We start from the raw sequence: 461373 nt of genomic DNA, 5'->3' as shown, positions 1-461373 counted from the left end.
CGTCTTTGTCCGCGAGAACGTCCATCGTCTCGAGGAGCTTCTCCCAGGCGTCGTCCTCCATCGCGCCGACGACCTGATCGAAGGTGTGACGTTCGGGAGCGTCGACGCTGACGTACAGTTGCGTGGGATCGCAGTCCCGAAGCATCTCGGGGCGGGTGCCGTTCGAGACGAGGAAGGTGGTGATGTCGCGGTCGTGGAAGGCCTCGATGAGTTCGGGGAGGTAGGGGTAGAGCGTCGGTTCGCCGTCCAGCGAGATGGCGACGTGACGGGGTTCCATCGCCTGGTCGAACACTTCTCGAGGGACCTCTTCGTTGCCGCCGAAGCCCGAGAGCAGTTTCTTCTGCAGTTTGATCGAGGCGTCGACGACTTCCTCGGGGTCGTCCCACTGGACGTCGTCCATCTCGTAGGAGTGGCCCTTGTGGTCGCGCCAGCAGAAGACGCAGCGCTCGTTACATCGGACGACCGGCGTCATCTGGATGCAGCGGTGGGACTCGATGCCGTAGAAGATGTTCTTGTAACACTTCCCCTCGCCGCGCAGGGCGTTGGCCGTCCAGCCGCAGGTCTGGGCGGCCGTGTGATTCTCGCTGTGGTAATCCGGACTCGAGACCTGTGCCGGCCCGCCGTCGTCGCCGTCGCCGCTGTCGGCGTCGGTCGTGGCGTCGGCGCTCGCGCCGTCGGCCCCGGGGTTCGCGGAGTCGCTCATGTTGTCGGCCGTTGGACGGGCGCAGTCAAAAGACGTGTGGTGTTCCGGGCGATTCGTCCCGACGGCCGCCTACTCGTCGCGCTGCCGCTCGCTCGAGGACTCGCCGCCGGGCCGCTCCGGCAGCGAGTGGGGATCTGGCGGCTCGTCGCCGTGTCGGGTGTCGTCGCGTTCGAACAGGTAGAGCGCCGGGCCCCCGACGACGATCACGAGCAGACCGGGGATCGGTACGTTCGGCGGAGCGAGATAGAGGGCAAGCCCACCGCCACAGGTGGCGAACACGATTCCCGCCCAGAGCGCGGGCCTCGAGACCTCGAGCCGAGTCGCATCCCGGTAGACGACGCCGGCACAGCCGAGGACGATCGCGAACCCGACCACCGCGACTGCGATCCCCTGCAGCGAAACCATACCTCGACCGTTACCGCCGGCCGCAAGTCAGTGTAGCGATTCGTCGGGGCGTTCGCGGTGAATCACACGATCGGTAGAGTTGTCGAGGATCAGACTCGCGTGAGCGTCGGCTCGACGATATTTCACTTCAGTAAACCTATATAGAACTATGTGGGCACTGATCCATATATATGGCTCATAGCATCCTATTTTTATAGCCTCTCGAATCTCACACGTGATGGCAGACAACCAGTTCGGACGCTCTGCTGACGGGGTATCGCGACGGAAGTTCATTGCGGCGACCGGCGCTATCGGAACGATGGCGGCCGCTGGGTGCCTCGGAAGTGCAGGTGAAGACGATAGCATCAAACCGCTAACGGCCGACGGCTCGTCGACCGTTTACCCGATCACCAACGACGCCGATTCGCTATGGAACGGGAACCCGCCGGCCGACGACGAGGAGTACTGGGGTCCGGGACAGTACGACATCGATACGGACGAAAACCTCGCTGACTACTGGGCGGGTCTCTACGGCTTCGAACCGACCGAAGAGCGCAGCGTCCCGCCGTTTTCGACACAGATCGCGTTGAGCCACTCCGGGACGGGTGTCGAGGGCGTCATCAACGAGCGCGTCGATATCGGTGACGCGAGTTCGACGGCCGAATCCATCCTCGGATCGGACCACGAAGAACTGGACAACATCGTCGACCACGTCGTCGCCGTCGACGGCCAGCCGATCGTCGTAAGCCGGGAAATCTACGACGCGGGCGTCACGCAGGTCACCGGCGACGAACTCCGCGCGATCTACAAGGGGGAGATTACGAACTGGAGCGAACTCGGCGGCCCGGATAAGGATATCTACGCGATCGGTCGTGCGGAGGACTCCGGGACCGACACCGCGTTCCGGAAGAACCTCTACGGCGACCCCGAGGCACCGATCTCGCCCGATACCCGGAAAGGACAGAACCAGCAGGTGGCGAAGCTCGTCAAGCAGAACGACAACGCGATCGCCTACATCGCGCTCGCGTTCGTCGAACCGGACGGCGGGACCCCGCCGATCGGCCTCGAGCTGGACGGCACCCTCTACGAGTACGGCAAGAACCTCGGTGCGAAGGAGTACCCGCTCAGCCGCGACCTTCACTGCTACACCTACGAGGATACCGACAAGCGCGAGAGCGCCTTCCTCAACATGATCCTCTCGGACTTCGGGCAGCAGAACTTCGTCGAACCGAACAACTACTTCAAACTCCCGCCGGAGCGCCGCGAGGAGGAACGAGGAAAGCTGGCGGACCAGGACTGAGCCGCGCTTCCGACTCGCGTCACCCGGCCCTCGTCCGGCCTGATCGTCTCCAAGTCGAGAACCATACACTATCATGTTAGGTATATTGAATATACGCACGACGATGTCGCAAGCGGCGTCGCAGACGTCGCGCCGAACGCAGTCGCTGGTTCGAACGGCGATGGAACTGGACCGGCCGAGTCTGCTCCTTGCGACGGCACAGATACTGCTGATCATCGGGGCGTTCGTCGGTTTCATCGTCCAATCGGTGTGGACGACCACGTTCCTGTACGGCTTCCTGCTGGCCGTCGGCGCCGGCTGGGTCGTCCGACAGGCGCTGACCGCGAAGATCGTGACGTTTCTGATGACCGCCGCAACGCTCTCGACGCTCGGCCTCATCGCGGTGTTTCTGGTCCTCGAGGCGGTTCCGGCGTTCCGCCACGCCGGCCTCGATCTCATATGGCCGTTCGGCTCAAACGAGTGGAGTACCTCGCAGGGGCAGTTCTCGCTCGTCCCGATGCTCTGGGGGACGCTTCTCACGACGGCCACCGCGATTCTGGTCGCGGCCCCGTTCGGCGTCGCGGGCGCGCTGTTTATCAGCGATATCGCACCCGATTGGTTGCGTGAAATTGTCAAGCCGGCTATCGAGCTGTTGGCTGGTATTCCGTCGATCGTCTACGGATTCATCGGGTTTACGATCATCAACCCGTACGTCGGTAATTTGCTCTCGATCAATCCCGGTGCGCTGTTCGCCATCGGTCTCGTGATCGGCTTCATGGCGCTTCCGACGGTCATCTCCGTTGCCGAAGATGCGTTGTCGGCAGTCCCCGAGTCGATGAAAGACGGCTCGATAGCGATGGGTGCGACGGAATGGCAGACGATGAAGAGCGTCTCGATCCCGACCGCCTTTTCGGGAGTTTCTGCGGCCGTCCTGCTAGGGATCGGGCGGGCGATCGGCGAGACCATGGCTGCGACGGTCATGATCTCACACAGCCGTCGGTTGCCCCAGCCCGAACTGTACAACGTCTTCGATAGCACGGAAACGTTGACGACGTTTATCGCCTCCAGCTACGGGCACGTGACTCCCGGACAGCTGTTCTGGAGTGCACTGTTCGCAGCAGGCGTCGTCCTGATGATTATCGTGACGGGGCTTGGTATCGCCTCTGCACTCATCGAGCAACGAATGCATCGCAAACTGGAGGGCGGCCAATGAGCGACGCGTACGAGGCCCGACTCGTCGAGACCGGCGGAACGGCCTACGAACGGATGGCGATCGGTGTCGTCATCGGCTCGTTCGTGCTCTTCGCGCTCAGCATCGGTGCGCTGTTCGAGTGGGTCGCGGTCGACGGGACGGTAAGCGGCGTGTCGACGGCGATCTACTTCGGTGGTGCGCTGCTCCTCCTGGGAGTGGCGACCGGAGCGCTCGGTGCGTTTTCGCGGTGGAACGGAGTTAGAACGACTCCCGACCGTTCACCCGGTCTCAGCACGGTCGGCAGCCAGGCGACCCTCTGGACGATCACCGCTGCCTTCGTCGCCGGCAACACGCTGGGACTCGGCGCACTCGGATGGCTCGTCGCCGCGTTCGTGGGGCTGCTCGTCGCTTACCTCACGATCACCGCCCGCGAGGACCTCGGCGCGACGGTCCCCGCCGCGACCTTCGTCAGTTTCGTCGGCGTCCTCGTTCTGACCGGCGTGATATCGCCGACGTGGACGTGGCAACCAGCGGCGTTCGATGCCATCGTTCCCGGCCAGCTCGCGATCCCCCTGCTGACGTTGGTCGGGAGCATTCTCACTGGTCAGTCGAGCGCGACCGCCTACGCGGGGTTCGGAACGCGCGGCAGACAGAACGGCGCGTTCCTGCTGATCTCGCTGGTCGTGCTGCTCACGATCTCGGTGCTCCTGTTCCTCCTCGCGTTCGTTTTCGAGCGGGGGATACTGGTCGTACTCGAGAACCTCGCGGTCAGTGCCGGGACGGTGCTGTTCCTCCTTGCGGCGGTACTCGTCTTACTGGTTCGGTACGGACACGTCAACCCGGCGACCGCGGACGGCACCGAGACCCTCGTCTCGTTCGTTTCTCTCGCCGCGGCGAGCGTCATCGGACTCGTCGGCGTCGTTCTCGCGGCTGCGATCGCAATGAATTACACCATCTCGGGATACGCGGTCACGATCGAACCGACGGCCGTCGTCGGTGCGCTGCCGGGACTCGTTGCCGGCCTCGTCTTTCTTGACGCGCTTCGCCGGTCGGGTGGCTCGTCGCTTCCCGATATGAAGGCAGGTCACCCCGTCATCCGAGCTCTTCACATCGTGCTGGGTGTCATGGGTGCCATCGTACTGGTCGAGTTCCTCGTCGGAACGACCCTCGGGCTCGGCGGAATCGGGATCGTCCCGATAGTCGCGATCGTCGTGGGCGGCGTTTCGGTGACAACTCTCGTCGCGACTTTGGGAGCGCGATTTACAGGGCGCGCTCTCCCGTCGTGGATCCCGCCGCTGACGTGGACCGCGAGCATCGCAGCGGTGACGTTCGTCGTCTGCTGTCTCCACGCCATCGCCACGGGCGACTCGGTCGGCGGCACTGTCGGTATCGCCGCCAGCGGTGCCGTCGACTGGCCGTTCGTGATGAACCCGTCGAAGGGGCTCGGCATCCAGAAAGGCGTAATGCCGGCGATGGTGGGGACGATCTGGATCGTCCTCGGCGCCGTCGTCTTCGCCGTCCCGCTGGCGGTCGGTGCCGCCGTCTTCCTCACCGAGTACGCCGAGGATAGCATCTTTACCCGCGCGGTCGACATCGCCACGAACGGACTCTGGAGCACCCCCAGCATCGTCTTCGGCCTGTTCGGCCTCGCGTTCCTCGTCCCGCGGTTCGGCGGTACCCCCTCCATCTTCGCGAGCCAGTTGGTGCTCGGATTCATGCTGCTCCCGCTCGTGCTCATCACGAGTCGGGAAGCCATGAAGAGCGTGCCCGACGAGTACCGTGACGCGAGCGCCGCACTCGGCGTTTCGAAGTGGGAAACGATCAGAAGCGTCGTCGTCCCCGCATCGATGCCGGGGATCATCACCGGGGTTATACTCGGTGTCGGTCGAATCGCCGGCGAAACCGCACCCCTGTTGCTCGTCCTGAACGGACCGAACTTCCCGACCAAGTCGCCCGGTATCCTCTCCAGTTTCATGGTCCGGGTCAGCCTCCAGCCGCCGTTCGTCCACGTTTCGAACCCCGCACTGCTCGAGCGGGCGAGCGCACTCCCCTACCAGCTGTACGCGGTCATCACCGCCGGCGTCGGTGCCGAAGAGACGTTCGGCTGGGGAACGGCGCTCGTCTTGCTCTGCGTCGTCCTCTCGTTCTTCGCGATGGGAGTCGCGAGCCGACGGTACTTCAGGAGGAAGCTACACCAATGACAGAATCCAGCGTTACCACGACAGCGGACCGAACGGACGCCGACGGATACCCGTCGAGCAACGAAACGACGACCGGCGAGAGCGACGAGCGCACGAGAGCGGAGTGGCGCGAGTACTCGTTCGCCGGCGACCCGGTTCTGTCGGTCGAGGACCTGAACGTCTGGTACGGCGACGATCACGCGCTCAAAGATATCTCGATCGACATTCCAGAAAAGAGCGTTACGGCGCTCATCGGCCCCTCGGGCTGTGGGAAATCCACGTTCCTTCGGTGTCTCAACCGAATGAACGATCGGATCAAAGCCGCTCGTATCGAGGGCGATGTCACCCTCAGCGAGCAGAACATCTACGCCGATGGGGCCAACCTCGTCGAACTGCGGAAGCGCATCGGCATGGTGTTCCAGCACCCGAACCCGTTCCCAAAGTCGATTCGAGAGAACGTCGCCTACGGCCCGCGAAAACACGGCGACCTCGAGCGGGGGCTGGTCCCTCGGTTACTCGGACGCGACGACAAGGACAGAGAAGACGAGTTGGTCGAGCGGTGCCTTCGCGACGCTGCCATCTGGGACGAGGTCGAAGACCGTCTCGACGACAACGCGCTGGGACTCTCCGGCGGCCAGCAACAGCGGCTGTGCATCGCCAGATGTCTCGCCGTCGATCCCGAAATCATTCTGATGGACGAACCGGCCTCGGCGCTCGACCCGATCGCCACCGCCAAGATCGAGGACCTCATCGAGGACCTCGCCGAGGAGTACACGGTCGTCATCGTCACGCACAACATGCAACAGGCCGCCCGTATCTCCGACCAGACCGCCGTCTTCCTCACCGGCGGGGAACTCGTGGAGTACGGCGACACCGATCAGGTGTTCGAGAACCCGCGGAGCCAGCGCGTCGAAGATTACATCACCGGCAAGTTCGGGTGATGGCCCGAGAGGACTACCAGAAACGCCTCGAGCGCCTCCGCGAGGCGGTCGTCGCACTGGGCGACCTCGTCCGCGAGCAGCTCGCGGACGGACTCAACGCACTGTTTACCGGCGATCGAGAACTCGCGCGTGACGTTATCGCGGGTGACTCGGCCGTCAACCGTCGCACTCTCGAGATCGAAGGCGACTGTCTCGACCTGCTCGCGCTCCAGCAGCCGGTCGCCGGCGACCTCCGATTCGTCGTCGCCGCGTTCAAGATCGTCACCGACCTCGAGCGGGTCGGCGATCTCGCGACCAATCTGGCCGAGTACACGCGGGATTCGACCGGCTCCGCCCCGACGCTTCCGGACGTCGACTTCGAACGGATCGCCGCGCTCGCGCTCGAGCAACTCGAGCGAGCGATCGAAGCGTTCGTCACGGACGACGCGGACGGCTGTGTTGCGGTCGCAGCGCGCGACGACGAACTGGACGCCCGCTGTGCCAGCGTCGCCGAGCGCGTCGTGCGGACCCTCATCGATCTCCGCGCCGGGAGCGGGACAAACGAGGAGCGGCGAGTCGGGAATGAGGGTGGCGGTCCGCCAGTCGCGGACGTACTTGCCGACGTCTCGCGGACGTTCGTGATCGTTCGCGACCTCGAGCGAGTCGGCGATCACGCGGTGAACGTGGCCGCCCGGACGCTGTACGCGCTCGAGAGCAACGAGGACCTGCTCGGCTGATGCGACCGTTGGATCGGTTCCGATCCCCCTTCGTCTATATATGTCTGGCCTATCGTTCGCTCTTCTCACGGACTAGTAGTGTGGTTGAACGTGGTGGGTGACAACTAGTGGCACATATATACGTCCAGCGCATCGTGAGCGCTATTACCCCTCGTCCCGCGATCCGGCGAATCGAGTACATAGAGCTATATAGATCACATAGTAGTATACTTACCTGCTCTGTGACTTCGATTCGGTGATGTCGAGAGATACCACGGCGTCTTTGTCGGCCGGATCCGGTCGACGTGATTTTCTCGCCGCGGCAAGCGTTGCCCTATCCGGCGGATTAGCCGGCTGTACCGGCGTCTTCGCCGCGGAGGGCAACAACGTAAACATCGCGGGAAGCAGTACGGTGTTCCCCGTGACCGAGGCGATCGCGTCCGCCTTCTCCGAAGAAAACCCGACGGTCAACCTCTCGCTCAGCAAGACCGGGACGGGCGGTGGGTTCGGGAACTTCTTCTGTGCGGGACGGACCGACATTAACAACGCGAGTCGGGAGATCGCCGACGCCGAAGTCGAACAGTGTGGCGGAAACGACATTACGCCGCTCGAGTTTCCGATTGCGACGGACGCGCTGACGGTCGTCGCCAATCCGGAGGCCGACTGGGTTGACTGTCTCACCGTCGAACAGCTACAGGAGATCTGGCAGGCCGACGGTGCCCAGCGCTGGAGCGATATTAACGACGAGTGGCCGGACGAGGAGTTCGAGCTGTACGGCGCGGCGACGACGTCGGGCACGTTCGACTACTTCAACGAGGCGGTCCTCGGCGAAGAATTGAACCACCGAAGCGACTACTACGCGACCGAGCGCGACCGAACGATCGTACAGGGAGTTCAGGGCACGGAGGCCGCGCTCGGCTACTTCGGGTTCGCCTACTACAGCGAGAACCCGGACTCAATCAAGGCGATATCGATCGACAGTGGGAATGGCTGCGTCGAGCCGTCGATCGAAACTGCCAAGTCCGGCGAGTACACGCCTCTCTCGCGACCGCTGTTCATCTACGTCGCGAAGGAATCGCTCGCCAAACCCGCGGTGCGTGACTTCGCTCGCTTCTACATGAAACGTTCCGCGACGGACCTGGTCTCCGATGTCGGCTACGTGCCGAACACCGAGGAACAACGCGACGAGAACCTCGAGAAACTCGAGGATGCGATCGCAGAGGTGACCGAATGAGCCAGCCGGACTTCTCCCACGACGGGATCCGCACGGCGCGTGGCACGGCGTTTCGGTACCTCTTCATGCTCTGTGCGCTCCTGTCGATCCTGACGACCGTCGCGATCATCCTGACGCTGCTCGTCGACGCGGTCGATTTCTTCGCGCAGGTCTCGCTCGTCGAGTTCCTCACGGGAACGCGGTGGAGCCCGACGAACGAGCCGACTTCGTTCGGCGTCCTGCCGCTGATTTCGGGCACGCTGGCGGTCACCGTCGGCGCGGCGGCGGTCGCCCTCCCCATCGGTCTGCTGACCGCGATCTATCTCAGCGAGTACGCCTCCGAGCGCCGACGGGCCTACCTCAAGCCCGCGCTCGAGGTACTGGCGGGCGTCCCGACGGTCGTCTACGGCTACTTCGCGCTCGTCTACGTCACGCCGGCGCTCGATACCTTCTTGCCGCTCTCGACGTTCAACACGCTGTCGGCGTCGATCATGGTCGGGATCATGATCATCCCGATGGTCTCCTCGATCAGCGAGGACGCGATGAGCGCGGTCCCCGATTCACTTCGTCAGGCCAGTTACGGCCTCGGCGCGACGAAATTCACCGTCTCCACCTCGGTGGTCGTGCCGGCCGCGCTCTCGGGGATCTTCTCGTCGTTCATCCTCGCGCTCTCGCGAGCGATCGGCGAGACGATGATCGTCGCCATCGCGGCGGGCCAGACCCCGCGACTGGTCGACGTGACCGACCCCGCAGGGCTGTTCCTCAACTCGATCCAGACGATGACCGCCGCGATGGTCCAGATCGGGACGGGAGATCTCGTCGGGCAAGGCCCTGCGTACAAGAGCCTCTTCGCGGTCGGACTGACCCTGTTCGTCATTACCTTCGTCATGAACCTCATCAGTGAACTCGTCGCCTCGCGCTATCGAGAGGTGTATCGCTAATGGCGGCCGACACACGAGACGCACCCGCCGACTCCGGCTTCGGGCAGGTCAGCCGGACGAAAGATATCGCCTTCCGCCTGCTCGCGCTGGCGGCGACACTCGTCGGCATCGTCTCGCTCGCGGCCCTGCTGGCGAACGTCGCCGTCGACGCCGTCGGCTGGCTCGACTGGGGATTCCTCACGAGCCCGCCGCATCCGGATCCGTACGAGGCCGGTTTCCTTCCTGCATTGATCGGTTCGATCGCGATCATGCTCGTAATCGCGCTGATTACATTCCCGGTCGGCGTCGGAGCGGCGGTTTACCTCGAGGAGTACGCCAGTGACGGCTACCTCACACGATTCATTCAGCTCAACATCGCGAACCTCGCGGGCGTTCCCTCGGTCGTCTACGGGCTGTTGGGTCTGGGACTGTTCGTCGGCCTCCTCGGATTCGGGTACGGAACGGTGCTGGCCGCGGCGTTCACCGTCGGCCTGCTGATCCTCCCGATCATCATCATCGCGGCCCAGGAGGCGATCCGGGCGGTTCCGGACTCCCAACGGCAGGCCTCCTACGGGATGGGCGCGACGAAGTGGCAGACGATTCGGAACGTCGTCCTGCCGCGAGCGATGCCCGGCATCATGACCGGAACCATCCTCGCGCTCGGGCGTGCCATCGGCGAGACGGCGCCGCTGATCATGATCGCCGCGCCGACCACCGTCTTCGGGATGCCCAACAGCCTCTTTAGCAAGGTCAGCGCCATGCCCCTGCAGATCTACAACTGGGCGTCCTACCCGCAGACCGAGTTCCAGTACGGCGTCGTCGCCGCCGGCGTCGTCACGCTGCTCGTCGTCTTGCTCACGATCAACTCGATCGCGATCATCATCCGGAACCGCTATCAACAGCGAACCTGACAATGACTAACGAACAGATGACTTCCTCGGAAACGGAACCGACCACCGATCAACCAGCGCCGACGCCGGGAACCGACAGCCTCGCCGACCGCGGCGACGCCGAGGGGGAGACGACGACGGATCGAACGCTCCTCGAGGCGCGAAATCTAAGCGTCCACTACGGCGAGGAACGGGCGCTCAACGACGTCGACATCGAGATCCCCGAAAAGCAAGTCACGGCCATCATCGGCCCGTCCGGCTGTGGGAAATCGACGTTCCTCCGGTGTATCAACCGAATGAACGACCTCGTCGACAGCGCTCGCGTCGACGGCGAACTGCTGTTCGACGGCAAGAACGTCTACGACGAGGACGTCGATCCGGTCGCGCTGCGCCGGAAGATCGGGATGGTCTTCCAGACGCCGAACCCCTTCCCGAAGAGCATTCGCGACAACGTCGCGTACGGACTGAAAGTCCAGGGGAAAGACGACGACGTCGACGAACAGGTCCACAAGGCCCTCGAGCGAGCGGCGTTACTCGAGGAAGTCGAGGACCAACTCGACTCGAGCGGGCTGGAACTCTCTGGCGGCCAGCAACAGCGGCTGTGTATCGCTCGAGCGATCGCCCCCGATCCGGACGTGATACTGATGGACGAGCCGGCCTCGGCGCTGGACCCGGTCGCGACCTCGAAGATCGAGGACCTGATCGAGGATCTCGCCGAGGAGTACACGGTCATCATCGTCACGCACAACATGCAGCAGGCGGCTCGCATTTCGGATAAGACGGCGGTCTTCCTGACCGGCGGCGAACTCGTCGAGTTCGATGACACCGACAAGATCTTCGAGAATCCCGAACACGATCGCGTCGAGGACTACATCACCGGCAAATTCGGATAGTCCGTCCCGCTGATCACTGTCCGGTACTGACAGTGCCGTTTATCCGTTTGCGTGCCGTGTTAACTCCACACATGGTCGCGAACGGGGTCCACATCTTGATCAGTCTGGCGCTGGTCGTGTTGCTCTTCCGATCCGAACGGCCGGAACCGTACCTCATCGCGGCGCTCGCGGCGGCCGGCCCCGATATCGATACGTTCGTCTTTCGGCCGCTGGTCGAACTCGGCTACGTCGAGGGGGTGCTGTGGATGCATCGGGGATTGACACACTCGCTGCTGGCCGGGATCGCTCTCACCGTCCTCCTCGCTGCGTTCGGCCCCTGGCGGGCCGCCGCCGTCGGGTTCGGCTCGCACGTCCTCCTCGATTTCCTGAGCGGCGGCGTCCGTCCGTTCGCCCCGTTCGACCCCACGCTGTATGGGGTTTCCGTCGATTGGCTGCTACTGAATATGCTGATCTCGATCATCGCCGTCACCGTGATCCTCGGCGGCTTGCTCGGCATGAAATACGATCTCGGCCAGCAAGTCGTCTCGCGCGCTCCTGAAACGACACCCGAGCGATCCCGGTAGTATCCCTCAACGCCGGCCGAAATCGCTCTGGCTCGGCCGCCGAACCTGCGCGTCGTGGCTTCCCCACGAGCGTGCGTCTCGAGTCGAGGACACCCTCGAAATCTACCAGCGCGAGGAAGGCGTCTACGACGGGTCTCTCCTCACACCGTCGCCGGCGAAGCGAGTCGTTCGCACGCAGTCTTTATCAGGGACGAGCGAGCTTTCAAAGACATGGCCAGACAATCCTACCAGGACAAGCTCACGGAGCTCCGTGAGGACGTGCTCTACATGAGCGAAGTCGTCATGGAACGCCTTCGTATGGGACTCGACGCCCTCGAGCAGAAAGACGAAGCTCTCGCCCGCGAAGTGATCGAGGGCGACGGCGAGATCAACCGAATGTATCTCGATCTCGAGCAGGACTGTATCGACCTGCTCGCGCTGCAGCAGCCGGTGGCGAGCGACCTGCGATTCATCGCCGCTTCGTTCAAGATCATCACCGATCTCGAGCGGATCGCCGACCTCGCGACGAACCTCGGGGAGTACACGTTCGACGCCGAACAGGACCTGTTCCCCGACGTCGACGTCCAGGAGATGGGCGACCTGACCCTCGACATGCTCGAGGACGCGATGCTCGCCTACGATACCGAGGATATCGAAACCTGTCGAGAACTCGCAGCCCGTGACGACGAACTCGATCAGTTCGCCGAACGCGCAAGCGAGATCGTCGTCCGCGACCTCATCGAGCGCGAACTCGATACGCCGGACGAGGTCGAACGGTTGCTCCAGGACGTTTCGCGGCTCCTGTTGACGATTCGCGACCTCGAGCGCGTCGGCGACCACGCGGTCAACATCGCCGCGCGGACGCTTTACATGGTCGAAAACGACGACGAACTGATCTACTGATCGTCCCGTCCACGACGGCACAACCGATCGACTGAGGCGGGTCTCTACTCGGTCGTGTTGTTCCCGCTAGTCTCGTTACCAGTTTCGTTGCCAGTCATGTTACCGGTCTCATTGCCAGTTTCGTTGCCAGCGGTTTCGTTGCCGCCGCCACCGTTCGCTGGGCCCTGAACCTGGATTTCGCCTTCCATCGCCGGATGGGGCTCACAGCGGTAGAGGGTTATCACGTCCTGTGCCTGAAACTCGAAGACCTCTTCGGTGCCCGGGTCAGAGACGGGGTCGCCCGTCGTGTAGTCCTCGACGACTTCGCCGTCGTCGTTCCGGAGTTCCAGATTATGTGCGGCACCGTCACCTTCCGTCCAGCCGATCGAGTAGTTCTCGCCGGCCTCGAGTATCAGCGTCGGATTCTCTTCCTCTGCGATCGATTCCGGCTGGAGACCCACCCAGGCGCTTGTCTGGCCATCAAATCTAATATCCTGGTCGGGACTGATCTCGAAGCCGTCAGTACTGCCGCCGTTACCACCATTGCCGCCGTTGCCGCCGTTACCACCACCGCCGCCACCGCAACCGGCGACAAACGCGGTCGAACCTGCGACACCTGTCAGCTTGAGCATCCGTCGTCGGGATAACCGATCGTCTCGTGACATCACCGTGACTTTGCTCTCGACGCGAATAGTCGAATACCCGTCTACTGCGTGGAAGTCAAGTACGGGTCGGTCTGAGGCGTTATCTTGCCGGTTTCCATACTGGAATATTACCATCGATAGAATGATAGTAACCAATTAACAGCAATTTAGATATAGTTTCAAGCAAGCTTGCACGTCAGCCACAGCGACGCTCGGACACGGCTGTTACCAACTGCGACACTCGGGTACGCACGTCAACAGCTGCGCCGTATCGATTACGTTCCGCGTCTCGAGCAGTAGTTCCGCCGCCTCCCGAACCGTGAACTCGGCCTCGAGAGAAACGCCGTGACAGGAGGCGTAACACTCGAGCCAGCGGTTCATCGCGTCCTCGAGCGCCTCGAGCTCGGGTTCGGTAAACGGCACCAGTCGGCCGCCGGTTCGGGCTTGGACGTAGAGCCAGATAGCCTGACCCGCCCCCTCGCGCAGGTACGCATCGGCGGCGTCCGGACTCGGATCGACGGCCGCCTCGCCGTCCGAACCGTCGGCCTCGAGCGCCGCCCGCTCGCGCTCGGCCCGGCGGGCGAGCGCGGCGATTTGAGGTCCGTACCGGCTCACGCTACCCCTCGCGGTACTCCACACCCTTGCCGCCGCGGGGGTGCTCCCACTCGGTGTCGGCGACGATCGCACAGGTGCCACACTCGACGCAGGGCTGCGTGTCGAGGCTGACCAGCGTCTCCTCGCTGCCGTTCGTTTTGACCGTCTCCGAGCGGTAACAGCCGCCGCCGAAGTCCTCGGCGCTGACCGGACAGGCGCTGACGGCTGCGCCGCTTGCCGCGTAGGACTCGTCTCGGAGTTCGATGTGGGGATTCCCCACGTCGGTATCGTAGGTCAGGTCGCCGATGCGCTCCTCGAGGGTCGGCGGTTCGATCTCGCTCTCCCAGTGGATCGTCTTGCCGTGTTCTTCGGCGATCAGCGTCGGCAGGGAGACGTAGCCGGTCTTCGTATCGGGGAGCATCGACACGAGGAACGGCGAGTTGTACGCCCGCTGTAGCAGGCGATCCGCGACCGGATTGCCGACCGCGAGCGAGCCGATCGGCGAGTCCAGCACCCGCTCGACCGCCGCGGTAACGGCGTCGTTTTCGCCGACGGTCCGGCTCAACTCGTACTGCCTGGGGCGGAGCTTGTCCATCGTCCCCGAGTCCTCGAGCATCTTCGTGTATCGGCGGCCCGCAGCGTCCGGGTCGCTGTTGCCGCGAGTGACGGCGAAGGCGTCGGCCGCGAGCGCCCCGGCGGTGACGGCGTGGTTCATTCCCTTGATGATCGGCCCCTGGGCCTGCATCTGGCCGGCGGCGTCGCCGACGAGCACGAGTCGATCGCGATACGGTTCGCGGTGGGCGACCTTCTTCGAGTCGGGGACGAGCTTCGCCGCGTACTCCCGCTCGTGATACTCGTTTTTGAACCAGCCCGCCAACAGCGGATGCGACAGCAGGGCGTCGAGCAGTTCGTGGGGCTCGGCCTCCTGCTCGACGAGACTGTCGAGGTGGAAGACGGTCCCGATCGAGAGCGAATCCTCGTTCGTGTAGAGAAATCCGCCGCCCCGGACGTCTTCGAAGAGGTCGCCCGAGAACAGGTGGGCCGCACCCTCGTCCGGCCCGATATCGAACCGGTCGTCGATCGCGTTGGGGTCCATATCGACGACGGCCTTGACGCCCTGGAACCACTCGTCGGGTTCCTCCCAGTCCATCAGTCCCGCCTCGCGGGCGAGTTCGGAGTTGACGCCGTCGGCCGCGACGATCAGATCGGCTCTGATCGGGTCGAGTTCGTCGCAGGTGACGCCGACGATCTCTCCGTTCTCCTCGAGCAGGCCGTTCACCCGCACGTTCGTCAGGACGCCGCCGCCGGTCTCGCTCGTCTTCTCGTGGACCCGCTGCTCGAGCCAGGAGTCCATCTCGCGGCGGAGGACGGCGTCACACCAGTCGGTGTCGTGTTCGTGGAGATCGGCCAGATCGTAGGTCTTGACCGAGTTTCCGGCCACGTTGTGGATGTAGTAGTCCGTGACCGGGCGCTCGGCGGCTTCCTCGCGGAAGCCGTCGAAGAGGTCGTCGAGCGTGTAGGGGGCCGAGTCCTCGGCGTAGAGCAGCCCGCCGGAGACGTTCTTCGAGCCCGCTTCGGTCCCACGCTCGAGGACGAGCGTCTCGATATCGTGGTCGGCCAGCCGCGCGGCCGCCGCGGCCCCGCCGGGACCACAGCCCACGACGACGGCCTCGTACTGTTCGTAGTCGTCGGTTGCGGCCGCCATCAGTCGTCACCCCCGTCGGCGACAGCCTCGGGCTCGAGGGCCGTCTCGCCCGCCTCTACGGCCTCGGTGAGTCGGGGTAACACCTCGAAGAGGTCGCCCTCGACGAAGTAATCCGAGAAGTCCCGGATCCGGGCGTCGGTGTCGGTGTTGATCGCGACGATGGTGTCGGACTCGTCCATCCCGACCTTGTGCTGGACCGCGCCGGAGACGCCCGCCGCGATGTACACGTCGGGGGCGACGACCTGACCGGTCTCGCCGATCTGGCGTTCCTCTTTCGAGTACTGCTCGACGTGACCCTCGAACTGATAGGAGGAGGTGACGATTCCGCGCGTGATGCCGAGTTCGGCGTCGTCGAACGCGTCGACCAGGTCGAGGCCGAGTTCCATCCCCCCGGTCGGATCGTCGGCGATTCCGCGGCCGAGACAGACGATCACGTCGTGGCCGGTGAGATCGATTCCGGCCTCGAGCCGGTCGTATTCGGTGATCTCGACGCGGAACCAGTCGTCCTCGAGGTCCATGTCGTGTTCGACGACGAGTCCCTCGCGGTCGGGGTCGCGCTCGATCGGGTCGAAGCTGCCCGGAATCACCGAACACCCCTGCGGGTGGAAGTCCCGATCCGGATTGTCGAGACAGAGGATCGTCGAGTACTCGAAGCCCGAGAAGTCCGGTCGCTTCATGTGCAGGACCTTCTCGACGGTCTTCTTGACGCCGGGTTCGCCGGTCTTGACCGGGTTCGAGATCTCGTTCGCTTCGATGAACAGGTCCGAACAGTCCGAGGCCAGCCCGGAGTCGAGTTCGGCCTGAACCTTTGCCGAGAGGTCCCGCCCGTTGTTCGTCGCCGGGAACAGGACGTAGCGCGGCTTGTCGTAGTCGCGCCAGTCGGTGCTCTCGACGGTCCCCTCTCCGCGGGCCATGTGCGCCGAAATTTCGGTGTAGGGTTTGTGGAGGAAGCGCTCGAGGCGCTCGTCCTCGTGATAGACGGCTATATCGGCCCCGTAGGCGATGCACTCCTCGGCGAGGCCCTGGCAGTCGTCGCCCATCAAGAATGCGACGACGCGCTCCTCGTCCCCGTAGTCCGCTTCGAACTGGTCCATCAGTTCGCGGCCCTTGCCGAGCATCTCTTTCGAGACCTCGAGTAACTCGCCGCCCTGGGTCTCACAGAACACCCACAGGTCCGCGTAGTCGCCGTCCGCGAGTCCCCGGATGTGTTTCTTGTCACGGGTGGGATGCGAGAGGTCGTCGTCTTCTGCCGGTTCGTCGTCTGCCTCTTTCGCTTCATCCTCGTCGGCCTCGGCTTCGTCCACCGTTTCCGCCGCTTCATCCTCGTCGTCCACAGCTTCCGCTTCCTCCGCATCGGCCTCGGCTTCGTCGCCGACGTCCTCTTTCGTCTCCTCGTACTCGCCCTCCGTCTCCGTGCCCTCCTCGACACCGTCGCTGTCGTCGTCGGCGGCACCGATTCCCTCGAGCCGCCGGTGGACCGCTTCGCGGGCAGTTTGCCTGTCCCGTCCGGCGCGCTCGGCCTCGAGGATCGCCTGCAGTTCGTCCTCGTCGTCGATCGTCTGGAGCCGCTCGGTCAGTTCGTCGACCGTGTGGTCGTCCGGATCGATCGCCGTCATTTCAATCACCCGCCTCCGCGGCGTAGGGCTGCATCTCCTCGAGTACTTCGCTCATGCCGCCGTCGGGATCGATCATCGTCGCCTCCCGTTCCGAGGGCGCTTTGGGGATCGGATCGACCGACGAGACGATCGTCGGCGAGCCGTCGAGTCCGATGTAGTCGGGATCGAGCTTCAGGTCCTCGTGATCCCACGTCGTCAGGTACTCCTCGTGCTCGGCGGCTCGCTCCTCGGTTTCGGCTCGCAGCGCTTTGTGCGTCAGCCTGTGTGAGGCCTTTCGATACGTCGGCTCGAACTCGGGATCAGTGATGACGAAACAGGGTAAGGGCGCTTCGACCGTCTCGATCTCGTCGACATCGCCCTCGACGAGTCGTTTCGCGCGTAGCGTCCGTTCCTCGGGGTCGATGTCGAGCGCGACCACGTGGGTGACGATCGGCCAGTCCATCGCCCAGCAGGTCTGGGGACCGGTCTGTCCGGTTTCCCCGTCCGCCGTCTTGAAGCCCGCGAACACGATGTCGACGTCGGCGACGTTCTCCTGATAGGTCTCGAGGCCGGCGCTGAGCGTGATCGCCGTCGCCCACGTGTCGGAGGCGGCCAGCTCGCGGTCCGAGAGCAGGTAGCTGTCGTCGGTGTAGACCGTCTCCATCGCCCCTTTCAGGACGTCGGCATAGCCCGGCGGTCCCATACTCATGCCGGTGACGTGGCCGCCGTGGCGTACCTTCGTCTGCAGTGCAGCTTCGAGCGCGAGCTCGTCGTTCGGGTTCATCACCGTCGGCGTCTTCCCGCGCTCGAGATGGCCGTCCTCGTCGAACGAGACGGCACCCTCCGAGAAGTCCGGAACGCCTTTCGTCAGTACGATCGACCGCATGGATACCTCCGCCTGTGTGTGCCTTTATTTAGCATGCCTGTGTCACCCTATCATAGTATCAGTATTAAGAATAGGGGTGAATACCGCCGTCAAAACGTACTCTCCGCGTCGAACGCTTCCCGGACGGTTGCAATAACTCACATCGAGAGGGTCGGGTCGCTCCCCCGAGCAGCAAACGGACCGGAGAAATGCCGGTTACTCGCGTTCGCGTTCGGTCGTTCGCATCGTGATCTCGCCGTCGGCACGGATCGTGCCGTCGATCTCGGCATCGGGGCCGAGCTCGAGGTCGTCACAGGAGACGTCGCCGAGAATGCGAGCGTCACGGTCGATGGTGACGTCGCCGTCTCGAGTGGTCACGTCGCCGTGGATGCGGGTTCCGTCGCCGACGGTGACGTCACCGCGGGCTCGGAGGCTCCCGAAGACGTTGCAATCGGCACCGACGTCGATCGTCTCCGCGCGGACGTTGCCGTGAAGTCGGCAGTCGTCGCCGATCGTCGCGGGCGTCGAGACCCGCCAGGCGTCGTCGCCGACGGTCGCGTTCCGAGGAATGACGAGTGGCTCTGTATCCGGCTCGCCGTCTTCCTCGTCGACGAGTTCGGAGATGAGCCGTTGGGCGGCGTCTTCCTCGCCGATCAGGAGGAGGTGTTTGAGGTAGACGAAGAGCAACACGATCGTCGGCATCGGGTTCCGAATGACGATCCAGCCGTTGGCCTCGAACCCCTCCTCGATCTCGACGTCGTCGCCGATATCGAGGTCGCCCGCGACTTTCAGCTTCCCGCCGATGTGGACGCGCTCGCCGATGTAGGCGTCCTGTCCGACGAGCACGTTTTCCGCGACGTCACACCACATGTCGAGTCGGCAGTCGCCGTCGGCCTCGATCGCACCGCGAAACTCGGCGCTCTCGCCGGCCAGCACGTTTCGGCCGCGGACGCCGAACTCGATGGTCGAACGGCCGCCCACGAGGACGTCCCCATCCGTTACGAGGTCGCGTTCCTGGGCTTCCGTCCCGTCGGGAACGACGAGTTCGTCGAGCGGATCCCTGCTGAAGGCCACATTCGCATCCAAAGGGAGTACCACCTAATAAACCTCGCGCGTCGTCGGTCGTTCGTCTGACGCCCGTCTGCCGCGCCGATCGCTCGCCTCCTGCAGCCGCCGAACACAGTCGCCTCGCTTTTACACTCACGCTGCATACGACCAGCCATGACTACGCTCGCATTCGACGACGAGGGCGTCGACGTCGTCTACGAAGGCACCGAGTTCCGCCTCGAGCAGGAACTCATCGAGGAAGCAACAGAGAAGTCCTACTACGACGTGACCGACCACGAGGTGTTACAGATCGTCGCCGAACAGCCGAACCTGCAGGGCGAACCGCGCCGTATCGGCGATATTCTGGACTGAGTCGGTCGACCCGCGTCTTCGAACGGCTCTCCTCAGTAGATGACGTGAAGCAGTACGAACACGACGATCCCGAGCGAGAAGGAGATCAGCCACAGCGTCGCCGCGATCCGACCGACACGGGCGTGATTCGTTTCCGGCAGCTCCGCGACCGGACGGGAGAGCGCGAGCAACAGCGCGTAGTACAGCAGCGGAATACAGACGATCGCGAGCAGAATGTGGATCGCCAGGATCGGCAGGTAGACGAACTGTTCGATGGCCGCCGGTCCCGGAAAATCCTGCGGCCCACCGGTCACGGTCAGCCGGTAGAGATAGAGCGCGAGAAAGCTCGCGAACAGGCCGAAGGAGGACAGCATCGCGACCCGATGGCGATCGATCTCGCCGCGTCGGATCGCTCGCCAGCCGACCGTGATCGTCCCGATGGCGATCGCGCTGAGCACGGCGTTGACGAGCGGGATCGCGTCGACGACCCGCTCCGGTGCCGCCGGCACGCTCGAGGACGGAATTCGGCCGCCCGCGGCCGCGAAGACGACCGCCAGCGACACGACGCTCAACACGCCGGTGAGGAGGCGCACGCGCTCTCGAGGGACGTATTCCATGTGTGATTGTTCGAGCGGAACGGGAAAGTGGTTGCTCTCTCTGCTTGGCGACCCCGCGACGGAGGACGACAGCGCGGGGACCGACGGACCGCGACGGACTTGCCTACCTCGCAGCGGACCGCCGCTCGGATCGGCCCCGCATCAGGACGGACACGAGCAGGAGGACGAAATCGAATACGAGCGCCGCCACCATCCCGTACCGAATCAGGAAAACGATACCCGCGACCGCGGTGATCACCCCAGCGATTGCTGCGGAACCGTTTCCGGTGGCAGCAACGGACCGGTACACGTGGTATCCGACACCGAGCTGGAGGACGAACGCGACGAGACCGAACAGGGATATCGCGGGCATTCAACGGCAATTCAGAGAGGGACAGCATATACATGTCGGCAAATGGAACCCTTCAGGCGATCGAACCACCGCTCGTCGACCCACGGTTCAGACACACTCAGTCGATGGTCACCGCACTGTCGGCTGGGGGGCGCTGTTCTCTCGGCCTCGAGTCGTACCCGTCGCGATAGCCGAAGCCATCGCTCGTCGGGAGTAGCGTCGGTAAGGATTATGCGTGGGTGATGTCCTCGAAGGGAGATCACCTGCATCGGGTGTGGTGGACATCGTCCACCGGTGCGATGCGTGGGACCGGATTTGAACTTCCGTCGTTCCGCTTCGCTCCACGACGGCATTCGCGATCGGCTTCGCCAATCGCTCATCGGCGGACCCCTACGGGACAGCGCTCGGCTTCGAGAAACCAGTTGCTCGTCAATGTAGTGTCGGAAGGAATTATGCGTGGGTGATGTCCTCGGAGGGAGATCACCTGCATCGTAGTTGGCGGGATTCCCGCCGTGTGCGATGCGTGGGACCGGATTTGAACCGGCGGACCCCTACGGGACAGCGCCCTCAACGCTGCGCCGTTGGCCTGGCTTGGCTACCCACGCTCGCGGTCTCTGTCTGCACTCAATCGTATCCAGCGTGATTATAAAAGCCCTTTCCTTTGGGTCGGCGACTGCGGCCGTGTCCCACGGAATTGCGGCCGGCGAGTGACGGATACTCGACCCGCTCGTTTCGCGGGCGTCACCGATCACGGTCCCACCAGATTCGCTTGCTGTGCGGTCGTCAATCGAACCGCGAGAGACACAAAAGTTTCAGTACTCGAGCGAAATCATCGACCGATGTCGCTGTCGTCGGCTCGGACGCGCGCGCTCGTCGGTGCCATTATGGCCACCGCGATGGTCGCTGCGGGCCTCCTCGTCTCGCCGTCGACGACGCTCGGCGCCGTCGACTCGCTCACCGCGGATCCGCTCCTCTTCGGGCTCGTCGTCGCCGGCCTCTACCTCGTGCGGCCGCTACTCGCGTGGCCGACGACGCCACTCGCAGCCGTTGTCGGCTACGGCTTCGGCGTGGCCGTCGGACTCCCGATCGCACTTCTCGGCGTCGTCGTGACCGTGCTCCCCGTCTTCGTCGCCGCTCGCTGGCTCAGTTCGGACGACGCGTCGACGGCCCCCCACACTCGAGGCACTCCCTCCGAGAGCGAAGGCGATAGCAGCCGGCTCCTCGAGCGAGCCGGCGATACCGTCGCACGCTATTACGAGACGGCGGGACCGCTTCGGGGCGTTATCGCCTCGCGACTCGCACCGATTCCGTCGGATATCGCGACCTGTGCCGCCGCGGTCAGTGGCGTTTCGCTCCGTCAGTTCGTGGTCGGAACGGTGATCGGCGAACTTCCGTGGACGACCGCCGCGGTCGTCGTCGGTGCCTCGGCGGCGACGATCACCGCGAGCGGGGTCGGTGAACTCGGCGTGGCGTTCTCGCTCGTTTGTGCCGCCGCTGCCCTCGTCCTCCTCACCGGCCCCGCATACGGTACCGTCCGAACAGAACGTCGACCGGAACCGGACGAGACGGAGAATTCGGGACGATCGACGGACAGCTAACGCTCCGTTTCCGCGGTCTCCGACCTCGTCGTCGCGATACCCGAGGCTCCGATTTCGGAATCGTCGATCATTGGCGCTTCGAATCCGGTATCCGACAGGGGAGGGGAACTGCGTCGAGAGAATCCGTTCTGCAACCGGGAGCTATCGACCGGGCGGTTACTCCTCGTCGAGGCCTTCGACGAGCGAATCGCTCATCTCCTTTAGATCCGACTCGAGCTGTCGGTAGGCCTCGGTGTCGGTCAGCTCCTCGATGGACGCTTCGTCCTCTAACGTCTCCATCTTGTTCGAGATGGACTCGAGTTCCCGCCGGTCGTCGTCGCCGTAGCGCGCCTGGACCCGCAGGTTCTCGACGATCCGCGTGAGCTGGGTTCGCGTGACGGGTTTCGTGAGGTAGTCGTCGATGTCCAGTTCGACGATATCGAGCCCGGGATCGACCGCGGTCACCATGAGCACCCAGCAGTCGTAGCCCGTCGCTCGGATCTCCTCGAGCACCCGGTCGCCGGTGATGTCGGGCATGTGCCTGTCGAGCAGGACGATATCGATCGCGTCGCTCATTTGCTCGAGGGCGGTGGAGCCGTCGTAGGCGGTCACGACCTCGTAATCCTCGCCGACCCACATCGCGTAGAGGTCGGCGAGTTCCCGTTCGTCGTCGACGACGAGGATCGTCGGTTGCGCGGACATGTATTCGTTGTCCGAGACCACAGACCGCCGTCTTGTAGGGGTTCCGGGCGACTCACGGCTCGAGTCGGCTGCTGAAAGAGTCGATTCACCTCGAGAAAACCGCGATTTCAACGGAAGGGGTCGCTGCAATCGATGATGACCCCGTGCTGGGGACAGACGTACTTGCAGTGGCGTTTGTACATCGGGGCCTCGCAGTGCGGACAGCGCGGCGCACCGGTCGCTCGATCGTTCGAGCCGGCCGCGCCGGCACTACTGGCGTCGCCCACGTCGGCACCTCCAGCGGAACCGTCCGCGTCGGCACCACCATCCGATCCCGTTCCGCCGTCGGCAGTCATACACCAGCGTTCACACCGGGCGATGCTAAGTGTGGTGTTCCCGTGGGTCAGCGACGGAAAAGAGAGCAGAGAACACGAAGACGAGAAAAAACGGCAGAAACTACGGCGCAGAAACGGCCTTATCAGCGCTCAGCATTCCGACCAGCCGCAGCTATTGCAGGTTTTGCAGCCTTCGCTGAACTCGAGCGCGAGCGAGCCACAGTCGGGACACTCCGGCGACTCGCCGGCATCGATGAGGTCCTGCGTCGCGTCGTCAGCGTCGGCGTCCGCGGACGGACCGCCTTCCGCGGCGGCCGCACCGCCGTCTGTCTTGGGTCCGTCGTACTCGGCGGCGTCAACGTCGATGTCCGCATCGGCGTCGGCCGACTCCTCGAGCGTCTGCTGTTTCGGGTACGGCTTGTCGATCTCGTTCTCGAGGTATCGGCGCATCGCGGTGCCGATGGCGTCGGGGATGGACTGAATCTGTTCGCCCTTGTCCCAGGCCACCTTCGGCGAGCGAGTGCCACAGAGTTCGTCGACGATCTCCTCGGGGTCGACGCCCGAACGTAGCGAGGTCGAGATGACCTTCGCCAGCGCCTCGGTGAAGGAGTTCGTGAACCCACCGGAGTGGCCGATGTTCGCGAACAGTTCGAACGGCTGGCCAGTTTCGGGATCCTCGTTGATCGTCACGTAGATCTTTCCGTAGCCGGTGTCGATGCGCTGACTGACGCCCTGCAGCGCGTCGGGTCGCTCGCGCTTCTCGGTGAAGTCGACCTGAATCGGCTGGCGGCCGTCGCCGAGCAGCGAGTCGACGTCCTCCTCGAGGACGTCCGCAACCTCCTCGCTCTCGAGGAAGGCCTCGAGGCCGCCGAAGATCTCGTCGATCTGTTCGACCAGGGCCTGTGCGGCTTCGGTCTCGTCGGCGAAGTCGGCGTTGTCGGCGCGCGTCGTCAGCACCTGCTTCGATCGGGTGCCGTCGCGGTAGTAGGTGACGCCCTTGCCGCCGTTCTCGTAGACCCACTCGAAGACCTCCTTGGCGTCCTCGAGCGTGGAATCGTTGGGCGCGTTAACCGTCTTCGAGATGGCCGAGTCGACGCCGTTCTGGCAGGCACACTGCACCGCTGCGTGCTGTTTCGCCGAGACGTCCGACGTGATGACGAACAGTTCGCCGATCGCGTCAGGCACCGTCGAGAGGCCTTCGACGCCGTCGAACTGGTTCGTCGCCATCTGCTCCTGGGCCTCTTCCTTGACCGCGTTGATATCGATGTCGTTGTCCTCCAGGACGCGGAGGAAGTAGTCGTCGAACTCGACGAGCATCTCGTCGCCCTGCACGTCGTCGGTGACGTTCTTGTAGTAGGCGACGTTGTAGATGGGTTCACAGCCGCCGGTGGTGTTGCCGACCATCGAGGTCGTCCCGGTCGGCGCGATGGTCGTGACGTTGTGGTTGCGGATGGGGAAACCGTCTTCCCAGTCGTCGGCGTCCTCGCCGGTCTGGCGCTCGAACCACTCGCGGTACTCCGTCGGGTTGGCGTACTTGGACTCGTTCCAGTCGTTGAAGGAGCCGCGCTCTCGAGCGAGCTCGTGGCTCGTCGCCTTCGCGCCGTGGTTGATGTGGGTCATCAGCTGGCTGGCGACTTCGTTCCCTTCGTCGCTACCGTACTTGATCCCGAGCTGAACGTACAGCTGGGCCAGGCCCATGACGCCCAGACCGATCTTGCGCATGTCGCGGACCTTCTCCTCGATCTCCTCGACCGGGAAGTCCGACATCGTGACCACGTTCTCCAAAAAGCGGGTGCCGTACTCGATGCGCTCGTCGAACTCCTCGAAGTCGATGGCCTCCTCGAGGAAGGCCGCGACGGCCGCTTCTTGGCTGTCGTACTCGTCGCCGTGCTCGTCGGACCAGACGCGCCAGTCGGGGGCGTCGAGGTCTGCCAGCGTCGAGAGGTTGATGTGGCCGAGGTTACAGGCCTCGTACTCCTCGAGGGGCTGTTCGCCACACGGGTTGGTGGCGAGCATCCGGTGATCGTCTTGCTTCTCGACGTCGAAGGAGTGTTCCTTGTTCACTCGCTCGAGGTAGATGACGCCCGGTTCGCCGTTCTCGTGTGCGCCCTGTACGATGCGCTCCCAGACGAGTTCCGCCGGGATGGAGAGGGGTTCGCCGACCTCGACGTGCTCGCCGAGGTCGTACCGGCTGTACATCTCCTTGGTCTCCTCGGTGGCGATGTGGGGCTCTTCGGTCCGCGGGTTAGTGAAGGTGTACTCCTCGTCGTTCTGGACCGCTTCCATGAAGCCGTCGGTGACGCCGACGGAGATATTGAAGTTCGAGAGGTGACCCTCGACGGCGTTGCGCAGGTGCTTGGGGACGCGTCCGTCCTCGTCGATGAGGTCGCGGGCTTCCTCGAGGGCTTCCGAGAACGTGGTGTACGTGTAGTCGTCGGGGTCGTTTAGTCGCAGCGTGTGAGCGAGCGAGACGTCCTTGTTCTTGGCGTGGATGAACTCGATGACGTCGGGGTGCGAGACGCGCATGATACCCATCTGGGCACCGCGGCGGGTCCCGCCCTGCGCGATGGTCTCACAGAGCTGGTCGTAGGTTCGCATGAAGGTGATCGGACCCGACGCGATGCCGCCGGTCGAGCCGACCGAGTCGCCGTAGGGTCGCAGCTGCCAGAAACCGTAGCCGACGCCGCCGCCGGACTGGAAGACTTCGGCCGCCTTCTTGGCGGTCTCGTGGATGTCCGAGAGATCGTCGTCGGGCGACATAACGAAACAAGCCGAGAGCTGCTGGAGCTCGTTCCCGGCGTTCATCAGGGTCGGCGAGTTCGGCATAAAGGAGAGCGACTCCATCCCGTCGGTAAAGGTCTCGGCGACGTCCTCGACGTGGGTTCGGACCTCGTCTGGAAGTTCTGGAACGATCGTGTCGTAGGCGAACTTGTTGACGTTGCGCTCGGTGAGCGTCGTCTCGACGTCGTCGTCCGCGGTGACGCCTTCACCGAAGACCTCCGCGGCGAGTTCGTCCCGTCGCGGGTGGTCGGGCTTTAGCTGGTCGGGCGTGACGGTGATCTCGCGGTCGCGCTTCTCGGCCTCGTAGACGGCTTCGGCCAGCGCGATGTTCGTGCCGACGCGATCGAAGAGGTCCTCTTGCGTCTCGATCAGATCGCCGTTGGCGTCCTTCCGCAGATAGCGGGCCGGTAGAATGTTCTCGTAGGCGTTCTCCGTCAATCGCTCCGCCAAGGTGTCCCCGTCGGAGCGCTTGATCGGGAGCGTCAGATCCGCCGCGGAGAGTTCGACATCGCTCATGCGCGCGTCACCTCGTCGGTACACCGCTGGCGCACACCGATTCTGGCGTCAATCCGGGTCGTTGCTCTCATCATTCGTAACGAAGGTTCGGTATTCATGCATCCATCATAAAACGTGGTGTTGTTGTCCCACTTTTCTTGTAGTAATACAAATACAGTTGTAATGATGTCTCTGTAACCTATCGTTTCTCTTCCTCCCGCGGCCGCCGAGACGGCCGCCTGTGTGGTCACTACGTCCTACGTCGCCGACCGCCTTAACGATTTTCAGACCGGACTGAAAGTGACTGTGAGCGACGAGAATCCGTCGTCTTCACGCGATTTTCTCTTTCACGGCTATTTCCGTGGGACGGGTTGACACCGTCGCTCACGTCTCTCCCTGAGCGCCGCTCGAGGCAATTATCGATCATCGCACGAGTCTGTCACTGTCGAAATTCATTCACGATATCCAGAAAGATTACGTCCCTGCAGTACACTGGGTCGCATATGATCGAAGCACTGACATCGGGGCCGACGATCCTCCTCGTACTGGCCGGACTGGCTGCCTTCGCCGTCGCCGTCGTCGCAATCAAAATCGCGATCAAACTGGCCGTCCGCATCGGCATCGTGGCCGCCGTCGTCCTCGCCGGGCTCTATGCCGCCGGGTTCACCGACCTGTCGTTTCTGCCGTTCTAGACCGCCGGCGTACTGCGCTGTCCGCTCTCGGCATACCCTTGCCGCCCCACGCGGTCGGTCCGCCGTTCAGACCGACTCGAGGAAGTTTTCGATGATATCGTGTCCGACGGCCGTGAGCACGCTCTCCGGATGGAACTGGACGCACTCGAGGGGATGCTCGCGGTGGCGCACGCCCATCACGAGCGTCCGTTCGCCGTGTTCCGCGGTCGCCGACACCTCGAAACAGTCGGGGACCTCGGTCGCGATCAGTGAGTGATAGCGACCGGCGCGAAAGCCCTGCGCTAAGCCCTCGAAGACGCCGTCGCCGTCGTGGTCGACCGCTGAGGCCTTCCCGTGGATCGGTTCGGGTGCACGGCCGATGGTCCCGCCGTACTCGTAGACGGCGGCCTCGAGGCCGAGACAGACGCCGAGCGTCGGCACGTCGGGAGAAACCTCCCGGAGCACGTCCATCGTGACGCCGACGTCGCGGTCGTGTTTCGGATGGCCCGGGCCCGGACTGATGACGATCGCGTCGGGATCGACGGCGCGCACGGCCTCGAGCGACGCCGTATTCTTCAGGACCTCGGTTTCGGTGCCGGGCAGTTGGCTGACGTACTCGACGAGGTTGTACGTAAAGGAGTCGTAGTTATCGACGAACAGGACCGTCAGCGGATCCGCATCCTTCTTCCCGTTTTCATCTCCGTCCCCGTCCGTGTCGGCGTCCAGCTCGTCGGTCGTGGTCGCACTCATCGACTCACCTCTGCCGTCGCATCGGGTTCGTCGTCCGAACTCGGGGCGTCGTCACCGGCCGGCAGTTCGATCGCCTCGAGCGCCGCGAGAACGCCGCCCATCTTCTGCTCGGTTTCCTCGTACTCGGCGGTGGGATCGCTGTCGGCGACCAGCCCCGCGCCGGCCTGGACCGTGATTCGATCGCGGTCGCCCTCGTCCTCGACGGTCGCCGTTCGGATCACAATCGCGAAGTCCGCGTCGCCGGTCCACGAGTAGTAGCCGACGCCGCCGCCGTAGAGGCCGCGGGGGTCGGACTCGAGGTCGTCGATGATCTCCATCGCTCGGATCTTCGGCGCGCCCGAGAGGGTGCCGGCGGGGAAGGACGCTCGAGTCGCGTCGAACGCATCCGAGTCAGCAGCCAGTTTCCCGGTCACCGTCGACTCGATGTGCTGGACGTGGCTGTACTTGAGGACGTTCATGAACTCGTCGACGCGGACCGATCCCGGCTCCGAAACCCGGCGAACGTCGTTTCGTGCGAGGTCGACCAGCATCGTGTGCTCGGCTCGTTCCTTCCCGTCGGCCAGCATCTCGCCCGCGAGCCGGCGGTCCTCGACGGGGCTCGAGCCGCGGTCGCAGGTGCCGGCGATTGGGTTGGACATGACCTCGCGCCCGCGGACGGAGATCAGCGTTTCGGGGCTGGCGCCGACGACGGTGAGCTCATCGTGATCGAGCAGGTACATATACGGCGACGGGTTCACGTCCCGCATGGCCTCGTAGAAGCCGAGCGGGTCGACGTCTCCGTACAGTTCCCGCGTCCGGGAGATGACGCCCTGATAGATGTCGCCGTCGAGGACGTGCTCTTTGGCTCGACGGACGCTCTCCTCGTAGTTCGCCTTCGAGCCCGCGATCTCGTCTTCGCGGACGAACCCGCCCGTCTCGGGCCGCTCGGCGTCGCGCAGCGTCGCCGCCACCGTAGCGGCTTCGTCCCGGAGCGCGTCGTATACCTCGTCCGGATCGTCGTCGGCCTCGAGGACGGGCGTGAAGACCAGCGAGAGCGTGCCGTCGCGTTCGTCGAACGCCAGCGTCTTCGTCGTCAGGAGGAACTGTGCGTCCGGGAACCGGGAGTCGGGCCGCTCGCAGCCGACCTCCTCGAGCCAGAGGTCGTAGACCGCGTCGTAGGCCAGGAAGCCGACCAGCCCGCCCTCGAGGTGCTGGCGGTCGTGGTCGGGCATGTTCGCGAGACGGACGTCCGGCATCGCGGCTCGAAGCGCGTCGACGGTATCTCCGTCGGCTTCGGATTGCATCGCCGCGATCGGCGCGTCCTCTGAGAGGGCCTCGACGGTCGCCTCGCCGGAGTCGACCGTCACGACGGCCTCGGGATCGTATCCGACGTAGGAGTATCGGGCGTGGCGTTCGGCGTCCGCAGCACTCGGTCGGAAGGCTCCATCCGGGTCGCTCGAGGCGGTCTTCTCGGCGCTCTCGAGCAGGAAGGCGTACGGCGCGCGCTCGCGGTCGCTCGCGGCCGTTCGGCCGGTAAGCGCCGCGTAGGCAGCGAGCGGGGTCGTCTCGACGTCGAGCGTGGCGACGGTGCGAACGACGGTGGGTCGATCCGAGCGATCGGCGCTCGACCCCGCGTGCTCGCGGAACGTCTCCCGGTCCATGTCGACCGTCGGCTCGGATACGGTGGCGGTAGAGTCGTCCATGTGAGTCAGTTACGGCTGTGCCGGTCGGCGGGCGTTCTTCGCTCGGTCGACGAACGATCGCACGGCGTCGATGTCCTTGACGCCGCCGCGTTCCTCGACGCCGCTGGCCACGTCGACGGCGAACGGGTCGACGGTCCGGACCGCGTCGCCGACGTTCTCGGGCGTGAGTCCGCCCGCGAGGATCAGCGGCGACTCGAGGTCCGCAGCGGCCAGCCGCGTCTGCTCCCAGTCGTGGGTTCGACCGGTTCCGCCGCCGCCGTCCTCGGCCGCCGTGTCCACGACGAGTCCATCGACGATGTCGTCGTAGGTCTCGGCGGTCGTCGCGTCGTCGGCGTCGACCGCGAGCAGGATTTCGGCCTCGAGTTTCGCGCGCAGGTACGCGAGGTCACCGACCCGAATGTCGCTGTGAATCTGAATCGCGTCGGGTTCGATCGTCTCGACCAGTTCGATCGCCTCCTCGGGCCCCGATGGCATCGTCACGAGAACGCTCGTCACGAACGGCGGCGTCGCCGCCGCAAGCGCCGTCGCTCGCTCGATCGAGACCTCCCGCGGGGTGTCGACCGGGACGTCACAGATGATGCCGACCGCGTCCGCGCCCGCCTCGACCGCCGCCTCGAGGTCGGATTCGGTGGTCAGCCCGCAGACCTTGACGCGGGTCATCGCTCCTCCCCTGCCGGCGCCGCCGTCGCGCCGCGGAGCCGGTCGAGTTTCCGCGCCGCGGAGCCGGAGTCGATCGCCTCGCGGGCCGCGTCGGCACCCGCCTCGAGCGAGTCCGCTTCGCCGGCAACGTAGATCGCCGCGCCGGCGTTCGCGAGGATGACGTCCCGCTTCGCACCCGTGACATCGCCCTCGACGATCCCGCGCATGTCGGTTGCGTTTTCCTCGGGCGAGCCGCCGGCGATATCGTCAATGTCGTGCGTCGCAAGTCCGAGGTCGCTCGGCTCGAGCGTGTACTCCGCGACGGAATCGCCGTCGACTTCTGCAACGCGCGTCTCGCCGTGAATGGCGATTTCGTCGGTGCCCGCACCGTGGACGACCAGCGCACGGTCGACGTCCATTCGGGACAGCGCGTCCGCGAGGACGGGGACGAGCTCCGGATCGTAGACGCCGACGATCTGCGCGTCGGCCCCGGCCGGATTCGTCAGTGGGCCGAGCACGTTGAAGATCGTCCGCATCCCGAGCTCCTTGCGCGGCCCGATGACGGCCTTCATCGCCGGGTGGAACACCGGCGCGAGCATGAAGCCGATGCCGTCGTCCTCGATGGCCTCCTCGACGGCCGGCGGTTCGGCCTCGACGTTCACGCCGACTTCCTCGAGCACGTCGGCGCTGCCCGATGACGACGAAACCGAGTAGTTGCCGTGCTTGGCGATCGGAACGCCGGCTCCGGCTGCGACGATGGCGCTCGTCGTCGAGACGTTGATCGTGTCGTAGTCGTCGCCACCCGTTCCGCAGGTGTCGACCAGCGGCTCCCGGTCGGGATCGATCGTTCTGGCCGCGTCGCGCATTCCCTCGGCGAACCCGGCGATTTCGGCCTCCGTTTCTCCTTTCGCGCGCAGCGCCGCCAGCAGCGCGCCGATCTGTGCTTCCGTCGCACCCTCGAAAACGGCCGTCGACGCCGCTCGAGCGTCCGATTGCGCGAGGTCCGTCCCGTCCGTCACTCGTTCGACGTATTCCTGCATAGTGAACACCAATGTACGTAGTTGTCTTACAATGACCAAATGAGTACATAGACTTAAGCGTATCGTCCCGGCGCATGGGGGCGACTCGCGTACGGCGGTCGATTCGAAACCTTCAATTGTAGTGGCGGGCAACGATTGAGTGCAGACAGCGTGACGACGCGTGTCGGGCTGTGTGAACGCGAAACCAGGCGGGTTGGTAGTCTAGTCTGGTTATGACACCTCCTTGACATGGAGGAGATCGGCAGTTCAACTCTGCCCCAACCCACTACGCTTCCTGCGGACGATTTTCCGAGCAGCGTATTTGTTTGTTATCGGTAGAAAGGAACACGGTTTCTTTATTCAGAGTGTTGCGTGAAACCCGCAATAAGTATAGGCGGTAAACATAACACTCAATACACCGATTCTTAAGGTTGGTAACACTTTTCGGGTCAGAAGTGTAATTCGAACTAATGGATTCAGACTGGGTGCTCATTCCACTTGGGTTTCTTGCCTGTGTACTCCTTGTTGGGGCGGGTCTATTCCTCGTGTTCCAGATTCAGCCTGATACGCCGGGCGGTAATTCGGATTTTGATAGTTACCCCGTTGGTCCCGAGAAACCAATCCCATTGAACTCCTCAAATGTCGTAGACTATACTGTTACTTACGAAGAGCGCCTTTTCTATAACGACATACTTGAGCATAATAATAACAGTCTCTATGACGATGAAGGAGTGATAACTAACTGTACCTCTATCTCAACCTCAAACGATAGTACGGATGGATTTCACGTCCAGTTAGAGTGTCGAGGCGGTGTTACAGACTCATCTCAACTGGCTGAATCGGAGGAGTTCATGTACTCAGTCACCTACCGTGTAACGACTAATACAACACAACAGACTGAGTTCCAAAATTATCCCTTTGACAAGGACAGACAGTTCAATAGAGAAGAGAATTAACTTAATAGTAGCTGGTAATCCCGTTCCTTTACTCAAAATTGGATATTGCGTTGGGACCCAAAGGATTTCCTCAAGCCCCTCTAAGGACGGACAAGGACATGATGTTCCACCCGTATCGGTTCGGGAAACACGAGCAGGGCCCTGTCTCCCAATCTGGGCCCAGAGAAATCGCTTCCGGGGGGATCTTCCAGCCATGAATTCGCGGCAGGTCGACGCTGTCATCGACCTCTTGTACGGGGTGTTGATCTTTGTCTCTATCCTGTTGATCGTCACGGTAGGATCCGAAATCGGTCTCGCCTTCGGGTTCGGCGTCTTGGTTTCCTACGCGGTTCACGTCGTCTGGAAGATGGCGCGCTTCGATCCCGACTGGATGACCACGGCCGTCGAGGAGGCCGTCGACCAGACCGTGGGGGAGACGGTCGAAGAGGCGGTCGGACAGAGCGTCGAGGAGCAGGTCGGCATCGTCCAGGAACAGATCGAGTCCGTCGAGCGACGCGTCGAGCGTCTCCCGCGGGAAGACGAGGTTGAGGAGTTGATCGAGGAGACCGTCGAGGATGACGCGCAAGGCCGATCGGATAGCTGATCACACTCTCCGGATACCGGCTCGCATCACGAGTTGCGACTGAACGACATCCGTTGTCAGTCCGTATCTCACGGTACAGACAGTTTTTCGACGCTAAGAGACGGCACAATAACTATGAGTCTATCTCCGTAATATCCTAGCGAGAGGATACCATGGTCGCTGTATTGGTTCTCGTCGGCGTCTTCGTCGCGGTTTTCGTCGGGTACAACGTCGGCGGTGCGACGACGGGTCCGGCATTCGGCCCGGCGGTCGGTGCCGACGCGATCTCGAAGACGTGGGCAGCCGCACTGATGACGATTTTCTTCTTCGTCGGTGCCTGGACGATCGGCCGTCGAGTCGTCGACACGCTCGGGACTGAACTGGTCCACGACCCCGGCGTCTTCACGCTGGAAGCGAGTATCGGCGTCCTCTTTTTCATTGGACTGGCGCTGTTCATCGGGAACTTCTTCGGTGTCCCCGCCTCGACCTCGATGACGGCTGTCGGGGCGATCGCGGGACTCGGCCTCGCGGGCGGGGAACTGAATTGGGCGGTGATGGGCGAAATCGCCGTCTGGTGGCTCGTCGCTCCTTTCATCGGCTTCTGGATATCGCTGATCATCGGCCGGTACTTCTACGCGTATCTCAATCGGATGGTCGCCATGGAGCGAAGCGAGGGACCACTCCTCACGGTCGATCGCTCTCGCGCCGTCCCGGTTCCCGCCGCGAGCGAAACCACGAGCCGGCGCGAGTTGAGCGGCGTGTTTACCGTCATCGTGATCGGCTGTGTGATGGCGTTCAGCTCCGGCACCTCCAACATCGCGAACGCGATCGCCCCGCTGGTCGGCAGCGGTGCACTCGAAATGAATCCCGCTATCGTCATCGGCTGTCTAGCCGTCGGCATCGGCACGTTCACTATCGCCCGGCGGACCCTGGAGACGATGGGTAACGACCTCACCGAACTCCCGCTGACGGCGGCTATCGTGGTCGCGACCGTCAGCGCCACGCTGGTGACCTTCCTGTCCTGGATCGGGATCCCGGCGAGCTTCGTCGTGATCGCGACGATGTCGATCATCGGCCTCGGCTGGGGACGGGCAACCCGTCCAGTCACAGTCCTCGAATCCGTCCGCAGGGAACAAGCGGCGAAGCTCTCCGTCGGGGCACTGGCCGCCGACGAGGAGGGCGAGAAATTACCGTCGATCGGCCAAGAAAATCCCGCGGACGTTCCGTCTGCGTCGGATTTGTTCGATCCTGCGACGACCGGCCGTGTCGTTCTGATGCAGAACGTCGTCCCGGCAATCGCAACACTCGGGGCGTACCTGACCTTCCGGTTCGTCCCCGTCTTCGGGATCTGAATTCTATCAGCTATGGATTATTGAGCTACTGATCTCTCCCACACTCACGATTGCTCTAGTGTCTTTCCATTCGTCAGGTCGTTCCCCCTACAAGGCTTTATTCAGGTCTTCGTTGTAGCGTTCGTCATGGTTTCACGCGTTCTCGTTCCGATGGACGGCTCAGAGATAGCGGGGCAGGCACTCAGGTATGCACTTGAAGTCCATTCAGACGCGGAGATAACTGTCTACCATGTCGTTGGCACTCCATCGATGATGATGGGCAGCGCAGTGGGTCTTGCATTAGAAGAGGACCTCGAAGCAACCGCTGAGGAACGGGCCGAACCGATCTTCGATCGGGCCCGCGATATTGCTGCTGAGTATACCACTGAGATAGAGACGGACATCGGTTTAGGTCACCCAACGCGAGCAATCGTAAATCGTGCTGAAAACTACGACGCGATTGTAATGGGGGCTCATGGAGAGCACAGTGAGGGTATCATACGAAGTTTTCTAGTAGGAAACATCGCAAAGACGGTATTCGAACGGTCACCTATCCCGGTAACGACTGTTCGGTAGTACGTGTCCTCTGAACGGTCCCAGATGACGGACAAAGAACTACCCGCCGTGCTACATCGTCTCCTTGTACTGAACGATCACCGCCTCCCCGCCCTGAAGGGCGAGGTTTTAGCCTCGTGACCTCCATAATTCGAGCTCGCCGACACTTCCCTCTGTCAGTCTCGAGCTCACGCGTCGTCCTCCCAGTCGGTGAAACAGTCGGCGGGCTCGACATCTCGTATCGCATCCGAGCCCTCGCTCGGAATGTGACGAAAGCAGCGCGGTTCGCCCTCCGTCTCGGCGATCCACGCCGCCTCGTCGCCGCAAACCGCACAGTTCGGAGCGCCGCCGACTCGCAGCGCGAACCACCAGCGAAGGCGCTGCAGTCGGTTTCGGAGCCCCGCTCTGATTCGGGTCGGAATGTCCGAAAGAGTGTTCTCGGTCACTGTGATTCGATCCCCTCGAGACGTTCGACATCGTCCAGCGCCATGAACGTTTGATCGTATCGCGACGCGGTCATCGCTTTCGGTCTCGAGTCAGTTGGGCCAGCGGACTCCCCATCATCCCGTCGCTCGAAATCGAACGGTACAAACCCGCGAGTCGGCTCGAGCGGGATATGGAAGTCGTCGGTCGGCTGCTGGCGTTGCTCGTCGTGTTGCTGATCGGGGCTGGACTGCGGACGACCAGGATCCTCGACCGGCGGCGGACTGAACTGCTGAACGCCTTGGCCTACTACGTCGCGCTGCCGGCGCTCATCTTCGTCTCCACCTACAACCGGTCGATCGGGGAGCTCCTTTCGCCGGCGCTGCTCGGGGGACTGCTCTTCGTGCTGTTCGCGACCGCTGGACTCGCCGCGCTCGTCCACCGAAATCGCGACTCGAGCGCCCGGCGGAGCGTTGCGATCGTCCAGTCCTACCACTCGAATCTGGGCTATCTCGGACTGCCGCTGGTCGCCGCGACGTTCGACGCGTCGGTGACGGCGATCGCGAGCGTCGTGCTGGGCGTCGTGACGCTGGCGCAGTTGCCGCTGACGATTCTCGTCCTCTCGACGCTCAACGGAGCCGACGCCTCGATCGCGCGCGAACTCCGCGGACTCGCGACGAACCCCATCCTGGCGACGCTGATCGCCGGCCTCGCGGTCGGCTCTCTCGAGATCTCGATCCCGTCGTCCGCCGCGACCGGTCTCGATGCGGTCGGCTCGCTCGCCCTGCCCGTCGCGTTGCTCTGCGTCGGAGCGTCCCTGCAGGTCGACGTGCCCTCGATCGACGTCGGGGCGACCGCCGCCGTCGTCGCGCTCAAGATCTGCCTGATGCCCGCCCTCGCGTGGGCCGTCTTCTCCGCGCTCGCCGTCGATCCCGCGACGTTTACCGCCAGCGTCGTGATGCTCGGCACGCCGACCGCCGTCTCGACGTTCGTCTTTGCGAGCGAACTCGGCGGCGACCGGGAGTTCGCGTCGCTGAACGTCTTCGTCACGACGCTGGCCTCCGTCGCGACGCTGTTCGTGCTGATCACACTGGTCAGCTAACGGGCTGGGGTCGGTTTCGAATTCACTCATCGACTCTCGAGTGGCGATGAGACCGATCCGGACCGATGAAGCCGTCCACTACCGCGAAAAGAATTGCTTGAGTCGGCCGAGCAAGCCGGCTCCGTCGTCGGAATCGGCGGAGTCGTCGCTCGTTTCGGCAGCCGCGTCGGGGTCGACCGACCCGGCGAGGGGTCCGGCGTCGGCGGGCACGTCGGTATCGACGCCGGAGCCGCTGGCACCCGACTGTGCCGTCTCGAGGTCGTCCATCGAGAGGTCGATATCGTCGATCTCCGGGGTCGACCCGCGGCCGTCGCCGGCCTCGGCTGCCCGGACGTCCGCGCCGGTGACGGTGCCGTCGTCGACGCGGGTCGCGAGGTCCTCGAGCGACGCGTCGTCGGGAAGCGACGAGGCTGCCGCATCGACCGATGCCGTGTCGCTCGCGTTCGCCCCTTCACCGGATCGGGATGCAGTGTCGTCGGTCGTCGGTTGATCGGCCGTCGTTCCGTCGGCCTCGTCGACCGGGGTCGTGACGGTGTCACTCGGTTCGTTCGTCGTGGTCGGCTCGTCGCTCGAGTCCGTCGACTCGGCCGTCGTCGCGTCGAGCGAGTCGAGGATGTCATCGACGCTTTGCTCGGAGACGACGCGCCGGGGGCCGCCGCTCGGCTCGAGGGCCTCGCTCGAGCCATCATCGGCCTCGACGTCGTCGGCCGCGCCGGGGTCGTCGGTCGCGGCGGTGGAGGGTGATCGCTCGTCGCTCATGGTCGTGGTCTGTCGCTGCCGGGGACATAATCTTTCCCCTGTGCGGGCGATACAGAAAACGGGCTCGGTGACGCTATTTCCGGCCGCTATTCCGCGACCGCGGGGCGCGATCGGACGATGTTGAGAACGGCACCGACGAGGATGATGATGCCGGCGAAGTAGAGCCAGGTGACGAACAGGAGGACCGCACCGACGGCGCCGTACGCCTCGTACTGGCCGGCGTTCGACGCGTAGAGCTGAAACCCGATCTGGAGGACCGTCCAGCCGACGGCGGCGAAGACCGCGCCGGGGACGATCTCACTCAGTTCGACGGGTATCGGCGGCAGCACGTAGTAGATCGGCAGGAAGACGAGGACGAGCCCACCGAGCAGGACGATCCAGCCGAGCAGGCCGGCGAAGGGAACAGAGTCGGCGACGATCCGGAGCATCGCGCCGATTCCGATCATGAGCGCAAGCGCACCCGCGCCGGCGACGATCACGGTGAGGCCATCCCTGATCTGGTCGACGATCGAGTCCTCGGCCACCTCGTCGTAGACCTTGTCGAACGCCAGGCTCAGTCCGCGAAAGACCTTGAGTGCACCCCACGTGGCGACGACGAACGCGACCACAGTCGCCTCCGCGCGCCCGGATTCCGTCGTGAGCGCCGCGGTGACCAGTTCCTCGCCGGCCGCCGGGAGGAAGTCGCCGGCGACGGTGATCAGCCGCTGGGCTGCCTCCTCGCCGCCGACCAGCGAGCCGACGACGAGCGCGAGCAGGATCAGCGGGATCAGCGAGACGAACGCGTAGTAGGCGAACCCGGCCGCGAGAAAGGTCAGATCGCGGTCGCTCGCCGTCCGGTAGATACTGGTGAACGTCTCTGGAACCTTCATATGGAACGTCAATTATTGCAGTCTATGGACCTGTAAATCGTTCGCAATTCCTGTGCCCCAACCAGTATCGCGGTTTTCGTGATTAATTTCATAGTTATGATGGTTTTCTGGTGGGCCAGTTCTCGTTCGAGACGGATCCGCTCGTGGATCAGTCACCGCTTCGTACGGAACCGTCGGTGATCCGGTCACTACGCGAGAGGGTGTGTTCTTGCCCTCACCACTCGCGACAGAAGTTCTGCCCCGCGTAGACCTCGCCGTCGTCGGCGATGTAGACGCCGACACCGGCTCGATCCCAGCTGGGCGTGTCGCCTTCCTCGAGGATGGCCTGCCGATGGGACGTGGAGTTCATCCACTGGTTGACCAGCCCGGTTGCGAGTCCCTCGGCGGTCCGATGGCGAACGGTTCCGTCGCCGCCGGGTTGTCCGACGCGTCGATCGAGCCACGTCTTGGCGATGTTCTCGCCGTATCCCGGACAGTAGTTGCCGACGTCCTGAAACCGGTCGTACGGTCCCTCTCCGTCGGGGTTCCTGTGGCGAAAGTAGTCGCGATCGGCCATGTCTTCGCTGTGGGCGCGAGAGACGGACGCGATCGTTCCATCCCAAACGAGTGGCTCGAGACCGTGCTCGGCCCGACGCTCGTTGACCTCCGCGTGGACGAAGTCCTCGACGGTCGCGGAGCGAACCACTTCGACGTCGGTTTCGTAGCTCGAGTTCCCCGGATCGTCGGGATCGGTCACGTCGGGGTTGCGTTCGCCGGCCGGGTTCACGTCGGAACTGGGTCGCGGTCGTTCATCCAGGCCGAGCCCGTCGATGAGTTGAGGTGCGAAAAGGGCTGTTCCGAGCGCGAGCGAACAGACGAGTGCGACGGCGACGAGGAAGTTTACCAGTCCCCGCATCAGCGCGCGGTCGTCGCTCTCGTCCGCGTCCGTTTCGTCCGTCTCGGTCGTCGCGAACCGACGGCTATCCATCGAGTCGACTGACGGTCCGTGCGTACAAGATAGTCGCGGTTGCTTACAGTCAGTGAAAGGGAGCTATCGGTTTGCCGACTGCTTCGAGGGTGCCGTCGCCTCGTCGGATTCGTCGCCGAAAATCGTCTCGTGGATCCCGATGACGAGTCCGGGAACCACCGCCATGAACAGGTGTTCCTCGAGCGGGATGCCGGCGACATCGACGCCGGTCCGCAGTTTGATGTCGAAGACGCCGACGGCGAGGGTGTAGCGGTCCCAGACGTAGGCGATCGGATACAGTGCAACGATGGTAACCGCCGCCTTCCGGAGCGCGTTCGCCCGGTGCAAGAGGAGTGCGGCGACGAGTCCCCAGACGATTTCGGTGACGAGGTAGGTGTACCGGCCGAAGACGGTGATGTCACGCATCGTGAGCCGCTTCAACGGCCCGGACAAAAATCCCGGTGCCCAGGGCCACCCGGCCAAAACGGGCAGTACCTTAAATACCCCTGCGGCATTACGTTCATACGGACAGATGAATATCGCTGATATCGCCACTACGGAGTTTATCGAAGTCGATGTCGGGACGCGAATGGGGAAAGTCCGTTCGATGTTCGAGAACGGAAACCCCAAGGGAATTATCGTGATGAACGATGGCGAATACGAGGGCGTCATCAGCGAGCGGGAGATCCTCCAGTCGCACGTCGAGGACGACGCCAAGGTTGCGGCGCTGACGAAACCGAGCCGGAACACGCCGTCTCCCAAGGTCGACCGTCAGGAGGATATTCGAGAGACCGCACGCGTCCTCGTCGAGAGCAACGCCACGGTCGCGCCGGTCTTCGAAAACGGCGACCTCTGGGGCGTCATCACCGACGACGCGATCCTCGAGGCGGTACTGGAGAACCTCGACGCGCTCACCGTCGAGGACATCTACACTGACGAGCCGATCACACTCACCGAGGACGACGGGGTCGGTAAAGCGATCAACCTCCTGCGCGAAAACGGGATCTCGCGGCTGCCGGTGATGAACGAGAACGGCTACCTCTCCGGCGTCGTGACCACCCACGACATCGCCGACTTCGTCATTCGAGAGAATCACACGACGACGACCGGCGACCGGGTCGGCGACAGCGATCGCCTGCTCGACGTGCCCGTCTACGACATCATGAACAGTCCCGTGGAGACGACGACGCTGGACGCGACGGCCAAGGAGGCCGTCGAAGCGATGCTCGAGGACGACTACGCGGGGCTGATGGTCACGCCGGCCGACGACGACCGGGTCGTCATCGGCGTCATCACCAAGACGGACGTCCTGCGCGCGCTGACGTTCACCGAGGAGGAGCATATGGACGTTCAGATCACCAACATTTCGATGCTCGACACCATCACCCGGGAGTCGATCGTCGAGAGCATCGAGTCCGTCGCGGACAAGTACGCCGACATGCAGGTGATGCACGCCCACGTCCGCTTCCACGAGCACAACGAGAAGCTCCGGGGCACCCCGCTCGTGCAGTGTCAGATCCGCCTGCGAACCAACAAGGGACAGGTCGCCGGCACCGGCGAAGGCTACGGCTCGGAGAACGCCTTCCGCGTCGCGGAGGACAAACTCGAGCGCAACGTCCTGGAACTCAAGGGCGTCACCAGCGACGAGGAGTACCGCGGCCAGTTGCTGCGAAAGCTCAATCAACTGTAGCCGGGGGTGTCCGAGTTCGGTGTCTCCGCGCTCGTTTTTTCTGTAGGCCGTCTCGTCGATGGCCTTTTCGGTTGTTTCGTCGATGGTCCTTTCAGTAGGTTCGTGGATAGCCCGGCCGTGACGCCCCACCGTCGACGACCCGTCGTCCGGACCGTAGCGAATCGACGGGAGTGTCCGTCGAGAGCGAGAGATTGCAGAACGAGTGACGGCCGCGTCTCCGGGACCCGGACGCGGTGCGATCAGGACCAGGCGGCGTCGTCGCCGCCCTCGAGTCCGGTGTCAGTGATCCGGAACTGAACCGAGTCCCCGACGGGTTTCGAGCGGTGTTTTTCGAGGGTCGCGCGCCGCTTTCCGCCGCGGAAGCGCTCGAGGCGGACGACCGTTCCGGTCCAGTGCTCGAGGGTGTTCCCGCCGAGCCCCCGGGTACGATCCGAGTCGGGGTCCGCGAAGACCTGATTCGTCAGGACGACGGCGAGATCGTGTTTCCGGGCCAGCGAGAGCAGATGAGTCACCTGTCGGGTGACGCTGCGTAACGCCTCGCCCTCGTCGCCGTCGGCGGTGCGCTCGAGGCGGTAGAAGCCGGTCGCGCTGTCGAGGACGATCAGGTCCGCGCGCTCGGCGAACTCCTCGGCGTCGCGGACGGCCTCGGCCTGTTCCTCGAAGTCCAGCGCGTCCTCGATGACGATCCGCGAGGCGACGGCCTCGACGTCGTCCGCGTCGCCCTCGTCCCCGTCTCGAGGCGGCTCGGTGTCGACGGTGGCCTCGAGCAGTTGCTGAAAGCGGTCGACGGAGACGCCTTCGGTGTCGATGTAGACGACGGTGCCGCCGTCGACCGCCGTTTCGACGGCCGCCGACAGCGCGAGATTCGTCTTCCCGGCGGCCGGCGGGCCGTACAACTGCGTGACGGCTCCGCGTTCGAACCCCTCACCGAGCAACTCGTCGACCGGGCCACAGCCGGTTGAAATCGCCTCGTCGGTCACGGTTTCAGTTGACAGGGGATGCGCAAAAAGGCCCCGGAACGGGCCGGTGATCGGAATCGGAGAAGTACTAGGTGCGAAATAGCGGTGAATTCATCCAAACTTTCACAACTCGATGGACGAGTTACGTGAGATAATGCCTCCGTGGAGTCGATCCATCTCGACAGTCGGTGGGCCGCGCTTTATCTCGGCGCTCGGCGGGCTGTTCGTCGTGCTCGGGGCAGTCCAGATACACCGAAATCTAGTGACGGACGGTCCCACCGGGGAGATTTCGGTCGATTTCCTTCTGTTCGCCTGGCCGGCCGTCACGCTACTCTACGGGGGGTACTGGCTCGGTAAGAGCGATCTTCCGGCCGCTCGGGCTCCGCGCGTTGCAGGCTGGTGTCTCGGCGGTCTGGCGGTGATGCTCGGCGTCACCACCCTCCTCGTTCTCAATCCCGACGTGATCCTCAGGAACCCGGTGCGGGAGATCGGTATCCTGACCGCAGTCGGTACTATCGGCGGTCTGGGGGTCGGTGTGATGGAGGCGCGAGCGCTCACTCGAGCGGCCGAAGCCGAACGGAGCGAACGCGCGCTGCGGAAGGAACGGAACTTCGTCGAGCAACTCGTCCGGACGGCTCCGATCGGAATCGCGACGCTCGACCACGACGGGACGTTCGACTACCACAACGAGCAGGTCGAAGAGATATTCGGGGACGCACCGGAGGCCGTCGGTGACTACGAGAACCGCATCGACGAGTTCGACCTGATCAGGTTGGACGGGACACCGCTCGCCCCGGAGGAGACCCCGGCGTATCGAATCATGGAACGGGAGGAGACGGTTCACGATGGTCCGATCGGCCTCAAAAACGCCGACGGTCAGCGCGTCTGGCTCCTGATCAGCGGGAACCCGTTACGAGGCGACGAGCGGCGAAACGCCGTGCTCACCTACACGGACATTACCGAACAGATCGAGTCCGAACGGGACCTTCGACGATCGAACGACCGCCTCGAGCAGTTCGCCTACGCCGCCTCGCACGACCTCCAGGAGCCCCTGCGGATGATCTCGAGTTACCTCCAGTTGCTGGAGAGCCGGTACGCCGACGACCTCGACGCGGAGGGCCGCGAATTCGTCGAGTTCGCGGTGGACGGCGCTGACCGGATGCGCCAGATGATCCAGGCCCTCCTCGAGTACTCGCGGGTCGACAAGGACGAGGGCTCCTTCGAACCCGTCGATCTGGACTCCGTTCTCGCCGACGTCCGCGCGGATCTCGCGTTTCGAATCGAAGAGAGCGGTGCGGAGATCACGGCCGATTCACTCCCACGAGTCATCGGTGACGAGGAGCAACTTCGTCACGTGTTCCAGAACTTGCTGGACAACGCGATCGAATACAGCGGTGAGGGGGCGCCTCGAGTGGACGTCTCGGCCGAGCGAGACGGAGACGAGTGGCGGATCGCCGTCCGCGACGACGGGATCGGTATCGACGCGGACGAACTCGACCGCATCTTCGAGGTGTTCGAACGCCTTCACCCGCCCGACGAACACGAGGGAACGGGAATCGGGCTCGCGCTTTGCGAACGGATCGTCGAACGCCACTGCGGCGAGATCTGGGTCGAGTCCGTCCCCGGCGATGGGGCGACGTTTTATTTCACGATTCCGACCGAGGCGCAATCGGAACCCTCGTCGGTGAATCACCCGTCGAACCGCGACCGGAATCACGGCGCCGCCGAATAGCGTTGCGGTGTTCAGCGTTCGGCTCGTGAGAGGGTTAGGAAGGTCCCGATCGTCTCGTTGCCCCGGACGTTCGTCGGATCCCGTCGGCGTTCCCCTCGTCGCTTTCCACCTCTCGTTGATGCCACGGTCGGTACGCTCGTCGACGCCACGGTCGGGACGGGTCGTTCGCGTACGTTTATTCGTCACGGGGCCGAAGGCCGAGTCGTGATCGTCGTCGCCACGACGGACTTCGAGGTGTACCACGGCGTCGTCAACGAGCTCCGCGAGCGCGGGACGACGTTTACCACCGTCGAACCCGACGCCGAGCTGCCGGACCACGCCGACGTGGTCGTTACCGGGGCCGATCACGCCGACGACTTCGCCGACGTGACGACGATCGTCGCCGATTCCGACGATTCGAGACGGGCGGTCGACCAGGCGCTGGCCGCGGTTCGCGGCGGCGGCGGCCGGACGATCATCGGCGTCGATCCGGGCCGCAAGCCCGGTATCGCCGTCCTCGCCGGTGAGACGGTCGTCGCCGCCTTCCAGGTGCCGCTGGGCGACGCCGTCGATCTGATTCAACGCGAGGCCGCCGAGGCACCCTCCCCGGTCGTCCGCATCGGCGACGGCTCCCGACTCGAGAGCGCGAAACTGGTCACGGATCTCGACGACGTCCGCGTCGAACTCGTCGACGAGACGGGGACGACCCCCTATCTCGGCACCGGGACGCGAGGGATGGGTGACGTGCTGGCCGCGGTGAACATCGCTCGGCTCGAGGGAGAGGTCGTCGACTCGCGGGAGATCGATCCGACCGAGGGGGAGATTCAGGTCATCAAAGACCGATCGAGAGAGCAGAGTGAACACAATCGGGCGATCGACGAGGTGCTCGCACGCCGGGTCGCTGCGGGCGAGTTGACTATCGACGAAGCGCTCGACGAGCACCGAGCGGACCGCAACGATGCGGGTTCGACGTGAGACGGTATCGGAGGCGCTACTTCACCGTGACGCTCTTCGCGAGGTTCCGGGGTTTATCGATCGATCGGCCCAACTCGTTTGCGATCCAGTAGGAGACGAGTTGCAGCTGTACGTTCGCCAAAATCGGCGCCAATCGCCGGTCGGTCTGGGGAATGCGTAACACGTGGTCTGCGAGGGGTTCGACCGCCTCCGCCGCGTCGGTGACAGCAATCACCGGTGCCTCGCGAGCCTCGACTTCTTTGACGTTTCCAACCATTTTCTCGAAGTTCCCGTCTCTGGGAATCACTGCAAAGACCGGCGTCTTGTCCGTCACCAGCGCCAGGGGCCCGTGCTTCAGTTCGCCGGCCGAGAACCCCTCCGCGTGTTTGTACGTTATCTCCTTCGTCTTCAACGCCCCCTCGAGGGCCGCCGGCGCGTTGTATCCGCGGCCGATGAAGAAGTACGCGTCCGAATCCGCGTACTCCGTTGCGATTTCCTTCGCTCGAGAGCGGTCCAGGACGGACTGTACCAGCTCTGGCAGCGTCCGAAGCGCCTCGACGAACGTCGCAGCGGAGTCGTTCGTGAGTGTTATTGAAATCATCGCCAGTGCCACCAGCTGTGCGGCGAAGGTTTTCGTCGCGGCGACGCCGATTTCGGGCCCGGCGCGGATGTACACCACGCGATCGGTTTCGCGAGAGGCCGAGCTCCCGGTGACGTTCGTCACCGACAGCGTCTCCGCACCGACGCGATTTGCCTCCCGGAGCGCTTCCAGCGTGTCGGCCGTTTCACCGCTCTGCGTGACGCCAACGACCAGGGTCTCCGTGTCGATCGGGATCGTATCGACGTCGTACTCGCTCGCCATGAACGCGGTCGACGGAACGCCCCGATCGCGAAATAGCCGAGCCGCGTAGAGGGACGCGTGATACGATGTCCCGCAGGCGACGACGTGGATCTGCTTCGGTTTCTCCATGTCCTCGACCGCCTCGATCGAGACGGAGCCATCCGACTCCCGTAACCGTCCCTGGAGACACTTGCGCAACGCGCGGGGCTGTTCATAGATCTCTTTGAGCATGTAGCGCTCGTGTCCGCTTTTTCCCGTATCTTCCGTACTCCAGTCGACCGTCTCGACCGGTGTTTCGACGGGAGCGCCTCGCTCGTCGGAAATCTGAATGCTATCGGAACGAATGGCCGCGAACTGGCCGTTCTCGAGGTAGACGACGTCTTCAGTGTAGTCGAGAAATGCCGGGATATCGCTCGCCAGGAAATACCCGTCGTCGCCGATGCCGACGACGAGCGGCGACTGGTTACGCGCAGCGTACACCTCGTCTCGTCCGGAAAAGACCGCTGCCACGGCGTAACTTCCCTCCAGCATCGTGATCGCATACCGGAATGCCCGCTCGATGTCGCCGTCCCGCTCGAGGGCTGCTTCGATCAAATGAGGGATGATTTCGGTATCTGTTTCGCTGTCGAACTCGTGTCCGTCCGCCTCGAGCGTTTCCCGGAGTTGCTGGTAGTTCTCGATGATTCCGTTGTGGACGACGGCGACCGTCTCGTTGCAATCGGTGTGGGGATGAGCGTTCTCGTCGGTCGGCGGCCCGTGCGTACTCCACCGCGTGTGCCCGATTCCGGCGGAGCCGTTGGTCGACTGGTCGGGCAGCACGTCCTCGAGTTCGGTCAGTTCGCCCCGTCGCTTGTAGACGTCGAGCGACGAGTTCGAGATCGCGACGCCGGTCGAGTCGTACCCCCGGTACTCGAGTCTCGAGAGACCGTCCGTGAGGATCTCGAGGGTGTTATCGCTCGTCGGTGAACCGACGTATCCGATTATTCCGCACATTACAGACGCACCCCCGCCGCCGCTGCGTTCTTCGTCCGCACCACGGAATCGATACCCGCGTGTGCACCGACGCGAACGGTGGACTCGGATGGAGCTGTGACCGTCTCTGGGATAGCGACTCCGCTTCGGAGGGGGCGAGCATGAACACGCGGATCGAGAGGCGTGAGCGAAAAGGACTGCAATTTCCATTGGGAGAGCAGTCGGACGCGATCGCGCAGATCGCTGACGAGGGTGGCGACCTCCTCGAGGCCGGCGTTAGTATATCGTCGGACGCTCGATTCAGTGACTGAGATGGTCGTAGCGGGGATATCCATACGGATGCCTGTCGAGACGAGCCCTCTTTTGAATCCATGATCGTATCGGCCAATTCAATTATAATTTCTCTAACTAGACATTTTTCTGATAGTATAGCGATCTGGAAAGATTTTTTTGCATTTCCACTAATCGTACAATACGCTGTGGACCAATCATCTCATCTCTTCCGCCGGTGAAGTAATCCAACTGAACATATTTTCAGAACATTTCCCGTCTCATTCGATATTGGTTCTAGAACTCATACCGGACATTTCGTTCTTCAATTTCCACCGGTGGTTTCCACAGCTAACAGTAATAATATAATACTGGATCTGGGTTGTTTATAGATATTTCTAACAGCTACTCGCTATCGAGATATCGTCTGACGGCGGTTATGCGAATCGGTTAGACAGCCCAACTGGAGAGAACGGTCCTGCGTTTACCTGAATCGAGGCGCTACTGCCCCTTCCTACTCTATCCGGAGTCTCCATTCGCCGTCACCCTCTACGCTGAGATAGCCGACGCCGTCCGTGTGCACCCCGGTTATTCCTTCGAACGGTCCGATCGCGTTGAAAATGAGTTCGCTACCTTCCCAGAGGTACTCGCTGTCGTCCGCCGTTTGCGGAATCAGATCGATGCGGAAACTCGACTCGCCGCGATATCTCGCCGCGAGGCGCGTCGTTCGATCGAAGAGAATCGGGCCGATCCAGTCCGATCCGGAGCTGTCGATCGAAACGGGCGGATCATCGGCTTCGGTTTCAGACACCCGGGGTTGCCGTACAGTCACTGTCCACTCTCCGTCGGCATCGACGTAGAGTACGTACGTCCCCTCTTCGATGAAGGAACCCGTCGTTCCGTCGAATATCCCGGTCTGAGTCACGAGGTGATAGTCCTGTCCGTTCTCGCTCGGAACGGCTTGAACGTCGAACGTCGAATCGCCGTCGTGCGTACTGTCGACGATCGCCGGTCCGCTCTCGACTTCGAACTCGTCGGTTATCGCTACCCCCTCGCCCTCGAACTCGATCGGATCCGGATCGTTTCGGTCGGTAGGTGTCGCAGCCGGTGTCACGGCCGAAGCCCGGCCGTACGGTTTCAGCGCCATTCCGAGAGCGAACCCGCTCGTGGTGAGTAACTTGCGGCGACGCATAGTCGCCCGTCCGACCATCTAGTATTTAATTCATCGGGATGGATTGATAGTAATACAACACATATGGTGATTCACACACACTTTCTCTCCGATATCGCTCTACAGGTCGCTTAGGGCTTCTCAACGGCAAATTCCGTCAGAAATTCCCAAAACAAATAGAAGGTGGGAAATCGGTACTTGATCGGATGGATTTGCTGACACGCTCGTCACGAACGCCCGCTACCAGTGCGAATTGATCGACGTTCAACTGATCTCGAAGCGCGTCCTAATATCGACGGAGAAGCCGTCTGTCGCGAATATGGCTGTACTCACACGATCTGTTCCACCAGTATAACTGTGATGACTTGAAACCGGTACCGCCGTCGAAACCGATGGCCGTTCGATCGATCGGTGAACGATCGATCGCTCCGGACCGGGTGGCAGCGGGCAAGTAGTATAAGAATTATTACCTTCCCCGGCCGCTGGTACCAAGCGGATTACTCGGACAACGGTTGGCGGTTGATAAGTGCTCATACGGCCCGCAATAGCTGGAGAGACATGGAACGGATAGGAATCATCGGACTGGGGTACGTCGGATTGCCGCTCGCATCGGCGTTTGCTACAGCCGGCCACTCTGTCGTCGGCTATGACATCGACCGTCAGAAAATTGAAACGCTCCGAGCGGGGACCGCGGTAGAATCCCCCATGACGATCGGTGGGCCCGCGTCCGAGCACGACGAACGCGAACCCACGTACACGACGAATGCGGCCCGGTTACAGGAGTGTGACGTCCTCATCACGGCAGTCCCCACTCCGCTAACGGAAGCCGCCGAACCAGACCTCTCGAACGTCCGTTCGGCGGGACGGACGATCGGCGAACACCTCACGGCCGGGACGACGGTCGTTCTCGAGTCGACCGTCTACCCGGGTGCGACTCGGGAGGAGTTCGTTCCCGAACTAGAGCGGGCGTCGGGACTCGTGCTCGGCGAGGATTTCGACGTGGGATACTCGCCGGAACGGATCAATCCCGGCGACGAACACAGTCTCCGCAACAGCGTCAAACCGGTCAGCGGGCACACCGATACCGTCCGCTCGTTTCTCATGGATCTGTACGGTGACATCGTCGACGAACTGTATCCGGCACCGTCGATCGAGTCCGCCGAGGCGGCGAAATGCCTCGAGAACACCCAGCGAGATCTCAACATCGCCCTGATCAACGAGTTCGCAATGGCCTGTCACGAAACCGATTCCCTCGACTACGAAGCTGTCCTTTCCGTTGCCGATACGAAGTGGAACTTCCAGCGGTACAGTCCCGGGTTAGTGGAAGGACACTGCATTCCGATCGATCCGTACTTTCTGATCAACCGGCTCGAGGAATACGGCGCGTCCGTGTCTCTCATGCGCGAGGCGCGAAACGTCAACGAATTCGTTACCGATTTCATCGTTCGGCTGACCGAAGAAGCAGTGTCCGAACGCGAGGAACGCGCCGAGGGTGACGATACCGGCACTCGTATCGTCGTCTGTGGACTCTCGTACAAACCGAACACGGCCGATCTCCGCTCGAGAGTGAAACCGGAGTTATTCGACGCGCTTCGCACTATCGGAGTCGAGCCGATCGGATACGATCCGCACGTCGATCAGTCGGAGGCGGCGGCGGTGTTCGACCTCGAGATGTGGCCGTCGATCGATACGGGTGAAGCCGACGGCGTTCTCGTGCTCACCGCTCACGACGAGCTCACGACGCTCACGCTCGACGAGGTCGTCGACGCGTGTCAGGAACGGCCGATCGTCGTGGATACGCCGCGAGTGTTCGACGAACCGACGGAAACGGATGTCGTCTATCGGAGGTTCTGAGACGATGACGACACACGACACGTCGATGAGACACTCGGCCCGACCGAGGTCGGAACCGCGGGACGGGCGTCACGGCCGCCGCGAGGATCGAGGGGTCGGATCGATCGACCACCTCGCGGGGCGGCGCATCCTCGTCACCGGCGGTGCGGGGTTCATCGGATCGAACTTCGCGCGGTGGCTCGCACCCCACGCGGACGTAACGGTTCTCGACGACTTTACCAGCGGATCGCGGCGAAACATCGACGATATCGGAGACATCACCGTCGTAGACGCAGACGTTCGCAACGGTGAACTCGTCTCGGACGTCCTCCGCAATCAGGACGTCATCGTGCACATGGCCGCGATGGCCGGCGTCCAACGAACGCTGGACGATCCGATCGGCACGCTCGAGGTCAACGTCGAGGGAACCCGGGCGGTTCTCGAGGCAGCTGTCGAAGCGGGGGTCGACCGTGTTCTGTTCACGTCGACATCGGAGATGTACGGTGATCTCGTCGATCCGCCCTACAGGGAAGACGGTCCGATCGCACCGAAGACGAATTACGCCGTCGCGAAAGCCGTCAACGAACGGTACGTCGAAGGCTACTGCGAACAGGCCGATATCCCGTACACGATCGTTCGATATTTCAACGTCTACGGGCCCGATCAGGACGGATCGACCGACGGCTACGTCGTTCCGAAGTTCGTCCGCCGCGCGCTCGCGAACGGTTCCATCCCCGTCTACGGAAGCGGCGAGCAAACGAGGGACTTCACCTACATCGACGATGCACTCGATGCGACGGTCCGCGCCCTCGGTCCTGCCGGCCGAAACGAAACGTTCAACGTTGGTACCGGTATCGAGTGTCGCATCCGAACGCTCGCGGAGGTAGTCGTCGACGTCATCGGGCAAGGTCGAATCGTCCATACCGACGATCCGCGTCCGTATCGAGTTGAGCGACGGTGTGCGGACATCACGAAGGCCGGAGAGTTACTCGATTACACGCCGCGAACACCGCTCCCCGCCGGAATTCGGAAGGTGGCCGACTCGATGGAACGATCGACTCAGCCCTACGCACGCGAGGTGTAAGATGCACGTAGCGATACTGTTCGTCCCCGGTCTTTCGATCGTCCTCGGGATATACGGCTATCTGGCCAAGTCACCGCTGCCGCTTCCCGAGGACGGCGAGTCGGAGCCGACGGTCGAAGCCTTCATTCCGGCGTTAAACGAAGCGGAGACGATCGCTTACGCGATCGCTTCGTTAGCGCGGCAGTCGTACCGTCCCGAGAAAGTGACGATCGTCGACGACGGCTCCACCGATGCGACCGCGGAGATCGTCGAAGCGATGCGAGATCGAGCGGACCTCGACCTCGAGATGGATTTCGTCCGACACGCCGATTCGGGCAGTAAGACGAAGCGGCTCAAACAGGTGACTCGAAACAGCACTGCGGACAAGATATTCGTCCTCGATGCGGACACCTACCTCGTGAGCGAGACCTACCTCGAACGAGTGGTCGCCGCTCACGACGCCGAAGACGTCGCCTGTTCGTTCGGCGTCGTTCGTCCCGATTCGCGTTCCGCGAAGAGATCGTTCCACCGACGCGAGTTAGAGCCGATACTGCCGGACGAGCGCATCGTTACCGAAGCCGCTCCGGAATGGATCGACGGCGACCGACCCTGGACCGATCGCGCCTCCTATCTTCTCGCATGGTGGCCGGTCGAGCAGTATCGATCCGTCCTGTACGCGATCGAACAACAGTTTTTCAAGGAGTCGCAGATGCGACTGATCAAGACGTCGTTATTTCCGGCCGGCTGTGGAGTACTGTACGATCGGTCGGCGCTCCGAACAGTGTTCGACGATTACGAGGCGTCGCTCGGCGATCAACTGACGAACAGCGAGGACATCTTCATTGGATTCAGCCTCGTCGACCGCGGATTCGCGAACGTGCAGGTTTCGGACGTGACGATGCGAACGGTCGAACCGTCTCTCGGAACGATCTCGAATCAGACGTACCTGTGGAGTTCGTCGTTTCTCCAGAGTTCGTTTTACTTCCGGTCATTCTCGGAGCATCTCCGATCCTGGACCGGTGACGTGACCGATACGATCGTCCGGAACGAGGTGATCGACTCGGTCTCGGCCGAGACCACCACTGTCGGAACGGACGGCGGAACTACGGAACCGGACAGCCTTGGATCCGCTGAACGAACGCCCACGGAAGAGGAGTCGGACGAGGCGGTCTTGGAATCCAAGCGCCGGGGCGATTCGGATGACCAGCCCTCACCTATGGACATCTCCTCGTCCGACGACTCCAACGAGGTGACCGCGTCGGACGGTGTAGCGACCGACGATCGGAGCACTGATGACCCGTCCGACGGCTCGCGGCGGATCGGCCGACGCCGAACGCTCAGTGCCGTCGTCACGTCGCAACTCATCGACGGACTGTATCCGACCGCGCTTCTCCTGGTGGGGCTGCTCGCGATCGTCGGTCTCGTGCCGATCGAGTTGGTAATGGCAGTCATCGCCGTCGAGTTCGGTCTGTACTGTCTCGTCGCAGGGCTGTTCGCCCATCGGCAGATCACCATTTCGTCGCTTCTCGTGTCGATACCGGTCCGCCTCTGTCAGTTACCGATCGGCGTGTACGTTTACGCTCAGGTCGTGACGGATCTGTTCGTCGGTAAACGCAATTGGAACAAGTAAACCATGAACGAGTCACGACGACGATACCTTCGACTGGCTGCTAGCGCATCGGTTTCAGCGGTGGCCGGTTGTCTCAATTGGCAGTCGGACAATTCGACGGATTATCCGAACGAGTCGAACAACGGTTCCGAGAGCGGTTTCACGTTTGATCCGGAGTCCTATGATATCTCGTCGCCGTTCGTCGCGGAGCGATTGCACGCGGGAACCCCGATCGACGGACTCAACGATCCCGAGACGTGGGCGGAGTGGGGTGGGACCGTTCGAACGACCGACGCCGAGAGTGTGCGAGGCACGCGTTCTCTCGTCCTCGAGACCCGACACGAACAACGGGAGGGAATCGCACGACGGACGCTCGATCGGCCGGTGGATTTCGAAGGCCGAACGTTTTCCCTCGCGGTGAAGTGGGACACCTGGGCCGGAATTAGCGAAAATCTGCCCGTGTCTCTGACGTTGTGGGACGGAACGGGGGACTGGTTTCGAGTCACACAGGACGTCGAAAATAAAACGTTGCGGGACTGGCACCGGTACGATCTCGGCATCAACGCGATCAGCGGCGATCCCGACCTCTCGGCGATCGAAACCATCGACGTCATGGTGTGGACGGGAAACACCGAGGCGACGGTTTACATCGACGATTTCCGTACGACCGAGGCCGCACCCGAGAGCTACGTCCTCTTTCATTTCGACGATATCTACGAAGGGGCGTACACGAACGCGTTTCCGATTCTCACGGAGTACGGCTACCGTGCCACGGGCGGCGTTATTCTCCCCGAGATCGGGGCGGACGGACACATGAACCAGTCACAGATCGATATTCTCGCGGACAACGGCTGGGAACTGTGTAGTCACCCACACGGTTCGCAGACGTTCGCCGAGATGAGTCCCTCGAAGCTCGAGTCGACGCTTCGGAGGTACAAAACGTGGCTGTCCGAGCGCGGATACGAAGGGAGCGAGTACATTATATACCCGTTTGGCGAGATTAACGACGAGAACGTCGGAGTCGTCTCGAAGTACCACGATCTCGGATTCAAAGTGCCGACGGCGGGGTACGGCGCGGGGATCACGTCACCGTTACTCTGCGGTCGGGTCAACGGCGAGGCCGTCGACTTCGTGCGGACGATGATCGATCGTGCACAGCGGTACAGTTGCGTGATACCGATCATGTATCATACCGTCGGTTCGTCGGAGGGGATCTCTCAGTCCGACTTCGAGGAGACGGTACGGTACGTACACGATGCCGAGAACGTCACCGTGGTAACGACGGGCGAGTGGCTATCAGCGCTCAAAGCGGGTGAATTCCCGTGACCGGAGGCGATGGGTAGTGACGGACGGTGACGATACCGATCGAGACGTGCTCGGGACCAGCGGTGAAACCGACGGCGCCCCCGACCGGGTTTCCAGACGCGCTATTCTCGAGGGACTGGGTCTCGGCGGACTGACGGTCACCGCCGGCTGTGCGATTCGCCAGCGGGGAAACGAACACCGCGGCGATAACGGAACGGTAGCAGGAGGTCCCAATGGGGAAGCGGGTGACGCGAGTGCCGACTCGTCCTGGGAAACAGCGGCAGACAAGCGGATCCGACGACATCGAACCGCGCCGCTCGAGGTCGTCGTCGCCGACGAACGGGGGGATCCGATCGCGGACGCACGCGTGGCGGTCGAGATGCAACGCCACGCTTTCGGGTTCGGAACCGCAGTCAACGCAGCGCATCTGGTCGAGGAAACCGATCCCGGTGACGAGTATCGAACGGCGATCACGGACCTGTTCAATAAGGCCGTTCTGGAGAACCGTCACAAGTGGAATTTCTGGGAAATACCGTCCCATCGGAAGTCCGCGGAAACCGCGACCTGGTGGCTTCTCGATCGGGGACTCGAATTACGGGGGCACACCTGTATCTGGCAACGGCGAAACCAGGGTGCGATCCCGGACGACGTCCTTCAGGCGATGAACTCGGGCGACGGCGCATACATCGAATCGCGTAGCGACGAGCACGTCTCGGACATCGTCGGTACCCATAGCGGAGCCGAGAACGTCACCGAGTGGGACGTGTTGAACGAGCCCGTGGAATTCCACGAGATGACCGACCTCATCGATCCGGACGCGCCGTCCACCCGCGCTCCGAAGATCGTCGACTGGTATCGAATCGCGGCGGATGCCGATCCCGATGCCCGTCTCTACGTCAACGAATACGAAATTCTCGTCGGAGACAACGACGAACAACGGGACGCTCTCGAAGCGATCGTCACCTACGCACGGGAAAACAATGCGCCGCTCGAGGGGATCGGTATGCAGGGTCATCACTGGAGGGAAGAGCAGCGACGATCGCCCTCGGAATTGCTCTCGACCCTCGACCGATTCGCCGAGCTCGTTCCGTCGATTCAAATAACCGAATACGACGCGTGGGGGACGGAGTGGACGGAAGATCGCGAGGCGGAATACCTCTACGAGTTCCTGAAGACGGTGTTCAGTCATCCAGTCGTTGACGGCTTTACGATGTGGGGGTTCTGGGACGCGATCCACTGGCAGAATAATGCCCCACTGTTTCGAGAGGATTGGTCGCGAAAGCCGGCCTACGACGTGTATACTGGGTTGGTATTCGATCAGTGGTGGACGCAGGAATCGGGACGAACGGGGTCCGATGGGCGGTTCAGTACCAGCGGATTCCTGGGTGACTACGAGATAACGGCGACTGCCAACGGCGACAGAAAAACGACGTCCGTGACGCTCGATGATCCGACAGCGAGCGAAACTGTCAGGATCCAATTCGAGTCGGAATCATCCTCGCCTTAAAGAGCGAGGCGTTCTCCGTTACGCCGTGCTGTTCCGACTGCGGGAGACGGTCGAACGTCGCTTCTCGAGTCGCACGCGTGACGAGCCATTCATGTTCCCCCGTTCTACGCGAGTTCGACCTGAGGAATTGAGCTGAGGGAACGGACTCCTATCCGTTATCGGATGTCAAGGAATACCATGTTTCCGAGCACGACTGCGATCGTTTCCACCAGAGGTGCGAGTAATTCCGTCGCTATGGGTCGAAACCATCACATGGTTCATTGCGATCGGTCTCTCTCCATGAAAGATGCGTGTGCTCTGTGTGGCCGCACATCCGGACGACGAACTGATCGGTGTCGGTGGGACTCTTATCAAGCACGTCGACGACGGCGACGAGGTTGAGGTGCTGATACTCAGTGACGGCGTCATGGCCCGGTACGAAATGGAGACGGGCGCCGCCAGGGAGCGGCAAGAAGAACGGAGAAGCCGCGCGCGGACGATCGGAGATTTGCTCGGTTTTCAAGGTGTTACTCTCCTCGATTACTGGGGAAACCAACTCGATGACGAGGCGCTCATCGACGTGATTCGGGACATCGAGTCGAAACTCGAATCGTTCCGGCCCGACGTAATCTACACACATCACTACGGAGATCTCAACGTCGATCACCAGATTGCTGCTCGCGCCGTGCGTACCGCGGCGCGCCCGCTCGCCGGGTCGAACGTTAACCGCATTCTCTCGTTCGAGTCGCTGTCGTCCACGGAATGGGCGATCCCCACGGCGGACACTGCATTCCAACCGACGGTGTTCGTCGATATCGACGAATATTTGGACCGAAAGATGGACGCACTTTCGGTTTACGAGGACGAGATCGAGGATTCCCCGCATCCGCGAAGCACCCGAAGCATTCGGAACAACAGCTACCTCTGGGGGGAGAAAGCTGGATTATACGCCGCCGAGCCCTTCGAGTTACTGCTGGAGCGGAGACGGTAGTTCGAAATAGCCGCTTATTCCCCGCTAAAACCGTATTAGATGTATCTGGACGGCGTTTATCGGGTAAACGAGTGTGAGAATATATCTGGTTAGTCTCGAAAGAACCTCCCCATGAGTAGAACGGTTACAGCGTATCAGCCGCACTATTACCCCCGGCTCCATTACTTCGCACGGATAAAACAGGCGGATATTTTTGTTATCTACGACGACGTAGAATTCTCCCGGCGGTCTCGCCAACACAGAACGCCGATCGATCTTTCCGACAAGGGTTGGCTCACGATACCCGTTCGCCATACTAGTAGCGACGTTCGAATCGACGAGGCCCGCATCGATATGTCGGAGCCGTGGCCCGTTGACCACGTCAAGACGCTTCGCCGAGAGTACGGAGCGGCAGTGGACGAGTTTCGGCCCTTCTACGAACGCCTCTGTGCTGACTTCGTCGAAATTGAAACACTCAGACGGTGTCGTGACGAGATCGCTCGATACGCAGAGCGGGACCTCGTAAACGAATGCCTGCGGCTGAACGACGAGTTGCGAGCCCGTCGACGCGAGTATCAGTTACCCGAACTTCGGGAACGGAAGACGCGTCTCGCGGACCGCATCACCAAGAGAAGGCACGCGGACCCGACCGCCGATATCGACGACCTGGTCGCAGAGAGTAAAGCGGTCCAGACGAAATTAGTCGAGGCGGAAGCCGCCTGTCGATCGCTCCGGGAACGGTGCAACAGGACACTCGTTACACTCGCCGCGTCGCTCCCTGCTGAGAGAGATATCGCCGATGTCTCTATGGCTCGCCTCTGGAACCTCGACGGCGTCGACCCCGGTGAACTCATGGCCGACGTGAGACTCGTCGATCTCACCGTTCCGCTGCTGAACGAATTGCTCTCCCGATTGGATATCGAGTCGACGGTCGTCCGTTCCAGCCAGCTTCCGGTCACCCATCCCGGCGATCCGTCGGCGTACCTGGCTCGTCTGACCGACTATCTCGGTGGTGACAACTATCTCACGGGAGGGGTCGGATACGAGAATTATCTCGACGAAACTCCGTTCGAGAAACGCGGACAGACCGTCTGCGTTCAGGACTGGACACCGACCTGGAAGGACGGAAACGTCTGTGCGCTCGATATCCTCTACGATACTGAACAACCAGGTGCAGTCCTCGCCTGACTCACATCGGTACCCCGCCTTCGAGGACGCCGTACCGAACGGGAGACGTCGCCGCGAGCGCGACGTCGTAATCGCTCGGTGTTTCGTTACACTTACCGGTCGTTGAGGGTATTACTGATCTCGTCGATAAGCACCTCTTCGCGGTCACCGTAGAATTCCCAGAACATCATGCCACCGTACCCGTTTTCTACGACGTACTCGACTTTGTTGGCGATCGATTTGGGGTTTTCGTAGGTGATGAAGACGTTGTCGCGAGCGGAATAGACGTACGGAACTTTCGCCTCGTCGTCCCAGTATTGTTCGTACGAAGAGTCCGACTCGAGTAGCTCCGAGACGTACTGATAGTCGGTAGCCCCGGATTCGCTCCAGCCGACGTCGGCAGCGCCGTCGAACGACTGATAGAGGCCGTTATTCTGGTCCGGGACGCCGTCGAAGCCCCACCCGAAGAAGGCTGCGCCGAAGACCAGCTTGTCTTTCGGCATCCCCTCGTCTACCCAGCCCTGCATACCGGCAGCGGCGTTGAATCGATCCGGCGACGGATCGTCGGATGCGGAGAAGAGCTTACTGTTGTGGTTCGTCTGCGAGTCCCACGTTCCAGTGTAGTCGTAGTTCATGACACTCACGTAGTCGACTTGGGCAGCGATTCCCGGCACGTCGAGCGCGGCGGTTTTGTGCGGGTCCGTCGCGCCGGCGATACTCAGTTCGTACTCCCGACCGTCTGCTTGCTCTGCCGCATCGAGTTCCTGACGGACCGCTTCCAGAAGCAGTACGTAGTTCTCGGGATCGTCGGGACGTTCACTGTTGTCCGCGGCGCCACCGCCGTCGGGGTACTCCCAGTCGATATCGACGCCGTCGAAATCATACTTCTGCATCAGGTCGACCGACGTTTCGGCAAACCGTTCACGGTTCTCCTGAGTCGCTGCGGCGTCGGAGAAGTGAGTCGATAACGACCAGCCGCCGATCGACAACTGCATCGTCGTGTTCGGATGCTGCGCTTTCAGATCGCGGAACTCGGCCAGGTTCTGTGGGTCTGCGCTCGCGTCGCCGTAGCTCACCGTCCCGTCGGCTTCGACATCCATGAACGCGTAGTTCATGTGGGTCACCTTGTCGAGCGGAACGTCACTCGGCGTGTAGTTGCGGTCGTAAACCGACCAGCTCGTGTAATATCCGACGATACGCATGTCTTCGGATGACTCTCCTGTCTCCGTACGATTGGGTTGCTCGCCACTGGTGTCCGTTTGAGTATCCGTCTCGTCGGTCTGATCGGTGTCGTTGGTGTCGGATGATTCGTCAGTTCCGTCGGTTTCGGTACCGTCCTGTGACCGGTCGGTATCGCTCGTTTCGTCGACGGTCTCAGTATCGTTGGCGCCAGGATCCGAGACGCGTTCCCAGACGCGGGCGTTGTCAGGGGTGTCGCCTTGGCTCCACCACTGAGCTTCCCAGATCTGCTCGTTCCAGACGACCCGGTCACCGTGACGGTAGACTTCGGTTTCGTCCCACGTCTCGTACTCCGACTCGAGCGCGGTTTCGTTGTCCGTCTCGGCTGTCGAATCGGTGTCGCTGTTGGTCCCGCTATCTGTGTTCGTCTCGTCTCCCGGACCTGAGACAACAACCGTCACCGTAGTAGTGTCCGTAGCGCCAGTGTTGTCAGTTACGGTTAACGAGATAGTATGGTTCCCGGGTTCGCTAAATCGGTGGGTTTGCCACCAACCGCGCTTCGTCGCCCCATCGTCGAACGACCACTCGAGATCGGTCACCCACGTGTTCGTCGTTTCGGGTTCGGCCATAAAGCCGACTCGTTCGCCGGTTTCAATCGTATCATCGCGCACGGAGAAGTCGGCTGTTAGGCCACTTTCCGTCGCTGCTGAGACTGCTGCACCGCCAAACAGCGACGTTATCAGTAACGCGGTGATGCCGATAGTAGCAGAACGGTTCAGTTCCATCTGTAATTCCGACCTCCTCGGCCGAATATATATGATATATTATTATTTCTCATAATACAATCTCGACACAGTGTCGTGAGTAATACTGTATTTCCGAATACCACACCCGAACCGATTCAAGCACGTGGTCATAAATCTTCTTTTAACTGAAACACTTCTAAGCAAAATAGTCATAAATTCATATATGTAATATTTCTAGCCAAGATGCGGTTTTGGCGTCCACGGCAGCTGATTACCCGATAACATCGGGACGTAATACGATATTACTCCCGAATTCGCTAGGCTATTCGATCGATCTTCGATCACGAAGCCGGCTCTCCGACGCGACAGTCAAGGTCGTCAAGTCGTTCGTCGGCGAGAGTGGTTACGGCCGATTGTCGGGAAGGCAAAAGAAACGGGAACTGCAGTCACGCCGGTCGAAAATCGACCGTGTGACGGAGTCCAGTTACGCTTCGACCCACGTGTTCGTCGCCGCGACGGACGTGAGCTGGATGTTTTCGTTCTCCTGCATGGAGATCTGCGAGCTACCGGCACTGCCACCGTCTTCAGCGAGTGCGACGGAGGTGTGCTGCTCGTTCAGGTTCTCCTGCGTGACGAACTGGTGCTGTTCGATCGCTGCGCTCGCCGTTTGATCGACGTCGTTCGTCTGCGTCGCGTTGGCGGCGTAATCGTACGACATGCCGGGGTTGGCGGAGCCGGAGTTACCGTCCACGGTGACCGTCGTACTCGAGGTGCGGGCGACCTCGTCGGAGACGTAGCCCGGACTCGCGTAGACGTTGAGCGCGTCGGCGTAGCCGATCTGCGCGTTGTAGTTCTGCTGGTACGCCATCTGGATGGCGACGGCCTCGCTGCCGTTCTGTGCGATGGCCATGGCGCTGTTTTGCAGGTTGATGTTGCGCTGTTCGACGCCCTGCTCCTGGGCCACGCCGGCGGTCGCCGTCTGCTCGGCACCGTCGTCGCTGCCCTTCTTGTCGGGCTTTTTCGTCTCGGTTTCGGTCGAGAGGACGTCGCTGCCGACGTCGCCCGCGGTCGCGACGTTCATCCCGACTGACGACGCCAGCAGGTTCGAGGCGTCGGCGCTGCCGAGTTGGGTGTTGAGGTTGCTCTGATCGGTGAACTGGATCGCGGTCGCGGTGCTGCCCTCGCCGACGGCGATGGCGACGGCACCGCGCTGTTCGTTCAGGTTCGCCTGTTCGACGTCCTGTTGCTGCGTGAGCAACGCGTCGGCGCTCTGGTCGGCGCTCGGACCGTGATCGCCGCTCTTGTCCTTCTTGTGACCGAAGTCACCGTTACCGAGGTAGACGTTCGACGCGTTTGCGACGCCTTCCTGCAGGTTCTCGTTGCGCTGGTAGGATTGCTGGAGCGCGGTCGCGTCGCTGTCGTCAACCGCCAGCGCGAACGCGGTGCTCTGGTTGTTGTAGTTGACCTGTGCGACCTCCTGTGACTGCGTCACGGCGGCGAGAGCCTCCTGAGTGACCGTCTCGTCGTCACCCTTCTTGTCTTTGACTCCCCAGCCGTCGAACTGCTGGTCGCCACCGTCGCCGATGATGATGTTGACGTCACCGACGTTTTCGAACTGCGTTTCCGCGCTCTGGAGGCGGTCCTCGGCGGTCGCGGACCCGCGCTGTTCGTTGTCGTTGTACTGGTTCGCTTCCTGGACGGCGGTCGCTTCGCCGCCGTCGATCGAGATCGACACCGCGGAGCCTTGCTCGTTGATGTTGACCTGATCGACGTCCTGATACTGGATGACCTCGGCCGCGGTGTCGGCCGAGCCGCTCGCGTGCTGGTCGACGTACTCCTCGAGCGATTGATCGCCGAGGTCGGCACCGAAGACCAGGTAGAGCTCCTCCCCGTCCTCGAGCGCGTGTACGGTCCCGTTCTCGAGGTCGCCGTCACCGCCCGCCGTGGCCGCCGGGACGCCGGCTGCCATCATGGACAGGGCGACCATACAGGACAGAAGGAGTGTCGTAGCTTGTGATCGTCTCGTCGTGTCGTTTGTCATTGATCGTTTGATTTGCTTCGTGAGTGTCTTTCGTTTCTGAGTCTCTACGACGCAAACCACCATTCCGTGATGACCACCTTTGTTATCGATAGGTTGGAGCTCGGTTGCATCGGGATATAATTGGGAAGCTGATACCTTATAGCCGGTAATCAGTGGCTTCGACCGGAGAACGGTGTGCCGAAGCGGTCTCGAGGCAAGCACGGTTCGGTTCGCACGGTCGATCGGGGGACTGGACGGTGATTCGTGCGGTCAGCACGGGCACCTCGTCCCGCCGCTGTGAACCGTTTTTCCGATGACAGGCTGCTATTACCGACTGACATTTCCAGTCGATTATCTGACTCGACCGACATTTCGGGGACGGCGGTTCCGAATATCGTCCTCGAAACGACCGGAAATTGGAGATGTAGTGTCGCTGTAACGAGGTCAAATTCCTCCCAAATTCGGATAAAAACCATCACACTGTGATAGGGGAAGACAACACAGGTCCCAACGCGCGGATTCGGGACGAAACCGTTTGCCGGGTTCAAATGGGTCTCTGTAAACAGTAGCGACTGGGCAACGCGCCACAGCGGGAGAACCGGGAGGTGTCGGCGCTACGCGCGGCGAGCGACAGCGCCGTCACACGTGATAGCTGACTTCCGTTGTGGTCCACACGCGTGCTGCCCGATGACGAATACGGTGACCGAAATCAATGAAACGCGCAATCACACTCGCACTGACGGTAGCACTAATCGGCGGGCTCATGTTCACAGCCGCCGCAGGAACAGCAGCCGCACAGGAGGCCGACTCCGAAGCTGAATCCGAGGTCGAAGTCGAAGACGTGAACCAGACTTCGTCCGCGGAGACTAACATCGACGTCGATCAGGAGAACGAAAACGAGCAGACGCAGGTCGCTACGTCTTACAGCAGCTCAGACAAGAGCTACGCTGAGACGAACGCGGCTCAGCAGCAAGACGTCGACCAGAGTAACAACGCCAACGTCGAGGACACCACCACGGTCTCCTCGAACGAAATCGACGCCGAGTCCGAAGCCGAGTCCGAAGCCGAGGCCAGTGACGACGACGAAGGTCTTCTCGGCGATGATATCAGTAATATCATCGACAGCCTCTTCGGAGGCCTCTTCGGTAACAGTACGTAATCCGTTTAATTACGACGCTTTTCATTTTTTGCGTCGCGTCCAGTTGACCACTGCCGAGAGAGTTGAAAAGTTAGATACCCCGAGCCGTCGGGCAAAGTAGCCGATCTGTCCGTAAATGGAATCAGACCACTCTTGGCCGAGTCAATTGAGATCGACCGCGATTCGGGATCAGGATCCATCGATTGACGAATCGGCTGCTCGTTCGGCTCTGTGAAGCACGCTTCGGATCGCTATCCCCGCCTCTCGAGCAACCGCCATCGCATCATCGTACTCCGCACTCACGTCGTACACCTCACCATCGGAATCACTCGCGATCTTCACGGTGACCTCGTACTCGTCGCCGTCGATCTCGAGCGTCACGGTCTCGAACTCTCGGTTCGCGATCCACCGATGCGTCACACCCGCGTCACGGACGCCGAGCGTTCCCGTCTCTTCGGCCAGCGCTCGAGCGACGCGCTCCCGATCCGCGGGCTTGCAGATGACCTTCACGAGGTGGCCAGGACGGGACTTCTTCATCGTCGCGGGGAGGATCGACACGTCTCGAGCGCCCGCGTCCGCGAGGGTCTCCTGGAGCCCGCCCAGCACTTCGGGCGTCGCGTCGTCGAGATTCGTCTCGAGGACCGCGATATCGTCTTTCGCGAGTTCGCCACGCCCTTCGCCGGAGCCGACCAGCACCCGAAGGACGTTCGGATGCGGATCGAGATCGTAGCCGCCCGTGCCGTAGCCCGACGCCTCGAGTTCGAGCGCGGGCAGCGCGTCGATCCCGTCGGCGACGTGGCCCAGGATCGCCGCGCCGGTGGGCGTGAGCAACTCGGCGTCGACCGGACCGCCGCGCAGCGACCAGTCGGCCCGTTCGGCGATCTCGACCACCGCCGGCGTCGGCACGGGGTACTCGCCGTGGCTCATCGACACCGTCCCGCCGCCGGTCGCGAGCGGGGTGGTGACGACCCGCTCGGGCTCGAGGTCGCGGAGCAAGGCCGCGGCACCGACCACGTCAGCGATCGCGTCGTCGGCTCCCACCTCGTGGAAGTGGATCTCCTCGAGTGCCTCGCCGTGGACGCTCGCCTCCGCCTCGCCGAGCAGTTCGAAAATCGCGAGCGCGTCGCGTTCGACCGCCGGCTCGAGGTCCATCTCGGCGACGATCTCGCGGACCTCGAGATAGCTCCGGTGAGGGCCGTGACCCTCGGCGCGAGTGCCGTCGTGGTCGTGCTCGTGACCCGAATCGTCCCGGTCGTGGTGATGATCGGTGTCGTGGTCGTGACCGTCTCCGTCGCTCTCCCCGTCGCTCCTCAGAAACACGTCGACCGTCGTCGCGGCGATGCCGCGCTTCGTCGTCTCGTCGATCCGATACTCCACCTCGAGGGCGTCGGTCACGGGCTCGAGGACGTCGGGGTCGGCACCGGCGTCGAGGAGCGCGGCGAGGATCATGTCGCCGCTCGCGCCCATGCGACCGTCGAAGGCGAGAATTCGCATGCCTACGTTCCGGAGGGGGAGACGCAAAAAGCCACCTGTCCCGGTCGTCGACGGGCTGTCGATACGGCCAAAGCCGACCGGGTCCGGTACATCTTTGTAGCGTCCGGTCGCATCTCACTATGATAGTGACTAGCACAGAGATGTGGGCTAACACAAAACCTATCCGCTCACGAACCGGAGTGAAAGACATCGCCGTCCATCCCTAAACCATGAACGAAGTCCAACTGGAGGTCGCGAAAGCGTACCCGAACGACTCGGGTCGTGGTATCGCCCGACTCGACCCGGACACGCTGTTGCATCTGAAGCTGAGTCCGGGCGACATCATCGAAATCGAGGGTGCAGATACGACTGCCGCGAAGGTCTGGCGTGCGGACCGGCAGGACTGGAACACGGACACCGTCCGTATCGACGGATTCACCCGTCAAAACGCCGACGTCGGTATCGGCGAACGGGTGACGATTCGGAAGGCCGAAGCGACGAAAGCCGACAAGCTCGTGCTCGCACCGCCCGAGGAGGCGTCGGTCCAGTTCGGCTCCGATGCCGCGGGCATGGTGAAACGGCAGATCCTCAAGCGTCCGGTCGTCGGACGTGACATCGTCCCCGTAATGAGCTCGACGAACCATCCGTTCATGCGATCGCCGGGCCAGGCGATCCCACTCATAGCCGTCGAGACCGAACCGGAGGGCGTGGTCCTCATCACCGAAGACACCGACGTCGAACTCCGCGAGGAGCCGATCTCGGGCTTCGAGAAGACCGGAGGCGGGATCACCTACGAGGACATCGGCGGCCTCCAAAACGAGATCCAGCGGGTCAGGGAAATGGTGGAACTCCCGATGAAGCATCCGCAGATCTTCAAGAAACTCGGCATCGAGCCGCCACAGGGCGTGCTCCTGCACGGGCCGCCGGGAACCGGGAAGACCCTGCTCGCCAAGGCCGTCGCCAACGAGACCTCCGCCAGCTTCTTCTCTATCGCTGGCCCGGAGATCATCTCGAAGTACTACGGCGAGTCCGAACAGCAACTCAGGGAGATTTTCGAGGACGCCACCGAGGAGTCGCCGTCGATCATCTTCATCGACGAACTCGACTCCATCGCACCCAAGCGCGAGGACGTCACCGGCGAGGTCGAGCGCCGGGTCGTCGCCCAGCTCCTCACGATGATGGACGGCCTCGAGTCGCGAGGCCAGGTCATCGTCATCGCCGCAACCAACCGCGTCGACTCGGTCGATCCCGCGCTGCGCCGGCCCGGCCGGTTCGACCGCGAGATCGAGATCGGCGTCCCCGACGAGACGGGCCGCGAGGAGATCCTGCAGATCCACACCCGCGGCATGCCCCTCTCGGACGACGTCAGCCTCGGCCACCTCGCCGACGAGACCCACGGCTTCGTCGGTGCTGACATCGAGAGCCTGACCAAGGAGGCGGCGATGAAGGCGCTCCGACGCTACCTTCCCGAGATCGATCTCGACGAGGAGGATATCCCGCCGAGCCTGATCGATCGGATGATCGTCAAGCGGACGGACTTCCGCGGGGCGCTCAACGAGGTCGAACCCTCGGCGATGCGGGAGGTCCTCGTCGAACTCCCGAAGATCTCCTGGGACGACGTCGGCGGCCTGCAGGACGCCAAAGATCAGGTCCAGGAGTCCGTCGAGTGGCCGCTCTCCAATCCCGAGCGGTTCGATCGGCTGGGCGTCGACCCGCCCGCCGGCGTCCTGCTCTACGGCCCGCCGGGGACCGGGAAGACGCTGATGGCGAAGGCCGTCGCCAACGAGACCAACGCGAACTTCATCTCCGTGCGCGGCCCGCAACTGCTCTCGAAGTGGGTCGGCGAATCGGAGAAGGCCATCCGACAGACCTTCCGCAAGGCGCGACAGGTCTCTCCCACGGTCATCTTCTTCGACGAGCTCGACGCGCTCGCACCGGGCCGAGGCGGTGAGGTCGGCTCGAACGTCTCCGAGCGGGTCGTCAACCAGCTGCTGACCGAGCTCGACGGACTCGAGGACATGGAGAACGTGATGGTCATCGGCGCGACCAACCGACCGGACATGATCGACCCCGCACTCCTGCGCTCGGGCCGGTTCGACCGACTGGTCATGATCGGCCAACCCGATGTCGACGGTCGCGAACGCATCCTCGAGATCCACACCGAGGACACGCCGCTGGCCGCCGACGTCACGCTGCGCGAGATCGCCGAGATCACGGACGGCTACGTCGGTAGCGACCTCGAGTCGATCGCTCGCGAGGCGGCCATCGAGGCCCTCCGCGAGGACGAGGAGGCCGACATCGTCGAGATGCGTCACTTCCGACAGGCCATGGAGAACGTCCGGCCGACGATCACCGACGACATCCTCGACTACTACGAGCAGATCGAAGAGGAGTTCCAGGGCGGCACGAGCGGCCCCGATCCGACGGGTCGCCGCGGCAGCCGCATCGGCTTCCAGTAGTCGCGGTCGTCGTCCAGGTTCACCGATGCAGTCGCCGATCGATTTTCGGTTTTCGATTTTTCGGTTTGGCTGGTAGATCGCGTGAGCACTATTGACGGTTCGATCTGGTAGCTGACGATATCCGTCCGCTCGATCGGACCGAATCGTCACTCGGCCCGTTCATTCTTACTGCAGGCCATACTGCCGCTCGCGGTCGGACTCGTTCCCCCGTGCGGGGTGTCTCGAGAGCGAATCCGGGCAGCGTGGATCGTCTCCGTCGCATCGTCGATGACGACGACCTCCCCGGGCGCGTCCGGCAACCGCTCTGTATCGGCCAGCGAGCCGTTCACGTACGTCGGTTGTGCGTGTTCGAGCGCCGCCAGGTCGTCCCGGGCGGTCAGTCGGTGCGCACAGAGGATGTCGGACTGCGAGATGCCGACCTCGGGGACGGCGCTCGGTCGTTGCGTCGCGGCGACCAGACTGACACCGGGCGCACGGCCGCGCGTGAGGATCGTCTCGAGGGCGGGTTCGGCCACGCCGTCGAAGAACGCGTGGGCCTCGTCGAGCAAGAGCCAGGGGAGCCGATCGATCGATTCGCAGACCCGCGCTCGGTACAGCGCCTCCGCGACGCCGCGACAGACGGCGTTCATCGGTGCGGCCGCAAGCTCCGAGACGTCGATGACCGATATCTCCGGACCGCCGAGGGCCGTCGCATCGAGTCCGTCGGGGTCGAAGACGCCCCACGAGTCGGCGAGGCGCAAGTGGTTAGTCGCGGCGCGCACTGCAACGTTCGAAGCGTCTGCGGACGCGACGTGGGCCTGCATGTCTCCGATCGTCGACTCGTCCTGTGCGGCTCGCCAGAGCAGGCTGCCAGCACCGCGTTCCGGCGAGAGGCCGAGCAGTTCACACCACGATCTGGGGTCGAGGGACGCGGCCGTGACGGTCGGTTCGTCGACGACGCTGGCTGGGACTGCCTCGCCGTCGGCCGGTTCCGCCAGCGTGCCGAACGCACCCATCGGATCGACGAGAACGGGCGCGACACCGCGTGATCGAGCCAGGTTTTCCGCGATGACACCCATCGTGTACGACTTCCCGTAGCCGCGTTTGCCGACGAGCAGTATCGCGTGTGGCCCGTCGAGATCGAGGTAGAGGGGCGCGCCGTCGCTGCCGTCGAGCGCCCGGTAGGAACCGAGGTGACCGACGGGGCCATCCTCGCGATCGCCGCCACGACCGAGTACGAAACTCACGGGAGGAACTGCCGCGGCATCGTATTTGAATCCTCGAGCCACCGTTTAAGTGCGAAGCCGCGGCCAAGCGGGGCGTGACTTCGAAACGGACCGACTCGGATTCGACGGATGGGACGAACCGGTCGCGGTCGTCGTTCGCTCGAGACGATCGCGCGATCGAGGGGCTCCCGATTCGGCTGGTGATCGCGCTGGTCGTCGGCGTTGCGGCGCTGGCGATCATGCTGAACATGCTCGGCGGAATCGGCAGCGTGGGCGATACGGAGGTGACCGTGAAAATCGCCGACGACGATCAGGTGATCGATGCGGATTCGACCGGTAGCGATGCGAAAGTGGACGTCTACGCGATGGACGAAAACGGGAACAACGTCTCGGACGCGACCATCGTCGCGACCGCCGACTCCGCCCAGCTAGACGGCGTTCTCGACAAACCAACCGGCGACGACAACCACGCAGAGCTCGATTTCGACGGCTCGCAGAGCCTTCGAGCGGATCAGGACATGGGAACGATCCAGCTCGAGGTGATCCCGCCGTCCGACAGCAACTACATCGACGAACAGCCGAACCCGAGCATCCGGGTCGTCTCTCGATAGCGATGATCGAGACGAACGACGACCGAGACGACCGATGATCGAAACGACGACCGAGCTCATCATCGGTATCGCGTTCGGGCTGGTCGTCGGGATCGGCCCCGCGATCGCCGTCGGATCCGTCGGTGCCGTCCGCAGCGCCCGCGGCTCGAGACTGCCGTTGCCCGCGAGCATCGCGGTCGGCGTGGCGCTTGCCGCCCTCAACGGCTACTTCGTCGGCGTGCTCGAGCCCAGTCTCGTTCGAACACAGCTTCCCCGCCTCGCAACTGGGACGCTCATCGTTGCCATCCTGGCGGTGTACGCAACCAGTCAGGGCGAGCGCGTCGCGTCGGAACTTCCGTTCGGAGCCGGGCGGCCGACCCACCGGAACCGATCGCTTGCTGCCGCGGCTATCGACTCGGTCGATGCGATGGGACAGGTAACGATCCGAACGACCGGGCGAATTCGTGATATCGACGGCTATCCGCCGCTGTCGCCCGACATTCGGAGGGCACTCGAGGCGGACGCGTGGCGATTCCCCGCCGATCTTCCGTTGTCCGCGCTCGAGACGCGGCTCGAGGCCCGACTCCGAACCGAGTACGAACTTGCTGCCGTCGCCGTGTCGATCGACGGGCGCGGCCGGGCAACCGTCGCCGCCGCACCGGACTCCGGCGATATCGCGACGGCAGTACCCGACGGCTGGCGAGCCGTTTCGATTTCGGCGCTCCTTCCGACTGGACTGCGACCGGGTGACGATGTCGCCGTCCACACTCGAGGTGCGTCGGTGACGGGAACCGTTCTGAGCGCCAGTCGACGTGATCAGTCCGGGTACGGACAAGCCGGCGCTTCGCTATCGGACGCACCCTCAGTATCGGGGCCAGCGACCGATTCCGGAGCCGGGTTCAGCGAGGGAGATACGATCGAGAACGGGAGCTATTCAACCGTCGGGGCGACCAACGTGGTCCCGCGCCCGACCGCCGAAACGGTCGGTGGCGACGGCCACGTCACCGTCGCCGTTCCGTCCGCCGATGCCGACTCGCTACTTACTGCTGATCGCGCTCGAATCGTCGTCCCCGCCAGCGGACCGGACGCCGACCGCCAGGCGCTGTTCCGACTCGAGCGAGCGGGCTACTCGGTTTGACGCGTGTCGTTCGGTGCGGTGAGGGAAACCGTCGATACGGGCGACGGAGCGACCGACGATACGATTCGCGTCCTCGCTTCAAACCGCCGCGATTCCGACGCCGACGGCACGGGGCCGACGAGCGTCGATCCGGTTACCGAACAGGAGACGTGGTGTTTCGATCCCGACGTCGCGACGCTCGACGACCGGGACGAGGTGTTCGTCGTCGGGGAACGAACTGCGTTACAGCGGCGGATCGACGATGATCGCGAACCGACGCCGCGTTCGACCGCGATCCCAGCACTGGAGGGTAAATCGTGACTGGAGTCGTCGTCTTGCAGACGGCAGTCACCGAGTGGACCGAAACGGCACTGATCAATATACTCGGGTTCGCACTGATCGCCGGCATCGTCGCGACCACAGTTGCGTTCGGGTATCGGGCCGTGAGTACGCAAGGGGCTCCGGTCGGCGTCGGCGCGTTCGCCGGACTCGCCGTCGTCGCGGGGTGGCTGAACGCCGTCAGTCTCGAGCAGGCGACGATCATCGACGAAACGCCGCTCGTCCACCACGCGACCGCGACGTACGTCCTCGGCGCGGTCGTCGTCAGTGCGGTCGCCGCCGAGATCGGCCGGCGAATCGGTGACGGGATCGCGCGCGATGTCTTTGACATCGACCGGCTGGCGGCCACCGGCGAGATCGCGTCGCTCGTCCGATCGGCGCGGCTCTCGATAGCGATCCAGTTACCCGAACGGATCGACGATGCGGCGGGGTACCCGCCGGTCGATCCGTCGGTCAAACGAGATCTTGCCGGCAGGACGGTGTTGTTCCCCCGGATCAGCGACGAACCGGCACTTCGCTCTCGGCTCGCGGCCCGCCTCGAGCGCGATTACGATCTCGGCCACGTGTCGATCACGATCGGAGCCGACGGGACGGTTGAGCGACTCGCGGTCGGCGACACTCGCTCTCGAATCGGGTCGATGCTACCGGCGGGGACCGTCGCGATGGCGATCCGCGCCGATCCGGCACCGACCGCAAGCGTCGGCGATCCGATCGAGGTCTGGACGTCCGAGGGCTACTCGAGCCGACTCGCGGCGACCGGAACGATACGTGCCACTGCTGGGGATCTGGCGACGATTACAGTTGACGCCGACGCTGCCGATCGGATCGCGTTCGATCCGGGCTCGAGCTATCGACTGACGACGCGATCGGAACCGCCGAACGACGGCGACGCGCTGTGTTCCGCGCTCCGATCCGCCGACGAGACGGTGCGGTCCATCACCGTCGAAGACGGCGGCACTCTCGACAACGTGTTCGTCGGCTGGCTATCGGGGATCGTTCTCGTCGTCGTTCGTGACGGCGAGGTGATCCCGTTTCCGGACGATAACGAGACGCTACGGGATGGCGACGACCTCTCCGTGCTCGGGACGGCCTGTGAACTGGCCTCCCTTCCGCCGAACGAGGCGCGTAGCATGCAGTAACAGTCCGGCTGTGAGTAGCGGTCCGATGGAGTTCGATTCGGTTCACGTTCGGTCGGTCGACTCCCCCGCGGCCTCGAAGTGTCGTCGCTCGATTCGGACCTCGTCGGCCCGCTCGTTGGCCGTTTCGGGGTCTGACTCTGCGGCGACCTCTCGAATCGCCCGCATCGAGGCGTCTCTGACCAGCGCCTCGAGATCCGCGCCGGTGTATCCCTCGAGTTCGGCCGCGAGTTCGTTGACATCGACGTCGTCGGCGAGCGGTTTGCCCTGCGTGTGAACCGCGAGAATCTTCTCGCGGGCGTCCAGATCGGGCTCGCCGACGAAGACGTGGGTGTCGAGGCGACCGGGCCGGAGCAGCGCCGGGTCGATCTGATCTTTGCGGTTAGTCGCGGCCAGGACGACGAGATTGGGGTTTTCCCGCATTCCGTCGAGTTCGGTCAGGAGCTGCGAGACGACGCGCTCGGTGACCTCGTGGCCGTCGCCTCGAGCGGCCGCGATGGCGTCGAGTTCGTCGAAGAAGACGATTGACGGGGCGGACTGGCGGGCGCGTTCGAACACCTCGCGGATCGCCTTCTCCGACTCGCCGACGTATCGATCGATGATTTCGGGGCCGTCGACGCGGACGAAGTTGACGTCGGTCTCGCCCGCCAGTGCGCGCGCGAGCAGCGTTTTCCCGGTTCCGGGCGGGCCGTAGAGCAGGACCCCAGAGGGGGGATCGGTGTTCGTCTCCTCGAACAGTCGGTCGTAGGTCAGCGGCCACTCGACCGACTCCCGGAGCGTTTGCTTCGCCTCGTCGAGGCCGCCGACGTCCGAGAAGTCGGTCGTCGGCGACTCGGCGACGTACTCGCGCATCGCCGATGGTTCGACGGACGCGAGCGCGGCGTCGAAGTGGCGCTTTCGGACGGTCGGATCTCGGTTCCACTCGCGGCGGTCGTCGGTCTCAGTTGGGCGATCGCGGATGGCTGCCATCGCCGCTTCGCTCGCGACGGCGTCGAGATCCGCGCCGACGAAGCCGTGGGTCCGGCGCGCGATCGCGTCGATATCCACGTCGTCGGCCAGCGGCATCCCACGGGTGTGGACCTCGAGGATCTCCCGGCGCCCGGTCTCGTCGGGGACGCCGATCTGAATCTCGCGATCGAAGCGGCCGCCGCGCCGGAGCGCGGGGTCGATCGCGTCGACCCGGTTGGTCGCGCCGATGACGATCACCTCGCCGCGGCCGTCGAGGCCGTCCATCAGCGTCAGTAGCTGGCCGACGATCCGATTTTCGGCGTCTCCGTCGTCGTCGCGCGTGCCGGCGATCGAATCGATCTCGTCGAAGAAGATGATCGTCGGGGCCTCCTCGCGCGCCTTCTCGAACGTCTCTCGGAGCTGTTCTTCCGACTCACCCTTGTACTTCGACATGATCTCCGGCCCGGAGATCGTCTCGAATTCGGCGTCGACCTCGTTGGCGACGGCGCGTGCGATCAGCGTTTTCCCGGTGCCCGGCGGGCCGTACAGCAGGACGCCGGACGGCGGTTCGACGCCGAGGCGTCTGAACAGCTCCGGCTCCGACAGCGGGAGCTCGATCATCTCGCGGACCAGCTCGAGTTCCTCGTCGAGGCCGCCGATGTCCTCGTAGGTGACGCCGGATCCCGGATCGAGTTCGGCCGTTTCGGCCTCGAGTTGGGAGTCGGAACCGGCCGATGCTCCGGCGGATCCGTCCGACTGTCGGCCGCGGCCGGTGGATCCCGTCGTGCTCGAACTCGGAGTGGCGTCCGGTCTCGATTCGAGGTCGGCGAGCCGAACCGTCGTCCCGCTCGTGATTCGAACGTCACCGTCGGGATCCGTGTCGGTGACCCGGAACGGCTGCTGATCGATCCCTTCGATCCGGACCTGCTCCCCCGCACGGACCGGTCGATTGCGGAGTTTCTCCGTCGCGCTGTTTTCGGCGGCCCGTCGCTGACTCTCGGCGAGTCCCGACGGTGCGACGAGCGTCACCCGATCGGCGTCGGCGATGGTCGACTTGTCTTTCGCCCGGACGGTAACCGTGTCACCGACGTGAACGCCGGCGTTCGCTCGGGTATCGCCGTCGACCTGAATGGCGTTGTCGGGGACCGACGGGTCGGCGGGCCACATCTTGGCGACCGTCGATTCCTCGCCCTCGATCACGACGGCGTCGCCGCTGAGAATGCCGAGCTGTCGCCGCACCGGTTCGGGAATTCGCGCGACGCCCCGGCCGGCGTCTCCCTTTTCGGCAGCGCGAACCGACAACGTGACGCCGTCCGATTCCGACGAACTCATACCCGTTCCTTTCGGGCCGGTCGCCTTGAGAATTGTCCCATCGCCGGCCGGCGGAATCGAGACTTTGGCGTCGTTCGCTACAGCGCGTTTTCCAGTAGCTGATCGATCCCGCGACGAAGCCGCTCGGAGGCCGACGGTGCCGAAATCCCCAGTCGATCGCCGATCTCCTCCGTCGATGCCTCTCGCGGGACGTCGAAATAGCCCGCATCGCGGGCTGCGACGAGCGCCTCGTACTGTTCGGTGGTGAGTCCGAACGGCGGATCGTCGCTCGACGATTCCCGAGTGAGCCGCTCGAGTTTGAACGTTCCGCCCCGATCCGTACAGAACGTTCGGTACTCCGCGAGCGCTTCCCTGTCCGGAAACCGCGCTCGGGCCCACCAGCCGTCGACGGTCACGATCCCGCCCAACGGCGTGGTTCCGAGTTCGACGTATTTGCGGTAGATGGGGAGCGGCGGATCTCGGAGCCTGATCCGGTACGTCGATCCGCCGCCCGTCCCGTCTACTGTCGTATGCGTCTCGACGGTGAGATCGTCCTCGAGCGCGGCCCCGAACTCGTCGTCGGCGTCGTCGACCGCTCGGCAGAGGACGACCGGTCGATCGGGATCGTCGACAAGAATTCGGTCGATGTAGACCGTAATCTCCGGGACGGCCGCCACCGCGTTCGTCAGCGGCAGGTCTGGGGAGTTCACCTGAAACTCGGCGATGAGGCCCATATCTCCTTCTTCGACCCGCCCCTACTTAAACACCCTAATACGTGAGATATAGGTTGATCGGACAGCGACGCATCTGTTCGGGTGAGAATGGCCACTAACGAGCCGGCGATGCAACTCGAGACCGGAACCCGGTCGCACAACTACTACCGAAACGCGGTCGAGAAGCACTGGGACCCCCACGAGATCGACCTTGAGGCGGACCGCGAGGGGGCCGCCGAGCTTCCTGACCCCGCGTTCGAGGGGCTCAAGCAGTCGCTCGCGCTGTTCGGTGCGGGCGAGGAGTCGGTGACGGAGGACCTCTCGCCGCTGGCGGTCGTCCTGGAGGACATCGGCGACCAGATGTTCATCACGACGCAGCTCTACGAGGAGTCCAAACACACCGACTTCTTCGATCGCTACTGGCGCGACGTGATCCACACCGAAGAGGAACGCCGCGGGCAGGAGCTCTCGTCGCCGACCGACGAGAAGTGGTTCAACGAGCCCTACGACGAACTGTTCGAGCGCAACGAGCGGGCGATGGCGCTCCTCCTCGAGGAAGACACCCCGGAGAATCGCGCGAAGGCCCACTGTCACTATCACCTGACGATCGAGGGGATTCTGGCCCAGACCGGCTACTACGGACTCACCCTCGCGTACGGTGAGAACGAACCCGAACTCCCCGATCTGCCGGGACTGGTTGAGGGACTCAAACTGATTCGCAGCGACGAGGGACGCCACGTCGGCTTCGGGATGGCGAAACTCAAGGAACTCGTGAGCGAGGGCGACGTCGATCCCGACCTCCTCCGCGAGACGGTCGACGAACTGGTACCGCTCGTCCAGGAGAGCCTGACGAGCGACGACGGGGCTAGCTCCGAGGGGGGCCCCGGTCCGAGTCCCTCCGACCTCGCCGACTACGCGTACACGAAACACGAACAGCGAATGCGCCAGATCACCACCGCGAGCGAGCAGATTCCGGACGTCGAGGAACTGACCGAACTCGACGCCTGACGACGGCGGTTCGCAAGGGCACTGAGGGAGTATCGTAGACGTTCATCGCGTCGGAATACGGGACCGAGAGACACGATCGAGTCGAGAATCACGAAACCCTCTGTTGGTGACGATACTCCCTAACTGTCGTCGCTCGGTCTCGCTGCAGTCACCGGAGAAACGCCTTTTGTCGTTCGTGTTCCATCATCTCCCATGGTAGTCCAGACCGAACGCGACGACACTACCTGGTACGAGTGCGAGACCTGCGGGCTCCTCTTCGACGAGAAGTCGGACGCGACGGAACACGAGTCGCGGTGTGACGGCAGCGATCCGTCCTACATTCAGTAATCCGGCCGCGACCCCGCTCGGTCACTCGAGGCGATCGCGGTGCTCGTCGGCGAGTTCGCTGGCCTGCTCGAGCGTATGGGCTTCGGTCCAGCGGACGCGGTCGGCGTCGCCGTACGCCAGTACGCTCTTGAGTTCGTCCCGGAGGACGCCGTGGTCGACCGCCAGCACCGTTCCCGAGGCGTCGCCGAGTTCGTAGACGCCAGGTCGATCCGGCGCGGCGGCGACCGTCTTTCGCTCGAGGTCGCGCCAGGGTTTCTGCAGCGGCATCAGTCGGTTTCCTCGACGAGTTCGTAGGCGTGTTCGCTCATCTCGTCCTCGGCGAAGACGAAGACGCGGCCGTCGACGACCGAGAGGTCGGCTTCGACGCGAACCGAGTACGCCTCCGTCGCGACTGTCACACCGGGGAACAGTTCCTCCTCGTCGTCGCGCTCGAGCATCACGCGGCCGACGCCGGTCGTCTCGAGGATGTCGTCGTGAGTGTTGCGGTCATTGACGTAGGTCATGACGCCCTCGACGCCGTCGGGGTCGGTGACGAGGACGTGAACTTCCTTCCCCGGCGGCGTCGTCAGCGGTCCGTCGACGGGTTCCGGCGGCCCGTGGTAGAACACCTCTCGACCGTCGTGGTATTCGACGACGACGCCACCGTCGACGAGATCGACGCTGATCGTGGCGGGGGCGACGTTGTTCCGTGCGCTCATGGTCTCCACTTCGGTCGGATCGGGGAAAAACGGTGCGTTCTCCGGTCTCATCGCTTCCCCCAGGAACGGTTCCGCCATCGATCGGTCTCGAGGATCGTTAGCCGTAAGTACGCCTGCTGAGAGTGTCCGAGTATGGATGGCCGCGCTGTCGCCCCCGCAGCCGGAACGGTACTCAACGCGCTCGCGACCGGCACCGGGTCGGCGTTCGCGATCGACCTCGAGACGACCGCAACCGTCGAACTCACCGAAGACGACGATGTCGTCGGCGAGGTCGCCGGCCAGCCCGAGGCCGACACGACGCTCGTCGAGCGCTGTGCCGCGATGACGATCGTCGAGTACGCCGAGCGGGCCGGGCTGGACGACTCGACGGTCGGTGCTCGAGTCCACACCGAGAGCGAGGTGCCGATGGCCTCCGGGCTAAAGAGTTCCAGCGCCGCGGCCAACGCGACGGTGCTCGCGACGTTGGACGCCCTCGAGGTCGCGGATTCGGTCGAACGGATCGAGGCCTGCCGCCTCGGCGTTCGGGCCGCCCGCGACGCCGGCGTGACGGTCACGGGCGCGTTCGATGACGCCAGCGCGAGCATGCTCGGCGGCGTGACGGTGACTGACAACACGGCCGACGCGCTGCTTGCTCGCGAGGAGGTCGACTGGCACGCACTGGTCTACACGCCGCCCGAACAGTCCTACAGCGCCGACGCCGACGTCTCGGCCTGCGAGCACGTTGCCCCGATGGCCCGACTCGTCGAAGAACTCGCGCTCGACGGCCGCTACGGTGAGGCGATGACCGTCAACGGCTTCGCGTTCTGTGGCGCACTCGAGTTCTCGACCGAGCCGATAATCGACGCCTTGCCCGAGGTAACCGGCGTCTCGCTGTCCGGAACCGGACCGAGTTACGTCGCCATCGGCGAGCGGGCGACGCTCGAGGCGCTCCGGGACAGGTGGGACGAGCACGACGGAACGACACGATTACTGCGGACGCGAACGGACGGAACACGAACGATATGACTCGAGAGCACACTGACACGGTGACGGATGGCGGAATCGACGAGGAGGATCGCACGCCCGAAGAGATGGACCTCGACGAACTGCGCGAGGAGATCCGGACGATCGATCAGGAAATCGTCGAACTGATCGCTCAACGAACTTACGTCGCGGACACGATCGCTGCGGTCAAGGACGAACAGGGGCTGCCGACGACCGACGAGAAACAGGAACAACAGGTCATGGAGCGGGCCGGCGACAACGCCGAGCAGTTCGACGTCGATGCGAATCTGGTGAAGGCTATCTTCCGGCTGCTGATCGAACTGAACAAGGTGTCTCAACGACGTAACAGGGAGAAATCGCAAGACAGCGACCAAATCCGAGACTACAACAAGTGAAATAAAATCTTCCTTTAAGTAGGGTTTAAGTCAGCAAAAACCAGACCGGTAATACAGCGCCTTAGACGTACAGCTGGTACATCTTTTCGTACAACTCTTCAATATCCTCGTAGTACGTGTGCACATAGTGATCGAGGGCGTCATGATCCTTGCCAACGCTCTTGTCTGTCTTGTCCCCGCGCATATACTTGACAAGCTCACGATTCACGCCATTCAAATCTGTCTTCCAGTACGTACCGAACCGATGTCGAGCGAAGTGCGGTGTCACCGACCGGAACTGATCATCCTCATCAAACTCGTATTCAGGCCACCAGTACTTCGTCCAAATATACCGGATATCCGTCCGATTCAACTGCTCGCCCTTATGCGTCATGAACACCCACTCATCACCAGTATCCGGACGCACCAATAGCCAATCAATCAACAACTTCCGAGACTCCACATCCAGCGGCAACACCGTCGGACGTGCCCGCTTATTCAACTCCCGATTGTGCGGGATGACTACTGCATTCGGGCGTCCCTCAAGCATTTCGTGAGACCCCATCATCGGGTAGTACTCGAGCACGTCCGGGTGATCAATATGGATTTCAGACAGCTTGATATTCGCTAATTCGCTCGAACGGCATCCGAGTTTCAGCTGAAGCCCGACGATTGCCCGGTCAGCAACATCTTCGATACCTTGCACAATTTCTCGAACCTTATCGAGTGACACTCGTGGGGGTTTCTTCTTTTGATATTCCGGTTTAGCATCATCTTTCAAATACCGCTCTTCCGTTGCAGCTGCAATCGGATTGTACTCGGATTCGTGCGGGAAATTCGCAACTTGCCACCATTTGTAAGCGTTCTCAAGCCGCTCCACTTTCTTGCGCACGGTACTCGGTTTGTTCCCCTGTTCAAGCCAATAGTCGATGAAGCGGAGGACATGGAACTTGTGCGGGCAAGCGGGGTGACGACCTTCTCCCTCCATGTGCTCTCTCCATTGGCGGAACGTCCGCCTGTAATGTCCAACCGTTTCATCGACGTTGTTAGTTGCCTTCTCCTGAATTTTCTGAACATACTCTTCCAACGGGTCGATCATCCCGTCTTCCTCGATTTCCAAGAACATCGACTCCTCTTCAGCCAGCGGGTCGTTTTCGATGCCAAACTTCTCTTGTCGTATCTGCGCAGGGTCTTTGTCGGTCATTAATAACTCTCGGGGAGCCTGGTGCTGATTCGATCACGCCAGGCAGCGTGTGCCGCTCCACCAAACAGAACGGCCATGATTGTCGGATTGTACTGGTGTGGATACGCAGTACTGTACCGCAGGTATTCGAACAGTCGGCACAACGGACGGAACCGGGTCTGGTGTAGCGTCGAATCGCTAGCCGCTTCCGAGCGCTGTTCAACAAGATGATCCTCGATATCCGAAGGGTCGGGGCAGAGACGTTGAACACCGTGTTGCTCACAATACGTAGTCCATTCTCGCCACGCCTTGCCGTACTGGTACTTCCTGGTCGACTCCGTCCAGTCCTCACCGTACTCCTCACAGAACTCACTCCAGGCTTTGTCAGCATCCAGATCGTGCGCGCACTGTTGCAGGCGGCGACGGTGAGGGACGTCGTCGATTGATTTCCACACGCCCAGCCATGCACGGGCATCCTGTTCGACGAGGTCTCCGTCGTGATAACCAGAATCGATGTCGTAATGCGGGTTGATCACTCCGAATTGCCTCCGGTGTTGTCGCCAGCGTAGTACCGGCCTTCAGCGTCAATTCGTAACTCAGCACCTTCCATTTGCGTCAGCAGACGCGTCACACGACCGTTCGTCGAGTTCACCATCTTCTGGATGATTTCGTCTCGCTCAGCTCCAGGGTTGTCTTCGACGTGCTCGATGATGCCGGAACGCTCTGTCACAGACAGTTGACGCTCGAGTTTATTGTTACGTTCTCGGCTGTCGCGTAATGCGTCTCGGAGGTCGTTGCATTGCTGGCGCAGTTCTGCGCGGTCTTTGTCCGGTTCAACAGCCGTTCTATCGAACTTTTTCCTTCCCGCACGCACCATCATTGCAACGTACTTGCTGATCGATGCTCCCATCGCATCGGCTTCGTCGCGCCAATCCTCGTACTCCGTTTCCGGGATGTGCGCGGCAACGTGCTTCTTTCCCATGTGTTGTCTCTATACAACGCCATCAAACTCCGGTGTAATAACAGTTGACTACCGAACCGGCTTGATCAGCACAGCACCGTTCTTGATTTGCGGTACGACCGCTTCCACGCCGTCTGGGAGAATCCCGAGTTTACGGAGGTCGGCAGCAGTCAGATAGACCGCGACACCGCGCGGTTCGCCGTCCGGAGAGCGCGCGACCGTGGCAGGTTCACGATCGGGTTCCGTGTCGGCCTCATCGGAGTTCTCTTCGTGTGCATGCGTGGACGTAGACGTAGTAGTCGGTGTGTCGGTACTCATTGGTCGATACCTCCATCGCGGGCGCGGGGAGAGCGGGAGATCGTCTCGTTCATATATGGTTGTTACTCGCTGTGTCGCGTATCCCGGTGCAACCGTTACAGCGGGCGTTACGGTCGCTTCCGGGCAGTTCTCGCAACCTAGTTGGTTGCTCTACTACCACCAAAACAACCACCTATATTAAAACTATGGACTAGAGTTGCCCGACTGAGCGAACGCACAAACGGACACAACCCGTAGGACTATACAGCAGGTTCATAGACATCTCTACACAGAAAATCAGATGTTCGAAACACCAATCCCGACAGACAACTGGACAATGTTATTCGATGAACCACATGGCCCAACCAACGACGGATGGGTAGCAGGGTATGAGTGCATACACGGTGGTTCTCGTGCTGAAATGACCGTTTATTGGGACGGCCCGCAAACCGACACTGTCGAAATCACCGTTGACGAATACGACAAGGCAGACGACAAAGGGGAACCAGACCGACGACCGGTTGACATGACCGTTCCTAAAGACGACGTTCAACAGAAAGTCGATGAGATCGGCAAGAGCTGGATTAATACAATCGACAACAACTAACGCGTCACTCGGCTTGCTCGAGAAGGTCGTTCAGCCACTGGGCACCTTTCCTGGCCACGAATTCCGCGTCCTCATCGCCGGTGTATTCAGCCTGTTCGAGAAGCAGTTCGATCTTGTCGCGCACGTCCGCGATCTCGGACGCAGGAACCATCCCTTCGACCTGCGCCGAAGACATTGACTCGCGGGGTACGTCCTCTATCTGTTCCTCGCTCGTACCGGCTAACGCGCCTGCATCTCGTAAGCGCTGTTCAACAGCAGCCTCCAACTCTTCATCGAGTTCCTTGTTAACTTCACCCTCCTGGAGTTTCTGCATCTCGGTGAAATCCCGGTCATCAATGTCCTTGTAGATCTGCCTCACATATTCGTAGCTCACGCCAAGCGCGTCCGCTACCGCGTTCTTATCGGCATTTGGATTAGCGCGATACGCAGCCAGAATTCGGTCTTTCTTCGTCGAGTCCTCAATGATCTCTTCGGGTGTGGCGGTAGTTTGTGCACTCATGGTGCCCTCCGTGTCTTCTTCAGGTTCGTATTCGTCGAGCCGCTCCTCAAGTTCGTCCTTGAGGCCATAGTCGATGGCCTCTACCCACGTCTCCCTGGGGATTTCTCCAGACTCAATATCGTTCAACAACTTGCTAATGTACTGCTGGGTGGCACCACTGATGGCCTCGACAGCTCTCCGGTCTGGATCGCGCTCGCCAGCCAGCCATGCATTGATGATTACCTCGCGCTTGTCGTACTCCTCGATCGGGTCGGCAGGTTCCGTCGACACACCTTCGATACGCTCAACCACATCACCACCGGAACCATAGGCAACGATGTCTCGGGTTGGCTTGAGACCGTCAACCCCTCGATGGTCACCTTCCGCAGACTCTGTGATGTGTTCCCGAAGCTCGCGGAGTGATTGACGGGTCTGCTCGCAGTACGGGCATTGCCACTCCTGAATATCGGAGTTTTCTGGGGCGGCAGATAGGGAGTTGTCAGGCATGTATGCAGGGCAACACCCGGGGTATGACGTCTGTCTTTACTGCTCCAGGGTTGCTTATGCACAACGTCAAGTGCAACCCATATAATAGTTGTCTTCAGTTGCCCTGGCTCAACTATCTCGAGCAAGCATACAAGACCCCTGTCGGCTGACTTCATGGATTCGATCGTACCCGCCATCGAACGAATGCAGCAAATTCAACTCTCGCAGCTGTGTTAGAGCGTCAGCGTACTCTCGCCCATCAACATCCGGGAATTCACGCTCGACACGACTGAACAGTACCGTATTGGAGATCGTGCCGTGCCTATCGACAGTCTCGAGGATTGTATAGCCGATCTGTTTTTGGCGTGAATCCGAATTCATCAGCTTGTCTGTGTCCATCTATGCCTGACCAGCGTATAAACAGAATTGCCACAAAGTGGAAGTAAAACCAACAGACAACTGATTCATTCACCGGAATACCTCGTTCACTCCCATGGTTTCTGGGATACATCGGAGAAGAACATATATAGTCTGGTAACCAGAAAAACTGTCTATGAGTATCAATATCCCAGAGACGCTTTCTGAAAAAGAATATACACTCTATGAAGACTCGCAGATGACAATCACACTGGTAGACGAAGATTCTCGTCCAGGTGCACTCTGTGTCAATATCTATCTCGAGCACCACGATGATTTCCCAGAGATCATTCCAGCCGATACCACGCATTGTGCACGATATGATGGCACAGCAGGTGATCCAAGCCACGTTTCAAAACTACCAGATGAGGAATATCAAACCGTGAAAAGCGCGGTTGACCAACTGTTGGACAGCCATGATGTAACGCTGACTGCACCTCAGGATGAATATGGCATTTGTCACACTTGCATGGGTGAAGATGGTAACTGTGGCATGATTGCGTTCGCCGTGAACCTCGAAGCAAAGTAGGGCAACAGTTCTACCCTATAATGGTAAGCAGCATCTGCGTTTGAAACTCTCACAACGAATAGGTTTCGTCCACCAGCACCATCGCATGCGACACTGTCGCGCTAGCCGACCACAGCGCCTTCACCCGCAACGACCCGTCTGCACAGTACTTCACTTGAAGTTCTCGACGACTCCCGGCAGCGACCGCCTCGATCATCACGGCATCATCACTGCTTGAATTCGTTTCTTTGACTGGGGCAATCACGGACATCACATCCATGATTTCGTTCCAGACAGCGCGGTAGTCGCTCGATTCCAGAACGGCAGTGACGCGTCGACCATCCACACCTTGGAACTCCCGATACTCGTCGTCGGAGAGCGCGACACGATCAATACGCTCGAGCAGACGTGCCGTCTTCACCAGCTGCGGCTTTTCGCTATCAACACCCTCGAGCCGACGACGCAGCTGGCACGTACCAGTCATGCGTCACCCTCCAATACGGTATGCTGGTCTGGGTGCTTGGCCGGGTCATCCAAGTCCGAATCGTAGTCGTTCAACGTCAGAATTTGCTGAGATCGTTTCCGGATGGTGACTACCGACGCGTCAGCCGCATCAGTAACATCGGCTTGTGTGATGTGCGTCGGTTTCCCCTGAATGACGTTCGCGGCGTAGATAGCGGCAGCAGCCAGACCAATCGGACGCAACCCAGCGTGCCCATCAGCGTCTTCCATCGTTTTCAGCTGACGAATTGCAGTCGTTTCACTCTCCGTCGACACGTCCAGCGTCGAACTCATACGCTGAATTTCTGCGAGCGCCTGCTGGAGATTCCGCGCCTGACTATCCTTTGTTCGATAGCGTTCGTCCCACTTTCGTAGACGCTTCATCTGCTTCTTCTTGGTCGCAGAAAGGCTGTTCCCGGACGCATCCTTATTCTGCCAACTAATCACCGTTGACAGGCCTTTGTCGTGCAGAAATTCCGTTTCGGGGGAGCAAGCACGGTCACGATCAGATTGCTCAGAAGCGTCGTAGGCATGCCACTCGGGGCCATAATCCATACACGTGTTGTTAACGACGAGACCACACGACATGCACACTTCTTCCTTAGTGGAGTCAGTCTCGAGGCGGCTATCAGATTCAGGGTAGGTGTTCCTCATCTGAGCCACCTCCGTGATCGTCGTTGCTGGGAACGAGCATCAGAACGCCATTAGAACCGTACACAGCGATGAAGTCCCCTGCCCCAATCCCGAGTTGCTCAACTGCCTTGGGTGGGATCGTGAGGCGGGTACTGCCACCATGCTGGATTGCCTTCCGCTCACCATGATATTTATTCGTCATCGACGCCCACCCGTAATGAGCCAGCACGTGCATCCTTGACTTGGCGGCGCACCAGCTCACAAATCTCCGCGATAACGTCCTCACAGAAATCTCGCTTCGCAGCCTCAGGGTCGTGCCCATCCGTAGTGTGGTCATCCAGAGCTCCGTCGTGCCTGATAGTAAGCTTCCAGATCCCTTCGACGCGCTCCGACGTAACGTCGATATTCTTCGGATGGAACCCAGCACTAATCAGTTCAATTACGGCTTCTCGACGATGCTCGCTCCACTGCTCGGCAACGCGCTGGGCTGCCTGGCTAGCGAAATCGTTGAGAATCTCAGGCTCGTAATGGTAGAGATCCGCAACAGAGTCTGGAGACACCGACCATGATGGTGTTTCAGCCTGACTAATGGAATGCAGTTCCTCAATCGGGCCAACGTCTTCGGTCATGTCATCGGTGTCTATCACGACGGGTTCATCGTCGCGCCATTCGCCGTTCAGTGGGCGTGCGGCGTGCAGGATAGTGGTCTGACCGTCAAATTGAGTAGCGTCGGAGTCGAGTTCAACGTACGCAGACGTGACCTCAAATCCAGGGTCATCTGGTACTCCGTCGGTCGTCTCCCAGCGCGTCAAATCAATCGTTCCGGTGAACGTCTGGGAGTCAACTTGAAACACGACTCTATCGCCTTCACAAAGTTGGATAATGTCGGCCACCCTCGACGGCGGTTCCACAGACGATGGCGTTATTTCGACACCACCGTCGGCAACCATGATGTCACCACCGCTATCGTCATCGTAATCGTCAGAGGCGCTCGAACTAACCGGCTGACAGAACTTGATTTGATCGTAGTGGTCGAACTCACCGGCCAGGTGTTCAACGACATCGATCGGCAGGTCGGCCATATTCTTGCGAAGTTGTCGATCCAAGTGCGCGATCTGGGAAGGATTCAGATCGAGATCGTCTACGAATGCGTGCCCGAACTCCGTAGTCTGGTACTCGCCAGCGAGGTATTGATCGTGGATTGTGGCGAGTTCGCGGTCGATAGCGACGACTTCGTTAACGGATCGCAGTGTTGTGATGTGTTCGTGATTCAGTTCTACAGTCGGTCGATTGGAGGGTTTTTGTTGTTCCATTGTTGGATTTTCCAGCGGGGTCGCAGTGCCACCAATTGCTTTCTTCATCGGTGGCGAGTCCTACAGTCGAGCATGACCTCGATGGCGCCGTGAACGCGCTGCCAGTCAGTATTGAAGTTCCAGTCGGAACTTCTCGCCATTAGCCTCGATTTCGGTATGGAAGTCGATTCGAGATTCCCACGTGTCCGTATACACGTCGTCGTCACAGTCGAAATCCGCCAAATCTTCAACCTTGAGATAGTCGACACCGTGTTGCAATTCACGGTAGGTATTGAACGATAGGCATTCCCATCGGATATTCCGTACTGCTGTTTCTTCGTGCGTCAGAATTCGGAGGATATGGCTATGGCCTTCAGATTCCTTTAGGGCTCCTTTGATAGCATCTACAATTGTCTCCTGGTACGCTTCGATGAATTTCGTCTCGACATCCGTTTGTGTATTTGTTTGTTCCATAGTTGTATTCTCCAGCGGGGTCGCAGTGCCACCAAGTTGTTTTTCAGCGGTGGCGAAGCCCAGAATCGGTCGTGAACCGACGGCGTCGTAAACGCGCACCGGGTCGTTCAGCGGAAGTCGATAACCAAGCGTTTCAGGGTGTCAATTTCTTTCTGGAGTTGATCGGTAATCCTCTGCTTTGCCTCCTCAGTTCCCAAGAATGGCTTTGCGTGCATACCGATCGAAAGGTCGGGATCGTTGTCCGGCATCCAGTGCTCTCCTTGACGGGTCTTCACGCAGACTTGTTGTGTCAGCGTTGGTTCTCCGTCTTCAATTTCCAGGGTATAATCGGCGGTAGCCCCGGTATACCGTTTGTCCGAGGTGCGCGCTTCATGGAAGAGTTCGCTGAACGGTGTGTCTGCGAGTGAATCGGCTTCCCGTACTTGGTTGTGGATCGTTTCGATTGCGTCGAGCTTCTGTTGGTTACTGTTGCTTTCAGTCATAGTTGGGCAGCCTCAATGATGTACTCGGTTGTTCGGGTATCCACGTTGGTGTGACTCAGCTGGGTTTTGAGATCTTCGACAGATTCAGCTGTGTCAAGAGCGTGTACAGCCTCAATTTGATCGTGCCCGTAGAGTGGGGAGTGACCGGCTGTAACCAGTTTTCCGTTGAGTTCCGCGCCTGTGAGGGAGGGGATTAGTACGTCCGTCTTGTCGAGATTTGTTATTGTATCGTCCATCGGCAATTACACTTATGACATATATTGTATAAAGTGTTGTGCAATACTATTAAATGCAACCAACAAAAGAGAGACTACTTCTGATCTTGAGACCCGTAAAATAACTCAGGACGCCACTCCTTCAGGTCGTCGACCATCATTTTGAACGTCATCACGTGCTCGACCGGCGGATGATTCAACTCCGAAATCTCCGGCTCTACATCCTCAAGACGCTGATTATACGTGTCTCGATGATTCCGCATCGCAAGCGTCTCCGGAATCGGACGACTCAATCCAGTGTATCCGCGCATCGTCAGTTCCTCCAACACCCCAACCAACACATCACGCGTCGGAAACACCCACCAGGAATCCCCACGCAGGTAGGCAAGCTTCGTTGCGTCCGTGACAATCCCGTCGACGTCACTCGTTCCGGTTTCCACTTCAAAGACATGGCGCGTGTGCTTGTCGACATCCTCGCCGTTCACGAATTGTAGTCCGCCCTTCTGCCACATGCAGAAGTCCAGCTCGGCACCCTCGATCGTCGGGTACATCTCGGGAAGCATCTGGTCGTTCCAGTCCCACTTCTCTTCGCTCCACCAATTGGTGAGATGCATTCCGAGTCTGTGCACGACGTTCTCTCCGGTATCCCCGACGTTTTCGCCGCTGAATGTTCGGTCGACGAGGTCGCGCCCGCTCGGTGTCAAATTGTAGAATCGGCGGTTGATGATGCGTTCTCGCGGTTCAGAGTCGATGTATGGAGGGCCAACCAGGTCGAGACGTTCGAGGAGTTCGAGGTTCGGATCGAACCAGTCCACCAACCATCGATGCCCCTCGCTGATGTAGTGCGTACGCGTGACTCGTTCGCCGGTTTCGTGGTCTTTGAAGTAGATTTCGCCGTCGATCTCGAGCCATCCGAGGCCTGCGACGAACTTCAGGTCGGCCTCGGTGATCGGGTATTCCTCGCGGTACTTCTTCCACAGGTAGTTTACCTTGGCTTCCTCCCCAATGCGTCGTGATCGACGCTCGACACCACGCTTCACTTCTGCGCAATGCTCATAGAGTTTCTTGTGTTTGGTTGACCCGTCGCTGTGCTGCTGCCCGGGATTATTTGTAGGCTGGCTAGCCATACTTACAACAGGAATTAGTTACAATTAAGTGTTGTTACAGCTATACGATCGATCGTTCGTACTATCCAGCAGACAGGTTATGGTGAGCGCCACAACCCCCGATTTGTTACAGCTATGTATTACGTTACAGCTATACTTTCAATGGGATGAACGCAGAACCTTCACTTGTTACAGCTTCTGCAAATAGAGTAAGAGAATAACAAAAACCGGCCATACAAAAACCAAAGATGTCAAGATATCTGACTCAAATGCCGACACGCTTGAAACAAGGGTGGTGCCAGCCAAAGCGATCCGGCCCAGCAGGTAACACTACCTAACAGGATAATTAGAAATACGCACCACCACTATAAAAAGAAACAACCGCACATAGCTATCGCGAACTAACAACGAGACGTCGCACGTAGATCTCGAACTTCTCTCGAGTCCCAGCCAAATGCAAGCACTCTGGGGCCTGCTGTCCAAGCCGATTAAAGTCGCTCGCATCAGTGATGATCCCGTCGTTCACAGCCTGTTCCATCAGCTCCATCGGGAGGATTCCCTCGCTGTGTGCGATCTCGCTCAACTCAGCGGGATTGATTTTGGAAGCTGGCGCCATCACTCATCGCCTCCGAGGTAGCGGAACACGTTCCCACCGACATTCTCAACAACACCATCACTCTCGAGTTCGTTCATCGCCAACAGCATCGTCTTCGGGTGCGCGTCGATCTTCGGGGCGAACGACGGAACGGACACGTCATCGCCCTCATCGAAGCGGGCAGAGATCTGTCTGTGTGCACGCTCAGCGAGTTCCTCAACACTCTCGTCATCATCACCCTGCGATTCGGTGGAATCCTCATCAGTGGTGTCTGTGTCTTCAGAATTAGGTGTGTCGCCACCATCAGCAACAGCGGTCAAGATTACATTGTTACCAGCATCAGCATGACCGGTGTAACCGACGCCTTCCTGAATCTTCTCGACCTTCGTCGTGCCCTTCACGATTTCCAGCTGGAGCGACCCATTGTACGGGCTGACGCGCACGTCTTCCAGTACGTACCGCTCATCTTCCTCGAGCGGGGCCTTCCCGTCAAGGTCGCACCCAACCCAATCGACGATATCGATAGTGCCGGTCGAGTCTGAAATCACGCCCTGTGCCTCTGGGCCGTGCTCCGAATCGGTATCCCAGTTATTCACCCTCACCGTCACCGTCACGTACGGATTCCCTTCATTCGAAAGGTCATGAACAGCCGTCGCGACCGCCTCGAGCGACTCAGGATTCTCGGCTGGAGAGTCTTCCTCGTCACCGAGACCGAACGCACGCAGATTAAAATCCAGTTGCTCCGCAGTAGCATCAGGATCGATGCGCGCACACCGATTCAATGGCGTTGAATTCTGCGAGTCAGTAATCACGTACGAGTCATCGTCATCTGCTGCTTCAGCAAGGCGGTCTTTGTAATCAGACGGATTGTCGAACAGGTCAGCACCACCAGCACCGTGCCGGTGCACATACTCTGAAATTTCGTCGAGCGTCTGCCCAACGTGGTATGCAAGCGCTTCGTTCGTCTTCCCTTCGTTAATCACTGTGAAGTGCGTGTCACGCTCGAGTTCACCGACCATCGCAACCCGTGACATCAATTCGTGGAACTGGTCAAGGTGCGACTTACGTTCCTGCTCGGCACCGAACTGCTCCGCGATATACACGACTGCTTCTTCAATGTCGTCTTCAGACGGCACGTCAACACTATCAACCCCAGCTTCTTCGGCCATCTGCTCGGCAAACCGACGGAACAGCATCTGTCCGAAATGCACCGTCTGAACACCCTGACGAGACAGATTCGCGACGCCGTCAATACCGTACTTGTTGAATATCTCACCGACGTACTCTTGGGATTCCCGCCACAACGACCGCAATTCGTCGTCGTCACAGCCGAGAACGAACTGGTTGTACGCAACGGAGTGTTGTACGAGGTCGTACCCATCAGGGTACACCCATTCATCATTCGTGTCCTGGTAATCAATTCCAGCAAGTTCACAGTACGCCTGCTTCATCGGAGACCCATCCTGCACCGGCTCTTTGAGGAACCGCGTCATGATAGTCCGCCGCTGCTCTGCTGGCCCCTGAATCACTTGCTCACCCGTGAACACAACTGGAGCCTGCAATTCGTAGTCGTCGGTGGCCATGTCCGAATTACCTTTCTCGTCCGCCCCGCCGGAGGAAGACAGCCGGTAGAAATTATGCAGGTTGTTCAGCTGCCAGTCCTCCATGTCTGTAGGCTTGTACTCGTCGAACCATACCGGCATTGCGTTCGTCGTTGCCAGCGCACTAAGCAGCGTGAACTGCGTCGAGTCACACTTCTTTGGACTTTCAGGCAGACCGGCCATCGGCCACAGCACGTCTTTCAACGCGTGCGTCTTCCCAGACCCAGTTTCACCAGTGATCGATACACCGTTGAACTCTCCTTCCCAGTCCATTACGAGCGGCTTCAGCGGTGCCGTATAGAACCAGGAGAGAACAGGCAGGAAGCGTTCAGAGACCCGCATTGACGTCACCAGTTCCAGGATATCCACGATTTCTTGCGCGTCGTAATCGTCTCCAGGGGAGGGTTCCCATGCACGTTCGATACTGTTGCCCTGTTCAAGATAGACGTTATCTGGGTCGTCTGTCCAGCCATCAGCAGTCAGGCACCCGTCCGGTACGACGAATTCGTCACCGTGACGGCCCATCGTGTCCACACCGGTACGGATAGGAACATCTTGCGACGCGATCAGTTTCCGAAGCTCACCGATGTATTTGTTGCCACCGGTGTAGTCGGTACTAATCCCGGTCACAACGTGATTTTGGAATTTGCGAGAGTCGTTAAATACTGTCGCAGGAACGATTTCTTCGTACGATTTCTCGCCCGTTGACGGGTTGACTTCCAGTTCAATATGGCGCTCCCCGTCTTGATACAGGAACGATTTCGGGTCAATCGTGAAGTTCGTGATTTTCTTGAACCAGACGTCAGTCGCACCAGTGTCCGGGTCTGTTGTTTCAATCCATTCACCGTAACTCCCGAAGTGGAGTTCCAGGTCGGTCTCGACGTGGAACCCCGAATCATCGCTGGAAAACGAATCCCCCGGAGTGCTACCGTGGTAATCGATTGAGCACGAACACGCTTCGTCGACATCGAGGATGCCGTGCTCTCGCAGCGTAGACAGCGCTGGCGGGCACATGCCCTCATTCTCCATCTTCTCGACCAGCCGCGTCAGGTGCTTACGTGTCTTATGTTCATCATACTCGGTCGAGTCACCGAACGGCGCGTACTCTCCGAAGTCCTCAGTAACCGTGTCAACGTCGTACCCAGCCGCAAGCCCGAGTAGGCCAGCGTACGTGTCGATTTTGAACGCGTTCGGATGCTCCTCCCTCGCTTCAGAGGAACGGAACGACAGCGCTGCGTGGTAGCAGTCCGGCATTTCATCCGGGGCTTCCCCACGGTCGAAATCAACATCGACTGGGTTGGTCGGGTCGTGCTCGGCAATCGGTTCGCCGTCAATCTCGACACGATCCAGGACTTCCCCAACGGAGAGGAACACGGGTACTGTGGTGTCGTTCGTCACCTCGTACGTGCTGTCTTCGCACCCTGGAATGTCGGCAGGGGCGACGACGTGGGATTTGACTGCGGAGCCGCGCAGATCAATCCAGTCATGATTCAGGTTAATATCAGATTCCAAAACTGGGTCGTGCAGCGCAAAGTACAGGTGTGCGCCGCCGTTTTGCGACTTGACCATCGGGACGCCTTCCGCGTTCGTGACTTGCACGTCGTCAGCGTCAAATTCGTCGGTCTTGTACAGGTCAAGGTCGAAAATCAGCAGATGGAAGTCGCCATTGACGTTTTCAGTCGAGTCCATACCGGCGATACCCCAGCGGTCATGGGATGACTCCTGTACTTCTTCGTGCGTGTACACGTGCTCGGCCTCGTCGAAATCTTGACTGTAGCCACCCCATTTGTCAATCGGGTGCTTGGTGTCGGAGGCGATACGGATGTACCGGAAGTCGCCAGTGTTGAATTCGAGATCGACCTCACCGCCGTCAGTCACGAGGCGGTGTTCGGTCGAAGCGTCGGTGCTGCTGTTGTTAGTAGGGTTGCGCGATTCGTCTGTCGTGTTCTGAGAGACAGAGAAGTCCCCCAGGGAGGTTTGTTGTGCGGACATTGTCTTCAACCACGAGGCAGTTGGGCGGCGAGTGCGCGCCGCGCCTCACTTACCATTACGTATTCCCCAGTATGTTAAAAGTGTTTGGTGACTCCAACCAACTATAGGGACATTAGTTGGCCTCGGCAAACCACAGTAGTTCTACCAGCGCGAATTTTACGCTGGGACATACCGTTTTACGTTCATCGAGTTCTCTGAAATCGACATACAGTAGCATGGTCTTTACGGATTTTACGCATTTTACGGCAAAATGAGATACAGTACGTATGTGTGTAGAAGTAGTGAGAATCAGTACAGTTCTACCTCTTCGGCTCTCACATTCGTGGTAGGGTAGAAATAGGTGTAAAATGCGTAAAATCCGTAAAAGCCATCTTCCAGTCTTGCGATTTCCCGTTTTACACCTGTAGAAATTTGCCGTAAAACTCGTAAATCTCTCAGGGAAGGATACTTAACTCGTTGCCCGAGTATGTTCTGGTGGAACGACCGATCGTCGTTCCAGCTCGCCACAACGGAAAAGAAGGTCTTCAACCATGAGGCGGGCCATACGAGGGCGGGAGTAGTGCCCTGCCCATTCTTGGTAGGCAACGATTTGTACTGTTTTTCGAGCGTCTCATTGCTTCATAGCACAAACACTTATAAATGACTAGATTGTATTTTAAGTCAGAGGTGGAGTCTATCCCCTCGTCTTCAACCAAGAGGTACTCTCGTCGGTGGGAGTAGTGCCCCGCCAACTGCTTTTCACTTCCCGAGCGCCGCCCATACCGGTACCGGACGTGGTCGTCACACCCTTCGTTGTGAGTGGTGGGGTGTTCCCGGAGTTTTTTAAGTGGCTGATGGGGACTGCAACTGTATGCCGTTGAAACAACAAACGCTTGATGGAGAAATTTTGAGTCACAACCCGACCCCATCGTGTTCGTCGAGTCTGTCACGACTTGATCCGCCAGTGTGTCTGTTTCGAGTGATTTTCGACGCGGAGAGTGGTGGGATCACGTCGGAGAAGCTCTTTCTTCAGGATGGCGATCGGGATGGTCGGTCTTTGAGAGAACGTGCGCATATCGCTGCTGAGCATCAGTCTCCGTACGGTATTGCTCGTGTGCGGAAGGTGGTGAAGATGGAGGAGAGGAATGGGCCGATTGAGGATTCGGATGAATGGCGCGTTTCGGAGTGGCTCGATGATTGAATAACTGGGGGATCTGTTACTCGTGACACACCCGTCGTGGTGAGTGGATGTTTTGTGTAGTGGTTGGTTTTTCGTGTGCTCGCCCAACGGTTTAAGAAGGTGTATGTCGTATGATTATGTACGAGGAGTCGGGCGATTTCGGGTCGTTCGACAACTAATACATCATGTCACAACAAGAAACTTTCAGCAGTGAGCAATTCCGTTCTGTTACCCCACTTGATAGTATCAGCAGATATTTCAAATCACTTGACGGTGATGCGTACACTTATAAGGTGAAGATTGCGCTTGACAGAGAGGCGCAAACGCGAGTGACTGAGTGGAACTTGAATTCGCCGAACGAAGAAATTGATCGGACGAACGAGCTTGTGAATCATCTCAACGCCGACCCGGATGCGGTGTTGTCGGCGATTTTGGAGCATACGGATCTTCGGACGACGAAAATCGGATCGCATCTTGGGTCGGTGATTGTTGATGCGGGTGGTGATATCGTTGGGTACAAGCTGATTAAGCATTATCCGAATGCACCGTCGGTGCAGATCGCACATGAGGAGCTTGTTGAAGATCTCCGTGCTTTGAATCCTGAGTAGTTTTTGCGAGCTTGATGAGCCTCATCTATACATAGGAGATCTCGATACGCCATCCGTACTTCATTGCTATCGCACGGGATTTACGAGAGGCGTTCTCATCGAGATATTCGAGGCCCTGATTGTCGCTCCATCTCAAGCATTCTACGGCCACCTCAATTCCCCAATCCCATCCATATCAACTAAGTGGTGTGGATGGTTCGGGATTTAGTATGACTATTCGCACCGACGGGAGGGGGATTTCTCTACCGTCGCTCGACTCTACATTCGCTCACGAAGAGGTGTCGATGGCGCTCACTAGATGCGGACTTCTCGTGGAACGGGCAGAGATGCTCGCTCGGCTGTACGCCCGACATAGAGACTGGACAGTCGTCGAAGAGCAGTGGCTCGAAGAACGGTTCGACGAGCGTAGTACACGCGGTAGTTCGAAGGGCATCTATCGCGCTCTCAGCTCGCGATTCAAGACTGCTGGAAGCGAACTCCCGTCGATCGTCCAACTTCCTACCGTATTCGATCGATGCGAGACGAAACGCGACAAGGCGCAGGTACTATACTTCTACTTAGTGGAGGACGACCCTCTCGTGAAGTACATCGTCCACCGATACGCCAATCGGCTTCAGGAATCCGGCGTCGACGGGCTGGACTTCGAGCAGGACACAGTTGAACGCCTTCTGAACGAATTCCATTACGATGATGGGAGCGAGTTCGACTACGCAGAATCGACGACGCGTCGGTGGGGCGAAGGACTCCGATCCGTGATGCGAGAGATCGGCGTTCTCGACACACAGCAGGCGTTACAGGGCCAGATTCCCAATATCGGAACGACACCGCTGCTGGTCGCGTCAGGATACTCGTGGGAGGCCCATGGGGATGACTGGCTTTCCCAGCCGACCGGCTGGCTCTACCTCTTCCAGCCGGAGCAGTACTGGGACTCCTTGGCCGAACGTGTAAGCGACCATCCGAATTGGGAAGCGAGCGGAATTCACGGTGAAGTGAGACTCCATCCGGTCGACGACACGTACGACTGGGCTGAACCGTGGGAGGGAGAACTATGACCGACGAGAGCTGGTTCGCTGCCGACGTCGGGAGCGACTTCGAGGAGTCGGTGCGGATCGATCGAGAAGACGATGGGCGGGATCACCGGCTCGAATCGATCGACACCTACCACGTAACCGAGGAGTCCGAGGACTTCATGTCCGACTTCTTCTCGCGGCTACTGGGGCGCTCCGAGGATATGCGGTCGGGCGCGAACTACTGGCTCTACGGCTACTACGGCAGCGGAAAGAGCCACCTCCTCAGCGTGCTTCGCGGCCTGATGGACAGCGAGTGGCTTCGAGAGCGAGACGCTGTCTGGGCACAACTCGCCGATGGTCGTGAGCTCGAGGCGCTCGAATCGACGTGGTCGTCGATCCACGAGGAGTACGAGGTCATCCCGATCTCGGTGAATCTCCTGAAGCATCAGGGCCAAAAGGAACTCAGCTTCAGTGAGATCGTCCTACAGAGCGCTCATACGTCTGCACGGCTTACCGGCGTCGAAGGGGGGCTCTCATCGCAACTCAATGTCGCGTATTTCGAGGATTGGTACCGGACGACTGACGCGTGGAGCGACCGGACAACGAACACCCAATCAGCACTACAGAATACGGTTGGCAGTCCCGAAAAGTACGACTGGCAGAACGTTCAGCAGTACAAGGCTCTCGCCGATGTCGTACTTCCAGCGCTCTTCGAACAGGAGACCGGCACAGCGGACGGAATCGACGACCTGACGCCGTCCGATCTCGATCCCGAAGCGATGGTCAAGCGGCTCGAACAGATACGGAGCGACCGCGAGAAGGAACTCGGTCAGCCAGTCAAACTTGTGTTGTTGCTTGACGAGGTCAGCCTCTTCATCGGCACGGACTTCGACCGACTCACCGAGCTACAGACGCTCGCCGAGAGCGTCGACGAGATCGGCGACGGCGACATCCAATTGGTGGCGACAGCACAAGCCAAGATCGAAGACGTCCAACCGCAGTTTGCAGCTCGCGGTGCCGACTTTAGCATCGTCAAGGATCGATTCCCACATCGGTTCGGCCTCCCGAGCCGGCACGTCGGCGAAATATCCACACAGCGATTGCTCAAAAAGACGGACACCGGGCGGACGAATACGAAACGCGTCCTCGAGCGAACCAGCAACGAGCCCGAGACGCTCCTCGTCTATTCAGGCATCGAACAGAACACCGAGCCACCGCTCGACGGCATCGATCGGGAACAGCTCATCGACTTCTACCCGTTCCTCCCGTATCAGCCACCGCTATTTCTCGAGATCCTCTCGAATCTCCGGCAAGAAGCTCACGACCCGGCTAAGTCGATCTTCTCGGGAACTGCACGAGCGATTCTGGCTCTCGTTCACGGACTCTTGGAGGAGTGGATGGCAGCCGCCGATGAGGCCGACGTCATTTCGCTTGTCGACTTTTATGATCTCATCGAACCGGAACTCCACGACATCACCCCGCAAGACGTGGGGGTTATCAACGAGATAGAGGGGCAGCACGACGCCGGCAAACTGGAGGAAATAGACGTGGACGTCGCGAAGGCCGTACTGCTCCTTCAACACATTCCCGACACCATTCCGATGTCTGAGCGGAACCTCGCTGTCGCCGTTTTGAGCGATCTTGACGGCCCCACCCAGTTCCAAATGGAAAATCGCGTGGAGGACTCGCTCCAACGGCTGCGGAAGTTTATCCGCCCGACGCACGACGAAACTGGCCCGAAGTACGCGTTCACCCATCCCGAAGAGCGCGAGATAATCGAAGCGTCCGAGCAGAACGTGAACGATCCGGACTGGGAAGGCGTCATCAAGGCTGTTGACGGGTATCTGTGGGACGATGTCGTTCGTGATCTCTCACTTCCGACGTCCGCGGAGTACGGCGATACCGGCGAGCAATACCCAGTCCGTTACGAATTCAGCATCGACGGGATCAGCCTCGATACAACGGTCGATGCAGAGGATGCACTCGATGTTGAGGTCGCCGTTGAGGGAATTTCACCCGCAGCGAAAGATATTGATTATGATGGAGACCCGCTCGAATGGACGATCGGACAGGACGGGCTTGACGACCTCCGCGACACCCTCATCGAATGGTGGTCGCTCAGAGCTGCTGTTGGAGACCATACACTCCCCCAGTCTGTAGAACGTGATCTTGCCGACCGAGCAGTTCGAGTCAGAAGTAAACTCGTCGAGGCACTCAAGAGCGGAACATTCGATGTCAAGGATCGCGGCGATCAGATTGGAGGGTTAGTTTCAGCAGTCGAGGAGTATCTCGACGTCAACTACCCCGACGACTTCCACCCTGTAATGCTACAGGTAGGGGAAGACCACTTACAGGAACTCCGGGGACTCACCGCACAAGACCCACTCCCTGCGTGGGCTCAGCAAATCGATGTCGCCACGGAAGATCCAGAGACGCATGGCGGCTCAATTCAAAACAACGTCCGTGCGTTCACCGGTCAGCAACTGAAGCATCGCGGCGGGAACCTCGCGATGGCCACTATCCTCGATGGGATCATCGAAAAGAAGTCGATCTACGAGAATGCCCGCCCCGCGCTGTGTACGATCATCTGGGGTCTCTGCCGGAAGGGAGACTTTCTACCTGTCGACGAAACTGGAGACTCTCTCGAACTCGACGCCGTCATCGATCTGAATAAACTGACGACGACGCGTCTCAAGATCGCAGGGAGCGGGGGTGTACGAGGGATTCTTCGGAAGGGCGGATTCATCGACTCGACGGAAACCATTCCTGATGGAATTGTCAGGCTTCAGTCTGCGAACGACACGCTCGCCGGTCGACTCGGTAGCCTTGTTGAAGACGTTAGACTGGTTTCGGAGAGTGACGTCCAAACGCAAGTCGTTCGTGATCTGCTTGAATCGTTCGTAGAGGCTCTAGAAGCCGAACAGCAGAACGCTATTGACAGAAGAGAGGCAGTTAAATCTCGAGACACTGACTGGGAGGAAGTCGTCGAAAAGACCAATGACGCTCAGGAGTGGTTCGAAGACGCCAAAGAGGTGTGGAACCTTCGACTCCCCGCTCTCACGCAACTCGACGCCCAACAGACTCTCGTCCAGCAGTCATACAACTGGCTAACCGACGAGTGCGAGACGGCAAGCAGAACACTCGGTGAAAGTATCGATGGATACGACGACGAGTGGTGGACACACGACGGCTGGGACAGATTCAACGACGTCCGAAACACCTCACCGGCGCTCGACGACGCGATCGAGGACGCATGGAACTCGTTCCAGGACTCGACCGAAGTGGGTTCGTTCGTTCACGAGTTACAGGAGCATCCGTGGATTCAGCCCGCGAGTGAGTTCGAATCGAATGTCCGACCGGCCTTCGAGAGCGAATACATCATGCCGCTCCGTCGAGCTGTGTCGTGGTACGATGATGTCTCGGGAGCGGTTTCCACGGTAACGGGTGGGACGACGAACGCCGACGCCGACGACTTCATCCGGGCCACGAACACGCTTCTCGACAGGGAGCCACTCTCCGTAGTTGCCGGCAGCGACGTCAATGCAATACGCGAGACGTTTGAGGAGTTACAGGAGCTCGTCGGTGAACAGTCACCCACGGACGTCACGGCGATCGGACTTCTCCCGGCAGATAGAGAATCGCTGGACGCAGAACTGGAGCGACTCGTCGAGCGATACGACCTCAGTATCGAGCATACTGAGACGGGGGTGATCGTCCGATGACGAGCAAGCGTCCCTTCCACGATTTCACGGAGCGACTCGCACAGTTCGCTGACGGTCGACGCGGTATCCGAAACCCGTTCGTGATCGTCCCCGTACAGCCAAAGTACGAGCAACGTGTCGCCGATCGGCTCTCCGAGTGGGCCACAAATCCAAACCAAACAGAGGGGTTCCCGGAGAATGGAACCGTCCAAGTGCTTCGACTTGACGAACTGTTCGTCGAAACCGATGTCTTCGAACTCGCAGTCGATCTCGGAAAGAACAGCGAACCAGAGACGATCACCGAAACCATGCAAGACCGATTAGCAGAGGAACTCGTCGCAGTCATGGTCGAAGAGATCGAGTCACCAGCTCAGCAGAGGCACGTCGTCCTTCTCACGCATCTCGGGAGTCTCTATCCGTTCACGCGTGCCTCGGAACTGCTCGATGAACTCGATCGCCGTAACATACAGTCGACCATCGGTATCCCGTTCCCCGGAGACATCGTCGGTGGGAAATTGAGCTTCTTCGGTGAGGAATCGCGCAACTACTACCCCGCCCACCAAATCGAGGGGCGGATCGAAGGGGTGCATCTCCAATGAGCGATACGTACATTCACGACATCTTCCAGCAGTCACCGACCCGCGAACTTGAGGAAGTCCAGAAAGTTAATTCCAGAGCGCAGGCGGAGAACGACGTCCGCGAGTTCTACGAAACAGATAGCGCTCGCGACGTGCTCACCACACTTGGGAGTCTCGTCGACAAGTACCCACACGAGGAACCGCGCTTCCTCTACATTTCCGCGACGTTCGGGTCAGGAAAGACGCACCTCCTGAAACTCATCGGGTTTGCCGCTGATACCGGGTCAGAGTTCGACGATCTCGGCGAGGAACTGGCGAGTCGATGGCCGGGCTTCCAATCGTTCCGCCAGAGCGTCGCGAACTCACACGTCGACCGGTTGAAGCCCGTTTTCCTGAACCTCCTCAACCGGGACGCGTCGCAGGAGCCCCCGCTTCCGTACCTCATCTACGAGGCCATCGGTCGCGAACTGGGCTATCCGACTGACCCGAACTGGCTGCTGGAGTGGGCGTGGCAGCTCGATATGAATCACGACGGCTGTTGGGAGCAATTACAGGACGTCGAGCACCACGGACAGACGTTTCAGGAGGTATATGACGAGCGGGCCTTGCTACGAAGTTGGCTCTACGATGTTGTTCCGACACTCGATAACTCCCCATTTGCATCCCGCGAGGAAGTCAAACAGTCGATCGACGACGCCATCGATGATGTCGAACCAGACGAGTTCAACCCCGACGAACTAGTCGATCGGATCAAGACGGCTCAAGAGGCATTGAGCACCCCTGACACCGAGACGGAATTGCTGATAGGGCTCGACGAGGTAGCACTGTTCATCGGCGATGGGCGACATCGCTACAGAGAGTTCCAAGAGACGATGGAGGCGTTGACGGAGTTGGGAATTGGGCCAAATCCCCCCGTAATTGGCACTGGGCAGTACCCGATCGAACGTATCCACGGTGAGTTCGAAGATACGGAAGTCACAGAACAGCCGTGGTACGGAGCACAAGAGCCGCTAGAGGGGGCGGACACCGAGATCATCGTCCGTAAACGATGGCTGCAAAAGGACACCGATGGCGAACAGGATGTCGAGTCTGCTCTCCGGGTAATGCCCGGCTTGACGCTCGACGCATACTCCGACATTGCCGGTGACGATCCCGACGCTGTCGAGTCGTACCCCTTCCGCGAATACGATCTCGGGCTCTTACGAACGGTGATTCAGCAGTTGATGCCGCGAGGACGTGTGACTGAGGAGGAGTACGTACAGGGCCGGGCGTTGCTCATCCTCGTCCGGTCACTATTCACCCGATTCGGGTGGGGAGAGAAGCCAGTCGGTGCCCTCGTCACGTGGGATGAGCTGTACGATCTGCTCGTTGAGGAGACGACCTATATCCCGTTGTGGGTGCAGGAAATGGTCGAGAACAAACTCATCCCCTCGGCTAGCGGCAACGAGGATGCGTTCTCTGTCCGTGTCGCGAAGGCGCTGTACCTCCTCAATCAAGTTCGTTCTGAAGTGCCGTCGACACCGGCGAACCTCGCTCGGTTGATGGTCAAGTCGACTGACGAGTCGTTCGAGTCCGTTCGGGACGACGTGGAGTCGGCGCTGTCTGATCTCCTTGAGGATCGGAAGGTGCTGACAGAGACGAACGACCGTGGTGACGAGGAGTATCTGCTGGTCTCGGAAAAGCAGGAGGATATCCTGACCCGGGCGAAAACTCGTGCACAGCAGATCTCGTCGCATCGGCTCTCAGCCAAGTTGGAGAGTTCCCTTCAGGAGGGGAGTGATCATCTGCTTTCGGAAGGGAGTCGACACGAGGTCGACCTCGAGGGAGAGCGTAGAGTGCCGCTCCGATTCGGCTACTCCGTCCTCGATCCCATCGAACGAGCCCCGACGCCCGAGTTCGACTCCGTTCGTGTTCGACTGGTCGCAGATCGACCAGACACGGTGAGCGATCAGGTAGAGGCGTGGCAGTCGACCAACGAGGGACGGGACGGTGGCGAACACGTTCTCATCGCCGTTGACGTTCCGGAATCGACGGTTGATCGCCTGCGTGACGTGATGGGAATGCAGGAAGTCCTCTCGGAGGAAACGGAGACGTACCCGGACTTAGAGTCCGACCATCGCGATGAACAGCGTGCACTCGAGTCGACGGTTCGCGACCAGCTCGACGAAGCCGATGTCTACGTCCGAACTGGCGGGACGAGAGGGCGATACGGTGACGCGTTCGAACGAGTGGTGGCTGAGCAGGTACAGTCCGTGTTCAGTGGGACGCGGTTCGTCCTGACCAACGGGATAACGGAAGTCGACGACGCCAAGCAGATGGCACGGTTCTTCCGCGGCGTCGGCGACTGGCCCCTTTCGGCTGAGGACGCCGTCACGCTCGGCGTGGACACCGATAGGGCAGAACTCGCTGACGGTTGGTGTCTGGAGTTCCTTGATGAGTACGAAGCCAGCCAATCGCTTCGTGCTGAAGATCTGCTTGATCAGACTGTCCAGCGCGGAGGTACATATCGCGGGACGCCACAGGAGTCGATTTCGGCACTACTGATCACACTCGCAACAGCTAACGAGATCGCGCTTCGCCGAGACGACGAGTACATCACCGAACCGGACGAGATCGGGCGAGCAGTCAGAAACAAGACGAACCTCACCGAAGTCCAGATTCGATTCGAGTCGTTGGACGGTATTGATCCCGACCAAATTCGTGAGACTGTCGAGACACTGATCGGCGAGGAACCGGACGGAACCGATCCCGACGCATGGCTCTCGGAGTTGGCCGAGTGGGTGGACGAGAACAGCGTGCTAGTGAAACGCGTCCTGCGTGGAGTCAGCAGAGAGTTCGGCGAAGGCGCTTCGCTGGACGAACTCGAAGCAGCTTTCGAACCCGCACTCGGTGGCGAATCCCTCGATACAGACGATTTCGCATCCGACGAGATCGAACAGCAAACCGAGCGCTTTGCTCGGGCAAGAGGGCTATTTAGCCCGGGTGAAGACGGTGACACCCTCTGGGAGCGGTTCAGCCAGCGGACGACAGAGATGCAACGGCTGTACCCCGGAGCGGACATCACGGGCGAGATGCAGACGATCGTTGGCGGAGACGAGGTACCTGGTACTGACCGTCTCCGGGCGATGATCGACGACGCCGACGCTCACAGACGAACTGTCGTCCGTGAACAGTACAGACGCACCACGGGAGAAACGCCGCCCGAAGAGGAACCAGAGAGTGTGGTTTCCAGCCTCGTTACGTGGCTCTATGCACACGATGGGAGCAGCAAGGAAATCGCCGACCGCGTTGGCGTCGAATTCGACAGCGTGACCATCGACGATCTCTACAACCTCTTCGAGACGGCGTGGAACGGTGACTCGTTCTCGGAGGAAGACCTCGTCGACCCGACGGTCGTCCAGCAGGCCAAACGATACGAACGTTCACGGCAGCTCCTCGACGCATCCGGCAGCGAGGCATCGCTCTGGTCGCGACTTCGTGATGCGTCAAGACGACTTGAGGAGGAACACCCGAACCATCCGATCACAACCGATGTGAACGAGATGCTCAGTCGGTCACAGCCCCCGAGCGTCAACGAGGTAGAGCATCTCCTCGATGAGGCAGAGAATCCCTTCGAAGTCGACGAGCGGCTTGAGGAGCTTGCCGGCGAACTACAATCCGAGTATCCTGGTCACGATCTTACCGAAAAGGTAGTTGATGCAGTAGAGGGAACCAGCCCGCCGAGTGAGGAACACGTAGGTGAACTGATCGAAGAAGCCGAACAGTTACTTGGCGGTGTCGACGAGCAGTTGCAGCGGATTCGAGAAACTATGGACGAGCTACCCGATGGCTCTGTTATGATGATCGAGCCGCTCGACTGACATTATAAAACATTATCGTGCGCCCGTGATTCTATCTCGCCACCATGCTCAGAGTCGGGGATGAGGAAGACGTTTCCACATTAGAAACAGTTTCCCTGAAAGATGAGGGATTTCGTGAGGATGATCTCCGGGAGTGGATTATAAATAGTCCTGAAAGTATTCTCGGCGAGGACTTTCGGCTCATCGGTCGAGAAGTCTCCGTGAAGCAGATCCGCGATGGGATCGATCTCCTCGCTATCGACCGAGATGCCAATGTGGTTGCTATCGAACTCAAACGAGGCGCGTTGAAACCGAAAGTCGATTTTCAGGGCCTCAAGTATGCCGCGTACACCTCACACTGGGATTACTCCAAACTTCGCGACCAATTTAAAAAGTTCAAATCTACAACGTGGGGGCAGACGCTCTACGAGGAAGAAACCACGTTTACCGAGGTACTTGACGAGTTCTGCAACGAGGACTACACGCTCAACCAGGATCAGCGGATCGTCTTCGTCGGTGAGTCCGTCCGCGAGCGGCTGGATATCGTGCTTCGGTGGCTCAGCGACAGGTCGATCGACATCTCCGTTATCGAGTTCCAACTCCTCAAGGACGACGACCGGTTGTATCTCGATGCAGAACAGACAATTCCGACGCCAGAACACACCGTGACCGATGTGAGTCCCGACACCTCCGACGAGCCGTGGAAGGAGGACGGACAGAGTTGGCACCTCAACGAGCGTTCGAACGAGCAAACTGCCGACCTGTTGGAAGACGTCACGACTGCACTACAGGAACTCGAATTCCTCAACGGGCCAGAATGGGGTCAGAAACACTACGTCGCCTTCAATAAGGGCCGAAAGCGCCGTATCGCAATTCGAACAAAACGCACCTTGTTCCATATCGACCTGTACGATGTCGATACCGAGGCACTGAACGCTGGAGAGATCGCCGAAGCTCTCGGAATTGATGTCGATTCAGTCGCAGTTAAAGATGATATGCGGAGTAGTGGTCGAAGCGGCGTGCGAATTACCTGTCGATCAGATCAAGATCTGAATTTCGGTGCGCTGGAGTCAGAAGCCCGGAGAATACTTCAGAAGGAAACTGCGTAGAATCTCGAACCGTTGGAGTTCACTAACGGTTCTGACAACGCGTTCTCACCCCACTCTGACTGAATCACCCGGCATCCTGCTTGGATAGCGAAATGTACTGTTCATCTGTGAGAGGCGAGTCGAGGTGGTCATCATTGAAGAACCGAAGGACTGCCCAGACGTCTCGTTTGTCGTCCATCTTGATAGCCATCTCTCCGTCCCCGTTCTCCTCGAACTTCACGTCGCTATCGAAGTTCTCACGAATATACGCCGCATCTGCCGAATCCATGTCCTCGTACACTCCGCGCTCGTGGACTTTGTACATCAGCCGCAGGACGCGGTTGTTGCCGTAGACGGCCTCGCTAAACATCTCGAAGTCATGGAACGGAATATCCGTCTCTTCGATAGTCTCGATGACGTTGTCAGCGCATCGTTCGTACTCGGCTAGATAATCAAACACCTTTTCGAACTTCGATTGGACGAAGATGTACATCATCTCGTCGTAATACACGGCGTCGACGCGGTCGGGGATGGAGATCAGAGAATCATCCACCTTCCGATGTTTTTCACTCCCTACCTTCATCCGAGCCCACGACGTCCGCCCCATGATTTGACTTCGCGAATAATTCAAGAAGGCGATCGCCATCTCCCCCGTCTCGCCGTCTTGAATACGGATCGCTTGAAACTCCGGCTTCGGTGGCTCAGTATATGTGGTGTGGCTGAATCGTTGCCCTTCGAGGAGGCGCTCAAAATTATCGAACTGCGGGATGTTTTCGGCGGGTTCGTACTGGACGAACGTCTGATCGCGATCGCGGTTTTCTATGCTGTAGTCAGAAAAGCGGATCTTATCGCTTTCGAGGGCGGACTGCTTGTTCTCGACCTTCTCGCGTACCAGCCCTTCCAGTTCCTCGGGAATCTCTTGATCTAACGAGATGCGCTCGAAGTTGTAGGCGTACTCCTCATCACTTCCTTTGTCAAGCCGAGCCAACAGCAGATCGATCCCGAGTTCGCTCGTGTCGACCGCTTCGATCCGTTGGAGAAAATCGACCAGGTCGTCAAACTGGTCTCGAGCTTCGTCTTCGCTCGCTGTACTCATTATCTTGTAGTAATATAGACATCGCTACTTATTCTTGCGGTGTTGATTGTTATGTCATTACCATCAAGCCGCTCTTTGGTGAGGAGAATTCGTCTATCGTGCTCTGTTTCGACCTCATACACCCGATACCGAAAGGCGATCAGTACGGGATTGACGAAGAGACGATTAGAACGGATTACGATTGCTGCGACGGTTATGAATAGGACTAGAAACGCCGCCACGTCGAACATATTCGAGAACTCGAACACGATGAAGGGAAAGATGTAGACCAGCAGGTACTCCGTGAACATATCCGATCGATTCCGATAGTGTTCGATTTCGCTCATCTGACCCTGTCGTGTCCGGTTCATCCGGATCATTACGGCCAAGAACGCCACGCTAACGACTGTGACGAGTAGCGAGCCAAGGGAGAGGTAGGACAATTCGACCGGCCCGAAACCAACTGGTTCCAATTGGAGTCCCAGAATAGAAAGCTCGGCGTTGTGGGCGCGAAGTGCGATGATGATGTAGAGCGGGCTATAGGAGCTCAAGAAGAGGACTACCTTGGCCCAACTCGGAATGCGCCCCATTAGGTTTGCAAGATTCTATCCCCTGCTCAAAGTCACTTTTGTATCACTCTGTTAGACTATTTTCTCGCGATTGACCACGAGAATTCGAGTATCAGCACTGGCAACTGATGGACAATGTTCAAGACATCTCAATGGCTCTGCTTGAAACATCACTGAGTTTCGCATGGACGGACAATCTACCCAACCCCGCAAGGCCCAGCTCGACAAGGAAGAGCGCGAGCATCTCGAGGACGTCGTCACCGAGATGCGCGACCGTGTCGAGGCGAACGTTCGCTACCAGCTCGAGGACGAGTACGACCTCGACGAGAAGCCGGACGAAGACGTGTCCCTGAGCGAGGAGCAGGACGACCTCGTTGAGGCCATCGAACTCGAAGCCGTCGATGGCGACAACTGGGAGAGCAGCTACGAGGAGTACATTACGGGCGTGGGTTACACCATTGTCAACCGACTGGCCGCGCTCCGCTGTATGGAGGTTCGGGACTTCGTCGACAACGAAGTCACGGCCTTCCGCGAGGACGGACTCACGCCGGCGGCAGACCGGCTAGTCACCGAGGAGTTTATGCTCGAGGAGGAGGCCGTCCTCGAAGCCTACCGGAACGCGTGCGACGACCTAGCTGAGGAGATCGAGATCCTCTTCGACCGCTCGACTACCTACAGCCTGATCGACCCCGACGACGACACGTTCGAAGATCTCTGCGGAATGCTCGATCAGGTACCCGACGAAGTGTGGCGAGGCGACGACGTGTTGGGGTGGGTGTACGAGTACTACAATCGTCCTGTCGTCGAAGCTCTCGACGCGAAGAACACGCTCGAACCGGTGGACGTGGGCCCGGCGAACCAGTTCTACACGCCACACTGGGTCGTTCGGATGCTCACCGACAACTCGCTCGGGAAACTCTATCTCGAAGCAACCGGACAGGAGTCGACGGTGCCGGAGCCGGAAGCACTCAGTCCTGAGGAACGCAAGGAGCGCTTGGTCACGCCGGAAAACAGTCCGTCCGTTCCCGAACTCTGTACGTACCTCATCCCGGACGAGGAGGTCGGCGACGCCCCCGAGTTCGATCACCCGTCTGAACTGCGAGTCATTGACCCCGCATGTGGGAGCGGACACTTCCTATTGTACGCGTTCGACGTGCTGGAGCGCATCTGGTGGGCCGAGACCGACCTCGACCGTGCCGAGATTCCGGCGAAGGTACTCGAACACAACCTCTACGGCGTCGATATCGACCTGCGCTCGTGTCAGCTTTCGGCGTTCAATCTGTACCTGAAGGCTCGAACGCGTACCGAGGAGGAAGATGGCCAGTTCGAGATGCCCAACGTCGACATCGTCTGTGCGGACGCTCGCGTCGCGGAGGTCGAAGAGGGCGCCGAGGTGCTAGACGAAATCACCGGCGAGGGGACTGACCTGCGCGAGGCGCTCGGCGAGGTCATCGACACGTTCCAGCACACGGAGGCGCTCGGCAGTCTACTCGACGTAAGCGGGACGCTTGAGGACGTGTTCGACTCCAGCAAGACGCAGTCCGAACTCTCCGACTACAACGAGGGGGCTCATCAGTCGTTACACTCCTTCTTGAAGGCACTTCGGCGTGCCGTCGAAGAACGGACGAGCGATTCGTTCGGAGAACAGAACCTCAAGAGCTTCCTGAATCTATTGGTGGTACTAACGCAGGAGTACGACGTAGCGCTAATGAATCCGCCATACGGATCGCAGGGGCGGATTCCACCGAATGTTCGGAAGTATTTGGAAGAAGAATATCAATACACCGCAGAATACTACATCAATTTCTTCGAGCGGTGTATGTCGATGACGCAAGAAAATGGTCGTATTGGAATGATTGTTCCTCGGACATTTATGTTTAAACAGAGTTTGGAGGATTTCCGGGAGGACTTCATCGGTCGCCTTGGAACATTTGATTTCTTGACCGAGTATGGTAATGACGTACTTGACAACGCTACCGTCAGAACCGCCGGAACCGTGGTTCGTGCAGGGAATACTACGAGTAAGCGGCCTTCTGCGAGGTTCATACGGCTACACGACATTCCGAAGGAGAAGAAAGAGAGTCTCTTTCTGAAAACCTCCTTCCACAGGTATGACGGCGAGATTGAGAGAAATTTCGTGCGAGATTTGGAGGAGTTTTCGCTGATTCCGGGGTCTCCACTTTCATACTGGATGCCCAGAGAGATTAGGGCGCTATTTGACTCAGACATCGTCTTTGATGCGGATAACGGTGGAATGGAGGTGGAAAGCGCTGGCTCTGTTAAAGCGGGACTTACAACCGGGAATAATGGCAGGTTCGTACGTAGATTCTGGGAGAGTAGTGGAGACGGGTTTGTCCCCTACGCAAAAGGCGGTAAGGATGCATGGTTACTACCGCGCATAGATCGGACTATATACTGGGGGCAGGACGGATCTGAAGTAAAGCGTCACCCCGGATCTTACCCACGAAATGAAGACTATTATTTCAAAGAAGTACTCACATATACATATCTGAAAGAGGGAGGCCGACGGTTTGGTTACCTCAACCCGGGATCTCTATTTGATCACGCAGGAAAGATTTTCGCTCCCGATGTTGACAGCTGGTCAATGCTCGGGTACGCGAATTCCCACTTAATAACCTATCTTATGCTTGGACAGACACCAGATCGTCACTGGGAGGTTAGCCATGTCTCAAGGCTCCCGTGGCCTAGCGAACTAGAGGGAATCGAACGAATTGCTCAACTCCCGAAAGATGCCGTTGGATACATCATCCAGAGACGCCAGTACGAGTTCAACTCCCCATACTATTCTGGCCCTATTCTTCTGCAAGTTCTAGGTAGTAGGGATCAGCTCCCACAATATCAGCATCCACATCGAGAACTTCGCGAGAAGCTCAATCTTGATGATCCTGATCGCATAGTCGATGAATCGTCATCACTAGAAAAATTAGGGGAGGCAGCTGCACGCCGGCTCGAAACAATTGGTGAAAACTTCCAGTCGCGTACTGATGATATTGATGAGGCTGTCTTTGACTGCTTCAACATCACCGACAAGCAGCGTGAAACTGTCCTCCAAGAGATTTCTCTCCGGACGAATGAAAACCCACGCAAGCGGGTACAGTACGATCCTGAAGCTGTTACGGGAGTTTCCGACGACTTCCCCGAACAAGTCAAAGACCTCCTATTGCATTTCACGCTTCGTTCTGTCCACAACGCTAACGATGGGATTGTTCCGCTCTCTAAAATTGACGGTGAGGACGATCTCCTCACTCGCATCGAAGCACAGTTCGAACGTGTCTGGGGCGACCACGCAACCGATCGGCTCGCAGAAGTCGACAAGGTACTTGGTAACCGGAGCGCAGGCGACGAAGCTTACCCGAATCTCCGGGCATGGCTCGAAAACGACCTTTTCGAGTACCATATCTCGAAGTTCGACCGGACGCCGATCCTTTGGCGGATTTCGACAAAGCGGCTCGTCTCCGATCCCGAAGGGGAAGGGTTCGGCTGCCTCGTGGACTACCACCAGTTAGACGCGAGCATCTTCGACCGCCTACAGAACCAGTACCTCGAGCCCAGGCGGACGTACCTCCGCGAGCGGCGCGCAGCCGCGAACAGCCGCCGTAATGACGAGTCGCTCTCTACCTCGGAGCGAGCCGACGCCGCTGAAGAGTACGAACGCTGCGAGAGCGGCCTCGAACAGCTCAGCGTCTTCGAGGAACAGCTCGGCGAACTCGCGCAGGCCAACCCGCGCGACTGGCCCGAGGCGAAGCAAGAACGCGCCGCAGAGGCAGCCCAGCGCGTCGCGGAGTTCCGAGATCGGACGGCCTCTCGGCTGGATACCCTCGAATCCCTCGCCGATCTGGAGGACGTGGATATGGAAGACCTGTTCAGTCCCTCGTTCTACGAGACTGTTCAGAAGAACCAAGACGAGTGGCTTGATGCACTCGACGATCTACAGGCTGCGTTCGAGGCCTACGCCGATGACGGCACCGAACCCGTCGAGGCCCATCTCTACGACCTCTTCGAGCACTACGACGATCTCACGGGCTCGTCGCACTACGCGAGCAACGGGGTTCTGTTCATGACGTACTACTTCAACCAGTTTGAAGACGCCGGCCAAGCCCAGATCGGGGATGCAGGCGTCTCTGAACGCCAGCGGCTGCTTTCGGAACTCGCCGCCGACGTTGACGAGTACAAGGAATTGGCCGAGGGGATCTCTGAAGACTGCGACGAGGTCGCCACGGACATCCCCGCCGACTGGGAGGATCGTGCGCTCTCAGAGGTGACGACTGCCGGCTACCAGCCGAACCACAAGCATGGCGTCGCGATCAACATCACACCACTCGCAGAGAAGAACGTCGTCCCCGAAATTGTCGAGGACAAGGTGCTCTGAATTATGCAAGCGAGCAAATCCCTTCCGGACGCCGCGAAAGACACCATTCGAAGCAAGTTCGACCGGGCCGAGTCATCAGACCCGGTCGTTCTCTGGTGGGACGACGGAAACTACCTCGAAGACATCATCGAACAGGCCTGTGCCGACCTCGGCGTCGAGCTGAAGGTCGCCGAGAAGACGCCGCTGGAACTCCGTGCTAATCCTGTCGACGGCGAACAGGTCTGGTACGTCCCACACGTCAAAGACCCCGAAGATGCCGAGGGCGAGTACGACTGGTTCCGCGACGTCGAGCACACGGGCGCCGAGGTGGAGATGAGCATCGAAGACCTCACGGTTCACGCGTTCGAGCGCGGACAACTCGATACGTGGGAACTGAAAACCACGACGCAGTCGGACGACCCCGCGAAGCGCCGCGAGATCGCGCGGATTCTCCACGACCAACTCACCGGCGGCCAACTCCCGACGCTCGAACAGCTCCGCACGCGGATCGTTACCGGCGGCTACACCGACCCGGTCGCGTTCGTGCTGGAGAACGGCTGGGGAGACATCGACAACAGCTCAGACACCATCGAGCAGATGACGGACTTGCTCACCAGTGAGGGCGTCGACGCCGTCGCCAAGGAAGACGAACCAGTGGGCATCGTCGCGGCGACGCGGCGCTGGGCCGTCGCGGAGTGGCTGATTCACGCCGGTGTCGACGCCGAACGCTTCCCGAGCGAGTTCCGTGCCGAGACAACCGGCGCTCACGGCCTTCCCGAACTCAAGTCGGTGCTGAACAACACCACCTCGTCCGGCCTCATCGCCGACCGCTACCTCGGCGAGGCGATGTGGCCCGAGGTGATCGCGCAGGTCGACGACCCGTGGGAACTCGCGGACTGTATCGTCGACGACGCGCTCGAACGTCGCCTCTGGGAGGAGTGGCACGCGTCCTTCGAAGCCGGTGACTACGAGGTGTGCCTCGAGCGCGCCGAGGAGCGGTACGACGCTCTCCTCGGGAGCGAGGACTTCCGCGGCAACTACCGAGGCGCCTACGGCCCGGACAGCCCGTGGACGCAGACGTGGAAACAAGCCGCGGAGATCGCCCGCCTGGCACACCAGCTCGAGACGTGGGACGAAAGCGCGACCAACGACGTCGTCTCCCTGTACGCCGACGCGGACGACGGCACGTGGCAGATCGACAACGCGATGCTCAACCTGGTCGTTTCCGGCGAGCCCGAGACCGACCTTCCCAACGACCACCCCGCGGCGGATACGCTCGACGAGTTTCGTACGCAGCTCCAGTCGGAGTACGTTGAGTACCTGGAAGACCTCGGCGACCTCGTCACGGAGACTGTCGAGGCGGGCGCTCCCTTCGTCGAAGAAGATCACGCCTATCAGTTCTTCACGAAGGAATCCGACGGCCTCGAAAGCGGCCAAACGGTGGCGTTGTTCGTCATCGACGCCCTTCGGCTCGACCTCGCCCGCCGGCTCGCGGACGAGTTGCGCAACTACGTGGCCACACTTCCGTCCGATGCTCCAGAGTTCGCGATCGATGAGGACATCTGGCTCGGGACGCTTCCCTCTGAGACCGAGTTCGGAAAAGCCGCACTCACGCCAGGAGAGATCCAAATGTTCGACGTCTCTCTCGTTGATGGTGAGTTACAACCGTTACGTAACAATCGCCGCGTGACGAACAACCGGCGCGAGTCACTATTGAACGGTGATGGCTGGACGGTCACTCGCGAGCAGGACGACGGTTGGCAGTCGACGCGTGTCGCCTACTTCAAAAACGATCTCGACAACATCGGCGAAAAGGAACTCAGCGACCTTGAGGGACTGCTGGCCCAACGAGTCGACTCGCTCGCGGAGTTCATCGGCACGAAACTCGAACAGGGTGAGTGGGATCGGGCCTACGTGCTGACCGACCACGGCTTCGTCCTCCTCCCAGACAACGCATCCCCAGAAAAGATCTCGCGACCGAGCGAAGCGTCGGACTCCGGTCGACGCTGGATTGCCGGTAAGGACGTAGACGAAAACTCCCCCGGCGTACTGCTTGATGCTAGCACTCGACTAGGATATCTAGACGCCAACGTCAGTGTCCTCGCGAGTCCGCTCAAACGGTTCAGGAAGCAGGGTCTCGGCGACGCGCGGTTCTATCACGGTGGACTACTCCCGCAGGAGTTCGTGCTAGACTTCATCAGCATCACGCAGGGATAGACAGAAGCAACTCATCAACATATGTCCTCACGAGAAATCGAAGAAAGTATATCCGAGATTCGCGACCATATCGTCGACTTTCTCGAGGTGCTCGACGAACGGATGGACGACGATCGACTGGACGAGATAATCGAACACGGCGATACACTCGAGAGTGCCAACATCGGCCAACTTCCTGAACGCTGCGTCGAGGACGCCCTCATTTGGCCCATCTTGGAAACGCTCGGGTTCGAATACACGCCTCGTCCGTATTACCCGGTCGGCGACAGCGACGAACAGCCTGACTTCCGCATTGACAACCTCTCTGAGACCGTAATCGGCGAAAATAAATCCGCCAATCGCTACGAAGCTGCGAAAAACGACATCGAGTCGTATCTTGACTCGCGCCGCTACGAATACGGAATCGCAACGGACGGACTCTGCTGGGGAGTGTATGCTATTGAGACAGATAGCAGCGGACGAGCGGAACTTGCCACCGTGGTAGAGGAACAGAATCTCACGCCTGCTGTCCAGCGGATCGCTCGCGACCGAGGGCTGGTGAACTATACCGAAGATCTCCATTCGGAAATGACGGTTGAGGGCGTTCTGGGAAGGTTCTACCAGACGTTCAACCACTACGGGATTCGACGAACTATCGGCGGCCTCACAGAGTTCTACGATCTCTATCTCGAGGTTATCTCAGGGGATGGAGAGTATCAGAGCCTCGAATCGAACCTCCAGACGGCAGTTGATACGCCGACGGGAGCTGAAAAGAGCGATAAACTCGCGTTCGCGGCTCTGCTCGCCGATCGGCTTGGGTTTCTCAAGCTACTGATCGATCGTGGCGTCCTCAATGATGTCGCACTCCACGAGCAATGGAGCGAGCACAACCGTGGACTCAACAAGTTCCGGGGAAGCTTCTACTCGCAGTACCTACAGCCACTGTTCTACGACGCACTGGCCACACCGCCGAACCAGCGCGAGGAGAATTTGCCTGACTCCTTCGTTGAGGTACCGCATCTCACCAGCGGATTATTCGAACCGATCCTTCCTGAGGAACGGACATACGATGTTCCGGACGAAGCGATGAAGCCGATTCTTGTCCAGTTCGTCGAAAGCGAGGAACGGACGCTGGTCAACGAGGCGGCTGATGGCTCGTTACTACAGACCTACACCGAAGAGTTTGAGAGCCGGGAGTTGGCCGGACAGATGCCACAGCATTATACGGCCATCGTGGACGCGTACACGACGGAAATTGACTACGTGGAATCCGAGATCGAGCGAACCCTCCGCTCGTTCGCTAACCCATAGGAGAACGACTGTGTACTGCTCGACAACATTCAAGACGGTGTCAACCGTTACAATCACTATCTGTTAATGATGGGCTCTGCACAATTTTCTCCGGGACAGCGAGTGATTCTCAATGATACACCCGCAGAGGTCATTCGGACTCGGACTGTCGGGGACATCGAATACCTGCGAGCGTATATCGACGGAGAGGGCGTCAAAACGGTTTGTCTCGACGACATCGAGGTACAGCCGTATCAGAGTGGATTGGACGTGCTTGTCGATCACCAACTCGACACCCTTCATCCCAACCACGATGCGGTCTCGGCGCAGTGGTTCGATCTCCACACGCAAGCGACGAAACTCAAACTTGCTCACGAGCAGGGACAGCTCCTGAGCATCTCGAACTCGCTCGTTCGACTTGAGCCCTATCAACTTGACGCCGTGAACTGGGTAATGCAGAAGCTCCGTCAGCGAGCGCTCATCGGTGACGACGTGGGGCTCGGGAAAACGATCGAAGCAGGGCTCATCCTGAAGGAACTCTCCGCTCGCAACCGCGCCGACCGTGTTCTGTTCGTCGTCCCTGCTCATCTCCAGAAGAAATGGATTCGGGATATGGATCGGTTCTTCGACCTCGATCTCACCGTCGCAGACCGAGCGTGGGTCGAAGGGGAACGGCGACGACTCGGTGAGGAGGCCAATATCTGGAACCAAGACCAGCAACAGCTCGTCACCAGTATGGCCTTCCTGCGACAGGACGAGTTCCGTCCAGCCCTCCGCGACGCATTCTGGGATGTCGTCGTGGTTGATGAGGCACACAAGACCGCAAAGCGGGGTAACTCACCGAGCAAGACGGCAAAGATGGTTGATACAGTCACAGGGAACTCAGATTCGTTGCTGCTCCTCAGCGCGACGCCGCACGACGGGAAGGGTGAGGCGTTCCGCTCACTTGTTGAGTACATCGATCCCTTCCTCGTCGCTGAGAATCGCGAACTCCCCCAGGAAACAGTCGACCGTGTGATGATCCGTCGCGGGAAGACCGACATCTACGACGACGACGGTGAACGCGTCTTTCCCGACCGAGAGGTCGACTCAGTTTCGGTGTCAATGACCCACGACGAGCGCCAATTCTATCGTGCAGTTACCGACTACGTTAAGAACATCTATAACCGCTCGGAAAAGTTGAACGAACCCGCAGTCGGGTTCGCGATGGCGCTCATGCAGAAACGGCTGGTGAGCAGCGTCGGTGCGATTCACGCGACACTTCGTCGACGACTGGACGACCTCCTTGACGAAGAGGCGGCAACAGATGGACTTTCAGAGGAGGCACGGGCCTACCTCGAGGGAGAGGATTTAGATGAGGATGACAAGCAACATGCGGAAGACGAAATTGCCGGTCTAACCGTCATCAGCAACGACGAACAGCTCCAAGAGGAGATAGATACACTTCGTAATCTCGTCTCACTGGCAGAGGATTTACCGGTCGACTCCAAGGCGCAGAAGGTGAGGAGATTCATCTCCCAACTCCTCGAGGAACAGCCGGACGAGAAGCTACTATTGTTCACGGAGTACCGGGATACGCTCGACTACCTACTCGAGTTCGTACAGGATGAGCCGTGGGCCGACGAGATTCTCGTAATTCACGGGGATGTCGACAAGGAAGAGCGCGCACGGATCGAAGACGAGTTCAATCACGGCCAGTCGCGCCTTCTGTTCGCGACCGACGCCGCGAGTGAAGGGATCGACCTCCAGCACAGCTGCCACATCATGGCGAACTACGAGTTGCCGTGGAATCCGAACCGTCTCGAACAGCGAATCGGACGAATCCACCGCTACGGACAGGACAAGGAAGTCAAAGTCTGGAACTTCCTATTCGACGACACTCGCGAAAGCGAGATCTTCGAGATGCTCCAAACCAAGGTCGAAGAGATTCGCTCTCAGCTCGGAAACACGGCGGACGTGCTCGGCATACTCGACGACATCGACGTAGACTCGATCATTATGGAGTCAATCGAGAATGACGAACCACCGAGTGCGACCAAAGTGGAACTCGAAGAACTGATCGAGGAGCGTCAGCGGACGCTTGAGGAGTGGTACGAGCGCAGTCTTGTCGACACGAGCACGTTCGACGCGGAGAGCCGCCGACAGATTCAGGAAGTGGTCGATGAATCAGAAGACGTCTACGGGAGTGAAGGAGATATCCGCGAATTCTTTGAACGGGCAGTTGGGGCCTTCGGCGGCGAATTCCAGAAGCGTGGCACCAATCTCTATCAGGCCGAATTACCAGAGGGGATCAGCTCACCCGGCCAAGATGCGACGTTTGGCCCGTTCACGTTCGATCGGGATTTTGCGATGGAACACGAGGACATCACGTACCTCGCTCCAGATACTGACGTTCTCCAGCGACTCATGGCACGCGTGTTGGAGGATGAGCGCGGTGAGGTCGGCCTCAAACTGCTTCCGTTCGTAGACACACCGGGCATCACCTACAACTACCGGGTGGCATTTGAGGACGGCACCGGCGAGGTGATTCGAGAGGGAACGATCCCAGTCTTCGTAGATGCCGAGCAAAAGGACGCTCAACAGGCCCTCGGAGAGCGTATCGTCGAAGGGGACACTGTTACAGCAAAGCCCGACGTAGACGATCTTCGAACGATTCTTGACGCTCAAAACGAACTCCGAACTGCTGCTGACCGCTACGTGAGTGTGCGGGTTGGCGAGATCAAGGATACTCTTCGGAACAAGCGGCACAAGGAGACCGCCCGCGAACTCGAGAACCTAGACGAATATGCACAGGCAGAGCGCGAGCGAATTGAGTCCTTCATTGAGGAATACGAACGAAAAGCCGATGCTGGCTCCGATATGGACATCGCGATCCGTGGCCAACAGGAGCGTCTCGAACAACTCGAAGATCGAATAGAAATGCGGCGTAAAGAACTTCGACGTCGTGAGCAGATCATCTCGATTGCCCCGGAAGTCGAGAATTACTCTCTCACATTACCTCTATAAACCGTCGGGCGTTCGCTACCAGGGTAGGAGAAAGAGTTGATGTATAACGCCTGTAACAGTGCTCATAATGCACAGAGATTGTGTTTATGTGGTTACCTCTGCAAATAATAGGGTTATCGACACACAGGGGTATCTACCAATCTGATATTTGAGGACATTCTCGAACCCTTGAAGATAAAGAACCATCCAAACAACACAGCGGAATCTGACCGCTATCCCAATATCAGCTAAATCAATCCTGAATCGCTGAACTCAATCTCTGCTTTGTCCGGTAACTGACTCATTAGAATGTCACGATCCATTGGTGTGACTTTCCCTTTGATAGTAACTTTCCCATCGTTTTTCCAATGTGGTTCATTAAGGGCTACACAATCGATATTATAGAGCAAATTAAGTTCCTCCCCGATATCATATTCAAAGAAAGTGATAACGCACTGAAGTTCGATTTCAACGCTTTGGCTTTGTCTTACCCCCTTTCTCATTTTATCGTGGTGGGTAATTGACAGAAAGTACACTTCTTCAAGATCACTCTTATGCTTTTTCCGTAAAATTTCTGGATCAAGTTTCCACTGAACAATAAGATGCTCAACATGAGTCGTACGGGTTCCCTTCATCTGCCCTGTTTTTGGATCACCAATAAGAGGATTATCCTTAATTCGTTCGACAGTCTTCTTCAAATTATCGAATAGACCACCACTCGATTGTTTCAAACTCTCATATTTGTCGAGAAACTTCTTATCGGCATTAATTGTCCAATGCCTGTCAGTCATATAGAGCTAGAGAAATCGTTATCCTATGGGGTAATAAAACGTTCCTTCTCACACCACTAACAAACGAAAAACAAGTAGTTACAACAGAAGACGTTCCACGTCTTCCTCTGATGCTGGTTCCTCTTCTTTTGCAAGACTCCAGTGAAGATTTCTTGCCGGAACAACCTCATCAATGTAACTCGCAAAGTCAATTCGCTCCTCTCGCTCAAAATTTCTCCAAAGCCATGTGCTTTTCGCAAAGTCCACCAGATCTTGAGTAGACATATGTCGTGTATCTTTGTGAATGTTTTTAATCCACGTTCGTTTTTTGGAGGACAACCTTCCATGTTCTTCTGAGGTCATATACTGCTCTCCCTCCCGATGTGTGTTCAAGCAAATACGTCCTTCTTCCAAGAGCTGGTCAAGCGCTTTCTCGACAGTGAATGAATAAGGCCCATGATGATAAGGCATGAAACTTGCATCAGTCAGACGTTCTCCAAAATGCTGCGCAGTGTAGATCTCACCATAAAAGATCAACTTTTGGATGCGGTAGTTGTAGAGTGCCTCATACTGGGAAAGGAACTCGATAATAATCTCCTTGAGTTCTTCCTGATCCTCGGGATCGAGTTCAACCCGTGGCCCAGTATCTGTCATAGACGGATGTTGGATACCCAGGATAAAGACCTTTTGGAGTGTACACTAAAAGTGAAAGTTCCCCTCAGTGTGAGTGGTTGAATCATCCTCAGCACACCCCTCGTTGTGAGTGGTCAAGATCTGACCATCACAAATACACGCTATAGTCCCGTGTGATATCCTCGGCTCACAGTTAGCGACCACATCCACAAGAGACATTTATAAATCACATTCACATGTCACAATCACCGATCACAGCGACCTCACACGCACCGCTCACATCACAAATCACAGTCACAGTTACAGTAACACGTCGAATCCACACCACAATTTTTGTACTCACTTAATGAACACCAACTATGGCCATATCAGACACCGACACACCAAATGACCAATCAGATCTCTATATCGCTGTGGAAGAGGACGGTCTAGTGGTTACTGCCCGCGAACACGCAAATAGTGACAATTCAAACAAAAAACTGTATTGTCCCAAATGCCTTCAAGACGAGGGAAATCACGTGCCTGTCAAACTTGACACAACCTCACTCAGATACCGTCACTTGACAGGTGCAGAGCATACATGCTGGCGAGATGGACGTCATAACGACCGCCACCATCCTGAAATCGCACAAACAGTATTTGCTAAGCTCGCCAATAATTTCGAGACAAAAAATGCAGAAATCGAATACACATCGATCAAAAGTTGCGATTACGATGTTGCTGCGAAAACTCCATGGAATGATTTAGAAGGTATTGTTGTTGAAGTACAGCATCAGTGCGGCGGGTTTACCACACGATTCCATCGGAAAGTCATGAACGCCCACCGTGCAGGGTATGGCGTCCATGTTGTATTCTCTCCGAATCCACGCGGAAAGCAGTGGTTCACCCAGGTTATAGAAGACCACATGGGCTCAGATGCCCGTATTGGGCAGTACTGTGATGACGACTTACAGCTAGGTACGATTATCCATCCAGATGAGATGCATTACAGAAAATTCTACAATACCGACTGAACCAGCGGCTCATATACACACGTACTGTTCACTGTCCCTCGGGCACGCTTGACGATCGCCTCAGAACCGCAGTACTCGCCGGCCAACGAAATACGGTAAAATAATCCTCAAAAAGTGGATTCGTACCTTTTTGGTTATAGTCCCGGGCGGGGCTGACAATCCGAATTTTGCATCATGAACCGTGGTTGTCCGATGGTCACAGGGGTTGTACATGTGATCCGCAATCCATTTGTGGTGGACTACACGAACGCAAGTTCAGTACCGACAACTAAAATAATAATTCCACTCGTGAATAAACTCGCGACCACGTTGAAGAGGAGGTATAAAATATATCGGGATGATCGCCACAGACTGGCATCATTGAAGTCTCGATAAACATGGTCGATGTGCTCAAACATGTACGCCCAATTTCGCACGGCAACGGCAAAGAACACTGCTGTGCCGTTCAACAGAACTTTTCCAAGGAAGGTTTCCCCAGGGAGTTCTCCGGTGAAACTGTAGACCTCTCCAACCAACGGTAACATTCTCAGCATTTGTGCGAAGGAGCTCACGAGTCCATCTTCGGATAATCCCTGAACGATATGCTCTTCAAATTCTGGAAGGAGACCAGTCGTGTCTAATCCCTTCTCGAGCCCGAGAAGAAAGAGAATGAAACTACCAAAGAACCCGATTCCATAACTGAACCATTTCAATGCACTCCACTCTGAATCATCAAAAATGTCCACAACTGACCGATCAGTATCTTCTGCCTTTTCGGTCATTCCCTCATGAACATGCGGCGGCGTATATCGGTTCCAGTATTTCGGGAGTGTCTCTTGGAACCAGTACAATGTTCGAAGGAAGTACACTGCGAAAAACGCTACAATAAGAATGACGGTAGCGATCTCGGCAAGGTCAACGAAGAAGTTACCCCACCACGATCGTTCGGTTCGAATTCTAGAGAAAGCGGTGTATTCCTCGATGAGGATATACGTGAGGGCAGGAAGAACTGCGAGGAAAACGCTCGCGGAGAACCCTGAGTATCGACGCCACCAGAGAACAAGGATGCTCCGGATGGTCTTTCGTGTCGGTAGCAAACGAGTGAGTTTTGGTGCAAGATATTCAAGAGCGTCACGGATGAACTGTGCGATGAGTGAGCCCGCGAAACGTGTGAAGGCAATGATTCGTACTGAGATTGGGTGCGAAGGCTGCCACATGATGGGTTGCGACCAACATTAGACGAGAAGTATTTCTTTCTAACTGTTACAGCGAGTGCTAATACGGTAGGACTAGAATGAGTGTTTGAGAACCGAACAGTTTAGGACTCAACGAATCTGTAGTGGCAATAATGCCTGTCGAAGGGTTCGGTACGTCCGGTCTCAACCTTTTTATTAGTCTTCTCATTCTCATCGTTAGCGCATTCACTCTTTGGTGGGGTCATCTACGGGAACACCGATCCAGTGTCAAACTGCAATCAGCCGAGGCCCCATCGAAGAAGGGTGGGTTTGGAGGTGGGAGAGTAGCACTGGACGATAAAGCATATTGGAAAGGACGAGATTATCTCCGACTTTCTAACACGGGCGAGAAAGGCGCGTACATTCACTCGATTGATCACCAATTGCTTTCGTTGCGAAAAGAAAACGGGGAGGAGACAAGTGATCCTCCAGCTGAAATCACAAGAGAGAGACGCAGACTTCCGGAAGAAATCGAACCGAGTCAGAATATTGTGTACAAACCTCAATTGAAAATCAGGCCCGAGGAGAATGTTGGATCGCTCGTTGAGCATGATGTTGCGACTGTTCAACATACGATGATTATTGAAGATAACAAGGGATCGTATGAAGTGAGTCATATGTCTGAAATGCACCTCAATGGCCCGAGAAATATAGATGAGAAATGGGAAGAACACCAACAGCAACGACTCGAGGAATAGCCCTTCCACTGTAAGGACAGACGTGCGAGCGCGATGGTTGCGACGAGGACGCAGTTAGGGGGCCGAGCGACGAATGGTTATGCGAGGAACTTCAAGGTGAATTCTTCGCGGTGTGGCACGGCTAACTCGGTGGTTCGTTTAATCTTCAGGGCGGTCGAAGCTCATCACGCGGGTTTCGGGGGGACGTTTACTCTGTTTGCTGAAGTGTGCACTAACCGGTTCAAATCCAGCGTCAGATAACTGGTGGAGCACCTCTGACGGGATAATTACTCCTTCGTCCTTAAGGTCATCTGGCTCGACAATGACATCAATTCGCCTATTTTCGTAATCATACCGAGAGACATGTGTAATATCGTCTCTGTGCCGAATAGCGTCAATAACGTATCCTGCGATTTTATCAGGAGTAGGATCAGTCACGTATGCTTGTTTGATGCTCGGATCATAACGGTTTGGTGTCCGGTGCGGAGTGTTCCAACGTGCACTGCCAGAATGGTGGTCACTCACCTTCTTGAAGACGAATTACCCTGGTAGAGTCCGTTGAAGAGGTAACGGGCAGTGTCGGTCAACTATTAGCGATACATTCCGCCACGTCCCCTACGTCGGCGGCCCCCACTGCTTATTGCTACTTTCAACGCTAGGAATACGAACAGACCCAGCACCAGGCCGACGATCGTTAAGACTGCGAGGAGTGGTTGGCCGAATAGTGACTGACCCGCAATCACCATTAGAACGTATGCGACACCACCAACAGCACCAGCCTCCACTGCTGCTTGTGCTATCCCAGCGATGAACAGAAGTGGCGGGAGGATTCCAAGATCGGCGATGAACATCCAGGCATTCGGTGGTTGTGAGAGAACTTCCGACGTAGATGGAGCGTCGATGAGTATCAACCAGAGGATGTGCTGAAGCAGTGGGAGCATCAGACCGGTGAAAATTGCTCCCTGAAGTGCGCGGCCACCGAGGTCTCCTGCGGTGCTGGGATGTGGCGTTGGTGTGGTTCGTGACGCCATACATTCTGATATGTCGTCTTTTGGTAAGAATCTATGGCTGTCTTCTTGAAGTTAGGTTCCTCTGGTAGAATTCAGCGCCGCTGAAAGTGGTCGTAAACGCGTTCTGTCGTCGATACGCTGCGGTGGCGGAGTCTGTTCCTCACATCCACAAGCCGAGTTTCTGGGTCACCCAACATATAGTTCGACAGCGAGTGTCTGAGTGCATGTGGGTGGAATTCTGACGGGTCAGCTGGCTCTCCGTCGCTTCGGTGAACCGTGATGTCTGCGTGAATTGCGAGACCTTCGACGACGTTGCGCATTGACTCCGTCGTCATTTGGTCTGACTGCCGTGATGGGAAGATGTAGTCGCTGTCTCGCTCCTGGTACCATTCACTGTTGAAGTACGACCGGAGAAGACGGACGGTTCCGAAGTGGCCGAACGGATCGAGTCGCATCGTGACGCTCCCCGGTGAGAGGTCTTCGTGGGGGTAATCTTTCTGCACGTGTCCGGGAATGGTCACCTCTCCTTCAGAGAGTCGGAACATTGACTTCTTGAGTCCACGCAGTTCGTTGGCGCGCGCGCCGAGGTCGATTCCGAGGACGATGAGTAGTTCGTCGCGCAGGCGGCGACCGAGGTTGTCGTAGCGGAGGGGGCGGTCGTGTGCTGCGTCGCGGAGTGGGTCTACTTGTGTGAGGTCAATGTACCGGTGTACTGTTTCTTGCTTGCTCATACGATATGTTGTCTCTAGAACAACTTAACTAGTGGGGTCAGCTTTGGAATCCGTGAAATGGGGTGTTTGACCCCCTGGTTTGACTGGATATAGGCCCGAATTCGGCGTTCAGTTTTGGATTCTGTTAGGAGAAACCCAAACTGAACAGCTACATCACATGCGACCGCAACAGCCCCTCCGGCGACCCCTCACGAACCATCTCCTCCACATCCTCACGATCCCACCCGACCATCTTCGGGTCAGTCTTCGACTGAATCAACTGCTCCGCACCCATATTCCGTTCAGACGTGAACCCGCCCATACTAACGAAGTAACACACCTTGCACGACGCCGTCGCCATCGACACCTTATCGTGGAACACGCTGATATCGTCAGTCCCCGTTGGACTCTCTCGCCACTTATTCTCAAGCAACGTCGCTTCGCCTACCAGGCGATGAACCCAGTCAGGGGCATCTAAGCATGCAACGAAGACGTCGATCTCGCCCGTTGCGACTTCCCGGCCAATCACCACGTCTACGTCCGGTAACTGATTGAACAGCAGTCCAACGAAGTAATCGAAATACCGTCCTCGAGTCGCACTGTCATCTATTGACTCCAGCTCGGAGAACTTCTCCTGGAAGTAATCCGGGCGCAAGTCCCTTGCAGAGTCTACGAAGGTTTCGAACTCCACCTTGAGGTCAGAAAAAAATCGACGTCCTCCACGAACTCATACACAACCGACCAGTTCGTCTTCTCACCCGGATTGAACTCCTTGCCGCAGAAGCAGTACTTCGGTTCGCTCGGAACACTACTTCGAGACGCGTACATCCCATGCTCTTGATGGCAAGACGGGCATCGAACCCTTACCTTCGCCTCAACTGCACCCTCATCGCACAGCTCACTGAGGAACACCAGTACTTGTGACTCATCGACCCCCGAACGCTTCGCTAACGCCGAACGAGTGAACCGACCTCGTTCAGCTTGAATCTCACTCAGGGACGTTTTCAAATCCCTGAAGTTTTTGCTGGGGATATCCTCCACTTTTTCTGAGAACATCGTCGATGAGTCCCTCGATTTCGTTGAGTCGTCCTTCCCGTTCGTAGCTTCTGAACCAAATTTTACTTTGGGGCCGATTCAGGTACAGCGCGAAGTCGCCGTCGTTGAGTTTGACGTACCCTTTCGAGATCTCGCCGTCCTCCTCATTCAGCTCTTGCTGTACTTGGTCGTCCTCGAGCAAGTTCATGTACTCCCCGGTTTCGTCTTTCTTCGAGGTGTACCTGACCGAACTAGCCGTCCGACCGTTGCCTTCGCTCACGACGACGTTCAGGTTCACGTACTTCTCGATTCGGTCGCTGAACTCGTCAACGAACGCCTGGTCGAAGCTCGGCTTGTAGAACACGTCCTCGTTCTGGTAATCCATGCCGACGGACGATGCGATTTTCTTGCAGATGCGCCGTGCTAGCGGAACCTCGGCAGTTCGCACGTGAACCAGGTCGGTGTTCTTGTTGATCACGGCCACACACTCGTCCGGCTTCAGTTCGCGCTGTGGCTTGCCCGTGGACGGATCGACTGTCTTCATCGACACATACCGCCCAAGGATGACGTACAGCCGGTCATCGAACTCTTCGGTGTCTACGAGGAACGGCTCACCTTTCTGATCTTGGACTTCTTCGGCTCGGGGGAACTCGCTAACAACCTGTGAGGGTATGTTGTCGAACTCATCCGAGATCCCTGTCAACACGAAGAAGTTCAGACTTTGCTTTCCTCCAAACCGGAATTGCTTCCGGAAGTCATCGAATTCGTCCTCGTCAAGGACTTTGGCGACGTGTTCCTCTAAGTCGATGTCACTTGTGGGGAGGTCTTTGTCGTGGTTTCTGAGGAAATCTTTGAGCGCCGTGTTTGCTATTTCTCGGTCTCGAATCCACTGTGTTCGCTTCTGTACGGTCTCCAGAGACGTTGGTATGCTTTCGCTACTCTCACCGGCGCCCATTTTCCTACTTGTTGGGTGACACGGTATATAAAAGCAACCCTAAACGTACCAAAATCCGCCTTCTATCGTTGAATTCCACCGGACAGAGAGCCATTCATTGATGGCCGTGGACAGTCAGATCTGGACGAAGCATTAAGACTGCGTGCTATCAACCCCGAGTATGGTTGACCTGAATATTCTTTCCAGTAACATTCTCGGTGGCGTAATTGCGCTTCTTGTTGCCGTTGGTGTGTCTAGGTGGGAATTCAACAGGCAGGCCAAAGAGAAGAAAAAGAACTGGTACAGAGCAGTTCACAACACGTGTGTTCGGGCCTACGGCAGTAGAGATGTTGACCACCGTGGACTCGATGAGGCGAAACTAAAAGAACACGCGCAGCTGTACCAGGCGTTCTCTGAGCAGATCGAGAATAACCTCGCAGATGCCCCCACAGACGAGGTAGACTTACCGTTGTTCAACGCGCTTCAGAACATCCAATTGTCGTGTATCAGGTACGCGAATGAAGTTGACACCCCGAATCCACACAAGCCATTCTTGGACAGTCGCCACGACACAATTATTGATTTCTGCCTAATTGCGATGTACCTCATCGAGTACGAGAAAGAGCCAGATATCGAGTTTCTGCATGAGTTAGAGGGTGAAGAACTGAACGAGGCTGAGGAAAAGTACGAGAGATTCCGTGAGGGGACATTATACGAAGAACAGAACGAGAGGGCGAGAGAGATAATGCAGAAACTGAACAGCTTGAGTGAGTAGGCCGTCTTCACTACGATCACCCGAGCTCAATGGGTGTAGACTGTCGGCTATTCTTCCTCATAGCGAGTTTTCCGACACAGAGACGTGTCTATCCCGGTCACTGACCATAATTACCCCACCTTCGGGACTTCCAGACTCGACTTTGCAACAGCTTCCTGCCTTCTACGACACGGCTCGACTGATACATACAGGCAGTAGAGTTACCATATCTACCGCAGTATATCTGATCCAAACTCGTCCACATCTTTTACGAACGCGCGGTTTTATGCCCTGAGATAGTATAGCACGGTGGCCGCCCCATAACGTGGTTGGGGCCAAGGGAGTTAGTTGGGGCAACGCTCCTTCGTTGTTGCAGTAGCGATCCGATCTTTTCGCTTTGGTACAACTGCTGTATTCAGTTCGCACACGTATACAACATTTCCAGAGCCGTGCAAGATACAGCGCGGGGATCTTGGACGCCGTGTATACGGAATCCGGCGTTATCTACAGGTGGAACTGAACGGGGTAACCATCAGTAGTAGTGTCTGCACAGTATCTTAGATTCGTAGCTACACGACAGTTTCTGCGGCAGTTGACCTGCTATTGGTGTTGGGGTTCCCACAACCTCAAAATGCCTGCGAACCGTAAATCCAGACAACCATGGGCCTCAGTAGGTGTTCCTATCCGTCGCCACTGGAGACTGCATCCGTCAACAGTACAAGCGGAGACCGTTCATCTCGCCACGACGGTACCGGCGAGTGGTTCTCTTCCGCAGACACTCGCTCAGAATGGTGACTGCTGAAAATCTCTTCTTTCTCGCTCTCGGGAGTCTCCTGCTGATCTCGGCATTTATCGACATTCTCTGGACGACGCTCTGGGCAAACGCCGGTGCAGGCCCCCTTTCCACCCGGTTGATATCAGGGGCCTGGCATGGACTCCGGATGCTTGGCGACCGACAGTCACGACTACTCAATCTTGCCGGGCCAATCATTCTCACGTTGACGCTCACGATGTGGGTCGCACTCATCTGGGGCGGGTGGACGTTCGTCTTTGCAGGCGGCGAGAACGCACTCGCGGACACGCGTGACGTCGGCCCCATTAGCTGGGCAGAGCGTACGTACTTCGTCGCGTACTCGATGTTCACGATGGGAAACGGCGACTTCACGCCAACAGACGGTATCTGGCAGATTGCAACGTCACTCACCACGGCCAGCGGGATGCTCTTCGTGTCATTGGGCATCTCATACGTCATATCGGTGCTTGGGGCGGTCGTCGAAAAGCGCTCGTTCGCTTCGACGGTGACCGGAATCGAAACACAAAGCGAAGCGTTCGTCCGAGACGGCTGGAATGGCGAGGACTTCAACGAACTTGACCTCCCACTCGACACGTTGGCATCCGATCTGGGTCGTCTCGCCAAGCAACACAAGGCGTACCCGATACTCCACTACTACCACAGCGATGAGGCAGATGACGCCGCGGCGCGGGCCGTCGCTATTTTCGATGACGCACTCACGACGCTCCGGTTCGGCGTTCCCGAGACCCATCGACCGAATACTCCTCTCCTCAATACGGCACGGTCGAGCGCGCAGGACTACCTTCAGACGCTCAATTCCATCGGTATTCAACCCGCGGAGGATACCCCGCCACCACCTGAGTTAGACCGTCTCCGTGAGGCAGACGTTCCCACGGTCTCGGAAGAAGAGTTCGCTCGGGCCCTTGATGACCTGAGCGAGCGTCGGCGGAAACTGCTCGGGGGCGTCACCGCCGATGCATGGAACTGGCCATCCGAAAACAATGAGTAGTGCAAACGTCTTCTTTGCCGGCTGGGAGGCGATCCTCCATGTCATCGTCGTTGGCATTGCGATGTATGCGTCTCTCGTCGTGTTCTTACGCCTCTCGGGGAGTCGAACGATTGCGAGCATGAACGCCTTCGACTTCATCGTGACCGTCGCGCTTGGGGCGGTGTTCGGTCGGGCCCTCACGGCCAACTCTGTTGCACTCGCAGAAGCTCTCACCGCCTTCGCACTCCTCATTGTGCTACAATACATTGCGGCGTGGCTCCAGACCCGGTGGCCTCGCTTCGAGCGGGCGCTGAAGAACGACCCGGCGCTACTCTACTTCCGCGGGGAGTTCCTGCGGGATGCAATGGGTGATCAGCGCGTGACCGAGAGCGAGCTACGGGGGGCCGTTCGGAAGGAGAACGTAGGTTCGATGGATGAAGTCGAAGCGCTCGTCCTTGAGCCAGACGGCAAGGTATCGGTTATTACGTCAGTCAAAGACGGCTCGGCCCTCGGGCCGGTCATCCCCGACGAACAACCGATGCAGCCTCCCAGTGAGCCATGAACGGACTCTACAGCTGGCTCCTTCTCTTCGGCCTGGTCGTCTTGCTCTTGGGGTTGTTCACGAAGTGGTTCCAGCAACGGTGGTATCTGACCGAACCACTGACTGGCGTCGTCCTCGGTGCACTCATCGGCCCAGCAGGATTGGGTCTGCTGAGTCTCTCTGTCGCCGGCGACCAGACCCGTCTTCTCCAAGAGGTCTCGCGGGTGACCCTCGCCGTCGCGGACATGGGCGTCGCGTTGCGTCTTCCAAGCGGGTATCCGCTGAAGAACTGGCGGTCGCTCGCGGTTGTCCTGGGTCTCGGCATGGTTCTGATGATGGCGGTGAGCGGCCTCCTCGTCTGGGGGCTCCTCGGCGTCTCGTTCTGGGTGGCGATACTCATCGGGGCCACAGTCGCCTCAACCGATCCGATCGTCGCGACGACCATCGTCACCGGCGACATTGCGGAGAAGTACGTGCCTGCGCGGGTTCGTCACTTCATCTCCGCCGAGTCGGGTGCCAACGACGGAGCCGTGTACCCCCTGGTTCTGCTCCCGATACTCGTCCTGACACAACCACGGGGAGAGGTCATTTCGCGGTGGCTCGTTAACGTGATCGGCTGGCAAATTGGTGGCGCTGTCCTCCTTGGCGCGATTCTCGGGTACGGGTCGTCGAGGCTCCTGACGTGGACTGAATCTGTCGGGATCGTCGAGAAGGGAACCTTCCTCGCGTACACATTGGCACTCACCTTCGTCGTTCTGGGTGCGGCTCGTCTCCTCGGGGTTGACGGCGTATTGGCGGTGTTCGTCGCTGGCATTGCCTACCGGATAGGGCCCGGCACTAAGGAGCCGACTGAAGAGGCACAGATGCAGCAGGCGATGACGAAGTTTTTCGTCCTTCCCGCGTTTGTCTTCGTGGGCCTGGCGATACCGTGGGAGGCATGGTTGGAACTTGGGTGGCGTGGACTCGTCCTCGCGGTGCTGATTTTACTCCTCCGGCGACCACCTGTCATCATGGGCTTGTCTCGGTGGTTCCGACCGCTCCAAACGCGAAAGGAGCAGGTGTTCACTGCCTGGTTCGGCCCAATCGGGATTTCGACGCTCTTCTACGCGATGCTCGCTGAACGACAGACCGGGCTGGACAGTATCTGGCCGGTCGCATCGCTCTTGTTGTGCGCTTCCCTCGTTGCACACGGCCTCTCGGCCACGCCGTTCTCCCGCAGGATGGAAGGTGGTCGTGACGGCGATCCAGAGGCGGGGAACGAGAGTGAGAACGACGATGGCTGACAATAGAAACCCAGCATCTGACGACCAGAACAGCCGCTCCTCAACCCCCTCAGACGGGAGCGACCAGTGGATTATCATTAACCCGACGAGCGGAACGGCAGACCACGTTGACGACGTTCGCCAGTTCGCAGCTGAGCGGAACTATACGATCCAGGAAACGACACACGAAGAACACGCGGTGCAGCTCGCGCAGGATGCTACCGTGAACGACGTTGATCGACTGGCTGTCGCGGGTGGCGACGGGACGCTCCACGAGGTCGTCCGTGGCCTCGTAGAGGCATCTGCTCTCGGGAAGGTAACCCTCGGTGTGATTCCGACGGGAACGGAGAACATCTTTGCAACGAACATCGGGGTAGCAAGCATCGAAGAGGGATTCGACCTTCTTGACCACGGTGAGCGACGACGAATCGACGTCGGGTTCGCTGGAGAGGAACCATTCGTCGTGTCGTGTATTGCTGGATTACCTGCCGAGGTAAGCGTGGGGACATCAGACGACCTGAAAGAACGGTTCGGCTCGCTGGCGTTCGTCGTTGCCAGTCTACAGAAATTCGCAGAATTTCAGGGACTTCACATCGATCTCACTGCTATCTCGGACGGCGAGGAAACGACCTGGTCGGGGGAAGCGCTGTGTATGCTCGTTGGGAATGTCCGGCGATTCATCAATCGTGGCGGGCAGGCCAACGTCGAGGACGGACTGTTCGACGTCGTCCTAATCGAGGAGATGCCTCCGAGTGACACTCTGGCTGAAGCGACTGCGCAGCGAGTATTTGGCCGCGATACTGAACACGTACACCACGTCCGGACGAGCCAACTAGAGATTCGAGGACTCGGTAGTGATCCGATCACGTTCAGTCTCGACGGTGAGCTAAACACCCATGACGAACTCGTGTTGTTTACAGATCCACAGTCGCTCACTGTCTGCGTGGGGTCAACGTACGAGGACACGCAACGATAGGTCTGCACTCTGTACTTATTGATCCACTTTAAACATATTCGATTGCGCCGATACTGACCCGTAGCGGTCGTGTGATAGCCGGTTCGGCTAGCCCGACAGGCAGTTCAGAAGGAATCGACACACCCCTCGTTGTGAGTGGGGTGGGTCGGGCCTTACTCCTCGCCGTCCTCGTCTCTGTTGCCGACCGCCATCACTTCCTCACGCGTCATCCGACGAAATTCCGGCTCAAATTCGTCTCCGTCCTCATCGTTGTTGGGCCTGGTACTGTGCTCTTGATCGTCGTCGCTACCGATCCCCGGATCAACGGCATGCGCACCAAACTCGGACACTTCATCTTGATCAGACATCGATACAACGCCCGTACCGCCGCTATATAGACTTATTGCACAAGTCACACGTCACAGTGACGCGTCACACGCACACGTCACTTGCCAGAGATGGGACTCGATCGCGCGCGTCACAGAGACTTCGAGACCGAATTCACCACCAGCATATCCCGGCAATAACACCCTCGAAAAAGAGGATTCGTGCCTTTTTGGGTATAGTCCCGGGCGGATTCAGCCCTTTTTGATTGCAGTGGGCCTCGTCGACGACGGACAGATGGTGATGGATGCGGTCATCAATAGGTGTTTGAAGCAGTTACGTCGACTTGTCTGAAGGTAAGCCCAACTTCCTACACCAACTGCACGGAGTATTTTAGTAATTGTCGAGTCATGAGTTCCTTGGGCTGAGGAAGTTCAATCCTACCGGAGTATTGTTTCACGTACGTTTGTGACCGTGAATCTTCATAAGCAAATAGCAAGGACGGCCACCCCCACCCCGTGAACACAGAAACATCCCGGTTGAAGCAAACTACTGCCTGCTGTATTCTCGATCCAACCCAGAGCCTTATAAGTGATAAATGACCTTATTTCCATATGTTGAAAGGCCAACTGACTCTTCCACCGAACGCCGAGCCACTACTGCCGTCTCAAAACCGTACAGCAATCAACCACCACATCGAGACGAATATTGATTCTCTCTCAGGGGTTCATTCTGCGGAAGCTGGCAGACTCTTCGATCGAGCGAATATGAATAGCTTGGAACTGCAAAATCGTTTTGATGTTGATCCAGTACTCGTGGCAGACTATCTGCGTGTACGCGAAGACGATACGCTCGCGCTGCACCCCATCGTCTGCCAAGTTGTCAAAGAAGAACACCACGATCAACTGCTTGATGATCTCGTTCGGACATACTATGACCGTTTGATTCAGGAAAGTGGCACTTCACGGAGCCTAGAACCGGTGCCAGGATTTCCTGAACCAGCTCTGGACGGATTGAACGAAGGGATTGACCTGAGTCATCGTCGTCCCGAGTTCGCAATCAATGCTGTTGAGGACATGGACTGCGACGGGCGCGATATACGTCCAGCGACTGATTATCCCATTCAGGTGCACGACATATTCGCAGACCTTCGCAAGAAAGGTGTTGTCACGAATCTCGCAAAGTCAGGTTGTGAGGCTTGTGGACACAAGGCGGGGCACAAACTCGCCACCCAATTGCGGAGTGAAGAGTACACAGTTCACGGCTACGCAGGCATTGCTGCAAGTGCTCATCCAGAAAGACCCTTGATTTCCGTCCAAGGTTTCGACGAGAGTTCTTGGGAGTCTGTAGACGTTGTCGATCTTGTTTTGGATCGCGCCCGGGAGCATAGCTTCCAATCGGATATCAAAGTCCAGAAAGCGGGAATCTTGAAACAGTGATTTCGGCACTCAGCGAGAACAACATCTAAACAGGGACTGCTGACCTCATGAACAGTAAACAGCCCCATAACACAGTTAGAGGTCGCGGGCCACAGGCACCGACCACAGCCACAGAAAACCTGCCGAGACACCCAAACTGGGAATAGGTAGATTCACCCTGCATGAACCAGAGCAAATTCCCTATGTGAAACCCTATAGGAATTGCTATAGTCGCTGACTGGCGTGTTCTTCGACCGCACCGCGGGTGGCATCGAGTTTGTCAGGTGCCGCGGTCTCGAAGCCGAGGCGAAGGGCCAGCCGGAGCACCTCGCTCCGGTCGGGCTCACTCTCGTCCTCGATTCCCAGTGCGTCACGCAACTGTTCACCCGTCTCAACCAAATCATCCTCGTGGGCTTCAAGCGCACCGAGTAGCGCAGCCATCGGCCCGTCCCACACACTCACTGTCTTCTGTTTCCCACCAGCGTCAATCGCCTCCAGTTCATCGAGGATTGCTTCCTGGAGTTCGTGCTGTTCCTGTTTACTACTCGCCTCGTCGAGGCGGTCGCCAGAACTGGTCTGTTCGCGTAGTTGTTCGAGGTCTTCGTCCATGGTTAGTCCTCCACGCGTTCGATGAGTGCCTCTGCGTCAGCGAGGAACGCCTCACGCGCGCGCTGTGCAGTCGTGCTCGGATTCTCCAGCTCGAAGGCAGTCATACCCTGCTGGGTGGCGTTACGGATGTCCTGTGAGTACGGGACGTACTCAGGTGCAATTGTGTCGGGGTATTCCTCGTGGAACGCCTCCAAGTACTCGGTGGCGAGGTTGGTGCGGTCGTCAACCTTGTTTGGAAGTACCATCACGAGTTCGACGTCGATCCCGAAGCTCGACCGAATCTTCTCAAGGTCTTCGCGGAGTGCGCCAGCCTGCTCGGCTTCAAACGGCCCCATCTCAACCGGAGCGAGGACACGCCGGGCTGCCCAGAGACCATTGTAGGTGACGTTGTTCGACATCCCGGGAAGATCGATGAGAACAATGTCGTAGGGGAGACCCTCCACATAGTCATCGAGGAACGCCTCCAGGCGCGCGTAGCGTTCGCCAGCATCATCGATATTTCCCAGCTCGGAGTCCAGCGTATCGAGGCCCGGGTGGGCGGGGATGAGATCGACGTCTTCGTCGGTCTCGTAGACGAGGTCGTGGACGGCGTCGTCGCCAAGCTTCCCCGCGATGGTCGGCCAAGCGTCGTCGAAGACAGTGCTAATGTTGGGCCACGCTTCGTCGGCCTCAATGGCGTCCTGGACGTCGCTCCAGACGTCGAACGCTTTGGCGAGGTCGCCCTGCTTGCCAGCGAGATCGATTAGCAGGACATCATGGCCCTGTTGGGTGAGTGCGACGCCGAGGTGTGCGATACTGGTGGTTTTGCCTGTCCCTCCTTTATCGAGGAAGCTGGCGATTCGTGTAGTCATTCAAGGCCACCTATAGGATTCACTGTAGTAATTCATATAGTGAGTGCTATAGGTTTAAAGCTGCGTCAGACGCTGGTTCTGGAAGTCCACAGAAGCCGTACCAGAATCAGGGAGCGACATCTGTTCTCCCCGGGAGTATGGATGACTCTGGGGCCGTAGATGTCCTCGTTAACTCCATCGAAAAAGTGCCCAGTGAGGAGTCCGTATCTGTGCTCAAGACACGATAAGTCCTACACACAAGTTGGTTCGAAGAGGACGCCTGCGCTAGCCGATGCGAGCACGACCTCTCCAGAACTGTCGTCTTTTCTGTAAATAGGGAGATATCGACACATAGAGACACCGGCCTTGGATTATGAGTACAATCACCCCACCTTTCACCGCATTAGAATCGGATCTGCAACGTCTTCCTGCCTTCGCCGACACCCCTCAGTGTGAGTGGGTTAGGTGTTCCCAGAGGTTTATCAGTGACTGGTGGGCATTTCACCCAGACCCCACCATTGGCAAGAACACATATAGGCAAATCATCTTTCTTTTCCCCACAGACTTAACACAACGTGATCATATATACATAAATAATATGTCCAAAACAAATCCACGCTCCATAGCAGAAGAAGCAATCGAAACACTGGATGACTGCAAGCGAACGGGTGACAAAGTCAAAATCAGCGGAGATGCACTCGATGCCATCGGCATCGATCGTAACACTCGAGTCGCCAATTGGGGACGCAACAGTCTCCCTATCACTTACAACCTGCACCGCAAACACGAAGTATGGCTACTCATCGAGACACATACGAACCAGCAAGGCCCAGAACGCACAATCCACTACATCACCGCCGGGAACCCATCGGTCGAACACGAAGAACTTGACCTCAATGCTGCCCGAGAAATCCTCGAAAACGCCGAACACTGGACAGCAAACACCGATCAAGCCATTACTGCAATCGAAAACCGACAGATGGCCATCAGCGATTGGTGGCGTGACGGGATCATCAATGGCAACCTGGCAGTGATCGGAGGCGAAAACCGGATGCACTTCACCGCACCTACCACCACGATCGAGTACCACGGCGCGCCAGAACTCGATCGTGTTGAGAAAGACCTCTTCCGTGACGCAGCATCCGCAGTGCACCCTGTTGTCGGCGACCACGTCCGCGGCTACCAGCATCCCTTCAACGTCGAATACTCAACTGAAGTAACTTGGAGCACAGACCGGCTGAACCCAGAAGAACTCGTCGAGCAACACACAGCCTAACCCACTTATGAATCCAGTCTGGAGAGTTGGAATACCAGAGTACTACCCGGTTCTCAAGTAACCACGAGAAGAACTAACCCCGAACACACCAACAATAGCACATGGCCCAGATCCCGAAAACACAGTTCACAATTCTCCAAGGAATTGTCGCCCACCCGAACGAGTCACCATCCCTGCTCGAACTCGACGAGATGAACCCCAGTCTGGAACGAGAAGAGATTCAGGAACATCTGCAACAGCTCATCGACGCGAACATCGTGGAGAAACCCAATGCCCGAGACACTGTATCGAACTACAGATTAACCGGCAGTGGACGAGATGAACTAACGGGAACCGGTCTCTTCAACGCTGAAACCACTCTCAAACACTATTATCTGAACACTTCGTGAACCGGCTCAGACAGATACGAATTTCTACCACGTCTTCCTGGTCGATACCATCTTGAAGCAACCCCACAAAACACACACCATGACTGACGACCCGATTCTTGACGACGATTATATCGTCGCAAAACGCGAAGATGTCCTGAATGCCCTAGACGAAGAAGGAATCTCTAAAGAAGAGCTCGCTGAGATGAGCGCTGACGAAGTGCTTGATGCGGTCGGCACGGCGATGGTGAAGAACCATCCCGACGATGGAGATTTTGATGTTGACGAGGAAGCTCGGAAAATCATCGAAGAGTCAGCCGAAATGGGTGACAGAGGTGCAAAATCGCCACCGGAAGGGCAGACGTGTGAAAGAGAGGGGTGTGACCGCGACGCAGTAGCTGGGCCAGGCGAGGAATGGCTATGCGCTGAGCACCAGAAAGAGTTCTTCAGCGAACGTCACAACTGATCAGAATTCGTCGAGTGTTCGGTGTTCCGCTTCCTCGGGCCAGTCGTCAGGGATTGAGAGTCCGGGACTGGACTCTTCTCGAGACTCAATGTCGAGATCGTCTGAGAATTTGTTGTAGAACTTGTCGGCGAGTTCTCGCACGGCGATGCCCATGTCTTCTTGGTTCTCGATTTCGGTCTGAGTCCGGAACTGCACGCCCTCGAGCGTGTCGTGTGACGTGTACAGCTTGGCCACTGCGTAGGCGTCACTATCCACGTCGAACAGCCCCTCCAAGTTAACGGGTAGACAGACGTCGATGTTCGCGTGGCGGGTCTCGGCTCGAAACTGCGGTAAATACAGGTGGACTACTGAGCATCTTTTGGATGGATATACGAACCTTCCCTAGCAAGAATCCACTTCGTCTGTAGCTCGTCGTCTGTTGCATTCTCTAGAAATAATACACATTCATCAGCTTCTGGTGAGTTTTCAATTACAACCTGAATGAGCTCAGGATGGCTCGAAATATCACTTGAAGAGGCCGATTCAGGCATGTTACGCCACCCGACACCCGCCCTATAGAAAAATATTACATATAGTCAATTGACTATAGCTCTTTAAAACAACAATAGTGGAATCTTCTGATAGGTCAATACGTATACTTACTGACCAACAAAAGCTCCGTCAGAACTGATAGAAGGGTCAACGCATAACGTCTACTCGGGGAATGAAGTATTATACTCTTTCAGCAGTCGAACAAGTGGTTCCACCTCGGAGAACTTCGGCCCCTTGGAGATGATCTCCGTCTTATTGTCCCACCTGATGTATCCGGCGTTGGCTAATTTGGGTAAATGCGTATGGTGCAGCCGTATTCGGTCGTTCTCGTGGTTTAGCCGTCGTTCGATGGTGACGATACTGGTCTCGGTGGTGTCTCCTAACAACGTCATGAGAATAACGCGTCTTGTGCGACTTGTGAGTGCGTCCATCATCAAGTCGATGGCTTCCGAAGAAACGGCGCGTCCCTCGATAGTATCGGTACGCGTCTCCCGAATCAGCGGCTCATCCCGGAGGGACAATATGTACTCTACCCACTGGCCGTACATCTCGACAAGGATTTTCTCTTTGTCGATGAATGGTTCATCGCGGGCGGCAGTGTCCGCAAAACAGAGCGTTCCATAGAGGTCGTTGTCAACCAAGACCGTCGTCCCGAGGTAACTCCCGAACTCGAGTGTTGCATATGCTGGATCATCTTCCCACCCTTCAGCGAGGGCATCACTGACGGCCATTGTCCCTTCCGGGTCTGCGATGGTTTTCCGACAGTAGGTTTTGGAGAGTGGAACGGTGGTATCCGGTTTTAGATTCCCGTGGGAACCATGTACGATTTCGAAGGATTCTGTCTCGTTTTCTAGATCGATGTGCGACAGAAACGCGCAATTCAGCTCGAATTTGTCGGTTTCCTGTTCGAACAGTTGTTCGAGTTTGGTTCTGGGTTCGATATTGGGGGCCAACAGCGTTCGCCACAGGCGCTGGAAATAGGGCAATTCCCCACCCGCTTCCGATGTGCAGATACTATGTGTCATTGAATGAGTTACGTGGCCGTGCGGCTAGCGAGCTTTTCCGATAGCTTGGATGAAGAAATATGTTCCGTGGTAACATATAACTATAGCTGGAAGCCCCTGGACTGGCGCCCAGAGACCCGCTCTTCGAGTGCTCCGTCTGCTAATTCAACACCCTGAACTGAACAGTTTAATTCTCTACGACGTGGGTATGCGAATGATTCTATGACACCCCATATAATGCTGGAGAGCAGGTGAACTGGTCTTTGCCTTTATCCTAGCTCTCTAAGGAGTACTAGCCGAACGGGAGCGGTCGCCCCGACAATATGGGGTCAGGTGCGTCGGGGCGACTGTTCCCGGGATGAACACACTATGAAAATACAATCTCTACGCAATCTATTTCGTCGCATCAAAACCAGAATCACACGCGCACGTCACACCCACACCTCACAGTCACACGTCACGGACATCGATCACAGTGACATACTGACCATTTTGTCGTCTGACCGGCGCAGGTGGGCAATCGAGTATCTGTCCGACCACCCACCGGACAGCACAGTAACCGTCTCTGACCTGGCCGAGCACGTCGCAGCCAAGGAAAACGAGTGCACAGTTCAGGAACTCAGTTCGAAACAAAGAGAACGCGTCTATATCGCCCTTTGTCAGCAGCACATGACGACTCTCGAAGAAACCATCGTTGATTACGACCGAGATAGGAAAACCATCACACCGACCGAGACACCTGCACGCCTCTGGAGTGCATACCGCGCCTTCCAGCGCTCGCTTGACGGCTAGCGTCGCTACTCAACGGAGTAGAATGCTGGCGTAAATACGCGGAATCGCATCCGAGAGACGCGTCGGGATCGCCTCAGCTCACACACCACTCTGGGGTCGGTGATTCCAGAGGGGTGATTTCGACCCGACTGCTACAAAGGGATTACTTGGATACCGGTAAAGTACACGAAACCGTGTAATGAGAGTTATTAAACTGAACACCAAGCAGCGTGAGAGTCGGTAATCAAAAACAAGCTTGTCAGTCCGTTGTTCGTGCCTCCGGAAAATTCCGCTAGTTATTTCCTACAGGGAGTCAGAAATCTACTTTCTGTGGAGTGGTGCGTCATCTGGCGGTTCGATACGCATCGTGCCGTCACAGGAGATCGTTATCTCACAGGACGCAAAATCAAATGTGATGGACACACTCCCTTGCTTGGTGGAGTCGCTCCTTGAGTTGTCGAGTACTTGTTTCAATGCATCAGGATCGATAGTTGTGTACAGCGGATCTAACTCTACCGGGGTTTTACCTGTAATAGCTGCAACTGATCGAACGACAGTGGTGACTAGCGTCTCGGAATTTTTCACATCGTATTGGGCGTAGTAAGACTCAGTTTTCGGATCGTACCCGGCTCGGTCTTGCCGGAGAAAACTCTTCAAGTCGGTTGACGCGTCCTCGTTACACTCGTTCTCACTCATCACCCTATAGAGGGGGTTGAACCGCTAATGCGTTGTACCGCAATAACGAAAACCCCTGCGAGAGATATACCTAAATAACAAACCCCGGAATACAGTTACTCCTCGTCGAAAGCCAAGGAGAACACCTTCCGTTGGCCAGCACGGAGATGTTGCGTGAAAGTCGGCGGGGAAATACCGAGTGAATCAGCGATGTCCTGCCCAGTGCTCAACCGGGGGGACTCGAAAAACCCGCTCAGATAGGCCATCTTGAGAACTTCCGTCTGGCGGTCGGTGAGCGGTTCTTTTATTCCCGTCTGGATATCCCGAACTGATTTGAGCGGCCTATTACACGAGCGACGAGAAGTGAGTTCGACCGCCGGATAGGTGTCGCGAAGGCTCTCGAGGAATGGGCGGACATCGGTACTCGACGGAAGATCTACGACAGCTGTTGCACGGTCTCCATCGAATGTGAGCGTGTGTATTGCGACTCCCTGCCCAGTGAGGGTTGGCACGAGTGTGGAACCGGACACGGTCGCCCTGAGCAAGAGTGAATCGTCACTCTCAGTGATCTGTTCGACCTCCTCGATGGCAGCACGATCGTTTGCAACTGTATCGACCGCCTCAGCCGAAGCACCGTTAACTGTGAGAAACACATGTGCTGAATCGTCTTCTGCGGGAACCAATCCCTCAAAACTGATCTGAGTGCCGACGTTTTGTGCGAGCGTTGCGAGCGTCGTGCCGGGCTCTGAAATCTGAAGCGTCAGTTCGACCACGCTGTCCGTCTGGCGGGTCTCCGTAGACTCGACGGTATTGATCGAATAGGCGATCGTCTCACCGAGTTCTTCCAGTAATTCAATATCGCGTTCGCGACTCTGTTGGTGGTCTGCGTAGACTGCTAAGACGCCGTATAACGAGTCCTCGTAGGTCAACGGAATGGCACTACACGCTCGAACACCTTGCTCGAGTGTCTGATCGCGCCATGGATCAAACTGAGAGTCCAAGATGATGTCATCGACGACTTGGACATCACGAGTTTTCACTGCCGTCCCGATGGGGCCCTGTCCTGTAGGTGCATCGTTACTGGTAATTGTGAGACTGTCCAAGTAGTCCGGTTCGACCCCAGCCCATTCACTGGGCGTAATCGTGTCGGTACCAGCATCGTGTTCTCCGATCCATGCGAACTCGAACAGGTCGGAGTCCGCAAACTGGTCACAGACAGCCCGGTCGATTTCAGCCCGCGTCTCGGCTTGCACTAACGTCTGACCGATCCCACGGATGATCGCATTGATCTGGCTAAGGCGGTGTAGCTCTGCATTCTGCTCATCTAATTCTCGTTCACGGTCAGCACGAGTGAACGCGGCCTCGACAGTTGCCGTCATCGTCTCGATGAACTCGACCTCAGACTCAGCAAACTCGCTCGATCCCGTCGTGGCAGTAAGTAACACGCCCTGATTCCCCAGTGGTACGATAACGATTTCGTTCAACGAATCGTGCTCTGTTCCTCCCTCGATGATCTGCATTTCGTTCGTAACGAATGCCTCCCAGACGGCTCCCTCTTGAGATTCTCCCAGTATTTCCGATGGCAGGGCAGTTTCTGCATCAGATGTCTGTGTCGCTAGTGAGAGGCTCCCAGATTCATCGTATTGCATAATGGCAGTTACCGGGAGATCAAATGCTGACTCCGAACGGTCTATGACTTTCTGGGCGATGTCAGCCCACGTTTCCGTATTCATGAGGTCGCGACTTATCTCGTTGAGGCCCGTCAGCTGTTCCTCACGGTGTTCTCGTTCGAGTTCGTAGCTCAACCACTGACTCATCAGGTCGAGGAAGGTGTACTCGTCGTCGGTGAACTCCCGCTCGCGAGCGGAACTATCGGCGAAACAGACTGAGCCGAAGACGCCATTGCTGTCGGTCACCCTTGTCCCGAGATAGCAGCCGAGGCCATACTCCTGGTAGAGTGGGTCACCGTCCCAACCATTTGCTTCAGCGTCCTCGACTCCGACTGGAACGTCCAGCGAGATCGTCTTATTACAGTACTGGTCAGGGTTCGGAGAAACCGTTGTACTACCCTCCTCTAGATCGGTGCCGTGGGTGCGGATAACTCGGAATTTCTCCCCTTCTTCCTTGAGGAGGAATCCCATGTCCAAACCGAACCGGTCACACCCTATGTCAAGAAGTTTCCCAATCTTGTCTTCGAGAGTAAGGTCTCGGGCAGAGGTTATTTCGTAGAGGGCGCGCTGAGCGCGGTCGCGTTCGGTACGTTCTAGTTCGTTGCTCACCCACTTCCCCATCAGTTCCAGAAATGTCCGCTCGTCGTCGGTGAACGACTCCTTGCGCGGCGACGTATCGTAGAACCAGAGCGTGCCGTATGGATCACCGTCAGTGGTCACCCTGAGACCGAAGTATGTCCTGACACCGAGTTCCTGAAACACCGGGTCGGAGTCCCATCCCTCCCCGACAGTATCGGGCACAGCAGTGAGTTCAGTTTTTCTGATAGCCTGTCGGCAAAAACAGTCTTCACCAGGTTGTACCTCAAGAACGTCTGTTTCATTGGGCATCTCGGGGGCCACCATAACCTCTGCCCGAAAATCGTCATCCCACGACGGAAGATACGAAAGGAGACCGCCCTTGAGATCGAAATAGTCACACCCGAGTTCCAACAACTTCTCTACTGTCTCCTCGAACGGTAAATCACGATTTTCGGTTAGCTCGTAGAATTCGCGGAGGTACCGTTTGTGTTCCTGTAATTCCGACCTCACCTCGGTTTGTTCCCGTAGTGACCCTATGATCTGGTCGATCTCTCGGTCTGGGTTCTCCGGGCCGAGGAGTTCCTCCGGTGGTGTATAGTAGCTGTTTTGAAATATCTCGTTGTCGGAGATCAGATGCGGATGTGTACTGATAACCTCCCGGATAACCTCCGATGGGAACTGATCGCGGTTGTACTGACAGAGACCAATGAAGTCTCTACTCTCAAAGACATCATTCACCGTGCTCTCATACTGAATGAGGGCTCCGGTATCGGTTTCATCCCCGAGAGCCCACGTCATCTCGCCGACGACCCGTAACGCTTCGTACTCTTCGGTCGCATCGTCGATCGTATCGTGTAGAAATTCAAGCACCCCCTCGCGATCGAACGTCCCATCGCGGAGATAGGTGTCGTGTTTGGTATGGATCGACAGTGCTCCTGATTTGAGGGCGGTATCCACATCAATACCGTGAGCGTTCATCGCCTCTAACACAACTTCTCGTGAGTTCTCGTCAGCGATGTATTGGACTCGCTCGCCCCGTTCTAACCCCTGACGTACAAAGGGGATGGCTGTCGCAAACTGGTCTTCGCGGTTCTCGTAGATGAGTGCAAAATGGTCGTTTGCGGCTTCATGGTCGTGGATAGGTTCGACTACTCCGCGAAAATCATCATCGTGACGAAGGGCCTCTTGAGCAGATTCGAGGCCAGATACTTCAGGCTCGTGGGTCTGTTTTGTCGTTCGATCCATTGGCGCTATTTACTTACGAAGGCCCTTAAACTCGGGCATGGTACAGAGGCTAGAGAATATACAGAACGAACCCAAATCACGACGCCAGCAGCGCCCAGAGTAACTGTTACCTCGTCAGTATCGAACCGGACAGAGGTCTTGGCGCTGGATTTTTTCTCTGACACCCTTCGTTGAGAGTGGAGCATCTCTTCTCGCACCTTCACAGTGACAAACTACACGCTCATACTACGATGATACAGTCGGTGATTTTGACCACATTGCTACAAAGAGTACCACGCTATTGCGTCCCCATCGCTCCGGGTTACGCCGTCGCAAAACAGCACAAATGTCGCTTGATGGGGCGCGCCACCACGTCGTCGCCGCGGGCTCGAACCTAGCAGCGTCGATCACCGACGACAATGACACTGACGAGGATGACGAGTAAGAGTGACACTGGAGAATTGACCCGTGGAGCGTGCGTTTCGCCACATGCCAAAGTATGTGACCAGTGGATTCGTTCGGGCAGCGTGCTGGAATTCACCATAGATGGGGAGATCTGCGAGAGGAGAGTCAATTGAGGTGCTGTTGGTGGAGACAAATCAGGTTGCCGCAGACTCTCTCATTGAATTCCGCATAGCAACGTTATAGGAGCCTCCTTACGGATTACGGGTAATGGGCTTTAGGAATCGGAGCGATTCCGACGTTTTTGGGAGAAAATTCATTGTAGCCCTCGGAGGGCTTTTCGTCGTACTCGTAGTCAGCTATCCGTTCCTCCCCACTGTTGACGATGCGTCGTCCAAACTCTGGGTTGTGCTTGGCATTTTAGTTGGTATCCCCGGTCTCGTCCTGTTATACGGTGGCTATCGGTTGCCCCAAACAGACATCCGTTCTGAACTCTATCCTACCATCGGCAAGTGGTGCCTTCGCGGCATTGTGATCGGTCTCGCCATCACGTTCCCTATCGTTCTTGTCAGTGACGATCCAAATGTCGTCGGAAATATACTCTTGCTCACGGCACTGGGCAGTCTCGCGGGCTTCGGCGCAGGTAGGTATGACGCGCGGGCCAAAACACGGGAACTTGACCTTCAGGAAACGATCGATCAACTGGAGACCTCGAACGAGCGACTCGAACAATTCGCCTACGCTGCCTCCCACGACCTCCAGGAACCGCTTCGGATGGTGTCGAGTTATCTGCGGTTGATCGAGAACCGAGCCGACGAGGAACTAACCGAGGAGACCGAAGAGTTCCTCGAATTTGCCGTGGATGGGGCTGACCGTATGCGTGGCATGATCAACGGGTTACTGGCGTACTCACGCGTAGAGACCCAGGGGGAGGCGCTCGAACCGGTCGACCTCAACGAAGTAGTCGAAGACGTGCGCGATGACCTCGAGGTACGTATAACTGAAAGTGATGCCGACGTAGACATCGAGGAGCTGCCTCGTGTGGCGGGAGATGAACATCAGCTACGTCAGGTATTTCAGAACGTATTGAGCAACGCGATTGAGTATAGTGGGAACGAGCCGCCACGAGTGCATATTTCTGCCACCCGGAACGGTTCGATGTGGGAAGTGTCGGTTCGGGACGAGGGGATTGGGATAGAGCCGGACGAACAAGATCGTATCTTTGAGGTATTCCAGCGGCTCCAATCCCGCAACGACCACGGGGGCTCAGGTATTGGCCTGGCACTATGCGAGCGGATCGTCGAACGTCACGGCGGCGAAATCCGAGTCGATTCCAAACCAGGCGAGGGGGCGACATTCTCATTTACTCTTCCAGCGGAGGATGAGCATGACGGGTGAGCATGGGGGTGCCGAACCGGCTGACATCCTCTCATTGAGGAAATCCTGGCGACATACGTCTCACGAGAGAGGCATTCAGGGACGGGAAGATAGCGAACACACCCCACGTTGTCGAAAACGGTGTTGACCCTCTCAATTTCCTCTTTCAACGAAATGACTACGCTGACGCACTGCGCCCCGACCTTGTGCTGTTAGACCTTAATCTCCCCCGCAAGAATGGTGACGAGGTGCTTGCAGAATTTCACGAGGATTCGAACCGCAGGCGCATTCCGGTAATCATCCTCACGAGTTCGGAAAGCGAAACGGATGTCGTCAAGTCCTACGAACTGTGTGCGAGCGGGTTCCTGACGAAGCCAGTTGATCCCGCCGAGTTTATCGACATGCTACAGGAGTTAGAGCAATTCTGGCTCTCGATCATGCGGTTACCGACTGACACGGATCTCGATTGAGGAGCACCGTGCATTCAGCATACCGTCTCGAATACTACTATGACTTGATAGAATCATCGGCGATCAGTTCGCAGACGTAGTTATCGGAAGCACTGTGTCCGAGAAGATCGCCAGAGTCGTACAAAAGATCGTGAATCAGCGGTAAGTACAGGTGGTGTACATATCGTCCAGTACAGATGGTTTATGATGTGCGACATCGTACAACACACCTGGCGGTCTCCATAAACGGTTGGGGCTTCTGGGAGTGTCTGAGGCCATCGCTCCCGGCATTTTATAATAGCAGGCCAATGGTCTCTACTTTGTTCTTGAAGTCAGTGTACTGTTTCGTTCGCACACATAGTTACCGTTCTGTTCAGGGTGTACAGTGAAGGTGGCGACCATCTTGTGCTTCGGCAGCCTATATCCGTAACGGGATGATTATCCACTCTATCCCTACGATTCGTTCGATATACACTATTCCAAGTGGATAAGGCATACACTCATTTTGATTGTATTCTCTTATATATAATAATTCATTCCAAAATCCTTTGGGAACAGACTCACCTTTGACCGTGATGACATCTATACTATGTCACAGACTGAGCGTGAGAAGACCGTTGCGAGGTGCAGTAGTTGTGGTGAAATCCACACCGTTGAAATCAGGAACGACAGATCGCTTCACCTCGTCGGAACGGGCCTGATAAACCAGTGTCCGTGTGGCGGTGTGGAATTAGAGAGACTACAGATAGAACGTGATCCTCCCCCCTCCTAACTCACTCGCGGTCAGTTCGTATCTATAGTGAACAGTTGCTCATATCAAAAATCACAGATATTGTTCTTCCCATTTACGGCGTTGTTCAATTATGTTGAGTCCTTCGTCACTGGCGGTATAATAGTTCGTTCGTCTATCAAGTTCTCCTTTCTCGACAAGTTCCTTGTTTACTAGTGTATCCAGATTCGGATACAGTCGCCCGTGGTTAATTTCTGAACTATAGTACATTTCTACTTCATCTTTCACGTCTTGTCCAGACGGTTCTTCTGCACCTGCAATTACGTAGAGCAAGTCTCGCTGGAATCCGGTCAGATCGTGCATGTTTGTATCACGAAGTGGTATTCGTCTTTGTTATCACTACGATACGGGACTGAATAGGTACTTAATACAGACCCATTTTCAACTTTACTTCCGGAAAAAGGGAAGTTGCCAATTCGAAAGTAGGGCCTTCGAGGAATGATTGTCTCAGAACGAATTGGTGACAACGCTCAGTGCATGGAACTTACTTATCCAGTGGCCCGCGAAGGTCGCTGTAGGTTTCTTGCTGACAGTAGCTATCGAGTGTAGTCCTTGACGGCCACATAGCCATCAGCCTCCACACTAACCTCGTAACTGTTGTAGTTGAACACCACCTCGCTTATAGCTGAGCGAGGAATGGTTCCAGTTGGCTAAGCTCCTCCGTCGGTTCAACGAGGTTCCGGCTCGAGTCATAATTGATGACTTCTTTCTCCTCCAATTTTGGAATGTGAACGTGGTGCAATGATATATGAACCTGCTGCACCTGTTTACTGGGGATTTCAGTTATTTCTGTGCCCTGTTCCTTTTCGACAACCTCGTTACGTAGATCAGTGAGAGTTAGTGGTCGGTCATGCGTAAGAAGGAAATCAAGAACTGCACGACGACGTTGGTGGGAGAGCAATTCAAGGATTTCATCTACCGAAACCTCCTCTACTAGCATTTTGCCCTCGCTCTGAGGTTTCCCATTCTCTCTGGTTTCGTCACTCCCCTCGTAGTCCATGGACAAGACACAGACATCGATGCGTATAAAGTTCGCCCCCAACTACCCCGAAAAGATGTTTTGATTATGTGAGTGAATGCGCTTTTCGTTCCGTTCGCACACGTACTTACCGAGTAGCGTGTCCGCGAATCCCGTCCTCGAGGTCAGTGGTCAGTACAGGGATGCGTGTATTACCAGCTTGTTCCGGTGTTACTATTCGAGCTTGCGTCTGTCCGAATGTGATGTTTCGAGTGAATGAGAGTGTTATCTGTGAGCCCCCTTGTTTTTGCTATGAGATCCGTCAATGAGCCAGGAAACCCAAACAGTCTCGACCGAAACAGCATTACGGGTAGTGGCAGATCCGTGTCGGCGATCAATCCTCTCCCAGTTGATCGACGGCGAGGAGACCGTGATTACGACGGATACCCTCGTTGATCGTATCAATCTCGAGAATCCACCTCCGGAGACCACTACAACTCACGCCGACCCCCTTCTTATCGACGTACACCATACACATCTCCTAAAACTGGAGGAGGCAAATTTGATCGAGTACGACCCGCGTACGAAAACGATTCGGTATACCTCGAACGAGCGCGTCGGGAGGGTGCTCCAATTCGTCACCGAAGAGCTGGAATAGGGGACTTGAGACGGTAGGGACTTTTTGTCCTCGAGAGGTCACTAGTTATCATGGTGAGTTTTGAGGAGGAGCAGGCCGAAGCCGAGGCGCTGGTGCGGTTGCAAGACCTTGGGCTGTCCCAGTACGAGGCTCAAACACTGATCAACCTCATACGGCTCGGGACGGGAACCGCACAGGACGTCACGCAAATCGGCGGTGTCCCTCGGACTCGCGTGTACGAATCGGCAGAGCGACTCCACGAATTGGGATTCATCGACATCCAGCACACGACGCCACGAAAGTTCACCGTGATCTCTAATGAAACGATCATCCGACTGCTCGCCACCAAACGCGAGAACACGATTACCGAACTCGCGGAGTGTCTCGAGGAGATCGGCCCCGCCCAGCCACAACGCGAAGAGTTCGGCGTCTGGACGGTCACTGGACGGGAGGCGGTGGCATCCCGCATTGAGGAGTTCATCGTCGACGCTGACGAGCAGATCGTCTACATGACTATCGACGACTTGCTCACCGACGAACACCTCGACAGGCTTCAGGCTGCCGCGGAGCGTGGCGCCGAGATTCACTTGGCGGGGATTTCCGACGAAGTCCAGGAACGTATCCAGGAATCGGTACCGGAAGCCGAACTGTTCGAGACCCTCTGGGAATGGGAGGAGACGCCCGCTGGAAGCCTGCTGATCACGGACGAAGAGACGGCGCTCGTGAGCGCGCGCGTGGACGATATCTCCACTGCCGAAGAAATCGAGGAGACGGCGATCTGGGGTGCCGGCGACCGAAACAGTCTCGTCGTCGTCCTTCGAGCGATTTTCACCTGGCGACTCGACGGGAACCAGCCGTCGTAAGGCTGCCCAATGGTTCATTCAGAAAATCACACTACACTCTTGTTTCTCGATCCCGTGCGAAGAGTATGGTCGCAGAACGAGACGGTACCGATCAATCTACCGATGCACGCGAGCCATTATTCCGCCGAACATACGATTGGTCAGATACAGCAGCGAGTATGGCCACGCTCACTGCCCTCGGAACACTCGAAAAGGTCGATCCGGTGGAACTCCCCGATGTTCTCGGTACCACACTGTACGACCACATCGATCCCGAAGCGATAGACACGCTTGTCGCTGGCGAAGAACGTGTTGACCTGTCGTTCCTGGTCGACGACTATCAGGTGCGAATCGACGGTGAGGAGCTGACGATTACTCGCCAGTGAGGTAGCTAACGATCTCCTCGCGATCAGTTCGCACATGTAGTGAGCAATCCGTCACCTTTCATTCGATCAGTACAGGGTAACTACTCAGCACAGATCAGACATCCGCAAAAGGTGAACATTACGGCGGAATTGGTGGGAGCCGTGCCTTCTCAACCCAAAACTGCTCAAAAGTATCTACAAGAGAACTGAACTCGGCAGGATCTGTTGGTTTTGTCAGATAGGCGTTAGCGCGGGTATCATAGCACCGCGCAATATCATCCTCAGCCTCTGAACTCGTGAGCATAAGCACAGGCAGTGGTTTGAGCCGGGGATCATCCCGAATCACCTCAAGGACTTCGCACCCATCTCGACCGGGCAGGTTCAAATCCAGCAGGATGAGATCGGGAAGCTCGTTATCTGCGGACTCACGTAAGAACTTCACAGCGTCGTCACCATTCGTGACGGACTGTAGGGCTATCTCTTGTTCGGCTGACTTGAATGCCTCCCGAGTGAGCCGAATGTCCCCGGGATTATCTTCGACAAGCAAAATGTCGATCTCGTCCTCAGTAGAGGACTGGTGGACAGTAGTGTTGTGCATGGGTGATGGCCGAGAATCAACTCTTGATACGCCCATGACCGTGATACTGCTTCTCGACGGCCACATACCCGTCAGAGAACACGCTGACCTCGCAACCGTTGTAGTTGAATGTAACTTTTCCAACGGTCAGGACATCGTCAAAAAGGCGGTCTAAGGCCTCGGGATCAATGGCATCGTACAATGGGGGCGTGAGTTCTACAGGCCGAACCCCTTCTGCTTCAGCAACTGCTTCAACCACAGCATGACTAACACACTTCTCGTCGGGTATTTCGGTCTGAATTTTGTTCACAACCCCTGTAGACCATCCACCTCCTTAAACATATAGCTTAATTGATAGTTTCCAGAAGGGCTTAAATAGGCTATGGAAATCAGCCAGTGTCGTCCTCGTTCGTAAATTCCTTTCCGAAGTGATTGTAGGGGAACGCTCGAATCCGCTTCAACAAATCCATGCGCTCGATATCGACGCCCAACTCGCTCATCTCACCGACACTCTTCTCAATTTCTTGCTTATTCTGCCCGACCAACTCAACCGAGAGGTTTGCGTTATTCGTTAGCAACTCACTGACACTCACCACACCAGGGACGCTAACGAGATCGTCAACGATCTCCTCTTGGTCATCAATTGGAATCGTCGCCATGATGAGTAAGTGATGGCCCATCCCCGTTTGCTCGTAGTCAACTGTTGGGTGATATCCCGTGATAACGCCGTTCTCTTCGAGCTTGGTGATGCGATTGGCGACCGTGCTGGACGAGACGCCGACCTGTTCCCCGATGGCGTTCGTCGTGTTATTTCTGGCATCTTCCTGCAAGAGATACAGGATACCTTTGTCAACCGAGTCAAGTTCTTCCGAGGCCATGGCCAAAGACCGTAATGGAGCCGCCATAAGTAGTCTTTTCACAAAGCAATTTGGTATCCGCGGATAGAAGTCAACGCTCAGTTCGCAGACGTAGTTACCGGAAACACTGTGTCCGAGAGTTTGCCAGGGTCGGACAAAAGATCGTGAATCAGCGGTAAGTACAGTCACAGCACATACCGCTCAGTACAGGTGTGCTACTGAACGTCTTTTAGATGGAGATACGAACCTTCCCTCGCAAGAATCCACTTTGTATGTAGCTCGTCGTCCGGTACATCCTCTGGGAATAATATACACTCGTTCGCTTCTTGTGAGTTCTCGACCACAACTTGATTGAGCCTAGAGCTGTTCGAAAGACCGCTTGCGGTGTCGTTTTTGGGTTCTTGGGTCATAGTACACTAATTCTATCTCCTACAGGAAAATGTTATATATACTGCAATGGCAGTTCCACAGTTATTACACACTGCTACTGCCTTCTGTAGTTCATTATTAGCAGCCATCTCTACTGAAGCTTAAGAGACAACGGCTCTTATGTCCCTAACATTTTCACCAACTCACAGTGTTTTGATTAACTGGGAGAATCAATCAACATTCAGTTTGCACGCGTAGTTGCCGTTCAGTACAGGTGAGGCAATTGTCGTGGCTACCGTCTTTTACTTAACACAGATTTGACTGATTCCGATGTTCGGTAGCCGTATCGAGTGAGCACTCCAGCCACATTACGATAGCTAAATGAGTTTCGTGATTGCCAATATAGGGTTTGAATATGCATGTTCTGGTGTTTATTGCTGGGTGTGGATTCTGACTGAGAACGACCGATTGCTGGTTACCTGTGAAGAGTGTGGATCAGCATACGCTGCACGGATTCTCAAGAACGAGAGAATTCGCCCAATTGGGCGAAGCTCCTGTTCCTGTGGTAGTGAGGAATTCCGAATCGTAAAATAAACAGTACTACCTCTACAGAGAGCATTGTTGTGCAGATATCTCCGTTTCGTCTGAGAGTGAATGAACTATTCAGTGGATAGCTGAGTTTCTACGGTTCACCCGTTCGGAAACCGGAAAAGTACACGTAACCGTGTAACGTGAGTTATAGACCTGAACAAGGTCGAACAGCGAGAGAGTAGGTAGTCGAAAACAGGTGCTTTAGGCTGTATCTGGGCCGCATAGATTTGATATTCTCTTCCGTTAGCTGTCTTCGTGATTCCCGGTCGATGAACCACGTTACAACTCTCCAATTTTTACGAAAGTGGCCTTGTTGAAACCCTTCGTCGCTGACATCCCAGAGAGGCATTCTACTGCACGTCCGTGGCCGAATCAGTGCGAACGACCACTATATAAAATCGCAAGACGTGAAGAGGGTTTCAACAGAGGCACGAAAGCCTATTTCACCACCCACCCATCTAGATACTGGTCAGCGGGTGGTTCTCAGCCCACGCTAGACCAGTAACTATGGAACCACGCATTACCGTCGTTACGTTGGGAGTCAGTGACTTAGAAAAATCCCTCACCTTTTACCGTGATGGCCTAGGTTGGCCAACGGAGGGAATCGTCGGAACAGAGTTTGAGGGGGGAGCAGTCGCCTTCTTCCCTCTGAGTAACGGCTTGCAACTTGCACTCTACCCTAAACATCAAATCGCGGAAGACGCAAGCGTCGATGAAACTGCGTCGAGTCCTGCGGAGTTCACTATCGGCCACAACGTCGCGTCAAAAGAAGAAGTCGATGACGCAATGCAGACGGCGGAAGAAGCCGGTGCGAAGATTACGGACTCGCCTCGTGACCGCGAATGGGGCGGGTATTCAGGTCACTTCCAAGACCCGGATGAACACCTGTGGGAAGTAGTCTGGAATCCGCAATTCGAGATTGGAGAATAGTCACTCACTCCGCCGACTCTTCCTCCGAAAGCGGCAAAGTAGACGAAATCTGTAACGTCCGTTTGAGACTTGAACAAAGTGAGCAGCGTGAGAGCAAGTAAGGTTCAAAACACACGCTTTAGACGTTCTATCCCTACGTAGGGGTTCACTTTCGCTTCTGAGGAGTTCTCCTCGTTCAGTCGGAGTCAGTGAGCAGCCGGTAGACCGGATACTCGTCCGCATTGAATGCGTTCGCTCGGTCAAAAGACGAGCGAAGGGAGTGTGAAACCGATACAGTACACGAAACAGCGTGAAGCGAGTCAGAGCCCTGAACGAGGTTGCGCAGCGGAAGTCCCGCTGAGGCAATCCGTTTTCGGCGAGTTCGACGCACGCCGGAGACCGTACTGACAGGTGTCCGTCTCAGTACTCCCAGCGGCGTTCGATCCGCGACTCGAGGTCCGGATGCTCCTCCCGGAGCGCGTCAACGTCGGTTTCGCCGTCGACGTTGATGACGTGGACCTCGCCGCGATTGCCCGAGTAGACGTCCTGAAAGTCGTAGACGACACCGATGACGTCGACTGTCGCCGGGATATCGTCGCTTTCAGCGAGGAACTCGACCTGTCGATCGACGTTGTACTCGACGAGTCGATTGATGGCCGCCGCTCGGTCGACGTCGTCGGGGAGGAGTTCGACGCCCGGCTCGAGGTGGGGCTTCAGGAGCTCGAGGCAGTGACTGATCCCGTCGGGTTCGGACAGGCCGTCGGTCAGCTCGTCGTAGGTCGCCGTCACGGCACCACAGCCCGTGTGGCCGACGACGACGACGGTCTCCGTGCCGGTGTGGGCGACCGGATAGAGGACGTCGCCGGAGACGACATCGCCCGCGTCTGTGCGCTGGACGACGCGATTGCCGATGTTGCCACACGTGAAGATCCGGCCCGGTTCGTCGTTGCCCCACATGTGGTCCTGGAGGACCCTCGAGTCGGAACAGCAGACGGTGACGACGTCCGGTTCCTGAGAGTCCTGCACGTCGTCGAACTTCGACTTGTGCGTTTCGGCGTGCTCGGCGTTGGCCTCGAGCAACTCGATGAATTCGCGATGCATGGGTAGCCGTAGGCGGGGTTCCGGTATAATTCCTAGTTTTCCTGTGATACTGGCGGGGTCTCCGATACCCTACTCGTGATCACCACGCGTGTTCCGCGGACCTGAAAAACACGATTCCTAACACGAGAGGTCGGGCCGCGCCCCAGTCGAGCGACGCGATTGACGGGGGTAGTATCGGGTTACCATCTCGGCATAATGCGTTTCTCGAGCGACTATCACTGGAGACGAACTATTTCGATCGGCCAAAACGCTCTTCTTCTCTTGCTACGGCTCCGTCGCCGTCGGGCGGTAGTACGTTTTTACATCTCGACAGGCGATTTCATCACGAATGAGGACTCGAGGACGCAGTCCGTCTGGAGCGAATCGAATTCCTGTTCGGCCGAGCGAGTTCCAAAATCAGGTGTGACAGAACTTGGACTCGCTCTCCCGCTCGAAGAAGCTCAGTCGTCAGCCGCCGCCGGCTCCGCTTCCTCGACGCTCGAGTCGGCTCGCTCGCGGTTCTCGAGGTACTCGTCGGCGTCGAGCGCGGCCTTCGATCCCATCCCCGCCGCAGTCACGGCCTGCTGGTAGTGGTAGTCGACGACGTCGCCGGCGCCGAAGATGCCCTCGACGTGGGTTGCGGTCTGGCCGCCGCCCTCGCCGCCTTTGGTTTTGAGATAGCCCTCGTCGTCCATCTCGACGCCGGTCTCGGTGAGGTAGTCGGTGTTGGGGGTGTGGCCGATGGCGAAGAAAACCGCGCCGACGTCGAACTCGAACTCCTCGGTTTCGGGGTCTTCGAGACGGTCGGTGGGATGGCCCTTGTCGTTTTCGACGAGCGTGACGTGGTCGACGCCCGCTTCCTGCGAGCCGTGGATCTCGGTCAGTTCGGTGTTTGTCATGATCTCGATCTCGCCGTCCTCGACCAACTCCGTGACGCGGTCGACCCAGTAGTCTTCCGCGCGGAACTCCTCGCGGCGGTGGGCGATGTAGACGGTGTCGGCGAACTTCGTGAGGAAGGTAGCTTCCTCCATGGCGGCGTCGCCGCCGCCGACGACGAGCATGTCCTCCCCGCGGAAGAACGCGCCGTCACAGGTCGCACACGTCGAGAGGCCGTAGCCCATGAGCTCGTCCTCGCCGGGGATGCCGAGGGTTCGAGCGCTGGCACCCGAAGCGGCGATGACGGCGTCGGCGGTGTAGACGTCGCCGTCCGCGAGTTCGACCCGGAAGGGGCGACTCGAGTCGTCGATCGTTTCGATGATGCCGTTTTTCAGCTCGGCACCGAACTGCGTGGCCTGCTCTTTCATGTTGTTGACCAGTTCCGGGCCGCCGATGCCGTCGGGGAAGCCGGGGTAGTTGGCGACGTCGGTGGTCAGCGTGAGCTGGCCGCCGGGTTCGTCGCCCTCGATGACCAGCGGCTCGTTGTTCGAGCGGCCGGCGTAGATCGCGGCGGTCAGCCCGGCGATGCCGGTCCCGGCGATGATCATCGTGCGGTGTTCGACGATGTCGCCGTCGCTCTCGTCGGCGATACCGAGCTTTTCGTCGAGTTCGCCGGTCTCGTTGAGCGCGCTGGTGTCGTCCCAACCGCCGATCAGTTCGTCGTCGATGAACACTTCGGGGGCGGTCTTGCGGCCGTCCGCGCGCTCGACCATTTCTTCGAACAGTTCGTCGTCACCGGTAACGTTGTACGTCTCGTACTCGACGCCCTTGCTGTCGAAGAGGTCTTTGGCCTTCTCACAGTACGGACAGTCCGTTTTGGTATATATCTCGACGCGTGGCTGGTCGCTCATGTCTCACGTTTCGGATAGAGTGCCTAAACCGCTTGTGCTCTCAGCAATCGATCCCGCTTACTGTGACATATCCTCGGTGCCGTCCGCCGTCGTCGCGCTGTCGACGAATCCGACGGTGACTGCCGTCTCGCGGTCGATTCTGTCCTCGAGCGCCGCCTGAAATGATTCCACGAGCTTGGACGTTGTGGTCCGCGGGTCGCTGGATGACGCCCGTGACGCCCGTCTCGTCGTTGAGCGGGCGAACGTGAGCAGAGATCGGAGACGGAGAGATATCGTTCGGAGAGCGGACGAATCAGTCCCTTGCTGGTGCGACGTATCATTTCACGTGACAGTCGACTAGCGGCTGTGCTTCCCCATACGTGATATTTTAAGACAGTCGGGTGAATCAGTCCCGACAATGGAGGCGGCCCTGTGGTACGTGCTGACCGGAACCCGCGGCGGCACGAACCGCGTACGCATCCTCGACGCGCTCGACGAGCAACCGCGAAACGCCAATCAGCTCGCGGAAGCCCTCGAGCTCGATTACAAGACGATTCGGCATCATCTTGACGTGCTCCTCGAGAACGATATCGTGACGAAAAGCGGCGACGATTACGGCGCGATTTATCTCCCGACGGATCGCACGCGCCGCCACTGGGAGACCGTCGAGCAGATAATCGAGAAGGTGGAGTAATTATGGACGAATTTGGGAAAGAGTATATCGCACCCCATTTCGAACGGAGGAATAGATGAGTACCTGGATTATCGTCGCGAAGGTTGCGACTGCCCTCAACGTCGTCTTGTTGCTCGGGCTCGGCTACATCTGGGGTCGCAACTACCTCACGTTCAGGTCGAAACACACGCTCGGCCTCCTCGTCTTCGCCCTGTTTCTGGTACTCGAGAACGGGCTCGTGTTGTACTATTATCTGATCGATCCGACCCTTTCGGCGTGGTGGCACGACGAGTCGCTGGTGCCGATGGTCGTCTGGCAGACCCAGATGGCGATCAACGTCGCCCAAACGGTCGGTCTGTCCTTCTTGCTGTGGATCACCCTTGACTGAGGGTTCTGCGACCGTCGTCCGGTTCGATTGCGCCTTCCAGCTCCGTTTGGCGGCGACTCTCGAGGGTCGCCTCCGGACTGCTATCTGACCGTCGGAACTACTGCGGAGAGTAGTCCATTTTACAACGAAGCGTAGTCCGTTCTGGGTGTTCTGCCGTGCACTGGTGAGTTCGCGTCCCGTCAGCTGCGACGCGATGGCGTTCTCGATGAGGTCGCTCGATCCGAGACTGGGGTTTCGGGTCGAATTTGGGCCTCAGTTTGGTCGGAGTCCCACGGGAGTGCGGTCGGAGTTCGGAAAATCCTTTTTTAAGTAACTGGGGCAGTGTGGGCCATGCGCCAATACAGCGCAGTACTGATGGGAACCATCGTTGTGGTTAGCGCGTTGCTAGCTGGAACGGCGGGTGCAGCCGGCGCCGCGAACGCGTCGGCCGCGACAGCACAGGAACACGACCAAGCGGCGGTTTCGTTCGACGCACAGACGTCGGGCGGTTCGACCGTCGTCGTCGACGAGGTAACGCTCCCCGAGGGCGGCTTCGTGACGATCCACGATAGCTCGCTGGGCGACGGTGAAACGCTCGGCAGCGTCGTCGGCTCGAGCGCGTATCTCGAGGCCGGCACGCACGAGGAGGTCACCGTGCAGCTAGAGAAACAGCTCTCGGACGACGACACGCTGTTCGCGATGCCACACCAGGACACCGACGAGGATCAGGTGTACTCGTTCGTCTCGAGCAACGGCGAGGCAGACGGGCCCTACACCGCCGACGGTGATATCGTGATGGCGAGCGCCGAGGTAACCGTCTCGGCCGACCTCGAGATGAGCGAGCAGCCGACGACCGGCGACGGCGTCGTCGTCGACCGCGTCGAGCTCGCGGAGGGCGGCTTCGTGACGGTCCACGACAGCACCATCGCGGACGGTGCGGTCTTCGAGAGCATCCGCGGCACGAGCGACTACCTCGAGGCCGGCGTCCACGAGAACGTCCGCGTTCACCTGAACGAGCCGCTCGAGGACGACGAGACGGTGTACCCGATGGCACACCGAGATTCGAACGACAATCAGCAGTACGACTTCCCCGCCAGTGAGGGAGCCGAGGACGGTCCGTACGCGAACGGGAACGGGGACCTGGTGATGGCTCCGACTAACGTCACGGTGAGCGAGGAGGCAACGGTCTCCGTCGAGGCGCAGTCGTCCGGTGGGAGCTCCGTGGTCGTGGACGAGGTCTTCGTTCCCGAGGGCGGGTTCGTGACGATGCACGACAGCACCATCGCGGACGGCGCGGTCTTCGAGAGCATCCGCGGGACGAGCGCGTATCTCGAGGCTGGACTCCACCGAGACGTCGTCGTCCACCTCGACGACGGCCTCGATGCGGACGACACGCTGTTCGGAATGGCACACCAGGATACGAACGACAACGAGAAGTATGACTTCCCCGCCAGCGAGGGCGCGGAGGACGGCCCGTACACCGTTGACGGCGACATCGTGATGGACGACGGTGACGTGACGGTTTCGGCTGCCGTCTCCGCCTCGGCGCAGGTCTCGGACGGAACCACGATGACGGTCGACCGAGTCGACCTTTCGGAGGGTGGCTTCGTGACGGTTCACGACGCGAGTCTCTTCGAGGGAGATGTCTTCGGCAGCGTCGTCGGCACGAGCGAGTACCTCGAAGCCGGCGCGCACGAGAACGTCGAGATCGCGCTCGACGAGCGCCTGACGGCCAGCCAGACGGTCGTTCCGATGGCACATCAGGATACGAACGACAACAACAAGTACGACTTCCCCGCCAGCGAGGGGGACGAAGACGGTCCGTACACCGCGAACGGTGAGGCCGTCGTCGACACGGCCAAGCTGACCGTTCCGGCGACCGTCGACGCGACCGACCAGCAAAGCGACGGCGGGACGATCACCGTCGATTCCGTGACGCTTCACGACGGTGGGTTCGTGACGGTTCACGACAGCACGCTCGCGGACGGCGCGGTCTTCGACAGCGTTCGCGGCACGAGCGCATACCTCGGTCCCGGCACGCACGAGGACGTCGAGATCACGCTGGACGATCCGTTGACGGCTGACGGCGACGTGTTCGCCATGGCGCATCTGGACACCGACGGCGACGAGGCGTACGGCTTCCTCGAGAGCGACGGCGCAGCGGACGGTCCCTACGCGACTGCTGGCAGACCGATCATGTCCGCCGCGAGCGTGACTGTCGACGGCGAGGACACGGATGGAGCGGACGGCGAACAGTCGATGGACGAGGAAGCGGAGAGCGAGGAGATGGACGACGACAGTGTTCCCGGCTTCGGGATCACCGCGGCGCTCGTCGCCCTCCTCGGTGCAGCAGCGATCGCCCGACGCAACGACTGAAACGACGCCGAGCGATTTCACTGTCGACCGGTTCCGTCGATCTTCGTCATCGACGGAGTCGACGCACTTACGGACTCGAGCGACGAGTCTCATCCATGGCTGCCGATCTCGAGGAGAAGACGAACCGGTACGGCGAGTTACTCGCGGAGGCGCTCGAGGCCGCGTCGATCGCGCCGCCGGACGGAACCCCGATGGCGGAAGCGGCCGCCGACTGCGACGAGATGGCAGCGTCATATCTCGAAGACGGGAACCACTTTCGGGAACAGGGTGATCTCGTCAACGCGCTGGCCTCGTTTTCCTACGGGCACGCGTGGCTCGATGCGGGGGCCCGCATCGGGTTGTTCGACGTACCGACGGAGGGGCACCTTTTCACCGTCGAGTAGCGGAATTCGCTCGACGCGCGGAACCTGTATCCCGCCCCGCCATCTAACACGATTAATAACTATGTAACCGGAACATATATACCAGTAATTGCGGTTAGTTTATAAAGTAGGCGAAATCTTTATATGGCTTACGCCCTAACTCTATGTTAGCTGCGGCGACCGGGTTTCTTCTGGTTATCCCACCCGGGAGCCCCGAGTAACCCACCCGATACACCATGACAGACACCAACATTCGAACCTATACGAACGACCGAGAGACCGAAACCGAAGAAGAGGAAACCATGGCGGTTTCCGACGAGCAAGAGCACTGTCCGGAGTGTGGCGGCCGACTGGTCTCGGACGACGAACACGCCGAGACCGTCTGTACGGACTGCGGCCTCGTCGTCGAGGAAGACGAGATCGATCGCGGCCCCGAATGGCGCGCATTCGATGCCAGCGAGAAGGACGAGAAGTCCCGCGTCGGCGCGCCGACGACGAACATGATGCACGATCAGGGGCTCTCGACGAACATCGGCTGGCAGGACAAGGACGCCTACGGCCGCGCGCTCTCGAGCCGCCAGCGCCAGAAGATGCAGCGCCTTCGCACTTGGAACGAGCGCTTCCGTACTCGCGACTCCAAGGAGCGCAACCTGAAGCAGGCGCTCGGCGAGATCGACCGGATGGCGAGCGCGCTCGGCCTCCCGGAGAACGTCCGCGAGACCGCGTCGGTCATCTACCGCCGCGCGCTCGAGGAGGACCTGCTTCCGGGTCGCTCGATCGAGGGTGTCGCAACCGCGTCGTTGTACGCGTCCGCCCGACAGGCCGGCACGCCGCGCAGCCTTGACGAGATCTCGGCCGTCTCCCGCGTCGAGAAGATGGAACTGACCCGCACGTACCGCTACATCATTCGGGAACTCGGCCTCGAGGTCAAGCCGGCCGACCCCGAACACTACGTGCCCCGGTTCGTCAGCGACCTCGATCTCTCCGACGAGACCGAGCGGATGGCCCGGGAGCTGCTCGAGTCGGCTCGTCAGGAGGGCGTCCACAGCGGCAAGTCGCCGGTCGGCCTCGCGGCCGCCTCGGTCTACGCCGCCGCCCTGTTGACCAACGAGAAGGTTACCCAGAACGAGGTCAGCGAGGTCGCCAGCATCTCCGAAGTCACCATCCGAAACCGCTACAAGGAGCTGCTCGAGGCGTCGGACACGGCCGCCCCCGCGTAAACCCGGAATCGACGACTGAAACGTCGTGTGACGGCTGTCATCTGTCGCGTCGTACCGACGCGGGTGGTGCGTTCGAGCGAGCGAGACTGCGACAACGTTTTTGATCCCTCGTGTGAACGTGTGTAACATGGATAAAACGACCGTCCAGCTGTTGTGCCCCGAATGTACGAAAGATTGGCAGGTTTCTCCGGACGAACTCCCGACGCCCACCGAAATGTTTCACTGTCCGAACTGTCACGCCTCCCATCGTACTGCCGAATTCATGCGGACGGATCGCGATCTCCAGACGTTGAAACAGCTCGGGTAGGTCGATCAAAACCGCATTTTCGCCGCCAGTGTTCCGGAGTAGGTACCTGTTACCGTTCAGTCTCTAGCCTTTCAGAAACTATAGCGAAAGCAGCTATTACACCCGTAAATACCGTTGTACCGTGCTCCCGTCGTTTGGGATCTCTCGCGTAGGCACCGCATTCGAATCGTTCCCGTCGATGACACACCACTCGGCCGATACGGGTCGCGTGTTAACGCAACTCAAGATAATAATATAACCCTGCAGTGGGTAGGAGAGGATGGTATGAAGAAGCAGGAGCTCATTCACCTTCACGGCCTTCTCGCGGAGGTATCCAATCAGTGTGCAGAGTGGGATAACTGTCAGATCGATCTCGGCGAGTACGAAGCCAAGGGGATTCGACCGACATCGATCCACAAATCGAAAACAGATCACAAAGCCGCCGTTTTTGCGCTTGCTGGGGGAATCACGATGAACATGCGGGAAGGTGAGCAGGAAGAAGCTGTCGCCGCAACTGCGGACTGAGATTCTCGTCGTATCCTTCGACCATCGACACCGTCGACTGGCGAGACTCGACGCATCGCTCTCTGCTCGAGGGTGAGGGTTTCGTCACCGACGAATAGCGGATCTGGTGGGTGAGCAATTCGGCAGCAAACGGGGACGAGCGACCGGTGTGATCGTTACTCGACCAGGTCCTCGAACTCGGGGAGGATTTCGTCGTCCGCGTCGTCCTTGGTGGTGTCGTCCTCGTCGGTGTCGCCAGCCGAATCCGTGGCTGTCGACTCGTCGGCGGAAGCGGTCGACTCTTCGTCGGCCGGTTCGTCCCCGTCCCCATCGTCCTCTAGAACCTCGATGTGCAGGACCTCGAGCGGGATGTTTTCGAGGAGCTGGCCGATTTCCTTTCGCGCGATTCGCGAGGCGTGTTCCTCGCGCTCGACGTTGAAGACGGTCATCTCCAACTCGAGCGCGACGAGCGCTTCGTCGGCCGCGATAAACGCGGGGGGAAGCTCCTCTCCCGATGGGGAGGTGCGCTCGCCCATGTTGATCTCGACGTAGTTCAGGTCAGGGTTCAACATCTCACCCGTCTTCGAGATGGCGATTCGGATCGCCTCGTCCGCCGTTTCGACGTCGAAGACCGGCACGGCAGCTTCGACCACAACCCTGCAATCCATACACAGACATTGCACCGCCTCCAGTAAGAAGGTTCGCCCCACGACGGGACTATCGCCGTGTGGCTGCCGGGCGTGGATCACAGACCGGGACGGCCCGAGCGTCGGTTCGAAAGGCAAAGGACCGGCGGGACCCAAGACGCGATCGAATGGAAACGGGGACGATCCCAATCGACGAACTCGCCGGCGGACTCGATCTGTACCGAACCCTCGAGAGCGGACAGAGCTACCTCTGGCGGCGCGACGACGGTGAGATGTACACCGATACGCCGGCTCCCGGCGCATGGTACTCGACGGTCGTCGGCTTGGACGCCGTATCCGGCGACTCGGATGCCGCCAACGGGTCCACTGGTGACGTGATCCGTGTCCGGATCCGCGACGGCGCCCTCGAGTGGGAGTCGACGATCCACGCCGAGCCGGTCGTCCGCCGGTTGTTGCGCCTGGACGACGACCTCGAGGCGATCGTCGCGGCCGGACCGGACGATCCGCTGCTCCGCGAGGCGTACGAGGCCCACCGCGGAATGCGACTGGTCGCGGATCCGCCCTTCGGCTGTCTGATCTCGTTTATCTGCTCGGCCCAGATGCGCGTCGGGCGGATTCACACCATGGTCTCGACGCTGGCCCGCGAGTACGGCGACGAAATCGATTTCGACGGCGAGACCTATCACGCGTTTCCGACGCCGGAACGGCTCGCGACCGCGACAGAAGCCGAACTCCGCGAGCTCGGACTGGGATACCGCGCTCCCTACGTCGTCCGGACCGCCGAGATGGTCGCCAGCGGCGAGGGCCATCCGGCCGAGGCGCGCGACCTTCCGTACGAGGACGCGCGGGAGTACCTGACGCGGTTCGTCGGCGTCGGCGACAAGGTGGCCGACTGCGTGCTCCTCTTCTCGCTGGACTTCGACGAGGCCGTCCCGCTCGACACCTGGATCAAGTCGGCGATCGAGGAGTACTATCCCGACTGCGACCGCGACTCGTATGCCGACACCTCGCGCGCCCTTCGCGAACGGTTCGGGGGCGAGTACGCGGGGTACGCCCAGACCTACGTCTTTCATCACCTCCGGACCGGCGCGTAGGGACGTTGCCGGCCGAGATACCCGGAACGATTTTTATGAATAGCTTGTCACTATTGCCGTATGGTGACAGGGTCAGTCGTCGGCCTCCTCGCATCGGCGGCGTTCACTGCGACGCTGGGAATCCTGATCAAGTATTTCGGTGCGGTTCGGCTGATCGCGGGCTACGACCCGAACCGCGTCGCAGACGAGGAAGGACTGGCGAATTTCATCGGAACCAACGCTCTGTACGTGGCGGCACTCGTTTTGCTCGTCGCGGTCGTCGAGTACACGGAGCCGTTCGACGGCGCCGAGGTGATATGGATCGCATTCGTCGTCGGTGTCGGACTCCTGACTACTCGGATGATCCGCGGCGCTCGCCGCTACGAAACCGCTGAGGGAGAGTGAGCGGAACTGCGCGCGACGAGCGGCGAGCGCCAGCCGCCGGCTACTCCTCGTAGTCCTCGCGGCCGGTAACGGCCCAGTAGGCCTGTGAAACCAGCGTGATCGCGAAGATGACGACAAGCCCTCCAGCGACCCAGATCGCTATTTGCTGGCCGAGCAGATGGTACGCCAGCGCGCTCGCACCGACGACGAACAGCACCGCACCGACGAGCAACTCGAGCAACTCCCGAACTGACGCGCGAGCGCTCGAGACGCTGAGATACTCTTCCTCGAAGCGATCGATGATGCCCATCAGCAGCACTCCTCGAGCGCCGTCTGGTTTCGCTTCAATGGGCGCGCTCGATAGCCGTCCTCGCTCTCGAAGTGAATGCCAGGTCGATGCCGTCCGGTCACTGGATGCGATAGAGACTCGAGGACGGTCCCATTGTCGCTTCGCCGCTCGATTTCCTCGATTGTCATCTCTCCCCCATTTCAGTAGCGGATCTCGAACACGTCTTCGCCCCGCGGCTCCTCGTAGTCGGCCTCGACGCGCTCGACATCGGCCGCGGGGCTGCCCTCGTGACACCACTCGATCATCGACCCGACCGCGGCCTCGGGGCCCTCGAAGACCGCCTCGACACGGCCGTCCTCGAGGTTTCGCACCCAGCCGTCGACACCCTCGTCGCGGGCCGTATCGCGCGTGTTTGCGCGGTAGTAGACGCCCTGTACGGTTCCGGAGACGAAGACGTGTGCGCGGGTTCGGTCTGTCATGTGCGAGTCATCGACCGCAACCGGCAAAAATCCGGGTCCGCTCGAGCAGCGGAGAGGCCTCACAGCAGCACTCGACGACCGCCGATTCCGTTCAGAACTCGGTTCCGCGTCGCGCCCGCTGCCCGTCGTCGATCGGGTGTTTCTCCTTTCGGACGTTCGTGATCAGGTCGGCGCGATCCGCCAGGTACGACGGCTCGGTGTGGCTACCCGACAGCACGAGTTCGAGGCCGTCCGGCTTCGCGTCGATAAGCTCGTGGACGTCCGTCTCGGAGAGCAGCCCGCGATCCGCGGCGTAGAGAACTTCGTCGAGGATCAGCATGTGGACGCCCGCTTCCGGCTCCGCGTCGAGGTCGATCGGCTCGTCGAGGTCGGTCGCTCCCGCCGCCTCGAGTAGCTCGTGAGCGCGCTCGAGGCCGGCCTGCGCTTCGGCCTCGTGGTCCGCCTCGTCGCTGCCGTCAGTCATCCCGTGCCAGCCGTAGTGGCCGAGGTTCTCGTAGCTCAGCCCGGGAAGTGCGGCGATCGCGTTGTACTCGCCGCGCACCGCGTCGACGCTCGAGGCCCCGCCCTTCATGAACTGGAGCATGTGGACGCGGTAGCCGTGGCCCGCGGCGCGCAGGCCCATCCCGAGCGTCGCGGTCGTCTTCCCTTTCCCGTCGCCCCACCAGACCTGGACGAGGCCGAACTCCTCGGGTGCGGCCGGCTCGATCCGCTCGGCTTCCGGCGTCCGCCCCTGCCCCGGGGTGTTCTCGATCTGCGAGTCCGATTTCCGGTCGTCGCTCATACGCGATCGGTCGAACCGAGCGTACATGTAGTTGGTCCACTCGGCGCGTGTCGATAGCGTGACACCCCTAACCAAACGTGTCTTTAGGCCTCGCTCCTAACCTGCGGTCAGCCAATGTCTCTCGAGTTCTCGTCGTCCGACGATGTGCCCGCCTTCGAGCGGGTGATCGCCGCGCTCGACGACGACTCCTGCCGAGAGATCATCGCAGTGCTCGAGAAGCCGATGACCATCCCCGATATCGCCGAGGCGACGGACCGTCCGCTCTCGACGACGTATCGCAAACTCGACGCGCTGACCGAAGCCGGGCTGGTCGACGAGACCGTCGGCGTCCGTCACGGCGGCCACCAGCGGTCACGGTACGTCGCCAACCTGGATCGGATCTCGATCGGACTCGACGACGGCAACGAGTTGTACGCCGATATTGATCGATCGACTGAAGTGAGCATCTGGTCCGACTCGCAACGGGAGTTCTGAACGCGTTACTTCGGGCGCTCCGCTCGCCGGGATCCTCGAGACCGGCGTCTCGGCTTCCCGTCCGCGAACGTGATCACTACCAACCGACGAGGTCCCACTATCGGCCGACGAGGTCAGCGTCCGTCGGCCCCTGCCCGTCGAATCGCCGGACGAACTCGTCGAGCCGCGCCGGGTCCGATGCGCCCGGGAGCCGCCGCTCCGCCGTCTCACAGTCGGCGTCGACCTCGAGCCGGTCACAGACGAGATCGGCGGTCGCCTCGGCCATCCGGCGGTACGTCGTCAGCTTCCCGCCGACGACGCTACAGCAGTTTTCGACGCCCTCGTCGGCGTGCTCGAGCAGGTGGAACCCCCTCGAGATGCCGCGACCGCCGCGAGCGGCCTCTTCGGGTTCGTACAGCGGGCGGACGCCCCACCACGTTCGAACGCGCTCGCTCTCGGCGACCGACGGGAGCATCGACGCGCACTCCTCGACCGTCCGTTCGATCTCCCAGTCGGCCCGCTCGTAGTCGTCCGGATCGTCGACCGGAACGCTCGTCGTCCCGAGGACGACCTCGCCGTCGTGCGGGAGGACGATGTCCCCGTCGTCGGGCTCGCGACAGCGATTTAGCACCGGCTCGAGGCCGGCGTATTCGACCGAGACCATGACGCCGCGGGTCGGTCGCATCGAGACGGAGACGCCGGCCATCTCCGCGACGCGTCCCGCGTGGGGTCCGGTCGCGTTCACGACGTATCGCGGCCGGAGCGTCTCGCTGGCGTCGCCGCCGAGTGTGACGGCCGTCACTTGCCCGTTCTCAACGGTCATCGACGTGACCGGTGCGTGCGTGCGGACTCGAGCGCCGTGCTCGCGGGCGTCGGCCGCGTTGGCGGCGACCAGCCGGGAGGGGACGACCACCGCGTCCGGGACCCGCATGGCCCGTTCGACGTCCGCGGCGAGTCCCGGGACTGCTTCGCGAGCGCTCTCCCCGTCGACGATCTCGGTCGGAATCCCCACGTCCTCGCAGGCCGCACGCTTGGCCTCGAAATAGGCCGGCTCGTCGTCGGCCAGTTGCACGAACAGCCCTCCCGTGTCCCGGATACAGTCGCCGGCGATGTTTCGGAGGATGCGGTTCTCCTCGAGGCACGCTCGCGCCTCCGGCCCGTCGGCCTCGGCGTAGCGAGCGCCGCTGTGGAGTAGGCCGTGCGACCGCCCCGAGGTTCCCGACGACAGTCCACCTCGCTCGGCGAGCGTAACGTCGACGCCTCGCAGCGCCAGGTCTCTGGCGATTCCCGTTCCGGTCGCACCGCCTCCGATGACGAGAACGTCCGTTCGATCGTCCATATTCGAACGACGCGCCCCGAACGGACGTACCTTTCACTGTTCGACGGACAGCAGGATCGGTTGCGACGGCCCAGATGCGGACGAAAAACGGATGGCAGCGGGCCGATATCGAAGCTGACCAGTGGTTGCTCGAGCTGTCTGCCGACTCGAGAGGCATCAGACGCGACCCGCATCGTCGGTTCTCCCTCGAAATACGGCGCTACAGCGGGTCTCCTCACCGGTATCCCAGTACCCGGAGCTTCTCCGTCACCGCCTCCTCATCCATTCGCGCGGACTCGATCGGCGCGTCCGCGACGATCCGTCGGCGATCGCCCGAGTCGACGACGTGCCATGGCACTCGTCGTAACTGCTCCGCCGCCAGGTACTCGAAGTGGCCGTACTTTCGGCTCGTGAAGGGGAGCAGCCGTTCGCCGAGCAGTTCGCCGTGATCGGCTGAGACGACGGACTTTCCGTCTAACTGTCGGATCAATCGATCGACGGATGGGAGGACGATCTCGAGGTTCTCGACGTACGCGCGACGCAGATCGGCGACGTCGATATCGAACTCGTCGCTCTCGATGATATCGTACAGTTGAACGTTCAACGCGCCGAAGCGGTCGCCTCGGCCGCCCCGCGAAAGCGACGAGAGATCGCCCTCGGCGGCGATCCGCTGGTAGATCTCGAGGCCGGTCTTACCGATGAGCGGGACGTGGGGCTGGAGGAAATGGACGATCAACCGCTTGTTCGGGTGTTTCTCGTGGGCCTCGAGCGCTCGCTCGACGACCGTTTCCGGATCGATCGCGTAACTGTCTTCCAGCAGGTCGGGATCCAAGACGTCGCTCGCGTCGACGGCTGACGACTCCGCGACCGGCTCCGGCGGTACCGGATAGATCGCGTGAAACACGTCGTCTCCGATATCCGCCGTGAAAGCGTTCCCGCTCACGTAGACGGTGTCGTGGTGCCGTTTCCCCGCGAAGTTCGCGTCGATCCACCCCGGGCTGCTCGAGCCGGCGGACAGCCGGGACTCGAGGGTCCCGTCGAGTCGATTCCGCGCGGCAAAGGCGTCGTACCGGCAGGCGTCGAGGACGATGAGCGTGTCCCAGTCTTCGGCCATGATATCGATGCCGCTCCCGTGACGAAGCTCGAAGACGGTTCGGTGGGCCGACCAGAGGTACTTGCAGAGTTCCGTCCAGACGAGTTCCGGGTTCCGGATCCCCCTGCGGACGCTCTGTATCGAATATTTTGTGAACGGCATTCCCACTCTAGAGCGTTGCTGAAAAGTCTCAAATAACGCCGGGGTGGTCGGCTGCTCGTGAGAATACTCGGGGTCGCTCGGAATCCGTGCGCTCGTGAGAGCTGGACAGCAGTGTGCTTGCGACGATTCGATAGCGGTGTGCTCGCGACGACTCGACAGCAGCCCGCGGCGCGCGCCGTTATCGTGCTTCGCCCGCCGATTTCGTCTTCCGTTCGAACTTCTCTCGGACCTTCTCGACTTTCGGAGCCGCGTGCATCGTACAGTAGGCGTCGTTGGGATTCTTCTCGAAGTAGTCCTGATGTTTCTCCTCGGCGCGATAGAACGTCTCGAGGGACTCCAGTTCGGTCACCACGTCGTCCTCGTACTCCTCGTCGAGCGCCTCGATGTAGGCCTCGGCCTGTCTCCGCTGGTCCTCGTCGTGAGATAGCACGATAGAGCGGTACTGGGTTCCGACGTCGGGTCCCTGTCTGTTCAGCTGCGTCGGATCGTGGGTGGCGAAGAACACCTCGAGCAGTTCGTCGTAGCCGATTTCGTCGGGATCGTACTCCACTTGCACGACCTCCGCGTGGCCGGTGTTTCCGGAGCAGACCTCGCGGTAAGACGGATCCTCGACGTGTCCGCCGGCGTAGCCGGACGTGACCGATTCGACGCCCTCGAGTTCTTTCATCGCCGCCTCGGTACACCAGAAGCAGCCGCCGCCGAACGTGGCTCGTTCCATGTCTTCCAGTAGGGTGCGAGCGAGGAAAGGTGTGACGGGGACCGCGGTCGCGGGCAGCGCTCGATCGCTCCCGCCGTGCGAAACGATATGCCGGTGGCAGTCGAACGCCGCGGTATGTCCTGGGACACAGTCCGACTCGAGTGGGACGGAAACGTCGCGACGCTCACGGTCGACCGCCCCGACGCGCTCAACGCGTTGAACGTCGAAACGCTCGAAGCGATGGGCGAGGCCCTCGAGAAGGCCGCGGACGAAGATGCGCGCGTTCTCGTTCTGACGGGTGCCGGCGACGCGTTCATCGCCGGCGCGGACATCAAATACATGCGGGATCTCTCCGCCGAAGCCGCCCAGGAGTGGGGCGAACTCGGTCACGACGTAGCCGACGCGCTCGAGGCGTTCCCCGCGCCGACGGTCGCCGCGGTCAACGGCTACGCGTTCGGCGGCGGCTGCGAGATGGCGCTGGCCTGCGACCTGCGGGTCGCGGCCGAATCGGCGCTGATCGGCAACACCGAGATCGATCTCGGTATCATTCCTGGCTGGGGAGCCACCCAGCGGCTGCCGCGGCTGGTCGGCGACGAAACCGCGCGGCGGATGATCTTCCTCGGCGAACGGCTCGACGCCGACTCCGCCGCGGAGGCAGGTCTGTTCGGCGAGGTCGTTCCCGACGACGACCTCGAGAGCGTCGTCGACGAACTGGCCGCTCGGCTCGCCGCACAGCCGGCGTTCGCCATGCGAACCGCCAAACAGGCCATCAATCGGGGACTCGAGGGCTCCCAGGAGAGCGGGCTCGCCTATGAAAAACGCGCCTTCGCGAGCCTCTTCGGTACGCACGATCAGCGCGAGGGAATGGCGGCGTTCGTCGAGGATCGCGATCCGGAGTTCGAGTGACTCGAGTATCCCTCTAGCGTTCGTCGACTCGCCAGGTCAACACGACGCCGTCGTCGAGCCGGTCGACCTCCGCGAGCTCGAGCGTCGGAAAGTCGGCGACGAACCCCTCGCCGTCGGCCAGCGTCGGGGCGTCGCGGCCGCCGATGACTGTCGGGCCGACGAACACCCGTAGCTCGTCGACCAGCCCGGCCTCGAACAGCGAGAAGATGAGTTCGCCCCCGCCCTCGACCATGATCCGCTCGAGGCCCTGCTCTTGCAGCGTCGCAAACGCTCGCAGGAGGTCGACTCGCTCGTCACCCGCCGTAACCAACTCGGCGCAGTCGGCGAGGGCCGCGCGTCGATCGACGGGGGCGGCCTCGCTCAGACAGACGTAGGTCGTCGCCGCGTCGTCGAGGATCGCCGCGTCCGTCGGGGTTCGGCCGCTCGAGTCGACGACCACTCGCGCGGGATTCGCCGGGCGGCCGTCCTCTCGGCGCTGGGAGCGCAACTCCGCGTCCTTGACAGTCAGGTGCGGATCGTCCGCGAGGACGGTTCCGACGCCGACCACGACGGCGTCGCTCGCTGCCCGGAGCCGATCGACGCGTGCGAAATCCGCCTCGCCGCTGATCGCGATCTGTTCGCGCCGGCGCGAGGAGAGTTTACCGTCCGCACTCGCGGCGGCGTTGACGACGACGTGCATACCCGTGGTGGGCGGTCGACCGTAAAGAAATCTCGTGTCTCGACGATCTCTGGGACGCGTCACGATGGCGGGCTCTCGAGAGACACCCTTCTCCCCGCCTTCGGATACCCCTATAGATCCCTCAATACCACAACTAGCAGTGGCTTTGTACGTGTCGTCGCTCGGATCGCATACACGATCCCTCGAACCCATGAACGGATCCACCAGCGGTCACGACGACCGGTCCGCCCGACGGAGACTCGCCGCGGTCGCGCAACACGAGAGCGACGCGCCTGCGCTCGAGTCGATCGTCGTCCGATACGAGGACCGCCCCGATCGGTGTACGATCGCGCCGCGCGAGTGCTCCGAGGCCGATCAGTTGACGACGTGGATATCGGCGAACGTCCGGGCGTTCGTCGACCTCGCCGACGTACGATAGCGACGAATCGTCTCGGATCTGCCCCGCGTATCGCTCGCTCGGTTCGCGTCGCCGAGATCGGCGTTCTTCCCGTCGATTCCGGCTAATACATACCTATATACGATCTATATAGGTCTATGTTTGTCAACTTTTTTCGATGGATGTATACACTCTAGTTGATAGCGGAAATACCGCAAAGACTGCCTAATACGCCGCTATTCCCGCGTTCCATATTTCTCTATAGACTGGTAGATTTATATTGTTGCAGTAAAAACGGCTGCGTATGGAGACGCGAAAAGTCCAAGTGACTGGCGGGTCGACGTACACAGTCTCGCTGCCGAAGACGTGGGCGACGGCCAACGACGTGAGCAGCGGGACGACGGTCGAGTTCTACCCCGAGGGCGACGAACTGCTCCTCACTCCCGAACGCGAAACGCGCCGCCAAGAGGGGACGCTGGACGTCTCCGGGCTCGCGGACGAACAGCTCATGCGGGCGGTGATGACGATGTACGTCAGCGGCTTCGACGTCATCTCGCTGGAGGCGGGCCGGATCACGACCGAGCAGCGCAGCGCGATCCGCGATGCGACTCAGCGACTCGTCGGCGTCGAGGTTCTCGAGGAAACCAGCGACAGCGTGGTCATCCAGGACCTCCTCGACTCCTCGGAGCTGTCGATCGTCAACGCCGTCACGCGGATGCGCCTGATCGCCAAATCGATGCTCGAGGACGCCGTGACCGCGCTGATCGAGAACGACGACGACATCGCTCGCGACGTGATCGAGCGCGACGACGATGTCGACCGGCTCTGGCTCGTCGTCTCGCGGATCTTCCGCGCGACGCTGCGATCGCCCCGCGCCGTCGAGGAACTGGGCGTCTCGCGCGAGGCCTGTTTCGACTTTCACTCGAGCGCCCGCCAGCTCGAGCGGATCGCCGACCACGCCGTCAAGATCAGCGATATCGCGCTCAAACTCGACGAGCTTCCCGCCGACGTGGCCGACGCCCTCCACGGACTCCACGTCGAAGCCGCGAGCGTCTTCGACCAGTCGATGGACGCGCTGTTCGCCGACGAATCCGAGGAGGCGACCCGGCTGGGCCACGACGCGCTCGCTGCCGTCCTCGAGATTGACGAGCACACCCGTCAGATTGACGATACGCTTCGCGACCTCGAGCCAGCACAGGCCCAGTCGCTGGGACTGATCGTCGACTCGCTATCCAGAAGCGCCGACTACGGCGGCAACATCGCCGAGACGGCGTTACAGAAGGCGGCACCGCGGCCCTGAATCCGCGGCAGCGCCGCTCGGGAACAGTGCGCAAAAACCGACCGAAACCCGTCGATCGCTACTCCTCGAGGAGAACGGCGGTGACCTGACCGGTCTGACCGGGTCGCGACCGGACGCGGGCTCGACCCTCGCTCGTCTCGATGACGGCTCCCTTGGTGATGATGTTCCGGCGGACGTAGTTCGGGTTGGCGTCGTTCTCGATGACGTCCTCGATATCCGCGGGCACCGTCTCGTCGCCCTTGTTGACGCTCGCGACGTTCGTGGCGAGCGCTCGCGTCTTCGTGCCGTTACCGCGGACGTCGATGGTTCGGAATCGCGGCTCGCCGACCTCGGTCTCCGTCGGCAGTCGACCGAGTTCGTCCTTGCGGCTATTTCGAACGTTCTTCAGTCGGCCACCGGTTCGCTTGCGCGTAGAGCGTCCCTGATCTTGCATACCCAATCAAAATCTTGGCGTCTACTTGAATGCACTGCTACGAAATTCCCGCTGCGAGTACGCTACGAGGATGTCGACGTCCTCCTTTCTGACTCTCATATGTGGAATACGGTTTCTCTATTTTGAGCGAGAACGGAATCGGTGCCCTCACCAGAACGGTTATGATCGGTCCCACTCTACGTGGGAATATGGCGAAGGTGGATTCGAAGGGACGAATCGTCCTTCCACAGGAGGTGCGAGATCGCCTCGGTATCACTCCCGGTACCGAAGTCGAAATCCGCGAGGAAGACGGGAAAGCGGTCGTCGCACCCGAAGACGATCCCGAACAGATTCTCGACCGTATGGAACAACTCGTCGCGGAGACGGCTTCTCGAGACGGGGAGACGAGTTCGCTCGACGAGGGCGTCGATCCGATCGCTCAGAAGCACAGAGACGCTGTCCAGCGAGGAGCCGAGAAAGATAGCGATGAGTGACGCGGGCGATCCGTATTTATTCGACGTTGGAGTGATCGCTCTCGCACACACGGAGACCCCGGTTCGCGATGCTGCGCTCTCGTATATCCGAGATGCCATCGCCGGCGATATAGAAGCCGTTGTGCCGTATCCTGCGCTATTCGGAGCTCACAACGTCCTCACGGCGTACTACGGACAATCGAACGCAGATGCGTCTCGGCTTCTACAGAATTTCATGGATGCAAAGCGAATTCACTGGTACGACCGAATGCCCGACGAGATCGTACGCGGAGGATTTGCTCGAGCGTGCAGTGCGAATATCGGTGGCTGGGACGGATACTATGCCCAAGTGGCGATCGACGAAGAAGTGAACACGATTCTGACGATCGACTATGATTTCGAACAGTTCGATGCGTTCGCCACCGAAGTCATCCTCTCACCCGAGGAATTTAGCGAATTGAACAGGTTTCTCGAAACCTGATTCCGTTCTTCATTTCATCGGCATCCTCCCGCGCCTGAAGACGCGAGCTTTGTTGTAGTGCTTATTATGTGAATCTACTGAGAGACACGGAGTCGTCTACGTCGGCAGCGATCGTCATTCGTCCGGGACCAGGCAGTACGCACGGCCGGGCTTCTCGAGCACCGTCTCCTCGTCGTCATCGTAGTAGTTCGAGAAGACGCCGCGCTCGGCGTAATAGATCCGGCCGTCGCGGGGGATCGCGCCGCTGGTGACGTGGCCGCGGTTTTCGACCCGCCAGCGCCGATCACCGGTCTCCCTGTCGAGTGCGTACAGGTGGGTGTCGTAGGAACCGACGAGTATCGTTTCCGCCGTGGCAGTGATCGAGCCGATGACGTGGCCGTCGACGTCCGTCGACCACAGTTCGTCGCCGGTCGCGGCCTCGAGCGCGTAGACGCGGTGGCTATCGCTACCGACGTAGACGACTCCTCGGTTGGGATCGATCGCCGGATTCGACATGACGACGTCGCCGGTGTCGAACGACCACTCCTCGCTGCCGTCGGCGAGATCAAGGCGGTAGAACCGGCCGTCCCAGGAGCCGACGAACGCCGCGCCGTCGTACGTCGGGATCGTTCCCTTGATCTGCGCACCGAGATTGAATCGACCGTTCGCCATCGATTCGCCGTCGGGGCCGCCCTCGCCGCCCGCCTGGAACGACCAGGCGAACTCGAGGGAGGGAAACTCCCAGCAGTAAACGACGCCGTCGTTGGAGCCGGTAACGAGCCGGCCGGCCTGGCAGTCGATCGCGGGCGAGGGATGGGGCATCCCCCATATGCGGTCGTCGCTCCAGGTCGGATTCCCGGTCGCGGCGTCGACCTCCCACAGCGCGCCGCTGGCGGGGTTCTTGTGTTCGGTGAGGAGATAGAGCGAGCCGTCGACGTACGCGGGACTCGAGCCGATCGCGATCGCATCGCCGAACTCGCGCATTCGGGTGTGCCAGATCGTGCTTCCGGAGTCGATGTCGACGGCGTAGAGTTCGCCGTCGTAGCCGCCGATGTAGGCGGTGCCGTCGGCTATCGCCGGCGTCCCGTGGAAGCCGAGGCTTCTGCCGGCCCCGGTCTCGCGTTCCCAGCGGTGCTCGCCGGTCGGTCTGACGGCGTGAATTCGACCGTCGTCGCCGGCAATCAGCACCGTCTCGCCGTCGGGCGTCGGCCGGGGCGTCGATTTGGCCGCGGTATGGCCGATGCGGTTGACCGGGAACGACCAGTCGACGCGCACCGATGACGGAACTGTTTCTTCGGGGTAGTAGCCGTACCGTCGCAGTCCGCGACGGAACATCGACACGTCGTCGTCCGCCGGTAGCGGCACGTAGCCGTCCGCCGTCTCCGCGGCGCTGGCGACGGCGGAGCAGTCGGGTGGCGACCGGTACTGTCGGCCGACACAACCGGCGAGACCGACGGCTCCGGCAGTTCCTGCGGTACTGAGAAGCTGCCGTCTGGTGAACCGAGCACCGCCGGCCTCGGAGGTGCTCCGATCGGAGTCGGGTCCGGGGACCGCCCGATCAGATTCGGGCTCGTAGACTGCCTGCTTGGAGTCGGCTTCGTGGACCGCCTGATCGGAGTCGCCGTTCCGACCGGTGTCGCCGTTCCGTTCGGAGTCGCCGTCCCGTGGGTCGGCCGCGTGCTCGCTCACCGTCTCACTCCTGCTGGGCGTCGACGACCGCAACGCCGGCGAGGTTCACGATGTCCTTGACCTCGTCGCCCCGCTGGAGGACGTGAACCGGCTTGTCCATTCCGACCAGCATCGGCCCGATCGCGTCCGCGCCGCCGAGGCGCTGAAGCAGCTTGTAGCCGATGTTGCCCGACTCGAGGTTCGGGAAGACGAGCACGTTCGCGGGCTGCTCGAGCTCCGAAAAGCCGTAGGTTCCCTCGAGGATGTCCTCGACGACGGCGGTGTCAGCCTGCATCTCGCCGTCGACGGGGAAGTCGACTTCGGGGTCGTCCTGCAGCATCGAGGCCGCCTTTCGAGGTTTGCGCGTCCCCTCGTTGTCGACGCTGCCGAAGTTCGAGTACGAGAGCAAGGCGGCGCGCGGTTCGACGTTGAACCGTCGCGCGAGTTTCCCGGTCTGCTTGGTAACCTCCGCGAGAACGTCCTCGTTGGGAGCCTGGTTGACCGTCGCGTCGGCCACGAAGATGACGCGGTTCTTGAACGTGAGCAGGTAGACGCCGGCAGCGTAGTCGACGTCGTCGGCGGTGCCGATCACTTGCAGCGGCGGTCGGAGCGCCGACGGGTAGTGATGGGAAAGGCCGGTCAGGAGCGCGTCCGCGTCGCCCTGTTCGACCATGACGCTACCGAAGTAGTTCGAGTCGCGCTCGATGAGTTCGCCGGCTTCGCTCCGCGTGATTCCCTTGCGAGAGCGGAGTTCGTGGAGCCGGTCGGCGTACTCCTCGTAGTCGCCGACGGACGGGTCGGCGACGGTCGGATCGAAATCCAGGCCGAGGTTCGCGGCCGTTCCCCGGATGTCGTCCTCGTCGCCGATGAGGATCGGCAGGGCGATCCCCTGCTCCTGGATCTGGTAGGCGGCGCGGATCATCTTCTCGTTCTCGCCCTCCGCGAGTGCGACCGTCTTCGGCTCGCTCTTGGCCTTGTTGAGGACGACGCGCATCATCTCACGCGATTTTCCGAGGCGGGCCTCCAGTTCTTCCTCGTAGGCCTCGAGGTCGATCTCGGTGCGAGCGGCACCGGATTCCATCGCGGCCTCGGCGATCGCCGGTGCGACGCGGAAGAGCACCCGCGGATCGACGGGTTTGGGAATGATGTAGTTCGGGCCGTACTGAATCGCCTCGTCGCCGTAGGCCTTGACGACCGCGTCGGGAACGTCCTGGCGGGCGAGTTCGGCGAGCGCCTCGGCGCAGGCGACCTTCATCTCCTCGTTGATCTCGGTCGCACGCACGTCGAGCGCGCCGCGGAAGATGAAGGGGAAACCGAGGACGTTGTTGACCTGATTCGGGTAGTCGGAGCGTCCGGTCGCCATGATAACCGTATCGTCGCGGGCTTCTTTGGCGTCCTCGTAGCCGATCTCCGGATCGGGATTGGCCATCGCGAAGACGATCGGATTGTCGGCCATGGACTGGACCATCTCCTGGGAGACGATCCCGCCGATCGAGAGGCCGACGAAGACGTCCGTCCCCTCCATCGCGTCCGCGAGTCCCCCCTCGGGCACGTCGCGGGCGAACTGTTGCTTGTACTCGTTGACGTCGCCGGCCGCCGCGCGCTCCTCGGTGATGATCCCCGAGGAGTCACACATCGTGATGTTCTCCTTCTTACAGCCCAGCGAGACGTAGAACCGGGCCGTCGCGATCGCGCTCGCGCCCGCTCCCGAGAACGTGATTTCGAGTTCCTCGAGCGACTTCCCCGCGACGTCGGCGGCGTTGATGAGCGCCGCCCCGGAGATGATCGCGGTGCCGTGCTGGTCGTCGTGGAAGACCGGGATGTCGATCTCCTCGCGCAGGCGCTCCTCGACGGTGAAACACTCGGGCGCTTTGATATCCTCGAGATTGACGCCACCGAAGGTGGGTTCCATCATCTTGACGGCCTCGACGAGTTTGTCGGGATCGGCTTCGTCGAGTTCGATGTCGAAGACGTCGATGTCGGCGAACCGCTTGAACAGGACTCCCTTGCCCTCCATGACCGGTTTCGACGCTTGCGCACCGATGTCGCCCAGTCCGAGCACGGCGGAACCGTTCGAGACGACCCCGACGAGATTGCCCTTGGCCGTGTACTGATAGGCGTCGGTTTCGTCTGCGTCGATCTCGAGACACGGCGCGGCCACGCCCGGCGAGTACGCCAGTGAGAGGTCGCGTTGCGTATTCGTCGGTTTCGTGGTCGAAATCTCTATTTTTCCGGGTGGATCGGTGCGGTGATACTCCAGTGAATCCTCATCTAATCCCATACCGGGGACACTGCGGGGGACTACTAAAAACAATGCGAAGGGGACTTTCGACAATCGTCGAAATCAAAGTGGTGCGGGAGCCCCGATTCCACGGAAGCAGATGCACTGATTCGACCGTTTTATACGCACCGCGCAAGTGAGATGGGGTATGGACGTCGCGCTTGGTGGGACCTTCGACCCCGTTCATGACGGCCATCGACGGCTGTTCGAACGGGCGTTCGAACTCGGGGACGTGACGGTCGGGTTGACCAGCGACGAACTCGCACCGAAGTCGCGAGACGTCGATCGACACGTCCGATCGTACGACGAACGCGAAGACGCGCTCGCTGCCGAACTCGAGTCGATCGCTGCCGACCACGACCGCGAGTTCGAGATTCGGATGCTCGAATCCCCGACGGGGATCGCGACCGAACCACAGTTCGACTACCTCGTCGTCTCCCCCGAAACCCGCGAGGGCGGCAAACGGATCAACGAGATCCGCCGCGAAAACGGGCACGACCCGCTCGAAGTGGTCGTCGTCCCCCACCTCGTCGCGGACGACGGCGACATCATCTCGAGCACCCGGATCGTCGCGGGCGAGATCGACGAGCACGGGGCCGTCATCGACGAGTGACGCGAACGACCGACTTCCGTCGACCGAGCGCGCTACTCGTCTCTTCTGCGTGAACTGATTTTCGAGTTCCGTCGCCGCGTCGTTCTCGTATCGTCCGCTTGTGCAAAATCAGTCCGCCACTGTGCCGGGAAACAGTGGGTGTACGAGACCGCTACCAGCGGGGCGGTTCGAGTCCGGCCGACTCGAGCAGTTCCTTCCAGCGGGACTGGATCGACAGTCGGGAAACGTCCGCGGCGTCGGCGACTGCGCCCTGGGTGCGGCCGTCACCGGCGACGAGCGAACCGGCGTAGAGGCTGGCAGCGAGCACCGCTCGCTTCGAGCGATCGGCGTCTGGAACGTCTGCGAGGAAGAGATCGGCCGCGCACGATCGAGCCTCGCTCGTCAGTTCCAGCCGGTCGGCGACGGTCTCGAGCTCCTCGAGCCACGGTTCGTATTCGATGCGATCCCGGGCGCTGTGCATACCTCGGGATATCGGATCGGACGGGATAAACGTGTGGTCCGACCGCGCGATTTCGCCGGTCGGCCGATACGACCCCGGCACGATCCCGTCGCCTCCCAATGGAGTACTACGGATGGCAACGGTTCGCTACGAATATCCCGGAAAACCGGCCGTTCTCCGTCGATTTCACTAGGTGACAACTACTAAACCAGCCGTCCACCGAAGCGGTACTCGACGCCAGCCGCGGTGTCGGTTCACGACGCCTCATGAAAGAGCCAACCTGCAAACTCGTCTGTACCGGTTGCGGACTCGAGATGCCGTATCGGGAGCGGTCGCTGGCCGAACAGGCCGCGGAGCTCCACCAGCTTCGGGATCCGGAGCACGTGACGTTTATCGTCCCGCCGGATTGGTCGCCGGAAGAGCCGGTGAAACGCCCTTGACGTGGACCGACAGCTACTTACTCGACTCGAGAAAAGTCGGGACCGGGCGCGGGTAGCCAAGCTAGGCCAACGGCGCAGCGCTTAGGACGCTGTCCCGTAGGGGTCCGCCGGTTCGAATCCGGTCCCGCGCACTGCGAGACGCGATCGTAGTGAGCGTCTCGGTTTTGCGAACGGTGAGCGAAGTGAGCCGTGAGCACTGAACGGAAAACCGCGAGCGTAGCGAGCGGTTTGGAGTGAGGGAGCAGGAGCGGATTCGAACCCTGCAAGTCGCAGCGCTCGAGCGGAGCGAGAGCGACCGTCTTGCTCCGGTTCGAATCCGGTCCCGCGCATTCTCCGCGAACAACTTCGCGAGCGGAGAATGCAGCCACCAGATTCGAATCAGGGAGCAGCTTTGCTGCGGCCGTGGTTCGAATCCGGTCTCGCACACTGTGAGACGCTCACTGTACCCACACCTCGAGTTCGCGACCAGTGACCGAAGCGAGCTGTGAGCACTGAACGGATCGTGGAGCGGAGTGGGAACACGGAGACCACGTCGGTTGATACCGTTGCTCGAGTCCGAATTCGGAGAGGTGAGCCGACGCTGATATCGATCGAAACTCTTCCCGCGAACCGAGAACCGGGTCGAGGACGGCGACGTGTCGCGATCGGTCGCTTCCCCGGGCGCTGTCCCGAACCGAATGGCGAAATAATGACAGTTATTTTGAACGCGGCAGAATTCGGATAGAATCGGCAGACGAGCGTCAGACGCCCCATAACGCTTATTCGAGCAGGACCGAGTTATAGTATCAATGGCCGGGATAGACGACGTGTTCGGGGATCTCTTCGCGAGTGTCGATGCCGTCGTACTCTTTTCACCGAGCGGTTCGTACTACGAGCGGTTCGTGGCCGTCGAAGACCTCGACGTGGTCGTCGTCGGCACCGAAAACGCCGTGGGTGCGGAGACGTTCGTCGAACTCCCCCTCGAGTTCGAGGACATCTCCGAGCGGATCAGATTCGGGCTCGAGGGCGCGCTCGAACAGGGCGTGATCGAAGACGGTGACGAACTCGCCTGTGCAACGAGCGTTTTCGGGGATGGAATCGATACGGTTTCTCGCGTCCGCGCTGACGCGGAAAACCACACCGGGATCTACGACATCTTCGCCAAATCCCGCGCGGACCCCGAAGTGGTCAAGGCGGTCCTCGAACTGGCGATCGAACTGGGACAGAAGGGCCAGAAGGGCAAACCCGTCGGCGCGCTGTTCATCGTCGGCGACGCGGGGAAGGTGATGAACAAGTCCCGCCCGCTTTCGTACAACCCCTTCGAGAAGTCCCACGTCCACGTCGGCGATCCGATCGTGAACGTCATGCTGAAGGAGTTCTCGCGGCTCGACGGTGCGTTTATCATCTCTGACGCGGGAAAGATCGTCTCCGCGTACCGCTACCTCGAGCCGTCGGCGGAGGGAGTCGACATTCCGAAGGGGTTAGGGGCGCGGCACATGGCCGGCGGCGCGATCACGCGGGATACCAACGCGATCGCGATCGTGCTCTCGGAGAGCGACGGGCTCGTCCGGGCGTTCAAGGGCGGTGAACTCATTCTGGAGGTCGATCCGGAGGCGTACTGATATGGTGGACTGGCAGACGTTCGTCAACGAGCCGGCCGTCATCGCCGCGGCCGTGCTCGCACTCGGGCTGGTCGTCGGTTATCTCGTCGGCAAGCTCAACGAAGAGTTACTTTCGGCCTCGGGCGTCCCGGAAGCCGTCGAGGGAACGCCGTTCGAGCGGACGGCTCAGTCGATCGGGACCTCGACGGTCGAGATCGTCGCCCGGCTGAGTTCCTGGTTCATCTACGGCATCGCGGTGCTCACCGCGATCCACATCGCGCAGTTGCTGGACACTGACGCGTTCTGGCTCCGCGTCACCGAGTTCATCCCGCAGCTGTTCATCGCCGTGCTCGTGCTCATTCTGGGATTTATCGTCGCGGACAAGTCGGAACTGATCGTCAGCGAGTATCTGCGAGGCGTCAAGCTTCCCGAGGTGTCGGTCATCCCGAAACTGGTCAAGTACTCCGTGCTGTACGTCACGTTCATCATCGCGCTCGGCCAGATCGGCGTCCACGTGTTGGCGCTGTTGATATTGTTGACGGTGTACGCCATCGGGATCGTCATCGTCGGCACCGTCGCCTTCAAGGAGTTCCTCGTCTCGAGCGCCGCGGGTATCTATCTCCTTCTGAACCAGCCTTACGGGATCGGCGACGAGGTCCGAATCGGCGACCAGACGGGTATCGTCCAGGAGGTCGATCTGTTCGTCACCAAGATCGAAGACGACTCGGAGGAGTACATCGTCCCGAACCGCAAGGTCTTCGAGAACGGCATCATCCGGATGCGAGACTAACACGGGGAACTCGTCGATTCCGGATGGCTATTCGATTCCGGAGCGCTACTCGAGCGAGAGACCGGCGTGCCAGCGGTCGACGCCCGCCTCTCGTTTGACGGCGTCCATTTTCGCCAGCAGATGGGTCGCGAGCGTCGCGGTTTCGGCGGCGCGGGACTCTCCTTCGGTCCGGAACTCGCCGGTTTCGCGGTTGGCGTAGACGGTACAGACGGCGCCGGCTCGGAGCCCGTACAGACTCGCGAGGGTGAGGATGGCGCTGGCCTCCATCTCGATGTTGGTGACGTTCGCCGCTTTGAGCTCGTCGACCAACTCGTCGGAACCGGCGGCTTCGAAGCCGTCGAATCCCGGCCGGCCCTGGCCGGCGTAGAACGAGTCCGCGCTCATCGTCACGCCGGTGTGATAGTCGTAGCCGAGCCGTTCGGCGGCGGCGACGAGTGCGGATACCACCTCGTAATCCGCGGCGGCCGGATAGTCCTCGCGGACGTACTCGTCGCTGGTTCCCTCCTGACGGACCGCGCCGGTCGTGATCACCAGGTCTCCGACGGCCATCTCGGGCTGGATCGCACCGCAGGAGCCGACCCGGATGAACGTCTCGACGCCGACTCGAGCAAGTTCCTCGACGGCGATCGCGGCGGAGGGGCTGCCGATGCCGGTCGAGGTGACCGAGATGGGCGTCCCGTCGGCTTCGCCCGTCGCCGTTCGGTACTCGCGGTGGTGGGCCCGCATCTCGTACTCGTCCCAGAACGCGACGATCTTCTCGAGGCGCTCGGGGTTTCCGGGGAGGAGCACGGTATTCGCCACGTCGTCGGGAGCGACCTCGAGGTGGTACTGGACGTCGGCGTTCGGATTTTCGCTGTCGTGGGACATTGAATAGCGTCGATTCGATCCGACGCTGTATATAAATGCGGGACGCGCGTACCGTCCCGGTATGGCTCGAGGGACGCTTACGGACACCTACGTCGCTGCGATCCAACACGAACTGGTCGATTTGCCGGCGGATGCGATACGTGTGGGTGTCGTTCGACAACCGACGTCGTGGTTCCACGCGGCAGTCGACGAGAACATCCCAGCGCTCGGGCCGCCCACGGACTTGCTCGAGTCGATGCGCGAGGCCGAGGAGGACATGAAGATGCAGGGCCTCTGCGAGGAGGGAGCCCACAACGCCGCGTGGGACCAGGTCGGGTTCGGTGAGGCGTATCGCGAGTACCTCGAGAACGCTGACGAGGCGCAGGCGGCGGTCGCTGCGCTGAACGATCGGCTGTCATCCGGCGAGTCGCTGGCGCTGGTCTGCTACGAGAACACCGAGAAGAAGCGGTGTCACCGGACGATTCTCGGGGAGTTCCTCGAGGCGCAGGCTTGAGTAGTAAGGTCGCATATCGACGGAGTGATGGACGAATTCGCTCCCTCGGACCGTACGGAACGCGAGATCGCGCGTCTGGTCAAAACCGTCGTCACCCCGCGACCGATCGCCTGGATCAGTACGGTGAGCGACGCGGGCGTCGATAACCTTGCGCCGTTCAGTTCGTACAACTACGTCTCCCTGACGGAGCCCACCGTGCTGTTCAACACGCCCAACGGATCCCGCAGCGAGCTGAAGGATACGGCCCGCAACGCGCTCGAGAGCGGTGAGTTCGTCGTCAATATCGTCACGGAAGCCGATATCGAGCGGATGGACCACACCTCCGCGGCCCTTCCGGAAGACGAGAGTGAGTTCGACCTCGCCGATGTCGAACGCGGGGAGTCGCGAACGGTTTCAGCGCCCCGCGTGGCGGACGCGGTCGTGTCGATGGAGTGTACGCTCCACGATTCGATCGAGGTCCACGACAAGCTGATGATCCTCGGCGACGTTCAGTACGTCCACGTCGACGATGAGCTCTTGACCGACGGCCAGATCGATATGCGCGATCTCGATACCGTCGGCCGACTCGGCGGGCCATACTATACTGTCTCCGATCCGCTGCCGTTCGAGCGGCAGTTCTGAGAACTGCGCGTTGCGAGTTACTCGAGCGTTTCCTGACTGATCGTGTTCGGCAGCAGTTCCCCGAGCGTGTACTCGGTCGGCTCCTCCCCCTCGCCCTCGTCACAGGAGACGACGAGGTCGTCGTCGCAGAACTCCGCGAGCGTCTGGCGACACATTCCACAGGGTGTGACGCCGTCGCGGCGCCCCGAACTCACCGCGAGTCGCGTAAAGTCGCGGTGGCCGTTCTTGACTGCCTCCGCGATCGCGACCTCCTCCGCGTGGAGGCTGTTGCTGAAGTTCGCGTTCTCGAGATTGCAGCCCACGAAGACCTCGCCGTCAGCGGTTTCGAGGGCAGCACCCACCCGGTACTCGGAGTAGGGGACGTGGGCGCGTTCCTGGACGTCGCGAGCGGCGTCGATGAGATCGCTGGCCGTCATGACGGATGGTAGCTCGAGCGAGTGCAAGAAGGCATCGACCGGAGCGGAATCGCCGAAGGTCGACGAAGCGCTTAGTCCTCGCCGGATTCGTAATCGTCACCGGCGGCCTCGGGCAGTCGGGTACGGCCGACGAACACGAGGACGACGATCACCGTCACGTAGGGGATCGTCCGGATGAGTTCGGTCGGGATGGCGTACCCGGCTGCCTGGAGGCTGTCTTGCATCGAGGTGAGTCCCGCGAAGAGGAACGACCCGAGCAGGGCGCCGATCGGGTGGTAGTTCGCGAGCAGGTAGGTGGCGATCGCGATGAACCCGCGTCCGGCGATGTCAGTCTGGCCGCCGCCGGCGAAGGTTCCGAGCTGGCCGAGCGCGAAGCCCGCGCCGCCGAGGCCGGCGAAGACGCCCGAGAGGAGGACCGCGGCGTAGCGGACCTTTCGGACGTCGACGCCGGCCGTGTCGAGCGCCTTCGGGTTCTCGCCGCTGGCGACGACCCAGCGGCCGAAGCTCGTCCGGGAGAGCAGGTACCAGCCTGCCACGGCACCGAACAGCATGAGATACACCTGCGGTGGCGTATCGAACAGCAGGTATCCGAGGAGCGGAATCTCCGACAGCAGCGGGATCGTGACGGGTTTGAACGTCCCCATGGTGGTGGCGTTCGGACTCCCGAAGACGATCCGGGAGACGAACGGTGCGAGTCCCAGGGCGATGAGCCAGACCGCGAGCCCGGCGATGATCTGATCGGCCTTGAACTCGATGCAAACGATCGCGAAGATCAGCGCGAACAGGACGCTGACGAGGACGCCGACGACGAGTCCCCACCAGTGGTTCGACAGCCCCATCGTCGTGCTTCCGGAACCGAGCCAGTAGGTAGCGACAATCGAGCTGAACCCCGAGACGATGAGCAGCCCTTCGATCCCGATGTTGATGACGCCGCTCTTTTCGGCGAAGATGCCGCCGATCGCGGCGAGCGCGATGGGGACGGCGAGCCGGAGCGTTTTCGTGTGCGTGTTCGGACTGGCGGCGATCGAGAGCAAGACGCCGGGCCACGAGTCGGGGGCGAGCAGTCCGACGACGATCCAGATGGCAGTGAGAACCGCGGCTGCCCCGGCGGTTCGCTTCGAGACCAGGTTACTCATCGACTTCACCTCCCTCACCGCCGTCCGCGCGAGTCGGCCGTGACGTCCTCGTGCCGAGGAAGCGCAGTCCGAGCATCCGGAAGAACTCCGGCATCGCGACGAAGAGGATGATAAGCCCCGTTAGGATGCCGACCAGCTCCGGCGGGACGTCCGTTCCCGTCCCGATCGAGCTCTCGCCGCTATCGAAGATACCGAACAGGAGCGCCGCCGCGCCGACACCCAGCGGGTTGTTCCCCGCGAGCACCGAGACGGCAATGCCGTCGAAGCCAAGCGAGGGCACGTTCTTGAGCCATTTACCGTGAACCATGAGCACCCAGAACGCGCCGCCGATGCCGCCGAGCGCGCCCGAGAGGGTCATGCTCGCGACGGTCATGCGCCGGTCGTCGACCCCGCCGTAGGCGGCGGCCTCGGGTTGGAGGCCGCTCGTGCGCAGTTCGTACCCGAACGAGGTTCGGGCGAACAGCCAGGCGATCCCGATCATGAGCGTGACGGCGAAGGCCAGCGCGAGCAGCGAGAAGTCCATTCGACCGCCGAACCCGATCACGGGAAGGTTCGGAATCTCTGCGTACCCGGGGACGGGTCTGGTCTGCGGGTTGTTACTGTTCGGGTCCTGGAACTGCCAGGACAGCACCGTCGCCGTGACGCCGGTCGCAACGAAATTGAGCATGATCGTCGTGATGACCTCGTTGGCGTCGCCGTACGCCTTCAGTACCCCCGGAATCGCGCCGTAGAACCCGCCGACGACTGCGCCTGCGAACACGCCCAGCGGGATAAGGACGATTGTTCCGATGAACCCGCCGGGGACGATCGCCGCCGCGTAGACGACGGTGACGGCCGTCGCCAGCCCGCCGACGACCAGCTGTCCTTGCGTTCCGATGTTGAGCAGGCCGGCGCGGAACGCCACCGCGACGGACAGCCCCGCGAAGATCAGCAGCGTCGTTCGCCGCAGCGTCGTCGCGAAGCCGAAATTGGTGAGCTCCCAGCCGCTCTCGAACGGGTGGCCGAGCGCGCCGAGGAACAGCTCGTAGTAGACCTGCATCGGGTTGTAACAGAACGTCCAGCCGCCCAGATCGAGGCCGGTCCGGCAGGTGGCAAAGCCGCCGGACACGAACACGAGCACCCCGCCGACGAGGACGGCAGCGAACAGCGCCGCGACGCTGATGAGGATCCGCTCGAGAGCTGACGCCCGAACGAGGCGCTCGAGGAGGTGCTCGAGTCGCTCCCTCATTGACCGTCACCTCTGGCCGATCCGTCCGTATTGCGTTGGCCCGGCCGTTGGCCGGCCATGAGCAAGCCGAGTTCCTCTTCGGTCACGTCGTTGGGGGAGGTGATGTCGATGAATTCGCCCTCGTAGATCACTGCCAGTCGGTCGGAGAGGGCCTGCACTTCCTCAAGGTTCGAGGAGACGAGCAGTATCGCGACGCCCTCCCGTCGAAGGTCGAGCAGGCGCTCGTGGATGAACTCCGTCGATCCGATGTCGACCCCGCGAGTGGGGTGGGTCGCGACGACGAGCAACGGGTCGCGTTCGAACTCGCGGCCGACGATGAACTTCTGTTGGTTCCCGCCCGAGAGGGACTGCGCGTCGGCGTCCGCGTCCGGCGGTCGGACGTCGTAGGTGTCGATGATCTCCTCGGTGTGATCGCGGACCCCGGGCCAGTCGATCCGGCCACCGTTGGCGAACCGAGGCGAGCGCTGGCTGCCGAGGACGCCGTTTTCGACGAGGTCGAATGGCATGACGAGCCCGCGCTCGTGGCGGTCCTCCGGAACGTAGGCCATTCCGTTCTCGATCCGTTGGCGGCGAGACCACTCCGTGATATCCGTTCCGTCGTAGGTGATCTCGCCCTCGTCGGGCGCCTTCAGACCGGTGATCGCTTCGACCAGCTCGGCCTGTCCGTTGCCGTCGACGCCCGCGATACCGAGAATTTCGCCCGCGCGAACGTCGAGGTCGATCCCCGAAACGACCTCGATATCGCGGGCGTCCCTGACGATGACATCGTCCGCCGAGAGGACGACATCGCCGGTCTCGACCGGCTCGGATTCGGCCTCGAGGAGGACCTCCCGACCGACCATGCGCTCGGCCAGCTCTTTTCGGCTCGTGCCGTCCGGATCGACAGTCCCGACGGACTTCCCGTCCCTGAGGATGGTGATCGCGTCGGCGGCGTGGGTTGCTTCCTCGAGTTTGTGCGTGATGAAAATAATCGTCTTCCCCTGATCGGTGAGTTCCTCGAGGACGGCATAGAGACCCTCGACCTCCTGCGGTGTGAGGACGGCGGTCGGCTCGTCGAGGATGAGGATGTCCGCACCGCGGAACAGCGCCTTGAGGATCTCGACGCGCTGCTGGACGCCGACGCCCACGTCTTCGACCGTGGCCCCCGGATCGACGTCGAAGCCGTACCGGTCGCAGAGGTCGCGAATCTCGCGGTCGATGCGGTCGTGGTCGACCGCCATGCCGAACCACTTCGTGGGTTCATTTCCCAGCGCGATGTTCTCGGCGACCGTCATGGGATCGACCAGCATGAAGTGCTGGTGGATCATCCCGATGCCGGCGTCGATGGCGTCTCGAGGCGAGTCGAACGATCGGTCCTCGCCGTCGACGACGACGCGGCCCTCCTCGGGCTCGTAGAGCCCGTAGAGGACGTTCATCAGCGTCGTCTTGCCGGCCCCGTTCTCGCCGAGCAGGGCGTGGACTGTCCCCCGTTCGACGCGGAGGTCGACGTCGTCGTTCGCGACGACCCCCGGGAAACGCTTGGTAATGCCGTCGAGGTGGACTGCGAGGTCGCTGCCCGTACTCGTCCGGTCGGTAGTTCCAGCGTCCACCCCCGTACTCGGTCCCGTCCCGTCGGTCGTTCCCGCTCCGGAATCGCTCATTCGATTACAGTTCGCTTGGGACGTCGATCTCGCCGTCGATGATCGCCTGTCGGGACTCTGCGACCTGATCCTTCACGTCCTGCGGGATCTCGTCGCCGAGCTCGTTGCCGTAGACGTTGGCGACACCCTCCTGATCGAGGCCGAGGGTCTCGGTCTCGCCGCCGGCAAAGTTGTCGTTGACGACGGACTCGATCGCGGAGTAGACCGCGGTGTCGACGCGCTTGACCATGCTCGCAAGGATGACGTCGGCGAAGTCCGGGTTCGAGACCGACTGGTCGTCGTCGACGCCGATCGCGAACCGGCCTTCGTCCTGTGCCGCCTGGAAGACGCCGATCCCGGTTCGACCGGCCGCGTGGAAGACGATGTCGGCTCCCTGGTCCTGGTACATCGATCGAGCGGCCGACTGACCGCCCGCAGTGTCGTTGAAGCCGCCGACGTACGACGAGACGACCTCTGCGTCCTCGTTGGCGTGCTCGACGCCGGCCTCGAACCCAGCTTGGAACGATTCGATCAGCGGCGATTCGACGCCACCGACGAAGCCGACCACACTCTCGTCGGGATTCGTCTCGCCGGCACCGGCCGCGAACTCCTGGTCCGTCAACAGGCCTGCGAGGTGGCCAACCTGGAACGAGCCTTCGGGTTCCCCGAACACGTAGCTCCGGACGTTGTCTTCCTCGACGACCGAGTCGATGATCATGAAGCTCTGATCGGGATACTCGGGCGCGTTCCCCGAGAGGGCATCGGCTTGCGCGTATCCGATACAGCTGATCAGATCGTAGTCGCCGGATTCCGCGAAGTCCCGCTGTGCTCCATCGAACTCGCTTGCGGCCCCCGGTTCGGTCTCGTCGAACGCGAGGTCGAATTCGTCGCGCGCGTCCACGACTCCCTGCTTGGCCATGTCGTTGAACGAGTCGTCGCCGAGCCCGCCGGTCGCGTACACCATTCCGACCTGATACTCCGCGTCGCCTTCGCCGCCGAACCCGCCGACGCAACCGGCGATGCCGGTGAGCCCTGCTGCAGTTGCACCCGTGAGAAATCGTCGTCTGTTATGCGTCATGGGACTGATTAGCGTAACCCTCCAGTATATACCCGTCGAAATTGGTGACACGCTCCCGCGTCTACAGTTGCGAGCCTCCCGCAGGACGAGTCCTGCTGAGCACCCGGTTCCGAGAGAATGCTGGCCACGCTCGTTCTCCGCGATATCCTCGAGCCGTAACCGATCGAGCAGTTCTCCGCTCGCTTAGCGCTCCGCGACCGCCGTTTCGATGACCGAACGCGCGTCGGTGACGAGGTCGTCGACTGAATCGCTCTCCGCATAGAGGCGGACGTACGGCTCCGTTCCGCTCGGTCGAACGAGCAGCCACGACGCGTCAGCGAACTCGAGGCGGACGCCGTAGTCCGTGTCGACCGTCGCGTCCGGAAACGCCGCGGGGAGCTCGGTCTCGAGGGCGGCCATCACGTCGGCCTTGGCCGCGTCCGGGCACTCGATGCTGACCTTTCGGTAGGGGCGTTCGGTGACGGGGTCCCGGAGCCGATCTGTATCACCGGCGTCGGCAACGAGCGCAGCGACGACCGCGGCGCTGACCACGCCGTCGATCCAGCCGCCGAAGGCGGTGTGGATGTGTTTCCAGGGCTCGGCGGCGAAGACGATCTCGGTGTCCTCGCCTCCTCGAGAGCGTTCGCGCGCGATTCCCTCGTGGAGCGACCCCAGCTGGACGCGCTCGACTCGACCGCCGGCCGCGCGGACACGCTCGTCGATGCGTGCGGAGGCGTTGGGCGTAGTGACGACGACGGGATCATCCGCGTCGCTGTCGGCGGTGTAGCGGGCCGCGACGACGGCGAGGACGGTGTCCTCGTGAATCACTCCACCGTCGGGGCCGAGGACGACGAGGCGGTCGGCGTCACCGTCGTGAGCGAGCCCGAGATCGAAGTCGCCGTCACCGAGAAACGCGGTGAACTCCGAGAGCGTCTCCGGCGTAGGTTTGCTCTCGCGGCCCGGGAAGTGGCCGTCGACGGACGCGTTGATCGCGACGATATCCGCGCCGAGTCGCTCGAGGACCTGCGGCGTCGCGAGCGCGCCCACGCCGTTGCCGCAGTCGACGGCGATCCGACGGCCCGCGAGCGGTTCGTCCGGCGTTGCGTCCCCGGTGGTCGGCGTCCGATCGCCGAACTGCTCGCGGACGTACTCCTCGACGGCGTCGAGATACCGATCGAGCACGGCGAGGCGTTCGGACTCGCCCCACTCGTCCCAGCGAGCGAGTCGCGCGCCCTCGCTCGCGACGCGGTCGTCGATCGTTCGCTCCGCGTCGCCGTCGTACTCGACGCCGTCGGCGAAGAGTTTGATGCCGTTGTCGGCGGGCGGGTTGTGACTTGCTGTAAGCATCACGCCGCGTCGCCCGCGCGAGGCGAAGGCGAGCGTCGGGGTCGGTACCTGTCCGAGCCGGCGGACGTCGGCTCCGGCGCTCTCGAGGCCGGCCTCCATCGCCGCCGCGAGCGCGGGTCCCGTCTCCCGGCCGTCGCGACCGACGACGAACGTTTCGCCGGGTTCGCCGGCGGCCTGACCGACGGCGAGTGCGAGCGAGGGCGAAACGTCCTCGATCGGGCCGCGAATCCCTGCAGTTCCGAAGAGGGTCATGTGCGGCCGTTCCGCGAGGAGCTACTTAGCAGCGTTGCTGTGAGTACATCGTGGAAAACGCTGGCTTAAGTCGGTGGAAAAACGCTACTCTGCGGGCAGGTCGTCGATCAGTACGACGGCCTCGCCGTCGATCACGGTCGCGTCGTCGTCCTCGTCGCGGACGACCGTCTCGAGGCGGTACTGGTCGTTCCCGAGGTCCTCAACGATTTCGACGCGGGCCGACACCCGGTCGCCGACGCCGACGGGGCCGCTGAACTCGAGGTCCTGTGAGAGGTAGATGGTGAGTCCGGGGAGTCGAGCGAGGGCGGAGCTGATGAGCCCGGAGACGAGCGTCCCGTGGACGATGCGTTCGCCGAAGCGGGTATCGGCCGCGAACTCCTCGTCGAGGTGGAGGCGGTTCGTGTCGCCGCTGACCGCGGCGAACGCGCGGACGTCCGCGTCGGTGAGCGCCTTCTCGAACGTGACGGTGTCGCCGACGCTGATGTGATCGGGATCGTCGACGGTGCGATCGAACTGCCAGTCGAGGTCGGAGTACTCGACCGACGGGATCGGCGGGGCGATCCTGTTCGGTTCCGGGCCGTTCTCGCCGTCGATGGTTGGAAACATCGCGGAAACGGCGGCACGATTCGCCGCAGTCGCGGTTCGAAGAAATCCTCGCGTCATCGCCGACCACGCGTTCGTCATGGCAGCGAGGTTGTCTTCGCCAGCGTTCTGGTGTGACATCTACGGGCGGCTAGGCGTGGCGTATATATGACTTCTTTGGCTGCTTCAACACCGTTTTACCGTTCCAAATCCGGAGTAAAAATCTCTTAGTAGCGTTCTCCGGTCCGATTTCGGCGTTCGTGTTGGATTCGTACGGTTAGATTTCGATCGCGGTTGTCGCTCATCCGAGTCAATGATTGGTGGGTCGATCCAACCAAAACCACTCTCTACCATTAGATGGTATCTAGTGGAAAGCCTTATGGTGTCTGCGATCCAATATACTGTTGATGACGGACGACTCCGACCGATCGCCCTGGTTCCCGCCCGCGATGTTTACGGAGGGAATGCAGGAGATGCAGGAAGCCGGCGAGCAGGTCGCCGACTCCCAGCAGGAGATGATGAAACAGTTGTTGCAGGCCACGTCGGCGAACCCGCTCGAGAACGCCTCGGCGTTCGGTCCCATGAACATGGGCACGGCGACGTTCAAGGCCCGCGTCCAGAGCGGCGGTCGGATCAGCATTCCCGGCCCCGAACGGGAAGCCCTCGACATCGAAGAGGGCGATATCGTCCAGACGATCGTCGTTCCCGTCAAACGCAACCGAGAGGATCAATCATGACACAGAACCCATTCACCGCAGTCTTCGACGCACAGCGCACCGCAATCGAACAGAGCCAGTCCCTCACCCACGACGCTCTCGAGGCCCAGAAGACCTCGATCAGCGCCTTCGCCGACGCCATCGAGACGTCGAGCTCGCTCGCCGAGTCCAACGCCGAGCTGACCAAGGGCGCAATTCACGCCTACTTCGACGCCCTCGAGGCGTCGCTGCCCGAGGAGGCCGCCGACTTTGGCGAGCTCCGCGAACTCGTCGACGACGGCTTCGACTCGGCCACCGAGGCCCAGTCGCAGTCGATCGACGCCTACCTCGAAGCACTCGAGGAGTCCGAGGTCGCCTACGATGAGTTCGCCGCAAGCTACGCGGAGGTCGTCGACACGTCGTTCGACGCCTACCTCGAGGCTCACGAGCAGGCCGAGGAGAACGTCGGTGCCGTCGCCGAAAACGTCGAAGAGGCCGCCGACGAGTTCGACGTCTCGGCGTAAATCCGGGCGCAGTTTTTTACCGTACAACCGTCAATTTTCACCCATGTCAGACTCACAGCCCCCGATGCAAGACTGGAACGCGTTCGCCGAACAGTGGAACGAGCAATTCCTCGAGGCCCTCGAGGACAATATGGAAGCGCAGGCACAGTTCGTCGAGAGCTGGTCGGAGACCGTCGGCGAGGCCAGCGACGACACCGAAATCTCCGACGGCGTCGAGGGCTACGCCCGCGCCTACGAGACGTGGATGAACGCCTCCCAGCAGATGGTCGAGCGGGCGAACGATCAGCTCGAGGGCGAGGACGTCGACGTCGAGGAGTTCCGCGATATCTGGCTCAACACGGCGAACGAGGCGTTCAAGGAGGTCATGTCGACGACCGCCTTCGCCAAGATGACCGGCGAGACCGTCGGCGACGTCCTCGAGCTTCAGGAACAGGCCGACGAGGCCGCCCAGGAGACGCTCAACTCGCTGGGCTTCGCGACCGAAGGCGACGTCGTCGAAATCGGTGACCGCCTCGTCGAACTCGAGCGCCGCCAGCACGCCGTCGAGCAGAAACTCGATCGCGTGCTCGAGCACCTGGAAGACGAGCAATGAACAACCCCTTCGCAACTGCACTAAACATGCAACGGCAGGCTTGGGAGGCGACCGCCGACCTGGCCGAGAAGACGCGGGTCGCGCCCGACCGCACCGAAACCGTCGAGAACATCGACGTCGGGCAGACGCCCAGCGAGGTCGTCTACGAGGAGAACAAACTCGAGCTCCTCCACTACGAGCCGATGACGGAGGAGCAACACGACGTTCCCATCCTCATCGTCTATGCGCTGATCAACAAGCCGTACATCCTCGATCTTCAGCCCGACCGCTCCGTGGTCCAGACGCTGCTCGAGGCCGGCTTCGACGTCTACCTGATCGACTGGGGTGAGCCGTCCAAGCTGGATCGCTCGCTGTCCATCGACGACTACGTCAACCGCTACATCGACAACTGCGTCGACGTCGTCCGCGAGCGCTCCGGGCGGGACTCGATCAACATCCTCGGCTACTGCATGGGCGGCACGAAGTCGGCCATGTACGCCTCGCTCTACCCCGAAAAAGTCGAGAACCTCGCGCTGATGGCCGCCGGCCTCTGTTTCGACGGCGACGGCGGCGTCCTCGAACTCTGGGGCGGGGAGGACTACTACGACCCCGAACGGGTCACCGATACCTTCGGCAACGTTCCCGCGGAGTTCCTCGACATCGGGTTCGCGCTGATGGATCCCATCGCGAACAACGTGACGAAGTACGTCCGGTTCTACGACAACATGGGCGACGAGGACTTCGTCGAGAACTTCGCTCGCATGGAGCGCTGGCTCGACGAGGGTATCGACATGGCCGGCGTCGCTTACGAGGAGTTCATCCGGGACATCTACCAGGAGAACAAGCTCTACGAGAACGAGCTCGAACTGGGCGGCGAACACGTCGATATCACGAATATCGACATGCCCGTCCTCCAGATCGTCGCGGAGTACGACCACCTCATTCCGCCGGAGGCGTCCAAGCCGTTCAACGACGCGATCGCCTCGACCGACACCGAGATCCTCGAGTTCGCGACGGGCCACATCGGGATGTCCGTCTCCTCGCGGAGCCACGAGGAACTCTGGCCACAGGTTTCCGAGTGGTTCGAGGAGCGATCGAATGGCACCGACTTGGAATCCGGGCCCGAAACGCCGGAATCGGAAGAAGCTGACGCTGCCCTCGCCGAGGACGTCGCGGGCGACGAGTCGGGCGCTGAAGACCTCGCGAACGGCGGCACGAGCGCCGAAACGGGGTCCGACACCGACGCGGATGGCGACGCCGATACTGACGCCGATGCCGACACTGACACTGTCGCCGACACTACTCTCGAGTCCGAGACGAGCGACCGCTCGGACGACGAGATCGTCGAGCGGGCCGAAGACGACGTTCAGGCGGAGCCCGCGGAGCCGGGCGAGATGACCGTCGACGAGGACGTCGTCGAGGAAGTCGCCGGCGAGGAGGCCGCCTCCGAGATCCAGTCCGAAACCGACGATCTAACCGATCTGTCGGGTGTCGGTCAGGCGTACGCGGATGATCTCGCCGCAGCCGGTATCGACACGTTCGAGCAGCTCGCGGCCGCCGATGTCGCCGAACTTGCCGCCGAAACCGGGATCTCACCCAGCCGGATCGAGGACTGGAGCGACCAGGCTCGAGAGCAGTAGTCTCTCCGTTTCTCCTCCACGGATTCCCGTCTCGATTTTCCCCGCCTGTAGGATCCCCAGAGATCGAACTCCGTAGCGATCGGTCGCTCGAGCCGCTGTTACACTCGTCAACGCAACCGGATCGGCGGTGAACTGCGTCCGATTCGGCACTGCTCGACGGGGCCTATACAGCGCTTCCCGTCGGCTTCGAGTCGGGTTTGTCTCAGGCGCGTCATCCTGATACCTATCGGGTCGTTATTTACCATCGGACGTTGAATGTGCCAGTCATGTCCATGAATGGTCGTACCTGTGTGATCACGGGCTCGGCGAAGGGGATCGGTCGGGGTATCGCGGAGTATCTCGGACAGGAAGGTGCGAACGTCGTCATCAACTACCGGTCGTCGGAAGGGGCGGCACACGATGCCGTCGAATCGATCGAATCGGCGGGCGGTGCCGCCGTCGCCGCCAGGGCCGACGTCTCCGATCGCGCCGATGTCGAACACATGGTCGAGGTCTGTCACGAGGCGTTCGGCCCAGCCGACGTGCTCGTGAACAACGCCGGGATCACGGCCGACAAGCAGTTCACGGAGATGTCCCGCGAGGAGTGGGATCGCGTCATGGACGTCAATCTCGGCGGCACGTTCAACTGTACCCAGCTGTTCTACGACGACATCTGGAACGCCGAGGAGGGCCGACTGATCAACATCTCGAGCGTCGTCGGCAAACAGGGCAACTTCGGCCAGGCCAACTACGCCACCGCGAAAAGCGGCATGTTCGGCTTCACCCGGACGATCGCCCTCGAGCTCGCCCAGGGCGGCTCGACGGCCAACTGCGTCGCGCCCGGCTTCACCGCGACCGACATGCTCGAGAGCGTCCCGGACGAGGTGCTCGACCGGATCATCGCCGGCATCCCGCTCGCGCGGTTGGCCGACGTCGAGGACATCGCGGCCGTCGTTCGGTTTCTCGCCAGCGAGGACTCCTCGTACGTGACGGGAGAAGTGATCGACGTCAACGGCGGGATGGACCTGTAGCAGCGGGCCTCACGCCGATATGTCCGGACGCGGATGCGCTCGACCGTTGTCAGGCGTGGAGCGCGTCGACGCGAGCGTACCGCGCCGCCCGCCAGCCGGCGACCAGGGCACCGAGGGTTCCGATTCCGATCGCGATCGCGAGCCCGGCCGCATAGATACTCGGCGGCGTTCGCAGCAGAGTTTCGAATCCGACGAATCGGACTGCCAGCTGATTCAGACCGAACGCACAGACTGGCGTCGCGAGGAGGCCAAGGAGCCCGCCGAGCGCACCGAGTGCGAACCCCTGGCCGCCGACCACGCCCGCGATCAGTCCGCGCGAGAGACCGAGCGCCCGCAGGGCTGCGAGCTCCTCGCGCTGCTGGACAGCCACGAGAACGAGGGTGTTCGTCGTCAGTGCGATCCCGGCAACGAGCGCCAGTACGACGAGCGTCGCTCCGCTGGCGAGCACCAGCAGGTACTCGCTCAGCATCGACTCGAACTGCTCGTCGCTCGTCCGGACGTCGTACTCCGGATACGATCGCTGGATGTCGTCGCTAACGGCGCCTCGGTCGGCGTCGTCCGCCGTGGTGACGGTCACGAACGTCGCCCGATCCGAGCCCGCGGTTCCGGTGAGTTCCTGTAACTCGCTGAGCGGCATCGTCACCGTCGACGTGCCGAGAAACGACGAGTACGTCGAAGAGATCCCGACGACCTCGAACTCCCGTTCCGCGGCGGTCTCCCGGCTCGTCCCGACGTGGATCTCGTCGCCGACGCCGATATCGAACGTCTCTGCCGTCTGCGGGTCGATGACGATTTCCCGACTCATCGGCCCGTCGTAACTCCCGTCGGCGTAGTGGGCGTCGCCCGCCGAGAAGCCGTCGCCGGTGTCGGTGCGGGCGTCCTGTGTTCCCGGGACGCCGACCCCCGTCACGAGCTCGAGGTCGTCCGGCTCCGTCCCGACGTAGATCGCGTGGAAGGCGAGCGGCGAGGCGCTCTCGACGTCGTCGCGCCGCTCGAGGTCGTCGGCGATCCGATGGGAGTCCGTGATCGGGTTCTCGAGACCGCCGGTCGCCGTCAGTTCGACGCTTTCCCCCGAGATCCAGACGTCCTGTCCGGCCCGGTCGAACCGTTCCTCGCCGGTCTGTAGGACCCCGAGCCCGAGACTCGCCAGTAGCGTGACGGCGAGGACGGCCAGCGCGATCGCGAGGACGACGAGGACGGTCCGGCCGCGCTCGTGGCGCACCTGACTGACCGCGAGCCCTGCGATCGCGCGCCCTTTGGTGAGTCGTCGACCCATGTTATCGACCCAGTTCGGCGACGACGTTCGTTCGAGCGACGAGATACAGCGGGTACGGGAGCGCGAGGATGCCGGCGATCAGCGCGACCCCAATGGCGTACGGGGCGAACGCCGGCCGGGACGTCGCGATCGGACCCGGTGCGACGGTCGCCGTCGCCACGTAGTTCGTGAGCGAGATACCGGCCAGGCCGAGGACGACGCCGGCGACCGCTCCGACCAGCGTCAGACTCAGCGTCGTCAGCGCGACGATGGCCAGGCGCGAGCGAACCGAGAATCCGACCGCCGCGAGCACTGCGATGGCCTGCCGGTCCCGGTCGATCGTCAGCGCCGACGAGGTCGCCACGAATAGCGAGCAAATCACGACTGCGACGACGAGGGCGACGAGGCTCGTCGCGAGCGCGAACTCGTCGCCCCGGATCGACGCGAACCCGCCGTCGTCCCCGGACTGGATCGTCGCGTTCGGATACGCGTCTTCGGCTGCTGACTCGGCGGCCGCCGTCGATGTCCCCGCCTCGGTCTCGACGAGTACCTGATCGGCGAGATCGGCGTCGTCGGCGCCGGTCATCGACTGGAGCTCGCTCAGGTGGAGCACGACGAGCGGAAGCTCGCCGCTCAAATCAGTGGCCGCCACGTCCTCGACGGCCGTCACGGTGTGCGTCGGAGACCGATCGTCCTCCCCGGACCGGTTCGCCGCTTCGAGCATCGAACCCCGCACCTCGAGATCGTCTCCCGCCGACGCGTCGATCCCGTCCGCCGCGGCGTCCGTTAGCACGATTTCGCCCGTCCGCGGCCCATCGTAGGTGCCGTTCGCGTAGTGGGGGTCCCCCGGCTCGAGCGAGGCGGTCGAGACGCCCTCGATTTCGGTCGGTTCATCCGGCGGAACGACACCCATCGCGAGCACGGTTTCGGGTTCGTCGCTCCCCGCTGTTCGAACCCTGACGGCCTCCGTGAGGACCGGCGTCGCGTACGTGACGTCGTCGCGGCGCTCGATCGCCGCCGCGGTCTCGTGGACGTCGCCGAGCCGCGCGCTCTCGACGTCGACGACGGACGAGAGCGTTCCGCCCCCCTCGGGAACGACGCGGATATCGGCCTCGTCGTCGGCCGTCGGATCGGCCGCGAGACCGGTGGCGATCCCGGTCACGACCACCAGCAGGGCGATCGTGAGCGCGACGAGGGAGACCGTCACGGCGGTCTGTCTCGGCAGTCGCCGCAGCTGCGACACCAGTCGGCCGAGCGAGAGCCGGCCGAGCCCGAGCCACCGCCGAAGCCGGCGGCCTCGAGGGGCTCCTCCGTTCCGGTCCGAAGTCCGGTCAGCCATCTCGTCTCACCCTCTCATCCCGCATCGGTCGTCACCACCCCGTCGAGCAGCCGGAGCACGCGGTCCGTCACCTCGATCGCCCGCTCGTCGTGGGTCGCTACAAGCACCGTCCGATCGTCCGCGACGTCGACGAGCAGGTCGAGGACGCGCGCGCCGGTTTCGGTGTCGAGCTCGCCGGTCGGCTCGTCGGCGAGGACGATCTCCGGATCGGTCACCAGCGCCCGCGCGATCGCGACGCGCTGTTGCTCCCCGCCGCTGAGTTCGCCCGGCTTGTGCGTCGTGCGGTCGCCGAGACCGACCCGCTCGAGTAACGCAGCCGCCCGCCGCTGGCGCTCGCGTCGTCCGACGCCGCGTTCGATCAGCGGGAGCGCGACGTTCTCCCGCGCCGACAGCGACGGCAGCAGGTGGAACTGCTGGAAGACGAAGCCGACGTGATCGCGGCGCAGTCTCGTCCGCTCGGCCGCAGAGAGCGCCGTCAGATCCGTCTCGAGGACGGTGACGGTCCCCTCGCTCGGCTCGAGCAGGCCCCCGACGACGTGAAGTACCGTCGACTTGCCGCTGCCGCTCGGTCCGACGAGGCCGACTACCTCGCCGGCGCGGGCCTCGAACGACACGTCCCGGAGCGCGGTTACGGATCGCGACGACGCGCTCCGGAGTCCGGACGAGTCATCGCCGTACCGGTGGGTGACTCCCTCACAGCGGACGGTGACCGGCGGCTCGGCGGTCGTTCGAGCGAGTTCCTCGCCGATCGCCCGCGCTCGAGCGGCGTCGTCCGTACCGGCCGGTGAATCGTGTGCCATACTTCTGGCTCGTCGGAGTGATATCGTCGGCCGATGATTGTTTTGAGTTACCTACTGCGTTCTACATGCGGTTTCATACCGACAACAGTGACCATCCGGCGATCCGTCGGACGGTCTCCAGCGGCCGCGCGACCCGCTGTCCCGCGGTTACTGAGTCGAAAGGGTTAGTTACTGGTAATCTGTCTGCGGATTCAGGTTGGGCCGACTTTGGGCTACGCTCCGGTCACGATGCGGTCTCGACTGCCCGCTCGAGGCCGCGCCAAACGGTGCCGAGACCGGGTGTTCCGTCACGATACCAGACGGCGAGCGCGATCACGGGAAGCGCTCGCGGTGGACGGCCATCGCGTCGGTGACTGTAGACGGTGTATACCAGATACGCGACGGCGAGGTGTCCCCAGGGCCACATCGCCTCGGCCTTCAGGGGTCGTCGCAAAAGGTGTGACGTTCGCGGGTGGGTTCACTCCGCGACAGTCACGACGCCGGAATGAGACCGGCTGAAGGGCAAGGACCCTCCTTACAGTGATCGTCACCGCTGCCGTGCAAAGTGCGCTACGTTTAGGTATCCCGACGTTGCCCGTTGGAGTAATGGCGACCCAGCGCCGGATGCAGTTCGTCCGCGGGAACGTCGCGTGGATGGTCGCGACGGTCCTCGTCCTCGCGCTGCTGAACGCGCTCTCCTACGAGCTGGTTTTCGTCTGCTCGCTCATCGGCTTTCTGATCGTCACGGAGCTGACGGCCCCGTTCAACGTCACGCCGACGTGGCGACGCCGGCTTCGGTGGCTCATTCTACTCGGTCTCGTCGGGTTCGCGGTCATCGTCGTTAGACGGATCCTCGAAATTCTCCCATCGGAGGTGGTTCCCGTATGAACCGCGGCGTGGGGCGCTCCCCGGATCGACCGTCGGCTCGAGTCTCGGAGGTGACTCAATGAGCTGGTACGAGGGCGTCCTCGGCGACGGTGGTGGAGTCGACTGGCCGCGAGTGTTGTTACTCGCGCTCGTCGTGACCGTGCTCGTCGCGCTGGGAACCGTGGCCGCGACGTCATCGTCATCCTTCGGGCTCTATAACCCGTCCTGGGACGGGACGTCCGAGCTCCGGCAGGACGCTGCAGACGATCCGGCCGTCGAGAGCGAGCTCCTGCGAGACACCGCCGAGTACACGGATCTCCCGGCCAACGAGACGGTCGCGTTCGTCATCGCGCCGGACGAACCCTATACAGGGGACGACGCCGAACGCGTTCGAGAGTTCGTCGCCGAGGGCGGGACGCTGGTCGTCCTCGAGAACTTCGGTACCCACGGGAACGCCCTTCTCTCCGATGTCGGCGCCGAGGCGCGGGCAAACGGGCAGCTCCTGCGGGACGAACGCCATCACTTCCGCGGGCCGACGATGCCGGTCGCGACGGGCGTCGAGAACCACACGCTGACGACCGGTGTCGACCGGCTGACGCTCAACTACGGGACGGCAATCGAACCCGGAAACGCGACGGTGCTGGTCGCGACGAGTGACTTCGCGTACCTCGGGCCCGAGGAAGACGAGCTTGACGACCAGGACGAACTCCAATCCTATCCGGTCGCGACGGTGGAGAACGTCAGCGAGGGGCAGGTCGTCGTCGTCGGCGACCCCAGTATCACGATTAACGCGATGTACGACGAGCCGGATAATGCCCCGTTCGTACGCGGGCTGTACGCCGACGCCGATCACGTCGTCTTCGACCGCTCACACGGTGCCGATGTTCCCCCACTGACCGGTGCGGTGCTGACGATTCGTGACTCGCCGTTGCTCCAGTTGCTCGTCGGGACCATCGGAATCGGGCTCGTTGCGATACTCTCGCGGGTCAGCGTTCGATCCGGTCTCGAGGCCGCACAGACCCGTCTTCCCGCGCGATACCGACCGGCCGAGAGTCGCCACAGCGGACAGGGTGTCCCGAGACTCTCGGACGCCGAGCGCGCAGCGTTCCTTCGCAGACGCTATCCCGACTGGGACGAGGACCAGATCCAGCGAATGATAACAGCGTTTAACCATCCCCGTTCGGAAGAGGAGACCGACGAATGACCGGTACCACGGATCCGGCCGACGGGACGAGCGGTGATCCCGAAGCTATCTACGAGTCGCTACACAGTGAGATCGACCGCGTTCTCATCGGCAACGACGAGGCCGTCGAGTACCTGACGATCGCGCTCTTGACCCGTGGGCACCTCCTGCTCGAGGGGGTCCCCGGTATCGCCAAGACGACGCTCGCGAATCTCTTCGCGCGGACGACCGGCCTCGACTATAACCGGATCCAGATGACGCCCGACACTCTCCCGGCCGACATCACGGGAACGCACATCTACCGGCAGGGCGCGGGGACGTTCGAACTCCAGCGCGGTCCCGTCTTCGCGAACCTCGCGGTCGCCGACGAGATCAACCGCGCGACGCCGAAGACCCAGAGCGCGTTGCTCGAGGCGATGGAAGAGCGTCGCGTGACGATCGAGGGTGAAACGCTCTCGCTGCCCGACCCGTTTATGGTCGTCGCGACGCAGAACCCGATCGAAACCGAAGGAGTGTACCAGCTCCCGGAGGCCCAGCGCGATCGTTTTCAGTTCAAACTGACACTGGAGCTACCGGACCGAACGGACGAACGCGAACTCCTCGACCGATTCGACGATGCCCCGGATCTCGGGCCCGATGACGTCGAGCAGGTCATCGATCCGCAGGCGCTCGTCGACGCGCGGCGAACCGTCCAGGCGGTCCACGTCGCGCCACCGGTCAAGGAGTACGTGCTCGACCTCGTCGCGGCGACGCGCGAGCACGCCGACGTCTCCCACGGTGCCTCACCGCGTGCAACGCTGGCGTTTCTCAACGGTTCGAAGGCACGAGCCGCGATCAACGGCCGCGAGTACGCGATTCCGGACGACATCAAGTCGATGGCGGTGGCGGTGTTGCGCCATCGGCTCGTGCTGAGTACCGATGCCGACCTCAGCGACATCGATTCCGCGGATGTCGTCGCGGAGATCGTCGATACGATCGAGCCGCCGGGTGCTGAGACGAACGAAGCGTTCGACTCGCTCGCAGCAGGTGATGGCGGCAACAATCCCTTCGAATAAACTACCCCACCCTACTTCGCTTGGGGCCGAGAACCCGCTCGCACCTTGAGGACGGGGCATCCACCTCACTTTTCTGGTGCGTTCGCGATGTCGACCGATGCTCGGCCGGAGCAGTACCGACACCGCTCACGCCGCTCCCGGTTCAGTTCGCTTATCGCCACCACCGTCCTCGTCGTGCGCAGTCTCTTCACGAGTTGCTGTCTGTACCCACACTTGCCTCATCAGTATCAGCATCATCATCATCATCATCGTCCCACCGGCAGGTAACCAGCCAGTCCGACCGCTCGTCGCCCGGCGTGACCTCGAGTCGGATCGGTCGCTCGAGGCCGGTGGCGAACCCGACTGCGAGGAACGAGGCGATCGGGTGATCGAAGCGGTCAACGGCGCCGAATGCGCTGGCAGTGATCGCGACGGTGGCTCGGCCCGACTGGACGTCGACGTCCGGTTCGGCGCTGGCCGCCAGTTCGAACTGCTCGACGAGGCCGTCCGCGAGCTGGGTCGCGAGCGGGGCCGGCGCGGTCGCGAGTTCCGCGGTCAGTGCGCGTTCGAACCCCTCGAACAGCGTCCCGCCGGTCGGCTCGAGGGAGAGTCCGCGGTGATCGGGATCGGTCAGGAACGGCCCGTCGAGTTCGTCGAGCGCGGGCAACTCGTCGGTCGATCGCTGGGGGACGTACAGGCGCGCATCCACGGGCTCACCGGCCGGGACGTAGATGCGATCGTCGCCGAGGCCGAGCTCACCGGCGATAGCGGCCTCGTTGGCCGCCATCGCGGCGTAGATCCGTTCGCCGACGTCCGCGGCGACGAACGTGCCCGGCGTCAGGTAGTACGTGAGTATCCCGCCGAACAGCCCCACCGCGGCGAGCGCGAAGAGCACCTCCCGCCCGTCGGGAAACACGACTGCACCGATGGCCGCGACGACGCCGACGAGGGCCAATCCCGCTGCGGTTCGACGGTATTGTGACTGTCTGGCGCGAACGTACTCGGTCCGTAACCGTTGGTTTTCAGCCGCCAGGAGTTCCGCCCGCGCCGCGGGCTCGAGCGGGTCCTCGTCCGACCCGTCGGCTCGATCCGCGTCCGGGTCAGTCGTCGTCTCGTCCAGATCAGTAGTACTTGCACTCATGGGTCAGTAGCGGGTTCGGTCGTCGTTTCAGCGCTCGAGCCAGCCGTCGGCTCGGTCTCGAGCGGTGTCGATGCGTCTCCGTCGTCGCTCCCCGGGACGAGGCCGAGTCGAACGAGTTCGAACCGGTGGAGTCCGTACGCGCCGATCCCGAGGAGCACGAGTACCGCGGTGGCGGCGAGCCCGATCGACTGCGTGTCGAGGACGAGCCACGCGGCACCCGCCAGCACGAGCGCGCTGGTGACGGCGACGAGCGCGGTGCGCCCCGGACTCGCACCCCGACGCAACGGGACGAGCAAGACGAGGACGAACGCGGCTTCCACGAGCACGACGACGCTCAGCGCGCTCCCCTCTGGAACGACTGCCACGAGCGCGACGTGGCCGGCCGCCAGCGCGTACGGCGGTCCGAGCACGTATCCGACGAGCGCGGTCACGAGCCCTGCGAGCAGGCCGAGCGGGCCGGCGACGACGCCGAAGGCGACGACGAGCGCCGCCAGGGTGACGCCGGTCGGCCAGTCCCGCCCGGTCGCGGCCGGGACCGAGTCGATGCGGGTGCTCACGCGCGCCCCCCTCTCGATCTCCCCGCCTCAAGGACTGCCGACAGCCGGTCGGCCGGCCCGACCTCGAGGGCGGTGACGTCGTCGAGTTTCGCGAGTTCGCGACGGAACTCCTCGAACGCGAGATACCTGTCGTAGGCCCGCTCGAGATCCGCGAGTCCACCCGGCTCGTAGAGCACCGCGGGAGCGAGCAGGACCGTGACTCGGGATCCGCCCCGTCGTGCGAGCGAGACCGTTTCGTGCAGTTCCGCCGGCCGCGAATCGTCGGTGCAGATGACCGTCCAGGTCGATCCCTTCGTGTTCGTCACTGTCCGCTCGACAGCCCCGTACAGCGGCGTCTCGGCGATCCGCTCCCGGTACACCTCCCGATCGGTATAGAAGGGGCGTAGCGTCCGCGCAAACGCGTCGTCGATCCCCTCGAGGTCGGCGAGCGATCGTCGCACGGCCGCTGGGGCAGGACGGTCCTGACGCGGTGCAGCGGGCCGTCCGCTCCCGTTGCGTGCGATCGGCGAGGTGGTCGTCTCGTCCGAGGGTTGTGATTCGTGTGTCTCGGCCGACCCGGTCGTCGCGGACGACGCAGCCGTCGCGTCCCCCATCGACTGCGGGCCGTCCAGTCGAGAGGCGGTCGCCACGGGCGTGGTGGCCGCCGCCGTCGGCTCGAGTTCGAGCAGGTGGCGGCGGACCGAGCCGTAGTTGACGACCGACGAGGCTATCCCGATGTGGTTCGTGATCCCGCCGTCACCGACCGTCACGAGCCCGAGGGGATCGTTGAGCCGGCGTGCGTTGCCCGCGATAACGAGCGCGATCTCTCGGAGCGCCTCGAGTTGCGTCTCGGCTCGCGGGCCGGTCGCGAGCGAGGCGCGGTGGTCGACGACCAGCAGCGTCCGCCGGTCGGTCTCGGCCTCGTATTCGCGGACGTACGGCATCCCGTGGCGTGCCGTTGCCTTCCAGTCGATCTGCTTCTCCGTATCGCCCGGCACGTACTCGCGGAGTTCCGCCAGCTCGATCCCCGACCCCGTCTGCCCGGTCTCGTGGGAGCCGTACGAGGCGGCGATCCGGTCACCGCCCTCACCGACGTGGATCGCGCGGGGGCTGGGCGGTTCGACGGCCACGGTCGGCGTCGTCCCCGCGGTGATCGTCTCGCTGAACAGTCCGTCCGTCGCCACCACGGTCGCGCGATCGAACGAATGACGGCCGGCGATGGGCCAGCGCATCGTTCGCGTTCGATCCGCTCGCTCGCCGCTCGGTGCGAGCGTCACGGCGATGGGTTCGGTCGTCGTGGCGCCGACCGGGAGCCCGGCAGTAATCTCGAGCGAGAGGGACGTCTCGGTTTCGCGCTTCACAGTGAGCGTGACCGGCATCTCGTCTCCGGTACGGATGGTCGTCCGGGCGGTCGACTGCACGACCGACAGCGAGGCGACCGTTCGCTCGAGGTCCCGGGTGAAGCGGTACTGGTGAGCGAGCAGCCACGCGCCGAGGAGGGCCGACCCGGCGAGCAGGATCGGCCGTGCAAACACGACCGCGAGGACGGCGAGCACTGCGACGAGTGCCCCGACCGTCCAGCCGCGGCGCGTGAGATTCATGCCTTGACAGATTCCGGTAACGGTGTTGAAAGTACTGGTTGCGCTCGGAATTTGGGTCAGCGCTCGGCCATCGAGTCGGGCCACACCCCGATCTGAATGGGTGATCACTCGCAGTGGATACGATTCGAGAGAATACCTTATTGGGATGCGTCGCAACTCTCCGGTGTGAACTACGCCGGTGGTCGAGCACTGATCCTCGCTCTGTTCGTCGTCTCCGTGGCGATGACCGGCGGGATCGTCATGACGAGTTCGACCGCTGCAGTCGATGGCAACGCCGCTCAGTTCGTTGTGGCCCAGCAAAACGCCACTAACGAGGATCGAAACGAGACGACCCCCCATCGGAATCCCGATGACTACGCCGAGGACGGCGACCTCGAGAGCGTCGAAGGCTGGCTGGCCGATCGGTTGGCGGCCCAGCTCGGCGACGGCGCGATCCAGCTGAGCGAGGGCGAGTACGAGCTCGCCAGTGAGTACGTCGGGGAGGAGTACCGCGATCGGCTGGGTCAGTACGTCGACGTTGCGGGACAGACCGAGGGGGAGAGTCACGAGGAGCAGTTCGAGGAAGCCGGCGAGCAGCAGGCCCGGCTGTCCGAAGCCGTTGCGGAGTATCGGGAGACCAAAGACGAGTACGAGGCGGCCCGCGAAGCGGGGAACGAGGAGCGTGCACGGGAACTCGGACGGGAACTCGAGACGCTCGCGGACGAAATCGGGTCCCTCGGCGGCTCGGTCCGGGAGCGCTACGACGAGATCGAGGCGGGGACGGGCGCTGATCTCTCGGAGCCCGACGCGGCGATCGAGAACGTGACCACGGAGATCCGATCGGAGCAGGCGATCGTTCGGGAACAACAATTTACGGAGACGGAACTGACGCTCACGCCCGACCAGGAGTCGATCTCGTTCCTCGAGCCGCTGGTCGCGACGGGCGAACTGCGGACGGCGGACGGCGCTCCGATTGCGAACGAGGAGGTCCGACTCGACGTCGGCAACCACACGGAGCGGGTCACGACGGATTCGGCTGGTGGATTCACCCTCGAGTATCGCCCGACCGACGAGTCGCTGTCCGCTGACGAACTCGAGATCCGATACGTCCCCGAATCCCAATCGACGTATCTGGGTGACGAGACGAACGTCAGCGTCTCGATCGATCAGGTCGATCCGACCGTCTCGCTGGAGGAGGCACCAAATGAGCTGTCATACGGCGAGCAACACGCCGTCGCGGGCGAGCTTCGCGTCGACGGGATCGCCGTCGACAACGTCTCCGTCGCGGTGACCGTCGACGGCGAGCGAATCGGCACGGCACCGGTCCAGAACGGCGTGTTTGAGACCTCGGTCTCGCTGCCTGCGGCCGTCGAAGACGGCCAACAGGAACTGAGCGTCCGGCTGCCGTTCGAGGATCGCGCTCTCGCCGCGGCGGCCGACGGAACGAACGTAACGGTCCGCGAGACCGAGAGCGACCTCTCGATCGAGGGACTGTCGGACGGCGACCGTGCGGTGACGGTCAACGGGACGCTCGCCACGGCAGACGGCGACGGCATTCGGGGCGAGCCAGTACAGATTCAAATCGACGGTACGACCGTCGGCACCGTCACGACCAACGCAGGCGGGACGTTCGAGGAACGCATCTCCGTTCCGAACTCGATCGCTGGGGGCGAGGTGACCGTGACTGCGGTCTACGACGGGAGCGGCTCGAACATCGAGGCCGCGACGGCAGAAACGATCGTTACGATCGGCGACGCGGGCACGCAGCTGTCGTCTCCACTCTGGCTCGCCGTCGGATTCCTCGCCGTGATCGCGGTCGGGCTCGGCGTCTGGTGGTATCGCCGTGCCGGCGGAACGGGCCCTGGGGACGGCGCCGCGGGCGACGGGGAGCCCACAGCGGGCGGACCGGCGGCCGGGACGCGATCGGCGGACGCGTCGTCTCCGTCGGTCGACGCCGTCGAACCCCTGCTCGCACGAGCGAGCGAACAGCTGTCGAACGGCCGGCCGGACGATGCGGCACGAACAGGGTACGCCGCCGTTCGGCGGGCACTGGCGTCGCGGATCGACGGGCCCGACGCGCTGACCCACTGGGAGTTCTATCAGCGGTTTCGAACCGACGACGCGGCGGACGCCGCGTTACTCCGCGACGTCACGCGGGAGTACGAACGCGCTGCGTTCGATCCCGGCGGCGTGTCTCCGGACGAGGCGGCGAGCGTCCTCGAGCGAGCGCGGCAACTGTGCGATCTCGACGAGTCCTCGGACGGCGGGGTTCCGGCGGACGACTGACGGCCCGTTCGCGGGATGCGTCGTGCCCCGTTTGCGGGACGTTACGTTCCTCGTTCGTAGCGTTCCTTGGTTCCCTCCCGCTAGCTCTTATTCAGGGAAAATTTACCAAGAATATGAATGGCATCAATCGTGTGAAAAAGATATAAGCGAGCGGGTGGAGGACGGGAGACGTAGCGCGAATTACCGTTCGAGGCGAGTATGGGTAATACACAATCAACCGACTCAGCGGGCCGTATAGGGCGGGAAACGACGTTTCCGCGAGCGGTCGTCCACAAGCGAATCCTGTCCGTCGCGGAAGCGCGACCGGACGCGTCGATGGAAGCCGTCGCCGACGAGGTCACCGGCGCGACCACGTCGCTCGTCGAACAGGTACTCGACGAATACGGCGACCCGGGACGCCTCACTACCGATGATCCCGAATCGGAACCGGACGACGACGATCGAAGTGGTGAGGCCGATCTGAGCGGGGATGTCGATTCGAGCGAGGATGCCGACCCGAACGGGGACGGCGGTCCGAGCAGCGACGACGATCGGGGATCGGTCGGGGAGGACGACGATTCGATGATCCTGGGGGAGCAGCGTTCGACAGCGTACGACGACCGCGATTCCGGAGTGACCGATTCAGCTATGAGCACCCACGACAGTCCCGACGAGAGTCGACCGCTCGAGACGGCCGATATCACCGAAAAACAACTGGAGACGCTCCACGAGATCGAGCGGCGGCCGAACGCGACGCAGGCGGAGCTCGCGGAGCGACTCGGCGTGACCAGCGCGACCATCAGTCAGCGTGTAAACGGGATCGACGGTTTCGACTGGTCCGAGCGCCAGACGTTCGTCGCGCGACTGTTCGACCGGTCGGATCCTCCCCTCGAGATGGACGACGCGAATTCCGACGAAGAAGCCGAAGCCGACGCAGCGGCGGACGAAACCGCGAGCATCGACGACGATCTCGACGAGGGATCGGTCGAGGGCGCGTATACTGACGGGACGGGAACTGACGACACGGAATCCGCGGTCCGTGCGGGTGGGCTCGACGCGGACACGGCGGTCAGTGCGAGTGGATCCGACGCGGATAGTACGGGGACGGCGCGCGGAACCAAGGAGACCGACTCATCCGGTGAAGGCTCTCTCGGGGGCGACTCACCCGAGGGCGACACGCTCGAGACAGACTCCCTCGAGGCCGGCGAGTCCGCGGATCGCGAGGACCGCGCGTCCGGTTCGAACGCCGCGGCGCACGCGTCGGGTCCCGGCGCTCGAGACGGTCATCCCTCGACCGGTAGCCCCCTCGCGGACGAGCGTGAGAGCACGGCGACGAACGAGGACGACGAAATCGACGAACTCGCTGCACGGGTCGAGGCGCTCGAACGCCAACTCGCGAGCGACCAAGCAGTCTTCGCGGATCCCGAACTCGTACACAAGGTCGCACACGCCTGTCTCGAGTCCGAACAGATCTCGGACGCCGAGGAATTGCGTATTCTGAAGCAGTTACTCACGACCCGCTAGCGGTCGTACTCTAGTAGTCACGGACAGTCATTGTGCAGTTGATCACACGATAGTCGCGCGGTTCGGAGCGGGCGCGGTTCGGAGCGAACACGGTGAGCGAGAACCGCGGACTGTGCGATCAGTATGGAACGCGTTTCGGTGGCTACTAGGGCGTGACTCGTTCCCTCGAGTGACCGCTATCGTAGTCGACCCCATCCACCCGAGCAGTTACTAGTGGGTCCATCTAGAACCGATTCGTTTCGCCGAGTACTAGTAGTGCAGTCAGAGGGGACAAAGCTGACTGAAGGTGAGCAGCACGTCAGTCTTTGTATTCATCGACCTCGATGACCTCTTCCGTCTCCGCGTGAGTGAGATCGCCGTCTCCAGAGACTACAGGCGCGTCCAGCTCGCGCCCTACGGCTGCAATCAGCGCGTCTAGCCCATCGAGGTAGGGGCCTCCAGGCGCGATCTCGCCAGCGATCTCGCCCGCCAACGTCGCCGTTCGGAAGATTCCCTTCGCCAACGAGGACCTTCACGCGCTGTTCTCGGCCCGTTGGCGCATTCGCTCCTTGCGCTTTTCCTTGGCTTTCTGGCGACCCTCACGGACGCTCTGAGCTTCCTCACCGGACCAGCGACCAAACCCATCGGAGAAGTCGCCTACGGTCTTCTCGCCAAGTACACGCTCGAGGACGTCGTTGTAACTCTCGCCTTCGCGCTTCCGTTTCTCCAGTTCGCGTTTCACTAGGTCACTCACTCGAATCTGCTCATCGGCCGTGCCCATCTTACGTCGACAATCCTGTTGACGCTACTTGGTCTTTGGTCGGCCTCGTCGAGAAGTGGTGATACCCCGGCGGAATTTCCAGAGAGGGAGACCGACTGAACATTCGATCTTACCCCGCGGCAGTTCATCGGTTCGTTTTTACCCCCGTTGGCAGTACTAGTGGTCGAATGGTCGCGTTCCGGTCGTTGTGGCTCCTGCTGCCACGGCCACTCAGACAGTTACCGGCCGATCTCGCCGCGGTGATCGCGCTCGTCGTCGCGACGAACGTCGCCGCACTGGCACCCGTAATTCGAGAGACACCTCTCCGGGTCCCGCTCGGCCTCGCGTTCGTGTTGTTCGTGCCCGGCTACGCGTTCATCGCGGCGCTGTTTCCCGAGGCCGGCGAGTCACCGGAACGGTCCGACGAGCCGGACACACCGACCGAGCGCGAGACGGCTGGGAGTGCCGATTCGGACGGCTGGTACGACTCCATCTCCTCGCGGGCCGGGATCGACGGCCTCGAGCGCGTCGCCCTCTCCTTCGGGCTCAGCATCGCCATCGTTCCCCTGATCGGCCTCGTGCTCAACTTCACGCCCTGGGGCATTCGACTCGTCCCGATCGCGGTTTCCGTCAGCGGGTTCACGCTCGTGTCGGCCGCCGTTGCGGCCGGACGTCGGCGAGAGCTCCCGGTCGAGGAGCGGTTTCAGGTGCCCTATCGGGCATGGTACGCCGCCGGTCGGTCGGAGCTCCTCGAGCCGGATACGCGCGCTGACGCCGCGCTGAACGTGCTGCTGGTCGTGTCGGTCGTTCTCGCGGTCGGGACCGTCGGCTACGCGGTCATGGTCCCGCCCGACGGCGAGCAGTTCTCGGCGATCTATCTGTTGACCGAGAACGACGACGGCGAGCTGGTCGCCGACGACTATCCGACCGAATTCGTTCAGGGCGAGAGCCAGGAGTTGGTCGTCGGGATCGACAATCACGAAGGGGAGCGAACGGAGTACACGGTGGTGGTCCTCGAGCAGGACGTCGAGGTGGTCGAGAACGAGACGGCCCTCGAGTCGGGAGATCCGACCGCCACGGTCAACGAAACGGTCGTCCGGGAGCAACGCGAACTCGATCGGTTCGAAACCACGGTCGCGAACAACGAGAGCTGGCACCAGACGTACGAACTCGAGCCGACGATGACCGGCGACAATCAGCGCGTCGTCTGGTTGCTCTTCCCCGGCGGCGACGTGCCGGCCGAGCCGTCGATGGACGATACGGAGTATTCGGTCCACCTCTGGATCGACGTCGCCGCGTCGTCGAACTCGAGTGCGCAGCCCGCGGAGTCGTAAGCCGAGGGGGGCCGGACGAGAGACGGATCCACGGTCGGTGGTCACTCAGAGACAGAAATCCCTGTCTCTGTTTTTCTCCGTATGATGTTACATGATACAACCGAGCGCCGTTTCGGCTCTCGTACTAGGTATGTATTGACTTAATACCGAACGTTTATGGAATCGTTGCTGGTACGACATAGCAGTCAGTGGATCTGCGGTCTCAGACGACCGCCGACTAGATGAGAGCGACAGGATCCATCGTCGAACCGCTCGGACGAGGGCAGCACGAGGACAACCAGTATGAGTTCATCAGGACACGGAAATCAGAGGCATCCGACGGCAGCAGAATCGACGGCCCAGTCGTTCGAGGACGACTTCGAGCGGGGGGCGGACAGCGAGCTCACCGACGACCACGAAGCCGACGACCTCCTCGTCGGCGCGGACAGCGACCAGAAACCGGTGTTGAGCGTGGTAATGCCGACGCTCAACGAAGAAGACGGCGTCGCGGAGTGCATCACACGGGCAAAGACCGCGATCGCCACACTGGGGATGCCCACCGAGATCATCCTGAGCGACAGTTCGACCGATCGCACGCCCGAGATCGGACGAGAGTTAGGAGCGATCATCTACGAGCCCGATCAGCCGGGGTACGGCTACGCCTACCGGTACGCGTTCGATCGCGCCCGCGGCGACTACATCGTCATGGGTGACGCCGACACGACTTACGACTTCGAACAGATCCCGCGCCTGCTGTCCCATCTTCGCGATGAGGACGGCGATATGGTGATGGGGAGTCGACTCGAGGGCGAAATCAAGCCCGGTGCGATGCCGTCACTGCATCAATATATCGGCAACCCGTTCCTGACGAAATTTCTGAACGTCTTCTACGGGGCCGGCGTTAGCGATGCGCACAGCGGCTTTCGGATCTTCACGAAAGAGGCCTACGAGACGATGGACCTCGAGACGACCGGGATGGAGTTCGCCAGCGAGATGATCATGGAAGCCGGCGCGAAGGATCTCGCGATCGTCGAAACCCCGATCGTCTACCACGAGCGGGAGGGCGAGGAGACCCTCGAGAGCTTCCGCGACGGCTGGCGCCACGTCCACTTCATGCTCGTGAACGCGCCGGGCTATCTGTTCTCTGCACCGGGACTCCTGATGTGTTTGCTCGGAATCAGCGTGATGGGCGTCACGTTCACCGGCACTGCAGTCAACGGCGTCACCCTCGGGCTCCACTCGATGATCGCCGGGAGCCTGTTGACCATCGTCGGCTATCAGATCTCCAGTCTCGGGGTGTTCGCCGCCGTGACGAGCGATCCCATCCGAAAACCCGAAGATCCGATCACGCAGCGCGTGACGGAGTCGCTGTCGCTCGAACACGGTGCGACGGCCGGCCTACTCGTGTTCGCCGTCGGCGGGCTCTACGCGGTAGGCCTGCTCCTCCAGTGGGCGACGAACGGCTTCGCCTCGCTCGAGTTCACGATGGGCGCAATGGCGGCCTTTACGGCGGTCGTCATCGGGCTCCAGACGGTGTTCTCCTCGTTTTTCCTCAGCGCCGTCAACCGGTAACGACAGGGTTCGGGCTCGCTGTTTAACGTTCGAATCGGACGGGCTACGACTATCGTTTTGTCAGCCACCCAGTCGGTTCAGGTACTAGTAGCGCTCGGGACCGGTCGCTAGTGCGCTAGGGTTCCGTTGGTCTTGAAGAAACACGTCGGGTGGCGGGCGGCAGTTGCCACTGTTCTCGAGCGTCGACGCAGTTGGTTCGCGGGTCGGTGTCTTCGTCGCGTTGTCTGGCGGAGCCGGTCCGGGTCGGTTTACAGGCGGTTGAAAACACAGGCGCAGCCGGCAGACGGTCACCAGAACTGCGCACCGGGCGTGTCACACGCGTCGCAGATCACGGCATCGTTTCCCTTGTAGGTGTTGCGGACCAGTTCCCCTTCATCACAGAACGAACACTCCTGTCCCTCGAGTGCGGCGATTACCGGCTGCGAGGTCGGATCGCGTTCCTGTCGTTGCATATCACCTCGCACGTCGCCGCAGCCGCCGATAAAACCATGGGCCCGTTCCCAGCGACTCTACTCGAGGAACCGGAATACTAGGACGGCGCGGAATCGCGCGGTGGGTCACTCAGCGCGATGCGTCCGGGTCCGCCGGCCCGACTGGGATGGTGTCGACCGTCGACTCGGCGGGCGGTTTCGTCTCCTTCCCCGTCGGCGAGTAGTGCTCCCGCACGTACTCCCGTCCGAACGGGTGTTTGAGCAGGCCCCAGTACAGCATCGCCCGGTGCAGTCTGAGCCCGATGCGTTTGCGCACGTTCATGGTTCTACGAGGTCGTGGGGTCGACTTAGCCGTTCGGAGCGTTTCGAGCCGCGTATCGAGACGTGAGTCGTGGCGAATTGCGGTCGTTCGAGGCTTGTTCTAGTGTTCTCCCCCACTCGGTCATCGATCGCCTGCAGTCAGGCCTCGAGTTCGGTCCGTCACACCTCTCGATCGCTCGTTTCGGAGTTTGTACCCGGATAAATATGTCCGATACAATCTACTAATCGAACCTGTAGTATTACACTCCGATACACTTGTATCTGTTATTTCACACAGTCAGCGACTAGATGGGTGCTTCAGGATCGCAGAGGGTGTGCGCACCAATCGTGTAACAGATGTCTCTTGTTACTAGTTATGGCATCTACTCATGTAGCTGTGGGTGATCAGCAGTGAGACCGTCCGAACTGATGGTCATGCACATACACCGAACGGCAGAGAAATACCCGTGAGAGGCGAACAATTACTTTCTGTGTGAAGGTATACCACCCATGGAAATGGACGGACGAACGGCGCTCGTCACCGGTGCGAGCAGAAATATCGGACGAGCGATTGCAGTGAAACTGGCCGAACAGGGAGCAGACGTCGGCGTTGTCGCCCACACAAACCGGGAGGGTTGCGAAGAAACCGCCAGACGTGTTCAAGCGGCGGGTGGCGAAGCGGCCATCGCACTTGGCGATTTAGGGGCACCCAGCGACGTCGAGGAGCTGGTTCGCACGATCCGTTCGGAACTCGGGCCGATCGACACGCTCGTGAACAACGCCACCTACAGACCGGTAAAACCGCTCCTCGATCTGACCGTTGACGATATCGATCGGGCGATGAACGTGAATTTCCGCGGGAACCTTCTCACGGCCCAGCACGTCATTCCCGACATGCTGGATCACGGTGGCGGTTCGATAGTCAACGTGATCGGTGCGATGGTGTATCTGGGTCGTCCGAATCACGCTCACTCGTACGGAACGAAGTTCGCCATCGAGGGCCTGACCAGACAGTTGGCGAGCGAGTTCGGACGAGACGGCGTCCGCGTCAATGCCGTCTCACCCGGACTCATCGAGGTCGGCCGGGACCACACCGACGAATGGGAACAGGCGAAGGACGCGATCCTCGCGGCGACGCCGCTCGGTCGAATCGGAACTGTCGACGAGATCGCCGAGGTCTGTTCATTTGTTGCGTCAGATCGAGCGTCGTTCATTACTGGGCAGGTGATTCACGCCAACGGTGGAACGTATCCGATTCCGCGGATCTTACCGGATCGGTCGTAGACCACAGCAGGCGATTTACCCGTCAGAGCCTCCAACACCGCCGTCTGGCTCGATTGCTTCGCTCGAGCAGCAGGCAGGGCTCGAGGGTCGGTATACTGTCGCGTGTCCGAGAGCTGATCTGCAACCGGCGTCCAAGGGCGAATGGATGACTCCGTTGGCGGACGGATATGCCATCCGCTCGAGGGACAACCACCCCTGCGACGGTCCCACCACCCCCGCTTTGTATCGCAGCGGGTCGAACGACGAGACATGAGCCTCGCCCTGACACACTTCGCGGTCGGTGCGACCGGTGCAACGCTCCTTCTGGCGTATCTCCCCGTCCGGACGCGATACGACGCCCCCATCGTCGTCGCGAGCGGCTGCTGGGCGCTGCTCCCTGATTTCTGGCGCGTGACGCCGATCTATCGCGGGGCCTTCCGAGAGCTGAGTCACTCGGCGCTGGGGAACGTCTGGTGGCTCCACGCCGCCCTCGACCGCGCCGATCCCACCGAATCGGTTCGACTCGCGGCCGTCGCGCTCGGCGTTTATCTGCTTGTTACCGTTATCTACGCCGAACGACGCGGCGACGGGCCGGGTGTCGACCACGAGCGGCGGTGAGGGTGCCCGCTGGCGCGGGACTCGTCTCGGGCTCAACGGGGACTCTCCGGGGACGAGCCATGCCAACTCGAGCGGCGAGGAACGCGCGCACGATCGTCGATCGAGCGGTTCTCAGCTCAGTCCGTCGTCGGTACTCCCGTCTCGGCGCTCGACGAGCCGGCGGCCGTCCACGACGACCCGGGTTGCGTCGACCGCTTCGGCGAGGGAGCAGTCCGCGAGCTCGGTCGCGCAGGGCTCCCCAGTGGAATCAGTCGTCGTCGATCCGGACGAGTTGTTTCCCCACGTTCGTCCCGTCGAACAGCCCCAGGAACGCGTCGGCAGCGGTTTCGATGCCGCCAGTGACCGTCTCGCGATACTGGAGGCGGTCAGCCTCGACCCACCGCCGGAGCCGCGCATTGATGTGGTCGAACCGATCGGCGTGATCGCTGACGATAAACCCCTCAACGCGAGTGCGGGTCCGCTGGTGGAGGCGTCGCGGCCCGTACAGTCGATCGTCGCCCGCTTCCGCGTTGTAAAGGGCGATCTTCCCGCAGACGGCCACTCGAGAGTGATCGACGAGGTGGTCCATGACGGCATCGCTTACCTCTCCGCCGACGTTCTCGAAGTAGAGGTCGACGCCGCGCGGGCAGGTGTCGGCGACCGCCGCCGAGAGGTCGTCGGTCGTGCGGTAGTTGATCGCCGCGTCGAAGCCGCAGTCGCCGGTGAGCCAGTCGGCCTTCTCGTCCCGGCCCGTGATCCCGACCACGCGGCAGCCGGCAATTCGAGCGATCTGGCCGGCGACGGAGCCGACCGCGCCGGCCGCGGCGGAGACGACGACCGTATCGCCGGGTTCGACCCCGCCGACGTCGACGGTGCCGACGTAGGCGGTCCGGCCGGGCATGCCCAGGACGTGCAGCGCCGTCGAACCCGGTGCCGTCCCCGTGTCGACCGGCTCGAGGGCAGTGCCGTCGACGGCCGCGTACTCGGCCCAGTACAGGTTGCCCGAGACGGTGTCGCCGGCCTCGAACGCGGCGTGGTTCGACTCAACGACCGTGCCGACGGCCCGTGCCCGCATCGGCTCGCCGACGGGCCACGGGTCGGCGTAGGACTCGCTGTCGCGCATCCGACCGCGCATGTACGGATCGACGGAGAGGTACTCGGTCCGGACGAGGACCTCTTTTGGTCCCGGCTCGGGGATCGGTTCCTCGGTCAGTTCGAAATTATCGGCCGTCGGTTCGCCGGTCGGTCTGCTCTCGAGGCGCCACTGCCGATTGCTCTTTGATACCATGGCTCTCGACCACTTCGGCGGCCGCGGTCATGACGGTGATGATAGGAGCAACTGGAACGTGACCACGCACCCTGACGGCGCTCTCGTTTCGTCCGTCGTATTCATTCGGCCACGTTGTCGAGCGTCGCGAGCGCGTACAGATCGAGCAGACTGAGAACGAGGATCGAGAGTGGCATGGCCACGTCGCCGAAGTCGACCGTCTCGAGGCGGAGCGCGGTGACGAGGAGCGGGTCGGTGACCGACCCCGCAGCGAGGAGCGTGCCGGAACTGAGAAGAACGAGCGCAGCCCCGTACAGCGCCACCCAGGTGCAGCCCCGCGCCCACTGGCCGCGGTAGACGTGGCCGGCGCCCGGCCAGCACGCGGCCAGGAGATACGCGGGCCACGGCTGTATCCGCGCACCGAGACGAACCACGTTCGCCGCGGTCCGTCTCGAGAGGGAATCGTCGCCCGTCGACCGTGATCCGGTATCCGTTCCGGTGGGTGTCGACCCTGACGTAGCCATACCAACCGCGTCCACATTCAGGCCCTAAAACGTCAGTCAGACGCTCGCATGACGAGTTCCACACTAGCGGGATCGCTAGTACTGCACGAAAGACGGCTTGAGGCTGCAAAGTGGAAGATACGATCCCGTCGCTTGCGTCGGCAGGCCGCACCGACAACCCGTTCGTTCCCGATATCCTGAGTATGCTCGGCGCAATACGATCGATACTCAAAGAAGCGATCAGCCTCGTTATCGCAATTATCACGTTCCCGCTGCGCGCGCTCCGTCGGTTGCTGTAGCCGACGCGCGGTCGCTTCTCGGTTCCGGCACGCTCCGCATTCTTCCGCCAGTTCGACGCCGACGGACGCTGCCGTGCTCACCGGTGGCCTCGAGTTGCCCGCGGCGACGATCCGACGACGCTCGTGCTGCCGAGCACGCTTGCGTCTCGCGGTCAGTGTCTACCAGAGGCTCTCCTGGGGCTACCCGACCGGAACCATCATGTGTCGGCATGGTGCACTCTCTAGCAATGAAAGCCGTCGTACTTGCCGCCGGGGAAGGAACGCGTCTCCGGCCGCTGACCGAGGACAAGCCGAAGGGGATGGTCGAGGTCGACGGGGAGCCGATCCTTACGCACTGTTTCGATCAGTTGGCCGCGCTCGGTGCCGACGAGCTAATCGTCGTCGTCGGGTATCTGAAGGAAGTGATCATCGACCACTACGGCGACGAATACGAGGGGATCCCGATCACCTATTCCCACCAGCGCGAACAACAGGGGCTGGCTCACGCGCTGTTGATGGTCGAGGAGCACATCGACGACGACTTCATGCTGATGCTCGGGGACAACGTGTTTCAGGCGAACCTCGAGGACGTCGTGCGGCGCCAGCGCGAGGACCGCGCCGACGCCGCCTTCCTGGTCGAGGAGGTCCCGTGGGAGGAGGCCGACCGGTATGGAGTCTGTGATACCAACAAGTTCGGCGAGATCACAGACGTGGTCGAGAAGCCCGACAACCCGCCGTCGAATCTGGTCATGACCGGGTTCTACACGTTTACGCCGGCGATCTTCCACGCGTGTCACCTGGTGCAGCCGTCCAATCGCGGGGAGTACGAGATTAGCGAGGCTATTGATTTGCTGATTCAGAGCGGGCGGACTATTGATGCTATTGGACTTGAGGGCTGGCGGATCGACGTTGGATATCCCGAGGATCGGGAGGAGGCAGAAGCACGGTTACAGAACGATGGCGAAGTCGCTGTTGAGACCTCTTCCGACTGAGTTAGCCTGTATCATGAAACCGACCTGATGTCTTACTTGTCTACTATAGGTGACAACTGTCTCTGTCTTGATACATGTCTCGAGTACGGTATCCTCCAAGGACCGCACTCGAAGCGACCAGCAATTACTACCACATCCATGGCCTTCTGTCGGAGTATTTGAATGTATCTGTTGCTAATCAGTAAAATTGAAACAGATCACTGACCCCGACAAGAAAACCGATCGTGTCGACGCTAAAGAGTTAGCGCGGATGGTGCGGTTGAACTCAGTGCCAGGAAACTACGTTACAACTGACGAAGGTTGTACACGCCGGTGAGTTCGTGCTCGGCGGTCAGCTCGATACCACGGACGATACTGTCGACGTGAATGAAATCACGCGACCGGTCCTGTCGTCGATGTGCTCTTCAACGATGAGTTCATGCTGATGCTCGGGGAGAACATCTTCAATGCAAATCCGCAGGATGCCGTCAACCGACAACAGGAAGACCGAGCTGACGCAGCCTTCCTCGTTGAAGAGGTCCCGTGGGACAAGGTCAGTCGCTACGGTGTCTGTGACACCAACATGTACGGCGAAATCACCGAAGTCATCGAGAAACCGGACGATCTACCGTCGAATCTCATGATGACTGGCTTCTATACGTTCTCACCGGCGGTTTTCCACACTTGCTACATGGTCCAGCCCTCCGACCAGGACGAGTACGAGATTCTTCGATGCTATCGACCTCCGCCTGCACTCGGGACGAACGGTCGATGCGATCCGAATGAATGGCTGGCGAAACGATATCGGCTACTCTGACGACCACGACCGAGCAGAAGAACGTCTGCAGGGGGTCGACCCCGAACTGGCCGCCGAAACGCTATAAGCACCTCAATAGCGTCGTGAATCCCTGCTAACTAAGTCACCGTGGAAACTCTCTACTCGCAACGATAATGACATCGTTGCTCCGGTCCGTCCTCTCTATCTTCTCCGGGAAATTTGCAGGCTTAGTGATTAGTCTGGCTTTCACCCCAATACTCGTTCGTATCATCTCCCAGCCGGAGTACGGGCTGTTTGCCAGTATGTTCGCCGCGTTTAGTATTGTGACACTGCTGTCGAAAGGGGGGTTGTTTGATGCGACACGGAAGATTGTCGCCGAGCATTCAGACGACAGCCAAGCGGTTTCCTCGGTGATTTCGACAGCCGTGATGATTAGCGTGATTTACGCCATCGTAGCGACGATCTCTATCGTTCTGACCATCCAAACTGACCTTATCCCAGCTCGGTACGTCCCCTATGTCTGGATATTGGCGGTGACAATCATATTCGCCAATATCTTTACCACGGTTCGAGGGACGTTCTATGGGTTCCAGCGAGAGTCTATCGGTGAAGTGTTAGAGGTCTCACGAAAGGTGCTGTACACTAGTTCTGCACTGGTGCTGGCCTACGCAGGCTTCAAAGTCGTCGGTGTCTTCTATGGATACGCGCTCTCCTTCCTGCTGTTGAGTCTGCTCGGTCTGATTGTCCTGGTGAGAAACTACTCTTTCTCAGTGGTGGGACTATCGGATTTCAGGGATTATGGCAGAGAAATCGCAGTATATGGAGGGTTTCAGTTAATCGGTGGGTTAAGTGCGACGCTGTTGTACAAGGTAGATATTCTCCTCATCGAGACGTTCAAGGGGAACGCTTCGACAGCTCTCTATCAGAGCGCCATCGTCCCAGCGGAGATGATATGGTTTGTCCCGTCAGTCATCCAGCTCGCCTTCCTCCAGCGAAGTGCGAAACTCTGGAAGAACGACAATATTGAGGAGATAAACAGCAACATCAAGACCGGCGTGAAGTACGGAATTCTCTCGCTAACGCTCTTTGGTAGCGGACTTTTCATCCTCGCTGGACCGTTCCTTTCAGTCTACTTCGGAGCTGAGTACACCGGCGCCGCGTCAACGTTGAAGTTGCTCATCTTCGGGACGTTCTTTTTGGGGATAAGTCGGACAGTGGTGCCAGTATTACAGGCCACTGGGTCCGTCCGAGAAAGTGAACTCATCACGTTCGTCGGGCTACTGGTCAACGTCGCGCTCAATGTCACGCTTATCCCGAGATACGGGATATTCGGTGCCGGTATCGGCACGACTGTATCCTATATCATGATATTCCTCGGAAACGTCGGCATCTGGGTCCGCTCTCCGTTCGAGTTGGTCCCATTCAGATGGGTCGCCAGACTGGTGTTCTTTCAGGCACTGTTCGTCAGTGTATTCGCGGCCATCGTCTACAACATCGCCTTTCGCCCACTGATAGCTCTCGTCGTGTTCCCGCCTGTCGGTTTTGTGCTGTTCATGGGTGTGAACCTCTATGGTGGGTACATCCCCAGGTCCAGCATCAAAAATCAGGTTCGAGCGAGAATCGAGTACTTATAGTATCACCTGAGATTGGAGCTAACGTAACAGATAAATAGGGTTTTTCACAACCAGTAGCTGCTTTGGGTGTCGAAGTAGATCGGAAGATGGTCAATCATCGGAGCCAAGAGGCGATAGCATGCCAGTAGCCTATTGCAATCGGTCCGAAAGCAACTTTATATTCTGTTGTGCAGCGCTCCTGATGGTGTCGACGTTCGAAACCGAAGTGAACTGAAAGGGGATGTCTCTGTGCGGTTTGTACCATGGAACGTCAAGACGGTCAGCGACGGCCTCTACCTTCGGCTCGTAGGCCAGCGGGAGTACCGGTTTGCCACAGATAGCGGCGAAAATCAATGAGTGATACCGTGTAGTGACCATCCGTTTCATCTGACTCACTTTCTTGAGAGTCCGACTGACAGAGACTTTGTGTTTGAAGACAGGAATATCAAGATGTTTCTGTGCAAAGGCTTCGTCGTCGGCGTGGAACGGTATGAACAACGGATTGTCTAGTTTGTCACAGATCCGCTGTGCAGTAGCGATATACTTTTGTGTGGCATTCTCAAGGTCCTCGTAACCAAAGTACTCTTTGAGAATTGCATCGGACATATCCTCCTTCTCGTCGAAATACGGCCTGAAATTTACGCCAGTCTGTTCGGTCGTTTCCAGATCTGGGTCGTCATAGAGGAACACCGGGCAAGCAGTTACGGTTACGTCAACGTCACAGACACGTTGGATATTGTTTTTCGCTCGTTCGTCACGGACTGTTATTACCTCCATCTGGGGCAGCGTCTCTGAGATGAGAGAGCGAGCCCTCTCAGAGTGAAAGCCCGGCGCGCCAACTCCAATGACAAATCCACGCTCGCCGCTCGTCGCATAGTTGAGGCGTTTCCACAGATGCTCCGTACCGTACCAATCGTGAAGAACGCCACCCCCACCCAGTATCCGATTCGGAGCATTACTCTGCTGGACATTCTTATCGAAGAGATACGTCCGATACCCGTCAGTTTCCAGATTCGATTTGAGTATCTCCCCAAGTGCCCGGTCCCCGATATTCCCGGTGCGGTAGCTCCCCTGTATCCCCACGTTGTGAGGAATATATCTATTTAGACTCTGTTTGACTGCGGAAGGAATAGCCGCTGGTTTTTTCACACCTATAAGGAGCTTTCTGCTTGCTTGCATACAGGAATGGTCAGCGTAGAGTTGTATAACTATTGTGAGAGCGCAGCCAAATCCGTGGATGGAGACGACTCCGCAGGTACGCCAGGCAAAGAGTCACTCCAAAGCTACAGGATACGCTGGTATAAGTCGACGTACTGAGCGGCAATCGGGTTCAGGTTGAACGCTTCAACTCTGCGCTGGGCCTGTGCAGTGTACTGCTCGATTTTCTCGCTGTTCGAGAGGAGGGTTGCGATCTTTACTGCGAGCTCGGTGGAGTCCGTTTCGTCGTTGAGCAGCAGTCCACCGTCGCCGACCGCCTCGGGAGCGCCACCGACTGAGGACCCGATGACTGGCGTGCCGGCTGCCTGGGCCTCGATATAGACAATTCCGAACCCTTCCACATCGTAATTCGTTCCACCCGCCGGTAGGACAAATAGGTCAGCGTTCTGTAACCGCGTTATCTTCTCGGATTCACTGATTCGGCCGAGCATGCGGACACTGGCCATATCCTCTGTCTTTGCCATCAGTGTGTCGTATTCCGGTCCGGTCCCTGCGATATCGAGGGTCCGGTTCCCTCGGCTCTCGGGGTCAAGTTGTTCCCACGCGTCCACTATCGTATCGATATTTTTTCGCCCGACGAGCCTCGAGATAGTGAAGACGTTGTTCACATCGTCCGCTAGTCCATCGTCAGAGGGTGCGTAGGAATCGACGTCTATCGACGGATGGATGATTTCGTCCGGAAAGATACCGTGGTCCCGCTCTATCACTGAGCCGGTAAACTCACTCACAGCGTGGATTGCTGTCGCCTCCTCGAACGCAACTGAGGCGAGCTGTCTGTTGCCTAATTCGAGCGCATGAGCGGTCACGACTGCAGAGAGCCCGTGGTCAGTTGCGGCCTGCAGTGCTGGCCAGACCCGAATATGCGCAGCATGAACGATATCCGGGTCGTGTTCCTCGATGGCGTCACTGGTCCGACGATACACGGTATTGAAATAGCGAAAGAAATGCGGAGAGCGCATCTTGATCGCATCAAGCGTCCGCCGTGTCGGTATCGCATCCGCAAGAGTCGAACTGTACGCCTGTGGGTCTAGCTGAACGATAATTGGCGTGTGACCGAGATTTTCGAGCCCCTCTTCGAGGTTTTGGACGACAGTCTGAATCCCCCCGGCAGGTGGCGGATAGTCGGGAGTAACGACAAGAACACGCATACTCACGCTTTGAAACCGTATTTAAAATATCTTACTCTTGGGGTACGTGCTTTTTACACTTAGGGTAACCCCGATTACAATGACGGCGGTTTGGCCCTTCGCTGTCATAGATACTCATTGGAAGACTTTCTATGGCACGCTCCTAAGAAAACAACAGCCGCTAGCGAGAGAAATGCGACAGATGCTCCAGAAGTGGACGCTGAGTTTGCAAATTTTGGCCCACAGTAAGGGCTCGCCTGAATTATTGCATTAATGGTTGTGTATTGGATAATTAATTACCAGATCACCACACCTTCACTCCATGTCAACCACCACACTTCCAGAGACGCACCTCTTTATTTGAATATATGACGTTGTCGGTTGCATTTGGCTGCTGAAGCCCACTACGGGCAACAAAAGTCTCTGATCCACAAGACCCGTATTCATTGGCGATATACTCGGTCTGCGTTGCAGCCCAGAGATCGCGCTCGAGAGCTGAAACTGTGCCCGGGCTAAACGAGTTGGCCCATTGGGATGTAGCCCACTGCTGTTCAGTATAGTGCCCTTCGGCGATGTCCGGCTTATGACCTACATCTGATATAAGCAGGTGGGGGGGGGATAGCAGCAAGGTTCGGAATAATCAGGAAAGCCGCGACCGCAATCACGCTAATAGATCGCCTCCAGCCGGCTTGTGATGGGAGTTGTGCGACTACAATCGCAGCTAATAATGGCACTATGAATATCAATAGGCGAATTGGATCAAGTGGAACGACTCGTCCAGCAACAAGTGAGAGGGCATATAAGATTCCCAAACAGCCAACAAAAGCGAGCCATCCGACCTCCCAATCATCGGACTGATATCGATAAACCCCCCATATAGATACTAAAGTGAGAACGATTAGAGATACCGTCAGAAACGAGGAAGCAACCGCAAAAAAGCCATCTGGCGATGTACTCACCCCTCCCCCTGATAACGATGATGTCTGCCCCGAAAATGCCTTGGTGATATTTATCAATACCAGACTAAGAAAGTGTTGCCCGTAGTAAAGGGGGATGATGAGGCCAAAAAATGCAGAGACTAACACAACTGGTAATGTTATAGTCGTTGACTTTCGATAGGGGGCAAGACGTGTGAAAATTTGGCCGACAACAGGTAGTTGCGATAATTGGCGAAGAACATCTCCAGAAATCCACCAGAGACTGAGACCAAGTATGAAAAGAAAAGAAATGGCATGATGGGACAGTGTCAAAACAGCCATCACCGCGATTACTGTTAATCGCTGCGCTCTCGACCGACAGACCGGAATGAGGGCAATTAGGAGAAAAGCCAAAGTCACAGCGAGGATTTCATCTACAAATTTGGTCTCAAATCCAATAAGCGTCCGTGTCGAGGCTGCGATAATCGCGATAATCAGGGCACTAGAACGACCGACCCAACGTACTGTTGTGAGATAGATGAACAGGGGGATAGTCACTGTAATTAATGGTGCGTATTTAGCGACTTGCTCAAGCGGTAGACCGAGTATCGTACCGAGAGAATCAACGAGGAGATATGTACTTGGATAAGATCCATCCTGCATCGAGTTCTGGATGTGCCCTGCAGTAATCCGTCGGAGAGCAGCCATCGAGTGGATATAGGAGTCATGACCCCAGAGCCCGATCTCGAGAGGGTCAATCACCAACAGCATCGGTACGAATGGGGTTAAGACGACGAAAATGAGCGCCGGAACTGGCTGGACATCAGCATAAAGAGCATAGACCAGCGGCACAGCGAACAACCCAAGGAGAAGAATAAACAAAGTAGTGTGTGAGGTAGGTATTATTGAGAACCCTGCCAGGAATGCCACTGCTGTGATCAACAAGAAAGCAGCCAATACAATTCGCTGTCTCATTATCCTCCGAATCACAATAGGAACAGTTAAGCTGATTGGTTGAACTCCATCGATCAAGTCGCATTGCTCCGCTGCGCGATGATAGTGGTTTTGATAGTCCCATCGTCGTCGCAACTGTACAGAGCCAGATGGGGAGAAGAGATATCGATTAGATCCACTTTCTTCTTCTGAATTCGTGAAGTCGACAATCGTCTGTGGTTGGTAGTCACCTTGCGGCTGCTCCGCACTGACCGACTCGGTTGCGAAGCCGTTTTCGGCCCAGTAGACTTCCCCTCTAGATATATTATATATTACACAATATACCTTTGACAAAGGTGCCATACGTTCATAATCGATTAACCGGCCCGCCATGTGACCAGGCTCTATCTCCGACATCGAGAAAAACAGGGAGACGTATTGAGGTAGATTCCCCAACGAGGGGGTGCTTATGGCGGAATCTCCTCGGAGAACCTACTAGCCACTGCGAATGTCGAGAGAAACAAGATCTACACCTCCGCGAACAACTCAGTATTTAAAAGAGAGCCAGCCCTGGACCAGCAGTGACCTCACTGCTTTTCTGTGGCGCTCCCGACGACAGATTCCGTTGTCTCTGCCACACGATCCCAGGAATAGTTTTCAGCGACATCGACGCAGAATTCGGCTGATATCTCCGAGACGCTCTCGATACCCGCCGAGAGGTCTGTAGTCACCCTCCCGCAGGACTCGTCCACTATCTCTGCTGCCCCACACTGGTCGCTGACTACGATCGGGGTCCCACAGGCGAGCGATTCGAGAATCACGTTCCCGAACGCCTCGAAGTTCGCGGGATGGATGGTCGCCAGCGCTGAGCTGTAGTACTCTGCGAGTTCTGACTGGTTGACCCGTCCGATAGCCCGCAGATTCTCGGATTCAGCGACGTCTCCGACGACATACACAGGATGGGAACCGTCACGGGCGAACTCTCTGACTTTTGGCAGTCCTTTTCGAGGGCTGTTACCGACGAAGAGCACGTACTCCTCGTCGGGAACGTCTCGTGGGTAGAATATCTCTTGGTCGACGCCATTATAGACGGTGTGAGTCGGACTCGAAATCCGGTACTCGTCTTTCCACACCGACTCTGTCAGTTCGCTATTGAAGATCAGCCCATCGGCGCAGTTGAGCGCGCGCTGTGTGGTCCAGCGACGCGTTTTGGCTAGTATAGAATCGGCAATCTTGGTCAGTCTTCCCATCTGGTTCCGATTGAACGTCCGCTCGATGTGTTTGGCATCGTGGACCTTGTGGATCGTCGAGATACCTAGGTCGAATGGAATTTCAGTGTGGGTCAGCGCAACGTCGTAGTCGTGAATATCGAACCCACGCAATGTCTTGTACAGCGCAGTGGGGAACTGAAGATGGTAGCCGGAGAGTGAATAATAATCGACCCAGTTGATATCGAACGAATCCGGGACTTCGATGGAGTCCGTCGTAGCAATTGCCCGTGGTCTGCCAGCTAGAATGGTGATGTTGTGTCCAGAACTGGCTATTTTACTGTACAGATTTTTGAGATGGTACGAGATACCTCCAGCAACGTGAGGGGGGAATTCACGCGATATGACTAACAGATTCATATCACACAGTTTTTGATAGCGTATCTCGCAGTTGTCTAGTCGCGTTCTCCCAGGTGAACTCTCGGGCAAACGCTTTCCCCTGAGTTGCGAGTTCGTTAGCTAACTGTTCGTCCTCTAGTATCTGTATGACTGCATCTGCGATGTCCTGGATGTCTTCGGGGTCGACCTGGATGCATCCTTCCTGAAGAATCTCTCCGAGAGATGTTGTTTCAGACGCAACGACCGGCGTGCCACACGCCAGAGCTTCTAGAGGCGGAAGTCCGAACCCTTCGTACAGAGACGGAAAGACAAACACATCCGCGTTCTCGTAGGCGTACTTCAATTCTCCTTCGGTCACGAATCCTGGTGTGATAATATCATCTCGGCTTTCGATATCGACGCTCTTGAAGATGCTTTTGTTCTCAGGACCAATAATAACTAGCTTATGCGGGATATCGGTCTGCGTTTTGATCGTTGCGTACGATTTGACAACGCGTTCGAGATTCTTCCGAGGGTTCATCGACCCAACGAATAGGAGATAATTCTCGGGGAGCCCATTGAGCCGTTCGCTCTGGGATGAAAAGAACGTCTTGTCGACACCGTTGTGCACGACATCAACTTTCGAGGATGGGACCTCCAGATTGTCGACAATCTCTCTTTTCGAAAATTCGGAGACCGTTGTGATAGTGCTGGCAATATCGGCACCACGAGGAACCGCTAACCTTCTGTACAGTTGGTGGACACCACTTGACCATCCTTTGAGGGCATTCACATCGTGGATGCACATGACAATCGGACACGATGTTTGGGTCACCGGTGCATTTCCGTTTGGACAGTATAAGACATCAATGTTAGACTGGTCTGCCAGAGCAGGCAGTACCGCCCGTTCCCAAACGAGGCCGTACGCTTGTGACGTGACAGGATATCCAGTACTGACTATTGTAGCTTCCGGGAAAAGAGAGGTAAGTGAACTATCACCGAACAAAACGACATCAGTATCGGACCGGTCGATAAGCCCGCTGGCATGTTTAATTGAAGTCTGTACAGCTCCTCCGGGTTCATCGACTGTGAATGTGCGTGCGTTCACACCAACTTTCATTATCTACTCCTTGTATCCCAGCGCGCTCAACCGCCGTTCGATCTCCTCGTCCACTTCACCATCCGTCCCGGACCCGTTCCCGTTCTCGACACGTAGCCGCTGTTCGACGTGAGCTTCGAGTTCGGCCCGCAACGACTGAGTCGTCGTTTCGGTAAAACGAATCTCGTCGGTGTTCGTGTCCCACTCACAGAAACACGCCTCCTCGCGCGTCCAGAGGGCGTACCGGCGGAGGTGACTATCACCGTCCTCTCCACGTGCCTGTGAGAAAACCCGTCTGTCGTCGTCGACTCCCTCAAGCAGCGACAGTTCGACTTCCTGGCCGGCGGCCGACGCTACGGTCGGGACGATATCTAACGTGCTGGCAGGAGCCTCCACCACCTCGCCCCGCCCATCTGGCGGCCGGACTAGCAGCGGCACCCTCGTGATCTCCTCGTGGAGATACCGCGGGTGTTCGTAGTAGCCGTGTTCGCCGAATGCGTCGCCGTGATCCGCCGTGACGATCACCAATGACTCCTCGAGCAATCCACGCTCCCGCAACGACTCGAGAAACGTCCCGATTCGTTCGTCGTTGTACCGAATCTCGGCGTCGTACAGATCGATCAACAGCTGGCGTTCCGCATCGGTAATCGACTCAGGATCCTTGATCGCCCGCTGGTAGAGTGACTGGGCCTTGCTGTCCGAAACCGTCTCGTCGTGGTACAGTTGCTGGTACTCACCCGGCGGTTCATACGGCCCGTGGGTGTCCATGTAGTGATTCCAGAGGAAGAACGATTCACCATTGGCAAGCGAATCGATCCACGAAAGCGATCGCTTGTTGATCTCTTCGGCTCGAGCGTAGTGGCGATTCCGCAACTTGTCGAGCGCCCGCTGGGCCAGTGCGATGAGCTTGTGCTGACCGAAGTGGAGATCGTCATCGAACTCGTCGAACCCGCGATCGAAGCCGTAGGCTCTCGAGACGAACGGGTTCGAGTGAAAGCCACCGGTCGCGAACCCTTCCGCCGAAAGTCGAGACGCGATCGTGTCCGTTGCGAGCCGATAGTTCGAATCGATAGCGACGTCGGGATACTCCCCCGTCAGTAATGCCGGGACCGCCTCGCGCGTATGCGAACTCGCGCTGTAGGCCCGGGTGAACCGAATCGACTCGTCGGCGAGTTCATCCAGTACCGGCGACGTGTCCCGGTGGTAGCCATAACAGGAGAGGTGGTCCGCCCGGAGAGCGTCCGCCGAAAGCAGGATCACATTGTCCGGCTCGATACTCATTACGGGTGAGAACTAGGGGGAGGGAGTTATAATTTTAGACTTCGAGACAAAACCCGGCCAGCACATCGTAAACGCATTAGCGTACGTCCACCTACCTGTCAGTGATGGACATCGCTTTCGTGACGAATGTGGTGTTCCCGTTCGTGAAAGGCGGCGCGGAAAAGCGTATCCACGAAATCGGTACTCGCCTTGCAGCAAACGGGCACGATGTCACGATTTACGGCCGTCACTTCTGGGACGGTCCGCAGGTGATGGACTACGAGGGGATGACACTCTACGGCGTCGCACCGGCACAAGAACTCTACGCCGACGAACGTCGCTCAATCACGGAGGCGATCGATTTCTCTACCCGGCTACTCCCACATCTTCGACGAAACGCCGACGACCACGACGTCATCGTCGCGTCCCTCTTCCCTTACTTTCCCGTCCTCGCCTCGAAGCTCACCACCCTTGGAACCGACACGCCGCTAATCACCACCTGGCACGAGGTCTGGCTCGACTACTGGGACGACTACCTCGGTCGGCTCGCGCCGTTCGGCAAGGGGATCGAGCGACTCACGGCCACAACGCCACACTATCCGATCGCCGTCTCGAGCGTCACCGCCGATCGACTCACCGAAATCGGCCCGTCTCGGGACCGGATCGAGGTCGTCCCGAACGGAATCGACGTGAACCAGATCGAATCGACAGAGCCGACAAACGACGGCTTCACCGTCCTCTACGCGGGCCGCCTGATCGAGGACAAGCACGTCGATCTGCTCCTCGAGGCCTTCGACCGAATCGCACACACTGTCCCCGACGCGACTCTCGGCATCATCGGCGATGGGCCGGAACGTGAGCGCCTTGAGCAACAGGCCAAAACCCTCGAGCACGCCGACCGCGTAACCATGCTCGGATTCCTCGAGGAGTACGACGATGTCCTCGCACACATGCGCGCGGCGGATGTCTTCGCCTCGCCTTCGACCCGTGAAGGCTTCGGGATCACATTCGCGGAGGCGATGGCCGCGGACTGCACCGTGATCGCAGCGAAACATCCCGAGTCAGCCGCATCCGAGGTTATCGGCGATGCGGGCTTTCTCGCGTCCCCGACCGTCGACGGGGTCGCCACAGTGCTCGAGCGAGCACTAGCAGGTGAGCGTCCGAGTACGGATCCCACCGCTCGAGCGCAGCGATACGACTGGGATACCGTGGCCGATCAGGCGGCGCAGTGTTATCGCCGCGCGATCGACGGGACGTGGTAGCGTCTCGAGCGACCAGATCACAGAAAACGCGTTACTCCTCAGTGCTACCGTTTTCGTTAAGAAACTCCGCCTCCCGTTTCGCGCTGTCACTCTCTCCACCGAGCGGTGTGTACCGTTCTTTCGCATAGTCGCGGCCGCGCGGGTGTTCTAGGAGCCCCCAGTACAGGAGCGCCCGGTGGAGACGCAGCCCCAGGCGCTTTCGGAGGTCCATACGGTATTCTCGTGAGTGTGCCACATACGGATCGTCCCGACTACTGCAACGAGACTATACTAGGTCCGATCCTAGTACTAGGGTCGGCATCTCACACTTAACTCGCTAGCGCTAACCGACCGAACCACCGCGGGCAGGACTGAAAGGGGAGACGGCTCTCGAGGTCGGCGGCATTGTGCGCCAGTCGCTGGAGAAGCAGAACAGGGAGAATCGTGAGTGAGAACGCGGAGTTCGATCGCGGACTGTTCAGAAAACTATCAATATGAAAAACCGTCATCGGTCCCGATTCGCTACTCGTGGCCGTGATACGCGTTCAAAAATATAAAGTAACTTGAATGTAATGGCAACGTATGGATCGACGACAGTTTCTCGTCGGACTGGGTGGCACGACGGCCGTGCTCGCAGGGTGTACTGGGGGAGCGGACGATCCGAAAGAGTCGACCGAATCCGAGGGGAAGTATTCCGAACTCCCTGAGGCGGAGGAGTTGCTGGACCAGCATTATAACGCGTTGCGTGACATGGCGTTCGCCTCCGAAGAGAAATTCGTCAATCGCGATAGTACCCTGACTGACCGGACAATCCGCAGGGGCGATACTGGCACGCTCGTCAAAGGGAATGACGTTGCTCCGAATATCAATAGCGATGGGAAGCAACGGGTGTGGTTCACTGGAAACGCACGGATCAGTCGGGAGACACACAGGTTCAACCCCACCGGCATTACACCGCCGTTTACTGACAGAACAGTAGTCACCTCCCTTATCGAGTTGACGACGTTCGAACGGGTGGACGTGAGCGAAGACGACGAGCGCGTCTTCGTATTCGAGGGAACCGAAATCGACGAAGAGGCGGAACAGGAGAGCGAATTAAATATTCGGTCGATCGACGTTCGGATCGCAGTCGCCGAGTCGGGCTATATTCGCTCGATGGACGCAGAACTGACCACCGCGACGTCTTCCGACGCCGACCAAACGGCCAGCAGCAGCTACGAGTACGAGGTGTCGGAGGTGGGAGACGTAACGGTCTCAGCGCCGGCGTTCGTCGACGACGCCGTCCGAATCGAGGGCGACCTCTCCGAGGATCGATCGGCGATCGTCCTGCAACATGCGGGCGGACCCACCGTGGCGGCCGACACGGAACTCGTGGTCCAGGACAACGAAGGGAGCACGAACCCGAACCACCCGAACGGGCTGGCGTTCCCGACGGCGTTCGAGTCGGGTGACGAAGCATACGTTTATTGGACCGCGGCCAACCGGGCCGCGATTAGCGTCGGCGAGGAGCCGTCGGACGTCGCCCGTGAGTTTGCCTTCCCATCCGACGACCGGGGTAGGGGCATCTACCTTGCAGAGATAGGCGGACCTGGCCCCAAACGTTTCTCGGTGAGGATCGACCCGCAGGAGTAATCCGCACCACCACTCGGATCGGTCTCCGACAACTATCGTGAACAACACCACGATGGAGGCACGGCGCAGTTAGCTTGAGACCAAGGGACAGCCGAGACGAGATTTCGGAGGTTGCGATCAACGCCGCCGAAATGTTTTCTTGATCCGCATGCACCACACACTCTCTCCTCATACTAGCTTGTCGACCACCCATCCCACAGCGTACCAGCCAAACCACCGCGGGTGGGACTGAAAGGGGCGACGGCTCTCGAGCGGCGAGACGACGCAAGCACCGCAGCCGAACGGAGTGAGGCAAGGCGCGCAACGAGTCGCAGCGCTCGAGAGCCGTCGGGGCTTTCTGGAAAGTAGTCTCCGAGAACAGTTCCGTTCGAGGCTATTCGTCAGTCTCGAGTTCGCTCACGTCGAGGTCTCCCTCGAGATATTCCTCACCGGAGTCAGTAAGGACATAGAATCCTCGAGAAGGTTTTTCGACAAGCCCGTATGAATCGAGCTTTCGACAACGAACCCCGATATAGTCGTTGTTCCGTTTAATTTCATCTGAGATAGACTTGGGTGTTCCAGCGCCATTCGTTTCGAGATACTCAAGAATTTCATCATCTGCCCGGGTCATCCACTCGGCACGCTTTCGCATCTCTGTAGCACTGCTAAAGGGAGTTCCATCAATCTAAACTGCAGCATTGCTATAGCAACCTAATAACTATCTAAAAACATGCTAAGCATAGTTTTATGTAATATAGAAATAAAATAGTAGCCAACGGGATATAATCTGGAGTCAAGAGCACGTATCCAGACAAAATCGCGGTCCAGTGGTAGAAGCACTGAACCCGCGAGCAGCTCCCGTAAACCACCTACGGAAGCCATGATGAACGACGATTCGCGGGGTCTTGAAAGCCCCGACCGACCGCACGCATCGACGCAGAACGACAGAGTCGCCTGTGACGGCGGAACGACCGACGAGTCCATTCGCGAGCGCCTCGAGACGATCACCAAACTCACGAATAGCATCCTCGAGGAGGTGCGGAACCCTGACACCGCGAGTGATCTCGAGGACCTCTCCGACGAGACGCGCCGTGGCGCGACGCGTCGGTTGCGAGAGATCGACGCGGAAGCGAGGCGCGTGGGCCTCGAGCTGTTTGGGCCGGGGATGCTGATTCCGCGGCGGTCGGCCGAGACGGTCGACGACGACCGCCGGACCGAGGACCTGCCGACGGTCGTCGGCTGTGACTCGCTCACGACGACCTTCCGGGGACCGATCCCAGGGGCCCTCGAGCACGCGACCGGCGACCGCGAACCCGCTAGTATAGACGAACTCCTCGACGGAGAGACCGGAACCGACGACGACTCTAACCCCGTCGACACTCCCAACCGGGCCAACGACCCAAACCACGACGACACCACCAATCGCACTCCCAACAAACCCGACAACGGTGATCGTGATGGAGAGTGACTCGAGCGCGAGCCACGACCGTCCCGAACCCCTCGCACGCGAACTCGAGGCCCTCCGCGACCAGATCACGACCCTCGAGAACCGAGTCGCGGACCTCGAGGCGGAGTGCAGACAGAAGAACGATCGCATCGACTCGTTCGAGGCGGAATGCCAACAGAAAGACGACCGAATCGAGGATTTGGAACGACGACTGACCGACTGTGAGTCCCGGACGACGGCAACCGATCGCGCGGCCGACGCCGCGCTCAAGAAGGCGGACGCCAACAAGGATCGCGTCCGCGAGCTTCAGGGTCGCGAACTCGAGAAGGGCGCGCACCTCCGAACGGAGACCGTCGATCCCCACGAGATCCAGATGACGAGCGATCGCCTCGAGAAGCTCACCAGGGACGACGGACGAACGTACTACCGCGTTCCGGACTCGAGCTTTCCAACCACCGCCTCGCGGTCCGCAAACGCACCCAGCGAACGAACGGGCTCGAGTGGCTGTCCGGAGACGACAGTTGTCCACCGACGTTCGATTCGACGAGTTGAGCGGATGACGTGGCTGTGACGCGAATCCACCGATCGGATAACTGAGGCTCCGTCCGAAAGTGAGTAAATCGAGTGTGACGAATTCCGCGAGCCAGACCCTCGCTCGAGAGCCCCGTCTGAACGGGAGCCGGGACGTCCGAAGCGCCTAGTCGACGTTCTCACCGCACTGGACACAGAGATCGTCTTGCCAGGGGACGGTGATCCGTATCTCTCGTTCGGTGTCACAGTTCGGACAGTAGGCTGTCTTCGTTGTCGTATCCTTGTTCACAGGTTCCCCACCCGCATTCAGTCCGGCCGATCCGGATCTAATACGAACATCAGTACCGTATTACTTAACAGTTCTCTATTCCTGATTTATCATATGGAATGGTAATCACCGTTAGGCCAGCACTGACTGCTATACCGACCAACAACCATCCAGAGACGTTCCAGAAGCAGTTACTCGCCCAGACGTTACATCGAATCGGTGATTGGCGGGTAGTCTGTTGATGGTCGGCCCAAAACGGCGCTCTGTTGCTCGTCACACCCACCCGATAGCGACTGTCACTCCCGAACCGATAGTGACCGTCCCTCTCGCACCAACCGTTGCATGCAATCGCACGACCGACGTGTACCGCCACCCAAAAGATTAACCATCTGAGAGGTGACGGTTATCTTACGAAATGAGAGGTGTGGAAGATACTCGTTTGGACGAAGAAACGCTTCTGTCGCGCCTCGAGGGGAATTCGTGTCCGCAGTGTACCGCGGGGACGCTCGAGCGTGGCACGTACAAGGAGAACGTCGCCATCGTCTGTCCGACGTGCGAGACGCCCCAGGTGCAGCTCTGGGACGCGCGCTCTCGCTGACCGATACGGTGGGGGGAGCCGTTCAGTCTCCATTTTTTCTCGAGACCTGCCGTCTTGCGCGAAGAAGTAGATGAGACACGGTCGAGATGCATCCGACGAGTCTCGTTCGCTCATCCGACTGGTCCCGATCGCTCATCCGTCAGCCCGTACCGTGGGCTCCGGCTCGAGCGATCGACGCCGTCGACGCTGTGCGAGCGATCGGGTACCGAGTGCGAGCAGAATCGCAACGGGTGCCGTCCATCGATCTCGGCTACTGTAGAATCCGGGGACGACGATGTCCGCGCTGGTGAGTGGCCAGAGATACCGGTACGAGCCCGCCGGCGGCACTAACAGGAGATCGAGCGCGAAGTGAGACAGCGCTCCGAGCGTGAGCAGTATCGCAACCGCTCGTCGATACTGCGGACGGACGAGGAGCGCACCGATGCAAATCGCGATTGCGACACCGCCGATCGAGTGCATCGGCCGCCACGAGACGGACAGCCCGAGCACTGATTCGACTGTCTCCGGTGAGACGACCCATTTCAATCGATTGAGATCGGGGATCATCGAGCCGGCCATTGCAACGCTCGCCAATCGCGAGGTAATCCACTGGTATCGAATCGAGAACAGCGTCGCGAGCGTAAACGCGATCAGCACGTGGGTCAGCATATCTGCCATGCCGATCACTCCCTGCGTTGGGACCCGCCATCGGTCACCAGCCCCGCCTGACGGTCCGTCCTGTGACCGCGATCGACCGGGAGGCGATCCCTCGGCTCGAGTGCCAGCCCTCGAATATCGAGTCGCCAATCGACGAGTGCCCGGCCCGCAACGACTGCGGCCCCGACGATCGAAATCGCGTGGACGTACAGGAGGTCCCCGATCCGGACGTCATTGCGTCGGTCGGCGGGTGCGATAAGCGCCGCCGCGATAGCGGAACTGTCCGTGACACCGGCGGCCGTTACCTGTTCGGATGCGGACCCCTCGTCGGCGGCCGCCGGCGTCGACGCACGATAGTCGGCCCCGATATCGAAGTTCGCGTCCGCGAGCACCACGATTTCGTCTGCCCCGCTCGAGTCGCCTGCAACGGCTGCATCGACCGACCAGCCGGCGCCGCCGAGGACGAAGAGCCCGACGAGGCCGACGGTCAGGACGATGATACCGAGGCAGCGACGGAGCGGAGTCTCTAACACGACTCCTCCTTCGAAGTGATCCGGATTAACAGTCAGTATGGTTTCACGTTCCGACTCGGGGAGCGAATCACAACTCGACTCGGCTATCGTTTCGACACGCGAGTCGGATCGTGAGCCCGATTCGATACGACTCGCGGCGTCCGGGAGCCTTCCTTCGCCACTCGAGAAAATCACTCTCGACTGTCGGTGACTGAGGACCTCGAATAGATATCAAATATTGGTAAAAACATATATAAAAATGGAAGGAAGTAACTGCACCAGGGGACAATGAGCGGACAGTACTCGAGGCGGGAATCCCTCGACGGTGGGGAGACAGACGTACTCGCGATTGTGATAGCCGGGCTCGCTGGGGGACTCGTGTTCGGGGCCATCCTGTATGCACTCGGATTGCTCGACTCAGTGGGTCGACTGCTCGGAGCGCCTGGCATGCTGGTCGGCACCATCCTTCTGGGACTGGCCAGTGTCGTCGGCGGACTCGTCTACTGGGGACTCGGAAAGACGAGGCCGTTCGAGGACGACGTAACCGATCCGGTCACGGGCGTCACGATGGGGGTCTCGTTCGGACTGCTCGTCTGGCTCGTGGGAGTCGTCGTCGTGCTCCCCCTGTGGCTTCGCCTCTTCGAGTACACTCCACCGGTACCGTTCGTCCACTGGCAGAGCCTGCTCGGACTGCTCGTCTACGGCGGATTCGTTGGAACGCTGTATCCGATACTGAGTACTCGACTCGGACAGTGACTCGTGCCGACGATCGACGCCGCGGGCGGACGTTTTGTCGCGTTATGTACCCACCACTGGGGCGAGTCGGTCCACTTCAGTCTATTTCGAGAACGGTGTCGAACAGGGACGTGAGGTTCGTAACGGTCTGTAGATCGTGGGCGCTGGGGTCGACGAGGTAGAACGCGGCGTACACTCGCAGCGACCGATCAGCCGTGACGGGCCGCCGGCAACTCCGAGAGCGTCTCGATCGTCTCCGCGACGAGTTCCTCGAGGAGCGCTCCCGCCGGCCGAACGTCGTCGGTCAGCCCGACGCTCTGGCCGGCGAACAGCGCCATCTCCTCGATATCACCCTTGACAGCCGGCGTCGCGAGAGCCTCGTCGTAGCGCTCGATTTCCTCGCCGTCACCGTCGTCAGTCCGTGCGACGACGTCGTCCTCGCCGGGACGGTCGCCCGCGGGTGGCCGCCCCGCCGCCTCCCAGCGCTCGAGCGTGTCGTTTCGCAGCACTCGATGCGGGGTTCCGGGCCAGCCCTTGTCGAAGAGGGTCGTGTACGCGGTATCGGTTTCGTCGCTCTCGCGGAGCCGTCGCCGATACGTCTCGTGGACGCTGGCCTCTTCGGTCGCGACGAACCGCGTACCGAGCCACGCGCCGTCAGCCCCCAGCGCGAGCGCGGCCGCGATTCCTCGTCCGTCGGCGATGCCGCCGGCCGCGACGATCGGCACCTCGTCACCGACCGCGTCCGCGACCCGGGGCACGAGCGCCGTCGTCGCAACCTCGCTCTGGACGTGGCCGCCGGCCTCGAGGCCCTGCGTGACGACGGCGTCGACCCCGGCGGCGACCGCCTCGCGTGCAGCAGCAGCGCTGCCGACGGTCTGAAACACGAGCGCGCCAGCCTCGTGAATCTGCTCGACGAAGGGCGCTGCCTCGCCGAAGGAAAGCGTGACGACATCGGCCCCGGCATCGAGAATCGCCTCGAGGTGCTCGTCCCTCTCCACGATCGTCGTCGCGTCGTCGCACACGAGGTTGACCGCGAACGGCTGGTCGGTCAACTCGTGCGTCCCGCGGATCGCCCGGCGCGTTTCCTCGAGGTCGCGCCACGTGACCGCGAGGTGGCCGAGGCCGCCGGCGTTCGAGACGGCCGCCGCGAGTTCGGGGGTCGTCGCGCTCCCGATCGGTGCTTGCACGATCGGATACTCGATCTCGAGCAGGTCACACAGCGGTGTCGTCAGCGTCATCTCAGCTATCACACTCCCCACTCACGCTCGCTCCTTCTCCTTCGCGAGCACGCGCACGTTCTCGATCCCGGTGTCGGGGTACTGCCCGTCCGCGTCCTTCTCGACGGCCTTGACCATGTCCCAGACGACGTTGAGGCCGGTCGTCACGCCCTCGAGGGCCTCCATCTCGCAGCCCGTCTTGCCGGTGGTCTCGACGGCGACGCGGAGTTCGATCCGATCGTCGTCGAGCGAGAAGTCGGTGTCGACGTTCGTGATCGGAATCTGGTGGCACATCGGAATCGTCTCCCACGTGTGTTTGACGGCCTGGATCGCACCGACGCGAGCGGTCGCGAGGACGTCTCCCTTGCCGATCCCGTCGTCTCGAATGGCCTCGACCGTCGACGGCTGAAGTCGGATCTCGCCGACGGCGACCGCGCGTCGCTCGCTGTCGGGTTTGTCGCCGACGTCGACCATCTGGACATCGCCCTCGTCGGTCGTGTGTGTGAGGTCGTCGGCGTCCGCGGCCCCCTCCGCCGTCGGCCGCTCGTCGGGGGTCTCATTCATCCGCACCACCCCACAGGACCGCGGGGATTTCCTCGAGCATCTCGGACGCAAGAAAACCGAAGGCCTGGGTTTCCGCCAGCCGTTCGCCCGCGAGGCCGTTGACGTGGGCCCCCGCTGCGGCGGCGTCGAGCGGCTCGGCGTGTTCCAGCAGCGCCGCGACGATTCCGGCGAGCGTGTCGCCGGTGCCGCCGACTTTCATCCCCACGGTTCCCGAGCGACTGATCCGCGTTCGCTCGCCGTCGGTGATGACGTCGTTCGCTCCCTTCGCGAGCACGACGTGGCCCAGCTCGGCCGCGAACGCTTCGATCTCGTCGGCCGCGTCGGCCAGGTCGTCGACGTCCGGCCCGCCCATTCTCGCGAGTTCCCGTCGGTTGGGCGTACAGACAAGCGTCGCGTCCGTCTCGAGGTCGGGGACGACCGCGAGCGCGTCCGCGTCGACGACGACGCGACCGGTGTACGACTCGAGGAATTGCCGAGCCGCCTCGAGCGTCTCGTCGGCGGTGCCGAGCCCCGGACCCAGCACGACGACGTTGTCGTATTTTTCCGCGGTCTCGAGGAGGTCCTCGGCCCGCTCGGGCGTGAGAACGTCGCTCTCGTACGACTGGACGATGAGGTCCTCGCTGTAGCCCTGGATCTCGCCGGCGACGGACTCGGGAGCGGCGACGAAGGAGAGTTCCGCGCTGGCGCGAAGCGCGGCCTGTGCCGCGAGCGCCGGCGCGCCGGTGTAGGGACCGCCGCCGATGATGTAGGGTCGCCCCGCGCGACCGTCGGGCCGCGCGAGCTCGATATCGCCGGGGCCGACGAATCGCTCGGCTGCGGCCGGAATGCCGATATCCGCGACGGTGACGTCGGCCGCGAGTTCGTCCAACCCCGGTTTCGTGTCGTGGAAGGTGACCACGCGGTCGGCCTCGACGCCGTTGGCCGCGTGGTCGCCCCCGTCGGCGTCGAACCCGGAGGGCACGTCGACCGCGACGACGGTCGCGTCGGCCTCGTTGATCGCCCGCGCCGCGGTCGCCGCCGGTTCCCGAAGGTCGCCGCTGATCCCCGTTCCCAGCATCGCGTCGACGATTACGTCCGCCTCGTCGAGGTCGAACGCACTCGAGTCGGATTCGAACTCGCTCGAGTCGGTCACCGCTCGCGTATCGTAATCGGACCGCTCGAGCGCGTCCCAGTTCTCGCGAGCGATGTCGGTGCCGATCAGCGCCGCACGGCCGAGCAGCAGCGTCGTCACCTCGTATTCATCTAGGAATCGGGCCGCGACGAACGCGTCCCCGCCGTTGTTCCCGCGGCCGGCGACGACGAGGACTCGAGCGCCCGGCTCCGCAACGTCCCGAACCGTCCGGGCGACGGCGTGTCCGCTCGACTCCATCAGCTGCTTTCGCGCCACGCCGAGCGCCGCGGCGTTCGCGTCGACGGCGGCCATTCGCTCGCCTGTGATCATGGACGAGGGTTCGACCGGCCGACCGTTGAAGATTGCGGACAGCGGGCTGCGCAGCGGTCGGCCTCGAGAGGGTCCTCCACGACCCGCGTTCGGATCGGAATCCCGAGCGACCCGCGTTCGGATCGGAATCCCGAGCGACCCGCGTTCGCGATCGAGATGCCGCTCGAGCGACGTTCGAATCAACAACTCGTCGGTTCCGATACCAGCATTGTTATTATCAATTCGTGAGAATAGGTCGCCGTTCAATGGCAGTAATTCGCGTAGATGGGCTGCGGAAGTCCTACGGATCCGTCGAGGCGGTGTCCGGGATGGAGTTCACCGTCGACCGCGGGGAGCTGTACGGCTTTCTCGGGCCGAACGGCGCCGGCAAGACGACGACGATTCGGACGCTGACTGGGCAGATTCGGCCGGACGCGGGAACGGTGCGCGTTCTCGAGACGGATCCGACGACGGAACCGATCGAGACGCGCCGGCGGGTCGGTATCCTGCCGGAACAGGGATCGCCACCGAGCTTTCTCACACCGCGCGAGTACCTCGAGTTCGTCGGCGAGGTCCGCGACCTTCGGCCGGAGCGAGTCGCCGATCAGACCGCGGCGTGGGCCGAGCGACTCGGATTCGAGAGCAAGCTCGACACGCTGCACACGGATCTCTCCCGCGGGCAACAACAGAAGGTGATGATCGCGCAGGCGTTCGTCCACGAGCCGGACGTGGTCTTCATCGACGAGCCGCTGGCGAACCTCGATCCGCTCGTCCAGGAGCAGGTCAAGCGGTTCCTCGTCTCCTACGCGGCCGGCGACAACGCCGTCTTCGTCTCGACGCACAACATCGACGTCGCCGAGGACATCTGCACCCGCGTCGGCATCGTCGCCGACGGCCAACTCGTCACGGAGCGGTCGATCAACGACGGCGACGCAAGCGACGAATCGCTACTCGAGCTCTTCCTCGACCGCGTCAGCGGGGCCGATGCACGGGACGTGCCGACGCTCGAGGGGATGGACGGGCCGAACGCATGAGTGGGAACGAAACCGGAACTGGAACTGGAACTGAGCCCGCGGCTCGAGGGGGTTCGAATCACGCCAGTTCGGGGCTCTCGTTCCGACGGCTGCTCGCGATCCTCTTCCGCGAGGAGTGGCGCATGCACACCCAGCTGTTCGGCGGCTGGCGCTTCGCGCTCTTTCCGTTCGTGATCGCGCTGCTCACCGTGGGTGCGACGGTCGCCCTCGTCGAGACCGGCACTGCACCGGGGACGATCGTGAGCGGCCTTCACGTCCTGGCCCTCGCCTTCGGACTCTACAGCGGCACCGCTGGCTTCGCCGGTTCCGACATGCTCGAGAACGTCTTCGGACGGCTCTCCTTACTGCTCTCTTCGTCGACGACGCTGCCGCTCTCGCGGCGGCGGTTGCTGGGCGCGTTCCTCCTGAAGGACGCGCTGTTTTACGGTGTCGCGTTCGTGCTACCGATGGCACTGGGGAGCGTAGCCCTGGACGGGCTGTCGGCCGCGACGCCGCTCGAGGTCGGGCTGTTCTGGCTCTCGCTCTTCCTCTCCTTCGCCGTCGGAATGGCCGTCACCGTCGCTCTGATCGCCGTCCGAACCCGGGGCGCGCCGACGTGGGCCATCGGGCTGGCGCTCGGCCTCGCCGTCCTCGGCAGCTGGGCGGCGGGCGGATTCGGTCTCGTCGGGTCCGTTCTCGTTCCGATGCGCGGACCTGCGATCACCGCGGGCGGGCTGGCCGTCGGAACCCTCGTCGTCGCGACGGGAGCGCTCGCGATCTACGATCCGACCTACGGTCGGCCCTCGCGGACGGCGACCGATCGCTTCGCACGACTCAGTGACGTGCTGCCCATCGACGACTCGCCGCTGGTGACGAAGACGCTGCTCGACCTCGCGCGCTCTTCCGGCGGCGTCTGGAAGCCGTTCGTCTCCGCGAGCATTCTGCTCGCGCTGGTGGCCGCGCTCGTCGGCGTCGTCGACTCGATCACCGGTATCGCGCCCGCACCGGGGATCTTCTTCGGCGGCGTCCTCGGCCTCTCGGCCTTTACGACCTACAACTGGCTGACGCAGTTCGACTCGCTCGAGGACTACCTCACCTACCCTGTCTCGATCGCGGACGTCTTCCGGGCGAAACGGATCGCGTTCGTCCTGGTCGGCGCGCCGACGGTCGCACTGCCCTACCTCGCGGCCGTCATCTGGTTCGACGCGACGCTCGTCGATGCCGTCGTCGGGGCCGTCTTGCTGGCCGGCTACGCGCTGTACTACTACGGCCTGACCGTCTTCATCGCCGGCTTCGATCCCAACGAGTTCCTCTTCGACGCCGTCCGATTCGTGACGTTCACCGTCGGCGTCGCCGTCGCGCTCGTCCCGACGCTGGTCGCCGGGTTCGTCGTCGTCCCGCCGTCACTGGAACTCGCCGCCGTCCTCGGAATCGGTGGAATCATCCTCGGGATCGTCGGGGTCGTCCTCTCGAGTCGCGCCGGGCCGCAGTGGGACGCGCGGTACCGGGCAGAATAGTCGGTTTGGAGACGCTGCGATCTCGGCTCGAACCTAGCGTTCGGGTCGCGGTGCGGTCTCGTATCGCTCGATCTCGTCGGTCTTCTCTACCCGCGCGTAGACGTCGTGGAGCGTCTCTTCCGCTCGCAGGAGGTCGTGCGCCTCGAGGAACTGGCGTCCCTCCTCGCTGATACCGTAGAACTTGTACGGGAGATCGTTCCGGCGGCGTTCCGTCGGGAGAGTGACTTCCTCGACGATCCCCGCTTCGATGAGTTGCTGGAGGTGTTGTCGGATCGTCGTTCGGCTCTTGCTCGGGTTCACGTAATCCAGTTCTTTCAGCGTCGGTAGTCCCTCGGGATGACCGAGGAGATCCTGCACGAGAGCGAATCGCGTCTCCTGAGTGACGACGTTCAGCCGCTCGCGAACGGTCTCGAGGTCAGTCGGCGTTCGATCCGGTGTGCTCATACTCCGTAATTTAACTGGTACGTGCAAAAGCGTTTCGCCCAAATACGAATCGGTCCTCTACGATGTGGTCGCCGCTTCAGTCGGTAAATTGAAGAATTTGAGCTGCGTTCGTCCGGCTAATGACCGAGGAGCCGGTGACGGTCGACGAACTCGCCGAAAAAGCCGAATCGCACCTCCACGAGTCGTCGCTGACGCCGGCGGAGTACGAAGCGCTCAAACACAGCGTCGCAGAGCTTTCACCGGTCCTCACGACCGAGAGAACGTACTTCGTTTTGGGCAGTTACGGACGACCGGAGATTCATCGACTCCAGCTCGTCAAGGACAGACTCAACCGCCGATCGGATAGCTACGCGTTTTTGATGGTCGATATCCGGAGCGAGTGGACGAATACCTACCTCAAGTTCCGTATTCTCTCCGATTACGCCGATATCATCGTTGGCGTGACCGAACACGACCGCGGTGGGTTCCTCGTCGAACAGGGGTATTTCACCGCTCTCGAGCAGTACTTCGCGAAAACGTACGTTCTCAAGCGAGCCTACGACGATCTGGCGGACGCGGATATCGAGACGGTCGTCGATCTCGAGAAGCCGTACAGCGGGATGCAGACGGCGATTTTCGATATGTTGGCGGACGCGGATCGGCTGTGCGTCTGGCAGACGGAGGACGACCTCCGCGACTGCGTCAGTACACTGCCGTGACGGCGACGTACAGCGATCGCGCGAACAGAACGCGTCCGAAACGAACCGATAGGTCGATACTTCCCGCTACTCGAGTACCGCCCAACGCGGATGACCAGAACCCTCCTCGTCGCCGGAACCGCGAGTCACGTCGGTAAATCGACGGTCGCTGCCGGCCTCTGCAGGTTGCTCGCCGATCGTGGAGTCGACGTCGCGCCGTTCAAGGGCCAGAACATGAGCAACAACGCTCGAGTCGTCGTTCGGCCGGACGCGGACGGCCAGCCGAATAGCGAACAGGGCAGTGAGGGAATCGACCAGTGGGGCGAAATCGGCGTCTCCCAGTTCGTCCAGGCTCGAGCGGCCCGAACCACGCCGACCACCGACTGCAACCCGGTCCTGCTCAAACCTCGCGGCGACGGCGAGAGCCAGTTGGTGTTGCAGGGCGAGGCCCACGAGCACGTTCCCGCCGGCGCGTACTACGAGGAGTACTGGGAGCGGGCGCGCGAGGCGGCCGAGGAATCGTATCGCAGACTCGCGGCCGACAACGACGTGATCGTCGCCGAGGGCGCGGGCAGTATCGGCGAGATCAACCTGCACGATCGGGACCTCGCGAACGTCGAGACCGCCCGGTTCGCCGACGCCGACATCCTCCTGCTGGTCGACATCGAACGCGGCGGGGCCTTCGCCAGCCTCTACGGGACCATCGAACTCGTTCCCGACGCCCTCCGCGAGCGCATCGTCGGCGCGCTCATCACGAAATTCCGGGGCGATCCGTCGCTGCTCGAGCCCGGTATCGAAGAAATCGAATCGAAGACCGGAGTCCCAATTCTCGGCGTGCTCCCCTACGACGACCCCGGTCTCCCCGAGGAGGACAGCGTCAGCCTCCCCGATACCGAAGAGCGAGGCGTCGTCGGCGACGACGACGGCGTCCCAGCGGACCGTCGAGTGCGGATCGCAGTGCCCCGATTGCCCCGAATTTCGAACGCAACCGACCTCGAGGCGCTGGCGGCCGAACCCGGCGTCTCGGTGGTGTACGTGCCGGTCGACGGAAACGCGGCCGATCCGCTCGAGGGCGTCGACGCCGACGCGGTCGTCCTCCCGGGTACGAAGAACACGGTCGACGACCTGCTGGCGCTCCACGACGCCGGCTTCGCCGACGCGCTCGCAGCCTTCGACGGGCCGATCGTCGGCGTCTGCGGCGGCTATCAGCTGCTCGGCGAGCGGATCACCAACGCCGCGCTCGAGGGAACCGGCGAGGACGACGTCGTCGAGGGACTGGGCCTGTTGCCGGTCGAGACTCGCTTCGAGGGCGACAAGCGCCTCGAGCAGACGACGGTTCCCGTCGACGGGGACGCATCACCGCTGCTCGAGGGTGCTACGGGCCACGCGTCGGGCTACGAGATCCACGCCGGCCGGACCCGCGCGCTCGAGGACGTGAGCCGACCGCTCGGGGACTCGAGTGCGGCGAGTGGCCGGATACTGGGGACCTATCTGCACGGCCTGTTCGACAACGCGTCGGTCCGGACGGCGTTTCTCGATCACGTCGCCCAGACAGCCGGTATCGATCGCCCGTCGCGCGAGGACACTACAGCATCATCGATGACGGCCGACGGAACGGGGTCGACGCCGTCCGATCGAGCGGCGCGACTCGTCGGCGAGCACGTCGATCTGGCGGCGCTCGGCGAACCGTTTCAGGAGTGCTGAAGAACGACGGTGACGGAGAACGACGGTGATGGAGAGCGGTGGCGGCACCGGTCGCGGACGGCGCTCGACCGGCTACGGCGATTCGCTACGATACGTTCCGAGCAGTTCCTCGAGGATGATACACTCCTGATCGGTCTCGTCGTAGTGGGTGTCGATGAAGCGTTCGGCGGCCTCGTAGTTGCCCCGCAGGCCGTACTTTCGGACGTTTATCACGGCATCGAGGAAGAAGGTCCCGCCGTCGGCGCCCAGCGCTTCGGCGTGGTCGCGGTCGCTGATGTCGAGTTCGGACTTGATCTCGTCGAAGTTGAACGTCTCGACCTCGTGATCGGAATCGATCAGGGTGAGGACGTACTCCGCGGAGAACCGATAGAACTCCGACTTGCTCTCGAACATACCGTCGTCGACGAGCGTGTCGATCTCCGTGACCACGTCGTCGGGGTACCTGACGGTATCCTTTGCCATATCGACATACTGTTCGCCGATGACTAATTACTGTTTCGACCGTCCGTCGAACGGCGTCTGACTCCGACGAGTATCCGTCGAGCGGCGTCTGACCGCGACGAGCGTCCGTCGAAAGACGGCGTCTCGTGACGAGCGATGGCTCGAGCGCCGACGCACGCAGACACACATTGTGCCCGTCGATCGTCGGGGCCCGTATCGAGTCTCGAAACGGAACGAACGTTAAAGGTACGGGGCCGACTCCACTCGGACGAGTGGGTGTAATCGACGTGTATTATGGCGTTCTCTTCAGTTCCCTCCCGTGGTGGATTGCGGCCCCGCTGATCCAGCTCTCGGTGCTCGTGTTCGGGATGGCGCTCGACGAGACCTACGTCAACAGAACGACGGTACTCACGGGTTCGATCGCGGTCCACATCCACGGATTCGTCGCGGGTGACGTCGGACTGCTCGTCGGGCTCTACGCCGACGTCGGCCTGCTGGTCGGTGCGTACGGACTCTACGCGTACGTCGTCGACGGCTACGTCGGTGATGCCTTTCGGCTCGTCGCCTTTTTCCTCTACTCGCCGCTGTCGGTCTTTCTCGTCATCCTGACCGCTGGACCGACGCTGTTCGGGCTCGAGCCGCTGTTCGTTCCCGCACTGGCGCTGGCCGGCTACGCGAACGTCCGGCTCCGGGCCTCGCTTCCCGCCGACCCGTACTACTTCGGCCCCGAATCCGAAGCCGAGTTCCAGGCGACCGTCGACGCCGAGTCCGACGCATCGAACGGAACGGCGGCGGCGGGAACAGATGGCGGGACCCCAGCCGAACCCGACGGTACGCCGGCCGGCTCCGCGAGCGCCGCTGATGGGGATTCCGACGCGTTCGAAGACGCCGGCGACGGGGAGATCGACCCGCCCGGTGCCGAGCCGGCCGCGGCGACCGCCTCGAGCGAGCGGGGGATCCTCCCCGAGTTCATGCGACGGCTCTAGTCGCTCGCAGCCGGGTGCGGCCGTCCGCGACCGGCTCTGATCGGGGGTCTCTATCGCTGACCGGTCGACGGTCTCCCTGTAAGTTATTGGTGTCCGCACGGAAACACGAACTCATGGCAGACGAAGCCGAACTCCGCGACCAGCTGACCGACGCGTTCGAGAACGCCGACTATCCGGTCTCGGGTCCGATGGAACTCGTGCCGGCGCTGCCCGACGGGCCGGGGACGAGATTCGAGTCCGGCGACTTCTCGATGACCGCGATGGAGCTCAACGCCACAACTGGCGGCGGGGAGTTCCCCTACGAGGACGTCGACTCCCTCGTCGACGACCTGATCGCGGAACTGAAAGCGGCGGACGAGCTGTGAGACCAGGAGCCCGTCTCACAGCTCGGTGACTCCTGTCAGTTCGGCGTGACCGAGACCCGCCGTACAGGTGCGCCGTGACACAGTGACAGCAGACCGTTTGAGCCGCTCGAGCAGTCGATTCAACCGAGCAATCGATTCCACTGCGCGATGGACACGATGTCCCGTGACAGGTGCCGCGTCGCGAATCCGTGACCCACGGCTCTCGAGGCGTCGGTCACCGGCCGTGAGGTGTCCGCCGGTCGAACGACGACCAGCAGGTTTTTATTTCACAGCGTAGATGTAGAGAAAGGAGTGCGGAGACGGACCGATCAGGTTGCGGACGGGGATACACGGATGAACGCAGCACATCGATCGAGACCGATCATCATCGTAACTGACGCGCGGGGCCAGGAGAGCCGTCTTCGGGCCCGCCTCGAGCAAGCCACCGAGTGCGACGTTCGAACGGTGCCCGCGAGCGCGGATCTCGAGTCCGTCCTCGAGTCGGCGATGGAGCGACGCGACGACGAGCCAGCATCGATCACGCCGAGTGCCGTCGTCATCGAACTCGACTGTCCCGGCGAGATAGAGACCGTCCTCCGGCGAGTCCACGCCGGCCTGGCTGGCGTGCCGACGATCGTCGCGCCACGCGAGGGCAGCGAGCGACTCGCCACGGTCGCGCTCCGGGCCGACGCGACCGAGTACGTGCCGACGACGCGCGACGAGGACCCGATCGATCGGATCGTCTCGACGATTCGAGCTGCCCCCTCGGTTCCAGCGGACGGCGGCGACGGCCGATACCATCACATCCTCGCGAACGAACTGCCCGACGAAGCCTTCGTCATCGGCGAGAACGGCACGTATCTCGAGGCGAAGGTCCGGTCCGAGTCCGCGGATCTGTACTCGATGCCGGCGGACGACCTCGTCGGAACCGCGCTCGACGACGCGTTCCCCGACGTAGTCGCCGCGAAGTTACAGGAGTGTGTCGATCGGGCGATCCGAACCGAGGACGTCCAGTCGGTCGAGTACGAGGCGGACACGACCGACGGCCGTCGACAGTTCGAGGCTCGGGTCGTCCCGATCGACGAACGGATTCAGGGCCGGCGCGCCGTCGTCTGGCTGGCGCGGGATATCACCGAACGCGTCGAGCGCGAGCGGCAACTCCGCTCGCGTCAGGACCAGCTCGAGACGCTCAACCGGATCAACGCGGTCGTCCGACGGGTCATCGAGACGCTGGTCGAGGCCCCGGCCAGGGACGCTATCGAACACGAGGTCTGCGAGCAACTCGTCGACTCGGAGCTGTACTGCGGCTCGTGGATCGCCGAACGGACCGGGGACGGGCGACTCTCCTACCGAACGGGGGCGGGCGAGGCGGAGACTGTCCTCGAGCGCATTCGCGAGTACCCCGGTGACGATCACGATAACCCCGTCGCGAAGGCCGCGAAAACCGGCGAGTTACGGACGACGAACCGCGTTCTCGAGGACGAGTCGATCCCCGGCGAATTGCGGGCGGCGGCCCGCGAAGACGACGTGCGGTCCGCGATCGCCGTCCCCATCACGCACGAGGACTCGATCTACGGCGTGCTCACCGTGCTCGCGAGTCGCGACGACGCCTTCAGTGAGCGCGAGCGGGCCGGGTTCAGGCTGCTCGGCGAGACGATCGGCTTTACGATCATGGCGGTCAAGAACCGCCAGCTGCTCTTCGCCGACTCCGTCGTCGAACTCGAGTTCCGGATCGACGGCGGCGACACGTTCTCGTTCGACCTCTCGACGGAGTACGGCTGCACCTGCTCGCTCGAGTGGGCCGGCACGACCGCCGGCGGACGCACGTTCCAGTACGTGACGATCGACGGGCTGGACGGCGAGACGGTGCTCGAGGAGGCGGCGGCCCACGACTCGGTCGAGGAGTGTCGGCTCATCCACGACGGGGAGGAGAGCTGTACGATCGAGATGCGGCTGTCGAAGTCGGGGGTCCGGACGCTCACGAACCACGGCGCGACGGTTCGGGACGTCTCCGTCGCGGACGGGGTCGGGACCTGTCTGGTCGAAGTCTCACAGGACGCCGATATCCGGGAGATCGCGGAGGCGCTGACCGTGATCTACGAAAACACCGAACTCGTCGCCAGACGGGAAGTGGATCGACCGGTCAGGACGGCGGCCGAGCGACGGAACCGGATCCTCGACGGGCTCACTGACCGCCAGCTCACGACGGTGCGACTCGCCTACTACAGCGGGTTCTTCGACTGGCCGCGCGAGAGTACCGGGGAGGATATCGCCGACTCGATGGACATCTCGCCGCCGACGATGCACCAGCACCTGCGAAAGGGACTCAAATCGATTCTCGGTGAGTTCTTCGAAGACGGCGGAACTCCGGAATAGTTCGTCGCCAGTCACCGCTACTACAGTCGGCGGCCCGTCCACCAGTCAAGCAGCGTGTCTCTGACTATCACACTCGGTAGAAAGTAACGCTCGCTTAAACGTCGTCCATATGAATCCGAGTGCCGACGTGCGTGACGGTCGTTCGATGCTGTAGGAATGACCGGGGCCACTCGGATCGTCCACGCCGTCGCCGGCTCGCGCGGAAGACCTGACTCTCGAGCGCGAGGGGTGGCAAACTCGTGGTAGCGCTCCCGTTCGAGACCGTTTTCGAGGGGTCGGACGGTCGGTACTACACCGACTGGCAAGTCAAACGACGGCTTCGGGACGGCGAGTGGACGGTTTGTATGCACCAGCGCGCGCCGCACCGACGACTGGTCGAAACTGCGGACGACGCGTTGCTCTTGCTCATACCGACCGACCCGGACGAACTTCCCGACAGGCTCGAGATCCGCGTCGTCGAGCGCCGTGCCCGCGTCGTCGATACTCGGCGCGTGCCGCCGCGGTAGTCGCGTCGGCCGAACGCTCGGATCCCGTCTGTCTGGCCCTCGGCACCGAACGTGAGTGGCCGCCGGCACCGCACTTCGAGGCGGCCGTGTCGGTCACGGTGGTCCGTATCGCAGGGAGTGACCGATACTTAATGCGTGTCCATAGACACCCGCAGGCACTCCGCCCTCGTTGCGAGACGCACGCTCGTGAAACGCCGCGCGTTCCTCGGGACGATCGGATCGACGGCCTCGCTCGGCACGCTGGCGTATGCGACGCGGGGGACGAGCGACACGCTCGAGGTGCGGATCTGGCTCTCCGAACGGGCCGCTACCTACGACGGGGTCGTAGATCGGGTCCGATCGTATCTCGACGAAACCCTCGCCCTCGAGTACTGGACACTCGAGGCTTCGATCGGTGGAACCGTCTCGGTTTCGACCGAGGACGCCGCACGCGTCACTCGCCGCGGGGAGTGGCCCGTGGCGGTCGCGTCGGGGACGCTCGGCGGGCGCGACCTCGAGCCCGCGTCGGACGTCAACCTGCTGGTGACGGACGGGGGGATGGAGCGGGCGCCCACCGGATACGGCGTGCCCCACATCGCATCGGTCGGCGGGGCCCGACATCTCGCCGCCCTCGAGTCGTTCGACGACGTGGTCACCGACGACGCCCGCGCGATCGCGCCGAACACGACGCCGGTGCGGACGATGCAGGTCCTCCTTCACGAGATCGGACACGCGCTCGGTCTGAGCCACGAAGACGGTGTCGCGTTCGTGTACGACGGTGCCCTGGCCGCGACGCCGATGCTCAGCAGTTACGCGTGGGATCCCGAGTACGAGGAAAATCGGTCACCGTGTGGGACGGCGATTCCGCCCTCTGCCGATCGAAAACGGACGCTCAGCTTCGCCTTTTCGACCTGTGCTCGCCATCGTCTCGCGAACTACGACGGCGAGCTCCCCTTCTGACTCGCACGGATCGTAGTAGCGACTAACGGATAGACGCCGCGACCGACTCGCCGTCGCTGAACTCGTCACGACGCCGACTCGAGACGGACTGAAGGCGGCCGAATACGGACCGTGTCGTCAGGTTACTCGTCGGATTCGTCGTCGGTTTCACCGCGGGCGAAACTCGCCTGTGGCTCCTCCTGCTCGGCACCGGCGCTCGGCCCTTCGATGAGCGCTTCGAAGTCGTCGGCTTTGTCGTACTGGTCCTGGTAGACCAGCGCCGCCTTCCCCGTCGAGGAGATCTCGTACAGCCCGGATCGCTCCGCGGGACCGATCTTGCGGACGAGACCGTAGTCTTCTAACACCGGCAGTCTGGTATTGATGTTCTTCCGGCTCTTCCCCGTGTGCGCGGCCAGATTCGTTGCGACGTTGCGCCCCTTGTCCTCGAGCGCCTCGAGGATCAGGAAATCAGTTGGTTGTCTGAGTTTCACACTCTTTCACTCTCGTACCGTACTATATTTCCAGTGGTAACTAATACTTTCGGCTCGAACACGCACGTAACTACTGGCTATTCGTTTCGGTAAGATAGCTATAACGGATCTGGCGGACCGACGCGATGACTCGTGGCGGTAGCTAGCCCAACAACTGCGACGATTCACACACCGAGCGCATAGTCCGCGGTTCTTGTTCGCTGTGTTCGCTCACGGCTCGCTTCGCTCACCGTTCGCGTTCCCGCGGTTCTCGCTCACTGTGTTCGCTCCGAACCGCGCATCGCTCCGAACCGCGCATCGCTTCGAACCGCGCTTCCGTCGTGCGATCGGGCGCGCTTTCATTTCAGTTGGTCCGATAGTGGCAGTGGTGTGGCTCGTGACGGTCGTGTCCCTTCCGACCGCGGCGCGGATCGTGAGTCTACCCCCCGGAACCGCTATCGGGCCTCGATGGGAGTCGCGGTGGGCGCGTCGGATCGAGCGACCAGATCGGCTCCGGTCGATCCCAGCCACGAGAGAAACGACGCGACCTCGGCCGGCGACTCGACCCGACAGGACGCGCTTGAGGGAGCGTCGTCGCCGACCCGGACCCCGATTCCGTCCGGTTCGACGGCTCGAAACGCGGACTCGTCGGTGACATCGTCCCCGATGTAGACGGCGGCGGTCGCCGGCGGTTCGTCCGCGGCGATCAGTTCGACGGCGTTGCCCTTTCCCCACGGGAACGCCGGTCCGATCTCGAGGATCCGTTTCCCCGTCGAAATCTCGAGGGCGTCGCCCCCGAAGCGCTCGACCACCTCGTGGGTGATGCGGCAGGCGATCGGTTCGGCGGCCGGCGGGACGGATCTGAAGTGGACCGTCCCGGTTAGGCGCTTGTTTTCGATCCGGCAGTTCGGGACGGAGCGAAGCGCGGTCTCGAGGATAGCACAGATCCGGTCGACGCGGGCGGCGCGTTTGCGCGCGACCGGATGAACGGCGATCGTTCCCGTGCGCGCGAGCTCGAGCCCGTGGTTTCCGGCGTAGATCGCCGGCCCGTCGACGCGCTCACGAACGTCCGTCAGGGCGCGGCCGCTAACGACGGCGGTCGTTATCGATGGCGTTTCCGCGAGCGTCGCCACCGCGTTCCGATTCCGCTCGGTCGGGACCGCGGCGTCCGGATCCTCGACGATCGGCGCGAGCGTGCCGTCGAAATCCAGACAGACGAGCATCCCGTCGGCTCGCTCGAGCGTCTCGCGAATCCGGGGTAGGTGCTCGTCGATCGGCCGCGGTGGTGATTCGGTCCTCGTCATCGGCTATATCGGCGGCGTGCGTTCGTGGGAGTCCGACTCGCGTTCGGACCGCGGTTCGGTCGTCCGGGAATCGTCGTGGACGCGTCGAATCCAGTCGAACTGCGTCTCCATCCACGACTCGATGTCCCCGTCGAAGACGCGCTGACGAAGCGTGTTCATCCGCCGCTGGCGTTCGTAGGTTGACAGCGACAGCGCGTGCTCGATCTGGGCCGCGAAACCGTCGGTATCGGTCGGATCGATCGTCAACGCGTGCGAACCGAGCCGCTCGTGGGCTCCGGTCCGGTCGCTCAGCAACAACGCGGAGTCGCCGTCGACGCTCGCGGCGACGTACTCCTGTGCGACCAGATTCATCCCGTCGATCAGCGGACTCACGATCATCACGTCCGCGTGTCGATAGAGCGCACAGATGTCCTCGCGGGGGAGCACGTCTTCCGTGTAGACGATCGGCCGCCAGTCGTCGGTTTCGAAGCGTCGATTGATCCGCTGGACCTCGCTGCGGACGAGTTCGCCGTACCGTTCGTACGTCTCGATATCCGTCCGGGAGGGCGTCGCCTTCTGAATGAACGTGAACTCGCCACGCCAGTCCGGGTTCCGCTCGAAGAACTGCTCGAGCGCCGCCAGCCGCTCCGGAATCCCCTTGCTGTAGTCGAGGCGGTCGAGCCCCAGTCCGATCGAGGTCCCCTCCGGGATCCCGTACTCATCGAACAGGTCGGAGAGGCGGTCCAGATCGGCCGATCGTGCGTCCCGATCGTACGATTCGGCGTCGACGCCCATCGGCGTCGCGACGACGCGGGTCGTCCGCCCGTCGTACCGGACCGTTCGACGAGCGAAGTCGACGGACGCACTCGGCAGAAACCGATCGACGCACTGCAGGAACTGATCGGCGTACCGATCGACGTGAAAGCCCAGCAGATCGTTCCCGAGTAGCCCCTCGAGGACATTGTCGCCGGCGGGACAGTGCTGGAAGGTCTCCGGTGTCGGCCACGGAATGTGCCAGAAGTGGGCGACGGTCGCGCTCTCGGGGACCGACTCCCGAATCATCCGTGGCGCGAGCGCGAGGTGGTAGTCCTGCAGCCAGATCACCGAGTCGTCCTCGGCGTGCTCGCCGACCGCGTCGGCGAACTGTTCGTTGACCGTCCGATACCACTCGAAATCGTTTGCTCGATCCTCGATCAGGTCGGGAAAGCCGTGGCAGAGCGGCCAGAGCACGCGATTGCTGAACCCGTAGTAGTAGGACTCGACCGCCTCGTCGGATAGCTCGAGCCGTTGGAGCGTGTACGCCTCCTCCTCCGGCGGGACGGCAACGCAGTTCCGCTCGTCCGTGACCGCGAAGTCGGCGTCGCCGTCGCCCCAGGCGATCCAGGTCCCGTCGGTTGCCTGAACCACGGGATCGAGGCCGGCCGTCAGCCCACCGGTCGGTTCGTCGACCGTGATGGATCGCTGTGTCTCCGTCTGATCCCCGCCGTTCGTTCCCGGCGGGATCTCGTCGGCGTCCGCGGTCGGCTCGTCTTCGTATTCGTGACGATACGGTTGCCGGTTCGAGACCACGATCAGCGAACCGGGACAGGTGGGGCCGTCGTCGTCGGACGTGTCGTCCGTCCGTCCGCTGCCGTCGGCCCGCAGCTGTCGATTTCGCACAGTCATCGACGACAACCGCTCGGTAACTCGCATTCGCTGAAATAACAGAGCGCCACGGCGTGTTTCTCCGCGGCCTGCGACCGCAGGGGGGCTAATAGGTTCCCGCTACTACTCGCGTCCGGCCGACTGTCCGCTCGAGGAGACAGTCGTCGAGAGGCACTGACGCGCTGCTCTCAGCGAGGCCGCTACGGTCCGAGAATGGATCGCTCGGGACCGGTTCGACTCTGTGACGAGCGAGCGGTGCTCGATAAAGAGGAGTCACGTCTCACTTCGGACCGACCAGCCGGCGATGCGGTGGCGCGCGCTGGGCCGCGGTGAATGCCAATGAACCGCGGTACGAAATCGTGCGAGGTCTTCGCAAACGGAGTGAGGGAAGGCTTGTCAGCGCTCGCTCTGACAGTGGATGAGCGACCGACTGAAAGGAGGAAGCGAAGCGGCTGGGGAGGGCGTGGCGATTCCCTGTTGCCACGATAGCAGGACGCTTTCTCTTACTCATTCTCAGCAAAATCCACGCTCCATTCACACCGTCCATCGGTGGGTACTTCGATCGACGGACGCTGATACGGTGATGGTCCTCCGGATTATCCGTTTCGCCCCGTCCGTCTCCTCGAGCCACGACCAAGACTCCGATCTCCGGCGTACATACCACCCTCTCCCGCACCTGCTCCCGTTCCCAATCCCGTTTCGGCAACCAAACGTTGATTTCTCGCTCGAGCAAACCTCACTCCATGAAACCGCCGTTCGAAACACGAATCGCGGACTGTCAGGATCGCCTCGCAGCGGCGGGAGCCGACCTGACGGTCTGTTTTCCGAGTCCGAACCTCACCTATCTGACCGGATTCGAGGAATCGCCGTCCGAACGACACCTGTTGCTGTTCGTTCCCGCGCGCGGTGATCCCATATTCGTCGCGCCGGCGATGTACGAGGCCGAACTCTCCGAGCTACCGATCGAGAACCTGCGACTGCATTTGTGGACCGATTCGGACGACCCGCTCGAGGCCGTCGAGACCGTTTTGGAAGCCTACTCGCTGGGCGGCCCCGACCCGGCGACCGTGCTCGTCGACGACCGGCTGTGGGCGACGTTCACGCAGGAGCTCCGAGACCTGCTCCCCGACGCCGAGTTCGGGCTCGCGAGTACCGTCCTCGAGCCGTTGCGGATCCGCAAGGACGACATCGAACTCGCGGCGCTCCGCCGGGCCGGCGAACTCGCGGATCGCGTCTCGCTTGCGATTCGCGAGCGCGGGGACGAGCTGCTCGGGACGACCGAAGCCGAGCTGGCGACCGAAATCGACCGTTTGCTCGCGGCGGACGGCGGCGAGGAACCGGCCTTCGAGACGATCGTCGCCAGCGGTCCGAACGGGGCTCGCCCGCACCACCACGGCGGCTCGCGGGCAATCGAAGTCGGCGACCCCATCGTCCTCGATTTCGGCGCCTTCGTCGCGGCCGATCTCGAGGCGGGAACCGGCCGGTATCCGGGTGATCAGACCCGAACGATCGTCGTCGGCGAACCGCCCGCGGAGTACGAGCGCGTCCACGACATCGTCAGGGAGGCACAACAAGCCGCGATCGACGCCGTCGAGCCGGGCGTCACCGCCGGCTCGATCGACCGTGCCGCCCGATCGGTTATCGAGGACGCCGGCTACGGCGCCGCCTTCGTCCACCGGACCGGCCACGGCGTCGGCCTCGAGGTGCACGAACCGCCCTACATCGCGGCGGGAAACGACCGCGAACTCGAGCCGGGGATGGTCTTTAGCGTCGAACCGGGGATCTACCTCGAGGGCGAGTTCGGCGTCAGAATCGAGGACCTCGTCGCGGTGACCGAGGACGGCGCCGAGCGGTTGAACGAGACGCCGCGCGGCTGGGAGACCGGCCAGTAAGTCGGCGAAGACGGAGACGGTTCGATCACCGTCGAAGAGGGACACTGAGTTTTCGGTGAAAATCAGCTAATTTCGCCGTCAGACGCCGAAATTTCGGGGGTGGGGAGGGGGAGATAGCAGCGCCTCAGCCCCGATCGGTCTCCACGAGCACGTTGTATAGCAACGCGAATCGCCAGTGAGAACGCCTTAGTAGTAGTACAACTCGAGTTCGTGACCGCAGTTTCGGCATCGAGTCTCCTTTCCGAGGAGGCGGTTCGATTCCCTCTCCGAGTGGATTCCCGGACCTGGTGGGATAGATGCGGCGATCGTCGCATCACACTCCGGACACCCGATATCCATGGCTGCGTGACCTGTACGAGACATGCTTCGGACGTATTCGACGATCCCCGATAGTTATCATAACCGTAAGGAACCACCAGTGTCCGGTCCGGATCGATCGAGTACGGTACGAACGAATTTACGGACTGAAACAGAGCCTCCGTCCGAACGGGTTTCGTCGGTCGGCCGGCTCTCACTTCGACGGTTGGCCGACTCTCACCGTCGTTCCGCCCGAAAGCCGTGGTTTCCACGGTGAAATCGACAACCCACATTGGAGACTGTCGCAACGAGCGGCTCCGCCTCGAGCGACTCGAGACGGGTGGTGAACTATCTCAAACCGTTTCGGCCCTTGAACTGGCTCAGACCGTTCCACCCGCTAAACCGGCTCAGATCGTATAGGTCAGGTCCTCGAAGTCGAAAAACGCCGTCTCATAGCCGTCGTGACGGGACACTTGCGGCGGCGAGTCGACCGAGACCGTCACGCGATCGCCGGGCTCGAGGTCGTCGACCGCGACCCCGTAGTGGTGGCCGATCTCGTGATCGAGCGCTTCCGCGAGTTCGTTCTGGCGGACCGAGCCGTTGCCCTCGACGGCCGCTGACAGGGACGTGAACGAGAGGACGATGTCGTTGTACGGCGTTCTGGGACTGACCGCAACGTAGGAACTCCCATCGGTGAATCGGTCGGCGTCGGAGACGAGCGCGACGAACGTCGCATCACCGCTGCGCTGGGGCTCGAAGACCTGGCCGGGAAGTTCCTCGATCGCCACGCCCCGTCCCATCGGCGGTTGTCCGGCCCCGTCGCCATGGTCGCCGCCGTCGCCATTTCCTCCATCGTCCCCGCTGTCCCCACCGTCGCCGCCGTGATCCCCGTGATCCATCAGCGGCAACGCCTCGCGACTCCCCCGCCGATCCTCGGCGATCGTCTCGAACGAGAGGTCGTGAAGATCCGACCGAGCGTACTCGAAGTCGATCTCGAGCGAGCCGGGCGACTCGAGGCGGCCCTCGAACGCACCGGTCCGCTCGATCCCGGTAACGGGGTTGACGGTGACCCGAACGGTGTACTCGCCTTCCCCGGGGAGCTGGACGTTATCGCCGTAGTGAAACCCCATTCGCTGGGAGATCATTGGCCACGGCGACGAGGTGCCGGCATCGACCGGCTCGCCGTCCTGAGAGACTTCGAGGCGCAGGGTCGCCGGGAGGGCGGTGTGCGTCTCGCGATCCCAGACGGAGACCATGAGGTGGAGGCTGTCGTCGGCGTTGACCTCGACGAGCGTCTTCCCCTCGCTGGTGGCTTCGACAGTCCAGAATCGATGGGGGAAAGTGTACGACAGCGCGGCCGCGTAGTCGCCGTCGGTCGCCGTCCCGTAGGTCCCCATCTCCTCGCGCGATGCCGGGAGGTAGACCGCGTCGGGCCGGTTCTCGACGAGCGGCGGGTTCGCCCACGCCGATTCTTCTTCGAACCCGAGTCGCTCGAGACAGCCGGCGAGTCCGGCTGTTCCGGCGGCTCCGACGGCACCGATCCCTGCTGTTCCGCGGAGAAATCCCCGGCGTTTCATCGAGTGACGGTTGGGTATCGGCGATCAAACGCCTGTTGGTTCGTCCATCGAACGGGCGGAGACGGGCTCACGTTCGGGTCGTCACCGCTCTGAACGCCCGCTCGATCGGCTGCGGATGGCGGCACGTCCGAGTGTCGTATACCGAGAACGAAACGCACGGGGCCGCCTTCGGCGATCGAACCAATGAACCTTTGATTACGGGTTCCATCGAACTAACTATGGAACGGCGGACATACCTCGGCTCGCTCGGAACGATGGGGATCACGAGCGTTGCCGGCTGTCTCGGTGATCTACTCGGCGGTGACTCCAATCCGGATACGATACTCGAGCCCCCGGAAGAAGAGGCCCAGTACGGTGACTACTCGTATCCGACGTACGGCGAGGAGTTCCCGTCGTTCTCGCTCACCGATCCGATTGCGGAGGAGACCGTCTCCCGCGACGATTTCGTCGGCGAACGGCCGTTCGTGATAACGTACTTCTACGGATCCTGCCCGGACGGCATGTGCGACACGCTCCTCCAGCACCTCACTCGGATACAGGAAGACGCCATCGAGAGCGGCTATGAGGACGATGTCGGTTTGCTCGCGGTGACGTTCGATCCCGACCGTGACACGGCCGACGCCCTTCGGACCTACAGTGAAGAGCGGGGGATCGACCCCGACGCGGGACACTGGCACTACCTCCGCCCCGAGGACAACGAGACGGCCAAAACGATCCTCGAGGAAACGTTCGGACTCCCACTTCGGCGCGAGGAGTCGTCGAATAACGAATCGACGAACGAGACCGTTTCAGGTACCGAATCCGAGAACGAATCGTCCGGTGCCGACGGTGCCGATGGTCTCGAGTACACGTTCACCCATTCCGCACTCGTTCAGATCGTCAACGAACGCGGAATCGTCGAGCGCGCGTACCCGAAGGCGAGCAGTCAACGCGACGCGGTCAACACGCAGGTGATGGTCGAAGACACGAGAACGGTCGTGGGGGTGGACGAGTAGCGATGCGTCGCCGTGAGGTCCTCGCCGGCCTCGGCAGCGCGGGCGTCGTCGCCGGTGCCGGTGCCGTCGCAGCGTTCGGCGTCCCCTCGTTCAACGACGACTCCGACGGATCGTCCGGACTCGTCGGCCGACAGCACGATCCCTACGAGATCGAGACGGCTGACGCGCCGGGGAGCGAAGCCGGTACCGTCACCGTCCCCGCGCCGGATCGACCGACGTTCATCGACTTCTTCGCGACGTGGTGTGATCCCTGTATCAAACAGATGGACGCCCTCGCCACGACTCACGAGCGAGTCGGCGACGAGGTCCTCTTTCTGTCCGTCACGAGCGAACCGGTCGGCGAGACGATTTCCGAGGCGGAGCTCGCCGAGTGGTGGGACGAAAACGACGGTAACTGGACGATCGGTCTCGATCCGACCTCGGAGCTCACCAGTCGATACTGGGGATCGCCCTATCCGTCAGCCGTGGCGATCGACGCCTCGGGGACCGTCCGGTGGCACGATTCCGGCATCAAGACCGCCGACGAACTCGTCGCGGGCATCGAACGCGCCCTCGAGGGAGGGGCCGAGTGAGGATGGTCGACGCGACGGGCACCACGTCGATCGTGTTCGCGCTGTCGACCGGGCTCGCGACGTTCTTCTCCCCGTGTGCGTATCCGCTCCTGCCGGGGTACGTGGGCTTTTACGTGAGTCAGACAGACGGTGAGCGAGCGTCGCTCGGCGGGGCGCTGAGCCGCGGCCTGCTCGCGGGACTCGGCGTCCTCGTCACGTTCACCGCTCTGCTCGGGGCGACGTTCTGGGTCGGTCAATCGACGCTGTCGTCGATCAAGTGGTTCGAAGCCATCGCGGGTTTCGTCCTGATCGGCTTCGGCGTGTTGATCGTCCTCGAGCGCGCGCCGTCGCTTTCGATTCCGCTCCCGAAGCGCCGCTCGAGCACGCTCGGCTTCGGGGTCTTCGGCGTCGGCTACGCGCTGGCGTCGGCCGGCTGCGTCGCGCCGCTGTTCATCAGCGTCGTCACCCGCGCGTTATCGCTGTCGACGACCGACGCGGTGGTCCTTCTGGGAACGTACGTCGGTACCGTCGTCGTGCTCATGGTCGCGTTGACCGTCGCGACGGGGATGGGACTCGTCGCCGGTGCCGGCCGACTCGCGGCCTACTCCGGTCTGCTCAAGCGGATCGCGGGAGTCGTGATGATCGCCGCCGGGATCGGGCAACTGTATCTGGCGATCGTCGTTTTCGAGTTGCATCACGCGATTCTCGAGTTGCTCTGACGCCGACGTTCGCGGCGCGACGATTCGGCCCGGAATTCAACGGTCCGATCGACTGACCGAATTCCGCGTGAAACGGACTGAATTTGTCTCAATCATCCCGAAGCGAATCGCCTCTTTATGTCCGACTGTGTGCTTCGAGAAGCGCATGAGCCGGTATCGTTGCCCGAACTGTCTCGAGGAGGCGGGAGAAGAAGCGGATCGTTCGGTGACCGATGCGGGATTGAACCGTCGCTTCGAGTGCCGGAACTGCGGGCACGGGTGGGAGGTGGTGTTCTGAAGGAATTCGATTGACCGATAGCCGGCAGGCAACGGCAGGTCAGGGATGTATCCGACCGTCGCTCGAACGGATAGTCAACCGATGTATCAGGATATACTCCTCGCGACGGACGGGAGCGACGCGGCCCGTCGGGCGACCGAGCACGGGATCGAACTCGCGAATCGACTCGACGCGACCCTGCACGTCCTCTCGGTGTCGGAGGACGGCCCGCACGCGGAGGACCAGCAGGATCGCCTCCGGAACGATCCGGAGGAGGCGGCCGCCGCGGCCGCTACGGAAGCCGAGGAGTCGGCGACTCGCGAGGGTGTCGACGTGACCACGGACGTCCGCCACGGCGTCCCCCAGGAGCAGATCGTCGACTTCGCGGAGACGAATCCGACTGATATGATTATCGTCGGGACGGCCGGTCGATCCGGGCTCGATCACCTCATCTCGGGCAGCGTCGCCGAGGAGATCGTCCGGAACGCGCCGGCCCCGGTTCTCACGGTTCGAGAGGGATCATAACAGTGCAGTCATAACGACCTCCGAATCCGGTGGTTAGTCCGCTTACTCCCCCGCGACGCGCGAGTACGAGATCCATAGTTATCTTGCGAGAGAGCGATCCGGCCGGTATCGTGGCCCCCTTTCGTGGCTGCTTGCTCGGCTCGTACTCTCGGTCGTCCGGTACCCGGTCGTCCGGCGATTCATCGAACAGGGGCCGATCAGACCGGACGGTACCGACACGAGGCGCAAGACCTGGAGCGGGCCGCACTGGAGGTGACCGCTGAGTGAGCGACGGCACCGCAACCGTCGTCGGTGACGCGCCTCGCGTGCTGGTCGTCGGCGATTCCGCTGCCGCCGACGATGCGACGGAGACGCTCGCCGCCCGGTTCGAGGGCGGTTCGCTACTCAGGGAGCGGACGCTCGAGGGGGCCCGTGAGCGACTCGCCGAGCGCGAGGTACACTGTCTCGTCTGCCCGTTCGTCCCGGCCGACGACGGGCGATCGGAACCGAGCGAAACGTTGCTCGAGCGCCTCGCCGCCGGAGCCGACGACCGGCCGATCGTAGCCGTGATCGATAGCGACGACGCCGACCGTTCAGACCGTGCTGACTGCGCCGACGGCACAGACGACGCCCACCGTACAGACCACGCCGACGGCCCCGATCGCGCGCTCGCGGCGGGAGCGAGCGACGTCGTCGCTCGTGACGAGTCCCCGGCGGTGCTGACCGCTCGAGTGAGAAACGCGGCCGAGCGAGCGCGATTCCGTCTGGCCGCGGCGGAATCCGATCGGCGCTACCGATCGATCCTCGAGAGCGCCGGCGCGGTCGTCTGGGTGCTCGACGCCGACGGCGACATCGAGTACGCGACGCCGACGGTCGAGTCGCGGCTGGGGTACACGCCGACCGAACTCGAGCGGACGGCGATGGACCGGCTCGTTCACCCGGACGATCGAGCGGCGGTTCGCGAGGCGCTCGCCTCCGTGACCGACGCACCGGTCGGGACGACCGAACGCGTGACGCCGCGGCTCGGCCACGCCGACGGCACGTGGAACGTTTCGGAACTGACCCTCGCGAACCGGCTCGCGGATCCGACCGTCGAGGGGGTCGTCGTCACAAGAACCGGTGCGGGATCGGCGGCCGATTCGGCGATCGACGACGGGATTCGCGCGGGCGTCGACCGGCTCGCGGACGCGTTTTTCACCCTCGGCCCGCGGGACGAACTCCGGTACGCGAACGACGCCGCGCTGTCGCTGTTCACCGGTACCGATACCGGTCTCGGCGAGGGAACCGGGCCCGAGACGAGCACTGCGGAGCGCTCGAGCGACCGCGCCGATCCGATCGGAACCGTCGTCTGGAGCCTCCTTCCGGACGACCTCAGCGAGGCGCTCTACGACGGCGTTCGAGCGGCCGAGACGACGGGCTCGACCGAGACGTTCGGAACGACCGTTCCCCCGCTCGAGGAGCGGCTCACCGTGACCGTTCACCCCGGCGACGACGGCGTCTCGGTCCACGCGCGGGAACATCCCCTCGACGCCGCGACCTCGGTGAACGAAGACCGCCTCGAATTCCTCGAATCCGTCGTCGACGCGCTCGACGACGGGATCGCCGTCCTCGAGGGGACGACGATTCGGCTGGCGAACCCGGCGCTGCTCGATCTCGCCGATGCGGACGCGCTCGTCGGACGGGAACTCGAGGACGTGTTCGCGGACGACCTCGCGGCGACGATTCGGGAGCGGGCTCGGTCACCGGTCATTCGGTGGATGGAACCGGTTTCGGGTGTTCTCGCGACCGACGCGTCCCCGCCGGTCGACGTCTTCGTCGCGCCGCTTTCGGACCCCGACCGAACGCTCTGTGTCGTCCGCGACGGGCGCGACTCTCGAGCGGCCGCCCTGTCGTCGATCCGACGCGCGCTCGACGCGCTCCGCCGGGCCGAGACGCCGTCGGCCGTTCGAGACGCCGCCACGGGTGCCATCCGGGAATTCGCCGGCGCTGACGTGGCCGTCTGGTATCGCGCCGATGACGACCGCCTTCGTCCGGCGACGGTCGCGGCGGCGGACCGCATCGGCGGCGATCAGCGTTCGCTCGAGCCGCCGCCGATCGATCCCGCCGGGAGCCCGCTGTCCGACGTTCTCGAGAACGGGGCGTCGGTCGGTCATCCGGACGAAAACGGAGCGGTTGCTCACCCGGAAACCGAGAGATCGACAGTCTACGAGCGGACGGAGTTCGAGAATCTCCTCGCGCGCACCGGGCTCCGTGCCGAGCGAGTTCTCGCCGTCTCGGTCGGGACTCGGGCAGTGGTCCTCGCGACCAGTACCGACCCAATGGCGTTCGACGGACTCGAGTCGGATCCGATCGAGGCGGTGACGGACGCCGCGACGATTGCGCTCGAGTCACTCGAGCGTGCCGACGGCCTCCGGGCGTCTCAGCACGAGCGTGCTCGCCTCGAAACCGTCGTCGAGCGGACGGAGCGGGTGTGGGATGCGGGGCAGTCGATACTGGCGGCCGACACGCGCGAGGCGGTCGAACGACGGCTCTGTGAGGCGATCGTGTCCCTGGATCCGCTCGAATCGGACGGCGAAATAGCGCTCGCATGGGTCGGTCACGCGGACGACGGTCGCGAACGAGTGGTCCCGTCGACGTGGGCCGGTCGCGACGGCGAGTTCCTCGAGTCGACGACAGTTCCCCTGCAGACGGACGTCGGCGCGCCGACGGGAGCGGCGGCCGCGACGCGCGAACCGGTCGTCCTCGACGACCTCTCGGTCGATCGGCGCGAGCACACGAACGAGGACCAATCGTGGCGACGGCGGCTCCTCGAGCGAGGATTCCGGTCCGCGCTCGGTGTGGCGCTCACCGCTGACGGGGTCGGGTACGGAACGCTGACCGCGTACGCGGACCGACCGTCGGCGTTCGACGATCGAACCCGACGCGCCTGTCGTCACCTCGCCTCGATCGCCGGGACTGTGATCGGGGCGATCGAGACGAAACGCGCGTTGCTCGCCGATCGGATCACCGAACTCGAGGTCGTCGTCCGGGACGACGCCGAAGCGCTGTCGTCGATCGCTCGCGGCATCGGCCGACCGATCGACGTGCGGGCGATCGTCCCTCGCTCGTCGGGCGGATCGACGGTGTTCTGTGCGGTCGACGGTGGCGATTCGGATGCGATTCGAGAGACGATCGGATCGCTGTCGGCGGTCGACGCGATTTCGATCGTCGACCGCGACACCGGCGGGACCGTCCTCGAAATCGGCCTGCGGGAACCCACCGTCGCGCGAGCGATCGCGGAGCACGGTGGGATCCTCCGATCCGTCACGCCGGCCGACGGTCGCTGCCGACTCGTGATCGAACTCGGCGACCCGGTCGACGTTCGCTCGTTCCTCGAGCACCTCGAGCGGGCCCATCCCGGCACGGAACTGGTCGCTCGGCGGAAACGCGATCGATCACCACGTCCGGTGCGCCCGTTCGACGATCTGAGCCAGCACCTCCCGGAGCGCCAGCGTCGGACGCTCGAGGCGGCCTACTACGGCGGCTTTTTCGAGTGGCCGCGCGAGCACACCGGCGAGGAGGTCGCGGACTCGCTCGGGATCTCCCAGCCGACGTTCAGTCGCCATCTCCGGCTGGGCCAGCGGAAACTGTTCGCGCTATTGTTCGACGAACTCGAGGCCGACTGAGACAGTTTGCTATCCCGACGTACCGGCTCGACCGTAGCGATGTACCGGCGCGACCGCAGGACAGTTCGCAGTCGCGTCGAAACTGACTGATAGCAGTCCGTCTGAGCCCCATCACCCGGTATCGTCGCCGGTATTTCCATCTTACTTCGATTCGGTCGGGTCTTACTTCGGTCCGTTCGAGTCGTAATACCGTCTTTCCGCCGGTGCCGAGGAAGTTCAACACTCTGATAGATGAATATAGATAGGGCGGCGAACCCGGTCCGTTTCCGTGTATAGCGCCCACGATCATGTCTCCGGCTCCTAATGAGGCATTCGATGAGTGCGTTCGAGGTAAGACGTAATTACGCCGGTCATCTCTCCGGATGGCGGATGAATTCGTGAGCATCGATATCGCCGACGCCGAGGAGGGCGTCGAGGAAGTCACTGATGCCGATCCAGAGACGGGTGTCGAGGGAGTCACCGACGCCGAGGACCCTCTCGAATCGATCAGCGACGCGACCGGTGACCGGTCGGGCGTTCGATCGGAAGCCGACGGCGGAATCGTCGCCCAGCTTCGACTCGATCACCCGGAACTGTTCTTGCGCCCGACGATTCGGCACGCGTCGGACGTCACCGTCGAACCAGACTACTGGACCACCGTCGAGCCGGGTCGGACGCTCGTGTTCGTCACCGTCTACGGCACCGTGTTCGACGCGTTCGAAACCGCCCTCGAGACGGATCCGACGGTCACGGACCCCGTCCTCGTCGATCGCTACCCCGACAGACGAGTCTACCGGGTCACGCGTACCGACCGCGCGACGACGTTCACCGCCGAGATCGCCGACGTCGGCGGCCGCCTGCTCGACCTCTCGAGTTCTCGAGACGGCTGGCAGGTACAGCTTCGGTTCGCCGACCGGGATCGACTCGTCGCGTTCAACGACTACTGTCGCGAGCGCGGAATTTCGGTCACCGTCGATCATCTGTGCGTCTCAGACGACGGTGACGACGGCGTCGTCGCGCTGACGGCGAAACAGCAGGAACTGCTCACCGTCGCCTACGAGGAGGGCTATTTCGACGTGCCGCGTGGCATCTCCCAGAACGAACTCGCGGATCGACTCGACGTCTCGAAGTCGGCCGTCTCCCAGCGACTGCGGCGAGCGATCGGCGAACTCTGTTCCGCGATGCTCTGCTGACCGACGGATCGGCTATCAATACGGAGATCTGTCGAGTACCCACTCGTTTCGGTCGACTCGACGGCTCGAGCCACGGTTCGAGAAAAAACGAATCTGTGATCGGATCGATGGCGTTCGACGACGAGCGAGCGATCGCCGTCGATCGTGGACGGTCAGACCAGTATCGTGTCCGTTACGGTCGGGACGTTATTCGTCGGAGTCGTCGGACTCGTCTTCTTTCATCGAGCCCAATTGGGAGACGAGTTCGTCCGTCGAGACGTCGGATTCGAACGACATTTCCCCCTTGTGTTCGTGTTCGTGGACGTTGACGGCTTCTACGTCCTCGTCGTCCGTGGTCTGCTCTTGTTGTTCGGATTCATCGTAGCTACCAAAACCCATACGCATACAACCCGGCCCACCACAAAAGGTGTGGCGGTTCGAGTCACCGCCCCGGCAGGTCGGCCCATCGCGCGTGTCTCGACGGGGTGCCGGTTCGGAAACTAGTCTGCGGTCGCGGCGTCGCCAAACGCCGCTCGGATACCGGCGTATCGCTGTGTATCGCGTTGCGAACCGCGGCGACTGTTTTCCGTTCCTACGTCAGTTGGGTAGTCGCTACCGCTCGTTCGACGCTCCATACTCGAGCGCCGATTCCCTGTTTGTTCGGCGTACTTTTCAGACCGATGGGACAGGTCGCACGTTTTCCGTGGAGAGAGCGTCCCAAATCGACAGTTCGTGTCCGATGTCGGTTTGCAGTTCCGTTCAACTGCGAGGCCAACGTTCGCCGCGGTCGACAGCCAGTGGTGGAGTACCCTCTGACTACGGTACTCAGTAGTCCGTCTATAGTAATGGGTTCAGGAGGTTTGAATTCCTCTCATGGTTGCGTACCGTTCGTCGTCTCGATCAGTTGCTGTGAGTCAGCAGCCCTCCACGATACTTCTATCGCAGCGTCCGGGGGGAGGCAAGCCGATATACCGTCGGCGAAAATCGAACCCGTGTCTGGACCACACGAGCAGTCCGAGCGTCCCGACGGGTGGTGAGTAACGGATGTGTGGAATCATCGGTCGCGTCGGAGACGGCAACGCCCTCGAGCCGCTGCTGACCGGGCTGGAGAACCTCGAGTACCGGGGCTACGACTCGGCGGGCGTCGCCGTCCAGAACGGTTCCGGCATCAACGTCCAAAAACGATCCGGGAAGGTCGAGGAGCTAAAGGAATCGATCGGCGAACCGCTCGACGGAGCGGTCGGAATCGGGCACACTCGCTGGAGTACGCACGGGCCACCGACCGACGCGAACGCCCATCCTCACACGGACGAGAGCGAGGATGTCGCGGTCGTCCACAACGGGATCATCGAGAACTACGTCGAACTCAGGGAGCGACTGGCCGGCAACGGTTACGAGTTCACGAGCGACACCGACACCGAAGTCATTCCGCACCTCATCCAGTACTACCTCGACGCCGGGTTCGACAGCGAATCGGCCTTCAGGCAGGCGATCGACGAACTCGAGGGGAGTTACGCCGTGACCGCGATGGTGTCGGGCGAACACGTCCTCTACGCGGCCCGGCAGGGCTCCCCGCTCGTCGTGGGGATGGAAGACGGCGAGTACTTCCTCGCGAGCGACGTTCCGGCCTTCCTCGAGTACACCGACAGCGTGGTCTACCTCGAGGACGGCGACGTCGTCATCGTCGACGAGGACGGCGTCGAGTTCACCGACCTCGAGGGAAATCCGATCGTGCGCACGTCCGAGACGGTCGAGTGGGATCCCGAACAGGCCGGGAAGGGCGAGTACGATCACTTCATGCTCAAAGAGATCAACGAGCAGCCGACGTCGCTGACGCAGGCGCTCGAGGGCCGGATCGACCCCCTGAACGGTCGGATCGCGCTCTCCGATTTCGAACCGGGGACGTTCGACGACGTCGACAGCGTCCAGTTCGTCGCCTGCGGCACCTCGTATCACGCCGCCCTGTACGGCTCGCTCGCGCTGAACCAGGCGGGGGTGCACTCGACCGCGTTGCTGGCCAACGAGTACAGCGTCTCCGCGCCGCCGATCGACGACGACACGCTGGTGATCGCGGTCACCCAGAGCGGTGAGACGGCTGATACCCTGAACGCGCTCCGCCAGGCCGCTGCCGGGGGTGCTCGCACGCTCACCGTGACTAACGTCGTCGGTTCGACGGCCGCTCGCGAGGCCGACGACACCCTCTTCATCCGCGCGGGGCCGGAGATCGGCGTCGCCGCGACGAAGACGTTCTCATCGCAGGCGGTCATGCTCACGCTGCTCGGCCAGCGCATCGCCGATGACGTCCAGGGCGAACCGTCGGCCGACCTCGAGTCGCTGTTGCCGGCGCTCGAATCGATGCCCGCCAGAATCGACGACCTCCTCGAGTACTCGAACGCCGAGGAGATCGCCGACCGGTACAGCGGGAGCGAGGCGTACTTCTTCATCGGTCGCGGGCTCGGCTTCCCCGTGGCCCTCGAGGGGGCCCTGAAGTTCAAGGAGATTACCTACGAGCACGCCGAGGGTTTCGCCTCGGGCGAACTGAAACACGGACCGCTGGCGCTGGTCACGCCCGAGACGCCGGTGTTCGCGATCTTCACCGGGCAGGAAGACGAGAAGACGCTGAAAAACGCCGAGGAGGCACAGACCCGCGGTGCACCCGTCATCGCGGTCTGTCCCGACGGCCACCCCGCCGTCGAGGTGGCCGACGAGCACCTGCGGATTCCCGACACCGATCCCGATCTGGCTGGGCTGGTCGCGAACGTCCAGCTTCAGCTCGTCTCCTATCACGCCGCCGACCTCCTCGACCGGCCGATCGACAAACCGCGAAACCTCGCCAAGAGCGTTACCGTCGAGTGACCCAGCAGATTCGACCCAGACTCAGACGCGACTGACGCCGCACGCGTTCGAATCCTCCCTCTTCCCTCGTATTTCGAATCGTTCCAGTCGATTTGCCGCGCGACACGGCGCAGTCGAGTCGCCGGGCTCGCGCGTCGATTCGTTGTACTCGACCGTCCGTCTCGAGATGGTGATCCTACCGGTCTCCGGTATAGAGCGCCGTCTCCGAGCAGTGAGTGCCGCCTCCGAACAGCGGACGACCCGACCGATCGGACTCGAGTAGGGGTCTCGAGGCCGCAGGACGCGAAACCACCCCCGTAGTCTCGAATCCACGCGGCGTCGGTCGTGACGACCCGTACTCGACCGATGTCGGAATCGAACGTGGAGGGTCACTGTGGCGATCGAGTTACGGTGACGTGGTCACCGATTTCGTGGGTATCGACCGATACCCTCCAAGTAGTCTAGGTGTTCGCCACTGCATAAAGGGTGCACCTGATTGCTCCGGGCGACCAACGCGACACGACGGATTGGATCGGATTGCGGTCCGCCGTCACCGATCCCGGTCGACCGTTTCACCGGGTGCCGTGGTCGCGCCGGTCGCGAGTTTCAACCCGGGCGTCAGACTCGTGTTGATGCCGGTCTTCGCCCCGTCTCCCGCGACGACGCCGAACGTCCGCCGGCCCGTCGAGAGCCGTTCGCCCTTGACCGTGAACGAGATGTCCGCGTCGTCGTGGCGACGATTCGCTACCGTCGTTCCCGCACCGAAGTTGACGTTCCGACCCAGGACGCTATCGCCGACGAAGGAGAGGTGGTTCACCGACGCTCCCCGCGAGAGGACGCTGTTTTTCACCTCGACACCGTTTCCGACCGAAGCGTCTTCGCCGATCACCGTCGCGCCCCGGACGGACGCGTTCGGGCCGACGGTGGCCCCCGACCGGATCAGCACCGGCCCCTCGATCACGACGCCGGGCTCGACCGTCGCTCCCGCTTCTACCACGACCCGACCCTCGAGGTGAGCCGCGTCGCTGACAGCGCCGTCGATCCGGTGCTCGAGCTCGCCGATTTTCCACTCGTTGGCCTCGAGCAGTTCCCAGGGGCGGCCCACGTCCAGCCACCGGTCGAGCGTGACCGGCGTGACCGCGTACTGCTCGATGACCCGCGTGAGCACGTCCGTGATCTCGCGTTCGCCCCGTTCGCTCGCGGGCACCTCGAGCCACTCGCGGGCGTCCGCCGGGAAGGCGTAGGCCCCGGCGTTGGCCAGGTTTGTCGGCGGATCGGCGGGCTTTTCGACGATGTCCGTGACGGTGCCGTCGGTCGTACTCAGGACGCCGTAGTTGCGGGGGTCCGACACCTCGGCGGCACAGACCGCCGGACACGCGTCGAACAGCCGATCGATGGCGGCCGGATCGTAGAGGTTGTCCCCGTTCAGCACGGCGAAGGCACCGTCGATGTGTTCGCGAGCCGCGTCGACGGCGTCGGCCGTCCCCGCCTGCGCTTCCTGGACGGCGTAGGAGACCGGGACGCCGCGGTACTCCTCACCGAAGTACTCCCGGACCGTCTCACTCTCGTAGCCGACGACGAGCACGATTTCGTCCGCGCCGGCGTCGATGGCGGCGTCGGCCGTGTGCGCGGCCAGCGGTCGGTCGGCGACGGGCAGCATCGGCTTGGGACGGGATGCGGAGAGTGGCCTGATCCGCGTCCCCTCACCTGCCGTGAGAAGGATGGCTTTCATCGAATCGACGTACGCCGATCCGGCGGATAATTATAGAGCTGTTACGCGGTCGACTCGAGCGACGGTTAGATGCCTCTCGAGTAGCCGACCAACTCATTTCCGGCCCGATTCGGCGACTCGATTCGGCGACCCGATTCGGCGGCCCGTCTCGGCACCGAATCCGGACCAGATCCGAACCGGATCCGATCCGGATAGTACCGAATCGGACGGGGCTCGAATGATCGATACGACAGTCCCGGTTCGGTCGCTTCGGGACGACGAACGGGAGGCCGGAAACCGGGCCGAAATACGGTATTTCGTTTCGGTAATCTTGTATTTCTCTCGAATGCGGGGCTAATACGTTCGATATTCGGAGTGTTTCGCTCGAGTGTCAATCGTCACTCGCGGTGAGAACGGCCGGTCTTCGTGTCGATTATGCGGTCTATAGTAAATACCGTTCTGTGGTTACAGGTTGTTGATGTCGACGGATCCATCCGCGAACTGGACGCCAATGACGTCCGGCCAGCAAACGACCGCCCCCCGATGTGTCAACTGTAGCAACCAGGTAACTCGACAGTTCGCTCGCGTCTTCGGCGACAACCGCGACGTCGTCCACGCTTGTCCCGACTGTGCGACGTACCGCGAAATGAAGACCTCCGATTTCATTCCGAAAGAAGCCAGGTGACGTCCTCTCCGCGCTAAAGGGTGGGGTGGGGCTTACCGAACCACACAGGTGGCGGTCTCCGTCAGTTCGGAGGGGGGATCTATGGGTTGCGACCGACGGCGTAGGCTCTGCCACGAAGCCGTACTCGTACCCCGTGTAGGGCTTCGAGGCATCTTGTTTTGTGTCGGTCGCCGCGGTCGGTTCACGTCTTTGATTTCGGCACTCGCCGTGGCAAACACCGAGTCAACTGCCAGTTTTCCGCGCACAGTCCTCGGCACATCGCGTTTGACTGTCACCATGCCGAGTCACACGAAAACCGGACGATGACGGCGCTGTATCCCCGCCCTCAAGGACGGGGATATCGCGCCTGCAATTCAAATAACCCGTTCGTAACACCCGTCTCGAGCGTTCCACCGTCGGCCGGCGGCTCTCTTCGATCAGTTGCCGCCGTCGTCACTTCCTCCCGTCGCGACGGCTTCGGTAACGAACGTCTTCGCGTCTTCGAACAGCGCCTCGGCGTCGGCCGCCGACCGCGCCTCTGCCGTGACGCGGATCAACGGCTGCGTGCCGCTGGCGCGAAGCAGGAACCAGCCGTCATCGGTCTCGACCCGAACGCCGTCGAGCGTATCAATTTCGTCGTATCGCTCGTTCACCCCCTCGTTGACGTCGGCCATCACCGTCGCCTTTCCTTCCACTTCGATCGACGTGCGCCGGATCGGATAGCCCTCGATGTCGCCGACGAGTTCGGAGAGCGCCCCTCGTTCGGCGACCAGTTCCACCAGTTTGCACGCCGCGAGCGGGCCGTCCGGACACAGCGTCTCCTCGGGCCAGATCCACGCACCGCTCGGTTCGCCGCCGAAGACGACGTCGGCCTCCGTCGTCCGCTCCGCGACGTACACGTCCCCGACCTGCGTCCGCGTCAGCGACGCGCCAACGTCGGTCAGCACGTCGTCGACGGCCAGACTCGTGTCGACGGGGGCCGCGACCCGGTCGCCGGATCCCGCCGCCTCTCGAGCGAACAGGGCCAATAACGCGTCCTTCGGGACGAAGGTTCCCGTCTCGTCGACGGCCACCATTCGATCGGCGTCGCCGTCGTGAGCGACCCCCAGCTCGGCGTCCGTTTCCGCGACGAGCGTCGAGAGCGTCTCGAGGGTCTCCGCCGTCGGCTCGCTCGGCCGGCCGGGGAAGGAGCCGTCCTCCTGGCCGTTGAGCGTTCGGACCCGGCAGCCGAGGTCGTCGAGCACTGACGCGGTCACGCCGCCGGTACCGTTCCCGATATCGACGACGACGCTCGGCGACCGCTCGAGGTCGACCGCCGACTCGATCGCGTCGGCGTGGTGGTCCCGAACGCCGTCGCGACGGGTTCGGTCGCCGACCCCGTCCCACGCGGCTAGCTCGTAGTCGTCCTCGCGAATCCGTCGTTCGACGGCTGCGCGCTGGTCGGGGCCGAAGGCCTTCCCCGACGGGTTCCAGAGCTTGAGCCCGTTGTCGGACGCCGGGTTGTGCGAGGCCGTCACCACGACTCCCGCATCGGCCCCGAGGTGGTTGACCGCGCGGGCGATCGTCGGCGTGGCCTCGACGCCGACTTCGACGACGTCGGCACCGCACTCGCGCAGTCCTGCGCCGACCGCTTCGACGAGCATCGAGCCGCTCTCTCGAACGTCGCGGCCGACGACGACCCGTTCGTACCCCTCCGAGGCGACGGTGCGGCCGACCGAGAGCGCCAGCGCCGCCGTCACCTCGTCACCCACCCGCCCGCGAATACCGCTGGTTCCGAACATATCGGTTCCTGAGGTGGGCTACTGCCTTACTATGCACGGGTTACTGCCGTCCGCTCCGCGCTCCGCCACCGGGTTCACAGCGGCCCGTGCCGTCGCCTCGAGCGGTCGTCGACGATCGATCCGCGGGGTGATCGTTGCGGGTGATCGTCCGATCGGTGAATCGTTAGTTCCTCCCTGCGATTCTGAACTGTCGGTACCGTATATGTGGCTCACACCGGTACGCTCGAGTGAGAATGAAACAGGACGGACCTGCGGCTCGCCGATGGCGTCTGCTGGCCGATCGACGCGATTTTCGATCAATTGCTAGACGTATAACCTGGATGACGACCACACGCCGTTCCGATCTGATCGCCCCTGACGGACAGTCTTCGGACCCACCTCGTATTGCCCCTCTTGATCGATACGCATGAGCGCGACCGAATCGGATTCCGAGCCCGACGAGGCCACGGGTGAGACCGGGGACGAGCGAAGCGACGAGAGCGAAGAGACGGCGGCAGAGAGCGCCATCTCCGAGTTCCCGCCCAGCGCGAAACTCGTCTACAAGGTCCTCGAGTACGAGGGTCCGCTGACCCAGGAGCGGATCGCCGCCGAATCCAGACTGTGTCCCCGGACCGTCCGCTACGCGCTCGGCAAGCTCGAGGACGGTGGCCTCGTGACCAGCCGCGTCTGTCTCGAGGACGCCCGCCAGTCCAAGTATCGGATCGGCGAGTAGCGAACGGAGCGCGTACCGTCATCCCGCCTCAACCTATTGTTCAACAGGGCGGACAGTTACCGCACCTGTGCAGTCGGCTCGGGGAGGAGAGTACTTTAGACGTTGCACTCAAGAGACGCATACGCATAGACGAGAGCAATGAGCCAGGGCTTCATCGAAATACTATTTGGCGACCCGTTTGCCGTTATGAATACGATCGGCCTAGTTGCGTTTGCACTCGTGGGGTCATCGAAGGCGATCCGCGAGGAGTTCGACGTATTCGGGATTACCATCGTTGGACTGGCGATGGCGTTCGCCGGTGGAGCGACACGCGATCTTCTCGTGACGCGAACTCCGTTAGCACTCCAGTCACCGATCGAAATCGGTCTGGGGCTACTCGGAGTCGGTTTGGCGATCACGTTGAGCGTCGTTCTGTCGTCTCCGGACACACATCCAATCACTCTCGTTTCGGATGCTATCGGCCTTGCTGCCTTTGCGACGACCGGTGCGATTGTCGCAACTGAGGCGGGCGTTTCAGCGTTTGGTATCGTCGCTATCGCGACGATCAACGCCGTGGGCGGTGGTGCGTTTGCAGATATTCTTCTCGATCGACCCCCGTTCATCCTTTTCGAGGATTTCTACGCGAGCTGTGCAGTCCTCGGTGGAAGTGCATACTGGCTGGTGGGGACGGTAGGTGCTACCGGAAGTACCGCTGCTGGGGTGTGTGCGATAGTGACCGTTGTGACTCGGTTAGCCGCGGTTACGTACAACTGGAATCTCCCGACAGTACAGAAATTAGGACTAGTACGTAACTAATCCGTTACAAACAAATCATTTGATTATTACGGGGGTGAGATGATGAGCGATCCTTCGAGCAATTCATAACTTAATTCGGTTCGAGAGCCTGAACGCTCACCGAGATAAAGTAGACGAACATAAACAAGAAGAAGCCCACGATAAGCGGAATGAGTCGGGCATCGATGACAGCGAGTTCCAATACTCCGACGACTGCGATTCCACTGACGAAGACCAGAATAACGAATACACCGACTGCATAGTAGAACCGAAGATCGGATTCGAAGTACTCCCGTATTCCCATGTTTAGCTGTTGATAGCTGGCGGAGAAAAGTGTGTTGTTAGTATCCGACGCCTAGTTGCGTGCGAATCACCTCGTCGTTTTCGAGTTCGTGAACGAATGCGACGGCGAGTTTGATCAGTATGTCAATCGTTTCAGTGGCTCCCATAGTAGCCGCGGACCTAGTCCTGATACTCTCGAACCTCGATCGTTCCGTCAGTGGCCACGGTGACGAGCATATCGTCGATCGTAAATGCGATGACCAGTTCCGAACTCGCGGAGTCGAGAAGCGTATCGAGGGCGTCCGGGTCGAGATAGTCACCGAACGTAAAATCGACCTCAGTGGGATCTTTCTCAACGTGGTCCGCGATTGTTTCAATCACTCGAATACTATCGGGAACCGGAGGAGAAGGGGACCGAGACCCCCTGTCGCGCTCAGTCATGGGTATACAAGGTAATACTGTAACCTTTGTATGATAGTTTCGATATGTAGAAATTCCGCTCGAACGTGATAGCAACCGGTATCGATTTGTTCTCGGCGAATTCGTTCAGCACGTCCGAGGAACGTCCGTTATCTCACCCTCGAGGGGAAACGCTCTCGTATCCCCGCCGATCGTCCTGTCCGCATCGTCGAGTTCAACATTTGTATCGGCTGCAACACTGCTAGTCATCCCGTATTCTTTTACGGCAATTATATGATATATGCATGAAGACGCCAGTCGTCCCTATCTCTCTGCTACTCGTCATCTATTCGAGTGATGTATCGAGTTCCGCCGGTTGGGGTTCTCAGGGGGACGCGCGGACAGCTGTGACAGCAGGGACGCTACCGGTGTTTCTGATACTGATCGACCAACAGGTCGACGCCGAACGACCCCGACGTGATCTCGTAGTGGGTCTCGAGGCGCGGGTTGAACTTCGCCTTGTACCGGTTGATGCTCGGGACGCCGGCGCCGACGAGGTCGTACTCCTCGATTCCCTCGCGGAGGCCGTCGCGCATGACGTGCCAGTCCAGCAGATCGTTGATCGCGATATCGACGTCCGCGTCCGGTTTGACCCCGCCCTGCCACCGATACCGCGTCCGATCGGACTCGACGACGAGGATGCCGCCGAGGAACTGGTCGTCGACGCGACAGACGTAGGGCCGGATCGCGCCGTCGGGGAGCTGCTCGTGGAGCGACCTGGCGAAATCGGGCTGCAGCCGGAACGGCTGCCCCTGGTTCTCGTAGCGTTCTCGGACCTTCTCGACGATGCGTTCGACGTCATCGGAATCGCCCTCCTCGATCGCGTAGCTGTCGTCGTCCGCGTTTCGGATGTTGCTCCGAGCATCGCTACTGAACCGCCCCAGTAGCTCTTCTTCGGTCCCCTCGAGGTCGACGACGTATGTGTGACAGGGTTTGACATCGTACTCGTTCCAGACGAACGGACGAATGTCGTCGAACTCGGCGGTGACGAACTTGCTGTACAGCGGCGATATTTCGGCGTCGATCCACTCGAGACAGCCCTCGAGGAATCGCTTGATCCGGCGATCGGCCTTGCGCTGTTTGAGCTTGTCGACGTTCAGCAGGGCGGGTCCGAGGTACGACGTCCAGGAGTGTGGTGCCGGGGAGAACGCGCCGGTCACCGGGCCTTTGGTGTACTCGAAGACGGGGAAGATCCCGACCGGCTCCTGCCCTTTGAACCCGGCGAGCAGGTGCGGAGTCGTTCCGGTGTATTCGGCCTGCAATCGGAGCGCTTCCGCTCGGAAGAACGGGTTCGATCCGTCGGATCGTTCGACGTACCGGTTCCACTCGTTATCGTCGGTTCGCGGATCGAGGGTGCGGATTTCGACGCTCATAGATAGCCCAGATCGGAGAGTCGGTCTTCGACGGTCCCGTCGTCGGTCGCCCTGATCGGCTCCGGGTCGTAGGCCGGGTACGGTCGCTCGGTGGTCCCGTCGACGGCCGGAAGCGCGTTGCCGTCCATCGCGGCGTCGACGGGGACGTCGAACAGCGAACAGATCGTCGGCGCGATATCGAAGATCGTCGCCCCCTCGAGCGCGGCGGACTCGTCGAACGCCGGCCCGGCGGCAGCGACGACGCCGGTGGGCTTGTGGTTCCACGGCTCCATCGGCTCGCCGAAGCGCTCACCGCCGAGGTCGGCGACGATCGCGTTGTCGAACCCCGCCGGAACCGTCAGAACGTCGGGTGCCTCGTCGACGTGCGGTCCCTCGAAGTAGCTCTCCCTGGGTTCGACGGCGTCGAACATCGGCTCGCCGTCGGGCGTCCGGACGGCAGCTAGCATCTCGATGAGTTCATCGCGGACGCGCTCGTACGCCGCAGCCGGAACCTGTCCGTTCGGCTCGCGTCCCTCGAGGTTGATCCGGACGCCGAGTTCGCTCTTCGAGCGGACGTACGCCCGAGAGTTCGGGAAGTCGACCTGTTCGCTCGCCGCCCGGATCATATCCTTGGGCACCCGCTTGCCGATCGGTTCCTTCAGCCCGACGCGCTCGAGCGCGTCCGCGATCCGCTGGGTCGTCAACCCGACGGTCGCGGCTAGGTTCATCGCCCGCTCGAGCGCACCGGGTCCGGAGTCGCCGGCGGCCGAACCCTCGAGCAGGTCGTTCTCCCAGGATTTCGACCAGTCGGGCATTCCTTTACCCCCGCTCTGAGCGCACACGTACCCCGCGTCCCGGAGGAACTCGTTGACGCGGAACTCGTCGCCGGTCACTTTTCCCATGCCGTGATCACTGACGATCAGGACGTTATCGGGGTCCGTCCGCTCGAGCGTCTCCGCGAGCTGGCGGTCGACCGCCCGGTAGACCGCTTCGATCGCCTCCTTGTCTCCCGGTCGCTCGTGAAACACCGAGTCGGTCTGCTGGAACTGGAGGAAGCCGAAGTCCGGGGCGAACCGGCGAGAGAGATAGCGAAAGGCCGTTCCCCGGAGTTCGATCGTTCGTTCGTACCCCTCGATCGACCGGTCCGGTGCGGGAGCGCTCTGGGGGTAGAGCCAGTACTCGCCGCCACAAGCCAGCTTGACGTCCTCGAGGATCCCTTCGGGGTGACAGTCCGGATCTTCCGGGGCGGTCAGTCCCGGGATCAACGCGCCGTTGAACGTCCGAGGCGGATGGGTCACCGGGACGTTGACGACGACGCTCGAGAACCCGTTGTCGCTCAGTAGTTCCCAGACCGGCCGCTCGCGGACGTGAGTCGCGTTGACGACGTCCCAATCGTAGCCGTCGAAGGAGAGGAAATCGTAAACACCGTGTTTCCCCGGATTTTTCCCGGTGTACAGCGACGGCCAGGCGCTGGCCGTCCAGGGCGGAATCTGGGACTCGAGAGGTCCCGAAGTGCCCGTTTCGAACAGCCGCTGTACGGTGGGGAGTTCGCCCGACTCGAACATCGGCTCGAGCACCGGTCGACAGCCGGCGTCGAGCCCGACGACGAGCAGACGAAGGTCATTGTCGTCAGTCGAACCTGCCATGGACGCGTTATCTGCCCGCCCGGGCTTTGTTATGCGAGTGCTTTGCCCGTCAGTTCGGTATCGCGGAGCGAGTGAGCCGTCGAGCGTCGGCTGTAAGTAGCCATTGCCACCTGGTCCCGAGCTGTATCGTCCGGTTCACTAAGACCACGCGACTCCGAACAGATTCGATAACCGCCGCTCTCGGAATCGATCTACCAGCGGTCACACGTATGATAACAGCTACCCCTTCCGTCTTCGATCTCTCCCGCTCGCGCTCGAGTACGGGAGGAATCGACTCCTTCGTCGACCGGCACGCCCCCGATGTGGAATACACGCACTACGGCTCCGGGAAAGCCGCGCTCAGAGACGGGCTCGCCGGGGTCGCCGATCCCGACGGAAACGTCGTCGTTCCGGCCTACCTCTCGCCGGCGATCGCCGAACCGTTCCACGACCTCGGGCTCGAGACGCGGTTCTACGCGATCGAGGGGACGTTGGCTCCCGATTTCGCCGATCTCGAGGCACGGATCGACGACGACACCGTCGCGGTCATGTCCGTCAACTACTTCGGCTTTCCACAGCCCGGTCTCGAGCGGATCGCATCGCTGACCGACGAGTACGACTGTTACCACGTCGACGACAACGCGCATTCGCCACTCAGCGTCCACGAGGGGACGCTGCTGGGCACCTACGGCGATCTCGGTATTACGACCCTGCGCAAGCTGCTCCCGGTTCCCAATGGCGCCCTGCTCTATCGAACCGACGAGGAGATTCGCGAGCGGTATTCCCCCTCGTCGTTCGCCGGGCGCGCCGATCGCGCCGGGACCGTCGACTGCCGGTTCCTTGCCACGTCGGTCGCCGGAGCCGCCCTCGAGGCGAGTCCGTCGCTCTACCGGTCGGTCGAGTCCGCCCTCTCCGACGGTTCAAACGGCTCGAAATCGGTCGATCCGAAAGCGAGATACGAGGCCGCGAAAGTACCCATGTCGAAGCTCTCGGCGTCGATCGCCGACGCCGCAGATCCGGACGCGATTCGGAAGCGACGGCGGGAGAACTACCGAACGTGGCGAGATATCCTCGACGATCGAAACGACGTGACGCTACTGTCCGACTCGCTTCCGACCGGGATCTCGCCGTACGAATTCCCCGTCCGGACCGACGATTCGGCCGCGATTCTTGCGGAACTCGAGGCGGCCGGCGTTACGGGGGCCCACACCTGGCCGACACTCCGACAATCCGTTCGGGGGAACGACGAGTACGAGACCGCAAATCGGCTCTCGCGGGAGCTCGTCGTGCTTCCCGTCCACCAGGGGATCGAGCCGTCCGCGATCGAAGCGGTCGGCGGTCGCCTCCGACGGTGACGTGACGGGACAATCGGCGCCCGACGCGGTTTCCGCCGCTCACTCGCCGGCGGCCGATGGAGTCAGTTCCGCGCGGACGTCGTCGGACAGCGCGTACGTCCGTTCGCCGGTGCGCTCGAGTATCCCTTCCGTCCGCAGCTCCGAGAGGAGACTCTGCACCGCGACCGTCGATCGGTTCACCCGAGCCGCGATCGGCTCCGCTTCGAGCGGACCGTCCTCGGCGAACACGGTCAGAATCTCGCGCGCCGCACCGACCGAGCACTGCGATCCCTCGCACGCTCGAGTGACTCGAGCACGGACCCACGAGGTCTCGAGTAGCTCCGCGAGTTCGCGCTCTTCGTCCGCGACGACGAGCGTCGAATCGTCGGCCGCAGCCGCGTTCGACCCGCTCTCGCCGTCCGAACTGGCCGCAGCATCGACGGGCGTGTAGCCGAACTCGATGTCGTCGCCGCCGGCTTGCAGAATGGGTGACTCGGCGTCGGTTCCGCTCTCGGTAGCCCCGTTTCCGTCGGTGCCCTCGCGTTCGAGGTCGCGGACGACCTCGCGTAACTGTTCGTTGTCCGTGCGAAGCGTTTCCAGTTCGTCCTCGCGAGCCGCGAGTTCGGTCTCGAGGCCCTCGATCCGGTCGTCGCGCGCGTCGAGCGCCTCCCGAAGCTCGTCTCGTTCGGTCTCCAGTTCGGCGATCTCCTCGTGGAGCCGGCGCAGGTCGTCGCTCGAGCCGGGGAGCTCCGCCTGGACCGTGTCCGTGTTCTGCAACGCGTCGGCCATCTGTCTGGCCGCACTCGAGACGTCCCGCGCCGAGGACAACTCGTCCTCGAGGGTTTCGATCCGTTTTTCCTTCTTCTCGAGTTCGTTCTCGAGTTCGTTAATTCGGTCCTGTTCGCGGTCCTTTCGCTCCGAGATGTCCTGGAGGTCGCCGACCAGCGTGTCCGAGACGGACTTGAGTTCGGGGCGCTCGAAGTCCTCGAGGCCGGGCGTCGCGCCGGCGTCGAAGGTCCGCTTGCGTCGGAACTGGATCTTTCGGACGTCGACCTCGGTCCAGTCGGTCTGCACGAACGCCTGCCCGTCGTCGAGGTCGGCGACGAGCTCCGAGTACTCGGTGTCGATGATCCGGCCGACGACCTTGGTGTCGTTGTCCCAGGTCAGCCGGTGCCAGACGAGCCAGTTCGCCTGCGTGATGAAGTCCTTCTTGACGTCGGCGGGTCGCTGGCTGATCCCCAGGATTCCGAGGCCGTGTTTCCGGCCGCGCTTGCTGATCTTGATCAGCAGGTTTCCCGTCTCGCCGACGCCGCCGCCCTCCGGGATGTACTCGTGGACCTCCTCGACCACCAGCAGGAACGGCTTCTTCATCTTCTTCTCCTTGACGAACAGCTGACGGGCGACCTCCCGGAGCAACTCGTCCGCCTCGCTCTCGTCGAGGTAGCCCGAGACGTCGAGAATGACGGGGACGTTCTCCTCGAGGGCGATGGTCGCCATCTGTTCGGCGTGTTCCGGCCCGATCTGGATGTCGCACTCCTCGTCGGCCCCGGCGTGGAGCATCTCGTACTCCTCTTTGAGCCCGTAGTACTCCCCGTCGGTGTCGACGATGAGGAGGGGGTAGCCGGCCTCGAGCAGTTCCTCGGCGATGACCGACGCGGTGTTCGATTTCCCGGAGCCCGATTTCCCCGTCACGAACCCGCGACCGGTCAGCAGTTCCACGACCGGCAGTTTCAGGTTCGCGCCGTCGGCCGTTTCGCCGACGAGAATCTGGCGCTGGGTCTGTCCGTCGCTCACCGCCACCTCACCCCGCGACCGCGTGGCTCGTTCATACTATCAGTACAGTTCGAACACGCGACCTTGAATATTGGCCTCGATTCGGAGCCGGTTTCGCGGCCCGTTCCGACTCACCCCTCCGTCCTTCGTCCCCCGGCCCCCTCCTCATCCTCGCCGGTCTGTTCCGTCAGTCCTCGCCGCGCTCGACGGCCTGCTCGCGGACCGTGATCCCCTTGCGACCCAGATGCTGAAGCTGTTTCCGAGCGAAGTCCTCCTCGCGCGTTCCTCGAGTCGCGAGGACGTAGACGAGCGCGCCGCCGGCGGGACGCATCGTCCGCCCGGCGCGCTGGGTTCCCTGCCGCCGCGAACCGCCCAGGCCGGAGGCGACGATCGCCAGATCGGCCGTCGGCAGGTCGATCCCCTCGTCGCCGACCCGCGAGATGAGCAGGAGATCGCGCTCGTTCCGGCGGAACTCCTCGAGCAGCCGCCGCCGTTCGTGGTGGGGGGTCTCGCCGCTGAGGAAGGGCACCTCGAGCGCCTCGGATAACTCGCGGCCCTGATCGAGATAGTCGACGAAGACGATCGTTTTCGCGTCGGGGTGGGCCGACAGCAGGTACCGGACCTCGTCGATCTTCCCCCGGTTTTCCGCGGCGATGCGGTACTTCTCGCGGCCCTCGGCCGAGCCGTAGGCGTTGGCCTGTTCGTCGTCGCCCCACGGCACGTAGCGGATCTCGAGTTCGGGTTCGGCGACGAAACCGGCCTCGAACAGCGCCTCCCAGTCGGTGCCGATCGGCGGCCCGACGAGGGTGAAGATCTCGGTCTGGCGGTCGTCTTCCCGGATGGGGCTCGCGGACAGGCCGAGTCGGTGTTTGGACTGCAGGTGCGTGCTCCGCCGGTACACGTCCGAGGGGACGTGCTGGCACTCGTCGAAGATCACCAGCCCCCACTCGCGGTCGTCGAACAGCGAGCGGTGGCGATCCATCCCCGCGATCTGGTAGGTGGCGACGGTCACCGGCCGCACTTCCTTCCGGCCGCCGTGGTACTGGCCGATCTGGTGGGGCTCGAGCGAAGTGTGCTCCCCGATCGCGTCGGCCCACTGCTGTGCGAGATCCCGACTCGGGACTAACACGAGCGTCTCGCCCTCGACGTGGGCCATCGCGCCCATCGCGGCTATCGTCTTCCCGCTGCCCGGCGGGCCGACGAAGACGCCCTCACCCGCCTCGGCGAAGCGATCGACCCACGTCTGCTGGTAGTCGCGCAATCGCACCCCGAGGTCGATCGGCAGTTCCTCGCCGGAGGCCAGTTCGCGGTGGTCCTGAACCGGATAGCCGGCCTCGTAGAGGATGCGCTTGATCGCGGCCTCCGACCCCTCCTGCACCCAGTCCTCGGTCTCGGAAATCGGCGCGTGGACGTGTTCCTCGTCGAGTTTCTGCCGGGCGACGTTGCCCATTATCTCGGGACTCTGCGCCTCGAGGACGGTGTAGCCCTCCTCGTGGGTCACCAGCCGGAACTGGTGGGCCCGGTCCCACTGGCTTTCGACCCACTCCTCGAGAGCGTCCGACCGCTGGCCCAGCGCCTGCCGCATCGTCCGCGCGAGGTCCTCGAACGAGTCGTGAGGCGTGCCCCAGATATCCGCCGGTCGAACGACGTAGCGGTAGCCCTGTTCACCGTTCGCATCCGCGAGGTGAGCGAACTGCGATAGTTGCGCACGCGTGAACTGGTCGGGCCGATCGACGACGATTTCCCGCTGTTTCGGAAAGACTACCACTCGTTCGCGGTCCGTCAGGTCCTCGAGCTCGGTCGGGTACCAGACGACGGGATCCGTCGAGACGGACAGTCGCTCGAGTGCGCCGCGTTCGGCGAGGGCCTCGAGTCGCTCGTTCGCTTCCTCGTGGGGGAGCTCGAGGGCGCGGGAGACGGCCGCGGCGGTGAGAACGGGCCGTCCCTCCTGCTGGCTGGCGTCGTGGAAGTCGGCGATGGTGAACTCGTCGGCGGTGGGTTCTTCGGCTGCGCCGTTCTCCTCGCCGGAATCGCTCTCCACGCCGGCGTCCGTCGGCTCCGCGTCGCCCGCCGCTGTGGGCTCGCTTCGCTGTTCGTCGGCGGGCGTCGAAGAACGTTCGTCGGTCACTGCCCGGTCGTAGCGGCGGTGGGGGTAAACCGATTTCGCTCGCCGATCACGGCCAACAGATATGCTGGATGAGAACGTACGTCGTCGTATGTACCGCGCGATCCTCCCCGAAGGTCAGATCGTCTGCGAGCGCTACGATCACACCGACAACGGACTCGAACTGTACGCCGACGACGACCGGTTCCTCGCGTTCGTTCCGTACAGCAACCTCCACGCGCTGCTCGACGAGGAGGTCTACGAGGAAGACGAGAACGACCGCTCGATCATGTAGCCGGCTGTTGGTCGATCGCCTCGAGCTGCTCGCGATACCGGTTCCGAACCGTGACGACGGTCGTCTGGGCGGTGTCGGCGACCGCTCGCTGCGGGATGGTTTCGTCGCAGAGCAATCCGGCGGCGTAGATCGCCGCGGCGGCGAACCCGGTCGGTGACTTGCCCGAATGGAGCCCCTTCTCGGTCGTCAGATCGATGATCTCGACGGCCTTGGTTTCGACATCCTTGTCGACGTCTAGATCCGAGCAAAATCGCGGGACGAACTGCCGAGGGTTCGTCGGCTCGAGGTTAATATCCAATTCGTCCGCAATGTAGCGATAGGTGCGACCGATCTCGCGCTGGTCGACGCGTGAAACCGACGTTACTTCCTCGAGGCTCCGCGGTATGTCCTCTTTACGACACGCGGTGTAGAGCGCGCTGGTCGCGACACCCTCGATCGATCGCCCGCGGATGAGATCCTGCTCGAGCGCCTGTCGGTAGATGACGCTCGCGGTCTCCTTGACCGGCTTGGGGACGCCTAACGCGCTGACCATCCGATCGATCTCGGAGAGGGCGTATTTGAGGTTTCGTTCGCCCGCATTTTTCGTTCGAATTCGTTCCTGCCAGACCCGGAGTCGATGGAGTTGCCCGTGTTTGTCGGCCGACATCGAGTGACCGTTCGCGTCCTTGTTGCGCCAGTCGATGGTCGTCGTCAGCCCCCGATCGTGCATTGACTGGGTCAGGGGCGCACCGACCCGCGAAAGTTCGTCGTGCTCCTGGGCGTTGAACGCTCGCCATTCCGGGCCGTAATCGATGGGATCTTCGGTGAGAACGAGGCCGCACTCCTCACAGACCCGTTCGCCGCGGTCCGGATCGTGGACGATCGTATCGGTCTCGCAGTCTGGACAGAGACCAGCCTCGACCGCCTCCGACTCCGATTCGGTGCTGGCGTGATCGATTATAGACCGCGTCATCAGTATCCGACCGAAACCGTGCAGTCACTGTAAGGGGTTCACATGGTTTCGCGGGAAACACCGACTTACTATTCTGACGCCTGACTGTCAGGAAGCGTATTCACCGGATGGATTCGGGGAACGTCTCCGCGACAGCCAGTAAGGAGTCGCGTCGCCGACGCTACACCGAGCGGCGACGACCGACGCGACTGTCACTCCCTCGAGCAAACAGCTGTGACGGTCGCGTCGAGACCGTGTCCCATCGGTCGTATCCGGGTGAAACGGCCGTCACCGGTCGCTTCGACCCGCATTGATGTATGTGATCGCGACGCATGAAATGGGGGGATCGTTGACTCGAGCCGCCAGCGTAAATCCCTCTATTCGGCGTGTAAACCCGTCGTTCGTGTATGAACTGTCGATCGACTTTATATCCGCTGGGCCGAACGATCGGTATCGCTGCCGTGTTGTTACTCAGTTCCCCGAGTCGCGTCGGTATCAGACCCGTTCTCGGTCCGCGTCTCCGTACGCTGTCGATACGCGCCCACAATCGATCGGTACCGACCGACTTCGCCGGCGACCGAGAGCGGCTGTCGCGACGGCGAGAAGTCACCACTGTGACTCCTTCGGGAAGCCGTTCCGTACGTCCTTTGCAGCCGGTGCGAAACGTGGCCGTTTTTAAGAGTATCTCTGTTGGTGTTCAACTTGGTGTGTCAAACGTGATTTGGACCCGCCGTTCGAACGTACAGCGGTCACCGTCGAGCCGATGCTCCGGTGGCTTTTCCTGCCGGGTACTGGGGACAACGAACGCGAATGGGGTCGCTACGATCGGAGGATCGCGATAATGTCGTCGGTAGATACCTCACTTCCGGACGAGATCGCCTCGGTCACCGACGAGACGGACGAGCGGCTCTCGAAGGACGTCATTTTCGAGCTGTTAAAGAACCGCCGTCGGCGAGAAGTCCTCGCGTACCTTCTGGACGCCGACGAAACGGTGACGCTCGGCGAACTCGCGGAACAGATCGCCGCCTGGGAGAACGACACCGATATCAACGCCCTCAGCTCCGACCAGCGAAAACGAGTCTACGTCGCCCTCTATCAGACCCATCTGCCGAAGATGGACGACGCGGGTATCGTCGAGTACGACCAGGATCGGGGGTTGATCTCGCTCGCGGACAACGCCGACCTGTTGATGATGTACCTCGATACGGATACCCATCGACAGGATCGGTGGGATCGGTGGTACGCCGGGCTTAGCGTGACCGGCGCGTCCCTCATCGGTGCGGCGTTCCTGGGGGTCCCGCTCCTGTCGGCCGTGCCGATGACCGTCCTCGCCGGCCTCGTCGTCGCCGCCTTCTTCTGTCTCTCGACCGCTCACGTCGTCCGGAACCGTCATCACGAACGCAACGTCGACGGAAAGCTCTCTCGTATTGAGTAACCCCACGTCCACGCGGCGGCGGTCCCGTCCGTGGCTGCAACGAGTTCGCGTTGGGACCTCGCTCCTCGAGCGACGCGTTCGTTGATCTCCTGCCGATTGGACGCCGATCCTCTGCCGATCGGACGCCGATCCGTTCGTCCGGTCGGGGTCCGTGTTCGTCGCCGTACTCGTCACCATCTCTCCCCGTGATCGCGCTCGCCGCACGCGGATGGACGACGGGATCAATCCGCTCTCTCATGGCGGTCTCCCGTCGGCCGCTAAGAAGGCTTTTTATTACCCGCTTCCGTACATTCAACTGGCTCCCGACGACCGTCATCCAGTACCGGAACAGTCGCGTGCCAGCAGCTGTTCTCGGCGCGGGAGCCTTCTAACGCGAACGGCTTGGCCGGTGCGCAAATTTCGTGTTTCAGTGGCTACGATACCGTCTCGAGTCGGTTGCCCCGCAGGCGATCGCCCGGGACGGCAGGCGATCGAACAGAACTCGCGCTTCGGGTCGACCGCAGCCGATTACCGCTTTCGGTAGCCACGATCTGGCGGTCATAAACGCGGCCATTACTATGCCGCTGACTCTCACGTTTCCTCACATGGTTGGCATCACTGGGCGAACGCCGGATGCGGACGACGGAACGTTCGCCAGATCGCTCGAGCCGCTCGTTCACACGGATCGGTACGAGGCCGACGTGGTCTTCGAATCGGCGTCTCGTTCGGTCGGGACGACGGCGTATCCCGAGTATCCGATCCGAATCGTCGAGAACGACGAGTACTGGGTCTGTCTCGAGGGCCGGATCTACGACCGCGACGACGAGACGCTCGAACGCGAACTCCTCGAGGTCGCGGCGCACGTCCTCGCGGCCGACGGCGACGACGAGTTCCTGACCGAATGGGTGCTCGAGACCGACGGCGAGTTCCTGCTCGTCGCCGCCGACAAGGGAAGCGACCGGCTCGGCTTGCTCAACGATCCGCTCGCTCGGCTGCCGACGTACTACTTCCACGACGGGGAGACGTTTCTGTTCTCGCGGGAACTGCGCTATCTCATCAACGAGGCGCCGATCGAGGGGTTCGATCCGATGGGCGCCGCTCACTGTCTCCTCTTCGGCTACTCGCTGGGCGACCGGACGCTGATCGACGGGGCGAACCGGCTGCGTCCCGGGACGAAACTCACCGTCGATCCGGAGCGCGGCGCGATCACGGAGACGACGCTCCACCGGTTCGACTTCGGCGAGCCGGCCTACGCGGATCGGAGCCGCTCGCGAAACGCCGCCGAACTAGTCGATCGGTTCGAACGGGCCTGCCGCCAGCGGTCGGGCGACGGCACTCGCGACGTGATCTCGCTGAGCGGGGGGCTCGACTCGCGGTCCGTGCTGGCCGGGTACCACGCCGAAGGGATCCCGACGACTGCGGCGACGATGGCCTCCGACGAGTTCGTGCCGCCGTCCGACGTCGAACTCGCTCGAGAGCTGGCCGACGAGTTCGATATCGACTGGCAGCGCTACGATGTCGGGCCGCCCGACGGGTCGGATCTGGACCGGATTATCAAGACGAAAAACGGACAGATCGGTCTCCTGACTTCGTTCATCCTCGACTTCTTCCGACAGCTTCGGGCGGAGTACGACGCCGGCCTGACCTACGTTACCGGCGACGGCGGGGACAAGGTACTTCCCGATCTCACTCCCGCGACGCCGATCGACGACGAATCGGCGCTGGTCGACCACGTCATCGCGGAGAACTGCTTTCTCTCGCTCGAGCAGGTGGCTCAGATCACGGGGCTCTCCGTGGACGCGATTCGCCGGAGCGTTCGTGATCGGCTTCGACTGTACCCCGAGACCGATCCCGACGCGAAGTACGTCCACTTCCTCGTCTACGAGCGCGGCGTCAACTTCCTGTTCGAGGGAGAGGACCGGAATCGGTTCTTCTTCTGGAGCACGACCCCGTTCTACTCGATCGATTTCTTCCGGTACGCGATGAACTGCCCGCCCGAGCAGAAGGCCCGCTACAACCTCTATCGCTCGTTCCTCACGGAACTCGCGCCCGCCGCCGCGGCGTTGACTCACCCCGATTACGGCGTCCCCGTCGCCTCGACTCGCCACGAAGCCGCGGCGTTCGTCGACGACCTGCTGTCGCGGTATCCACGGGCGTTCGACGTCGTGCGCCCGATCGTCAAATCGCTCAACGGTCTCGACACGGAGTCCCAACTGAGACCGAGCACGGTCGACTGCATTCGAACGCAGATCGAACAGTGCGAGGCCGTCGACGACGTGCTCTCGACCGACGAACTCCACGCGTTCCTCGACGCGTACGCGGACCACGATCGGCTGTCGGTCTACCGCCTCTTCGCGCTCACCTCGTTTATCGACGATATCCACTCCACGGAGAGCGTCCTCGAGTCGCGGCGGGATGTCGTCTTCGGCTGACTGTCTCGTTTACCTGTTCGACAGGTGAGTCGTCAGGTCACAATTCTGGTGTACGCGTTCGTTTCCCCGCTTCTGACAGTTCCGATACCGCTACTATCTTTATACAATATTAGATGTTGATGAGTAAATACATCACCCCGCCGCAGCCGTCTGGTTTTCAATATAAAAAACCGTGATCGAATTGCGTAATTAGAGAAAAAATCTGCGATGATATAATTAAAATCACAAAATCTTACTGATATTGAGGCAGGAAAGTTTATGGTCGGGTAGTGTTCTCTCACAGATCGCATGGCACGCGACGAACCGGTACGGGACACAGACGGTCCCGCCGAACCGACAGTTAGTGACGACGAACAGAACGAACACAGTATACTCGACCGACGATCGTACCTGAAGTTAGCCAGCGCGACGGCCGTCGCAGCGGGCGTCGGGACGACTGCGGCGAGCGCGGCCGACGGTGACTACGAGGTCATCGAGGCGCGCGGCCAGTCGATCAGGATCGACTCGGGCGAGACCTGGGAGAACAAACTCATCGACTTCGGCGATCGAAACAACATCACGATCGCCGCCAAGGGATCGAACTGGACGATCCGGAACATCGGCTTTACGGGCACTATTCCCTACAACGAGACCATTTTCGGAGTCTGCGATTCCGGCTCCGGAACGTCGGTGATTGAGAACGTCTACTTCGGCGAGTCGACCGGCGAACAGCCGAGTAGCGAGCGCTCGATCTGCATCTGGGTCGACCCCGACCACTCGGGACACCTGGACGTGACGAACGTCAATTTCAACGTTCCCGGAAATAACGGTATCTACGGCTCCGCGCCCGCCTACAACGGCGACGGCGGGACGATCGCACTCGAGGGCTGTTACGGCAACGACTGCCATCACACCGCCTTCCGAATCGGTGACTGTGGCATGTCCATCGAGGACTGCGTGAGCTACAAGAGCGGGACGCGCGCGGCGAACCGCAACATCTGGGTCTGGGAAGGCAACTACGGCGGCGGCGCGACCGTCCGCAACTCCCACTTCATCACGAACGGCACGGGCGGCTCGGTCGTGACGAACGGGAGTCCGAACCTGACGCTCGATAACGTCCACACCGACGACGGCCGCGGCGACGGCTCGAACCCGCAACACTTCGTTCCCGACGGCTGTCCGGAAAGCGGCGAGGAAGCAGCGAGCGGCGGCAGCGGCGGTGGTTCGTCGAGTCCGCCCTCGAACGACGTGAGTGATGCGGACGAGGATCTCCCCGAGAACACTCTGACGGTCACCGGGACCGGTGACGCGACGGAGTACTACATCGAGACCACCGACGAACTCGTCGCCGATCCGAACGCCGGCTCGCTCGAGGTTCACGACGAGATCGACGGCACGAGCGCGTCAGGCTGGGTGACGACGTCGGCCCACGTCGACGGGTTCCGCTTCGTCGGCGACCTCCACGAGGTCGCGTTCCGACAGGGCTCGGCCCGCGTCGAGGTCAACGGCGAGGTGATCGACCCCGATCAGTACAACGGCGACGAACCCAGCCTCGAGAACACGCTGCTGGTCGACGGGATCGGCACCGCGAGCGGAACGAGTTACGAATTTGCGGTCTCGGGGGCCGTCGAAAAGGCGACCGTCGAGGGAGCCACGATCGACGACGAGGACGCCATCGACGGCGGTCACGTCACGGGCGGCGTCGCCGGCTGGCGCGACGGCTTCAGGTTCGGCGGCGATCTCGAGGAGCTCACCGTCGACGGCGATGCCCGCGTCCTGGTCAACGGCGAGCAGATCGACCCGGCCGACTACGGCCAGGAGCAGCCACACGTGCTGACGCTGGTCGGCAACGGGTCGTCCGCAAACTACGAGATCACGGTCGACGGCACGATCGAGACGGTCGCCGGCGACGATTCGGAGGACCACGCGACGGTATCCTCCGGGACCACGGTCGAGGGATCGATCGAACGCGGCGCTCAGCGCTTCCGATTCTCCGGGACGCTCACCGACGTTACCTTCATCGACGGCTCGGCACACGTCTACCTCGACGACCGGCGAATCGACCCCGATCAGTACGGCGAGCAGGAACTGCTCCCCAACGCCATCGTGATCGACGGCGCCGGCACCGACGGCGAGACGAGCTACTCCTTCGCTATCGACGGCGAGGTCGTCACCGCGAGCTACCGCGACGCGTCGGTCGACCCCGGCGACGAGATCGACGGCCGATCCGTCACCGGCAGCGTCGACGACGAACTGGACGCCTACTGGTTCGACGGCGACATCGCGGACTTCCGACTCCGCGGCAACGCGAGCGTCGACGTCCAGTACAACGCCCGAAGCGACTGACCGGTCTCGACCGGTTTTTCTGACGGAACCGTTCCTCGAGCGATCGCGTTCGGACCCTGTGTCCTGTGCGTGATCGCGTTCGCGACAGCGGTCGCGACCGTCCGCCGAGTTCAGACCGTGTCCGCCCGGATCGGCTCGCTCGACGGGCGATCGATCCCCTCGGTCGACTCGAGCGCGGTGCGACAGATTCGCTCGAAGCGCTCGGCTTGGGCGGTCCAGCGAAACGCGTCCGCGTCTTTGCGAGCCTGCGCACCGAGGCGCGACCGGAGCGACGGGGATTCCACGAGCATCGTCAACTTGTCCGCGAGATCCTGGGGATCGCCGGTGCGGGCCAGCAGGCCGTTCTCCCCGTTGGACAGGTAGGTCGTGATTCCCTCGAGATCGGTGGTGACGACCGGGAGGCCACAGGCCATGGCTTCCAGGTTCGCCATTCCGAAACTCTCCTGGTGGCTCGGGAGACAGAACACGTCGGCTCCGGCGTGGTACGCCGGGAGGTCGGGATGGGTGACCTCACCGTGGCAGATCACGTCGTCGTCGATCCCGAGCGCCGCGGCCCGATCCCGAATCCGGGTGCGCTCGCCCCGTCCGACGAAGTGGAGTTCCTGCCGTCCGTCGAGGGCCGCGACCGCCTCGAGCAGGTCGTCGATCCCCTTCGATTCGATGAGTCGGCCGACGAACAAGATTGCTGGGTCGTCGCTCTCGAAGGCGGGCTCGACACCGGGCCGAAACTCCTCGGGATCGATGCCGGGCGGGACGACGCCCTCGAAGTCGTAGCCGAACGTCTCGGTGAGCCGCCGGGCGGTATCCGGCGAGTTGGCCAGCAGCAGATCCGTTTGGGAAAACCGGTCGCGAAGCCAGGCCGCCGGGGTGACGGTCGAGGCCTTGTGAAACGTGTAGACGGTCGGCACGTCGACGAGGTTCGAGAGGAGCAGGTCGTCCAGAAACTGGGATGTACAGAGCACGTCGAGCCGTTCGTTCATCTGATCGATGACGTCGTTACGGGCCGCCCACAGCGTCATCAGGAACTTCTTGCGGTTCTGGGTACCGAGGGGATTGATCGAATCGATCACCCGGGAGGGATGGTCGTCGAACGACGGGGTCTCGACGATCCGCACGTCCGACTCGAGCAACACGGGGGAGAAATCACCGCGTCTGGTATACAGCGTCACGTCGTTCGTCTCGCTGAGTTCGACCGCCATCCGCTGCGTGTAGACGGCGATCCCCCCGGCGTGTCGCGTTCCCGCAGCGTCGTGATAGAACCCGATGTGCATGCGCCAGTAGACGCGTATCAACTGGTTTGTTATTACGCTCGTACCGACAGTACAACCCGCCTATCTATACCGCTGCGCGTCTGCTGTGGGGTTTCGCGGCGTGGAACTCCGAGCCGCGGCCGGATCGCTCGGCGTGCTCGAGCCTCCCACTCGAGCAACGGCGAGAGAAACGGAAAAATCGAGCTTCTATATTAGTGATCGCGCGCGTTGTACTGGACGTCGACGCTCGCGTCACCACGGAGTTGGAAGTCGGTGACGTCGCCGTCGAACCAGTAGGCGTCGAGCCAGTTGCCGACGGCGCCGCGAACGGCTCGCCCCTCGATCACGTCTTCGTCGTCGATCGAAGCGTTCCGGTACTCCGACTTGACGACCGCGCCGTCGATCTCGAGGGAGTACGTGCTCGGCCCGTCGGCGTCGACGCCGTCGATCACGAGGGCGTGTGGAAGCAGTTCGTGCTCCCCGTATTCGCTCGGATCGATCGATTCGCCGTCGACCATCACGTCCGCCGCGCCGTCGCTAAAGGTGAGGTCCGTCAGCGCACCCGAGAATCGGAAGGACTGGGTTTCGTCGGTGAGCGAACTCTGAACCGTCGACCCCGAGACCGTCGTCGCGTCCGTTTCCGGCTGCGCGTCCGTCGCGAGTTCGATCGATCCGTCGACCGTGATCTCGTAGCTCGTCGGCGTCCCCTGTCCCGCGACCTCGAGGACGTGTGGAAGCTGTCGCCCGAAGTCGGCCGGATCGACCGCCTCGTCGTTGACGAGCACCGTTCCGGGGCCGTCGACGGTGAGTTCCGCGAGGTCGCCGTCGAACCGGAAGGCGTCCTTCCAGTCGGCCACGCTGCCCTGCACGGTAGCGCCGTCGATGGTGTCCTCGTCGTCGATCGTGGCTCCCTCGTAGTTGGCGTGTTCGATCGCACCGTCGACTGTGAACTCGTATCTGGTCGCATCCGACGGATCGCCGTCGACGAGGAGGACGTTCGGCAGTTGCGGGCTCTCCTCGTCGCTCGTCGCCTCGTCGCTGGCTCCGCGGCTCGAGCCAGCGGATTCGGTGCCCGATGCGGCTTCCTCGGGCGTCGTCGGGACACCGTCGGGGATGGAGAGATCGGGCTCCCTCGAGACGTCGCTGCCGATGGAGACCGTGGAACCGTTCGCCTCCCGAATCTGTCCGCGATAGCCGCCGCTCCGGAAGTCGACGCTGCCCGCGGAACCGTTCGCGCCGGCCACGAGCGAGTACGGGTAGGGACCGTCGGCGAAGTGCGAGTTGCGGACGGTCACGGTGCCGCCGTTCCAGACCCAGACGGGGCGACCGTTGGTCTCGCCGTAGCCGCCGTAGCCGCGCCCGTAGTCCGTATCGTCGTTGTAGGCGACGCAGTCGACGATCTCGTCGTCCTCGCTCCCGCATCGGAAGGTGGCGACGCCGTTGTTCTTGCCGAAACAGCGTTCGAATCGGACGCTGCCGCCGTACGGCGTGTTGGAACAGTAAAAGCCGTTGTTCGGGTATCCCTGGACGTTGCAGTTGCGGAAGGTGAGATCCGCTTCGCTGTCTCGGTGCATGAACACGGCACCGGGGCCGTGAACGAAGCTCGCGCCTTCCTTCGTCGCGCCGTCGCCCAGGTAAATATTCTCGAAGAGGATGTCTCCCTGCCCGGCGTTGATCGAGATCATGAACGAGTCGCCGCGGTAGAGACCTTTGAAACCGATATTTCGAACCGCCGAGTCGGCTCCATTGACCATTATCAGAAAACTCTCTCCGGTCGTGAGGTCGATCAGTTTGTTCTCGTATGTTTCGCCGCGGTTGACCGTCACCGTCTGTCCGCGCGCCTCGACGACCTCGTAGTCGTCTTCGACGGCGCTCGCTGCTCCAGTTAGCGTCGCGGCCGCCGTCGTCGTACCGGCCAGCTTCATGTACGATCGCCGGTGTAGTAATACGTTTTTACTGCCGTCGTTGGTCGCCTCCGCGTCGGTGGAAGCGGACGACTCGTCGTCCAAAACCGAAGGGTCGCGTGCCATGCAATCAGGTAATTAGATACTACCGGCATAAACTTTCCGCATTTCTGCACTTAAAATTTACAGACTTTACCTATTATCTGTACTATTGGTAAAAGTTTGAGTGGCTTTTAATGTCGGAATTATATGTCTGGGAAATTCCCGCTTTTCTATGGGTATAATCGTATTACCAGGGAACGGGCGCCGAAAACCGGTTGATTCCGGGGGGCTTTCGCTGGTAATACGATATTACTCCGAAGACGATACTCCGAATACACCCGGAAGAAGCGATCATCTCCGCAGCTTTGCCCTTCGAGCAACAGGTACCTCGAATCCGGACGAAACGGACCAGAACAGTCGCTGAAAGTCACTGCACACCTGCACGCACGAGAGTAGCGCGGTTCGGAGCGAACGTAGTGAGCGAGAACCGCGGGGACGCGAACGGTGAGCGAAGCGAGCCGTGAGCGAACACCGCGAGCGAGAACCCGCACTGTGATCGAGAACCGCGGGTTGTGCGATCAGCGTGAAATCGTTTCGGTGACTCCCATACCCGTTATTGGAGCGACGGCTCGAGTCCGTGACGGGTATCGAACGAGAAGTCAAAAAAGGCGAGAGTGTGCCAGCGCGGATCGCGGGAGTGGACAGCACCGATCCGCACTGTGGAGGGAAGGTGCGTCAGTAGGGAACGGATCGTGTGGAGGGATGCGTCAGCGGGGACGGAATTCGTGGGGGGAGGGTCGCGTCAGCGGCGGATTCAGTTTGAAGCGCCCGATGCGGCGTCTTCGGGGGAGGTCGGGACGCCGTCCGGGATGACTGCCTCGGGTTCGGTCCCGACGCTGTCACCGAGTTGGACGCTCGAGCCCGCTTCTTCGGAGATGCCCGCTTTGTCGTCGTAGTCGGAGTTCGTCACGGAGACTTCGGTGGGACTTCCGTTTGCACCGGCGACGATGGCGGAATTCTGGCCGTTCATCTCGATCTGGCAGTTGTCGACCTCGATCGTGCCGGGAGCCCACGCCCAGATACCGCGGCCGACGTAGCCTTCACTGCTGTCGACGTAGACGCTGGAGTTCGTTACCTTGCTGCCCGCAGTGGCCAGCCGGAAGTGCGAAACGTAACAGTTCGCGGCGAAGCTGCTGTCGATGTGGATCGTCCCGCCGCCCTTGTTGCCGGGGGCGGAGGCGTAGATCGCGTTGTCCGCGAAGTTCTGGATGTTGACGTTTTTGAAGTCGATGTGACCGGAGTGGTCGGGAGCGACCCAGAAGGCGGTCTGGCCGTGCCCGTTCGGGTTGCCGTTACCCGTGCTCGAGCCGTCGCCGAGGTAGACGTTCTCGACGGTACAGGTCCCGCCGGCGGTGTCGGAGATACCGAAGGTGGCGGAGCCGGTGCCGGAGGTGTTCTTGCCTTTGAACCCGATGTTTCGGATCGTCCAGTCGCTGCTGTGGGCCGTGACGATGATGTCCTGTCCGGTCGTCATGTCGATGAGCTTGTTCTCCCAGGTCTCACCGGCGTCGATGGTGATCGTCTGTCCCTCGGCTTCGATGACCTCGTAGTCGTCCTGGGCCGAGGCTGCACCGGCACCGCCGAGTGCGGTCGTCGCGGTCGCCACCGCGGCGAGCGAACGAACGTAGTTGCGGCGGGTTAATCCGGAATTTCGGCCTGTCGTCGGAGCGGATTCCGTTTCGGACGTACGGGGATTCTGCGCCATACATTTTCGTAACACCATCTTACGCCCATAAACTTTTCCTTGTCACTATGGCTTAAATTTACAGACATAGTTTCTAACTTTGTAGAAACTAGCACAATCTATGCATCTTCGTTCTCGAACATACGAATGATCACGCGCTGTAACTGCGGCGTGCAATCACGGCTTTTCTCGAGAAACGAGAGAATTCTTCGGTGTCCGGGGTACTCCGACCTGAATTCGACGAGTTGCTTCCCGCATCGTTTCTTCGGTGGTGACGCCGTTTCATTCGGACAGGAGTCCGTTTCCTCGGTCGTAATACCCTATTACCGGCCGGAACGCCGACCGACGGCCACCGTCGCCCGTCAGTCACTCCGTCCGCACGATCGACGAACGCGTCGAACCACCGCGGTCGCCAGTAAGACATCGATACCAGACTCGGCGGACGACTTGCCCCTCGAGTGCGCGTCGGGGCGCTGCCCAACGCACGCGTATCATCTATCCTAATCTCGAGTCGGACGACCCGGCCGAGTCGGACATTCCTCCGAAGGGACCGTGATCGACCGCGACGGTACGAGAGCGGCGATTCGATGCCGAGCACGGGAGGCGACTTCATCGCTCGACGTATCGGTTCGCTCTCTCCGAAGAAACGCACTCGCATCGGGCGACGAGGGACCCCTATGGCGCACTATCGATCGCGTACATCTCGAAATCGTCGTTCGAGATGACCTTGTTCGCGCCCGGTTCGGTGTCGAGTCCTTCGAGCGCACTCCTGTCGTAGTTGAGTTCGCGGTAGACGTCGAGTTCCCTCGACTCGTCCCAGTCGGTGACGACGAAGTAGTACTCGTCGGTGGGATAGGCCCCGCTGTAGTTCCCCTCCGAAAACACGGTTGCGTTGACGGAGCCGGTCGCGGCCGACGCGCCGCTGATGGTGTCGCCGCCGGAAATTCCGTTGATGCCGTGGTCGTATCGATAAGGGTCGTACCCCATCCCTGCGTAGGGAACGTCCTCGGCCCCGTGATCGAACCCGTCCTCGTAGCCGCTCATCATTTCGTCGGTCACGTGCTGGCCCGGGTTGTAGATCAGCGGCGACGTGAACACCGTCATGAGCCCGAGGACGAGACACGCCCCGAGTACCAGCGCCGTGACCGCGTTCGCGCCCGGTCTCGTGATCACGCTCGAGAGGCCACCCACGAGCTGTGCGAGGGCGATACCGGCCAGAATCGTCAGGAGCACGTAGATGAACCCCATCTGCCGGAACGCCATCGTCGGCGTCCCGAGGAAGTAGATGAGAAACATCGCGGAGAGCGGGAACAGTGCGAACGCGAAGTAGTTAACGAGGGATCTGGTCTCCCCGTCGAGGCTCGTCCGGCCGAGCCAGACGACCAGGATGAAACAGCCGACGACGAGGCCGATGATCGCCGAATCGAGGAACATCTTGACGAACAACTCGGTGAGGCTGCCGCCGATCTCGGTCAGCGACGTTCCCCGCTGGTCGACTTCGGTGCCGCCGCCGATATCCTGTGCGAGTAACCCGGTGACGAGGCCGCCGACGGCCTGCCTGAACCGCTCGTTGCCGAGCGCCCAGAGCCCGAAGAGGGCCCCGAGGGAGAGCGTGTGGACGTGGGTCGTCGGGTGCTCGAGCATCGGGTGCTCGTCGTAGCGCCGGCTGGCGAGGTACTGGACGCCGCTGATCGCGCCGATGAGAACGACGACGTTGAACATCTGCTGGGGATGCACCAGCAAGAGCGCGAGGCCGGTGAGAAAGACGAGGACGCTGAACGGCGACACGTCGAGCGGGAGCCGCTCGAGAGTCGAGCGCCGGTGGAGGTACGCGACGATCGCGAAGAGCACGGGCGGAACGAGGAACAGCGCATTCGAGTTAGTGTGGACGCCCATGTGCGTCGCGATGTTGTTGATCGGCAGCACCATCCAGGAGACGATCGCGGCGAGGCCGACCGCCAGCCCGTCGCCGGTCATATCGCGGACGACGAGCGGGACGAAGACGACGAAGGGGACGAAGAGGATGACCATCCCGAGTAGGAGTCCGCGTTCGATCGAGACACCGCCGGCGAAGTGCAGGACCGTCGCGATAGCGTGGAGTCCCGGATAGAAGAGTTCGTGCGGCGCGGTTCCGCCGGTGACGATGTCGCGCGTCCACCCGAGGTGCGTGAGTGCGTCGCCCATTCCGGCGAACCGATAGTTTCTGAGTATCGGGAGGCTCACGATGGCCGTGACCGTCAGTCCCCCGAGGCCGATTCCGAGTCCCTGCTGACCGCCGCGACAGGACAGGGTTGCTCCGACCGCGATCGCGAGCGCGAGTGCGAACCCGAACCAGGTGATCGTCGGAGCGCCCGCGTAGACCGACGGCTCGTAGGCGGTCGCGGGATTCGCCCTCGCCACGAGGATCCCTATCGCGACCGCGAGAAAGCCGATCGCGACCGTCACGTTGAGCGTCGATCGTCTCATGCCCTCTCACCGAGTTCGGCCGGACCAGTCTCGATACGCATGTGTTGGGCCAGTGGTCGGCACTGTCGGGGTTTGTTATAGGCTTCCTACCTTCGAAAACAGCCGTTGTGAGGCCTACATCCGAAGTATGCTATCCCTATCGAATCCGAACGGTCAGCTACGCATTGATTTCTCGCGTCGGAATCGATCAACGATTACGCCGGTTTTTGTAGGCGGTCGTGATCGGTCGAGACGACACCCGAACTCGCTCTCACTATGTCATCCATCATCATCGACGAACTCTCAACTCGCGAGGCGACCCTCGAGTGCTCGGTCCGCAGCTCGGCCGACCTCGAGCGGTTTTTCACCGACGAACCGTTTCGGACCAGCTACGACGTTCCGATCGGGGACGTTCCCGAAGGCGTGCTCGCGATCCCCGTCCTCGCGCAGGTCTGTCCGGTCGCGTGGGCCAACGGAGCCGACGTCTACGTCGACGAGGTCGACGCGACGTTCGCCCGCGCACTCGAGGACGTGAAGGCGTCGCTGTGTGACATGCACGACTTCCTCGAGGGAGGAACGCTCTACGCGCGCCGAACCATCGAACCGGAGCCGGACGCGACCGGCGAGAGCGGCCTGCTGTTCACCGGCGGCGTCGACTCGACGTGCTCGTACGTCCGCCACCGCGAGGAGTCGCCGACGCTGATCAGCGTTCGCGGCTGGACGATCACCCCGGACGCCGCCGACGACGGGAAGTGGGACACCCTCCGCGAGCGCGTCTCGGAGTTCGCCGCCGACCGCGACTGCGAGACGGCGTTCGTCGAGTCGAACATGCTCTCCTTCCTCGATCATCCCATGCTGTTGGCCCACTACAAGCGCTACGTCGACGGCGGCTGGTACAGCTCCGTGGGTCACGGGCTGGGACTGCTCGGCCTCTGTGCGCCGATGGCCTACGCGCGCGGAATGGAGGACCTCTACGTCGCAGCGACTCACTGGGACGGAATCGACCTCGAGTGGGGTTCTCGCCCCGACGTCGACGAGCACGTCCGGTGGGCCGGGACGCGGTGTCACCACGACGCCTACGAACTCACCCGGCAGGAACGCCTCGACAGTATCGCCGACTACGTTCGCGACGAGGATCCCGACCTGCAACTCCAGACCTGTAACGACCGCATGGACGGTAACTGCGGGGAATGCGAGAAGTGTTATCGGACGGCGGTCGGCCTTCGCCTGTCCGGCCTCGAGCCGTCGAACCACGGCTATCCGTTCTCGGACGCGGACTACCGGGACCTCCGTCGCTCCCTCGAGCGCGGCGAGTGGGTGCTCGGGCAGGACGAGCGCCACATGTGGGCCGACATCCGCGAGCGTGCCAGCGAGACCGAACCCGCGACGCCGGCCGAGCGACGCTTCTTCGAGTGGCTCGAAACCGCGGATCTGGCCGACCTGATATCGTCGTCCGGCTCGCCGCTGGTCCACCGACTCCTCTGGGCAGGCGCGCGAAACGCGCCGAACAGCGTCTACAACGCCGTGTATCCGGCCTGGACGACGGCGAAAGCGGGCCTTCGACTCGTCCGGTCGGGTCGATAGAGCGAGGCGCCCGGTCGGCGTCGCGCCCACCACGCTTTTCATCATCCTACGTGAACGAATGACACAATAGTGAGATGACCGTCGAAATCGGCGATCTGGCCTCGATTTTGCTCGAGAACGCCCAGGACAAACTCGCCGTCGTCGACGAGGTGGGGACGTACCTTTACGTCAACGAGGCGAGCCGCTCCATCCTCGGGTACGAGCCGGATCAGCTCGTCGGCGAGAGCTCCCAGGAATACATTCATCCGGACGATCGACAACCCGTCGCGGACAAGTTCCAGCAGATCGGTGGGGCGGGGAAGTCATCCGCGTCGGTCCGATATCGTCACGCGACCCGAAGCGGCGAATGGGTGTGGCTCGAGAGCCGGTTTACGGATCTACCCGACGACACGCTCGAGGGGTACGTCGTCAGCTCGCGGGATATCTCCCGACAGGTCGCAGCGGAGCACGATCGCCGCACTGCCGAGAGTCGACTGCAGACGATCGCCGGGACGGTCGGGGACGTCCTCTGGATGTTCAACAGTGATTGGACCGAGCTCCTGTTCGTCAACCCGGCCTACGAAGCGGTCTTCGGCCAACCGGTCGAGGATCTCGAGGCAAACCCCCGTGAGTTTCTTGAGGTCGTCCACCCTGACGACGTTTCCCGGGTCACGGAGACGATGAGGCGCGTGTCAGACGGCGAATCGGTCGACATCGAGTATCGCGTCAATCCGACCGCAGACTACAGTCGCTGGGTCTGGGTGCGTTCCGAACCGATTATCGAAGACGGAGAGGTCGACCGCATCGTCGGATTCTCCCGGGATATCACCGATCGTCGTCGCCGGGAACGCCAGCTAGTGATCATGGACAATCTCCTTCGACACAACTTACGAAACGATCTGTCCGTGATGCTCGGCAACGCCGAGTGCATCGCGAGGGACGGGGACGACCCGTCCCGCGAACACGCCGCGATCATCCGTCGACAGGGGCAGGAACTCCTCGATACCGCCGCCAAGCAACGCGAGATCATCGAGTTGCTGACGGAGGGATCGGCGCCCGCCTCGGTCGACCTCGTCCCGGTCGTAACCGAGTCAATCGAAACGATACGCGACCGGCATCCGAACGCGACGATCGAGACGACATCTCCGGACACCGCGATCGCCCGCGCAGTGACCGAAATCGAGTTAGCCGTGGCGGAACTCCTCGAGAACGCGGTTCGACACGAACCCCACGGCGAGCCGGAACTGTCGGTAACCGTCCGTTCGCACCCGGAAACGATCTCCGTCGCGATTCGGGATAACTGCCCGCCGATCCCGGAAGTCGAGTTTCGCATTCTCACCGGCGACTGGAAGATGGACGACGTCTATCACACGTCCGGACTGGGGCTGTGGCTCGTCTACTGGGTCGTCGACCTCTCGGACGGCAATATCACGTTCGACCGGTCCGAGACGGGAAACACCATCACGCTGACGCTACCCCGCGATCGGACGTGATTGGTGGCTGCCGGTCGTTTGGTATCCGTTCGAGCGGACCGGAGGGATTCGAGATCGAAGAGCGCCGGGAGAGACCCCTGTCACGACGAATACGTCGGTAGTTACTCGCACCTGTCGAACCGATAGTCATTCTGAGAACACGCGACGGACGGAGGGATCCATCACTCCATGTAGCCGAGCCCCTTCAATCGGTCCTCGACCTCGTCGAAGTCCTCGTCGACCGCGTCGTCGCTGTCGGTCCGGCTGACCGTCGTGCGGTCGACCTTCCTCGAGGACGGGCGCGCTTCCTCGGCGAACGCGTCGAACAACACCCGTCCGTCGGCGTTTTCCGGGACCGGTTCGCCGATTCCGTGGAGCAGCGTCGGCGCGATGTCGACCACGCGAGCCCCCCGGAGCGTCGCCCCGGCGTCGATCGACGGCCCGCGACACAGGACGATTCCCTCGCTGCGATGGCTCGCGTCGTAAACACCGGTGTCGCCGATCACGTCGTCGGCAACCGTGCTTCGTGACTCGTAGGTACCCCGACCGCTCACGACGAGGTCCGGTGACTCCTCGTCCGTCGGGAACAGTTCGTCCCCATCGGACACCTCGAGCAGCGCCTCCCCGTCGGCGTCGGTCGCGGACTCCAGGGCGGCCCTGATATCGGCCTTGATCTCCGATATCTCGCCGGGATCGACGACGCCGCTGTCGAAGCGGTCGGTGTCGTTGATGTACAGATTTCCGGTGTCGTGGACGAACGCGACCGTTCGATCGAAATCGACGTCGTAGAGGGCGTGATCGCCGGGGATCTGCTCGGCGACGGAGTCGACCAGCTGTCGGGGGAGTGACTGGACGAGGGCCTTTTCGGTGATCCCGACCCGATTGAGCGCACCGGTGATGGCGTCCCGGGAGATGCCGAGGCTCGCCAGCGCGCCGCGGGTCCCGTCGTCTTCGCGTCGGAACAGGAACCCCTCCTGCTCGAGGATGCGGTTGACGTAGACGAGGTCCTCGATCGGACCGAAGCCGTGATCGGAGACGACGTAAAGATCCGCGTCGTGATCGTCCGTGTAGTCCATAACCTCGCCGAGTACGTTGTCGAGTTTCTTGTAGTGGGCGAGGAGCCGATCCATGTCCCAGATGAGGTGCTGGAATCGGTCGGGTGCGGTGTAGACGAAGAAGAACAGTTGCCAGTCGTCGCTGGCGCGGTCCATCTGAATCCGCATCAGTTCGCGGCGCTTCGCGAGCACGTCGTCGACGGCGACTTCGAAGTCGTCCAGTCGGTCGGCGTACTTGGGGTAATCGAGGCTGATCTCGTAGTTCGGGATCCGGGACTCGATCTCGTCCCGGAGATCCGGCGGATGGGTGAACTCCCGGTCCGTCGAAGGCGTCATCATGCCCGTGACCATGGTGCCGTCGATCTCGCTGACCGGATACGTCATCGGGACGTTCCCGACGTGGGCCGGCCCGAGTTGCTCCCAGAGGGCCGGCTGTTGGAGATCTCGACTCGTGTACATCTCGTGGCTGTATTCCGAAGAGAGGTTCTGAAAGCCGTAGATTCCGTGCTTGTCCGGCCAGACTCCCGTGGCGATCGACGGCCACGCGAGCGGCGTCGTCGGCGGACGAGTGCTCTCGAGCGTTCCGGACGCGCCCTCCTCGCGCATCCGGGCGAAGTTCGGGAGTTCGCCCTCGTCGCTCCACTGCTCGATGAGTCTCCACGGTACGCCGTCGAGTCCGAGCACGAACGCTCGCTCGGAGGGTGTTGTAGATCCGCTCATGATTTATGTAGGGAGACGTCGAAGACGCCTATGGACAGAAATTGCCCGACGAGCGCTTTGTTATAGAGGGGTTTCACCCGGTAGCCGCCCCCACTCGATTCCGTTCGCTCCGATTAATTCCTCCGCCAGCACGTCCGCGCTCGGAGGCGCTCGAGCGGCGGCGGGAACCGCAACGGTTCTCGGTCCCCGTCCCGACAAGAGATCCATAACAAAGTCATCCCGGGCGGACCGTCCCGATATGAAACGAGTTCAACAGTGGTGGATACCGTGGGCAGCGTCGTAATCTCCCTCGACGCCGAACTCGGCTGGGGATTTCACGATCTGGCCGATCCGCCGACCGAGCGGGTCGAGGCCGGTCGCCGCGGCTGGTCGGTCATGCTCGAGTTGTTCGAGGAGTTCGATATCCCGGCGACGTGGGCGGTCGTCGGTCATCTCATGCTCGACGACTGCGACGGTGTCCACGCCGACCATCCGGCTCCCGACGGCTGGTTCGACCGCGAGCGAACCGACTGGGCGGATCGCGATGACCTCCGATACGGCCCCGATCTCGTGACGGACCTCCTCGAGTCGGACACCGACCACGAGTTCGCCAGCCACTCCTTCTCGCACGCCCTGTTCGGCCGCCCGGAGACGGATCGCGAGTTCGCCGTCGCCGAACTCGAGCGCAGCCGCGAAATCGCGGCCGACTGGAACGAGTCGATCGACTCGTTCGTCTACCCGCGCAACGATATCGGCCATCGGGAAGTGCTGGCCGAGCAGGGCGTCTCGGCCTATCGGGGACGATCGCCGACGCGGGACGGCGTGCGCGGGATCTTCGATTCGACGGTTCGGGACCGGTCGATGCTGGTCGAACCGGCCGTCGACGAGTACGGGCTGGTCAACGTTCCGGCGTCGATGTTCCTCTTCGGGTTCGAGGGGCCGGCGCGGACGGTCGCGGAGTCGATCTGGACGGACCCGATGGTCGAGTTGGCCCGCAGCGGGATCGACGAGGCGACTCGGACCGACGGGCTCTTCCACATGTGGCTCCACCCGAACAACCTGACCCACGAGCGGGACGATCACCGCATGCGGGCGATTCTCTCTCACCTCGAGCGCCGGCGGACCGCGACCGATCTCACGGTCGAGACGATGGCCGATGTCGCCCGCCGGGTCGCGGGACCGTCGTCAGCCACCGAGCGGGCGACGGCGAGCTGGAGCTGACGGACGAGACCGACCGAAGGGACGCGCTACTCGGCCGCTCGACGCGGTACGACGACGATAACAAAGCCCGCAGCCGGCCCGTTTTCGGGCAGATGGCACCAACGCTTCTGGATCGATGGACCGACTCGAGTTCCCTGTCGGTGGGCATACTCGGCGTCGGAAATATCGGCATGGTACACCTGAAGTCGGCGGCCGCGATGCCCGGCGTCGAGGTCGTGGCGGCCGCTGACGCCGTCCCCGAGAACCGCGAGCGCGCCGAACGCGCCGGCGCGTCGAACACGTACGACGACTACGCGACGCTGCTCGCGTCCGAGGATCTGGATGCGGCGGTCGTCGCACTCCCGCCGTTCCTTCACGCCGAAGCCGTCGAGCGGGCCGCCGAGGCCGGCGTCGACGTCTTCGTCGAGAAACCCCTGGCTCGGACGACCGACGAGGCCGACGAGATGCTCGAGACGGCCCGCGAGGCGGGTATCGCGATCGGCGTCGACCACACGCTGCGCTACCAGCCGGACATGGCCGGCGTCAAGGCGGCCTACGACGAGGGGAGCGTCGGTCACGTTCCCTACGCCTCGATCACCCGGCTCAACGACGGTCCGCTCGGCCGACCACCGGTCGAGAACGCGCCGCCGTCGTGGCCGCTCGACGCCGACGCGGTCGGCGGCGGCTCCCTGCTCGAACTCGGCGTCCACTGCTTCGACGTCCTCGAGTGGCTGTTCGGCGATCTCCGGGTCCGGGACGCCTCGATGGGACAGACGCTCGAGATCGACGTCGAGGACGCCGCGACCGTCCTCATGGAAGCGCCGGAGACGGGAACGACCATCACGCTCCACTGTGGCTCCTACCAGTGGGAACAGCTCCCGGAGGTCAATACCCGGCTGCGACTCGAGGGCGTGACGGGGACGATCAGCAATCAGGACCACCTGCCACAGAACTTCTACGCCGGCGCGGCCAAGTCCGCCCTCTCGAACGTCGCCAGTCGACTCACGCGCGACGAACCGGACGTCTTCGGGCCGACCTTCTATCTGCAGGCCCACTACGACGCCCTGGCGGACTTCTGTGAGGCGATCCGTGAGGACGAGCAGCCGCCGGTCGACGGGGCCGACGGTCGCCGGACGCTCGCGCTCGCCGAGCAAGCGTACGAACTGGCAGCCGCGGAGACCGACGACGCGGCCGACGAGATCGGGGAACTCGAGACGCCCGAGGTGACGCTATGAGCGCGACGGATGACGCGACGAGCACGACAGATGACGCGACGGACGAGACACCGGTCCGCGCGGCCGCCGTCGACGCCACCGAACGCCGCGGCGGGTGGGATCCCGATATCGACGCCCGCATGGCGGCGCTCGAGTCACCCGTCCGAGACCTGCTCGATCCCTCGCTCGAGACGCTCGCCGGGGCCGATCGGATTACGCTCGTCCCCGACGCCCACTACCCGTTCCATCCGTCGTCGGGGATGGTCACTGACCCGGCCGTGATCGGCTCGATCGTGTCCCGTCTCGAGCGGCGGACTGACGCCGCCGTCGCCGTCGCCGGCGCGAGCGACGAGCGGATCTCCGTCGATCGAACCGCTGAATATCTCGGCTACGCGAGCCTGCTCGAGCGCTTCGACGCCGAATTCGTCGATCTGGCGGACGAGTCCCGGACCGACGATATCTGTGTCGTCGACGGCAGTCCGGTCGCGCTCTCTGTGCCCGAGCGGCTCGTCGGGAGTACCGTCGTCGTCGTGCCGTCGCTGCGGCCGACCGAGGACGGGCCCGTTGCCGGCGCGATGCGAACGCTCGCCGCGCTCGGCGATGCGACGGCGGATCCCGAGCGAGTTCCCGTCGCGGCGACGCGCATCATCGACCCCGCCGTCTCCGTCCTGGACGCGACGACCGCCTACGGCGGCGACCCCGCCGCAGGAAACGCGCTGTTCGCGGGCGCTGCTCCCGCCGTCGACGCCGTGGCGTCCTCGCTGCTCGGCCGATCGCTCGAGCCCGACGCGGCGCTGCAGACGGCCCGCGGGGACGCGGGGCCGGTCACCGTCGAGGGGGACGGCGTCGACTTCGAGCGACTTCGAGAGCGGATCCCCGACGGCGACCTCCCGCCCTCGGATGAGCCCCATCCCGCCGTCTCGACCGCCTATCGCGTGTACGCCGCGGTCGCCGGCGACGCCGTCCCGCCGCAACTCGAGGGTGGTCGATGACCGCGACGACCGAGCCCCGCACTGCGGCGGTCACCGGTGCGACCGGCTTCCTCGGCTCGCGGCTCTGTGATCGCCTCCTCGCGGAGGGCTGGACGGTCCGCGGGCTCAGCCGACCGACCTCGGATCGGGGGGACCTCGACGACGTGGAGTGGTACGTCGGCGATATCTTCGACGACGAGACGCTGCGCGACCTCGTCGACGGGGCCGACGCCGTCTTCCACCTCGCTGGAATCGGCCTCTGGAGCGCCGGTCCCGACACCGTCCGGGAGGTCAACCGCGACGGGACGGAGCGCGTGCTCGAGGCCTGTCGCGACGGCGACGTCGGTCGCGTGGTGTTTACCAGTACCTCCGGAACGCGCCGCCCGAAGAACGGGAGCGATTTCGCGGACGAGACGGACGTTTCCGAGCCGATCGGTGCCTACCAGGCCTCGAAAGCCGAGGCGGAGGAACTGGTCGATCGGTACGCCGAAACGGACGGAGACGCCGTCACCGTCCATCCAACGTCGATCTTCGGCCCCGGCGACGAGGAGTTCACCGCGCAACTGCTCGCGATGGGTGTCGAGCCGACGATGCCCGCCTACCTCCCCGGCGGCCTGAGCATCGTCGGCGTCTCCGACGTCGTCGACGGCATACTGGCGGCGTACGAGCACGGAACCAGCGGCGAGCACTACATCCTCGGCGGCGAGAACCTCACCTACGACCGGGCGGTCTCCCGGATCGCCGACGCGGCCGGCGGCTCACCTGCACGGATCCGCGTCCCTGCCGCGGCGATCCAGGCCGCCGGGCCGGTCGCCGAGGTCGTCGACGCCGTCGCCGACCGCCGGATGTTCCCCTTCGATCGGAAGATGGCGACGCTCGCCACCCAGCGACTGTTCTACAGCTCGCGGAAGGCCAGCGAGGAGATCGGATACGAGTATCAGCCGCTCGAGGCGCACGTGCCCGAGGTGATGGAGTGGTACGAGGCGGAAGTGCAGTAGCGCTGGAATACAACGGCCACCGAGTATCGAGTCTCGTCCAGCTATGGCGGATTTTCGCGCGAATTCAGTAGCGATGGATCGTCGGCCTCGAGCGCGTCCCACCAGCACTTGATGACGGCGAGCGTGACCAGTTCCGGTTCCTCGTGAGTGATACACGACTCGCGATGCTCGGCCGGGTTTTCAGGTGGGTGGAAGTGTTTGTCCGGGTAGATCGGACGGATTTCCCAGCCGAATCGGAACTCGAGATCGGATTCACTGTAGTGGTACTTGTATCCGTGATTCATCCACCACTGGATGTCGAACCGGCAGCTGTCTCCGTCGAAGCCGAGGGCGAGCGTGATCTGCAGTTCGACCGGGTCGATAGCGCTCGGATCGTACGTTACGTCCGTGACCAGTCCGTCGAGTCGATCGCGAAAGACGCGCTCGACCGAGCGTAACGCGTCCCAGTCGATCGGTCCCCGTTCGTCAGGCATTCTCTGCGCGTTCCTCACCGGTGCTCCTCGAGTCGACGAGTCGCGTTTCCGTAAACGAGAGGGCCGTCTTCGCGAACGCGAGATTTCGGCGCGTCGTCTTCCACCGAGAGAGATCGTTCCACCCGTCTTCGTCGTCCGGTTCCAGACTATCGACGAGTTCCTCGGGACTCGTCGCTTCGTACGCGTCTTCGAACGCCCGAATCCGCGCTTTCATCTCGCGGATCGAACGCTCTAACTCACCGCGCGAGTGATCGTCGGCGAGTCGTTGCACTCGCTCGAGTCGCCGTCGGTCGGGATGGCGACGGAACCGGGTCGCATTTCCGGTCTCTCTCGTCGCCGCGTGCCCCGTCTCGGCCAGCGCTGTGAGATGCTTTCGTGCGGTCGGTTCAGAGACGCGGGCTCGGTCAGCGATTTCGCTCGCGCTCTGCCAGTCGGTCGTTCGACCGAGAACCGATTCGACGCGCTCGAACGCCGTCGTCGTGGCCGTCCACTCCCGCTCGGCTGCGTCGTTGACCTCGGTTTCCGTTCCCGTTTCCGGAAACGGGTCGAAATCTGACATTTTCGAATCGTCCGCTCCCATACGGGTTCCCACGCGTTGGTGAAAGATATGTTTTGGGCCGGAAACTAAATTTCGAACCCTACCGGCTCGAGGTCGGTGTTGCGAGAGCTATTCGAGTCGAGCCGCTCCCGCCACACGCCGTTTCTCCCTGTCGTCCTCTGTTTCGATGACCTGCCCCGCGACCTCCTCGTAGACCTCGAGCATCCGATCTGCCGTTCGGTCGATGCTCACCTCGCGGGCGGCCTCGCGGCCGTTCGATCGCTCGCCGGATTCGAGGACGGCGATGAGTCCCCGGACGAGTTCCTCGTCGCTCGCGGCGACGCGGGAAGGCTCGACTCCCGCCAGTCGCTCCCGGACATCGCCCACGTCGACGGCAACCACGGGGAGGTTGCAGGCCAGCGCCTCCTTCACCGAGTTGGGCGATCCCTCGCTGTGAGAGGTCAACAGGAGCGCGTCGGCGGCGTTCATATAGTCCGGCACCGCATCGTGATCGACGCCGGAGACGGTCCGGAGCCGCACGGGTCGCTCGAGGAGGTTGTCGGCCACGGTCACCACGCGCTCGGCCCGCGGGTAATTCTTCACGTCGCGCGCGGGCGAGTAGGGAAAGAGTACCTCGTACGCGTCTTCATCGTCGTCCCAGCCGACCCGCGCGCTGGCCCGATCCTGAGGCTCCGGCCGAAACGTCTCGAGGTCGACGCCGTCGGGTATCACCCGACAATCGCGTCCGAGTGCCGCGCGCATCTCCTCGGACATGACGATCACCTCGTCACAGAACGGCGCGGAGGCCCGGCTGACGGGTGCGACCGGGCCGTGGACGTCCGATCCCCACAGCGAGAGAACGACCGGTTTGCGGAGCTGTGCGAGGGCTATCGGCCCCGTCAATCCGTAGTGGGCGTGGATCAGGTCGTAGCCGTTTCCCGCTTCCCGCACGACCTCTGGAACCGTCCGAATGTAATCCACCGGACTCCGGTCAGTGTCGGCGTCGATCTCACCGGCCACCGACATCGTCGTAAACGAGACGCCGCGCTCCTCGAGCGCGTCCATCTGCTGGACCATGAACGGGGCGTCGGCGTACGCAGTGAGCGTGAGGACGTCCATTTCGAGTACCGGACGAAACGGACTGTGACCGTTTTGTTAACCGCCCGACCCACGCGAGTTTTTCTTCACGTACGTCTAGATGTGGGATTCGTATACGGTGACTTCCGGTCGGAATCCCCCGTAGCGATGGGATTACAAAGGGTCGAGATGGGGTAGCCACTATCGATGCGGATCCTCGTCTTGGCGAATACGCCAGCTCACGTCCATCTGTATCGACACGCCGTCGACCGCCTCGAGCGAGCGGGCCACGACGTGCTCGTGCTCACTCGGCGGTACGCCTGTACGACCGACCTACTCGACTATTTCGACATGCCGTACCGAGTGTACGGCGATCACGAAACGGAGCGGTACTCGAAACTGGGGTTCGCACGCGAGTTAGGTGGCCAGTTCCGCACGATCGCGACCGAATCGATCCGGTTCGATCCCGACGTGATCTTCGGCAGGGGACCCTACGCCGCCGCTGCCGGCATACTGACGAGAACCCCGGTCGTCCTCGTTCTGGACGACGAGCCCGGTGACTTCAACCACACCGTTTCTCGGCCGTTCGCCGATTGCATTCTCTCTCCGGCGGTAACGCGCCGCGATCTCGGCGACGCCCACTACACCTTCGACGGCTTCAAAGAGTGCGCCTATCTCCACCCCGACGTCTTCGAGCCGAACGCAGACATCCGGGAGTACCTCGGGGTGGCTCCGGACGAACCGTACGCAATCGTCCGATTCAACGCCCTCGACGCCCTTCACGACGCCGACCTCGAGGGGTTCCGACCCGAACAGCGACGCGACCTGATCGAACGCCTCAGCGAGGAGGTGACCGTTTTCGTCTCCGACGAGGGGAACGAGATGGACCTCCGGGACCTCCCCGCGCGGGCGTACGACCTCCACCCGGCACTGATTCACGACGCGATGGCCGAGGCTTCGCTCCTGGTCGCCGACACCGGGACGATGGTCAACGAGGCCGCACTGCTCGGTACGCCTGCCTTTCGCTACCGCGGCACCGACCGTCACGAGTACGGCGAGTTCCAGGAACTCGAGCGCGCCGGCCTCGCAGAGCAGTTCGACGAGTACGATGCGGTCTGCGAGCGGTCTCTCGAGGTCCTCGCCGACGACGAGGCCGACGAGCGCTGGCAGCGTCGTCGACAGGAGTACGTCGGCGATCTCGTGAACCTCACCGATTTGCTCGTCGACGTCGCCCGCTCTCGGGGGACGGTCGACCGTCTCGACCGTTCGACGAAGCGAGCGTTGCAGCCGCGTTCGCAGACGATGTGACTCCAGTGCTGAAGGATACGCAGCGATAAGAGTATCGTCCGGCTCACGAAACGCTTATACCTATCTCTGGAATAGGGCCGACAACCCCGTTCTATGAGTCTCTCCACACTACTTAGTCAACTGTTCTCCGGGTCCGAAACCACGACAGACACTCCAGAAACCGCCGCACAAAGCGGCGATGGCGTCAAATCAGTTACGGTCGTCCACGAGTGCCGTGACTGCGGAACGAACGTCTCGGCCGGAACCACTCAGTGTCCGACCTGCGAGAGCGACGCGATCGTGACTCACTCGATCGATTGAGCCGCCGGTCGATCGTCGCGGTCGGTCGTCGCGTCGCGCTCGTCGCACGGAATCTCGAGTCCCTCGTTCGCCTCGGCGTCGAGCTGGATGGCGCTGCCGAGCGAGACGAGTCCGACCAGGATCGCGGCGAACGAGGCGAGACTCGCCGTCGCGGCCTCGTTGCCGCGGGCGACTCGAACGAGCGAGCCACACACTCCCGCTAGCCCGCCGGCCAGCCCCACGGAGCCGACGGCGTAGTGGACGACGGCCGGGTTGAACGATCGGACCACGTACCGCGTTTTCAGCCGCCAGCAGAAGCTCCGGAGTAACAACAGGGAGACGTACCGGACGAAGGGGACGTACCGAATGCTGCTTTCCTCATCACCGTAGACCGCCGTCATGGGCACGTCCGCGACCCGACAGCCCGCGACGTTGAGGTGCGTCAGGAGGTGGTTCAGAAATCCGTACTGGTCGGTGATCGCCTCGAGATCGAGTCGCTCGATCGCGTCCCGCGAGATGGCGGTGTACCCGTTTTGCGGGTCGCCGATCGACCAGTAGCCCGACGCGAACTTCGAGAGCCCGGTGAGGATCGCGTTCCCGACGAACCGGAACGTCGACATGTCCTCGCGGTCTTCGGGTCGGAGCAGCCGGTTCCCTTTGGCATACTCGGCCTCGCCGGTCACGACGGGATCGATGATTCGATCGAGGATCGCGGGGTCCATCTGGCCGTCGCCGTTCATGACGGCGACGACGTCCAGTCCCTCCTCCGTCGCGCGGCGGTAGCCGGTCTTGACCGCCGCGCCGTAGCCGCGGTTTTCCTCGTGACGGATCGGCACGACGCGCCGGTCGTCGCCGCCGTCGGCCACCGCGACCGCCGGTTCGGTCGCGTCGCTTTCGGCCGCCGCGTTGACCCGCTCGGCGACCCGCTGGATCACCTGCCAGCTCTCGTCCGGCGATCTGTCGTCGATAGCGTAGATCCGATCGACGAAGTCCGGAACGGTTTCGATGACACGACCGACGAACGACGCTTCGTCGTAGGCCGTCACGACGACGCCGATCCGCTTGCCCTTATACATCGTTTCCTCCGTCGGTGCTCGCACTCACCGCCTCCGACGGCTCGCGCTCGGTTCCGTCGCGCTCGGTCCCATCGTGATCAGTCCTATCGCGATCAGTGCCATCGCGTTCGATACCGTCGTCGGGATCGCGCGATCCCCGCGGCGGTCGGCCGTCGCTCGAGCCGGCGAGGTCGTACTCCCGATGGGGCGTCTCCGAGAGGTCGACCGCGTCTCGCCCGTCGACGACGACCATCGGCTCGAGGCCGCCCCAGTCGATTCGATCGAACGCCTCGTGGGGCGTGACGATCACGGCGGCGTCGAACGCTTCGTCCGACAGCCCCTCAATTGTCACCGGGCGCGCGCCGTAGTCGGCCGGATCGACGAGCGGATCGACGCCCGCGACGTCGGCCCCCCGCTCGAGCAGGTCGTCGATAACCCCCAGCGCGGGCGAGGCGCGCGTTTCCTCGACGCCCGGTCGATACGTGACGCCGAGGACGACGATCGAGGCGTCCGTGATGTCTGTGTCCACCCGCTCGAGTTCGCGCTCGAGTCGATCGACGACGACCGACGGCATCTCGTGGTTGACTCGGCGAGCCGTCTCCGTGACGGCCATCGGCTCCTCGGTTCGGCCGAGCAGGAAGTGCGGGTAGTACGGAATGCAGTGCCCGCCGACGCCCGGGCCGGGATCGTGGAGTTGACACATCGGCAGGTCGTTCGCCGTGTCCATCGCTTCGCGGGTCGAAACGTCGAGTTCGTCCGCGAGCAGCCCCAGCTCGTTCGCGAGGCCGATGTTCACGTCGCGGTAGATGCCCTCGAACACCTTGACGGCCTCCGCCGTCGTCGCGTCCGAGACGGGGTGGACATCGTTCTCCGAGAGTTCGTCGTAGACGACCGCGGCCGCCCGGGTGCTCTCCGGATCGACGCCGCCGACGACCTTCGGATACTGACCGCGGATATCCCGGAGCGCCGTCCCCGAGGACGTCCGTTCGGGACAGAACGCGAGCCCGAACTCGTCGGTTGCGAGCCCGCTCTCGCTTGCGAGGTGGGGCTCGAGCACGTCGCGACAGGTCCCCGGCGGTAACGTCGACTCGGCGATCACCAGATCGCCGGGAGCGAGACCGGCGGCGATGTCGTCGACGACCGACTCGACCGTCGTTAGATCCGGATCGTTCTCGTCGTCCAGCAGCGTCGGGACGATGATCACGTGAATCCGTGCCGCAGACGCCGCAGCCGACCCGTCGATCGTGGCCTCGAGTCGGCCCGCATCGACCTGGTCGGCGACGAGAGCCGCGAGGCCGGGTTCGCCGATGACGTGGCTCTCGCCGCCGGTGATCGTCTCGACGACGGCGGGATCGATGTCCACGCCGGTTACGTTTCCCGTCGTCTCGGCGTAAACCGCCGCGAGCGGGAGCCCCATCTTTCCGAGACCGTAGACGGCGACCGGAATTTCGCCGCTCGTCAGGCGGTCGCGCTGACGGTCGGGGGACTGGCTCGAGCCGTAGAGTCCGCCAGTAGTCTGATTGTCTGCCGCGTCACAGGCGTCGCCAGAGACGTCCGGCATCAGGCTTCCACCTCCGGCTCCTGCGGCGGTTCGTCGTCCGTCTCGTCCGGCGGCCCCATCGCGAGCCGATCGATCAACTGGACCGTCTCGAGGGCCTGAATCCCGTCCTCGGCGGTCACTTCCGGCTCGGTGCTGGTGCGAACCGCCTCGACGAATGACTCGAGTTCGTTTCGAAGCGGCTCGCCGGTGTCGACGCGAGGTCGCTCGACGACGCTCTCGTGGCGGTAGCGGGACTGGCCGTCGTCCGTGAGGTACTCGGGGTAGGAATCGCGGTGGATCAGCACCGACTGCTCGAGGTAGTCGACCTCGACGAGACACTCGCGGGCGGTGACGGTGAGTTTCCGGACCTTCTTCTGGGTGACGCGGCTCGCCGTCACCGTCGCGATGACGTCGTCGTACTCGATCGTCGCGGTAGCGTAGTTGCCGTTCTCGGCCCCCATCGCGGCGACCGAGTGCGGTTTTTCGTCGAGTATCGACCCGACGACGTCGACGTCGTGGACCATCAGGTCGAAGACCACGTTGCCCGGTGCGGTCCGGTCGATCGGCGGGCCGAGCCGGTGGGCCTCGATGCTGATCACGTCCAGATCGTCGATCAGTTCCGCGACCGTCTGCACCGCCGGGTTGAACCGCTCGATGTGGCCGACCTGCAAGACGAGCCCCGCCTCGCGGGCCCGTTCGGCCAGTTTCTGGCCCTGCTCGACGGTTTCCGCGATCGGCTTCTCGACCAATACGTTGACGCCCGCCTCGAGACAGGCCGAGACCGTCTCGTAGTGAGCGTGGGTCGGGACAGCAACCGTCACGATATCACAGCGCTCGCACAGCGTCTCGAGGTCGACCGGTTCGGCCCCGTATTCGTCGGCGACTCGTCGTGCGATCTCGTCGTCGTGGTCAGTGACGCCGGCGAGTTCGACGCGGGGGAGTTCGGCGTAGATGCGCGCGTGGTTTTCGCCCATCGAGCCGACGCCGATGACGCCGGCTCGAATCTGTTCGTCGGTCGTCGCGTCAGTCGTTCTGTCCGTACTCATTGGCTGGTAACGTGATCCCGCACTGCTTCGACGACAGTCTCCCTGTCGCGTGTCGACAGGCCCTGGTGAACGGGCAGTGAGAGCACCTCCTCGGCCGCCCGTTCCGCGTGGGGGAGCCGCGCCGCGGCCGTACTGACCGTTTCGTAGGCCGGCTGGTGGTGAATCGGCGTCTCGTAGTAGATCCCGGTCCCGACGTCGCGATCCGCGAGGGCCGCCTCGAGGGCGTCCCGATCTTCCGTCCGAACCGTATACTGGTGGTAGACGTGCCGAGAGCCGGTCGGCTCCGTCGGCGTCTCGAGCGGGAGGTCGGCGAACCGCTCGTCGTACGCGGCGGCGTTCTCGCGACGGGCACGGTTGAATTCGGATAGTCGCTCGAGCTGGACGCGACCGATCGCCGCCTCGATGCTGGTCATCCGGAAGTTGTGCCCGAGAGCGACGTGGTCGTAGCCGCCGGTCCCGTTCACGTTTCGGCCGTGGTTGACGTAGCTCGCGGCGCGCTCGGCGACGTCGTCGCGGTCGGTGACGATCATTCCGCCCTCGCCGGTCGTCATGTTCTTCGTCGGATAGAACGAGAAGCAGGCCGCGTCACCGAACGTGCCGACTCGCTCGCCGTCGATTTTCGCGCCGTGGGCCTGGCACGCGTCCTCGAGGACGAACAGATCGTGCTCGTCGGCGATGTCACACAGCGCCGGCATATCCGCGGGCAATCCGTAGAGGTGGACCGGCAGGATTCCGGCGATGTCGTCGCGCTCGGCGAGCACCCGTTTCACGTCGGCCGGATCCAGCGTGTAGGTCTCGGGGTCGATATCGGCGAAGACGGGTGTGCCGCCCGCCAGTCGGATCGCGTTCGCGCTCGCGACGAAGGAAAACGGCGACGTGATCACCGCGTCGCCGTCCTCGAGTCCGATCGCCTCGAGGGCGGCGTGTAACGCGGTCGTCCCGTTAGCCGTCGCGACCGCGTGGTCGGTGCCACAGTAGGCAGCGAACTCCTCTTCGAAGGCCCTGACTTCCGGCCCGTCCGCCAGTCGGCCGTCCTCGAGGACGGATTCGACCCGCTGGACGGCGTCAGCACTGAGTTGGGGGTCGGCGATCGGAACGGGCGTCGCGTCGCGGTCGGGTTCGGTATCGGCGTTCGCTGTCTCGGCTCCGGCATCGGCACCAGTGGCGGCATCGATACCCGTCTCCGCCTCTCGGTTCGTTTCGGTGTCCGTCATGCGAGCTGGTTCGCCCCCTCGAGCGGGTCCGGTAGCTCCTGGACGGTCGCTGGCGTGCCGACGGCCAGACTGTCAGCCGGAACGTCGTCCGTCACGACGGCCCCGGCGGCGACGAACGCGTTCTCGCCGATCGTGACGCCGGGCAACAGCGTCGCGTTCGCGCCGATCGACGCGCCGTCCTCGATCGTCGGCCCCTCGAGTCCGTCGTCGGTCCGGACGGGGTACTCGTCGTTGGTCAGCACCGCACCCGGGCCGACGAAGACGTTGTTTCCGATCGTCGTCTCGGTCGGCACGTAGACGTTGGTCTGGAGGCTGACGTGCGAACGAATCGTCGTCTGCCCGTCGATGACCGTCTTGGTTCCGACGAGCACGTCGTCACCGATCGTCGTCCCTTCGCGGACGAGGACGTCGTGTCCGGTCGCGAACTCGTCGCCGATCGTCACGTCGCCGTAGACGATCGAGCCGGCGCGGATCGTCGCGTTCTCGCCGATCCGCGTCGGCTCGTCGAACTCGCCGTAGCCGACCGTCGCGTCGGCGTCGATCGTACAGCCGTCGCCGCGGACGACTTCTCGTACCGCTTCGCTCATTGTGGTTTGCCTCCGTCGTCACGGCTCCCCCGGACGTCGCTCGAGCGACCGCGACGGTGAATCGTGGCGTGCGTTCGAGCCGCTACTCGGCGTCGTGGTCGGTCGCGTATTCGTTTCATAGTCAATCGATACCCGCGTGGGTAATCGTCCTGAAACAGCCGGTAGCGAGGCTTTGTTATCCCCGGCTTGCAGGGCCCGTAGTCACGTACTACGGCCTCGTCGGGACGGCACTCCCCGTCACCGTCGTGAGCCGGTCGCTCGCGGCCGCGAACGAGCGTACAGAGTGCGTTCGGGCGCTGAAACATCGAATTTTGCGTCTGTCACGGACGCCAACTGGTACAATTCCCTTTCTCAGGGGTAGCCGAGCGATAGTAAAGTGACACAGTCTGGCATTCGCTGGTGTGAGGAATCCGACTACACCCGTCAGACGGAATCGGGACTCGAGACGACACGACGAGAGCAGACATGTCTGAGACTGAACTCACCCAAGCCGAGCTATTCGATGTCTTCAGTAACGCGCGGCGACGACGGGCGGTCCAGTACCTGAAACGACAGGGCGGCTCCTGCGATCTCGCGCCGCTCGTCCAGCAGGTCGCCGCGTGGGAGAACGACACCGAGCCCGACGACGTGACCCGGACCCAGCGCCGGCGAGTGTACATCTCGCTGTACCAGACCCATCTGCCGATGCTCGAGGACCACGGCATCGTCGACTGGGATCCCGACGGGCACAAGATCGAACTGCTGCCGAGCGAGGACCGGTTCGAGCCGTACCTCGACCGCCACCTCGAGAACGATCGGCCGTGGCATCGCATCTACGCGGCGGTGACGGCGGTCGGCGTCGTCGCACTCGGGCTGTCGGTGCTCGCAGTCGGTCCCCTGACGACCGGTCTGGCACCGGTCGTCGCACTGGTACTCTGTTTCGTCGTCCTCGCCCTCTCAGCAGTACAACACCTCTCCCGCCGTCCGGATCTGGACTTTCCGTTCGGCTTCGCGAGCCGGTAGAGCGTTTCCCGCGCCCGACTTCCGTCGTCGTTTGCTATCCTCGCCATCCCAGTTCGCGCCGACTTACCCCTCTGGCCGTCTCAGCCCGTCTCGAAGGGATAGCTCCGGCTCGGAGGGTCGCTCCGACTCGAGTTGAGACTGCTGTCTCGAGGCGGTAAGTCAGTGTGTCGTACGCATCGAACGCGTCGAACGCGCCCCAAAACGGAGTGGCTCTCCCTCGGAACTCGATACCGTCCCGATCGGAGGTCACGTCCACGGCGGGGTCCTCTGCGGGAGTCGTTACGCTCCTGTTACTTCCACCCAGAAGTGGGTCTCCTCCGCAGCGTTTTCGTTCGTCGGCGTGGCCGGCGGTTCGCCCTGATAGAGCAACAGACTGATCCGGACCGTTTCGCCGGGTCCTGCCGTCGGCGTCACCGATCGTTCCCCGCTCGCGGTCGCGCCGTCCGAGACGGTCGCGTCGATCCGTCGTAACTCCGTTCGTTCGACCACCTCGCCGTCTTCGACGACCTGTTCCTGGACCACGACCGTGTAGCGCTGTTGGTCGCCCTCCTGGTTTTCGATCGAGACGGTTAGCGGGATCGACTCGCCCGGCTCGACCTCGCTCGGCAGCGCGCCGGCGACCAGTTCGCCGTCTTCGTCTTCGCTGTACAGCGCGAGCTCGGTGTACCCGCCGCCCGCTACGGGCAGCAAAAATCCAACGAGTAACGCGCCGACCGCCGTTCCGATCGCGACTACGAGCAGTACCGACGACGCCGTCGCGACCGCGCTATCGTCGCCGCGGAGACGCTCCAGACTCGAGATCGGGGAGACGCTGAACCGATCGGCGTCCGGAGTCCGGAGCCGTCGCACGACACCCAGTTGGGCGGTGACGACCGTCACGAGAGCGAGCGCCCCTGCGATCGACGCAGCGGTCAGCCCCCAGCCGGTGATCGGCAACAGCAGCACGGCCAGCGGAACGATCGCGAGCGAGAGGACGAATCCCAGACCGACGCGTTCGGTGACGTCGATTCCGCGGGGACGGGCCTCGGCGGCCGTCGCCGCCGTTTCTCGCGCGTCCCGCTCGCGGGCCGGAAACAGGACCGAAACGAGCGCGTAGCCCGGGAGAAACAGTGCAAGCGGCATCGTAACGAACAATCGAAGGCCGGTTCCGGACTCGAACGCCGTCACGATTAGGAACGCGAGTACCGCGCTGATCGAGACGGCCGCGAGATCGAGCGGGTACCGGCGAACGAACTCGAATCGCGTCCGACTACTGGTTCGATGACTCATCGACGATCCACCGGGGTTCGTCGTGCAACGTTCGATCCCTGTGCGGACAAGACGGGTGCCATTCTCGTTGGAGCGATACACTCTTCCGTGCTTTGTTATGGCCGTGTTACCGCGAGAGTGAAAACTATCGTCCGGTGGGAGAGACACGGCTCACTGTGAGATCGACTGTACTCGCGGTCTTCCGCCGTCGAGGGCCACCTGTCGCCCTAGAAGTCGATATACTGTCCCTCCCATTCCCGACGATCTTCGATCTGCTGTCGACCGGCATCAGTGATCGCGTAGTAGTTCGTTCGCCTGTCGAGTTGTCCCTTCTCGACCAGTTCCTTGTTGACGAGCGTATCCAGATTCGGATACAACCGTCCGTGGTTGATCTCCGAACTGTAGTACTTCTCGACTTCGTCTTTGACGGTCTGCCCCGACGGTCGGTCGGCACCTGCGATCACGTACAGCAGGTCGCGCTGGAAGCCGGTCAGATCGTGCATTGCTCAATCACACTGACCGTTCCAGTGAATAGATATTTGTTATCCGTCTCATACACTGTCCGTTCCGTCATTTCGTGCGGTATTACTCGAGCGTAACCACATATTCCCGGATATTACTCGATCTCCGACGCGTCGATCGGGGCGGCGCTCGAGGCGGTCATCAGCGGTGTCGAAAACAATCGTTTCACCGGGCAGACAGACACCACATCCGCGACCCATCCGAGGCCAATCAGCCGTCGCTATCAGAGACGACGACGTTAATCCCGTCCGCGTCGATCCGAACGCGAAGGGCGTCGACGGTCGTCTCGTAGGCGGTCGTATGGGACCCGTCGTTCTCGAACCGCACACACTCCGCCAGGAGATCGCTCTCGAGGAGGTTGTTGATTCGTCGGTAGACCGTTGCCGACGAGCTGTCCGTTCGTTTCGTCAGTTCCTTTGCGGTCTTCGGCCCTTCGCTCGTGGCGATGAGGATCGTCCGTGCGCAGTCGTCACCGAGGACATCGAGTTTGGCCGCTGGATTGGCAGTCGACTCGGATCGTGTGTTACTTGCTTGCGTTGACATAGTTGTAGTCACCCGTTCAGGACGGGCAGGGTCCGTTCGCTCTGTGTGAGAGGTGACGATTCGAGTGGGTCTGTCGCAGGACCACCACTGTCGGGAGTTCCACCATTACATTCCAGCACAAAAATCGGTAAGCGATAGTGGTATTTTATAACGATGTACCTTATTCTCCGTCGCCACTTCGTTCCGCGACGTAAGATCGTATTTCGATCCGGAAAGTACAGCTTTCGACGATTCCACGAACCAGTCAATCCCCGGTTTGAATACCTAATACGGCTGAATTCTGGTTGAGGTCGATCGACGACTGTTCGACTACACGTCGGTATCGGCGCTTCTACGGGGTCAAACTGCCCGGAAACCGGTTATTTCCCGGTTCTCAGACCGGCTTCTCGGGTGAACGGTCAACCTCCTTTATTCGCGATTGCTCCCCTCGATACGATGATGCCCGGACGGGTATTGCGGCAGATCGGCCGCGTCGCGACCGGATCAAGCCTGGCGGTCGGTCCATCCGGTCGGTGGCGTCCCCGATCGTATCCGTCCGAGTACACCCCCTACAACCCATGAACTCCACACAACACGACTGGAAGCCCATGGAATCGTCGACAGCCGGTGCTCGATGTCGAAACTGCGGAACGCACGTAACGCAGCAGTTCGCGCGTGTCTTCGGTGACAACGGCGACATCGTCCACGGCTGTCCATCCTGTACGACCTATCGGGAGATGCAATCCGGCGGTCATCTCCCGGGTGACTGATCGCCTCCGGACCGCTTCGTTTTTCGTTTCGACGTCACCCCTCTCCCGTCCGCCCTCGAGACGAGTGACCGATACGCTCGGCGCTTCGAGGGTTTTTCTCCCGTCCTCGCCGTTCGTCACGTCTTCCGAACGCGGTTTGCCACGTCTTTCGGGCACGATGTGACCGGTGGGCGGAACCGATGGCTCGAGTGACTGTATCCGTCTCCTACTCCCCGTCGCGCGGATCGCGGTCACACGGTCCGACTCGAGTGATGGCGTAACCTGCAAAAGTTAAAGGTAGTGGTGGGAGAAATGGGGAGACATGGTCACAGGTGGTGGACGGCCGTTCGAGTACCCTTGCCCTTTCTCTCTGATCGATGTCAGTTCAAACGAACAGAACTGAGCCACTCGAGGAGAGCGAGGTATTTCACATCCTCGGTAACGATAGACGACGGGCTATCGTCCAGCTGCTCGCGGCGGAGGGCGGACAGATCGACGTCTCCGATGTCGCGACCGAGATCGCTGCGACGGAATCCGATACCACGCCCGTCCCGAACAACCTCTACAAGAGCGTCTACGTTTCCCTCCAACAGACGCATCTCCCCCAGCTCGAGGAAGACGCCGTGATCGAGTACGACTCCGATGCGAAGACGATCCAGCCCGGTCGTCACTTCGACGAGGTCCTCCAGTACGTCGACGGGCACACAGACGATCACTCGCGCGTCTTGGGGATGCACCTCGGGCTCTGTCTCCTCGGGCTCGCGATCATCGCGCTCGTCGGCCTCGGACTGCCGGTCGTCTCGAGCATCGATCCGGTGCTCTCGAGCGTGCTACTGTTTCTCGCCGTCGCTGCGAGCAGCCTCTATCAGCTGCTCGGCTGAACGGGATGCGGCAACTCCCGTCCGGCGGATCCCGAACAGCGGCGCTCACCGTGCGTCTCGCCCATACCTGCACGTCTATCCGTCGGTGACAGCCAGTTCGGTACGACGCCGTCGCTCCGTGCCTGGGGACCGCCGAATCGAGTGGCGCCGTCCGCCGAGCGAACGACAGCATACCGTCGCAACCCTCGCTGCGACGGCGAGAAAAGACGCGCCGTCCGTTGGATCTGTCGGCCGTTCGCTACCGAACCCGGTCGCAGTCGCGGGGTCGGCTTAGCCGGCCGTCACACCGTCGGTGGTGTTCTCACCGGTGTCGTTGAGACCGTCTTCGGTCTCGTTGAGTCCGGTTTCAGTCTCGTTCGTCTCGTTGTCGAGTCCGGTGTCAGTCTCCTCGGTCAGCTCGAGGGCTGCGACCTCTCCGGATTCGTCCGACAGCACCATGTGGACGTACTCGCCGGCAGCGAGGCCGGTGGTGTCGACCTCGAACTCGACGTCCTCGCTCGCGCCACTCTCGAGGGTCACGTTCTGCTCGGCGACGAGGTCACCGTCGAGACGGAACTGGATCGCCTCGGTGCGTTCCTCGTCCGTGGGGTTCGAGACGTTCGCCGTCACGGTGATGTTCTCACCGATCGCGGCGCTGCTGGGCGCCTCGAGGTCGCTGACGTTGAAGGATTCGGCTGCCGCAACATCGTCGGCGTCATCCTCCGTTTCGTTGTCGTCGATCGGTTCTTCGTCGATCGGCGTGAGGTTATCCTCCGATTCGTTGTCCTCAGTTTCGTTGTCGTCAATCGGCGTGAGGTTATCCTCAGTTTCGTTGTCGTCGATGACGTCGTCCTCGGTCTCGTTGTCGTCGATCGGTTCTTCGTCGATCGGTTCTTCGTCGATCGGCGTGAGGTTGTCCTCGGTCTCGTTGTCCTCGGTCTCGTTATCGTCGATCGGCGTGAGGTCGTCTTCCGTTTCGTTGTCGTCGATGACGTCGTCCTCGGTCTCGTTGTCGTCGATCGGTTCTTCGTCGATCGGCGTGATGTTCTCTTCCGTTTCGTTGTCGTCAGTGACGTTGTCTTCGGTCTCGTCGACAACCGGCATCTCACCGTCGGTGACGTTGTTGATCTGGTCTGCGATCTCGTCACCGTCAACGTCTTCACCGACGACGAGGACGTAAACGGTTACATTCTCGACGTTCAGGTTCTCGATGGTGAGATTCTCGACGGTGACGAAGATCGGCTGTCCGTCACCATCGACCGGTAGATCCTCCATCGGCATCTCATCGGCTGGCTCTTCGTCGACTACCTCATCCTCGTCAGTGACGTTGTCGCCGATCGGTTCGTCGGTTTCGTTGTCGTCAATCGGTTCGTCAGTGACGTTGTCAGTTGGTTCTTCGTCAGTGACGTTGTCGTCCGGCTGCTGAACGTCCTCGTCGGTCTCGTTCTCCTCGACCGGTTCCTCATCGGCCGCTCCCTCGACGGTGACCACTGCATCGTCGGTCACCGGCTCGTCGTCGGCCGTGAGGAAGGGACCGTCAAACTGCCCCTCCGATTCGACGAAATCGTACGTCTGATTGTCGTTCGTATCGCGATGGGGCATCGCAATCAGGGTCTCGTCCTCCTCGAGCGGTTCGTCGAGGGTGACTTCGACCTGTTCGTGCGTGCCGGCCTCGAGGTACTCCGAGGTACCGATGACGCTCTCGAAGACGTCTCCCACGAGGAGGCTGCTATCGTGGATCGTCACGAAACCGGGGCTCGCGAGCGTCACGTTCTCGACGACGACCGTCTCGCCCTCGGTCGTCTGATCTTCGAACGTCACGTACGCGGGCTGGGAGTCGTTGTCCGCGTCCGCGGTTTCGTTGTCGGCGTCATCGTCGCCGGGGACCGTCTCGTTTCCGTCGATCCCCGTGGTTGCCTCGTCCTGTTCGTCGTCTATCGTTTCGTTCGTCGTCTCGTTCGCTGAGTCGTACTCGTTCGTGCTGGACTCGCTGCTCTGATCGATGGTGTTGCCGGATGTCGCGGCAGTGACCATCGCCCCGCTCGAGCAAACGAGCATCAGCGCGGTAAGTACGACGAGTAACTGATTGCGTGCGTTCATAGTTGCCGTGAAGGCACCAGTTTCGTCGTTGCTTCGGCGCATAAACCGGCGGAACCATTACGCGAGAAATCGGATACTACGGCCCAGCAGTAGCGTATTCAGTGTCTCGTTCGTTCGCGGAAAACAACGATTGCTGATAGGAACGGTCGACGGTCAGTTCCCGTACACTCGGCACCGGCAGCGAGAACTGGGACACCACACGCGGATCGCGCCCCGCTGTCGGGATGAGTGATTAATCGTCGTTCACCTGTTCGGGCGATTTCGACGCCGTCGGTTCGTGACCCGGCAGACAGACCAGGTTCTCCCGTCCGAGACGCAGTTTCGTGATCTGTTCGTCCTCCTCGAGGTCTGCGAGCAGTCGACTGACCTTCGCTTTCGACCAGTCGACGGAGTCGACGATGCTCGACTGCTTCATCCGCCCGCCGTTTTCCCGGAGGAGTTGTCGGACGCGCTCCCGATCGGTCACGAACTCCTCGGGATGCGTCTCGGGACCGGCCGCGAGCGAGGCCGGTTCCTCGTACCGGTTGCGAGCGACGAGTATCCCTCCGAGAAGCGCGAGCGCGATCATTCCAGCGAGCGCAGCGATGTGGGCGCTTCCCTCTAGCTGGAGCGGTCGGGCTGACCACGAGACGAACCCCGGCCGAGCGCCCGTGGTCACCGCTGATCCGACGGCTCCACTGGTCGACGGAACGAGCGCGACGATGGATCGGGGAGCTCGTCGGTGGATGCTCATGGCTGTGGGAAACCCGTGTTCACGTCGTTCATATCCTGTATCCTCGTGACCATTCTACAAATCGCTTTTTATAACCCATGTGCTGTTAGTACGGTACCGATATCTCTTCCAGAACGTGAATTCCACTCGGCTGACCGGTTCCAATCCATCGGTACCAGTGGGATGCCGTGATGGGGTCCTGGACAGTCATTCCCTATCGATGGCGGGCAGTGATCGACTCGATCCGCGATCACCGCAGCCGAACACTCGCCAGTCATGGTATAGGCAGTCTTTGTTCGAGAGACCGGATAAACTCGTCCGGACGTTTCCAACGGTTAGTGCGGATTCGTTCCGGATTTAGCGAGTAACAAAACATTGGCGCGACTGTCTAGGAATCGAACATGGGAAGTGATGCGCTCGTCTCGACGACAGCCGTCTCGGTGTCGCACTGATATCGGGCCCGATACATCAGCGGATACGAACCGTACCGTGATATCGATCGAATCAACTGTACGAACCGTGTTCCCGGTTCGACTCCAGTAGCGTGCCAGCGTCTTCCTCGAGCGGCGTCCGCTCGCCCCCGTCGACCAGCGACCGGATTCCGGACTCGAGATCGATCCGGGCGTCGAACCCGAGTTCGCGCGTCGCCTTCGTGGTGTCCGCGCCGCTGTGTCTGATATCGCCGGGGCGAGAATCTCGGTGGACGATCGGTGAGGACGATCCGGTCGCATCCCGGACGATCTCGGCGAGTTCCAGGATCGTCGTTCGCTGGCCCGTCCCGATGTTGAACGCCTCGCCGACCGCGTCGGTCGTCGCCGCCCGCAGGTTCGCCCGGACGACGTCGCTCACGTGAACGAAGTCCCGACTCTGCTCGCCGTCTCCCTCGACCGTGATCGGCTCGCCCGCCCGCGCCTGCTCGAGGAACGTCGAAATCACGCCGCTGTAGGGCCCCTGTTGGCGCGGGCCGTAGGCGTTGAAATAGCGCAACGCGACGGTCGGCAGATCGTACAGCTCCTCGTAGAGGCGGGTGTACTGGTCGAGGGCGAGCTTCTGGACGCCGTAAGGCGAGGTCGGGTTCGTCGGCGCCGTTTCGGTGACCGGCAGCTCTTGGGGGTGACCGTACACCGCCGCGCTCGAGGCGACGACGACCCGGGCGTCCTCCTGCCGGGCCTGCTCGAGAACCAGCAGACTCGCCTCGAGGTTCGTGCGATTGCTCCGTCGTGGCGCGTCGACGCTCCGTCCGACGCTGACGAGTGCGGCGTGGTGGAAGATCACGTCGACGCCGCGGGCCGCTTTTTGCAGCGCGATCGGGTCCCGAATATCGCCCTCGATCACCGTCACGCCGTCGGGGAGGTGGGTTCTGTCGCCGGTCGTGAGGTTGTCGAGGACCCTGACCTCGTTGTGGGGCGTCAGCGCCTCGACGAGGTGGCTACCGATAAAGCCCGCGCCGCCGGTCACGAGCACCGTGCTGTCGCGAATCGCTGGCGAGTCCATTTCCTGGCGGTAGCACCACCTCGCTGTTTAGTATCCGATTCGTACCCCCGCGTACTCGGGCTCGAGACGGCGTAAGGCACCGCATACAGCGTCGTCTTTATTGGCCTCGATCGGGAATCATGGTACCCAAGGATACGGTCGGGCAGCGCTGACGGAGGCGGATCGCGTGAGAACGCTGTTCGGTGCCGTTGGAATTTTTCGCAGAACTGCGCGGTGAGTAGGTCGGGACTCGCGCTCGAGTCGCGGCTGAGAACCGGCCGGTCGGCCCGGAATCGGCGGCTTGGACGCTTTCGAACGGAAACGTATCTTCGACATCTGGATCGCCTGCGTGGAGAGATCCGCGTCCGTGTGAACTATCAATTTGCTCTCGTAGCAGTGAGGGTGGTACCGAGTGTTCTGCGACCCTGGCGGCTAGTGATCGCCACGCCCCCCCCAATCGATTCGGTCGTTGCGGTGCTCCTCCCTCATCCACTGTCAGAGCACGCTCTGACAACCCTTCCCTCACTCTGTTCGCGAAGACCTCGCGCAGGTCGGACCGCGGCTCACACTACCGAGGCCTTCACTTCGCTCAGGCCTCGCAATTCGCCGCGGTACAGCGCGCGCCACCGCGTGGCGGTTGACCGATCGGACTCGAGCCGTTTGGGGAAGCTATATGCGCGGTCCTCGGCAATTCCACGGCAATGACCGTGGATCTCGTCGTGCGTAACAGTACCGTCGTCACGCCCGCGGGCCGGACGCCCGACGCGGGCATCGCCGTCGAGGACGGACAAATCGTCGCCGTCGGCCGGAGCGACCGGCTTCCCGACGCCGATCGCGTCCTCGACGCCGAGGGGAACGTGCTGGTCCCCGGGATCGTCGACTGCCACATCCACAACCGCGAACCCGGCCTCGAGTACAAGGAAGACTGGGAATCCGCGACGCGAGCGGCGGCCGCCGGCGGCGTGACGACCGTCGTCGGGATGCCGAATACGGACCCCGTCATCGACAGCCCCGAGAATCTCGAGCTCAAATTCGAGCGCGGTGAGGCCTCGGCCCACGTGGACTTTCAGAGTTACGCGGTCGTCACCTCGGAGAATCTCGATCTCATTCCCGAGATCGACGCAGTCGGCCCGCTCGGGTTCAAGGTCTTCCTCGGCTCGACGGTCGGCGACGTCCCGCCGCCGAACGACGGCGAAATTCTCGAAGCCATGGAGAAGATCCGAGAGACCGGCAAGCGACTGGGATTCCACGAGGAAAACGGCGAGATCATCGATCACTACACGGAGCGCTTCAAGGCCGAGGGGAGAAACGAACCGATCGATCACTCCCACTCGCGGCCCGTGATCGCCGAACGGGAGGCCGTCGAGCGGATGATCACCTTCGCCGAGGAGACCGGCGCGAAGATCCACATGTTCCACGTCTCGTCGGGATCGGCGGCAGAGGCTGTCGGCCGCGGGAAAGAACGCGGCGTCGATGTCACCGCCGAGACGACGCCCCACTACCTCTGGTTCACCGAGGAGGTCATGCGAGAGAAGGGGAACGTCGCGCGTGTTCAGCCACCCATTCGGGACGCCGAGGAACGCGACAGGCTCTGGGAGATCGGCATCGACGACGGCGTGATCGACTGCATCGCCACCGACCACGCACCGCACACGCCCGCGGAGAAGAAAGTCGACGACCCCTTCGGGAACACGTGGAACGCAATTTCGGGCTTCGTCGGCCTCGAGACCGAGGTGCCGGCCATGCTCACCTTCGTCGATGGCGGACGGCTCTCGCTCGAGGAGTGGGTCCGCCGCCACTCGACGCGTCCGGCGCAGGTCTGGGGGATGTACCCGCAGAAGGGATCGCTGCAGGTCGGGACCGACGCCGACTTCACCATCGTCGATCCGGAGCGGGAGTGGACGCTCGAGGACCGGCGAGAGTTGCATTCGAAGAACTGCGTGACGCCGTTCGAGGGCGAGTCCTTTACGGGGAAGGCGGTCGCGACCGTGGTCCGCGGCGAGGTCGTCTACGAGGACGTCGCGGTCGTCGGCGAGGCGGGACACGGAACGCGCGTCGACGTCGCGTAGCCCGCCGCTCGAGTCCTCTCGGACCGGGCCGACAGTCCCCCGTCGGAACGTCCGTTTCATTGTAATTCCGTCAGCGAATATATAAGTCTGTTCTATTTTAATTCGCTCAACGTTCCGATGAGCGAATAAATGGTCCATAGGAATACGACCCTCTCGACAGGGTACGACCATGCGAGACGAAAACGCTGCGAAGTCGTACCTGAACCGACGAACGCTCCTTCGCGGAGGTGCGGTCGCTACGACTGGCCTCGTCGCGCTCGGCGCGGGTGCCAGCGCGCAGAGCGACGAAACGGACGAACCGACCGTCATCACGGAGCGGACGACGATCACCGAACCTGGGGAGTACGTGCTCGGTGACGATCTGGCGGTCGCCGACGAGACCTGTCTCACGATTCGGGCGAGCGACGTCACGCTCGATGGACGGGGACACGAGATCGTTCGAACCGGTGACCGCGCCCTTCCGGACCCGGACCGTCCGGACCCGGACACGGCCGGTATCGGTACGGATGCGCCCGGTTCAGAACCCCTCTCCGATATCACCGTGACGAACGTGACGGTCTCGAACTTCGGGGCCGGAATTCACTTCGACGACGTGCGGGACGGGTCTATCGGAGCAACGACGGTGCGCGAAAACAACGTCGGTATCTATCTCGAGAATTCGACCGCGATCACGGTCGCCGAAAACACCGTGGATCGCACGGGGTGGCGCGGAATCGCACTGTTCGACTCGGACGACAACGTGGTTACCGAAAACACGAGCAATAACGGGGACCACGACCTCACCCGCGGGCTCGAACTGCTGAATTCGAACCAGAATACGATCGAGAAAAATATATTTTCGAACAATTTCACCGGTGTCGAACTCGGGAACTCGCACGGAAACGGACTCGAGGAAAACAACATTCGCGACAACGAACACGAGAACGTCGTGCTGCGGGAATCGGATACCAACGCGCTTCTCGAGAACACCGTCACAGGCTCTGGGTGGGTCGGAATCAGCGCGACGGGCACCGGCAACGAGTTCAAACGGAACGCGGTACGAGACACTCGAGGGTACGGTTTTATCGTTTCCGGAACCGAGAACCTGGTCAGAGGGAACGAAATCACCGGTAGCGCCGCTGATGGGCTCAATATCGATGGCGAGCGCGGTCGCATCGAGGAAAACACGACTTCGGAGAACGACCTCGCCGGAATTCGGGTTAGCGGTAGCGAATGCGCGCTGAACGAAAACGTCTCGACTCGTAACGGCGAAGCGGAGCTGTTCCTCGACGAGGAGTCGTCCGATACCACGGGAACGGGGAACTTCCTCTCCGACGACGAGTGCCCCTACTTCGTCGACGAAGGAACGAACAACGACGTCAAATACACAACGGAGTAATCGACCCGAACTGTTCCTCGACTCGACGGTCGTCGATGTGCCGTCGCCGACCGCCGCCGCGGGAACGTCGGGACTTGCGCCTCTCTCGAGTATGATCGTCTTCCGTTCGAACGGCCGGGAGACCGATGGCGGACGTCCATCGTCTCACCATCGACGATCGTCGAGCCTTGATCAGTCGGTTCCCGTGACGATTCTCAGTCCGAGAAAGTCGCGACCGATTTATATTCACTGCCCGTTCGTCAGGTCTCGATGAGGACCGCTCGCCATGACCGAAACAGACGCCACGGCGGACGAGAGCGACGAATCGGACGGGACGGCCGAGACGGACAAGACCGAGCGGTTGCGGTCGGTTTTCCTCTCCGTCACCGGCGGCGATACCGAGCCGATGGTCGAATCACAACGGCAGGACTCCAACTCCCGGGAGATCCGCGAGGAGCAGACCGACGAGGTCGTCGGCCCAGCGGAGCACCACGGACTCGACGACGCGATCGACGACCCCGAACCGGCCGACTGATCACGAGGACGCGTTCCCCGGCTACTCGAGATCCGCGCCGACCGCCGCTTCGACCGACGAGTAGCCGTCGCGCTCGAGCAATTCGACCAGTCCCCTGTTGATCCGCTTGGCCGTCGACGGCCCGTCGTAGACGAAACCGGTGTACAACTGGACGAGCGACGCGCCGGCCCTGATCTTTTCGTAGGCGCTCTCCGCCGAATCGACGCCGCCGACGCCGATGATCGGCAGGTCGCCGTCCGTGTACTCCGCGATCGCGCGGATGACCGCCGTCGAGCGGTCCGCCATCGGTTTCCCGCTGAGTCCGCCCCACTCCTCGCGGTTCGGCGACTCGAGGCCCTCGCGGGTCGTCGACGTGTTCGTCGCGACGATGCCGTCGAGATCGAACTCGTGGACGATGTCGACCAGGTCGAAGACGGACTCCTGGGGCTCGTCTGGACCGATTTTCACCAGAATCGGCACGTCCCGATCGTTTTCGGCCTCGAGCGTCTCGAAGATCGTCCGGAGGTGCTCGGGCGAGCCCTCGTCGAACTCGTCGGGCGTGTTCGGACAGGAGACGTTGACCACGACGTAGTCGGCGAACGGCGAGAGTCGATCGAAGACGCGTCGGTAGTCCTCGATCGCCTCGCGCTCGCTCGAGGAGTTCATCTTGCCGACGTTGACGCCGAGTGGGATATTCGGGGTGCCGTCGGTCTCGAGTCGCGATTTGACGCGCTCCATTCCCTGGCCGTTGAATCCCATCCGATTAACCATCGCCTCGTCCTCTCGCAGGCGGAAGAGTCGGGGCCGGTCGTTACCCGACTGCGGATAGGGTGTGACGGTTCCGACTTCGACGAAGCCGAAGCCTAACGCCTCGAGCGCGTGAGTCACTTCGGCGTTCTTGTCGAAGCCGGCGGCGACGCCGACCGGGTTCGGAAACGTCGCGTCGAACAGGTCGACCTCGAGTGCGGGATGCCGGTACTGGTAGGCGGCGGCCAGCGCCGCCCGCGTCGGCCAGGTCGATTGGGTCGCCCGGAGCGTCCGTTTGCCGAGATCGTGAGCCGTCTCGGCCGGCAGTTTGAACGCGAGGGGCCTGACCCGCGAGTACAGCGTCATCGCCGTCACGTGGGGGCGGCCGGCAGGTAAACGTCCCGAAACGACTGCGGCCGAGTGACCGCCGGACCGTCGGCGTTCAGAGCCACTCGAGGACGTCGTTCACGTCCGACACCGTCCGCAGCTCGTCCAGCGCAGCCAGCGCGTCGTCGACCGCGACCGTTTCCGGGGCGTGGTCTGCGCACAGTCGGAACTTCTCGTGCAGTTCGTCGTCCGAGAGCGGGTCGTCGTGGGTCCCGGGAGGCCGTTCCTGGCTGCGGTCGTACTCGTCGCCGGCACGAGTCGTCACCGCAACGTGCGCGGCGTTCGAGTCGTACGACAGGTTCCCGTCGACGATGAGGGACACGCGCTCGCGGACGGCCTGAACTGCCGGATCGTCGATCCGCTCCTCGTCGAATGCGGCGAGCCCGACGCGTCGTCGGGCGAACGCGCTCCCGATCAGGTACGGCATCGAGAACTTCGCCTCGAGGCCCGTCGCGGGGTCGTCGTGTGCGAGCGCGTCGGCCGCACCCTGGGAGGCCGTCACTCGAACTTCGTCGATATCGTCCGTCTCGAGGTCGTACTCCTCGGCGAGTTCGATCGCGGCGTCGATCGCGGCGTGGGTGTAGTAACAGCACGGGTACTTCTTGACGTCGATGCCGTCCTCGCACAGCGCCCAGTGCGAGCCGAGGTCGGGCACCCGCTCGAGGTCCGGTTCGCGGTCCCCGCGATAGAGGTCGAAGAAGCCGCGGTCTCCGTCGATCGCTCTCGAATCGGCGGTCGCGCCCTCGGCGGCGAGTAGGGCCGCGGTCGTACCCGATCGAGCGGCCTGGCCAGCGTGGATCGACTTGGTCGTCGTCCCGAAGTTTCGCTTGAGGCCGGCCGGCATCGATGCGGCGATAGTGAGCGCGTGTTCGGCGCGGTCGAGGGAAAGCCCGAGCAGGTTCGCGACGGCCGCGGCGGCACCGAAGAGGCCGACGGTCGAGGTGGCGTGCCAGCCGCCCTCGTAGTGGCCGGGACTGATTGGCCTCGAGAGGAAGTGCTGCGCCTCGAAACCGGCGACGAAGGCCGTGAGAACGTCCCGTCCGGTCGCGCCCTCGCGCTCGCCGACGGCCAGCAGCGGGGCGACCATCGGCACGCTCGGGTGGCCGTCCATCGCCGCCAGCGCGACGTCGTCGAAGTCCAGCGCGTGGCCGGCGGTCGCGTTCACCAGGACGGCGTCGGACAGCGGGAGTTGCCGGTCGCGACCGAGCACCGTCGTTTCGCCGGTTTCGGCGGCGGTCGCACTCGCGGCGACGGTCCCGCCCTCGGCACCCGCTCCCGCGAGGGTCACGCCGACGGTATCGAGGATCGCGCGTTCGGCCAGTCGACGCGCGTCGTCGGGCACGTCGTCGTCCGAGAGCGATGTCACGAACGCCGCGAGGTCGGTTGCGACGCCGTTCTCGGCCGCGGGCATCGCTACAGATCCTCCGGTTGCGTCCCGTCCTCCGGTCGGCCCGGTGGCTCCGCGGCGCGTCGACGCCGGTACTCGGCGTCGTACTCGGAGTCGATGTCGCGAACGCTCGAGCGACCGAGCCGCTGGCTTTCCGTCAGCTCGACCACGTCGCGTGAGAGTCGGGCCATCGGGTTAGCCTCATCTAGTCGGGCAAAAAGCGTTGCGCCGCTCCCCCTCGATTTCCGGAATTCCGGACCCGTTCGCTATCCCCCAAATCGATCTCGTACCCGCTCCCTGAGCGCGGTCTTTCGCACCTTCTCCCCGTTCGGTCCCTCCGTCGTGGGAAAGCCGTCCACGAACTCGAACGCCTCGGGGACCTTGTAGTCGGCCACGCGGGACTCGAGGAACGCCTCGAGGATGTCGGACGTGGGCTCGTCGCCATCGGATGCGACGGGGACGACGAACGCGACCGGCACCTCGCCGTGGCGGGGATGGGGTGCGCCGACGACCTCGCAGGAGCGAACGTCGGGGTGGTCTTCGACGGCGGCTCCGATCTCGCGGGGTGCGACGAGGAAGCCGCGAACTCGCAGGGCGTCGTCGAGCCGCGATCGATAGTAGACGTAGCCGTCAGCGTCCGTCTCGGCGAGATCACCGGTGTAGAACCACCCCTCTTCGTCGAAGGCTGCAGCCGTCGCCGCCGGCTTACCGAGGTAGCCGTCGGCCAGTAGATAGCCCCTGATCGCCAGTTCGCCCTCCTCGCCGGCCGGCAGTTCCGCGCGCGTCTCGGGATCGACGATCGTCGCTTCGATCTCGGGATGGACTGGCGGTCCGCCGACGCGTTTGCGTCGCTCCGCCGGATCGTCGGGGTCGCCGACGAAGATCTGGCTGTTCGCCTCCGAGAGTCCGTAGGGCTGGACTACCGGGAAGCCGAACGTCGATTCGATGCGCTCGAACGACTTCTCGTCGAACCCCTTGCTGATGAAGCCCACGACTCCCGTCTCGACTGTCTCGACCCGCGACGGGTCGAAGACGTCGTGCTCGAGCATCCGTTCGAACATCACGCCGAGCCCCGTGAGGGAGGTCGCCTCGTACTCGTCGACCAGCCGAATCGTCTCGCCGGGGTCGAAGTGAGTCTGCGTCACGAGCGTCGCTCCCGTTGCGAGTGCGCTGAAGAGCGTATTGTACCCCCAGATGCCACAGAACGGGAGCGTCGCGACACCGACGTCATCCTCGGTCACGCCGAGATGGTCCGCGACGTGGGCGGAGTGATTCAGCAGCGACTGACTCGACTGGAGACAGCCTTTCGGGTCGCTCGTCGTCCCGCTCGTGTAGAAGATCGCTGCCGGGGCTTCGGGGTCGCTCGCGGGCTCGAGAGCGTCCCGATCCCGCGCTCGGCCCGTCTCCAGGACGTCGTCGTAGGCTCGCAATGCCGGCAGATCGGCCGACGGCTCGAGGCTCACGATCGCCTCGAGGGTGGGAATCGAATCGGGATCGAATTCCTCGGGCGACTGTTCGAGAACCTCGGGAACAGCCGTCGCGAGCATCTCGTGGTAGTCCCGCCCGAGCAGCGCGTCCTCGGTGACGAGGACGCTCGCGCCCGAGTCCTCGAGCATGTACTCGAGTTCGTGGGTTCGGTAGCGGGTGTTGACCGCGACCATCGCCGCGCCCAGCAACGAGGTCGCGAGCTGACAGGCGATCCACTCGGGGCGGTTTCCCAGCCAGACCGCGACGACGTCCCCCCGGGATACGCCCAGATCGGCGAGCCCGCGGGCGAGCGCGCGACTCTCCGCAAGCAGGTCGTCGTAACTCCACACTGTTTCGTCGAAGACCACGGCCCGCCGCTCCGGGTCGGTCGCCGCCACTGACGCGATCCCCTCGTAGATAGTCTCGTCTGGCCACGCAAGCATGACTGGTACGCTCGACAACGGAGTATCAGCGTAAAATCATTGCGCGCCAGTAGCGGGCAGCCGGGAGACGCTGTTAGTATCGCTCGTCAGTTCGCCGATCGCATCGGGAGCGGTGAGTCGATGCCGTTCGAGGCGACCGTGGCTAGCACGAACAGGGTCATGATGATCGCTCCGAGGACCGATCCGGGGATCGAGAGCACGCCCATCGCTGAGATGAGCAGAAGACTACTGCTCGCGCCGATCGCAGTCCGGAAATACGCGCTATCGACGCGGGCAGTGGCCGATCGATCGGCGTCGGTTCCCGGTCGCTCGAGCTCGTCGTCCGACGCCTCGAGATACGGTCGGAATATCTCCAGTCGATCGGTCGGTCGCACGACCCCGCGGGGCTGGTCGTACTCGATGATTCCCTTCTTGTCGAGTTTCGGAAGATGGGACTGATACAGCGGGATGTAGACGCGCTGGCGCTGCGCAGACGTCAGTTGCGCCACCGTCGTCTCGTGTTCTTTCGCCGCGACGTGCTCGGCGACGTCGCGCATTTTGACGAGTTCGTCCTCGTCGAGCAGATACCGGATCGCCTCTCGTCTTCGGTTCGTCTGGAGAATGTGAAAAATATCGTCCGGGGATAGCACGGCCGTCTCGTCGAACTGCGGATCGCTGGAGGGCGTATCCGAAGTGCGGGATGGGATATCGAATCTGGAGGTCATGCGCTACGGTCGGGAAAGGAAACCATGCCTACGTAAATCCTTCGGGACTTCATTCTAACTAAAATATTCCTATATGAATGATAAGGTAGCACACTACTATCAATGATTTTTATCGAAGATGATCTAGTAAAGATGCACAAGCGGTCGCTCGGATGTCGGCCGGTCCCGTCCAACCGTTCGTAGTGTCGGTCTGGGTTGAAAGTACGGTGCGAGCGTGATAACTCTACTACCAACAGTGTTTGGTGTATGCGTGTGATTCGTTTCCACTGAGAAACCGACGACACGACTGCGACGGACTGTACGAGTCCCGGGAGACGGAAGCCAGTCACCGATCGCCGACGTGCTCCGCGTCCGGGCCGAACTCCGAGGCGAGCAATTCGGGAACGTCCGCCGGTGTTACGTCCGAGTACCACGCGTTTCGCGGTTGAATCGAGATCGCGGTCCCGCTCTCGCTGCACAGCCCCAGACACGAGGTTGTACTGACCGAGACGCTCGTCCAGAACGCGTCGCGATCGCGTAACCACGCTTTCGCCGCGGCGACAGTCTCGTCGGCCCCGGCGCTACCGCAACTCGCGTGTTCGGAATCGCGATCGGTGGCGCAGACGAACACGTGGGCTTCGAGGCGTTCGCGGTGTTCTTCGGTCCGATTCTTCATGGACTGCTCAGTAGTTCCTCGCGTTGCTCGGCGGTCGCTCGTTCGTCGGATCGCGGTCGAAGCCAACTGAAGCAGCCGGCTACAAGGACCCACAGGGCGGCCTGGCTCAAGACGGTCAGTCCGCGGAACGCGGCGACGAGATCGGCCGGCATCGCGCCGGACTCGACGATGGTCGGCGCCGCGATCGCGGTGGCCGCGACGAGGGCGACGATGGGAACCGCCGCCGCGACCACTCCGAGCGGGAGACTCCGAGCCGACCCGCGGGTATACCCGTAGATCGATGCCGCCGCGACGACTGCGCCGACGGCGATGAGACAGACGTAGATCGCGATCCGAAGCGTCGGATCGTACGCCTGTTCGGCCCCCGGTGCCGTCGGCGGCAACACCAGCCACGGCGCGACCGAGACGGTGAGGAAGCCGGCACCGGCCAGTACGTAGGCCTTGACGTTCCCGCGGCCGGGCAGCGCCGGTTCGAGGAAGTAGAAGCCCAGGGCGAAGACGCCGCCCAGCAGGATCCCCCAGAGGACGCCGCTGCCGATGCTCACCGCGGCCGTCGTCGCCTCGCTTACCGCATGGGCGTGTTCGCCGGCAGCGTGGGCGTGCTCACCAGCCTCGTGAGCATGTTCGCCCGCTTCATGAGCGTGTTCGCCGTGCTCCCCGCCCTCGGCGAGCGTCTCCATGTACCCGATAAGCGGGTTCGCAACGAACGCCATATACGCGCCGTACGCGATTCCGGCGATCGCGCCGGCGAGGACGCCGCGCTCGAGGTAGTCGACGAGCATCAGTGACAGACCACGCCGGCCGCGTGCCGGAAGTTGTGCATGGAGTCGTGGGCTAGCGGCTCCTGGAGGAAGAGTAGTGCGAACGTCATCGCCGCGACGAACGCGAAGACGGCCACGAGCTGGCCGGTCGTGAGGTCATCGCGTGCGGTCCCGATTCGATCGTGAACGGTTTCGGTCGTCGTCATGCAAGTCAGTTTTCTCTACTGAAAGTCCGATTGTAAAACTACCGATCGTCCAGCGGTGCCAGTGGATTGGACACGTGTCGGACGAACGATGGGAACGCAGTTCAACTGACGCGAACGACCGAATCAGAACCGACGGAACACGACCGAATCGAACCAGCTGGAACGGACGACTGCCGGCGAATAACGAAATCGTTTTCCTACGGCTACCGCTTGGTTCGACTAACAACCAGAGTCATGAGTGTCCAACGACGGTCGTCAGGAGGGAAACGCGGTGGCGGTTGAACGCCTGCTCGTCCCGCTGTCGGACACGGTGACCGTTCGCCAGACGGTCGGCTACGCCGTCCAATCGGGGCTCGAGACCGCTGACTCGCTCGAGTGTCACCTCGTCGTCGCGATGCCCTACGACGCCGACGTCCCCGAGAGCGACCAGTACAGCGAAGATGCCAACGGACTGCTCTCGCGGGCCCGAAACTGGGTCGAAGAGGACGCCGGCGAGGCCGACGTGACGATCGAAACGGCGACGCTCGGGACCGACGAGTACCTCTTCGGGCCGCGAGACTACGCCGAAATCTTCGACGCCTACGTCGACGAACACGGGATCGACCGCATCGTGCTCGATCCGGAGTATCAGCCGGGCGTCACCGCGCAGATGCTCCAGCCCCTCGAGCGCGAACTCGAGCGCATCGGAGTCGCCTACGACGAGGCTCCGGTCGAGCGGTCGGCCCGCCGCGGTCGTCTCGCCGGCGGGACCGAGGACTTCGACCGTCTGTTCGCGACGTTCCTGCTCTCCTACGGTTTCTATCTCGTCCTCGGGGATCCGACCTACTGGTTCGATCTCCTCACCGGCGCTGCGGTCGCCGGTATCGTCGCCGTCACGCTCGCACGGGTGACGTTTACCGTGCCGCTCGACCGCGTGCAGTCGCCGCTCCGCGTCGTTCGGTTCACCATCTACATCCCGTACCTGCTCTGGGAGATCGTCAAGGCCAATCTCGCGGTCTCGGCCGTGATACTCCGACCGTCGATGCCGATCGAACCCACGCTGACTCGCGTCAACTCCCGCGTGCGAAGCGGCCTGCCGCTGCTCGCGCTGGCCAACAGTATCACGCTCACGCCGGGGACCCTGACCGTTCGGGCGACCAACCAACAGCTGCTCGTCCACACGCTGATTCCCACCGCCCGCGACGACCTCTTCGACGGCGGACTCGAGCGAGCGATTCGATTCGTCTTCTACGGCCGGGATTCGGCGGCGATCCCCTCGCCGCGCGAACGCGGCGACGCGGAAATCGTCGGAGGTGACGAGCTGTGACGCCGGCTTCGCTCGAGGACGTCTTCCTCGCCGCGGCCGCGCTGTTCGTGATCCTCGCGATTGCGATGTTCTACCGGGCTATCGTCGGCCCGACGACGCAGGACCGGCTGTTGGCAGTGAACGTGCTCGGAACGAACACGGTCGTCGTCCTCGCTCTGCTGGCTGCGGGGCTCGATCAGGCGTGGTTCCTTGACGTGGCGCTGATCTACGCACTGCTGAACTTCCTGATGTCGATCGCGATCTCGAAGTTCACCGTCGAGCGAGGTGGCGTGCTGTGATCGAGACGATCCGCTTTTGGGCGATCGTCGTCCTCCTCGGGTTCGGCGTGTTGTTTACGCTCGTCTCGACGGTCGGCATCATCCGCCTCCCGGATATTTACGCGCGGGCTCACACCGCCTCCCAGACGGACACGCTCGGTGCCGGGTTCGCACTCGCCGGCGTCGCGTTGGCGTTCGGCTGGCAGCACGGGGCGATCTACACCGTCCTCCTGCTGTTCTTCGTGTTCGTCACGAACCCGACCGCGGCCCACGCGATCGCCCGATCTGCAGCGGAGACCGGTGTCGAGCCGATCCTCGCCGAGGAGGGAGCGGGCGCGGAGACGGACGAAACCGAGGCCGCTACCGAAACGGACGGTGAGCCGTGATGAGTCTGTTCGCGTATACCCTCGTCGCGTTCATTCTGGTGACGGCCGTTGCGACGGTGCTGTTCCGCGACGTGCTCTCGGTGATCATCGTCTTCGGCGCCTACAGTCTCGGAATGGCGATCCTCTACACGTTCCTGTTGGCTCCCGACGTCGCGATGACCGAGGCCGCGATCGGTGCCGGCGTGACGACGCTGTTGCTACTGCTGACGATCGCGCGAACGACGCGGCCCTCGACGGATCGGCTCGCGGAACGAATTCACGTTCCGGCGGTCGTCGTCGTCGGGGCGTTCGTCCTACTGCTCTGTACCGCCGTCCTGCCCGAGATGTACGCGGTCGGCGGCACGGAGACGCCGGTCTGGTCGAACCCGGACGTGACCCAACATTACATCACGGAGACGTACAGCCAAACCGGCGTCGAGAACGCGGTGACATCCGTCCTCGCCGCCTACCGTGGCTTCGACACCTTCGGCGAAGCGGTCGTCGTCTTCGCCGCCGGCGTCTCGACGCTGCTCGTCCTGAAACGCGAGGTGTTCGCCTAATGTCTGGATCCATCGACGATACCTACACCGAGAGTCAGGTGATCATGACCGCCGTCAAGATCATCGCACCGTTTACGCTCACCTACGGGCTGTTCATGACGTTCCACGGTGGTGACGCCCCCGGCGGCGGCTTCCAGGGCGGAACCATCGTCGGCGTCACCGTCCTCATGCTCGCCTTCGCCTTCGGCATCGAACCGACCCGACAGTGGCTCCGGAACTCGTTCCTCGCCGGCCTCGTCACCGGCGGCGTCGTCATCTTCGGCGCTATCGGCCTCGCGATGGTCGCCCTCGGCGGGGACTTCCTCGAGTTTACCATGCTCAAAGAGGTCTTCCACATCAAGCCGAAGTGGGGACTCGAGGCCGTCGAGATCGCCGGTATCTCGCTGATCGTCTCCGGGACCATCATCAGCCTCTTCTTTACGATGGCAGCGGGATTCTCGCCCGACCGACCGAGCGGGACCGGTGGCGGCAGCCGTGCCGACGCCGCCGAGACTCCCGATTCGTCCAACGCGGAGGTGAGCGACGATGATTGATCTCCTGACGAGCCACTACACGTACGTGCTGTTGTTCGTCCTGCTGGGTCTCGGGATCTACATGGTGATCGCCAGCGAGAACCTCGTGAAGAAGCTGATCGGCGTGAACCTCTTCCAGTCGGCCATCTTCCTGTTTTTCATCTCGATGGCCTACATCGAGGGCGGCTCGGCACCGATCGTCCCTCACGAGGGCGTTCCGGGGGAGGTCATGGTCGCGAGCCCGCTGCCACAGGTCATCGTGTTGACCGCCATCGTCGTCGGCATCGCGCTGACGGCGGTCGGACTGGCCCTGATCATCCGGATCTACGCGGAGTACGGGACGCTCCGCGAGGACACCCTTCGGGAGGTGCGCGCCGATGAGTAGCGTCGACCTGCTCTTGCCGCTGCTGATCGCGGTCCCCATCATCAGCGCGACGCTTCCGATCGCGCTCGGCCTGCGGTACGACCGGACCGGATGGTCCGTCGCCGCGGTCACGACGACCGGGCTCTTCGCCGGAGCCCTCGCCCTCGCGAGCGCCGTCTACACCGGTGGGGAAGCGGTAACCCATACGCTCGGCGGCTACCCCCGGACGTACGGAATCGAACTCGTCGCCGACGAGTTCTCGCTGCTGATCGTTCTGCTCGTCACGGTCGTCGCCACCGGCGTCCTCGCGTACACGCGTCGCGGCGGCCCGCGCGGGAACACGTTCTACACCGCGTACCTGCTGTTAGTCGCCGGCCTGCTCGGTATCTCGCTGACCGGCGACGTCTTCAACCTGTTCGTCTTCCTCGAGATCACGAGCATCGCGACCTACGCGCTCGTCGCGAGCGGCGACGGCCCGGAGGCAGCGGTCGCCTCCCTGAAGTACCTGATCCTGGGGACGGTCGCCGCGTCGATGTACCTGATCGGCGTCGCTTTCGTCTTCATGGCGACGGGGACGCTCAACATGGTCGAACTCGCGAGCGCGATTCCGGCGGCCGAACGGCCCGTCCTGATTCGGGCCGGCTTCGCGTTCATCGTCGTCGGTTTCGCCGTCAAGGTCGCCCAGTGGCCCCTGCACACCTGGCAGCCGAGCGCCTATCAGCGGGCTCCCGACGGCGTGACGCCGCTGATCGCCGCGCTGGTTTCGACCGCCTCCGCCTACGCCTTCGGTCGGGTCATCGTCACCGTCTTCGGCGTCGACTATCTCGCCGCCATGCCGAACGCGGCGTCGATCGTCGTCACCGTCGGCTGCGTGAGCGTCCTCGCGGGCACCGTCCTGGCCGTGATCCAGACCGAGGTCAAGCGGATGCTCGCTTATTCCTCGGTCTCGCAGTTCGGCCTCGTCATCGCCGCCTACGGGGTCGTCATCGCGGGCAGTTCCGAGACCGCGCTTCTCGGTGCGACCGTTCACCTCGTCGGTCACGGGCTGTTGAAGGCCGGCCTCTTTCTGTCGGCCGCCGTCGTGGCGACGAGTTACGGCGCTCGCACCGTCGACGAGTACGCCGGACTCGCCGGGGAACGCCCGTTCGTCGCCGGTTCGATGGCCGTCCTCCTGCTGGTTCTGGTCGGCGTCCCGCCGGGCGTCGGCTTCGTCGGCAAGTGGTACATCGCCCTCGGTGCCGTCCAGTCGGAACTGTGGCCCGTCGCTGCCGTGATCTTCCTCAGTACTATGCTCACCCTCGCCTACGCCGCCCGCCTGCTCGAGAAGATGTACTTCACACCACCGCTCTCGGTCGGTTCGGCGGACGCGCCGGGCTCGATCGCGACGGACGGCGGTAATGCCGACGCTGACGACGGCTCCGCCGGCGCTTCCACGCACGGCAACGCCACCCCCGACGCCGTCTCGGTCGGCATGATCGCGGTCGTCGTCGGCTTCGCGCTCGCCGCCGTCGCACTCGGCTTCGCGGGCGGGACGTTCGCCAACTTGCTCGAGCCGTTCATCACGGAGGTGTTCAACTGATGGTCGCGGATCTCCGACCGCTCGCCGCACTGTTGGTGTCGGCGGTCGCCATCGTCCTGATCGTCGCGTCGCATCGCCGGCCGAACCTCCGGGAAGGCTGGTCCGTCCTGGCCGCCCTCGCGAAGTTCGGCATCATCGTCAGCATGCTCCCCGCGGTCATGGACGGCACCGTCTTCCGGTGGAGTCTCGCGGAGTCGACCGGGATTCGGTTCCTCGAGGGCGTCGACTTCGCCCTGCGAGCGGACCCGCTGGGGATCTTCTTCGCGCTCCTCGCGAGTTTCCTCTGGATCTTCACGTCGTTTTACGCCGCGGGATACATGCGCGGACTCGACGAACACTCCCAGACCCGGTTTTTCGCCTCGTTTGCGGCCAGTCTCTCGGCTGCGGTCGGGATCGCCTTCGCGGCGAACCTGGTGACGATCTTCGTTTTCTACGAACTGCTCTCCCTGGTCACCTATCCGCTGGTCGCCCACAACGAGGACAGCGAGGCCCGCATCGCCGGCCGGAAGTACCTCACCTACACGTTCTTCGGCGGCGGCGTCTTCCTGCTGGCCGGCACCGTCCTGATCTACTGGCTCACGAGTCTGGTCAGTTCGGGGCCGACGCTCGCCTTCGAGGCGGGCGGTATCGAGGCGCTCGCGACGGCCGCGCAGGCGGAACCGATCTACGCACAGGCCGCGTTCTTCCTGCTCATCGCCGGCTTCGGCGTCAAGGCCGCGCTGATGCCGCTGCACTCGTGGCTCGCCGACGCGATGGTCGCGCCCACGCCAGTCTCCGGACTGCTCCACGCCGTGGCGGTCGTCAAATCCGGCGCGTTCGGCATCGCTCGCGTCATCCTCGAGGTCTTCGGTCCCGGACTGATTCGCGACCTTCCGCTGGATATTCCGGCTATCGGCGAGGTCGGACTGAACATCCCGGTTGCGATCGTCGCCGCGTTCACGCTGACCGCGGCGAGCATCATCGCGATGCGCAAGGACCACCTCAAGCGCCGGCTCGCGTACTCGACGACGGCACAGCTGTCCTACATCGTACTCGGGCTCTCGATGTTGCATCCCTATGCGATGGTCGGGGCGCTGTTCCACATTCCCGCGCACGCGTTCGCGAAACTCACGCTGTTCTTCTGTGCGGGCGCGATCCACGTCGAGACCCACACCGACTACATTAGCGAAATGGCCGGCATCGGCAAACGCATGCCGCTGACGATGGCCGCCTTCACCGTCGGCGCGGCCGGTATGGCCGGGCTCCCGCCGATCGCCGGCTTCGTCAGCAAGTTCTACATGCTGATCGGCGCCGGCTACATGGGCGGCGAGTACTGGCTGTTCGCCGGTGCATTGTTGCTCTCGGCCGTGCTCAACGTCGCGTACTTCTGGCCGGTCGTCTACACGGCCTTCTTCGAGAGCGAGGACCGCCACGACGCCAAACCGCTCCTCGAGTTCCCACGGGGCGGCGTGTTGCGGTCCTACGGGACCGCGGACGACCACGTCGCCGCTGACGGCGGGGATCCGGCCGACGGAACGGAGACGGCCGACACTGCAGACGCGGAGAACGCGTCCGAGGAGGAGTTCGAGTACGCCGTCGACAAGTACCCGAGCGATCACACGACCGCCGACGGAGCGGACGCGACGAGCCACTCCACCGACGCTCGAGCGTCCGAAGCCGGTGACCACGCCGATCGCGCCGATGACGGCGACGAACCCGGTCACGACGAGCGCGGCGACGCCGTCGACGCCGTCGACCATCACGGCGATCACGACGATCACCTCACCGGCGGCCCGCCCGCAGACGGCTGGCAACGCCGCTCGCCGTTCGCCGAGAGCACGTGGCTCATGCTCGCGCCGATCGCCGTCATCGCGACGGGCGCGGTCGTCCTCGGAATCGGCCCCGACTACGCGGTCTTCCTCGAGTTAGCGACCCGGATCGTCGAGGGGGTCTTCGGTATGCCGTTCGATGAACTGAGCGGCGTTCCGCTCGACGAACTCGTGACGGAGGTGAACGACTGATGGAGCTCGAACTCCTGTCGCTGGCGTACCCGCCGCTCATCGTCTTCGCGGCGGCCCTGCTCGTGCTTGTCCTGCCGCGAATCGCCGGCTTCGCCGTCGGCGCGCTCAGCCTCGCGGCGGTGCTGGCGATCTCGCTGGTCGCCCCCGAAGGCCAGCACCTCGCCGGGACCTTCCTCGGGTTCGAAGTCGTCCCGTTCTACGTCGACGACTTCTCCCGGATGGTCGGCCTCGGGCTCGGCTTTTTGGGCGTCTGTAGCGTGATTTATGCGTACTCGAGCGAGGCGAGCCGAACGCTCGTCGCGTTCGCGCTCGTCTACGTCTCCTCGTCGATCGGGGCGGCGTTCGCGGGCGACTGGCTCGTGCTCCTGTTCATGTGGGAGCTGATGGCCGTCACCAGTACGCTCGTGGTCTGGCACTACGGCGGCGAGGCGGTCCGGGCCGGCTTCCGGTACGCGCTCTTCCACGGCACCGGCGGGGTGCTCGTGATGATGGCGGTCGCCGTTCACTACGTCCAGACCGGTACGTTCGTCTATACCGAGGCCGGGATCGCCGACGGGATTCCGGCGCTGCTCGCGGTGCTCGGGATGGGCGTCAACGTCGCCTTCATCGGGTTCCACACCTGGCTGCCCGACACCTACCCGCGTCCGCACATCGCAGCCTCGGTGTTCCTCTCCGTCTATACGACGAAGACGAGCGCGTTCGTCCTCTACCGGGCGTTCCCAGTCGGCGGCGAGAGCGACCTCTCGATATACATCGCGTACATGGGCGGCCTGATGGCCGTCTACGGCGCGACCTTCGCGCTGCTCCAACACGACATGCGGGCGCTGCTTTCGTATCACATTCAGGCCCAGCTCGGATACATCGTCGCCGCGATCGGAATCGGCTCCAACCTCGCCGTCGCCGGCGCGATGAGCCACCTGTTCAACAACATCCTCTTCAAGAGCCTGCTGTTCATGGCCGTCGGCGTCGTCATCTACCGGACCGGCGAGGAGGACCTGTACGACCTCGGCGGCCTCTGGCGCGAGATGCCCCTGACCGCGATCGGCTTCGGGCTCGGCGCGCTCTCGATCACCGCGATTCCGGGTTTCAACGGCTACGTCAGCAAGGGAATGATCTTCGATGCTGCCAATCCCCACTACTACGGTCAGCCCGAGTACCAGGCGCTGTACTGGCTGCTCTGGCTCGGCGCGATCGGCACGCTGCTCTCCTTTATCAAGCTCGGCTACTACGTCTTCTTCCACGGCGAGAGCGACCTCGAGGTCGCCGACGCCAAACCCGGCCAGACGGTCGCGATGCTCGGCCTCGGCGGTGCCTGTCTCCTCTTCGGCGTCTGGTGGCAGGGGTTGGCCGACCTCGCGCCGACGATCTACGGGAGCGACTTCGCGTTCTCCTACTCCGGCGGCGAGAGCCACCTCCACCCCTACAGTCCGGGTCACCTCGAGACGGCCGGGATCCTCACGGGGGTCGCAGCCGTCGCGTTCGTGGTCGTCAAAAAACCGCTCTCGAAACTCGATCTCGGCGACCCGGCAACGGTCGTCTACCCAGCGACCTACTACCTCAGCCGGTGGACGATGCTCGCAGTGACGGGAGCCTACGCCATCGTCGACGCCGCCGTCGTCGGAGCCGTCAAACGATGCTACTGGGTCGGGAACAACCCCGTCCTCGCCGTCGACGCGGTCGCACGGCGGCTTCCGCTGGTCGATGTCGACGACCGCCAGCCGACCGACGGCGGCCGCCCTTCGACGATCCACCTCCGGACGAGCATCGGGACGAGTATCCTTCTGCTGACGCTCGTCCTGACGGTGATCCTGTGGCTGTTAGTGGTTTAGCTCGGTCGAAATGATAGAGTGGCAACGTGGGGTATAGGTGGGAAATTTGTCATTTCGGACGGGATATCCACCGTGGGGTGGCGCGCGCTGGGTCGCGGTGAGTCATTGACGAACCGCGACTCGATGCCGTGCGAGGGATGAGCGAGTGGAACGAGCGAATCGGTTGGGGAGGGCGTGGCTATTCCCCGTTGCCACGGTAGCAGGTCACTTCTTTTCATGTAACCCCTCAGAACTCACTGTTCCGTTCACTGCTGTATCGAGTACGACTCGAAAGAAAATCACAGCATCGAATGCGAACAGTACAAGTTCACGAGAGAACGATCGTCACCCTTCATTTAGTCCGTATCCGTCGACTCGTCGCCCTCGACCGGCTCGGCATCTACTACCGTGGACCGGGAGTCCGGAACGACGATCGACTGCTCGAGCACCGACGCCCGAAGCGTCGGCTTCGATTCCGTCGCTTCCTGTCGGTACGACGCCCCCGATCGATCTCGACGGACGCCTCGCGGCGTCAGATAGTCGCCGTCGACGTCGATCCCGGCACCCTCGCAGAGTCGCCGCAACACCGACCGTGCCCCTTCGGTGGTGATCGCCGGCGGCGCGATCGAGCGCTCACGGGCGAGTTCCGTCGCCGTCGCGTCCTCGAGCAGGGATTCGATCGTCTCGTTGTCGTACCCTCGATCGCGCAGCACGGACCGCACGCGACCGGCGATCGACGGCGCGTGGGCCGTCGGGAACAGCGGCCAGTCGTTCGACGGCGGATCGAGGACGACCCGGTAGCGGCGCAACGGCGTCCGGGCGCGGGCGGGGAGGGGAACGTCCTCGAGTCGCTGAGACTTTCCGAGGACGCGGATCGTTCCCGTGTAGAAATCGACATCGTCCCACGTGGCACCCGTCCGGCGATCGTCGTCGGGGACCCGGAACAGCTCCGATCCGCGGACCGTCGAGTGAGCGAGGACGGCTACCATCGCGTACTCGCGCAGTCGGCCGCGTCGCTCGTGCATCGATCGACCGGTATCGAGCGCCCGCTCGCGGACGTACCGCTCGAGTTCGCGACGCTGCCGCGCGGTCCAGAAATCGCTCGCCGGTCGCTCGTCGGCGGTTGGTAGCGCGGCCTCAGCGCGGTCGGTCGCGGCGGGGTTGTCCGCGAGGATCCCGCCGCGGACGCACCACGAGAGGAACGCCCGGACGACCGCGTAGTACGTGCCGGCGGTCGAGGCGGTGTACTCGCCGCGACCGGTTTTGCGCCGGAGTTCCTCCGCGTACGCGCGCATGTGTTCGACCTCGAGTGCGAACAGGGAGGTCAGTCCGTGATCCCGATCGAGCCAGTCGGCCCACCGGCGGAGGATCGATTCCGCGTTGGACGCGTAGGCTCCGGCACCCGAGCCGTCCGGATCGCCGACGGCCTTTCGCTGCAGGTAGGCGTCGACCGCGTCCGTGATCGCCACCTCGGTCACGGGCCGATCACCCGCCGTCGAGCCGCTCGAGCGATCGCGGCCGGTCGCCGGTTCCGGCGCGGATCGCTTTCCGGTCGCTCGAGTGACCCGTCGGGACGCTCAGACCGGATCGCGGGGGCGACACCACGTATCATCCGTTCGTGTGATACTGCTCCTCCGTCCTAAATCTGTGTTTCGGTCACGGGGAATCTGAAAAAAGACGGATCGATCACTGGATCCGGAACGGTACCGATGAACGACGTAGCGGCTCAACGATGCAACGACGTAGCGGCTCAACGATGCAACGACGTAGCGGCTCAACGATGCAACGACGTAGCGGCTCAACGATGCAACGACGTAGCGGCTCAACGATGCAACGACGTAGCGGCTCAACGATGCAACGACGCGAGATTCAGTTTGTCGCGCCGAATCGGAGGACGTCAGCGTGATCGCTGATGAGCCCGTCGACGCCGACCGCTGCGAGCCGCTCCGCCTGGTACCACGTCTCGAGCGTGAAGACGTTCACGGTCCGGTCCTCCTCGTGGGCTACATCGAGGAGGTCGATATCGGACCAGCCCGCGTCGTCCTCGGAGTGCTGATCGGCGTAGAACGGCGTCCCACGGATCATGTGATAGGGCGGATGGATCGCTTCGGCGTCGTACCGTCGAGCGATCTCGACGCCGTCCCGAACGGAGTTCCAGAGTAGCGGTGCGACCGCATAGTCGGACGCGTCGCGGGTCGTCGCCAACGCCGCCTCGTAGAACGACGAATAGAGGAACTCGTGATCGAAGTCGTCGACGACCGTGAGCACCCGCGCGACGAACGGTTGCCAGATCGCTTTCTGCGTCTCGAGGTCGTCGCCCGAAAGCGATTCGGCGAACCGTACGTCGAACGAGCCCGGATTCTTCAGTTCGACGTTGACGCCGACGTGACTCGGGATCGCCTCGAGCACGGTCCGAAGGCGAGGGACGGTTTCCCCGCTCTCGAGGACATCGGCGCTCGTAACGGTCTCCGTGTCCGTCTCCCAGACGACGCCCGCAGTGTCCGTGAGTCCACGGTCGCCGCCGTCGCGTTCGGCGAGGCGGTCGTCGTGAAAGACGACGATATCGCCATCGGCCGTCGGGACGACATCGATCTCGATCATATCCGCACCGCGGGACGGCGCAGACGATGATTGTCCGCCGCGGGCCGCGGCCTCGACAGCGCCAACGGTGTTTTCGGGATACAGGCCGGCGAACCCGCGGTGAGCGATGAGATCCGGATCGCCCGTACGATCGAAGAACCGATCTGTGTCTCGATCGTCGCCTCGCCGATCGCCGGCACCGCCAGGTCCTGTCCCGTGACCGGGGGATGCACCGGCGGTGCTGACCAGTCCCGTCGCTGACGCACCCGCCGCGACGATAAACGACCGTCGGCGGAGCGCGGAGCCGCTCGTGTCCGGATGATCGGTTCGCCTCTCGTCAGTGGTATCGGACATCTGTACGTCCAGGAATACTAACTGACGTGAAAGCCGATTATAATTTCCGCCTATATCAGAACTGGAAAATACCCATGCGAACGTCTTTCACTGATCGCTTCTTGCAGCGACCGAGATCGCTCTCTCAGAGCGTAGTATCGAGCCCCTTCATATCGATCTGGCCGGCCAACCTGGGAGAGGACGTCCGCCTCGAGACGTCTGTGAACTCTCTGAATCCGTCTTACCGCCTCGATCGGTGGATTGAGCGCACTCGCTCCTTGTCGCTCTCCGATATGGGCCGACGAACAGACGGAGATTCACACTGATCACACACTGCACGAGAATTTAATATAGCGTTATAGAATATATACAACGGAGAGAGGCTCACGGGAAGCTGGCAGACGGTGACGCGGCGAGCAGCGCAATCTACTGTTCTCGGAACGAAATGCCGCAGCTACGGATCGAGGAACCTCAACAAACGAGTCGCGATCGAAGGCACTTTCGGATACCTCATCGACTGCGACCCTCTCTCAGGACGGATCCTGATGGCGAATTTTTTCGGCGGTCATCCCCGGCACCGGCGTCCCGCAGTCCGTGCACTTCCAGGTCGGCGTCGTCGTTCCGGACTCCTTCTCGAGGTCCTGTTTGAACTCGAGGCGTGCGCCACACGCACACCGGTAGGTGGTGCGGGTCATGGCGGAACCGACTCTCTCGAATCGGAAAAACGGTTTGCCGCGAGAGAATAGCTCGGCTGACGAGTCGGGCGCGAGTTCCCGCCGCTGGATCCGACGGTGGCCGTTCCGGGAAGACCACGACCGACCCCGTCCGTCGAAACGAGCCGGGAGCACCAACAGCGATCTCGAGACTCGATTCGATTGACGGTTCGGACGCCGCAACCCCCGGGTTCATCCGCGTGTGAGCTGTTCCTCGCGCCTCGACGCGAGGTCATCCGCGCAGTTCGTCACGAGGGGAGCCGACGGTCGATGCGCTCGAACCTCGATCAGTCCAGTCGTATCGCCCGGGAACACCGCTGTCAAGGAAGCTGGGGCCGTCAGTGGGAGACGAATGCCAGACCGACACCGAATCCGGATCGAGATCGCGGCGACGGGACGGAGGCCACCGGAACTCGCGGCCGTCCATCACGAGGCCCCGTCCGACGACTGGCTCGTCTTCTGTCACGGCCTTCGGAGCGACAAATCCGGCAGCTACGAGCGGCGATGTCGCCGTGCGGTCGCGGCCGGCTACAACGCGGTTCGATTCGACTGTCGCGGCTGTGGCGAATCGGACGGAGAGTTCGCCGAGTCCACGCTCGAGGCGCGACTGAACGACCTCCGTCGCGTCGTCGACTACTTCGATCCCGACTCGTACGCCCTGTTCGGCTCGAGTTTCGGCGGGAAAGTCGCGTTCCACGCCGGAGCAGCCGACGACCGAGTCGAAGCGATTGCCACGCGAGCGCCGGTGACAACCAATGAGACGTTCGACGAGTATCGGGCGACGATCGAACGCGAGGGTGAGGTGACCTTCGACACCGGCGAGCGCCTCGACCAGCGGTTCTTCGACCACCTCGATCGGTATCCGTTCGACGACGTCGCGTCGACGCTGTCGGTTCCGGTCGCGATTGTCCACGGTGGGGACGACGGCGTCGTCGATCCCGCCGACAGCTTCGACGCCGCCCGGCGACTCGAGACCGACGTCCTCCTCGAGCGATTCGCAGGCGAAGGCCACCGATTCTCGCGGGACGGCGAGGATCGGTTGCTCGAGCGGCTGTTCGGCTGGCTCGAGTGGGCAGTCGGTCGCCCCTGAGACGGCTCGATCGGGCACCGGCCACTCTAATAAACCATATTTCGATATACAAAATCACACGTTCGAGCGAACGCCGCCCGCTACGAGTGCCGGTTCTTGCCGGACTCGATTCCGGACTGCATGAACTGCGCTAATATGCGGCCGATACTGCTCCCGGCCGTCCACATCGCCTCTTCGGCGACGGTATCGCCGTCCGTCGCAACTGCTAACAGCACGGTGCTGTCGTCGACCATGAGCGTTCGTCCGGCGAAATCGGCCGGGTTGTCTTCGCCCATCACGATCACGGTGATCGGACTGTCAGCGAACCGCTCCCGTCCCGATTCCTCGGCCGTGACGACGGTGACGGCTACTCCCTCCGCGGCCCGCTCTCGGAGCGTCGTTTCGATCGTCTCGGATATTGCGTTCTCCGACGGCGCGACGAAGACGGCGCTCGAGTCGGCCGATTCGAGCAGCTCCGCGATCCGGTCGTCGATCGGCTGCCGGCCGCGAAGCGTCGAGACGGACCCGTCGTCTGCGCGTTCGGGCGGCGTCGTCCGAAGTTCGGCGAGGTTCTCGAAGGCTCGCTCCCGTTCGCGCTCGAGGCGATCGGTCAACTGTTCGCGGGCCGCCGAGAGGCTCACCGGCCGATATCGCTTGGGCGACGATTCGGTCAGTTCGACGAGTCCGCGCTCGACGAGGTCGTCGGCTGTGCCGTACACCTGTGAACGCGGAACCTCGGAGACGTCGCTGATCTCTTGGGCAGTCCCCTCCCCCAGCTCCTGGAGCGCGACGAAGACGCGCGCCTGATAGTTCGGTAATCCGAGTCGTTTCAACGCCGCGACCGCATCTCGTGTACTCATAGCTAAATTCGGTTGCTCGCACCCCGTGATCCGCTCGTGATTCTGCGCTCCGATTGTGGCTCCTTGGTTCAGGGGGCCTATCAGTAACGGGGATTTGCCTGTGTACGTATTTAGTAGAAACGTACAATATTTATGCTGGTCGGACTGCAACGGTCGAGCAATGAATCCGGCCGAACGGTACGCGGCGTTCGTGACCGACCACAGCAAACTCATTATCGCGGTTTTGCTGGTACTGACAGTGCTCATCGGGAGTGCAGCGGGAAACGTCGATTCGGGGCTGACCATCGCGAATTTCGAGGGCGACTCGACGGAGGCCGAGAAGTACGACGCGCTCCAGCAGAACTTCACGACCGAGGGCGAGAACACGACCGTCGTCCAGGTCGTGGTCCGGGACGAGAACGTCCTCTCGAAGGAGTCGCTCCTCGAGACGCTGCGCTTTCAGCAGGCCGTGACGAACGAGTCAGCCGTGAACGCGACGTTGCGAGAGCGCCGGCCGACGGTCGGCCTCTCGAATATCGTCGCGACGACGGCCGTTCGCCAGTCCGCGGACGGAAACGGATCCGAGCAGTCAGCGAGTAATATGAGCCCGTCTGCGACGCCGTCGCTTCGCACACAGATCTCACAGCTCGAGTCGATGTCCGAACGCGAGGTCGAAGCGACGGTCGAACGGGTGCTGGCACCCGATTCGGACGTTCGGGGGCCCGTCGACCCCTACGCGCTGTTGACGACCGACTACGAGCAGGGGTCGACGACTGCGACGGGACGCGTCACGTACGTGTTTCAGGACACGAGCGACGCGACCGGCGACGACCTGCCCCAGGACGTCGTCGACGCCCAACTCGAGATGCGGGACCTCTCCGCGAGCGAGCTCCAGTCCGCCGAGAGCTTCGTCTTCGGTGCCGGGATCGTCGACGCGGAGAGCACGCAGGCGACCGGCGAGAGCTTCGCGATCATCTCACCGATCGCGCTCCTGTTGATTCTCGTCGTTCTCGGCGTCGCCTACCGTGATATCGTCGACGTCGCGCTCGGGCTGGTCGGCGTCGCGCTCGTTCTCACGTGGATGGCCGGATTCATGGGATGGGCGGGGATCGGCGTGACGCAGATCTTGATCGCCGTTCCGTTCCTGTTGATCGGACTGAGCATCGATTACGCGTTACACGTGGTGATGCGGTATCGCGAGGCCCAACTCGACGATTCCGGCGCGACGCCTCGAGAAGCGATGCGCCGCGGTCTCACCGGCGTCGTCATCGCCATCGGCGCGGCCACGTTCACGACGTCCGTCGGCTTCCTCTCGAACGCGGTCAGTCCGCTCGAGTCGATCCGAGAGTTCGGCATCGTCAGCGCCGCGGGGATCGTCGCGGCGTTTCTCGTCTTCGGCGCGTTGCTCCCCGCGCTGAAACTCGAGGTCGATGGGCTGCTCAGACGGATCGGATTTTCTCGCCGGTCGCCCGCGTTCGGCCGAGGTGGCATCGCGGGAACCGTTCTCAGTGTCGGGGCCGATATCGCCCGGCGAGCGCCGTACGTCGTCATCGGCGTCGCAGTCCTCTTGAGCGTCGCGGGCGGTGCCGCCGCCGCCGACATCGATACGTCGCTCGACCGGACGGATTTCCTCCCGCGGGACTCGCCGGACTGGATGGACTCGCTCCCCGGACCGTTTCAGCCGAGCGACTACGAACTCCGCGCGAACGCCGAGTACCTCGACGAGAACTTCGCCCAGTCGAACGACCAGTCGCGGGCCGAGTTCCTGATAGAGGGACCGGTCACCGATCCGGCGACGCTCGAGCGGATCGCGGACGGCAAGGCGCACGCGTCGAATACGTCCTCCGCAGTGAAACTGGCCGACGGGAGCCTGCAGGCGACCGGGCCGCTGGAGACGATCGAGTCGGTCGCCGCGACCAACGAGACGGTCGCCGCCGTGGTCGACGAGGCCGATACGGACGGCGACGGGGTGCCCGATGAGAACCTCACCGCGGTGTACGACGCCGTCTACGCCGCCGACTCGGAGGCGGCCGAGGCGACGATCCACCGCGACGACGGCGAGTATCGCGCGCTTCGTCTCTCCGTCGGCGTGTCCGGCGGGGCGGATACCAGAACGATCACGGAGGAGATGCGCGAGGTCGCGACGACGATCGAGGAAGCGTCCGACCTGACGGTGACTGCGACCGGCCAGCCGATCGTCGAGGAACTCGTCCAGCGAGGGTTGCTCACGACGCTCGTACAGGGATTCCTCATCACGTTCGGAGTCATCGTCGCGTTCCTGACGCTGATCTTCTGGCTCCGGTATCGCACGCTCACGCTCGGCGCGGTCGTGATGGCCCCCGTTTTGCTCTCGCAGGCGTGGTTGTTCGGAACGATGTACCTCGCGGGGATCGCGTTCACGCCCGAAACGGCCATCATCGCCGCGATCGGGATCGGGATCGGCGTCGACTACGCCATCCACATCGGCGAACGGTTCCTCGAGGAATACCAGGGCGGCGATCACATCGCGTCACTTCGGCGGACGGTTCGCGGAACCGGCGGTGCGTTGCTGGCCAGCGCGGTGACGACCGCGGCCGGGTTCGGCGTGCTCGTGTTCGCGCTCGTTCCGTCGCTCCAGCGGTTCGGATTCGTCACGAGCGTCGCGATCGGATACGCGTTCCTCGCGAGTATCCTCGTCCTCCCGAGTTTGCTCGCGGTGTGGGCACTCCGCACTGACTACGTTGGTGCGGACGCGAATACCGACGCTGCCGCCTGATCGCGTCGAAATCACGTCTCTCAGACGACGACTTTCGGGAGTCTTTTCTCACTCAGAAAAACCGGACGGCTTTTCATAGTTATACCGAAACAAACAGGTATACCAGTGAGTGAGGATACCGACTTGTCGACGCTGCTCGCGGTGCTCGACGACGAGTACGCACGGGACATCCTCACCCATACGAGCGTCGAACCCATGTCTGCCAGTACCCTGAGCGAACGGTGTGACGCCTCCCTCCCGACGATCTATCGGCGACTCGACCGACTCGAGGAGTGTCACCTCGTCACCGAAGAGACGGAACTCGCCCCGGACGGCAACCACTACAGCGTCTACAGTGCGAATCTTGACCGGCTGGAACTGTCGCTAGATGATGGCTCGTTCTCTCTGGAGTTGACGTACCGCGAGGAAGACGTTGCCGACAAGTTTACGCGCATGTGGGAGGGGATGCGATGAGTCGGAACGTCGTGCGGATCGACGAGGCGACGGTGTTCGAGCTGTTGACCGTCGCGAGTCTCTTCCTCGTCGCGCTCTTCGGGACGCTCATCGCCTATCAGGCCTACCGTGGGTACCGCCGGAACGATGCTCGGTCCATGCTGTATCTCGCGCTCGGGCTCCTCCTGTTGACGCTGTTCCCGTTCCTGCTCAACGTCGCGGTCACGACGCTGGTCGATCCCGAGCAGGTCGTCATCGCGCTGCTCGAGAACGTGAGTCGGCTGCTGGGTCTGGTTGCGATCACCTATTCGTTGTACGGTCACCATTGACGGTACCGTCGAGAGTACGGTCACCAGCAGCGGACGACAGCGTCGAAAAGCGAACCGAGCCAACGGAATTTCAGTACCGCTAGCGACGGGAGCGGGCCGAAGCGATCCACTGACGACCGAATCCTGTCGGCAGCAAGTGGGGTCCGCCGACGCAACGCGGCCCCACGAGAGGGGGAATCGCGGGACTGCGTGGGACGTGCGTCGCGACCCCGGGATGATCGGATACGGGAAGCACGGGGGACCACCAAGGCGTGTGGGGATGGCCTCTCTCGTCCCCCATGCGTTCGTGACAGTGCCGTTGTATTAGTTATACGAGTGTGTTTTCTGGGTCGGAAAATACGGCGTCCCGTCCGGATCGGAAACGACCGCGTCCCCGCGGCCTCGGCGTCACGTTCCGGAGCTTTCTTCGAGATCGACAGCGTCGATCCGCTATGCACTATCTCGCGGGAACTGACTCCGTCCACACGACGGCGGCGATCTGTGACTATCTCGACGAGCGAGCGACGGGCGACGACACCGTGACCGCGATCGCGGTCGTTCCGCCCGACGATCCGACGGCGCGCCGCGACGGCGACGAAGCGCTGAACGTGGCTCCCGTTCGACTCGCGACCGTCGGTGACGTCGCGACCGAGCGTCGCTCCGGTCCCCCCGCGGACACGCTCGCCGAGGCAGCGAGGGAGTTCGATGTCGACGAAATCGTCATCGGCGCACACGGCGGCGATCCCGATGCGACGCACGAACTCGGCTCGACCGCCCGACGGCTCCTCGCGGACGCGATCCGACCGGTCGTCGTCGTCCAAATTCCCGACAGCTGACGCTCGAGCGGTCGATCGAGGGCCGACGAAACGACAGTCTTCCGGACGGTAACGAACGTCTACTTAATTCATCGGTCGATGACGGACGAGTCGATGAACGACTCGATACCGTTGTTCGAAATTCCGTGGGACCAGCGGGACGTGGCCAACGCCGTCGATTCTATCACTCGAGGCAGCTACTGGGCGAACGGGCCGTACGTCGAGGCGTTCGAAGCGGGCCTCGAGGAGTATCTCGGCGTCGAACACGCGGTGACGGTCAGTTCGGGAACGACCGCACTGGTGGCCGCGCTGACCGCTCACGACGTGGGCGAGGACGACGAGGTGATCGTCCCCTCGTTCACGTTCATCGCGACGGCGAACGCCGTTCGCCAGGTCGGTGCACGACCGGTATTTGCGGACATCCAGCGTGCGGCCTACGGGCTCGATCCGGACGCCGTCGCCGACGCGATTTCTGACGACACGGCTGCAATCGTCCCCGTCCACCCCTACGGTGCCTCCTGTGAAATCGACGCGCTCACCGAGCTGGCCGCCGACGCCGATATCCCGCTGATCGAGGACGCGGCCGAGGCGTTCGGGGCCGATTACGAGGGGAAACTCCTGGGGACGTTCGGGGAATCCGCAGCGTTGAGCTTCTGTCAGAACAAGATCCTCCCGACGGGCGAGGGCGGTGCTGTCGTCACCGACGACGACGAGATCGCGGCTCGGGTCGAACGGTATCGATCACACGGTCGCGCGTCCGACGAGTACTTCCAGTCGGCCGACAGCGGCGAGTACGTCGGCGTCGGTACGAACGTCCGGATGTCCGATCTCGTCGCGAGCATCGGTTGCGCTCAACTCGAGAAGGTGGAGGCTAACATCACCGGTCGACGACGTGCAGCCGACCGCCTGTCGACGGGGCTCGCCGACGTGCCCGGCGTCGAACCGCACACGGCCACCGGTCGCGGCCGGCACGTCTATCAGCTGTATACGGTCACGCTCGGGGCGGACGTCGATCGATCGGTCGTTATCGACACCCTGACCGAGCGAGAGATCGCGTCGAAAGTCTACTGGGAACCCGCCGTCCATCAGACGCAAGCCTACAGCGATGAGGACGACGAGTCGGCGTCGCTGCCCGTCACCGAGGACGTGGCCGGTCGCGTGCTTTCCCTCCCGATTCACCCAGAGTTGCGCCCCGCGGAGGTCGATCGGATCGTCGCCGGCGTCCGCGCGGGCATCGAACGCGGCCGTTCTACTGCGCCGAGTCTCGAGGCTCGAGACGCCCGGTCGAAGTGAATGCGATCGCCGCTCGCGCGGTTCGATCGTTCCGGACGATTCGAACCGAAAGCGCATCCGTTGGCGGCCGTTCTGCCACCAAAACGTATCCATAACAAAGGGGTACCGTCAGGGTAGACTGAACAAGCCGTGTCGGCGTCGGTGTCCGACCGACCACGTGCGGCAGTCGATAACGCAACCATGAGATGGCCAGTCACAGCAGACGAAGGGATGTCAATCCGCGAAGCGATGGCCCAGATGGATCGCTCCGGATCGGGAGGTATCGTCCTTGTCGACGAGGAGAATCGGCTCGTCGGGACCGCGACGAACGACCGTCTCAGACGGAACCTTCGTTCGGGGGTCGCACTGGAGACGCCGCTATCGGCCGTCGTCAACGACGATCCGACCGTCATCGATGCGGACGAAACGAGTCGTCCGACCGGCGGACGACTGAGTTCGAAGACTGGGGGTGATCGAAACGGGTCCGCGGCGAGTGGGGATCGACCCGACGCGACGGCGGGGGATCGGATCGGCACTGCAACGAAGGGGGACCGGATCGGATTCGCGATAGAACGTGATCGGACCGGCTCCACCGTGGTCCCGGTCGTCGGCGGGAACGGCGGCGTCGACGTGACCGTAGTGGCTGACGACGACCGACCGCACAATGGGGGAATCGACCCGACTGCCGTCCAGACGGTCCTCGTGGTCGGCGGTGCGGGGTATCTCGGATCCGTTCTCTGCCGACAACTGCTCGACGACGGGTTCGACGTCCGCGTGCTCGATCCGCTGTTGTACGGCGATTCCGGGATCGCTGACCTCCTCGAGCGCGACCGATTCTCGGTGATCCGGGGCGACGCTCGATCGGTGGAGACGGTCGTCGACGCGGTCGCGGGAGTCGACGCCGTCGTCCACCTTGGCGGCATCGTCGGCGACCCCGCTTCCGAACTCGATCCGCGGAAGACCCTCGAGTACAACTATCACTCGACGCAGTTGCTCGCGTCGCTGTCCAAGTACTACCAGATCAATCGCTTCCTGTTCGCGTCCTCCTGTAGCGTCTATGGGAGGGTCGAAGCCGATACCGGACACTGCACCGAAGACGCGCCGCTCAACCCCGTCTCGCTGTACGCCCGGTTGAAGATCCAGTCCGAACGAGTGCTTCGCTCCTTCGCCGACGGGAACTTCTCGCCGACGATCCTCCGGATGGCGACGGTCTACGGTCGATCGCCGCGGATGCGATTCGATCTGGTCGGGAACGTGCTGCCCGCCAAGGCGTACCACGAGGGTGTCGTTCCCGTCTTCGGCGGCGATCAGTATCGGCCGAACGTCCACGTCGACGATGCCGCACGCGCCTACGTCGACTGCCTGACTGCGCCCATCGAGGACGTCGGGGATACCGTCTTCAACGTCGGATCGACGCTACAGAACTACCGGATCGACGAACTCGCGACGATCGTCTCCGACTGTTTCCCCGACGCCGGGATCGAGTATCACGACGATCGGACGGACGACCGAAGTTATCGGGTCGCCTTCGATCGGATCGCCGACGTGCTCGGCTATGAGGCCGACGTGACCGTCCGCGACCACTGTCAGGAGCTCCGGACCGCGTTCGAATCCGGCGAGTTCACCGACTATACCGCCGATCGCTACAACAACTGTGCGAGTCTCGAGGGGCTCGATGAGTTCGAACGAACAGCCACGGTTCCCGACCACCACGAGCCCCCCACGCAGGAGACGCTGCCCTCCACGGGCATATGACTCGGTGGGGCCGCTCGAGACGTGCGTTTTACTGCTGACCACAACTCCTGTGGGGCCGTCGAATCGATCGAGAGGATCGATGGGCAGTCGAGTGACAACCGATCGATGGCGCAAGCGAGCGGAGAACGAGAATCCCGTCTAGAACGGGAACAGCGAGTCGGCCTCGAGGTCGCGCTCGATGAGTTCGATCTCGTGGCCGTCCTGGTCCGTCGTGAACGCGTACATGTTATCACAGCTCTCGGGATCGCGGTAGTCCGCGGCCTCCCGTGTCATGAGCCGATCCCAGTCCTCGGCGAGGTCGTCGATGCGGAGACAGAGGTGGCCCCAGGCGTCGCCCATCTCGTAGCTGCGGCCGTCGTAGTTGTAGGTGAGTTCGACGGACATCGCCTCAGGGGCGGCGTCTTCGGGTTCGACGAAGTAGTTCGCGAAGGTGTCGGATTCCCAGCGGCCGACCTCGTCGTACTCGAACTTGCGCGTCCAGAAGCCAAGCGCCTCGTCGGCGTCCTCGACGCGGATCATGGTGTGATCGAGCGACCACAGCGCGCCCTGATCGCGCTGGACGATCTCGATCTCGTGGCCGTCGGGGTCTTTCACGAACGCGTACCGGCCGCCACAGGACTCGGGATCGCGGTAGTCCTCGACGCCCTCGTCCATCAATTGCTGGTAGTAGTCCTCGAGTTCGCCCTCCGGAACCCGGACCGCGATGTGGCCCCAGGCATCACCGACCTCGGGCTCCTCGCCCTCGTTGTGGGTAATCTCGAGCATCGCCCCGTCCTCGTGCATCGCTTCCGGCCCGAGGTAGACGATGGTGAAGTCGTCGCCCTCGAAGCGGTCCTTCTCCTCGTACTCGAGATGGGTCCGGTACCACTCGAGCGATTCCTCGAGGTCAGCGACGCGAATCATCGTGTGATCGAGCGTTCCGTCCATATGCTACCACTGACTTGCGGACGGCAAAAATATGGCGAAGGCGGCGGTCTAGTCGAGGTCTTCCGGGGTGGATCCGGGTTCGGCCTCGGGCTCTCGACCGGTGCGGTCGACGTCGGCCGAGGAGGCCTTGGGAGCAAGGCCTTTGCGCTGGGCATCGATCTCCGAAAGCCCGTAGACGAGTCCGATCAGTAGGATGACTCCGAGGGGGAGGAAGACCATCCACGGAACACCGAAGAAGCCGTAGAGCGCGTAACAGACGATCACGACGAACAGGACGGTTCCGGCGTAGTAGAGCTGCGTACGGATGTGATCGATGAGATCGGCCCCGGTAAACGTCGCCGAGAGGACCGAGGTGTCGGAAATCGGTGACGAGTGGTCCCCGAAGATCGCGCCCGAAAACACCGCCCCGACCATCACCGGCATGAGTTCGAACGTGCCGGTGAGTTCGTAGGCGACGCGGATCGAGATCGGTGTGACGATGCCCATCGTCGCCCACGACGAGCCCATGGTGAACGCGACGAACGCCGACACGAGCAACACGACGATCGGGAGAATGGCCGGCGAAACGACCCCTTCCGCGACGCCGGCGACGTAGTTTCCAGTGCCGAGTTCCTCCGCGACCGCACTGATCGACCAGGCGAGGACCAGGATCGTCACCGCGGTCAGCATGAGATTGAATCCCTCGAGAATCGTGTCGACACCGTCATCCAGATCGAAGAGGTCGTAGGCCAGACCGATGAGGATCAGGGTCGCGACCATCGCGAACGAGCCCCAGACGAGCGCGGCGGCGAAGTCGCCCGCGCCGACGACGTCGACCAGCACCTGTACGACGCTGTCGTTGCCGAGAGCGGTCTCGAGCGACGTCGTCGCGCCCGCCTCAGCCTGCTCGTCGAGCCACGACTGATAGCCGGTCCAGAACGCCCCGGAGAGCGTGACCGCGACCAGTACGACGATCGGTGCGAAGAACGTCCGGAGCATCGGTCGATCCTCGATCGGCGCACCCAGATCCTTCTCGACTTCCTGGAGGGGCTGTGCCTCGTCGCGGTTTACTTTTCCTGTCTGCCACGATCGGTGTTCGGCGTCGAGCATCTCTCCGTAATCACGCTGTGACACGACGATGACGCCCACCATGACGATCGCCAGCAGAGAGTACGTATTGAACGGAACCGAACTGACGAACGTCTCGAACACGCCCGGCGTGTCAGCTGCGGTGACGGCGTAGTCGTCGCTCTCGACGAGCGCGGTGTATCCGTCGTCGATCATCGACAGCTGGAACGCGACCCAGCTCGAGAGCCCGATCGTCGCGACGGGCGCGGCTGTCGAGTCGACGATGTAGGAGAGTTTTTCCCGGGAGATGCGCAGCTGATCCGAGATCTCGCGCATCGTACTGCCGACGATCGCCGTGTTAGCGTAATCGTCGAAAAACAGGAGTATTCCCAGTATCCACGTCGCCAGCCCGGTCTTGCGCTGGGTCTCGAGTCGGCTCGTCGCCCAGTTGCGGACGGCGGTCGCACCGCCGAGTCGCCAGATCAGTGCCACGCCCGATCCGAGCAGCAGGGTGAACACCAGGATATTCGCGTGGAACACGTCCGCGATCGCCGCGGCGATCCACTCGAACGTTTGTCCGATGCCGATGCTTCCGGTGGCGATGACTCCGCCCGACCAGATCCCGAGGAACAGCGACAGGATCGGTCGCCGCGTCCAGATTGCGAGGACGATCGCGAGCAGCGGCGGAGCCAGCGAGAGTGCACCGAATTCAGCCATACCTACCTAGTCTTCGGGCCGTCGTATATTCTTCACCGTTCCGATCCGAATACTGTCAAATAAATCATTTTATGTGGAGAGATGTCGGGAACTGATAATGTAACGCATTATATACTCTATTCCTCGGGATAATGTATACTATTTTGCATTATTCTCCGACGAATCCTTTTCAGAAGTGAGTGCGGTGACGGATACGTATGAGTGGGGCCGAACCGACTACCGTCGCAGAATCAGCTTCAGTACGTCCTCGTCCTCGAGGACGTGATCCTTCCCCACCTGCTGTTGATCGTGGGCCGCGCTGGGGCCGGTGACCCGGGCGAAGCGGAATCGCTCTTCCATCTCACCCCCGAGTTTCTCGATGGCCTCGCCGACAGTGGTTCCCCGCTCGACCACGAGCGGTTCCTCCCAGTCGATGCCGCGGCCGGGTTTCTCCATGTAGACGCGGATGAGACCGAGTCGCTCCCAGATCCGATCCTTGAGCACGTCGAGGCCCTTCTCCTCCTCGGCGCTGATGAACGTCACTTCCTCGGGGTCTAAGTCGCGCTGACGTAACTCCTCGTCGACCGTCTCCTTGTAATCGGGATCGATCAGATCGACCTTGTTGACGCAGGTGATCGAGGGGATGTACTCCCGATTCTCCATCAGTCCGTCGACCAGCCGGTCGATGGAGACGTTCTCTTGCAGGTTGACGACGGCGTTGACGTAGCCGTGCTCGCGGATGACCTGCTTGATCGTGTCCTCGTCCAAGTCCTGGTCGGTGCTCGAGGTGATCTTGATGCCGTCTTTGATTTTCGGCCGGACCGTGACCTGCGGGGGCTCCTGATCGACGCGGATGTTGATGTCGTAGAGCTCCTCCTGGAGCCGGTCGTATTGCTCGATTTCGAACACCGAGAGCATGTAGATGATGAGGTCGGCGTTACGAACGACCGCCAGCACCTGCTGACCGCCGCCTTTGCCCGCCGCCGCGCCCTCGATCAGCCCCGGCACGTCGAGCAGCTGGATGTTCGCGCCGCGGTGGTTGAGCATCCCCGGGTTGACGTCCAGCGTCGTGAACTCGTAGGAGCCGGTTTCGCTCTCGGCGTTGGTCAGCGAGTTCAGCAGCGACGACTTGCCGACGCTCGGGAACCCCACCAGCGCGACCGTCGCGTCGCCGTGCTTCTCGACGGAATACCCGCCGCCGCCGCCCGATCCGGACTGCTGCGTCTCGAGTTTCTCCTTCTTCTCCGCGAGCTTCGACTTCAGCCGGCCGATGTGGGCCTCCGTCGACTTGTTGTAGGGCGTATTGGCTATTTCGTCCTCGATTTCCTCGATTTCGTCCTCGAGCCCCATTTGTCAGTATGCAACCGGCCGCGCCGAAAAACCCTTTCGAGACACGCGTTGAAGCACGCGAGGCGACGACGTCCGAACGAGTCCCGCCGTGCTCCGAGCGACTCGAACGGCCACATCGGTCGGACCAGTGACGGTCCCCGGACGTCCCGTCGAACTGAACACTCGTTTCCTCGATTGCGTTCCGTTCGCCAAGGTTGTGTTAGCTATACCGTTCTGTGATGCATCTGTCATCGTATGCGACGGCGAGAATACGTTACGGCAGTGGGGAGTAGCGTGGGTGCTATCGCGACGACGAGGGTCGGGGGTGCGCAGACGAGCGCCCTCGAGCGAGTCGTCCCGGCGGAGCGAACGACGGCCGTCCGACCCGGCGACGGCATCGGATTCGAAGCCGCGGCGTCCCCCGGTGTCGAACCGCAGGCGGCCGACTGGCGGGTCGACGGCCCGGACGGGGACGCTGTCACGCCGTACGATCCGTTTTACAGTTACACCTACGTCACGGGCAATCCGGCCGCCTCCGGTCAGTTCGACGAGTCGGGGACGCACGAGGTCAGCGTGACCGTCGACGGAACGACGATCACCTGGTCGGTCGAGGTCACCGAGAACGCGCCGGCGCCACCGAGCGTCGACGCGACCTCCGATCCGGGACCGGACGCCACGATCACGGTACGCGACGACGTCGAAGTGACGGCGTCCGCCGCCGACGAATCCGGGACACTTCGGCGGCTCTTCTGGCAGGAAGGACGCAACGCGACGTACGTCGACAGCGCTTTGCTGTCGGGATCGACGGCGACGGTCACGTACGCGATAGCCGGTCGCGACGCGATCTGGTTCATCGGCGGCTATCCGATGATGGCGTGGGTCGCCTGTCGCGACGGCCGCCTGTCGGTCGCCCGCACCAAGGGGCCGTCGATCGCCGCGGTGCGCGATGTGAGGATCACCGGGACGAACGCGCCGGTCCGTTCGGGTGAGGTTCTCGTCGTCGACGCAGAAATCGCGATCGACGGGGACTCCACCTACCACGCGTTCGTCGAAGCGACGCCCGAACTGATCGTCGGCCACGACCCCACGCGCGTCGACAGCGAAACGGTCGAGGTGTTCGCGGGGAACAGCGAGACGGTCCGACTCGAGTTCACCACGGCGACCGTGCGCAACACGCAGACGTTCCCCGTTCGCGTCGAGACGCGCCACGCGGCATCGGAGACCGACGTCACCGTCATCGGGACCGACGACGCCGAGAGTCACGGCCACCTCGAGGTGACCGACCTCGAGACGAACGCGCCCGTGACGGGTGGGGAACGGCTCGAGGTGACGGCGACGCTCGATAACTCCGGCGACGGACCGGCCAGCCGCGACGTCGAACTCGTCGTTGGGGACGACCCGACGACGGTCGACACGCGGGGGGTAACCGTCGGCGCTGGCGAGACGACGACCGTCACGCTGGGGTACGAGACCTATCCCGTCGAGAACGACGACCAGTTTCCCATCTCCGTCGAAACGGGCGATGACACTGCCACACGGTCGGTGCTCGTCTACGGCCGAAGCGGGGACGGGAACGGCGACGGCGGGGAACGGGACGAGGCGACGTTCGCGGTTTCGATCACCGGGACGAACGCGCCGGTGACCGGCGGCGAGTGGCTCTCGGTGACTGCCGTCGTCGAGAACGTGGGGAGTGCGCCCGGGAGACACGACACCAAACTCGTCGTGGGCCGCTCGCCCGAGGTGGTCGATACGCTTCGCGTGAGCCTCAATCCCGGCCAGTCCCAGCGGCTCGCGCTCGGTTACGAAACCTACCCCGTGACCAACGACGACACGTTCCCGATAGTAGTGCGATCGCCCCACGCGAGCGACAGGCGAACGGTGACAGTCCACGGAACGGGCTGATACTAGTACCGATCGCCAAGGCTCGACACTCGAGCGGGGACCGCGGGACCGTCAGGTACCGGGACTACACTTCCATGCCGAAGGCTCGTGCACGGAGGTCCCTCACTCGGAACCATTACCAATACCAACGGACTTCGACACACATAAGCGGCGCGCGCGGAATCAGTGCCGTATGTCAAACGCGTCGCAGCTGCGTGACAGCACCCAGATCGTCCTCCCCCGGGAGACGCTCGAGGGCCTCGAAGCGCAGCTCGACGACGAGTTCACGGTCTCCGTCGTCTCGGACGGCGAGGACCACTGCCGAATCATCGGCAGTCCCGTCGAAATCAAAGCCGCGAGCGACTTTCTCGCCCGTCACGGAATCAGTGTTCGCTGATCCGTCGGCTTCGAGCGGCCGTCGTCTCATGCTCTGCAGCCCGTTTCGGACTCGTCCCGCGAAAATCGGACCGAGCTACCGCTCGGGATGCGTCGGCGCGTCGAATCCGCCGCGGACGAGCGGCTTCGCGACGTGTCGGCGCGCACACGGCGGCACCTCGTACCACCCCGGCTCGAGGTCGCGCTCGAGCGATCGTTCCGCTTTCCCCGCAGCGTCAGTCCCGCAATCCCGGCAGCGATAGCCCTGATTCCGGCCGGCGCTCTCCATCGTTCGCTCGCAGCCGGGACAGATCGGGGTGACCCGCTCGGTTCGCACGAGGTCGCGGACGGCGAACTTCTCGAGTTTGAGCGTTCCGCTGGACACTTCGCCGCAGGCCGTAATCCGGTCACCGACGCGTAGCGCTCGAACGTGATTCCGAAAGCGCTTCGTCGGCTCGAAGGCGGCGCACGCGAGTCGGTTCGCCGATTCGTCACCGGTCGTCTCGTCAGTGGCCACACCGCCGTTAGTCGTATTGTCGTTGGCCGAACCGTTGTTAGCCGCATTATCGTTGGCCGCACCGTCAGTGGCCCCGTTGTCACCGGTTGGCGACTCCAGAGTAACGAACACGTGTCCGCCGCGTCGCGTTTCGGGTTCGCTCGCGACCCACCCCTCGAGCCGGTAGGCTCGGCCGTCCGCGACGTCTCCGATCGCGCCGTCTTGCAGGTGAACGTCGGTCCCCTGATTGGTCACGAAGCGCTGGCTCGCGGCGACGGGTTCGCTCTCGATTCGGTCGGCCACTGCTCGAACCGTGTCCGTCTCGTCGCCACGGATCCCGTACAGGATCGGGCCGGGCGTGTGCGGGACGCAGACGGTCTCGTTCTCGTCGCGGTCGACCGTGTCCCAGACGTCGGGATAGCCCCACTCCGCCGCCGCGAAGACGCTCTCGTGGTCGACCTCGCGCGGCGTCCCCCACCGCTCGGGCTCGCGATAGGCGATGTGCTCGTCGGTCCACTCCCCCAGTGCCGTCCACGCGCCGATCGCGGCCAGCGCGCCGATCCGCCCGCGGCCGTCGCCGGCGTGCCACGACCGATAGCCGTGCCGGTCGATCAGGGCCGTGGCGTCGGAAATTTCGAGGTGGTCCCGGATCGCCGCGTGCGCGAATCGACTCACGTCGTCTGCGGGAACGGTTTCGTCCGGATCGTGCGCCGCCACGACCAGTCCGGGATTCGTCCGCTCGTCGTCGGTTTCGGAACGCGCCTCGAGTCGCCCGCGAGCGATCTCGAAGGCGTGGTCGGGGTCACAATTTGTGTGAATCGCGAGCGCGGCGTTTCCCCGCGTTTTGTACTCTACGGCGGGGTTGAGCCGGACGAGGAGGAGCCTCGAGACGCTCGCCGAGTCGGCGTTCCGGAGCCGGTCGGCGATCTCCCTGGCGACGTACGTCGTACACATGCCCCGCTCGCGCGAGTCGGTATCGTCGATCCCGACGACGGTCATCGCCCGTGCTTGCACGCCGGTCGAGTAACGCCTTTCGGGATCTCCGTCGCTGCAGTCGCGTAATCACCTATATAAGTATACTCCCGATACGACCCGCAATCGCGACACGGGACACGGACATCCCGGGGAAAACGTCTTATAGGAGGAATCGCTTACAACCCCGTATGTCCCGCTCCGCACTAGTCGGTAACGTGACCGCGATGTTAGAGGACGCGGGATTCATGGTGAGTGATCGGTGTGCGATTCGACCGAAGAGTTTCGATATCGCCGCCCGACGCGGTGAGGACCTCGTCCTCGTCAAAATCCTCGCGAATATCGACGCGTTCAACCGGGCGACCGGCCAGGAGATGCGACGCCTGGGAACCTACCTCAACGCGACGCCCCTGGTCATCGGCCTGCGCAGCCGCGACGAAGATCTGAAACCCGACGTCGTCTACTTCCGACACGGCGTCCCGGTTTTCAGTCCCGATACGGCGTACAACCTGTTCATCGAGGAAGTCCCGCCGCTGATCTACGCCGCCCCCGGCGGCCTCTACGTCAACATCGACGGCAACCTGCTGGCCGACGAGCGCGAGGACCGCGACTGGAGCCTCGGCCAACTCGCCAGCGAACTCGGCGTCTCCCGGCGGACGGTCTCGAAGTACGAGGACGGCATGAACGCCTCCGTCGAGGTCGCGATGACGCTCGAGGAGATGTTCGACGCCCCGCTCACGAGCCCCGTCGACGTACTCGAGGGGGCCGACGACGTCCACGAGAGCGAGGCGACGCCGGACGATCCCGACGCGGATCCGGACGACGAACAGGTGGTCGCCGTTCTCACGAGGGCCGGCTACAGCGTCCATCCGACGGCACGGTCGCCGTTTACGGCCGTCAGCGAGGACGAGGACGACAGCGATATCGTCCTCACCGGCCACTCGAAATTTACGAAGGCCGCGGAGAAACGCGCCCGGATCATGAGTTCGATCGGCCAGGTCACGCGCACGCAATCCGTCTACGTCGTCGACCGGGCGAAACGGGAGTCCGTCGACGGCACCGCGCTGGTCGAGCGCGACGAACTCGCGGAATTCCGGAACACCGACGAGCTTCGAGACGTCATTCGAGAGCGCTCCGAGTACGAAGAAGCGGCCTGATCCGGTCGGAAACACTTACGCCGAACGACAATTTTTCGAGTACTGACCGCGAGGAACACCTATGGAGGGCCAGTGGACCGTCGCAATCGTCAGTCGGCACCGCGCGTTCCTCGTTCTCACCCTCGCAGTTCTCGGACTCGTCTTCAACTACGGGACGACCGTCACGACGGCGGCCGATGCAGCGGTGTTCGGCGGCATCTACGTTGTTGGCGGCTACCTCGTATTCACGGTATTCAGCCTGCTTTCGAACCGATTCTGGTGGGACCTGTAATTCCAGGTATCGTTGCCGAACTACCTTCGAGGGAGCGAACTGCGATCGAGTATCCGAACTCAGGCCGCGCCGTTGCCGTACGTTTCCTCGAGGTACGCGACGATATCGTCGCTCTCGCTCATCCCGTCGACGCCGTTCGCCTCGTCGACGATGACCGGCACGCCGGTCTGGCCGCTGACGTTCTCGACTTCGGTGCGCTCGTCGTGCGAGCGCGGCACCTCGATGGTATCGTACTCGAGCTCGAGGTCGTCGAGCTTTGAGCGGACCTTCGCACAGAACGGACAGCCGGGAAGCTCGTACATCGTGATGTCTGCCATACGAGCGTATTGCTGCGGAAGACGTATTATCCCACCGGTCGACCGGGCAGTTGCCGGAACCGAGGGTGTTGAGGGCACCTGCGGTCATATCGGGGAAGAACAGCCGTCGGCGACGGAGATCGGCGGTCGACGCTAGAACGAGACCATTCCAGCGTCGACGGCGAAGAAGACGGCAAAGTAGAGGATGAACGCGGCGGCGAGCACCCACTGCCCGACGGAGACGTCTTCGGTTTCACCCGTCGCGGCTTTGACGATCGGGTAGCTGATGATCCCGGCGGCGAGTCCGTTCGAGATCGACGCGGTCAGCGGCATGACCGTGATCGTCAGCCCGGCGGAGATCGCCCAGGCCGGATCCTGCCAGTCGATGTCGGTGACGCCCTGTAGCATGATGATCCCGACGACGACCAGCGCGAGGTACGACGCGTACTGCGGGATGGCACCGATCAGCGGCACGATGAGCAGGGAGAGCACGAAGAGGAGGCCGACGACGAGAGCGGTGAAGCCGGTTCGCCCGCCTTCCTCGACGCCGGTCGACGATTCGATGTATGTCGTCACCGTCGACGTTCCGACCATCGCACCGAGGGTGGTGCCGATCGCGTCGGCCATCAACGGCTTCTCGATTTCGGGGAGGTCACCGTCCTCATCGAGGAATCCGCCGATCTGCGAGACGCCGATAAGGGTCCCGGCCGTGTCGAAGAAGTCGACGAAGAAGAACGTGAAGACGACCAGCGCGAACACGAGCGGGTCGTCGGTGATCATCCCGAGGCCGTCGACGAAGCCGGCGGCCAGCGGCGTGAAGTCGTACTGGACGTTCGCGATCAGACTCAGGATCCCGTCACTGGAGATCTGATCGTAGGTGGTGGCGGGAACGAGCGTTCCCGGGGAGACGACGCCGGCGACGGTCAGTACCCACCCGGCGACGGCAGTGGCGAGGATTCCGATGACGATCGATCCGCGAGTCCCACGAGCGTGAAGGATGAGCATCAGCGCGAGGCCGACGACCGAAAGCGCTGCGACCGCGCTCGTCGCGACGTTACCCAGCGTGACGAGCGTGTCCGGATGGTCCACGACGATCTGCATCTCCTGGAGTCCCAGAAAGAGCAGGTAGACGCCGATCCCGGCCCCGACCGCGAACTTGACGGGTTCGGGGAACAGTTCGATGATGTATTTCCGCGCGCCGACCGCCGTCAGCGCGATGAAAATAATCCCTTCCACGAAAACGGCCGCGAGCGCGACCTGCCACGGGACGCCGAGGCCGATGACGACCGTGAACGCGAAGAACGCGTTCAGCCCCATCCCGGGCGCGAGGCCGAACGGTCTGTTGGCCCAGAACGCCATGACGAAGATGGCGACCGCCGACGCGAGGATCGTCGCGACGGCGATCATCTGCTGGACTTCGCCGGCATCGTAGCCCTCGAGCGCGATCGCCTCGCTGAGAATGAGCGGATTGACGACGATGATGTACGACATCGCGAGGAACGTCGTTATTCCCGCGACCGTTTCCGTCCCGAGGTCGGTATCGTGTTCGTCGAACCCGAAGTACGCCGCGAGTGTCTCGAATGCCCCCATATTGGATGCTCGAGCATAACAACACCGATTAGTTAAAGGTTCTTGTCCGAATCGGCCAGTTTTTGGGCACGGACGTGGGTATCGTCGAAAATTTCACATTTATTTCACTCGATTCCTCGTGGCGGTCGGGGGATCGGACGAAACCCTCGTGAGCGAGGCGAGGGTCCATCGCGGCCGAAGGGGGACCCATCGCGGTCGAAACGGGAGTTCTCGCGGGCGGGACCAACGTATTTCACTACGGGGCGCGTACCGTGATACCATGAGGTTTGTCATCGTGGGATACGGTCGGGTCGGGTCGCGGACGGCGACGATCCTCGCGGAGGAAGGCCACGAGGTCCGCATCGTCGATGAGAACACGGACCGGATCGAACGCGCCACTACTGACGGGTTCGAGACGGTACACGGCGACGGCGCTGACGAAGACGTCCTCGTCGACGCAGGGATCGAAACCGCGGATGCGATCGGCGCGTTCACGCCCGATCTCAACGTTAACTTCTCCGCGTGTATGGTCGGCACCCACCACGGCTGTCGGACCGTTCTCCGGATCGACGAGGACTACCGCGAGGACATCTACGAGAAGTACGCCGAGGAGGTCGACGAGATCATCTACCCCGAACGGCTCGGTGCTGCGGGCGCGAAGACCGCCCTGCTCGGGGGTGACTTCAACGTCGTCGCCGATCTCGCCGAGAACCTCCAGTTGACCGTCCTCGAGATTCGGGACGGATCGCCGGCGGTCGGCAAACGAATGAGCGAACTCGAGTTGCCCGAGTCCGCGCGGATCTACGCCCACGGCCGCGCTCGGGAGTCGCTGACGATCCCGCTCCCGGGGACCGAACTCGAGGCCGGAGACGAGGTCGCGGTCATCACCGATGCGGATCGCGCCGAGGAGGTTCGGTCGACGTTGTCGCCCGCAAACGCATAGTCGGGTCGTCTCCGGGCTCGAATCGGCCCTCGAACCAGCCGCTGTGACTCGATCAGGCTGGTCGACGCGACAAAAGGGGGAGAGAAACGGGAGCAGGCGCGCAGGCGGATGGGTGGGGGAGGGGTGGGGAGGCCGCCTCGCGCCTGTTCCTTCCGTCGCGCCGGTACCCAATAAAACCGCGTCAGACGATCGACTGACGGCGGTCAGACGGACTGCTGTCAGCCGGTTTCGGTGCACCTGCAGGGCGGTCGCGATCGCGCCGGGAAACCGGGACGGAAATCCGTCTCAGACCGCGCTCTCGGCGGGAACTGTTACCGGACTCGTCAGGACCAGCGGACGATCCATCGCCCACAGCCAGCCGACGATCCATCGCCCACAGCCAGCCGACGACCCCAACTCGCTCACTGCCGGCCGACGATAGCGGCTCAGTCGTCGCTTTCGTCCTCGTCCTCGAGGCGGAAGACGAGGACGTTCTGGTGGACCATCGAGGGGACGAAGGAGAACGGATAGCCGTAGACGTGGAGGTCCTTCGTGGGATCGTACCAGATCAGATTCGCCGCGAGGGTCAGCGGCGCGGTCGACTCGATCGCCCGCGCGAGATCCGCCGAGAGGAACTCGTAGGACTGTTCGCGGTACATATCGCCGATGAAGACGACGACGTGGCCGTCCGGCGCGACGGCGTCGGTGAACCGGTCGAACTTGCCCGCCATATCGTCGAGCCACTCGGCTTTCGTCTGTCGATCGCCGGGACTGGTCCCCGAATCGGCATCGGCGGTCGCATCGCGACCATCGGTTTCGGCGTCTGGTGTGTCGGGAGCGCCGGCAGCGCCATCGAACGAGCCCAGTTTGCTCTCGCGCGTCTGGCGTTCGTTGCGCGTCTGCTCGAGTTCGTCCATGTGCCAGTAGGGGACGTCGGTCAGGAGGAGGCCGATCGAGTCGTCGGACACGTCCTCGATCAGGTCGGCGCAGTCGCCGTGGCGCAGCTCCTGTTCGGCCAGCGGCGGTTCACCACGCTCGCGGCGTTCGTCGTTCTCCCGCTCGAGGACCGTCTCGTAGATCTCGATCCATCGTCTGGTCTGCTCGAAGCCGATCGCCTCCCGAAGGCCGGTGCCTTCGTGTTCGCAGAAGCTCGCGCCCAACAGGGTGCCGCCGACGCCCGCGAAGGGATCGAGGACGGTGTCTCCGGCCTTGCTGAATCGATCGATCAGCTCCGCGCAGAGTCGCGGGGGCTTCTGGCCGCCGTGTTCGCTGCGCAGGTCGTGCTGGACGGCTGGGGGATAGCCCTCGGGAATCACCGACTTGGTGGCGTACTTCCACTCCTTGCCCGTGAGGTCGTTCACCCGGTTGCGCTCGTCGTAGATCCCTCTGTCTTCGACGTAGCACTGGTGATCCGCGAGGTCGTCGGTATCGATCACCTCGCCGTCCTCGACCGGTAGGGACTCCTCCCGCGCGCGGTCGGCGTCGAACTCGCCGTCGTCGTCCGTGAACAGGCGGCTCTGGCGGTGCCGGTCGCCGTCGTCTGCCATACCTCGAGTGCTCACTCGGATCGCTTAAACACCCGTGCCTCCGGTCGAACGGTCGGGTCGATCGCCCTTTCCGCTTGCCCGCCGTTTTTTACGCTGCCCTTCGAACGGATCTGCTATCGATGGTGCCCGTCGGCGATGTCGTCCTGTTCGGTATCAGCGTTCTCGCCCTGTGGATCGGAGCGCGACTGCTCGTCACCGGTGCCTCGAGTCTCGCCAGCGCGGCTGGCGTCTCCGCGCTCGTCGTCGGCCTCACGGTCGTCGCCTTCGGAACCTCGGCTCCCGAGGTCGTCGTTTCGACCGAGGCCGCGCTCGAGGGTCGAGGCGACGTCTCGGTCGGGAACGTCGTCGGTTCGAACGTGTTCAACCTCGGCGTGATTCTCGGCCTCGTCGCCGTGATTTCGCCGTTTCGCGTCGCGGAAACGCTGCTCCGCCGCGACGCGCTCGCGATGGCCGCATCGACGATCGTCGCGGCCGCCGTCCTCGCCGACGGCGTCGTCTCGCGGCTCGACGGCGCGATCCTGCTCGCACTGTTGGTCGGCTATCTGGGCGCGCTCGCCGTCGCGATTCGAAGGGATACCGCTGGTGACGGCGATAAGAGGCGACCCGAGGCGACCGACGGAGCGACGCTCCCGCCCGACGGTCAAGACGGACGCGAGGTCCGGTTCGGTCTCGAGGCCGGGCGCGTCCTCGCCGGCCTGCTTCTCGTGATCGTCGGCGGACGCATACTGGTCGACTCGGCGGTGGGACTCGCCCTCGCCGCCGGGGTCTCGGAGTGGGCGATCGGCGCGACGGTCGTCGCGGCCGGGACCTCGATACCGGAACTCGTGACCTCCGTCGTGGCCGCACGCGGAGACGACGTGAGTATCGCCGCGGGGAACGTCATCGGATCGAACGTGTTCAACGTCGTCGGCGTGCTGGGGATCGCCGCCGTCGTCAGACCGCTGACCGTCGACCCGGCCGTCTTCGTCGCGCTGGCGTGGCTGGCCGCACTGACCGCGTTCGCGACGGTCGTACTCGCGACCGGGCGGTGGCTGACCCGACTCGAGGGCGTCGCTCTCGTGATCCTCGGAGCGGGGTACTCGGTCGCGAGTCTGGTGTTCTAAGCCGTTGGTCGACCGGATATCGGTCGACTCCGTCCGTCGTGGAACCCCGGTGACACGAGGGTTAGCGAGAGCCTTTGTCGTTCCGGGCCCTTCGTTCGACTATGAACATGCTCGTCGACGGCGAGTGGCGGACCGACGCGGGTGAGTACACCGACGACGACGGCTCGTTCGAACGCCAGGAAACGAACTTTCGGAACGAGATTCGAGACGATCCCGACGCTCGATTCCAGCCCGAGGCGGGTCGGTACCACCTCTACGTCTCCTCCGCCTGCCCGTGGGCCCACCGGACGCTAGTGACGCGGGCGCTGAAGGGACTCGAGGACGCGATCTCCGTCTCGGTCGTCGATCCCTACCGCGACGAGGACGGCTGGCAGTTCACCCCCGAGAAGGCGGGCTGTACGCCGGATCACGTCCACGGAGCGGATTTCCTCCGGGAGTTGTACGTGCGCGCGGATCCGGACGCGACCTGTCGCGTGACGGTGCCGGTGCTCTGGGACAAACAGGAGGACACCATCGTCAACAACGAGTCCGAAGAGATCATGCGGATGCTCGACACTGAGTTCCACGAGACCGCTTCGCGAGACGTGGACCTCTACCCCGAGGGCTATCGAGACGAGGTCGACCGGATCATCGACGAGATCTACGAGCCGATCAACAACGGCGTCTATCGTGCGGGCTTCGCGACGAAACAGGAGCCCTACGACGAGGCAGTCGACGACCTCTTCGCGGCGCTCGATCACTGGGACGAGGTGCTGGCAGACCAGCGCTATCTCGCCGGTGATCGGCTTACTGAGGCCGATATCGCGATGTTCACGACGCTCGTCCGATTTGACAACGTCTACCATACGCACTTCATGTGTAACGTCCAGTACGTTCGCGAGTACGACAACCTCTGGCCGTACCTTCGCGACCTCTACGGGACGTCAGGCGTCGCTCAAACGGTAAACATGGATCATATCAAGGAACACTACTACACGACCCACCCCGACGTGAACCCCCACGGAATCGTCGCCCGCGGACCCGCCCTCGAGTTCGAGGCACCCCACGACCGCGACGAGCTGCCGGGCGGCCCGCCGTCCGACCTCGTCGCGGCCGCGAACGCCGACGACTAGCGAGGACTCGTCCTGCAGAGAACGACGGGACGGCGGCGTTAGGATTCGGCTGCCGTCTGGTCGGCGTCCGCGTCTGCCGGTTCGGCGTCTTCGGCCTCGGTATCTTCAGTGTCCGCGTCTTCGGGTTCGGATTCGGCGGCTTCGAGACGGTCGGAGCCAGTGTGGCCGGATTCGCGTCGCCAGGTCTCGAAGCTGTGGTCGAACTCCTCCTCGGAGACGAACACTTTCCAGAGAATCCACACGGGGATGAGAACGGGGATTAACGGGAGGAGAACGATTACGAGTACTGCACCCATAATATAGCCGAACAGGGACATCTGGGTGTTCGGCCCGTAGCCCGATGACTCGGACACCTTGACTGACATGTGCGACGCTACGAACGTGGCGCTATTCCGTCTTTCGAATCCGTGGGTCCCTCGAGGAAACGAACGGGCCCGTCTCAGCGGTCGCCACGAGTTAGGCGATCACGTCGTCTCGAGTCCGTCATGGCCGTCCGACTCGTCGCTCAGGACCGCCTCAGCGTCGTCTTGTGGCCGGTACTCGAGGGCCTGCATGGTCTCTGCGAGCGAGAGGAACCGCTCCGAGTTGTCGGAGATCCCGTGGGTGATCAGGGGAGACTCCGGGAGCGTCGCCGTCGCAGCAGCGTCGAGCAGCCGCCGACAGTCGTCGGGGCTTAGCCACATCGCGCGGGCGTAGCGCTCGCCGGCACCGTCGCGTTCGTCGCACTCCTGGCGGAGTTCGTCGCGGGTGAGCAGCCAGCCGATCCGGAGGTTTACCACCTCGAACCCGTGTCGCTTGGCGTAGTACGACCCCATCGCCTCGCCGAAGACCTTCGTGACGCCGTAGAAGGTGTCCGGATCGGTCGAATCGCTCGGCCGGACGATCTCGGGGCTCCCGACCGTCGACTCGGGCCGGATCGCCGAGACGGTGTTTCGCATGTTGACCGCGTGGTTCGAACTCGCGAAGACCACCCGCTTGAGGTCGTTCTCGACTGCGGCCTCGAAGGCGTTGCAGAGGCCGTCGACGTTCGGCCCGCGCACCTCGTCCCACGACGCACGCGGCGAGGCGTTGGCCGCGAGGTGGATCAGCACGTCCTGGCCCTCGAGCGCGTCGACGAACGCCTCGCGGTCGGTGATCTCGAGGGGTGTCGCGTCCAGATCCTCGGTCTCGCTGTGGGAAAAGAGCGTGAGATCGTGGTCGTCCGGAAACGCGTCGATGGCTTCCCGGCCGACGTTCCCCGCCGCACCGGTGATCGCGATGTTCGTCATACCTGAGAGACGGCAACGAGGCCGAAATAGGTCTGGCCAGCGTCTTCCGGCCTAGTACTGTAGAATCGAGTTAGTTGCCAGTAGTTAGCACTACGATTTCTTTAGTCAGAATTATCCGTGAAAACCACGCTAAGTATAGGCGAAGGCGTTATCGCGACGAGCATCTGCGAACGAAGTGAGCAGTTCACCGGCGGAGCGGGCGAAGCCCGCGAAGGTAGCCTTTTTAGTGTAGCTTTTTGCGCCGAGCGGTTCGAGCGACCGTAGGGAGCGAGGTCGTTCAAAACGGCTCTGCCCTTTTGTGACTGAGCGAAGCGGAGCTAAGCGGGAACGAAGTTCCCGCGAGGTCATCGGGACGTATGTCCCGCTAGACTTCGCGATGTCCGCGAAACCGAAGGCTTCGCTTGATGCGAGAAATCTCCGATTTCTCAGCAACCCGCAGCAAAAAGGGACGTCTGAGACGGTGCGTTTACACGCACCCCAGCCGAAGCGCCGGCAATGAGAGATCCAGACGGACTGATCGCCCGGGCGGGCGTCCGCGGCGATCCGGACCGCGACCAGCACTTCCTCGTCGACGACCGGGTGCTGGATCGGCTGCCAACCTACCTCACTGAGATCGACGCCGACACGAGCCACCTGCTCGAGATCGGCGGCGGAACGGGCGCGCTGACCGACCGATTGCTCGCGGTCGGCGATGAAGCCACAGTCATCGAGCGGGACCGCGAACTCGTCCAATTCTTGCGCGAGGAGTTCGCCGACGAGATCGACGCCGGGAATTTGACCGTCATCGAGGGCGACGCGCTCGAGGTCGACCTCCCCGAGTTTACCGCGTCGGTGTCGAACCTCCCCTACGGCGTCTCGAGCCAGATCGCCTTCCGACTGTTTCCGGAGAAGAAGCCGCTGGTCTTGATGTTCCAACAGGAGTTCGCCGAGCGGATGGTCGCTGAGCCCGACACGTCGGAGTACGGCCGGCTCTCGGTCTCGAGCCAGCACTACGCGGATATCGAACTCGTCGAGTCGATCCCGAAGGAGGCGTTTTCGCCGCCGCCGGCCGTCCAGAGCGCGGTGGTTCGAGCGGTCCCGCGAGAACCCGATTACGCGGTCGAGGACGAGGAGTTCTTCCTGCGATTCGTCAAGGCCCTGTTCACCCAGCGCCGGAAGACGATCCGGAACGCGATCAGGAACACGGGTCACATCTCCGGACTCTCGGAGCCGGAGGCGGTCGTCGACGCGGCGGACGAGGACGTGCTCCGGAAGCGGGCCGGCGCGATGGCACCGGCGGAGTTCGCCGCGCTGGCCCAGCTCGCGCGGGACGTCGGAGAGCCGACCGACGACTAATATCGGTCGACGAGCGCTCGAGCGGCGAGACAGCCTCGACTCGCGTCGAACCACTGAACGGTGCGAACCAACCAACGGATACTCAAAGCTGCGCGAACGACAGATCGGCGAGACGAACGCATGTTCGAACTACTGACGGAGCTCGACTGGCTGTCGGAGGCGATTCCGACGACCGAGCTCAAACTCGCGGTGTCTCTCGCGGCGGTCGGGACCGTGATCGCCGTGCTTCTCTCCTACCGTCGGCTCCACGCGTGGCTCTGCGAGCGGGCGAGGCCGCTGTACGCGGACATCGTCTCGATGTCGCTGCTCATCGTCAGTTGCCTCGCGAGTATCGCCGTTATGACCGGCGTCTGGGGCCGCACAGACGAGATTCAGCGGCTCTATTTGGATCTCGGTTTGAGCAGCGACGCCGTGGCGCGTGCACTCTTTTCGTTTCTCCTGCTCGTCGTGACGGTCATCGTCACCCGGTTCGTCGCCCGGCTGATCGAGGAGGTCTTCAACTCGTCGACGGCAGTGACGGCCCACCAGCGCAAGGTGACACACCGACTCTCGCAGGTGATCATCTGGTCCGTCTCGATCGTGGTCGTTCTGGGTATCTGGATCGAGGATCTCGGTAGCCTGCTGGTCGGAGCCGGCTTCCTCGGGATCGTCCTCGGGATGGCCGCCCGCCAGACCCTCGGGACGATGCTCTCGGGGTTCGTCCTGATGTTCGCCCGCCCCTTCGAAATCGGCGACTGGATCGAAGTCGAAGACAACGAGGGGATCGTCACCGACATCTCGATCGTGAACACCCAGCTCCGGTCGTTCGACGGCGAGTACATCATGATCCCGAACGACGTCATCGCCTCGAGTATGGTGACGAACCGCTCGAAGCGAGGTCGCCTGCGACTCGAGGTCGAGGTCGGGGTCGACTACGGGACCGACGTCGAACGCGCCGCCGACCTCGCGGAAAACGCGATCGACGAGGTCGACGAGGCGATCGCCGCGCCGTCGCCGCAGGTCGTCGGGAAGTCCTTCGGGGACTCGGCAGTCGTGCTCGGCGTCCGGTTCTGGATCGACAAGCCGAGCGCCAGACGCCACTGGAAGGCCCGGACCGCCGCGATCAACGCCATCAAGCGGGCGTTCGAGGCCGAGGACATCAAGATCCCGTACCCGCAACGCGAACTCTCGGGGCGCGCCGAAACCGGCGGCTTCCGGATCGCCGACGAGAGCGAGGCGACGCCCGCCGCGAAGAACGCGACGGCTGAGAACGCGACGGCTGACGACAACGCGCGCGAACAACAGATGACGACACCGGAGGAGAACTAGATGGGACTCGAGGACAGACGCGCGCAGGAACCGGACGTCTACCAGCCCGCCGAGGACTCGCACCTGCTGGCCGAGGCGGCCTGCGAGCGACTCGAGGCGAGCGATCTCGTGCTCGAGGTGGGAACCGGCTCGGGCTACGTCGCCCGACAGATCGCCGACGGAACGGGGGCTCGCGTGATCGCGTCGGACCTGAACCCCCACGCCGTTCGTCAGGCTCGGTCGGCGGGCGTCGAGACGGTGCAGGCAGATCTCGTCTCGCCGTTTCGGGACGGCGCGTTCGACGCGGTCGTCTTCAATCCGCCGTACCTGCCGACCGATCCCGAAAACGAGTGGGACGACTGGATGGAACACGCGCTGTCGGGCGGCGAGGACGGTCGGGCCGTCATCGACCCGTTCCTCGCGAACGTCGGTCGGGTACTCGCTCCCGGCGGCTGCGTCTTCCTGCTGGTCAGCAGCCTGACGGGGGTCGACGAGGTGGTTGAAGAAGCCGGCGAGCACGGCTTCAGCGCCGTCGCCGTCGCCGACGAGTCGTTCCCCTTCGAGACGCTGACCGTCCTCGAGTTGCTCCGATAGCGGCCCAGATTGGAGTTCCGGAATACGTCACCCGAAGATTAATTTCGGATGAGTTGGAGGTTCCGAGTGATGCCCTCCACTCGACGAACGCTACTGACGAGCGTCGGCGCGACTGGTGTGAGCGTCGCGCTCGCGGGCTGTTCACTACTCTCGCGGCGCAGAGGTCCAGATGAGCCGCCGCCGTCGGGCGTCGAACGTCTACCGGATCCCGGGAACAGCGCCCGCGGGGCCAACGGCGAGTGGTCGACGTTCGGCTGCAATGCGGCCAACACCCGCGAGATCGGTGACGGCAAGGCCCCGGTCGACGGTGTCACCGAGCGCTGGCGGGTCGAGGTCTCACAACTCACCTATCAGGCACCGGTCGTCGCCGGCGGGCGCGTCTACCAGCCTGACGTGGACACCCTTCGAGTTCTCGACGCCGCGGAGGGGACGGAACTGTGGACGGCCGAGGACGTCAAGCGGGTGCCGCTGCTCTGGAACGACGTCGCCTACGTTTCGACCGGGAACGCGATTCTCGCGCTCGAGGCCGAGACGGGCGAACAGCTGTGGGAACGGAAACTCGAGACGCCCGGTGTGGTGACGACGCCGGCGACGCGCGCCGGTGAGCAACTCGTCTGTGGCGCAGGGGAACGAGTCGTCGCGCTCGATCCCGCCGACGGGACGGTTCGGTGGGACCGCGAGGACTTCGGACAGGTCCAGGACCATCCTGCCGTCTTCATGGCGTACTGGTTCGTCATCACCACTCGAGCCGGGATGGTGTATTTGCTGGACAGGGACGGAATGGGTGGACGGCGGTGGCAACTACCTGCCGAGCCGACGGCTCCACCCAGCGCGGACACTGACTTGGTCTACGTCAACTGCAGAGACGGAACGACGTACGCGCTGATGGACGATGGGATATCGAACCCGACGCGCAATTGGACGGCCGATTCCGGCTGGGCCGACCACGGCATTGCCGTGGCCGACGGGCTCGTTCTCGTCGCAAACGGTCAGGAGCTTCACGCCGTCGATACCGAATTCGGTGATCGACACTGGAAACACGACATCGGCGACTGGCGACACACCGCGCCGGCGTACGGTCGCGACACCGTTTTCGTCGGCGGCGATCGCCTCCGCGCACTGGACCCGACGCCGGGTGACAGTCCGAGCGGGGGTCCCACGCTCCGGTTCGAGCGCGAGTTCGCGGGACGGGTCGGGCCGGGGCCGGTCCTCGACGACGGCACGATCTACGTCGTCGCGCGGGTCGATGACGAGACCGACGCCCTGCTGGCACTGGAGTGATTCTGCCAATCCCACCGCGGAGTCTCGTACACCCGAGCAGACCCACTGATCGATAGCGGTCCGTCTCGGTTTCGGGCCGACAGCTGTTCGTCGGGTAGCAGCCGCGTGGTGCTTGTTCACTCACGTCTCGAAATCGAACCCGGAATCCGCCGAAACCCGTCGAAATTACTGGAGTGTATTAGAACGGATGGAAAATATTAAGCGTCGGTATAGCCTAGCTGGGGACACGATGACTGAGTACGTTTCGACCACGCCGGGGCTGTATCCGCTCCCGGACTGGGCGAAAGACGACCTTTCGGACCTCAAAGGGCACCAGAAACACGACCTCATCAGCGGCGACGAGGGTGAAGAAATCACTGCGGCCTACGAGGAAGCCCGTGAAGAAGTGATCGAGGTCCAGCAGGACGCCGGACTCGACCGAATCGTCGAAGGCCAACTGCGCTGGGACGACATGCTCGCCCACCCGCTGGCCGTCGCCGACGCCGTCGAGACCCGCGGGATCGTCCGCTACTACGACAACAACAACTTCTATCGAGAGCCGGTCGTGCAGGACGATCTCGAGCCCACCGGCGACATCGCGGCCGAACTCGAGGCGACTGCGGAACTGATCGACGGCGACGACCTGCAGGCCGTCCTTCCCGGCCCGTACTCGCTGGCCGATCTTGCAACCGACGAACAGTACGGCGACGATGCGGAGTTCCTCGGCGCGATCGCCGAGTTCCTCGAGGGCGAGGTCGACGCCTTTCCCGAGCACGAGACCCTGTTCCTGCTCGAGCCGTCGCTGGTCGAGAACGCGCCCGCGGACGGCGACGATGAGCGCGCAAGCGAGGCGATCGATCGAGTCGCGAGCGCGACGGACGCCGACGTCGTCGTCCAGCCCTACTGGGGCGCACTCGAGGAGAAGGTCTACGCGCACCTGCTCGACGCGGACATCGACGCGGTCGGCTTCGACTTCGTCGCGAACCAGGACGACAACCTCTACAACATTCAGGAGTACGGCGCACCCGACGATGTCGCGCTGGGCCTGGCTGACGGCCAGAACACGCTCGTCGAGGATCCCGAGGCGATCCGCGAGCGGACCGAGTGGGTCGAGGGGCAACTCGGCGTCACCGAGTTCGAGACGGTCTACCTGACGACGAACACGGAACCGTTCTACCTGCCCTACGGCAAGTACGTGGAGAAACTCGAGGTACTCGCGGAAGCCGCGGACCTCGCGGAGGTGAAAGCAGCATGACGAACGAGAACAAAGATCAGTTCCGACAGCCGGATCACGAGCACGACCACTTCCTGCTGACGACCGTCGTCGGCAGTTATCCCAAGCCCAAGTGGCTCAACCGCGCGAAGGAACTCTACAAGGACGAAGATCACGGCTTCGACGAGGACGACTATCAGGAGGCGAAGGACGACGCGGCCCGTCTTATCACGAACGAGCACGAACGTGCCGGTCTCGACGTCGTCGTCGACGGCGAGATGCGGCGCAACGAGATGGTCGAGTTCTTCGCCCACCGAATCGAGGGCTACGAGTTCAACGGCCCCGTCAAGGTCTGGGGCCACAACTACTTCGACAAGCCGAGCGTCGTCAGCGAGGTCGAGTACGAGGACAGTTGGCTCGTCGACGAGTACGAGTTCACCGCGGCCGCCAGCGACCGACCGGTCAAGGTCCCGATCACTGGACCCTACACCCTAGCGAACTGGTCGTTCAACGAGGCCTACGATGACGACGACGAACTCACCCTCGAGCTCGCCGACCTCGTCAACGAGGAGATCGAGAAACTCGTCGACGCCGGCGCGCGCTACATCCAGATCGACGAGCCCGCGCTCGCGACGACGCCCGACGACCACGCCATCGTCGGCGAGGCCTTAGAGCACATCGTCGCCGACATCCCCGAGGAGGTCCGCATCGGCCTCCACGTCTGTTACGGCGACTACTCCCGCATCTACCCCGAGATCCTCGAGTTCCCGGTCGACGAGTTCGATCTCGAACTCGCGAACGGCGACTACGAGCAGCTCGACGTGTTCAAGGACCCCGAGTTCTCCAAGGATCTCGCGCTCGGCGTCTGCGACGCCCACGTCGCCGAGGTCGAGTCCGTCGAGCAGATCGAGGCGAACATCAAGAAGGGGCTCGAGGTCGTCCCGCCGGAACAGCTCGTCGTCTCGCCGGACTGCGGCGTGAAGCTGCTGCCCCGCGAGGTCGCCTACGGCAAGATGGCGAACATGGTCGAGGCGGCCCGGAACGTTGAGGCGGACCTCGATGCGGGCGAGATCGATGTCGAGCCCGGTGCGCCGACGCCGGCCGACGACTGATTCGGTTCACCGATACACCGCGCATCCGTTTTTCTCTCGTCCGATTGGTCTCTCCTCGAGTTCCGTTTCGCATCCGTCGTCGACAGCGACGACGGCGCGCGTCGACGATGGATCGAACGATCGGTCCCCTCCCTCGAGACTCGGCGCAACTCATAGTGCGCTCGAGACAGCTGCCGTCGGCGAGTTCGGCGTATCGTTCGTTCCGTTGCCTCGTTCCATTGGCACGTTCTATTGCAGTTATCCCTATCTGATTGCGTAGAAAATATTTATTACATATCGAGTAGTAATGCAGCTGCGTATGTCAGACGATCAACCATCGGAACGCGAATCGAAAGCGATCGACGAATCGCGGCGAACGTTCATGAAGACGACCGGTGCGGCGACGGCGGCGTCCGCGGTCGGCGTCGGCGCGAGTACCGCCGCGGCCGAGCGAACCGGAACGGATCTCGACGACGTGATCGACGAGTTATCCCTCGAGCAGAAGGTGGGCCAGATGACGCAGGTCGCGATCGATGATCTCGGCGAGGGGTTCGGTCCCGAGACCGCGTTCAACGATCACGACGACGTGGAGACGCTCGGCGAGTTGTTCACGGAGCTTCACGTCGGGTCGATCCTCAACGGCGGGGCGACGGGACCGACGTTCGACGGCGAGGAGTTCGTCGCGGGGCTCAACCGGCTCCAGCGGTATACGGTCGAGAATACGGCCGCCGGGATTCCGTTCATCTGGGGCTGTGACGCGCTCCACGGGAACACGCTGCTCGACGGCTGTACGAGCTTCCCACAGCGGCTCAACATGGGCGCGACCCGGGACGTCGACCTGGTCGAGGCGGCGGCGACCCACACCGGGAACGAGATCGCCGCGATGGGGGGCCACTGGATTTTCGGACCGACGGTCGACGTGCTCCGGGATATGCGCTGGGGCCGGTACTTCGAGGGCCACAGCGAGGACTCGATGCTGCTGGGCGAACTGGGGAAGGCGCGAGCCCGCGGGTTCGAGCGGAACGGTCGCGTCGCGGCGACGGTCAAACACTTCGCCGGGTACGGGACGCCCAACACCGGAAAGGACCGCGCCCACGCCCGCACGTCGATGCGAGATCTTCGCACCAGACAGCTCCCGGCCTACGAGCGAGCGCTCGAGGAGGCCGACACGGTGATGGTCAACAGCGGGGCGGTCAACGGAATGCCCGTCCACGCCTCGCAGTGGTTGCTGACGCAGGTGCTGCGGGAGCGCTTCGAGTTCGACGGCGTCGTCCTCACCGACTGGGACGACTTCAAGCGGATGATCTCGAACCACGAGTTCCGTCCCGATACGGACGAGGGGTGGCGCGAGGCCGTCAGGCAGGGCCTCGAGGCCGGGATCGACATGCACATGTGCGGTGGGGAGACGGCGCCGACGGAGTTCATCGAGACGACGATCGACCTCGTCGAGCGCGGCGACCTCTCGGAGGACCGTATCGACGAGTCGGTCCGTCGCATCCTCGAGCTCAAGTGCGACCTCGGACTGTTCGACCGGCCCACCGTCCCCGAGGACGAGATCGGCGGTCTCGTCGGCGGCGCGCGGGACGTCTCCGAGCGACTCGCCAAGGAGTCGCTGGTCCTGTTGAAGAACGAAACGGACGCGCTTCCGCTCGAGGGGGCCGAGGACGTGTTGCTGACCGGTCCCGGAATCGAGGCGGGAACGCCCAACCGGTTCCTGATGCAACACGGCGGTTGGACGCTCGGCTGGCAGGGGATCGAGGACGGCACCCTGACCGAGGACGGGCCAAGACCGCGTCAGAACACCATCGCGGGCGAGCTATCGGACCGACTCGGCGACCGACTCGCGCACGTCCCGACCGAGTTCGAGGCCGCGCCCTACGAGAGCATCTACGAGAACTTCGACAACGGGTTCTTCGACGTGACCGACGAGCAGGAGGCGGCGGTCGTCGACGCCGCCGACGCGGCCGATGCCGTCGTCGTCGTGCTCGGCGAGGGGCCGCACAACGAGGGGTTCGGCGACCGCGACAAGATGCGCTTCCCCGAGGCACAGCGGGACCTCGTGAAACTGGTTGATGAGGAGGTCGCCGACGACGTCACGCTCGTTGGCGTCATCCTCGCCGGGAGCCCGCGCGGGACTGCGGAGACGTTCGACCGCCTCGACGCCGTCCTGTTCGGTGGCCAGCCCGGTAGCGACACCGGCGTCGCCGTCGCCGACACACTCTTCGGCGACCACAACCCGTCGGGACGGCTCCCGTTTACCTGGGAAGCCAACGTCGGCCACGTCCCTCTCTTCTACGACGACTACCCGCCGCGCCAGTCCGTCGGCGCGGAGAGCGGGATGGTCCAGTACGAGTTCGGGCACGGGCTCTCCTACACCGACTGGGAGTACTCGGACCTCTCGCTCTCGCGGGACACCGTCGGCAACCCCGCTCGAAACCCGCCCGTCACGGCTCGAGTAACGGTCGAGAACACCGGCGAACGGGCCGGCGAGCACATCGTCGAGGTGTACAACACCGAGTTCTACGGGTCGGTGCTCCAGCCCCACCGCCGGCTGATGGGCTTCGAGCGAGTCGCGCTCGGCCCCGGCGAGTCCGCAACCGTCGAAATCGAACTCGACCTCGCGACGCTCGAGGTCGTTCCCGGCGACGTGCCCGGTGATCGGGCGAAGGTTGTCGAGGCCGGCGAGTACGAACTCTCGATAGGCGACGAGTCGACGACGCTGACGGTCAGAAACGCGGCGTCGATCACCGACCCCGAGCCACGACCCGGCCGGTACGACATCGATAACGACGGCAGCGAGGACTTCGAGGACGTCATGGCGCTCTACCGCCGACTCAAGCGACGCGGCCACGTCGGGAAGCGGTCCCCTCCGCACAGGTAGTCCGCCCGCACGGCCGTCCCCCACCTCGAGCGAGCGTTGCCGTCCCGAGCGTCGCAGTCAGGAACGGTCGATACCGGGCAGTGATCCGGCGCTCCCAACGACGACCGTCCCGTCGCGGCGAACGAGGATGCCGTAGCCGAACAGCGCGAGGTCGAAGATCACGTCGTCGTCCGAGCCGCCGTCGCTTCTGACCGACTCTTCGACGGCGAACGTCACCGACTCGATCTCGGCGGAGTCGTCCGCAATCGCCTCGAGCGTCGCAGTCGGCACGTCCCGGATCGTGCCCTCGATAGTAAACGCGATCACGTCGGGCGGCGATTTGACCGATCCGAAGTCGTCACCTGCCGACGTGCGAAGCGCGTCGAGACTGGTGGGAACGTCGTCCGCATCCGGAGTCGCGACGCCGACGTCGGCGTTCTCGAGTCTGAGCGTCGCGGGTCCCGTCAGATCGATTTCGACGGGGTCCGAGTCGTTGGTCGACACCGCGATGCGGACGGGATCCAGGGTCGCACCCTCGAACTCGGCGAGCAGCGATTCGGTCACGGTGAGACTTCCCTCGATGGCGAGTTCAAGCCGATCGGGCGGCCGTCGATCGAGGGCATCAGTCAGGTGGATACTCTCGGTTTCGTCGAGATCGATCGTGATGGTCATTAGTTTCCCCAGTACGTCGCTGGAGGTGCTACAAGCGTGAAACGGTATCGTATACCACGAAACTGATCGGTGCGATCGGAATCGATCGACGATCACGCCAAAGCGCTAACTACCGGGCCGATGAACGAGGATCCATGACCCTCGAGGTCGGTGTGCTCGGCTATCGATTCATGGGTAAAGCGCACGCGAACGCGATGGCGCGGCTGCCGATGTTCTTTCCGGACGCGCCCGAGATCGAACGGCGCGTGCTCATCGGTCGTGACGAATCGGCGCTGTCGGATGCCGCCGAGCGGCTCGGCTTCGACTCGATCGCGACGGACTGGAGAGACGTCGTCGACGACGTGGACGCCTTCTACAACCTCGGGCCGAACCACGTCCACTGCGAACCGTCGGTCGCCGCCCTCGAGGCGGGGACGCCGGTCTTCTGCGAGAAACCGCTCGCGCCGACGCTCGAAGAAGCAGACGTGATGGCCGAGACGGCTCGGGAAGCGGGCGACGACGTGCCCGCCGGCTGTGCGTTCAACTACCGGTTCGTCCCCGCGATTCGGTACGCGAAGGGACTGCTCGAGGCCGGCGACCTCGGCGAGATCCGTCACGTCCGCGGGCGCTACTTACAGGACTGGCTGGTCGACCCCGACGCGCCGTGGTCGTGGCGCAACGACGAAGAAATGGCCGGCTCCGGCGCGCTGGGCGATCTCGGCGCGCACACGGTCGACCTGCTTCGGTTCCTGGTCGGTGATGACGACCTCGCGGGCGATATCGAGCGGGTCAGCGGCCACCTGCAGACCTTCGTGGACGAGCGACCGGTGGAGGACGGGAGCGAGACCCGCCCCGTCACCGTCGACGACGCCTACACCGCCCAACTCGAGTTCGCGAACGGCGCGATGGGGGCCCTCGAGGGCTCGCGCTACGCGACGGGCCACAAGAACGACCACACCATCGAGATCCACGGCTCGAAGGGGAGCCTGCGGTTCTCGCTTGAGCGGTTGAACGAACTCGAGGTCCTTCGAGAGGGCGACCGGGGGTACGAGACGGTCCTCGTGACCGACGCGGACGATCCCTACCTCGACCACTGGTGGCCGCCGGGCCACGTGCTGGGGTGGGAACACACCTTCGTCCACGAGAACTACGAGTTCCTCGGCGCCGTCGCGCGCGGCGAGTCGTTCGCGCCGAGTTTCGCGGACGGACTGGCCGCCCAGCGGGTCCTCGACGCGATCGAACGCAGCGACGACGGCGGGGAATGGGTCGCGCTCGAGTGAGTTCGGTCGTGGTTGTTCCCTCGCGCGATTCGGGAGGCGATCGACCTCGAGACGGACGAGTCGGGTTCCGGTCCCGACCGACACAGCCGACTGCGGTGGCGCGCGCTGTCGATCCGTCCGAACGACAGTGAGGGCGGATCGACGACACTGCGCGAGGGATGAGCGAGCGAAGCGAGCGAATCGGTTGGGGAGGGTGTGGCTATTCCCTGCTGCCACGATAGTAGGAAACGTCGGTATCAACTGCTCTGTTGGGAAGTAGACGTGATGGATCGACTACGAGCGGGCACTCACGTCACTGGCGCCGGTCACCGTCGCCGTCGACGTGACCGACGTCGGCGAGACGAGTTATACCCTCGAGTACGAACTCCGGAACGGCGACGCGGCTGCCGCGACGGTCACGACGGTAGCGGTCGCGGTCGACGCGGACGGCCCGACGTCGATCCCCGACTCGCTGCGCGAGGGACTCGAGGCCGACCTCGCGGAACCGACCTGACGCCGGCCGTCGCCGTCCCGCGGGGCCGGAGTCCGTCGGTGGCGTCGCGGCCGACGGTCGTCGCGATCGCGGGCTGCCGAAAGCGCCGAGTATTCCCGGCCGGCGACCCAAGCCGGGACCGCTATGCCTTCCGAGATGACCGCCTACGTGATCGAGGAGTACGGCGATCCGGATGTCTTCACGGAGACGACCCGCGAGGTCCCCGAGCTCGGCCCGGACGAGATCCGCGTCGAGGTCGTCGCGTCCAGCCTCAACCCCGTCGATTACAAGATCCGGCAGGGCGCGCTGCCCGATTTCGCCCCCGAGTTCCCGGCGACGCTCCACTGTGACGTGTCGGGCGTCGTCGACGCGGTCGGCGAGAACGTCGAGCCTTTCGAAGCGGGCGACGAGGTCTACGGCATGCCCGGCGGCGCGGGCCGACAGGGCGCGCTCGCCGACTACGTCGTCGGCCACGCCGAGACGTTCGCCGACGCGCCCGAGTCGATCCCGCTCGAGGAGGCCGCCGCCCTCCCGGTCGTCGCGCTCACCGCGTGGGAACTGCTCACCGATAAGGCGAGCGTGGATGGCGGCGAGGACGTGCTCGTCTACGGCGGCAGCGGCGGCGTCGGGCACATCGCCGTCCAGCTGGCCGATGCGTTCGGCGCGACCGTGACCGCGACGGGTTCGAGCGAGGAAAAGCGTGCCCTCGCCGCGGAGCTCGGTGCCGACGCGACCGTCGACTACACGACGACCGACGTCGAGACGTACGTCGACGAGCACGCCGGGGGAGCCGGCTTCGACGTCGTCGTCGATCCGGTCGGGGACGACCACCTCGAGACGGCGTTCGAGGCGGTCCGGCCTTACGGCAGCGTCGTGACGACCGAGTCGAGCGCGGCCGAGGGACTGGATCTCTCGCCCATGCACGCGAACTCGCTCGAACTCGGCGTCGTGCTCGTTATCTTGCCGGTCCTCCTCGGCGATCGACAGGAGCGCATCGGAGAGGAACTCACCGAGATCGCGAGCCTCGTCGACGACGGCGCGGTCGCACCACATATCGACGAGCGCTTCGCCTTCGGCGAGGCCGCCGACGCACACCGACGCGGCGAGAACGGAGACTTCCGCGGAAAGCTCTTGCTCGTCAACGAGTGAGCGTCGCGTCTCGGTCTGCCCGCTATTGCAGCCGATCGGAGCCGACTCGAGACCGCACGGTCGACGTCACCGAGACGGACCGCCGGTCGGCTACTCCGACTCGATTTTCGCGACCGACTGAATCTCCTCGTATCGGGCGCTGCCCTCGCCGACCGGTTGGTCGTCGATCTCGAGATAGTCGGGTTCGAAGCCCGTTACCTCGCCGGTGGTGTCCATCTGGTGATCCTCCGTTCGTTCCGCGTCGCGAACCTCGACGACGTCGCCGATCTCGAAGTGTTCTCGAACGAGTGCTTTGGCCTGCTCCGCGTCGGCGTCCTGGGGAATGTTCAGGTCAGTCATCGTGTCCGAGAGCGTAGTGGGGCCACGCCGGTAGTATTTGAGCCGGTATACGCAACTCGGCACCCGTCGCTCGAACGACCGTTTTTGTACGAACCGGCCCAATTGCGACCAATGAAGGTCATCAAGGACAGCGTCCACGACCACATCCAGGTCGACGGCGTCGCTCGCGACCTGCTCGATACGCCCGCGGTACAGCGGCTCCGGAATATCAGTCAGCTCGGAACCGTCTCGCTGGTCTATCCCTCGGCCAACCACACCCGCTTCGAACACAGTCTCGGCGTCTACCACCTCGCTTGCGAAGCGCTCGAGCATCTCAGCGTCGACGGAAAGCAAGCCGCGCGGGTCCACGCCGCGGCCCTGCTTCACGACGTGGGCCACGGCCCCTTCAGCCACAACCTCGAGTCGCTGACCTACCGGCGGACCGGCCGATACCACGACGACGTTCACGAACTACTCGCGGATGGGACAGTCGGCGAGGTGTTACGGGAGCACGATCTCGAGCCGGCCACGGTAGCGGACCTGGTCGCCGGCGAGGGCCGGTTCGGTCAGATAGTTTCGGGCGAACTCGACGTCGACCGGATGGATTACCTGGTGCGGGACGCCCACCACACGGGGGTTCCCTACGGGACGATCGATCACGGCCGTCTCGTTCGGGAGCTGACGTTCGCCGACGGCGAACTCGTCCTCGACGAGGGGAACGTCCAGACCGCCGAGAGCCTGCTGGTCGCTCGAGCGCTCATGAATCCGACCGTCTACAGTCACAGCGTCGCCCGGATCAGCAAGGCAATGTTGCGGCGGGCCGGCGAGCGGCTGCTGGATACGCCCGCGGCTGACGTCGACGCCGACACGCTCCAGCGGATGGACGATCACGACCTGATCGTCGCGCTGCGTTCGTGCGAGGTGACCGACGAGTTCTCCCGGCGACTGGATCAGCGCGACCTGTTCAAGCGTGCGGTGTGGGCCGAAATCGACGACGTTCCGGGGGGAATCATCGAGGCCGACCACGAGACGATCCGAGAGTTCGAACGCGAGGTCGCCGATCGGGCAGATATCGATCCGGCACACGCCATCCTCGACGTGCCGAGTCGGCCCTCGATGACGGAGTCGACGACGCGCGTGATGGTCAACGGCGAAATCCGACGGCTGGGACAGCAGTCGCCACTTGTCGAGGCCCTGCGGGCGGCGCAGTACTCCCAGTGGCGACTCGGGGTCTACTCGCCGCCCGAACTCCGCGATCGAGTCGGTCGAGCCGCCGTCGACGTGCTCGGGCTGGATATCGACGGCGCACTGGTCAGCGAGGTCCGGGACGGGATGGACGCGACGCTGGATCAGTTCGTCGACTGAGACGGAGTCCTATCAGTCAGTGACGACGCACCCGCGACTCGCGATACGGGTGCGCCGGGACACGCTGATAGCAGCCCGTCCATTTCTCGGGCCCCGTCCCACCCCGAACCGTTGCCGTTGAAGGCACTGGCCCCGAACTGGTCCGTATGGAACGAACGGGTACGATTCTCCGCGGTCGCGAGTTCGACCCCGTCGAGGGACGGGTGGTCATCGACGACGACGGCCGCATCGAGGCCATCGAGGAAACGCCGGTCGAGAGCGACGATATCGTCCTCCCGGCGTTCGTCAACGCCCACACCCACATCGGCGATTCGATCGCCAAGGAGGCCGGCGGCGGCCTCTCGCTCGAGGAACTCGTCGCCCCGCCGGACGGGCTGAAACACCGGCTGCTCCGGGCGGCTTCCCGCGACGACCTCGTGAGTGCGATGGAGCGGTCGCTGGGATACATGCAACGAGCCGGCACGGCGGCCTGTCTGGACTTTCGCGAGGGCGGCGTCGAAGGTGTTCGGATGCTCGAGGCGGCCGCGGGTGGCCGCGAGATCGACGCGCTCTCGTTCGCGCGCGGCTCCGTCGACGCGATGCGCGCGGGGGACGGCTTCGGCGCGAGCGGGGCCAACGACGCGTCGTTCGAGGCGGAACGAACCGCGACTCGGGAGGCGGGCAAACCCTTCGGCATCCACGCCGGCGAGGTCGACGAGAGCGATATCAACCCGGCGCTGGACCTCGAGCCGGACTTTCTGGTCCACATGGTCCACCCGAAGCCGGTCCATCTGGATCGGGTCGCGGACAGCGAAATTCCGATCGTCGTCTGCCCGCGCTCGAATCTCGTCACCGACGTGGGGCTGTCTCCCTACGAGGACCTGAACGAGCGGACGACGCTCGCGCTCGGGACGGACAACGTGATGCTCAACTCGCCGTCGATGTTCCGCGAGATGGAGTTCCTCGCGAAGCTCTCCGAGCTACCGGCCGCCGAAATTCTCAGAATGGCGACGATCAACGGTGCCGAGATCGCGGACCTCGAGTACGGCCTGCTCGAGCCGGGACGGGAGGCTCGCCTGCTGGTACTCGATGGCGACTCGGACAACCTCGCCGGCGCGCGGGATCCGGTCCGGGCCGTAGTTCGGCGCGCCGGTGTCGACGACGTTCGCGAGGTCGTCTACGGCTCGGACGCTGATGACGAGAGCGCCAGTCAACTCAGCTGAGCCGACTGTCAGTAGTCGAGCCGTTCGGATGTCTCCGCGTGTTCTCTCGAGAGTTCGACGTACCGGTCGGCCGTCGCCTCGAGGCCTGGATCGTCGATCTCGGTCTTCGGTTCCGCTGGCGCGCCGGCGACGAGCGTCGACGGCGGGATTTCGGTGTCCTCCGTGACGACGCTGCCGGCGGCGACGACCGCGCCCTCGCCGACGTGGGCGCCGTCGAGGACCACCGCGTTCATCCCGACCAGCGCGCGTTCGGCGACGGTCGCGTCGTGGACGATTGCGCTGTGACCGACCGTCGAGTAGGGCTCGAGTTCGGCCGTCTCGTGGAGGACGGCGTTGTCCTGGACGTTGGCTCCCTCGCCGACGACGATCGTTCCGTGATCGCCGCGAAGGGTGGCGTTCGGCCAGACGCTGGCCTCGTCCTCGATGACGACGTCGCCGATGACGACCGCGGTCTCGTCGACGTACGCGGAGTCGGCGACCTGTGGTTCAGTCCCGTCGAACGATCGTAGCATGTCCGTTCCTGTCTCGAGAACCGTCTTGAAGGTACCCATCGGATCCGACGCCCGTCGTAGGCTGTGTGAACCGTGGAGGCTGTGTGGTGGCAGTCTTCGTTGTATAGTCGTCGATCGTGCGGCCGGGTTACAGGTGGTCGTGTAACTCGACCGCACGGTGGTCGGCCACACATAGTCGAACGGCCGAACTGGCTCGCCGACAGTAGCGTCCCTCTCCGTTCGGTTCGAGTCTCTCTCCTGTTGGTGGAACGCGATTCCGCGCACTACCGATATAATTTGGCATCATGGCTAATACGGAGTCCGTGAAACCCGATAGTGGCGACACGGTACTATCCATTTGGATCGCGTCGTGACGCCATGTCATCCCCCCGAACCACCCACAGTTCGGTATCCCCTTTCGTACTCTCCATCCGCCCCCGCTGCCCTCATTCCTCGTCGGACAATCGTTCGGAGAGTCGATCGAATCGCTCCCGCGTCGATTCCCGTCGATCCCGTTCGACCTCCTCGCGGTACGTCGCCTCGAGCAATTCCCCCGCGTCACGGTCCACGATTGCGTCGAAGACCGCTCCCTCGTGCCGGCCGTCAGCGGGCAGTTCCTCGACGGCGAGAGCGAGTTCGTCGACGACGGTCCCGTCTTCCTCGAGCAGGAGCACTGCCGTCGTCCCGTCGACGATGCGGTCGAGGACCGCAGTGTGGGTTTCACGCATGTGGTCAGACTCAGATCGTGTCCTGCGAGTGCTGTGACTCCAGAGATTTCCGGTCGATTTCAGAACGCGCTCCCCTCGAAGCTCGTGTCGGCGTGCAGGCTGTCCTTCAGCGCGTCGTGGACCTTGCAGAGTTCGAAGGCGCGCTCGATGATCTCCTCGCCGGTGTCGTCGTCGACGTCGGCCTCGACGCTGACGTCGAAGTGGACCGACTCGAGTTTGTCGTCGTCGTTGAGTTCGCCGCTGATATCGATCTCGATCCGTCCGAGGTCGTCGGCCCCGCGTTGCTGGCCGCCGACGCGCAGCGCCGGCACGTAACAGGAGCCGTAGGCGGCAAGCAGCGCCTCGAGCGTGTCGGGAGCGTCCTCGCCGTTGGCGTCGATCGTGGTCTCGAAGTCGCGGATCTCGTTCGTGGCGCTGTACCCTTCCTCGGAGACGGTGGTGACCTGTTTCGCCATGGCACTCGAGTCGTCCACGGGCGGCGCTGTAAATATTGTTCTCGCGGGCGCGACGATCCGTCCGGCTGACGAGACCGGCGGCGAGCGGTCGACGGAACCGAAGGCGAGCGGTCGACGGTGCGGTTCCCCTCCCGACTATCGGGCCGTTCGATCGGTCGTAGCCGCCGGATCAGGGCTCGAGTTCGAACGGCTCGTCGGCCTCGAGGGCGTGGACTTCGGCGTCGCTGCCGGTCGCTTTGACTTCGCTGGCGAACTCCTCGGGATCCTGCTCGATCGGCGGGAAGGTGTCGTAGTGTTGCGGGAAGGCGTGATCGACGTCGAGCCAGTCGACGGCGACGGCGGCCTGCCAGGGTCCCATGGTGAAGTGGTCGCCGATCGGCACCGCGGCGGCGTCGGGCTCGAGGTACGGGCCGACGACCTCGCGCATCTCGGTCATGAGACTGGTGTCGCCGGCGTCGTAGAAAGCCGTCGACTCTTCGTCGCTGACCTGCGTGGGCTTCGTATCCGAAACGACGAAGCCGGCGGGCATCCCGCCGCTCGCGTCGTTCTCGGTCATGATTCCGTTCGTGTGGTCGGCGCGAACCATCGTGACGTAGGCGTCGCCACATTCGACGGTCCCGCCGAGGTTCATGCCCATCCCGCCGACGGCGTCCTCGAAGCCGAACTCCTCCTCGCAGTAAGAGACCAGTTCCGGCGTGGCGACCAGCGTCGCGGCCGAAAACTCGCCGGCGTGGGCGATGTGATCCGCGTGGCCGTGGGTCAACAGCACGTAATCCGGCGTCTCGACGTCGGTCGGTTCGAGGTCCGTCTTCGGGTTGTCGAAGAACGGATCGATCAGTAGCGTCGTTTCCCCAACGGTGACGTGCCACGTCGAGTGGCCGTGCCAGGTGAGTTCCATACCACTCGAGCCGTTCGTCCGATGACGACTTAAAAGTGGGCAAGCGAACGATGCGTACTCCGTTGTGGCTCGATCCGCGATCGATCTATCGATTGCCGTCCCGGAAGCCGATTCCCGGTCCGGGGAGATGACAGTCAGTAGCTTGTTGACCGCCCGTAGCGAGCGTATACGATCATCAACGTTTATACGTCCGTTTCTGAAACGAGAAAAAGCCGCACGCGAACTGACACACCACGCATGCGGTCTGGGATCGCATTCCGTTCGATCGTCTTCCACCGCGGTCGACGGTTCCGCTGCGATTTCCAGTCGATCCGCGACGATCAGCGGCCACTGACCACTGTGGACGCTGCGGCAACGGTCCGACAGCACTCCACTACGGCAATGCCGTGTCGTTTTTTACCCCCGGCCCGTATCCCGACTATGCTCGCACTTACGCTCGAGGAGTTCATGGTAGAGCTGAACGACGGCGCGATCAAGAACGTCGGTCCGAACAACAAGGCGGCGACGGTCAAGCTGTTCGACGTCGACGACGCCGAGGCCAGGGAGTTCGGCGACAAGCGAGTCAAGCTCGTCTTCGAGGACGAGGACGACAACGAGATCCAGATCTCGCTGTTCCCGGAGGACGTTCGGAAGATCGTCGACGATATCGAGGCGCTCGAGGATGAATCGCCGGTTTTCGACTGACGGCGGCCCGATACCGCGGTCGCGATCGCAACTTCTGTCGCGAACGCATTCCGACAACCGTTTTAGGGCGAAACTGCTTGGTTCGAGTAGATGGGTAACTGTATCATCTGCGGCACACCCGTTGACGGCGAGATCTGTCAGAGCCACGAGGAGGATGCTGTTTTCGAATTTCGCGGCACGACCGCCTCGCAGCTCACCCCCGATCGCTACTATCGGGGAACCGTCGACGGCTACGCCGACTTCGGTGTCTTCGTCGACATCGGAGACCACGTCACCGGCCTGTTGCACAGAAGCGAACTCGACCAGCGACTCGAGAGTCTCGACTGGGAGCCAGGGGACGATGTCTTCGTCCAGGTGCTCGACGTCCGAGACAACGGCAACGTCGACCTCGGCTGGTCGATCCGCCAGCGCGAGCGCGAGTTCCGCGGCAAGTTGATCGAGACTGCTGACGACGAATACCGTCCCGAGGAGCTCGAGGACGACACCGACGCCGACGGGGCGTCCGCTGACGCCAATGAGTCGTCCGCCGAGACGACGACCGAAACGACCGACGACTCGTCAACCGAGACGGCTGACAAGTCGTCCACCGCGACGAGCGGCGAGAGCGAGCAAGCGCTCACCGACGACCGAGCGGCGAAGGCGGGCGAGTTGCAGGCGGCTCCCGAGGATACCGAGCCCGAAACGGAACCGGAGACGGAATCCGTCGACGACGGGCAACCCGCGGCAGCAGAAGCGGCCGGTGCCGTGGCGAGCAGCGGTTCCGTCGCAACCGAGTCCGCCGCCGCATCGACGCCGGCGACCGACGAACCCGAACCCGAACCCGAACCCGAACCCGAGTCCGAGTCGGAACCCGCTCTCACGCGAACGACCATCGAGTCCATCGAGAACAAGGTCGGCAGCGTCGTCCGCCTCGAGGGCGAAATCACCGGCGTTCGTCAGACTAGCGGTCCGACGGTCTTCGAACTGCGCGACGAGACCGGAACCGTCGAGTGTGCGGCGTTCGAGGAGGCCGGCGTTCGCGCCTACCCCGACGTCGAACTCGAGGACATCGTCGCACTGGAGGGCGAAGTCGAACGCCACCACGGCGACCTGCAGGTCGAGACCGAATCCCTCGAGATTCTCGAGGACGAGGCGTGCGAGACGATCGTCGACCGCCTCGAGAGCGCGATCGAGCGCGAGGCCCGTCCCGCCGATGTTGCGCCGCTGGCCGACCACGAGGCAGTGGCGGCCGTCGAGGACGAGATCGCAGACGCGGCGACCGCGATCCGCCGCGCCGTCATGGAAGCGCGCCCGGTCATCGTTCGCCACGGCGCGACCGCCGACGGCTACGTCGCCGGTGCCGCCATCGAGCGCGCCGTACTTCCGCTGATCCGCGAGAAACACACTCGCAAGGACGCTGAGTACCACTACTTCGAGCGCCGCCCGCTCGACGGCCGCGTCTACGACATGGACGCCGCCACCAGCGACGTTACCTCGATGCTTCAGGCTCGAGACCGTCACGGCGAGCAACTCCCGCTCGTCGTCCTGGTCGACGCCGGCTCGACGATCGAGTCCACCGACGGCTACGAGCTGCTCTCGCTGTACGACGCCGATTCGGTCGTCGTCGACGACAGTCGAGCGGACGACGAGGTCGGCGAGGCCGTCGACGTCGCCGTCGCGCCGTCGCTCGCCGGTGCCGACGTCGCGGACGTGACCTCGACCGCGCTGGCGACCAACGTCGCCGCGCACGTCAACGATGACGTCCGCGCCGACCTCGAGCACCTCCCCGCGGTCAGCTACTGGGAGGACACACCCGAGGAGTACCTCGAACTGGCGACCGAAGCCGGCTACGACGAAACCGGCGTCTCGGAACGCCGCGAAGCCATCGCGCTCGAGGCCTACTACCAGTCCTACAAGGACAAGCGCGAACTCGTGATCGACCTGCTGTTCGGCGACGAGGAGTCGGACCGGCCTCGAGACGGCGATCTGGCTGCCCACGTCTCCGAGCAGTTCCGCGACAAGCTCGAGATCGAACTCGAGACGGCCCGCGAGAATCTCTCGGTTCGCGGCGTCAACGGTGTAACCGTCTCCGTGCTCGACACGGACGCGTTCACGCACCAGTACAACTTCCCGACGACGATCCTGCTGCTGGACGCGCTCCACCGCAGCGAGCGCGATCGAGTCGATCCGCCGTACGTCACGCTCGGCGTCGGCGACGACGAGCTGCACGTCCGCGCGACCGACGCCGTGAACGTGCGCGATATCGGCGACGCGATCGCCGAGGCGGTTCCCAACGGCGGCGTCAGCGTCGTCGGCGGCCGCGACGGTCACGTCGAGTTCCTGCCCGGCGCACGCGATGCGGTGCGCGAAGCCGCGCTCGAGGCGCTCGGCGAGACGCTCGCGTAAACTCGTTCCTTCCCGTCGTCCACCGAATCGGATAGCTGCGCCGCTGTGTCGAAATCGAGTCATCAACACCTCGAGCCGATAACGTATTTCTGATAGCCGAACGATGAGTCCCTATGGATGCGATCGAGGGCCCCGATCGCGAGCGCGACGCGGACACCCCGGTAACCCGCCTTCGTGAGAACGCGACCGGAATCGCATCGCTGCTCGTGACGGCGTTTTGGCTCGGCGCGATGTTCACGGGCCAGTCGTGGTGGCTCGCGGCGTTGCTCGTCGGCTACATCGCTATCGTCCCGTTAGTCGCGATACTGTTCGGCGACGAGGAGGATCAGCGCGAGTGGGCCGACGACTACGCGGGCACGGACGAATCGGAGACGGTTTCGGAATCCGAGACGACGGCGACCGACTCCGAGACAAGCACACGTGACGCCCTCGAGACGCTTCGCGAACGCTACGCCGCGGGCGAACTGACCGACGACCAGTTCGAGCGCAAACTCGAGCGGCTACTGGATACGGAGACGCTCGAGGACGCCGAGGAGTGGACTCGAGAGAGGAATCGAGAACGGGATCGGGACGGCGACCGATCACGGGACGGAGATCGAGACTTCGAGTACGAACGCTGAGGGAAAGTTCAGTCGTCGGTCGGTTCGGTCTCGTCCGATCGCTCGGTGCGGTCGGCCCGATCGACGCGCTCGGATTCTTCGGATCGCTCCGGTCGCTCGACCGCGTTCGGATCGGGCCAGGTGACGCTCCCGAGGAACGGGATCCCGATTCGCTCGGCGGCCCGAGCGATCATGTGCGAGCCGGTCGGGACGGTCAGGAAGAGGAAAACGATCCCGATCAGCGCGGTCAGCCCCTCTCCCCCGGGGCCAAAGTGAACGAAGCCGGCCAGAAAGATCGCGGCGGTTCCGAGCGTCGTGGGCTTGCTCGTGGCGTGCATCCGATTGTAGACGTTCGGCAGGCGGAGCAGGCCGATGGTGCCGACGGTCAGGAAAAACGTCCCGACGACGACCAGCGTGACGACGACGGCGGTGTGGATCACTCGATCACCTCGCCGTCGGTGACGAACTTGGCGACGGCGACTGTTGCGATGAAGCCGATGATCGCGAGCACGAGGCTCACGGTGATGAAGAGCCCGCGCCCGGTCAGAAGCGCGAACAGGACGGCGATCGCGACGACGTTCGTCGCGATGGCGTCGAGCGCGACGACGCGGTCCGGGTTCGTCGGTCCCCGAATGACGCGATAGCCACAGAGGACACAGAGCCCGCTAACGAGAATCAGCGCGCCGCGGATCGCGGTCTCGAGGACGGCGGGATCGCTCTCAGTCATCGTCGACACCTCCGCCTTGGGGGTCCGCGGTACTGTCTCTTTCCCCGCCGGAGACGACGATGTCCGGCGGCGGATCGGACGGCGACGCGTCCTCGTCGAACAGCTCGAGGGCGTAGTTCTCCCAGGTTCGGATCGGTTCGGCGATCGCTTCGGGATCGCGGCCGTTGACGCCGTGAACGTAGAGGGAATTCGTCTCCTCGTCGTAGTCCAGCGTCACCGTTCCGGGCGTGATCGTGATACTGTTCGCGATGACGGTGATCGCGATATCGGATTCGACCCGGAGCGGCACCAGGATCACCTCGGGTTCGATCGGCATGCCGGGCGAGAGCACCCGATAGGCGACGTCGAGGTTCGCTCGCAGGAGTTCCCAGGTGAACGCGCCGAGATAGAGCCCGGCGTAGGGAAGTACCCGGACGCCGTGTCCGAGGTCGACGTACTTCCCGTACAGTCGTCTGAAGACGAACGCGACGGGAAGTCCAACGATCAGTCCCGCGAGAAATCCTCGGAGGAGCGAGACGGGCGTGAGTGCCTGTCCGACGACGAACACCCACAGAATCGCGAAGACGACGCCGGCCGCCGGCCAGGTGCGTACTCGCATCAGTGGTCACCCCCGCCGGCGTTCGAGTCGGTCAGTTCGCTCGCGTCCTGGGGATCGACGGCCTCGACGTATCCTTCGGTGTCGAGTGCGGCCTCCGCGGCGGCCTCCGCGAAGTCGTAGACCGGCTCGAAGCCGACGCCGACCGCGACGATGGCCGCCGCGAGTACCGCGAGGACGGCCACCTGGACGGAATCGACCGTCGCCGCTTCCACGGCCGGCGTCCGCGCACCCCAGAAGCTCTGATTCCATAGACGGGTCGTGTAGGCGATGGTCAGCAGCGACCCGACGAGCAGGAGGACGATCACGGGGCCGGCCCTCGCTCGAGCCGCGGCGTCGAAGACGAGGAACTTGCCGAAGAAGCCCGAGAGCGGCGGAATACCGACGAGGGCGAGCGAACCGACGAAGACGGCGATCGCCAGCGGCGGCGACCGACTCGCCAGCCCGCCGAGATCGGCGAACCGACTCGTTCCCGTCGCCGACTTGACCGTCCCGACGGCGAGGAAGAGTAGCCCCTTCGCCAGCGTGTGATTCAGCGCATACACCAGCGCGGCGATAATGGCGAACTTCCGCAGGCCCGGAGCCGTCGCCGTCGCCGCGATCGCGACGGGGATCGCGATGAACCCGACCTGACCGATGCTCGAGTAGGCGAAGACGCCCTCCATGGAGTCGCGGCCGACGGCCCCGATGCCGCCGACGAGGATGCTGCCGGTAGCCATGACGAACAGCGCCGCGCCGACGAACGGCAGCGGCGAGTTGCCCGTGACCGCCACGTCCACCAGCGGGAGCGGGAGGTCGACGGCGACCTCCGCGCCGGCGAACACGGTAAAGGAGAGGCGGATGATGGCGTAGATCCCGACCTTCTTGGTTGCGCCGGCCAGCAGCGCCGTTATCTGTGGTGGCGCGGCCCGGTAGGCGGTCGGAATCCAGAACTGGAAGGGGACGAGGCCGGCCTTGATCGCGAACACGGACAGGAGCAAGCCGAGCAGGCCGACGACCGGCACGGGCTCGAGACCGTAGGCCGCCGGCTCCGCGAGACGCTGGGCGAGATCGGCCATGTTGAGCGTTCCCGTCGTCGCGTAGATGCCGCCGACGCCCAGGAGGAAGATCGCGCTGGCCAGCAGATTGAGCGAGACGTACCAGAACGCGGCGCGCGTGTGCTGGGGGCCGCCGCTGTAGGCGACGAAGACGTAACTGGCCATCAGCATGACCTCGAACCAGACGAAGAGGTTGAACAGGTCGCCGGTGAGGAAGGCCCCGGTGACGCCCAGCGCGAGGAAGTGAAAGAGCGGGAAGTAGTAGCTTCGCTCCTCGCCGCCGGGCAGGTGCCGGGTCGAGAAGATCAGCGACCCGACTCCCAGCACCGCGACCATGGTCAGCATGAACGCCGAGAGGCCGTCGGCGACGAGCGTGATGCCGAACGGTGCCGGCCAGTCGCCGACCTGGTAGGTCGCGATCCCCGGCGCGTCCGGTGCGAGGACGATGTACCAGTCGATGGCCGCGACTGCGACGGCGTACGCCACGCCGGCAGCGAGACTCACGGTCGCACGCGCCCGCGGTCGTCTGCCGAGTAGCAGCGTTCCGACGGCCGCAACGAGCACGACCAGCATCGGCGCGATCACGAGCGTGTCCGTCCCGACGGGTGCCGTCGTCATTCGCGATCACCCAGCTCCGTGACGTCCAGCGTGTCGTGTTCCTCGTACACCCGATACGACAGGACGAGCGCGAACGCGGTCATCCCGAACCCGATGACGATGGCGGTCAACACGAGCGCCTGGACCAGCGGGTCGGCCGTCTGCGGGACGTGCTCGCCGTGGCCGGCGAGGATCGGCACCGAGTCGGCGGTCGCCGGCGCGATCCCGCCCATCGACAGCAGGTAGACGTTCGCCGCCTGGCTGATGATCGCCAGCCCCCAGACGACCCGGATCAGATCCCGCCGCAAGAGCAGGAAAGTCCCGATGGCGAACAGCGCGCCGACCGTGGCCGCGAGGACGACCGCCGTCATTCTGCTCCCACCACCGAGAGGATCGTGAGCAGTCCACCGACGACCACGCAGTAGACGCCGAAGTCGAACGCCAGCGCGCTCGCGATCCCGAGATAATCGTAGATCGGGATTCCCTCGAGCGGCTCGTAGGTCTGCGTGAGGAACGGCCGGCCGAACAGCAGCGGCACGAGGCCGCTGGCGACCGCGATCGCGAACCCGTATGCGAAGAGCCGGCGGTAGGCGACCACGACGCGATCCCGAGAGGCCCCCTTGCCGGGATCGACGTCGCGGCCGAGGACCCCCCGCTCGAGGAAATCCAGCCCGAAGGCCATGTAGACGATCGCGAAGGCCGTCACCGTGAGGACGCCGCCAATGAACCCGCCGCCGGGGAGGTTGTGCCCCTCGAAGAACAGCGAAATCGCGACGACCAGAATGATCGGGACGATCGCTCGAGCGGTCGTCCGCATGATGACCGTCGTCATTCGTCTGCACCTCCGGAACTGCCCCCGCGACGGGTTCCGTCCGGTTCGTCGTCGGTCGGTTCGTCGTCGGTTAGTTCGTTGTTCCCGTCCGGCATATCAGTGAGTGCGTCGCCCTCGCTGCGATCCCGCATGACGATCAGCGTCAGGATCGAGATCGCGGCGAGTGCGACCACGGCGAGTTCGCCGAGCGTGTCGAAGCCGCGGAAGTCGACGAGGATCACGTTGACGATGTTGGTGCCGCCGCCCTCTGGAACGGCCCGTTGGGCGTAGTAGCGGGCGATATTGCTCGCGCCGTCCGGGCGCGCGCCGGTCGTGACGAGGACCGTAACGAACGCGGTCGCGCCGACGGCGACCGAGAGGACGGCGTCGCGGACGACGGTCCCGACGTTTCCGATCCCGATCTCGTAGGATTCGGGGATCTCCTCGATCACGAGCAGGAAGATAACGAGCACGAGCGTCTCGACGACGAGCTGGGTCAGCGCGAGGTCGGGCGCGCTCGCGAGGATGTAGAAGATGGCGATCATGAACCCGAGAATCGAGAGGGTGAGGACGCCCGCGATGTGCGAGTCCGAGCGCGCGACCGCGACCGCGCCGATCACCGCGACGAGCAACACGAGCGCGATGGGGACGGTGGCCTCGAGGCCGAACTCGGTCGGTGCGATGGCCCCGGCCGCGACGAACCCGGTGAGAGCCAGCGCGCAGGTCGCACCCAGCGTCCACGAGGCGTAGGTCCGAAGGTGGCCGTCGTGGACGTACTCGGCGAACGACCGGCCCTCGTCGGAGAGCCCCTCGACGATCACGTCGTACCACCAGTTCGGGCGGATCTGTGGTGTCGCACCCACGACTCCGCGAACGACGTCGTGGATGCGTCCGTAGAACGGGAACGCGACGAGGCCGACGCCGATCGTGACTGCGCTCATCCCCACCGGCGTCGAGTACGACGTCGGGAGTCCGACGTGCATCTCCTGGGGATCGACCGCCGTCGCCTCGAGCCCGGATTGAACGATCGCGTCCACGGCGATCTGGGGGTCGACGCTGACGACCGCGGCGAGCAGCGCCAACACGGCGGGCGGAACGAGCAGGGTGACGGGCGGTCGGTGAACGTGGCCGAGCGCTTCGGGTCGCTCGCCGAAGAAGAGCGAGAGGAATCGCAGCGAGTAGAGCACGGTGAAGATGCTGCCGAAAACGGCGACGGCCGGATAGAGAACGCCCAGTACCCCGATATCGTGGTGGTGGATCGCCTCGACGGCGGCCTCGAAGAGCAGTTCCTTCGAGTAGAAGCCGTTGAACGGCGGGATGCCGGCCATGCTGAGCGCGACGATCGTGGTGATCACCGCCGTTACCGGGAGATCGTGGCGGAGTCCGCCGAGTTCGTCGATTTCGCGGGTGCCCGCCTCGTGGGCGACGATGCCGGCCACGAGGAACAGGGCGGCCTTGAACAGAGCGTGATTGAATAGATGGAAAACGCCGGTCTCAGCGCCGTAAACCGACGTGAAACCGAATCCGGCGACCATCAGCCCGAGATGGCTCGCCGTCGAGTAGGCGAGCAGTTCCTTGATGTCCGTCGACGCGACGGCCATGATCGCACAGACGGTCATCGTCGTCAGCCCGAGCGTCGCGAACAGGAAGAGCCACTCGGGGCCGACGAGAATGGGACGGACGCGGCCGATGAAGTAGACGCCGACCTTGACCATCGTCGCGGAGTGGAGGAAGGCCGAGACGGGCGTGGGTGCCGCCATCGCGTTTGGTAGCCAGAAGTGCAGCGGGACCTGCGCGGACTTGGTCCCAGCGCCGATCGCGAGCAGTCCGAGCACCGGCAGAAACAGCCCGCGCTCTCGCAGCGCCGCCGCAATCGCGTCGGGCTCCTCGAGCATCGCGGCGAGATTGAACGCGGCTCCGGGACCGAGCACGTCGCCGGCGACGATCGAGAGCAAGAGGAACCCGACGAGCAAGAAGAGGCCGCCGCCGACGGTGATGAACATGGCCATCCGGGCAGCGTACTGCGAGGAATCGTCGGCGGTGTAGTAGCCGATCAGGACGAACGACGCGAGGCTGGTGAGTTCCCAGAAGAGGAAGATCGCGATCAGGTCGGCGGCGAGCGCCACGCCGACGATTGATCCCATAAAGGCGAGCAGGGCGGCGTAGTATCTGACGAGGCCGGACTCCCCGTGCATGTACGCCGGCGAGTAGGTGAAGATGAGCGCGCCGATCCCACACGCCAAGAGCGCGAACAGCAGCGCCCAGCCGTCCACGTAGAACCGGAGCGCGATATTGAGAGACGGGATCCACTCGAGGGAGACGCTGCCCTCGCTCCCGTACTGTGTGGCCAGCAGGCCGAACGATGCCAGTGCGACGACCGTCCCCGCGAACCCGGTTCCCTCACCGAGAACGCGAAAGAACACCGGCGTCAGTGCTGCGGCGACGAACGGTAGCGCGACCGCGGCGACGACCATCGCCAGGTCGGGAGACATTCAGTACGCCGGAGATAGGGAGAGACCGCCCTTAAACGGTTACCTTTCGGTCGGCAGACCGGTTGCGGGAATCGCCGTGCCGCGGTGGCGACGGTCTCCCCCGAGCCGATCCGACCGTTTCGATCGGCGAGTCCGACACGCTTATTCGCGAACGGCGACGAATCACGTGTAGTGAGTACCGAGACGCCAGAACCGACCGAAACCGAAGCGTTCGAGCGGGTCTGTGAGACGCTCGTCGAGCGGATCCTCGCCGGCGAGGTCGAGCGCGATGAGGTCGAGAAGGCTAAGCTCGAGGCCTGTTCGGAGCACTCGGCACCCAAGGTGCCCAAGAACTCCGAACTGCTGGATTACGCCGCCGAGGAGCACCGCGAGGCCCTGGAACCCGTGCTCCAGCGCAAGCCGGTCCGAACGGCGTCGGGCGTCTCGCCTGTCGCGATCATGACCTCGCCCGAGCGGTGTCCCCACGGCAAGTGTCTCTACTGCCCCGGCGGCCCCGACTCCGAGTTCTCGTCGTCGCAGAGCTACACGGGCGAGGAACCCGCCGCCGCCCGCGGGGTGCAGAACGACTACGACCCCTACGGACAGGTGACGCTGCGACTCGAGCAACTGCGCCAGATCGGCCACCCCGTCGACAAGGTCGAACTGATCCTGATGGGCGGAACGATGACCGCCCGCAGCCACGACTACCAGGAGTGGTTCGTCAAGCGCGCGCTCGAGGCGATGAACGATTACGACGTCGACAAGGAGCCCGAACCGGCCCAGGGCGTCAGCTTCGCCGAGGATCCCGACGAACACGAGTTCGAGTATCTCGAAGACGTCATCGCGGAAAACGAGACCGCGAACATCCGCAACATCGGAACGACGTTCGAGACGAAGCCGGACTGGTGCGATCCCGAACAGATCGATCGGATGCTCGATCTCGGCGGGACGAAAGTCGAGGTCGGCGTCCAGACCACGTTCGAACGGATCAACAGGGATATGCACCGCGGCCACGGCGCGCAGGCGTCGATCGACGCCAACCGGCGGCTGCGGGACTCGGCGTTCAAGGTCGGCTTCCACATGATGCCCGGCCAGCCCGGGATGTCGAAAGAGATGTGTCTCGAGGACTTCCGGCGGCTCTTCGAACAGGAGCAGTGGAAGCCCGACTACCTGAAGATCTATCCGACCCTCGTGGTGCGGGGCACCGCGACCTACGACTGGTGGCACAAAGACGAGTACGAGCCCTTGGGGAACGACGAGGCCGCGGACCTGATCGCGGAGATCAAGGACATGATCCCCCGATACACCCGTCTCCAGCGCGTCCAGCGGGACATTCCGGCCGACTTCATCGACGCCGGCGTCTGGAAGTCCAACCTCCGACAGCTCGCCCGCAAGCGGATGGACGAACACGGCTGGGAGTGTGAGTGCATCCGCTGTCGGGAAGCCGGGATGCACGACGACGAGGCGGACGACATCGAACTCGACGTGATGAGCTACGAGGCCTGTGGCGGCACGGAACACTTCATTTCCTTCGAGGACTTCGAGAAGGACCTCCTCGTCGGCTTCTGCCGGCTCCGGTTCCCGAACGATCCCGTTCGACCAGAACTCGAGAACACGGCCCTGATCCGGGAACTCCACGTCTATGGTTCGGAAGTGACAGTGGGGAGCGAGAGCGAGACGGATCAGCACCAGCATCGGGGCTACGGCCGCCGTCTGATGGATCGCGCCGAGGAACTCGCCGCCGACGCCGGCTACGACAAGCTGAGCGTCATCTCCGGTATCGGCGCTCGAGAGTACTATCGGAACAAGCTCGGCTACCATCAGGACGGACCGTACGTCAGCAAACGGATCTGATTCCCGCTCTCGTCGCCGATATTATTTCCCCGCCCCAGTGGGAAATTTTATAGTCGTATAGGATGTAGTACCGCCTGCCGACACCTGTCGGCACCGTTGTCAGCTCCCAACTCCGACAGCGGCACACCGCAATTGCCTATCACTCGAGCGCGCCGAACCCTACCACGTCGCTCGACCCCCCTGGAGCGACCGCGGCGGCGCGCTCGTCGCCCGTCCCGTTCGCCGCGTTCGATCGCTTTGAACGCGTTTCGCACATCCGGAGCCGGCGCTCGAGGAAACCGCGGTCAGTGTCTCGGGTAGCGTCAGCGATCGGCTGCTCGATTTCGATATCCGTAGAACTCGTACGCGAGGAGCCCGACGATCAGGACGAGGAGGATCTCCCTGACGACCGTTCGCTCGCGGCCGGATCCGGTGAGCGATCGGCGCGAGCAGGACGAGACTGAGCAGCACGCTCACGCGGATCCGCGTTTCGGGCGCGACCTCGTCGTCGCCGGTGTCGGCGAGATAGAGCTGCGGCCCGAGGATCGGAATCGCGACGAGGACCAGCGCGCCGAAAATCGGCCCCTCGAGACCGAGGGCCCCGCCGATACCGAAGGCGGCAACGAAGAGGACGAACGCGGCTGCGATGACCTTGTTCTCTCGAGTGACCATACCCGAAGCGGGATAATTCAATCGAAAAATATTTCGGAACGGTGACGACGGATCGATATCGATCGCGCCGGCGAACGGGGAACTGTCGATTCAGACGGCGAGGACGGTATCCACTACCAGCATGACCGAGAATCCGATTACGAAGGCCGCCGTCGCGGTGTCCGCGTAGCCGTGGCCGTGACTCGAGGGGATGAGTTCTCGGAAGACGACGGCGATCATCGCGCCCGCGGCGAAGCCGGCGGCGACGGGGAAGAGGCCGGAGACGACCGCGACCAGCGAGAAGCCGATGGCAGCGGCGATCGGCTCCGGCACGCCGCCCGAGATCGTCGTGTAGAGGAGCGTTCGCGGTGCCGAGACCCCGGCTCTGACCGCGGGGACGGCCATCGCGAACCCGTCGGGGACGTTCTGGACGGCGATTGCCGTTGCAATAGCGACCCCGAGTGCCGTTTCGCCGCTGGCGAACGCGATCCCGACCGCCAGCCCTTCGGGAACGTTGTGGATGGTGACGGCCCCGCCGACCAGCGCGGCCCGACGCAGGTCGTCGCCGTCCCCGTCGCGGACGGGGTCATCGTCGGATTGCGCCTCGTTCGACGGCAGTTCGCCCGCGGGATCGCGCATCGCTGACGTGCCTTCGACCTGCTCGCCGCGGAACAGGAGATGCAGGTGCGGGACGATGGCGTTGACCGCGAGCAAGAACCCGCCGCCTGCCAGGATTCCGGCGACGACCTCGAGCGGCGAACCGAGTTCGAGGCCGGGAAGGATGAGGGCGAACACGGCGGCACCGACCATGATGCCGGCGGCGAGACCGAGCGAGCCGTCGTAGACGCGGTGACTGATCCGATCGGTGAGTAAGAGCGGAAGCGCACCGATTCCGGTCGTACAGCCCGCGATTGTGGCGACGAGGACTACTTCACCGAGCGGTGACATACGAACTCGGTTCGCCGCCTCCTCGAAAACGTTTGCGATCGGGGGACACACTGCCGCTCGTGACTGGGACGCGGTCGGGTACTTCGCGGTCCCCGACTGCCGCGTACGGTCGGTCGTGGATCGTCAGTCGATCGTGACCTCGAGTTCGAGCAGGCCGAGGTGGGAGGGTGCGCCGCCGCCGTTCGTGCGGAAATCCTCCGGCGTGGAGTTGACGACATTGTAGAAATCGGACTGGCTGGTCGGCACGAGGGTGCTGCCGTCGTCCCGCTGGAGGAACGCCGGCGCGTCCGTTCCTTCGATCAACTCGCGTTGTTCCTCCCATGCTTCGCCGGCGTAGATGAACGTCCCGAAGGAGAACCGGCCCGCGGCGAGCGCGTCGTGTTTCGACATGAACAGCCCCGCTTCCTCGGCGTTGAACTCCTCGTCGCTTACCCAGGCGATGGCCGCGATGTCGTCTGCTTGAAGGAGATAGAAATCCCAGGAGCGCGTCGCGTCGAACACAGCCCAGACGCTCCGGGGTCCGATGGTGTGCACCTCGACGCTGAACGCCGGGACCACCTGCGACCCCTCGGGTTCCGGGACGAAGGTGGCGTCGTAGCCCGGCGCGCGGATGCCTCGGTCGTGGTAGGCCATCCCGTCCATGTCGATGTCGGCGTCGATCCGATCGATAATCCCCTGGACCGTGGCCCCGCCTTCCGCCTCGAGGTGCTCAAGGAAGTCGGGAAACCGAGAGACGTCCGTCCACGGCACCTCGTCGCCCGCGCTCATGCGTATCGACCTCCGCAAGGATCGGCTGCTCGGTATCGATGTTCGCGACGCGGAGCCGTCCCGGCCGAGTCGTGCGTGGTGTCGCCGACAGCGTCGTGCATATGTCGTGATGGGGGACGACGAGGATTAGGCGTTCCGACCTCCGGCAGCGACTGCTTACCGAGTCGGTACTAATAGTGCCAATTGGTCCGAGTTAGCGATCTGCTCTGGACGACTATCGCGGTAGAATCAGTGTACACTATGCGTGCAAACGTACCTTTTTCCCCCTCGGGATTCCTCGTGGTTCGAGAAACCGTAGGTTTCTCGTCATCACGAAAGACGCTTCGCGCCGTTCGAACGACTTCGCTCGGAACCATTCGGCGCAAAAATCTACGCTAAAAAGGCCGCTCGCTCCCTGACTCACGGGCTATCACCCGTTCGTCTGTCCGCGGTGCGTTGCGCCGCGCTGCTGGTCGCTGGCGGGTGCTGCACTTGCGTCCTAACCGCAGTGGGAATCACTCTATTTTGAATGAATACGCCCGCGATGCCGACGAGTTCGCCGCCGATGAAGCCGGTGAGCAGGTAGTAGTCGTCCTCGCCAGTCTACTCGAGTATCTCGTCCGGATCGGCGTCAACACACGCTGTCGCAGAATAGAGATTGTCTCACGTCGCACGTCCCGCTCGGCTACTTCGCGGACCTCCATACGGCAGGTGGCGGTTCCAAGGGGACTCCTATTCTCGATCTAACCATTTCCGTGAGGAAAGAGCACACCTCTCGAGCGATCGACCCCGTTACTGATTCTGCTCCTGTTCGCGCCGACCGACGAACGTCTGGTACTTCAGATCGTCGTCGCGCAACTCCTCGAGAATCCGGTCGACGAGGATCTCGTCCGGATCGTGCAACCCAGACACCCGCTCGGACAGCTCCTCGAAGCTCTCGAAGGGTTTGCGCTTCCGTTCGTCGAGGATACCGTTCCGGAGCTTCTTCCCGATCCCCGGCAGCAGATTCAGCTGGTGGAGCCGCAGCGTGATCGGCTGGGCGTCGTTGTAGAAGCCGACGAACCGTTCTTCGTTCTCCTCGACGAGATCGGCAACGACGTACTCGAGTTCCGACTGCGCGCCCGAGGAGAGGTCCTCGTACTCGACACGGTGGGCCTCTGTGACGACGTCGCGCCCGGCGGGCGGTTCGATGACGACCTCGCTTCCGATTGTCAGTCGCTCCTCCTCGTCGAACGCAACCTGATAGAGCTGAAAATCGTCGATCCTGACGGCATAGCCTGCCGGTGACTTCGCGTACTGCGGTCGGCCGTCGTCAGAGAGCCCGTGTGCGAGGTAATCCAACACGACCGCACGCCGAACGTCCGTCTCGTCGCCATCGGCTTCGCTCATTAGGTTCCGATACGGCGACGGCGTACTTAAAGAGTCGGCTCGCTCTCGGACGGTCGGACGGACATCGGCACCGAACTTGACGATTCGGTCTCTCGAATGCCGTCGATCGTCTCTTCCGAACTCCTGTCAGTCAGTTCCAACGCATCCGCGATTCGCCATGCACCATACGGGTGCGCCGGGACGCAGTGACAGCAGACCGTTTCAGGCGTACTTCGCGACGACGTTGAGAATCTCGTCGAGTTCGTCCCCCGACAGCGAGTAGCGCTGCTGTGCGTACACCGACCGGAGTTCGTCCCGGTCGTGGGGCAGGAGATTAGCGATCTTGTAGGCCGTCGCCTCGTCGACCTTCTCGAGCGCCCGCAGGTCCTCGACGAGCGCCTGAGCCTCCTCGGTCTCGAGGACGGCGAATCGGTTGGCGTGTTCGATCGCTCGTGCGAGCTCGTATCGCAGCTCGCGATCCTCGTCCATCGCGCGTTCGGCTTCGATGTCGGCGAGCAGCTCCTTCGTCTCCGAGACCGTCAGGAACTCCTCGTCGACGATCTCTTTGAAGATCGTCATTCCTGATCAGATCCGGTTCTTTTCCTGGTTCTGTGCGCGCATGTGGGCTGCGGTGACGAGCAGCGTCTTCTCCTTGCTGCCGTCGACGATCTGGACCTTGAAGGCGCTGCCCTGTTTGCCGATGACCTCACCGGTTCGACCGTCGAAGCGCGGGTGGTAGCGACCGTCCGACACGCTCGGGTCGATCTTCAGGTGGACTTTCTCCCCCTCTTCGTACTCCTGAATCGCGCGCTGTGGCGGCGACGTACCGCGGTCTCGAGGACTGTTCGCGAGCTTCTTCCGAGTTCCCTGACGAGGGCCATTAGATTTCGGCATAGTCGTACGACCGCTTTGTTCGGTGACGGTTATAAAACACACGTATTTCACCCACCTTTTTCCTCCTCGGAATTCCTCGCTTCGCGAGGAACCGCTCGGAGCAAAAATCTGGACCAAAAAGGCCGCGCTCGCTACGCTCGCGCGGTATTCACTCAGACGCGGACCAGCACGCTCGTCGATACACGAGTAGAATCACGTGTTCGGACGGAAGGCCGCATCTCTCAAATTCTCGACGAGTCGTTGGGTAGCGAATCGCAAGAGTCACCGACTCTCGGCCGGCAAATCGCTCACGCGTGCAGGAAACTCATCGAGTAGAACAGGGAGCGCTCGTAGACGTCCGGCTCGATCGAAAAGCCGAGATGCGAGCCGATGTAGGCGTTGTTGAAGTGAGCGTACCGCGGCCCCTTCAGGATCCGCAGCGTCAGTCGAGGATCCATCTCCATTCGAACCCGCCGCCGGTCGGTTCGCGCCGGCAATCCGTCGACGATTTGGTGGCCGCCCCCGTCCGCGGTAAACCGCAGGTAGTGGTCGTCGACCAGCGAGAGGACGACTTCCGTCTCCGATTCGAACCCGATCCCGCGGCGCTTGGCGTCGAAGTTCTCGTAGGCCGCCGGGACGTACTCCCTGAACGCCTCGAGGGTCGGAATCGGATCCGACTCGTAGGTGAACTCCCGGTCCACGAGTTCGGTCTCGATGTACGCTCGGCGCTCGTCGGGATCGATCGACGTGTAGGAGGCCGACTGCTCGCCGGCGCCGACGTCGAACCACTCGCCGCTGTTGAGGAGGACGCACTCGGATCCGTCGTCGATCTGTTCTTCGCTCTCGAAATAGTCGCGCGCCTGTGCCCGCGTCGACCGCGCCACGTACTCGTTCAACTCCGCGAGATCGCCCGCCAGCGTGTAGCTGCCGGCGAAGGGCATGTAATAGTCCGGCTCGAGCAACTCGAGGAAGCCGACGGCATTATCGAGCGACTGGAGTCGGCGGGCCTCGCGCTCTTCGATCAACGTTTCGTGGGAATAATCGATCCGGCCCTGGGGATAGCCACCGGCGAAGGTGTACTGGAGCATCGCCAGATCGATCCCGCCGTACTGCCGTTTCACGCGGCCGGCAGCGCGTTGAGACATCGGCCACCGACAGTCGTTCAGGTTGAGAACGGTATGCTCGCCGTCGTCGAAGACGGCCATCGAGTCGATCTGCGTCGAGCCGTCGACTCCCTGGCTGCTGGCGTCTTCGGCCATCCACGGACAGGCGAAGTGGTTGCCACAGACCGCGGGATCGCAGTCGTCGGATGCGAGCACGTTCACGTGCAGGTCGCCGCCGAGGTGGATCCGCTCGCCGTGAGGGAGTTCGCGGACCTCGAACCCGGCGGCCTCGACGTTGTGTCTGAGGAAGTCCCAGTTGTAATCGTGGATCAGGACCGGGATCTCGGAGTCGAGCCGCTCGAGCGTTTCGCGGTGGCAGTGATCCGGATGAATGTGCGAGACGTAGATGTAGTCGATCTCGTCGAAGTCGTCAGGTTCGAACTCGACCGGTGGGTAGTGCGCCCAGGCACCGTAGAACGCGCCGTCGAGGATCCAGGGGTCACAGAGGACCGAGACGTCACCGGATTCGACGACAACCGTTGATGATTTGATGTGTCGGACGCGCATACGAAACGAAATGACAATCAAACATATATATTGTTCCGAGAATCACACGGCATGAGAACGGACTGTCGGCGGTGACTGACAGTCGAAACGACTCGTGCGGTCTCCGTCCGATTCGCGGGGACTGCGCCGACGAATGACGACGACTGCCAGTCGGCAGAATAACCCCGCTCGATCACGTTGTGTCGGTATGGACGACGATACAAACGGCCAGAGCGACGGCGAGCAGTTTCGGATCGAGACCCGCTCGATCCACGCCGGCCAGGAGCCAGACGCGGAAACCGGCGCGTTGATGACGCCGATCCACGCCAACTCGACGTACGAGCAGGACGCGCCCGGGGAGCATCGCGGCTACGAGTACTCCCGCACCGGGAACCCGACCCGAACCGATCTCGAGGCGAACCTCGCGAGCCTCGAGGGTGCCGAGTACGGCCGCGCGTTCGCCAGTGGGATGGCCTCGATTAACACCGTCTTGAACCTGCTCGAGGCCGGCGACCACGTCGTGACCGGCAACGACGTCTACGGCGGCACGCACCGCATCTTCACGCAGGTGTACGAGGACTACGACCTCGAGTTCTCGTTCGTCGATATGACCGACCTCGACGAGATCGAGGCGGCGTTTCGGGACGGGACGGAACTGCTGTGGCTCGAGACGCCGACGAACCCGCTCATGTCGATCGTCGATATCGAGGGGGCGGCCGAGATCGCCCACGCGCACGACGCGCTCTGTGCGATCGACAACACGTTCGCGACGCCGTACCTCCAGCGGCCGCTGGCTCTCGGCGCGGATATCGTCTCGCACTCGCTCACGAAGTACCTCGGCGGCCATTCGGACGTCGTCGGCGGCGCGCTGCTGACCGACGACGAGGACCTGGACGAGCGACTGGGGTTCTACCAGAACTCGGTCGGCGCGACGCCGGGTCCCTTCGACTCGTTCCTCGTCCTTCGGGGCACGAAGACGCTGCCCGTCCGAATGGACCGCCACTGTGAAAACGCCCGAGCGATCGCGACGTGGCTCGACGACCATCCCGCCGTCGACCGGGTGTACTACCCCGGTCTCGAGTCCCATCCCGGCCACGATATCGCCGCCGAGCAGATGGACGATTTCGGCGGTATGCTGAGCTTCGAACTGGACGCGAGCCTCGAGGAAGCGAGTGCAGTCGTCTCGAACACCGAGGTGTTCACGCTCGCGGAGAGCCTCGGCGGCGTCGAGAGCCTGATCGAGCAGCCCGCACCGATGACCCACGCTGCGATTCCCCGCGAAGAGCGCATCGAGGCCGGACTCTCGGACAGCCTGATCCGCGTCAGCGTCGGGATCGAGCACGTCGACGATCTGATCGGCGACCTCGAGAACGCGTTCGAGACGGCGCTCTCGTCGTAGCCCGGCGACTCGCAGTCGTCGGTGCCGGTCGTCGCCCGGGACCGCAACCGTCAGTCCCGGTCGTCGCCCGACATCCCGTCCGCCCCTCCGCTCACTTTTCGCCTTCGCTCGCGAGGTGATAGCTCAGCACCGTCTCGAACCCCTCGAGGTACGCGCCGACATCGACGCTCTCGATCTCGGACTCGTAGCGACCGACCGTCTCGTACTCGGCGTCCCACCGGTCCAGAAAGTAGTCCTCGACGCCGGCGTCGGTAATCGCTTCGACGACCGGATCGACCGTCGCGTCCGTCGGGTTCCGCCGGACCGCCTGCACCTGTTCTGGCGAGACGACGTCGTTTTCCAGCGCGTGGACGACGACGCCGGAGCTACAGTCGCCCTCGGCGAGTTCGCGCTTCCACGTCGAGATCCAGTTGCCGATGCGGGCCATCCGCTGGGTCCGGTCGAGAACCTGCCGAAGGGATGAGAGTTCGCTCGAGTCGAACGACGGTGCGTTCGAGAGATCGATCCCAGCGAGGGGAAAGACCAGCATGTTGTGGACGTCGTACGTCCACAGTTCGCGTTCCGAGACGAGACCGGGATACCGGTTCGAGAGATACGAGTACTCGATCGCCTGAAGCGTCTGTTGAAGATCGAACTGTAACAGCTCCGCGAACTCCCTCGAACGGGGGCTCGCATCGTACAGCGCCGAAAACTCGTTCCAGACGTCCATCAGAAATCGAACGACGTCGCCGTCGACATCGCGTCGCTCCGGATCCGGCCGGCGGTGGTCGAACGGAATGGACGTCAGTTCGTCGAACGTGGCTCGGTCACCGTGGCGTTCGGCGACATCGTCCGCGACGGTGACGAATATCGACGCGGTCAGCTTCGCGTTGCGCACCTCGCGAGCGCGGGTATCGTCGAGACACGAGAGTCTGAACGTCGGAAAGAGGTGATAGAGCCACTGCCAGAGAAATCGGTCTCTGTCTCCGATGACGTCGTCGTACACGTCGAGAAGGGGTAGTACCGACTCGGGAAGGTCCTGTTCGCGAACGGTCGTAATGGAATCATCGTCGATATCAGCGGCGAAGCGTTGATCCGTATCTCCCATCAATCATCTTTCTAATCATATTGTAATAAAATCATCTATGGGAAGCGATGAGTGGCAGCTAGAAATCACACCGAAGTGACGCCCGAAATCGGCGATCGAATCACCTAAACCTATCGTGGTGGCACCGAATGCCCCTCGTATGCAGGAGGACGCTGGCGTTCACGCGCTCCCGATCGCGATCGAGTACGGAGGCAGGGAGATTACGATAACTCCAACGGTCGTCGAGACCGAACGCGGACTCGTGTTGTGCGACGTTGGTCCCGACGGTGCCGTCGACGGTCTCCGGACCCACTTGCGATCGCTTGGCTACGAACTCGCGGACGTCTGGCTCGTCGTCCTCACCCACCACGACGGAGATCACGTCGGTGGACTGGCGGAACTCCTCGAGCACGTCGATGCGGTCGTCGCGACCCACCGCGACGAAGCGCCGTACGTGTCGGGCGAGCGCGACCCGGTCAAGGGTGACGGCGACCGCTATTCGCCCGTCGACGTCGATATCGAACTGGTTGACGGGGTCCGTATCTCGACGCTCGCGGGGCCGATGGAGGTCGTCGCAACGCCCGGCCACGCGCCCGGACACGTCTCGCTGTACTTCCCAACGGGGAACTTGCTCGTGGCCGGCGACGCGCTCGTCGCGGACGGTGATGAGGGAACCGACGGTGAGCACGAGCGGAGCGAGCGCGAACCGCTCGCCGGTCCGAAGCCCCAGTTCACGCCGGACATGGATCGCGCGATCGAGTCCGTCGGGGCGCTGGCGGCCCTCGAGATCGACCACACGCTGTGTTATCACGGCGGCTACGTCGATCAGGGGAGCGATCGGATCCGGGAGATCCGCGAGCAACTGCGAGAGTGAGCGCCGCGGCTCCGTTCCGTTCGTCATCGGCTGACAGCCGAAACCGGCGGTCGACAGCGACTGGCCGCCAGCGGGGACCGCAGTCTCAGTCGCACCGTGTCCGATCGGAACGGGTTCTCGTCTCGGATCGTCCCGTGCCCGCCTGGTACTGAAGCGGAATTCTCATCGGTATCGAACACGAACGACGACCAATGCGAATCGAACTCCGCGTCTGTCAGCACTGTCTCGACGGCGATCACGGCAACGAGCGCCGGACCGCCCTCCTCAACGACATGGTCGACTGCGCCGAACAGATCAAGACACACAAGGAGGTCATCGACCTCGAGGCGGTCCACATCCGCAAAGTCAGGGACGACGAACAGGGGAAACCGGCGGCGTTACCGGTCGTCTCGGCGACGATTCAGAACGATCAGGTCGTCCTGAACGACACGCAACTCGTCGCGGAAGGCCAGGACGGAAACATGCTGGTCTACACCAACCCCGACGACGTACTGACCGTCCTCGCGGGGAACTTAGATGAGATTAGCAAGGCCGTCACCGAGGACGTGACCGTCGACCTCTCGTCGATCGGCGCGGAGATCGTCTCGCAGGCCAATCTCGGCGCGAACAGAGAAGAGCAGCAGTAACCGCGAGCAGGCACGTCTTCGAGGAGCCACGAGCGAAACGACTGAGTGAGGAACCACCGGATCACCGCCGACACGGGTACCAGCCTCTCTTACCAGCCATTGAAGTCGTTTCTCTCCGATCGCTCGAGCGGCGAAAGCCGTTGGGGGCGCGTATGCGCGAGTCGCACACCAGCGGCTCGCGAGAAATAGCGAAACGGCTGCAAACGAACGGCGAGAGCCGTTTATATCCGACCGACGTTCTCGACGCCGACGCTTTCGACGCCGTCGACCTCGCTGAAGTTCTCCTCGACGGTTTCCGTCCCGCCCGCACCGTCCGGGACGATCACGGTCGGGTAGAGAGCGACGAGACCGAACGCGACTTCCTCGCGCTCGACGCCGTTGATCTTCGCGCCCTCGGGGAGGGCGCTCTCGAGGCGCTCCTGGAGCGCGTCGAGATCGTTTTCGGGGCTGTCCGGCATGACCTTGATTTTGGCAGCGACTTTTCCCATGGGAGATCTTATGGACCGGTGAATCCGCAATCGGGGCACTCGTAGAGGTTGCTCTGCTTGCGACACTTGGCACAGCGGTAGATCTGCTGGCCGCAGTCGGGACACTTGAACGCGGCCGCGTTCGTGCCTGCGATATTGAGTCCGCAGGAGACACAGGAACGCGTCTCTCTCTCGTCGGTCGTACTCATACCCCTCCCTTCCCGCCCGCCGTTTTTAACGATTGTCTTTCTCGAGTCCGCCGTCGTCGATCCAGGCCGCCGTCGATTCGAGCATCGGTCCGGCGACGGTCTACCGATGGTCGGCGATCGAGGGGACCCCCTCGTCGCGCAGCGTTTTCCGACTCAGAAAACGCGCGGCGGGGTACTTATCGATCCGGCACGGAGACGTGAGTGAGGTTCGGTGGCCCGACACGGATGCCGAACCTCTGCCTCTGACATCTCTGCTGGTCCCACGCTGACAGCGACTGCGCTCCGGAAACTCAACATTCAACACCGTGCCGCCCTTCCTTCGAGTGAATGCGCCTCGACGACTACATCGAGGATCTCGAGCCCGACGCGGAAGCCGAGCGCCGCCGCCGCGCCAAGGAGAAGTCCTACGCGATCACGGATCACCTCGAGGACTTCGAGCGGAAGTTCGACGACGCTCTGAGCGGCGACACTCTCGTCGGCTCGACCTCGCCGTCGATTTTCGTCGGGCGATCGAACTATCCCGATATCCCCATCGGGTTGCTATCGCCGGTCGGTAACGAAGACGACGCCGAGGAGTACGTCACCGACGGTGACTGGTACCAACAGGGGTACGCCATCGACGACGTGCTCCAACGACGGACCGGACTCCTGAACTCGAGCAAGCGCGCGAACGTCGACTCGCCGTCCATCGCGAGCCGGATGACGCCGAACGTGGACGACGTCTGGGACGGCTTCGTCGGCGTGCAACGCGAGGTCGCGATCGCCGACCGGCCGGTCGACCTCGAGATCGGATTGGACGACAAACCGGATCTCGGACTGGATACGGGAACGGACGTGGCGACGCCGCGGGGCCCCCGCGCCAACGCCCGAAACGCGGAACTGCGGGAGAACCCCTACGTGCCCCGACCGGTCAAGAAGACGCTCGAGGACGACGACTGGCAGGCCGAGGGGGCGATGACCTACCTCTACCGGCGCGGCTTCGACGTCTACGATATCAACTCGATCCTCTCTGCGGGCGCGCTCGGCCAAACGAAACAGCGCCGATTGGTCCCAACGCGGTGGTCGATCACGGCCGTCGACGACACCGTCGGAAAGTACCTGCGCGGTCGGATCCGAAACGCGCCCAGCATCGACGAGGTACAGGTCTGGGCCAACGAGTACGTTGGCAACCGCTACTGGGTCGTGCTCGCTCCGGGCAACTGGGAGTTCGAACTCGTCGAGATGAAGGCCCCGGGGAGCATCTGGAATCCCGATCCCGGCGACAACATCTGGCTCGCCAGCGCCAGCGAGGGCTACGAGGGGCGCTCGAGCTACGTCGAGGAGACCGCGGGTGCCTATTACGCCGCCCGACTGGGCGTTCTCGAGTACCTCGAGTCGATCGGCCGGCAGGCGAAGTGTCTCGTTCTCCGCGAGGTGTCCGACGACTACTGGGCACCGGTCGGCGTCTGGCAGGTCCGCGAGAGCGTCCGCAACGCCTTCGAGGGGCAGTACGGCGAGGCCGAGACCTTCCACGAGGCCGTTTCGGAGGTCGCCACCCGGTTGCCGGTTTCCTACGCGCGATTGCGTCGCAAGTCCGAACTCGCGGCCGGGTTACAGTCGAATCTGAGCGCCTTCTCGAGCGTGGACTGATCCGCGAGCGCGCGTTTCCGTACCGCGTCCAGCAGCAAGTGGCAAGCGGTCTCTTTTCCGTCCGAAAGCCGGTGACAAGCAGTACGTTTGAGCCGGCCGTCCGAGAATCGCTGCTATTTCGGAGACCGTCTCAAGGCATCTCCGCTCGGACGGTCGGGGATCCGATTGGTACTCGCACCGGAATATGACCACTGATACCGCATAGCATACATAGTGGTAATAAACCGTTCTTCTTTTATGCCTCAACTGCATAATCGGGCCAATGACCTTCGACTTTACACCGACGACGATCGACGATCTCGACCCCGACCGACGACCGTCGGCCGGCCTCGCACTCGTCCCGGTACTCGCGATCGTCGTCTTTCTCGGCATCGGATCGGCCCTGCTCGGACTGGCTCCCCACGTTCCGTTGCTCTGGAGTATCGTCTTCGTCGGCGCGTTCGGTCGCTATCTTGGCTACCAGTGGGACGACCTCTCAGAGGGGATCTCTAACGGCCTCCTGATGGGGCTACAGGCGCTGTTGATCCTCTTTACGATCTACGCCTTGATCGCTACCTGGGTCGACGCCGGAACGATTCCGGCGATGATGTACTACGGCCTCGAGTTGCTGACCCCGACGGTGTTCCTGCCCGTCACAGCGATTCTGGCAGCTGTCGTGGCGTTCTCCATCGGGTCCTCGTGGACGACGGTCGGGACGCTGGGGGTCGCGTTCGTCGGAATCGGGGCCGGACTCGGCGTCTCCGGACCGATGACCGTCGGTGCGGTCATCTCCGGGGCGTACGCGGGTGACAAGCAGTCGCCCCTCTCCGATACGACCAACCTCGCGGCCGGCGTGACGAACACGCCGCTGTACGACCACATCCGCCGCATGCGAACGGGAACGGCCGTCGCGTTCGGCCTTGCAGTACTGGGATTCGCCGCACTCGGCCTTCGGGCGGGCGGCGAGATTCCGGCCGGTCGCGTCGCCGAAATTCAGACCGCGCTCGCGGGGACGTACGATCTCTCCGTGCTCGTCTTCCTGCCGCTCGTGGTCACCTTCGGCCTCGCCCTCTACGGCTACCCCGCGCTTCCGACGCTCGTGGCCGGCGTCTTCGCCGGCGTCTTCACCTCGATTCTGGTTCAGGGTACCGGCTTCGTCGCCGCCTGGGAGGTGTTCATGGGTGGCACCGAACCCCAGACCGGGGCGGCCCTCGTGAACGAACTCCTCGTGACCGGCGGTCTCACCGGCTCCGCCTGGACGATCACGGTCGTCGTCGCCGCACTCTCACTCGGCGGCCTCCTCGAGCACATCGGCGTGCTGGCGGTGCTCGCGAACCGCCTCTCGCAGGGCGTGCGTAGTTCCGGCGGGCTGATCGCCGGCACCGGCGCGTCCGCGATCCTCGTCAACGCGCTCACCGCTCAGCAGTACATGAGCATCGTCTTGCCGGGGCTGACACTGCGCAACCTCTACGAGGAGTTCGGCCTCGACAGCGAGGAACTCTCCCGGGCCGTCGAGGCCGCTGGTACGCCCACCGGCGCGCTCATCCCGTGGCACGCCGGCGGCGTTTTCATGGCCTCGGCGACCGGCGTTCCCACGCTCGAGTACGCGCCGTTCTACCTGTTCGGGTTCCTCTCGCCGCTCGTCCTGTTCATGATGGCGCTGACCGGTCGCGGTATTCCGACGACCGACCGCACCACGCAGGCCCAGACCGCCGACTGAGCGACGATCGCTCCGTCTCGAGCGGGCCGTTACTGCTTCGTGTCTGCGAGCAATCGCTCTTCTTCGCGCTCGCTCTCGGCGTCAGCGTCGACGTCCGGTGCGGTTCGGTCGATCCGATCGACGGCCGCCACGCAGACTTTGAACGTCGCGAGAACGACGGGACCGACGAACACCCCGACGATCCCGAACAGGAGGACGCCGCCGATGGCGCCCACGAGGACGATCGCCGGATGGAGGCCGGCCCGCCGGTCGACGAGAATCGCCCGGAGGTAGTTATCGACGACGGCGAGCACCGCGATCCCGTACCCCAACAGAAGTACGCCGCGGACGGGGCCGCTCGAGACCGCGTGGGCGACCGTCACCGGGCCCCAGACGAGCCAGACCCCGATCGTCGGGAGGAACGACACGAGAACGAGGATGATCGCCAAAACGGGGGCGTACGGAACCCCAAGAAGGGCGATCCCCAACCCGCCGAGTATCCCCTGGATGACCGCAACGAGAACGTGACTGCGGAGGACCGCCTAGACGACGACGTGAATCTCCTCGAACAGGTCGTCGAGAATCCGGTTCTCGAGCGGGACGTGCCGTCGGATCCAGTCGACCACTGCTGGCCCATCCACGAGCAGATAGTACAGCACGAACACGAGGACGATAGTCCCCACGACGATGTCGGCGGCGGTGGTCACGACCCCGACGGTCCGGGCCAGGGTCACGTCGGCCGCACCCGCGATCGCTCCCTCGAGTTCGGCCGATACCGCCGACTCGAGGGCCGCGACCGTCCCATCGGCCAGTCCGAATTCGGTCCGCGCGAACTCTCCGACGTTCGCCGCGATGCGGTCGATCGAAGTCGTCTCGCGAACCGACGCGGCGGCGCGGAGAACGACCACCGAGACGAGCACCAGCGGGACGACACCGCCGACCACGGCGAGACCGGTGACCGTGAGTCCGGCGGTGCGAGCGCCGACTCGCGGTGCGAGCCGCTCGTACAGCGGACGGAGAACGACCGCGAGCAGGCAGGCCGCCAGCACGTACTCCACCAGCGGGAGCACGATCAGCGCGGCGAGCGCGCCGAGGACAGAGACCAGGAGAGCGAAAAACGAACTCCGAGCGTCCATACTGCAGCCTCTCCGATCGGACGCATAAGTGTTGATATTCTATACTGTCTTCTGCAGTAATGGAACGGCGTCCTCAGCCACGACACTGTCCGTCGATTCGGATGGAACGCCGCCCACAGATTCGGACGGAACGGCCCACAGATCCGAACTGAACGCCGGCCGCCTACAGGTTCGCGTAGGCTTCGTCGACCAACTCGCCGGTCTCGTCGACGATCGCCTGCCAGTTCTCGTCGTCGGGGGCGATCCCGAGCAGCCGTGCGATCTTCATGATCGAGACGTGGTAGACGACCTGTCGGCCCGGCTCCTCCTCCCAGACGACGACGTTACATGGGAACAGCGCCCCCATCTGTTCGGTCACGTCCAGCACTCGGTCGGCGATCTGGGGGTTGCAGGCCCCGAGCACGTAGTAGGGATCGCGGTCGGCGTCGACTTTCTCGTTGAGCAGATCCGACGGCGAGAACTCCGCCGGGACGCCGAACCCCACATCTGTGAACACCTCCCGGGTGTGCTCGATGGCTTCTTCGTGCTCCATCTCGAGGACCGCGCGGTGCTCGCCGTAGTCGTCCGGATCGATCTTCGTCGGGTCGATAGGAAGCGCCATACGCGACAGTTGGTCGTCCTGATCCTTATCGGTTTGCCGTCTCGAGTCCGGTGAGACGGGCGGGAATTGCTTCAACTCGTCCGTGTCGATCCCGCGGCGGCTCCGTGGCGACTAGAGCGGAATCGGGGCCCACTCGAGGAATCGGATCAATCGATTCGGATCGAACAACGGGTCGTGGATGACGAGCCAGTCGAGGAGAATCAGCCCGCCGCCGTGGGCAACGACGGACGGGAGGATAGAATTGGATTTGTAGTCGACCGCACCGAACAGGACGTCCGTGGGCCCCGACAGCAGGAACTCGATCGGCGGCTTCGAGGTGTGGTGAAGCATGTAGACGACGGGGCTGATGAACACCGCGCTGATGCCGATTTCTTTGACGCCGACGCAGAGCAGGCCGCGATAGTAGGTCTCGGCGGCCAGCGCGAGGAGAAACAGTTTCATCGCGTGCGGGATGAACACCGCCGGTGCGGCCGTCGTCTCCCAGATCGGATAGTACGCCCGGATCGTCGGTAGCGTCGAGCCGACGACGTAGAAGGGGAGGACGAACAGCGCGAGCAACACCGTATTTCGGACGGCGACGCGGTCGATCCGCCACCCGAGACGGTTCCCGTGGGACAGTCCGAGCGCGAGCGGTCCGCCGATCAGGAGCACGCCGTCGACGACGATTCGCTGATCCAGCCCGCTGGGAACGAGTCGCATCCACAACAGCGTGAGCACGGCTCCGGCCACTACCGACTTCTGGACCCAGGAGAGCTCCAATCGGTTCCGGAGCCAGCGACCGTCGTACCGATCCGGCTCGGACACCACGGTATTACTCGTCCGCGGTCGGAATCGGTCCGGTACCGATCACGTTCCGGACGTTCGCTTCGAACTCCTGGTGTCGCTGGAAGTACGTCTCGTCGACGTCCTCGAGCACGGTAGAGAGCTCGCGGGGTCCGTCGGGGGTCCGGATCACGCTCTCGCCCTCGAGTCGGTCGACTTCGCTCTTCTCTTTCGGCCAGGTCAGTCGCGAACTCACGCGGGCGAGCGGCGCGCCCTCGACGGGAGTCGGCTCTCCGAGTGAGACTGCCGGCTCCGCCTCCTCGTCCTCGTCACTCATGGGCGTTCGTTTGCGAGGGCGGCGATTCAAGCTTTCGCTTCCGCCGGTCGGCTCGAGCCGGGCTTCGACCCCGTTCGCATAGAAAAACAGACATGTGTCTGACGTATCGTTTTGTGGTGGGGAGCCGAACGGCCGCGTATGACAAGCCTGACGGAGGTCTACGACGGGACGGCACCGGAGGTGACGAGTCGCCGGCTGTACACGGGAACGGCATTCGTGTTGCTCGGCGCGGCGCTGGCCGTCGTTGCGGTCCTCGTGGCGACGACCGACTTCGTCGGCGGCTACGCGGTCGAGCTCTCGGGCGAGATGGCCGCCCAGTTCGCGACCGTCCGTGCTGCGGGCGTTCTGGCCGGACTCAGCGTTCCGATCATCCTCGTCGGCGTCTTCGTCGTCTTACCGGCCGGCCGCCGCGTCCAGGCCGCCGCCGCGATCAGCGCGAGCCTCTGCCTGCTCGGCGTCGCGCTCTTCTGGCACGCCTACCCCGAACACTGGCGCTACGGCGGTGACCAGCTCACGCTCGAGGTGAGCGTCGTCTACCTGCTCGGGCTCCTGACCGCGGTCTGGTGTCTGTTCACCGCCGTCGCGACGTTCAAGCGGCGCAACGATCCCGGCGGCGCCCTTCAGATGAACGTCACCCGACACAACAAGACGGTCATCGAGTCCGACGGGAGCGACTCGGGCGGTCTCGGGGGCATCGGATTCCTCGGCGGCACGCCGGACGGAGACGTGGAGACGCAGACCAACGCCGACGCCGACCAGAGCCGGACGACGGTCTCCGACGGACAAGCGGAGCGGACGACCGCGTCGCGACAGTCGACGGGTCGAACGGGGATGTCCGGCGGAAGGGGAACCGGCTCACCTACCCGCCGATCCGTCGGCGCTGCGACCAGCGACGGCGGGTCCGCTGCCTCGGACATCTCCTCGCCGCTGGAGTCGGGCGACGGCACCGACGCGGAGATCGTCGAGTCGCCGACCGAGCAGCCGAACGAACCGACGGATCGCTACTGTGGGAACTGCACGCACTTCGAGTACGTCCGCTCCTCGGATGGGATGGTCCCCTACTGCGCCCGCCACGAAACGGCGATGGACGACATGGACGCCTGCGATGAGTGGACGCCGAACCGACAGTAGTCAGCAGCCGAAAGCGGTTCAGAACGAGAGCGGTGCTCGTTTTTCTCGGCTGTCATTCTTCTCAGCTGTACTACCGCTGTAGGCGTGCCGTCCGTAATCACAAACTGGTAGCTCACAATGAGCCGTTCGGAGTCGTGCCGAGGCTGACTGACAGCTGTTGTTTCGTCTGGAGTCCCGTATGGAATCGCTGAACGATTTTCGACTGGTGTTCCGAGCATGCCATGGGGACGAGTATCCCCTCCTGGACCGGTATCATGTGTTGGGTCGAACTAGACGGTGCGAGGCGACAGCCGGGACAGGTGATACCACCGGCCGGTCGGTGGTGCAAGAGATCGGCCGTCGCTTCGGTGGTGAGCCCACAGATCGAGGTGAACCGCTCGAGGTGGTCGTCACAGCTGAGAACGGGAATCGTGAGCTGGTCCAGGAGGAGAAACGAAACGGCCTGCTGCCGATCTGATCGAAGGGCAGACCGGCACTCGTCACAGCGAATGGGCGGCTGGCCATCGGTGAAATCCGACCGTGGACGCTGGCGATCTGCTGCTGGCATTCGTGTATTCGACGGACCGCCGGACGGGTAAGTAATGGGATGACGAGTCGGTACTCGGACACTTCTCGCTAGAACCGGCAGTCGACTACAGACCGAGTAGCTGTCGCCCCATCTCGAAGCCCCACCGGGGGACTTCGAACACGAGCGCGGCGGCGAGGGCCAGTTCGCCGACGGTGACGATTACCATCATGAGATCCGCGCGTTTACTGCTGACCGCGACGCCGATCGGGAGTCCGAACTCCTCCTTCCAAAGCGGGTAAAACAGCGCGATCCCGCGCTTGCTCCCGGAGATATCGAGAACGTAATGGGTCAACACGCCGATCCAGACGTACTCGAGGTTGCCGAACACGTACGGGAAGGCGACGAAGCCGATCAGGATCGGCAGGTTGTGCAGCGTCTTCCGGTGTTTGCCGAAGGCGGTGTCGACGTCCGGGAAGAGCGCTCCGAGCGTCACGGGCACGCCGATCATCACGATCGTTCTGAACGTCTCCATATCCCCCACCGGTTCGAGCAGATAGCCCACCCCGATGCTCAACAGAACGGCGTTCAGCACGTGGCCCTTCTTGTTCATCTATCCGCATCTGGGAAGTCGTGGAAGGAATAGTTTTTCTTTCGAAACTGTCACCATGTCAGACATGTATCGGATTCGTTACTGATTCGAGGTGCGGGCGAGTGTGTCACCGAGTCGAATCGAGGGCTATGCGCTCCCGATCGGACCGACTGAAGGGATCGCACACCGATCGGACGGTCGTCGTTCGACCGGGCGTCCAGTGACGGTCAGCGACTTGTTTCCCGCGCCTCGAGTTCGGAGAGCAGGTCCTCGAGCGCCCGGTCGACGGTCTCGGCGCGAACGTCGGCGCGGTCGCCGTCGAATTCGTATCGCGAGACGGTCGCGTACGACTCCTCGCTGCCCCATGGACCCGCGTAGGAGACGCCGATGTAGACGGTGCCAACCGGATTGTCGTCGCTGCCGCCGGTCGGGCCGGCGACACCGGTCGTCGAGAGACCCCACGTCACGTCCGCGACATCCCGGATACCCCGGGCCATCTCGCGGGCGACGTGTTCGGAGACGGCACCGTGTTCGTCCAGCGCTTCGCGACTCACCCCGAGGTGGCGGCGTTTGGCCCCGTAGGCGTACGTCGTCAACCCGGCGTCGAAGTAGTCGCTCGCGCCCGGAACGGCGGTGATCGCCGCGCCGATCAGTCCACCGGTGCAGGATTCGGCGACCGCCAGCGTCTCCTCGCGATCGCGGAGCGCGTCGGCGACGTCCATCGGCAGGTCGCGATCGATGTCGTCGTTCACGGTTCGAGTAACGAACCGACGGCTTGTCAAGTCGTCGGGGTGAGCGATCCGAGCCACTCACAAAAATAAAATCCCATTAATGTACGTAATTATTTTAGTTTCGTGGAAAAAATATCAGAGCAGACGTTCATGAAAGAGTACAAAAGCATTTCGAGGCGGTCGGTGATCAAAGGGATCGGTGGAAGTGGCATCATCGGCGCGGTCGGAACCGCTAGCGGGAGCGACCGGACTGTGGCGGACGACCGCGAGGTCTATATCGTCCTCGGTGGGGGGACCGGGCTCCGCTCCCGACTCTCGAGGGCCGGGTTCGAAGTACGACACGAACTGGCCGACGGAGCGGTTTTCATCGTCCAAGGGCCGAAAGCGAAGCGCGACGAGCTTCGGTCGATGGCGGCCGTCACTGACGCCGTTACGAACGAGACGTACGTTTTCGACGATATCGAACAAAGCGAGGGCGAGGTGGTTCGCAGGGACGAGCCGTTGTCCGACAAACAGTGGGATAAGCGACTCATCCGCGCGGACGCGGCCCACGACCGGGCGACCGGCGATGGAACGACGATCGCGATTATCGACTCGGGAGTCAGTTTCAACCATCCGGATCTCGCATCGCGGGTCGACGCCGACCGGAGCCGACTCGTTCGAAACGCACACGTCCACGCCGGAACCGGCGAGGTGCGGACGGCCACGAACTCCGGACTCGTATTGAAGCCGACCGAACGGATCACACAGCCCGTCGCCGCCGACGTCGATGGACACGGCTCCCACGTCGCCGGCATCGCCGCCGCACCGCGCAACAGCTTCGGGATCGTCGGGATGGCCCCCGATGCGTTGATCGTCTCGCTTCGCACGATGTTTTTCGACCCCGTATACTCGTACGGTGAGACCACGTACAGCCAGCTTATCGGGACGCTTGCGGACATCCTCATCGCGATCGACTACGCCGTCGACCTCGGCGTCGACGTGGTCAACGCGAGCATTCGCGGGATCCGACCCAACAACAGCCGCGCGTTCGCCGCGGTTCGCCGCGTCGTGCAACACGCGATGCAACAGGGGGTCGTGGTCGTGGCCGCCGCCGGCAACAGAGGGGTCAACGTCGACCGTGAATCCGACTACGTGCTCCCCGCCGAGACCCCCGGAACAGTCACCGTCGCGGCGACCGGCCCGACCGACAAACGCAGCATCTACTCGAACTACGGTAACGGGGCGGTCGACGTCGCTGCGCCCGGCGGCGGCTACGAGACGCGAGCGAAAACACGGACGACCGATCCCGACGCGGTCGCGTACCCGCATCCGACGAACTACGTCCTCTCGACGGTCCCGGAATCGATTTACGGCGAGCGGTATCTGTACAAACCCGGCACGTCGATGGCGGCACCGCAGGTCGCCGGACTCGCCTGTTTGCTCCGCGAACTCGCGCCCGACCTACACCCGCGGCGCGTCCGGCAGGCGATCACGCAGGGTGCGGTCGAACTCTCGGGAGACAACACCGACGGGCTCGGTGCCGGCCGTATCGATGCACCCGCCGCGATCGAGCGGATCTCGGATCGTCTCTGAAGGCGACGATACGGATCGGGCAGAGTGAATCGCCACACTGACTGCAGCCGACGCTATACCGTCGCGCATGAACTACGAGACGCCGCTGTTCTTCCGCGTGATGGAGTACGCGGACGCCGCGGAGCGCGACGTCATCGACATGGTGAGCGGGAACCCCGACTGGGAGCCGCCCGAGGCGCTTCGGGAGGGGCTTCGCGAGTACGCCGACCTCGAGCCGGACCGGTTTCAGTACCCGCCCAGCGAGGGGCTGCTCGAGTTGCGCGAGGAGATCGCGGCACGCCGCGGCGTCGATGCCGATCAGATCGTCGTCACCAACGGCGCGGGCGAGGCGAACTATCTCGCGATGGCACGGGCCCTCGAGCGCGAGCGCGGCGACGAAATCCTCCTGACAGACCCAGTCTATCCCTACTATCCGGGAAAGACGACGATGCTCGGCGGAACGCAGCGCTTCGTCGCGACGGACGAGAAGGGGCAACTGGATTCGGACGATATCCGCACGGCCGCGAACGATGAGACGGCCGCGATCGTGGTCAATACGCCGAACAACCCGACGGGTGCTGTCTATCCCGCGGAGACGATGCGGGAACTCGTCGCCATCGCCGAAACGTACGACGCCGTCCTGATCAGCGACGAGGTGTACGACCACTACGACCTCTCGGGGGCGTTCGCGAGCGCGCTCGAGACCGATTCGGCCCACCGGATCGTCACCAACGCGTTTTCGAAATCGATGGCGATCACCGGGGCCCGGGTCGGCTATGCGATCTTCCCGCCGGAACTCGTCGCGAACGCGAAGAGCCGACACATGCTGGTTAACGTCGCCACGACCCGCCCCGGCCAGTTCGCTGTCCTGCAGGCGCTGCGCGAGACGGGACCGGACTACTACGAGCGCAACCGAGAGCGGCTCCGCGGGCGCGTCGAAACGTTTACCGACGCGCTCGAAGCTGCGGGCGCGGAGTACACCACGCCGAGGGGGTCGTTCTACGTGATGGCTCGCTTCGAGGACTATCCGGGTACGATCGCGAACGTCGAGCGACTGATCGACGAGGCCGGCGTGGCCGGCATGCCTGGCGAGGCCTTCGGCGAGTCGCGGACGGAGTGGCTGCGATTCGCACTCGTCACGTCGCGCGTCGAGGAGGCGGCCGAGCGGTTAGCGGCGTACTTCGAGTGAGACGCGATCCGGCCACAATACAAATACGCGGCTAGACCGTCGGGCCGGTGAGTCATGTTGCTCGAGGCCGTCGTCGTCGCGTTCGTCGCGAGCCAGATCGGCTATTTCGTCGTCAGCTGTGGGCTCGTAGGGCTGTTCGCCCGTCGACCGCTCAACGCGGTCGACGAACGGACGCTCGGTCGAGTGCTCGAGGAATCGAGGGCCGACTCCGCGACGGGCCCACAGCAGATGCGGACAGCCGGCGATCTGTGCCTCGCGACGGAGCCGCCACCACCTGTCGAGGACGGTCCCGGGCCCGACTGTCGGCTGCCAGCGACCACGCAGCGGCGAATTCACGTTCTCGTGCCCGTCTCCGGTACCCGGAATGAGGCGCTCGAGGAGACGCTCGCGTCGATCGCGGGACAGAGCTATCCCGCCGGCCGCGTTTCCGTCTCCGTGATCATCGGGCCCGGCGAACCCGCCGTGGCCGAGCTAACCGGTGCCATCGAGTCAGGCCAGGCGAGCGGTGTGACAGTCGAAGTAGTCGAGATCGACGACGCAGTGCGTGCGGCCGATCGGACAACCGACGACCGGACGCGGACCGACCGCGGCAGCTGTCGAGTCGGCGCAGCCACGATGGCCGAGGCGTTCGCGACGCTCTCAGTCGATGACGACGATATCGTCACCGTGGTCAACTCGGGCACGCGGCTCCCCGTCGACACGTTCGAACTCGCCGTCGCCGGCCTCGAGGAGTACGATATCGTGCAGGCGAAACGAACCGCGGGGAACGTCGACGACGGACTCCTTCCGCTGCTCGAGTCTACGGGCAGCGCGATTCGCTCGGACCTGCTGTTTGCGAACTCGAACACCGGACCGTACCGACTGCTCGACGAGGGATACTTCCTGCCGGCCGACGTGCTGGCCGACCTCGAGCGCTGGCGGCGCGATGGCGCGACCGGATCGATGCCGCTCGACGCGGCGGCGTTCCGGCGAGGGTATACGCTCGGTGTCCTGAACCGGTACGTCCGGAACCGCTGTCCGACCGGTATCGACGAGTGGGTCCGCGAGAAGCGACGGCAGGTCTTCGAGCCGTACCGACGCCTTCGAGCGCCGAACTGGTCCGCGTTCGATCGACTCCGGCTCGTGACCGGAACCGGTCTGACGCACCTGCTCGCGGTCACGAACGTCGTCGGAATCCCGGTCGGACTGGTGGTCGCACTGGCGACCGTGGCCGGGTGGCTCTCCCTCTCCCCGCTCCTCGCGGCTCTCGTCGCCTGCAACGCGGTCGTCTGGGCGTACTACAGCGTCCGTTCCTATCGCGCGGCCTGGCACGCCGTGCCCTTCGAGAGCCGCTGGGTACGGATACGATACTCGCTGCTCTCGAACCCCTTCGCGCACGCACTGTACGCGACGCTGTGGGCCGTACCGCTCGCGCTGGCGCTCCGCGACGCCGTCACCGGCAACGAGTCGTCGGTTTCGGGAACGCTGACGGAGTGAGCGTGGCAGAAGTGCCACCGATCGGGAGTCGAGACCGACGAATACTCGTGTTGGGACGGGGAACCGAGCCGTATGAGTGGCATCGACGTCGAACCGGTCGACGAGGAAGACGAGGCGAGGGAGGGGAACAACGACGACGCACACACCATCGAGGTGACGCCGACGGACTCGGTCGACGACGCGGAGCCGGCGGAACGCGAGACCATCGACGTCGAGCCGTCGGACGAGCCGATCGACGGCCCCGAGTACGTCCTCTACGGCGGTAAAGGCGGCGTCGGAAAGACGACGATGGCAGCCGCGACGGCGCTCGACAGCGCCCGCGGCGGCACCCGGACGCTGGTCGTTTCGACCGACCCGGCCCACTCGCTCTCGGACACGTTCGAGACGGACATTCCGGCCGACCCCGGACGGATTCGCGACGACATCCCCCTCTACGCGGCCGAGATCGATCCCGAGGCCGCGCTCGAGGAGGGCGAGACTCCCTTCGGGGGCTCGAGCGCGGGCACGGACGCGAATTCGGGACCCGGGCCTGGATCCGACGAGGGATCGCCCTTCGGCGGCGATGAGGCTGGCGGCTCCCCGTTCCCCGGTGGCGCTGGCGGCGACGGCGGTCCGCTCGGCGGCCTCGGCGAGATGCTCGGCGGCGAGTCGCCAATGGACGCCCTCTTCGGCGGCGCGATGCCCGGAGCGGACGAGGCCGCCGCGATGCAACTCCTGCTCGAGTACATGGACGACGAGCGCTTCGAGCGCGTGATCGTCGACACGGCACCGACGGGCCACACCCTCCGACTGCTCCAGTTGCCCGAGATCATGGACACGATGATGGGCCGGCTCGTCAAATTCCGCCAGCAGATCGGCGGGATGATCGACGGCGTCAAGGGGATGTTCGGCGGGAGCGAGGACACCGACGAGGACGATCTCGAGGACCTGGACGTGTTACGCGAACGCATCGAGCGCCTGCGGGCCGCCCTGCGCGATCCCGCGCGGACGGACTTCCGGATCGTTATGGTCCCCGAGGAGATGAGCGTCCTCGAGTCGAAGCGCCTGCGCCAGCAACTCCGGGAGTTCGAGATCCCCGTCGGAACCGTGGTCGTCAACCGGGTGATGGAACCGCTCTCGAACGTCACCGACGACGTCGACGGTGAGTTCCTCCAGCCGAACCTCGACGACTGCGCGTTCTGTCAGCGCCGCTGGGACGTTCAGCAGAACGCGCTGGCAGAGGCCCAGGACCTCTTCCGCGGCACCGAGGTCCGACGCGTCCCGCTATTCGCCGACGAGGTCCGCGGCGAGGGCATGCTCGAGGTCGTGGCGGCCTGCCTGCGGTAGTCGTCGCCGCGCCGTCGATCGTCGTCGACGAGCGACGTTACTCAGCTTCATCGGTCGAAACGACCGTCACCGGCCGATCGCTCTCGAGAATTACGGACTTGGCGCCGCTCCCGAAGAGCGCCTTGCCGACGGGCGATCGTCCTTCGACGCCGACGACGATCGCGTCGCTGTCGTACTCCGCGGCTGCCTCGAGGATCGCGTCCGCGGGATCGCCCGATCGGGATCGGACGCAACGCTATCGGAATCGTCCTGATCACGCTCGTCGCGGTCGGCTGGCTGCCGATCGCCTGGGAGATCGATCTCGGAACGCTCCCAACGGAGTTCGCCGAAGTGTTCTAAGACTGGCTTGTGCGGTTAGCGGGCTGAGAACACCGGTACTTCCGCGAGCGCCGAAGGCGCGAGTGGGCCGACGACTGACCCGGAAGCCGCGCAACGCGCGGCTGGAGGGGAAGGAGGAGTGCTTTTGATCGACCTTTTACCGAGGGACATCCGAGCGAGGCGCGACGCGCCTCGCTCGTGATAGACCGCAGCGTAAAAGGTCGTTAGTCGTCCGCGGGCAACTGCGTCCCGCCCACGTCGGGGCGGCTCACGTCGCGGTCGGTCTCCTCGCCCTCGATGTCGTAGGGGTACTCGCCGGTCACGCAGCCCAGACAGAGGTCGAGTCGGTCCTTCTCGAGCACCTCCGCGACGGCGTCGGTCGAGAGGTAGGCGAGGCTGTCGGCGTCGATCTCGTCGCGGATTTCGGCGGTCGATTTGTCGGCTGCGATGAGCTCCTCGCGGGTGGCCATGTCGATGCCCATGTAGCAGGGGGCGACGATGGCCGGCGCGCCGATGCGGACGTGGACTTCCTCGGCACCGCAGTCCTTGAGGAGCTGGACGAGCTGTGTCGAGGTTGTCCCGCGGACGATCGAGTCGTCGATGACGGTGACGGTCTTGCCCTCGATCGTGGATTTGATCGGATTGAGCTTGAGCCGCACCGCGCGTTCGCGCTCGTCCTGGGTCGGCATGATGAACGTCCGGCCGACGTAGCGGTTCTTCATCAGCCCCTCCGCGAACTCGACGCCGTCGTCGTCCGCGGCTCGAGGCTCGCCGTCGGCGGTCGTCTCGCTCGCGGCGTCGGCGTAGCCCGAGGCGAACGCTCGCCCGGAGTCGGGGACCGGCATCACCACATCGGTCTCGACGCCGCTTTCCGCCCAGAGCTTGCGGCCGAGATTGCGGCGGGCCTCGTAGACGAGCGTGTCGTCGATGACGCTGTCGGGGCGCGCGAAGTAGACGTGTTCGAAAAAGCAGTGGGCGGTGTTGTCCTGCTCGACGAGCTGGTAGGAGTCGAACCCTGCGCCGTCTTCCTGCAGGACGACCAGTTCGCCCGGTCGAACGTCGCGGACAAGTTCCCCGTCCAGGGTGTCGATGGCCGCCGACTCGGAGGCCAGAATGTAGCCGTCCTCGAGTTCTCCGATACAGAGCGGGCGGTTCCCCTGCGGATCGCGCACGCCGAGGACCGTGTCGTCGTGGGTGATCGTCAGCGAGTACGAGCCGTGGATCCGCCCCATCGTCCGCTTGACGGCGCGGACGAGGTCCTCCTCGAGGAGGTTGCGCGCGAGGTCGTGGGCGATGACCTCGGTGTCGCCGTCGCTGGTGAAGGCGTGGCCCACGGCGGCGAGTTCGTCGCGGATCTCGTCGGCGTTGACGAGGTTGCCGTTGTGCGAGAGGCCCAGCGAACCGCTCTTGAACGAGACGGAAAAGGGCTGTGCACAGGAGGAGTCGACCGAGCCGGCGGTCGGATACCGAACGTGCCCGATTCCCGCCGATCCGTTGAGCGCGTCGAGATCGTCCTCGCCGAACGCGTCGCCCACGAGCCCCATCTCGACGTGGCTGTGCTGCTGAAAGCCGTCGTGGGTGACGATCCCCGCGGACTCCTGCCCGCGATGCTGGAGCGCGTAGAGCGCGTAGTACAACGGTCGCGCCGCGTCCCGACCGTCAAGTGAGACGCCGACGACGCCGCACTTTTCGGTCATTCCTGTTCGCCGGGGAGTTTCGCCCCGCCCATCAGTCATGGGAGTCAGTAGGGCATCGAGCCGATAAAAATCCCCGTGTTTGTGCTCCTTCGACTCCCCATCTAGCTGAATTATGACCACGTTCGTGCATATCCGTCGAGAAACTGCGTGACGGGACATCCACACCACGATCGCCACCGTTCGATGGCAATCTCGTTCCGTTCCCATCGACGCCGTTTCCGGCCGGTCGAACTGACTCACGACGGCTGCACGACGACGAGTCCCACGAACGTGAACAGTTCTCGCGACTGCATCGGCGGTCCGCTCCGGACCGACGCCATGGAGCAGGCTGCGAAGCGCAGGCCGTCACGACGCTCATCGATCCCAGGTGCGGAATGACTCGAGGAGCGAGAACCGCGCGCACTCGAACCCGCGGACCCTCATACCGGCCACCAGCCGTGAGAGAGCGGCAGTCGGTAGCGCCCGACCGTGGACCCCGCGTTCGTGGCCGCCCGCCGGCCCCTCCGGTACCGGGATCGAACAGCCCATCTACGCGAGCCGCCCGGTCCGCGGGCATCACGCCGAGCGTTCCGCGAGCCGTCGCTCGCGGTACCTCGAGACACAGCGTTCAAGAGAGTCGCCCCGAGTTCACAGCGTATGCGACTCGAGGAGTACTGGGGGGTCGGCCCGAAGACGCGGGAGACGTTGATCGAGGAGCTGGGTCACGAGCGGGCGATCCAGGCGATCGAAAGCGGAGACGTGCGGGCACTTGCCGACGCCGGACTCGCCCGCGGACGAGCGACGCGGATCCTGCGCCAGGCGATCGGCGGCGCGGGAATGGACATTCTGGCGACTGGCGACGCACGATCGGCTTACAAGGAGCTGCTGGATCTCGCGGTCGACCACGCCGTCACACAGCGCGCGGCGGACAGGATTCGCGTGCTGACGCCACTCAATAGCCGGGCGGCGATGGACGACCGCCTCGACGACGTACTTGCGGCCAGGGACGCTTGGGCTGACCTCGCCAACGACGACCGCGAGGCCGTGCTCGCGGCCTACGAACGCTACGACGAGCGCGCCGGGAGCGAGCACGCGGCCGTCGAGGCCGCGCTCGCGTTGCTCGCGGCCGGCGTCGATTCGGGGCCGTTCGCCGCGATCGCCGACCTCGAGCGCGACCGGCTCGCGGCGGCCGCCGAAGCGCTGGCGGCGTTAGACGGCGGCCGAGTCCGCGAGGGAGCCGACGAAGAACTCGATCGCCTCCGAGACGCGCTGGGTGCGGTCGAGGACATGGACGCCGACGCCCTCGCGCTGATCGAGGACCTTCGCTCGGAAGGGGTGCACGACGTCGAGGGCTTTCGCCAGTCGTTCGAGGACCGCCTGTTGAGCGAGACCGACGTGACGATCGACCGGGTTCGGGACGCGATGCCGACCGACGCGGCGGACGCGACCGATTTCGTCGGAGACACGTTGCGAACGCTGCGGACCGACCTCACGGCGGCTGTCGACGAGCGGGAGGAAACCGTCGCGAGCGACCTCCGGGAAACGCTCGGAGACGCCCGCGATGCCGTCGATCAGGCGGTCGAAGCGGTCGACGACATCGCCTTGCACCTCTCGCTGGCCCGCTTCGCGCTCGAGTACGATTGCACTCGCCCTGTCTTCGTAACGGGCGAAGACGCGGCCGTCTCCGTGGTCAACGCACGCAATCTCACGCTCGCCGCACGAGACGACGAGTCGGTCCAACCGGTCACCTACGGGCTCGGCGAACACGGTATCACGAGCGTTCCGGACGGTGTGAACGCGGTCCCCGGCGAACAGCGCGTCGCCGTCCTGACGGGTGCGAACAGCGGCGGTAAGACGACCCTGCTCGAGACGCTGTGTCAGATCGTCCTGCTAGCGACGATGGGGCTACCGGTTCCCGCGGATCGAGCCGAGGTGACGCCCGTCGACTCGCTGGTCTTCCACCGCCGGCACGCGAGTTTCAACGCCGGCGTCCTCGAGTCCACGCTGCGGTCGATCGTCCCCCCGCTCTCGTCGGGCGGCCGCACCCTCATGCTGGTCGACGAGTTCGAGGCGATCACGGAGCCGGGCAGCGCGGCGGACCTGCTCCACGGACTGGTCACGCTCTCCGTCGACCGCGAGGCGCTGGGCGTCTTCGTCACCCATCTCGCGGACGACCTCGAGCCGCTCCCCCCACAAGCGCGGGTCGACGGCATCTTCGCGGAGGGGCTGAACCCCGACCTCGAGTTGCTCGTCGATTACCAGCCCCGCTTCGGCACGGTGGGCCGCTCGACGCCGGAGTTCATCGTCTCGCGACTCGTCGCGAACGCGAGCGACCGGGGCGAACGCTCCGGGTTCGAGACGCTGGCCGAGGCCGTCGGCAACGAGGTCGTCCAGCGGACGCTCGCGGACGCTCGCTGGACCGCCGACGAGTGAGTTACGACGGCCCACCCCCGCTCCTGTCCCCGCATCCGCTCCCGTCACCGTTATCTGTCCCTTCTTCGCGGTTGGTTCGATCCTCGAGACGGGTCTCGTCATCGAGGCGGTTTTCGTCCTCGAGCCAGCGGTCCGGCGTGGGCTCGTACCCGGTTCCGGGTTCGGTGTCGATCGGCTCGCCGTAGGTGTAGAGCGTTCCGTCGTACTCCTCGCAGACCCGGGCCTCGAGGTAGGCCTGCGCTGCTCGCCGCGAGAGCGCCCCCATCTCGATGACGTCGGCCAGTGCGGTCTTCGTCGCTCGAAACCATTGCCTGACCGAATCTGCGACGTCGGAATCGGCTTCGACGATCGCGCCTCGACCGCCGTCGCGGCCGTCGCCCCACTCGAGCCAGCAGACCCGATAGGCGTCGACCGCGTAGTCGGCCGCCGGATCGACCAGATACAGCGCCTCGTGGACACAGGGATCGAGATGATCCGTCAGGATTCGATCGCGGCTAATCGAATCCGCCACCAGGGGCCCCGCGACCGAGCCGTCGGCCAGCGGCGTTGCGGACGTGATCTCGCCGGCCAGCGACAGCGTCTCGCCGCCCCAGTGGCTGTACCGCAGGTCGTAGAGCCGATCCGGTCGCCGGTAGGCGACGAGGGCCCTATGCCCCATCGTCCACCCTGTCTGAGTGGGTCGAGTCGGTCCGCTCGAGGCCCGAGCGGGGAACTGTGTGACGGGTCACGGCGGCTCTGGCCGCCCGTCCGTACTTGAACCTGCGGACGTCCGCGTTCTCGAGGTCGGTGGCTCCGGGAGATACGTCCCTCCTCTCTCCTGTCCATTCGGCGGGACCGTGAGAGGTGGACGGCCCGTTGGACACCTCAGCAGGACACCGAAATCCGCTGGCGGGGAACCGGTTCGCCGACCGGGCCGTCCGCGTCGACCGACTGATCGACGCGGTAGATGGTCACCGACTCGACGTCGTCGGGGGCGCGGTCACAGAAGTACGCCGCCGCGGGATCGAGGTGAGCGTCTCCACCGCCGCCGCGCAGCTTCGTTCCGTAGCGCTTCCAGAGCGCCGACGGATACCGATCCATGGCGTCCGGCGGGCGGTCGAAATCGACCGTTTCGCCGTCGACGAGATCGATCGGGGCACCCGATTCGCGCTCGGCCTCGACGACGTACCAGCTGTACTCGTCCGGCGGATCGGGTGCGAAGAAGGCCCAGCTCGCACCACCCAGTTCCTCGCCGCCCGGGGTTGGTCCGGTATCGACGAGGCCGGCCGCGGTCACCTGCCAGCTCACCACGGAGAGGAAAACGCAGGCGAACAGTACCGTCGTCCCGAGACGAACCCCGCGCCGGATCCGTGGCGCGCCCGGGAGAGCCCGTGGACCGGTTCCGCTTTCGTCCCGTGGCGTCGCGAGCGCCTCGAGACGGCGTCTCGACGCGGTCTGCGACACGAACTCGTCGATGGGATCCCAGAACTGCGGCGGGAGGAACAATAGCAGGGCGGCGATCATCACGAACGGAAAGGCACCCAGGCGCATCGTCGCCGCCATCCCGAGGTGCGCGCCCACGAACGCACCGACGGTCGCGATCCGGAGCCGGCCGGTCGCGAGCACGAGCAGCGGCGACGTCGACAGGACGGCGATCCAGAGCCAGTTGGCCGCAGTGAGTAGCGCCGGATACTCCGCCGCGGTCGGGCCGAGCAGGAAGACGAAGTCCTGAAGCTGGAAGATGCGCCTGACCGCCGTGCCGCTCATCCATGCGTCGCTCCGGAACTTGAGGACGGCGTTGAGCAGGTAGATCACCGCGACGTGGAGGAGAACGGTCGCAGTTGCCGCCGAGACGACCCGCGGGCCGTCTCGCGAGTCGATGGAATCGGAACGTTTGTCCGCGAGGCGACGCGGACGAAGCGACCAGCGCCGCTCGAGCGGGAGCGTCGCCGCGAGGACGAGCAGGGAGAGGAGGATCGTATCGCCGCCGTTGACGAGGTACGGATTGCGGGCGAACAGCGACGCGAGGAGGAGCGCCGAGACGAGCGCCGCGAGTCGGTGCCGGTAGCCGACCAGAAGGCACGCGGCGGCACCGCCCGCGATCGCGACCAGTAGGGCCTGTAGCCACACCGAACCGGAAAGGGCGTGCAGGGACCACGTCGCGAGCGTCGGAGACGCCTCCGCGAGGGCGGACCGGGGGAGGACCCCCGCGTCGGTGTAGAACGGTACCAGCCCCGGAACGCGGAGGAAGAGGAGATCGCAGAGGACGACGAGTCCCAGTCCGATCCGGAACGCAGCCAGTGCGCGGGGATCGATCCCGAGTCGCGACCGACCGAACGCGCGAAGCGACGCGAGCGTCGTCGACTCGCCGTCGGCCGTCGTGAGTGTCGATCGAGCGCCAGTCATGCGGAGCAGTCGGATCGACCCCGGATTGTCAAGCGGAATATAAGTATTTTCTCCTCCACGGCGCTCGAAAACGCGAGCGAACCGCCCCCACGGGAGGATCCATTCCGGTTACGCCGGCGGACTCGCCCGTCGTTCGGCACGGGTCGCGACCGACTCGTTCATCGCGACGAACGCGCGTTCGACCCGGCCCTCGTCGAACAGTAGCGGGACGAGCGCACCTCTGACCGTCTCTCGCTGTAGCAATCGCGTCCGCCGCCCGTCGTCGATCGACACGAGGTGGAACTCGTGGTAGCGATCGAGCGCGAACGGGAGAACGAACCGATCGAGCCAGGCGAGCCGTCTGTACGGCTCGACGGTGACGATCATCGGTCCATCGAGGAACCGACGGGAATCGACGGGCGGGTACCGGCCCCGTCGCTCCGTCCCGTCGATCGCGATTCCCTCGACGGTTCGACTGACCGGGTTCCACTCCGGATAGTATTCGAACTCGAGCAGCGCCTCCCAGACGACATCGGGCGGCGCGTCGATTTCGACGAACACTTCGACTACGTTCATAGGTATCGTAGGACACACATGGGAATGGCTGTACCGGTCACCCGTCCGCCGGTGACTTCGGTTACGGCTCCGAAACGAGGAAGGATACGCGGTATCGACCGCGAGAGCGGTCGATTCGGCCCTCGATCGGCCTCGAATCGCGGGCGCGTGACGAGTCGATCGGCTGGTTCGAGGTTACGCGCTGTTGTTGAACCGCCGGTTCGTCGAGAGCGGCGCGTCGCCGGGTTCGCCCCGGACGAAGTGACCCGCCGGGTTCGTTTCGCCGTCCCGTTCCATCGAGAGAAGTTCGACGAACCACGCCTCGTGTTCGATCTCCTCCTGCAGGATGCGCTGGGCCATGTCGTAGGTCCGCGGGTCGACGCCGTGGGTCATGTCGCAGATCTCCGACCACGTTCGGATCGCACAGCGCTCGGCCTCGAGCAGCACTTCGAGGATGCTCTCGGCGGTCAGGTTCTCGAGGTCGAACCCCTCGGTTTCGTAGGGCACCGGCATCTCCGCGTCCGGACAGGACGCGCGATCCGCGAACTCCCGAATGTCGTTGGGTAGCGCGCCGCCGAGTTCGTACACTCGCGGCGCGACGAGTTCGAAGTGCGCCCGGTCCTCGAGGCGGGCGTCCTCGGTGATCTCCTTGTAGTCCTCGTGCCCAGCGAGGTGCATTCGGAGGTTCGTGTAGTAGTAGTACGTGGTGAACTCGGCACCGATCGCGTCCAGCAGTTTCTCGCGTAGTTCTGCGGGCTCGAGCCCGCGCTCGCGGAGCACGGCCATTCCGACGCGCTCGCTCGTGTCCCCCGCATCGACGTTCCCTGCCGCGTGTGGTTTCTCGTCGGACATCGCACCAAAGAACTCCCAGAACTCGACGCATCAATCTTTGCTTGCGACTGCCGTCCCGATCCGAGCAGCGCCGCCGTCCGTCTCTCTCGGGCGGTTCGGTCGACCGATCTCATCGTGTCCGACCGGTGTGACCGCAATATCCTTAGTCGCCAACCCCTGAGGGTCGTGTATGAACGGTTCGGATCGCGGACTCTCGCGTCGCGCGTTCGTCCGCAGCGCCGTCGCAATCGGCGGTGCGAGCGCGCTGTCAGCCTGCCTCCAGCGCGAGGAGGCCGAGGACGTTCCCCAGGCCGCGCTCGCCCCGGATGAGCTCCCGGATCGCCAGCACGCGTGGAACGAGTTCCTCGGGACGGACGACGACGGAAACGTTCGGCCGCCCGAACACCACCTCCTGCTCGGCCTCGAGTACGTCGGCGACGGTCCCGCCGACGCGACAGCCGAACGCGAGCGACTCGAGGCGGCGTTCCGAACGCTCGAGGGAGCGTACAAGCGCGGCAACGAGGGACTGGTGTTCACGATGGGCTACGGCCCAGCCTACTTCGACCGCTTCGACGCCGACCTCTCGGGGGTCGACCTCCCCGAGCCGACATCACTGACGCCGTTCGACGATCCGGAACTCGACGAGTACGACGCCTTGCTCCAGGTGGCCAGCGACTACGGTCACGTCACCCTGAGCGTCGAGGAGGCTCTCAAAGGTGAACTCGACGAACTCAACGGGATCGAGGTCGAGGAAACGTTCGACGGAATCTTCGAGGTGAGCGACCGCAGAACCGGGTTCATCGGTCGCGGCCTCCCGGCCGACAATCAGTCCGGCGTCCACGGCATCCCCGACAGCGATCCCGTTCCGGAAGACGCACCGATGTTCATGGGGTTCAAATCCGGCTTCAGGGAGAATCAAGCGAGCGAGGACCGCGTGACAATCGACGAGGGCCCGTTCGCGGGCGGAACGACGATCCACCTCTCGAAGATTCAGCTTCACCTCCACCAGTGGTACGAACAGGACAGCCGCGGTCAGCGGGTCTCCAAGATGTTCTCGCCGAACCACAACGCGGAGGATCTCGTCGAGGGGGCCGGCCACAATCTCGGCGACTCGAGTCGCGTGACCGAGGTCGGCGGTGACCCGGCGTCGACCGGCAATGGAACTGTCGGCCACGCCCAGAAGGCCGCTCGCGCCCGCGAGGACGGCGAACCGATCATCCTCCGGCGCGACTTCGACTCGACCGACGACGACACGGCGGCCACCCACTTCCTCTCGCTCCAGCGCTCGATCGACGATTTCGTGAAGACCCGCGAAGCGATGACCGGAACCGATCTCGATACCCCGATGTTCAACAGCGGTATTCTCCAGTACATCAGCGTCACGAACAGAGCGAACTACCTCGTCCCGCCGCGGGAACGTCGGTCCCTGCCCGCGCCGAACCCCTCGGCGGAGTAAGGCGACGCGACAACCGTCCCTCGAAGAATCAGCCCGACCCGGTCGGGACGTGCGTTCGACTGCCGCTGGCCGCGAGCTCATCAAACAGCGCCGCGGCGTCGTCGGCTAGCGGATACGCGTCGTGGTAGGGATCGATCTCGCGGTCGGTTCCGGAGACGAACCGGACGGCGTCCGCGAACCGCTCGTAGTTCTCGTCCACGATATCCCGGACGAGCACCGGCATCCCGGCTCGCTCACACAACTCGGTCGCAGCGGCCCGGCCCGCCCAGACAGTCTCGGCCTCGAGATCCGCGAAGAACAGCGCGAACGGCGTTTCCCCGAACTGCGCCTCGAGGAACGCCTGTGCGGCCGGCACCTCCCACGGAACGACGCCGACGGCCTCGAGTTGGCGCATCGCGGTCGAGGCCGCCGAACAGAACGGACAGTCGCCGTCGTATAGCAGAACGCCGGTGAACTGCGGTGTCGTCGGCTTCGTCATGGGAGTGTCTACGGCGACAGAGCGGAAAACGTTCGGCGGGCAGTTTCCGGCCCGTCTCCTCGCGGTTCGATCGCCCGCAGCGGCTCGAGCCCCCGACGAAACTCGAGTGCCCTCAGCCGAGTTTCGACCGGCCCGGCGGTCTGTCGTGATCGGCGCGGTGTCTGAGCAACTCGCCGTAGCGCTCGACTTCGATGACGCAATCCGAGCGGGGACGCGCGACGCAGGTGAGGACGAATCCGGCCGCCTCGTCCTCCGGATAGTACCGCTTGGCCTGGCTGTGATCGACCTCGCCCTCGAGGAGTTTCGCGCCGCAGGTGATACACCAGCCCTGCTGGCAGTCTGCCGACAGCCAGAGATCCGCAGCGCGGGCCGCCGCGAGGATCGCCTGGTCCTCGTGGACCTCGATCGTTCGGGACTCGCCGGCGGCATCCAGATCGGCGTCTTCGGGCACGCGAAGTTCGACATCCCACGTCGTGGGGGCTGTCACGGGAACGCGTACAGCCGGCCGGGAAAAATGCCTGCGGCCGGCGGACCGCAAGGCGCGGTGCCGCCTTCCCTAGGGCCTTTGCCCTCGAGACCGACTGGGGAATCGATGCGAGCCGCAGCCTTCACCGACTTGATCGGCCCCGAGGGAGTGAGCGTGATCGAACGAGACGACCCCGAACCCCGCCCCGACGAGGCGCTAGTGGACGTCGAGGCCTGCGCGATAAACCGTCACGATCTCTGGATCCTCGAGGGGGATTCGGCGATGGTCGACGCCGACGATCTCCCGTTCGTCACCGGGCTCGACGTAGCCGGCGTCGTGACCGAAGTCGGGGACAGCGTTCGCGGCCTCGAGCCCGGCGAGCGGGTCGTTCTCTGTCCGAACGAGACCTGTGGCTCCTGTCGATTCTGCCGCGAGGGACCCGAGAACATGTGCGAACGGTTCTCGTTGTTCCACGGCGGCCTCGCCGAGACCGCCAGCGTGCAGGCGGACCGGCTCGTTCCGTTGCCCGAAAGCGTGGACGTGACGACGGCCGCAGCGATTCCGACGGCGTACATGACCGCCTATCACATGCTCCGGCGAACTAATGTCGGTCCCGCCGACCTCGTCTTCGTCCCCGGCGCGACCGGCGGCGTCGGGGTCGCCGCGATCCAGCTCGCGGATATTTTCGGTGCCGAGACGATCGGGACCTCCTCGTCGACAGCGAAACTCGAGCGAGTCCGCGATCTGGGACTCGATCACGGAATTCGATCGGCGGATATCGAGGAGATCCGGGACGAGGTCGAGGCGATCGGCGCGCCGGACGCGGTCATCAACCACCTCGGCGGCGAGTTCACCGGACTCGGCCAGTCCGTCATGCGACGGGGTGGGACGATGGCGATCTGTGGCCGCACGGCTGGCGGCGAATCTACGATCGACGTGGCGAGCCTCTTTCTCGGCCACAAGCGCATCGTCGGCTCCACGATGGGGACCCAGGACGACCTCCGGCGGCTCGTCGAACTCGCCGCCGACGGCCGACTGCAGCCCGAAATCGATCGGACGTATGCGCTCGAGGACACCGACGACGCCTTCGCGGCGATGCAAGATCGCGAGAGCGTCGGCAAGCTCGTCGTCGAACCGTAGATCAGCATCCGCGATCTCGAACGTTTCTCAGAAACCCGTGCATTCCACCGCTGGGTGGGAATGAAAGGGGCTTCCGCGCTGGACGAACGCGGACGATGCAAGCACCGCAGGTGAGCGACCGGTGGGAGCGAGCCGAGGCGCACAGCGAGGCCCGTGAGTCGAGCGCGGAAGGGGCTTTCAAGGTACTGCTGACGGGTTTCTCGTCACGGTAGAGAGTAGCATCGTTTCTGTATACAGAGGCGCACTCGAACTGAATCGGGCGATTCGGTAACTACGTGTACCAACATTTTGCTCTGCGCTCCCTCGCTGGCGCTCGGTCGCTCGGCAAAATGTTGATTAAAAGCACTCCTCCCTCCCCTACGGGTCGGTCGTCGGCCCGCTCGCTCACTCGGTTCGCTCGCGGTGAGTGTGCACTTCTCCACCTGCACTTCCCGATGGGGGCACGGCCACCCCACACTATGCGGTCGGGCTGGGATCAGGCGCTGGCGTCGGAGCGACACGTCTTTTTGACCGGGACGGGCAGTGTGAGGTATGGATCCAAAGCGGGAACTCACCAGCGTCGACCTCGCCGCCCTCGTCGGGGAACTCGGGGCCTACGAGGGGGCGAAGCTGGACAAGGCCTATCTCTACGGCGACGACCTCGTCCGGCTCAAGATGCGGGACTTCGACCGCGGTCGCACGGAACTGATCATCGAGGTCGGCGAAACCAAGCGAGCCCACACGGTCGCCCCCGAGCGCGTTCCCGACGCTCCCGGCCGCCCGCCCCAGTTCGCGATGATGCTCCGCAACCGCCTCTCCGGGGCCGACTTCGCCGGCGTCGAGCAGTACGAGTTCGATCGCATCCTCGAGTTCGTCTTCGAACGCGACGACGGCACGACTCGGATCATCGTCGAACTGTTCGGACAGGGCAACGTCGCCGTCACCGACGGCGAGTACGAAGTGATCGACTGCCTCGAGACCGTCCGGCTCAAATCACGCACCGTCGTTCCGGGATCGCGCTACGAGTTCCCCGATTCCCGGACGAACCCGCTGACGATTTCCCGCGAGGCGTTCGATCACGAGATGAACGACTCCGATACGGACGTCGTCCGGACGCTGGCGACGCAGCTCAACTTCGGCGGCTTCTACGCCGAAGAGCTGTGTACTCGCGCCGGCGTCGAGAAGGGGCTGGACATTCCCGACGCCGACGAGGACGTCTACGACCGACTTTACGAGGCGATCGAACGGCTCGCGCTCGACATCCGGAACGGCAACTTCGAGCCGCGACTCTACCTCGAGGGCGGTGACGAAGACGACGAGGACGCCGAGGACGGACCGGACGGCAACGTCGACGACGCCGCGACCGGCGACGCCGATGCCGCCGACGCACACGTCGTCGACGTGACCCCGTTCCCGCTCGAGGAGCGTTCGGGACTCGCCGCGGAGCCGTACGATTCGTTCCTGAGCGCGCTGGACGACTACTTCTTCCGGCTCGAGTTGGACGACGAAGAGGAGCCGGACCCGACCGACCAGCGGCCGGATTTCGGATCGGAGATCGCCAAACACGAGCGGATTATCGAGCAACAGGAGGGGGCGATCGAGGGGTTCGAGCAGGAGGCCGACTCGCTACGCGAGCAGGCCGAACTGCTCTACGCAGAGTACGGACTGGTCGACGAGATTCTCTCGACGATCCAGAACGCCCGGCAGCAGGATCGCCCCTGGGACGAGATCAGGGAACGCTTCGAGGAGGGAGCCGACCGTGGTATCGAGGCCGCCGAGGCGGTCGTCGATGTCGACGGCAGCGAGGGGACGGTCACCGTCGATATCGACGGCGAGCGGATCAGTCTCGTCACGCAGCAGGGCGTCGAACAGAACGCCGACCGACTCTACACCGAGGCCAAGCGCGTCGAGGGGAAAAAGGAGGGCGCGCTGGCGGCCATCGAGAACACCCGCGAGGACCTCGAGGACGCCAAGCGCCGCCGCGATGAGTGGGAAGCCGACGACGGCGAGAGTACGGACGACGACGAATCAGATGAGGACGAGGAGGAAACGCAACGCGATTGGCTTGCGGAGCCGTCAGTGCCGATCCGCGAGAACGAACCGTGGTTCGATCGCTTCCGCTGGTTCAAGACCAGCGACGACTTCCTCGTGATCGGCGGGCGCAACGCCGACCAGAACGAGGAACTCGTCAAGAAGTACCTCGAGCCCGGTGACAAAGTCTTCCACACGCAGGCCCACGGCGCCCCCGTCACCGTGTTGAAGGCGACCGATCCCAGCGAGGCCTCCTCGAGCGATATCGACCTCCCCGAGTCGAGCATCGAGGAGGCCGCCCGGTTCGCCGTCTCCTACTCGTCGGTCTGGAAGGACGGCCGCTACGCGGGCGACGTCTACGCCGTCGACTCCGATCAGGTCACGAAGACCCCCGAGAGCGGCGAGTACCTCGAGAAGGGCGGGTTCGCGATCCGCGGTGACCGGACGTATCACCGCGATACGCCGGTCGACGTGGCCGTCGGCATTCAGTGCGAACCGTACACGCGAGTGATCGGCGGACCGTCGTCGGCCATCGAGGAACGGGCGGTGACGACGATCGAACTCGAGCCCGGTCGGTACGCACAGGCCGATACGGCAAAGCGACTCTACCGCACGTTCCGCGAACGGTTCGAGGACGAGACGTTCGTCCGCAAAATCGCGAGTCCCGACCGGATCCAGCACTTCATGCCGCCGGGCGGCAGTCGGGTCAGCGAGGAGTGAGTCGCATCCGCGGCGATCCGCTCGGATCGACGATGGCTGCGTGACTCTCGTGCCGCGTCGCTCGAGATCGGAGCACGACCCCGACATAGACGGCTCAACACTGATTGGTGGTCCCGAACTAGCGCAGTCGATGATACCACTACTCGAGACGCTCGTCCCCGCAGTGCTTGGCGGACTCGATGGGCCGGTCATCATCGGGTGGATTGTCCTCGCCGCGATGGTGGTTGCGATCGGATTCGTGATGTTCCTGGCGCTCGGTCCCGGTACCCAACCGTATCAGGCGGAGGAGGCCGAACCGACGCCGACGGACGACGGCGGTGTTCGCGACACGAACGCGGAGGAGCAAGCGAACTCCTCGACCGAGTCTGGATCCCATTGACCGTGTAGGCGCAATTCGCTGCGATCGTTCGTTTTTCCAGCGTTTGAACGCGGGCTGCATCTGCCGGGTTCACGATTACACGGCCGACCGTGAATGCACCGCCCATGGTTGACATCGATACGGACACCGACACGGAGCCGGAGCTGGGCACCGCGACGATCGTTTACGAGACGCCGGGAGAAGACGTCGAGCGAGTCACTGTCGACAACGACCGGATCGCCTACTTTCAAGAACACTGGCTGTTCGCGTACGGGACCGACGACGACGGCAACGACGTCGTTCGCCGAGTCCCCAAGGAGAGCGTCCACTACGTCGAACGCTCCGTCGAGGAGATCGAGGAGACGTTCGAGTCCGGCCTCGAGAAGGCGAAAGGGAAACTCGAGGAACTCAGAGACTGACCGTCCGCGCTCTGCGTGCTCGAGCGTGAGCCGTCGTGATCCGTCGGATTATCGATGATCGGACGCCGGTTCGTCCACGTGGGTCTCTCGAACCGAAATTCGGATGGCGGATCCGTCGTCGGACTCGGGTGGCTGGCGGGCTGTTCGACCCATCCCGTCACGGTCGCGTTCGCGTTCGCCGACGCGGGTCGCCCGACGCTCGGATTCGTCGAACGTCGAACCCATCGCGATCAGGAACCCGACCATCGCGGTCACGAGCGCGACGGCACCGATCGCGACGGCACCGATCGACGCAATCGCGCCGGAGAGGACCTCCCCGGATACCAGCAGTGAGACTGCCGTCACGCCTGCGATCAACGTGAGGAGTCGGGCCAGCCGGCCGGTATCGAGCCCACGAAAGGTCTTTTCGCCGGTGGAGTCGAGCAGCACCGCGATGATTCCGTCGTACGAATCGTCGGTCCGTGCGTTCCCGAGGGAGTGAATCGATTGTGCGATCCACACGCCGGCTGTGAAGTTGAGAAACGCGACGAACGAGGCGAGCCCGAGCTGTCCGTCGACGAACAGCCCCGTCACGACCGCACCCGTAAACGTTATCGCCATGATCGCGTGGGTCAGGACCGAACGAACGCCGAAGTCTTCTAACCGAGCTGTGTGTCTCAGGTTCATACCCGAACGGAAGTCTGCAGTGAGGATAGCGTCGGTCCCTACCTATGTCAACCGAGTATAAATTTCGTGAATCTCGGCTGCTGTGACCGGATTCCACGCGAACACGTTGGGTCAAGACGCGGACATGGCTAGTACTCCTAAACGAGTACCGGCTCAGAGCAGGTGTTCTTCGGCCATCGAGCCGAGGAGCGGAAGGCTCGTCCGCTTCCCCTGGAACGCCGTGACCAGGAGGTAGAGCCAGACGAGCAGGAGGGCGAATCCGAGTCCCATCTGCGACAGGAACGATACCACCGTGATCAGGAAGCCGAGGAGATCGCCGACGAGCATCGCCATGACCGTCGTCGCGACGTTGAGCGTCACGTAGACCAGTATCGAGGCGACTCCGAAGACGATGCTCTGGGCGGCGTGGAAGCGGGCGAACTCGTTTTCGTCTTCGAGGAGGTAGACGAGGATGCCCGTCAGGGGCGAGAACAGGTACGAGATCGCACCGAGCACGTTCTCCTCGGGACCGAGACTGGTCGCTGTCGGTTCGACGGGTTCCGTTCCGGCCACTGAATTGTTTGTCGTTGACATTAGTAACCTACTATAGAGACGCTGACAGAGTATTTTACTGTATCGCTTATATTTCATATGAGTGGACAAATTCACTGTATGAAATAAACGACTGCCGAATCGAAGCTTCCCTCGTGCACCGGAGGAACTGACGACCAATACACGACGTCGGGCACAACAGCTACACACGCGGATCGCAGGGCACTTACCGACATCCCGAGAACGAACGGTCATGCAGATCAAAGACCGGGAGCAGGTCGAGGGTGGCCGCGAGCGGGTCACCGTCGTGCCGGAGAGCGTGGACGATCTCTGGCACCTGCAGTACGTCCTCGAGCCCGGCGATCGCGTCGCGGGCGATACAACCCGGCGGATTCAGCGTAACGACGACCAGATGCGGGATACGGGCGGCGAGCGCGAGCACATGTGGGTCGCCATCGCCGTCGAGACCGTCGAGTTTCACAAGTTCGCCAACCGGTTGCGGGTCGGCGGGGAAATCGTCGCCTGCTCGCGCGAAGATCAACTCGGCTTTCACCACACGCTCAACGTCGAGGCGCGCGACGAACTCTCGATCGAGAAGCGGTTCAAACCGGATCAGGCGGCCCGCCTCGAGGAGGCCGAGGAAGCCACCGAGAACCCGGACGTCGCCATCGCCACCGTCGAGGAGGGTCAGGCCCACGTCCACTCGGTCGCCCAGTACGGCACCGAAGAGCGGGCGACGATCACCGGAACGACCGGCAAGGGCGAGTACGCACGCGGCCGCTCGGAGCTGTTCGAAGAGCTCGCGACGGTCCTCAAGCGCCTCGAGGTCGACGCGATCATCCTCGCGGGTCCCGGCTTCACGAAGCAGGACGCGTACAAGCACCTCGAGGAGAACGAGCCCGAGGTGGCCGAGCTGATCACGATGGTCGACACGGCGGCCGTCGGCGACCGCGGCGTCCACGAGGTGCTCAAACGCGGGGCCGTCGCGGACGTTCAGGAGGAGACCCGCATCGAGAGCGAGGCGGAGTACATCGACGAACTCACCCGGCGGATGGCCGAGGGTGCGAAGGCGGCGTACGGCCCCGAGCAGGTCCAACAGGCCGCCGAGTTCGGCGCGATCGAACGGCTGCTCGTCCTCGACGATCGATTACAGAAAGAACGCGGTCCCGACGGCGAGTGGGCGATCAGCGTCGACGACATCGTCCGGACGACGGAACAGAAAGGCGGCGACGTGACGGTCTTCTCGAGCGAGTTCCCGCCCGGCCAGCAGCTCTCCAATCTCGGCGGGATCGCGGCATTGCTTCGATACCGCCTCGAGTAATCCTCGAACGCCCGGTCAGTCGGTTTCGACCCGTAGCTCGTCGCTGGCCTCGATGAGCTGAATCAAGACCGAGGCGAACACCGAGGCGGCGCTCCAGATTGCGGTCTCGCCGTCCTCGCTGCCGAGGACGCTCAACAGAATGCTGTCATCGTCGACGATAACGATCCGTCCCGACCGCTGGTCGTCCGTCCGGTGGTCCGGCGGGCTCACGACGGTAATTTCCTCGGCGTCGGCGAACCGATCGCGGACCGCGTCCGTTCTGCTAATAATGGTCACCGAGACGCCGTCCGCTGCGCGTTCCGCGAGCGTCCGTTCGATCGAGTCGGTGACGAGTTCCGGAAGCCGAGTCCCGAAGATGATCCGTTCGTCAGCCTGCGAGAGGATATCAACGGCCCGATCGTCGACGCGGTCGCGGTCGCGAACCGTCCAGATGTCCTCCTGCGTTTCCTCGCCTGCGGGTTCGTTCTTGACGGTATCAACGTAGTCAAACGCTCGATTCTGTTCGCGTTCGAACCGGTCTCGGAGCGTCTCGCGCGCCTCGTCGACGCTGACCGGACGGTACCGGATCGGGTTCGACTGCTGGACCTCGAGTAGGCCTCTCTTCTCCAGGCTCTCTGCGACGCTGTAGACCTGCGAACGCGGGACGTCCGTGATCTCGGCGATGTCTCTCGCCGTCCCCACGCCGAGCCGGTGGAGCGCGATGAACACTTTGGCCTCGTAGCTGGTGAGTCCCAGCTGTTCGAAGGCGTCGACGGCCTCGTTCTGATCGCCGCTCACTCGCTGTCACCCTGCTCCGAGACGGTCCCGCCATCGCTCGCGGTCGCCGTTTCCGACCGCGCACCCGACGTGTCGAACGAGACGTCCGGCCCGAAGTATCGCGTCCACACCACCAGCAGCGTCGGGAGAACGACGACGCTGGCCAGGAACGCGTAGGTGATCGTCAGCCCGGTGATGATCCCGAACTGCCGGAGCGCGGGAAGGATCGCGAAGGCGAGCGTCCCGAAGCCGCCGACGGTGGTCGCGGCACTGCCGAGCAGCGCCCCGCCGGTGCCGGTGACGGTCGTTCGCAGTGCCGACCAGACGTTCCTCTGCCGCTCGAGCTCGAGCCTGTAGCGTTCGCTGATGTGGATGCTGTAGGCGACCCCGAGCCCGACGGTGAGGCTCGTGATCATCCCCGTCAACACGTTGAAGGGCATTCCGATGAGGTACATCGTCCCCAGGATCCAGCTGACGGAGAACGCGACCGGAAGCAGGGTAATGGCGCCCAACGAGGCGCTGGCTCCGGTCAGCCAGTAGGCCGCGGTGAGGAACAGGAACACCGCGACGAGCGTGATCACGAGACTCTCGAGGACGGTGTCTAACAGGTCCTGTTCGACGATGTGGCTGACGATCGGATCGCCGGTCGCGATCGCGCTCCAGCGATCGTCGCTCCCCTCCTCGAGATCGCCGGCGAGCGTCCGCATCTCGCTGGTCGTCTCGCTGGCGGTCGCGTTCCCCTTGACGGCGACGATCATCCGAGCCGACTGGTACTCCCCGCCATCGGTCCGGTGGAGGACCTGACTCGCGGCTTCCCCGTTGACTTCGTAGAGCTGGTCGTACAGCGCCGAGACGTTCTCGTCGGGGACGCCGTCGTCGTCGGTGTCGGCAGCGGTGAACGACTCGTTGAACGATTCGTTCTGTCTGGCGGCCCGTTCCATCGTCGAGAGCGGGTCCTGGATGTTGGCTTCGCCGGTCGCTAACGTGTACGCGATGCCGTCGTCGCCCGCGGCGTCGGTCCGCGTCTCGTTGATCTTCGTGAGGAACTCGTCGTCGTCGACATCACCCTCGACGAGTAGCTGTGCCTGGCTGTCCTCGCGCTGGAAGTGCTGGTTGACGAACTCGAGGTCGTCCTTGGCGTGGTACTCGCCGGGAGCCATTCCGCCGGGTAGGTTTTCGGTCCACGCCGGGGGACTCTCTGCGAGGAAGTCTTCCTGCTGGAAACTGGTATCGACCTGTGTCGCCCCGTATGCGCCGCCCGCGGTGAGCAGGACGACGATGACGAGGACGGCGAGGGGGATTCGACGAGCGGCGGTCGAGCCGACCGTCAGAACGTCGCTGAAGCGGCCGCCGCCGGTCCCGAACGCTCGCTTTCGGCGATCGTAGCCGCGGGACTCGAGGAACTCGTCGATCTCGATCTTGGCGGCCGGAATCAGCGCGCCGAAGACGATCAGCGCGGCGACGATGCCGACGGAGCTGACGACCCCGAACTCGCGGATGGGGCCGATCGGACTCACGAGATTCGAGAGGAAGCCGATGACGGTCGTCGCGGTCACCCAGACGAGGGCGGCACCCACGCCGCCCAGCGCGATCGTCATCGAGCCGCGGACGGTTCCGCCGGTGCCGTCCGCTTCACGCTGTTCCCGATGGCGCATGAACACGTGAATCGCGTAGTCGATCGACAGGCCGATCAGGAGGACCGGCACCGCGACGAACATCTGGTTGAACGCGATGTCCGCCCAGCCCATGAAGCCGAACGTCCAGACGAGGACGGCGACGATGCCGACGACGCCGAGGAGGATATCGAGCAGGTCGCGGTAAGCGAGTACCAGCGCGACGACGACGAACAACATTGCGAGCGGGCCGACGATGGCCAGACTGTCTCCCATCGATCGGTTGATCTCGTCGGTGATGACGCCGCCGCCGAAGACGAGGTACTCTTGGTCCTGCGTCTCGGCCAACTCGCGAATCTCGAGTTGACTGTCGATGATCTCGTCGCTGATCGCGCCGCCGCCCATACCGCCTGCACCGTCACTGGCGGTCGACTGGGTGATCGACGTCATCCGGGTGTCGGCCTGCGTACTGCCCGGTTCGTAGGAGGTTGGCATGAACGCAATCGCGATATTGTCAGCCGCGCTCTCTCCCGACAGCGTCCGCTCGAGGAGTCGCTCGTACTCCTCGTCGCTCAGGTCCTCGAGGGCCGCGATCTGTTCGTCGAGGGACGGCTGCGCTCGGGTGGCCCCGTCCCCGGCGTCGGTGGTGTTGTTCCCGTCTGCCTGGCGCTGCTGGCCTTGTACGCCGGTTTCGTTCCGTTCAGCGGCTCGCTCGCTTCTGATCGCACTGATCGCGACGATGTTCTCGACGCCGGTGATCGACTGGTTCTCGACGAGCGTCGAGTTGATCGATTCGTCGGCTCGTATCTCCTGCTGCAATTCGAGCGACGAGACCAGCGACTCCTTCTCGAGAACGTTATCGCCGCGCACGATCAGCTGGACGCTGGTCGTGTTCTCCCGCTGTTCGCTCGTGAAGTTCTCGTCGATCCGCTCGAGGGCCTTTGCCTCGTCGGATTCGCTCTCGAACTGGGAGAGTGAGGAGTCGTCGTCGACGCTCGGCACTCCGGCTCCGACGAACGCCGTCAGGAGCAGGAGGACTACGAGAACGATCCGCGTGTGCCCGGTGATGGCGTCCGCGATCCGTTCGGGAACGCTCATTCGAGTACCTCGCTGTTCGCGTTGGCGAATTCGGTGGGGTCCATGCTGTTGTTATGATCCTACAAACTCGACTGTATATACGTGTTTGGAAGTCACGTCAACGGTTCTGGAAATCCGGGCGCTTCACGACAGGCTCGAAGAAGAAGGTCGATCCGGAGCAAAAACGGAGCTTGACGCGGGCGTGACTGCGACGATTGGTCGAGAACTATGTAATCGAGACCGTCTGGAGGTCCTCGGCGAACCGGACATCGCCGTTGTAGTGAGCGGCGATCGACTCGAGCATCTCGTCGTGGCGGCCCTCGGTGTGGGGATAGAGATGGGTCAGGTAGACTCGGCCGATCTCCCGGCCGGACAGTTCCCGGCCGAGTGCGTCGGGCGTCGGGTGGTTCGAGACGTCGACGTCGTCGGGAAAGGAACAATCGTGAGCGAGGATCGCCGACCCCTCGGCGAAGTTTGCCAGTCCCGCGAAAGCCTCGCTGTCGCCGCTGAACGTGAAAAGATTGCCGAATCGGTAGGCCAGACACGGCAGCGAGTGGCGAGTCTCGTAGGCGGATACGTCGAATCCGGCGACGGAGAACTCGCCGGCGACGACCTCGCGAACCTGTATCTCGAGTTTGTCCCGCATGTACTCGTAGACGTCGAGCAGGTCGTCGACCAGCGCCTTGGTCCCCTGCGGGCCGACGACCTCGAGGTGCTCCTCGCCGGCGAGCCAGCGGGCTTTCATCAGCGGGAGCAGGTCGGCCACGTGATCGAGGTGGTGGTGCGTCAGGAGAACCGTCGAGACGTTCTCGTAGCCGACGCCGGACTGCTGGAGCCGCTGGAGCGAGCCGGCACCGCAGTCGATCAGCAGCGTCCGGCCGTCCGCCTGCACGAGAATCCCCGCCTGAAACCGATCCCCCGTAGGCATGGCGCTTCCAGTACCGAGAAAGGTGACACGCATACGAGGGTGTGGAACGCCCGAGCCGATAAGGGTACCTTTCGCTGTCGTCTCCCGTTCTCGTCCGTCGTAGGGGTACGGGTCACTCGCTGCTGTTCGACGCAGACCCGTGCGCGCTGCAGTACTCGAGCCCTACGGCGGGCCGCTCTCGATCGGAACGGTGGATCCGCCAGCGCTCGAGTCCGAGCGACCGGTGACGCGACGCGTCGACGATTCCGATCGTCTTGAGGCGATGACCGGCTGCGAAACGAACGGAGTCGAGGTCGTGACGTCTAAGAGCGTACTCGAGGAGTCGCAAGCTTGAGTGTCCGGATCCGTCTACCGAGTCATTCCCCTTCCACGTTTCACGACAGTGACAACCCCAGTATCAGTTCGCATTCGTATTATTATCCCATACAATCTATGTTTCTCGCCAATACCGCGGTAATGATGCCGTACTTTTACAACATTCGGTCGTTGTAGTTTTCGCATGTCTATACTCGCAGCTGTCGATGCGACAAATGAACACGATACTGTCGTCGAGACCGGACACGATTTGGCTTCTGCCTACGAGACGACGCTCTCCGTCCTCCACGTCGTCTCACAGAAAGCGTTCGAGTCCCGCAAAGAGACTGTCGAGCGCGTCTCTGACGTTCGCGGATACAGTAAGTCCCAGCGCGCCGAAGCCGCGGCAAACGTCGCGAATGAGGTCGTCGTTGGGACGCTCGAGGACGTCGACCTGGAGACAGTCTCGACGCTCGGGCGCGTTGGCGAGCCGGTCCCATCGATTCTGGACGTTGCCACCGATATCGATGCCGAATACATCGTTATCGGCGGCAGAAAGCGCTCACCCACCGGAAAGGCCCTGTTCGGGAGTACGACTCAGTCCGTCCTTCTCGAGGCTGATCGGCCGGTCGTGACAGTTATATCGGACGGAGAGTAGTCGCGGAACACTAACTCGACGCAGTCACACCGAAATCGTCGGCCGTTTGCGGGTCGGGTTCGGTGATACGCACGCGCTTGATTCGCGTGTTATCAACGCGTTCGACGGCCAGGTCGACGCCGTCGTAGGTGAACGTCTCGCCGGGGTCGACCAACCGCCCGGCGCGATTGAAGAGGAAACCGGCGATCGTCTCGAACTCTTCTCCCTCCGGAAACTCGACGCCGATCACGTCGTTGACGGCTTCGATGTTCACCTCACCGTCGACGTAGGTCGTCAGCTCATCGACGGTCTCTATGGGTTCCGCTTCCTTCGTATCGAGTATCTCGCCGACGACCGCTTCGACGATATCTTCGGTCGTGACGATCCCTTCGGTCGTCCCGAACTCGTCGATAATGACGACCTGTTCGACGCGCTCGTGACGCATTTCGCGGAACAGGTCGTCGATTTGCTTGCTCTCCGGGACGTGCAGCGTTTCCTCGATGTGGTCCTCAAGCGTGTCGTCCACCGTCTCGCCGTACTGATGGTCGCGGACGAGATCGGCGAGTGTGACGACGCCGACGACGGTGTCGAGCCCTCCCTCGTACACCGGTAAGCGGGTGTGGCCGCTCTCGACGCACTTCTCGACGGCGTCGTCGACCGTCGACGTTCGAGGGACGCCGGTGACGTCTAACCGCGGCGTCATCACCTCTTTCGCGATCGTGTCGTTGAACCGGAGCACTCGTTGGAGCATTTCGCGCTCGTCGGCCTCGATGATGCCCTCGTTTTCGCCGGTCCGTATCAGGCTCCGGATCTCCTCGCGGGTCACGTACGAGGACTCGACGGCGGTTCCGCCGCCGCTCAGGCTGTTGACGATGCGGGTCAGCCTATCGAACGTCACCACCAGCGGATAGAGTACGTATTTCGAGACGTGCAGCGGCCGAGCGACGGTGAGCGCCCACGATTCCGTGTTCTCGATGGCGTAGGACTTCGGAGCGCTCTCGCCGAACAGCAAGACGACGGCCGTCACGCCGAACGTCGCCGCCAGCACCGCCTGGCCCTGCCCGACGTACATCGCGAGCAGTCCGGTCGCGATCGACGACATCGCGATGTTGACCAGGTTGTTCCCGACGAGGATCGTTACGAGCAACCGATGGGGGTCGGCTTTCAGCGTCTGTACGATGTCGGCACCGGGCGAACCGTCCTCGACGAGCGCCTCGATTCGGTGCTGAGCCAGCGAGAACATCGCGATCTCCGCCGAGGAGAAGAACGCCGATAACATCAGCAATACGAGAAGCGTTCCGATGCCGGCGACGGCCACGAGATCCGACGGAAGATCGACGCCGACGGCGTTCAGCGCGGCGATTATCTCGAGGCCGGACATGGAATTCAGTCACCTACTGAATCGGTGTTCGCGGACCCGGGGAACTCGGTTTCGTCCATCGCCGACGCGTCCGACACGGACTGCTCGTCTTCGTCATCCGGGAAGTAACACGCTGCCCGATGGCCCTCACCACCGGCCTCGCCGACGGCCGGTTCGTCCTCCCAGCACGACTCCTTGGCCTTCGGACAGCGCGGAGCGAACGTACAGCCCGAGGGGAGATCGACCGGGTCCGGCGGCTCTCCCTCGAGGAGGACGCGAGTTCGATCGGCAGTCGGGTCCTTCTCCGGCGCAGCCGAGAGCAGCGACGAGGTGTAGGGATGCTTGGGCCGGGTCGCGATGCGATCGACGTCACCCTCTTCGATGATCCGGCCGAGGTACATGATGGCCAGCCGGTCCGAGACCTGCATCAGGCTCGCGAGGTCGTGAGAGATGTAGACGATCCCGATTTCCTCGGTGTCGGCGAGCCCCCGCAGCAGGTTCAGCAGGTTGACCTTCAGCGAAACGTCCAGCATCGATGCCGGTTCGTCACAGATCAGGAAGTCGGGATCCAGTACGAGCGCCTTCGCGACCGCCACGCGCTGGCGCTGCCCCCCCGAGAGTTCGTGAGGGTAGTTATCGAGAATCTTCTCGGCGGGGGTCAGCCCGACCTTCTCGAGCGTCTCGATGATGGCCTGCTCCTTCTCGTCGGTACGGTAATCGTGGATCGTCAGCGGTTCGCCGACGAGTTTACGGACGGTCTGGCGGGGGTTGAGCGAGTCGAACGGATCCTGGAAGACGATCTGGACCTTTCGCCGGAACTCCTGGAGGTTGCCGTCCTGGTAGTACTCGTAGGGCTCCCCGTCGAACGTCATCTCACCGCCCGTCGGATCCTCGAGGAGCGCTATCGTCTCGCCGAGCGTCGACTTCCCGCAGCCGCTCTCACCGGCGACGCCGAGCACCTCCGAGCGGCGGACGGACAGCGAGACGCCGTCGACTGCCTTCACGCGATCCGGGTCTTCGCCGCGGAACTTGCTCAGCAGCGGTTGGCTCTGCTCGTAGTGCTTCTCGAGGTCACCTGTCTCGAGGATGACTTCACCGCGGTCGGACTCGACATCCCCGTCGTCGGGGATGTTCCACGTCTCCGGCTCGTCCGCGTCCCGTCGGAGCTGGGCCGCCTCCTTGACGCGGTGGCAAGCCGACCGGTGGTTTCGGTTGGGGAGATCGACCAGCTCCGGATGGGATTCTCCGCACTCGTCCGTGGCGAACGGACACCGGTCCTCGAAGACGCAGGCCGTCGGCTCCCGATTCAAGTTCGGCGGCGAGCCGGGGATCGCAACGGGGTCCTCGTCCTCGTCGATTTCCGGGAAGGAGTTCTTCAGTCCCATCGTATAGGGATTCGTCGGATTAACCAGCACGTTGTCGACGCTGCCCTGCTCCATCACCTTCCCGCCGTAGAGGATAGACAACTCGTCGCAGGTCTCGGCGATGACGCCGATCTCGTGGGTGATCAACAGCAGGGAGCTGTCCATCCGCTCTTGAATCTCCAAGATCTTGTCGATGATCTTGTCTTGGACGATAACGTCCAGTCCGGTCGTCGGCTCGTCAGCGATGATGAGGTCCGGCTCGAGGGCCAGCGCCATCGCGATGGTGACCCGCTGGCGCATCCCGCCGGAGAACTCGTGGGGGTAGTCGTCGATTCGGCCCGGGTCGAGGCCGACGATTTCGAACAGTTCGCGGACGCGGTCGTACGCCTTCGTCTCCGTGACGTTACGGTGGGTGTGGATCGCCTGTGCGATCTGGTCGCCGGTCGTCATCACAGGATCCAGCGAGTCCATCGCGCTCTGGGGGATATAGGCGATGTCCTCCCAGAGGATGTCCCGGCGCTCAGCCTCGGAAAGCGACGTGAGGTCCGTTCCGTCGAACTCGATGGTACCGCCCTCGACGGTCCCGTTGGTCGGGAGCAGGCCGAGCAGCGCCTCCGCGACGGTGGACTTCCCGGAGCCGGATTCCCCGGCGAGGCCGTAGTTGACGCCCTCGTCGATACTGAACGAGACATCGTTGACGGCGTGGACTGGTTCGTCGTCGGTCGCGTACGTGACTTTAAGATCTTCGACGTTGAGTAGCGTCATTGGTTGGTCTGAATTTCGGGATTAATGACTTCCTCGTAGGCCCGTCCGATGAGGAACACCGAGGTGGTTATCGCGGCGATACCGATGGCCGGCGGGAGCACCCACCACCACGCGACGCGCATGTTCCCCGACGCGAACACCTGCCGTAGCATTCGGCCCCAACTGGTCATCGTCGGGTCGCCGAAGCCGAGGAAGGCCAGGCTCGCCTGCGCTGCGATCGCCCAGGCGACGCCGTAGGCGGTGTAGAGGAAGCCGATCGGCAACACGTTCGGCGCGACGTGGTACAGCATCGTCCGCAGGTCGCTCGCGCCGCTGGCTCGAGCGGACTTGACGAACGTTCGCTCGCGGACCGATAGCACCTCAGAGCGGACGACCCGCGCCGGCATCTTCCAGAGGAAGGCAGCGATGATCGCCGTGATCAGCCAGATATTCGGCGTCATGAAGGTCAGCAACAACAGCGCCATTGGCATGAACGGCAGCGAGAACGTCAGGTCGGTCAGTCGCATCAGGAGTTCGTCGACCCAGCCGCCGTAGTAGCCGCTGACGACGCCGACAGTGAACCCGAGCGCGCCCGTACCTAGCCCGCCGAACAGTCCGACGATGAGCGTCGGTCGCGCGCCGGCGAGGAACTGGCTCAGCACGTCCTTTCCGTACGACGTCGTCCCGAAGAACGCCTCCGCGCTCGGGGCCGACAGCCGGAGGACGGAGCCGCCGTCGCCGCGGACCGTGTACTCGATCGGATCGTGGGGAGCCAGCAGCGGCCCGAACAGCCCGAGGAACACGAACGCCCCGACGACGATCATCCCTCCGAACGCCAGGGGATCTTGCCGCAGGAACGCGAACTGGTCGCGGACGGTCGTCCATAGGTCGTCAATGCGACTGTACAGCGCTCCCTTTGGTTTCGTTTCGGTACTCATGTGGCACCACCTCCGTTAGTCGAGACCGTCGGATCGAAGTACGCGTAGAGGACGTCGGCGGCGAGGTTCGCGAGGATCACGGCCAGCGCCATGATGAAGACCGCTGCCTGCACCAGCGGGTAGTCTTGCTGTTGGATGGCCAACACGAGTTCGCGGCCAATCCCAGGCCAACTGAAGACGACCTCGAGCAGGATCAGCCCCTGGAAGATCATCCCTAACCGCAGCGTGAAGTACGTCAGAATGGGCAGCATCGAGTTCCGGCCTGCGCGGGCCAGCTGTTGCATCTCCGTGAGCCCCTTCGCACGGTGGAGTTTGAGGAACTCGGAGCCCCGTTTCTCGACCACGCCGTTGCGTGCGAGCAATAGGAAGTCGCCGCTGTAGTAGAGGACGGCGACCGTGAAGGGGAGGATGTAGTGATGCAGGAAGTCAAGCGAAACGAACGTCTCGAGGTAGCTATCCGGCGTCGCCCGGATCGATCGCATGCCGAGCGCGGGGACGATCTCGAAGTTATACGCGAAGACGATGATGAAGCCGATCGCCGTGATGAACACCGGCGTCGAGCGCAGCAGCGTCGTCGAGACGATGCTAAATTTCTCGAGGCGGCTGCCCCGGTTCCAGCCGGCGTACATGCCGAGCAGCGAGCTCAGGATCGCCGTCGTCACGAGCGCGGGCACGAGCAGGATCAGCGAGTTGATCAGGCGCGGCTCGAGGACCGTCCAGACCGGCTGGCTCCGCAGGATGGAGTAGCCGAACTGGAAGGTTAGTAAGCTCGTGAGGTAGTTGACGTACTGTTTCCACATCGGCTCGTCGAGGCCGTACATCGACCGAATCTCGGTGATCTGCTCCTGGTTCAGATTCCCCGAGGTCACGAGCGCCTCGAAGGGGCTGCCCGGTAGGAGCCGCAGAACGACGAAGATCACCGAAACAGCGATCAGCGTCAGCAGCACGGAGATCGCGAACCGCTTGAGTAGGAACCGCTGGAACTTCGTCATCGGTCGCCCTCCGGGACAATCGCCGTCTTGTTCGCCGACTGTGCCATCGCGTCGACCGCTGCGCGGTCGCTCGCCGGCGTCTTCTCACTTGTCGCCGTACGGCCGTTTGGTGCGGCACGATCGGCTGGAGCGGTGGCACGGTCGGGGTGCTTGTTCGCCTCCGTTTGGGTCTGTCTTTTGGGAAGGGTGGTCGTGCAGTTCATTGTTAGAAATCGGGTTGATCGAGGTCCGAGCGGCGTTTGTAGGTGTTTTCGGGCTGGATTCGTTCGACGAACGCACCCCAGGCGTCGCCGTTGGGGAAGCGCAGGTTGCCGTCGTCGTCCCAGGTGTAGCCCGCCCGTTGGAGGACGTCGCGCGCTTCCTGGACGTCGTAACTGTATCCGGTCGTCTCGGCGTTGTGCCACTGGGTGAGCGAGGAGATCGGATTCTCGCCGGCCGGCACCGTCGCTTCGCCCTGCAGGAAGTCTTCGACGAACCCCTGCGAATCGACGGCCTTCGCCAGCGCGACGCGGAACTCCTTGTCGCGGACGAGCGGACAGGAGAACATGAGCTTCGTGTCCAGCGGGGCGTAGTTGCCGGCCGACATCTGCTCGACCCCGTCGGCGTTGGCCGCGCGGTCGGCCTGCAGCGTCGAGAGGGTCGTCCCGACGGCGTCGATCGCTCCGCTCTGTAGCGAGCCGATCAGCGCGTCGACGTTGCTCACGTTGATCCAAATAACCCGTTCGATGCCGGGGCCGTGCTCGGTCTGGTCGCCCAGCGCGTCGGCCCGCCAGTCGTCGTCGAACATCCAGTGGCCGTCGTTGCGCGAGGCCGAGAATCGGGTTCCCTGCTCCCAGTCCTCGAACTGGAACGGTCCGGTCCCGACGGGCGCGTCCGGGTTGTGCTGGGACGGGTTGTCAACGTCATTCCATCGGTGTTTTGGGAGAATGACGCTGCGGACGACCCGCTGAGTCATGAACGCCGCGTCGGGGTTCGTCAGATTGAACCGCACCTCGTGGTCGCCGAGCACTTCGACGGACTCGATCGGCTCGTAGAACGGCACCTGACTCGAGGAGGAATACTCCTGATAGAGATCGACGGTGAACTTCACGTCCTCGGCGGTGAACGGTTCGCCGTCGTGCCACTCGACGCCCTCGCGCAGCGTGAGCTCGACGGTCGTCTCGTCGACGAAGCCGCCGCCGGTCGCCAGCGCGGGGACCACGTCGAGGTTGGGTGCCGCGTCGAACAGCCCGTCGTAGATGAACGTCAGCCGCTTGGCCTCTGCGCCGCCGGCCGCCCACGGGAGGTTCAGCGAGTTCATCGACGTCGAGACACCCTTGACGTAGGTGCGATTATCTGTCTCGGGCTGGAGGTTGACCTCGGTCCAGACGAACGAGTCCTTCGTCGGGCCGTTGCCCGGCGTCTTCACGTAGCCGGACCACCGCTCCGTGTTGACCGCCGTGACGACGTTCGGGAAGAGCGTGATCAGTGCCCCGACGTCCTCGGCGAAAATTTCTTGTGCCTGATCGACGAGTTCCTCGCGCTCGGCCCGATCGGTCGTCCGGGCCTGTTCGGTGAGGATCTCCTGCAGCTCAGGGTGGTAGTAGTTATCGTAGTTCGAGAGCGATCCCTCGGTCCGGCGCATCAACAGCGGGTTCGGATCGAGCCCCCGCTGCGGGTCGGGCCCGTGCGTGCTCATCGAGATCACCGCCTCGAGCCCCTTCGTCGACCAGCTCTGGGCGTAGAGCTGGTTCAACGGCCGGTCGTTGAGCTCGACCGCGATCCCCAGATCGTCGAGGCCGCGCTGGACCAGTAACGCGTGCTCGCGCATCCACGGGTCGTCCTCGCTCGAGAACTCGATGGGCAACCGGTCGAGAACCGCGCCCGCGGTCGCGCTGTAGTCCAGCGGCGGCGAGTCGGCGTCGATCGTCTCCCACTCGCGCCAGTACTGGGTGTCGACGGTTTTCGGGACCCCCTCGGGCACATTCGGCTCGAGACTCTCGCCACGGCTGCCGCTACAGCCCGCGAGTGCGCTCGTTCCGAGCGCCGCGGCGGCCGTGGCGATATAGCCGCGTCGTGTGAGTCGATCACCTTCTCCGGTGACCGAACTGTCATGGTTTTCTTTCGGCGTCATTCAGTCCCACGTTACGGGGTAACTAGGTTCGTTCTACTCCCAATAGCGGCCGATATCTATCGAACTTTAAATCAGGGCAGATAAAATGGAGCCGACCGGCTTCGAAATCGTCTCCGACCGCTGTCACTCGCGAGGACCGTAGATGAGTTCGAGCAGGGTTCGTTCGGCAGTCCTGAGTCGCTCGTTAACTGTCGATTGGGTGATATCGAGTTCGTCGGCGAGGTCAGTCTCCGAGGCCCCCCGAGGAACGTCGAAGTAGCCGTGAGTGTACGCCGTCTCGAGGATCATCAACTGGTCGTCGGTAAGTTTCGAGACGAGAACCTCCGTCAGTCGCCCGCTATCCAGTGGTTCGCCGGGGTCTTCGTTCTGCGTGACTGATACTAGCTCGAACTCGCCGAGAGTCTCTTGTATCTCGTCGGCCATCGAACGGAACTGATCCCAGTCCCGCGTGGTTGCGACGACTTCGAAAACGTTGTTCTGGAGGACGATGCGGTTCGGAATCGCTTCCTGACGCAGGATCAAACTCAGAATGTACGGGTACGACTCGTTCGCGAGAATGGTGAGTCGACGGATCTCGAGATCGTCGGACGCGGTCGGAATCTCGCTACTGTAGAACAGCGAGACGCCGGAGATGCCCGCGAGGACGGTTTCGGGGTCGAACTCCGTGTTCGACGCGACGGTCAGCGACTCGATCCACGTCCCGTCTTCGACGTAGAACGCGTTGTCGAGTTCGATACTCCGGACGTCGTCCAGCTCTCGATGGAGCGTTGCCATCACACCCGTCGGCACAGTCGTGAACTCGACGCGTAGAATTGGGGGACCCTCCTACAGAGAAGAGTCCGATCCGGTCATATATAGCTCACGCTTATCGCGGTCAGGTCACCAGCGGCCAGTAGATGAGCCATGAGACGGCAGCGACACCGAGCGAGAGTCCCATCGTCACGAGGCCGAACGAGGCGACATCACGGTGAGAGAGCGGTCCGCGATCCATCGACACCAGGACCGCCGTCGTATTGAACGGAAGGATCGTCGTCGAGCCGACGACTAGCAAGACGGCGAGTGCAAGAAACAGTCGGTCGATACCGAAGACGCTCGCGAACTCGAGGACGATCGGAAGTGCAACGACGATCGCTGCCGAGCCGGTCGAAAACATGATACGGATGCCGACGGCGATGCCTATCAGCACTGCGACGATCTGCCAGTGGGCGAGCGCCGCGAACGGGATCCATCGTGCGAGTACGTCGATGACTGCCGTAATCGAACCGGTCACCTCCAAGACATCCAGAATCGATAACATTGCGCCGATGAGGAAGATGATCCCCCAGCTCACATCCGCAATATCCTCGGCTGTGATAATGCCCACGGATGGAAGCGAGAGCACTACGACCGCCGCGACGGCCGGCAGGACTGTCGGGAGTCCGACGAACGAGCCGACGATCCAGCTTATGACGGCTCCGGAGAGAACGATTCCGACGAGACGCTGTTCACGAGTCAGTGAGGTCGTCCCGTTGCCGTCCGGTTCCAGTTGCGCGGCGTTTTTCCTGCCGGCGGTCATCTCTGCGTCGTCCATCGCAAACAGGCCCGCACAGAGCGCTGCCAACGTGTAGAGGAGAATCGTCGGTGGAACCATCAACACGGCCCAGTCGACCCAGGTTATCGGCCTCACCGACGTCGCGACGATTTCGGAGGTGACCAACGCCATTCCGCCACCGGTCATCAGCGCCATCGATGCGATCGGGTTGACGTGGCCGAGGATGAGAAACGCTGCGCTCTCAAACCCGCTGTCGGCGTCCAGTTCGAACGCAGACGTGAGCTGCTTCACGATCGGGATAAACGTTACCGCGCGGGCCATCGCGGAGGGCATAACCAGTGCCAGCGCGAGGACGCTCCCAGCAACTGAGCGCAACGCACGGCGTGGCGTACTGTCCGCGGTCAGTACGCGTCTCGCTAGCTGTCGATCGAGACCGACACTCGTCGTCGCGTCACCCAGCAACAGGAGGAGTAGCAAAAAGAACACGAGCGTCGACGTGAAACCCGTCGCCGCCGCACTGAACGAACTGACGGTCCCCAGTACGAACAGCAAGGTGACGCTGAGAACACTCGAGACGACGTACGGCACGGGCCGAGTCAGCCACAGCACGAGCGCAGACAGGAACACTGCCAGTGTGCGTTGCCCGTCGACGGAGAGGGCCGCCGGTGGAGTGACTGTCGTACCGACCACGAGTACGATGGTGGCCGTGAGCAATCCGAGGGATTGCCACGATAATAGCGCCGTCACCAATCTTGTCCGCATACCGAACCGATCTCCCATTATCGGCATCGTCGCCGCTCTCGTTTAAGAAGAGTCTGGTGACACCGCCGCCGCCACCGAGACCGTTATCAGGGCACAACTATTCGAGGCACCCTTCGAACTGAAACCATTGCGGACGGAGTGCGGTGAGCATATCCGAACGTCTCCCTGCGAACAGCACAAAGATTCAAGCGATTTGACTAACCACTGTGGAGTATCGGCTCGATGGTATCGCTATCGACGACCCGCGGCTGCCAGCGTTCGAGCGGTGAGCGTCCCATCGCTACCGACGATTTCGCCCGCACTACCGACCGGCGGGTGAGAAGATGATCGGCCACCTCGAGGACTCCTTTCCGCCGGCGGTCACGACGACGACGCTGTACCGGATCGTCGGCTGGCTCCTGCGGGTGTACGTCGCCAGCCTGCTGATCGTCGGCGTTTACAGCCTTCTGTGGGTCCTCGAGGTCGCCGGCATGCTTCCCGTGCGCTGGCTATCGACGGTGTGGCTCGGCGTCGCCGCGACCGGCGTCCTCTTCCTCATCCTTCTCGTTCCCCTCTATTACGTGGCCCGTTCGACCGATCGCTGACCCGAATCGGTCGTCGACCGCGTCATCGCTTCCCGGCCTCCCGGCCGTCCCGAGCTTTCGGCGGATTTATCGCCACGTCGATCCGACCGATGAGTACGAACACCCCTATGACAGTCGTTCTCGCCGGCGTTGGTGCCGACAGCACGAACGTCGGTGCGTTGGCTCCCCTCTACGACGACGGCCGCTTCGAATACGTCCCGATCCCGGAGAAAACCCCCGACACGGCGGAGTCGGAAACCCTCGGTTCGTGGACTCTCCGTGCCGGTGACGGGACCGCAGCGGACCTGACGACCCGTATCACGCCTCAGCCGGTCCACGACGGGACCGAATCCGTCACCGGCGACGCGCTCGCGGACTGGCCGCTCCACCGCGATCCGAACTTCGAGGCGCTGACCTACGGCGAACACCGGACCAGCGGCTACGTCTCGCGGCTCCGCGCGCTCGAGCCGGGAGACGTCGTCGGCTTCTACGCCGGACTGCGTCGACCGGGCGGGGACCGCGCCCACCGCTACCTGATCGGGTATTTCACGGTCGAGGAGGTGGTCGTCGTCGACCCCGAAATGTCCCCCGACGAGCGGGAGGCGATCCTCGACGCGCATCCGGAGAACGCACACGCGAAACGCGCCCGGGGCAGCGATCTCTACCTCGAGAAGCCGGTCGTCATCGTCGACGGCCGCACGCCCGGCGGACTCTTCGAGCGGGAGCCGATTCGGCTCAGCGACTACTACGTCGCGCCGGGCAACGAACGGCCGCAGTACTACCTGCGCGACGAAATCGCGTCCGAGTGGAACGTCCGCGCCGGCGGGTCGAACATGATGTTCAAGCCGGCCTATCGCTGTGCTCTTTCGGGGTCTGCGTTTCGGGAGATGGTGGGGGTTCCGGGAGCACGAGCGATCGATCACCCCGACCGCGAGTGAGGGCGGCGACAGGCGTGCGTTATCGCTCTCGACCGAGCGGCGGCAAGCGCCGGGTTTCTCTCCCGCTCGCCACCGTCACGATCGGTCGAGAACCGAGACGAGATCCTCGAAGGTTTCTCCCCGCGTTACCGCCGCTTCGGGACCGCGGTACTCGACGACATCGTGTGCGTCCAGTCGCGGGAGGTGGTTATGGATCAGTGCGATGGTGATCGTTCGCCGGGCGGCGGGTCCGGACTCGCTGCCCTCGAAGTCGCGATCCGACGAGGCGATCCGGTGGGCCAGTTCCTCGGGCGTCCCCCGTTCGACCGTCCGAAGCACGTCGAGAACGGACTGACGCGTCGGGTTCGAAAGCAGCGTCCAGATCGTCTGCGACTCGAGGGTCTTCGATTGAGACTGGGACATACAGTTTCCATTCGCGCGAATCGGGACAGCGATATCCCCTACCCAGTTAGGGTCGATTCGTCGATTCGATTCCGGTTCCGCATCGATCGGTTTCATGTAGCGATACGTCAAAGGACGGGGCAGTGACGACTTCCGACGACACGACGCGGCGACACGAGCGCGTCGAGCGCCACGCGACGCCCGGACCGCGCAACTCGCTGGCCCACTGGACCACCGCTCGCGGCCCCCTCCGGGTCGCGATCAACTACATCGTCGTCTGGCTCGTGCGAATCTCGCCCAGCCTCCGGTTCAAACGCTGGCTACTGCGGCGTATCGGCGTCACGGTCGGCGAGGGCGTCTCGTGGGGCCTCGAGGCCACGCCCGACGTCTTCTGGCCGGAGTTGATCACCGTCGAAGCGGACGCGATCGTCGGCTACGACGCGACGATCCTCTGTCACGAGTTCCTGCAGGACGAGTACCGGACCGGCGAGGTCGTCGT

General features: G+C 62.5%; 441 protein-coding genes, 3 tRNA genes and 5 pseudogenes (2 of these 449 only partly in view). 220 read left to right on the top strand and 229 right to left on the bottom strand.

Annotated features, from left to right (window positions below):
- Positions 1-703, bottom strand: the 5' portion of a protein-coding gene (gene twy1, locus LDH74_RS11115) for a 4-demethylwyosine synthase TYW1 (RefSeq protein ID WP_226038797.1). 344 nt of this gene lie to the left of the window's left edge; the window shows 703 of its 1047 coding nt (coding positions 1-703); its start codon is at positions 701-703; its stop codon lies off the left edge, out of view.
- A gap of 69 nt (positions 704-772) precedes the next feature.
- Positions 773-1108: a hypothetical protein gene (locus LDH74_RS11110; protein WP_226038796.1), complete on the bottom strand. Its 336-nt coding sequence runs from the start codon at positions 1106-1108 to the stop codon at positions 773-775.
- A 217-nt stretch (positions 1109-1325) separates the two neighbouring features.
- On the opposite strand from LDH74_RS11110, the gene LDH74_RS11105 reads away from it, so the two are divergent.
- The 11 genes from LDH74_RS11105 to phoU (LDH74_RS11055) all read left to right on the top strand — a co-directional run bounded on the left by LDH74_RS11105 (position 1326) and on the right by phoU (LDH74_RS11055) (position 12735).
- Entirely contained in the window at positions 1326-2387 is a 1062-nt protein-coding gene (locus LDH74_RS11105) for a substrate-binding domain-containing protein (RefSeq protein WP_226038795.1), read from the top strand.
- A gap of 103 nt (positions 2388-2490) precedes the next feature.
- Positions 2491-3579: a phosphate ABC transporter permease subunit PstC gene (gene pstC / locus LDH74_RS11100; protein ID WP_226038794.1), complete on the top strand. Its 1089-nt coding sequence runs from the start codon at positions 2491-2493 to the stop codon at positions 3577-3579.
- Between the two features lie 479 nt (positions 3580-4058).
- Positions 4059-5759, top strand: a complete 1701-nt coding sequence (gene pstA / locus LDH74_RS11095) for a phosphate ABC transporter permease PstA (protein ID WP_345778557.1) — start codon at positions 4059-4061, stop codon at positions 5757-5759.
- Positions 5756-6679, top strand: a complete 924-nt coding sequence (gene pstB / locus LDH74_RS11090; RefSeq protein WP_226038792.1) for a phosphate ABC transporter ATP-binding protein PstB — start codon at positions 5756-5758, stop codon at positions 6677-6679. Before pstA (LDH74_RS11095) ends, pstB (LDH74_RS11090) begins: the two co-directional genes overlap by 4 nt.
- Complete coding sequence (phoU, locus tag LDH74_RS11085) at positions 6679-7395, top strand: phosphate signaling complex protein PhoU (RefSeq protein WP_226038791.1); 717 nt, start codon at positions 6679-6681, stop codon at positions 7393-7395. The genes pstB (LDH74_RS11090) and phoU (LDH74_RS11085) overlap by 1 nt, the downstream gene beginning before the upstream one ends.
- 238 nt (positions 7396-7633) lie before the next feature.
- On the top strand, positions 7634-8608 hold the full coding sequence (locus LDH74_RS11080) for a PstS family phosphate ABC transporter substrate-binding protein (protein WP_226038790.1): 975 nt from the start codon (positions 7634-7636) through the stop codon (positions 8606-8608).
- Positions 8605-9528 (top strand): phosphate ABC transporter permease subunit PstC, encoded by a 924-nt coding sequence (gene pstC / locus LDH74_RS11075; protein ID WP_226038789.1) that lies wholly within the window; start codon positions 8605-8607, stop codon positions 9526-9528. Before LDH74_RS11080 ends, pstC (LDH74_RS11075) begins: the two co-directional genes overlap by 4 nt.
- Positions 9528-10418: a phosphate ABC transporter permease PstA gene (gene pstA / locus LDH74_RS11070; protein WP_226038788.1), complete on the top strand. Its 891-nt coding sequence runs from the start codon at positions 9528-9530 to the stop codon at positions 10416-10418. Before pstC (LDH74_RS11075) ends, pstA (LDH74_RS11070) begins: the two co-directional genes overlap by 1 nt.
- 2 nt (positions 10419-10420) lie before the next feature.
- Positions 10421-11290 carry a phosphate ABC transporter ATP-binding protein PstB gene (gene pstB / locus LDH74_RS11065; protein WP_226038787.1) on the top strand — a complete coding sequence of 290 codons (870 nt, stop codon included), beginning with the start codon at positions 10421-10423 and terminating at the stop codon, positions 11288-11290.
- A 71-nt stretch (positions 11291-11361) separates the two neighbouring features.
- Positions 11362-11853: a metal-dependent hydrolase gene (locus LDH74_RS11060; RefSeq protein ID WP_226038786.1), complete on the top strand. Its 492-nt coding sequence runs from the start codon at positions 11362-11364 to the stop codon at positions 11851-11853.
- A 210-nt stretch (positions 11854-12063) separates the two neighbouring features.
- Complete coding sequence (gene phoU, locus LDH74_RS11055) at positions 12064-12735, top strand: phosphate signaling complex protein PhoU (protein WP_226038785.1); 672 nt, start codon at positions 12064-12066, stop codon at positions 12733-12735.
- A 44-nt stretch (positions 12736-12779) separates the two neighbouring features.
- On the opposite strand, the gene LDH74_RS11050 is transcribed toward phoU (LDH74_RS11055), so the two are convergent.
- The 6 genes from LDH74_RS11050 to LDH74_RS11025 form a co-directional block, all read right to left on the bottom strand.
- Positions 12780-13379: a plastocyanin/azurin family copper-binding protein gene (locus LDH74_RS11050; RefSeq protein ID WP_226038784.1), complete on the bottom strand. Its 600-nt coding sequence runs from the start codon at positions 13377-13379 to the stop codon at positions 12780-12782.
- A gap of 204 nt (positions 13380-13583) precedes the next feature.
- The gene (locus LDH74_RS11045; RefSeq protein ID WP_226038783.1) at positions 13584-13973 is read right to left on the bottom strand and encodes a hypothetical protein; all 390 of its coding nucleotides are present in this window, start codon (positions 13971-13973) and stop codon (positions 13584-13586) included.
- 1 nt (position 13974) lies between these two features.
- Positions 13975-15657: an FAD-dependent monooxygenase gene (locus LDH74_RS11040; protein ID WP_226038782.1), complete on the bottom strand. Its 1683-nt coding sequence runs from the start codon at positions 15655-15657 to the stop codon at positions 13975-13977.
- Entirely contained in the window at positions 15657-17273 is a 1617-nt protein-coding gene (locus tag LDH74_RS11035) for an electron transfer flavoprotein subunit alpha/FixB family protein (protein ID WP_226038781.1), read from the bottom strand. The genes LDH74_RS11040 and LDH74_RS11035 overlap by 1 nt, the downstream gene beginning before the upstream one ends.
- Before the next feature lies 1 nt (position 17274).
- Positions 17275-18138, bottom strand: a complete 864-nt coding sequence (locus LDH74_RS11030) for an electron transfer flavoprotein subunit beta/FixA family protein (RefSeq protein ID WP_226038780.1) — start codon at positions 18136-18138, stop codon at positions 17275-17277.
- 195 nt (positions 18139-18333) lie between these two features.
- Positions 18334-19191 (bottom strand): polymer-forming cytoskeletal protein, encoded by an 858-nt coding sequence (locus tag LDH74_RS11025; protein WP_226038779.1) that lies wholly within the window; start codon positions 19189-19191, stop codon positions 18334-18336.
- A 147-nt stretch (positions 19192-19338) separates the two neighbouring features.
- Here LDH74_RS11025 and LDH74_RS11020 point away from each other — a divergent pair, with 147 nt between their 5' ends.
- The gene (locus LDH74_RS11020; RefSeq protein WP_098726116.1) at positions 19339-19536 is read left to right on the top strand and encodes a DUF5800 family protein; all 198 of its coding nucleotides are present in this window, start codon (positions 19339-19341) and stop codon (positions 19534-19536) included.
- Positions 19537-19568: 32 nt separating this feature from the next.
- Here LDH74_RS11020 and LDH74_RS11015 read toward each other — a convergent pair whose 3' ends face one another.
- The 3 genes from LDH74_RS11015 to LDH74_RS11005 form a co-directional block, all read right to left on the bottom strand.
- The gene (locus LDH74_RS11015; RefSeq protein WP_226038778.1) at positions 19569-20132 is read right to left on the bottom strand and encodes a DUF420 domain-containing protein; all 564 of its coding nucleotides are present in this window, start codon (positions 20130-20132) and stop codon (positions 19569-19571) included.
- 103 nt (positions 20133-20235) lie between these two features.
- Positions 20236-20484 (bottom strand): hypothetical protein, encoded by a 249-nt coding sequence (locus LDH74_RS11010; RefSeq protein ID WP_226038777.1) that lies wholly within the window; start codon positions 20482-20484, stop codon positions 20236-20238.
- Between the two features lie 499 nt (positions 20485-20983).
- Positions 20984-21068: transfer RNA gene (locus LDH74_RS11005), tRNA-Leu, on the bottom strand.
- A gap of 234 nt (positions 21069-21302) precedes the next feature.
- Here LDH74_RS11005 and LDH74_RS11000 point away from each other — a divergent pair.
- Positions 21303-22061: a VTT domain-containing protein gene (locus tag LDH74_RS11000; RefSeq protein ID WP_226038776.1), complete on the top strand. Its 759-nt coding sequence runs from the start codon at positions 21303-21305 to the stop codon at positions 22059-22061.
- 156 nt (positions 22062-22217) lie between these two features.
- On the opposite strand, the gene LDH74_RS10995 is transcribed toward LDH74_RS11000, so the two are convergent.
- The 3 genes from LDH74_RS10995 to LDH74_RS10985 form a co-directional block, all read right to left on the bottom strand.
- Positions 22218-22742, bottom strand: coding sequence for a response regulator (locus LDH74_RS10995; protein WP_226038775.1), 525 nt, complete (start codon positions 22740-22742; stop codon positions 22218-22220).
- A 107-nt stretch (positions 22743-22849) separates the two neighbouring features.
- Entirely contained in the window at positions 22850-23077 is a 228-nt protein-coding gene (locus tag LDH74_RS10990; protein ID WP_226042586.1) for an HVO_2523 family zinc finger protein, read from the bottom strand.
- A gap of 129 nt (positions 23078-23206) precedes the next feature.
- Positions 23207-26353, bottom strand: a complete 3147-nt coding sequence (locus LDH74_RS10985; protein ID WP_226038774.1) for an adenosylcobalamin-dependent ribonucleoside-diphosphate reductase — start codon at positions 26351-26353, stop codon at positions 23207-23209.
- 482 nt (positions 26354-26835) lie between these two features.
- On the opposite strand from LDH74_RS10985, the gene LDH74_RS10980 reads away from it, so the two are divergent.
- The gene (locus LDH74_RS10980; protein ID WP_098726120.1) at positions 26836-27024 is read left to right on the top strand and encodes a hypothetical protein; all 189 of its coding nucleotides are present in this window, start codon (positions 26836-26838) and stop codon (positions 27022-27024) included.
- 66 nt (positions 27025-27090) lie between these two features.
- On the opposite strand, the gene trpG is transcribed toward LDH74_RS10980, so the two are convergent.
- From trpG to trpD, 4 genes are read right to left on the bottom strand one after another with little or no spacing between them, the layout of a single operon-like run.
- On the bottom strand, positions 27091-27753 hold the full coding sequence (gene trpG, locus LDH74_RS10975; protein ID WP_226038773.1) for an anthranilate synthase component II: 663 nt from the start codon (positions 27751-27753) through the stop codon (positions 27091-27093).
- Positions 27750-29435, bottom strand: coding sequence for an anthranilate synthase component I (gene trpE, locus LDH74_RS10970; RefSeq protein ID WP_226038772.1), 1686 nt, complete (start codon positions 29433-29435; stop codon positions 27750-27752). The genes trpG and trpE overlap by 4 nt, the downstream gene beginning before the upstream one ends.
- 9 nt (positions 29436-29444) lie before the next feature.
- Positions 29445-30095: a phosphoribosylanthranilate isomerase gene (locus LDH74_RS10965; protein WP_226038771.1), complete on the bottom strand. Its 651-nt coding sequence runs from the start codon at positions 30093-30095 to the stop codon at positions 29445-29447.
- Entirely contained in the window at positions 30092-31114 is a 1023-nt protein-coding gene (gene trpD, locus LDH74_RS10960; RefSeq protein ID WP_226038770.1) for an anthranilate phosphoribosyltransferase, read from the bottom strand. Before trpD ends, LDH74_RS10965 begins: the two co-directional genes overlap by 4 nt.
- A gap of 190 nt (positions 31115-31304) precedes the next feature.
- Between trpD and LDH74_RS10955 the strand changes: the two genes are divergently transcribed.
- From LDH74_RS10955 to LDH74_RS10935, 5 genes are all read left to right on the top strand, one after another.
- Positions 31305-31379 (top strand) — tRNA-Val (locus LDH74_RS10955).
- Between the two features lie 184 nt (positions 31380-31563).
- On the top strand, positions 31564-32049 hold the full coding sequence (locus tag LDH74_RS10950; protein WP_226038769.1) for a hypothetical protein: 486 nt from the start codon (positions 31564-31566) through the stop codon (positions 32047-32049).
- A gap of 193 nt (positions 32050-32242) precedes the next feature.
- On the top strand, positions 32243-32632 hold the full coding sequence (locus LDH74_RS10945; protein ID WP_226038768.1) for a hypothetical protein: 390 nt from the start codon (positions 32243-32245) through the stop codon (positions 32630-32632).
- 152 nt (positions 32633-32784) lie between these two features.
- Positions 32785-33963: an inorganic phosphate transporter gene (locus LDH74_RS10940; protein WP_226038767.1), complete on the top strand. Its 1179-nt coding sequence runs from the start codon at positions 32785-32787 to the stop codon at positions 33961-33963.
- A gap of 126 nt (positions 33964-34089) precedes the next feature.
- Entirely contained in the window at positions 34090-34518 is a 429-nt protein-coding gene (locus tag LDH74_RS10935; RefSeq protein ID WP_226038766.1) for a universal stress protein, read from the top strand.
- A 167-nt stretch (positions 34519-34685) separates the two neighbouring features.
- Here LDH74_RS10935 and LDH74_RS10930 read toward each other — a convergent pair whose 3' ends face one another.
- Positions 34686-34943, bottom strand: a complete 258-nt coding sequence (locus LDH74_RS10930; protein ID WP_226038765.1) for a hypothetical protein — start codon at positions 34941-34943, stop codon at positions 34686-34688.
- Between the two features lie 170 nt (positions 34944-35113).
- On the opposite strand from LDH74_RS10930, the gene LDH74_RS10925 reads away from it, so the two are divergent.
- Entirely contained in the window at positions 35114-36022 is a 909-nt protein-coding gene (locus LDH74_RS10925) for an AEC family transporter (protein ID WP_226038764.1), read from the top strand.
- 78 nt (positions 36023-36100) lie between these two features.
- Here the strand turns inward: LDH74_RS10925 and LDH74_RS10920 are convergent, their stop codons facing one another.
- The 4 genes from LDH74_RS10920 to LDH74_RS10905 form a co-directional block, all read right to left on the bottom strand.
- Entirely contained in the window at positions 36101-36781 is a 681-nt protein-coding gene (locus LDH74_RS10920; RefSeq protein ID WP_226038763.1) for a hypothetical protein, read from the bottom strand.
- An 86-nt stretch (positions 36782-36867) separates the two neighbouring features.
- Entirely contained in the window at positions 36868-37650 is a 783-nt protein-coding gene (locus LDH74_RS10915; protein WP_226038762.1) for a YihY/virulence factor BrkB family protein, read from the bottom strand.
- A 214-nt stretch (positions 37651-37864) separates the two neighbouring features.
- On the bottom strand, positions 37865-38617 hold the full coding sequence (locus LDH74_RS10910) for a CAP domain-containing protein (RefSeq protein ID WP_226038761.1): 753 nt from the start codon (positions 38615-38617) through the stop codon (positions 37865-37867).
- Positions 38618-38680: 63 nt separating this feature from the next.
- Entirely contained in the window at positions 38681-39022 is a 342-nt protein-coding gene (locus LDH74_RS10905) for a lycopene cyclase domain-containing protein (protein WP_226038760.1), read from the bottom strand.
- A gap of 106 nt (positions 39023-39128) precedes the next feature.
- Here LDH74_RS10905 and LDH74_RS10900 point away from each other — a divergent pair, with 106 nt between their 5' ends.
- Positions 39129-40286: a CBS domain-containing protein gene (locus LDH74_RS10900; protein WP_226038759.1), complete on the top strand. Its 1158-nt coding sequence runs from the start codon at positions 39129-39131 to the stop codon at positions 40284-40286.
- 239 nt (positions 40287-40525) lie between these two features.
- Here the strand turns inward: LDH74_RS10900 and radB are convergent, their stop codons facing one another.
- A complete protein-coding gene (radB, locus tag LDH74_RS10895; RefSeq protein WP_345778522.1) occupies positions 40526-41266 on the bottom strand; it encodes a DNA repair and recombination protein RadB in 741 nt (246 codons plus the stop codon).
- Positions 41267-41399: 133 nt separating this feature from the next.
- On the opposite strand from radB, the gene LDH74_RS10890 reads away from it, so the two are divergent.
- On the top strand, positions 41400-42977 hold the full coding sequence (locus LDH74_RS10890) for an ATP-binding protein (RefSeq protein WP_226038758.1): 1578 nt from the start codon (positions 41400-41402) through the stop codon (positions 42975-42977).
- A gap of 204 nt (positions 42978-43181) precedes the next feature.
- Positions 43182-43931: a hypothetical protein gene (locus LDH74_RS10885; protein WP_226038757.1), complete on the top strand. Its 750-nt coding sequence runs from the start codon at positions 43182-43184 to the stop codon at positions 43929-43931.
- A 16-nt stretch (positions 43932-43947) separates the two neighbouring features.
- Here LDH74_RS10885 and glmS (LDH74_RS10880) read toward each other — a convergent pair whose 3' ends face one another.
- Positions 43948-45744 carry a glutamine--fructose-6-phosphate transaminase (isomerizing) gene (glmS, locus tag LDH74_RS10880; protein WP_226038756.1) on the bottom strand — a complete coding sequence of 599 codons (1797 nt, stop codon included), beginning with the start codon at positions 45742-45744 and terminating at the stop codon, positions 43948-43950.
- A 140-nt stretch (positions 45745-45884) separates the two neighbouring features.
- On the opposite strand from glmS (LDH74_RS10880), the gene LDH74_RS10875 reads away from it, so the two are divergent.
- The gene (locus LDH74_RS10875) at positions 45885-46034 is read left to right on the top strand and encodes a hypothetical protein (protein ID WP_226038755.1); all 150 of its coding nucleotides are present in this window, start codon (positions 45885-45887) and stop codon (positions 46032-46034) included.
- Positions 46035-46507: 473 nt separating this feature from the next.
- On the opposite strand, the gene LDH74_RS10870 is transcribed toward LDH74_RS10875, so the two are convergent.
- A complete protein-coding gene (locus tag LDH74_RS10870; RefSeq protein ID WP_226038754.1) occupies positions 46508-47185 on the bottom strand; it encodes a hypothetical protein in 678 nt (225 codons plus the stop codon).
- Positions 47186-47722: 537 nt separating this feature from the next.
- Between LDH74_RS10870 and LDH74_RS10865 the strand changes: the two genes are divergently transcribed.
- The 7 genes from LDH74_RS10865 (at position 47723) to LDH74_RS10835 (ending at position 56618) form a co-directional block, all read left to right on the top strand.
- Positions 47723-49018: a nucleotide sugar dehydrogenase gene (locus tag LDH74_RS10865; RefSeq protein ID WP_226038753.1), complete on the top strand. Its 1296-nt coding sequence runs from the start codon at positions 47723-47725 to the stop codon at positions 49016-49018.
- A 4-nt stretch (positions 49019-49022) separates the two neighbouring features.
- On the top strand, positions 49023-50081 hold the full coding sequence (locus LDH74_RS10860) for an NAD-dependent epimerase/dehydratase family protein (RefSeq protein WP_226038752.1): 1059 nt from the start codon (positions 49023-49025) through the stop codon (positions 50079-50081).
- 1 nt (position 50082) lies between these two features.
- The gene (locus tag LDH74_RS10855; RefSeq protein ID WP_226038751.1) at positions 50083-51690 is read left to right on the top strand and encodes a glycosyltransferase family 2 protein; all 1608 of its coding nucleotides are present in this window, start codon (positions 50083-50085) and stop codon (positions 51688-51690) included.
- A 3-nt stretch (positions 51691-51693) separates the two neighbouring features.
- Entirely contained in the window at positions 51694-52995 is a 1302-nt protein-coding gene (locus tag LDH74_RS10850) for a polysaccharide deacetylase family protein (protein ID WP_226038750.1), read from the top strand.
- Positions 52996-53011: 16 nt separating this feature from the next.
- A complete protein-coding gene (locus LDH74_RS10845) occupies positions 53012-54481 on the top strand; it encodes an endo-1,4-beta-xylanase (RefSeq protein WP_226038749.1) in 1470 nt (489 codons plus the stop codon).
- Positions 54482-54767: 286 nt separating this feature from the next.
- Entirely contained in the window at positions 54768-55451 is a 684-nt protein-coding gene (locus tag LDH74_RS10840) for a PIG-L family deacetylase (protein WP_226038748.1), read from the top strand.
- A 111-nt stretch (positions 55452-55562) separates the two neighbouring features.
- Positions 55563-56618, top strand: coding sequence for a WbqC family protein (locus LDH74_RS10835; RefSeq protein WP_226038747.1), 1056 nt, complete (start codon positions 55563-55565; stop codon positions 56616-56618).
- A gap of 92 nt (positions 56619-56710) precedes the next feature.
- On the opposite strand, the gene LDH74_RS10830 is transcribed toward LDH74_RS10835, so the two are convergent.
- On the bottom strand, positions 56711-58561 hold the full coding sequence (locus LDH74_RS10830; RefSeq protein WP_226038746.1) for a glycosyl hydrolase family 18 protein: 1851 nt from the start codon (positions 58559-58561) through the stop codon (positions 56711-56713).
- Positions 58562-59006: 445 nt separating this feature from the next.
- A complete protein-coding gene (locus tag LDH74_RS10825; RefSeq protein WP_226038745.1) occupies positions 59007-60509 on the bottom strand; it encodes a hypothetical protein in 1503 nt (500 codons plus the stop codon).
- A gap of 745 nt (positions 60510-61254) precedes the next feature.
- Between LDH74_RS10825 and LDH74_RS10820 the strand changes: the two genes are divergently transcribed.
- Positions 61255-61701 carry a hypothetical protein gene (locus LDH74_RS10820; protein ID WP_226038744.1) on the top strand — a complete coding sequence of 149 codons (447 nt, stop codon included), beginning with the start codon at positions 61255-61257 and terminating at the stop codon, positions 61699-61701.
- Between the two features lie 168 nt (positions 61702-61869).
- Here the strand turns inward: LDH74_RS10820 and larC are convergent, their stop codons facing one another.
- The gene (larC, locus tag LDH74_RS10815) at positions 61870-63174 is read right to left on the bottom strand and encodes a nickel pincer cofactor biosynthesis protein LarC (protein ID WP_226038743.1); all 1305 of its coding nucleotides are present in this window, start codon (positions 63172-63174) and stop codon (positions 61870-61872) included.
- Positions 63175-63383: 209 nt separating this feature from the next.
- On the opposite strand from larC, the gene LDH74_RS10810 reads away from it, so the two are divergent.
- Complete coding sequence (locus tag LDH74_RS10810; RefSeq protein WP_226038742.1) at positions 63384-65612, top strand: CDC48 family AAA ATPase; 2229 nt, start codon at positions 63384-63386, stop codon at positions 65610-65612.
- Positions 65613-65758: 146 nt separating this feature from the next.
- On the opposite strand, the gene LDH74_RS10805 is transcribed toward LDH74_RS10810, so the two are convergent.
- Positions 65759-66838, bottom strand: a complete 1080-nt coding sequence (locus tag LDH74_RS10805) for a DUF87 domain-containing protein (RefSeq protein WP_226038741.1) — start codon at positions 66836-66838, stop codon at positions 65759-65761.
- Between the two features lie 74 nt (positions 66839-66912).
- On the opposite strand from LDH74_RS10805, the gene LDH74_RS10800 reads away from it, so the two are divergent.
- Genes LDH74_RS10800 through LDH74_RS10785 form a run of 4 tightly spaced genes read left to right on the top strand, consistent with a single transcriptional unit; the run spans position 66913 to position 70002 of the window.
- A complete protein-coding gene (locus LDH74_RS10800) occupies positions 66913-67428 on the top strand; it encodes a hypothetical protein (protein ID WP_226038740.1) in 516 nt (171 codons plus the stop codon).
- A 34-nt stretch (positions 67429-67462) separates the two neighbouring features.
- The gene (locus LDH74_RS10795) at positions 67463-68545 is read left to right on the top strand and encodes a hypothetical protein (RefSeq protein ID WP_226038739.1); all 1083 of its coding nucleotides are present in this window, start codon (positions 67463-67465) and stop codon (positions 68543-68545) included.
- An 18-nt stretch (positions 68546-68563) separates the two neighbouring features.
- Positions 68564-68845, top strand: coding sequence for a hypothetical protein (locus LDH74_RS10790; RefSeq protein ID WP_226038738.1), 282 nt, complete (start codon positions 68564-68566; stop codon positions 68843-68845).
- Positions 68842-70002, top strand: a complete 1161-nt coding sequence (locus tag LDH74_RS10785) for a hypothetical protein (protein WP_226038737.1) — start codon at positions 68842-68844, stop codon at positions 70000-70002. Before LDH74_RS10790 ends, LDH74_RS10785 begins: the two co-directional genes overlap by 4 nt.
- A 42-nt stretch (positions 70003-70044) precedes the next feature.
- Here LDH74_RS10785 and LDH74_RS10780 read toward each other — a convergent pair whose 3' ends face one another.
- Positions 70045-72279, bottom strand: a complete 2235-nt coding sequence (locus tag LDH74_RS10780) for an AAA family ATPase (protein WP_226038736.1) — start codon at positions 72277-72279, stop codon at positions 70045-70047.
- Between the two features lie 77 nt (positions 72280-72356).
- The gene (locus LDH74_RS10775; protein ID WP_226038735.1) at positions 72357-72992 is read right to left on the bottom strand and encodes a helix-turn-helix domain-containing protein; all 636 of its coding nucleotides are present in this window, start codon (positions 72990-72992) and stop codon (positions 72357-72359) included.
- Positions 72993-73079: 87 nt separating this feature from the next.
- Between LDH74_RS10775 and LDH74_RS10770 the strand changes: the two genes are divergently transcribed.
- Together LDH74_RS10770 and LDH74_RS26465 are read left to right on the top strand one after the other, a co-directional pair.
- A complete protein-coding gene (locus tag LDH74_RS10770) occupies positions 73080-73979 on the top strand; it encodes a ribonucleotide-diphosphate reductase subunit beta (RefSeq protein WP_226038734.1) in 900 nt (299 codons plus the stop codon).
- Positions 73980-74171: 192 nt separating this feature from the next.
- The gene (locus LDH74_RS26465; RefSeq protein WP_255680739.1) at positions 74172-74306 is read left to right on the top strand and encodes a hypothetical protein; all 135 of its coding nucleotides are present in this window, start codon (positions 74172-74174) and stop codon (positions 74304-74306) included.
- A gap of 21 nt (positions 74307-74327) precedes the next feature.
- Here LDH74_RS26465 and LDH74_RS10765 read toward each other — a convergent pair whose 3' ends face one another.
- The gene (locus LDH74_RS10765; RefSeq protein WP_226038733.1) at positions 74328-74573 is read right to left on the bottom strand and encodes a hypothetical protein; all 246 of its coding nucleotides are present in this window, start codon (positions 74571-74573) and stop codon (positions 74328-74330) included.
- On the bottom strand, positions 74573-75004 hold the full coding sequence (locus tag LDH74_RS10760; protein WP_226038732.1) for a DUF5796 family protein: 432 nt from the start codon (positions 75002-75004) through the stop codon (positions 74573-74575). Before LDH74_RS10760 ends, LDH74_RS10765 begins: the two co-directional genes overlap by 1 nt.
- A 132-nt stretch (positions 75005-75136) precedes the next feature.
- On the opposite strand from LDH74_RS10760, the gene LDH74_RS10755 reads away from it, so the two are divergent.
- Both LDH74_RS10755 and LDH74_RS10750 read left to right on the top strand, forming a co-directional pair.
- Positions 75137-76009 carry a shikimate kinase gene (locus LDH74_RS10755; RefSeq protein WP_226038731.1) on the top strand — a complete coding sequence of 291 codons (873 nt, stop codon included), beginning with the start codon at positions 75137-75139 and terminating at the stop codon, positions 76007-76009.
- On the top strand, positions 76006-76383 hold the full coding sequence (locus LDH74_RS10750; protein WP_226038730.1) for a chorismate mutase: 378 nt from the start codon (positions 76006-76008) through the stop codon (positions 76381-76383). The genes LDH74_RS10755 and LDH74_RS10750 overlap by 4 nt, the downstream gene beginning before the upstream one ends.
- 61 nt (positions 76384-76444) lie before the next feature.
- Here LDH74_RS10750 and LDH74_RS10745 read toward each other — a convergent pair whose 3' ends face one another.
- Genes LDH74_RS10745 through LDH74_RS10730 form a run of 4 tightly spaced genes read right to left on the bottom strand, consistent with a single transcriptional unit; the run spans position 76445 to position 78824 of the window.
- Entirely contained in the window at positions 76445-77566 is a 1122-nt protein-coding gene (locus tag LDH74_RS10745) for a tyrosine-type recombinase/integrase (RefSeq protein ID WP_226038729.1), read from the bottom strand.
- Positions 77566-78081 carry a hypothetical protein gene (locus LDH74_RS10740; RefSeq protein WP_226038728.1) on the bottom strand — a complete coding sequence of 172 codons (516 nt, stop codon included), beginning with the start codon at positions 78079-78081 and terminating at the stop codon, positions 77566-77568. The genes LDH74_RS10745 and LDH74_RS10740 overlap by 1 nt, the downstream gene beginning before the upstream one ends.
- On the bottom strand, positions 78078-78527 hold the full coding sequence (locus LDH74_RS10735; protein ID WP_226038727.1) for a hypothetical protein: 450 nt from the start codon (positions 78525-78527) through the stop codon (positions 78078-78080). The genes LDH74_RS10740 and LDH74_RS10735 overlap by 4 nt, the downstream gene beginning before the upstream one ends.
- A gap of 48 nt (positions 78528-78575) precedes the next feature.
- On the bottom strand, positions 78576-78824 hold the full coding sequence (locus tag LDH74_RS10730; protein WP_226042494.1) for a hypothetical protein: 249 nt from the start codon (positions 78822-78824) through the stop codon (positions 78576-78578).
- A 280-nt stretch (positions 78825-79104) separates the two neighbouring features.
- Here LDH74_RS10730 and LDH74_RS10725 point away from each other — a divergent pair, with 280 nt between their 5' ends.
- Positions 79105-79410, top strand: coding sequence for a hypothetical protein (locus tag LDH74_RS10725; RefSeq protein WP_226042493.1), 306 nt, complete (start codon positions 79105-79107; stop codon positions 79408-79410).
- Positions 79411-79414: 4 nt separating this feature from the next.
- On the opposite strand, the gene LDH74_RS10720 is transcribed toward LDH74_RS10725, so the two are convergent.
- Entirely contained in the window at positions 79415-80395 is a 981-nt protein-coding gene (locus LDH74_RS10720; protein ID WP_226042492.1) for a hypothetical protein, read from the bottom strand.
- 532 nt (positions 80396-80927) lie between these two features.
- On the opposite strand from LDH74_RS10720, the gene LDH74_RS10715 reads away from it, so the two are divergent.
- Positions 80928-81320, top strand: coding sequence for a hypothetical protein (locus LDH74_RS10715; protein ID WP_226042491.1), 393 nt, complete (start codon positions 80928-80930; stop codon positions 81318-81320).
- A gap of 49 nt (positions 81321-81369) precedes the next feature.
- On the opposite strand, the gene LDH74_RS10710 is transcribed toward LDH74_RS10715, so the two are convergent.
- The 8 genes from LDH74_RS10710 to LDH74_RS10675 all read right to left on the bottom strand — a co-directional run bounded on the left by LDH74_RS10710 (position 81370) and on the right by LDH74_RS10675 (position 90190).
- On the bottom strand, positions 81370-81783 hold the full coding sequence (locus LDH74_RS10710) for a hypothetical protein (RefSeq protein ID WP_226042490.1): 414 nt from the start codon (positions 81781-81783) through the stop codon (positions 81370-81372).
- A complete protein-coding gene (locus LDH74_RS10705; RefSeq protein WP_226042489.1) occupies positions 81780-82454 on the bottom strand; it encodes a hypothetical protein in 675 nt (224 codons plus the stop codon). The genes LDH74_RS10710 and LDH74_RS10705 overlap by 4 nt, the downstream gene beginning before the upstream one ends.
- 170 nt (positions 82455-82624) lie before the next feature.
- Positions 82625-83794 (bottom strand): hypothetical protein, encoded by a 1170-nt coding sequence (locus LDH74_RS10700; RefSeq protein WP_226042488.1) that lies wholly within the window; start codon positions 83792-83794, stop codon positions 82625-82627.
- A gap of 57 nt (positions 83795-83851) precedes the next feature.
- Positions 83852-84298 carry a hypothetical protein gene (locus LDH74_RS10695; RefSeq protein WP_226042487.1) on the bottom strand — a complete coding sequence of 149 codons (447 nt, stop codon included), beginning with the start codon at positions 84296-84298 and terminating at the stop codon, positions 83852-83854.
- 8 nt (positions 84299-84306) lie between these two features.
- Positions 84307-84681, bottom strand: a complete 375-nt coding sequence (locus LDH74_RS10690) for a hypothetical protein (RefSeq protein WP_226042486.1) — start codon at positions 84679-84681, stop codon at positions 84307-84309.
- Positions 84678-84917 carry a hypothetical protein gene (locus LDH74_RS10685; RefSeq protein WP_226042485.1) on the bottom strand — a complete coding sequence of 80 codons (240 nt, stop codon included), beginning with the start codon at positions 84915-84917 and terminating at the stop codon, positions 84678-84680. The genes LDH74_RS10690 and LDH74_RS10685 overlap by 4 nt, the downstream gene beginning before the upstream one ends.
- Before the next feature lie 74 nt (positions 84918-84991).
- Positions 84992-86023: a hypothetical protein gene (locus tag LDH74_RS10680; RefSeq protein ID WP_226042484.1), complete on the bottom strand. Its 1032-nt coding sequence runs from the start codon at positions 86021-86023 to the stop codon at positions 84992-84994.
- Positions 86024-86617: 594 nt separating this feature from the next.
- A complete protein-coding gene (locus tag LDH74_RS10675) occupies positions 86618-90190 on the bottom strand; it encodes a hypothetical protein (protein WP_226042483.1) in 3573 nt (1190 codons plus the stop codon).
- A 1344-nt stretch (positions 90191-91534) separates the two neighbouring features.
- Here LDH74_RS10675 and LDH74_RS10670 point away from each other — a divergent pair.
- From LDH74_RS10670 to LDH74_RS10645, 6 genes are all read left to right on the top strand, one after another.
- Positions 91535-91957 (top strand): hypothetical protein, encoded by a 423-nt coding sequence (locus tag LDH74_RS10670; protein WP_226042482.1) that lies wholly within the window; start codon positions 91535-91537, stop codon positions 91955-91957.
- 284 nt (positions 91958-92241) lie between these two features.
- Positions 92242-93009, top strand: a complete 768-nt coding sequence (locus LDH74_RS10665; protein WP_226042481.1) for a DUF1819 family protein — start codon at positions 92242-92244, stop codon at positions 93007-93009.
- Positions 93006-96689, top strand: a complete 3684-nt coding sequence (locus LDH74_RS10660) for a hypothetical protein (protein WP_226042480.1) — start codon at positions 93006-93008, stop codon at positions 96687-96689. The genes LDH74_RS10665 and LDH74_RS10660 overlap by 4 nt, the downstream gene beginning before the upstream one ends.
- The gene (locus tag LDH74_RS10655; protein WP_226042479.1) at positions 96686-97267 is read left to right on the top strand and encodes a BREX protein BrxB domain-containing protein; all 582 of its coding nucleotides are present in this window, start codon (positions 96686-96688) and stop codon (positions 97265-97267) included. The genes LDH74_RS10660 and LDH74_RS10655 overlap by 4 nt, the downstream gene beginning before the upstream one ends.
- Positions 97264-101106, top strand: a complete 3843-nt coding sequence (locus LDH74_RS10650; RefSeq protein ID WP_226042478.1) for a hypothetical protein — start codon at positions 97264-97266, stop codon at positions 101104-101106. The genes LDH74_RS10655 and LDH74_RS10650 overlap by 4 nt, the downstream gene beginning before the upstream one ends.
- Positions 101107-101150: 44 nt before the next feature.
- Positions 101151-102194, top strand: coding sequence for an endonuclease NucS domain-containing protein (locus LDH74_RS10645; protein ID WP_226042477.1), 1044 nt, complete (start codon positions 101151-101153; stop codon positions 102192-102194).
- A gap of 64 nt (positions 102195-102258) precedes the next feature.
- Here LDH74_RS10645 and LDH74_RS10640 read toward each other — a convergent pair whose 3' ends face one another.
- On the bottom strand, positions 102259-103161 hold the full coding sequence (locus tag LDH74_RS10640) for a Kiwa anti-phage protein KwaB-like domain-containing protein (RefSeq protein ID WP_226042476.1): 903 nt from the start codon (positions 103159-103161) through the stop codon (positions 102259-102261).
- A gap of 107 nt (positions 103162-103268) precedes the next feature.
- Positions 103269-103838 carry a hypothetical protein gene (locus LDH74_RS10635; protein WP_226042475.1) on the bottom strand — a complete coding sequence of 190 codons (570 nt, stop codon included), beginning with the start codon at positions 103836-103838 and terminating at the stop codon, positions 103269-103271.
- 163 nt (positions 103839-104001) lie between these two features.
- Here LDH74_RS10635 and pglX point away from each other — a divergent pair, with 163 nt between their 5' ends.
- Positions 104002-108207, top strand: coding sequence for a BREX-5 system adenine-specific DNA-methyltransferase PglX (gene pglX / locus LDH74_RS10630; RefSeq protein WP_226042474.1), 4206 nt, complete (start codon positions 104002-104004; stop codon positions 108205-108207).
- Positions 108208-108210: 3 nt separating this feature from the next.
- Positions 108211-110403, top strand: coding sequence for a BREX-5 system phosphatase PglZ (gene pglZ, locus LDH74_RS10625; protein WP_226042473.1), 2193 nt, complete (start codon positions 108211-108213; stop codon positions 110401-110403).
- Positions 110404-110430: 27 nt separating this feature from the next.
- Here pglZ and LDH74_RS10620 read toward each other — a convergent pair whose 3' ends face one another.
- Complete coding sequence (locus LDH74_RS10620; protein WP_226042472.1) at positions 110431-110964, bottom strand: hypothetical protein; 534 nt, start codon at positions 110962-110964, stop codon at positions 110431-110433.
- Between the two features lie 6 nt (positions 110965-110970).
- On the opposite strand from LDH74_RS10620, the gene LDH74_RS10615 reads away from it, so the two are divergent.
- Together LDH74_RS10615 and LDH74_RS10610 are read left to right on the top strand one after the other, a co-directional pair.
- Entirely contained in the window at positions 110971-111693 is a 723-nt protein-coding gene (locus LDH74_RS10615; protein WP_226042471.1) for a hypothetical protein, read from the top strand.
- Positions 111694-111762: 69 nt separating this feature from the next.
- Entirely contained in the window at positions 111763-114678 is a 2916-nt protein-coding gene (locus tag LDH74_RS10610) for a helicase-related protein (protein ID WP_345778545.1), read from the top strand.
- A gap of 227 nt (positions 114679-114905) precedes the next feature.
- Here LDH74_RS10610 and LDH74_RS10605 read toward each other — a convergent pair whose 3' ends face one another.
- The gene (locus LDH74_RS10605; RefSeq protein WP_226042469.1) at positions 114906-115448 is read right to left on the bottom strand and encodes a hypothetical protein; all 543 of its coding nucleotides are present in this window, start codon (positions 115446-115448) and stop codon (positions 114906-114908) included.
- A 78-nt stretch (positions 115449-115526) separates the two neighbouring features.
- Positions 115527-116081: a SocA family protein gene (locus LDH74_RS10600; RefSeq protein ID WP_226042468.1), complete on the bottom strand. Its 555-nt coding sequence runs from the start codon at positions 116079-116081 to the stop codon at positions 115527-115529.
- A gap of 338 nt (positions 116082-116419) precedes the next feature.
- Between LDH74_RS10600 and LDH74_RS10595 the strand changes: the two genes are divergently transcribed.
- On the top strand, positions 116420-117073 hold the full coding sequence (locus LDH74_RS10595) for a hypothetical protein (protein ID WP_226042467.1): 654 nt from the start codon (positions 116420-116422) through the stop codon (positions 117071-117073).
- Positions 117074-117312: 239 nt separating this feature from the next.
- Here LDH74_RS10595 and LDH74_RS10590 read toward each other — a convergent pair whose 3' ends face one another.
- Entirely contained in the window at positions 117313-118269 is a 957-nt protein-coding gene (locus LDH74_RS10590) for a hypothetical protein (RefSeq protein WP_226042466.1), read from the bottom strand.
- A 131-nt stretch (positions 118270-118400) separates the two neighbouring features.
- On the opposite strand from LDH74_RS10590, the gene LDH74_RS10585 reads away from it, so the two are divergent.
- Complete coding sequence (locus LDH74_RS10585; RefSeq protein WP_226042465.1) at positions 118401-118985, top strand: hypothetical protein; 585 nt, start codon at positions 118401-118403, stop codon at positions 118983-118985.
- A 138-nt stretch (positions 118986-119123) separates the two neighbouring features.
- Here the strand turns inward: LDH74_RS10585 and LDH74_RS10580 are convergent, their stop codons facing one another.
- The 5 genes from LDH74_RS10580 to LDH74_RS10560 all read right to left on the bottom strand — a co-directional run bounded on the left by LDH74_RS10580 (position 119124) and on the right by LDH74_RS10560 (position 122674).
- Positions 119124-119402, bottom strand: coding sequence for a hypothetical protein (locus LDH74_RS10580; protein WP_226042464.1), 279 nt, complete (start codon positions 119400-119402; stop codon positions 119124-119126).
- Positions 119403-119554: 152 nt separating this feature from the next.
- Complete coding sequence (locus LDH74_RS10575; protein WP_226042463.1) at positions 119555-119995, bottom strand: hypothetical protein; 441 nt, start codon at positions 119993-119995, stop codon at positions 119555-119557.
- Positions 119996-120066: 71 nt separating this feature from the next.
- A complete protein-coding gene (locus tag LDH74_RS10570) occupies positions 120067-120705 on the bottom strand; it encodes a tyrosine-type recombinase/integrase (protein WP_226042462.1) in 639 nt (212 codons plus the stop codon).
- A gap of 148 nt (positions 120706-120853) precedes the next feature.
- Complete coding sequence (locus LDH74_RS10565; protein ID WP_226042461.1) at positions 120854-121375, bottom strand: hypothetical protein; 522 nt, start codon at positions 121373-121375, stop codon at positions 120854-120856.
- Positions 121376-121672: 297 nt separating this feature from the next.
- Positions 121673-122674, bottom strand: coding sequence for a hypothetical protein (locus tag LDH74_RS10560; protein ID WP_226042460.1), 1002 nt, complete (start codon positions 122672-122674; stop codon positions 121673-121675).
- A 160-nt stretch (positions 122675-122834) separates the two neighbouring features.
- On the opposite strand from LDH74_RS10560, the gene LDH74_RS10555 reads away from it, so the two are divergent.
- The 5 genes from LDH74_RS10555 (at position 122835) to LDH74_RS10535 (ending at position 127967) form a co-directional block, all read left to right on the top strand.
- On the top strand, positions 122835-123428 hold the full coding sequence (locus LDH74_RS10555) for a hypothetical protein (protein WP_226042459.1): 594 nt from the start codon (positions 122835-122837) through the stop codon (positions 123426-123428).
- Between the two features lie 737 nt (positions 123429-124165).
- Positions 124166-125209, top strand: a complete 1044-nt coding sequence (locus LDH74_RS10550; RefSeq protein WP_226042458.1) for an ion channel — start codon at positions 124166-124168, stop codon at positions 125207-125209.
- Positions 125202-125750 carry a YetF domain-containing protein gene (locus LDH74_RS10545; protein ID WP_226042457.1) on the top strand — a complete coding sequence of 183 codons (549 nt, stop codon included), beginning with the start codon at positions 125202-125204 and terminating at the stop codon, positions 125748-125750. Before LDH74_RS10550 ends, LDH74_RS10545 begins: the two co-directional genes overlap by 8 nt.
- A complete protein-coding gene (locus LDH74_RS10540; RefSeq protein ID WP_226042456.1) occupies positions 125747-127012 on the top strand; it encodes a cation:proton antiporter in 1266 nt (421 codons plus the stop codon). The genes LDH74_RS10545 and LDH74_RS10540 overlap by 4 nt, the downstream gene beginning before the upstream one ends.
- On the top strand, positions 127005-127967 hold the full coding sequence (locus LDH74_RS10535; RefSeq protein WP_226042455.1) for a YegS/Rv2252/BmrU family lipid kinase: 963 nt from the start codon (positions 127005-127007) through the stop codon (positions 127965-127967). The genes LDH74_RS10540 and LDH74_RS10535 overlap by 8 nt, the downstream gene beginning before the upstream one ends.
- A gap of 152 nt (positions 127968-128119) precedes the next feature.
- On the opposite strand, the gene LDH74_RS10530 is transcribed toward LDH74_RS10535, so the two are convergent.
- Positions 128120-128314, bottom strand: coding sequence for a hypothetical protein (locus LDH74_RS10530; RefSeq protein WP_226042454.1), 195 nt, complete (start codon positions 128312-128314; stop codon positions 128120-128122).
- 570 nt (positions 128315-128884) lie between these two features.
- Between LDH74_RS10530 and LDH74_RS10525 the strand changes: the two genes are divergently transcribed.
- Complete coding sequence (locus tag LDH74_RS10525) at positions 128885-129709, top strand: hypothetical protein (RefSeq protein WP_226042453.1); 825 nt, start codon at positions 128885-128887, stop codon at positions 129707-129709.
- Positions 129710-129913: 204 nt separating this feature from the next.
- On the opposite strand, the gene LDH74_RS10520 is transcribed toward LDH74_RS10525, so the two are convergent.
- Together LDH74_RS10520 and LDH74_RS10515 are read right to left on the bottom strand one after the other, a co-directional pair.
- The gene (locus LDH74_RS10520) at positions 129914-130297 is read right to left on the bottom strand and encodes a hypothetical protein (protein ID WP_226042452.1); all 384 of its coding nucleotides are present in this window, start codon (positions 130295-130297) and stop codon (positions 129914-129916) included.
- A gap of 2 nt (positions 130298-130299) precedes the next feature.
- Positions 130300-131148 carry a ParA family protein gene (locus tag LDH74_RS10515; protein WP_226042451.1) on the bottom strand — a complete coding sequence of 283 codons (849 nt, stop codon included), beginning with the start codon at positions 131146-131148 and terminating at the stop codon, positions 130300-130302.
- Positions 131149-131725: 577 nt separating this feature from the next.
- Between LDH74_RS10515 and LDH74_RS10510 the strand changes: the two genes are divergently transcribed.
- The 3 genes from LDH74_RS10510 (at position 131726) to LDH74_RS10500 (ending at position 133237) form a co-directional block, all read left to right on the top strand.
- Positions 131726-132403: a hypothetical protein gene (locus tag LDH74_RS10510; RefSeq protein ID WP_226042450.1), complete on the top strand. Its 678-nt coding sequence runs from the start codon at positions 131726-131728 to the stop codon at positions 132401-132403.
- A gap of 101 nt (positions 132404-132504) precedes the next feature.
- A complete protein-coding gene (locus LDH74_RS10505) occupies positions 132505-132792 on the top strand; it encodes a hypothetical protein (protein WP_226042449.1) in 288 nt (95 codons plus the stop codon).
- A gap of 79 nt (positions 132793-132871) precedes the next feature.
- Entirely contained in the window at positions 132872-133237 is a 366-nt protein-coding gene (locus LDH74_RS10500; RefSeq protein ID WP_226042448.1) for a hypothetical protein, read from the top strand.
- Here LDH74_RS10500 and LDH74_RS10495 read toward each other — a convergent pair whose 3' ends face one another.
- The 3 genes from LDH74_RS10495 to LDH74_RS10485 form a co-directional block, all read right to left on the bottom strand.
- Positions 133238-133492 (bottom strand): hypothetical protein, encoded by a 255-nt coding sequence (locus LDH74_RS10495; protein ID WP_226042447.1) that lies wholly within the window; start codon positions 133490-133492, stop codon positions 133238-133240. It lies immediately after the preceding gene.
- 89 nt (positions 133493-133581) lie between these two features.
- The gene (locus LDH74_RS10490) at positions 133582-133767 is read right to left on the bottom strand and encodes a hypothetical protein (protein WP_226042446.1); all 186 of its coding nucleotides are present in this window, start codon (positions 133765-133767) and stop codon (positions 133582-133584) included.
- Positions 133768-133929: 162 nt separating this feature from the next.
- Positions 133930-134721, bottom strand: a complete 792-nt coding sequence (locus LDH74_RS10485; protein WP_226042445.1) for a GAF domain-containing protein — start codon at positions 134719-134721, stop codon at positions 133930-133932.
- A gap of 420 nt (positions 134722-135141) precedes the next feature.
- Here LDH74_RS10485 and LDH74_RS10480 point away from each other — a divergent pair, with 420 nt between their 5' ends.
- On the top strand, positions 135142-135564 hold the full coding sequence (locus tag LDH74_RS10480) for a hypothetical protein (protein WP_226042444.1): 423 nt from the start codon (positions 135142-135144) through the stop codon (positions 135562-135564).
- Between the two features lie 300 nt (positions 135565-135864).
- Here the strand turns inward: LDH74_RS10480 and LDH74_RS10475 are convergent, their stop codons facing one another.
- Both LDH74_RS10475 and LDH74_RS10470 read right to left on the bottom strand, forming a co-directional pair.
- Positions 135865-136239 carry a HalOD1 output domain-containing protein gene (locus LDH74_RS10475; protein ID WP_226042443.1) on the bottom strand — a complete coding sequence of 125 codons (375 nt, stop codon included), beginning with the start codon at positions 136237-136239 and terminating at the stop codon, positions 135865-135867.
- A gap of 95 nt (positions 136240-136334) precedes the next feature.
- Positions 136335-139712, bottom strand: a complete 3378-nt coding sequence (locus LDH74_RS10470; RefSeq protein WP_226042442.1) for an MEDS domain-containing protein — start codon at positions 139710-139712, stop codon at positions 136335-136337.
- A 651-nt stretch (positions 139713-140363) separates the two neighbouring features.
- Between LDH74_RS10470 and LDH74_RS10465 the strand changes: the two genes are divergently transcribed.
- Entirely contained in the window at positions 140364-141491 is a 1128-nt protein-coding gene (locus tag LDH74_RS10465; protein WP_226042441.1) for an ATP-binding protein, read from the top strand.
- Between the two features lie 185 nt (positions 141492-141676).
- Complete coding sequence (locus LDH74_RS26650) at positions 141677-141940, top strand: response regulator (RefSeq protein ID WP_345778544.1); 264 nt, start codon at positions 141677-141679, stop codon at positions 141938-141940.
- A gap of 802 nt (positions 141941-142742) precedes the next feature.
- On the opposite strand, the gene LDH74_RS10455 is transcribed toward LDH74_RS26650, so the two are convergent.
- The gene (locus LDH74_RS10455) at positions 142743-143012 is read right to left on the bottom strand and encodes a PadR family transcriptional regulator (RefSeq protein WP_226042440.1); all 270 of its coding nucleotides are present in this window, start codon (positions 143010-143012) and stop codon (positions 142743-142745) included.
- 316 nt (positions 143013-143328) lie between these two features.
- Positions 143329-143709 carry a hypothetical protein gene (locus tag LDH74_RS10450; protein WP_226042439.1) on the bottom strand — a complete coding sequence of 127 codons (381 nt, stop codon included), beginning with the start codon at positions 143707-143709 and terminating at the stop codon, positions 143329-143331.
- 283 nt (positions 143710-143992) lie between these two features.
- Here LDH74_RS10450 and LDH74_RS10445 point away from each other — a divergent pair, with 283 nt between their 5' ends.
- The 3 genes from LDH74_RS10445 to LDH74_RS10435 all read left to right on the top strand — a co-directional run bounded on the left by LDH74_RS10445 (position 143993) and on the right by LDH74_RS10435 (position 145532).
- Positions 143993-144325, top strand: a complete 333-nt coding sequence (locus LDH74_RS10445; RefSeq protein ID WP_226042438.1) for a hypothetical protein — start codon at positions 143993-143995, stop codon at positions 144323-144325.
- Between the two features lie 50 nt (positions 144326-144375).
- Complete coding sequence (locus LDH74_RS10440; RefSeq protein WP_226042437.1) at positions 144376-145167, top strand: helix-turn-helix domain-containing protein; 792 nt, start codon at positions 144376-144378, stop codon at positions 145165-145167.
- A 65-nt stretch (positions 145168-145232) separates the two neighbouring features.
- Complete coding sequence (locus LDH74_RS10435; RefSeq protein ID WP_226042436.1) at positions 145233-145532, top strand: HalOD1 output domain-containing protein; 300 nt, start codon at positions 145233-145235, stop codon at positions 145530-145532.
- 118 nt (positions 145533-145650) lie between these two features.
- On the opposite strand, the gene LDH74_RS10430 is transcribed toward LDH74_RS10435, so the two are convergent.
- The 4 genes from LDH74_RS10430 to LDH74_RS10415 form a co-directional block, all read right to left on the bottom strand.
- Positions 145651-146109 carry a response regulator gene (locus LDH74_RS10430; RefSeq protein ID WP_226042435.1) on the bottom strand — a complete coding sequence of 153 codons (459 nt, stop codon included), beginning with the start codon at positions 146107-146109 and terminating at the stop codon, positions 145651-145653.
- Between the two features lie 16 nt (positions 146110-146125).
- Positions 146126-146398 carry a HalOD1 output domain-containing protein gene (locus tag LDH74_RS10425; RefSeq protein ID WP_226042434.1) on the bottom strand — a complete coding sequence of 91 codons (273 nt, stop codon included), beginning with the start codon at positions 146396-146398 and terminating at the stop codon, positions 146126-146128.
- 79 nt (positions 146399-146477) lie between these two features.
- Positions 146478-146966, bottom strand: coding sequence for an Lrp/AsnC family transcriptional regulator (locus tag LDH74_RS10420; protein ID WP_226042433.1), 489 nt, complete (start codon positions 146964-146966; stop codon positions 146478-146480).
- A gap of 194 nt (positions 146967-147160) precedes the next feature.
- Complete coding sequence (locus tag LDH74_RS10415) at positions 147161-147355, bottom strand: hypothetical protein (protein WP_226042432.1); 195 nt, start codon at positions 147353-147355, stop codon at positions 147161-147163.
- A gap of 1057 nt (positions 147356-148412) precedes the next feature.
- Between LDH74_RS10415 and LDH74_RS10410 the strand changes: the two genes are divergently transcribed.
- Positions 148413-148835 (top strand): VOC family protein, encoded by a 423-nt coding sequence (locus tag LDH74_RS10410; RefSeq protein ID WP_226042431.1) that lies wholly within the window; start codon positions 148413-148415, stop codon positions 148833-148835.
- A 399-nt stretch (positions 148836-149234) separates the two neighbouring features.
- Here LDH74_RS10410 and LDH74_RS10405 read toward each other — a convergent pair whose 3' ends face one another.
- Together LDH74_RS10405 and LDH74_RS10400 are read right to left on the bottom strand one after the other, a co-directional pair.
- Positions 149235-149915 carry a carbonic anhydrase gene (locus LDH74_RS10405; RefSeq protein WP_226042430.1) on the bottom strand — a complete coding sequence of 227 codons (681 nt, stop codon included), beginning with the start codon at positions 149913-149915 and terminating at the stop codon, positions 149235-149237.
- 440 nt (positions 149916-150355) lie between these two features.
- On the bottom strand, positions 150356-151681 hold the full coding sequence (locus tag LDH74_RS10400) for an FAD-dependent oxidoreductase (RefSeq protein ID WP_226042429.1): 1326 nt from the start codon (positions 151679-151681) through the stop codon (positions 150356-150358).
- Positions 151682-152078: 397 nt separating this feature from the next.
- On the opposite strand from LDH74_RS10400, the gene LDH74_RS10395 reads away from it, so the two are divergent.
- The 7 genes from LDH74_RS10395 (at position 152079) to LDH74_RS10365 (ending at position 157469) form a co-directional block, all read left to right on the top strand.
- Positions 152079-152354: a winged helix-turn-helix domain-containing protein gene (locus tag LDH74_RS10395; protein WP_226042428.1), complete on the top strand. Its 276-nt coding sequence runs from the start codon at positions 152079-152081 to the stop codon at positions 152352-152354.
- A 55-nt stretch (positions 152355-152409) separates the two neighbouring features.
- The gene (locus LDH74_RS10390; RefSeq protein WP_226042427.1) at positions 152410-152721 is read left to right on the top strand and encodes a hypothetical protein; all 312 of its coding nucleotides are present in this window, start codon (positions 152410-152412) and stop codon (positions 152719-152721) included.
- 330 nt (positions 152722-153051) lie between these two features.
- The gene (locus LDH74_RS10385; RefSeq protein WP_226042426.1) at positions 153052-155076 is read left to right on the top strand and encodes a PGF-CTERM sorting domain-containing protein; all 2025 of its coding nucleotides are present in this window, start codon (positions 153052-153054) and stop codon (positions 155074-155076) included.
- A 95-nt stretch (positions 155077-155171) separates the two neighbouring features.
- Positions 155172-155459, top strand: a complete 288-nt coding sequence (locus LDH74_RS10380) for a DUF357 domain-containing protein (RefSeq protein WP_226042425.1) — start codon at positions 155172-155174, stop codon at positions 155457-155459.
- 215 nt (positions 155460-155674) lie between these two features.
- Positions 155675-156658, top strand: coding sequence for a transcription initiation factor IIB (locus LDH74_RS10375; RefSeq protein WP_226042424.1), 984 nt, complete (start codon positions 155675-155677; stop codon positions 156656-156658).
- Between the two features lie 127 nt (positions 156659-156785).
- Positions 156786-156965, top strand: a complete 180-nt coding sequence (locus LDH74_RS10370; protein WP_226042423.1) for a hypothetical protein — start codon at positions 156786-156788, stop codon at positions 156963-156965.
- 264 nt (positions 156966-157229) lie between these two features.
- On the top strand, positions 157230-157469 hold the full coding sequence (locus tag LDH74_RS10365) for a UPF0058 family protein (RefSeq protein WP_226042422.1): 240 nt from the start codon (positions 157230-157232) through the stop codon (positions 157467-157469).
- A 155-nt stretch (positions 157470-157624) separates the two neighbouring features.
- Here LDH74_RS10365 and LDH74_RS10360 read toward each other — a convergent pair whose 3' ends face one another.
- Entirely contained in the window at positions 157625-158116 is a 492-nt protein-coding gene (locus LDH74_RS10360; protein ID WP_226042421.1) for a DUF555 domain-containing protein, read from the bottom strand.
- A gap of 146 nt (positions 158117-158262) precedes the next feature.
- Between LDH74_RS10360 and LDH74_RS10355 the strand changes: the two genes are divergently transcribed.
- Both LDH74_RS10355 and LDH74_RS10350 read left to right on the top strand, forming a co-directional pair.
- A complete protein-coding gene (locus LDH74_RS10355; RefSeq protein WP_226042420.1) occupies positions 158263-159189 on the top strand; it encodes a DNA glycosylase in 927 nt (308 codons plus the stop codon).
- Between the two features lie 60 nt (positions 159190-159249).
- Positions 159250-159573 carry a DUF3784 domain-containing protein gene (locus LDH74_RS10350; protein ID WP_226042419.1) on the top strand — a complete coding sequence of 108 codons (324 nt, stop codon included), beginning with the start codon at positions 159250-159252 and terminating at the stop codon, positions 159571-159573.
- Positions 159574-159613: 40 nt separating this feature from the next.
- Here the strand turns inward: LDH74_RS10350 and LDH74_RS10345 are convergent, their stop codons facing one another.
- The 4 genes from LDH74_RS10345 to LDH74_RS10330 all read right to left on the bottom strand — a co-directional run bounded on the left by LDH74_RS10345 (position 159614) and on the right by LDH74_RS10330 (position 161101).
- Positions 159614-159862 (bottom strand): hypothetical protein, encoded by a 249-nt coding sequence (locus LDH74_RS10345; RefSeq protein WP_226042418.1) that lies wholly within the window; start codon positions 159860-159862, stop codon positions 159614-159616.
- Positions 159862-160029, bottom strand: coding sequence for a hypothetical protein (locus LDH74_RS10340; RefSeq protein WP_226042417.1), 168 nt, complete (start codon positions 160027-160029; stop codon positions 159862-159864). Before LDH74_RS10340 ends, LDH74_RS10345 begins: the two co-directional genes overlap by 1 nt.
- Positions 160030-160041: 12 nt before the next feature.
- The gene (locus LDH74_RS10335; protein ID WP_226042416.1) at positions 160042-160320 is read right to left on the bottom strand and encodes an acylphosphatase; all 279 of its coding nucleotides are present in this window, start codon (positions 160318-160320) and stop codon (positions 160042-160044) included.
- A gap of 91 nt (positions 160321-160411) precedes the next feature.
- Positions 160412-161101 carry a cob(I)yrinic acid a,c-diamide adenosyltransferase gene (locus LDH74_RS10330; RefSeq protein WP_226042415.1) on the bottom strand — a complete coding sequence of 230 codons (690 nt, stop codon included), beginning with the start codon at positions 161099-161101 and terminating at the stop codon, positions 160412-160414.
- Positions 161102-161215: 114 nt separating this feature from the next.
- Here LDH74_RS10330 and LDH74_RS10325 point away from each other — a divergent pair, with 114 nt between their 5' ends.
- Positions 161216-161575 carry a helix-turn-helix domain-containing protein gene (locus LDH74_RS10325; RefSeq protein ID WP_226042414.1) on the top strand — a complete coding sequence of 120 codons (360 nt, stop codon included), beginning with the start codon at positions 161216-161218 and terminating at the stop codon, positions 161573-161575.
- Between the two features lie 97 nt (positions 161576-161672).
- On the opposite strand, the gene LDH74_RS10320 is transcribed toward LDH74_RS10325, so the two are convergent.
- The 3 genes from LDH74_RS10320 to msrA form a co-directional block, all read right to left on the bottom strand.
- Positions 161673-162893 carry an FAD-dependent oxidoreductase gene (locus LDH74_RS10320; protein ID WP_226042413.1) on the bottom strand — a complete coding sequence of 407 codons (1221 nt, stop codon included), beginning with the start codon at positions 162891-162893 and terminating at the stop codon, positions 161673-161675.
- A gap of 214 nt (positions 162894-163107) precedes the next feature.
- Positions 163108-164127 carry a hypothetical protein gene (locus tag LDH74_RS10315; RefSeq protein WP_226042412.1) on the bottom strand — a complete coding sequence of 340 codons (1020 nt, stop codon included), beginning with the start codon at positions 164125-164127 and terminating at the stop codon, positions 163108-163110.
- A 178-nt stretch (positions 164128-164305) separates the two neighbouring features.
- The gene (msrA, locus tag LDH74_RS10310; protein WP_226042411.1) at positions 164306-164845 is read right to left on the bottom strand and encodes a peptide-methionine (S)-S-oxide reductase MsrA; all 540 of its coding nucleotides are present in this window, start codon (positions 164843-164845) and stop codon (positions 164306-164308) included.
- A 114-nt stretch (positions 164846-164959) separates the two neighbouring features.
- On the opposite strand from msrA, the gene LDH74_RS10305 reads away from it, so the two are divergent.
- The gene (locus LDH74_RS10305; RefSeq protein WP_226042410.1) at positions 164960-165730 is read left to right on the top strand and encodes an enoyl-CoA hydratase-related protein; all 771 of its coding nucleotides are present in this window, start codon (positions 164960-164962) and stop codon (positions 165728-165730) included.
- A gap of 13 nt (positions 165731-165743) precedes the next feature.
- On the opposite strand, the gene LDH74_RS10300 is transcribed toward LDH74_RS10305, so the two are convergent.
- A complete protein-coding gene (locus LDH74_RS10300; RefSeq protein ID WP_226042409.1) occupies positions 165744-166409 on the bottom strand; it encodes a 2,5-diamino-6-(ribosylamino)-4(3H)-pyrimidinone 5'-phosphate reductase in 666 nt (221 codons plus the stop codon).
- A 190-nt stretch (positions 166410-166599) separates the two neighbouring features.
- On the opposite strand from LDH74_RS10300, the gene LDH74_RS10295 reads away from it, so the two are divergent.
- Positions 166600-166827 (top strand): hypothetical protein, encoded by a 228-nt coding sequence (locus LDH74_RS10295; protein ID WP_226042408.1) that lies wholly within the window; start codon positions 166600-166602, stop codon positions 166825-166827.
- 262 nt (positions 166828-167089) lie between these two features.
- Entirely contained in the window at positions 167090-168085 is a 996-nt protein-coding gene (locus tag LDH74_RS10290; protein ID WP_226042407.1) for a phosphate uptake regulator PhoU, read from the top strand.
- 58 nt (positions 168086-168143) lie between these two features.
- Here LDH74_RS10290 and LDH74_RS10285 read toward each other — a convergent pair whose 3' ends face one another.
- Positions 168144-168518, bottom strand: coding sequence for a 30S ribosomal protein S8e (locus LDH74_RS10285; RefSeq protein WP_226042406.1), 375 nt, complete (start codon positions 168516-168518; stop codon positions 168144-168146).
- A 188-nt stretch (positions 168519-168706) separates the two neighbouring features.
- Between LDH74_RS10285 and LDH74_RS10280 the strand changes: the two genes are divergently transcribed.
- On the top strand, positions 168707-168991 hold the full coding sequence (locus tag LDH74_RS10280; RefSeq protein WP_226042405.1) for an AbrB/MazE/SpoVT family DNA-binding domain-containing protein: 285 nt from the start codon (positions 168707-168709) through the stop codon (positions 168989-168991).
- Positions 168984-169451 carry a hypothetical protein gene (locus LDH74_RS10275; protein WP_226042404.1) on the top strand — a complete coding sequence of 156 codons (468 nt, stop codon included), beginning with the start codon at positions 168984-168986 and terminating at the stop codon, positions 169449-169451. The genes LDH74_RS10280 and LDH74_RS10275 overlap by 8 nt, the downstream gene beginning before the upstream one ends.
- A 114-nt stretch (positions 169452-169565) precedes the next feature.
- Here LDH74_RS10275 and LDH74_RS10270 read toward each other — a convergent pair whose 3' ends face one another.
- Positions 169566-171119 (bottom strand): PQQ-binding-like beta-propeller repeat protein, encoded by a 1554-nt coding sequence (locus LDH74_RS10270; protein ID WP_226042403.1) that lies wholly within the window; start codon positions 171117-171119, stop codon positions 169566-169568.
- A gap of 4 nt (positions 171120-171123) precedes the next feature.
- On the bottom strand, positions 171124-173379 hold the full coding sequence (locus tag LDH74_RS10265) for an NADP-dependent malic enzyme (RefSeq protein WP_226042402.1): 2256 nt from the start codon (positions 173377-173379) through the stop codon (positions 171124-171126).
- A 148-nt stretch (positions 173380-173527) separates the two neighbouring features.
- Between LDH74_RS10265 and LDH74_RS10260 the strand changes: the two genes are divergently transcribed.
- Positions 173528-173992, top strand: a complete 465-nt coding sequence (locus LDH74_RS10260) for a phosphopantetheine adenylyltransferase (protein WP_226042401.1) — start codon at positions 173528-173530, stop codon at positions 173990-173992.
- Positions 173993-174143: 151 nt separating this feature from the next.
- On the opposite strand, the gene LDH74_RS10255 is transcribed toward LDH74_RS10260, so the two are convergent.
- Positions 174144-174452, bottom strand: coding sequence for a transcription initiation factor IIB family protein (locus LDH74_RS10255; protein ID WP_226042400.1), 309 nt, complete (start codon positions 174450-174452; stop codon positions 174144-174146).
- 245 nt (positions 174453-174697) lie between these two features.
- On the opposite strand from LDH74_RS10255, the gene LDH74_RS10250 reads away from it, so the two are divergent.
- The 4 genes from LDH74_RS10250 to LDH74_RS10235 all read left to right on the top strand — a co-directional run bounded on the left by LDH74_RS10250 (position 174698) and on the right by LDH74_RS10235 (position 177241).
- On the top strand, positions 174698-174871 hold the full coding sequence (locus tag LDH74_RS10250) for a hypothetical protein (RefSeq protein WP_176548193.1): 174 nt from the start codon (positions 174698-174700) through the stop codon (positions 174869-174871).
- A gap of 46 nt (positions 174872-174917) precedes the next feature.
- Positions 174918-175002, top strand: a tRNA-Leu gene (locus LDH74_RS10245).
- 657 nt (positions 175003-175659) lie between these two features.
- Positions 175660-176472 carry a diadenylate cyclase DacZ gene (gene dacZ, locus LDH74_RS10240; RefSeq protein WP_226042399.1) on the top strand — a complete coding sequence of 271 codons (813 nt, stop codon included), beginning with the start codon at positions 175660-175662 and terminating at the stop codon, positions 176470-176472.
- A gap of 1 nt (position 176473) precedes the next feature.
- Positions 176474-177241, top strand: coding sequence for a mechanosensitive ion channel domain-containing protein (locus LDH74_RS10235; protein ID WP_226042398.1), 768 nt, complete (start codon positions 176474-176476; stop codon positions 177239-177241).
- 45 nt (positions 177242-177286) lie between these two features.
- Here the strand turns inward: LDH74_RS10235 and LDH74_RS10230 are convergent, their stop codons facing one another.
- Positions 177287-178108 (bottom strand): nucleoside phosphorylase, encoded by an 822-nt coding sequence (locus tag LDH74_RS10230; RefSeq protein ID WP_226042397.1) that lies wholly within the window; start codon positions 178106-178108, stop codon positions 177287-177289.
- A 61-nt stretch (positions 178109-178169) separates the two neighbouring features.
- Between LDH74_RS10230 and LDH74_RS10225 the strand changes: the two genes are divergently transcribed.
- Together LDH74_RS10225 and LDH74_RS10220 are read left to right on the top strand one after the other, a co-directional pair.
- The gene (locus tag LDH74_RS10225) at positions 178170-178601 is read left to right on the top strand and encodes a DUF488 family protein (protein WP_226042396.1); all 432 of its coding nucleotides are present in this window, start codon (positions 178170-178172) and stop codon (positions 178599-178601) included.
- A gap of 27 nt (positions 178602-178628) precedes the next feature.
- On the top strand, positions 178629-179222 hold the full coding sequence (locus LDH74_RS10220) for a flavin reductase family protein (RefSeq protein WP_226042395.1): 594 nt from the start codon (positions 178629-178631) through the stop codon (positions 179220-179222).
- 17 nt (positions 179223-179239) lie between these two features.
- On the opposite strand, the gene cdd is transcribed toward LDH74_RS10220, so the two are convergent.
- The 7 genes from cdd to LDH74_RS10185 all read right to left on the bottom strand — a co-directional run bounded on the left by cdd (position 179240) and on the right by LDH74_RS10185 (position 187000).
- A complete protein-coding gene (gene cdd / locus LDH74_RS10215; protein ID WP_226042394.1) occupies positions 179240-179638 on the bottom strand; it encodes a cytidine deaminase in 399 nt (132 codons plus the stop codon).
- A 71-nt stretch (positions 179639-179709) separates the two neighbouring features.
- Complete coding sequence (locus LDH74_RS10210) at positions 179710-180774, bottom strand: ABC transporter permease (RefSeq protein ID WP_226042393.1); 1065 nt, start codon at positions 180772-180774, stop codon at positions 179710-179712.
- Positions 180767-182002 (bottom strand): ABC transporter permease, encoded by a 1236-nt coding sequence (locus LDH74_RS10205; RefSeq protein WP_226042392.1) that lies wholly within the window; start codon positions 182000-182002, stop codon positions 180767-180769. Before LDH74_RS10205 ends, LDH74_RS10210 begins: the two co-directional genes overlap by 8 nt.
- Positions 181999-183642 carry an ABC transporter ATP-binding protein gene (locus LDH74_RS10200; protein WP_226042391.1) on the bottom strand — a complete coding sequence of 548 codons (1644 nt, stop codon included), beginning with the start codon at positions 183640-183642 and terminating at the stop codon, positions 181999-182001. Before LDH74_RS10200 ends, LDH74_RS10205 begins: the two co-directional genes overlap by 4 nt.
- Positions 183643-183646: 4 nt before the next feature.
- Positions 183647-184699, bottom strand: coding sequence for a BMP family protein (locus tag LDH74_RS10195; RefSeq protein ID WP_226042390.1), 1053 nt, complete (start codon positions 184697-184699; stop codon positions 183647-183649).
- Positions 184700-184882: 183 nt separating this feature from the next.
- The gene (locus LDH74_RS10190) at positions 184883-186277 is read right to left on the bottom strand and encodes a phosphomannomutase (protein ID WP_226042389.1); all 1395 of its coding nucleotides are present in this window, start codon (positions 186275-186277) and stop codon (positions 184883-184885) included.
- Between the two features lie 84 nt (positions 186278-186361).
- Positions 186362-187000 carry a MaoC family dehydratase gene (locus LDH74_RS10185; protein ID WP_226042388.1) on the bottom strand — a complete coding sequence of 213 codons (639 nt, stop codon included), beginning with the start codon at positions 186998-187000 and terminating at the stop codon, positions 186362-186364.
- A 266-nt stretch (positions 187001-187266) separates the two neighbouring features.
- Between LDH74_RS10185 and LDH74_RS10180 the strand changes: the two genes are divergently transcribed.
- The 5 genes from LDH74_RS10180 (at position 187267) to LDH74_RS10160 (ending at position 191299) form a co-directional block, all read left to right on the top strand.
- A complete protein-coding gene (locus LDH74_RS10180) occupies positions 187267-187596 on the top strand; it encodes an AbrB/MazE/SpoVT family DNA-binding domain-containing protein (RefSeq protein ID WP_226042387.1) in 330 nt (109 codons plus the stop codon).
- Positions 187593-188078 (top strand): hypothetical protein, encoded by a 486-nt coding sequence (locus tag LDH74_RS10175; protein ID WP_226042386.1) that lies wholly within the window; start codon positions 187593-187595, stop codon positions 188076-188078. Before LDH74_RS10180 ends, LDH74_RS10175 begins: the two co-directional genes overlap by 4 nt.
- Before the next feature lie 43 nt (positions 188079-188121).
- On the top strand, positions 188122-188670 hold the full coding sequence (locus tag LDH74_RS10170) for a poly(R)-hydroxyalkanoic acid synthase subunit PhaE (protein ID WP_226042385.1): 549 nt from the start codon (positions 188122-188124) through the stop codon (positions 188668-188670).
- Positions 188667-190289 (top strand): class III poly(R)-hydroxyalkanoic acid synthase subunit PhaC, encoded by a 1623-nt coding sequence (phaC, locus tag LDH74_RS10165; protein ID WP_226042384.1) that lies wholly within the window; start codon positions 188667-188669, stop codon positions 190287-190289. The genes LDH74_RS10170 and phaC overlap by 4 nt, the downstream gene beginning before the upstream one ends.
- A 266-nt stretch (positions 190290-190555) precedes the next feature.
- On the top strand, positions 190556-191299 hold the full coding sequence (locus tag LDH74_RS10160; RefSeq protein WP_226042383.1) for a beta-ketoacyl-ACP reductase: 744 nt from the start codon (positions 190556-190558) through the stop codon (positions 191297-191299).
- A 49-nt stretch (positions 191300-191348) separates the two neighbouring features.
- On the opposite strand, the gene LDH74_RS10155 is transcribed toward LDH74_RS10160, so the two are convergent.
- The 4 genes and pseudogenes from LDH74_RS10155 to LDH74_RS10140 form a co-directional block, all read right to left on the bottom strand.
- Positions 191349-192575 (bottom strand): ABC transporter permease, encoded by a 1227-nt coding sequence (locus LDH74_RS10155; protein ID WP_226042382.1) that lies wholly within the window; start codon positions 192573-192575, stop codon positions 191349-191351.
- Between the two features lies 1 nt (position 192576).
- Positions 192577-193893, bottom strand: a complete 1317-nt coding sequence (locus LDH74_RS10150; protein ID WP_226042381.1) for an ABC transporter permease — start codon at positions 193891-193893, stop codon at positions 192577-192579.
- A 14-nt stretch (positions 193894-193907) separates the two neighbouring features.
- Positions 193908-194693 (bottom strand): ABC transporter ATP-binding protein, encoded by a 786-nt coding sequence (locus LDH74_RS10145; protein ID WP_226042380.1) that lies wholly within the window; start codon positions 194691-194693, stop codon positions 193908-193910.
- Positions 194694-194991: 298 nt separating this feature from the next.
- Positions 194992-195099 (bottom strand): annotated as a pseudogene (locus LDH74_RS10140) (metal-dependent hydrolase); the annotation flags it as partial.
- A gap of 197 nt (positions 195100-195296) precedes the next feature.
- Here LDH74_RS10140 and LDH74_RS10135 point away from each other — a divergent pair.
- The 3 genes from LDH74_RS10135 to LDH74_RS10125 are packed head-to-tail and all read left to right on the top strand — an operon-like array spanning position 195297 to position 197777.
- Positions 195297-195560, top strand: a complete 264-nt coding sequence (locus tag LDH74_RS10135) for a hypothetical protein (protein WP_226042520.1) — start codon at positions 195297-195299, stop codon at positions 195558-195560.
- A gap of 58 nt (positions 195561-195618) precedes the next feature.
- Positions 195619-196743: a DUF4350 domain-containing protein gene (locus LDH74_RS10130; protein ID WP_226042379.1), complete on the top strand. Its 1125-nt coding sequence runs from the start codon at positions 195619-195621 to the stop codon at positions 196741-196743.
- On the top strand, positions 196740-197777 hold the full coding sequence (locus tag LDH74_RS10125; RefSeq protein WP_226042378.1) for a MoxR family ATPase: 1038 nt from the start codon (positions 196740-196742) through the stop codon (positions 197775-197777). Before LDH74_RS10130 ends, LDH74_RS10125 begins: the two co-directional genes overlap by 4 nt.
- 187 nt (positions 197778-197964) lie before the next feature.
- Here the strand turns inward: LDH74_RS10125 and LDH74_RS10120 are convergent, their stop codons facing one another.
- From LDH74_RS10120 to LDH74_RS10110, 3 genes are read right to left on the bottom strand one after another with little or no spacing between them, the layout of a single operon-like run.
- Positions 197965-198897 (bottom strand): hypothetical protein, encoded by a 933-nt coding sequence (locus tag LDH74_RS10120; RefSeq protein ID WP_226042377.1) that lies wholly within the window; start codon positions 198895-198897, stop codon positions 197965-197967.
- Complete coding sequence (locus tag LDH74_RS10115) at positions 198894-199454, bottom strand: hypothetical protein (protein ID WP_226042376.1); 561 nt, start codon at positions 199452-199454, stop codon at positions 198894-198896. The genes LDH74_RS10120 and LDH74_RS10115 overlap by 4 nt, the downstream gene beginning before the upstream one ends.
- The gene (locus tag LDH74_RS10110) at positions 199451-201034 is read right to left on the bottom strand and encodes a DUF58 domain-containing protein (RefSeq protein WP_226042375.1); all 1584 of its coding nucleotides are present in this window, start codon (positions 201032-201034) and stop codon (positions 199451-199453) included. Before LDH74_RS10110 ends, LDH74_RS10115 begins: the two co-directional genes overlap by 4 nt.
- Before the next feature lie 165 nt (positions 201035-201199).
- On the opposite strand from LDH74_RS10110, the gene LDH74_RS10105 reads away from it, so the two are divergent.
- The gene (locus LDH74_RS10105) at positions 201200-203299 is read left to right on the top strand and encodes a hypothetical protein (protein ID WP_226042374.1); all 2100 of its coding nucleotides are present in this window, start codon (positions 201200-201202) and stop codon (positions 203297-203299) included.
- Positions 203300-203497: 198 nt separating this feature from the next.
- Entirely contained in the window at positions 203498-204802 is a 1305-nt protein-coding gene (locus LDH74_RS10100; protein ID WP_226042373.1) for a helix-turn-helix domain-containing protein, read from the top strand.
- 298 nt (positions 204803-205100) lie between these two features.
- Here LDH74_RS10100 and LDH74_RS10095 read toward each other — a convergent pair.
- Positions 205101-205274: pseudogene (locus LDH74_RS10095) on the bottom strand (VapC toxin family PIN domain ribonuclease); the annotation flags it as partial.
- 39 nt (positions 205275-205313) lie between these two features.
- Positions 205314-205562, bottom strand: a complete 249-nt coding sequence (locus LDH74_RS10090) for an antitoxin VapB family protein (protein ID WP_226042371.1) — start codon at positions 205560-205562, stop codon at positions 205314-205316.
- Positions 205563-205729: 167 nt separating this feature from the next.
- On the opposite strand from LDH74_RS10090, the gene LDH74_RS10085 reads away from it, so the two are divergent.
- Both LDH74_RS10085 and LDH74_RS10080 read left to right on the top strand, forming a co-directional pair.
- Positions 205730-206875 (top strand): DUF1616 domain-containing protein, encoded by a 1146-nt coding sequence (locus LDH74_RS10085; protein WP_226042370.1) that lies wholly within the window; start codon positions 205730-205732, stop codon positions 206873-206875.
- Between the two features lie 282 nt (positions 206876-207157).
- Positions 207158-208426, top strand: coding sequence for a glycosyltransferase family 2 protein (locus LDH74_RS10080; RefSeq protein WP_226042369.1), 1269 nt, complete (start codon positions 207158-207160; stop codon positions 208424-208426).
- Between the two features lie 287 nt (positions 208427-208713).
- On the opposite strand, the gene LDH74_RS10075 is transcribed toward LDH74_RS10080, so the two are convergent.
- On the bottom strand, positions 208714-208878 hold the full coding sequence (locus LDH74_RS10075) for an HVO_A0556 family zinc finger protein (protein WP_226042368.1): 165 nt from the start codon (positions 208876-208878) through the stop codon (positions 208714-208716).
- Positions 208879-208987: 109 nt separating this feature from the next.
- Positions 208988-209179 (bottom strand): hypothetical protein, encoded by a 192-nt coding sequence (locus LDH74_RS10070; RefSeq protein ID WP_226042367.1) that lies wholly within the window; start codon positions 209177-209179, stop codon positions 208988-208990.
- A gap of 488 nt (positions 209180-209667) precedes the next feature.
- Here LDH74_RS10070 and LDH74_RS10065 point away from each other — a divergent pair, with 488 nt between their 5' ends.
- Positions 209668-210441: an SDR family NAD(P)-dependent oxidoreductase gene (locus tag LDH74_RS10065; protein WP_226042366.1), complete on the top strand. Its 774-nt coding sequence runs from the start codon at positions 209668-209670 to the stop codon at positions 210439-210441.
- Positions 210442-210690: 249 nt separating this feature from the next.
- On the top strand, positions 210691-211038 hold the full coding sequence (locus tag LDH74_RS10060; RefSeq protein ID WP_226042365.1) for a hypothetical protein: 348 nt from the start codon (positions 210691-210693) through the stop codon (positions 211036-211038).
- Between the two features lie 247 nt (positions 211039-211285).
- Here LDH74_RS10060 and LDH74_RS10055 read toward each other — a convergent pair whose 3' ends face one another.
- Both LDH74_RS10055 and LDH74_RS10050 read right to left on the bottom strand, forming a co-directional pair.
- Positions 211286-212305 (bottom strand): NADP-dependent oxidoreductase, encoded by a 1020-nt coding sequence (locus tag LDH74_RS10055; RefSeq protein WP_226042364.1) that lies wholly within the window; start codon positions 212303-212305, stop codon positions 211286-211288.
- Positions 212306-212406: 101 nt separating this feature from the next.
- Positions 212407-212808: a hypothetical protein gene (locus LDH74_RS10050; protein WP_345778543.1), complete on the bottom strand. Its 402-nt coding sequence runs from the start codon at positions 212806-212808 to the stop codon at positions 212407-212409.
- 110 nt (positions 212809-212918) lie between these two features.
- Here LDH74_RS10050 and LDH74_RS10045 point away from each other — a divergent pair, with 110 nt between their 5' ends.
- From LDH74_RS10045 to LDH74_RS10025, 5 genes and pseudogenes are all read left to right on the top strand, one after another.
- The gene (locus LDH74_RS10045; protein WP_226042363.1) at positions 212919-213086 is read left to right on the top strand and encodes a hypothetical protein; all 168 of its coding nucleotides are present in this window, start codon (positions 212919-212921) and stop codon (positions 213084-213086) included.
- Between the two features lie 227 nt (positions 213087-213313).
- A complete protein-coding gene (gene aglF, locus LDH74_RS10040) occupies positions 213314-214057 on the top strand; it encodes a UTP--glucose-1-phosphate uridylyltransferase AglF (protein ID WP_226042362.1) in 744 nt (247 codons plus the stop codon).
- A gap of 107 nt (positions 214058-214164) precedes the next feature.
- Positions 214165-214355 (top strand): annotated as a pseudogene (locus LDH74_RS10035) (IS110 family transposase); the annotation flags it as partial.
- A gap of 108 nt (positions 214356-214463) precedes the next feature.
- A pseudogene (locus tag LDH74_RS10030) lies at positions 214464-214920 on the top strand (sugar phosphate nucleotidyltransferase); the annotation flags it as partial.
- 67 nt (positions 214921-214987) lie between these two features.
- Positions 214988-216448, top strand: coding sequence for a flippase (locus tag LDH74_RS10025; RefSeq protein WP_226042361.1), 1461 nt, complete (start codon positions 214988-214990; stop codon positions 216446-216448).
- A gap of 129 nt (positions 216449-216577) precedes the next feature.
- Here the strand turns inward: LDH74_RS10025 and LDH74_RS10020 are convergent, their stop codons facing one another.
- The 6 genes from LDH74_RS10020 to LDH74_RS09995 form a co-directional block, all read right to left on the bottom strand.
- Positions 216578-217606: a polysaccharide pyruvyl transferase family protein gene (locus tag LDH74_RS10020; RefSeq protein ID WP_226042360.1), complete on the bottom strand. Its 1029-nt coding sequence runs from the start codon at positions 217604-217606 to the stop codon at positions 216578-216580.
- A 104-nt stretch (positions 217607-217710) separates the two neighbouring features.
- Positions 217711-218793: a glycosyltransferase family 4 protein gene (locus LDH74_RS10015; RefSeq protein ID WP_226042359.1), complete on the bottom strand. Its 1083-nt coding sequence runs from the start codon at positions 218791-218793 to the stop codon at positions 217711-217713.
- Positions 218794-219353: 560 nt separating this feature from the next.
- The gene (locus LDH74_RS10010) at positions 219354-220664 is read right to left on the bottom strand and encodes a hypothetical protein (RefSeq protein WP_226042358.1); all 1311 of its coding nucleotides are present in this window, start codon (positions 220662-220664) and stop codon (positions 219354-219356) included.
- A 545-nt stretch (positions 220665-221209) separates the two neighbouring features.
- On the bottom strand, positions 221210-222250 hold the full coding sequence (locus LDH74_RS10005; protein ID WP_226042357.1) for a glycosyltransferase family 4 protein: 1041 nt from the start codon (positions 222248-222250) through the stop codon (positions 221210-221212).
- A gap of 1 nt (position 222251) precedes the next feature.
- Positions 222252-223328 carry a glycosyltransferase family 1 protein gene (locus tag LDH74_RS10000; RefSeq protein ID WP_226042356.1) on the bottom strand — a complete coding sequence of 359 codons (1077 nt, stop codon included), beginning with the start codon at positions 223326-223328 and terminating at the stop codon, positions 222252-222254.
- 3 nt (positions 223329-223331) lie between these two features.
- Positions 223332-224588, bottom strand: a complete 1257-nt coding sequence (locus LDH74_RS09995; protein ID WP_226042355.1) for a sulfatase — start codon at positions 224586-224588, stop codon at positions 223332-223334.
- 104 nt (positions 224589-224692) lie between these two features.
- Here LDH74_RS09995 and LDH74_RS09990 point away from each other — a divergent pair, with 104 nt between their 5' ends.
- The gene (locus LDH74_RS09990; protein ID WP_226042354.1) at positions 224693-225829 is read left to right on the top strand and encodes a glycosyltransferase family 4 protein; all 1137 of its coding nucleotides are present in this window, start codon (positions 224693-224695) and stop codon (positions 225827-225829) included.
- A gap of 31 nt (positions 225830-225860) precedes the next feature.
- On the opposite strand, the gene LDH74_RS09985 is transcribed toward LDH74_RS09990, so the two are convergent.
- Complete coding sequence (locus tag LDH74_RS09985) at positions 225861-226040, bottom strand: hypothetical protein (RefSeq protein ID WP_226042353.1); 180 nt, start codon at positions 226038-226040, stop codon at positions 225861-225863.
- 350 nt (positions 226041-226390) lie between these two features.
- Between LDH74_RS09985 and LDH74_RS09980 the strand changes: the two genes are divergently transcribed.
- Entirely contained in the window at positions 226391-227440 is a 1050-nt protein-coding gene (locus LDH74_RS09980) for a hypothetical protein (protein ID WP_226042352.1), read from the top strand.
- Positions 227441-227813: 373 nt separating this feature from the next.
- Here the strand turns inward: LDH74_RS09980 and LDH74_RS09975 are convergent, their stop codons facing one another.
- Positions 227814-228050: a hypothetical protein gene (locus LDH74_RS09975; protein ID WP_226042351.1), complete on the bottom strand. Its 237-nt coding sequence runs from the start codon at positions 228048-228050 to the stop codon at positions 227814-227816.
- 252 nt (positions 228051-228302) lie between these two features.
- On the opposite strand from LDH74_RS09975, the gene LDH74_RS09970 reads away from it, so the two are divergent.
- Together LDH74_RS09970 and LDH74_RS09965 are read left to right on the top strand one after the other, a co-directional pair.
- Complete coding sequence (locus tag LDH74_RS09970; RefSeq protein ID WP_226042350.1) at positions 228303-228887, top strand: hypothetical protein; 585 nt, start codon at positions 228303-228305, stop codon at positions 228885-228887.
- Positions 228877-229437 (top strand): hypothetical protein, encoded by a 561-nt coding sequence (locus LDH74_RS09965; protein WP_226042349.1) that lies wholly within the window; start codon positions 228877-228879, stop codon positions 229435-229437. The genes LDH74_RS09970 and LDH74_RS09965 overlap by 11 nt, the downstream gene beginning before the upstream one ends.
- 126 nt (positions 229438-229563) lie before the next feature.
- Here the strand turns inward: LDH74_RS09965 and LDH74_RS26460 are convergent, their stop codons facing one another.
- On the bottom strand, positions 229564-229686 hold the full coding sequence (locus tag LDH74_RS26460) for a hypothetical protein (RefSeq protein WP_255680973.1): 123 nt from the start codon (positions 229684-229686) through the stop codon (positions 229564-229566).
- Between the two features lie 394 nt (positions 229687-230080).
- Between LDH74_RS26460 and LDH74_RS09960 the strand changes: the two genes are divergently transcribed.
- The gene (locus LDH74_RS09960) at positions 230081-230263 is read left to right on the top strand and encodes an HVO_A0556 family zinc finger protein (RefSeq protein WP_226042348.1); all 183 of its coding nucleotides are present in this window, start codon (positions 230081-230083) and stop codon (positions 230261-230263) included.
- A 132-nt stretch (positions 230264-230395) separates the two neighbouring features.
- On the opposite strand, the gene LDH74_RS09955 is transcribed toward LDH74_RS09960, so the two are convergent.
- The gene (locus tag LDH74_RS09955) at positions 230396-230920 is read right to left on the bottom strand and encodes a metal-dependent hydrolase (protein WP_226042347.1); all 525 of its coding nucleotides are present in this window, start codon (positions 230918-230920) and stop codon (positions 230396-230398) included.
- Between the two features lie 5 nt (positions 230921-230925).
- Positions 230926-231432: a hypothetical protein gene (locus LDH74_RS09950; protein WP_226042346.1), complete on the bottom strand. Its 507-nt coding sequence runs from the start codon at positions 231430-231432 to the stop codon at positions 230926-230928.
- 267 nt (positions 231433-231699) lie between these two features.
- Between LDH74_RS09950 and LDH74_RS09945 the strand changes: the two genes are divergently transcribed.
- On the top strand, positions 231700-232167 hold the full coding sequence (locus LDH74_RS09945) for a hypothetical protein (RefSeq protein WP_226042345.1): 468 nt from the start codon (positions 231700-231702) through the stop codon (positions 232165-232167).
- A 188-nt stretch (positions 232168-232355) separates the two neighbouring features.
- On the opposite strand, the gene LDH74_RS09940 is transcribed toward LDH74_RS09945, so the two are convergent.
- The 3 genes from LDH74_RS09940 to LDH74_RS09930 are packed head-to-tail and all read right to left on the bottom strand — an operon-like array spanning position 232356 to position 235368.
- The gene (locus tag LDH74_RS09940) at positions 232356-233384 is read right to left on the bottom strand and encodes a nitronate monooxygenase (protein ID WP_226042344.1); all 1029 of its coding nucleotides are present in this window, start codon (positions 233382-233384) and stop codon (positions 232356-232358) included.
- A 21-nt stretch (positions 233385-233405) separates the two neighbouring features.
- Positions 233406-233927: a cyclic pyranopterin monophosphate synthase MoaC gene (gene moaC, locus LDH74_RS09935; protein ID WP_226042343.1), complete on the bottom strand. Its 522-nt coding sequence runs from the start codon at positions 233925-233927 to the stop codon at positions 233406-233408.
- A complete protein-coding gene (locus tag LDH74_RS09930) occupies positions 233920-235368 on the bottom strand; it encodes an NAD(P)H-hydrate dehydratase (RefSeq protein WP_226042342.1) in 1449 nt (482 codons plus the stop codon). Before LDH74_RS09930 ends, moaC begins: the two co-directional genes overlap by 8 nt.
- A 245-nt stretch (positions 235369-235613) precedes the next feature.
- Between LDH74_RS09930 and LDH74_RS09925 the strand changes: the two genes are divergently transcribed.
- Together LDH74_RS09925 and LDH74_RS09920 are read left to right on the top strand one after the other, a co-directional pair.
- Positions 235614-236381, top strand: a complete 768-nt coding sequence (locus LDH74_RS09925; RefSeq protein ID WP_226042341.1) for an ABC transporter ATP-binding protein — start codon at positions 235614-235616, stop codon at positions 236379-236381.
- Complete coding sequence (locus tag LDH74_RS09920; protein WP_226042340.1) at positions 236378-237877, top strand: hypothetical protein; 1500 nt, start codon at positions 236378-236380, stop codon at positions 237875-237877. The genes LDH74_RS09925 and LDH74_RS09920 overlap by 4 nt, the downstream gene beginning before the upstream one ends.
- A gap of 33 nt (positions 237878-237910) precedes the next feature.
- Here LDH74_RS09920 and LDH74_RS09915 read toward each other — a convergent pair whose 3' ends face one another.
- On the bottom strand, positions 237911-238321 hold the full coding sequence (locus LDH74_RS09915; protein ID WP_226042339.1) for a helix-turn-helix domain-containing protein: 411 nt from the start codon (positions 238319-238321) through the stop codon (positions 237911-237913).
- Positions 238322-238440: 119 nt separating this feature from the next.
- Here LDH74_RS09915 and LDH74_RS09910 point away from each other — a divergent pair, with 119 nt between their 5' ends.
- A complete protein-coding gene (locus LDH74_RS09910) occupies positions 238441-239019 on the top strand; it encodes a hypothetical protein (RefSeq protein ID WP_226042338.1) in 579 nt (192 codons plus the stop codon).
- Between the two features lie 90 nt (positions 239020-239109).
- Positions 239110-240702: a cobyric acid synthase gene (locus LDH74_RS09905; protein WP_226042337.1), complete on the top strand. Its 1593-nt coding sequence runs from the start codon at positions 239110-239112 to the stop codon at positions 240700-240702.
- A gap of 72 nt (positions 240703-240774) precedes the next feature.
- On the opposite strand, the gene LDH74_RS09900 is transcribed toward LDH74_RS09905, so the two are convergent.
- Positions 240775-241164: a CopG family transcriptional regulator gene (locus tag LDH74_RS09900; RefSeq protein WP_226042336.1), complete on the bottom strand. Its 390-nt coding sequence runs from the start codon at positions 241162-241164 to the stop codon at positions 240775-240777.
- Between the two features lie 251 nt (positions 241165-241415).
- Here LDH74_RS09900 and LDH74_RS09895 point away from each other — a divergent pair, with 251 nt between their 5' ends.
- The 5 genes from LDH74_RS09895 (at position 241416) to LDH74_RS09875 (ending at position 246294) form a co-directional block, all read left to right on the top strand.
- Positions 241416-242129 carry a hypothetical protein gene (locus LDH74_RS09895; RefSeq protein ID WP_226042335.1) on the top strand — a complete coding sequence of 238 codons (714 nt, stop codon included), beginning with the start codon at positions 241416-241418 and terminating at the stop codon, positions 242127-242129.
- Between the two features lie 113 nt (positions 242130-242242).
- Positions 242243-242494 (top strand): MTH865 family protein, encoded by a 252-nt coding sequence (locus LDH74_RS09890; protein WP_226042334.1) that lies wholly within the window; start codon positions 242243-242245, stop codon positions 242492-242494.
- 333 nt (positions 242495-242827) lie between these two features.
- Complete coding sequence (locus tag LDH74_RS09885) at positions 242828-244849, top strand: bacterio-opsin activator domain-containing protein (protein WP_226042333.1); 2022 nt, start codon at positions 242828-242830, stop codon at positions 244847-244849.
- Between the two features lie 239 nt (positions 244850-245088).
- Entirely contained in the window at positions 245089-245355 is a 267-nt protein-coding gene (locus LDH74_RS09880) for a hypothetical protein (protein ID WP_226042332.1), read from the top strand.
- A gap of 186 nt (positions 245356-245541) precedes the next feature.
- Complete coding sequence (locus tag LDH74_RS09875; protein ID WP_226042331.1) at positions 245542-246294, top strand: peptidase M10A and M12B matrixin and adamalysin; 753 nt, start codon at positions 245542-245544, stop codon at positions 246292-246294.
- Positions 246295-246416: 122 nt separating this feature from the next.
- Here LDH74_RS09875 and LDH74_RS09870 read toward each other — a convergent pair whose 3' ends face one another.
- From LDH74_RS09870 to LDH74_RS09860, 3 genes are all read right to left on the bottom strand, one after another.
- Positions 246417-246764 carry a winged helix-turn-helix domain-containing protein gene (locus LDH74_RS09870; RefSeq protein ID WP_226042330.1) on the bottom strand — a complete coding sequence of 116 codons (348 nt, stop codon included), beginning with the start codon at positions 246762-246764 and terminating at the stop codon, positions 246417-246419.
- A gap of 434 nt (positions 246765-247198) precedes the next feature.
- The gene (gene otsB, locus LDH74_RS09865; protein WP_226042329.1) at positions 247199-248047 is read right to left on the bottom strand and encodes a trehalose-phosphatase; all 849 of its coding nucleotides are present in this window, start codon (positions 248045-248047) and stop codon (positions 247199-247201) included.
- A gap of 3 nt (positions 248048-248050) precedes the next feature.
- Entirely contained in the window at positions 248051-249718 is a 1668-nt protein-coding gene (locus tag LDH74_RS09860; RefSeq protein ID WP_226042328.1) for a trehalose-6-phosphate synthase, read from the bottom strand.
- A 695-nt stretch (positions 249719-250413) separates the two neighbouring features.
- On the opposite strand from LDH74_RS09860, the gene LDH74_RS09855 reads away from it, so the two are divergent.
- Positions 250414-251562: a Xaa-Pro peptidase family protein gene (locus LDH74_RS09855; RefSeq protein ID WP_226042327.1), complete on the top strand. Its 1149-nt coding sequence runs from the start codon at positions 250414-250416 to the stop codon at positions 251560-251562.
- 704 nt (positions 251563-252266) lie between these two features.
- Here LDH74_RS09855 and LDH74_RS09850 read toward each other — a convergent pair.
- A complete protein-coding gene (locus tag LDH74_RS09850) occupies positions 252267-253436 on the bottom strand; it encodes an iron transporter (RefSeq protein WP_226042326.1) in 1170 nt (389 codons plus the stop codon).
- A 218-nt stretch (positions 253437-253654) separates the two neighbouring features.
- On the opposite strand from LDH74_RS09850, the gene LDH74_RS09845 reads away from it, so the two are divergent.
- The 7 genes from LDH74_RS09845 (at position 253655) to LDH74_RS09820 (ending at position 261298) form a co-directional block, all read left to right on the top strand.
- The gene (locus tag LDH74_RS09845; RefSeq protein WP_226042325.1) at positions 253655-254431 is read left to right on the top strand and encodes an SCO family protein; all 777 of its coding nucleotides are present in this window, start codon (positions 253655-253657) and stop codon (positions 254429-254431) included.
- 2 nt (positions 254432-254433) lie between these two features.
- Positions 254434-255003: a TlpA disulfide reductase family protein gene (locus LDH74_RS09840; protein ID WP_226042324.1), complete on the top strand. Its 570-nt coding sequence runs from the start codon at positions 254434-254436 to the stop codon at positions 255001-255003.
- Between the two features lie 2 nt (positions 255004-255005).
- A complete protein-coding gene (locus LDH74_RS09835; protein ID WP_226042323.1) occupies positions 255006-255701 on the top strand; it encodes a cytochrome c biogenesis protein CcdA in 696 nt (231 codons plus the stop codon).
- Positions 255702-255846: 145 nt separating this feature from the next.
- A complete protein-coding gene (locus tag LDH74_RS26455; protein ID WP_255680971.1) occupies positions 255847-255978 on the top strand; it encodes a hypothetical protein in 132 nt (43 codons plus the stop codon).
- 81 nt (positions 255979-256059) lie between these two features.
- Entirely contained in the window at positions 256060-256482 is a 423-nt protein-coding gene (locus LDH74_RS09830) for a universal stress protein (protein ID WP_226042322.1), read from the top strand.
- 263 nt (positions 256483-256745) lie between these two features.
- Positions 256746-260126, top strand: a complete 3381-nt coding sequence (locus tag LDH74_RS09825; protein ID WP_226042321.1) for a bacterio-opsin activator domain-containing protein — start codon at positions 256746-256748, stop codon at positions 260124-260126.
- 377 nt (positions 260127-260503) lie between these two features.
- Positions 260504-261298 (top strand): helix-turn-helix domain-containing protein, encoded by a 795-nt coding sequence (locus LDH74_RS09820; RefSeq protein WP_226042518.1) that lies wholly within the window; start codon positions 260504-260506, stop codon positions 261296-261298.
- A gap of 186 nt (positions 261299-261484) precedes the next feature.
- Here the strand turns inward: LDH74_RS09820 and LDH74_RS09815 are convergent, their stop codons facing one another.
- Positions 261485-261676, bottom strand: coding sequence for a DUF5786 family protein (locus LDH74_RS09815; RefSeq protein ID WP_226042320.1), 192 nt, complete (start codon positions 261674-261676; stop codon positions 261485-261487).
- Positions 261677-262321: 645 nt separating this feature from the next.
- On the opposite strand from LDH74_RS09815, the gene glmS (LDH74_RS09810) reads away from it, so the two are divergent.
- Positions 262322-264133 carry a glutamine--fructose-6-phosphate transaminase (isomerizing) gene (glmS, locus tag LDH74_RS09810; RefSeq protein WP_226042319.1) on the top strand — a complete coding sequence of 604 codons (1812 nt, stop codon included), beginning with the start codon at positions 262322-262324 and terminating at the stop codon, positions 264131-264133.
- A 529-nt stretch (positions 264134-264662) separates the two neighbouring features.
- Here glmS (LDH74_RS09810) and glmU read toward each other — a convergent pair.
- Positions 264663-265844, bottom strand: coding sequence for a bifunctional sugar-1-phosphate nucleotidylyltransferase/acetyltransferase (glmU, locus tag LDH74_RS09805; protein ID WP_226042318.1), 1182 nt, complete (start codon positions 265842-265844; stop codon positions 264663-264665).
- Between the two features lie 457 nt (positions 265845-266301).
- Here glmU and LDH74_RS09800 point away from each other — a divergent pair, with 457 nt between their 5' ends.
- Positions 266302-266508 carry a hypothetical protein gene (locus tag LDH74_RS09800; protein WP_226042317.1) on the top strand — a complete coding sequence of 69 codons (207 nt, stop codon included), beginning with the start codon at positions 266302-266304 and terminating at the stop codon, positions 266506-266508.
- A 416-nt stretch (positions 266509-266924) separates the two neighbouring features.
- Here the strand turns inward: LDH74_RS09800 and glmM are convergent, their stop codons facing one another.
- The gene (gene glmM, locus LDH74_RS09795; protein WP_226042316.1) at positions 266925-268268 is read right to left on the bottom strand and encodes a phosphoglucosamine mutase; all 1344 of its coding nucleotides are present in this window, start codon (positions 268266-268268) and stop codon (positions 266925-266927) included.
- 406 nt (positions 268269-268674) lie between these two features.
- Between glmM and LDH74_RS09790 the strand changes: the two genes are divergently transcribed.
- Both LDH74_RS09790 and LDH74_RS09785 read left to right on the top strand, forming a co-directional pair.
- A complete protein-coding gene (locus LDH74_RS09790) occupies positions 268675-268980 on the top strand; it encodes a helix-turn-helix domain-containing protein (RefSeq protein ID WP_226042315.1) in 306 nt (101 codons plus the stop codon).
- Between the two features lie 138 nt (positions 268981-269118).
- Positions 269119-269775 (top strand): TRIC cation channel family protein, encoded by a 657-nt coding sequence (locus LDH74_RS09785; protein ID WP_226042314.1) that lies wholly within the window; start codon positions 269119-269121, stop codon positions 269773-269775.
- 70 nt (positions 269776-269845) lie between these two features.
- Here LDH74_RS09785 and LDH74_RS09780 read toward each other — a convergent pair whose 3' ends face one another.
- From LDH74_RS09780 to LDH74_RS09765, 4 genes are all read right to left on the bottom strand, one after another.
- Positions 269846-270058 (bottom strand): hypothetical protein, encoded by a 213-nt coding sequence (locus tag LDH74_RS09780; RefSeq protein ID WP_226042313.1) that lies wholly within the window; start codon positions 270056-270058, stop codon positions 269846-269848.
- 158 nt (positions 270059-270216) lie between these two features.
- The gene (locus LDH74_RS09775) at positions 270217-270417 is read right to left on the bottom strand and encodes a HalOD1 output domain-containing protein (RefSeq protein ID WP_255680969.1); all 201 of its coding nucleotides are present in this window, start codon (positions 270415-270417) and stop codon (positions 270217-270219) included.
- Between the two features lie 440 nt (positions 270418-270857).
- Positions 270858-271868 (bottom strand): GNAT family N-acetyltransferase, encoded by a 1011-nt coding sequence (locus tag LDH74_RS09770; RefSeq protein WP_226042311.1) that lies wholly within the window; start codon positions 271866-271868, stop codon positions 270858-270860.
- A complete protein-coding gene (locus LDH74_RS09765) occupies positions 271865-273493 on the bottom strand; it encodes an alkaline phosphatase family protein (protein ID WP_226042310.1) in 1629 nt (542 codons plus the stop codon). The genes LDH74_RS09770 and LDH74_RS09765 overlap by 4 nt, the downstream gene beginning before the upstream one ends.
- A gap of 209 nt (positions 273494-273702) precedes the next feature.
- On the opposite strand from LDH74_RS09765, the gene LDH74_RS09760 reads away from it, so the two are divergent.
- Positions 273703-274827 carry a DegT/DnrJ/EryC1/StrS family aminotransferase gene (locus LDH74_RS09760; protein ID WP_226042309.1) on the top strand — a complete coding sequence of 375 codons (1125 nt, stop codon included), beginning with the start codon at positions 273703-273705 and terminating at the stop codon, positions 274825-274827.
- Between the two features lie 39 nt (positions 274828-274866).
- Here LDH74_RS09760 and LDH74_RS09755 read toward each other — a convergent pair whose 3' ends face one another.
- Together LDH74_RS09755 and LDH74_RS09750 are read right to left on the bottom strand one after the other, a co-directional pair.
- Positions 274867-276600 carry a DUF87 domain-containing protein gene (locus LDH74_RS09755; protein ID WP_226042308.1) on the bottom strand — a complete coding sequence of 578 codons (1734 nt, stop codon included), beginning with the start codon at positions 276598-276600 and terminating at the stop codon, positions 274867-274869.
- A 166-nt stretch (positions 276601-276766) separates the two neighbouring features.
- Positions 276767-278707, bottom strand: a complete 1941-nt coding sequence (locus tag LDH74_RS09750) for a DEAD/DEAH box helicase (protein WP_226042307.1) — start codon at positions 278705-278707, stop codon at positions 276767-276769.
- Positions 278708-278795: 88 nt separating this feature from the next.
- On the opposite strand from LDH74_RS09750, the gene LDH74_RS09745 reads away from it, so the two are divergent.
- Positions 278796-278978 carry a hypothetical protein gene (locus LDH74_RS09745; protein ID WP_226042306.1) on the top strand — a complete coding sequence of 61 codons (183 nt, stop codon included), beginning with the start codon at positions 278796-278798 and terminating at the stop codon, positions 278976-278978.
- Here LDH74_RS09745 and LDH74_RS09740 read toward each other — a convergent pair.
- Entirely contained in the window at positions 278971-279930 is a 960-nt protein-coding gene (locus LDH74_RS09740; protein WP_226042305.1) for a transcription initiation factor IIB, read from the bottom strand. The two genes, LDH74_RS09745 and LDH74_RS09740, sit on opposite strands and share 8 nt — an antisense overlap.
- A gap of 820 nt (positions 279931-280750) precedes the next feature.
- On the opposite strand from LDH74_RS09740, the gene LDH74_RS09735 reads away from it, so the two are divergent.
- The 3 genes from LDH74_RS09735 to LDH74_RS09725 all read left to right on the top strand — a co-directional run bounded on the left by LDH74_RS09735 (position 280751) and on the right by LDH74_RS09725 (position 286080).
- Complete coding sequence (locus LDH74_RS09735) at positions 280751-281344, top strand: ArsR family transcriptional regulator (RefSeq protein ID WP_226042304.1); 594 nt, start codon at positions 280751-280753, stop codon at positions 281342-281344.
- A 584-nt stretch (positions 281345-281928) separates the two neighbouring features.
- A complete protein-coding gene (locus LDH74_RS09730; protein WP_226042303.1) occupies positions 281929-283755 on the top strand; it encodes an asparagine synthase-related protein in 1827 nt (608 codons plus the stop codon).
- A gap of 288 nt (positions 283756-284043) precedes the next feature.
- Complete coding sequence (locus tag LDH74_RS09725; protein WP_226042302.1) at positions 284044-286080, top strand: right-handed parallel beta-helix repeat-containing protein; 2037 nt, start codon at positions 284044-284046, stop codon at positions 286078-286080.
- Positions 286081-286190: 110 nt separating this feature from the next.
- Here the strand turns inward: LDH74_RS09725 and LDH74_RS09720 are convergent, their stop codons facing one another.
- The 4 genes from LDH74_RS09720 to LDH74_RS09705 all read right to left on the bottom strand — a co-directional run bounded on the left by LDH74_RS09720 (position 286191) and on the right by LDH74_RS09705 (position 293486).
- On the bottom strand, positions 286191-287351 hold the full coding sequence (locus LDH74_RS09720; protein ID WP_226042301.1) for a glycosyltransferase family 4 protein: 1161 nt from the start codon (positions 287349-287351) through the stop codon (positions 286191-286193).
- 191 nt (positions 287352-287542) lie between these two features.
- The gene (locus LDH74_RS09715; RefSeq protein WP_226042300.1) at positions 287543-289360 is read right to left on the bottom strand and encodes a hypothetical protein; all 1818 of its coding nucleotides are present in this window, start codon (positions 289358-289360) and stop codon (positions 287543-287545) included.
- A gap of 730 nt (positions 289361-290090) precedes the next feature.
- Positions 290091-291041 carry a hypothetical protein gene (locus LDH74_RS09710; protein WP_226042299.1) on the bottom strand — a complete coding sequence of 317 codons (951 nt, stop codon included), beginning with the start codon at positions 291039-291041 and terminating at the stop codon, positions 290091-290093.
- 654 nt (positions 291042-291695) lie between these two features.
- A complete protein-coding gene (locus LDH74_RS09705) occupies positions 291696-293486 on the bottom strand; it encodes a hypothetical protein (protein WP_226042298.1) in 1791 nt (596 codons plus the stop codon).
- Between the two features lie 255 nt (positions 293487-293741).
- On the opposite strand from LDH74_RS09705, the gene LDH74_RS09700 reads away from it, so the two are divergent.
- Both LDH74_RS09700 and LDH74_RS09695 read left to right on the top strand, forming a co-directional pair.
- Positions 293742-295049 (top strand): hypothetical protein, encoded by a 1308-nt coding sequence (locus tag LDH74_RS09700; protein WP_226042297.1) that lies wholly within the window; start codon positions 293742-293744, stop codon positions 295047-295049.
- 74 nt (positions 295050-295123) lie between these two features.
- Positions 295124-296521, top strand: a complete 1398-nt coding sequence (locus tag LDH74_RS09695; protein WP_226042296.1) for a PAS domain-containing sensor histidine kinase — start codon at positions 295124-295126, stop codon at positions 296519-296521.
- A 161-nt stretch (positions 296522-296682) separates the two neighbouring features.
- Here LDH74_RS09695 and LDH74_RS09690 read toward each other — a convergent pair whose 3' ends face one another.
- Complete coding sequence (locus LDH74_RS09690) at positions 296683-298275, bottom strand: alkaline phosphatase family protein (RefSeq protein ID WP_226042295.1); 1593 nt, start codon at positions 298273-298275, stop codon at positions 296683-296685.
- A 267-nt stretch (positions 298276-298542) separates the two neighbouring features.
- Here LDH74_RS09690 and LDH74_RS09685 point away from each other — a divergent pair, with 267 nt between their 5' ends.
- The 4 genes from LDH74_RS09685 (at position 298543) to LDH74_RS09670 (ending at position 302637) form a co-directional block, all read left to right on the top strand.
- Positions 298543-299475, top strand: a complete 933-nt coding sequence (locus tag LDH74_RS09685; protein WP_226042517.1) for a polysaccharide deacetylase family protein — start codon at positions 298543-298545, stop codon at positions 299473-299475.
- A 92-nt stretch (positions 299476-299567) separates the two neighbouring features.
- The gene (locus tag LDH74_RS09680) at positions 299568-300689 is read left to right on the top strand and encodes a Gfo/Idh/MocA family oxidoreductase (protein ID WP_226042294.1); all 1122 of its coding nucleotides are present in this window, start codon (positions 299568-299570) and stop codon (positions 300687-300689) included.
- Positions 300686-301660, top strand: coding sequence for a DUF362 domain-containing protein (locus LDH74_RS09675; RefSeq protein ID WP_226042293.1), 975 nt, complete (start codon positions 300686-300688; stop codon positions 301658-301660). The genes LDH74_RS09680 and LDH74_RS09675 overlap by 4 nt, the downstream gene beginning before the upstream one ends.
- On the top strand, positions 301657-302637 hold the full coding sequence (locus LDH74_RS09670) for an NAD-dependent epimerase/dehydratase family protein (RefSeq protein ID WP_226042292.1): 981 nt from the start codon (positions 301657-301659) through the stop codon (positions 302635-302637). The genes LDH74_RS09675 and LDH74_RS09670 overlap by 4 nt, the downstream gene beginning before the upstream one ends.
- A 41-nt stretch (positions 302638-302678) precedes the next feature.
- Here LDH74_RS09670 and LDH74_RS09665 read toward each other — a convergent pair whose 3' ends face one another.
- The 3 genes from LDH74_RS09665 to LDH74_RS09655 all read right to left on the bottom strand — a co-directional run bounded on the left by LDH74_RS09665 (position 302679) and on the right by LDH74_RS09655 (position 304767).
- On the bottom strand, positions 302679-303110 hold the full coding sequence (locus tag LDH74_RS09665) for a hypothetical protein (RefSeq protein WP_226042291.1): 432 nt from the start codon (positions 303108-303110) through the stop codon (positions 302679-302681).
- The gene (locus LDH74_RS09660; RefSeq protein ID WP_226042290.1) at positions 303103-303669 is read right to left on the bottom strand and encodes an ArsR family transcriptional regulator; all 567 of its coding nucleotides are present in this window, start codon (positions 303667-303669) and stop codon (positions 303103-303105) included. The genes LDH74_RS09665 and LDH74_RS09660 overlap by 8 nt, the downstream gene beginning before the upstream one ends.
- 108 nt (positions 303670-303777) lie before the next feature.
- Positions 303778-304767 (bottom strand): glycosyltransferase, encoded by a 990-nt coding sequence (locus tag LDH74_RS09655; protein ID WP_226042289.1) that lies wholly within the window; start codon positions 304765-304767, stop codon positions 303778-303780.
- Between the two features lie 165 nt (positions 304768-304932).
- On the opposite strand from LDH74_RS09655, the gene LDH74_RS09650 reads away from it, so the two are divergent.
- Positions 304933-306033, top strand: a complete 1101-nt coding sequence (locus LDH74_RS09650; RefSeq protein ID WP_226042288.1) for a DUF354 domain-containing protein — start codon at positions 304933-304935, stop codon at positions 306031-306033.
- Positions 306034-306126: 93 nt separating this feature from the next.
- A complete protein-coding gene (locus LDH74_RS09645) occupies positions 306127-306333 on the top strand; it encodes a hypothetical protein (RefSeq protein ID WP_226042287.1) in 207 nt (68 codons plus the stop codon).
- Here the strand turns inward: LDH74_RS09645 and LDH74_RS09640 are convergent.
- The 5 genes from LDH74_RS09640 to LDH74_RS09620 are packed head-to-tail and all read right to left on the bottom strand — an operon-like array spanning position 306318 to position 311754.
- Positions 306318-307388, bottom strand: a complete 1071-nt coding sequence (locus tag LDH74_RS09640; RefSeq protein WP_226042286.1) for a glycosyltransferase family 2 protein — start codon at positions 307386-307388, stop codon at positions 306318-306320. The two genes, LDH74_RS09645 and LDH74_RS09640, sit on opposite strands and share 16 nt — an antisense overlap.
- Positions 307381-308928 (bottom strand): nucleotide sugar dehydrogenase, encoded by a 1548-nt coding sequence (locus LDH74_RS09635; RefSeq protein ID WP_226042285.1) that lies wholly within the window; start codon positions 308926-308928, stop codon positions 307381-307383. Before LDH74_RS09635 ends, LDH74_RS09640 begins: the two co-directional genes overlap by 8 nt.
- Positions 308928-309953, bottom strand: coding sequence for a Gfo/Idh/MocA family oxidoreductase (locus tag LDH74_RS09630; RefSeq protein ID WP_226042284.1), 1026 nt, complete (start codon positions 309951-309953; stop codon positions 308928-308930). Before LDH74_RS09630 ends, LDH74_RS09635 begins: the two co-directional genes overlap by 1 nt.
- Positions 309950-311167, bottom strand: a complete 1218-nt coding sequence (locus LDH74_RS09625; RefSeq protein WP_226042283.1) for a DegT/DnrJ/EryC1/StrS family aminotransferase — start codon at positions 311165-311167, stop codon at positions 309950-309952. The genes LDH74_RS09630 and LDH74_RS09625 overlap by 4 nt, the downstream gene beginning before the upstream one ends.
- Positions 311164-311754: an acyltransferase gene (locus LDH74_RS09620; RefSeq protein ID WP_226042282.1), complete on the bottom strand. Its 591-nt coding sequence runs from the start codon at positions 311752-311754 to the stop codon at positions 311164-311166. Before LDH74_RS09620 ends, LDH74_RS09625 begins: the two co-directional genes overlap by 4 nt.
- Before the next feature lie 465 nt (positions 311755-312219).
- On the opposite strand from LDH74_RS09620, the gene LDH74_RS09615 reads away from it, so the two are divergent.
- A complete protein-coding gene (locus LDH74_RS09615) occupies positions 312220-312756 on the top strand; it encodes a hypothetical protein (RefSeq protein ID WP_226042281.1) in 537 nt (178 codons plus the stop codon).
- Between the two features lie 279 nt (positions 312757-313035).
- Here the strand turns inward: LDH74_RS09615 and LDH74_RS09610 are convergent, their stop codons facing one another.
- The 3 genes from LDH74_RS09610 to LDH74_RS09600 all read right to left on the bottom strand — a co-directional run bounded on the left by LDH74_RS09610 (position 313036) and on the right by LDH74_RS09600 (position 315069).
- Positions 313036-314025, bottom strand: coding sequence for a DUF1616 domain-containing protein (locus LDH74_RS09610; protein ID WP_226042280.1), 990 nt, complete (start codon positions 314023-314025; stop codon positions 313036-313038).
- Between the two features lie 206 nt (positions 314026-314231).
- The gene (locus LDH74_RS09605; protein ID WP_098726399.1) at positions 314232-314507 is read right to left on the bottom strand and encodes a PadR family transcriptional regulator; all 276 of its coding nucleotides are present in this window, start codon (positions 314505-314507) and stop codon (positions 314232-314234) included.
- A 229-nt stretch (positions 314508-314736) separates the two neighbouring features.
- The gene (locus tag LDH74_RS09600) at positions 314737-315069 is read right to left on the bottom strand and encodes a winged helix-turn-helix domain-containing protein (RefSeq protein WP_226042279.1); all 333 of its coding nucleotides are present in this window, start codon (positions 315067-315069) and stop codon (positions 314737-314739) included.
- Between the two features lie 587 nt (positions 315070-315656).
- Between LDH74_RS09600 and LDH74_RS09595 the strand changes: the two genes are divergently transcribed.
- Positions 315657-315818 carry a hypothetical protein gene (locus LDH74_RS09595; RefSeq protein WP_007109247.1) on the top strand — a complete coding sequence of 54 codons (162 nt, stop codon included), beginning with the start codon at positions 315657-315659 and terminating at the stop codon, positions 315816-315818.
- 356 nt (positions 315819-316174) lie between these two features.
- On the top strand, positions 316175-316678 hold the full coding sequence (locus LDH74_RS09590) for an ArsR family transcriptional regulator (RefSeq protein WP_226042278.1): 504 nt from the start codon (positions 316175-316177) through the stop codon (positions 316676-316678).
- A 270-nt stretch (positions 316679-316948) separates the two neighbouring features.
- Here LDH74_RS09590 and LDH74_RS09585 read toward each other — a convergent pair whose 3' ends face one another.
- The 3 genes from LDH74_RS09585 to LDH74_RS09575 all read right to left on the bottom strand — a co-directional run bounded on the left by LDH74_RS09585 (position 316949) and on the right by LDH74_RS09575 (position 320963).
- Positions 316949-318757: a hypothetical protein gene (locus LDH74_RS09585; protein WP_226042277.1), complete on the bottom strand. Its 1809-nt coding sequence runs from the start codon at positions 318755-318757 to the stop codon at positions 316949-316951.
- A 232-nt stretch (positions 318758-318989) separates the two neighbouring features.
- Positions 318990-319490 (bottom strand): hypothetical protein, encoded by a 501-nt coding sequence (locus tag LDH74_RS09580; protein WP_226042276.1) that lies wholly within the window; start codon positions 319488-319490, stop codon positions 318990-318992.
- A gap of 483 nt (positions 319491-319973) precedes the next feature.
- Positions 319974-320963, bottom strand: coding sequence for an NAD-dependent epimerase/dehydratase family protein (locus tag LDH74_RS09575; protein ID WP_226042275.1), 990 nt, complete (start codon positions 320961-320963; stop codon positions 319974-319976).
- A 680-nt stretch (positions 320964-321643) separates the two neighbouring features.
- Between LDH74_RS09575 and allB the strand changes: the two genes are divergently transcribed.
- The 3 genes from allB to LDH74_RS09560 all read left to right on the top strand — a co-directional run bounded on the left by allB (position 321644) and on the right by LDH74_RS09560 (position 324903).
- Positions 321644-323011 carry an allantoinase AllB gene (gene allB / locus LDH74_RS09570; RefSeq protein WP_226042274.1) on the top strand — a complete coding sequence of 456 codons (1368 nt, stop codon included), beginning with the start codon at positions 321644-321646 and terminating at the stop codon, positions 323009-323011.
- Positions 323012-323180: 169 nt separating this feature from the next.
- On the top strand, positions 323181-324389 hold the full coding sequence (locus LDH74_RS09565) for a right-handed parallel beta-helix repeat-containing protein (RefSeq protein ID WP_226042273.1): 1209 nt from the start codon (positions 323181-323183) through the stop codon (positions 324387-324389).
- A 265-nt stretch (positions 324390-324654) separates the two neighbouring features.
- Positions 324655-324903 (top strand): hypothetical protein, encoded by a 249-nt coding sequence (locus LDH74_RS09560; RefSeq protein WP_226042272.1) that lies wholly within the window; start codon positions 324655-324657, stop codon positions 324901-324903.
- 21 nt (positions 324904-324924) lie between these two features.
- On the opposite strand, the gene LDH74_RS09555 is transcribed toward LDH74_RS09560, so the two are convergent.
- The 8 genes from LDH74_RS09555 to LDH74_RS09520 form a co-directional block, all read right to left on the bottom strand.
- The gene (locus tag LDH74_RS09555) at positions 324925-325995 is read right to left on the bottom strand and encodes a quinone-dependent dihydroorotate dehydrogenase (RefSeq protein WP_226042271.1); all 1071 of its coding nucleotides are present in this window, start codon (positions 325993-325995) and stop codon (positions 324925-324927) included.
- 76 nt (positions 325996-326071) lie between these two features.
- Positions 326072-327427: an MmgE/PrpD family protein gene (locus tag LDH74_RS09550; protein ID WP_226042270.1), complete on the bottom strand. Its 1356-nt coding sequence runs from the start codon at positions 327425-327427 to the stop codon at positions 326072-326074.
- Positions 327428-327429: 2 nt separating this feature from the next.
- Complete coding sequence (locus LDH74_RS09545; RefSeq protein ID WP_226042269.1) at positions 327430-327594, bottom strand: hypothetical protein; 165 nt, start codon at positions 327592-327594, stop codon at positions 327430-327432.
- Positions 327595-327669: 75 nt separating this feature from the next.
- Positions 327670-329313, bottom strand: coding sequence for a class I adenylate-forming enzyme family protein (locus LDH74_RS09540; protein WP_226042268.1), 1644 nt, complete (start codon positions 329311-329313; stop codon positions 327670-327672).
- Between the two features lie 86 nt (positions 329314-329399).
- Entirely contained in the window at positions 329400-330017 is a 618-nt protein-coding gene (locus tag LDH74_RS09535; RefSeq protein WP_226042267.1) for a hypothetical protein, read from the bottom strand.
- A 325-nt stretch (positions 330018-330342) separates the two neighbouring features.
- Positions 330343-330672 carry a (2Fe-2S) ferredoxin domain-containing protein gene (locus tag LDH74_RS09530; RefSeq protein ID WP_226042266.1) on the bottom strand — a complete coding sequence of 110 codons (330 nt, stop codon included), beginning with the start codon at positions 330670-330672 and terminating at the stop codon, positions 330343-330345.
- A complete protein-coding gene (locus LDH74_RS09525) occupies positions 330669-331454 on the bottom strand; it encodes a CbtA family protein (RefSeq protein WP_226042265.1) in 786 nt (261 codons plus the stop codon). The genes LDH74_RS09530 and LDH74_RS09525 overlap by 4 nt, the downstream gene beginning before the upstream one ends.
- A complete protein-coding gene (locus LDH74_RS09520) occupies positions 331454-331639 on the bottom strand; it encodes a CbtB domain-containing protein (protein WP_226042264.1) in 186 nt (61 codons plus the stop codon). Before LDH74_RS09520 ends, LDH74_RS09525 begins: the two co-directional genes overlap by 1 nt.
- A 271-nt stretch (positions 331640-331910) precedes the next feature.
- Here LDH74_RS09520 and LDH74_RS09515 point away from each other — a divergent pair, with 271 nt between their 5' ends.
- From LDH74_RS09515 to LDH74_RS09475, 9 genes are read left to right on the top strand one after another with little or no spacing between them, the layout of a single operon-like run.
- On the top strand, positions 331911-332945 hold the full coding sequence (locus LDH74_RS09515; RefSeq protein WP_226042263.1) for a monovalent cation/H+ antiporter subunit E: 1035 nt from the start codon (positions 331911-331913) through the stop codon (positions 332943-332945).
- Positions 332942-333223: a cation:proton antiporter gene (locus LDH74_RS09510; RefSeq protein WP_226042262.1), complete on the top strand. Its 282-nt coding sequence runs from the start codon at positions 332942-332944 to the stop codon at positions 333221-333223. The genes LDH74_RS09515 and LDH74_RS09510 overlap by 4 nt, the downstream gene beginning before the upstream one ends.
- Positions 333220-333588 carry a monovalent cation/H(+) antiporter subunit G gene (mnhG, locus tag LDH74_RS09505; RefSeq protein ID WP_226042261.1) on the top strand — a complete coding sequence of 123 codons (369 nt, stop codon included), beginning with the start codon at positions 333220-333222 and terminating at the stop codon, positions 333586-333588. Before LDH74_RS09510 ends, mnhG (LDH74_RS09505) begins: the two co-directional genes overlap by 4 nt.
- Positions 333588-334127, top strand: a complete 540-nt coding sequence (locus LDH74_RS09500; RefSeq protein ID WP_226042260.1) for a DUF4040 domain-containing protein — start codon at positions 333588-333590, stop codon at positions 334125-334127. Before mnhG (LDH74_RS09505) ends, LDH74_RS09500 begins: the two co-directional genes overlap by 1 nt.
- Positions 334127-334660: an MnhB domain-containing protein gene (locus LDH74_RS09495; RefSeq protein ID WP_226042259.1), complete on the top strand. Its 534-nt coding sequence runs from the start codon at positions 334127-334129 to the stop codon at positions 334658-334660. The genes LDH74_RS09500 and LDH74_RS09495 overlap by 1 nt, the downstream gene beginning before the upstream one ends.
- Positions 334653-335024: a cation:proton antiporter subunit C gene (locus LDH74_RS09490; protein ID WP_226042258.1), complete on the top strand. Its 372-nt coding sequence runs from the start codon at positions 334653-334655 to the stop codon at positions 335022-335024. Before LDH74_RS09495 ends, LDH74_RS09490 begins: the two co-directional genes overlap by 8 nt.
- Entirely contained in the window at positions 335017-336582 is a 1566-nt protein-coding gene (locus LDH74_RS09485; protein ID WP_226042257.1) for a proton-conducting transporter membrane subunit, read from the top strand. Before LDH74_RS09490 ends, LDH74_RS09485 begins: the two co-directional genes overlap by 8 nt.
- Complete coding sequence (locus LDH74_RS09480; RefSeq protein WP_226042256.1) at positions 336582-338582, top strand: proton-conducting transporter membrane subunit; 2001 nt, start codon at positions 336582-336584, stop codon at positions 338580-338582. The genes LDH74_RS09485 and LDH74_RS09480 overlap by 1 nt, the downstream gene beginning before the upstream one ends.
- Positions 338582-340411 (top strand): Na(+)/H(+) antiporter subunit D, encoded by a 1830-nt coding sequence (locus LDH74_RS09475; protein WP_226042255.1) that lies wholly within the window; start codon positions 338582-338584, stop codon positions 340409-340411. The genes LDH74_RS09480 and LDH74_RS09475 overlap by 1 nt, the downstream gene beginning before the upstream one ends.
- Before the next feature lie 335 nt (positions 340412-340746).
- On the opposite strand, the gene LDH74_RS09470 is transcribed toward LDH74_RS09475, so the two are convergent.
- The 3 genes from LDH74_RS09470 to LDH74_RS09460 all read right to left on the bottom strand — a co-directional run bounded on the left by LDH74_RS09470 (position 340747) and on the right by LDH74_RS09460 (position 343998).
- A complete protein-coding gene (locus tag LDH74_RS09470) occupies positions 340747-341868 on the bottom strand; it encodes a recombinase XerD (RefSeq protein WP_226042254.1) in 1122 nt (373 codons plus the stop codon).
- Positions 341869-342259: 391 nt separating this feature from the next.
- Positions 342260-343324: a glycerophosphodiester phosphodiesterase gene (locus LDH74_RS09465; protein WP_226042253.1), complete on the bottom strand. Its 1065-nt coding sequence runs from the start codon at positions 343322-343324 to the stop codon at positions 342260-342262.
- Positions 343325-343833: 509 nt separating this feature from the next.
- Positions 343834-343998 carry a hypothetical protein gene (locus tag LDH74_RS09460; RefSeq protein WP_226042252.1) on the bottom strand — a complete coding sequence of 55 codons (165 nt, stop codon included), beginning with the start codon at positions 343996-343998 and terminating at the stop codon, positions 343834-343836.
- Between the two features lie 370 nt (positions 343999-344368).
- On the opposite strand from LDH74_RS09460, the gene LDH74_RS09455 reads away from it, so the two are divergent.
- On the top strand, positions 344369-345106 hold the full coding sequence (locus LDH74_RS09455; protein ID WP_226042251.1) for an alpha/beta fold hydrolase: 738 nt from the start codon (positions 344369-344371) through the stop codon (positions 345104-345106).
- Between the two features lie 80 nt (positions 345107-345186).
- Here LDH74_RS09455 and LDH74_RS09450 read toward each other — a convergent pair whose 3' ends face one another.
- Positions 345187-345945: a helix-turn-helix domain-containing protein gene (locus LDH74_RS09450; protein WP_226042250.1), complete on the bottom strand. Its 759-nt coding sequence runs from the start codon at positions 345943-345945 to the stop codon at positions 345187-345189.
- A gap of 160 nt (positions 345946-346105) precedes the next feature.
- Here LDH74_RS09450 and LDH74_RS09445 point away from each other — a divergent pair, with 160 nt between their 5' ends.
- The 6 genes from LDH74_RS09445 to LDH74_RS09420 all read left to right on the top strand — a co-directional run bounded on the left by LDH74_RS09445 (position 346106) and on the right by LDH74_RS09420 (position 353261).
- On the top strand, positions 346106-348679 hold the full coding sequence (locus LDH74_RS09445; protein ID WP_226042249.1) for an MMPL family transporter: 2574 nt from the start codon (positions 346106-346108) through the stop codon (positions 348677-348679).
- Positions 348680-348784: 105 nt separating this feature from the next.
- Positions 348785-349132, top strand: a complete 348-nt coding sequence (locus LDH74_RS09440; protein ID WP_226042248.1) for a winged helix-turn-helix domain-containing protein — start codon at positions 348785-348787, stop codon at positions 349130-349132.
- A complete protein-coding gene (locus LDH74_RS09435; RefSeq protein WP_226042247.1) occupies positions 349129-349440 on the top strand; it encodes a hypothetical protein in 312 nt (103 codons plus the stop codon). Before LDH74_RS09440 ends, LDH74_RS09435 begins: the two co-directional genes overlap by 4 nt.
- Before the next feature lie 431 nt (positions 349441-349871).
- A complete protein-coding gene (locus tag LDH74_RS09430; protein WP_226042246.1) occupies positions 349872-350255 on the top strand; it encodes a universal stress protein in 384 nt (127 codons plus the stop codon).
- Positions 350256-350348: 93 nt separating this feature from the next.
- Complete coding sequence (locus LDH74_RS09425) at positions 350349-351527, top strand: DegT/DnrJ/EryC1/StrS family aminotransferase (protein WP_226042516.1); 1179 nt, start codon at positions 350349-350351, stop codon at positions 351525-351527.
- A 180-nt stretch (positions 351528-351707) separates the two neighbouring features.
- Entirely contained in the window at positions 351708-353261 is a 1554-nt protein-coding gene (locus LDH74_RS09420) for an NAD-dependent epimerase/dehydratase family protein (RefSeq protein ID WP_226042245.1), read from the top strand.
- Positions 353262-353399: 138 nt separating this feature from the next.
- Here the strand turns inward: LDH74_RS09420 and LDH74_RS09415 are convergent, their stop codons facing one another.
- The 3 genes from LDH74_RS09415 to LDH74_RS09405 form a co-directional block, all read right to left on the bottom strand.
- Entirely contained in the window at positions 353400-354188 is a 789-nt protein-coding gene (locus tag LDH74_RS09415; RefSeq protein ID WP_226042244.1) for a VOC family protein, read from the bottom strand.
- Positions 354189-354236: 48 nt separating this feature from the next.
- Complete coding sequence (locus tag LDH74_RS09410) at positions 354237-355952, bottom strand: Na+/H+ antiporter NhaC family protein (RefSeq protein WP_226042243.1); 1716 nt, start codon at positions 355950-355952, stop codon at positions 354237-354239.
- A 216-nt stretch (positions 355953-356168) separates the two neighbouring features.
- On the bottom strand, positions 356169-357281 hold the full coding sequence (locus tag LDH74_RS09405) for a GTPase (RefSeq protein ID WP_226042242.1): 1113 nt from the start codon (positions 357279-357281) through the stop codon (positions 356169-356171).
- A 234-nt stretch (positions 357282-357515) separates the two neighbouring features.
- Between LDH74_RS09405 and LDH74_RS09400 the strand changes: the two genes are divergently transcribed.
- Complete coding sequence (locus LDH74_RS09400) at positions 357516-359162, top strand: hypothetical protein (RefSeq protein WP_226042241.1); 1647 nt, start codon at positions 357516-357518, stop codon at positions 359160-359162.
- Positions 359163-359334: 172 nt separating this feature from the next.
- A complete protein-coding gene (locus LDH74_RS09395) occupies positions 359335-359538 on the top strand; it encodes a hypothetical protein (RefSeq protein WP_226042240.1) in 204 nt (67 codons plus the stop codon).
- Between the two features lie 75 nt (positions 359539-359613).
- Here the strand turns inward: LDH74_RS09395 and LDH74_RS09390 are convergent, their stop codons facing one another.
- Entirely contained in the window at positions 359614-361011 is a 1398-nt protein-coding gene (locus tag LDH74_RS09390; RefSeq protein WP_226042239.1) for a tRNA(Ile)(2)-agmatinylcytidine synthase, read from the bottom strand.
- 164 nt (positions 361012-361175) lie between these two features.
- Between LDH74_RS09390 and LDH74_RS09385 the strand changes: the two genes are divergently transcribed.
- Together LDH74_RS09385 and LDH74_RS09380 are read left to right on the top strand one after the other, a co-directional pair.
- Positions 361176-362141 (top strand): transcriptional regulator, encoded by a 966-nt coding sequence (locus tag LDH74_RS09385; protein ID WP_226042238.1) that lies wholly within the window; start codon positions 361176-361178, stop codon positions 362139-362141.
- A gap of 61 nt (positions 362142-362202) precedes the next feature.
- Positions 362203-362412, top strand: a complete 210-nt coding sequence (locus tag LDH74_RS09380; RefSeq protein WP_226042237.1) for a hypothetical protein — start codon at positions 362203-362205, stop codon at positions 362410-362412.
- Between the two features lie 59 nt (positions 362413-362471).
- Here the strand turns inward: LDH74_RS09380 and LDH74_RS09375 are convergent, their stop codons facing one another.
- On the bottom strand, positions 362472-362729 hold the full coding sequence (locus tag LDH74_RS09375; protein WP_226042236.1) for a glutaredoxin domain-containing protein: 258 nt from the start codon (positions 362727-362729) through the stop codon (positions 362472-362474).
- A 132-nt stretch (positions 362730-362861) separates the two neighbouring features.
- Entirely contained in the window at positions 362862-364298 is a 1437-nt protein-coding gene (locus tag LDH74_RS09370) for an NCS2 family permease (RefSeq protein ID WP_226042235.1), read from the bottom strand.
- A gap of 259 nt (positions 364299-364557) precedes the next feature.
- On the opposite strand from LDH74_RS09370, the gene LDH74_RS09365 reads away from it, so the two are divergent.
- Positions 364558-365220, top strand: coding sequence for a TrkA family potassium uptake protein (locus LDH74_RS09365; protein WP_226042234.1), 663 nt, complete (start codon positions 364558-364560; stop codon positions 365218-365220).
- Positions 365221-365645: 425 nt separating this feature from the next.
- Here the strand turns inward: LDH74_RS09365 and LDH74_RS09360 are convergent, their stop codons facing one another.
- On the bottom strand, positions 365646-366746 hold the full coding sequence (locus LDH74_RS09360) for a DNA methyltransferase (protein ID WP_226042233.1): 1101 nt from the start codon (positions 366744-366746) through the stop codon (positions 365646-365648).
- Positions 366747-366865: 119 nt separating this feature from the next.
- Between LDH74_RS09360 and LDH74_RS09355 the strand changes: the two genes are divergently transcribed.
- The gene (locus LDH74_RS09355) at positions 366866-367849 is read left to right on the top strand and encodes a calcium/sodium antiporter (protein ID WP_226042232.1); all 984 of its coding nucleotides are present in this window, start codon (positions 366866-366868) and stop codon (positions 367847-367849) included.
- A 101-nt stretch (positions 367850-367950) separates the two neighbouring features.
- Positions 367951-368961 (top strand): glutathione S-transferase family protein, encoded by a 1011-nt coding sequence (locus tag LDH74_RS09350; protein ID WP_226042231.1) that lies wholly within the window; start codon positions 367951-367953, stop codon positions 368959-368961.
- A gap of 38 nt (positions 368962-368999) precedes the next feature.
- On the opposite strand, the gene LDH74_RS09345 is transcribed toward LDH74_RS09350, so the two are convergent.
- The gene (locus LDH74_RS09345) at positions 369000-369326 is read right to left on the bottom strand and encodes a hypothetical protein (RefSeq protein WP_226042230.1); all 327 of its coding nucleotides are present in this window, start codon (positions 369324-369326) and stop codon (positions 369000-369002) included.
- Between the two features lie 99 nt (positions 369327-369425).
- Positions 369426-370229, bottom strand: coding sequence for an NAD(P)-dependent oxidoreductase (locus tag LDH74_RS09340; protein ID WP_226042229.1), 804 nt, complete (start codon positions 370227-370229; stop codon positions 369426-369428).
- Between the two features lie 495 nt (positions 370230-370724).
- Between LDH74_RS09340 and LDH74_RS09335 the strand changes: the two genes are divergently transcribed.
- From LDH74_RS09335 to LDH74_RS09305, 7 genes are all read left to right on the top strand, one after another.
- Entirely contained in the window at positions 370725-371564 is an 840-nt protein-coding gene (locus LDH74_RS09335) for a 16S ribosomal RNA methyltransferase A (RefSeq protein ID WP_226042228.1), read from the top strand.
- 120 nt (positions 371565-371684) lie between these two features.
- Positions 371685-372872, top strand: coding sequence for a mechanosensitive ion channel family protein (locus LDH74_RS09330; RefSeq protein WP_226042227.1), 1188 nt, complete (start codon positions 371685-371687; stop codon positions 372870-372872).
- Positions 372873-373445, top strand: a complete 573-nt coding sequence (locus LDH74_RS09325) for a HemK2/MTQ2 family protein methyltransferase (RefSeq protein ID WP_226042226.1) — start codon at positions 372873-372875, stop codon at positions 373443-373445. It abuts the gene before it with no gap.
- A 69-nt stretch (positions 373446-373514) separates the two neighbouring features.
- Positions 373515-374726: a PQQ-binding-like beta-propeller repeat protein gene (locus tag LDH74_RS09320; RefSeq protein WP_226042225.1), complete on the top strand. Its 1212-nt coding sequence runs from the start codon at positions 373515-373517 to the stop codon at positions 374724-374726.
- Positions 374727-374955: 229 nt separating this feature from the next.
- Positions 374956-375960, top strand: coding sequence for a 5-methyltetrahydropteroyltriglutamate--homocysteine methyltransferase (locus LDH74_RS09315; RefSeq protein ID WP_226042224.1), 1005 nt, complete (start codon positions 374956-374958; stop codon positions 375958-375960).
- Positions 375957-377030: a methionine synthase gene (locus LDH74_RS09310; protein ID WP_226042223.1), complete on the top strand. Its 1074-nt coding sequence runs from the start codon at positions 375957-375959 to the stop codon at positions 377028-377030. The genes LDH74_RS09315 and LDH74_RS09310 overlap by 4 nt, the downstream gene beginning before the upstream one ends.
- 361 nt (positions 377031-377391) lie before the next feature.
- Positions 377392-379890: a glycoside hydrolase family 3 N-terminal domain-containing protein gene (locus LDH74_RS09305; protein WP_345778556.1), complete on the top strand. Its 2499-nt coding sequence runs from the start codon at positions 377392-377394 to the stop codon at positions 379888-379890.
- Between the two features lie 57 nt (positions 379891-379947).
- Here LDH74_RS09305 and LDH74_RS09300 read toward each other — a convergent pair whose 3' ends face one another.
- A complete protein-coding gene (locus LDH74_RS09300) occupies positions 379948-380541 on the bottom strand; it encodes a hypothetical protein (RefSeq protein ID WP_226042221.1) in 594 nt (197 codons plus the stop codon).
- A 134-nt stretch (positions 380542-380675) separates the two neighbouring features.
- Here LDH74_RS09300 and LDH74_RS09295 point away from each other — a divergent pair, with 134 nt between their 5' ends.
- From LDH74_RS09295 to LDH74_RS09285, 3 genes are all read left to right on the top strand, one after another.
- Positions 380676-381800, top strand: coding sequence for a Gfo/Idh/MocA family oxidoreductase (locus tag LDH74_RS09295; RefSeq protein ID WP_226042220.1), 1125 nt, complete (start codon positions 380676-380678; stop codon positions 381798-381800).
- A 268-nt stretch (positions 381801-382068) separates the two neighbouring features.
- Complete coding sequence (locus LDH74_RS09290) at positions 382069-382293, top strand: thioesterase family protein (protein ID WP_345778555.1); 225 nt, start codon at positions 382069-382071, stop codon at positions 382291-382293.
- A gap of 123 nt (positions 382294-382416) precedes the next feature.
- Positions 382417-383421 carry a zinc-binding dehydrogenase gene (locus tag LDH74_RS09285; protein ID WP_226042218.1) on the top strand — a complete coding sequence of 335 codons (1005 nt, stop codon included), beginning with the start codon at positions 382417-382419 and terminating at the stop codon, positions 383419-383421.
- Positions 383422-383511: 90 nt separating this feature from the next.
- Here LDH74_RS09285 and LDH74_RS09280 read toward each other — a convergent pair whose 3' ends face one another.
- On the bottom strand, positions 383512-383760 hold the full coding sequence (locus LDH74_RS09280; RefSeq protein WP_226042217.1) for a hypothetical protein: 249 nt from the start codon (positions 383758-383760) through the stop codon (positions 383512-383514).
- A gap of 111 nt (positions 383761-383871) precedes the next feature.
- Here LDH74_RS09280 and LDH74_RS09275 point away from each other — a divergent pair, with 111 nt between their 5' ends.
- Positions 383872-385104, top strand: a complete 1233-nt coding sequence (locus LDH74_RS09275) for an HD domain-containing protein (protein ID WP_226042216.1) — start codon at positions 383872-383874, stop codon at positions 385102-385104.
- Between the two features lie 146 nt (positions 385105-385250).
- Positions 385251-386306, top strand: a complete 1056-nt coding sequence (locus tag LDH74_RS09270; protein WP_226042215.1) for an amidohydrolase family protein — start codon at positions 385251-385253, stop codon at positions 386304-386306.
- Between the two features lie 8 nt (positions 386307-386314).
- Here the strand turns inward: LDH74_RS09270 and LDH74_RS09265 are convergent, their stop codons facing one another.
- The 4 genes from LDH74_RS09265 to LDH74_RS09250 form a co-directional block, all read right to left on the bottom strand.
- On the bottom strand, positions 386315-386857 hold the full coding sequence (locus LDH74_RS09265) for a gamma carbonic anhydrase family protein (protein ID WP_226042214.1): 543 nt from the start codon (positions 386855-386857) through the stop codon (positions 386315-386317).
- 386 nt (positions 386858-387243) lie between these two features.
- Positions 387244-387525 (bottom strand): DUF3006 family protein, encoded by a 282-nt coding sequence (locus LDH74_RS09260; RefSeq protein WP_226042213.1) that lies wholly within the window; start codon positions 387523-387525, stop codon positions 387244-387246.
- A 59-nt stretch (positions 387526-387584) separates the two neighbouring features.
- A complete protein-coding gene (locus tag LDH74_RS09255; protein ID WP_226042212.1) occupies positions 387585-387980 on the bottom strand; it encodes an OsmC family protein in 396 nt (131 codons plus the stop codon).
- A gap of 169 nt (positions 387981-388149) precedes the next feature.
- Complete coding sequence (locus LDH74_RS09250; protein ID WP_226042211.1) at positions 388150-388878, bottom strand: metal-dependent hydrolase; 729 nt, start codon at positions 388876-388878, stop codon at positions 388150-388152.
- Between the two features lie 420 nt (positions 388879-389298).
- Between LDH74_RS09250 and LDH74_RS09245 the strand changes: the two genes are divergently transcribed.
- From LDH74_RS09245 to LDH74_RS09235, 3 genes are all read left to right on the top strand, one after another.
- Positions 389299-389562 (top strand): hypothetical protein, encoded by a 264-nt coding sequence (locus tag LDH74_RS09245; RefSeq protein WP_226042210.1) that lies wholly within the window; start codon positions 389299-389301, stop codon positions 389560-389562.
- 90 nt (positions 389563-389652) lie between these two features.
- The gene (locus LDH74_RS09240) at positions 389653-391947 is read left to right on the top strand and encodes an OB-fold nucleic acid binding domain-containing protein (RefSeq protein ID WP_226042209.1); all 2295 of its coding nucleotides are present in this window, start codon (positions 389653-389655) and stop codon (positions 391945-391947) included.
- Positions 391948-392060: 113 nt separating this feature from the next.
- The gene (locus LDH74_RS09235; protein ID WP_226042208.1) at positions 392061-392567 is read left to right on the top strand and encodes an SHOCT domain-containing protein; all 507 of its coding nucleotides are present in this window, start codon (positions 392061-392063) and stop codon (positions 392565-392567) included.
- 8 nt (positions 392568-392575) lie between these two features.
- Here LDH74_RS09235 and mnhG (LDH74_RS09230) read toward each other — a convergent pair whose 3' ends face one another.
- From mnhG (LDH74_RS09230) to mbhE, 7 genes are read right to left on the bottom strand one after another with little or no spacing between them, the layout of a single operon-like run.
- On the bottom strand, positions 392576-392986 hold the full coding sequence (gene mnhG, locus LDH74_RS09230) for a monovalent cation/H(+) antiporter subunit G (RefSeq protein ID WP_226042207.1): 411 nt from the start codon (positions 392984-392986) through the stop codon (positions 392576-392578).
- On the bottom strand, positions 392983-393273 hold the full coding sequence (locus LDH74_RS09225; RefSeq protein ID WP_226042206.1) for a monovalent cation/H+ antiporter complex subunit F: 291 nt from the start codon (positions 393271-393273) through the stop codon (positions 392983-392985). Before LDH74_RS09225 ends, mnhG (LDH74_RS09230) begins: the two co-directional genes overlap by 4 nt.
- Positions 393266-393871 (bottom strand): Na+/H+ antiporter subunit E, encoded by a 606-nt coding sequence (locus tag LDH74_RS09220; RefSeq protein ID WP_226042205.1) that lies wholly within the window; start codon positions 393869-393871, stop codon positions 393266-393268. The genes LDH74_RS09225 and LDH74_RS09220 overlap by 8 nt, the downstream gene beginning before the upstream one ends.
- The gene (locus LDH74_RS09215; RefSeq protein WP_226042204.1) at positions 393871-395523 is read right to left on the bottom strand and encodes a proton-conducting transporter membrane subunit; all 1653 of its coding nucleotides are present in this window, start codon (positions 395521-395523) and stop codon (positions 393871-393873) included. The genes LDH74_RS09220 and LDH74_RS09215 overlap by 1 nt, the downstream gene beginning before the upstream one ends.
- Positions 395520-395873, bottom strand: a complete 354-nt coding sequence (locus LDH74_RS09210; protein ID WP_226042203.1) for a sodium:proton antiporter — start codon at positions 395871-395873, stop codon at positions 395520-395522. The genes LDH74_RS09215 and LDH74_RS09210 overlap by 4 nt, the downstream gene beginning before the upstream one ends.
- Complete coding sequence (locus tag LDH74_RS09205) at positions 395870-396334, bottom strand: MnhB domain-containing protein (protein WP_226042202.1); 465 nt, start codon at positions 396332-396334, stop codon at positions 395870-395872. Before LDH74_RS09205 ends, LDH74_RS09210 begins: the two co-directional genes overlap by 4 nt.
- The gene (gene mbhE / locus LDH74_RS09200) at positions 396331-398805 is read right to left on the bottom strand and encodes a hydrogen gas-evolving membrane-bound hydrogenase subunit E (protein ID WP_226042201.1); all 2475 of its coding nucleotides are present in this window, start codon (positions 398803-398805) and stop codon (positions 396331-396333) included. Before mbhE ends, LDH74_RS09205 begins: the two co-directional genes overlap by 4 nt.
- 171 nt (positions 398806-398976) lie before the next feature.
- Here mbhE and LDH74_RS09195 point away from each other — a divergent pair, with 171 nt between their 5' ends.
- Complete coding sequence (locus LDH74_RS09195) at positions 398977-400638, top strand: tRNA uridine(34) 5-carboxymethylaminomethyl modification radical SAM/GNAT enzyme Elp3 (RefSeq protein WP_226042200.1); 1662 nt, start codon at positions 398977-398979, stop codon at positions 400636-400638.
- 159 nt (positions 400639-400797) lie between these two features.
- On the opposite strand, the gene LDH74_RS09190 is transcribed toward LDH74_RS09195, so the two are convergent.
- The 7 genes from LDH74_RS09190 to LDH74_RS09160 form a co-directional block, all read right to left on the bottom strand.
- Positions 400798-401289 carry a hypothetical protein gene (locus LDH74_RS09190; RefSeq protein WP_226042199.1) on the bottom strand — a complete coding sequence of 164 codons (492 nt, stop codon included), beginning with the start codon at positions 401287-401289 and terminating at the stop codon, positions 400798-400800.
- A gap of 90 nt (positions 401290-401379) precedes the next feature.
- Positions 401380-402216, bottom strand: coding sequence for a ZIP family metal transporter (locus LDH74_RS09185; RefSeq protein WP_226042198.1), 837 nt, complete (start codon positions 402214-402216; stop codon positions 401380-401382).
- A 123-nt stretch (positions 402217-402339) separates the two neighbouring features.
- Positions 402340-402984, bottom strand: a complete 645-nt coding sequence (locus LDH74_RS09180; RefSeq protein WP_226042197.1) for a hypothetical protein — start codon at positions 402982-402984, stop codon at positions 402340-402342.
- 771 nt (positions 402985-403755) lie between these two features.
- Entirely contained in the window at positions 403756-404352 is a 597-nt protein-coding gene (locus LDH74_RS09175) for a DUF655 domain-containing protein (RefSeq protein WP_226042196.1), read from the bottom strand.
- 201 nt (positions 404353-404553) lie between these two features.
- Positions 404554-404910: an RNA polymerase Rpb4 family protein gene (locus LDH74_RS09170; RefSeq protein WP_226042195.1), complete on the bottom strand. Its 357-nt coding sequence runs from the start codon at positions 404908-404910 to the stop codon at positions 404554-404556.
- 6 nt (positions 404911-404916) lie between these two features.
- Entirely contained in the window at positions 404917-405225 is a 309-nt protein-coding gene (locus LDH74_RS09165) for a 50S ribosomal protein L21e (protein ID WP_226042194.1), read from the bottom strand.
- A 287-nt stretch (positions 405226-405512) separates the two neighbouring features.
- Positions 405513-406874 carry an MBL fold metallo-hydrolase gene (locus LDH74_RS09160; RefSeq protein ID WP_226042193.1) on the bottom strand — a complete coding sequence of 454 codons (1362 nt, stop codon included), beginning with the start codon at positions 406872-406874 and terminating at the stop codon, positions 405513-405515.
- A 187-nt stretch (positions 406875-407061) separates the two neighbouring features.
- On the opposite strand from LDH74_RS09160, the gene LDH74_RS09155 reads away from it, so the two are divergent.
- On the top strand, positions 407062-408252 hold the full coding sequence (locus tag LDH74_RS09155; RefSeq protein ID WP_226042192.1) for a cystathionine gamma-synthase: 1191 nt from the start codon (positions 407062-407064) through the stop codon (positions 408250-408252).
- 91 nt (positions 408253-408343) lie between these two features.
- On the opposite strand, the gene LDH74_RS09150 is transcribed toward LDH74_RS09155, so the two are convergent.
- A complete protein-coding gene (locus LDH74_RS09150) occupies positions 408344-409339 on the bottom strand; it encodes a terpene synthase family protein (protein WP_226042191.1) in 996 nt (331 codons plus the stop codon).
- A gap of 139 nt (positions 409340-409478) precedes the next feature.
- On the opposite strand from LDH74_RS09150, the gene LDH74_RS09145 reads away from it, so the two are divergent.
- Together LDH74_RS09145 and LDH74_RS09140 are read left to right on the top strand one after the other, a co-directional pair.
- Positions 409479-410192 (top strand): MBL fold metallo-hydrolase, encoded by a 714-nt coding sequence (locus LDH74_RS09145; RefSeq protein ID WP_226042190.1) that lies wholly within the window; start codon positions 409479-409481, stop codon positions 410190-410192.
- A 191-nt stretch (positions 410193-410383) separates the two neighbouring features.
- Positions 410384-410818, top strand: coding sequence for a hypothetical protein (locus LDH74_RS09140; RefSeq protein WP_226042189.1), 435 nt, complete (start codon positions 410384-410386; stop codon positions 410816-410818).
- Between the two features lie 221 nt (positions 410819-411039).
- Here LDH74_RS09140 and LDH74_RS09135 read toward each other — a convergent pair whose 3' ends face one another.
- Positions 411040-411306, bottom strand: coding sequence for an elongation factor 1-beta (locus tag LDH74_RS09135; RefSeq protein ID WP_098726471.1), 267 nt, complete (start codon positions 411304-411306; stop codon positions 411040-411042).
- An 8-nt stretch (positions 411307-411314) separates the two neighbouring features.
- Positions 411315-411494 carry an HVO_2753 family zinc finger protein gene (locus LDH74_RS09130; protein WP_098726470.1) on the bottom strand — a complete coding sequence of 60 codons (180 nt, stop codon included), beginning with the start codon at positions 411492-411494 and terminating at the stop codon, positions 411315-411317.
- 327 nt (positions 411495-411821) lie between these two features.
- On the opposite strand from LDH74_RS09130, the gene nreA reads away from it, so the two are divergent.
- Together nreA and nhaC are read left to right on the top strand one after the other, a co-directional pair.
- The gene (gene nreA / locus LDH74_RS09125; protein WP_226042188.1) at positions 411822-413123 is read left to right on the top strand and encodes a DNA repair protein NreA; all 1302 of its coding nucleotides are present in this window, start codon (positions 411822-411824) and stop codon (positions 413121-413123) included.
- Positions 413124-413385: 262 nt separating this feature from the next.
- On the top strand, positions 413386-414822 hold the full coding sequence (gene nhaC / locus LDH74_RS09120) for a Na+/H+ antiporter NhaC (protein ID WP_226042187.1): 1437 nt from the start codon (positions 413386-413388) through the stop codon (positions 414820-414822).
- Positions 414823-414851: 29 nt separating this feature from the next.
- Here the strand turns inward: nhaC and LDH74_RS09115 are convergent.
- From LDH74_RS09115 to LDH74_RS09100, 4 genes and pseudogenes are all read right to left on the bottom strand, one after another.
- Positions 414852-415937 (bottom strand): annotated as a pseudogene (locus LDH74_RS09115) (AI-2E family transporter).
- A gap of 163 nt (positions 415938-416100) precedes the next feature.
- On the bottom strand, positions 416101-416538 hold the full coding sequence (locus LDH74_RS09110) for a DUF302 domain-containing protein (protein WP_226042186.1): 438 nt from the start codon (positions 416536-416538) through the stop codon (positions 416101-416103).
- 111 nt (positions 416539-416649) lie between these two features.
- Positions 416650-417345, bottom strand: a complete 696-nt coding sequence (locus LDH74_RS09105) for a CPBP family intramembrane glutamic endopeptidase (protein ID WP_226042185.1) — start codon at positions 417343-417345, stop codon at positions 416650-416652.
- Between the two features lie 4 nt (positions 417346-417349).
- A complete protein-coding gene (locus LDH74_RS09100) occupies positions 417350-417637 on the bottom strand; it encodes a DUF5789 family protein (protein ID WP_226042184.1) in 288 nt (95 codons plus the stop codon).
- Between the two features lie 138 nt (positions 417638-417775).
- On the opposite strand from LDH74_RS09100, the gene LDH74_RS09095 reads away from it, so the two are divergent.
- Both LDH74_RS09095 and LDH74_RS09090 read left to right on the top strand, forming a co-directional pair.
- Entirely contained in the window at positions 417776-418768 is a 993-nt protein-coding gene (locus tag LDH74_RS09095; protein WP_226042183.1) for a hypothetical protein, read from the top strand.
- Between the two features lie 259 nt (positions 418769-419027).
- On the top strand, positions 419028-419225 hold the full coding sequence (locus LDH74_RS09090; RefSeq protein ID WP_226042182.1) for a hypothetical protein: 198 nt from the start codon (positions 419028-419030) through the stop codon (positions 419223-419225).
- A gap of 175 nt (positions 419226-419400) precedes the next feature.
- Here LDH74_RS09090 and LDH74_RS09085 read toward each other — a convergent pair whose 3' ends face one another.
- On the bottom strand, positions 419401-419886 hold the full coding sequence (locus tag LDH74_RS09085; protein ID WP_226042181.1) for a metal-dependent hydrolase: 486 nt from the start codon (positions 419884-419886) through the stop codon (positions 419401-419403).
- 206 nt (positions 419887-420092) lie between these two features.
- Positions 420093-420617, bottom strand: a complete 525-nt coding sequence (locus LDH74_RS09080; RefSeq protein WP_226042180.1) for a CinA family protein — start codon at positions 420615-420617, stop codon at positions 420093-420095.
- A gap of 129 nt (positions 420618-420746) precedes the next feature.
- On the opposite strand from LDH74_RS09080, the gene LDH74_RS09075 reads away from it, so the two are divergent.
- From LDH74_RS09075 to LDH74_RS09060, 4 genes are all read left to right on the top strand, one after another.
- Positions 420747-422171 carry a S8 family serine peptidase gene (locus LDH74_RS09075; RefSeq protein WP_226042179.1) on the top strand — a complete coding sequence of 475 codons (1425 nt, stop codon included), beginning with the start codon at positions 420747-420749 and terminating at the stop codon, positions 422169-422171.
- A 67-nt stretch (positions 422172-422238) separates the two neighbouring features.
- Positions 422239-423339: a pyridoxal phosphate-dependent aminotransferase gene (locus LDH74_RS09070; protein ID WP_226042178.1), complete on the top strand. Its 1101-nt coding sequence runs from the start codon at positions 422239-422241 to the stop codon at positions 423337-423339.
- 54 nt (positions 423340-423393) lie between these two features.
- Complete coding sequence (locus LDH74_RS09065; RefSeq protein ID WP_226042177.1) at positions 423394-424815, top strand: glycosyltransferase family 2 protein; 1422 nt, start codon at positions 423394-423396, stop codon at positions 424813-424815.
- A 72-nt stretch (positions 424816-424887) separates the two neighbouring features.
- Complete coding sequence (locus LDH74_RS09060) at positions 424888-426141, top strand: TRC40/GET3/ArsA family transport-energizing ATPase (protein WP_226042176.1); 1254 nt, start codon at positions 424888-424890, stop codon at positions 426139-426141.
- Between the two features lie 37 nt (positions 426142-426178).
- Here LDH74_RS09060 and LDH74_RS09055 read toward each other — a convergent pair whose 3' ends face one another.
- Both LDH74_RS09055 and purF read right to left on the bottom strand, forming a co-directional pair.
- The gene (locus LDH74_RS09055) at positions 426179-426337 is read right to left on the bottom strand and encodes a universal stress protein (protein WP_345778554.1); all 159 of its coding nucleotides are present in this window, start codon (positions 426335-426337) and stop codon (positions 426179-426181) included.
- 346 nt (positions 426338-426683) lie between these two features.
- Complete coding sequence (purF, locus tag LDH74_RS09050) at positions 426684-428156, bottom strand: amidophosphoribosyltransferase (RefSeq protein WP_226042515.1); 1473 nt, start codon at positions 428154-428156, stop codon at positions 426684-426686.
- A 636-nt stretch (positions 428157-428792) separates the two neighbouring features.
- Here purF and LDH74_RS09045 point away from each other — a divergent pair.
- Positions 428793-430568 carry a DNA mismatch repair protein gene (locus LDH74_RS09045; RefSeq protein WP_226042175.1) on the top strand — a complete coding sequence of 592 codons (1776 nt, stop codon included), beginning with the start codon at positions 428793-428795 and terminating at the stop codon, positions 430566-430568.
- A gap of 1 nt (position 430569) precedes the next feature.
- Here LDH74_RS09045 and LDH74_RS09040 read toward each other — a convergent pair whose 3' ends face one another.
- The 4 genes from LDH74_RS09040 to dps form a co-directional block, all read right to left on the bottom strand.
- Positions 430570-431226 carry a DUF6735 family protein gene (locus LDH74_RS09040; protein ID WP_226042174.1) on the bottom strand — a complete coding sequence of 219 codons (657 nt, stop codon included), beginning with the start codon at positions 431224-431226 and terminating at the stop codon, positions 430570-430572.
- A 206-nt stretch (positions 431227-431432) separates the two neighbouring features.
- Entirely contained in the window at positions 431433-432953 is a 1521-nt protein-coding gene (locus LDH74_RS09035) for an HTTM domain-containing protein (RefSeq protein ID WP_226042173.1), read from the bottom strand.
- A 108-nt stretch (positions 432954-433061) separates the two neighbouring features.
- Complete coding sequence (locus LDH74_RS09030; RefSeq protein WP_226042172.1) at positions 433062-433508, bottom strand: SRPBCC domain-containing protein; 447 nt, start codon at positions 433506-433508, stop codon at positions 433062-433064.
- A 174-nt stretch (positions 433509-433682) separates the two neighbouring features.
- Positions 433683-434339 carry a DNA protection during starvation protein gene (gene dps, locus LDH74_RS09025; protein WP_226042171.1) on the bottom strand — a complete coding sequence of 219 codons (657 nt, stop codon included), beginning with the start codon at positions 434337-434339 and terminating at the stop codon, positions 433683-433685.
- Positions 434340-434508: 169 nt separating this feature from the next.
- Between dps and LDH74_RS09020 the strand changes: the two genes are divergently transcribed.
- The gene (locus LDH74_RS09020; RefSeq protein ID WP_226042170.1) at positions 434509-435774 is read left to right on the top strand and encodes a Dyp-type peroxidase; all 1266 of its coding nucleotides are present in this window, start codon (positions 434509-434511) and stop codon (positions 435772-435774) included.
- 28 nt (positions 435775-435802) lie between these two features.
- Here the strand turns inward: LDH74_RS09020 and LDH74_RS09015 are convergent, their stop codons facing one another.
- Together LDH74_RS09015 and LDH74_RS09010 are read right to left on the bottom strand one after the other, a co-directional pair.
- Entirely contained in the window at positions 435803-436252 is a 450-nt protein-coding gene (locus LDH74_RS09015; protein ID WP_226042169.1) for a DUF393 domain-containing protein, read from the bottom strand.
- 112 nt (positions 436253-436364) lie between these two features.
- A complete protein-coding gene (locus LDH74_RS09010; protein ID WP_226042168.1) occupies positions 436365-436739 on the bottom strand; it encodes a 2Fe-2S iron-sulfur cluster-binding protein in 375 nt (124 codons plus the stop codon).
- A 105-nt stretch (positions 436740-436844) separates the two neighbouring features.
- On the opposite strand from LDH74_RS09010, the gene LDH74_RS09005 reads away from it, so the two are divergent.
- The 4 genes from LDH74_RS09005 to LDH74_RS08990 all read left to right on the top strand — a co-directional run bounded on the left by LDH74_RS09005 (position 436845) and on the right by LDH74_RS08990 (position 441365).
- On the top strand, positions 436845-437858 hold the full coding sequence (locus LDH74_RS09005) for a zinc-binding dehydrogenase (protein ID WP_226042167.1): 1014 nt from the start codon (positions 436845-436847) through the stop codon (positions 437856-437858).
- 531 nt (positions 437859-438389) lie between these two features.
- Entirely contained in the window at positions 438390-440588 is a 2199-nt protein-coding gene (gene rqcH, locus LDH74_RS09000) for a ribosome rescue protein RqcH (RefSeq protein WP_226042166.1), read from the top strand.
- 130 nt (positions 440589-440718) lie between these two features.
- The gene (locus tag LDH74_RS08995) at positions 440719-440967 is read left to right on the top strand and encodes a hypothetical protein (RefSeq protein ID WP_226042165.1); all 249 of its coding nucleotides are present in this window, start codon (positions 440719-440721) and stop codon (positions 440965-440967) included.
- A 104-nt stretch (positions 440968-441071) separates the two neighbouring features.
- Positions 441072-441365: a hypothetical protein gene (locus tag LDH74_RS08990; protein WP_226042164.1), complete on the top strand. Its 294-nt coding sequence runs from the start codon at positions 441072-441074 to the stop codon at positions 441363-441365.
- Between the two features lie 48 nt (positions 441366-441413).
- Here the strand turns inward: LDH74_RS08990 and LDH74_RS08985 are convergent, their stop codons facing one another.
- Positions 441414-442031 (bottom strand): hypothetical protein, encoded by a 618-nt coding sequence (locus LDH74_RS08985; protein ID WP_226042163.1) that lies wholly within the window; start codon positions 442029-442031, stop codon positions 441414-441416.
- 153 nt (positions 442032-442184) lie between these two features.
- Positions 442185-442604 (bottom strand): hypothetical protein, encoded by a 420-nt coding sequence (locus LDH74_RS08980; protein ID WP_226042162.1) that lies wholly within the window; start codon positions 442602-442604, stop codon positions 442185-442187.
- 211 nt (positions 442605-442815) lie between these two features.
- Between LDH74_RS08980 and LDH74_RS08975 the strand changes: the two genes are divergently transcribed.
- Positions 442816-443883 (top strand): mRNA surveillance protein pelota, encoded by a 1068-nt coding sequence (locus LDH74_RS08975; protein ID WP_226042161.1) that lies wholly within the window; start codon positions 442816-442818, stop codon positions 443881-443883.
- Between the two features lie 15 nt (positions 443884-443898).
- On the opposite strand, the gene LDH74_RS08970 is transcribed toward LDH74_RS08975, so the two are convergent.
- The 3 genes from LDH74_RS08970 to LDH74_RS08960 all read right to left on the bottom strand — a co-directional run bounded on the left by LDH74_RS08970 (position 443899) and on the right by LDH74_RS08960 (position 448290).
- Complete coding sequence (locus LDH74_RS08970; protein ID WP_226042160.1) at positions 443899-444660, bottom strand: helix-turn-helix domain-containing protein; 762 nt, start codon at positions 444658-444660, stop codon at positions 443899-443901.
- Positions 444657-447350 carry an MMPL family transporter gene (locus tag LDH74_RS08965; RefSeq protein WP_226042159.1) on the bottom strand — a complete coding sequence of 898 codons (2694 nt, stop codon included), beginning with the start codon at positions 447348-447350 and terminating at the stop codon, positions 444657-444659. Before LDH74_RS08965 ends, LDH74_RS08970 begins: the two co-directional genes overlap by 4 nt.
- Positions 447351-447555: 205 nt before the next feature.
- A complete protein-coding gene (locus tag LDH74_RS08960) occupies positions 447556-448290 on the bottom strand; it encodes an MBL fold metallo-hydrolase (RefSeq protein WP_226042158.1) in 735 nt (244 codons plus the stop codon).
- Positions 448291-448396: 106 nt separating this feature from the next.
- On the opposite strand from LDH74_RS08960, the gene LDH74_RS08955 reads away from it, so the two are divergent.
- Positions 448397-448591: a hypothetical protein gene (locus LDH74_RS08955; protein ID WP_226042157.1), complete on the top strand. Its 195-nt coding sequence runs from the start codon at positions 448397-448399 to the stop codon at positions 448589-448591.
- A gap of 165 nt (positions 448592-448756) precedes the next feature.
- Positions 448757-449209 carry a universal stress protein gene (locus tag LDH74_RS08950; RefSeq protein ID WP_226042156.1) on the top strand — a complete coding sequence of 151 codons (453 nt, stop codon included), beginning with the start codon at positions 448757-448759 and terminating at the stop codon, positions 449207-449209.
- 10 nt (positions 449210-449219) lie between these two features.
- On the opposite strand, the gene LDH74_RS08945 is transcribed toward LDH74_RS08950, so the two are convergent.
- The 8 genes from LDH74_RS08945 to LDH74_RS08910 form a co-directional block, all read right to left on the bottom strand.
- A complete protein-coding gene (locus tag LDH74_RS08945) occupies positions 449220-450569 on the bottom strand; it encodes a hemolysin family protein (RefSeq protein WP_226042155.1) in 1350 nt (449 codons plus the stop codon).
- A gap of 5 nt (positions 450570-450574) precedes the next feature.
- On the bottom strand, positions 450575-452677 hold the full coding sequence (locus LDH74_RS08940; RefSeq protein ID WP_226042154.1) for an ABC transporter ATP-binding protein: 2103 nt from the start codon (positions 452675-452677) through the stop codon (positions 450575-450577).
- Positions 452674-453594: an ABC transporter permease gene (locus LDH74_RS08935; RefSeq protein WP_226042153.1), complete on the bottom strand. Its 921-nt coding sequence runs from the start codon at positions 453592-453594 to the stop codon at positions 452674-452676. The genes LDH74_RS08940 and LDH74_RS08935 overlap by 4 nt, the downstream gene beginning before the upstream one ends.
- Positions 453591-454586, bottom strand: a complete 996-nt coding sequence (locus LDH74_RS08930) for an ABC transporter permease (RefSeq protein WP_226042152.1) — start codon at positions 454584-454586, stop codon at positions 453591-453593. The genes LDH74_RS08935 and LDH74_RS08930 overlap by 4 nt, the downstream gene beginning before the upstream one ends.
- Positions 454583-454789, bottom strand: coding sequence for a hypothetical protein (locus tag LDH74_RS08925; RefSeq protein WP_226042151.1), 207 nt, complete (start codon positions 454787-454789; stop codon positions 454583-454585). The genes LDH74_RS08930 and LDH74_RS08925 overlap by 4 nt, the downstream gene beginning before the upstream one ends.
- A gap of 2 nt (positions 454790-454791) precedes the next feature.
- Positions 454792-456630: an ABC transporter substrate-binding protein gene (locus tag LDH74_RS08920; RefSeq protein ID WP_345778553.1), complete on the bottom strand. Its 1839-nt coding sequence runs from the start codon at positions 456628-456630 to the stop codon at positions 454792-454794.
- Between the two features lie 192 nt (positions 456631-456822).
- A complete protein-coding gene (locus tag LDH74_RS08915; protein ID WP_226042149.1) occupies positions 456823-457473 on the bottom strand; it encodes a helix-turn-helix domain-containing protein in 651 nt (216 codons plus the stop codon).
- 100 nt (positions 457474-457573) lie between these two features.
- Positions 457574-458992 (bottom strand): SLC13 family permease, encoded by a 1419-nt coding sequence (locus tag LDH74_RS08910; RefSeq protein WP_226042148.1) that lies wholly within the window; start codon positions 458990-458992, stop codon positions 457574-457576.
- Between the two features lie 323 nt (positions 458993-459315).
- On the opposite strand from LDH74_RS08910, the gene LDH74_RS08905 reads away from it, so the two are divergent.
- A complete protein-coding gene (locus LDH74_RS08905; protein ID WP_226042147.1) occupies positions 459316-459576 on the top strand; it encodes a hypothetical protein in 261 nt (86 codons plus the stop codon).
- Between the two features lie 107 nt (positions 459577-459683).
- A complete protein-coding gene (locus LDH74_RS08900; protein WP_226042146.1) occupies positions 459684-460493 on the top strand; it encodes a hypothetical protein in 810 nt (269 codons plus the stop codon).
- 75 nt (positions 460494-460568) lie between these two features.
- Here LDH74_RS08900 and LDH74_RS08895 read toward each other — a convergent pair whose 3' ends face one another.
- Complete coding sequence (locus LDH74_RS08895) at positions 460569-460895, bottom strand: hypothetical protein (RefSeq protein WP_226042145.1); 327 nt, start codon at positions 460893-460895, stop codon at positions 460569-460571.
- A 122-nt stretch (positions 460896-461017) separates the two neighbouring features.
- Here LDH74_RS08895 and LDH74_RS08890 point away from each other — a divergent pair, with 122 nt between their 5' ends.
- Positions 461018-461373, top strand: the 5' portion of a protein-coding gene (locus LDH74_RS08890) for an acyltransferase (protein ID WP_226042144.1). 187 nt of this gene lie beyond the right edge of the window; 356 of the gene's 543 nt are visible here — the first part of the coding sequence; it begins with the start codon at positions 461018-461020; its stop codon lies off the right edge, out of view.

The sequence above is a fragment of the Natrinema sp. DC36 genome, assembly GCF_020405225.1.
GTDB lineage: Archaea > Halobacteriota > Halobacteria > Halobacteriales > Natrialbaceae > Natrinema.
This window is presented reverse-complemented; position numbering and strand designations above follow the sequence as displayed.

Coding starts and splice junctions, on each gene's coding strand:
- LDH74_RS09240 (WP_226042209.1), top strand. CDS start 389,653: ATGGGTAACTGTATCATCTGCGGCACACCCGTTGACGGCGAGATCTGT.
- LDH74_RS09060 (WP_226042176.1), top strand. CDS start 424,888: ATGAGTGGCATCGACGTCGAACCGGTCGACGAGGAAGACGAGGCGAGG.
- LDH74_RS10170 (WP_226042385.1), top strand. CDS start 188,122: ATGTCAGACTCACAGCCCCCGATGCAAGACTGGAACGCGTTCGCCGAA.
- LDH74_RS10720 (WP_226042492.1), bottom strand. CDS start 80,395: ATGCCTGACAACTCCCTATCTGCCGCCCCAGAAAACTCCGATATTCAG.
- LDH74_RS11030 (WP_226038780.1), bottom strand. CDS start 18,138: ATGCGGTCGATCGTACTGACGAAAGGCGTTCCGGACTTCTCGGAGGGT.
- LDH74_RS10780 (WP_226038736.1), bottom strand. CDS start 72,279: ATGAGTTCGTCGGAATCGGACGGCGTCACGTTGTCGGTTCGCGCTGCC.
- LDH74_RS09365 (WP_226042234.1), top strand. CDS start 364,558: ATGAGGTTTGTCATCGTGGGATACGGTCGGGTCGGGTCGCGGACGGCG.
- LDH74_RS10380 (WP_226042425.1), top strand. CDS start 155,172: ATGGCTGCCGATCTCGAGGAGAAGACGAACCGGTACGGCGAGTTACTC.
- LDH74_RS10470 (WP_226042442.1), bottom strand. CDS start 139,712: ATGGATCGAACGACAAAACAGACCCACGAGCCTGAAGTATCTGGCCTC.
- LDH74_RS10005 (WP_226042357.1), bottom strand. CDS start 222,250: ATGAATCTGTTAGTCATATCGCGTGAATTCCCCCCTCACGTTGCTGGA.
- LDH74_RS10275 (WP_226042404.1), top strand. CDS start 168,984: ATGAGTGACGCGGGCGATCCGTATTTATTCGACGTTGGAGTGATCGCT.
- LDH74_RS08935 (WP_226042153.1), bottom strand. CDS start 453,594: ATGAGTACCGAAACGAAACCAAAGGGAGCGCTGTACAGTCGCATTGAC.
- LDH74_RS10990 (WP_226042586.1), bottom strand. CDS start 23,077: ATGACTGCCGACGGCGGAACGGGATCGGATGGTGGTGCCGACGCGGAC.
- LDH74_RS10835 (WP_226038747.1), top strand. CDS start 55,563: ATGAGTAGAACGGTTACAGCGTATCAGCCGCACTATTACCCCCGGCTC.
- LDH74_RS10365 (WP_226042422.1), top strand. CDS start 157,230: ATGAAGAAGCAGGAGCTCATTCACCTTCACGGCCTTCTCGCGGAGGTA.
- LDH74_RS09980 (WP_226042352.1), top strand. CDS start 226,391: ATGGATCGACGACAGTTTCTCGTCGGACTGGGTGGCACGACGGCCGTG.
- LDH74_RS09220 (WP_226042205.1), bottom strand. CDS start 393,871: ATGCGAGTACGCACCTGGCCGGCGGCCGGCGTCGTCTTCGCGATTCTG.
- LDH74_RS11015 (WP_226038778.1), bottom strand. CDS start 20,132: ATGGAATACGTCCCTCGAGAGCGCGTGCGCCTCCTCACCGGCGTGTTG.
- trpE (WP_226038772.1), bottom strand. CDS start 29,435: ATGGACGACTCTACCGCCACCGTATCCGAGCCGACGGTCGACATGGAC.
- LDH74_RS09945 (WP_226042345.1), top strand. CDS start 231,700: ATGAGCGGACAGTACTCGAGGCGGGAATCCCTCGACGGTGGGGAGACA.
- LDH74_RS10905 (WP_226038760.1), bottom strand. CDS start 39,022: ATGCGTGACATCACCGTCTTCGGCCGGTACACCTACCTCGTCACCGAA.
- LDH74_RS09600 (WP_226042279.1), bottom strand. CDS start 315,069: ATGTCAACGCAAGCAAGTAACACACGATCCGAGTCGACTGCCAATCCA.
- LDH74_RS09705 (WP_226042298.1), bottom strand. CDS start 293,486: ATGAGACGATCGACGCTCAACGTGACGGTCGCGATCGGCTTTCTCGCG.
- LDH74_RS09330 (WP_226042227.1), top strand. CDS start 371,685: ATGTTCGAACTACTGACGGAGCTCGACTGGCTGTCGGAGGCGATTCCG.
- LDH74_RS09395 (WP_226042240.1), top strand. CDS start 359,335: ATGTCAAACGCGTCGCAGCTGCGTGACAGCACCCAGATCGTCCTCCCC.
- LDH74_RS09175 (WP_226042196.1), bottom strand. CDS start 404,352: ATGAGCGAAGCCGATGGCGACGAGACGGACGTTCGGCGTGCGGTCGTG.
- LDH74_RS09545 (WP_226042269.1), bottom strand. CDS start 327,594: ATGGCCCGACTCTCACGCGACGTGGTCGAGCTGACGGAAAGCCAGCGG.
- LDH74_RS10945 (WP_226038768.1), top strand. CDS start 32,243: ATGAATTCGCGGCAGGTCGACGCTGTCATCGACCTCTTGTACGGGGTG.
- LDH74_RS09985 (WP_226042353.1), bottom strand. CDS start 226,040: ATGGACCTCCGAAAGCGCCTGGGGCTGCGTCTCCACCGGGCGCTCCTG.
- LDH74_RS09295 (WP_226042220.1), top strand. CDS start 380,676: ATGACCCTCGAGGTCGGTGTGCTCGGCTATCGATTCATGGGTAAAGCG.
- LDH74_RS08960 (WP_226042158.1), bottom strand. CDS start 448,290: ATGCGTGTCACCTTTCTCGGTACTGGAAGCGCCATGCCTACGGGGGAT.
- glmS (WP_226042319.1), top strand. CDS start 262,322: ATGTGTGGAATCATCGGTCGCGTCGGAGACGGCAACGCCCTCGAGCCG.
- LDH74_RS10320 (WP_226042413.1), bottom strand. CDS start 162,893: ATGGACGATCGAACGGACGTTCTCGTCATCGGAGGCGGTGCGACCGGA.
- LDH74_RS09255 (WP_226042212.1), bottom strand. CDS start 387,980: ATGGCGAAACAGGTCACCACCGTCTCCGAGGAAGGGTACAGCGCCACG.
- LDH74_RS09315 (WP_226042224.1), top strand. CDS start 374,956: ATGACTGAGTACGTTTCGACCACGCCGGGGCTGTATCCGCTCCCGGAC.
- LDH74_RS09645 (WP_226042287.1), top strand. CDS start 306,127: ATGAGTCTCTCCACACTACTTAGTCAACTGTTCTCCGGGTCCGAAACC.
- LDH74_RS10000 (WP_226042356.1), bottom strand. CDS start 223,328: ATGAAAGTTGGTGTGAACGCACGCACATTCACAGTCGATGAACCCGGA.
- LDH74_RS10445 (WP_226042438.1), top strand. CDS start 143,993: ATGAGCCAGGAAACCCAAACAGTCTCGACCGAAACAGCATTACGGGTA.
- nhaC (WP_226042187.1), top strand. CDS start 413,386: ATGACCTTCGACTTTACACCGACGACGATCGACGATCTCGACCCCGAC.
- LDH74_RS10155 (WP_226042382.1), bottom strand. CDS start 192,575: ATGGGTCGACGACTCACCAAAGGGCGCGCGATCGCAGGGCTCGCGGTC.
- LDH74_RS10570 (WP_226042462.1), bottom strand. CDS start 120,705: ATGAGCAAGCAAGAAACAGTACACCGGTACATTGACCTCACACAAGTA.
- LDH74_RS10280 (WP_226042405.1), top strand. CDS start 168,707: ATGGCGAAGGTGGATTCGAAGGGACGAATCGTCCTTCCACAGGAGGTG.
- LDH74_RS09460 (WP_226042252.1), bottom strand. CDS start 343,998: ATGACCCGCACCACCTACCGGTGTGCGTGTGGCGCACGCCTCGAGTTC.
- LDH74_RS09350 (WP_226042231.1), top strand. CDS start 367,951: ATGAACATGCTCGTCGACGGCGAGTGGCGGACCGACGCGGGTGAGTAC.
- LDH74_RS09280 (WP_226042217.1), bottom strand. CDS start 383,760: ATGACTGACCTGAACATTCCCCAGGACGCCGACGCGGAGCAGGCCAAA.
- LDH74_RS10060 (WP_226042365.1), top strand. CDS start 210,691: ATGAGCCTCGCCCTGACACACTTCGCGGTCGGTGCGACCGGTGCAACG.
- LDH74_RS10670 (WP_226042482.1), top strand. CDS start 91,535: ATGTCACAACAAGAAACTTTCAGCAGTGAGCAATTCCGTTCTGTTACC.
- LDH74_RS10850 (WP_226038750.1), top strand. CDS start 51,694: ATGAACGAGTCACGACGACGATACCTTCGACTGGCTGCTAGCGCATCG.
- LDH74_RS08985 (WP_226042163.1), bottom strand. CDS start 442,031: ATGAACCTGAGACACACAGCTCGGTTAGAAGACTTCGGCGTTCGTTCG.
- LDH74_RS10090 (WP_226042371.1), bottom strand. CDS start 205,562: ATGGGCACGGCCGATGAGCAGATTCGAGTGAGTGACCTAGTGAAACGC.
- LDH74_RS09665 (WP_226042291.1), bottom strand. CDS start 303,110: ATGCCTGACGAACGGGGACCGATCGACTGGGACGCGTTACGCTCGGTC.
- LDH74_RS10600 (WP_226042468.1), bottom strand. CDS start 116,081: ATGACAGATACTGGGCCACGGGTTGAACTCGATCCCGAGGATCAGGAA.
- LDH74_RS09710 (WP_226042299.1), bottom strand. CDS start 291,041: ATGGCGCAGAATCCCCGTACGTCCGAAACGGAATCCGCTCCGACGACA.
- LDH74_RS09990 (WP_226042354.1), top strand. CDS start 224,693: ATGGACATCGCTTTCGTGACGAATGTGGTGTTCCCGTTCGTGAAAGGC.
- LDH74_RS09785 (WP_226042314.1), top strand. CDS start 269,119: ATGAGCCAGGGCTTCATCGAAATACTATTTGGCGACCCGTTTGCCGTT.
- LDH74_RS10395 (WP_226042428.1), top strand. CDS start 152,079: ATGGAGGCGGCCCTGTGGTACGTGCTGACCGGAACCCGCGGCGGCACG.
- LDH74_RS10335 (WP_226042416.1), bottom strand. CDS start 160,320: ATGACAGACCGAACCCGCGCACACGTCTTCGTCTCCGGAACCGTACAG.
- LDH74_RS09305 (WP_345778556.1), top strand. CDS start 377,392: ATGAAGACGACCGGTGCGGCGACGGCGGCGTCCGCGGTCGGCGTCGGC.
- LDH74_RS09155 (WP_226042192.1), top strand. CDS start 407,062: ATGGACGACGATACAAACGGCCAGAGCGACGGCGAGCAGTTTCGGATC.
- pstC (WP_226038794.1), top strand. CDS start 2,491: ATGTCGCAAGCGGCGTCGCAGACGTCGCGCCGAACGCAGTCGCTGGTT.
- LDH74_RS10940 (WP_226038767.1), top strand. CDS start 32,785: ATGGTCGCTGTATTGGTTCTCGTCGGCGTCTTCGTCGCGGTTTTCGTC.
- LDH74_RS10305 (WP_226042410.1), top strand. CDS start 164,960: ATGTCCTGGGACACAGTCCGACTCGAGTGGGACGGAAACGTCGCGACG.
- trpD (WP_226038770.1), bottom strand. CDS start 31,114: ATGCAGGAATACGTCGAACGAGTGACGGACGGGACGGACCTCGCGCAA.
- trpG (WP_226038773.1), bottom strand. CDS start 27,753: ATGAGTGCGACCACGACCGACGAGCTGGACGCCGACACGGACGGGGAC.
- LDH74_RS10555 (WP_226042459.1), top strand. CDS start 122,835: ATGGTTGACCTGAATATTCTTTCCAGTAACATTCTCGGTGGCGTAATT.
- LDH74_RS10405 (WP_226042430.1), bottom strand. CDS start 149,915: ATGCATCGCGAATTCATCGAGTTGCTCGAGGCCAACGCCGAGCACGCC.
- glmU (WP_226042318.1), bottom strand. CDS start 265,844: ATGAAAGCCATCCTTCTCACGGCAGGTGAGGGGACGCGGATCAGGCCA.
- LDH74_RS09150 (WP_226042191.1), bottom strand. CDS start 409,339: ATGGGAGATACGGATCAACGCTTCGCCGCTGATATCGACGATGATTCC.
- LDH74_RS10465 (WP_226042441.1), top strand. CDS start 140,364: ATGGGCTTTAGGAATCGGAGCGATTCCGACGTTTTTGGGAGAAAATTC.
- LDH74_RS09285 (WP_226042218.1), top strand. CDS start 382,417: ATGCCTTCCGAGATGACCGCCTACGTGATCGAGGAGTACGGCGATCCG.
- LDH74_RS10025 (WP_226042361.1), top strand. CDS start 214,988: ATGACATCGTTGCTCCGGTCCGTCCTCTCTATCTTCTCCGGGAAATTT.
- LDH74_RS10965 (WP_226038771.1), bottom strand. CDS start 30,095: ATGACCCGCGTCAAGGTCTGCGGGCTGACCACCGAATCCGACCTCGAG.
- LDH74_RS11080 (WP_226038790.1), top strand. CDS start 7,634: ATGTCGAGAGATACCACGGCGTCTTTGTCGGCCGGATCCGGTCGACGT.
- LDH74_RS09345 (WP_226042230.1), bottom strand. CDS start 369,326: ATGTCAGTCAAGGTGTCCGAGTCATCGGGCTACGGGCCGAACACCCAG.
- LDH74_RS10890 (WP_226038758.1), top strand. CDS start 41,400: ATGCCTCCGTGGAGTCGATCCATCTCGACAGTCGGTGGGCCGCGCTTT.
- LDH74_RS09450 (WP_226042250.1), bottom strand. CDS start 345,945: ATGAGTACACGAGATGCGGTCGCGGCGTTGAAACGACTCGGATTACCG.
- LDH74_RS10070 (WP_226042367.1), bottom strand. CDS start 209,179: ATGAACGTGCGCAAACGCATCGGGCTCAGACTGCACCGGGCGATGCTG.
- LDH74_RS09995 (WP_226042355.1), bottom strand. CDS start 224,588: ATGAGTATCGAGCCGGACAATGTGATCCTGCTTTCGGCGGACGCTCTC.
- LDH74_RS08925 (WP_226042151.1), bottom strand. CDS start 454,789: ATGAACTGCACGACCACCCTTCCCAAAAGACAGACCCAAACGGAGGCG.
- LDH74_RS09400 (WP_226042241.1), top strand. CDS start 357,516: ATGCGACGGCGAGAATACGTTACGGCAGTGGGGAGTAGCGTGGGTGCT.
- LDH74_RS10705 (WP_226042489.1), bottom strand. CDS start 82,454: ATGAGGAACACCTACCCTGAATCTGATAGCCGCCTCGAGACTGACTCC.
- LDH74_RS10645 (WP_226042477.1), top strand. CDS start 101,151: ATGCTCAGAGTCGGGGATGAGGAAGACGTTTCCACATTAGAAACAGTT.
- LDH74_RS10635 (WP_226042475.1), bottom strand. CDS start 103,838: ATGGGGCGCATTCCGAGTTGGGCCAAGGTAGTCCTCTTCTTGAGCTCC.
- LDH74_RS10255 (WP_226042400.1), bottom strand. CDS start 174,452: ATGCACAGCGCCCGGGATCGCATCGAATACGAACCGTGGCTCGAGGAG.
- LDH74_RS09070 (WP_226042178.1), top strand. CDS start 422,239: ATGAACTACGAGACGCCGCTGTTCTTCCGCGTGATGGAGTACGCGGAC.
- LDH74_RS10755 (WP_226038731.1), top strand. CDS start 75,137: ATGGATGGCCGCGCTGTCGCCCCCGCAGCCGGAACGGTACTCAACGCG.
- LDH74_RS09360 (WP_226042233.1), bottom strand. CDS start 366,746: ATGGCAGACGACGGCGACCGGCACCGCCAGAGCCGCCTGTTCACGGAC.
- LDH74_RS10200 (WP_226042391.1), bottom strand. CDS start 183,642: ATGAGCGATTCCGGAGCGGGAACGACCGACGGGACGGGACCGAGTACG.
- aglF (WP_226042362.1), top strand. CDS start 213,314: ATGAAAGCCGTCGTACTTGCCGCCGGGGAAGGAACGCGTCTCCGGCCG.
- LDH74_RS09925 (WP_226042341.1), top strand. CDS start 235,614: ATGGCAGTAATTCGCGTAGATGGGCTGCGGAAGTCCTACGGATCCGTC.
- LDH74_RS10820 (WP_226038744.1), top strand. CDS start 61,255: ATGAAACGCGCAATCACACTCGCACTGACGGTAGCACTAATCGGCGGG.
- LDH74_RS09130 (WP_098726470.1), bottom strand. CDS start 411,494: ATGAGTACGACCGACGAGAGAGAGACGCGTTCCTGTGTCTCCTGCGGA.
- LDH74_RS10715 (WP_226042491.1), top strand. CDS start 80,928: ATGAGTATCAATATCCCAGAGACGCTTTCTGAAAAAGAATATACACTC.
- LDH74_RS10675 (WP_226042483.1), bottom strand. CDS start 90,190: ATGTCCGCACAACAAACCTCCCTGGGGGACTTCTCTGTCTCTCAGAAC.
- LDH74_RS09535 (WP_226042267.1), bottom strand. CDS start 330,017: ATGACCTCCAGATTCGATATCCCATCCCGCACTTCGGATACGCCCTCC.
- LDH74_RS10180 (WP_226042387.1), top strand. CDS start 187,267: ATGACGGACGACTCCGACCGATCGCCCTGGTTCCCGCCCGCGATGTTT.
- LDH74_RS09320 (WP_226042225.1), top strand. CDS start 373,515: ATGCCCTCCACTCGACGAACGCTACTGACGAGCGTCGGCGCGACTGGT.
- LDH74_RS10235 (WP_226042398.1), top strand. CDS start 176,474: ATGGTGGACTGGCAGACGTTCGTCAACGAGCCGGCCGTCATCGCCGCG.
- LDH74_RS10870 (WP_226038754.1), bottom strand. CDS start 47,185: ATGCGTCGCCGCAAGTTACTCACCACGAGCGGGTTCGCTCTCGGAATG.
- LDH74_RS09740 (WP_226042305.1), bottom strand. CDS start 279,930: ATGACGCGGTCTATAATCGATCACGCCAGCACCGAATCGGAGTCGGAG.
- glmM (WP_226042316.1), bottom strand. CDS start 268,268: ATGTTCGGAACCAGCGGTATTCGCGGGCGGGTGGGTGACGAGGTGACG.
- LDH74_RS09965 (WP_226042349.1), top strand. CDS start 228,877: ATGGAGAGTGACTCGAGCGCGAGCCACGACCGTCCCGAACCCCTCGCA.
- LDH74_RS10765 (WP_226038733.1), bottom strand. CDS start 74,573: ATGCCGCTGCAGAAACCCTGGCGCGACCTCGAGCGAAAGACGGTCGCC.
- glmS (WP_226038756.1), bottom strand. CDS start 45,744: ATGTGCGGAATAATCGGATACGTCGGTTCACCGACGAGCGATAACACC.
- LDH74_RS09110 (WP_226042186.1), bottom strand. CDS start 416,538: ATGGCGCTTCCTATCGACCCGACGAAGATCGATCCGGACGACTACGGC.
- LDH74_RS10385 (WP_226042426.1), top strand. CDS start 153,052: ATGCGCCAATACAGCGCAGTACTGATGGGAACCATCGTTGTGGTTAGC.
- LDH74_RS09920 (WP_226042340.1), top strand. CDS start 236,378: ATGAGTGGGAACGAAACCGGAACTGGAACTGGAACTGAGCCCGCGGCT.
- LDH74_RS10690 (WP_226042486.1), bottom strand. CDS start 84,681: ATGACTGAAAGCAACAGTAACCAACAGAAGCTCGACGCAATCGAAACG.
- LDH74_RS10415 (WP_226042432.1), bottom strand. CDS start 147,355: ATGACCCAAGAACCCAAAAACGACACCGCAAGCGGTCTTTCGAACAGC.
- LDH74_RS09375 (WP_226042236.1), bottom strand. CDS start 362,729: ATGGCAGACATCACGATGTACGAGCTTCCCGGCTGTCCGTTCTGTGCG.
- LDH74_RS10360 (WP_226042421.1), bottom strand. CDS start 158,116: ATGGATTGCAGGGTTGTGGTCGAAGCTGCCGTGCCGGTCTTCGACGTC.
- LDH74_RS10210 (WP_226042393.1), bottom strand. CDS start 180,774: ATGAGTAACCTGGTCTCGAAGCGAACCGCCGGGGCAGCCGCGGTTCTC.
- LDH74_RS09040 (WP_226042174.1), bottom strand. CDS start 431,226: ATGGGGCATAGGGCCCTCGTCGCCTACCGGCGACCGGATCGGCTCTAC.
- LDH74_RS09100 (WP_226042184.1), bottom strand. CDS start 417,637: ATGAGTGACGAGGACGAGGAGGCGGAGCCGGCAGTCTCACTCGGAGAG.
- LDH74_RS09550 (WP_226042270.1), bottom strand. CDS start 327,427: ATGCCCGCGGCCGAGAACGGCGTCGCAACCGACCTCGCGGCGTTCGTG.
- LDH74_RS08940 (WP_226042154.1), bottom strand. CDS start 452,677: ATGACGCTACTCAACGTCGAAGATCTTAAAGTCACGTACGCGACCGAC.
- otsB (WP_226042329.1), bottom strand. CDS start 248,047: ATGACGAGGACCGAATCACCACCGCGGCCGATCGACGAGCACCTACCC.
- LDH74_RS09390 (WP_226042239.1), bottom strand. CDS start 361,011: ATGACCGTCGTCGGGATCGACGATACCGACTCGCGCGAGCGGGGCATG.
- pstC (WP_226038789.1), top strand. CDS start 8,605: ATGAGCCAGCCGGACTTCTCCCACGACGGGATCCGCACGGCGCGTGGC.
- LDH74_RS09590 (WP_226042278.1), top strand. CDS start 316,175: ATGTCAGTTCAAACGAACAGAACTGAGCCACTCGAGGAGAGCGAGGTA.
- LDH74_RS09580 (WP_226042276.1), bottom strand. CDS start 319,490: ATGAGCATCCACCGACGAGCTCCCCGATCCATCGTCGCGCTCGTTCCG.
- LDH74_RS09930 (WP_226042342.1), bottom strand. CDS start 235,368: ATGATCACAGGCGAGCGAATGGCCGCCGTCGACGCGAACGCCGCGGCG.
- LDH74_RS09540 (WP_226042268.1), bottom strand. CDS start 329,313: ATGCTTGCGTGGCCAGACGAGACTATCTACGAGGGGATCGCGTCAGTG.
- LDH74_RS09915 (WP_226042339.1), bottom strand. CDS start 238,321: ATGAGCACACCGGATCGAACGCCGACTGACCTCGAGACCGTTCGCGAG.
- LDH74_RS09715 (WP_226042300.1), bottom strand. CDS start 289,360: ATGGCACGCGACCCTTCGGTTTTGGACGACGAGTCGTCCGCTTCCACC.
- LDH74_RS10595 (WP_226042467.1), top strand. CDS start 116,420: ATGGCCATATCAGACACCGACACACCAAATGACCAATCAGATCTCTAT.
- LDH74_RS09410 (WP_226042243.1), bottom strand. CDS start 355,952: ATGGCTGAATTCGGTGCACTCTCGCTGGCTCCGCCGCTGCTCGCGATC.
- LDH74_RS09480 (WP_226042256.1), top strand. CDS start 336,582: ATGGTCGCGGATCTCCGACCGCTCGCCGCACTGTTGGTGTCGGCGGTC.
- LDH74_RS09430 (WP_226042246.1), top strand. CDS start 349,872: ATGCACTATCTCGCGGGAACTGACTCCGTCCACACGACGGCGGCGATC.
- LDH74_RS10995 (WP_226038775.1), bottom strand. CDS start 22,742: ATGTCCGCGCAACCGACGATCCTCGTCGTCGACGACGAACGGGAACTC.
- LDH74_RS09675 (WP_226042293.1), top strand. CDS start 300,686: ATGAGCGCGACGGATGACGCGACGAGCACGACAGATGACGCGACGGAC.
- LDH74_RS10490 (WP_226042446.1), bottom strand. CDS start 133,767: ATGCCTGAATCGGCCTCTTCAAGTGATATTTCGAGCCATCCTGAGCTC.
- LDH74_RS09205 (WP_226042202.1), bottom strand. CDS start 396,334: ATGACGACGGTCATCATGCGGACGACCGCTCGAGCGATCGTCCCGATC.
- phaC (WP_226042384.1), top strand. CDS start 188,667: ATGAACAACCCCTTCGCAACTGCACTAAACATGCAACGGCAGGCTTGG.
- LDH74_RS09800 (WP_226042317.1), top strand. CDS start 266,302: ATGTCGACGGATCCATCCGCGAACTGGACGCCAATGACGTCCGGCCAG.
- LDH74_RS10455 (WP_226042440.1), bottom strand. CDS start 143,012: ATGCACGATCTGACCGGATTCCAGCGAGACTTGCTCTACGTAATTGCA.
- LDH74_RS10145 (WP_226042380.1), bottom strand. CDS start 194,693: ATGGCACACGATTCACCGGCCGGTACGGACGACGCCGCTCGAGCGCGG.
- LDH74_RS09585 (WP_226042277.1), bottom strand. CDS start 318,757: ATGAACGCACGCAATCAGTTACTCGTCGTACTTACCGCGCTGATGCTC.
- LDH74_RS10440 (WP_226042437.1), top strand. CDS start 144,376: ATGGTGAGTTTTGAGGAGGAGCAGGCCGAAGCCGAGGCGCTGGTGCGG.
- LDH74_RS10900 (WP_226038759.1), top strand. CDS start 39,129: ATGAATATCGCTGATATCGCCACTACGGAGTTTATCGAAGTCGATGTC.
- LDH74_RS10055 (WP_226042364.1), bottom strand. CDS start 212,305: ATGGTATCAAAGAGCAATCGGCAGTGGCGCCTCGAGAGCAGACCGACC.
- LDH74_RS09525 (WP_226042265.1), bottom strand. CDS start 331,454: ATGCTCGTCGACTACCTCGAGCGCGGCGTCCTCGCCGGCGCGATCGCC.
- LDH74_RS09485 (WP_226042257.1), top strand. CDS start 335,017: ATGAGTAGCGTCGACCTGCTCTTGCCGCTGCTGATCGCGGTCCCCATC.
- LDH74_RS08975 (WP_226042161.1), top strand. CDS start 442,816: ATGCAGATCAAAGACCGGGAGCAGGTCGAGGGTGGCCGCGAGCGGGTC.
- LDH74_RS09610 (WP_226042280.1), bottom strand. CDS start 314,025: ATGAGTCATCGAACCAGTAGTCGGACGCGATTCGAGTTCGTTCGCCGG.
- LDH74_RS10875 (WP_226038755.1), top strand. CDS start 45,885: ATGAACACGCGGATCGAGAGGCGTGAGCGAAAAGGACTGCAATTTCCA.
- LDH74_RS09835 (WP_226042323.1), top strand. CDS start 255,006: ATGGTCGACGCGACGGGCACCACGTCGATCGTGTTCGCGCTGTCGACC.
- LDH74_RS09770 (WP_226042311.1), bottom strand. CDS start 271,868: ATGAGCGTCGAAATCCGCACCCTCGATCCGCGAACCGACGATAACGAG.
- LDH74_RS09225 (WP_226042206.1), bottom strand. CDS start 393,273: ATGACTGAGAGCGATCCCGCCGTCCTCGAGACCGCGATCCGCGGCGCG.
- LDH74_RS09905 (WP_226042337.1), top strand. CDS start 239,110: ATGACCAGAACCCTCCTCGTCGCCGGAACCGCGAGTCACGTCGGTAAA.
- LDH74_RS09790 (WP_226042315.1), top strand. CDS start 268,675: ATGAGCGCGACCGAATCGGATTCCGAGCCCGACGAGGCCACGGGTGAG.
- larC (WP_226038743.1), bottom strand. CDS start 63,174: ATGCGAATTCTCGCCTTCGACGGTCGCATGGGCGCGAGCGGCGACATG.
- LDH74_RS10100 (WP_226042373.1), top strand. CDS start 203,498: ATGGGTAATACACAATCAACCGACTCAGCGGGCCGTATAGGGCGGGAA.
- LDH74_RS10610 (WP_345778545.1), top strand. CDS start 111,763: ATGGGCTCTGCACAATTTTCTCCGGGACAGCGAGTGATTCTCAATGAT.
- LDH74_RS09620 (WP_226042282.1), bottom strand. CDS start 311,754: ATGAGCGAAGCGGTACGAGAAGTCGTCCGCGGCGACGGCTGTACGATC.
- LDH74_RS10840 (WP_226038748.1), top strand. CDS start 54,768: ATGCGTGTGCTCTGTGTGGCCGCACATCCGGACGACGAACTGATCGGT.
- LDH74_RS11010 (WP_226038777.1), bottom strand. CDS start 20,484: ATGCCCGCGATATCCCTGTTCGGTCTCGTCGCGTTCGTCCTCCAGCTC.
- LDH74_RS09670 (WP_226042292.1), top strand. CDS start 301,657: ATGACCGCGACGACCGAGCCCCGCACTGCGGCGGTCACCGGTGCGACC.
- LDH74_RS09370 (WP_226042235.1), bottom strand. CDS start 364,298: ATGGGGGCATTCGAGACACTCGCGGCGTACTTCGGGTTCGACGAACAC.
- LDH74_RS09960 (WP_226042348.1), top strand. CDS start 230,081: ATGAGAGGTGTGGAAGATACTCGTTTGGACGAAGAAACGCTTCTGTCG.
- LDH74_RS08980 (WP_226042162.1), bottom strand. CDS start 442,604: ATGTCAACGACAAACAATTCAGTGGCCGGAACGGAACCCGTCGAACCG.
- LDH74_RS09415 (WP_226042244.1), bottom strand. CDS start 354,188: ATGGACGGAACGCTCGATCACACGATGATTCGCGTCGCTGACCTCGAG.
- LDH74_RS09385 (WP_226042238.1), top strand. CDS start 361,176: ATGTCCCGCTCCGCACTAGTCGGTAACGTGACCGCGATGTTAGAGGAC.
- LDH74_RS10050 (WP_345778543.1), bottom strand. CDS start 212,808: ATGGCTACGTCAGGGTCGACACCCACCGGAACGGATACCGGATCACGG.
- LDH74_RS09605 (WP_098726399.1), bottom strand. CDS start 314,507: ATGCACGATCTGACCGGCTTCCAGCGCGACCTGCTGTACGTGATCGCA.
- LDH74_RS09735 (WP_226042304.1), top strand. CDS start 280,751: ATGTCGTCGGTAGATACCTCACTTCCGGACGAGATCGCCTCGGTCACC.
- LDH74_RS10295 (WP_226042408.1), top strand. CDS start 166,600: ATGAACGGATCCACCAGCGGTCACGACGACCGGTCCGCCCGACGGAGA.
- LDH74_RS09575 (WP_226042275.1), bottom strand. CDS start 320,963: ATGGACTCGCCAGCGATTCGCGACAGCACGGTGCTCGTGACCGGCGGC.
- LDH74_RS09310 (WP_226042223.1), top strand. CDS start 375,957: ATGACGAACGAGAACAAAGATCAGTTCCGACAGCCGGATCACGAGCAC.
- LDH74_RS09035 (WP_226042173.1), bottom strand. CDS start 432,953: ATGACTGGCGCTCGATCGACACTCACGACGGCCGACGGCGAGTCGACG.
- LDH74_RS10605 (WP_226042469.1), bottom strand. CDS start 115,448: ATGACTGACAGGCATTGGACAATTAATGCCGATAAGAAGTTTCTCGAC.
- LDH74_RS09910 (WP_226042338.1), top strand. CDS start 238,441: ATGACCGAGGAGCCGGTGACGGTCGACGAACTCGCCGAAAAAGCCGAA.
- LDH74_RS10110 (WP_226042375.1), bottom strand. CDS start 201,034: ATGAATCTCACGCGCCGCGGCTGGACGGTCGGGGCACTCGTCGCAGTG.
- LDH74_RS09885 (WP_226042333.1), top strand. CDS start 242,828: ATGAACGCAGCACATCGATCGAGACCGATCATCATCGTAACTGACGCG.
- LDH74_RS10410 (WP_226042431.1), top strand. CDS start 148,413: ATGGAACCACGCATTACCGTCGTTACGTTGGGAGTCAGTGACTTAGAA.
- LDH74_RS10980 (WP_098726120.1), top strand. CDS start 26,836: ATGATCGAAGCACTGACATCGGGGCCGACGATCCTCCTCGTACTGGCC.
- LDH74_RS09780 (WP_226042313.1), bottom strand. CDS start 270,058: ATGGGAATACGGGAGTACTTCGAATCCGATCTTCGGTTCTACTATGCA.
- LDH74_RS10680 (WP_226042484.1), bottom strand. CDS start 86,023: ATGGCTAGCCAGCCTACAAATAATCCCGGGCAGCAGCACAGCGACGGG.
- LDH74_RS09955 (WP_226042347.1), bottom strand. CDS start 230,920: ATGGCAGATATGCTGACCCACGTGCTGATCGCGTTTACGCTCGCGACG.
- LDH74_RS10910 (WP_226038761.1), bottom strand. CDS start 38,617: ATGGATAGCCGTCGGTTCGCGACGACCGAGACGGACGAAACGGACGCG.
- LDH74_RS10775 (WP_226038735.1), bottom strand. CDS start 72,992: ATGGGCCTCATCGCCGAGTTTCAGGTGAACTCCCCAGACCTGCCGCTG.
- LDH74_RS10065 (WP_226042366.1), top strand. CDS start 209,668: ATGGAAATGGACGGACGAACGGCGCTCGTCACCGGTGCGAGCAGAAAT.
- LDH74_RS09405 (WP_226042242.1), bottom strand. CDS start 357,281: ATGGGGCTCGAGGACGAAATCGAGGAAATCGAGGACGAAATAGCCAAT.
- LDH74_RS10475 (WP_226042443.1), bottom strand. CDS start 136,239: ATGAGTGAGAACGAGTGTAACGAGGACGCGTCAACCGACTTGAAGAGT.
- LDH74_RS09745 (WP_226042306.1), top strand. CDS start 278,796: ATGTACCGCGCGATCCTCCCCGAAGGTCAGATCGTCTGCGAGCGCTAC.
- LDH74_RS10830 (WP_226038746.1), bottom strand. CDS start 58,561: ATGGAACTGAACCGTTCTGCTACTATCGGCATCACCGCGTTACTGATA.
- LDH74_RS09065 (WP_226042177.1), top strand. CDS start 423,394: ATGTTGCTCGAGGCCGTCGTCGTCGCGTTCGTCGCGAGCCAGATCGGC.
- LDH74_RS09045 (WP_226042175.1), top strand. CDS start 428,793: ATGCGACTCGAGGAGTACTGGGGGGTCGGCCCGAAGACGCGGGAGACG.
- LDH74_RS09625 (WP_226042283.1), bottom strand. CDS start 311,167: ATGACGGACACCGAAACGAACCGAGAGGCGGAGACGGGTATCGATGCC.
- LDH74_RS10450 (WP_226042439.1), bottom strand. CDS start 143,709: ATGGACTACGAGGGGAGTGACGAAACCAGAGAGAATGGGAAACCTCAG.
- LDH74_RS10585 (WP_226042465.1), top strand. CDS start 118,401: ATGCCTGTCGAAGGGTTCGGTACGTCCGGTCTCAACCTTTTTATTAGT.
- LDH74_RS10530 (WP_226042454.1), bottom strand. CDS start 128,314: ATGTCTGATCAAGATGAAGTGTCCGAGTTTGGTGCGCATGCCGTTGAT.
- LDH74_RS09725 (WP_226042302.1), top strand. CDS start 284,044: ATGGCACGCGACGAACCGGTACGGGACACAGACGGTCCCGCCGAACCG.
- LDH74_RS09420 (WP_226042245.1), top strand. CDS start 351,708: ATGAGATGGCCAGTCACAGCAGACGAAGGGATGTCAATCCGCGAAGCG.
- LDH74_RS10730 (WP_226042494.1), bottom strand. CDS start 78,824: ATGAGTACCGACACACCGACTACTACGTCTACGTCCACGCATGCACAC.
- LDH74_RS10865 (WP_226038753.1), top strand. CDS start 47,723: ATGGAACGGATAGGAATCATCGGACTGGGGTACGTCGGATTGCCGCTC.
- LDH74_RS11110 (WP_226038796.1), bottom strand. CDS start 1,108: ATGGTTTCGCTGCAGGGGATCGCAGTCGCGGTGGTCGGGTTCGCGATC.
- LDH74_RS10655 (WP_226042479.1), top strand. CDS start 96,686: ATGACGAGCAAGCGTCCCTTCCACGATTTCACGGAGCGACTCGCACAG.
- LDH74_RS10545 (WP_226042457.1), top strand. CDS start 125,202: ATGAGTAGTGCAAACGTCTTCTTTGCCGGCTGGGAGGCGATCCTCCAT.
- LDH74_RS10915 (WP_226038762.1), bottom strand. CDS start 37,650: ATGAAGGTTCCAGAGACGTTCACCAGTATCTACCGGACGGCGAGCGAC.
- LDH74_RS09015 (WP_226042169.1), bottom strand. CDS start 436,252: ATGACGAAGCCGACGACACCGCAGTTCACCGGCGTTCTGCTATACGAC.
- LDH74_RS10350 (WP_226042419.1), top strand. CDS start 159,250: ATGGTGACAGGGTCAGTCGTCGGCCTCCTCGCATCGGCGGCGTTCACT.
- LDH74_RS10540 (WP_226042456.1), top strand. CDS start 125,747: ATGAACGGACTCTACAGCTGGCTCCTTCTCTTCGGCCTGGTCGTCTTG.
- LDH74_RS10205 (WP_226042392.1), bottom strand. CDS start 182,002: ATGAGGGAGCGACTCGAGCACCTCCTCGAGCGCCTCGTTCGGGCGTCA.
- LDH74_RS09095 (WP_226042183.1), top strand. CDS start 417,776: ATGACAAGCCTGACGGAGGTCTACGACGGGACGGCACCGGAGGTGACG.
- LDH74_RS10925 (WP_226038764.1), top strand. CDS start 35,114: ATGGAAGTCGTCGGTCGGCTGCTGGCGTTGCTCGTCGTGTTGCTGATC.
- LDH74_RS09160 (WP_226042193.1), bottom strand. CDS start 406,874: ATGCGCGTCCGACACATCAAATCATCAACGGTTGTCGTCGAATCCGGT.
- LDH74_RS09260 (WP_226042213.1), bottom strand. CDS start 387,525: ATGCGTGAAACCCACACTGCGGTCCTCGACCGCATCGTCGACGGGACG.
- LDH74_RS09235 (WP_226042208.1), top strand. CDS start 392,061: ATGGATGCGATCGAGGGCCCCGATCGCGAGCGCGACGCGGACACCCCG.
- LDH74_RS09215 (WP_226042204.1), bottom strand. CDS start 395,523: ATGACGACGGCACCCGTCGGGACGGACACGCTCGTGATCGCGCCGATG.
- LDH74_RS10195 (WP_226042390.1), bottom strand. CDS start 184,699: ATGACGCATAACAGACGACGATTTCTCACGGGTGCAACTGCAGCAGGG.
- LDH74_RS09170 (WP_226042195.1), bottom strand. CDS start 404,910: ATGACGATCTTCAAAGAGATCGTCGACGAGGAGTTCCTGACGGTCTCG.
- LDH74_RS10575 (WP_226042463.1), bottom strand. CDS start 119,995: ATGGCGTCACGAACCACACCAACGCCACATCCCAGCACCGCAGGAGAC.
- phoU (WP_226038791.1), top strand. CDS start 6,679: ATGGCCCGAGAGGACTACCAGAAACGCCTCGAGCGCCTCCGCGAGGCG.
- LDH74_RS10750 (WP_226038730.1), top strand. CDS start 76,006: ATGACTCGAGAGCACACTGACACGGTGACGGATGGCGGAATCGACGAG.
- LDH74_RS10735 (WP_226038727.1), bottom strand. CDS start 78,527: ATGGGAAAGAAGCACGTTGCCGCGCACATCCCGGAAACGGAGTACGAG.
- LDH74_RS09900 (WP_226042336.1), bottom strand. CDS start 241,164: ATGGCAAAGGATACCGTCAGGTACCCCGACGACGTGGTCACGGAGATC.
- LDH74_RS09640 (WP_226042286.1), bottom strand. CDS start 307,388: ATGTATAAGGGCAAGCGGATCGGCGTCGTCGTGACGGCCTACGACGAA.
- LDH74_RS10770 (WP_226038734.1), top strand. CDS start 73,080: ATGGCCACTAACGAGCCGGCGATGCAACTCGAGACCGGAACCCGGTCG.
- LDH74_RS10810 (WP_226038742.1), top strand. CDS start 63,384: ATGAACGAAGTCCAACTGGAGGTCGCGAAAGCGTACCCGAACGACTCG.
- LDH74_RS08945 (WP_226042155.1), bottom strand. CDS start 450,569: ATGTCCGGCCTCGAGATAATCGCCGCGCTGAACGCCGTCGGCGTCGAT.
- LDH74_RS10430 (WP_226042435.1), bottom strand. CDS start 146,109: ATGCACAACACTACTGTCCACCAGTCCTCTACTGAGGACGAGATCGAC.
- LDH74_RS10285 (WP_226042406.1), bottom strand. CDS start 168,518: ATGCAAGATCAGGGACGCTCTACGCGCAAGCGAACCGGTGGCCGACTG.
- LDH74_RS09085 (WP_226042181.1), bottom strand. CDS start 419,886: ATGAACAAGAAGGGCCACGTGCTGAACGCCGTTCTGTTGAGCATCGGG.
- LDH74_RS09860 (WP_226042328.1), bottom strand. CDS start 249,718: ATGCGAGTTACCGAGCGGTTGTCGTCGATGACTGTGCGAAATCGACAG.
- LDH74_RS10225 (WP_226042396.1), top strand. CDS start 178,170: ATGGCTCGAGGGACGCTTACGGACACCTACGTCGCTGCGATCCAACAC.
- cdd (WP_226042394.1), bottom strand. CDS start 179,638: ATGACGGCCAGCGATCTCATCGACGCCGCTCGCGACGTCCAGGAACGC.
- LDH74_RS10085 (WP_226042370.1), top strand. CDS start 205,730: ATGGTCGCGTTCCGGTCGTTGTGGCTCCTGCTGCCACGGCCACTCAGA.
- LDH74_RS09680 (WP_226042294.1), top strand. CDS start 299,568: ATGGCACCAACGCTTCTGGATCGATGGACCGACTCGAGTTCCCTGTCG.
- phoU (WP_226038785.1), top strand. CDS start 12,064: ATGGCCAGACAATCCTACCAGGACAAGCTCACGGAGCTCCGTGAGGAC.
- LDH74_RS10290 (WP_226042407.1), top strand. CDS start 167,090: ATGGAGACGCGAAAAGTCCAAGTGACTGGCGGGTCGACGTACACAGTC.
- LDH74_RS09700 (WP_226042297.1), top strand. CDS start 293,742: ATGTCATCCATCATCATCGACGAACTCTCAACTCGCGAGGCGACCCTC.
- LDH74_RS10535 (WP_226042455.1), top strand. CDS start 127,005: ATGGCTGACAATAGAAACCCAGCATCTGACGACCAGAACAGCCGCTCC.
- LDH74_RS09840 (WP_226042324.1), top strand. CDS start 254,434: ATGCGTCGCCGTGAGGTCCTCGCCGGCCTCGGCAGCGCGGGCGTCGTC.
- LDH74_RS09565 (WP_226042273.1), top strand. CDS start 323,181: ATGCGAGACGAAAACGCTGCGAAGTCGTACCTGAACCGACGAACGCTC.
- LDH74_RS09720 (WP_226042301.1), bottom strand. CDS start 287,351: ATGCACATCGGGTTCTATCACGACGCTGCGGGAACGCGACACGCCGGG.
- LDH74_RS10260 (WP_226042401.1), top strand. CDS start 173,528: ATGGACGTCGCGCTTGGTGGGACCTTCGACCCCGTTCATGACGGCCAT.
- LDH74_RS09830 (WP_226042322.1), top strand. CDS start 256,060: ATGTATCAGGATATACTCCTCGCGACGGACGGGAGCGACGCGGCCCGT.
- LDH74_RS09730 (WP_226042303.1), top strand. CDS start 281,929: ATGGTTGGCATCACTGGGCGAACGCCGGATGCGGACGACGGAACGTTC.
- LDH74_RS08900 (WP_226042146.1), top strand. CDS start 459,684: ATGACAGTCGTTCTCGCCGGCGTTGGTGCCGACAGCACGAACGTCGGT.
- LDH74_RS09635 (WP_226042285.1), bottom strand. CDS start 308,928: ATGCCGGACGTCTCTGGCGACGCCTGTGACGCGGCAGACAATCAGACT.
- LDH74_RS09030 (WP_226042172.1), bottom strand. CDS start 433,508: ATGAACGTAGTCGAAGTGTTCGTCGAAATCGACGCGCCGCCCGATGTC.
- LDH74_RS10230 (WP_226042397.1), bottom strand. CDS start 178,108: ATGTCCCACGACAGCGAAAATCCGAACGCCGACGTCCAGTACCACCTC.
- LDH74_RS10920 (WP_226038763.1), bottom strand. CDS start 36,781: ATGAGCGACGAGCGATCACCCTCCACCGCCGCGACCGACGACCCCGGC.
- LDH74_RS10400 (WP_226042429.1), bottom strand. CDS start 151,681: ATGAGCGACCAGCCACGCGTCGAGATATATACCAAAACGGACTGTCCG.
- LDH74_RS10340 (WP_226042417.1), bottom strand. CDS start 160,029: ATGACAATCGAGGAAATCGAGCGGCGAAGCGACAATGGGACCGTCCTC.
- pglZ (WP_226042473.1), top strand. CDS start 108,211: ATGCAAGCGAGCAAATCCCTTCCGGACGCCGCGAAAGACACCATTCGA.
- LDH74_RS10120 (WP_226042377.1), bottom strand. CDS start 198,897: ATGAGTGCAAGTACTACTGATCTGGACGAGACGACGACTGACCCGGAC.
- LDH74_RS10525 (WP_226042453.1), top strand. CDS start 128,885: ATGTTGAAAGGCCAACTGACTCTTCCACCGAACGCCGAGCCACTACTG.
- LDH74_RS10760 (WP_226038732.1), bottom strand. CDS start 75,004: ATGAGCGCACGGAACAACGTCGCCCCCGCCACGATCAGCGTCGATCTC.
- LDH74_RS10390 (WP_226042427.1), top strand. CDS start 152,410: ATGAGTACCTGGATTATCGTCGCGAAGGTTGCGACTGCCCTCAACGTC.
- LDH74_RS09210 (WP_226042203.1), bottom strand. CDS start 395,873: ATGACGGCGGTCGTCCTCGCGGCCACGGTCGGCGCGCTGTTCGCCATC.
- LDH74_RS09245 (WP_226042210.1), top strand. CDS start 389,299: ATGCTCGCACTTACGCTCGAGGAGTTCATGGTAGAGCTGAACGACGGC.
- LDH74_RS09300 (WP_226042221.1), bottom strand. CDS start 380,541: ATGACCATCACGATCGATCTCGACGAAACCGAGAGTATCCACCTGACT.
- LDH74_RS08990 (WP_226042164.1), top strand. CDS start 441,072: ATGGTTGACATCGATACGGACACCGACACGGAGCCGGAGCTGGGCACC.
- LDH74_RS09465 (WP_226042253.1), bottom strand. CDS start 343,324: ATGTCCGATACCACTGACGAGAGGCGAACCGATCATCCGGACACGAGC.
- LDH74_RS10825 (WP_226038745.1), bottom strand. CDS start 60,509: ATGGTCGCCCTGTCCATGATGGCAGCCGGCGTCCCGGCGGCCACGGCG.
- LDH74_RS10220 (WP_226042395.1), top strand. CDS start 178,629: ATGGACGAATTCGCTCCCTCGGACCGTACGGAACGCGAGATCGCGCGT.
- LDH74_RS10185 (WP_226042388.1), bottom strand. CDS start 187,000: ATGTCACACCAGAACGCTGGCGAAGACAACCTCGCTGCCATGACGAAC.
- LDH74_RS10985 (WP_226038774.1), bottom strand. CDS start 26,353: ATGAGCGATGTCGAACTCTCCGCGGCGGATCTGACGCTCCCGATCAAG.
- LDH74_RS09690 (WP_226042295.1), bottom strand. CDS start 298,275: ATGAGCGGATCTACAACACCCTCCGAGCGAGCGTTCGTGCTCGGACTC.
- LDH74_RS10500 (WP_226042448.1), top strand. CDS start 132,872: ATGACTGACGACCCGATTCTTGACGACGATTATATCGTCGCAAAACGC.
- LDH74_RS10135 (WP_226042520.1), top strand. CDS start 195,297: ATGCAGTTCGTCCGCGGGAACGTCGCGTGGATGGTCGCGACGGTCCTC.
- LDH74_RS10130 (WP_226042379.1), top strand. CDS start 195,619: ATGAGCTGGTACGAGGGCGTCCTCGGCGACGGTGGTGGAGTCGACTGG.
- LDH74_RS10010 (WP_226042358.1), bottom strand. CDS start 220,664: ATGAGACAGCGAATTGTATTGGCTGCTTTCTTGTTGATCACAGCAGTG.
- LDH74_RS09520 (WP_226042264.1), bottom strand. CDS start 331,639: ATGACGACGACCGAAACCGTTCACGATCGAATCGGGACCGCACGCGAT.
- LDH74_RS10725 (WP_226042493.1), top strand. CDS start 79,105: ATGTTCGAAACACCAATCCCGACAGACAACTGGACAATGTTATTCGAT.
- LDH74_RS11060 (WP_226038786.1), top strand. CDS start 11,362: ATGGTCGCGAACGGGGTCCACATCTTGATCAGTCTGGCGCTGGTCGTG.
- LDH74_RS10660 (WP_226042480.1), top strand. CDS start 93,006: ATGACCGACGAGAGCTGGTTCGCTGCCGACGTCGGGAGCGACTTCGAG.
- LDH74_RS09145 (WP_226042190.1), top strand. CDS start 409,479: ATGCAGGAGGACGCTGGCGTTCACGCGCTCCCGATCGCGATCGAGTAC.
- LDH74_RS09815 (WP_226042320.1), bottom strand. CDS start 261,676: ATGGGTTTTGGTAGCTACGATGAATCCGAACAACAAGAGCAGACCACG.
- LDH74_RS09650 (WP_226042288.1), top strand. CDS start 304,933: ATGCGGATCCTCGTCTTGGCGAATACGCCAGCTCACGTCCATCTGTAT.
- LDH74_RS08915 (WP_226042149.1), bottom strand. CDS start 457,473: ATGGCAACGCTCCATCGAGAGCTGGACGACGTCCGGAGTATCGAACTC.
- pstB (WP_226038787.1), top strand. CDS start 10,421: ATGACTAACGAACAGATGACTTCCTCGGAAACGGAACCGACCACCGAT.
- dacZ (WP_226042399.1), top strand. CDS start 175,660: ATGGCCGGGATAGACGACGTGTTCGGGGATCTCTTCGCGAGTGTCGAT.
- LDH74_RS10710 (WP_226042490.1), bottom strand. CDS start 81,783: ATGACTGGTACGTGCCAGCTGCGTCGTCGGCTCGAGGGTGTTGATAGC.
- LDH74_RS11040 (WP_226038782.1), bottom strand. CDS start 15,657: ATGGCGGCCGCAACCGACGACTACGAACAGTACGAGGCCGTCGTCGTG.
- LDH74_RS11020 (WP_098726116.1), top strand. CDS start 19,339: ATGACTACGCTCGCATTCGACGACGAGGGCGTCGACGTCGTCTACGAA.
- LDH74_RS10860 (WP_226038752.1), top strand. CDS start 49,023: ATGACGACACACGACACGTCGATGAGACACTCGGCCCGACCGAGGTCG.
- LDH74_RS10265 (WP_226042402.1), bottom strand. CDS start 173,379: ATGGGATTAGATGAGGATTCACTGGAGTATCACCGCACCGATCCACCC.
- LDH74_RS09270 (WP_226042215.1), top strand. CDS start 385,251: ATGGAACGAACGGGTACGATTCTCCGCGGTCGCGAGTTCGACCCCGTC.
- LDH74_RS09500 (WP_226042260.1), top strand. CDS start 333,588: ATGAGTCTGTTCGCGTATACCCTCGTCGCGTTCATTCTGGTGACGGCC.
- LDH74_RS10560 (WP_226042460.1), bottom strand. CDS start 122,674: ATGGGCGCCGGTGAGAGTAGCGAAAGCATACCAACGTCTCTGGAGACC.
- LDH74_RS26465 (WP_255680739.1), top strand. CDS start 74,172: ATGGTAGTCCAGACCGAACGCGACGACACTACCTGGTACGAGTGCGAG.
- LDH74_RS09340 (WP_226042229.1), bottom strand. CDS start 370,229: ATGACGAACATCGCGATCACCGGTGCGGCGGGGAACGTCGGCCGGGAA.
- LDH74_RS08910 (WP_226042148.1), bottom strand. CDS start 458,992: ATGCGGACAAGATTGGTGACGGCGCTATTATCGTGGCAATCCCTCGGA.
- LDH74_RS09335 (WP_226042228.1), top strand. CDS start 370,725: ATGAGAGATCCAGACGGACTGATCGCCCGGGCGGGCGTCCGCGGCGAT.
- LDH74_RS10150 (WP_226042381.1), bottom strand. CDS start 193,893: ATGGCTGACCGGACTTCGGACCGGAACGGAGGAGCCCCTCGAGGCCGC.
- LDH74_RS09425 (WP_226042516.1), top strand. CDS start 350,349: ATGAACGACTCGATACCGTTGTTCGAAATTCCGTGGGACCAGCGGGAC.
- LDH74_RS10190 (WP_226042389.1), bottom strand. CDS start 186,277: ATGACCCTCTTCGGAACTGCAGGGATTCGCGGCCCGATCGAGGACGTT.
- LDH74_RS09005 (WP_226042167.1), top strand. CDS start 436,845: ATGCGAGCCGCAGCCTTCACCGACTTGATCGGCCCCGAGGGAGTGAGC.
- LDH74_RS10325 (WP_226042414.1), top strand. CDS start 161,216: ATGTCTCTCGAGTTCTCGTCGTCCGACGATGTGCCCGCCTTCGAGCGG.
- LDH74_RS09265 (WP_226042214.1), bottom strand. CDS start 386,857: ATGGGTACCTTCAAGACGGTTCTCGAGACAGGAACGGACATGCTACGA.
- LDH74_RS09765 (WP_226042310.1), bottom strand. CDS start 273,493: ATGGCAGGTTCGACTGACGACAATGACCTTCGTCTGCTCGTCGTCGGG.
- LDH74_RS09760 (WP_226042309.1), top strand. CDS start 273,703: ATGATAACAGCTACCCCTTCCGTCTTCGATCTCTCCCGCTCGCGCTCG.
- LDH74_RS10330 (WP_226042415.1), bottom strand. CDS start 161,101: ATGAGCGACGACCGGAAATCGGACTCGCAGATCGAGAACACCCCGGGG.
- purF (WP_226042515.1), bottom strand. CDS start 428,156: ATGACCGAAAAGTGCGGCGTCGTCGGCGTCTCACTTGACGGTCGGGAC.
- LDH74_RS10515 (WP_226042451.1), bottom strand. CDS start 131,148: ATGACTACACGAATCGCCAGCTTCCTCGATAAAGGAGGGACAGGCAAA.
- LDH74_RS09455 (WP_226042251.1), top strand. CDS start 344,369: ATGCCAGACCGACACCGAATCCGGATCGAGATCGCGGCGACGGGACGG.
- LDH74_RS09660 (WP_226042290.1), bottom strand. CDS start 303,669: ATGTCAGATTTCGACCCGTTTCCGGAAACGGGAACGGAAACCGAGGTC.
- LDH74_RS09020 (WP_226042170.1), top strand. CDS start 434,509: ATGAACGGTTCGGATCGCGGACTCTCGCGTCGCGCGTTCGTCCGCAGC.
- LDH74_RS10370 (WP_226042423.1), top strand. CDS start 156,786: ATGGATAAAACGACCGTCCAGCTGTTGTGCCCCGAATGTACGAAAGAT.
- LDH74_RS10345 (WP_226042418.1), bottom strand. CDS start 159,862: ATGGGCATCATCGATCGCTTCGAGGAAGAGTATCTCAGCGTCTCGAGC.
- LDH74_RS09180 (WP_226042197.1), bottom strand. CDS start 402,984: ATGAGCGCGGGCGACGAGGTGCCGTGGACGGACGTCTCTCGGTTTCCC.
- LDH74_RS09475 (WP_226042255.1), top strand. CDS start 338,582: ATGGAGCTCGAACTCCTGTCGCTGGCGTACCCGCCGCTCATCGTCTTC.
- pstA (WP_226038788.1), top strand. CDS start 9,528: ATGGCGGCCGACACACGAGACGCACCCGCCGACTCCGGCTTCGGGCAG.
- LDH74_RS10795 (WP_226038739.1), top strand. CDS start 67,463: ATGATCGAAACGACGACCGAGCTCATCATCGGTATCGCGTTCGGGCTG.
- LDH74_RS09075 (WP_226042179.1), top strand. CDS start 420,747: ATGAAAGAGTACAAAAGCATTTCGAGGCGGTCGGTGATCAAAGGGATC.
- LDH74_RS10650 (WP_226042478.1), top strand. CDS start 97,264: ATGAGCGATACGTACATTCACGACATCTTCCAGCAGTCACCGACCCGC.
- LDH74_RS10855 (WP_226038751.1), top strand. CDS start 50,083: ATGCACGTAGCGATACTGTTCGTCCCCGGTCTTTCGATCGTCCTCGGG.
- dps (WP_226042171.1), bottom strand. CDS start 434,339: ATGTCCGACGAGAAACCACACGCGGCAGGGAACGTCGATGCGGGGGAC.
- LDH74_RS09615 (WP_226042281.1), top strand. CDS start 312,220: ATGTCTGAGACTGAACTCACCCAAGCCGAGCTATTCGATGTCTTCAGT.
- LDH74_RS11035 (WP_226038781.1), bottom strand. CDS start 17,273: ATGACGGCGATCGATCCGGACGACCACACGGTCGACGAACTGACCGAG.
- LDH74_RS09855 (WP_226042327.1), top strand. CDS start 250,414: ATGAAACCGCCGTTCGAAACACGAATCGCGGACTGTCAGGATCGCCTC.
- LDH74_RS09140 (WP_226042189.1), top strand. CDS start 410,384: ATGCGAATCGAACTCCGCGTCTGTCAGCACTGTCTCGACGGCGATCAC.
- LDH74_RS09560 (WP_226042272.1), top strand. CDS start 324,655: ATGACCGAAACAGACGCCACGGCGGACGAGAGCGACGAATCGGACGGG.
- LDH74_RS09940 (WP_226042344.1), bottom strand. CDS start 233,384: ATGACGCTGACGACACCGCTGTGTGACCTGCTCGAGATCGAGTATCCG.
- LDH74_RS10080 (WP_226042369.1), top strand. CDS start 207,158: ATGAGTTCATCAGGACACGGAAATCAGAGGCATCCGACGGCAGCAGAA.
- LDH74_RS10125 (WP_226042378.1), top strand. CDS start 196,740: ATGACCGGTACCACGGATCCGGCCGACGGGACGAGCGGTGATCCCGAA.
- LDH74_RS09165 (WP_226042194.1), bottom strand. CDS start 405,225: ATGCCGAAATCTAATGGCCCTCGTCAGGGAACTCGGAAGAAGCTCGCG.
- LDH74_RS10160 (WP_226042383.1), top strand. CDS start 190,556: ATGTCCATGAATGGTCGTACCTGTGTGATCACGGGCTCGGCGAAGGGG.
- LDH74_RS10300 (WP_226042409.1), bottom strand. CDS start 166,409: ATGCACGTCGTCGTCAACGCCGCCGCGAGTGCGGACGGTAAACTCTCC.
- rqcH (WP_226042166.1), top strand. CDS start 438,390: ATGGATCCAAAGCGGGAACTCACCAGCGTCGACCTCGCCGCCCTCGTC.
- LDH74_RS10950 (WP_226038769.1), top strand. CDS start 31,564: ATGGATTCAGACTGGGTGCTCATTCCACTTGGGTTTCTTGCCTGTGTA.
- LDH74_RS09490 (WP_226042258.1), top strand. CDS start 334,653: ATGATTGATCTCCTGACGAGCCACTACACGTACGTGCTGTTGTTCGTC.
- LDH74_RS11000 (WP_226038776.1), top strand. CDS start 21,303: ATGTCGCTGTCGTCGGCTCGGACGCGCGCGCTCGTCGGTGCCATTATG.
- LDH74_RS09555 (WP_226042271.1), bottom strand. CDS start 325,995: ATGACGCTGTACTCGCGGGTCAGGCCCCTCGCGTTCAAACTGCCGGCC.
- LDH74_RS10510 (WP_226042450.1), top strand. CDS start 131,726: ATGTCCAAAACAAATCCACGCTCCATAGCAGAAGAAGCAATCGAAACA.
- LDH74_RS10435 (WP_226042436.1), top strand. CDS start 145,233: ATGGTCGCAGAACGAGACGGTACCGATCAATCTACCGATGCACGCGAG.
- LDH74_RS08950 (WP_226042156.1), top strand. CDS start 448,757: ATGTCTATACTCGCAGCTGTCGATGCGACAAATGAACACGATACTGTC.
- LDH74_RS09355 (WP_226042232.1), top strand. CDS start 366,866: ATGGTGCCCGTCGGCGATGTCGTCCTGTTCGGTATCAGCGTTCTCGCC.
- LDH74_RS09185 (WP_226042198.1), bottom strand. CDS start 402,216: ATGTCACCGCTCGGTGAAGTAGTCCTCGTCGCCACAATCGCGGGCTGT.
- LDH74_RS09595 (WP_007109247.1), top strand. CDS start 315,657: ATGGAATCGTCGACAGCCGGTGCTCGATGTCGAAACTGCGGAACGCAC.
- LDH74_RS08995 (WP_226042165.1), top strand. CDS start 440,719: ATGATACCACTACTCGAGACGCTCGTCCCCGCAGTGCTTGGCGGACTC.
- LDH74_RS11050 (WP_226038784.1), bottom strand. CDS start 13,379: ATGTCACGAGACGATCGGTTATCCCGACGACGGATGCTCAAGCTGACA.
- LDH74_RS11105 (WP_226038795.1), top strand. CDS start 1,326: ATGGCAGACAACCAGTTCGGACGCTCTGCTGACGGGGTATCGCGACGG.
- LDH74_RS09970 (WP_226042350.1), top strand. CDS start 228,303: ATGAACGACGATTCGCGGGGTCTTGAAAGCCCCGACCGACCGCACGCA.
- LDH74_RS09435 (WP_226042247.1), top strand. CDS start 349,129: ATGAGTCGGAACGTCGTGCGGATCGACGAGGCGACGGTGTTCGAGCTG.
- LDH74_RS09495 (WP_226042259.1), top strand. CDS start 334,127: ATGTCTGGATCCATCGACGATACCTACACCGAGAGTCAGGTGATCATG.
- LDH74_RS08895 (WP_226042145.1), bottom strand. CDS start 460,895: ATGTCCCAGTCTCAATCGAAGACCCTCGAGTCGCAGACGATCTGGACG.
- moaC (WP_226042343.1), bottom strand. CDS start 233,927: ATGAATGAGACCCCCGACGAGCGGCCGACGGCGGAGGGGGCCGCGGAC.
- LDH74_RS10620 (WP_226042472.1), bottom strand. CDS start 110,964: ATGGAGATCTTCGGTATAGTTCACCAGCCCTCGGTCGCGAGCGATCCG.
- LDH74_RS09975 (WP_226042351.1), bottom strand. CDS start 228,050: ATGACCCGGGCAGATGATGAAATTCTTGAGTATCTCGAAACGAATGGC.
- LDH74_RS08965 (WP_226042159.1), bottom strand. CDS start 447,350: ATGAGCGTTCCCGAACGGATCGCGGACGCCATCACCGGGCACACGCGG.
- LDH74_RS10015 (WP_226042359.1), bottom strand. CDS start 218,793: ATGCGTGTTCTTGTCGTTACTCCCGACTATCCGCCACCTGCCGGGGGG.
- LDH74_RS09850 (WP_226042326.1), bottom strand. CDS start 253,436: ATGAAACGCCGGGGATTTCTCCGCGGAACAGCAGGGATCGGTGCCGTC.
- LDH74_RS10935 (WP_226038766.1), top strand. CDS start 34,090: ATGGTTTCACGCGTTCTCGTTCCGATGGACGGCTCAGAGATAGCGGGG.
- nreA (WP_226042188.1), top strand. CDS start 411,822: ATGCGCCTCGACGACTACATCGAGGATCTCGAGCCCGACGCGGAAGCC.
- LDH74_RS10685 (WP_226042485.1), bottom strand. CDS start 84,917: ATGGACGATACAATAACAAATCTCGACAAGACGGACGTACTAATCCCC.
- LDH74_RS10745 (WP_226038729.1), bottom strand. CDS start 77,566: ATGACCGACAAAGACCCTGCGCAGATACGACAAGAGAAGTTTGGCATC.
- LDH74_RS10375 (WP_226042424.1), top strand. CDS start 155,675: ATGACAGACACCAACATTCGAACCTATACGAACGACCGAGAGACCGAA.
- LDH74_RS10420 (WP_226042433.1), bottom strand. CDS start 146,966: ATGGCCTCGGAAGAACTTGACTCGGTTGACAAAGGTATCCTGTATCTC.
- LDH74_RS10520 (WP_226042452.1), bottom strand. CDS start 130,297: ATGGACGAAGACCTCGAACAACTACGCGAACAGACCAGTTCTGGCGAC.
- LDH74_RS10020 (WP_226042360.1), bottom strand. CDS start 217,606: ATGCAAGCAAGCAGAAAGCTCCTTATAGGTGTGAAAAAACCAGCGGCT.
- LDH74_RS09695 (WP_226042296.1), top strand. CDS start 295,124: ATGACCGTCGAAATCGGCGATCTGGCCTCGATTTTGCTCGAGAACGCC.
- LDH74_RS10615 (WP_226042471.1), top strand. CDS start 110,971: ATGACGGTTGAGGGCGTTCTGGGAAGGTTCTACCAGACGTTCAACCAC.
- LDH74_RS09630 (WP_226042284.1), bottom strand. CDS start 309,953: ATGAGTACGGACAGAACGACTGACGCGACGACCGACGAACAGATTCGA.
- pstB (WP_226038792.1), top strand. CDS start 5,756: ATGACAGAATCCAGCGTTACCACGACAGCGGACCGAACGGACGCCGAC.
- LDH74_RS10665 (WP_226042481.1), top strand. CDS start 92,242: ATGGCGCTCACTAGATGCGGACTTCTCGTGGAACGGGCAGAGATGCTC.
- LDH74_RS09380 (WP_226042237.1), top strand. CDS start 362,203: ATGGAGGGCCAGTGGACCGTCGCAATCGTCAGTCGGCACCGCGCGTTC.
- LDH74_RS09325 (WP_226042226.1), top strand. CDS start 372,873: ATGGGACTCGAGGACAGACGCGCGCAGGAACCGGACGTCTACCAGCCC.
- msrA (WP_226042411.1), bottom strand. CDS start 164,845: ATGGAACGAGCCACGTTCGGCGGCGGCTGCTTCTGGTGTACCGAGGCG.
- LDH74_RS10075 (WP_226042368.1), bottom strand. CDS start 208,878: ATGCAACGACAGGAACGCGATCCGACCTCGCAGCCGGTAATCGCCGCA.
- LDH74_RS10175 (WP_226042386.1), top strand. CDS start 187,593: ATGACACAGAACCCATTCACCGCAGTCTTCGACGCACAGCGCACCGCA.
- LDH74_RS09655 (WP_226042289.1), bottom strand. CDS start 304,767: ATGGACGTCCTCACGCTCACTGCGTACGCCGACGCCCCGTTCATGGTC.
- LDH74_RS10505 (WP_226042449.1), top strand. CDS start 132,505: ATGGCCCAGATCCCGAAAACACAGTTCACAATTCTCCAAGGAATTGTC.
- LDH74_RS09445 (WP_226042249.1), top strand. CDS start 346,106: ATGAATCCGGCCGAACGGTACGCGGCGTTCGTGACCGACCACAGCAAA.
- LDH74_RS09135 (WP_098726471.1), bottom strand. CDS start 411,306: ATGGGAAAAGTCGCTGCCAAAATCAAGGTCATGCCGGACAGCCCCGAA.
- LDH74_RS09530 (WP_226042266.1), bottom strand. CDS start 330,672: ATGAAGAATCGGACCGAAGAACACCGCGAACGCCTCGAAGCCCACGTG.
- LDH74_RS26455 (WP_255680971.1), top strand. CDS start 255,847: ATGAGCCGGTATCGTTGCCCGAACTGTCTCGAGGAGGCGGGAGAAGAA.
- mbhE (WP_226042201.1), bottom strand. CDS start 398,805: ATGTCTCCCGACCTGGCGATGGTCGTCGCCGCGGTCGCGCTACCGTTC.
- LDH74_RS09250 (WP_226042211.1), bottom strand. CDS start 388,878: ATGGAACTCACCTGGCACGGCCACTCGACGTGGCACGTCACCGTTGGG.
- LDH74_RS10480 (WP_226042444.1), top strand. CDS start 135,142: ATGAAAATACAATCTCTACGCAATCTATTTCGTCGCATCAAAACCAGA.
- LDH74_RS08930 (WP_226042152.1), bottom strand. CDS start 454,586: ATGACGAAGTTCCAGCGGTTCCTACTCAAGCGGTTCGCGATCTCCGTG.
- LDH74_RS09845 (WP_226042325.1), top strand. CDS start 253,655: ATGGAACGGCGGACATACCTCGGCTCGCTCGGAACGATGGGGATCACG.
- LDH74_RS10590 (WP_226042466.1), bottom strand. CDS start 118,269: ATGTGGCAGCCTTCGCACCCAATCTCAGTACGAATCATTGCCTTCACA.
- LDH74_RS09890 (WP_226042334.1), top strand. CDS start 242,243: ATGGCAGACGAAGCCGAACTCCGCGACCAGCTGACCGACGCGTTCGAG.
- LDH74_RS09275 (WP_226042216.1), top strand. CDS start 383,872: ATGAAGGTCATCAAGGACAGCGTCCACGACCACATCCAGGTCGACGGC.
- LDH74_RS08905 (WP_226042147.1), top strand. CDS start 459,316: ATGATCGGCCACCTCGAGGACTCCTTTCCGCCGGCGGTCACGACGACG.
- LDH74_RS10250 (WP_176548193.1), top strand. CDS start 174,698: ATGAAAGAGCCAACCTGCAAACTCGTCTGTACCGGTTGCGGACTCGAG.
- LDH74_RS10355 (WP_226042420.1), top strand. CDS start 158,263: ATGGAAACGGGGACGATCCCAATCGACGAACTCGCCGGCGGACTCGAT.
- LDH74_RS10315 (WP_226042412.1), bottom strand. CDS start 164,127: ATGCCGTTCACAAAATATTCGATACAGAGCGTCCGCAGGGGGATCCGG.
- LDH74_RS09190 (WP_226042199.1), bottom strand. CDS start 401,289: ATGGTCACTCGAGAGAACAAGGTCATCGCAGCCGCGTTCGTCCTCTTC.
- pglX (WP_226042474.1), top strand. CDS start 104,002: ATGGACGGACAATCTACCCAACCCCGCAAGGCCCAGCTCGACAAGGAA.
- allB (WP_226042274.1), top strand. CDS start 321,644: ATGACCGTGGATCTCGTCGTGCGTAACAGTACCGTCGTCACGCCCGCG.
- LDH74_RS10700 (WP_226042488.1), bottom strand. CDS start 83,794: ATGAAGAAAGCAATTGGTGGCACTGCGACCCCGCTGGAAAATCCAACA.